The sequence below is a fragment of the Azonexus sp. GW821-FHT04F04 genome (genome assembly GCF_059420025.1).
The window spans coordinates 731,682-1,106,256 of sequence record NZ_JBWKSX010000001.1; the positions used below are offsets into that span (position 1 = coordinate 731,682).

Below are 374,575 nucleotides of genomic sequence, written 5' to 3' on the forward strand. Positions count from 1 at the left end.
TGGGTGGCGGCGATGAACAGTTTGACCGGGGCATCGTGGCGTAGACGGGCGAAGTCGAACTGTTCGCCGAGAATGTCGCGCAAGGGGTTGAGGTCGAAGGGGTTGAGTTGCTCGGGACTCAGATGGTTGGTCCATTGCAGCATCAGTTTGAGGGCCGGGTTCACCTCGCCGCCGGCATCGCCGGACTTGGCGAAGGGCGAACTGGCCGCGACGCCCGTCCAGAAGCGGGCCAGCGCTTCGCGAGCCCCATCGCGGCCGCCGGTCATCAGGCCGTGCGCCAGGCACAGCGCGTTCATTGCGCCGGCGCTGGTGCCGCTGACGCCGTCGAACGTGAAGGCCGAATCTTCGAGCAAGGCGTCGAGGACGCCCCAGGTGAATGCCCCGTGGGCGCCGCCGCCCTGCAGGGCGAGGTTGATTGCGTGTGTCTTGGCGGGTTTCAGGTGCATGCCACGGTCAACCCGAAAAAATGCCTGAAATTGAAATCGTCCGTCGAGCTCATGGCCGGTCAGCGACAGCCTCGATGATCGGCGCTGGCGTCACCGAGGTCGGTTGCTGGAAGGGGTTGCCCTGGATCAGCACGATGGCGGCTGTTGGCGCTGCGGCGAGGGCGAACAGGATGACGGCGACCATCGCGGCGCGAGGTTTGTCGACATGGACGACGGAAACCGAAAGCAAGGTCAGGAAACCAAGAAAGGCCATGCCCAGCCACTTGAGCGGATTGACGTGGGTCTGGCTGAGGCCGATGCGCAGGTCGCGCTCGTCACGAATTTCGATGGCCTTGCGCAGCATCAGCGCCTGCACGTTGTCACCGGCGCCGGCAGCGATTTTGGGGCTGGCCAGCAAGGTCAGCAGCGCATCGGCCAGGGCGGTGACCTCGGGGCTCGACTGGCGCGCCGCCAGCATCGGCCATTCGCCAGCGCTGGACCGGCCGTAATGCGACACGGCAGTGCGCACCTCGCCGCGCAGCGGTTCGGCTAGTTGCTCCGAGAGGACGGCAATGCTGCGCAACGAGTCAGCCTCCTTGAATACGGCATTCATCGCCCGATCGTGGGCGCTCCACGTGTCGTTGGCGAGGAAGGCCAGGGTCAGCCCGAAAAGCACGCCGATAATGTTGATGAAGGGCGGCGCCACACCCTGCAGCGAAGCGATCCAGCTCGCCCAGCGCGGCCGGTGCAAGGCCCACTGCACGGCAGCGACTGCGGCAAAAGTGCCGGCGACGGCGAGGAAGGCATAGCCATAATGGTCGTAAATGTGCCAGTTGCTTGAAGGCATGCGGGGAATATCCGTTTCCTGAAACCAGACTACCGAGTCTGGGCGATGGCGACGTCCGGCGTCAATCTTTCCGCCGTGAAGCGCATAAAAAAGCCCGGCAGAGCCGGGCGAAAATGAGGGACAACTTTTTTATTGGTAACGCAGATGCGATCAGGCCGCTTTCGGGCGCGCCGCTGCGCGCTTGCGGGGTGCCGGTTTGCTGGTGGCAATGATTTCCGTGGTTTGATGAATTTCCTGTTCGGCCCGCGTCACTGTTTCGATGGCCGCCGAACTGAGGTCGTGCAAGCCAAGTTCAGCATTTTGCAAACCGAGTTTCACTGCCCGCAAGGGGAGCTCGGCTTCCCATGGGCAGGTCTTGGTGGCGCGATTGATCGTCGCGAAAACGATTTCATCAACGACGCGGACTTGGGATTCGGCATTGAGAATCATCGCCTTGTGCGTCTCGCCGATGATTTCCAGCGTGCCGTCCAGCAAGCGGCTGGCCCGGGCGGCAGATTCCAGCCAGACGGTGGCGGGAATCTGGGTCATCGTGCCGATCTGGCCGGAACTCAGATGCGACCAGTGGCGGCTGCCGGTATGAACGGCTTCGCGGCTATTGGCAGAAAGCAGGCTGGAAAAACGCTGCCCGGCATCGATACAGGCGGTCGACAGGTCGAGCAGTACGTTCAACGCGCGATCGCGGCTTCGGGCGATTTCATGAGAGGACAAATACATGGGCGCTCCCGACGGGATTTGATCGTCGAAGAATAGCGCCCGGATGTGACAGAAAAATGAATCGACAAACCGATCAGCGAATGGTCTTGACCCCTTCCGCCGTGCCGAGCAGCAGCAGATTGGCCGGGCGCACGGCGAACAGGCCGTTGGTGACAACGCCGGTGATCTGGTTGATATGCGCTTCGAGGCCTTTCGGGTCGGTGATGGCCAGACCTTTGACATCAAGGATCAGGTTGCCGTTGTCGGTGACGAAACCCTCGCGCAACACCGGCGTGCCGCCCAGCTTGGCCAGTTCGCGGGCAACATGGGCGCGCGACATGGGGATCACTTCGACCGGCAGCGGGAACTTGCCCATCACGTCGACCAGCTTCGAGCCGTCGCAGATGCAGACGAATTCGCGGGCCACGGCGGCAACGATCTTCTCGCGTGTCAGGGCGCCCCCGCCGCCCTTGATCATGTTGAGGCCGGCGTCGATTTCGTCGGCGCCATCGACGTAGACGGGAATATCGTCAACGTCATTCAAGTCAAAAACCGTAATGCCATGGCCTTCCAGGCGCTTGCGGGTGGCCTCCGAACTGGCCACGGCGCCTTTGTATTTGTCCTTGAGCGGAGCCAGTGCGTCAATGAAAAAGTTGGCGGTCGAGCCGGTGCCAACGCCGATGATGCTGCCGGTCGGTGCCGTCTGCGCGACGTAGTCGGCGGCGGCTTGGGCGACGGCCTGTTTGAGTTCGTCCTGAGTCATGCTGTACTCCTGAATTGGCTTGGGCGCATTTTACTCCGTCGATCTGGTCCGAAACTGTCATAAAAGCTTAACCTTGGCGTGCTTTCATATTGACTAAACTAGCCATACTGTTTTTTAGGGAGAGCACGATGAGCGAAAAAACCAAGAAGGCCCCGGCAGGCAAGCCGGCTGCCACGCCAAAACCGCCGAAGAAGCTGGTTCCGCGTACGGCACCAAAGGTCGAGGTGAAACCTGTTGAGGTGGTCGCCGAGGCTATCGTGGCGCCTGTGGTCAAGGTTGCTCCGCCAAAACCGGTGCCCGCCGCTGCAGAGAAACAGGCGCCCGTCAAACCGGTTGCCAGCAAGCCACGGGTGGCACGCAAGCCGACCCAGGTCGAGGCCGCCGTCGCCAAGCATCAGAAGGTGCTGGCCGATGCCCTGGTCAAGGCCCAGGCGATCAAATACGATCAGCCCAAAGTCATGAAGCAGGAAGCGGCGAAAGCCACCAAGCCGGCCAAGGCCAAAAAAGTGAAGCTGGTGCGCGACAGTTATGCCATGCCGGACACCGAGTACGTCCAGATCGGCGTGCTCAAGAAGCGCTTGAGCGGGCTCGGTAGTGAGGTCAAGAAAAGCGAACTGCTGCGTGGTGGTATCGCAGTGCTGGCTGCGTTGAACGATGCCGAACTGAAAGCCGTAATGGGGCGCGTCGAGCGCATCAAAACGGGGCGTCCGGCCAAGTAGGCAAAAAGTAATAGTTTTTCGATTGTTACAGCCTGTCATTTGGCTGTAACAATCGGCGGGTAATCTCCTCGGTGTTGTCCAATCAACCCTGTGCAAGGAGTTATCCAATGCTGAATTCAAAACTCGTTTCCGCCCTCGCGGTCGCTGGCGTCGCCCTGATTGGCGCCCAATCCGCCCAGGCTCAAGTTATTAAAGTTGACGGTTCTTCTACCGTCTATCCGATCACCGAAGCGGTGGCCGAAGAATTCCAGAAAGCCAAGAAGAACGCCGTCAAGGTCACCGTCGGTATTTCCGGTACGGGCGGCGGCTTCAAGAAGTTCTGCCGCGACGAAATCGACATTTCCGATGCCTCCCGCCCGATCACCAAGGCGGAAATGGAGCTGTGCAAGACCGCTGGTGTCGAGTACATCGAAATGCCGGTCGCCTTTGACGCGCTGACTGTCGTTATCAACCCGAAGAATGCCTTCCTCAAGCAGGCCACCGTCGCCGAAATGAAGATGCTGTGGGAGCCGGCCGCCCAGGGCAAGATCATGAAGTGGAACCAGGTCAACCCGGCCTGGCCCGATGCGCCGGTCAAGTTGTTCGGTGCTGGCGCCGACTCCGGTACCTTCGAGTATTTCACCGAAGCCATGGTTGGCAAGGCCAAGTCCTCGCGCGGCGACTACACCGCTTCCGAAGACGACAATGTGCTGGTCCAGGGCGTTTCGCGTGACGTCAATGCCATCGGTTACTTCGGCTACGCCTACTATGCCGAGAATACCGGCAAGCTGAAGGCCCTGCCGATCGTCAATCCGAAGACCGGCAAGGCTGTTGAGCCGTCTGCTGCCAATGTCGAAAACGGTACCTACGCGCCGCTGTCGCGTCCGATCTTCATCTACGTCAAGGCCAAATCGCTGCAGAAGCCTGAAGTCAAGGAATTCATCGAGTTCTACATGAAGAACGGTGCTGCGCTGACCAAGGAAGTCAAGTACGTACCGCTGCCGGCTTCTGCTTACGCCGGCAACCTTGAGCATGTTAAGAAGAACAAGATTGGCACGGTGTTTGGTGGTCATAATGAAATTGGCATTACCATTGAAGACCTGATGAAGCGCGAAGCAAAGATGTAAGCTCCGATCTGGCGGACTTCGGTCCGCCAGGCGCAGAAGCCCGGCCTCGGTCGGGCTTCACTCCGAAAGGAATCTTCAAGTGAATCACGCTATGACAGCCAACAACCCCTCCGACCTGCCAATGGTGAGCGACCGCCTGTCGCGCAAAGCCATGCGCCACGTCAGCGAGCGCCTCATCGAAGCACTGCTCTTCGCTGCTGCCGCTGTTTCGGTGCTGACCACCGTCGGCATCGTCTATGTTCTCGTTTCCGAGTCAGTCCAGTTCTTTCAGCAGGTCAGCATCGTCGACTTCCTGACCGATACCCAATGGACCCCGCTTTTCGATGATGCCCACTTCGGCATCATGGTGCTTATTTCCGGCACCCTCGTTTCCTCGCTTGTCGCGCTCGTCGTAGCGATACCGATGGGGACGATCATCGCCATCTACCTGTCCGAGTTCGCCCATGGCAACGTTCGTGAAATCGCCAAGCCGATTCTCGAACTGCTTGGTGGTATCCCGACCATCGTTTTCGGCTACTTTGCGCTGCTCATCGTGACTCCGATGCTGCAGAAGCTGATCCCGTCACTGCCCGGTTTCTCGCTGCTCTCTGCCGGTCTGGTCATGGGCATCATGATCGTGCCCTACATCGCCTCGTTGTCCGAGGATGCCATGCGCGCCGTGCCGATGAGCCTGCGCGAAGGCTCCTATGCGCTGGGTTCGACCCGTCTGCATACCGCCCTGCACGTCGTCGTGCCGGCAGCTTTCTCCGGTCTGGCCGCTTCCTACATCTTGGCTATTTCGCGCGCTGTCGGTGAAACGATGATTCTCGCCGTTGCCGCCGGCATGCAGCCGAACCTGACCTGGAATCCGATGGAGCCGGCCGCAACCATCACCTCCTTCATCGTCCAGGTTGCCCTCGGCGATCTGCCGCACGGCTCGATCGGCTACCAGACCATCTTCGCCGCCGGCCTGACGCTGATCCTGATCACCCTGATGTTCAATATCCTCGGCCAGTGGCTGCGCCGCCGATATCGGGAGAACTACTAATGTCATCGACTATCCTGACAACGGAACAAATCCGCGCCCTGATCGCCAGGGGCAAGCTCAAGGACACCATCTTCAAGGTGCTCGGCATCTTCTGTCTGGCCGTCGCGTTGCTCGTCATCGTGCTGCTGATTTCCGACATGGTGGCAAAGGGTTCTGAGCGTTTTACGCTTGATTTCTTCTTCAACTTCGCCTCGCGGCGCGCCACGCAGGCCGGTATCCTTTCGGCCTGGGTCGGCTCGCTGCTGGTCATGCTGGTCACTGCCCTGGCTGCTGTGCCGATCGGCGTGGCAGCCGGCGTCTATCTCGAGGAATACGCCAAGCGCAACTGGATCACCGAGATCATCGAGATCAACATTACCAATCTGGCCGCGGTGCCGTCGATTGTTTATGGCCTGCTCGCCCTCGGCATCTTCGTCTATACCTTCGGATTCGGGCAAAGCATCCTGTCGGCCGGCCTGACGCTGGCACTGTTGATCCTGCCGATCATCATCGTGTCGACTCGCGAAGCGATCCGCGCCATTCCGGCGATGATCCGCGAAGGTTCGATGGCGGTCGGTGCAACGCGCTGGCAGACCTGCCGCTACCACATCGTCCCCTACGCCATGCCCGGCATCCTGACCGGCGTCATCATCGGTCTCGCCCGCGCCATCGGCGAAACGGCACCGATCATCACCATCGGCGCCCTGACTTTCATCGCCTTCCTGCCGCCGGTGCCTTACACCGAGATCAGCGCCGGCGTGAATGCCGGGTTGTTCGACTGGGTGATGTCGCCCTTCACTGTGATGCCGATCCAGATCTTCAACTGGACCTCGCGCCCGGATCCGGCCTTCGAAGTGAATGCTGCCGCCGCCGGCTTCGTGCTGATGGCCATGGTGCTGACCATGAACGGTATTGCAATTTATCTTCGCTACAAAATGCGTAAAAACATCAAGTGGTGATTCCACGGTCAACCGGAAAAATCGCCCAAAAATGAAATCCGAAATGGAGTCTCCGATGCAGATTCATGACACCCCGACCCTCAAGGCCGAAGCTCGCAACCTGAACTTTTTCTACGGTGAAGCCAAGGCGCTCAAAGGCATCAACATGCCGATCTACGACAAGAAGGTTACCGCCCTGATCGGTCCTTCCGGTTGCGGAAAATCGACCTATCTGCGCAGTTTCAACCGCATGCACGACCTTTATCCGGGCAACCGTTACGAAGGCGAAATCCGCTTCTTCCCGGACAACACCAACCTGCTCTCGCCGGATGTCGATCCGATCGAAGTCCGCATGCGTGTCGGCATGGTTTTCCAGAAGCCGAATCCGTTCCCCAAGACCATCTACGAAAACGTCGCCTATGGCCTGCGCGTCCGTGGCGAGAACAATCGTCGTGTGCTCGACGACAAGGTCGAACACGCCCTGCGCGGCGCGGCAATCTGGGATGAAGTCAAGGACCGCCTGCAGGACATGGCGCCCAACCTTTCCGGCGGCCAGCAGCAACGCCTGTGCATTGCCCGCGCCCTGGCTACCGACCCCGAACTGCTGCTTTTCGACGAGCCAACCTCGGCGCTTGACCCGATCGCCACCGGCGCCATCGAAGAACTGGTGCACGAACTCAAGAAGCGCGTCACCATCCTGATCGTTACCCACAACATGCAACAGGCTGCCCGTGTTTCGGACTACACCGCCTACATGTACCTGGGCGAGCTGATCGAATTCGGCAAGACCGACGAAATCTTCATCAAGCCGCAAGACAAGCGCACTGAAGATTACATCACCGGCCGCATGGGTTAATCAGGGGATATGAAATGAACGAAAGCCAACACCTTTCCAGCCAGTTCGACGACGAACTCAGCCGCCTGCGCACACATGTACTGCAGATGGGTGGTCTGGTCGAAACCCAGGTTTCCGCTGCCATCGACGCATACTCCACGGGCGAAATCTCCAGCGTCAAGACCATCGTCGAAACCGACCGCAAGGTCAATGAACTCGAAAAGGCTATCGATGACGACTGCGCCCACGTCATCGCCAAGCGCCAGCCGACCGCCTCTGACCTGCGCCTGATCCTCGGCATCAGCAAGATCGTCACCGATCTTGAGCGGGCCGGCGACGAGGCCAAGAAGATCGCCAAGGGCGTCCGCCGCATCTATGAAAACGGCCATTTGCCCGGGCAATACGGTGTTGGCGTCCGCCATCTGGCCGAAGCTGCGCTGATCATGGTGCGCCAGGCACTCGACGCCTTTGCCCGCCTCGACACGCCACAGGCGGCCAATGTCATCAGGGCAGATACCGACGTCGATGCTGAATTCAAGTCGATCATCCGTCAGCTCATTACGCACATGATGGAAGACCCGCGCACCATTACCACTTCCATCGACATCATCTCGATCGCAAGGGCCATCGAACGCATCGGTGACCACGCCAAAAATATCTCGGAACAGGTCGTGTTTATCGTCGAAGGCCGTGACATCCGCCACACCAAGGAGAAGGCGCAGTGACTCCGACCATCCTGGTTGTCGAAGACGAGCCGGCCATCCAGGAACTCGTCACCATCAACCTCAAGCACGCCGGCTTTCTTGTCGTCCGTGCCGGTAGCGCCGAGGAGGCTGAGTCGGCCATCCGTGCTGCGCTGCCCGATCTGGTCATTCTCGACTGGATGCTGCCCGGGCAGTCCGGCGTGGCGCTGGCCAAGAAAATCCGGGCCGATGAGCGGACCCGCGAACTGCCGGTCATCATGTTGACCGCCCGCGTCCACGAAGAAGACAAGGTGCAAGGCCTCGAAGCCGGCGCCGACGACTACATCACCAAGCCTTTCTCACCCAAGGAAATGGTCGCTCGCGTCCGCGCCGTGCTGCGTCGGCGGGCCCCGCACCTGGCCGGCGAAGCGGTCGAGATCGGCAGCCTGGCGCTCAATCCGGCGACCCATCGCGTGTTGGCCAGCGGCCAGCCGATCGAACTCGGGCCGACCGAGTTCCGCCTGCTCTTCTTCTTCATGACCCACGCCGAACGTGTCTACACCCGTGCCCAGTTGCTTGATGAAGTCTGGGGCGACCACGTCTTCATCGAAGAGCGCACGGTCGATGTCCATATTCGCCGTTTGCGCGCTGCGCTGGAAGGTTCCGGCAACCACGAACGCGTCGAAACGGTGCGCGGAACGGGCTACCGCTTCCGGGGAGCCTGAGCGACGTGCCGTCGCAAATCGTCAACGCCCTCGTACTGATCCTTTTGGCTGCAGGCATTGCCATCCCGGTTGGCTACTTTGTCGTGCCGTGGGCCGGTTGGGCCGTCTTCTGCGCCGGGCTCGGCCTGCAGATGCTCTTCAACTTTCGCAACTTCGCCCGACTGGATCGTTGGTCACAGCGTCCCATCGTTGATCCCAGCCTGGAAGGCGAGGGGGCTTGGGATGGTATTTTTGGTCGTCTTTATCGGCATGAAAAAGACCTGCGTACCCAGATCTCTGATCGCGATGACCAGATCGAGCGTCTTTTTGCCGCGCTTCAGGCGCTGACCGATGGTGTTGTCTCGCTCGATCTGAATCATCAGATCATCTACTGCAACACAACGGCGGAAGATCAACTTGGTCTCGTCTCGGAAACCGATCGCGGGCAGCCCATCATCAATCTGGTGCGCCAGCCGGAGTTCGTCGCCTACCTGGAGGGCTGTGATTTTGAGCGGCCGCTGACCCTGCGTTCGGATCGTGGAGCGGATCGTGTCCTGTCGATCCATGTGGTTCCCTATGCAGGGAATCGGCGCCTCATGCAGATCAAGGATGTCACCCAGAGTGACCGTCTCGACCGCATGCGTCGTGATTTCGTGGCCAACGTCTCACACGAACTACGTACGCCGCTCACCGTCCTCGCCGGCTTCCTTGAAACGCTGCAGGAAATAGAACTCGACCGCGACGACCAGCGTCGCTATCTGGACATGATGGCCGAACAGTCAAAGCGCATGGAGTCCATCGTCCAGGACTTGCTGACCCTGTCTTCCATCGAGTCGGCACCGCCGCCCAACAATGATCTGGTCGATATGAGCAACCTCATCGACAAGCTGCGTCGCGATGGCGAGGCGCTGTCAGGCGGTCGGCACACTATCGTGGCCGAAACCGACGGACAGTGCGACCTGCGTGGTTCGGAACCGGAACTGGTCAGCGCCTTCGGCAACCTTGTCGCCAACGCTGTGCGCTATACGCCGGCCGGCGGCACTGTGCGCATCGAATGGAAAGTCACCCCGCAGGGGGCGGAGTTCTCTGTCGAAGACACCGGGATCGGTATCGAGGCCAAACACATTCCGCGTCTGACCGAGCGTTTCTACCGCGTCGACCGCGGCCGCTCGCGCGATGCCGGTGGTACCGGGCTTGGGCTGGCCATCGTCAAGCACTCGCTCAATCGCCATCAGGCTCAGCTTGATATCAAAAGCGCGCCAGGCATTGGCAGCCGCTTTGCTGCGAAGTTCCCGGCAACTCGCCTGGCCAGGGTCTAATCCTTTTCGTTCGGTCTGTTGCGCCCGTGGGAAAAGTGTCGGGCGCCCGGGTAACGTTACTGTCACTTGCGGCGACTAAAGTGTCACGACAGCTTGAGACATTCAGGAAGCTAGGCTTGGCCGACGGTGGCCAATGAATCTCTTGATGCTTTGATCACGCGCCCAACTGGAGATTTCATGAACGCAGACAAGACCGTAGCGCTGAGCGATTACGAACGACGGGTGCATGCCGAAATGCTGGACAGTTTTGATGAAGAACTGGAAATGGAAATCGACGACGATCGCATGAATGAGTTGATTGCCGAGGCGACTACGGCAGCCAGCACCTCCGCAGATCTGGAGCGGCATTTTTACTTCAAGGAGCTGTTCCGCCTGCAGGGCGAACTGGTCAAGCTCCAGGACTGGGTGGTCCACAAAAAACTTAAAGTCGTCGTCCTGTTCGAAGGCCGTGATGCCGCCGGCAAGGGTGGCGTCATCAAGCGCATCACCCAGCGTCTGAATCCACGTGTCTGCCGCGTCGCAGCCCTGCCGGCTCCAAGCGAACGGGAGCGCACGCAGTGGTATTTCCAGCGTTATGTCTCCCATCTGCCCGCTGCAGGCGAGATGGTTCTTTTCGATCGCAGCTGGTACAACCGGGCTGGGGTCGAGAAGGTAATGGGTTTTTGTGATGAGGATGAGTACGAGGAATTCTTCCGAACCGTTCCCGAGTTCGAGAAGATGCTGCTGCGATCCGGCATCATCCTGCTCAAATACTGGTTCTCGATTACCGACGACGAGCAGGAGCTGCGCTTCAAGATGCGCATCCACGATCCTCTCAAGCAATGGAAACTGAGCCCCATGGACATGGAGTCCCGCCGCCGCTGGGAGGATTACACCAAGGCCAAGGAAACGATGCTTGAGCGCACGCATATTCCGGAGGCGCCATGGTGGATCATCGAAGCGGTGGACAAGAAAAAGGCCAGGCTGAACTGCATTCACCATCTGCTGAGTCAGGTTCCCTACGCCGAGATTGAGCGAGACGAAGTCGTCCTTCCCGAGCGTGTGCATAACCCGGATTACCTGCGCAATCCGGTGCCTGCAGAAATGTTTGTGCCGGCTGTCTATTGAGTCGTCGTTAGATGAGCGCGATAGCGGACGAAGGGGCGGCCAAGCCGGCCCTTCTCCGGGCAGATCTTTCATACGGTTCGGATTCTGCCGGCCTGATCTGCGGTTATGCTTTCGGGCCGGGGGCGAGCGGGCAACCCATTGACTCGGCTGCTGCCGCAAAATGGCTGGTTGCCCACCAAGGCGAGAGCGGCCCAGAGTTTGTCTGGCTCCATTTCAGTCTGACCAACGTCAACTCGGAAAAGTGGCTGGTCGATCACCTCTCCTTGCCTGCGCATTATTTCGAAACCATGCGGGAAGGACCGGCCTCAACCCGGATCGAGCAGGACGATGATTGCCTGATCGCGGTGATCAACGACCTCATCTATGAGTTCTCCTACGATGCGACGCAGACGGCCACTTTGTGGATGTGCGTCAGCGACAGGGTCGTTGTCAGCGCGCGCCTGCACCCTTTGCGCAGCGTTGACCGGCTTCAAATGTCAATCAAGGGCGGGGCGTTAATTGCCTCGCCGGTGGCCCTGTTGGCCCAACTGTTGCGCGGGCAGGCCGATGTCCTGCAACAAATTGCGCGCAATGCGACGGCCGAAGTTGATCTGATCGAAGACAAGTTGCTTGCCGGGCAGGTCGACACAAAGCGCAGCACGCTCGGCTCCTTGCGACGGGTTTTCGTACGCTTGCGACGCCTGCTGGCGCCGGAGCCGGGCGCGCTGTTCCGTTTGCTGAACCGTCCGCCCTCCTGGTTTGATGAGGAGGATGCTCAGGAACTGCGGGCTGCTACCGAGGAATTCTCGGCCGTCCTCAGCGATCTTGCTGCACTCCAGGAGAGAATCAAGCTGCTGCAGGAGGAAATCGCGGCACACACCACCGAGCAGACGAATCGCAGTCTTTTTCTTCTCACCATGGTGACTGTCATGGCGTTGCCCATCAACATCATTGCCGGTTTGCTCGGCATGAATGTCGGAGGGATTCCCTTCGCCGAAAGCGCCTACGGGTTCTGGCTGATCGCCGGCATCGTGGCGGCCTTCACCTCTTTTGCCGGTTGGTACGCCTTTTCACGGCGTCGGGATACCCGCTTCTCTCCCTGATCAGTGCCTGTCGGCCGGCCAAGCGCACAGGCCCGCCATTGGGCCCCCCATCTATGCCAATGCGTTCATCGCGCTGTAACACGATCTTCTTATTATCGACCATCAATTTACCCAAGGAGTCCAATCGATGAAACGCCTCATGATTTCCGCTGCTCTCGCCGCCGGCCTGACGCTCTGTGCGACCTCATCTGCATTGGCCCAGGAAAAACTTCGCCTGACCGGATCCGGCGCGAGCTTCCCGGCGCCGCTCTATCTCACCTGGTTCAAGGATTACAGCAAGAAAAATACGGCCGTCACTGTCGATTACCAGTCCAAGGGGAGCGGTGCTGGAGTCCAGGACTTTCTGAACAAGACGGTTGATTTCGCGGCCAGCGACTCTGCAATGAAAAAGGAAGATATCGCCAAGGTTGCCGAGGGCGTGCAACTTCTGCCGATGACGGCTGGCGAGATCGTGCTCGCCTACAATCTGCCGGGTAAGCCGAAAGATCTCAAGCTTCCGCGCGATGTGTATTCGAATATTTTCCTCGGCAAAATTACTAAGTGGAACGACCCCAAGATCGTCGCTGCCAACCCAGGCGTCGCCTTGCCTGATCTGCCGATCACCGTCGTCCGTCGTGCCGATTCCAGCGGCACCACCGCCGTGTTCACCATGCACCTGTCGGCGATCAATCCGGAATTCAAGAAGACCCTCGGCGAAGGCAACACGGTCAATTGGCCGGCTACTGACAAGTTTGTTGCTTCGCCGAAGAATGATGGCGTAACCGCCACCGTGCGCCAGACCCCGGGCGCCATCGGCTACATTGAATACAGCTTTGCCAAGCTGGCCAAGGTCGATTTCGCCCTGCTCCAGAACAAGGCAGGTCAGTATGTTTCCCCGGGCAATGGCGGTGAGACGCTGGCTTCGGTCAAGTTGCCGGAAGACATGGTTGCCTGGCTGTCCGATCCGGATGGTGCCAAGTCCTATCCGGTTACTTCCTACACCTGGATGATTTTCCGCAAGAATAATGGCGATGCCAACAAGGCCAAGGCCATGCGCGACATGATCGAGTACGGCCTGACCGATGGCCAGAAGATGGCTGCCGCGATGGGCTACATCCCGTTGCCGCAGGTTGTCGTCGAGCAGGTTCGCAAGGCTGCTGCCAACATCAAGTAACAACGCGCTGCGCCGCGCGGGGTGAACCATTCATCCCGCACGGTCAGTGACGATAAAACGCCGGGGGCTTGTTTCCCCGCGCCAATGACAGATATTGGACCCCCAATGAGTAAACCATTTGTCGTACCCGTTCAGGCGGATTCGGTTTGTCAGCCACCCTCATCGACAGAGTTTCTGATTGATCGCACTTTCCGCGCGCTGGCCCGTCTTGGCGTCGTCGTGATTCTGGCCCTGGTCGCTGCGCTGGTTTTCGAGATCGGCAGCAAAGCGGTACCTGGCATTCAGAAGTACGGTCTGGATTTCATTACCGGTACGGTCTGGGACGTGAATCAGCAGAAATTCGGCATTCTGCCGGCGATCTGGGGAACGCTCTATAGCGCCCTGATGGCCCTGCTGATCGGCGGCTTCTTTGGCGTCACCATGGCCATCTTCCTGACGCAGGATTTTCTGCCTCCCCGTGTTGCAGCGGTTTTTCGCACCATCGTCGAATTGCTCGCCGCCATCCCCAGCGTGGTCTATGGCCTGTGGGGGATCTACGTGGTGATTCCGGCGATTCGCCCGCTGACTGACTGGCTTAGCCAATCGCTGGGCTGGATTCCCTTCTTCGGCTCGACGCTGAGCGGCCCCGGCTTGCTGCCCGCGGCATTGGTGCTCGCCATTATGATCCTGCCGACCATCGCCGCCGTTTCGCAGGATGCGCTGCGTTCGGTCCCGCTCAAGACCAAACAGGCCGCTTACGGAATGGGCGCCACCCACTGGGAGGCCATCCTGCAGGTCATCATTCCGGCAGCTGCTACCGGAATCTTTGGCGCGCTCGTGCTCGGTCTGGGGCGCGCATTGGGTGAAACCATGGCGCTCGCCATGCTGGTCGGCAACTCGAACCAGATTTCGCTCTCGCTGTTCTCGCCGGCAAACACGCTGGCTGCGTTGCTCGCACTGAACTTTCCGGAAGCCGGGCCGAATGAAATCGAGGTGCTGATGTATGCAGCCCTTGTCCTGATGCTGATCACGCTGGCCGTCAATGTTGCCGGCTCGCTGATCATGGCCTACTCACAGCGCGGGAGCAAATAATGACTGATTTGAGTTCATCGCTGTCTGCCGTACCAAGTCTGCAGCGCAAGTTTGAAACTCGCGCTCTGCGCAGCATCCTGCTAACCACAATCACCTGGGTCAGTGCAATGCTGGCCAGTGTGCCGCTGTTCTCGGTGCTCTACATGCTGATCACGCGCGGTGGCGCAAGACTAAGCATGGAGGTGTTTACCGAACTCCCGCCTGCCGGATTCGAGATGGGCGGCGGCTTCGGCAATGCACTGGTGGGTACCTTTGTCATGGTTGGCATTGCCGCCTTGATCGCGATTCCGGTCGGCATTCTGGCGGCAATCTTCCTGGCCGAACTGGGCCCGCAGAGCAAATTGGCCAATTCCGCCCGTTTTGCCGCCAAGACGCTGACTGGCCTGCCATCGATTCTGGCGGGTGTCTTCGCCTACGCCATGGTTGTTCTGACGACGGGCTCTTATTCGGCACCAGCCGGCGGCATTGCGCTGGCGGTGTTGATGCTGCCGATCGTCGTGCTGACGGCTGAGGAGGCCATGAAGATGGTGCCCAAGATCATGAAGGACGCAGCCCATGGCATGGGGTGTACCAACTCGCAGGTGATCTGGCACGTTGTCTTGCCGACCGCAATGCCGGCGATCCTGACCGGGGTCATGCTAGCCGTCGCCCGCGCTGCCGGAGAAACAGCCCCCTTGTTGTTCACTGCGCTGTTCAGCAATTACTGGATTTACGACGGGGGCCACATCAATGCAATGAGTCCGACGGCCTCGCTCGCGGTATTGATCTACAACTTCTCGGGGATGCCGTTCGACAACCAGCTTGAACTTGCCTGGGCTGCTTCCCTGGTGCTGGTTTTGATCGTGCTGGTCGTCAATATCGTTAGCCGTCTTGTCGGCAAAACCAAGATCTGAAATTGAGAAGGACTGAATCATGACTGCAATGATGCAACAGACCAGCCCGGCTACAGCAGCCTCCTCCATTGTCATGGACTGCAAACTGGACAAGATTTTCTACGGCGATTTCATGGCTGTGCGCGACAGCCATGTGCCGATTGAAAAAAACAAGATCACCGGCTTTATCGGCCCCTCAGGCTGCGGCAAGAGTACGGTATTGCGCAGCCTGAACCGGATGAATGATCTGGTGGTCGGTTTCCGCTTTGACGGACACGTCCATTTTCTCGGCCAGGATGTTTATGGCAAGGGTGTCGACCCGGTCGTCGTCCGCCGTTACATCGGTATGGTTTTTCAGCAGCCCAACCCATTTTCGATGAGCATCTTCGACAATGTCGCGTTCGGCCTGCGCCTTAACCGATACAAAGGTGATGTTGGCGACCGCGTCAAGCATGCCTTGCAGGGCGCCGCCTTGTGGGATGAGGTCAAGGACAAGCTCAAGGTCAGTGGCCTGGCCCTGTCAGGCGGCCAGCAACAGCGTCTTTGCATCGCCCGCGCCATTGCCACCGAACCGGAAGTGCTGCTGATGGACGAGCCATGTTCGGCGCTTGACCCAATCGCTACCCGGCGCGTCGAAGAACTCATGGTCGAGCTCAAGAAGGATTACACCATCGCCCTGGTCACGCACAACATGCACCAGGCAACGCGGGTGGCGGATACCACAGCGTTCTTCTCGGTCGATATTTCCCAGGGGACCCGCACCGGTTACCTCGTTGAAATGGGTCCTACCGATCAAATTTTCAATAGCCCGCGCGAGAAGCTGACCAACGACTACATCAGCGGCAATTTCAGCTAGTCAATTGTCAGGAGACTCCGCATGAAGCTAAGAACCGCGATCCTCGGATCAATGCTGGCGGCCGTCATGGTCGTCCCCGTCGCCTTCGCGCAGGGCGTCAAGCCAGGTGAGGGAAAGGGGTCTGTCCTGCAGGGGGCGGGGGCAACCTTCCCGGCGCCGTTGTACAAGAAGTGGATTGCTGAGTACCGCAATGTCGAGCCGGCTACCGTGATCGACTACAAGGTTGTCGGCAGCGGCGAGGGGATCAAACGCTTCCTAGACGACGGCGTCGATTTCGGGGCCAGTGATGCTGCCATGACTGATGACCAGATCGCCTTGGCCAAGCACGGTGCCGTGTTGGTGCCAGCTACCGCCGGGATGATTGTGCTGGCCTACAATCTGCCCGGTCTCAACGGTCCGCTGAAGCTGAATCGCGACACCTATGTCGCGTTGCTCATGGGCAAGATTCCGCGCTGGAACGACGCTCGCATTCAGGCGACGAACCCCGGCCTCAACTTGCCGGATCGGGAAATCATTCTGGTAGCACGCCAGGACAGCAGCGGTACGACTTTTGCGCTGACCAATCATCTGAGCGCGGTCAGTCCGCTCTGGCGGGACCGTGGCCCCGGTACCGGCAAAGTTGTCAGCTGGCCGAACAACACGATGATGGTGCGCGGCAACGAAGGTGTGGCCTCGCGCGTCAAATTGAGTGTAGGCTCGATTGGCTATGTGGAATACAGTTTCGCCAAGCAGCTCGGCATGCCGACGGCGCAGCTGGAGAACAAGGAAGGGCGTTTTGTCGTGCCGAGCGACTCGGTCGGTGAAGCAACGCTGGCTGCCAACCTGAACCGCATACCGGCTAATTTGCGAGTCTTCATTCCTGATCCGGATGGCGCTGACTCCTACCCTATCGTGACTTTCAGCTGGCTATTGCTCAAGGAGAAATCGGGCAATCCGGCAAAACAGGAAGCGCTGAAGCGCTTTGTGAAGTGGGGCCTGTCCGAGGGCCAGCGCTTCAGCAACGACCTCGGATTCATTCGTCTTCCCGTCGATGTCGCCGAGCGCAGCAGGGTGGCGCTGAACCGCGTGCAGTAATCAGCTTTCCCGCCTGAACCCCGAAGAAACGTCGTGTCAAACACGGCGTTTCTTCGTTTAACATCGACGTTTTCTTATTGCATGGAATTCCATTGCCCGCGCCTCGCCATCTGAATTTGTCAGCGATCAGAAGCTCTCTGACTGAGGTGCAGAGGCATTTTTCCCGGCTCAACGATTGCTTGGTCGAACCGCGTGATCCGTTCAGCGATGAGGTTCTGGAGAACATTCTCGAAGCGTATGCACTGATTGATGACTACGTGACGCGAGGGATCGATCTGTTTGACCTGCAGCACGTTGATCTGATGCTCGAAATCAATGCCTCGGTTCTATGCGGTTGTGATCCCGTGGCGCGCCTGGAGTTTGCCGGACATCTGGAGGCCACCGAAAAGCACTTCTTCAACAACGAAGAGGGCGGCATCAAGGACTTGTTTGACTGGTACGGCAAACATCGTGACGAATCGCCATGGAAGCGGGCGGCCGGTGTCTACGTGCGGATTCTCAGCAAGCCGCAGCTATTCATCGAAGGTAATCACCGTAGCGGATCGATCATCGCCAGTTATCTGCTGCTACGGGAGGGCCTCTCCCCTTTTGTTTTGACCGTGGATAACGCTGAAGCCTTCTTCAACCCTTCGTCGGTAATACGAAATTCGGCCAAGCATGGCGTTATGGCGCTATTTGAGCTGCCCAAGATCAAGAAAAAATACGCCGCATTTCTCGAGGAGCAGTCCAGGCGCTCGCGTGGCATGTTTTTGATTGAAAATAGACGCGCCGTGCTTGTCGACGTGTCGCCCGCGGAACGCGCGAGGATCGACCCGAATGCCGGGGCGCCGGCTTCTGGGCACAGCAAGCCATGAACAGCCGGACTGGATTGGTTTCAGCAAGCGCCCGCCGGCAGCCGCGCACACGCATATCGTTTGATATTGACGATACCCTGGCCTGTCACCATGGCCATGCAGTTGCCGAAAAAAGCCGGGTGCCGGCGGCCATCCATCGATGGCTGGGTGAGCCGCTGCGTGTCGGGACGCGGGCGCTGATCCGGGAATTGCGTCGCCGCGGGTGCAGTATCTGGATCTACACGTCTTCGGATCGTTCGCCGTTCTACATTCGGCGCTGGCTATTGCTCCACGGCATCCGGGTGGACGGCGTCGTCAACAATGCCCGGCATCGTCGCGGCCTGGCGGTTCACGGGTTCTCGAACTCGCCATCGAAGTTTCCACCGGCCTTCGGCATAGACCTGCACGTAGATGATTCCGAAGGTGTGCAGATGGAGGGCGAGACGCACGGATTCAGGGTCGTCGTTGTTCATCCTGGCGACGAACACTGGACCCAAAAGGTGCTGGATGCCGTGACTCATTCACAGGCGGCAAAGCGGCATGCTCATTCGCCTGCTTCATCGGGCCAGCACCTTCGTCGGGTGGCTGGAATCTGAACAGCCCCCGGGGTCTCTTAAGCTGCAGCGTTAGCGGAAAAAGCGGCCAAGCAGTCCGCTCAGGAAACCAGGGCTGGGTTGTTTTTCGATGGTCGCAACGGCTGCTGTCGCGTGATCGACCCCGGTCATCTGCTTTACTGCATCGGCGTAGTCGCGGTCTTCGTTGGAAATGTGGTTGATCAGCCATTTCGACAGCATCATGTGCAGTTCATCGACGATATCCTCGCCCTTGGCGGCGCGCATGGTGATATCGGTCACGCGACGAATGAACAGTTCATGGACTTTCTTGTGCGGCTTCAGAAACTTGTAGCCGGCCTCTTCGAGCATTTCTTCCTCGAAGCCGAAATGCGACTGCGTGTAATCGATCAACTGCTCGATGATCTCGTTCACCATCTTCTTGTCGAGCTTCATCTTCGCAATTTCGAGATCGTTGATGTACTCGACGATGCGCTGGTGCTGGGCATCGATGACTTCAATCCCGGTTTCGAGTTTTTTGTCCCAGATAATCGGCATGACTGTTCTCCTGACATTTTTGCAATGTCAGGAGTAAATAGCAGTTTTGGGGTGTTTCAGTTGACGTGTGTCAACAGTGCGACAGGGGGGGCGTGACTTACTTCACGGTTTCCTTTTGATTTTGGTCAGAATTTCCGGTTGACCGTGGAAGTGTGTCGCCGCCTCTTTTTTCAGCCCTTGATCGGCCGCACCTTGCCGGCCGCCAGCTTGGCGTTGCCCCGGGCCTCATCGGTGGTTTCGCCATTGGCCACGACGACGCCCATGCGGCGTTTCTTGAAGGCTTCCGGCTTGCCGAACAGGCGCAGGTCGGTGCGCGGCACGGCCAGCGCCTCTTCCAGCCCAGTGAAGGCAATGCCCGATTCGTCGATGCCGCCGTAAATGACCGCCGAGGCACCCGGCTCGCGCAGCGCGGTGTCGACTGGCAGGCCAAGGATGGCGCGGGCGTGCAGTTCGAATTCCGAAAAACGTTGCGAGCACAGGGTGACCAGCCCGGTATCGTGCGGCCGCGGGCTGACTTCGGAGAACCACACCATGTCGCCCTTGACGAACAGTTCGACGCCGAACAGGCCGCGGCCGCCGAGGTTGCCGGTGACGGCGGCGGCGATTTCCTGCGAACGCTTGAGCGCAGTCGGGGTCATCGCCTGCGGTTGCCACGATTCGACGTAATCGCCAGCGACCTGGATGTGGCCGATCGGCTCGCAGAAGTGAGTCACCACTGCGCCGGCCGCGTTGCGGGCACGGACGGTAAGCAGGGTGATTTCGTAATCGAAGTCGACAAAACCCTCGACGATGACGCGACCCTGATTGACCCGGCCGCCGCTTGCCGCGTAGTCCCAGGCCTTCTGCACATCGTCCGGGCCGCGCAGCAACGACTGGCCCTTGCCGGACGACGACATGGTTGGTTTGACAATGCACGGGTAGCCAATACCGCCATCGATAGCAGCCTGCAGTTCGGTCAGCGAATCGGCAAATTTGTAGGGAGATGTCGGCAGGCCTAGTTCGTCGGCGGCCAGCCGGCGGATGCCTTCGCGGTTCATCGTGAGCCTGGCGGCGCGCGCCGTCGGGATCACCTCGGCCAGCCCGGCAGCCTCTATCTCGACCAGCATGTCGGTGGCGATGGCCTCGATTTCCGGCACGATCAAATGCGGTTTTTCCAGTTCGACGAGCCGGCGCAGCGCGGCGCCATCGGTCATCGAAATGACGTGGGCGCGATGGGCGACCTGATGGCCGGGGGCGTTCTCGTAGCGGTCGACAGCGATCACTTCAACGCCCAGGCGCTGCAGCGCGATGATCACTTCCTTGCCGAGTTCGCCGGCACCGAGCAGCATGACGCGAGTGGCGGAAGGGGAGAGCGGGGTGCCGATTTGCATGGGGTTTCCTCGGATTGGCAGATTTGGATTTTGGCCGAATTTAGGCGTCGACCGTGGAAGCGTCAAGCCGGATGTCTTCCCGCGGCTGGTTGGCGCCTGTCGCTGCCTTATAATGCCGCGATGCAATTCCGATCCCTCCCGCTCTCCGTCGAACGTTTTCTGCTGTCGCCGTTCAGCCTGTTGCTGGCGCTCCTCCTGGCCTTTTTCCTGAATGCCTGGAGCCTGCCGCTGACCGATGTCGATGAGGGCGCCTTCTCGGAAGCAACGCGCGAAATGATGGCGCGCGGCAATCTGGTCTCGCCGACTCTCAACGACGCGCCGCGCCACGACAAACCGATCCTGATTTACTGGGCGCAGGCCGCCTCGGTCGCCGTGCTCGGTGTCAGCGAAATCGGCTTCCGCCTGCCGTCGATCATTTTTGCCGTGCTCTGGGTGTTCGCGCTATTTCGTTTCTGCCTGCGCCACGGCAACCAGATGACGGCGCAGATCGCCTCGCTGGTCATGGCCTTGACGCTGGTCGTCGGCTTCATCGCCAAGGCAGCGATTGCCGATGCGCTGCTCAACCTGCTCATCGCGCTGGCCATGTTCGGCATCTACGACTATTTCGTCGCCTGTCGGGACGGCAAGCCGGCAGCCAAAACGCGGCGCCTGCTGTTCGCTGTCTATGCCGCGCTCGGCCTTGGTTTCCTGGCCAAGGGGCCGGTCGCCGTCTTCTTCCCGCTGCTCATCAGCGCCTTGTTTTTCGTCTCGGCCGGCGCCTGGCGCGACTGGCTCAAAGCCGTCTTTTTCTGGCCGGGCTGGCTGCTTTTCCTGGCCATCGTCGTTCCCTGGCACGTCGCGGTCTATCTCGATCAGGGCGATGCCTTCTTCCGCGGCTTTTACCTCAAGCACAACATCAACCGCTACGCCGACACCTTCGAAGGCCACGGCGGGCGCTGGTGGTACTACTTCGCGGTGCTGCCCTTCATCCTGCTGCCGTTCACCGGCTGGCTCTTCGCCATCGCCGGCAAGCTGGCCGGCGCGCTGGGCCAGAGCGACAGCGATGCGTTGTTCGAACGCTTCCTGATCATCTGGTTCATCGTCGTCTTCGCCTTCTTCTCGTTCTCCGGCACGCAGTTGCCGCATTACCTGCTCTACGGCTGCACGCCGGTGTTCATCCTGCTTGCCCGCCATCGGCTCGATTTCGAGCGGCGCTGGCTGGCCTTCGTGCCGATGATCCTCTTCGCGCTGCTCCTCGCCGTTCTGCCGGAAGTGCTCGCCTTCGCCGCCGGCAAGGCCAGTCGGCCGTTCGAGAAATTCCTGCTCGATGGCCTGACCATCGCCTTCGCCGACGAAGCGCGCTGGTTGTTGCCGCTGCTTGCCGTTGCCGTCATCGGCCTGGCTTTCTGGCGCCGCCTGCCGGTCTGGCAGGGCCTGGTTCTTGCCGGTCTGCTGCAGGCCGCCACAGTCGCCCTCGTCATCGCCCCGCGCGCCATCGAAGTGACGCAAGGACCGGTGCGCGAAGCGGCCATGCTGGTCAAGCAAAGTGGCGAAACCAATGTCGTCGCCTGGCGCATCATCATGCCGAGCTTCAGCGTCTATCGCCAGGCCGCGACGCCGACCCGCGTGCCCGAACTCGGCCAGCTGGTGTTTACGCGTACCGACCGCAAGCATGAGGTCCTGGCGCTGCTCGCCCCGGGGCTGACCCTGCGCGACGTCTATCAGCGCAGCTTCGTCACGCTGGCCCGTGTTGAGCGTGAGGACAAGGAATGAACGATCAAACGCTGCACGCCCGCAACCCGGTTTTCGACGCTTCCATCCTTGGCCTGTGCCTGCTCTTCGCGCTCGGGTTGGTCGCCGTCGGCCAGACCGGCGACTGGTACGTCGGCTTCATTCCCGCCCAGGCGGCCAGCCAGATTTTCTTGCCGCCCTGGCTGTGGGAAAGCCTGACAACGCTCGGCGACGGCCGTGTCCAGCTCGCCCTGATGCTGCCTTTCTGCCTCCGCTACCCGCGTGTTTTCTGGGCGCTGGTCGTCGGGGCGCTGCTCGCCGGGGCGATGAGCCGTGGCTTGAAGGTCTGGTTCGACCTGCCGCGGCCGGCGGCAGTACTCGATGCCAGCCAGATCACCATCATCGGCGCCCGCCTGACGGCACACAGCTTCCCGTCCGGCCATGCCGTTTCGGCCTTTTCCTTTGTTGTCGCCTGGCTGGCTCTGCTCGGCTGGTGGCGCGCTTTGCCCATCGTCGTCATCGCCGCCCTGGCCGCGTTTTCGCGAATTGCCGTCGGCGCCCACTGGCCGGTCGATGTGCTGGCCGGCGGGATGATCGGCCTGGCCGGCGGCTGGCTGGGCCTGCGCCTGACCCGACATTTTCGCTGGGGCCTGGGCATTCGCGCCCACTGGATATTGATTGCCATCGCCGTCATCGCCGTGGCAACGCTACCCTTCGACGGCCAGGGCTACCCGGATACCCGACCGTGGCGCATCGTCGCCTGTTTGTGGGGGCTGGGCGGCTTCGTCCTGTTCTATCTGCAGCCCCTGCTGCGCGGCGGCTGGCAGGCGGCGAACCGGCCGCTCGAAGGGCTTGTCGCAGAAGACCGCGCAGCCTGATTCAGGATTTGGCGAGGGCGATCTTCGCGCGCCAAAGCGGTCGTTGCCGGTATGCTGTTTGCAAAATACGCCAATAGTTTGTACTGTCCGTTTTCTCTTTCGAAATCCATCAGAACGCGATGCTCGGGGGCATGGTTCACGCCTTCTTATGGCTTTTGAATTCAGGAAACCCGCAGTCCGTTGCCTGGTCTACAGCAATTCCATACAGATAGCGTGAACCGAAAATCATGCCAACGTCCATTCTGAAATACGTCGATATCGCGCGCCTTGTCGGGGCCGGACTTAAGTGTCCGGTGTGCAATGGCACCGACTGTCGACATTCAAGGTGGCATTCGAAGACCGAAAAGCTGGGCTCGTCGGGGTTTCGTCCCTATCGCTGCAATGATTGCGCGCATCGCTTCCTGGCCCGCAACAGCGCTTCTCTGGAGCGGATACTGATCAACAGCACGGCCGGCTTGATGCTGTGCTTCGGGATTTTCGTAGTCGTCGATTTTTGGCTGGAAAACGTCGACAAGCCGAAGCCTGCGCCTGTCGCGCTGACCGCAACGGCGCTCCCGGAGGAAAGTACGGCCGGTGCGCCGAATCGGCTGCTGACTGGTGGCGTGGCTGCAGAGGCCAGCGACAACCCGGCAACGCGCGCCCAAAAACAGCAGGAGGCGGCCGACAACGGCGATGCTGGTGCGATGCTGCAGATCGGACGAGACCTGGCGACCGGCAACAATCGCCCGAAAGATGTCGGGCAGGCGGCCAAATGGGTGCAATTGGCCGCGGCAACGGGACATCCCGATGCCATGCTTGAACTGGGGCGGTTTTATCGCGATGGTGTCGGGGTGGCGCAGGATTCGGCTCGCGCCTACGTCTGGCTCAGTCGGGCCGCCGCTGCCAAGCAAACGGACGCCGTGCTGGAACGCGAGGCTCTGGTCCGGACGATGGGCGAAGAGCCACTCAAGGTGGCGCTAGAATTGTCCATGCCGACACAACCGGCGGCGGCTCTCGTCCGTCCGAAATAGCCAATTCTCGGGAAGTATTGCGGCAGGTTGCCAAGCCAAGCGCGGTGAATGGGCGTTGCCGGCAATTACCACGGTCAACCGGGAAAAACGCCCAAAAATGAAATGGTCGGTGACGGGCGGTGATTTCCCGTCGGTTGCGCCCCATCTCTCCAGGAGGCGTCGCGGCTGCAACAAAAGCTTAACGAAGCAGTAATTTCGGGGTCACGGGGCGGCCGTATCGTGCGGCCATGCCCAAGGTCAGAAGCGTTTTTCTCTCCGATATCCACCTTGGCACGCGGGCGTGCCAGGCGGACAGACTCCTCGATTTTCTGCGCGAACATCCGGCTGAACAGACTTTCCTGATCGGCGACATCGTCGATTTCTGGGCGATGAGCCGCAGCATCAACTGGTCGCAGGCCCAGAACACCGTCGTCCAGAAACTGCTGCGCCGGGCCCGGCATGGCGACCGCGTCGTCTTCATCCCGGGCAACCACGACGAAGTGCTGCGCGATTACTGCGGCATCGTTTTCGGCGAGGTCGAGGTCATCGACGAACTGGTCCACGAAACCGTGGATGGCCGCCGTTTTCTGCTCATCCACGGCGACCAGTTCGACCAGGTAACGCGTCATCATCGCTGGGTCGCCGTGCTCGGCGACAAGGCTTACGAAATGCTCGTCCGTATCAACAGCCTGCTCTCGTGGGGGCGGCGCAAGCTCGGCATTTCCGGCTACTGGTCGCTGGCCGGCTACGCCAAGCGCAAGGTCAAGACGGCGCTGACCTTCATTTTCGATTTCGAAGAATCGGCCATCCATCACGCCAAGGAGCGCGGCCTGGACGGCGTCATCTGCGGCCACATCCACTGGGCGACGATCCGCGAGATCGACGGCCTGACTTACGTGAATTGCGGCGACTGGGTCGATTCCTGCACGGCCATCGTCGAACACTTCGACGGCCGGCTCGAACTGGTCACCTGGGGCGAACAAAAGCCGGTGCCCATGCTGGCCGCCCCGGTTGTCCAATCCGTTGTCGAAACTGTAGAGGCCTGAGATGCGTGTTTTGATGGTTTCCGACGTGTATTTCCCCCGCGTCAATGGCGTCTCGACTTCCATCGAGACTTTCCGCCGCACGCTCGCAGGGCAGGGCGTCGAGGTCAAACTGGTCGTTCCGCGCTATGGCAACGAGATTGACGAGCCGGGCATCGTGCGCGTCGCCGGCCGACCGGTGCCGGGCGACCGCGAAGACCGGTTGGTCGGCTGGCGCGCGATGCACCGGGCGGTGCTCGATGCGGCGCAGGACTGCGACCTGATCCACGTCCAGACCCCGTTCATCGCCCACTACGCCGGCCTCAAGGCCGGGCGCAAACTCGGCCTGCCGGTGGTGGCGACTTATCACACGTTGTTCGAAGAATATTTGCAGCACTACGCCAAGCCGATTCCGCCGAGCTGGTTGCGCGGTCAGGCGCGGGCCTTGTCACGCCGGCAATGCAACCAGCTCGATGCGGTGATCGTGCCATCGACGGCCATGCGTCAGCGGCTTGAAAGCTATGGCGTCACCTCGCCGATGCATGTTCTGCCGACCGGTATCCCGATGGCGCAATTCGCCGGCGGCAATGGAAAGCGCTTTCGCCAGAAATTCGGCATAGCCGAAGCGCGGCCGATGGCCTTGTTCGTCGGCCGCGTCGCCCATGAAAAGAATATCGGCTTCCTCCTCGAAGCCCTTGTCCAGGTCCGCCAGATTCGCCCCGACGCGCTGCTCGTCATCGCCGGCGAAGGCCCGGCAATGGCCGACCTCAAGGCGCAGACCACGGCGCTGGGCGTGCAGGATGCCGTCCAGTTCATCGGCTACCTCGACCGTCAGCAGGCGCTGCCCGATTGCTATGCGGCAGCCAATGTTTTCGTTTTCGCCTCGCGCACCGAAACGCAGGGGCTGGTCCTGCTCGAAGCGATGGCGGCCGGTGTCCCGGTCATCGCGCTGTCCGAAATGGGAACGACCGACATCCTGGCCCCGGCCCGCGGGGCCTTTTCGCCGCCGAACGACCCGCGCGCTTTCGGTGAAGTGCTTGGCCAGTTCCTCAAACACCCCGAGGCATGGCGCCATCTCAACGATGAGGCGCCGATTTACGCGCAGGAATGGACCGATGTGGCCATGGCCGAGCGGCTGGCACGCCTTTACGGAGAGCTGACCAATTGCAAAATTGGCCAGAAATTCCGGTTGACCGTGGCAATCTGATCACCGGCCCGATGAACGATCATTCCGACGCCTGCTGCGTCCGCTGCTTCTACTTCCGGCCGAGTGATGCGCTCACCGGCCTGTGTCACCGCTACCCCCCGGTCTTCGCCGGCGACAGCTCGCCGCGCGAAGCGCATCACTGGCGCCATCCGGTTGTCGGGCCGCACGGCTGGTGCGGCGAACACCGGCTGGCGCCCGGCGCTCAGATGTCTTCGAGCGGCGCCACCAGCTGATTGACCTTGCGCAGGCGTTCAGCCATGACGCGCATGACCTGGGTGGCGAAAAACGGTGTTTGCTGAACGAGAAACTGGAAGCGCTTTTCGTCGACTTCGACGAATTCGCATTCAGTCACGGCGACCACGCTGGCCGAGCGCGGCCCGGGTGAAACGAGGCCCATCTCGCCAACGATGCTGCCGTGCTCGAGGTTTTCAACGACCCGGTTGTTGACGATGACTTCGGCCTTGCCTGCGGTCAGGACGTACATCATCTGGCCATCCTCATTCTCGGAAAACAGGGCGGCGCCCGGGGCGACCTTGATGATGGTGGGGTTGTGCGTAAACAGCTCGAAGAAAACCATGGTTACATTTCCGGATGAACGAGACTAGGCCTTTTAGCATAGGCTGGCTTCTGTTTCATGTCGAAAATATTACAGTTACCCCGGGCTTGACCTAGAACAAGGTCGGCGAGATCAGGCGAAGACCGATGGAGAACCAGTGTTGGTCGATGATGGCGCCAAACCGGCTGCCGTAGGTGGTGTCGATCTGGAGGTGGCCGGGGACGATCCAGTAGCGGACGCCCATCTGGAAAAAAGGGTTGCCCTTGTCCTGGCCATAGCTTTCGGCGATCAGGTAACTTCTTGGTGTTATCTCGATTTCGCTGCCGAGACCCCAGGTTAGCCGATTTTCCTGATTTTCGCGTTCGCGGGTGTAGCCGAGGTTAGTGTGGATGACCACCCGGTCGTCGGCCAGCGAAAAGCTGACCGGCACGTAGAAATACGGGTTGCCGGTGTGTGCGCTGCCCGGTTGCGTGGCGTAACCAGCGGCTAAACCGATGCCGTAACCATTGGTTTCCAGCGGCTTGAGCAGGGTCTTGCCCTGAATGACCATGGCACCGCTTTCCTGATGGCCGTCGGCATAGGCCAGCGCGCCGCCGAAAGTCAGTTCGAAATTGCCGCCCGGGTTGCAGGCCGGCAAGGCCCAGAACTCGTGCTGGCTGCCGTGCAGGTGCACCCAGGATTCGACCTGACAGGCGCCGGCATCGGTCAGCCGGGCGTCGTCGGTGATCATCGGGCGGGCAGCATGGGCAGCCGGCCCGATGGCGAGCAGGATGAGCAGGGCGAAAAGTGGGCGCTTAGGCATATCCGGACGAGCCTAGGGGCGAATTGTGACAGAGCGATGACCTGGCCTGTCATCAAAGCTTAGCGCTACCTGATTAACGTGAGCGCTTTCGCGGAGATTTCATGCAGGAACCCTCGTCGAACGAACTCGGCCTCGATCCGGCCAACGAATCGCCCTTCAAGGGCAAGACCGGACTGCGCCGGGTATGGAATGCCCTGACCTATTCGCTGGCCGGTCTCAAGGCCGCCTACCTGTGCGAAGACGCCTTCCGCCAGGAAGTCATGCTCGCCGCCTTGCTCATCCCGGCGGCTTTTCTGCTGCCGGTGCCGTGGATGGGCCGCGGCTTGATGATCGCCAGCGTGCTGCTCGTCCTGGTCGTCGAGTTGCTCAATTCGGCCATTGAAGCCGTAGTCGACCGCGTCAGCCTGGAAAACCATCGCCTGGCCAAACGCGCCAAGGATATCGGCAGCGCCGCGGTGCTCGTTTCGCTGATCCTCGTCATGTTCGTTTGGGCTTGCGTGCTCATGGAGATCGCCTGATGTCGCTGGTCATTGCCTTCGTCACCGAAACCTTCCCGCCCGAGGTCAATGGCGTCGCAATGACCGTTGGCCGGCTGGTTGGCGGCTTGCGCGAACGCGGTCACCGGGTCAGCGTCATCCGGCCACGCCAGGGCAAGGGCGATGCCGGCAGTGAGCATGAACTGGCTTTGCCCGGCTTTCCGTTGCCCGGTTATCCCGGCCTGCGCTTCGGCCTGCCGGCCGGGCGTCGGCTGGCCCGACAATGGCGCCAGCAGCGGCCCGATCTGGTCCATGTGGTGACCGAAGGGCCGCTCGGCTGGTCGGCCGTCAGCGTCGCCCGCAAGATGGGCATCCCGGTCACCTCCGGCTTTCACACCAATTTCGACCGCTACAGCGTGCATTACGGCATGGGCTGGATGCGCCCGGCCGTCGCCGCCTACCTGCGCACCCTGCACCGGCGAACGCTGGCGACCATGGTGCCGACGGCGGCGCTGGCCGCCGATCTGGCTGGCGAAGGGCTGACCGGGGTACGCGTCGTCGGCCGTGGCGTCGATACGCAGTTGTACGATCCGGCCCGGCGCAGCAAGGCCTTACGCCAGACCTGGGGCGTCGAGGGAGACGGGCCGGCCTGCCTCTACGTTGGCCGGGTGGCGGCCGAGAAGAATCTGGCCCTGGTCAAAAAGACCTTTGCCGCCATCCAGGTCTGGCATCCCAAGGCCAAGATGGTCTGGGTCGGCGATGGCCCATCGGCCAAACAACTGGCCGCCGATCATCCGGATCATCATTTCGCCGGCATGCGCATCGGCGAAGACCTCGCCGCCCACTACGCCAGCGCCGACCTCTTTCTCTTCCCCAGCCTGACCGAAACCTACGGCAACGTCGTCGCCGAGGCGATGGCCAGCGGCCTGCCGGTTATCGCCTATCGCAGCGCTGCTGCCGCCGAACTGATCGCCCAGCAGAAAAACGGCATGGTCGCCTCGCCCGGCGACGAGCGCGGCTACGTCGAAGGCGCGCTGTGGATGCTCGACGAAGCCGAGCGCCTCGGCGAAATGGCCGAAGCCGCCCGCCAGACGATGCTGCCGCGCAGCTGGGCCGGCGTCGTCGAAACCTTCGAAAGCGTCGCGCGCGAAGCGATGTCAAATCGAGCCTGAAGAACGAACAATGCGCAATTTGGTTTGCCGGCCGGAGCGCTATGGTCAACCGGGAAAAATGGCCAAAATCGAATCTTGAACCAGAATGCCCCGGTTGGAGGCGGCTGGATGTGTGTGGGGGCGGGACGGCTGGCGCGAAGCAATGCTGCCGCAGGCTGAAGCGTCAAAAAAGCGCCGACGCCGGGCGTTCCCACCGGCAATTGCTTGCGCGGCTAACCGCTCGTCGTGGATACGCCCTAGGCCATCGCCTGGCGACAGGTAACTCTATTGCGCCCGTTGCGTTTTGATTCGTAAAGCGCCTCATCAGCCGTCAGTATCAGATGTTGGACATCGACCAGTTTTTCCGTATCGACAACCTGGGCGACGCCAGCACTGACTGTGACTGAGTACGTCGTGCCATCGCAATTGATCGGTTTCATGTCGATAGCGCTGCGCAGTCGTTCAGCTATATCGTGTGCGTGATCGCAGTCTGCTTCATCAAGCAAGACAAGGAACTCCTCACCACCCAATCGGCCGACATGGTTGTATTCGCGGACGCTGTTGGTCATTCTTGAGGCAACCTCCCGGAGCACCTCGTCTCCGGCGATGTGGCCACCCGAATCATTGATTCTCTTGAAGTAATCGATGTCAACCATGATCAAGGCCATGCGGCGGTTTTCCCGCTTTGCCTTGGCGACGGCGGCGTCGACCAATTCGAGAATGCCTCTGCGGTTGTAGATGCCCGTAAGCTGATCGCGCGTCGCCAAGTCCTGCAACTCCTGCTGCGTAATCGCCAGGCGCTGGTTAATGTCGACAATTTCCTGATAGAGCCGACTCTTTTCAATCAGTGTCGATAGTTGGGTGGCAATCCGCCGGAAAATTCCCTGATGCAGGTCCTTGTAGGTGCCAGGCTCAAGGCTCGAGAAGAAAATAAATCCAATGGGTTTTCCTTGACTGATCAAGGGGCAGGTCAGACTGGAGCGAATGCCTTCGGCGACCATCAGGCGCGTCGAATGGGAATTTGGGTTCTCCGAGAGATATTCGGTCAGGTCATTCAAAATTCGCGGTTGCCCGGTATGCACGATGTTGCTCAGGCTGCTCCCGGCAAGTTTGGCCGTGAACCCGTTCGGCAGATGAGTCTCCGGATAATCCGCACATGACCAATAGGTTGAAACGGACAATTGGTCTTCGTTGATCAGGGCGCAGCCGAGCCGGTTATATGGAATGACAGCCCGGAAGGCATCAAAAATTCTTTTCAGGACATCGTCAAGGAATAAGCCGCCAATGACCGAGTCGGTGACTTCCTGCAGTTTTCGCGCGTGATCAAAATGCCATTCAAGATGCTCGGCAAGTCTTTGCAATTCTTCGCCAAGGATACCTACGGCATCTTTCGGCTCGGTAGGGAACTCGATCGCGAAGTCGCCTTCTCGCATGCTGCGTACGGCGCGTTGATAGCTGACTATTCGTTCTTCATCGCAGGCCAAAATGTCGCGCTCCGTTCGGTGTGTGCTGGTTTAGGAGCTGTTGGAACCCAATTCGTTCCCCAAATCGGCTTTTTGCCGCGAACCGCATTGAATTCTATTTTGACTGGATCAACTCAACCTTGTAGCCATCCGGATCTTCGACAAAAGCAATGATCGTCGAGCCATGCTTCATCGGCCCGGCTTCGCGCACAACCTTGCCGCCGCGCGCCTTGATTGCCGCACAGGCGGCGGCAGCATCGGGCACGGCCAGGGCGATGTGGCCGTAGCCGTTGCCGAGTTCATAGCTCGGGGTGTCCCAGTTGTGGGTCAGTTCGAGGACCGCTTCGCTGGCTTCATCGCCATAGCCGACAAAGGCCAGCGTGAAGCGGCCTTCCGGGTAGTCGGTGCGGCGGAGCAATTGCATGCCGAGGATTTCGGTGTAGAAGGCGATCGATTTGTCGAGATCGCCGACGCGAATCATGGTGTGCAGAATGCGCATGTTTTTCCTTAAAAGTGGGGGATTTGCCGGGCCAGCTGGCGCAGTTCGAGCCGGTGCGCCTTCCAGTCGGGGCAAAGTTGCTCAACTACAGACCAGAAGCGCGGGCTGTGGTTCATTTCCTTGAGATGGGCCAGTTCGTGGCAGACGACGTAATCGACGATGGCCAGCGGCATGAGCACCAGCCGCCAGTTCAGCGCAATGCCGCCGTGGTGGCTGCAACTGCCCCAGCGCGTGCGGGCCGACGACAGGCGCAGCGGTGGCTCGCCGACGCCGAGGCGTGGCGCATGGATGGCCAGGCGTTCGGCAAACACCGTGCGGGCTTTCTCGCGCAGGGCTTTTTCCAGCAGGTCGCTGGCGGTGTGGGTGGCGTCGGGGCGCAGGTAAAGCGTGCCGGGGCCGAACTGCCAGCGACTGCGGCCGACTTCGGTGAAGGCTACGGTCAACGGCTCGCCGAGGGCAAAAACCACGGTGCCATCGGTGATCTCCAGCTTGCTGGCGGCCGGCCGATCACGCCAGGCGGCCAGTTTGTCGAGCACCCATTGGCCGTGCTCGTGGATCAGGTTTTCGATGTCGCCGATGCGCGCCCGGGTCGGGGCGCCGACGCGCAGGCCGCGGTGGTCGATGGCCAGACCGATGGTTCGGCGCTGGCTGCGCCGCAGCTGGTAGGCGACGGCCTGGCCGGCGATGACGATATGGCGCGCCGGCTCAGGTGGCGTTATGCGAGGCATCCGAATAGCGATGCGGCGAGATGCGGTGCATCTCGTCTTCGATCCAGGCTTCAGCCCGCTGATTGACTTCGGCTTCGGTCATGCCGGTGGCGTCGAAAGCCGGACCGATGCTCATCGTGACGGTGCCCGGTGTTTTCAGAAAAGCCTGGCGCGGCCACAGTTCGCCGGCGTCATGGGCAACCGGCACGACCTTGCAGCCGACACGGGTGGCGAGGTAGGCGCCGCCCGGCTTGTAGCGTTTTTTCTGGCCCGGCGCAACGCGCGTGCCTTCCGGGAAGAGGATGACGTAAAAGCCCTGTTTGAGGCGCTCGCGGCCCTGGACGACAACCTGGTCGAGGGCGTCCTTGCCGGCGGCGCGGTCGATCGAAATCATCTTCATGGCACCCAGACCCCAGCCGATCAGCGGGACGCGCAGCAGTTCCTTCTTGAGCACAAAGACGCAGTAGGCGCCGGCCGGCACAAGATCCTGGAGGGTCATCGTTTCCCAGGCTGACTGGTGCTTGGCGAGGATGACGCAAGGCTCCTTCGGCATGTTTTCAAGGCCGATGACCTTGGGCCGGATGCCGAGGATGTTTTCGACCCCGAACTGGATGCCGAGGCGCCACAGCTTGCCGAAGCGATAGCCCCACAGCCCGCGCAAGGCGAGGGCGGCGATGACGACGAGCGGCGCCGTGAGGATCGACCAGACGACGGCGTAGGCCATGAACAGCGTCGAGCGCACCGCCCTCATGGCGTGGTTTCCTTGAGGATGGCGTCGACTGCCGCCGACAGGTCCTTGTACTCCAGCGTGCCTTCCGGCAATTCGTTGTCGGCCTTGGTTTTCTCGCCCTTGCCGGTCATCACCAGCATCGGCTGACAGCCGGCGGCAGCGCAAGCCTGCAGATCGCGCAGCGAATCGCCGATGGCCGGGACACCCTTGAGGTCGACATTGAGTGTCTCGGAAATGCGCTTGAACATGCCGGGTTTCGGCTTGCGGCAGTCACATTTCGAATCGGCCGCATGCGGACAATAGAAAATGGCGTCGATGCGCCCACCCAGAGAGACGACTGCCTTGTGCATCTTGCTATGGATCAGGTTCAGCGTTTCCATGTCGAACAAACCGCGGCCGACACCCGACTGGTTGGTCGCCACGACCACCCGGTAGCCGCACTGGGTGAGGCGGGCGATCGCTTCCAGGCTGCCCGGGATCGGCTTCCATTCGGCCGGCGTCTTGATGAACTGGGCCGAGTCGAAGTTGATGACCCCGTCGCGGTCGAGGATGACGAGCTTGGTCGGCATGGCGTTCTTCCCGTTCTCAGGCAGACAGCTTGGAAATGTCGGCGACCTTGTTCATCGCCACATGGAGCTTGGCGAGCAGGCCGAGACGATTGGCGCGCAGGGCCGGATCGTCGGCATTGACCATGACGCCGTCGAAGAAGGCATCGACCGGGGCGCGCAGGGCGGCCAGCGCCAGCAGGGATTCGGCATAGTCGCCGGTGACGAAGGCGGCGTCGGCCTGCGGCACGACATCGACGAGCGCATCGTGCAGGGCGATTTCGGGCGCTTCCTTGAGCAGGGCGTTATCGACGGTTGGCTCGACCGGGTTTTCGACCTTCTTGAGGATGTTGCTGACCCGCTTGTTGGCGGCGGCCAGCGCGGCAGCTTCGGGCAACGCGGCGAAGGCACGGACGGCGGCCAGGCGCTTGGGGATGTCGCCAAGGCGCTGCGGCCGCTGGCTGACCACGGCATCGACTTCCTGTGCCGTGTAGCCCTGCTCGCGCAGGCTGCCGGCCAGGCGGTCGTAGATGAAGTCGGCCAGTTCGGCTTCGGCACTCTTGAAACCGTCGACCGATGCAAAGGCGCTGCCTGCCACGGTCAACAGGGAATTCAGCGGTAAATCCAAATTGCCTTCGGCCAGCATGCGGATGGTGCCCAGCGCGTGGCGACGCAGCGCGAACGGGTCGCGGTCGCCGGTCGGGATCTGGCCGATGCCGAACATGCCGACCAGCGTTTCGAGCTTGTCGGCCAGCGCGACGACCGTGCCGACATGGCCGCGCGGCAGGCTGTCGCCGGCGAAGCGCGGCTTGTAGTGGTCTTCGATGGCATCGGCGACTTCGGCGTTGAGGCCGTCGTGCTGGGCGTAGTAGCGGCCCATGATGCCCTGCAGTTCGGGGAATTCGCCGACCATGTCGGTCAGCAGGTCGGCCTTGGCCAGCACCGCAGCCTGTTCGGCATGCAGGGCCAGCGCTTCACCGCCCAGCTCTTGGCCGATGGCCCGGGCAATCGCGGCAACGCGCTGCATGCGCTCGCCCTGGGTGCCCAGCTTGTTGTGATAAACGACCTTGGACAGGCCGATGACGCGGCTTTCCAGCGACTTCTTGCGATCCTGGTCGAAGAAGAACTTGGCGTCCGCTAACCGTGGACGCACGACGCGCTCGTTGCCGCCGATCACGGCCGATGCATCTTCCGGGCTGATGTTGCTGACGACGAGGAATTTGTTGGTCAGCTTGCCGGCCGCGTCGAGCAGCGGGAAGTATTTCTGGTTGGCCTTCATCGTGAGAATCAGGCATTCCTGCGGCACGGCGAGGAATTCCTCCTCGAACTGGCCGACCAGCACGTTCGGGCGTTCGACCAGTGCGGTGACTTCGTCGAGCAGGGCGTCGTCGTCGATTGGCCGTAGCGGAGCAGCGCCATTTGCCCCGGCCCTGGCGGCAGCGGCGGCAAGTTGCCGGGCGATTTCGGCGCGGCGCTCGGCGAAGGAGGCGATGACGGCGCCGTCGGTCGCCAGCTTGCCGGCGTATTCGTCGGCATGGGCGAAGACGACCGGATCGACGGCCGCTTCAAAACGGTGACCGTGCGTTTCACGACCCGAGTTGAGGCCGAGAATGGCCAGCGGCACGACGTCGCTGCCGTGCAGGGCGACGAGGCCATGCGCCGGGCGGACGAAATTGACGCTGCTCCAGCCGTCCTGCAACTGGTAGGTCATGACCTTGGGAATGGGCAGGGCGGCGAGGGCGGCTTCAAGTGCCTTTTGCAGGCCTTCGGCCAGCGTGGCGCCCTTGGCCAGGCTGTCGTAAAACAGGATGTCGGCCTTGCCGTCGTTTTCGCGGCGCAGATTCGTCACGCAGGAAGCGGCGGCGCCCGCATCTATTCCCAATCCGGCGAGCTTCTTGAGCAGGGCCGGCGTGGCGTTGCCGGCGGCATCGAGGCCAACGGCGACCGGCATGAGTTTCTGGACGACCGGCTTGTCGGCAGCAACGGCAGCGACTTCGGTGACGTGGGCGGCCAGACGGCGCGGCGAGGCGTAGGCGGTGACAGTGGCCCTCTCGGTAGCCAGGCCATCCTTTTGCAGTGCTGCGGCCAGCGTGGCGGCAAACACTTCGCCCAGCTTCTTGAGCGCCTTGGGCGGCAGTTCTTCAACAAACAGTTCAACGAGCAGGTTTTTCGACGACATATCAGGCAGCTTTCTTTGCGTTCTGTTCTTCCAGCTTGACCAGCACTTCGGCGGCCCATTCCTTGGGCGCCATCGGGAAGCCGAGGCGGGCGCGGGAGTCGAGGTAGGCCTGGGCCACGGCGCGGGCCAGGTTGCGGATGCGGCCGATGTAGGCGGCGCGCTCGGTCACCGAAATGGCGCCGCGGGCGTCGAGCAGGTTGAAGGTGTGGGCGGCTTTGAGAACCTGCTCGTAGGCCGGCAGGGCGAGCTGGTTGCCCATCAGGTGGACAGCGGTTTCTTCGTGCTTGCCGAAGGCGTGGAACAGGAAGTCGACGTTGCTGTGTTCGAAGTTATAGGCCGACTGCTCGACTTCGTTCTGGTGATAGACGTCGCCGTAGGTCAGGCCTTCCGTCCACGTCAGGTCGAAGACGTTTTCGACGCCTTGCAGGTACATCGCCAGGCGTTCGATGCCGTAGGTGATTTCGCCGGTGATCGGCTTGCAGTCGATGCCGCCGACCTGCTGGAAGTAGGTGAATTGCGTCACTTCCATACCGTTCATCCAGACTTCCCAACCCAGGCCCCAGGCGCCGAGCGTCGGGTTTTCCCAGTCGTCTTCGACGAAACGCACGTCGTTTTTCTTGAGGTCGAAACCGAGGGCTTCGAGCGAGCCGAGGTAGAGCTCGAGGATGTTGTCCGGGGCCGGCTTGAGCACGACCTGGAACTGGTAGTAGTGCTGCATGCGGTTCGGGTTCTCGCCGTAGCGACCGTCCTTCGGACGGCGCGACGGCTGCACGTAGGCGGCTTTCCACGGCTCCGGGCCAATGGCGCGCAGGAAGGTGGCGGTGTGGCTGGTGCCGGCGCCGACTTCCATGTCGTAGGGCTGGAGCAGGGCGCAGCCCTTGTCGCTCCAGTATTGCTGCAAACGCAGGATGATTTCCTGGAAGGTCGGTTTCTTGGTCGTGCTCATCGGATGCAATCGGTGATGTTCTGAGACGCACGATTTTACTTGCTTTTGCCATGGATGGCGCGGAACGAAGCCTGCGGCATACTGTCTTCAGGGTATCTGAATGGAAAGCGGGAATGAAAATGGCGGAAACGACGATGTCGCAAAAAGCGACGCTGGGCGGGGGGTGTTTCTGGTGTACCGAGGCAGCTTTTGAGCAACTGGATGGGGTGATTTCGGTGCTGCCCGGCTACATGGGCGGGCACGACCCGCACCCGAGCTACGAAGCCGTGTGTCGCGGCGACAGCGGTCACGCCGAAGTCGTCCAGATCGAGTTCGATCCGGCGAAAATCGATTTCGAGACGCTGCTCACGGCCTTCTTCACGATTCACGATCCGACCACCCTGAACCGCCAGGGCCACGACGCCGGCACCCAATACCGTTCGGCCATCTTCTTCCATGATGCCGGCCAGCAGGCCGTTGCCGAAGCCATGATCAGCCGCCTCAACAGTGATGGCATCTGGGACTCGCCCATCGTTACCGAGGTGACGCCGGCGTCGACTTTCTTCGTGGCCGAGGGGTATCACCACCAGTATTTTCGGCGTAATCCTTACCAGGGATATTGCATGGCCGTGGTGGCGCCCAAGGCGCTCAAGTTGCGCCAGGTTTTCGCCGGGCAGATCAAGGCTGGCTAGACGATTCCGTGGCGATTCCACGGTCGACCGGAAAAAACGGCCAAAATTGAAATGTCGTATTTCGGCCTGTTTTTTCCGGGGCGCCAGGGTGCCGTTTTACGTGCGTTTGTTGCGGCGATGCAACACTGAGTGCTCCATGTGAATCGCGCCGGATTGACAATAACCATATAAATCAATACACTGGGATCAATGCTGCGGTGCAGCACCGGTTTTCGTGGCAATCCAGTAGTCTGGCTGCGGTCTCCAGCGCTCCCTTTTGCGGGCGCATGGCCGGTGTCGTACCCCCTGTAACCGTTCGCTGTCGAAGATGCTTTTTGGCAGTGGCAACAGTGAAGGAGGTCGCATGTTTACCTCAACAGTTTTCCCCTCATCGATGCTTCGCCTGTCGGCGCTCGCGTCTTCAATGTTTCAGAAGTTCCTGATGCTGGCCGGCGTATTTTTCGTTCTTGTCCTGGTCGGCGTCCAAAGTGGCAACCCCACCATGCTCGGCGGCTTGAAGTTCCTGCTGCCGGCGAGCGAGGAAGTGGCGCTTGATGACGAACTGGCGGTCGACGATATCGATCCTGCTGGCGAAGCGCTCAGTGCCCGCATGCGTGGTGCGATGGAGTACGTCTCCCATCGCTATCGCGTGGCGCCGGATGCCCTCGAGCCCATTTTTGCCACGGCCCAGGCGGCCGGCCGGCAACTGCATCTCGATCCGCTGCTCATCATCGCCGTCATCGGCATCGAGTCGCGCTTCAACCCGTTCTCCGAAAGCGTCGTTGGCGCCAAGGGCCTCATGCAGGTGATGCCGCGTTTCCATCAGGACAAGTTGCCGGAAGACGCCGACCAGGCCGCCTTCCTCAACCCGGTGATCAATGTTCAGGTCGGCGCTCGGGTGCTCAAGGAATCGATTAGCCGCAACGGCGGACTGGAAAACGGTCTGCAGCAATTTGCCGGGGCGATAAGCGATCCGGAGCGGCGCTACGCGACCAAGGTTCTGGCCGAAAAGCAGCGCCTCGAACAGGCCGTCCAGCATCTGCGGGCCAGCCGCACAACCCAGGCTGCCGTGGCATCGGCCAGCAAGGCCGGCTAAAGCGAAGGCGCCGGTCCGGGCTGTTGTTTCCGGCGCTGGCCGGTAAGCCTCAGCTTAGAGATCGGTGGCCGGCGGGGCGTCGTTGATAAAGTCGACCAGTTCCCGGACAAAGCGCTCGCGTTGCCACTGGTGCGGCGAATGATCAGTACCTTCGTAAATGCGCAGCACGGCGTTCGGGATGTTGTCGGCGACGTAGTGCGCGGTCGATGCGTGGTAGAAATTGCTTTCGCCGCCATAGACCAGCAAGGTCGGTAGCGGGATATTGGCCAGCACGTCGCGATAATCGGCGGCGGTCAGGCTCAGCCAGCAATTGATCAGCGGCTCCGGGTTCTGGGCCTGCAGCGCAGCGCGCGAGCGTTGCCAGCCCGAGGCGTTCTGCAGGTACTTCTCCTCGGCCCGCTTGTTGAGGCCGTGCGCCGTCAATTTCAGCACACCCTCGGCAAAATCGTCGCGCAGCCATGAGACCAGCTCGTTGTTGCGGTCAACGCCAAAATCGCCGTAAATACCGTGTTCCCAGTCGTTGGCCGTCAGCAGCTTGGGCGACTGGTCAATGAAGCAGAGCTTGCCGAGGCAGTGCGTGCCGTGGTCGCGCAGGTATTGCCAGAGGGTCAGGGCGCCCATCGAATGGCCGACGGCCGTGGCATCGTGCAGGCCGTAATGGTCGATCAGGTTGCGCAGATCGCGCGCCATGCGTTCGACCGTCGCCGAGCCGGGGTGGGTCAGCGCATGGCCGCCGTGGCCGCGCGCATCCCAGCGAAAAACGCGGTGCCGGGCATTGAGCTCGGCCATGAAGGGGAACCATTCCTGGCTGCTTGACGTCCAGCCATGGAGCAGGATCAGCGGCGAACCCTCGCCGGAAATCCTGACGTGAATCTTCTCGCCATCGTCGGCCACGAAATGCGTCATCGGCTCACTCTTTGAAATCGTCAGGCCGCCAGTATAATCGCCGCCATCAATACGCAGGAGTATGGAAATGTTCGACTGGAGAGACTACGGCAACGGCATCATCGCCTTCGACGCCGGCTACGTGCGCCCGATCCTGGCCGCCATCCACATGATCGTCGACGACGGCCGCGTCGCCTTCATCGACACCGGCAGCAACGACTCGCTGCCCAATGTGCTGGAAGCGCTGTCCAAGGTCGGCCTCGGCCGCGATGCCGTCGATTACGTCATCCTCACCCACATCCACCTCGACCACGCCGGCGGTGCCGGCTCGCTCATGCGCGAATTCCCGAACGCCAAACTCGTGGTCCACCCGCGCGGTTCGCGCCACATGGCCGAGCCGTCCAAGCTGGTGGCCGGTGTCACCGCCGTCTACGGCAAGGAATACGTCGATACGGTCTACGGCGACATCCTGCCCATACCCGCCGAGCGCATCATCGACGCCCAAGAAGGCTTGACCATTCAACTTGGCGGCCGCGAACTGCTCATGATCGACACTCCGGGCCACGCCAAGCACCACATCTGCATCGTCGACCAGAAAGCCAAGGCCATCTTCACCGGCGACATGTTCGGGCTTTCGTATCGCGAATTCGACGTCGACGGCCGCCAGTTCATCCAGCCGACGACCAGCCCGACCCAGTTCGACGTAGCGGAAATGCGCGCCTCCATCGACCGCCTGATGAGCTACGGTCCGCAAGCCATGTACCTGACCCACTACGCGCAAGTCACTGACCTGCCGGCCCAGGCAGCCAACCTGCACCGCCGTCTCGACGCCCACGTCGCCATCGCCGAAGCCCACGCCAACGATGGCGAAACCCGCCAAGCCGCGACCAAACAGGAACTCACCGCCTACCTGCTGTCCGAACTGCGCACCCACGGCTGCACGCTGCCGGAAGCGACCATCCTCGACATCCTGGCGACTGACATCGAACTCAACGTTCAGGGGCTGACCTGGTGGATTGATCACCGCGACTGAAAAAGGTGAATCCATGATCGTGGGGTAATCCCACGGTCAACCGGAAAAAACGATCAAAATTGAAATCTGCCGGCCTCGTGTCTTGACGCAATAAAGCCCGAAAGCGATCCGCTTCCGGGCTTTTTAGTTGGTGGCGTGGAGGTTCAGAGCATCGACCACTCCGCGTCCTGCTTGCCGGGCGGGTGCAGTTCGGGGCGGCTGGGCGTTGGCGCTGCTTTTGACTTGTTTGGCGCGGGCAGGGCGCGGGCAATCTTGCCCAGCTTGAAACTCGAAACCTGCCGCTTCAGTTGTTCCGCCTGTTCTTCCAGCGACTCGGCGGCGGCTGCGGCTTCTTCGACCAGGGCGGCATTTTGCTGGGTCACTTCGTCCATCTGGGCGACGGCCTTGTTGACCTGCTCGATGCCGATGGTCTGTTCGACCGAGGCGGCGCTGATGCCGGCGACGATGGTGGACAGGCTGGAGATGGCGGCCATGATTTCGCTCATGCTCTGGCCGGCCTTTTCAGCCTGGCTGGTGCCGTGTTCGACCTTGCTGGCCGACTCGCGGATCAGGGCGGAAATCTCCTTGGCAGCCTGTGCCGTGCGATGAGACAGGGCGCGGACTTCGGTGGCGACGACGGCAAAGCCCTTGCCCTGTTCGCCGGCGCGGGCGGCTTCGACGGCAGCGTTGAGGGCGAGGATATTGGTCTGGAAGGCGATGCCTTCGATGACGCTGATGATGTCGCCGATTTTGCGCGAACTGTCGCGGATTTCGAGCATGGTGGCGGCCGAAGCATTGACGATTTCGCCCCCTCGCTGGGCGATTTCCGAAGCGGACTGGCCAAGGCGGTTGGCCTGTTTGGCGCTGTCGGTGTTTTGCTGGGCGGTGGCGGTGAATTCCTCGATGCTCGCCGCCGTTTCTTCGAGGCTGGAGGCTTGTTCCTCGGTGCGCACCGAGAGGTCGCTGTTGCCGGCGGAAATTTCCTTGGCGGCGGTCGAGATCGCATCGACGGCGCCGACGACGTTGCCGATCAGCTCCTGCAGGTTGGCTACGGTGGCGTTGAGGCCTTCGGCCGTTTCGCCAAACAGCCCCGGGTAATGCTTGTCGATCTTGTGCGTCAGGTCGCCCTCGGCCAGCGCTTGCGACACCCAAGAAATGTCGGAAAGCGCCTGTTCGGCTGTCCTGCTCAGGCTGTTGAGCAGGTCGATCAGGGTCTTGGCGTAGCCCTGCTTGCGCGTCGTATCGATTTGCTGGGCGAAATCTCCCTGCGCCGCTGCATCGACAATCGAGCGGACTTCGTCGACTACCTGCACCAGTGCACTCACCGTGGCATTGACGGCGCTCGCCGTCTGCCCGAAGGCGCCGGGATATACCGCATCCACTTTTTGCGAAAGATCACCGGCGGCCAGCGCCGAGGCGACGCGCGAAACGTCCTGCAGGCTGGTGTCGGTGACGACCATCAGTTGGTTGAGGGCGGCGGCGATTTCCTTGCCGAAGCCCTGTTTGTCGTCCAGTTTGATCCGCTTGCCGAGATTGCCCTTTTCCGCCGCATGGACCATTTGCCGGATTTCATCGACGAGACCGTCCAGGCTGTCCTGCATCTGTTTCATGGCGGCCAGCATGCTGGCGGTGTCGCCCGGCTGAACGACGACGGTGCCGCCCAGATCGCCGCGGGCGATGCGGTTGGCCACCGCGACCGCTTCGGCCGGTTCGCCGCCGATTCGCCGATGGAGCGATGTCGCCAGCGATTTCATGCCGAACATGACCAGAGCGCAGCCCAAAATACTGGCGATGATGGCGACGACGCTATTGGTCTGGCTGGTGTCCATCAGCTGCTTCATTGACGCTTCGGCAAACTGGCCGGCCACGCCGACCGTCTCCTCGACGCCTGTCCGGTGCGCTTCGTAGTGTTGGCGCATCTGCCTGAGCGAAACTTCGAGCGCTACCGTGTCCTGCGCGGCGACGGCCGGCAGGAACTTGTTGTCGAGTTCGGCCCAGAACTGGTCGGCCTGACTACGCTGCTCGCCGAGCAACTTCTGTTTTACGCCGGCATCGAGGTCGCTCTCGGTCCAGTATTTGTTGCGATCATCGTAATCCTTCTTCAGCTGACGGATTTTTTCGATCAGTTTCGGGCGCTGATCGACCGCCGCGCTGGCAATGTCGTAGGCCACCAACTGGGCTTCGATGACATAGAGCGGCGGCGGCAGAATGTCGGCCACGACATCCTTGCCCTGTCCCATTAACGTGGCCGCTGACGAGACTTTTTGCAGGGCGGCGATGCCCACACCGCCGACAATCAGCAGCACCACAAAGACCATCAAGGATATGACGCGCAGAAATTTGCCCAGCGGCATATTTTCAAGAAATTGCATGCTCATTCAGCCTGTGGTGAAGGGATGGGAAGAAAGTGGAAAATCGCAAGCGAGCGGGGATTCAGCGCCCAATTATAGAGGGAATCTTTTCGTTGAATGTTTACACGACAGAGCCCGGCAATGCCGCTTCCATGGTCAACCGGGATTACGAAGTGAAACGTAAAAATGGCCTGGTTTTGAAAATCCAGCGCTTTCTTTTTTTCTCTTTTTCCGGACAGGGTTTCCAAGTCTGACAATTGTCACCGATTCATTGCAATTAAGTACATTCTGCCAAGGCTGCTTTCAAATCCTCATCGCCAATAGGCTATTCTTGTATGAATTTTGTTTTGTCGAGGTTTACAAATGCCTACGAAAGTTGATTCAGGCAAGAATTTCAAGGGGAAAACAGGGGTTGTCGCATTGGTTCCCGATAAGTGGAACGGAATATGGATGCCGCGCCATCATGTGGTTGGGCGCTTGGCGCGGCATTTCGAAGTGGTTTGGGTCGAGCCAGCAGCGGGCTGGCGCCAGTATTGGTTTCCCGGCTCAGCCAAGGAGAAAACGATCCAGTCGATCCAGCCAGAGGTATTTGGTGTCACCCTGTTTGATCCCGGGCGATGGCTGCCGGAACTTTACCGCCCGAAGATGCTGGCTGACTGGATTCGGTCCCGGAGGGTGGCGCGGGCGCGCCGGATACTCGAGAAACGCGGCTGCGACCGCATTGTTCTCTATCTATGGCGCCCGGAGTTTGCTTTTGCGCTCGACGCAATCCAGGCCGACTTGACCTGCTATCACATTGACGACGAATATAGTTTTTCGGTGAATGACCAGCCGAACGATCCCAACGAAGTCGCGCTGATCGAAAGCGTTGACCTGGTCGTGATCCACTCGCGAAAACTGCTGGAGAAAAAAGGCGGCATCAACCCAAATACCATGCATGTGCCAAATGGTGTTGATTTTGCTGCCTACCAGTCGCCAGCGCCCGAACCTGAAGACATGGCGTCTATTCCGCGGCCGCGCATGGGCTATGTCGGCGTGGTCAAGTCGCAACTCGACTTGGGTCTATTGCTGCAACTCTCCGTCGAGAAGCCCGAATGGTCATTCGTCCTGGTCGGGCCTATCGGCTATCTCGGAAACAAGGCCAACATTCTTGATCTGCTTGCTGAGCGACCCAATGTTCATATTTTGGGAAATCGCCAATTGCACGAATTGCCCGCATACATGCAGGCGATGGACGTCTGTATGATGTGTTACGACGTTTGTGATTACACCAACAATATCTATCCGTTAAAACTCAATGAGTATTTGGCTACCGGTCGGCCGGTGGTGTCTTCACCGATTGATTCAGTGCTTGAGCTTGATCATGTCGTCCGGATTGCGGAAAGTCCCCAGCAGTGGGTAATTGCCCTTGAAGAGGCAATGCAGGAAGATCGGAACAGACCTGTTGATATTGAGTCCAGGCAGCAACAGGCCAGTCTCCACGACTGGGATGCACTGGTTCAAAAAATCGCCGACAAGTTCGGTGCCTAATTTTAATTGAGGACGGATAGCGTGAGTAGAATCAGGTCATTGGTCACCGGCGGGGCCGGCTTTCTCGGCTCACATCTCTGCGAGCGTCTGCTCGATGACGGCCACGAGGTTATATGTGTCGACAATTTTTTTACCGGGCGGCGCGCCAATGTCAGCCATCTGCTGAACAACCCGCGATTCGAGGTGCTGCGTCATGACGTGACGTTTCCCTTGTACGTTGAGGTCGACCATATCTACAACTTGGCCTGTCCGGCCTCGCCGGTGCATTACCAGCACGACCCGGTGCAAACAACGAAAACCAGCGTGCACGGCGCGATAAACATGTTGGGTCTGGCCAAGCGACTTGGCGCCAAAATTCTCCAAGCTTCGACCAGCGAGGTCTATGGTGATCCCGAAATCCACCCTCAACCGGAAAGTTATTGGGGTAAGGTCAATCCCATCGGTCCGCGCAGTTGCTATGACGAAGGAAAACGGTGTGCCGAAACCTTGTTCTTTGATTACTACCGCCAGCATCGAACCCGAATCAAGGTTGTCCGAATCTTCAATACTTATGGCCCCCGCATGCTTCCTGACGATGGTCGCGTGGTCAGCAACTTTATCGTCCAGGCGCTGACCGGACAGCCCATCACAATTTACGGAGATGGCAGCCAAACTCGCTCTTTTTGCTATGTCGACGATCTTATCGAAGGAATGGTACGGGCGATGAATACGCCGGACGAATTCACTGGCCCGGTGAACCTCGGCAACGCGGACGAATACAGCATGATCGGACTGGCTCAGGAAATCATCCGGTTGACCGGTGGGAAGGCGGAAATCATCTTCAAGCCCCTACCGGTTGATGATCCGAGACAGCGCCAGCCCGACGTTTCATTGGCAAAAGATATTCTTGGCTGGCAGAGTGGAACCTCTTTGGAGAATGGGCTCAACAAGACCATCGAATATTTTTCGAAAGTCCTCGTCGCCACGCCGTAAGCCGGCCTGCGCCCCTGTTCGGGTATTGAGGTTCAGTGGCCGCCGAAAGGTATTTCGGTCGTTGAATGACCTGCAGAAATTGTCTGCAAATGGCGAGCGTCAGCCAGTTCGCCGACGCCGTTTCGATAGGCCAACAAGGCCTAGAGCTACCATCAAGCCCAGCGCCAGCCAGTTTCCGAGGCGGGCATAGGGCGTCAGGCCTTGGTAGGCGCGCACATCGCCGTGCAGCACGCCTGTCGTGAAGGCGGGCAGGGTGGTGCTGACCCGGCCCTGGGCGTCGATGATGGCGGTCATCCCGGTATTGGTGGCGCGCAGCATCGGGCGGCCGGTTTCGGCGGCGCGCATCTGGGATATCTGCAAATGCTGCGGCTGGGCCAGCGAATGACCGAACCACGCGGTATTCGATAGATTGGCCAGAATGCCGGCCTGCGGCAGGGCGCGGATGATTTCCTCGCCGAAGACGTCTTCGTAGCAGATGTTGGCCGCCACGTGCTGGCCGGCCACGGCCAGCGGCGTCTGGATTTCCGGGCCGCGGGTGAACGACGACATCGGGATGTTGGCGTAGGCCATGAACCACGCGAAGCCGGCCGGGATGAACTCGCCGAAGGGGACCAGGTGGTTCTTGCTGTAAACCTGCAGCGGTGAGTTGCCGACACTGACGGCGCTGTTGAAGTAATTCTCGCCAACGCCGGTCAGCGTGCCGAAAATGATGTCACCGCTCTGGCGCCTGGCCAGCGTTTTGAGTTCATCAAGGAATTCGCCCGGAATCTGGTCGATGAAAACAGGGATGGCCGTTTCCGGCAGGACGGTCAGTTGTGCCGGGTTTTCGCGGATCAGTTCACGGTATAGGTCGAGGGTACGGAAAAAGGCTTCCGGCCGGAATTTCATTTCCTGCGGCACGTTGCCCTGGACCAGCGCGACGCTGATCGGCTTGCCGACTGGCGTCGTCCATGCCACCTGCTGCAGGCCGAAGCCGCCCATGGCGAGCAATGCGGCAAAGGGGGCGCCGACTCGCCAGTGGACGAGCAGGGCGCCACTCAGCGCGACGAGTAGTGACAAACCATGCACGCCGAGCAGCGGCGCGAAGCCGGCCAGCGGACTGGGCGCCGCCTGCGAGTAACCGACGGTAAGCCACGGGAACCCGGTGAAAATCCAGCCTTTGAGCCAGTCGACCGCAGCAATCAGCGCGGCGAAGAGCAGTGCCTGCCGCCAGAACGCTGCCGGTTGCCAGCGCTTGAAGACATAGCCGGCGACCATCGGAAAGAGCGCCATCACGGTGCAGAACAGAAAGGCGGCCGGCCCGGCCAGCCACCACGGCATGCCGCCGAACACCGAAAGGCTGACAAAGACCCACGACACGCCGGTCAGGAAAAAGCCCATCCCGAAGGCGAGACCAGTGAGCAGGCCCTGACGCGGACTTTCGGCCGCACGCAGCAGCCAGAAGAAACCGAGCCAGACAAGCGGCGCCAGCCAGAACAGGCCGAACGGCGCGAAGCAACCGACACCGACGACGCCTGTGGTCGCGGCGATCAGATAGCGCGCAGCCCGGTTTCTAGCCAGTAATGTCTTGAGCACCGGCAAGTGGCTTGGGTGCCGGTGTCACCAGCAGGGTGTAGAGGCGGCGGCTGTCGGCGCGCAGCACCTGGAAGCGGACGCCGTCGATGTCCATCACTTCGTTGCGCTTCGGCACGCGGCCGAGATGGCGCAGGACCAAGCCGCCGACGGTGTCGAATTCCTCGTCGGAGAAGGTGGTCTTGAAGGCTTCGTTGAAGTCTTCGATCTCGGTGCGCGCCTTGACGCGGTAGCGGCCGGAGGTGTCGAGGCGGATGTTGTCGTGGGTTTCGTCGAAGTCGTATTCGTCCTCGATGTCGCCGACGATCTGTTCGAGCACGTCTTCGATGGTGACCAGGCCGGCGACGCCGCCGTATTCATTGACGACGATGGCCATGTGATTGCGCGAGACGCGGAATTCGCGGAGCAACACGTTGAGGCGCTTCGATTCGGGGATGAAGACGGCCGGACGCAGCCAGTCGCGCAGGTTGAATTCGGGTTCAATCTGGACGCGCAGCAGGTCCTTGGCGAGCAGCACGCCGAGCACCTTGTCTCGATCGCCATCGACCACCGGAAAGCGCGAGTGGGCGGCTTCGATGACGACGGGAACGATTTCGCTCAGCGGGTCGTCGATGTCGATGACATCCATCTGGGCCCGGGGAATCATCACATCGGTCACGCGGGTGTCGGAGGCGGCGAGCGCGCCTTCGATGATAGTCAGCGCATCGGCGTCCATCAGGTTGCGCTCGTAGGCGCCGTGCAGGATTTCTAGCAGCTGTTCGCGGTCTTCAGGTTCGCGCAGCAGCAGGGAAGTCAGTCGTTCAATGAAACTCGGTTTACTGTCACTGTCCATAATGTTTAAACCGCATACGGGTCTGGATAACCCATGGCGGCGAGAATCTCCCTTTCTTCGTCTTCCATGGCTTGGGCATCATCGTCGTTTTCGTGATCCCAGCCCTGTAAATGCAGCATACCATGCACCGTCAGGTGCGCGTAATGCGCGGCCAGCGGCTTGTTCTGCTCGGTTGCCTCGCGGGTGACGACGCTCGGGCAGATGACCAGGTCGCCCGTCACCACCGGCTCCGTATCGTACGGAAAGGACAGCACATTGGTTGCGTAGTCCTTGCCGCGGTACTCGTTGTTCAGCGTCCGGCCTTCGTCGGCGTCGACCAGGCGGATCGTCACTTCGCCGCCGCCGACCAGCGCGGCACGCGCCCATTTAACGAAATCTGCACGCAAGGGTAGGCCCTCACGATTACAGGCATATTGCACCGACAGGTTAAGGCGTTTGCTTGGTGTTGGATTCATAGGCTTCGACGATGCGGGCGACCAGCGGGTGGCGCACCACGTCTTCCTTCTTGAAATGGGTAAAAGCCAGACCGCGCACGCCCTTGAGGATGCTGATGGCTTCGTTGAGGCCGCTCTTGTGGCCCTTGGGCAAGTCGATCTGGGTGATGTCGCCGGTCACCACCGCCTTGGCGCCGATGCCGATGCGGGTCAGGAACATCTTCATCTGCTCCGGCGTCGTGTTCTGCGCTTCGTCGAGGATGATGAAGGCGTGGTTGAGCGTGCGGCCGCGCATGAAGGCAAGCGGCGCGATCTCGATGGCGCGCTTTTCGTAGAGCTTGCTGACGCGGTCGGCGCCCATCAGGTCGTAGAGCGCGTCGTACAGCGGCCTGAGATACGGGTCGATCTTCTGCGTCAGGTCGCCGGGCAGGAAGCCGAGGCGCTCGCCGGCTTCGACCGCCGGGCGGGTCAGGATGATGCGTTCGACCAGATCGCGCTCGAAGGCATCGACGGCCGAGGCGACGGCAAGATAGGTCTTGCCCGTGCCGGCCGGACCGATGCCGAAGGTGATGTCGTGTTCCTGAATATGCTTGAGGTACTCGACCTGGCGCGGCGTGCGGCCGTGCAGTTCGGTCTTGCGGGTGATCAGTTGCGGGCCGTCGACCGGGCCTTCGGCGCGGCGCGACACCCGGCGCACCGGGGCGTTGAGCAGTTCGATCAGGCCGAGCTGGATTTCATCGACGGTCAGCGCCTGACGGGCCATGCCGTAGAAATGCTGCAGCGCTTCCACGGTCAACCGGGATTTTTCGCCAAAAACGGAAAACCGTTCGTTGCGCCGACGGATGACGACATCGAAAGCGGTTTCGATCTGCCGGATGTTTTCGTCGAGCGGGCCGCACAGGTTGGCGAGCAGGACGTTGTCGACCGGCGCCAGGGCGAGTTCCACAGGCTTGGTCTTGGGTGCGGGCTTGGCCCGCACCGCCGGTTTAGTCTTCTCGGATGACAATTTCGCCTCGCAGCGTGTGCGACAGTGACGACGTGATGCGGACATCGACGAAGGTGTTGATCAGCCGCGGATTGCCGGCGAAATTGACGATGCGGTTGTTGTCGGTACGCCCGGCCAGTTCATGCACGTCCTTCTTCGACGTGCCTTCGACCAGCACGCGCTGGATGCTGCCAACCATCGTCTGGCTGATCGCCTGGGCCTGTTCGTCGATGCGCTTCTGCAAACGCAGCAGGCGAGCCGACTTGACCTCGGCTGGCGTGGCATCGTCGAGTTCGAGCGCCGGGGTGCCCGGGCGCGGGCTGTACACAAAGGAGAACGAACTATCGAAGCCGACTTCGTCGATCAGCTTCATCGTCTTCTCGAAATCCTCGTCCGTTTCGCCTGGGAAGCCAACGATGAAGTCCGACGACAGCGAAATGTCCGGCCGCGCCGCGCGCAGCTTGCGGATGATCGATTTGTATTCGAGCGTCGTGTAGCCGCGCTTCATGGCCGCCAGTACACGGTCCGAGCCGGCTTGCACGGGCAGGTGCAGGTGCGATACGAGTTTCGGAACGTTGGCGTAGGTATCGAACAGGCGCTGCGTCATCTCGCGCGGATGTGAGGTCGTGTAACGGATGCGCTCGATGCCCGGCACTTCGGCGATGTACTCGATCAACATTGCCAGATCGGCCTTTTCGTCGGTCTCGGCCATGTCGCCGCGATAGGCATTCACATTCTGGCCAAGCAGCGTCACTTCGCCGACGCCATTGGCGGCCAGTCCGGCCACTTCGGTCAGCACGTCGTCGAACGGCCGCGACACCTCGCCGCCGCGGGTGTAGGGCACGATGCAGAAGGTGCAGAACTTCGAGCAGCCTTCCATGATCGAGACGAAGGCTGAAGCACCCTTCACTTCGGCCGGCGGCATCGAATCGAACTTCTCGATTTCCGGGAAGGAAATATCGACCGCCGCCTTGCCCTTGGTCTTGCGCTCGGCCATCAGCTGGGGCAGGCGATGCAGGGTCTGTGGCCCAAAGACGATATCGACGTACGGCGCCCGGGCGACAATCGCATCGCCCTCCTGGCTCGCCACGCAGCCGCCAACGCCGATCACCAGATCGGGATTTAGCTTCTTCAGGTGACGAACCCGGCCGAGGTCGTGGAAAACCTTCTCCTGCGCCTTCTCGCGCACCGAGCAGGTGTTGAACAGGATGATGTCGGCTTCTTCAACGTTGTCGGTTCGGACAATCGGCTCGGAGGCATTGAGCACGTCGGCCATTTTGTCCGAATCGTACTCATTCATCTGGCACCCGAAGGTGCGGATGAATAATTTCTTGGGCATGGGTAACACTTTACAAATCAGTGGGTGCCGCTTAGGTCATCCTGCGGCACAAAAGTTCGCCATTATAACCGACCGGAAATTCGGTTGACCGGCCAAGCCCCCGCAAACTATAATCCGCGCCCTCAAGCGTGGTGATGTAGCTCAGTCGGTTAGAGCGATGGATTCATAACCCATAGGTCGGCAGTTCGATTCTGCCCATCACCACCAGAAATGCCAAAACCCGCTGATTCGTCAGCGGGTTTTTCTTTTTTGGCCCCGCAATCTGGGCCAAATATTGCTAGTACTACCTCGTGGTTTCGTTTTTCTGAAAAGCGAGGTGCGTCATGAATGAATTCCCGAACTCATTTAATGCCAACCCAGCGTTGACCGAAGAGGCGATGTTCTGGATGCGTTTGGCCGCATTTGCCGGCGTTTCGGAGTATGTGCTGTCGACGGGGCCTTCGTTGCTCGATGCCGAGGAGCTTTTGTTCGGCTATTGCCTGCCGGGCGATCTGCCTTCTCGCTATGCCAGTCTTTCCGGCGGTGTGGCGAATCCGCGCGTGCTGGTTTAGCTGTCTGCCGACGTTTGTTGGATTGTCGACGAGATGAAAGAACCAATGCACCGGGGCGGTGCATTGGTTCCGGGCTGGCTAGTCGATCAAATCGATCAGGCCGGTGCCGAGCTGCGGATCAGGTGATCGAAGGCGCTGAGCGAGGCGGTGGCGCCGGCGCCCATGGCGATGATGATCTGCTTGTAGGGCACGGTCGTACAGTCGCCGGCGGCGAAGACGCCGGGAAGCGAGGTCTGGCCCTTCGCGTCGATTTCGATTTCGCCGAAGCGGCTCAGGTTGAGCGAGCCCTTGAGCCAGTCGGTGTTGGGCAGCAGGCCGATCTGGACGAAGATGCCTTCGAGTTCGACGTGCTTGATCTCTTCCGTAACGCGGTCCTTGTAGGTGATGCCGTTGACCTTCTGGCCGTCACCGGTGACTTCGGTCGTTTGCGCTGACTTGATGACGGTGACGTTGGGCAGGCTGTAGAGCTTTTTCTGCAGAACGGCGTCGGCGCGGAGGGTGTCGGCGAATTCGAGCAGCGTGACGTGGGCAACGATGCCGGCCAGATCGATGGCGGCTTCGACGCCGGAGTTGCCGCCGCCGATGACGGCAACGCGCTTGCCCTTGAACAGCGGGCCGTCGCAGTGCGGGCAGAAGCAGACGCCCTTGGCCTTGTATTCCTGCTCGCCGGGTACGTTCATTTCGCGCCAGCGGGCGCCGGTGGCGAGGATGACGGATTTTGATTTGAGCGAGGCGCCGTTTTCGAGCTGGATTTCGACCAAGCCGCCGGCTTCGCTGGCCGGCACGAGTTTGGCGGCGCGTTGCAGGGTCATGATGTCGACTTCATAGTCCTTGACGTGTTGTTCCAGCGCTGCGACCAGCTTCGGTCCTTCGGTATGGCTGACCGAGATGAAGTTTTCGATGCCTAGCGTGTCCATGACCTGACCGCCGAAACGCTCGGCCAGGATGCCGGTGCGGATACCTTTGCGGGCAGCGTAGACGGCTGCCGCAGCACCGGCCGGCCCGCCGCCGACGACGAGGACGTCGAAGGCTTCCTTCTGGCCGAGCGCCTCGGCGGCGCGAGCGGCGGCGCCGGTGTCGACCTTGGCGAGGATTTCCTCGATGAGCATGCGGCCGGCGCCGAATTCGGCACCGTTGAGGTAAGTGGTCGGTACGGCCATGATCTGGCGGGCATTGACCACGTCCTGGAACATGGCGCCGTCGATCATCGTGCTCGTCACGCCGGGGTTGAGGACGGCCATCAGGTTGAGCGCCTGCACGACGTCCGGGCAGTTGTGGCAGGACAGCGAGATGAAGGTCTCGAAATTGAAGGTGCCGGGCAGGGCCTTGATCTGGTCAATGACGGATTGTTCGACCTTGGGCGGATGGCCGCCGGTCTGCAGCAGGGCGAGGACGAGCGAGGTGAATTCGTGGCCCATCGGGATGCCGGCAAAGGTAATGCGCGGCGTTTCGCCGGGCAGGCCGATGGCGAAGGATGGGCGCAAGGCAGCGGTGCCGTCTTCACGCAGGCTGACCTTGGCCGAGAGTTCGGCGATATCGACCAGCAGGTCGCGCATTTCCTGGGCCTTGGCACTATCGTCGAGCGAGGCGACGAGTTCGATCGGGCGTTGCAGTTTTTCGAGATAGGCCGTGAGTTGGGCCTTGATGTTGCTGTCTAGCATGTTGTTCTCCCTGAGCTGAATTTCACTGAAATTCCACGGTCAACCGGAAAATTTCGCTGAAATCCAAATGATCGAGCGGCGTTTGCCGCTCGACCCTGTTTGCTGCTAACTACTTAGATCTTGCCAACCAGGTCCAGCGACGGAGCCAGCGTCTTTTCGCCTTCCTTCCACTTGGCCGGGCAGACTTCACCCGGATGGGCGGCGGTGTATTGGGCGGCCTTCAGCTTGCGCAGCGTTTCGGAGACGTCACGGGCGATTTCGTTGGAGTGGATTTCGACGGTCTTGATGACGCCATCCGGATTGATGACGAAGGTGCCGCGCAGGGCCAGGCCTTCTTCATCGATATGCACGTCGAAGGCGCGGGTCAGTTGGTGAGTCGGGTCGCCGACCAGCGGGAACTGGGCCTTGCTGACGGCCGGCGAGGTTTCGTGCCAGACCTTGTGCGAAAAATGGGTGTCGGTGGTGACGATGTACACCTCGGCGCCGGCCTTCTGGAATTCGGCGTAGTTGTTGGCGGCATCTTCGATTTCGGTCGGGCAGTTGAAGGTGAAGGCGGCCGGCATGAAGATCACGACAGACCATTTGCCCTTGAGGCTGGCTTCGGTGACTTCGATGAACTTGCCGTTGTGGAAAGCTTGGGCCTTGAACGGTTGAACCTGGGTGTTGATAAGCGACATTGTTTTCTCCTGAGTGGGTGTTGGAAATTGAACACAACGCCATATTAGGGGCGCTAGGTTGATCGGGCCAATTGATTGATCAAATATTGGCGATAGGTGGCGGCTATTCTTGTCGGCAGGTTGGCGATTAGCTAAAAAGTACTAGTTTGCGCCCGCCATTGGAACTAGTCGCGACCCTCCGACTGAATGAAATTGATGCACATCAATTAAATACTCGGCTGTATCGGGAACAGTGCTTTCTGTGGCGGCATTGGGCTGCCGAAGCTTGAGGAGGTCGGCCGGATGAACATTTCCAGCGCCATTTTGTACATTGCTCCGGAACGCCTTTACGAGGCATGCGAAGCACTGCTCCTGATGCCCGGGGTGGATATTCATGCCCGGAGCCCGGAGGGAAAGGTGGTCGTCACTCTGGAGGATGACGACACGAATTCGGCTGCAGATAAATATGTAGCCCTGCATGGTGTGCCCGGCGTCGCATCGGTGGCCATGGTCTATCAATACAGCGACGACGAACCAGTAGATACCGAGGAGGTACAGGCGTGAAGCTCAATCGACGCGATTTCATCAAGGCCAACGCAGCTGCGGCGGCCATGTCAGCGGCAGGTTTGTCCGCGCCCGGTTCGGCCGTGGCCCAGGGCAAGGACGAGATTCGTTGGGACAAGGCGGCATGCCGTTTCTGTGGCACGGGTTGCGGGGTGCTGGTCGGGACCCAGGACGGACGCGTGGTGGCTACCCAAGGCGACCCGGATGCGCCGGTCAACCGTGGCCTGAACTGCATCAAGGGCTATTTCCTGTCGAAGATCATGTATGGCGCCGATCGTCTGAAGACGCCATTGCTGCGCATGAAGGATGGCAAGTACGACAAGAACGGCGACTTCGCGCCGATCTCCTGGAAGCAGGCCTTCGACATCATGGAAGAAAAGGCCAAGGCGACGCTCAAGGCCAAGGGGCCGAACGGCCTGGCCATGTTCGGCTCGGGTCAGTGGACGGTGTGGGAAGGCTACGCCGCCGCCAAGCTCATGAAGGCTGGTTTCCGCACCAATAACCTCGACCCCAATGCCCGCCATTGCATGGCTTCGGCCGTTGCCGGCTTCATGCGCACTTTCGGCATTGACGAGCCGATGGGCTGCTATGACGACATCGAGCATGCCGACGCCTTCGTGCTGTGGGGTTCGAACATGGCCGAGATGCATCCGATCCTGTGGACGCGCATCACCGACCGCAAGTTGTCGAACAAGGGCGTCAAGGTTGCCGTGCTGTCGACCTTCGAGCACCGCTCCTACGAGCTGGCCGACATCCCGATGATCTTCAAGCCGCAGACGGACTTGGCGATCCTCAATTACATCGCCAACTACATCATCCAGACCGGCAAGGTGAATCAGGCTTTCGTCGACAAGAACATCAATTTCAAGAAGAGCGCCACCGACATCGGCTACGGCCTGCGGCCGACCCACGCCCTGGAAAAGGATGCGACGAGCAACGGTTACCCTGGCGCTGATGGCAAACCGAAGGGCGATACCGGCAAGTCCGATCCGATCACCTTTGATGAGTTCAAGAAATTCGTTTCCGAATACACCGCCGAGAAAGTTTCCAAGCTGTCCGGCGTCGCCGAGAAGGATCTCAAGGCCCTGGCTGAGCTGTATGCCGATCCCAAGGTCAAGATCGTTTCCTTCTGGACCATGGGCTTCAACCAGCACACCCGTGGTACCTGGGCTAATAACCTCGTTTACAACATCCATCTGCTGACCGGCAAGATATCCGAGCCGGGCAACAGCCCGTTCTCGCTGACCGGTCAGCCCTCTGCTTGTGGCACGGCACGCGAAGTCGGTACCTTCTCGCATCGCCTGCCGGCCGACATGGTCGTCACCAATCCGGAGCATCGCAAGCACACCGAAGAGCTGTGGCAACTGCCGGAAGGCACGATCCCCGACAAGGTTGGCCTGCATGCCGTGGCCATGGCGCGCGCCCTCAAGGACGGCAAGGTCAATTTCTATTGGCAGCAGTGCAACAACAACATGCAGGCCGGGCCGAACATCAACGAAGAGCTTTATCCGGGCTGGCGCCGGCCGGAGAACTTCATCGTCGTCTCCGACCCGTATCCGACGGTCTCGGCGATGGCGGCCGACCTAATCCTGCCGACCGCCATGTGGGTCGAGAAGGAAGGCGCCTACGGCAACGCCGAACGGCGCACCCAGTTCTGGCGGCAGCAGGTCAAGGCGCCGGGCGAGGCTCGTTCCGACGTCTGGCAGTTGATGGAGTTTTCCAAGCGGTTCAAGGTCGAGGAAGTCTGGCCGGCCGAGCTGGTCGCCAAGGCACCAAAGCTCAAGGGCAAGACATTGTTCGACGTGCTCTACGCCAATGGTGTGGTGAACAAGTACAAGCTGAGTGAAATTGCTGCCGGCTTCGACAATGAAGACTCGAAGTTGCTCGGTTTCTATATCCAGAAGGGGCTGTTCGAGGAATACGCCGCTTTTGGTCGCGGTCACGGCCACGATCTGGCCCCCTTCGATACCTACCACCAGGCCCGCGGCCTGCGTTGGCCGGTCGTCGGCGGCAAGGAAACGCTGTGGCGCTTCCGCGAAGGTTATGACCCGTACGTCAAGAAGGGCGAGGGCGTTAAGTTCTACGGTCACAAGGACGGCAAGGCGGTCATTTTTGCGCTGCCTTACCAGCCGCCCGCCGAATCGCCGGACAAGGAATTCGACATGTGGCTGTCTACCGGCCGTGTGCTCGAACATTGGCACACCGGCACGATGACCCGCCGCGTTCCTGAGCTGTACAAGGCGTTCCCCGATGCGGTCGTCTTCATGCACCCGGATGACGCCAAGGCACGTGGCTTGCAGCGCGGTATGGAAGTCAAGGTGGCGTCGCGGCGCGGAGAAATCCAATTGCGCATCGAGACGCGCGGCCGCAACAAACCGCCGCGTGGCCTGGTCTTCATCCCGTTCTTCGACGCCGGTCGCCTGGTAAACAAGTTGACGCTGGATGCGACCTGCCCGATTTCAAAAGAAACGGACTACAAGAAGTGCGCCGTCAAGGTCACCCGGGCCTGATTGATTTCCCGGAGAAAAAACGGTTGATTCCACGGTCAACCCGAAAAATGAGCCAAAAAGCGAATGGAGCGTCGTCTCCACTCGCTCATCGGAGGTAATGAATATGAGATTGATCACTGCTCTGGCCTTGGCCGCCGGCATGCTCCTGGGGGGAGTTGGCGGCGTCAGCGCGCAGGAATTGCGAGTGAATGAGATCGGCATCGAGTCGATCGAGGGGAGTGCCAAGGTCGATATGTTCCGGCCCGAAAAGGAGCAGGCCGTGATTCCTCGTAATTTCCAGAAACAGCCGCCGCTGATCCCGCACGGCATCAAGGGTTACAACATCACCCAGAACTTCAACAAGTGCATGGATTGCCATTCGAAGGAGCGGGCCGAGGAAACCGGCGCCACCAAGGTGGCCAAGTCGCACTATCTCGACCGCGAAGACAAGAAGCAATCCAACATTTCGCCACGTCGTTATTTCTGCATGCAGTGCCACGTACCACAATTCGACGCCAAGCCACTCGTCGCCAATACCTATAAACCGGCAGCCAAGAAGGGGGAATGATGAGTCTGGATAAATTCACGCCCGCATGGGTCAAGCGCATCGGGCTGGTCACCGTATTTGGCCTGTTTGCCGCCGGTATCGTTTTCTGGGGAGGCTTCAACTGGGCTCTCGAGGCGACCAACAAGGAGTCGTTCTGTATCTCCTGCCACGAGATGGAGGAAAACGTCTTCCGCGAGTACCAGAACACGGTGCACTACACGAACCGCACCGGGGTCCGCGCCACCTGTCCTGATTGTCACGTGCCAAAGGAATGGGGCCCGAAGATGATCCGCAAGATCCAGGCTTCCAACGAAGTGCTGCACAAGATTCTCGGAACGATCGATACGCCTGAGAAATTCAATGCCAAGCGCGCCCAGCTTGCCCAGAACGAATGGAAGCGCATGAAGGCGAACGACTCGCAGGAGTGCCGCAACTGCCATCGTTACGACTACATGGATTACACCGAGCAGGGCAACCGGGCTGCCAAGCAGCATCCGCAAGCCTTCACCGAAGGTAAGACCTGTATCGACTGCCACAAGGGTATTGCTCACCAGTTGCCGGCAATCGACCAGCATATTGGCAAGCAAAACGACGGTGCAGTGGCCATCACGCACGGTGAAAAACCGGCTGATGCAGCCAAGGAAGAAGAGAAGCCCGCAGCCAAATAATCCCTTTGCTGATGGCATCAAGGCAAACCCGGCCGAGCGCCGGGTTTGTTGTTTTTTGCCTGAAAGGGCGTCCATGCGTATGAAAATTACAAATATTCACGCAATCGCCTGCAAATAGGCGCTCTCAGGGCAACACTTATTCAAAAAGGTATGCTACTTTTGTCGTGCTGCCGTTCCGACGGCCAGTTTTCTTAAACATTGATAGGTAACTAGGAGGCACTTAGATGAATAAATCCGAGCTGGTCGAAGTTGCTGCAAAAGAAGCTGGTATAACCAAGGCCGCTGCCGACAAGGCGCTGTCGGCCATCATCGGCGCGGTGGTAAAGACCGTGACCAAGGGGGAGTCTGTTACACTCGTCGGCTTCGGCACTTTCAAGTCCGCCAAGCGCGCAGCGCGCACCGGCAAGAATCCCAAAACCGGCGCTACGCTGAAAATTCCCGCTACCACGGTTCCGAAATTTACTGCTGGTACGGCTTTCAAGGCCTCGGTCGCAGCCAAGAAGACCGCGGCTGCCAAAAAGAAGTAATCCAGTGTTATGGAATGCGGGGGTCGTCTTCGACGGGCTCCGCTTTTTTTAAGTTGCAATGAACAATCCGAATCCAGAAAATCCCCCCGAAGCTCCCGTTACGGTAGCCCCGCCGCCTGATACGCGTCGCCGCTTGCGTGACCTCCTTTCGATCCCCGAGCGTGATCGAACCGACGAGCAGTGGGACGAAATCATCGAGCTGGAAATTCAGCTAGCTCCGGGTAACCGTGTTTCCGGAAATGAGCCGCTTGGCGGCAATCCCGGCCGCGGCAACATGCAGCATGGCAAGCCGGGCGGCAATGCCGGCACCGGTGGCGGTGTTGGTCAACAACAAAAGAAACATCGCCCGCGTACCAACAATAATCGCCGACCGCGCCAGAACAAGCCGCAAACAGGCGGTGGCGGTGGCACTCCCGCCTGATCTGCTTGTTTCATTCTTCTGAAGCGGCATAATCGCCGTCATGCAGCAGTTTGATCTGATCATCGTTGGCGGAGGGCTGGCCGGCGCCAGCCTGGCGTTGGCCTTGCGCGACACGCGCTTGCGTATCGCCCTCGTCGAAAACAATCCCCCGCATCTTCCCGATGGCTGGGATTCGCGTATTTACGCCATCAGTCCGGCCAACGTCTCGTTCCTTGAATCAATCGGGGCATGGCGCCACCTGGATGCGTCAAGAATGGCGCCGATCCGTGCCATGCAAATCCATGGCGATGGTGCTGGGCGGTTGGATTTTTCCGCGTTTGAGACGGGCGTTTCTGAATTGGGCTGGATTCTCGAATCGTCGCAGATGGCGTGCGAGTTCTGGGAGGCCGCCAAACGCCAAGGCAACCTGACGCTCTTTTGTCCGGCCCGGCCGGATGGCCTGGAGTTACGCCACGACGCCGCTGTCCTTCATTTGTCCGATGGTACCGTGCTGTCGGCCCGTCTCCTGGTTGGGGCGGATGGTCGTGATTCCTGGGTGCGGCAGACTGCCGGGCTTGATGCCGTTAACACGCCATACGGCGAAAAAGGCCTTGTCGCCAATTTCTCCACTGAAAAACGGCACAACAACACGGCATTTCAGTGGTTTCGTGATGATGGCGTGCTGGCCTACCTTCCGTTGCCGGAGAACCGCATTTCGATCGTGTGGTCGACCCCTGACGAGCATGCAGATGAACTCGGTTCGCTGCCTCCTGAACTGCTTTGCGAGAGAGTTGCCGAAGCCGGTGGGCGGGTGCTGGGCAAGCTCGACCTGCTCACGGCGCCGGTGGCTTTTCCCTTGCGCTTGATGCGCGTTCCGCAAACTGTCGCGCCACGGCTGGCTCTGGTTGGTGATGCGGCGCATGGTATTCATCCTCTGTCCGGTCACGGCATTAATCTTGGTTTTCAGGACGCCATGACGCTTGCCAGTCAACTGGCCGCAACACAACCGTGGCACGATATTGGTCAGGAGCGCTTCCTGCAACGTTATCAGCGGGCTCGGCGCGAGGAAACCGTGTTGATGCAGACAACGACGGATAGTTTGCGTCGTTTGTTCAAGGAGTCGCCGCCAGGCTTGCGTCCGTTGCGCAATCTTGGGCTGAATCTGGCCAATGGCCTGCCGTTAATAAAAAATGCCTTGGTGCGGTATGCTCTCGGCGCCCTTTAGGAGAATTGCATGTTGAAAAAATTGCTGCCGATGGCCTTGGCGATGGTGTTCAGTCTGAATGTTGCGGCCGATGAGGCGGATATCCGGAAGATGATGGAAGCCAAACTCGGCACCAAGGTGGAGAGCGTTACCAAGTCCGGTTACATGGGGCTGTATGAAGTCTACGCCGACGGCAATATTTTCTATACCGATGAAAAAATGTCGGCCATCGTGGTCAGTGGTCAGTTGATCGACGCAAAAACGATGAAAAACGTCACCGACGAACGCATGAAAAAGCTGACGGCAATCAAGTTCAGCGATTTGCCGCTTGATCGCGCCATCAAGCAAGTGCGCGGGGACGGCAAGCGCGTATTGGCAACCTTCGAGGACCCCAACTGTGGCTATTGCAAACGCCTTGCCAAGGAATTGCTGAAGCTCGATAACGTCACCATCTATACATTTCTGTTGCCGATCCTCTCCGAGGATTCTGTACGCAAGTCCAAGCAAATCTGGTGTTCCGGCGACCGTGCCAAAGCATGGAACGACTGGATGGTTGACGGCAAGGCGCCTGCAGGTCGTGAAGATTGCGATACCGCTGCGGTCACCAAAAATCAGGAATTTGGCCGCAAGTTGAATATTACCGGCACGCCGACCATGTTCTTTGCTGATGGCGAGCGGGTTCCCGGGGCAATACCGCTGGCCAGAATCGAGCAGAAGCTCAGTCAGACAAAGTAGCCGGAGGGCGTTGAGATTCGGGCGCCCTTTCGGCGCCTATTGTGATTGGCGTATTCGGAAGGCATGATTCCCGAATGGGTATAACTTCCTCCGGACAAATGATTGGCCGCGCGTTCGGACCGCGTGTTCGGTTGGTGATGTTTTTTGTGTTCACCTGGCTCGGTGTCGCCCTGTTGCTGGCTTTTTTGCTGAACGAAGGGCGGCGCGAAGCGGAGCGGAAAGCGCCCTCCGCGGCTCTTGGCGTTACCTCTTTGCTCGAGGCGCGCCTGGCGGCGACGATGCGCCGCCTTCAGGGCAACCTGGAGCACCTGGCTGCTTCGCTGCCCCGGGATGCATTCAGGACTGTTGCCGTTGGGCGTTTTCGGGAAACCGTGGTAAATGAACTGGAGCTATTTTCCGGGCAATTTCCTGAGGTGAGCGGTTTCCGGGTCATGGATGCGTCGGGCAATCTCCTCTACGCTTCCGGCTTCGCGGTACATTCCCATGGGGGGATTGATCGGGGCTATTTCGGCGTGCCGGCAGAGCTATCCGGCAATGCCCTGTATTTTTCTGAAGTGGTTGTGGACAAGTTGTCCGGTCGTTCGTACCTGTTCGTTATCCAGCCGGTGCGCGACGCGCAGGGCGATTTGCTCGGGTTGGTGGCGGCTCCACTTGATCTCGATGTTCTGGCGAAAATATTCGAGACGATCAATGTTGGTGGAAAGGGGGTTGTTGGCATTTGGCGGGCCGACGATGGTCGGCAGATTTTGCAGCGGCCAGTCGTTCCCGGTCAGGTGAACCTGGCGCCGGAGAGTAATCCACTGTACCGACGAATCGAGTCCGGAGAAAAGCTAGGCACGATGCGTTTGCCGGCGATGCTTGACGGAGTGGAGCGTGTTTACGCATTTCAGCGCATTGCAGACTATCCCCTGTATGTTGAAGGTGGTCTGGCGGTCGACGATTATCTGGCTGAATGGCACCAGATGCTGTGGGTTGCCGCTGTGTCGGCACTGTTGCTTTTTTTGTCCCTGTCGCTGGTTCTGATTCGTTTGCTCCGTGCGGAAAACGAGGAAGAAGCGATTGCCGGCAAGTTGGCGGAGAGCGAGGCTCGCTATCGCATGTTGGCCGAAAATAGCCATGACGTCATATGGACACTCGATATTCGGTCGCGGCGTTATACCTACGTTAGTCCCTCGATAACCGACATGAGTGGCTATCTGCCCGAGGAGGTAGTCGGTCAGTCGATAGATGCCCGCCTGACCCCGGAGTCGGCCTCACGACTGGCTCGGGATATCGACCAGCGCCTGCGCCGAATCGCCGCCGGTGACAAAACGGCGAATGTTGTCGTCGCCGAGTTGGAGCAGGTTTGCAAGGATGGCGAGGTTATTTCGACGGAAGTGGTGTCGAGCTATCTGCTGGATGCCGATGGTGTCGCGCATACGATTCTCGGGATAACGCGCAATGTCAGCGAACGCAAGGCGGCGGAGCTGGCGTTGCGGGAAACGAATCGGCAGTTGCATGCGCGGATCGAGGAAATCGGTCGCTTGCAGGTGGCGCTCCAGGAACTGGCGGTACGTGACAGCCTGACCGGGCTGTACAACCGGCGTTACCTTGATGAAACGCTGGAACGCGAAGTTTCCCGGGCGCGCCGGGAGGGAAATCCGCTGTCGCTGGTCATGCTTGATATCGACTATTTCAAGCGGGTCAACGACACCTACGGGCATCAGGTGGGTGACGAGGCCTTGCGTATGCTGGCAACGACCTTGCTGGCCGATATCCGGACGGAGGACGTGGCTTGTCGCTATGGCGGCGAAGAGTTTCTCATTCTGTTGCCCAACATGCCACTGGAAACCGCCATGCAGCGTGCTGAGGCCTGGCGGAAAGCGATTGAGGAGTTGTCCATCGCCCTCGGCAACTTCCACATTACTTTTACCATTTCCCTTGGGGTGGCTTCCTACCCCGAACATGGCAAGACGCCTGATGATCTGACTCGCTGTGCCGATCAGGCGCTCTATCGCGCCAAGCACGAAGGTCGAAACCGGATTTCGGTTTTTTCCGCCTGATTCGCCAGCGGCCGGCCTAGTGCCGGATCGGTAGTTTCTTCGCCGCGCACATTCCACTTTTTACCACGTCGGCATGCGCCGCCCGGAATGTTTTTGATTTGCCTCAACTCCTGATAAGTCACTTTAACTGTCAATGTTCTTGCATTGATTTTTAAGGATAATTTTTTTCAAAATCCGTCTCGGCAAACTTCCGTAAGTCCTTGTTGTGTAAGAAAAAATCCCAATTTCTCGCTTGACTGAGCAGTGTTGTTGTTCTAAAGTGGGAAAACGTGTTGAAAAGTGGGTAAACGGGGAGCGAGGCGAGGGATGTTCGAGGGCGCGGCAGCACTAAATCTGGATGCGAAGGGACGGCTTGCCATACCGGCAAGGCACCGTGAGTCCCTGCTCGCCGCCAGTGAGGGTGCGCTGGTTCTGACGGCGCATCCACATCGCTGCTTGCTGCTTTACCCGTCGCCGGCCTGGCAGCCGATCCGCGAGCAGATACTCAGGGCGTCGAGCCTTGATCCGCGTTCGGCATCGATCAAGCGCGTGCTGGTGGGTAATGCCCGCACCGAGGAGCTGGATTCGGCCGGCCGCATTCTGGTGGCGCCGGAGCTGCGTGAGTACGCCAAGTTCGAGAAGACTGTCTATCTGGTTGGTATGGGGACGCATTTCGAGATCTGGAGCGAGGCCGGCTGGAGGCAGCAGAACGATCTGGCTGCTGAAGCGTTGTCCGGCGATCTGCCGCCGGGCTTCGGGGATCTTGTCCTGTGACCCGCAGTGCCGCCCATGTGACGGTACTGCTCGAGGAGGCGGTGGATGCGCTGGCGATCAAGCCCGACGGTATCTACGTTGATGCCACCTTCGGGCGTGGCGGCCATAGCCGCCGAATTCTTTCCGAGCTGAATGAAAAAGGCCGCCTCGTGGCTGTTGACCGTGACCCGCAGGCTATTGCGGCGGGGGCGGCCATTGATGATTCCCGGTTTTTGCTCGTGCACCGTGCTTTCGGCGAACTGGCCGAGGCGGCGGACGAGGCTGGTGTAAGTGGTGTTGATGGGGTTTTGTTTGATGTAGGGGTGTCGTCGCCGCAAATCGACGACGGGGAGCGCGGCTTCAGCTTTCGCTACGACGCGCCGCTCGACATGCGTATGGATACGACGCAGGGCGAGACGGCGGCCGAGTGGCTGGCGCGGGCCGAGATAAGAGACATCACGGAGGTCATTAGAAATTATGGCGAAGAACGGTTTGCTTTCCAGATTGCAAAGAAGGTTGTGGCTGCTCGGGTCGAACAACCTATTGTCACAACAGGTCAGTTCGCGGCCCTCGTACGCGAGACCGTGCGCACCCGTGAGCCAGGGCAGGACCCGGCGACGCGCAGCTTTCAAGCTTTACGGATTCATATCAATCAAGAACTCCGCCAGCTGGAGATAGCATTGCCGCAGGCGCTCGGCTTGCTGAAGCCGGGTGGCCGGCTGGTGGTGATCTGTTTTCACTCGCTGGAAGACCGCATCGTCAAGAACTTCATGCGCAACGAGTCGGTTGCCGATGATTTGCCGAAAGGCTTGCCGCTGCGTGCGGACCAGTTGCCGAAGCCGAAGCTACGCCTGCTTGGCAAGCCAGTGAAGCCTTCCTCTGCGGAAATTGCCGCCAATCCGCGGGCGCGCAGTGCCGTGATGCGGGTAGCCGAGAAGCTGTAATGCTGCGGTTCAATGTGATCCTTCTCATGATCGTCGTCTTTTGCGCGTTGGGCGTCGTTACCTCCCAGCACCGGGCGCGCAAGCTGTTCCAGGCGCTCGAAGCGGAGCAGGAGCGGGCGCGTCAGCTGGATGTCGAATATGGTCAGTTGCAGCTGGAAATGTCTACGTGGGCGAATCATCCGCGTATCGAGAAGATTGCCCGTGATCGTCTGCACATGGTGACGCCGGATTCCACGGTTACCAACAAGGGGGCGCGCTGATGGTTGTGCGTCGTCGCCCGCAACGCGGTCATCGTTTTACCGAAAGCCCGGTGTTGCAACTGGCCTTGCAGGGCTGGCGTTCGCGTACTGTTGGCCTGCTGCTGATGGTCGCCTTCCTGTCGCTGGTGGTCCGCGGCTTCTATCTGCAAGTCATCAATAACGACTTCCTTCAGCAGAAGGGTGATTCGCGCTATCTGCGCGACATCGAGATTTCCGCCTCGCGCGGCAAGATCGTCGACCGCAATGGCGACATGCTGGCCGTATCGACGCCGATGAAGACGATCTGGGCCATTCCGGCCGATGCGCGGACGATGAATGGCGAACAGAAGCGCCAGTTGGCCGGCATGCTCGACATGAATGTGCGCGAGCTCGACGGCAAGATTGCTTCGGAAAAGACCTTTACCTTCGTCAAGCGTCAGGTCTCGCCGGAGACCGCCGATCGCATTGGCGCCCAGAAATTTCCCGGCGTGCATCAGGAAAAGGAATACCGCCGCTTTTACCCGACCGGCGACATGACGGCCCACATCGTCGGTTTTACCGGCGTGGACGACAAGGGTCTGGAAGGCGTCGAACTGGCTTTCCAGAACAGCCTGCTTGGCCGCCCCGGTAGCCGTACCGTGATTCGTGACCGGCGCGGTAATATCGTCGAGGATGTCGGCGCGACCAAGCCGCCACAGGATGGCAAGGATGTCCGCCTGGCGCTCGATTCGAAGATTCAGTACCTCGCCTTCAGTCAGCTCAAGGCAGCGGTCGAGGCCAACAACGCCAAGGCTGGCGGCGCCATCGTCATCGATGCGCGGACTGGCGAAATTCTGGCTCTGGCCAATTGGCCGACCTATAACCCGAATAATCGAGAGCGCCTGTCCGGGGCGCAATTGCGCAATCGCGCGATTACCGACACTTTCGAGCCGGGGTCGGTGATGAAGCCGTTTACGGCGGCACTGGCACTCGAAAAGGGCAAGGTTCGCTTCGATACGGTGATCAACTGCGCGCCCGGTCGTCTGACCATCGGCAGTGCAACCATTTCCGATGCCCACCCGCACGGTGCGCTGACGGTGGCCCAGGTCATCCAGAAATCGTCGAATGTCGGGACCACCAAGATCGCGCTCGGCTTTTCGCCCAAGGAAATGTGGGACATGTTTGATAGCGTCGGCTTCGGCCAGATGCCGAACCTCGGTTTTCCGGGCGAGGTCAATGGTCGCCTGCGGCCGTGGAAGAACTGGCGGCCGATCGAGCAGGCGACGATGTCTTACGGCCACGGCATTGCTGTCAGCCTGGTCCAGCTGGCCCGCTCCTACACGGTCTTTGCCCATGACGGCGAGCTGATGCCGTTGTCGCTGACCAAGATCGACGACGCGCCACCGCATGGCGTCCGCGTCTTTTCGCCGCAGACCATGAAGGAGTTGCGGATCATGCTCGAAATGGCCGTCCAGCCCGAAGGCACGGCACCCAAGGCGCGCGTCGCCGGCTATCGGGTCGGTGGCAAGACAGGAACGGCCTACAAGATCGAGGGCGGTGTTTATGCCCGCAAATATGTCGCTTCCTTCGTCGGCATCGCGCCGATCAGCGATCCGCGTCTGGTCGTCGCGGTGATGATCGACGAGCCGACCGGGGGCGCCCATTACGGTGGCGACGTGGCCGGCCCGGCTTTCTCGCAGATCGTCGGCGGGGCGCTGCGTACGCTTGGCGTGCCGCCGGATGCGCCGATCCAGGTGGCCGATGCTTCGAGCGGAAAGGGCAAATTGTGAGCACGCCGCGCGAACTTCTCGACCGCCTCGAAGCGATGGGCGTCGTGCCGACCGGTGTTGCCGACGACAGCCGTCAGGTCCAGCCGGGCGATCTGTTCCTGGCCTATCCGGGCGATCTGGCCGATGGTCGCCGCTACATCGCCGATGCGCTGGCGCGCGGTGCCGTCGCCGTGTTCTGGCAGCCGGGCGGCGATTTCAATTTTGAGCAAAATTTCCCGTTGACCGTGGCAAACCTGTCGGTCGATGCCTTGCGTCCGCTGGCCGGCCCGCTCGCCCACGCCGTCTATGGTCACCCGAGCGAGGGGCTGTCGCTGATCGCCATCACCGGCACCAACGGCAAGACGACGATCAGCCAGTGCCTGGCCCATGCCTACCCGAAACCCTGTGCCATCATCGGCACGCTCGGCGCCGGCTTCCCCGAGGCGCTGACCGAAACCGGTTTCACGACGCCCGAGGCGACAACCCTGATGCGCTATCTGGCCCGTTTCCGGGCCGATGGTGCGGCGGCCTGCGCGCTCGAAGCCAGCTCGATCGGCATCGAAGAGGGGCGGATGAATGGCGCCCGCGTCGATGTCGCCGTGTTTACCAACATGACGCGCGATCACCTCGACTACCACGGCACGATGGATGCCTACGCCGAGGCCAAGAAAAAGCTCTTCCACTGGCCGCGCCTGCGCACGGCAATCGTCAATCTGGACGACGAATTCGGCCGCCTGCTATCGCGCGAAACGACGGCCATGCGCATCCTCGGCTACGCCATCGGCGAACAGCGGCGCGATTTTCCGGCGCTGGTGCGTGCCGAAAACCTGGTCGACACCCCGTTCGGCCAGCGCTTCAGCCTGGTCCTGCCGAATGGCCGGGCCACCGTCGAAACCGTTCTGGTCGGTCGCTACAACATCTCCAACCTGCTCGCCATCGCTGCCGTGCTGCACGACGCCGGCGTGCAGGCCTCCGAAGTGGCGCGTCGCCTGTCCGAACTGACGCCACCGCCGGGCCGCATGGAACGCGTCGGCGGCAATGGCGAGCCGCTGGTGGTCATCGATTATTCGCATACGCCGGATGCCCTGGAAAATGCCCTGGCTGCCCTGCGTCCCGTGGCGACATCGCGCGGCGGCAAGCTGTCCGTCGTTTTCGGTTGCGGCGGTGACCGCGATCCCGGCAAGCGCCCGCTGATGGGTGAAGTGGCCGAGCGCCTGGCCGACCGCGTGCTGGTCACCAGCGACAATCCGCGCAGCGAGCAGCCGTTGGCCATCATTGCCGGCATCGTCGCCGGCATGAAGCAGTCCGCAGTGGAGGCCGACCGCGCTGTCGCCATCCAGCGCGCCATCCTTGAAGCCGAGGCCAGCGACGTCGTCCTGCTCGCCGGCAAGGGTCATGAAACCTACCAGGAAGTTTCCGGCGTCCGCCATCACTTTTCCGATGTCGAACAGGCCGCTGCAGCGCTGGCCTTGCGCCGTCCCCAATCGAAGGAGGTAGCGGCATGAAGTGGCTGCTCTCACAAGTCGCCGAGGCGACCCATGGCCGTTTGATCGGTCGCGATGTCGACGTCACCGGCGTGTCTTCCGACACCCGTACTGTCGCCGAAGGCCAGCTGTTCATCGCCCTGAGCGGCGAACGTTTCGACGCCCATGATTTTCTCGATCAGGCCGTGGCGGCCGGTGCCGTTGCCCTGCTCGTCTCCAATGAAAGCAAGGTGCCGGCTGGCGTTTCCGCGGTCGTCGTCGATGACACCCGTCTCGCCCTCGGCCGTTTTGCCGCTGCCTGGCGCGCTCAATTCACGCTGCCGGTCATCGCCGTCACCGGCTCGAACGGCAAGACGACGACCAAGGAAATGATCGCCGCCATTCTCAAGGCCGAATTCGGTGCCGCTGTGCTGTCTACGCGCGGCAACCTCAACAACGACATCGGCCTGCCGCTGACCCTGCTTGGCCTGCGCCTCTCGCATCGGGCTGCCGTTATCGAAATGGGCATGAATCACCCCGGTGAAATTGCCTACCTGGCGCCGATTGGTGCGCCAACCGTGGCCATTGTCACCAACGCCCAGCGCGCCCACCTCGAAGGCATGGGCGACATGGACGAAGTGGCGCGCGAAAAGGGCAGCATCTTTGGCGGTCTGCGACCGAATGGCGTCGCCGTGATCAATGCCGACGACAGTTATGCCGAATTCTGGCGCGGCATGGCCGGCCCGCATGCCGTGCGTACTTTTGGCATCGACCATGCCGCCGATGTGCGCGGTGTGGTTCATCAGCATGGTCTGGAAATCGCCATCGAGCTGACGGCCGCCGAAGGCGACGCGGCGATCACGCTGCATATCCCCGGCCGTCACAACGCCCGCAATGCCGTCGCCGCTGCCGCGGCCTGCCTCGCGGCCGGCGTGCCGATGGCCGCCGTGGCCGCAGGTCTGGATGCCTTTTCGGGGGTGAAGGGCCGCCTGCAGCGGCGGGCCGGCAACAAGGGCGCCGAACTGCTCGACGATACCTACAACGCCAATCCGGATTCGGTCCGTGCCGGCATCGATGTGCTCGCCGCCACCGTTGGCCGCAAGCTGTTCGTGCTCGGCGACATGGGCGAAATCGGCGAAGCCAGCGGCCAGTACCACGACGAGATCGGCGGCTACGCCAAGAGCCAGGGCATCGACCGCCTGTTTGCGCTGGGCGATGCCTCGCAACTGGCTGTCCGCAACTTCGGCGAAGGCGCCCGGCATTTCTGCAACATCGAAAAGCTCATTGCTGCGGTCGACAAGGAACTGGGCCCGGAAACCACGGTGCTGGTCAAGGGCTCGCGCTTTATGAAAATGGAACGTGTGGTCGATGCGCTGGCCGCGCCGGCCGCCGCCGAGGAGAAAAACTGATGCTGCTGGCTCTTGCCCAATGGCTCGCCCAGGACGTTCGTTTCTTCAACGTCTTCAACTACATCACGCTGCGTACCGTGCTGGCGACGATGACTGCGTTGCTCATCTCGTTTGCCGCCGGCCCCGGCGTCATCCGCTGGCTGGCCGCCAAGAAGATCGGCCAGGCGGTGCGCAACGACGGGCCGCAAACCCACCTGGTCAAATCCGGCACGCCGACCATGGGCGGCGTCCTGATCCTGATCTCGATCGGCATCACGACGCTGTTGTGGGGCGACCTGAGCAACAAGTACGTGTGGACGGTGCTGATTGTCACCCTCGGCTTCGGCATCGTCGGCTGGTACGACGACTGGAAGAAGGTGGTCTATCGCGACCCGAAGGGACTGTCGGCCGGCTGGAAGTACCTTTGGCAATCCGTCCTTGGTCTGGGCGCTGCGCTCTTCCTGGCATTTTCGGCAACCTCCGGCGCCCAGACCGAACTGATCGTGCCCTTCTTCAAGACCATCGCCTATCCGCTCGGCATCGTCGGTTTCATCACGCTGACCTACTTCGTCATCGTCGGCACCAGCAACGCGGTCAATCTGACTGATGGCCTCGACGGCCTGGCGATCATGCCGACCGTCATGATCGCCGGCGCCTTCGCCATCTTCGCCTACGTCACCGGTCACGCAGGGCTCTCCAAATACCTGCTCATCCCCTACGTGCCGGGGGCGGGCGAGCTGTGCATCCTGCTCGGCGCCATCGCCGGGGCCGGGCTCGGGTTTTTGTGGTTCAACGCCTATCCGGCCGAAGTCTTCATGGGCGACGTTGGCGCGCTGTCGCTTGGCGCCGCACTCGGTACCGTCGCCGTCATCCTGCGCCAGGAAATCGTGCTGCTCATCATGGGCGGCGTCTTCGTCGTCGAAACCTTGTCGGTCATGCTGCAGGTCAGCTACTTCAAATACACCAAGAAAAAGTTCGGCGAGGGCCGCCGCATCCTGCGCATGGCGCCGCTGCACCACCACTTCGAACAATCGGGCTGGAAGGAGACGCAGGTCGTCGTCCGCTTCTGGATCATCACCATCATGCTCGTGCTGGTCGGGCTGTCTTCGTTGAAGTTGCGCTGATGGAACTCAAGGGCAAACGCGTTCTGGTTGTCGGACTCGGTGAGTCCGGACTGGCGATGGCCAAGTGGCTGCATCGTCAGGGCGCGTTGGTCCGTGTCGCCGATTCGCGCGACAACCCACCGAACATCGATGCCCTGCAGCGCGTCGCGCCGGGCGCCGAGCTGATTGCCGGACCGTTTACCGAAGCACCGTTTGCCAGCGCCGACCTCGTCGCCCTGTCGCCAGGCGTCGCCAAGGCGACGCCGGTGATTGCCATGGTCGACCGGAAAATTGTGTCAGAAATCGAATTGTTCGCCGCCGGCGTGCGCGAGCAGGTACCGGGCTCGAAGATCATCGCCATCACCGGCAGCAACGGCAAGACCACCACGACGGCGCTGACCGCCCATCTGCTCAACGGCGCCGGCGTGCCGGCCATCGCCTGCGGCAACATCTCGCCGTCAGCCCTCGATGCCTTGATGGATGCGCAGGATGCCGGTTCTTTGCCGCAGGTCTGGGTCGTTGAACTGTCGAGCTTCCAGCTCGAAACGACGCATCATCTGAACGCCGCCGCCGCCACGGTGCTCAACGTCTCGGAAGATCACCTCGACCGCTACGACGGCAGCCTGGCCAACTACGCCGCTGCCAAGTCGCGCGTCTTCCAGGGCAAGGGCGTCATGGTCCTCAACCGTGACGACGACTGGTCGATGGCCAACGGCCGTTGCGGCCGGACGATGGTGACCTTCGGCCTGAACGCCGCGCCGCGCGGCGTCGATTACGGGTTTGCCGATGGGGCAATCCATCGCGGCAAGGAAAAGCTCGTGGCGCTGGCCGACCTCAAACTGTCCGGCCTGCACAATGCCGCCAACATCATGGCCGCGCTGGCCCTGTGCGAAGCCATTGGCGTCGCCCCGGCCGGCCTGATCGAACCGCTCAAGTCGTTCGCCGGATTGCCGCATCGCGTCGAAACCGTCGCTGAAATCGACGGCGTGCTCTACGTTGACGATTCCAAGGGCACCAACGTCGGCGCGACGCTCGCTGCCATCGAAGGCATGGGCCGCAAGGTCGCCATCGTCCTCGGCGGCGACGGCAAAGGTCAGGATTTCTCGCCATTGAAGCCCGCGCTCAAGAAACACGGCCGTGCCGTCGCCCTGATCGGCCGCGATGCCGCCGCTATCGGCATGGCCCTCGAAGGTAGCGGCGTGCCGACCCGCATCCTGGGCGACATGGAAGCTGCTGTTCGCTGGCTTGCTGGCCACACTCAAGCCGGCGATTGCGTCCTGCTCTCGCCAGCCTGTGCCAGCCTCGACATGTACAAGAATTACGCCCATCGCGCCCAGGCCTTCATTGATGCGGTCAAGGGGTTGTCGTCATGATGATCGGCGCCCTCGACTCGCCGCGTCGGCAAGTCGCCGAGATCGACTACGCCTTGCTGTGGAGCGTCTTGATCCTGCTCTTTTCCGGCTTGGTCATGGTCTATTCGGCCTCGATTGCCATCGCCGAAGGCGGCCGTTTCACCGGCCATCAGCCGGCCTACTACCTGGTGCGCCACGGCGTCTTCCTGTGCATCGGCCTGGTTGCCGCCGCCGTCACTTTCCAGGTGCCGCTGTCGCTGTGGCAGAAAAATGCGCCCTACCTGTTCATGATCGGCGTCGCCCTGCTGGCGCTGGTGCTGATCCCCGGCATCGGCCGCGACGTCAATGGTGCCCGCCGCTGGCTGTCGCTCGGCTTCGCCAACCTGCAGCCGTCCGAGCTGATGAAGCTGTTTGCCGTGCTCTATGCCGCCGACTATACGGTACGCAAGATCAACGTCATGCATGACCTCAAGCAGGCCTTCCTGCCGATGTTCGGCGCCATGGCCATCGTCGGCATGCTGCTGCTCAAGGAGCCGGACTTCGGCGCCTTCGTGGTGATCATCTCGATCGCCATGGGCATCCTCTTCCTCGGCGGCCTCAAGGCGCGGCTGTTCGCGCTGCTGATTGTCGGCCTGCTCATCGCTTTCGCGATCATGATCATCGTCTCACCCTACCGGCGCGACCGGGTGTTCGGCTTCATGGACCCGTGGGCCGACGCCTATGGCCGGGGCTACCAGCTGTCGCATTCGCTGATTGCCTTTGGCCGCGGCGAACTGTTCGGCGTCGGCCTCGGTGCCAGCGTCGAAAAACTGTTCTACCTGCCGGAAGCCCACACCGACTTCCTGCTCGCCGTGATCGCCGAAGAGCTGGGCTTCTTCGGCGTCGTCGCGATCATTGCTCTGTTCGCGCTGCTCGTTCAGCGTGCTTTCGCCATCGGCCGCCAGTGCGTCCAGCTCGACCGCCTCTACCCGGCACTCGTCGCCATGGGCATGGGCATCTGGTTCGGCGTCCAGTCCTTCATCAACATGGGCGTCAACATGGGGCTGCTGCCGACCAAGGGCCTGACCCTGCCGCTCATGAGCTTCGGCGGTTCGGGCGTTTTCGCCAACTGCGTGGCCTTGGCGATCCTTCTGCGTGTCGACTGGGAGAATCGGCAGCTCATGAGAGGTGGCAAGCTATGAGCAAGACCATCATGATCATGGCCGGCGGCACTGGTGGCCACATCTTCCCGGCGTTGGCTGTCGCCCACAAGATGCGCGATGCCGGCTGGCGGGTTGTCTGGCTGGGTAATCCGGACGGGATGGAAGCCAAACTCGTGCCGCAGCACGGCTTCGAGATGGTCAATCTCAAGTTTGCCGCCCTGCGCGGCAAGGGTGTTCTGCGCAAACTGTTGCTGCCACTCAATCTGCTCAAGGGATTTTGGCAGGCGCGCCAGGCCATTCGCCAGGTGCAGCCCGATGTCGTGCTCGGCATGGGCGGCTACATCACCTTCCCGGGCGGCATGATGGCTTCCCTGCTCGGCAAGCCGCTAGTCATTCATGAACAGAATTCCGTCGCCGGGCTGGCCAACCGCGTGCTGGCCGGTGTCGCCGACCGCATCGTGACCGGCTTCCCGGATGTCCTGAAAAAGGGTGTCTGGGCCGGCAACCCGGTACGTCCGGAAATCGCCAAGATCGCCCCGCCGGCCGAGCGCTTTGCCGAGCGCACCGGCGCCTTGCGCGTTCTCGTTATCGGCGGCAGCCTCGGCGCCCAGGCGCTCAACGAGATGGTGCCCAAGGGCATGGCTCTGCTCGCCGAATCCGAGCAGCCGCAGATTGTCCATCAGGCCGGCGAAAAGCATATCGAGGCGCTCAAGGCCAATTACGCTGCAGTCGGCGTCCAGGCCCATTGCGTTTCCTTCATCGAAGACATGGCCGGCGCCTATGAATGGGCCGATCTGGTCATCTGCCGGGCCGGCGCGCTGACCGTGGCCGAACTGGCAGCGACCGGCGTGGCCAGCATCCTGGTGCCTTTCCCGCATGCGGTCGATGACCACCAGACCGGCAACGCCAAGTTCCTGGTCAATGTCGGCGGCGCCTTCCTGTTGCCGCAAACCGAACTGACGCCCGAGTCGATTGCGCTGATCCGCAACTATTCCCGCGGTCAACTGCTGGAAATGGCTGAAAAGGCCCGCAGTCTGGCCAAGCCCGATGCCACCGAAGAAGTGGCGACTATTTGTGCAGAGAGCGCGAAATAAATGAAACATAAAGTCAAACACATCCACTTCGTCGGCGTCGGCGGTTCGGGCATGAGCGGCATTGCCGAAGTGCTGGCCAATCTCGACTACACGGTCAGTGGCTCGGACATCGCGGCCAGCGCCACGACGCGTCGTCTGGAAGGCGAAGGCATCAAGGTCATGATCGGCCACGCCGCCGAAAACATCGCCGGGGCCGATGCTGTCGTCACTTCGACTGCTGTCAAGGCCGACAACCCGGAAGTCGTCGCCGCCCGCGAGAAAAAGATTCCGGTCGTGCCGCGCGCCCAGATGCTGGCCGAACTGATGCGTCTCAAGCACGGCATCGCCATCGCCGGCACCCATGGCAAGACCACCACCACCAGCCTGGTCGCCAGCATCCTGGCCGAGGGCGGCATTGATCCGACCTTCGTCATCGGCGGTCGCCTCAATGCGGCCGGGGCCAATGCCCGCCTTGGCAGCGGCGACTTCCTCGTCGCCGAGGCCGACGAGTCGGATGCCTCCTTCCTCTTCCTGTCGCCGGTCATTTCGGTCGTCACCAATATCGACGCCGACCACATGGAAACCTACGGCCATGACTTCGAGCGTCTGAAGTCGGCCTTCGTCGAGTTTCTCAATCGCCTGCCTTTCTACGGCGTGGCAGTGCTTTGCGGTGACGATGCCAATGTGCGCGACATCATGCCGCGCGTGCCGAAGCAGATCATCACCTACGGCCTGTCGCCGGAGAACAATTTCTACGCCGAGAATGTCGTCGCCGCCGACGGACAGATGCGTTTTACCTGCGTTCGCGTCAATGGTACGACGACGCGCCTCGACATCACGCTCAACACGCCGGGCCTGCACAACGTGCTCAACGCCCTGGCAGCCATTGCCGTGGCCACCGAAGTGCAGGTTTCCGACGCCGCCATCGTCAAGGCGCTGGCCGAGTTCAAGGGCGTCGGCCGTCGCTTCCAGCGTTACGGCGAAGTCGCCTTGCCGGCTGGTGGCAGCTTTACCCTGGTCGACGACTACGGCCATCACCCGGTCGAAATGGCCGCGACGCTGGCCGCCGCCCGTGGCGCCTTCCCTGGTCGCCGTCTCGTGCTGGCTTTCCAGCCGCACCGCTACACGCGGACACGCGATTGCTTCGAGGATTTCGTCAAGGTGCTGAGCACGGTCGATGCGCTGTTGCTGGCTGAAATCTACGCCGCCGGCGAAGCGCCCATCGTCGCTGCCGACGGCCGTTCGCTGGCCCGCGCCCTGCGTGTCGGCGGCAAGGTCGAGCCGGTTTTCGTTGAAGACATCGCGGCCATGCCGCAAACGATCATGGATGTCGCCCGCGATGGCGACGTGGTGCTGTGCATGGGCGCCGGCTCGATTGGCGCCGTTCCCGGGAAAGTGGCAGGTCAGGTATGAACTTCCACGGTCAACCCGAAAAAATGCCCAAAATTGAAATGCAGTCTGGAGCAAAGCATGTCTGATTTCGGCAAAGTCGCCGTCCTCTTTGGTGGTACCTCCGCTGAGCGCGAAGTTTCGTTGAACAGCGGTTCGCGCGTACTCGCCGCGCTGCAAGGGCAGGGCATCGACGCCCACGCCTTCGACCCGGCCTCGCAGCCGCTCGACGCGCTCAAGGGCTACGACCGCGCCTTCATCGCGCTGCACGGCCGCCACGGCGAAGACGGCACGATCCAGGGCGCGCTGGAAGTCATGCACATTCCCTACACCGGCTCCGGCGTACTCGCCTCGGCGCTGGCCATGGACAAGTTCCGCACCAAGCTGATGTGGCAGGCAGCCGGCCTGGCCATTCCCGAATACGCCCTGCTCACGGCTGATTCTGATTTCGGCGATATCGAGGAAGAACTCGGCCTGCCGCTCTTCGTCAAGCCGGCCCGCGAAGGCTCGTCGATTGGCGTGACCAAGGTCAAGCAGCGCGGCGCGCTCAAGGCCGCCTACGCAGAAGCCGCCCGCCACGACCCGCTGGTCATCGCCGAAAAGGGTGTCATGGGCGGCGAATACACGGTCGGCATCATCGGCGACGAAGCCATGCCGATCATCAAGATCGAGCCGGCCACCGAGTGGTACGACTACGAAGCCAAGTACAACCGCGACGACACCAAGTATCTGTGCCCGTGCGGCCTGCCGGAAGCCAAGGAAATGGAAATCCGCAAGGGCGCGCTTGAAGCCTTTCGTGTCCTCGGCGGCCGCGGCTGGGGCCGCGTCGATTTCCTGATGGACGAGGACGGCAAGCATTACTTCCTCGAAGTGAATACCGCGCCCGGCATGACCGACCATTCGCTGGTGCCGATGGCCGCCCGCGTCAATGGCATGGATTACCCGACGCTGGTCCGCCGTGTCCTCGAACTCGCCACCAACGACTGAGCCAATGAATGTGGAACAAACCGCACCTGCTCAACGCCATCGCCGACCTGCTCATGCTGGTCGCTGCCGCAGCGTTGCTGGCTGCCGGCGCGGTCTGGCTGGTGCGCGTGCCGTCGCTGCCGGTCAAGCATGTGGTGTTTGCCGAGCCGCTGCCGCACACGAAGCGGGGAGAGGTGGAGCAGGTTTTGCCGGGGTCGCTGAAAGGCAATTTCTTCAGCCTGAATCTGGAACAGGTGCGCGGTTCTCTCGAGAGGCTGCCCTGGGTGCGCAAGGTCGATGTGCGTCGCCAGTGGCCCGATCGTCTGGAAATCAGGATCGAGGAACACAAGCCGGTAGCACGCTGGGGCGAGGGGCGCAGCGAACTGGTCAACAGCTACGGCGAGGTTTTTGCCGCCGCGCTGCCGGACGCCGAGGCGAGCGGGCTGCCCTTGCTCTTCGGGCCGCTGGGTACGGCGCAGGATGTTTTGAAGCATTACAGCGAGTTTGTCGGCTCCTTTGCGACAGTCGGCGAAAAGCCGGTGCAGGTCACGCTGTCGCCGCGCCTCGCCTGGCAGCTCAAGTTGCAGAACGGCATGTTGGTGGACATCGGACGGGAGCAGCCGAAGGCGCCGGTCGGTGTACGCCTGCAGCGCTTTTTGGAAATTTATCCGGAAACGGTCGCCAGACAGGCGGTCCGGCCGGCGGTCGTGGATTTGCGGTATCCGAATGGTTTCGCCATGCGAGTGGCGGGCGAGGGGAAGGGAAAGTAAGCATATGAGCAGGGACAACAAGGATCTGGTCGTCGGTCTGGACATCGGGACGTCGAAGATCGTCGCGCTGGTCGCCGAGATCAACCAGGAAGGCCGTCTCAACGTGATCGGCATGGGCTCGCAGGATTCGCGCGGCCTCAAGAAGGGCGTCGTGGTGAACATCGAGGACACCGTGCACACCATCAGCCGAGTCGTTCAGGAAGTCGAGTTGATGGCCGACTGCAAGGTGACCAACGTTTACACGGGTATTGCCGGCAGCCACATCAAGAGCTTCAACTCAAACGGCATGGTGGCGATCAAGGACAAGGAAGTTACCCAGACCGACGTCGAGCGCGTTATCGAAACGGCCAAGGCGATGCCCATCCCGGCGGATCAGGAAATCCTCCACATCCTCACCCAGGAATTCGTCATCGACGGCCAGGACGGTATCCGCGAGCCGATCGGCATGAGCGGCATGCGTCTCGAAGTGAAGACGCATATCGTGACCGGTGCCGTCTCGGCGGCCCAGAACATCGTCAAGTGCGTGCGCCGCTGTGGTCTGGAGGTGAATGACCTTGTGCTGCAACCGCTGGCCTCGAGCTACGCCGTGCTCTCCGAGGATGAAAAGGATCTTGGCGTCTGCCTCATCGACATCGGTGGCGGCACGACCGACATCGCCGTGTGGACGCAGGGCGCCATCCGTCACACCTCGGTCATTCCCATCGCCGGCGATCAGGTCACCAACGACATCGCCATGGCCCTGCGCACGCCGACCCGCGAAGCCGAAGATATCAAGTGCAAGTACGGCTGCGCCCTGTCCCAACTGGCTGATGCTGCCGAGAACATGGAAGTTGCCGGTGTCGATGACCGCCCCAGCCGCAAGCTGAGCCGCCGCGCTCTGGCCGACGTTATCCAGCCGCGTGTTGAAGAGCTCTATGAGCTGATCCAGAACGAGCTGCGTCGGGCCGGTTTCGAGGAGGTCCTGTCTTCCGGCATCGTCCTGACCGGTGGCGCCAGTGTCATGCCGGGCATGGTCGAGCTGGGCGAAGAAATCTTCCACATGCCGGTTCGCCTCGGCAACCCGAAATATACCGGCAGCCTGGCCGACGTCGTGCAGAGCCCTCGCTTCTCGACAGCTTTCGGTCTGCTGCTCGAAGCCCAGGCGCAGCGCAAGCGCGGCCAGAAGATCCAGGAAAAGCAGGGCTTCAAGGACGTCTTTGACGGCATGAAGTCGTGGTTTGCCAAGAATTTTTGATTTGTTGTTGAAACGATTTTTCAGAGGAGGTAGTCATGTTTGAGATCATCGAGAAAGACGAAGAAGCCGGTACGATCATCAAGGTATTCGGCGTAGGTGGTGCGGGTGGCAACGCCATTGAGCACATGATTCGCGAAGGCGTCAGCGGCGTTGAATTCATCGCCGCCAACACCGATGCCCAGGCCCTGAGCCGCAATGCTGCATCGAGCAAGCTGTCGCTCGGCAAGACCGGTCTCGGTGCCGGTGCCAAGCCGGAAGCCGGTCAGGCAGCTGCCGATGCGCACCGCGAAGAAATTCGCGCTTCGCTGGAAGGTGCGCACATGGCCTTCATCACCGCCGGCATGGGCGGTGGCACGGGTACTGGCGCCGCCCCGGTCGTCGCCGAAATCGCCCGCGAAATGGGCATCCTGACCGTCGGCGTGGTCACCAAGCCGTTCAGCTTCGAAGGCAACAAGCGCATGAAGTCGGCCGAAGCCGGCATCGCTGAATTCTCCAAGCATGTCGATTCGCTGATCGTCATCCTCAACGACAAGCTCATGGAAGTCATGGGCGACGACGCCGATGTCGACGATTGCTTCCGCGCTGCTGACGATGTGCTGAAAAATGCCGTTGGCGGTATCGCCGAAATCATTACCTACCCGGGTCTGGTCAACGTCGACTTCGAAGACGTCCGCACCGTCATGGGCGAAATGGGCCGCGCCATGATGGGCTCCTCCGCAGCCGCTGGCGTCGATCGCGCCCGCATCGCCGCCGAGCAGGCCGTTGCCTCGCCGCTGCTCGAAGGCATCAACCTGTCCGGCGCCCGGGGCGTGCTGGTCAACATCACGGCAGCCAAGGGCGGCCTCAAGATGAAGGAAGTCAACGAAGTGATGAACACCGTCAAGGCTTTTGCGGCCGAAGACGCCCACATCATTTTCGGCGCAGTCTATGACGAACTGATGGGCGATGCCCTGCGCGTCACCGTCGTCGCCACCGGCCTTGGCCAGGTTGCCGCCGCCCGTGTTCGCCAGCCGGAAGTGTTCACCCAGCCGGTTCTCGTGCAGGCTACCGGCACCAGCGATGCCGTCGCTTTCTCCAATGGCCCGGCCATCGACTACAACCAGATGGCTGATGTCCCGGCTGTCGTCCGCAAGCGCAACGTGACCGTCGAGGCGCTGGCCAACAGCGGTGTCGATCGTTACGACATTCCGGCTTTCCTGCGCAAGCAGGCGGATTGATGTAACAAAAACTCTCTCTGAAAAAGGGTGGTGACGGCTTGTGTTACAATCCGTCACCTTCCCCAATCATTCAAGCACTTAGCATGCTCAAGCAACGCACGTTGAAGACAGTCATTCGCGCCTCCGGCGTCGGCCTGCACGGCGGTGTCAAGGTCAACATGACCCTGCGCCCGGCAGCCCCGGACACCGGTATCGTCTTCCGTCGCGTGGACCTCCCCGAGCCGCTCGATATCCCCGCCAAGGCTTTCATGGTCGGCGATACGCGCATGTGCTCCTGTCTCGAAAAGGACGGGGTCAAGGTTGGTACCATCGAACACCTGATGTCAGCCCTCGCCGGCCTCGGCATCGATAATGCCTGGGTCGATCTGGATGCGCCCGAAGTGCCCATCCTCGACGGTTCGGCTGCACCGTTCGTTTTCCTGATCCAGTCCGCTGGCATCGAGGAGCAGAACGCTGCCAAGAAGTTCATTCGCGTCACCAAACCCATTGAAGTTCGCGATGGCGACAAGTGGGCGCGTTTCGAGCCTTACGACGGTTATCGTCTGACGTTTTCCATTGTTTTCAACCATCCGGCCATCGATAAATCAGCCCAGAAGGCTGAAATCGATTTCGCCGAGCAGTCTTATACCCGCGAAGTCTCGCGCGCCCGCACATTTGGCTTCATGCAGGAAGTCGAATACCTGCGTGAAAACGGCCTGGCTCTTGGTGGTGGTCTGGAGAACGCCATCGTTCTCGACGAATTCCGCGTCCTCAATCAGGACGGACTGCGCTACGGCGACGAGTTCGTCAAACACAAGATTCTCGATGCCATCGGCGATCTCTATCTGCTCGGTCATCCGCTGCTCGCTGCCTATTCGTCGCATAAGGGTGGCCACGCGATGAACAACCAGCTGGCTCGTGCCCTGCTTGAACAGCAGGACTGCTGGGAAATCGCTACCTTCGAAGAAGCCGAGCACGCCCCGAGTGGCGTGACCCGCTGGCTCGCTCAAGCCGCGGCTTGAGCGCCCCGGCCAAGGAATAGCGATGTGGCTGCTGCGTCTGCTGGCAGCAATTCTGGTGGTAGCGATCGGCGCCGGTTTGCTGATCTATACCCTCACCGGCAACCGCTACTACCTCACCCTGAGTTGGCGGCTTTCCAAGTACGGCATTGTCTTTGCGCTGCTTGTTTTTGCGCTCATGTTCATCGAGCGCCTGGCGATCATTCCACTCTAGCGGCGCGCTTCACCAGATTGTCCAGAGCACTCCTGAGCGGCCCTTCCGGCAGCTTGTCTGTGGTTTCCTGCAGCATGCCGATTGCCTTGTCAGATAGCGGCTTTTGAGTGGAACTCGTTGATTGGGAAGGAATTTGGCGGGGTTGTACTTTTACCTCGATGCCGTTACACTCCGCCCCTCCTTTCGATAACTCGTTGCTCAGTCGCTGACTTAGCTGGCGAATCTTGGCAGCGACTGCGCCATTGTCGGCGTGGATAATGATTGTCCCCAACTTGTAATTGGCAACGTGAGCCGAGTGGCGCAGCCCTGCCGGGGCGACCGCTTCAAAGCGACGCGAGAGCTTGAGTAGCAAACGGGCGTGGGCCATGACCCTGCCGACGGCGGCGTCCTTGTCGAGATAGTGCTCAGGCCCTTTGTACATTGGAGGTTCCATGCAGATTATTCTGGTTTCACGCCACCTGAAGGCGGCAAGAACAATCACCATTATGCCTCGCCATCTGCTGGCGACGTTGTTCGTCTTCGTGGTGCTGGTGTTTTCGACCTCGGCACTGTTCTCGTGGTTGTCGGTGCATCTGCGTCTGCCGCTGGTCGAAGACCTCATGCTGTCCTTGCAGCAACAGGAGGCAAAGAAGACGCGGGATCACCTCAATAACAATTTACAGTTGATGGCGACCAAGCTGGGTGAGTTGCAGGGCAAGGTCATGCAGCTCGATACCTTGGGCGAGCGCATGTCCGGGCTGGTCGGCATCAAGCGTCCGCCAGTGACGGAGGTGGCCAAGCCTGGTCAGGGCGGGCCGTATATTGCAGCGCCGCTGTCGGCCATTGAGCTCCAGCGTGAGATCGATCGACTGGCTGGTGAAGTCGAGCAGAGGAGTGACGATCTGGCTTTTCTCGAGTTCAGTCTGCTCGAAAAGCGGGTCAAGGATCGCCTTTTGCCGACGATCTTGCCAGTCAAGGACGCTGCCCTGGGGTCGCCGTTCGGGCAGCGCAACGATCCGATAGCCGGTCTGCGTTCGATGCACGAAGGCATGGATTTCTCTGCCGAGACAGGCACGCCGGTGGTTGTTGCGGCTGACGGCGTCGTCCTGTCGGCGGCTTATCATCCCGAATACGGCAATCTGATCGAAGTCGATCATGGTGAGGGGCTGACGTCTCGTTATGCTCATCTTTCGCGTATGGATGTTCAGGTTGGCAGTCTGATCAAGCGTGGTAGCCAGATTGGCGCTGTTGGTACTACCGGCCGTTCGACCGGGCCGCATCTGCATTTTGAAGTGCGCATGCTCGGCGTAGCCCAGAATCCGGCGCATTTTCTCAAGCAGGGCCATGAGTACGCGCAGGTCAAGCGCCGCTAGGTTGTCACGAATCCTCTTGATTTAGGTCGTCATCATCGGGTCATGGGGGCGTGTTAGAATCGTCGCTTTGCCGCACTGCGCAAACCCTATTCCATCGCGATGATATCCGGCCTACTCAAAAAGATTTTCGGCAGCCGCAATGACCGGCTGATCAAACAATATTCCCAGGCAGTCAAGCGCATCAATGCTCTTGAGCCGGCTATGCAGGCGCTCAGCGACGACGCCTTGCGAGCCAAGACGGAAGAGTTCCGTCAGCGCCACGCCAACGGCGAATCGCTTGACGCGTTACTGCCCGAGGCTTTTGCAGTGGTCCGCGAAGCCGGCGTCCGCGCTCTCGGCATGCGTCATTTTGATGTCCAGATGATCGGCGGCATGGTGCTGCATGACGGCAAGATTGCCGAAATGCGGACCGGTGAAGGCAAGACGCTGGTCGGCACGCTGCCGGCCTACCTCAATGCCATTTCCGGCAAGGGCGTCCATGTCATCACGGTCAACGACTACCTGGCCACCCGCGACTCGGACTGGATGGGTCGTCTGCACCGTTTCCTCGGTCTGACCGTTGGCGTGAACCTGTCGCAGATGGATCACGAGGCCAAGCAGGCCGCCTATGCTGCTGACATCACCTACGGCACCAACAACGAATTCGGCTTTGATTACCTGCGCGACAACATGGTCTATACGGCCGGCGAACGCGTGCAGCGCACGCTGAACTTCGCCATCGTCGACGAGGTTGACTCGATCCTGATCGACGAGGCCCGTACGCCGCTGATCATTTCCGGCCAGGCCGAAGACCACACCGATCTTTATCTGCGCATGAAGGACGTCGTTCCCAACCTGACGCGGGCGATGGAAGAAGCTGACGCCGGTGATTACTGGGTCGACGAGAAGGGCCATCAGGTTCACCTCTCGGAGACTGGTTACGAGCACGCCGAACAGTTGCTGGCCGAGCACGGCCTGCTCAAGGAAGGTAGCAGCCTTTACGACGCCGCCAATATCACGCTGATGCATCACCTCAATGCCGCGCTGCGTGGCATGACGCTGTTCCACAAGGATCAGCATTACGTCGTGCAGAATGACGAAGTGGTCATCGTCGACGAATTTACCGGTCGCCTGATGACGGGGCGCCGCTGGTCCGATGGCTTGCATCAGGCCGTCGAAGCCAAGGAGGGCGTGAAAATCCAGGCTGAGAACCAGACGCTGGCTTCGATCACCTTCCAGAACTACTTCCGGATGTACAACAAGCTGTCCGGCATGACCGGCACGGCTGATACCGAAGCTTACGAATTTCACCAGATCTACGGTCTGGAAACGGTGGTCATTCCGACCCATCGGCCGATGGTCCGCAAGGACATGAACGATCTGGTCTACAAGACGGCCGACGAGAAACACGCGGCGATCATTGCCGACATCAAGGATTGCGCGAAGCGTGGCCAGCCGGTGCTGGTCGGTACGACCTCGATCGAGGCTTCGGAACTGCTCTCCGGCCTCCTCGACAAGGAAAAGCTGCCGCATCAGGTCCTGAACGCCAAGCAACATGCCCGCGAAGCGGAAATCGTCGTTCAGGCCGGTCGACCGGGGATGGTCACCATCGCCACCAACATGGCTGGTCGCGGTACCGACATCGTGCTCGGCGGCAATATCGAGAAGCAACTCGCCGCCATTCGCGATGACGAGTCGTTGCCGGTTGCCGAACGCGAACAGAAGGCTGCTGCGATGAAGGCCGAGTGGCAGGAGGTGCACAATGCCGTGCTGGCCTCCGGCGGTCTGCACATCATCGGCTCCGAGCGTCACGAGTCGCGTCGTATCGACAACCAGTTGCGCGGCCGGGCCGGTCGTCAGGGTGACGCCGGTTCTTCGCGCTTCTATCTGTCGCTCGACGACCCGCTTTTGCGCATCTTTGCCGGCGAGCGTCTGCGCGCCATCATGGACAAGCTGAAAATGCCGGAAGGCGAAGCGATCGAGCATCCGCTCGTTACCCGCTCGCTGGAATCCGCGCAGCGCAAGGTCGAAGCGCGCAACTTCGATATCCGCAAGCAATTGCTCGAATACGATGATGTCTCCAACGACCAGCGCAAGGTGATCTACCAGCAGCGCAACGAGCTGCTGGAAACGGACGATATTTCCGAAACCATCACCGCCATGCGCCAGAGCGTGATCGCCGATGTCTTCCGCACCTATGTGCCGGCCGAATCGGTTGAGGAGCAGTGGGACATGGAAGGCCTTGAGCGCGCCCTGTCCACCGAACTGCAGATCAATGCGCCGGTTGCCCAGTGGTTCAAGGATGAACCAACCTTGTCCGACGAGGAAATTCTGGCCCGCATCACCAAGGAGGCCGACGAAGCTTATCGGGCCAAGGTGGAACTGGTCGGCGCGACCAACTTCCAGCAGTTCGAGCGTAATGTCATGTTGCAGAGCCTCGACAGCCACTGGCGCGAGCATCTGGCGGCGCTTGATCATCTGCGTCAGGGTATCCATCTGCGCGGCTATGCCCAGAAGAACCCGAAACAGGAGTACAAGCGCGAAGCCTTCGAGTTGTTCGAAGGCCTGCTCGATCTCGTGCGCAAGGAGGTCACCCGCATCGTCTTCACCGTGCAGATCCGTACGCCGGAAGATGTCGAGGAAACCGCGCCGCACGCCGATGTGCAGAACGTCCAGTATCAACACGCCGGTTTCGACGAGGTGCTCGGTGAGGGCGCCGAGGCGCCGCCACAACAGCCGGCTGATAGCGGGCCGAAGGTTGGGCGCAACGATCCCTGCCCCTGCGGTTCGGGCAAGAAATACAAGCACTGCCACGGAAAACTGTCCTGATTTTTGCTGATTCCCCCCAAGGCACCCGCGAGGTGCCTTGATGCTTTTGGAGCCACAAAGTAGCGACACCTTGCTAACTACCTAATTGTAAAGGTTTTCGTAAAATTTCACACAAGAACTTGTGAAATTTATGTGAAATTATTTTGGGTAGAAGTCTTACGGAGTGCTGAATTGCTGAAAGCAACAAGCCCTAGAAAGCGAATGCTTTCTTAAAATGATGATGGCGAAGACATTGAACTACTGCCACATATAGAACAATGCGAAAAAACATCATTTAAAGCCCCATAGGGGCTTTTTTTGTATCTAGGTAGGGGTTTGTATCAATCTATCAAGAATAATGCTTTAAATCGCTTAAAAACGATGTTTTTGAATTTTGCTAGTTGGTATCGTATTTGATACCAACTGGTATCTTATTTGATACATTAAAACCTAATTTCTATTGAAGAATTTAATAAAGCAACAAATCAGTTGCCACTTGGCAACAAATTAGTTGTAAGTTGCAACTGATTTAACATAAATTTATATTCAAAAAGATATTAAATTATCTATTTAATTTTGAATAAAACAACAAATTTGATGTGGCTTTACAACAAATTTGTTGTGGCTTTACATCAAATTTGTTGTTTGACTTTTAAAACAAATCGCTGAAGAACTCTATAAATAGGGCTTCTTGAAATATATGATGTTTTACCCCCTCTGTATCTTCTATCTTGTACTAAATATTAATATATATATAATTAATTAAATAAATAAGAATAAATAAAGAAATAATATTGACATTAAATAAAAATACAATATATTAGTTGTAAAATACAACAAAAAACAAAAGGAGAAAAAAGAAATGAAAATAAATGAAAATAATAAAAAAGAAATTAAAAATGCTTTGAGTGATTTAGTTGATGGTATGAAAGATGGCGAAAACATGAATGTTTTCAAAGGTCGCAAAAAAGCAAATACAAAAGAAGGTTTTATAATGGCTTTTCATTCAAGTCTAAAAGATAGTTTTATTAAATATAAATTATCAATGAATGATGTTCTAGTGTTGTTTCAAGTAATTGAATATGTATCTTATGGTAATGTGATAAATTTAACCCAACAAAATATTGCTGATGATTTAAGTATAAAACAACAGCAAGTTAGTAGAAGTTTTAAGAAATTAAAAGATGCTGGTATTTTCATTGATGGCAAAAAAGGGTCTTTATTCTTAAACCCTCAATATTTAGTTAAAGGCGATTTATTAAAGGCTACTGATAGCGAAGCATATAAAGAAATTAGAAATCAAAAATATAAAGAATTAAGCAAGTTTTATGCTGGCGAAGAATTAGACAAGAAAGTTCACGAAATGATGCCATTTACAAAACCATAAATTTAATTATTAAAATTAATTTTTAAGCCAGTCATTGTGCTGGCTTTTTTCTTTACTGATTTTTAAAAGTACCTATTTGTTTTAAGCGAAGTCTAAACAATTAGGTCATAAATTTAATTAAAAATTTATGTGCTTGAAAAAGAAAAAAGACAAATCTTAAAAAACCAAAACCATAAATTCAAGAGGCAGTAGCCACTTATTGCCGATGGCAAAAAAAGACTTTTTTGTATGGTTTTTAATCAAACTACCATATATGAACTATTATATATTTCAATAAATACCGTTTTTAATAAGTCAATATCTTGTTAAGCCTTATAAACACTAATTAAACGAAGTGCTGATAAACTTACGAAAAACCTAATGAAATTAGGTTGCGTAATGTGCTTGAAATCATTCAAAAAGGGCTTACTTGTCATATATGGTAGTTTGATAAAATTTAATAGTCTAAATTTAACCAAAAAGAATGAATTTTAATTGAATGTTGTTTATATATTGTAATTTACAAATAGTAGTGATTAAGTTGTTTCAGCAATATATGAAAGGCATTACGAAGTATACTTATTAAAGATAGTATGAAGTGGTATTAAAGACCATATTAGAAATAGATAAATAAATACTAAATATATTGACTTTGTAAAAAAACCTGATATTTATATTAAAACAATAATAAAAATAAAGGAGAAAAATTATGAGTTTTAAAGACAAAATAGAAAATTTTGCTTACACACAAAAATTAAATGGCAATAGAGTTTCATCAATGAATTTTATTCGTGAGAATTTTGATGAATGCCAAAAATTAATTATGATGATGAAAAACCAAGGACAAGGCTCTGCCTATGAAAAAATTGCTGAAATTTGTTTTGATGAAGGTATTAAAACAAAGAAAGGTGAAAAATTGTCGACTGAGTATATAAATGATTGTTTAATTAAGATAAGAAAAGAAAAGGGCATTAAAACAAAGCATAAAAGAAGAGTTAAAGCACCTTTAAGGCAAATGATAGAGTTGACTGATGATGTAAATTTAACATTAGAGTTTGGTATGAGAAGTGTTAAAAAGCATTTTAGTGAAATTCTTAAAGATTTTAAACCAAGCCCTAGAAAAATGAATTTATCTCAAGATGGTATTAAAGCAATTGGTATTGTTTTAAATAAATACATCACAAATTACAATGAATTTGATTTAAAGCATTTTAATGCTGATGAAAAGATTGATATTTATTATGCAAATGATGTAAAAGCATTCTTAAATTATCATAGTAATCTATTTAACTTGAAATAATTTACTCACAAAAAAATGCCCCTTTATGGGGTTTTTTGTTTTTGTCTTTTTGGTTTTTATTTATCTATTATTGACTTCTGGGTTTTTGATTTTATATTTAAAGTATGACTTACTAGACTTTGTGCCAAAGTGTAAGCCCTTGCAGGGGGCAAAAATCAAAAACAAAAACAAGGAGAATAAAAATGGCTTATGTAGTTTTAAGATGTGAAAAAGTAAAAATCAATGATGTTGGTAGAGTTGTGAACCATAATTTAAGAAAATATGAAAGTACCGAAAAGACCGAGCATATAAATTTTAGTAAAACAAAATTAAATAGAATTTCATTTGGCTCGTCAGATGTTAGAAAAAAAATGAATGAAATTTTAGAAAAAAGAAAAGATAGTAAAAAAGTAATTAGAAAAGATGCCGTTGTGATGATGGAGTTTATAGTTAGTGCTAGTTCTGAATTTTTTTATACTGACCTAGATAAAAAGAATTTTAATAATTTAACTATGAAAGAAAACCAAGCAGAATTAGAAAATATATTTTTAACTATGGACTCTGATAGATTAAAGGAGTTTGAAAAAGTTGTTATTGAATGGTTTAAAAAAGAATTTGGCGAAGAAAACATAGTAAATATAAATTTACATCTTGATGAAAAAACACCTCATTTTCATTGTTTAGTAGTGCCAATGACAAAAGATAAAAGATTATCTTGTAAAGAAATTTATACCAGGGAGAATGCTAGAAATTGGCAAACTACCTTTGCTGAATCTTGTAGTCATTTAGGTTTACAAAGGGGTAAAGAATTTAGTGGAGATGTTCACACTAGCCAATATACATTCAATAAAGGACTATTAGAAAACAATAGAATTAAGCCCCCAGTATCAGAATTTAAAAAATTTGATAATGAAGAATATATAATTTTGAGTGATAAGCAAAAAATTAATTATCTTTTACTTGAAAGAAAAGAGATTGATAAACAAAGAAAATTTTATAAATCGTTTTATGAATGCTATAAAGACAATATTTCTGAATTAAATATTTTACGAGAAGAAAACAATAAATTAGTAATTCTAAATAGCAAGAAGAAAAGAAGTAAGGCTTTAAATGATGGTTTAAAAGAAGAGTTTACACCGATTAAAAAAACATCTTTAAAAAATTGGTTGTAAAAAAAGCCCCTTTTGGGGCTCTTTTAATACAATAAATGTTTTTAACTCTCTATGACTTTAAATTTTTCTAAACCTTGTTCACCATCATTTTTGATTATTTCTTGTACCCATTTGGGTTTTATGCCACGACCACCCGACCAAGTTAAATCACCATTTCTGTATTTAATCACTTTATCTTTTGGCTTGGCTTTCTTTTTTGATTTAGTTTCAAAGCCTAATTCTTCTGCCGAGATGTGATAAGTATTTATTTCATCTTTTAATCTATTAATGATTGTTTGTTTTTCTTCATTAATAAGTTTTTGCTCTTCTTCTTCAAGTGCTTTAATTTTTGCTTGAATATCTTTAAGTTTGTCATTCATATCAAAACCTATCAATGAGTTGTAAAAAATTCATTTTACCACAAAAGAATAATTAGAATACCAGGGCACTTCATTTTGAAAATGAAAAAATTTAATTCTTTCAAAACCCCTTTAAACATTGCTTTTAATCATACTAGTAAAAAACAAGTTGAAAACTCATTTTTTTAATGAGAAGTAGTGATTTGCGGTTATGTTTGAATTTGTATGGCCTACTGCCTTTAAAACATCATTTTGAGTATTTAAGGTAGGGTTTAAAGGTAATTCATTATTTATCTTTTCTTCTAATCGTCTTATTGAACTTATGCCTAAAAATTCAGCAATTAGTAAACTATTTTGTGAACCAATTTTTTCTATAAATGAACTAATGGCTTCTTTACGTAGGGCGTGGCTTGAAATTTTCTGTAAACCTATACGGCTTAAAAGTTTCTTATACGAGCCATCAAAACCTATTACATCATAAGTAAAAACTCTATCATCATCATCACGTTTTTTAAATGATTTAATTAATTCTTTCGCTTCTGGGGTTAAAAATACAATTCTAGGTCTGTTTGATTTAGTTTGATGTAGATGTATGTAATTTTCATTTATTTGGCTAAATTTAAGCAATACGGCTTCTGTTCTTCTCAATGCTGTAAGTAGCATTAATCTAACTATTTGCCCTAATTCTTTATTTTCGTAGTTATCAAGTTTATCAAAAAGTATTTTCTTGTCTTCATCTGTTAGCCTAAATGATTTCTTTTGAACTAAATTGCCATTTTGTCTAAGTAAATCCCTATCGTACTCAATTGTTGGGTTTAAAATTGATTTTAAAGATGGGTCTAAATGTTTTAGTTTTTTGAAAAGATTGCTAATGTGCGAAATTTCACGCTGAATTGAAATTGGCTTTAAGCCATTTGACAATCTTGCTTTTATGTATTCGTTTATTTCAAATTCAGTTATTTGAATAGGTTTAAAACTGCCAAATGGTTTTTTGCCACTATTATTGATAAAAATTAGTTTAGAAAGGTTGTACTGCTCGTCAGACCTTTCATTTATTATTGTATTTTCAATAGATTTAAACGATGATTTTATTGTCGTGTAGTTTCTAAATCTCATTTTACCCTCTGGGGTATTAACATCTAAATTTGAGTATTTAGGTTTAACGTACACCTTTAAGTATTCAGCAATGTAAGTTATCAATGGCGGTGCTGTCATATAGTCTTTTATTATTTCAAATTCTTGTTGTTTTTGCTTTTCTAACAAATTAATTTGAATTTTGCCCGTCATTGATTTACTAGCATTTAAAAACTCTATTGCCTCGTCTAATTCATTAAAGAGCCTATCTTGTTTAAAGTCTTTTCTCTTTATTTGAACCCTAAATTTTACGATTTCAGTACCATCTAGGTTTTTACGACGAACTTCTTGTATACCTCTTGGTAGTGGCATAATGAGTCAACTTTCTATGTGTAGTTGTGTGAAATTTTAGACCAAAAATCGTACTTTGTGAAATTTTACCAAAAGCACTATTAAACAAAATCAAACACTTAATTAGCATTTAACTCAATTTATGTGAAAAATGCTTTTGGAGCCATGAGAATGCCTGTCAATTACGCCACCCCCGCCGCCGATCAACTTTTCCCGGTCGCCGGGGTTCGTCTCGGTGTTGCCGAGGCTGAAATCCGCAAGAAAAACCGCCGCGACCTGACCTTGGTGGCGCTCGATGCTGGCTGTACCGTCGCCGGCGTATTTACGCAAAACCGTTTTTGCGCGGCACCGGTGCAGATTTGCCGCAAGCATCTGGCGGCTGGCAATGAAATCCGTGCGCTGGTCGTCAATACCGGCATCGCCAACGCCGGGACCGGCGAGCCGGGGCGTCAGGCGGCGCAGGAAACCTGCGAAGCCGTCGCCGAGTTGCTGGGTATTTCTGCCGGGCAGGTGCTGCCCTTCTCGACCGGCGTTATTCTCGAGCTATTGCCGGTTGACCGCATCAAGGCCGGCCTGCCCGCGGTGTTCGCCGATCTCAAGGCCGACAACTGGCATGCCGCTGCCCACGGCATCATGACCACCGACACTGTTGCCAAGGCCGCTTCGCGGATTGTCACGGTCAACGGGAAAAAAGTGACAATTTCGGGAGTCTCCAAGGGCGCCGGCATGATCAGGCCGAACATGGCGACCATGCTTGGCTTCCTCGCCACCGATGCCGGCATCGCCCAGCCGCTGCTCGACAAGCTGGTCAAGGAAGCGGCCGATGCCTCGTTCAACTGCATCACTGTCGATGGCGACACCTCGACCAACGACTCCTACGTGATGATCGCCACCGGCCAGTCGGGTGCCGGCTTTGCCGCTGAAACCGATGCCGGCTGGGCTGAGGTCAAGGCGGCGATCGTTGCCGTCTCGGTCGAACTGGCCCAGGCCATCGTTCGTGACGGCGAAGGCGCTACCAAGTTCATCACCGTTGCAGTGCAAGGCGGCAAGGATGTCGAAGAGTGCCGCAAGGTGGGTTATGCCATTGGCCATTCGCCGCTGGTCAAGACGGCCTTTTTTGCCTCCGACCCTAATCTCGGGCGCATTCTCGCTGCCGTCGGCTATGCCGGCATCACCGACCTTGACGTCGATGGCGTCAAGGTCTGGCTGGACGATGTTCTGGTTGCCGAAAAGGGGGGGCGTGCAGTTGCCTACAAGGAAGAAGACGGTGCTCGCGTCATGGCGCAGGCTGAGATCACGGTGCGCGTTGATCTCGGTCGCGGCGCAGCGCGGGCCAGTGTCTACACCTGCGATTTCTCCTACGATTACGTGAAGATCAACGCCGATTACCGCAGCTGATTCCTTATCCGGAATCCATAAAATGACCGAAATCCGCCGCGACCTGGCCCGCAATACGCTGGCCATTCTCTGCATCCTCGGGCTGATCGGCCTGTCGGTCTGGGTGTTGCTGCCATTCCTGGCGGCGACCGTCTGGGCGGTAATGATCGTCGTCGCCACTTGGCCGCTGTTCAAGTCGCTGGAAGCGCGGCTGGGCAATCGGCGGGGGGCGGCAGTGGCGATCATGTCGGTGGCCATGTTGCTCTTGCTCGTGCTGCCATTGTGGATGGCAGTCGATACCATTCTTGAGCATTCTGCGCAGTTGACCGCAGCCGGCAAGTCGTTTGCTGCTGACGGCCTTCCGCCGCCGCCGGCCTGGGTCAAATCGCTGCCCCTGGTCGGTGAGCGCGTGGCAGCGGCCTGGGCTCAACTGGATGCGGCGGGAACGACGGGCATTGTCGCCAAGGTGACGCCCTATGCAGCTGATACGGGAAAGTGGGTACTCGCTCAGGTCGGTGGTGTCGGTGGCATGCTGATCCAGTTTCTGCTGGTCGTGACGATTGCCGCCATTCTCTATTCCAGCGGAGAAACCGGGGCGCGCATGGCGCGGCGTTTTGGCCGCCGACTGGCCGGCGAGCGTGGCGAAAATTCGATCATTCTGGCCGGTCAGGCGATTCGTGGCGTGGCGCTCGGGGTTGGCGTCACGGCCATCGTGCAGACCGTGCTCGGCGGTATCGGGCTGGCCGTCGCTGGCGTGCCGTTCGCCTCGCTGCTCTCGGCCGTCATGCTCATGCTGTGCATTGCCCAGGTTGGGCCCTTGCTGGTTCTGCTGCCGGCCGCCGGCTGGATGTACTGGACCGGCGATACGGGCTGGGCGACGGGTTTGCTGATCTGGAGCCTGATTGTCGGCAATCTCGACAACTTCCTGCGCCCGATGCTCATCCGGCGCGGCGCCGATTTGCCACTGCTGCTGATCTTCGCCGGTGTTATCGGCGGCATGCTGAGTTTCGGGCTGATCGGCATTTTCGTTGGCCCGGTCGTGCTGGCCGTCACCTACACCCTGACACTGGCCTGGATTGAGGATGCGCTGGGTAAGGACGAACCGGAGCTGCCGCCCGGGCCGCCGCCGTCAGAATTTCCTGAGCCTGATCATCCGGAACCAGCCGCCAGCCAGGGCTGACTGGTCGTGCTCCAGCATCAGGCTGGAGGTTTCGCTGAGTAATTCTTCAAAAACCACATCGAGACGGGTCGCCACCCGGCGCACCAGCGGGTTGATCAGCCGGCGCAGAATGGCCGGTTGCCCACGCCGCAAGAACTTGTCGAAAACGAGTACCTGTCCGCCGGGTTTCAGTACCCGCTCGATCTCCGCAAAACAATGGGCCGGTTGCGGTACGACAGCCAGAATCAGGTGCAGCACGGCGCAGTCGAACGAGGCATCGGCAAACGGCAGTCGCTGGGCATCGCCCTGAATCGGCACGAAATCGACGTGGCCGGTCCGGGGCAGGGCGCGGCGCAGCATGGCCTGATTCAGGTCGAGGCCGACGTAGTGGTGTTGCGGCGGCAGGTGCGGCAGATCCAGCCCGGTGCCGACGCCGGCCAGCAGAACCTTTCCGGCTTCCTTCGGCAGAGCCGACAGGCTGCGCGCCCGGGCGGCATGCGTGGCCCGGGCAATCGCCGCGTCGTAGAACGGGGCGATCAGTGTGTAGCTGTGCTTGAGGCTCAATGCAGGGCGCGTGGGCTGGCCAGGACGAACTCGGGAATCACGGCTTCGAAATGCGTGCCGTCCTCGGCCACCATCTGGTAAGTGCCTTTCATCGTGCCGATGGCCGTCGTCAGCGATGAGCCGCTGGTGTATTGAAAGCTTTCGCCAGGTTGCAGCAGCGGCTGCTTGCCGACGACGCCGAGGCCGCGCACTTCCTGCACTTCGTTGTTGCCGTCGGTGATGATCCAGTGCCGCGAAACGAGCTGGGCCGCCACGCTGCCGACGTTCTTGATGGTGATCGTGTAGGCGAAGATGTAGCGGTCATTTTCCGGGTCGGACTGCTCCGGGATGTACTGCGGCATGGGGTGAATTTCGATTTGGTACTTGTCGGTGTCGGGCATGGGATAATTTCGTCTATCTGTTTTTGTTCAGGGAAACATCATGTCAGCCAAAGATTACGTCATCGCACCGAGCATTCTGTCAGCCAATTTCGCCAAATTGGGCGAAGAGGTAGCCAACGTCATTGCCTCGGGCGCCGACTGGATTCACTTCGACGTGATGGACAACCATTATGTTCCCAACCTGACCATTGGTCCGCTGGTGTGCGAGGCGATTCGCCCGTGCACCACGGCGCCGATCGACGTGCATCTGATGGTCAAGCCGGTAGATCGCATCATCCCCGATTTTGCCAAAGCCGGGGCCAATATCATCACTTTCCATCCGGAAGCCTCCGATCACGTTGATCGCAGCCTGTCGCTGATCCGCGATGCCGGCTGTCAGGGCGGGCTGGTTTTCAACCCGGCAACGCCGCTCGATTACATGGATTACGTCCTCGACAAGATCGACGTCATCCTGCTGATGAGCGTCAACCCCGGCTTCGGCGGCCAGAAATTCATTCCCGGCACGCTGGCCAAGGCCAGGCAGGCGCGGGCCAAACTCGATGCGTATGAAAAGGAAACCGGTCGGCGCATCCGCCTCGAAATTGACGGCGGCGTGAACACCGCCAACATCGCCGAAATCGCCCGCGCCGGTGTCGATGCCTTCGTCGCCGGTTCCGCAGTTTATGGTGCCGGCAAGGACAGCGACCCGCATCGCTACGATTCAATCATTGGCGCCTTGCGCGCTGAACTGGGGAAAGTCTGATGCACTTCGAATCTGTAACTTTTGACCTCGACGGCACGCTGCTCGACACCGTTGCCGATCTGGCCGAAGCCTGTCGCCTGATGCTCGATGAAGTCGGCGCCCCGCCGCGCACGCAGGCCGAAGTGCACAGCTTTGTCGGCAAGGGTATGGCCGTTCTCGTCGAGCGCTGTCTGACCCATGAGCATCCGCCGACGGACGAGCAACTCCATGCCGCCATCGAATCCTTCAAACGCCACTATTCCACGGTCAACGGGAAATTTTGCCAAATTTACGAAGGCGTTCTCGAAGGACTGGATGCCTGGAAAGCCAGTGGCCTCAAGATGGGCGTCGTCACCAACAAGCCCGGCATGTTCACCGAGGTGCTGCTTGAGCGGATGGGCCTCGTCAACTATTTTGACGTGGTTGTCTCCGGCGATACGACCGCCCACAAAAAGCCGCACCCCGAGCCCATCCTGCACGCCTGCCGTCTGTTCAACGTGCGCCCGGATCGCAATCTGCATATCGGTGACTCCAAACACGACATCCACGCCGCCCATGCCGCAGGTTGTCTCGCCTACGCCGTGCCCTATGGCTACAACGAAGGCGAGCCGGTGGACAGTGCCGAATGCGATGCGCTAGTATCCGATTTGCTTGTCGCCTACCGGCAAGCCCTCACATTTCAAGACCTCAAACACAAATGACGACTCTGCGAATCTGGAACGAATGGCAAGGTTGGCGTCGCTGGCGCCCCTGATCTCCTTTCGCGCGCCCTTGCGGCGCACCGCTCCAGACCGCAACACCCTGTCATTTTCGAGGCTCCCCCATGACTGAAACCGAATTCAACGCGCTCGCCGCGCAAGGCTACAACCGTATTCCCGTTACCCTGGAAACGTTTGCCGACCTCGACACGCCACTGTCGATCTACCTCAAGCTGGCCAACGCGCCCTACACCTACCTGCTCGAATCAGTGCAGGGCGGCGAGCGTTTCGGCCGCTACTCGATCATCGGCCTCGCCGCCCAGACGCGGATCGTCGTCACCGGCCATCAGGTCATGGTGCTGACCGGCAACCGGGTGGCCGAGCGCGAGGACGACACCAACCCGCTCGAATTCATCGGCAAGTTCATGCAGCGCTTCCGCGCCGCGCCACAGGCCGGCCTGCCGCGTTTTTGCGGTGGTCTGGTCGGCTGCTTCGGTTACGACACCATCCGCTACGTCGAAACCAAGCTGACCCGCACCAACAAGCCGGACGACATCGGTACACCGGACATCGGCCTGCTGCTCTCCGAAGAAATCGCCGTCGTGGACAACCTGTCCGGCAAGCTCACGCTGGTCGCCTTCGCCGAACCGGGCTTCCCGAGCGCCTACCAGAAAGCGCGGGCGCGGCTCATGGAACTGCTCGCCAAGCTGCGCACGCCGGTCGTCATCCCGAGCGAAAAGCCGGTGCATTCCGAGCCGGCCGTTTCGGTTTTCGGCGAAGCGGCGTTCAAGAAAGCCGTGCTCAAGGCCAAGGACTACATCACCGAAGGCGACGTCATGCAGGTCGTCCTCTCGCAGCGCATGACCAAGCCGTTCGGCGCCAGCCCGCTGGCGCTTTACCGCACGCTGCGCAGCCTCAATCCGTCGCCCTACATGTTCTACTTCGATTTCGAAGACTTCCATGTCGTCGGCGCCTCGCCCGAAATTCTCGTCCGCCTCGAGGGCGACCGCGTCACCGTGCGGCCGATTGCCGGCACGCGCAAACGTGGCGCCTCGCCGGAAGAGGATGCAGCCCTGGCCGCCGAACTGCTTGCCGACGAAAAGGAACGCGCCGAGCACACGCAATTGCTCGACCTCGGCCGCAACGACTGCGGTCGCGTCGCCAAGGTCGGCACGGTCAAACTGACCGAAAACATGATCGTCGAGCGCTACTCGCACGTCATGCACATCGTCTCCAACGTCGAAGGCCGCCTGCAGCCGGGGCTCGACGCACTCGACGTGCTGCGCGCCACCTTCCCGGCCGGCACCGTCTCTGGTGCCCCGAAGGTGCGGGCCATGGAAATCATCGACGAGCTGGAACCGGTCAAGCGCGGCATCTACGCCGGGGCCGTTGGCTACCTCGGCTTCCATGGCGACATGGACATTGCCATCGCCATCCGCACGGCCGTCGTCAAGAACAAGCAGCTCTACGTCCAGGCCGGCGCCGGCATCGTTGCCGATTCAGATCCGCATTCGGAGTGGGTCGAGACCCAGAACAAGGCCCGCGCTGTCCTGCGCGCCGCCGAACTGGCCGAGCAGGGACTCGATACGCGGGTCGATTGATCGTCGCTGTCAGCCACGCCAGAAGAGCCGCCTGAACATGGGCGGCTTTTTTGTGTCAACGCAGGATACGATCGAGATGTCGGAATTCCGATGGCTGTTCCCGACGGGTGTCGGAATTCCGATATCAAGGTGCGTCTATTGTGAAAAAATACGTTATAAATCAGACTTTTGTGATTTTGTGTGCCCCTCGTTTTTCTGGCACGCTAGCTGCGTAGTAAACGCCACCGGAGCCGGGCAACGGCTTCTTCCACATCAGGAGACAACATGAACCGATTTGCCCTTGCTGCCGCACTCGCTACCGCCCTGAGCACCGCCGCCGCCCTGCCGGCCCAGGCCCAGGAGTCCGCCACCCTGAAGAAGATCAAGGAAACCGGCAGCATCACGCTGGGTCATCGCGAATCGTCGATTCCGTTTTCCTATTACGACGACAAGCAGCAGGTCATCGGCTACTCGCATGAACTGATGCTCAAGGTCGTCGACGGCATCAAGAGCGAACTGAAGCTGGCCAAGATCGATACTCGCCTGATGCCGGTCACCTCGGCCAACCGCATCACGCTGATCCAGAACGGCACGGTCGACATCGAATGCGGCTCGACGACCAACAACCTCGAGCGTCAGAAACAGGTCGGCTTTTCGACGACCATTTTCGTCATCGGCACCCGCCTGATGACCAAGAAGGATTCCGGCATCAAGGACTTCGCCGATCTCGCCGGCAAGAACGTGGTGACCACCGCCGGCACCACCTCCGAGCGCCTGATCCGCAAGATGAACGAAGACAAGAATATGGGCATGAAGGTCATCTCCGCCAAGGATCACGGCGAAGCCTTCTTGACCCTCGAAACCGGCCGCGCCGTCGCCTTCATGATGGACGACGCGCTGCTCTACGGCGAAATGGCCAAGGCCCGCAAGCCGGGCGACTGGATCGTCACCGGTGCCGCCCAGTCGAAGGAGGCCTACGGCTGCATGCTGCGCAAGGACGATCCGGCCTTCAAGAAGGTGGTTGACGCCGCGCTGACCAAGGCCCTGACCTCGGGCGACGCCGAGAAGATCTACACCAAGTGGTTCCTCAACCCGATTCCGCCCAAGGGCCTGAACCTCAACATGCCGCTGTCGGACGAAATGAAGGCTGCCTTCAAGGCACCGAACGACAAGGCTTTCGAATAAGCCTCCCCGGCCCCTCTCCCGCCAGCGGAGAGGGGCAACAAAAATATCCTTGAGGAGTCCATCATGGGTTATCAATGGAACTGGGGCGTCTTCCTGCAGCCGAGCGCGAGCGGCGACGACACCTATCTGGGCTGGATGTTCACCGGCTTCAAAATGACCATCGCGCTGTCCCTGAGCGCCTGGGTCCTGGCCTTGCTGCTCGGCGCTCTGGTCGGCGTGCTGCGCACGGTGCCGAACAAGACGCTGGCCGGCATCGCCACCGCGTACGTCGAGCTGTTCCGCAACGTGCCGCTGCTGGTGCAGTTGTTCATCTGGTATTTCGTGCTGCCCGAACTGTTGCCGGCCAGTATTGGCAATGCCTACAAGCAGTCCGACCCGGTGTTCCAGCAGTTCCTTGCTTCGATGGTCTGCCTCGGCCTGTTTACCAGTGCCCGCGTTGCCGAGCAGGTGCGCGCCGGCATCAACTCGCTGCCCAAGGGGCAGAAGAATGCCGGCCTGGCCCTCGGCCTGACCTTGCCGCAGACCTACCGTTTCGTGATGCTGCCGATGGCCTTCCGCCTGGTCGTGCCGCCGCTGACCTCGGAATTCCTCAACATCTTCAAGAACTCCGCCGTCTGCTCGACCATCGGCCTCCTTGAACTTGCAGCCCAGGGCCGCCAGCTGGTCGATTACACGGCGCAGCCCTACGAGTCCTTCATTGCCGTGACGCTGTCCTACATCATCATCAACGTCACCGTGATGACCCTGATGCACAAGTTTGAAAAGCGCATCGCCGTGCCCGGCTACATCGGAGGCAAATAATGACGTACGAATTCGACTGGTCCTCCATCCCCGGCGCCTTGCCCTTTCTCTGGGACGGCATGAAGATTTCGCTGGTCATCACCGCCCAGGCGGTGGTCATCGGCATCGTCTGGGGCACCCTGCTGGCCATGATGCGGTTGTCGTCGGTCAAGCCGCTGTCGTGGTTCGCCGCCGGCTATGTCAACCTGTTCCGCGCTGTGCCGCTGGTCATGGTGCTGCTCTGGTTCTTCCTGATCGTGCCGGAGTTTGTCGGGCAGCTGTTCAACATTCCGAAGGGGACGGACTTGCGTTTGTCTTCGGCCATGGCCGGTTTTGCCCTGTTCGAAGCAGCCTACTACTCGGAAATCATCCGGGCCGGCATCCAGAGCGTGCCGAAGGGCCAGATTGCCGCCGCTTCGGCGCTCGGCATGAACTACGCCCAGGCCATGCGCCTTGTTGTCTTGCCACAGGCCTTCCGCAACATGGTGCCGCTGCTCCTAACGCAAGCCATCATCCTCTTCCAGGACACCTCGCTGGTTTATGTCTCGGCTCTGGCCGATTTCTTCGGCGCCGCCTACAAGGTCGGCGACCGCGACGGTCGGCTGGTCGAACTGCTGCTCTTTGCCGGTGCCGTCTATTTCGTCATCTGCTTCTCCGCTTCGCAGATCGTGAAGCGCCTCCAGAAAAAATATCACCCGGCCTGATGGCCGCCGCCAGGAGAATCCCATGATCAAGATTGCCAACGTCAGCAAGCATTACGGCAGCTTCCAGGTGCTCAAGGACTGCACCACCTCGGTCAGCAAGGGCGAGGTCATCGTCGTCTGCGGCCCGTCCGGTTCGGGCAAATCGACGCTGATCAAGTGCGTCAATGGCCTCGAGCCCTTCCAGTCCGGCGAGATCGTCGTCAACGGCATCTCGGTCGGCGACCCGAAGACCAACCTGTCCAAGCTGCGCGCCCAGGTCGGCATGGTCTTCCAGAACTTCGAACTGTTCCCGCACATGAGCATCACCCAGAACCTCGCCATCGCCCAGGTCAAAGTCTTGAAGCGCAGCCAGGATGAGGCGATGGACAAGGGCCTCAAGCTGCTCGACCGGGTCGGTCTCAAGGCGCAGGCCGACAAGTTCCCCGGCCAGCTGTCCGGCGGCCAGCAGCAGCGCGTGGCGATCGCCCGGGCACTGGCCATGGACCCGATCTGCATGCTGTTCGACGAGCCGACCTCGGCCCTCGACCCGGAAATGGTCAACGAAGTGCTCGACGTCATGACCGAATTGGCCCAGGAGGGCATGACCATGATGTGCGTGACGCACGAAATGGGCTTTGCCAAGCGCGTCGCCAACCGCGTCATCTTCATGGATCAGGGCGCCATCGTCGAGGACGACAGCAAGGAAACCTTCTTTGCCAATCCGCGTTCGGAACGGGCCCAGCACTTCCTCGCCAAGATCCTGCACCATTGATCCATCGACCAGCGGTTGCGCCGCGGTCGACTGCGGCGGTGGGCGGGCAACTTACAATGAAGCACTCAACCCTAATCTGACCATGCCCGACGCCCGCCAGCCCATCCCGATCTCCCTGACCAAGCCGCATCGCGTCCTTGGGATGGCCGCGGTGATGATCCTGATCCTGGTCACCGCGCTCCTCGCCTACCGGGTTTCCGAGAAGCAGGGCTTCAGCCAGATGCGTGACGAGGCCAGTCACCAGCTCGACATTCTGGCTGCCGCCATCGACAGCGAAGTGACGCGGCACGCCTCGATTCCCAGCGCCGTCGAGCTGAATCCCGACGTCCTCGCCCTGCTGCGCGCCCCGGCCGACCGGCAGGACGTGTTGCAGCCCCCGGCCAACCGCTTCCTGCAAAAACTCAACGACCATCTCGGCGGGCCGGCCATTTTCGTGCTCGACACCAGCGGACGGGTCGTCGCTTCGAGCGACTGGATCTTTTCCGACAACCTGCTCGGCGCCGATCTCTCCTACATGCCGCTGTTTCGCGGCGCCGTCGCCGGCACGCCGGGCCGGCACTACGCCGTCGACAACGTGCGCAAGGAGCCGGGCTATTTCTTTGCGCTACCCATCCGCGACGAACAACAGGACTGGAGGGTGATCGGCGTCGCCGTCGTCAAATCCAGTCTGCATGAACTCGAGCGGCGCTGGCTCGGCCAGGAGGCGCCGGCCCTGATCGTCGACGCCAACGGCATCGTGCTCCTCGCCTCGCCGCCCGAGTGGCGCTACGCCACGCTGCAGCCGCAAAGCCCGGCAGTGCTGGCGCGCATCAGCCAGGAGCAGTTCGCCGGCCAGCCGCTCGGCGCCGCCTCGCTCGACATCGCCATCGAGGCGGCGCAGGAGGGCACCGTGGTTCGTCTGTCACGCCAGCTCAAGCCCGACCCCGGCCCGCTGCAAGGCGCCAAGTCCTACCTCGCCCTGAGCCGCCACCTGCCGGGAACGGCCTGGCGCATCGTCGTCTTCTCCGACCTGCGCCCGGTCTCCGTCCAGGCCTCGACCCACGCTGCGCTGGCCGCCGCGGCCATCGGCTGTTTCCTGCTCTGGCTGGCCTTCCTGAGTCAGCGCCGGCGTCTCGCACGCGGTCGCGAGGAAGCCCGCGCCATGCTCGAACAGGCCAATCAGGAACTCGAGCGCAAGGTCGAGGCGCGCACCGCCGACCTCTCCGAAGCCGTCACCGGCCTACAGCGCGAAGTCGCCGAGCGCCAGCGCGCCGAGCAGACCCTGCGTGCCGCCCAGGACGAACTGGTCCAGGCCGCCAAGCTCGCCGTGCTCGGCCAGATGGCGACCGGCATCACCCACGAGCTGTCGCAACCGCTCGGCGCCATCCGCACGCTGTCGGCCAACGCCGTTGAGTTCATGCATCGCGGCGACCTCGCCACCGCCGAAAAGAATCTCGGCATCGTCGGCCAACTGGCTGAACAGGCCGGCGGCATCATCACGCCGCTCAAGACCTTCGCCCGCAAGTCGCCGGCCGTGTCGGTGGCGGTTGATGTGGCACAGGCGGTCGATGCTGCCCTGTTCCTGTTCGACGCCCGGCTGAAAAAGCTCAATGTCACGGTCAACCGGAATTTTGGCCCAAAATCGGAAATCGCCTGGTGCGACCAGAACCGCCTGCAACAGGTGCTGGTCAATCTGATCGGCAACGCCATCGACGCCATGGCCGACGAGCCGGAACGCCGCCTGAGCTTCAGCGCCGAACGCGCCAGTTCCGGCCAGCTTGCCCTGGCTGTCTGCGACAGCGGATTCGGCTTTACCGAAGAAGCCCTCGAACATCTGTTCGAGCCGTTCTTCACCACCAAGCAGCCGGGCGAAGGCCTCGGCCTTGGCCTGACCATTTCGCGCGACATCCTGCGCGATTTTGGCGGCGACCTGCTGGCCGGTCCGGCGCCCGGCGGCGGCGCCCGTTTCGTCATCCTGCTGCCGGCCGTGCCGTCGGCCACCACCACGCCTGAAAAGGGGTTGTCATGAAGCCCGAACTGTCCGTCCTGCTCGTCGAAGACGATCCCAATGTCCGCCTCGGTTGCGAGCAGGCCATGCAACTGGCCGGCATCACCGTCGACGCCGTGGACTCGGCCGAAGAGGCGCAGCGCCGCCTGCGTGCCGGCTATCCGGGCATCGTCGTCACCGACATGCGCCTGCCCGGCATCGACGGCATGGCCCTGCTGCGCTGGGTCGTCGAGCTCGACGCCGATCTGCCGGTCATCATCATCACCGGCCACGGCGACGTCACCCTGGCCGTCGAAGCCATGCGCAGCGGCGCCTACGACTTCATGCAGAAACCGTTCTCGACCAGCGATCTGGTCGACGTCGTGCGCCGCGCGCTGGAAAAACGCGAACTGGTCCTCGAAGTCGACGCCCTGCGTCGTCGCCTCGATCATCGCGACAACCTTGAATCCCGCCTGATCGGCCGTTCACCGCAAATGGCCAAGGTCCGCCAGTTGATCCTCGACGTCGCCGGAGCGGCCGTCGACGTGCTGATCTTCGGCGAAACCGGCACCGGCAAGGAAATGGTCGCCCGCTGCCTGCATGACCTCAGCCACCCCGGCCAGCAGAATTACGTCGCGCTCAATTGCGGCGGCATGTCCGACAACCTGCTCGACAGCGAACTCTTCGGCCACGAGCCGGGCGCCTTCACCGGCGCCCAGAAACGGCGCATCGGCAAGATCGAGTACGCCAGCGGCGGCACGCTCTTCCTCGACGAAGTCGAATCGATGCCGGTCAACATGCAGATCAAGCTGCTCCGCGTGCTACAGGAAAGGGTCATCGAACGCCTCGGCTCGAACCAGCAAATCCCCGTTTCCTGCCGCGTCGTCGCCGCCAGCAAGGAAGACCTCAAGCAGCTTTCCGACCACGGAAAATTCCGCGCCGATCTCTACTACCGCCTCAACGTCGTGCGCATCGAACTGCCCCCGCTGCGCGAACGGCGCGAAGACATCCCGGCGCTCTACGACGAATTCCTGCTCCACGCCGCCAAACGCTACAACCGCCCGCCGCCACCACTGACCTCCGAATACCTGCGTCGCCTCATGGCGCAAGACTGGCCGGGTAACATCCGCGAACTGCGCAACGCCGCCGACTGCCACGCGCTGGGCATCGGCCGCGACGCCATGGCCTCCGCCAGCGGCGCCGCCCAATCGCTGACCGAAGCCGTCGAAAACTACGAACGCGGCCTCGTCGCCGACGAATTCACCCGCCAGGAAGGCAACATCGCCCGCACCAGCGAAGCCCTCAAAATCGCCCGCACGACGCTGCACGACAAGCTCAAAAAATACGGGTTGATCTGATCGGCGGCCATCGAACAGTCGCCGCCAAAAAGTTCAATTTTGGCCTTTTTTTCCGGTTGACCGTGGCATCCCACTTCCCGAACAGCGGGGATCGCCAGATCCGGCGCGATTTGACCTGCCCCTCCCCTGACAAGGGGAGGCCGGGAGGGGTTTCGGTCTCGTCAGTCAAAACCGTAGCTCACCCTAAACAAACTCATCCACATTAACCCCAAACGTGCCGCTTTCCGCCTTGGCCGCAGGTTGTGCGGCCGTTGTGCTGCTCGCCTGAGCGGCCTGTTTTTCCTGAGCCCTGAGTTGCGCAATCTGCGCCTGTATTTGAGCGATTTGCGCCTGCAACAGCTTGATCTTTTCCGCGCTGTCGCCGGACGTATCCTTCTGCGCAGTCTTCAACTGCTTCTGCAAAGCCTGCAACTGTTTTTCAAGCGCCGCAATCTGCGCGCTGTTTCCACTACCCGAGCTGGTGGAAGCGGAGATGCCGGTTGTACTCGGAACACTAGCAATCGATGTCATTTCAAGGCCTCATGCCGTTTGGTTTGGTAAACCTGTTATCGGCTTGAAGCAGTGCAATGCTGACGGCGCAGAGGGTAAAACCAGGTAAAGATCGGAAGTGCTTGGCTTCTATAAACCGTGGTCTGTCCCTTATTTTCCCGAAATAGGCTTCGCCAAGCGTGTCGCGCACTGCGTTATATTCATGGACCACGGGGGGATCGTCGAGGACGACAGCAGGGAGGCGTTTTTCGCCAACTCGCGTTCGGAGCGCGCGCAACAGTTCCATACCAAGATTTTGCAGCACTGAAAACACATGAGCCAGGTGGAAGCCCCTGCGTGAGCAACTTGTCTACTGCGAACTCATGGCCTGACTGAAATCGCCGCAGAAAACAAGAAAGCCGCCAGATGGATGGCGGCTTTCTTTATAGACAGCAGAGCACTGGAAAGCCCTCATCCTTCCATGTATTTAGCTTGGTTACACGGGCTTTGCAGCGTGCCGGCGAGCCAGTGCGAGAGAGGCGAGCGCGAGTCCGAGCAGGGCCGGGACTGTTGGTTCAGGAACCTGCGACGTTCTTTCGTTTGAGACGAGGAACAGCTGTTCAAAGCCGTTGTCGATCTTGACGTCGTTGCAGGTGCCACCCCATGCTGTCTCGGAAATACATCCCAATTTCAGATCAAGGTGCAGGGTGTATGCCTTGAGTAGGTCATCGCTTGTGTTGGCAAACAGGTCATCCAGCCATTGGTTCAGCAGGGGGACGTCGGCTGCGTAGGCGACATGATCGGCGCCAAGATTATGGCTAACACCATTTACCACGCCGCCGGACAGCACATAATCGGTGCTCGCAAATCCTGTGGTTGGCAGTACATCACCGGGGTTGTAGGTCGTGGCATCTCCGAGGATTACTCCGCCTGCGCCATAGGCTGCACCGGTATTGCTCAGATAGAGATTGCGATTCACCAAGGAGCCGTTGGGGTTCGTCAGCCAGAGCTTTGCCCAGATTGCCAGGTTTTGGTCAGCCGCGGTGTCGTTGTTATTGAACAGAAACAGTGCGGAGCCTCCGTTGAGGAAACCTTTCAGGGCGAACAGGTTGGCATCCCAAGTATTGGCGTTGTTGTTGGCTATACCGGCCTTGTTGCCCGGATCGGTGACATTCACCGCACCAGCGATGCTGGCGTAGGTGGGTGACGAGCCGTTTGGCACGCCGTATGTGTCATCAAAACCTGCTACGTTGGTTGTTACGCCTTGCCCGTTGGACCCTGTATAAATGACGACGGAGTCCATAATCTGGCCTGGGCCTGATTTGATATCGATTCCGGCCAAAGGCATTGAGTAGGAGTTAACGTTGCCGTAGGTAGCATAACCCACCGTCGAGAGGTCAACTAACGGCCCAGCTTGGGATGCGAATGGAACTGCCAGCGCGAGCGCACAAAACAATAGTTTCTTCATGATATCCACCTTGAAAACGACTTTTTACTGATGTGTGTTGCCTTAAGCATAGGCCGTGCCACATAAAATATATATCGTCTTTTTTCAATAAAATTGTTCTGATACAGTTTCTTGTTGTAATTAGTAATGTCGTTATCATGTTTTGCCAATTTGGTATCTGTAAAGCGAACCGACAGTTCTTGGCTCGCCGAGCCAGTCCGCATCTTTGCTTGACTTTGGCGCTGATGGCGCTATTCGGATGGGGGGTGTATCCAGCCGAGCTTTCGGAAAATCCATTCCGTCAGCGACCGGCAGAAATAGGTCGCAAACCACGCGAAGATGGTGTCGGACAGGAAGTGTCCGCCAGCCGTTATTCTGATCACCGCAAAGTATCCGGCAAGAACCAGGCTGGCCAGTAGCCAGCGGCAACGGGGGGGGGGCTGTGCGCCCAGCCAGTCGAAAGCCATGATGAAAGCGGCGGTGGCGACATCAGCGAATAATCGGGGACAGACCACGGTTTTCAAAGCGCAGGTGCTATCTGTAAACAGTGGGCTGTCCCCGATTCCACAACCGACACCCCGGAACGGCAATAGCCGCCCGGGGCTCCCGCTTAGAACCAGTACTGATAACCCAACGCCAGCCCGTAAGCCGAATCGCCCGGATTGACCGTGTAGTTGGCGGCTGAGCTGGTGCCCATCGGGACCAGGGCCGAGCCGGCGCTGTTCTTGTGGGCGGAGAAGATGCCGTAGACGGCGGATTGGGCGCCGATGCTTTCTAGCCAGCCGATGGTGGCGACGCTTCCCTTGTTGTCCGGGTTGCTGTTCTCTGTCTTGCCTTCGCCGTAGGAGAGCAGCAGTTTGCCGGTGCCGGTGACGGCTGTGCGGCTGCCGACCATCCATTCATTGCGCGTCGTCTTGAGGCCACCGTCCGGCGTCGTGACGGCATGGCCGTAGCCGGCCAGCAGCTTGGTTTTCATGATCTGGTAGCCGACGCCGATGAAGGCGTTTTCGGTGTGCGTCGTCGCGCTGCTGGCATGGTCGTCGTCCTGGTAGGCGACGCTCATGTCGAAGGGACCGTTTTCGTAATTGACGGCGAGGGCCATGGCGTCCGACGACTTGCCGGTTTCGCCGCCGAGCGCCAGCATGACATTGGCGCTCAGACCCTTGAATTTCGGCGTGGCATAGACCAGCGAGTTGTCGAAGCGGGTGGCGCCGGTGCTGACGTTGCCGTCGGTGGTCGGCGAGCCGTAACCCTGCTCGTAGGCGTCGTAATTGATGATGGCGTTGTAGACCGGCGAGTACTGGCGGCCGGCGGTCAGGCGCCCGTATTTGCCTTCGATGCCGGCGTAAGCCTGGCGACCGAGCAGGCGCCCGCCCTGGGCCAGCGTGCCCTTGTTGAGGAAGATGCCGCTTTCCAGTTGGAAGACGCCACGGACGCCTTCCGTGATGTCGGCGCCACCCTTGACGCCGAGGCGGGTGCCGTTGAGACCGCCGGATTCGAGCGACAGCCGGTCGCCCTTGCCGCCACCGCTGTTGTATTCGGTGAACAGGTCGATCTTGCCGTAGACCGTGACGTTGGCGTTGGCACCGAGCGAGGAGTTGGAGAGGACCGGCGCCTTGCTCTCCGGCGCGGCGCGCGGGGCTTCCTTGGCCTGGGCTTCAAGCTGGGCGATGCGCTCCTGCATTTTTTGCATGGCGGCCTTCATGTCGTCCAGTTCGCCGGCCTGGGCGGGGGCGAAGGCCGAGCAGAGGCCGGCGGCGGTCATGGCGAGTACGAGTTTTTTCATGGTGCGTTCCTTGATTCGAGAAAAAGTGGGTCCCTGCCGGCATTGGCGATGCGGCATCAGTGTCTTGTCTGATACGGGGGGCTGGCGGGCCGTTGGGCCCGCCGGTGGTTCAGCTAATCAAACTGCGCTGGCTCAGTATTCCCAGAAAATGCGCTGGAGTTCCTTGCTGTCGCTGGTCTTGGTCATGGCGACGGCGGCCAGGATGCGGGCCTTCTGCGGGTTGAGGTCATGCGCCACGACCCAGTCGTACTGGTCGTCCGGCTGTTCGGCATTGCGCAGCACGAAACCGCCGGCATTGACGTGCGAGGAGCGGATGATCTGCACGCCCTTGGCGCGCAGTTCGCGCAGGGCCGGGACGACGCGGGCGGCGACCGAACCGTTGCCGGTGCCGGCGTGGATGATGGCCTTGGCACCCTTGTCAGCCAGCGCGCGATAGGCGGTGTCGCTGACGTTGCCATGGCCGTAGGCGATTTCAACCGGGGTCAGGGCGCTGATCTTTTCGATGTCGAATTCGGAGTTGACCGTGTGACGCTTGGCCGGCAGGCGGAACCAGTAGTTCTTGCCCTCGACGACCATGCCGAGCGCGCCCCACGGGCTCTTGAAGGCTTCGGTCTTGATGTTGATCATCTTGGAGACGTCGCGACCGCTGTTCAACTCGTCGTTCATCGTCACCAGCACGCCCTTGCCGCGCGCATCCTGGCTGGCGGCGACGCTCACCGCGTTCGACAGGTTGAGCATGCCGTCAGCCGACATGGCCGTGCCCGGACGCATCGAACCGACAACGACGATGGGCTTGTCGGTATGGACGACGAGGTTCAGGAAGTAGGCGGTTTCTTCGAGGGTGTCGGTGCCGTGGGTGACGACGATGCCATCGACGTCGCCCTGCTTGGCCAGTGCGGCGACGCGCTTGCCGAGGGTGACGAGGTGCTCGTTGGTGAAACTTTCGGAAGCGATCTGGAAGACCTGTTCGCCACGTACTTGGGCGACGTCGGCGAGGGTCGGAATGCCGGCGATCAATTTATCGACCGGTACCTTCGCGGCTTGGTAGGTGGCGCTCTTGGCAATATCGGCCCCGGCCCCGGCGATGGTGCCGCCGGTAGCGAGGATGACGACATTGGGCTTGTCGGCGAAGGCGGGCAGCGCCTGACAGAAGGCTACGGCGATCAGCGCGCAGCGGGCGAGGAAGCGGTTCATTGAATCTCCTTGTGCATTGAAGAAACCCGGGGTTGGTTTCGTGCTTGTTAATCAGCACGGGCCATGCCAGATATTCAGGTGATGCTATTTGTTTTTATGTGATTGATTTGTTTGGGAATGGTTTTGTGGTGCCCGGTGTTTTTGACGGAATGTCGAGGCTTGGCCGACGCGGGGCATCGGTTTTTCGATGGGGTAGGCCGGCCTGCGACCTGGTGTTTGTGATGCAAACCCCTCCCCAGCCCTCCCCTTGTCAGGGGAGGGAGCTTGATCGCGCGCGGTTTTGGTGTGCTCCTCCCCTGATAAGGGGAGGCCGGGAGGGGTTTCGGCCTTTTCAATTAAAACGGCTTCCAGGTTTCAGAAAGACCGTGGGCAGCCACTCAGAAGATTTCAACCAACTGCTTGACGATCAGCACGCCGACGACGCCGAGGAAAGCCTTGCGGATGAAGCCGGCGCCGTGTTTCAGCGCGAGGTGGGTGCCGACGTAGGCGCCGGCCAGGTTGCAGGCCGCCATGGTCAGGCCGACTGCCCACAGGATGGGGCCGTGGCTGGCGAAGAAGCCGATGGCTGAAACGTTGGTGGCGAAATTGACGACCTTGGCGCTGGCCGAGGCGCGGATGAAATCCATGCCGAAGACGCGGACGAAGCCGAAAATCAGGAAGCTGCCGGTGCCCGGCCCGAAGAAGCCGTCGTAGAAGCCGATGACCAGCCCGAACAGGGCGCCGCGCCAAAGGTCGCCGGGACGCGGCTCGTGGGTTTCCTCCTGCCCCAGGTTCTTGCGCAGGAAGGTGTAGATGGCAACGGTCAGCATCATGACGACGACCAGCGGCCGCATCGCTTCGCGCGGAATCCAGGCGACCACGGCGGCACCCAGCCAGGCGCCGAGCAGCGCGGCGGCCGTGGCGGGCAGCACCAGTCGCCAGGGAATGCGCACGGCGCGGGCGTAGCGCCACAGCGAGGCGCCGGTGCCGGCGATGCTCGATACCTTGTTGGTGCCGAACAGCGTCGGGATGCCGGTCTGCGGGAAGGCGGAGAGCAGCACCGGAATCTGGATCAGACCGCCGCCGCCGACCACGGCGTCGACCATGCCGGCGAAGAAGGCGGCGGGAGCGAGGATGAACCAGTCGATAGTCATGGCGAACTCAAAAAAATGACCCGGCGCGGGGGCGCCGGGTCGTCAAAAAAGGTTCGGCGCGAGGGCGGCCGAACCTCAGAGGAGGGATGGTCAGGCGGTGACTGGCACGGCATCTTCGCCGGCTGCCGGCAGCGCATCATCGACATCGGCGAGGGATTCGTCGACCGGGTCGATGGCCTGTTCCCACTTGGCGACGACGGCGGTGGCGATGGCGTTGCCGAGTACGTTGGTCGCCGTGCGCCCCATGTCGAGGAAGTGGTCGATGCCGAGGATGAGCAGCAGGCCGGCCTCGGGGAGGCCGAACATCGGCAGCACGGCGGCCACGACGACCAGCGATGAACGCGGCACACCGGCAACGCCCTTGCTCGAGATCATGAGGACCAGCAGCATGGTGATCTGCGTCCCCAGACTCAGGTCGATGCCGTAGGCCTGGCCGATGAACAGCGCGGCAAAGGCGCAGTAGAGCATCGAGCCGTCGAGGTTGAAGGAGTAACCGAGCGGCAGGACGAAGCCGGTGATGCGGTCCTTGACGCCGAATTTCTCGAGCTGCTCCATCAGCTTGGGGTAGGCCGATTCGCTGCTGGCCGTCGAGAAGCCGAGCAGCATCGGGCTGCGCACCAGCTTGATCAGGCGGAAGACTTCCTTGCCAAGCACGAAGTAACCGGCCGCGATGAGCACCAGCCACAGTACGGCGAGGGCGATGTAGAAGCTGGCCAGCAGCTTGCCGAAGACGACCAGCATGCCCAAGCCCTGCGTCGTGATGATGCCGGCGACGGCGCCAAAAACGCCGATCGGGGCGAAGCGCATGACGTAGTCGGTGACCTTGAGCATGACGTGCACGACTTCTTCCATCGTGTTCACCAGGCTGCGCGCTGCCTGGTTGTGCAGGTGGCCGAGCGCCAGGCCGAAGAAGACGGCGAAGACGAGGATCTGCAGGATTTCATTGGCGGCCATCGCCTCGAAGAAATTCTTCGGGAAGACGTGGGTGATGAAATCCTTGAGGTTCAGCGCGCTGGTTTTCAGGCCGACGGCGGCACCCAGCTCGGGCAACGGCACACCGAGATCGGCGCCGGGTTGCAGCAGATTGGCGAAGACCAGGCCGAGCGCCAGCGAGCACAGCGAGGCGGCGACGAACCAGCCGAGCGCCTTGGCGCCGATCCGGCCGACCGTCTTCGAATCACCCATGCCAGCCAGGCCGACGACCAGGGTGGCAAAGACCAGCGGGGCGATGATCATCTTGATCAGGCGCAGGAAGATGTCGGTCAGGATGCCGAAATAGCCGGCGATTTCCTTGGCGGCGGCCGGGCCGCCGGCCATGGTGTTGCAGGCGTAGCCGACAATGACGCCGAGCACCATGGCGATCATGATCAGGGTGGTTAACCGGTTCATTTTCATGATGGTTTCCTTGTTGTGTGCATTGAATGAAAGGCTTGCTTGGAAGTGGTTTGCGATCTTTTGTCGGTCATCCAAACCCCTCCCCAGCCCTCCCCTTGTCAGGGGAGGGAGCTTGATCGCGCACGATTTGGTTTGCTCCTCCCCTGACAAGGGGAGGCCGGGAGGGGTTTGCGGACTTTTCAATCAAAACTGCAGCTCGGGTTTGTGACTATCCGAAGATCGAGAACAGGTTCTTATGCCGCCCGCGGCAGGATCATTTGCGGCTTGGTCAGGACTTCAGGGCGCAGGACGTCGGCCAGTTGCTCGGGGCTCATGAGCTTGCGTTCGAGGACGATCTCGGCGACGCCACGGCCGCTCAGGTGGGCTTCGGCGGCGATTTCGGTGGCGTTGGCGTAGCCGATGTACGGGTTCAGTGCGGTGACGATGCCGATCGAGCGCTCGACGCTGGCGCGCAGTGCGTCGCGGTTGGCGGTGATGCCGTCGACACAGTAGTCAGCCAGCGTCTTGCAGCCCTTGCCGAGGTGCAGGACGCTCTTGAACAGGCTGTGGGCGATGATCGGCTCGAAGGCGTTGAGCTGCAGCTGGCCGGCTTCGGCCGCGAAGGTGACGGTGGTGTCGTTGCCGATCACTTCGAAGGCGATCTGGTTGACCACTTCCGGGATGACCGGATTGACCTTGCCCGGCATGATCGACGAGCCGGCCTGGCGCGGCGGCAGGTTGATTTCGCCAAAGCCGGCGCGCGGCCCGGAGGAGAGCAGGCGCAGGTCGTTGCAGACTTTCGACAGTTTCACGGCAACGCGCTTCAAAACGCCAGACAACTGCACGAAGCTGCCGCAGTCCTGCGTCGCCTCGATCAGGTTCGGTGCGGTCAACACCGGAATTCCGCTGATTTCCACCAGCTTGCGGCAGACGATGGCGGCGTAGTCCGGATGGGCGTTGATACCGGTGCCGATGGCGGTGGCGCCGAGGTTCATTTCGCGGATGAGCAGGGCGGCTTCGCGCAGGCGCTCCTCGTCCTCGCCGAGCATGACGGCGTAGGTCGAGAACTCCTGGCCGAGGGTCATCGGCACGGCATCCTGCAACTGGGTGCGGCCCATCTTGAGCACGTCGGCGAATTCTTCGGCCTTGCGCTCGAAGGCGCGGCGCAGGTAGGCCATGGCCTCGACCAGGCGGAAGATGCCGACGTAGGTGGCGAGCTTGAGCGCGGTCGGATAGACGTCGTTGGTCGACTGGCTCATGTTCACGTGCTCGTTCGGGTGCAGGTACTGGTACTCGCCGCGCGCGTGGCCAAGGATTTCGAGTGCCCGGTTGGCGATCACCTCGTTGGCGTTCATGTTGGTCGAGGTGCCGGCGCCGCCCTGGATAACGTCGACGACGAACTGCTCGTGCCACTGGCCGTCGATGACTTCGCGGCAGGCAGCGGCGATGGCGTCGGCGCGTTTGGCGTCAAGCAGGCCGAGCTGGCGGTTGGCCTGGGCAGCGGCCTTCTTGATCTGGGCGAGGGCGCGAATGAGGTCGGGATAGACGGCGATGGAAATGCCCGTGATGTCGAAGTTTTCCAGGGCGCGCAGGGTGTGCACGCCGTAATAGGCGCCGGCCGGGACTTCGCGGTCACCGAGCAGGTCGTGTTCGAGGCGATGGGTTGGTTGTTGGGTCATGTTGTCTCTCCGGTGCGATGTTGTAGTTGGTCCGGCTGGTGTGCCGTCCATTGCCTTGTGTTTGCACGCGTCATGCCAGCAGCCACTGATCCGCCGGGTACTGATTTTTAATGGTTTTTTTGGGGAGGCGAGGCGGAAGTGCCGGATTCCCGAGGTTTTGGCCGGGCGGGCGTTCGGTTTTCCGAGGGCTCGATACTCGGGTTGATCGATCGGGCGCAACCCCAAAAACCAAAAACCGCCGGGTTCGGCGGTTTTTGGTTTTGGGCGTTATTTCCGGTTGACCGTGGAAATGCTCATTTATCGCTCGGCGGTAGCCATTTCAGCCGCCGGAACGCCCATTCCGTCAGCCACAGGCTGAAATAGGTCGCGAACCACGCGAAAATCGTATCGGACAGGAAATGTCCGCCGGCGGTCATGCGCACCACGGCGAGCAGCGTGGCGGTGGCCAGACTGGCGAGCAGCCAGCGGCGGCGCACGGCCGGGGCGGCCAGCCAACCGAATGCCATGACGAAGGCCGCGGTGGCGACATGGCCGCTGACGAAGGAGCAGTTCTTCGGGCACTGGTTGGTCGGCACGAAGGCCGGGGTGAATTTGAACGGGCCGTTGAATTCAGCCACCGTCGCCGGGCGAGCCCGGTGCCAGCCATCCTTGAGCGTGGCATCGACGAGCAGCACTGGCCCGAGCAGTGCGGCGGCGAGCAGGAAGCCGAGGGTCGTCCGCCGTGCATGCAGCCAGCGCTGGCGCTTGAAATTGCTCAGCAGCAGACCGCTGGCGAGGATGACGAGCAGCGCCTGTCCGACACGCGGTGTGCCGCGGTAGAGCAGTTCGAACAGCGGCCAGTTGCCGCCGGAAAAAGCCCATTTGCCGTCCTGATAGAAAACCCGGCTGGCGGCCAGGTCGATCTCCGGAAACCCGACGAAGAGCGCCGCCAGCAGCGCAAACACGACGCCGGCGACGCGAAGCTCAATAACCCTTGAAGTCATGCAGCAGGTAAACATCCATGTCGCGGCTGGTCGTGGTGTCGAGCGGCGCCTTCAGCGTGGCGAGTTTTTCAATACGGGCGAAGCGGGGGGCGAAGTCGGCGCCCGGCGCCGTGTCGGTGATCAGGAGCGCATCCTTGCCGACGTAGGGGCGCAGATCGGTCGTCAGTTTGTAATGGTCGCTGGCGATGCCGGAAGGGTTCCAGCTGGCGGCGGCCGGCTTGAGGTCGCGCAGCTCGTACAGCATGTGGGCGAGCAGGGTGCGGTTGTCGGCGACCAGCACGCTGTCCGGGTGGGCTTGCAGAATTGGTTTCAGTTGCCGGCCCAGTTCATCCCAACCCATGGCCCGCTTGAACGGATTCAATTTTGCCTGTTTTTCCGGGTTGACCGTGGCAATCACCTGCGGCCAGTGATAAACCAGCCCGACGATCAGCAGGTTGATGGCCAGCCCGACAATCAGCAGCTTTTTCTTCTCGCGTTGCAGCAGCCAGGCCACGGCGGCGATGACAGCCGGTGCGAAGGCCGGTGCTGCCCAGTTGGCGTTGGCGCTGCTTTTCATGGCCTGCGCCGAAACGACGATCCACAGCGGCAGCGCAAACCAGAGCAGGAGCCGGGTCCGGTCGTCGCGCCAGCTTTCGCGGACGCGGACGAGGAGCAGCAGGAAAACGCTGCCGAGCACCGGGCCGAAGGCGATCCACTGAGCAGCCCAAAATTCGCCGAGCGAGGCCAGCCCGCCGCCGGCGGCGCGGTTCAAGGTGATGTCGGCGGTGTGCTTGAGGGTCGGGAAATCGTGGGTGACATTCCAGACGATGTTCGGCGCCAGGATCGCCAGTGCCAGCGCAACCGCCAGCCAGGGCTTGGCCGACGCCAGTCGCGGCCGATGAAAAGCCAGCAGGAACAGGAAGGCAGCGCCGAGCCAGGCCGCCATCGTGTATTTGGAGAGCAGGCCGAGGCCGCAAACCACGCCGAGCAGCAGCCAGTCGCCCCACGAATCGCTGTCCAGAGCCCGCAGGAAAGCCCACAGCGCCAGCGCCCAGAACAGCGTGAGCAGGGCATCGGTCGAAACAAACAGGCCGAGCCAGGAAAAAATCGGCAGGGTTAAGACTGCAACGGCCGACCAGAAGGCAACGCGCTCGTCGTAGAGCCGGCGGGCAATCGCCCAACACGCCGCGGCGGCCAGCGGATAGCAGAGCATGGACAGCGCCTTGACGCCGACCAGCCCGTCGCCGAACAGCGCGGTGGACAGCCAGATCAGCGCCGCGACGCCGGGCGGCTTGGAAAAATAGCCCCAATCGAGGTGTTGCGCCCAGGTCCAGTATTGCGCTTCATCGACGTAGAGTGTGATGCCCAGATGGGGCAGTAGCCAGAAGCGCCAGGCGAGCAGGGCGGCCGTCAGGCCAAACAGCAGTTTTACGCTGTTATTCCGGTTGACCGTGGAAAGGCTCACGCCGACTTGTGCCAGCCTTCGTCAGCCGCCAGATCGCGTTCCGGGCGCGCCGAGTAGGAGCGGATGGTGCCGGATTCGAAGTAGATGCGCGCCAATAGTTCGGACAGCACGCCGGTCGTGATGAAGTGAATGCCGGCGATCAACGTGCCGATGCCGACGATGAGCAGCGGACGGCCGCCGATGTTCTCGCCGAGGCCGAACTTGACCCAGGCCAGCCAGGTCATGATCAGCCCGGACAGCGCAGTCAGGCCAAGCCCGATGCCGCCGAAAAAGTGACCCGGGCGGGCGCGGAAGCGCATGAAGAAATAGACCGCGATGAGATCAAGAATGACCCGGAAGGTGCGCGAAATGCCGTACTTCGAAACGCCGGCCGTGCGCGCATGGTGCGTCGTCGGCTCCTGCGCGATGCGGCGCGGCGTCGTGACGGTAGCCAGCCAGGCCGGGATGAAGCGGTGCATTTCGCCATACAGGCGCACGCTCTTGATCACGCTGCCGCGGAAAGCCTTGAGGCTGCAACCATAGTCGCGCAGATGCACGCCGGTCATCCGGGCGATCAGCTTGTTGGCGATCTTCGACGGAATCTTGCGCAGGAACAGGCCGTCCTGACGGTTCTGCCGCCAGCCGGCGACGAGGTCAAGGTCTTCGTTGATCAGCCGGGCAACCATGCGCGGAATGTCGATCGGATCGTTCTGCAGATCGCCGTCCATGGTCACGATCACATCGCCACGCGCCGCGTCGATGCCCGCCTGCATGGCCGCCGTCTGCTTGAAATTGCGAGTCAGCTCAACAACGCGAACGTGCGGGCCATATTCGCGCGAACACTGCACGGCGCGATCCACCGTCGCATCGCTGCTGCCGTCATCGACCAGCACCAGCTCCCACGGATGGTCGTATCCGACCAGCGCCTCATGCACGCGCTTGACCAGTGGCGCGATGTTGTCTTCCTCGTTGTAGAACGGGACGACGATGGAAAGGCTGTGCGGGGGGATGCTGGCAACTGCGGTGGCAACGGTGGCGATGACTTCGCTCATGAATGAATCCGGCGGCAAGTGGCTAAATAAGCGCGCATTTTAACTTGAAAGTCGCTCGGGGGCGCCGAATCTCCCCTCGTTTGCTAGCCGGGGGCGGGGCGGGGCGGTAGAATCCAAGGCTTACGAAACAGGCAAGGAATCAACAGCATGCTGCTGATGATCGACAATTACGACAGCTTCACCTACAACATCGTCCAGTACTTCGGTGAGTTGGGTCAGGACGTCAAGGTTTACCGCAACGATGCCATCACGGTCGACGAAATAGCCCGCCTCAAGCCCGAATATCTGGTGATCTCGCCCGGCCCCTGCGCCCCGGCCCAGGCCGGCATTTCGCTGGCGGCGATCCGCGAGTTTTCCGGCAAGATCCCGCTGCTCGGCGTCTGCCTCGGTCACCAGTCCATCGGTGAAGCCTTCGGTGGCAAGATCGTGCACGCCAAGCAGTTGATGCATGGCAAGGTTTCACCTGTGCATCACAAGGATGTCGGCGTCTTCAAGGGGCTACCGAATCCGCTGACCTGCACGCGCTACCACTCGCTGGCCATCGAACGCGAATCGCTGCCCGATTGCCTCGACATCACCGCGTGGACCGACGACGGCGAAATCATGGGCGTCCGCCACAAGACGCTGGCCGTCGAAGGCGTGCAGTTCCACCCCGAATCCATCCTGACCGAACGCGGTCACGACCTGCTCAAGAACTTTCTGGACGAATTCAAGCAATGACCCCGCAAGCCGCCCTCCAGCGTGTCATCGAACACCGCGAAATTTTCCACGACGAAATGGTCTCCCTGATGCAGCAGATCATGGGCGGCGAAGTCACGCCGGTCATGATCGCCGCCATCATCACCGGCCTGCGCGTCAAGAAGGAAACCATCGGCGAAATCGCCGCGGCCGCGACGGTCATGCGCGAGCTGTCGACCAAGGTCGACATTGCCGACACCAGCCGACTGGTCGACACCTGCGGCACCGGTGGCGATGGTGCCCACACCTTCAATATCTCGACCACCGCCATGTTCGTCGCTGCCGCGGCCGGCGCGCAGGTCGCCAAGCACGGCGGTCGCTCGGTTTCCAGCTCCTCCGGCAGCGCCGACGTGCTCGAAGCGCTTGGCGTCAATCTCAACCTGAAACCCGAGCAAGTCGCCCAGTGCATCGCCGAAACCGGCATCGGCTTCATGTTTGCGCCCAATCACCACAGCGCCATGAAACACGCCGCCCCGGTCCGTCGCGAACTCGGTGTGCGCACCATCTTCAACATTCTCGGCCCGCTGACCAACCCGGCCAACGCGCCGCAGCAGGTCATGGGCGTATTTCACCCCGATCTCGTTGGTATCCAGGTCCGCGTCCTGCAGCGCCTGGGCAGCACCCGGGCGCTGACCGTCTTCGGTCGCGAAGGCTTGGACGAAATCTCCATCTCCGGCCAGACGCTAGTCGGCGAACTGAAGGACGGCCGCGTCAGCGAATACGAAATCCATCCCGAACAGTTCAACCTGCCGGTGCATGACCCGAAAGTGCTGCAAGTCGCCAATATCGAGGAATCGAAAGCCGTCCTGCTCGCCACCCTCGACAACAAGCCCGGCGCCGCCCGCGACATCGTCGCCGTCAACGCCGGCGCCAGCATCTACGTGTCCGGTCAGGCCGAAACCCTGGCCGATGGCGTCGACCAGGCGTTTGAAATGCTCGCCTCCGGCGCTGCCCGGGCCAAGCTCGAACAGTTCGTTGCCGCCACGAAGAAACTCGCATGAGCGACATCCTCAACAAAATCATCGCCACCAAGCGCGAAGAAATTGCTGCCGCGCTGGCCGTCAAACCGCTCGCCGTCGTTGAGGCAGAGGCCGCAGCCCAGCCCGCGCCGCGCGATTTCGTTGGCGCCATCCGCAACAAGATTTCCCACGGTCAACCGGGAATAATCGCCGAAATCAAAAAAGCCAGCCCGTCCAAAGGCGTCATCCGCCCCGACTTTCAACCGGCCGATATCGCCCGCAGCTACGAACAGCACGGTGCCGCCTGCCTGTCGGTGCTCACCGACCGCCAATACTTCCAGGGCTGCCCCGAATACCTACAAGCCGCCCGCGCCGCCTGTAACTTGCCAGTGCTGCGCAAGGACTTCATGGTCGACGCCTATCAGGTCGCCGAAGCCCGCGCCATGGGCGCCGACGCCATCCTGCTCATCGCCGCCGCGCTGACGCTGCCCGAAATGCAAGCCCTCGAAGCGCAGGCCCACGCCTACGGCATGGCCGTGCTGGTCGAGGTGCATAACGGCGAAGAGCTCGACGCCGCCCTGCAACTAAAAACCCCACTCCTCGGCATCAACAACCGCAACCTGCGCACCTTCGAAGTCACTCTGCAAACCACGCTCGGCCTGCTGTCGCGCATCCCCGCCGACAAGATCGTCGTCACCGAAAGCGGCATCCTCGCCCCGGAAGACGTCGCCCTGATGCGCAAAAGCAAAGTCGAAGCCTTCCTTGTTGGCGAAGCCTTCATGCGGGCGCCGGAGCCGGGTGTCGAACTGAAGCGCCTGTTCGCCTGAATTGCAGCATCCCGGGTGTGGGTTCAAGCTAGAATCAACTTGCTCCTTCATTTGGATATGTGCCATGGCTTCGTCGGACCAAGACATTCGCTGGCAGCAGCGCCTCAATAACTATTCACAAGCCCTTGGCCGTCTGTCGGAGGCGGTTGAGTTGGCTGCGCAGAGGCCATTGACCCCGCTTGAACAACAAGGTCTGATTCAGGCCTTCGAATTCACTCACGAGTTAGCCTGGAACGTCATGAAGGATTATTTCTACTGGCAAGGCAACGCAGCCATTACCGGGTCACGTGATGCAACCCGGGAAGCCTATGCCAAGGGGCTGTTGGACGACGGAGAGGGGTGGATGGCAATGATCAAAAGCCGAAACCAGTCATCGCATACCTACAACCAATCGGTTGCCGAAACCATTGTCAATGCAGTCATCGGGCAGTACCACCGCCTTCTCGTAGCCTTTGAGCTGCGCATGCGACAAATCGAGGCAAGGTGATGCTCGTTGCGAAAGCTGGCGATACGGCATTCGGATTGCCGCAGGCCGCCTGCGACCGAATTATTACCGTCTTGAGCGATTACCCGGAAATTGACCGGACTACAATTTTCGGTTCGCGCGCCAAAGGTAATTATCGCCCGGGGTCTGACATTGACCTTTGCCTGGATGCTCCGGCTCTCAGCATGCGTCGCCGCCTGGAGCTTGAAAACAGGCTCGACGATCTTCTTTTGCCCTGGAAAATAGACCTGCTCGTGCGCCAAGAAATCGACAACCAGGCATTGCTCGATCATATCGAGCGTATCGGCGTTACTTTTTGCAACGGGCTTGAGCGCTGACACAAGGCGAGGTATTCGTTTTTGCGTGTTTTGCTGTTGCGTCAAAACAACATAACTTTAGAGAAGCCTCCCAACATGCCAATCACCGGTTGCTAGGGCGTTTCGCTCTTTGCGACAATCGATGCCAACTTCTCGATCCGAGAGGTAAAGCTTAATTCGGTTTTACTGCTGGATTAAAAACTAACCACTAAGGAGATTTTCTGATGCAAAAGAAACTGATCGCTCTGGCTATCGCTGGCCTGGCTTCTACCGCTGCTTTCGCACAAACCAACGTCACCATCTACGGTGTTGCTGATGCCAGCATCTCCGGCACGACCTATCTGGGCAGCACCTCTGCCCAGACCGCTTTCAAGGTCAACTCCGGCCTGCTCTCCACCTCCCGTATCGGTTTTAAGGGTGTTGAAGATCTGGGCAACGGCCTGAAGGCTTTGTTCGTTCTGGAATACGGTCTGGCTATTGATGACAACCAAGGTATCGGCACTGTCTCCGGTGGTACCAATGGCCGTCAGCAGTTCGTCGGCCTGACCGGCGGTTTCGGTACGGCTGTTGCTGGTCGTCTGCAGACCACGGGTCTTGATTTCTCGGTCGCTGCTACTGCCCTGGGTGGCTCTACCGGTCTAGGCGCAGCCTACAACGCTGGCGGCGGCACGCTGATCACCTCTGCTTCCCGCGCCAATAACGCTGTTGCTTACATCTCGCCGGCCTTCGGTGGCGTGACCGTTGCGTACAACCATGCTCGCGCGCCGTTGGCGACCGAATATGCTGTCAGCACCGCCAACACCGACAACACTGCCAACCTGCTGTCCGTCAGCTACGCCAACGGCCCGATCACCGCTGGTGCGATCTACACCAAGTATGTCCAGTCGCAAACCAACACGACTGACGACAACATCAAGGAATGGGGCCTCCGTGCCGGTTACGACTTCGGTGTTGTCAAGCTGCAAGCTCTTTACCAGCAGCAGAAGGCTGATACCACGGCTGCCGTTGGCAAGGACAAGAAGTGGGCTGTTTCCCTGTCCGCTCCGATTGGTGCCAAGGTTGCTGTTATCGCTGAATACGCTGCACTGAAAGTTGGCTCTACTGTTGCCGAAGACAACGTCAAGGTCAGCACTCTTGCTGCTACCTACGCTCTGTCCAAGCGCACCACCGCCTATGCCGGTCTGGTTGCCAAGCGCGTAGAAAACGACACCAACCGCAACCCGCTTGCCGTTCCCGCAAATCCGTACGTTTCCGACAGCAACACCTACGCTGTTGGTCTGCGTCACATGTTCTAATCTGGTTTAATCCAGTTAGAAACAAGAACGGGAGCTTCGGCTCCCGTTTTTTTTGGTTTGCGAACAAAATTAGTTGTTTGTTATTCGATATAACCTCAGTACTGGTAAGGTTTTTGACCTAGGTCAAAATGTCTAGTTCTGATGGTAATAGCATGCCCCTTTTTCATGACGATGATAGGGAGTAATAAATGGCTAAGAAGATTCTGGTTGCTGCTCTGATTGCTGCTGGCGTTCTTTCGTCTGCTGTTGCACAGGCTCAGGATGGCTCGTTCATGGTTCGCGTGCGTGCCGTCGACGTGCTCTTCGACAACGGTCAGAAGGATGGCCTTGATACCCGTGGTGTTGGCGCGATTGAAGCGGATAGCCGCTGGATTCCTGAATTGGATCTGAGCTATTTCTTCACCAAGAATATTGCAGCCGAGCTGGTTCTGACCTATCCGCAAACGGTTGATATCACCGCCAATGGCGCCCAGATTGGCAAGATCAAAGCCTTGCCGCCGTCACTGCTCGTTCAGTATCACTTTACCGACCTCGGCGCCTTCAAGCCGTATGTTGGACTAGGTGTGAACTACACAATTTTCATGAGCCGTGACAACATTGCACTGGGTGCTTCAGTTGAAAAGTCGAGTGTTGGTCTGGCTGGCCAGGTAGGTTTCGATTACATGTTCAATAAGAACTGGGGCCTCAACGTCGACGTCAAATACATCCAGATGGAAACTGATGTGAATATTGGAGCCACCAAACTTGGAACGCTGAATCTGAGCCCAATCACGGCCGGTGTAGGTGTTTCCTATCGTTTCTGATTGCCGTTTCCTGGTAAGCAAAACGGGCGCCTTGGCGCCCGTTTTGCTTTTGATAGATCCGTTAGGCGAGCAGGATCAGATTGTCGCGGTGGATGAATTCCGGTTCGTCCACATAGCCGAGGATCGCTTCGATTTCCACCGTTGATTTTCGCGTAATGAGGCGGGCTTCGCCGCTGCCGTAGTTGCACAGGCCGCGCGCGATTTCGCTGCCATTCGGGCTGATGCAGGCGACTGCTGAGCCACGTTCGAATTCGCCTTCGGCGGCGATGACGCCAATCGGCAACAGGCTTTTCCCGGCTTTCAGGGCGTTGACCGCGCCGTCGTCGAGCAGCAGGCGGCCGGCAAGTTGCAGGTGGTCGGCCAGCCATTGCTTGCGGGCGGCGAGCGGCTGGGTTTGCGAGACAAGCAGGGTGCCGACGGGCTCGCCTGCCGCCAAGCGGATGATCGGGTCGATCTCGCGGCCGCTGGCGATGGCGGTGTGGGCGCCGCTTCGAGCGGCGCGTTTTGCAGCGATAACCTTGGTGATCATGCCGCCGGTGCCGACGCGTGTGCCGGCGCCGCCAGCCATAGCTTCAAGCGACTCGTCGCCGGCCGTGGCTTCGCTGATCAGCGTGGCGCTCGGGTCCTTGCGCGGGTCGGCAGTGAATAGGCCGATCTGGTCGGTCAGGATGATCAGGGCGTCGGCTTCGATCAGGTTGGCGACCAGGGCGCCGAGCGTGTCGTTGTCGCCGAATTTGATCTCGTCGGTGACGACGGTATCGTTCTCGTTGATGATCGGCACGACGCCGAGTTCAAGCAGCGTGGTCATCGTCGAGCGGGCGTTGAGGTAACGCTTGCGGTCGGCGAGGTCGTCGTGGGTAAGCAGGATCTGCGCGGTGTGCAGGCCGTGCTTGTTGAAGGCGGCCTCATAGGCTTCGACTAGGCCGGCCTGGCCGACGGCTGCGGCGGCCTGCTTCTCATGCACGGTCTTCGGGCGCCGGCCCCAGCCCAGGCGCTGCACGCCACAGGCGACTGCGCCGGAGGAAACCATGATGACTTCCTTGCCTTGCGCGCGCAGTACGGCGATTTGCCGGGCCCAGTCTTCAATGGCGGCGAGGTCGAGACCGGCGCCGTTGTTGGTGACGAGCGCCGAGCCGACTTTGACGACGAGCCGTTTGGCGTTGGCGAGGCGGGTCTTGCTCATCATTCTTCCGTGGCGTTGTCTTCAGCGTCTTCGTCGTCGTCAGGAATTTCCGGGCGGGCCATCTGCTCCAGCGCTTCGTGGATGGCATAAATCAAAGGCTTGGTGCCTTCCCCGCTGATGGCGGTGATCGGGAAAACCGGGCCGTCGTATTTGGTGGCCTTCTTGTAGGCTTTGAGGAAGTCCTTGACGGTCTTTTCGCGGTCCTCTTCGGGGATCAGGTCGAGCTTGTTGAGGACCAGCCAGCGCGGTTTGTCGGCCAGCGCGGGATCGTGCTTGATCAGTTCGCCGACGATGGCCTTGGCGTCGCGCACAGGGTCGGAGTCGGGGTCGATCGGCGCGATGTCGACGAGGTGCAGCAGAATACGCGTGCGCTGCAGATGCTTGAGGAAGCGGATGCCGAGGCCGGCGCCGTCGGCGGCGCCTTCGATGAGGCCGGGAACGTCGGCCATGACGAAGCTCTTTTCGGCGTCGACGCGAACGACGCCGAGGTTGGGGTGCAGTGTCGTGAACGGATAGTCAGCAACCTTCGGGCGGGCCGAGGAGACGGCGCGGATCAGGGTGCTCTTGCCGGCGTTGGGCAGGCCGAGCAGACCGACGTCGGCGAGGACGCGGAGTTCGAGCGTCAGTTCGTGTTCTTCGCCCTGGTCGCCATTGGTTTTCTGGCGCGGGGCGCGGTTGGTCGATGACTTGAAGTGGATGTTGCCGAGGCCGCCCTTGCCGCCTTTGGCGATCAGAACTTTTTTCTCGTTCACGTCGAGGTCGGCCAGGATTTCGCCGGTGTTGAGGTCGGAAATGACCGTGCCGACCGGCATGCGCAGGATGATGTCGTCGCCGCCGGCGCCGTAGCAGTCGGCGCCGCCGCCGTTTTCACCGCGCTTGCCGATGAATTTGCGGGTGTAGCGGTAGTCGACCAGTGTGTTGATGTTGCAGTCGGCCACCACGTAGATGCTGCCGCCACGGCCGCCATCGCCGCCGTTCGGGCCACCCATCGGGATGTATTTTTCGCGGCGGAAAGTGGCCGCGCCGTTACCGCCGTCGCCAGCCTTGACGTAGATTTTCGCTTCGTCGATGAACTTCATTTTTTCCGCCTCTATAAACTAAAAAGCCCCATCCAGCGGACGGGGCTTTTGCTTCCGCTTGGCCGATTTATTCGGCGGCCGGAACGATGGTTACCACGCGGCGCTTTTTCAAGCCCTTGACGGAGAATTGAACCACGCCGTCCTTCAGTGCGAACAGGGTGTGATCCTTGCCGCAACCGACGTTGTCGCCCGGGTGGAATTCAGTGCCGCGCTGGCGAACGATGATGTTGCCAGCCAGGATGAATTGACCGCCGTAGCGCTTGACGCCCAGTCGTTGGGCTTGTGAGTCGCGGCCGTTACGTGAACTACCGCCTGCTTTCTTGTGTGCCATTTATTAGCTCCTTGAACTTAGGCCGCAATCGCGTCGATGCGCAATTCGGTGTAGTTCTGACGATGGCCTTGATGCTTCTGGTAGTGCTTACGACGACGCATCTTGAAGATCTTGACCTTGTCGTGGCGGCCGTGGGAAATCACGGTGGCCTTGACGGTGGCGCCAGCAAGGAAGGGAGCGCCGATCTTTACCGACTCGCCTTCGCCTGCCATGAGGACCTGGTCGAGAGTAACTTCTGCGCCAACGTCTGCCGGTATCTGTTCTACTTTAAGTTTTAGACCATTGGTAACGCGATACTGCTTACCGCCGGTTTTTATGACCGCATACATGGGTTGGACTCCGAAAATAAATCTAAAGGGTGCTACAAAGAACCGCGCATTATACGGAAATTCGTTGAGAAGTCAAAGCCTTGTCGAGGGGGTGTGGTAAACTGCCGGTCTTTGAAAAAAGGAGTTCCCATGGCTGAAATCACCACCGCCTCCGGGCTGGTCTATGAAGATACCGTTGTCGGCGAAGGCGCCGAGGCCAAGGCCGGCCAGCAGGTCATCGTGCATTACACGGGCTGGCTGACCAATGGCAGCAAGTTCGATTCGAGCAAGGATCGCAACGACCCGTTCGAATTTTCGCTCGGCATGCGTCAGGTCATCGGCGGCTGGGACGAAGGCGTCCAGGGCATGAAGATCGGCGGCACGCGCAAGCTGACCATTCCGCCGCAACTCGGCTACGGCGCACGCGGCGCTGGCGGCGTTATTCCGCCGAATGCAACGCTGGTTTTCGAGGTTGAACTCCTCGGTCTGAGATGAGCGGTTCCGACAGGGATTCCCGTCCCAAGCGGCCGTCGAACGACGCCGCTGCTGACGACCCGTGGGCAAAATGGCGCAAGCCGGATGCCCCGGCGGCTGAAGCTGAGCCGAAAAAGGCGTTTCAACGCGATGCCACGGTCAACCCGGAAAAACGGCCAAAAACGAAATCGTTCGAGGCTGCTTCGGTGCGGGCCGAGCGCGTTGGGGCGCCGGTAGAAGTAAGCGAAGAAGTGCCGGCCTTGCCGGAGGGCACGCTGGGCGTTCGTCGCTCGGCGACGCCTTCGCCACGGGCGATCAACAAAAAGCCGCTGCGTGGTGGTTCTTCGCTGCGCAAGCCGTCGGTACCGAAGGCGGCGCCGGTTGAGCCGGCCGCCCCGGCTGAGTGGAGTGTCAAGGCCGATCGTCCCGAGCGGGCGGCCAAGCCAGCGCCGGTGGTTCGCCCGCCGGTCGTCCGCCAAGGTCCGCCGCCGGAAGGTGTGCGTCTTTCCAAGGTGATGTCGGAGCGCGGCATGTGTTCGCGCCGTGAGGCGGATCTGTGGATCGAGCGTGGCTGGGTGTTTGTCGATGGCGAGCGGGTCAGCGAACTCGGTTCGCGCATCGATCCGAATGCTCAGGTGGCGATCTCGAAAGAGGCGAAGTTCGATCAGGCCAAGCAGGTGACGGTGTTGCTCAACAAGCCGGTCGGTTATGTTTCCGGTCAGCCGGAACCGGGCTTTACGCCGGCGATTACGCTGATTACGCCGGAGAATCAGGTGAAGCAGTCGGGCGACCCGGAGTTCAAGCCGTGGATGCTGCGCAGTCTGGCGCCGTCCGGTCGGCTCGACATCGACTCGACCGGTTTGCTGGTCTTGACGCAGGATGGCCGTGTTGCCAAGAAGCTGATCGGCGACGACAGCCAGGTCGAAAAGGAATATCTGGTGCGCGTTGCCGGCGAGATGATCAAGGGCGGCCTGGATCTGCTCAACCACGGTCTGGAACTCGACGGTCAGGCGCTCAAGCCGGCGCGAGTCAAGCAGCTCAACGAGGACCAGCTGCACTTCATCCTGAAGGAAGGCAAGAAGCGTCAGATTCGCCGGATGTGCGAACTGGTCGGCTTGCGCGTTATCGGGCTGAAGCGGGTGCGCATTGGCCGGGTCAAGCTCGGTGAGCTGGAAATTGGTCAGTGGCGGTTCTTGCGGGCTGACGAGGCGTTTTGATTTTTGCTATTTTTTTCGTTCCGTAGCAAGCCCGGTTGACCATGGCAAGTCGCCGGGAAGCCTGAAAAACAAAAACGCCGGCCGGTTTTTCACCAGGCCGGCGTTTTTTATTCGGGGTTGGCTGAAATCAGGCCGTGCCGCCGACTTCCTTGGCGCGAACCGGCGGCATCATGACGCATTCGCCGTCGATGACGGTCTTGCCGCCAACGGTGCACACGGTGTCGAGAATGACGCGGTTCTTCTCGAGATTGACTTCGCGCACGGTGACGGTGGCGGTGACGGTGTCGCCCGGCTTGACCGGCGCCTTGAACTTCAGGGTCTGCGACAGGTAAATGGTGCCGGGTCCGGGCAGCTTGTTGGCCAGGGTGGCGGAAATGAAGCCGGCCGACAGCATGCCGTGGGCGATGCGGGTGCCGAACATCGTGCCGCGGCAGTATTCCTCGTCGAGGTGGGCCGGATTGACATCGGTGGAGATACCGGCAAACAGGATGATGTCGGTTTCGGTGACGGTTTTGGACGTGCTGGCAGACATGCCTGGTTGCAACTGGTCGATGTGATAGGCCATGCGAACTCCTCGTGCGGTTATCAAAATTGGAAACGGAACTCTAACATACGTTAGCGTATGGTGGGGCTTACTCGGTACGCAGGGCTTCGACCGGGTCGAGGCGGGCGGCGTTCCGTGCGGGCAGGACGCCGGCAGCGAGGCCGATGGCGATGGCGATGCCTTCGGCGAGCAGGACAAAGGTAATCGGCGTGTGCACCGGCAAGGCGGGCAGGGCGAGGTGAATCAGCTGGGCCAGGCCGAAACCGAGCGCCAGCCCGAACAGCCCACCGAGCGCCGATAGCGCCACGGCTTCGCCGAGAAAGAGGGCGAGGATGGTCCGCCGGGGCGCGCCGAGGGCGACGAGCAGGCCGATTTCGCCGGTGCGCTCGGTGACAGCGATGGTCATGATGGTGACGATGCCGACGCCGCCGACCAGCAGCGAGATGCCGCCCAGGGCGCCGACGGCCATGGTCAGCACGTTGAGGATGTTGGACAGCGTTTTGAGCATCTCTTCTTGCGTCACGATGGTGAAATCCTCGCGGCCGTGGCGGTCGATCAGGTGTGTTTTGACGCGGCTGGCGACGAGAGCCGAGGGGATGCCTTCTTCGGCTGCGATGTTGATTTCATCGACGCCTTCGCGGTTGAACAACTCCTGGGCGCGGGCGGTCGGGACGAAGGCGGTGTCGTCGAGGTCGATGCCGAGGAACTGCCCCTTCGGTGCCAGCACGCCGATGATCCGGAAATGCAGGCCGCCGACGCGCAGGCGCTGGCCGAGCGGGTTTTCGCTGCCGAACAACTCGGTTTTGAGCTTCGAGCCAAGCACGACGAAGGCGCGGGCGCTGCCTTCATCGTCGGCCGGCAGGAACTGGCCGCTTTGCACGGTCGACCGGAAAATTTGCGGTAATTTGGAATTGACGCCGTAGATCAACGTCCGTCGCGTCCGGCCGTTGCCTTCGACTTCGGCATTGCCGCGCACATTGGGCGTCACGGCGACGATGTGCGGCAGGCGTTCGAGCGACTTGGCGTCGTCGAGCGACAGCGGCCGGGCGCTCGACGGCAGGCCGGACGGTGAGCCGCCGGTCTTGGTCTTGCCCGGAGCAATGGTGATGACGTTGGTGCCGAACTGGGTGAATTCGCCGAGGACGAAACGGTGAATGCCTTCGCCGATCGAGGTGAGCAAAATAACCGCTGCGATGCCGACGGCGATGCCGAGCAGGGTCAGGAAGCTGCGCAGGCGCTGGGCCGTAATGGCGCGGACGGCGAGTTGGAGGGCGTCGGTGGCAAGCATGGCTAATGCTTCATCAAGGCTTGCACCGGATCGAGCCGGGCGGCGCGGCGAGCGGGCATGACGCCGAAGATCAGGCCGGTGGCGAGTGCTGTCGTCAGGCCGGCGATGACCGCCCAGTCGGGCGGATAGGCCGGGAAGACCGGGAAGAACTGGCGCAGCGCAAAGGCGCCGAGTTGGCCGAGCAGGTAGCCGACCAGGGCGCCGACAGCCGAGAGCATGGCCGCTTCGGCAAGAAAAGCGAGGCGGATGGTTCGGGCGGTCGCACCGAGCGCCTTGAGCAGGCCTATTTCGCCGGTGCGCTGGGTGACGGCGACGAGCATCACGTTCATGACCAGAATGCCGGCGACGGCCAGGCTGATCGCGGCGATTCCGGCGACGGCCAGGGTCAGCGCCCCGAGCAGCTTGTCGAAGGTGGCCAGCACGGCATCCTGGGTGATGACGGTGACGTCCTCTTCGCCGCGGTGGCGCTGTTTGAGGGTTTCCATCACCTGCTCTTTGGTGCCCGGGATGGCATCGCGGCTGTTGGCCTCGATCATGATGCGGAACAGCGTGTTGGAATTGAACATGGCCTGGGCCAGCGAAACCGGTACGATGACCAATTCGTCAGTATTCATGCCCAGCCCCTGGCCGGTCGATTTGAGGACGCCGACGACGCGCAGCCGGCGGTCGCCGACGCGGACAAGCTGGCCGATGGCCGGATTGCTGCCGAACATTTCCTCGCGGATCTTGGCGCCGATGACAGCGACCGACGAGCCGCGATTCCAGTCTTCTTCCGGCAGGCCTTGCCCCTGGGCCAGCTCGAAATTGCGGATGGGGATGAATTCGGCCGTCGAGCCGGCGACCATGACCTCGCGCAGCTTGCCGCCGTAGTTGATTTCCGATGTGCCAACGGCAAGCGGGGCGACGCGCCGGGAGCCGGGCAGGCGACGCAGACTGCCGGCGTCGTCGATGGTCAGGTCGCGCGGCGTGCTGGTGATGGCGTTGGCCGGGTTGAAGCCGCCGGTGCCCGAACGGCCGGGCAGCACGATGATCAGGTTGGTGCCGAGCGAGGAAAACTGGCCGACGACGTAGCGTCTGGCGCCGTCACCGAGGGCGGTCAGAATGACCACTGCGGCGACGCCAATCGACATGGCCAGAACCGAGAGCGTCGTACGCATCGGGTAGCCGGTGGCGGCGTCGCGGGCGAAGCGGAGGGTGTCGGTCAGGCGCATGAGGTTGTCTTGGCGCTCATTCCCACGGTCAACCGGAAATTTCTGCCAAATTTGAAATGGGCGTCTGCCGCGAATCCGACTTCAACCGGCCGTCCTCCATGACCAGCTGGCGCCGGGCACGAGCGCCCATGCCCTGGTCGTGGGTGACGACGATCAGCGTGACGCCCGTGGCATTGAGCGCTTCGAGCAGATTGACCACCTCGTCGCCGGTATGGCGGTCGAGGTTGCCAGTGGGCTCGTCGGCGAGAATCAGCGCCGGCTGCATGATGGTGGCGCGGGCGATGGCGACGCGCTGGCGCTGGCCGCCGGAAAGCTGGTCGGGCTTGTGGTCGGCACGTTGGTCGAGGCCGAAATCCTTGAGCGCCTGGGCAACACGCTTGTTGCGCTCGGCCAGCGGAATGCCGGCCAGCGTCATCGGCAGCGCGATGTTTTCGGCCGCCGTCAGGCGCGGCACGAGGTGGAAACTCTGGAAGACGAAGCCGATGCGCGTGCTGCGCACGGTGGCCTGCTCGTCGGGTGACAGCGTCGTCACGTCGCGGCCTTCGAGCTTGTAGGTGCCTTCGTTGGGGCGGTCGAGCAGGCCGAGCAGATTGAGCAGCGTCGATTTGCCGGAACCGGAAGGCCCCATCACGGCCACATATTCGCCCGCATTGATCTGCAGATTCAGCCCGGCCAGGGCGTGAACCGTGGTGTCGCCGAGCAGGAAGCGACGTTCGATGCCGGAGAGTTCGATCAGCGCCATGCGCCTACTTCGCCTTGGCTTTTTCGTCGGGCGTGACCTTGGCGCCCGCCTTGACGCCTTCCTTGTCGAGCGAAGTGACGATGCGCTCGCCAGCGCTCAGGCCTTCCAGCACCTCGGTGTATTCCCAGTTGGACAGCCCGGCTTTGATCAGGCGCTCTTCGAGCTTGCCGCTGTCGGCGTTGAAGAGCAGCACCTTGCCGCCTTCCTGAATGGCGGCGGTCGGGATGCGCAGGACATTGTCGCGGCCGGAGAGGATGATTTCGACGTCGGCACTGTAGCCGACGAGCAGCTTGCCGGCCTCGGCAGGCTTTTCGAAATCGACTTCGATGTCGACGGTACGCGCCTGCTTTTCGACGGCCGACACGTAGGGGGCGACGCGCCGCACCTTGCCGGGTAGCATTTTGCCGGGCAGTGCATCGAGCGTGATGCGCACCGGCTGGCCGACCTGAATCTTCGGCGCGTCGACCTCGTCCATCGGCGCCTTGACGTAGAGGCAGGAGTCGTCGATCAGGTCGATGGCCGGCGGCGTCGGTACGCCCGGCGGCGACGGCGTCGAGTATTCGCCGAGTTCGCCGACGATCTTCGCGACAATGCCGTCGAACGGTGCATAGAGCGCGACACGGCCCTGCTCGACGCGGGTTGCCCTGAACTTGGCTTCGGCCTGGGCAACGTCAGCCTTGGCTGTGGTGCAGGCGGCGCGGCGGACTTCGGCTTCGGTGCGCGCCGCTTCTTCCTTGCTCGTCGAGACGAAGCCTTTGGCGCGCAGCTCGGATTGTCTTTTTGCCTCTTTTTCGGCGTTGACCGCAGCAATGCAGGCTTCCTCGCCGCGTTTGGCGCTCAAGGTGATCTGCGCCTGGGCCAGCGCCGCATTGGCCTGTTGGTCGTCGTTCCACAGCTTGAGCAGCAACTGGCCTTTCTTGACCTTGTCGCCTTCCTTGACGCCGAGGTATTCGATGCGGCCACCGATGATGGTGGACAGCTTGGTGCGCTGGCAGGCCTCGACGGTGCCAGCCCGGGTGTTGGCCAGCGTCGCCTCGACCTTGCCGACGGCCACTTCCGTGAGGATGACGGGGATCGGCTTGGGACGGGTGAAAAAGAACAGGCCAAGGCCGATGATGACGATGACGGCAAGGATGATGGCAACGCGACGCATGCTAATTTCCTAGCGAAAGCCGGGTAACCACCCGGATTGTTCATGGCCCCAGACCGGCTCAAGCGCGCCCTGGTAGAGCGCCTCGATGACCGGCGGCTCCTGCCAAGGCTCATTCATGAAAGTCAGGCCGATTTCTTCGACCGTGCGGCCCGACCAGTAATGATCGGCCACTTCGTCGAGCGCGCTGAGCGACAGGCTGTGCGGCAGGCGCAGGTAGTCGAGCCAGCTGGCGTCGTGGAAGGAGCAAATATAAGCCCCCTTGGTCCGCGAACAGGCGAGGTTCTTGCCGAAGACCTTTTGCGGGTGCTTGAGGCGGAAGGTCGTCGCATCGGTCCGCGTGGCGAACTGGAGCAGGGCATGCAGGCGGCTTGGAAAATGGTTGTAGCGACGTTGCCGGTAATACTCCAGGTGGTATTCGGCAAAGTAGTTCTGCACCGACAGCAACTGGTCGCCAGGCGTCGGCGCACCGCCTTCGGGGGAGGCCAGTGTGCCGCCGAAGGGGCTGCCCTTTAAAATGTCCCAGCCCGGCAGCTCCGACCCTGGCTCAAGCCAGCAGAAGAGCTCCAGCGTTGCGGTGTCCTTGATCAGATTGTCCATGGACCTTAGGGGTGGGGGGAATATGGCTATTCTGAACGATAGCCGGGGTTTGTCCAATCGATGGATGCAGACAAAGGAATCGGAGTGCCCAAATATATGCAAACTGGAATATGATGCAAAAGGGACAAAATGTTGGCGGGGCCTGCGTTCAAGGGTTGGTCGCCGTTGCCCTTGCTTCGATATTGCGAAGGGGTGTCGTGGTGCTTTTGGTTAAATGAATCTGCGGAAAGCCTTTTTCAGCGTATTGATCGCGCTTGCCGGGGTGCTCGTCCTGATTGCCGGCGCCACGCTGGGCGCCCTGTCGGCGTACGAAGATTCGCAAGTGGCGGCAAGGCATCGCCAGGACTCCATGGCGCTCATGGGCTCGGTCCGCCATGAGGTTGATTTGCTCAGCCGTCTGGTCAGTTCTTACGTCAGTACGGCCAACCCGCGCTACCTCATTTATTACTACGACATCCTGGCGATCCGTGAAGGCACGAAGCGGGCGCCGGACTCGGTGCCGGAAACCTTCTGGGAACAGGTCATCGGTGGAACGCTCGCTTACACGACACCTCCTCCCGGTCCCGGGGTTGCTCTCGCCGAAAGGACCAGCATGCTCGGTTTCGACGCGGGCGAGGTGTCTGTCCTCCGCCGGATTTTCCAGATTTCAGATCAGATGAAGCAGGTCGAACAGATCGCTTTTGCCGCGACGCAGGGTTTGTATGATCCGGTAAAACGCGAATTTGTCTCGGAGGCCGAACCACAGCGGGACTTCGCCAATGCCTTGCTGCATGAGGCGCGCTATTTGAAACTTCGGGCCGAACTGGCCATCGCAGTCGATGAACTTACCGGCCAGGTAGACGAGCGCACGACCAAAAATCTGGCGCGGGCCGGCGAGCACCTGTTGCGCTGGATTGTCGCAGCGCTGCTCCTCCTGCTTGCTGCCGGCGTCGTGATGGTGATCAGCTACAACTACCTGAAAAAGCATCTGCTGGCGCCGCTGACGGCCTTGCATCGGACGGCAACGGCATTGGCTGAAAAATCATTCAGTGAGCGGGTCGGCGATCTGAAGGGGGTCGAGGAGGTTCAGGCCTTGGCCGTGACGATTGACAGCATGGCAGCGGCCATCGAGGCCGATATCGCACAGCGCGAACTGGTCCAGCGTTCCTTGCGCCAGGCGCGGGCGCGGGCCGAAGTGGCGGCCGAAGCGAAATCAATTTTTCTGGCCAACATGAGTCACGAAATCCGGACGCCGATGAACGCGATTCTCGGCATGGCCTATCTGGCCCTCAAGTCCGGATTGCCGCCCCGGCAACACGACTATGTGTCCAAAATTCATACTGCGGCCCGTTCGTTGCTCGGAATATTGAATGACGTTCTCGACTTCTCAAAAATCGAGGCCGGCAAGGTGGCGCTGGAGGCAGTTCCCTTCGATCTCGAACTGGTTGTCCAGAATGCCCTGTTCATGGTGCAGCAACGGGCCGAGGGGAAGCATATCGAGCTGCTCCTCGATTTTCAGCCAACTCCGAATCTTCATCACCTGGTGGGGGACCCGTTGCGGCTTGGGCAGGTATTGATCAACCTGTTGTCGAATGCAGTCAAATTCACTGAAACCGGTCATGTTCGCCTCGTGGTCAGCGAGCGGTCGAGCGACAAATTGACATCGACCATTGTCTGCCGCGTCGAAGACACGGGTATCGGGATGACGGCGGAGCAGATCGGTCGTCTTTTCCAGGAGTTTTCCCAGGCCGATGGTTCGACGACCAGGCGCTACGGCGGTTCGGGCTTGGGGCTGGCTATTTCCAAACGGCTGCTGGCTGCAATGGGCAGCGAAATCAGGGTTGAAAGTCAGCTTGACCGTGGCTCAGTGTTTCATTTTGCCATGCAGTTGCCACTGGAGCCTTTGGTTGAGGCTGGCAGCGATGCGGAGCCGCCGATCGAATGCCAGCGGGCGCTGGTCGTTGACGACTACGCGCCGGCCCGGGAAAGCATGGCCGCCATGTTGTTGGCGATGGGCTGCGCCAGGGTCGATCAGTCGCCTGGCGGGCTGGATGCCTTGGCGCGGCTGACGAGGGCTGGAAATGATGGAGCAGCTTACGACTTGCTGTTGCTCGACTGGCTGATGCCCGACATGTCTGGTGCCGAGCTGATAGAAGCACTTCACTCGAGAGGTATTTCGCTGCCGGTCCGGACTCTCGTGGTATCGGTGGCGGATGCTTCGCTGTTGCGCCAGGAGGTTGATCATACGGGTGTCTCTGATGTGGTCCAGAAGCCGCTGTTGCCAAATGTTCTGCGCCGTGTCTGTGGCTCTGGAGTGAAGATGGAGCCGGTGGCCAGGGTGGAGCATCTGATCCCTCATCCGGGATGTTTGCAGGGAATGTCGATACTGTTGGTTGAGGATAACGAACTGAATCAGCAGGTGGCCGGGGAAATTCTCCGGGGCTGGGGGGCGAGCGTCGATGTCGCGGCCAATGGACGGATCGCGCTTGACTTGTTGTCAGCGGAGGGGGCGGAGCACTACGCGGTAGTCTTGATGGACCTCGAAATGCCTGTCATGGATGGTCGGGAGGCAACCCGTCGCCTGCGCGAGGAAGAGCGTTTCCAGGATCTGCCAATTATCGCGATGACCGCCCACGTTGCCGGGCAAGGCATGAAAGACGGATTGGCCAAAGGGGTCAATGGCTACATTGCCAAACCCTTCGAGCCGGAGGAGCTATTGGCCATGGTGCAGCCCTATTGGCGGGGATTGATCGGCCATGTCCTGCCTCCCGCTGAAGCGGGTGGTACCGATCGGGACTTTGTCGCCGCCCTGGCGGCTGTTCCACAAATTGAATCGGCGGTGCTTCTGCGCCGCTTTGAGGGCCGGTTGCCATTTTTGGCCCGAACCCTGCGTCGCTTTGCTGAAGATTGCCATGGTTGGTCCGACAGGCTCGATGCGATGCTGGCGAGTGGTGATCTTGAGGCTGCGCAACGTCAGGTCCATTCGCTCAAGGGGCTGGCCGGTACTTTCGCCATGGGCCGTTTACAGTCGGCGCTGTATGATCTTGAAAATGTCATCAAGGGGGGCGTTGTCGAGCCATTCGGGGAAATAGCCGAAGTCGATGCGCAGTTGCAGCCCTTGTTGGCCGGGATTGAGCGTATGCCAGCCACTTCGTCGGATTCGGCAGCCGCTGCCGACGAACGACCGATTGAAGTCGTGCTGGCCTTGTTGCGCGAACAACTCGGCGAAGGCGATGGCGAGGCCGAAGAGGTTTGGCGCATGAACAAGGGGCGTTTGGTCGGACTGTACTCGCCGCGGCAGGTGGCAGCCATTGACCACGCTATCGGGCAATGGGATTTCGATGAGGCGCTGCTCATTCTCGGCAGCACCAATCATGGCGGGGGCGGGCAGTGATGAGGAATAGTGCAACCATACTGGTGATTGACGACACGCCGGCCAATCTCAGCCTGCTCAACCAGTTGCTGCGTACCCACTACCGGGTCAAGCTGGCCAACGGCGGGGCTAAGGGGTTGGAGCTGGCGGCAAGTGCGCGACCGGATCTGATCCTTCTCGACATCATGATGCCGGATATGGACGGATATGAAGTCTGCAAGCGCCTGAAAGCTGACCCTGTGACGGCAGGGGTTCCGGTTATTTTTCTGACCGCCAAGGCCGGGGCGGACGACGAGGAATACGGCCTGGCCATGGGGGCGGTCGACTTCATCCGCAAGCCGATTGCGCCATCAGTTGTGCTGGCGCGAGTGCGGACCCATCTGCAAATACGGACCTGGCAAACCTTCCTTGAAGACAAAAGCGCCTGGTTGCAAAGCGAAGTGGAGCGACGTGTCAATGAAGTCCTGCGTCTCCAGGAGGCTTCGATTCGCGTCATGGTTTCGCTGGCTGAGTTCCGCGACGAATGTACTGGCAACCATATTCGTCGAACCCAGGATTACGTTCGCTTATTGGCCGAATACCTGAGCAAGCAGGAGCGCGATCGCGAATTCCTGACCGCTGAGCATATCGACCAGATCGCCAAAGCGGCGCCGCTGCACGATATTGGCAAGATCGCAATTCCTGACCATATCCTTCTCAAGCCGGGTAGGCATACGCCAGAGGAGTTCGAGATCATGAAGACCCATTCGGTCAAAGGCGAGGGAATGTTGCTACGCTCGTTGCGTGAACTTGGCGAAGAGAACCTGATGTTGCTGTACGCCGCCCAGATCGCCCGCAGCCACCATGAGCGCTGGGACGGTTGCGGCTACCCTGACCAGTTGATTGGCGAAGCCATTCCGCTACCGGCCAGACTGATGGCGGTAGCCGATGTCTATGATGCGCTGCGCTCCCGCCGTCCCTATAAACGTGCTTTTGACCATGCCGAAGCGGTTGATGTCCTGCGAGAGGGCCGCGCCAAGCATTTTGATCCACTGCTGATCGACGCATTTATGGTACTGGAAGGCGCTTTCGCCGAAATCGCCATTAAACTGGCCGACGAGTAAATTGGCCGAGACAACAAGAATTATTGATATGCCTCTAAAACTTCCGATTATTGGGGTTGCTCCCATTCTGGCTGCGCTGGCCTTGCCTGCGCAGGCGGTGGATTTCACTTGGTCCGGCTTTGGTACCGTTGGGTGGGCGGTTTCCGATAAGCCCTACAAATATCAGCGCTTTATCGATAATCACGGAACGTTCAAGCGAGACACTATTCTTGGTGGCCAGCTCGACGCCCGATTGTCGCCTCAGTGGAGCGCAACGATTCAGGCAAAGCTGGGCCCTTCCGACCACAGCGACAGTGACTGGCAGGCTTCGCTGGCTTGGGCTTTCGTCTCATGGCGTCCGAGCGATGACTGGCTGATTCGAGCTGGCAAGATTCGCCTGCCATTGATGCTCAACACAGAAAATAATGACGTTGGAGCCACTTTTGATTTTGCTCGCCTGCCGCAGGAGGTGTACTCGATTTCGCCGCTGACCGACCTTGTCGGGTTGGGGGTCAGCAAGACCTGGTTTGGCGAGAGCATGGACTGGATTGCTGAGGTATATGCCGGCAAGGTTGAGACTAATTGGCGATATTACGGGCGAGAAATGACGCCTGAACAGCCATCGCCCGGAAGCTGGTTCTACACTTATAATATAAAAAGTACTGGCTTTGTCCTGATGGCGCGGAGTCTGGACAATACTTTTCGTATTGGAGCCCATCGTGTGGAGGCATCGAGGGACGGTACGAAGATCGGGATGCCGATCGTCAATGTAGGCGGTGTTTATCGGTTTGGAACCGGTGGCGACGAAAAAGTCATCATTCCGTTGTTTACCGTCGGAGCCAGCATCCTTTTGCCGGCAGATATCAAGTTGAGTGGCGAGTACGCCCGGATCAAGATCGACAGTTCGAGCGAGGGGCTGAATCGCTGGGGGGCCTACCTCTCGCTGTCCAAGCGGTTCGGTTCCTGGACTCCCTACGTCTATTTCGCCAAAGCCAAGTCGTCAGATTCGGCGCTTGCCAAGTATCAGGCGATTAACGGCAATGTTGTGCCGGCTCCCTACGTGGCGTCCCAGAAATTTTTTGCCGACATCATCATCCCTTACGATCAGTCGACGGTGGCTCTCGGAACAACCTATCGGCTAACGCCGAGCGCCCTGCTCAAGGCTGAATGGTCTCAGGCGAACACTGGTGTCGCATCCACCCTGGTCGATGCACCTTCGGGCGGCAATAGCTCACACCAGACTATCAACGTCTTTTCGCTTTCCTACAATTTCACCTTTTGAGCGGCTTGATGCGCCGTATTCTTTTTCTCCTCTTGATCGCGTGCTTGCCAACAATAGGATTGGCTGAGGAGGCGCTCGTCTTCATCGGCTATGGTGGGGTCCCGAAAACAGAACCATCGATTCTCCAACGTTTGTATACCGGGCGAGTGGTGTCGATTGGCGAGCAGCTGGCAACCCCGGTCAATTACCCGGCCGGACACCCATTGCGCGAAAGATTTTTGGCTACGATCATGGGGCAGAGTGAAGAGCAGTACACCGGTTATTGGCTGGTGCGCCGATATGTCGGCAAAGGTGCGCCGCCGTTGGTGTTGCCGGATGTCGACGCTGTTGTCGCTTATGTTCTGGTGACGCCTGGCGCGGTCGGTTACGTCCCTTTGTCGAAAGTGCCTCCCGGCGGAAATGTGATTTTCAGGCGTTAACTCGCTAGCTTTTTTTCCGGGGAGTGATAAGCTGGGTTCGTGTTGTGGTTTGTAGCAAGCCCGGCATGAAGTGGTAGTACCCGCTACGCTGCTGGAGATTCTATGGCAGGTTTCAATAGAAGTTTTCTTGAGATTACCGTGTAGTACTCCGTAACGGCGAATAGCCGAATGCCCCAGCCAAAAGAGCCGGGGTCGCAGTAAACGAAGCCCGTGCCTGAACAGCATGGGCTTCACTTTTTCAGGGATTGAAAATGTCGATTCAACGCCACGGCACGACTCGCCGCTATTCCGACAGCGTTGTTCATGCGGGTACCGTTTATCTCGTCGAGGTCCCGTCCAACCTCGATGCCGACGTTACGGCGCAGACCGAAAACCTCCTGGCCAGTGTGGAACGGCTGCTTGCTCAGGCCGGCAGCGACAAGTCGCATTTGTTGATGGTCACGATCTATCTGGCCGACATGGCCGATTACGATGCGATGAATATGGTGTGGGACGCCTGGCTGCCGGAAGGCCACGCGCCGACCCGTGCCTGCGTGCAGGCCAGGCTTTCCAATCCGAAATATCGCGTGGAAATGGCGTTGACCGCAGCAGTTCAGGGCTGAACGTCGGCGCTGCAGTCACAGCCTTTGCCGGCCGCGATCCAGCGGGCGAGCAGTCGTTGGACGACGGGTTCGGCGCTTGCGGGTAGCAGGCCGAGATAAGTTCGCGGATTGAAGAGCAGGCCGCAGTGATAGCGTTGTTCTGCATCTGACCACTGTAGTGCCGGGCACGGCCCCTTCATTTGCAGAAAGCGCAGGCGGGCGGCCGGGCAGGTTTCCAGCGCGCAGCATACGCCGCAGCCATTGCAGGCCTGGCCTTCAGGCGGTTTGGCCGGGGCGGCAGTGTGGAGGTGAATGATCTGTTCTTGCACGTTGTGTAATGAACCATGTCTGGCCAAATTGATCAAACATCTGCAACTTTTTGAAAGGAACCCATGATGACCAAACTGATTTCCGCTCTGCTGGCTACCGTGTTCGCGCTCACCAGCGTTTCTGTACTGGCGTGTGGTGACAAGGCGAAAGATGAAAAACAGATGAGTACCCCGGCCAAGCCCAAGATTTAAGTGGTTCTGGCCAGTGCGCAGGCGGTTTCGGCCGCCTGTTTGCGTTTACGGCCGGGTGAGGAATAGTTCCGGATTGACCGGGGTGTTGTTGAGGATCACGGCCCAGTGCAGGTGGGGGCCGGTGACCCGGCCGGTGGCGCCGGCCGCGCCGATGGTTTCGCCTTTTTTTACTGCCTGGCCGGCGCGTACATCGGTGCGCGAAAGGTGCATGTAGGCCGTGATGAGTCCCTGGCCGTGGTCGATGAAAACGGTATTGCCGTTGAAAAAGTAGTCGCCGACATTGGCGACGACGCCGTCAGCCGGGGCGGTGACCGGTGCGCCGGTGCCGACGGCGACATCTAGGCCGGCGTGCGGGTTGCGCGGCAGGCCGTTGAAGACGCGGCGCAGGCCGAAGCGTGATGAGAGCGGGCCCTTGGCCGGCAGGGCGAAATCGGTGGCGGGTGGCATGCCGGAAAAGTGGCGCTTGATGGCCTCGGTGATTTTTTGTTCGCGCTCGATTCTGGCCAGATCGTCCGGGTTGGGCTCGACCTTGCGCTTGTCCTTGATGGTCAGGCGTTGTTCCGGGTAATTCCTGATCTGAACGCTGATTTGCCTGGTTGCTACGGTCAACCCGAAAAAAACGCTAATTTCGAAATCGCCGGGCAGGGTGTCGAGCGGGATGCCGAGCAGGGCGAACCAGCGCCCGTTGTCGCGGACGACGGCGATCGGCTGTTCGCCCCAGCGGGCGGTCGGGGTCGTCAGGCTGGTCGGGCCGAGATCGATGACGGCGACACCGCCCGGGACCGGCGAATGTTTGGGCAGGGCGATAGCGCTGGCGGCATAGCTCAACAGCAGGGCGAGGGCAAAGCAGGTAATTTTCATGTGTTGCTCTGGCTGGCCCACCACAAACGCAGGCGCAGCCCGATTTCGCTGGTGTAGCCCATTGCGGTGCTGCTGATGTTGCCGTCGGGGCCGACGATGACGAAAGCGGGGACGCCCTGAAAGCCGTATTGCCGGAAAATTTCGGATTCGGGATCGGCGATGGTCGGCCAGGGGTATTCGCGCTGGCGCACGGTTTCGGCGACTTTTTCTGCGGTGCCGGACTGCATGGCGATGGTGACAAGCGGCCAGTCAGCATTGATGCTGCTGATGGTGCCTGCGTTGGCTTTGCAGACGCCACACCAGTCGGCCCAGAAGTAGATCAAGAGCGCTTTGCCGGGATGCTGCTGGCGCCAGATCGTCAGATCAAAAGGTTGGCCATCGATCTGCTGTCCGACAAACTGCGGCGCCGGGCCGTGCGGGGTGTTGCGCATCTGCCAGGCCTGGAAGGTGGCAAACAGGACGACGAAAATGAGCGCTTCAAGCGCCCAACGACGCCAGCGTGGCGCCGCTTTTTGGGCGGGAGTCGTCTCGGTCAAGCGGAAGCCCGGCTTACAGGCGGTCGGTTTTGAAAGTGTTGCACTGGTTCATGTCGCCGGTTTCAAAGCCTTTCCGGAACCAGCGGACGCGCTGCTCGGAACTGCCGTGCGTGAAACTTTCCGGCACAATGCGGCCCTGCGATTGCTGCTGCAAACGGTCGTCGCCGATGGCTGAAGCGGCGGTCAGCGCCGCTTCGAGATCACCCGGTTCGAGCACGTTTTTCATGGTGTCGGTACGCTTGCCCCAGACGCCGGCCAGGCAGTCGGCCTGCAGTTCCATGCGCACGGAGAGGGCATTGCCCTCGCGCTCACTGACGCGCTGCTTGGTCTGGTGTACCTTGTCGGCAATGCCGAGCAGGTGTTGTACGTGATGGCCGACTTCGTGGGCGATGACGTAGGCCTGGGCGAATTCGCCGGGGGCCTTGAAGCGATCCTTGAGGTCACGGTAGAAGGCGAGATCGATGTAAACCTTCTGGTCGCCCGGGCAGTAGAACGGGCCCATGGCCGACTGGCCGGTGCCGCAGGCGGTCGGCGTGGCGCCGGTGAACAGCACGAGCTTGGGTTCCTGATACTGACGGCCGTTGGCGCGGAAGACCTCGTTCCAGGTGTCTTCGGTCGAGGCCAGCACCTTGGAGACGAATTTGGCCATCTGGTCGTCGGCCGGCGGGCGATGCGCGGCCGGGGCGCTTTGTTCGATGGCCGGCAGGCCGCCGCCGCTCAACATGTTGAGCACGGTCAGCGGATTGACGCCAAGAAAATAGCTGGCGACCAGGGCGATGGCGATGGTGCCTAGACCCATGCGGCCACCACCCAGACGCAGGCCACCACCGCCGCCCATGCCGCTGCCGCGGCGGTCTTCGAGGTTGTCGCTTTCGCGTTGGTCGTCCATGCGCATGGCGGTTATTCCTTAACGGTATTGATTGATGGCGTTGCGAGTTTCGAGCGCCACCTGGCGGGCGGTTGCGGCGAACTGTTCGTCCTTGCCGGCGTAGAGAATGGCGCGCGACGAATTGATCATCAAGCCGGTGCCATTGGCCGTGCGGCCAGCCTTGACGGTGGCTTCGATGTCGCCGCCCTGGGCGCCGATGCCGGGGACGAGCAGCGGCACGTCGCCGACGATGGCGCGGACGCGGGCGATTTCGGCCGGGAAGGTGGCGCCGACGACGAGGCTGACCTGGCCGGAGGTGTTCCACTCGTGCGAGGCCAGGCGGGCGACGCGTTCGTAGAGTTTTTCACCACCGACATCGAGAAATTGCAGGTCGGAACCGCCTGGGTTGGAGGTGCGGCAGAGCAGGATGACGCCCTTGTCCGGGTAGGCCAGGTAGGGATCGACCGAATCGCGGCCCATGTAGGGATTGACCGTGACGGCGTCGGCCTTGTAGCGCTCGAAGGCTTCGACGGCGTATTGCTCGGCGGTCGAGCCGATGTCGCCGCGCTTGGAGTCGAGAATGACCGGGATGCCGGGATGTTTCTCGTGGATGTGGGCGATCAGTGCTTCGAGCTGGTCTTCGGCCCGGCGGGCGGCGAAGTAGGCGATCTGCGGCTTGAAGGAGCAGATGAGGTCGGCCGTGGCGTCGACGATGGCGGCGCAGAATTCGAAGATGGCGTCGTCGCGCCCTTTGAGGTGGGCCGGGAACTTGGCCGGATCGGGGTCGAGGCCGACGCAGAGCAGCGAGTTGTTTTTTTGCCAGGCGGCGGCCAGTTGCTTGATGAAGGTCATGCGACGTCCTTGTGCTTATCAGACGGTAAATAACGGGAGAATTTTTCCGGTAGCAGGCAATTCTGCAGGCTGCGCTGGGTGAACAGGAAGCGGCCGTCGCAGACGAAGCCGAGTTGCTGCCAGTCGACTTCCTTGTTGAGCATCATCGTGCATTCGATCAGGTCGCGGCGGGCGATGCGCGTGTTCCTGGGGAACAGGGCGAGGATGGCGCCGTCGAAGCTGTGGCAGTCGTGCAGGAAGAAAGGTTCCGGCTTGCGCGTCCGGCCATTGACGTAGATGCGCGGCAGCTCGCTGACCGGGAAGGCGCGGCCCCATTGCCACCAGTTGCGCTCGTCGAAGGTTTTGACGCGGCGGGCGAGCAGTTCATCCTTGTGCTTGTCGAGATGCGGATGCTTGATGCCGTAGAGCATGCGGCGTGTTTCGCCGGTTTCCACGGTTTTCGAGAAGACGAATTCCATGTTGCCCTTGGTGTGCGTGTAGATGTGGTCCGCCCCGGAGACGGCGCCGACCTTGACCGAAAACACGTCGGCAAAACGCACGCTGTGGTCGTCGCGCAGGAACATGAGCTGGCCATCGGCCTCGACAAAGCGCCGGCCATCCGCCATGCGGCGATCCTTGCGGCCTTTTTCGAAGCGGAAGATGGCGCAATTGGGAGTGGCTGCGTCGAAAACGCGAACGTCGCCGGTTTCGTAGAAATGGGTGATGCTGCCCTGCTCGAACAGCCAGCGATTGAGCTTGCGGGCGGCAGTCAGCTTGATGAATTCGCGCGGCACGATAAAAACCAGCTCGCCGCCCGGCTTGAGGTGGCGGATGCACTTTTCGATGAAGAACAGGAACAGGTTGCTGCGCGCATCGAACAATTCCGATTTCAGGCGTTTTTTCGTGTTGACCGTGACATCCTGAAAACGGACATAGGGAGGGTTGCCGATGATGCTGTCGAACTGCTCGCTGAGCGGGTAGGCGAAAAAGTCACAGACCTGCGCGCCTTCGGGGGCGACGCGCGGGTCGACTTCGAGACCGACGCAATCGGACTGGCGGGCCTTCAATTCATTAAAGAAGGCGCCGTCACCGGCCGACGGTTCCAGCATCCGCCCGTTGTTCGTGCACAGGTCGAGCATGAAGGCCACCACATTGGGTGGCGTGAAAACCTGGCCGAGTTGTTCGACGTCACGGGGCATGGCTCAGTCCGGCTGACCGTCTTTGGCAGGCTGGTCGGGGGCGGCCTTCGGCTGGTCGGCACGCTCCTTTTTCTCCCAATAACGCGTGTTCTTGCTCTCGTCGGCGAAGCGGTAGCGCCCGTAAAGCTCGCAACCCTTCATGCCGGGATCGCACGACAGGTTATTGATCTTGAGGCAACGATCATTGACCTCGTGCGGGCACCCCCATCCGCCTGCCATGGCCTTAGCTCGCCTTGCCCCACGAATCCTTGAGCGTGACGGCCCGGTTGAAGACCGGGGCTCCCGGTTTCGAATCGACGCGGTCGGCGACGAAGTAGCCGTGGCGCTCGAACTGGAAGCGCTCCTCCGGCTTGGCCTCCTTCAGGCAGGCTTCGAGCTGGGCGGTGATCGTCTGGCAGGAGTCGGTGTTCAGGTCGTCGAGGAAATCCCGCTCGAGGTCTGGCGCATCGCCTTCGCGCCGGGCGCCGGGGGCGGCTACCTTGAACAGGCGCTCGTAGAGGCGGATTTCGGCGGCGTAGGACTGGGCGGCAGAGACCCAGTGCAGATTGCCCTTGACCTTGACGCTGTCGGCGCCCGGTGTGCCGGATTTGGTTTCGGGCAAATAATTGCAGTGGACCGCGATGATTTTCCCGTTTTCATCCTTGTCGCAGCCTGTGCATTCGACGACGTAGCCGTACTTGAGGCGCGCCATGTTGCCGGGGAACAGGCGGCGGAAGCCCTTGCTCGGGACTTCCATGAAATCCTCGCCCTCGATCCACAATTCGCGGCTGAAAGGCACGGTGCGCTGGCCGAGTTCCGGGTGCAACGGGTGATTCGGTGCGTGGCACTCCTCGACCTGCCCTGCCGGGTAGTTGTCAATGATCAGCTTGACCGGGTCGAGCACGGCAATGCGGCGCTGGTCGGACTCGTTCATGACTTCGCGCATGGCATCTTCGAACAGCACGTAGTCGATTAGCGAGTCGTTCTTGGTGACGCCAACGCGCTCCATGAACAGGCGGAAGCCCTCAGCCGAGTAGCCACGACGACGGGCGCCAACGAGGGTCGGCATGCGCGGATCGTCCCAGCCGCTGACGTGCTTTTCATCGACAAGCTGGATGAGCTTGCGTTTGCTCAAAACCACGTAAGTCAGGTTGAGGCGCGAGAACTCGATTTGCTGCGGTAGCGGACGCTGGAGCAGACCAGCTTCGGCCAGACGTTCGAGCAGCCAGTCGTAGAACGGGCGCTGGTCTTCGAATTCCAGCGTACAGATCGAATGGGTGATGTTTTCCAGCGCATCCTCGATCGGATGGGCGAAGGTGTACATCGGATAGACGCAGTACTTGTCGCCGGTGTTGTGGTGCGTGGCGTGGCGGATGCGGTAGATGGCCGGGTCGCGCAGGTTGATGTTGGGTGCGGCCATGTCGATCTTGGCGCGCAGGATGTGGGCGCCATCGGCGAATTCGCCGGCCTGCATGCGCTTGAACAGGTCCATGTTCTCGGCGACGGAACGGTCGCGGAAAGGCGAGTTCTTGCCGGGCTGGGTCAGCGTGCCGCGGTTGGCGCGCATTTCGTCGGCACTCTGGCTATCGACATAGGCGTGGCCAGCGCTGATCAGCGCTTCGGCGCATTGCAGCATCCAGTCGAAGTAGTTGGAGGCGTAATAGAGATTGGTTTCGCCTTCCTTCTCCCACGAGCAGCCGAGCCATTTGACGGCATCGATGATGGAATCAACGTATTCCTGGTCTTCCTTCTCCGGGTTGGTATCGTCGAAACGCAGGTGGCAGCGGCCGCCGTATTGCTCGGCGAGGCCGAAATTGAGCAGGATGGATTTGGCGTGGCCAAAGTGCAGGTAGCCGTTCGGCTCAGGCGGGAAGCGGGTGCGCAGTTTGGCCGGATCGAGCGGTGCCGCAGCGTGATCGGCAGCCGTGCCGGGATGCCCGGCCCAGCGGCGTTGGGCATGTTTGCCCGCGGCTAGGTCGGCTTCGACGATGTTCTTGATGAAATTGGCGGTGGGGGCCGGGGTGCTGGCGGGCTGGTTGGGGCTGCTCACGGTAAAACCTCTGTTTTCAATCACGCCATTTTAACGGTAGGGGCCCATAAACCGCTAAAATTCACCGTATGTCTGCATTGCACAACCTTTCCGCGCTCAACTTTCTGGCTGTCGGCTGCGGTGCAGCCCTTGGCGCCTGGTCGCGCTGGTTTCTCGGTCTGGCGCTCAATCCGTTGTTCGTCGCCTTGCCGCTCGGCACTCTGGCGGCCAACATGATTGGCGGCTACCTGGTCGGGGTGGCGGTCGGCATCTTTCATCTCAATACCCATTTTCCGCTGGCCTGGAAGCTGTTTGCGATTACAGGCTTTCTCGGTGGCCTGACCACGTTTTCGACCTTCTCGGCCGAAGTAATCGAGCGCCTGCTGGCCGGTCAGCCAGCCTGGGCCATCGGCCTTGCCTCGGTGCATCTGGCCGGGTCGCTGACGGCAACCTACCTCGGTTTGCTGACGGTCGGTGCGACGCGTATCTGGTCCTGATGGTTACGGAGTGTTCGGTCAAAGCCGCACAAACAAAAGCCGGGATGTACCCGGCTTTTGTTTGTGCCAGACTTGGGCTGGTCAGCCAGCCTTGCGGCGTCGAGCAACCGTGCCGATGACGCCCAGGCCGGCCAGGAACATGGCATAGGACTCCGGTTCCGGAACGGGGGCTGCCGAGATGGAGAGAACGTAAGACCAGTTTTTGTCGCCGGCGCCGGAAAAGTCGTTATCCACATCTTCATTGTAGCCAGTGACGGCAACGTAGTAGGTTCCAGCGGAGACGCTACGTGTCAGAAGCGAGTCATAGTTAAGGTTGAAGCTGTCTATGTCGTCGTTCATGTCGATCAGCGTACCGCTGCTGCTGAACAGGCCGACCATGGGGTCGTTCCCGCCTGCGGGGCCCAATTTTGTGGCGACTGAAAAGGTGAGGCTCAGGGTGCTGGCAGTCGAGAACTTGTAGTAATCGACAGAGCTACCGCCTTCAAGGAGGTCGAAGCGGAGGCCAAAGACATTGGTTTCAGATCCGCTAACGAGCGAGCCGAGGTTTTGTGCTGTGTCGATCGTGTCGTTGGACTCTGCTTCGAAAGTGCCGCTGGCTTGAGCGCCTGCGCTGGCGGCAATCGCTGCAATGCAGATTGCTTTTTTGATGGAGTTCATTGGAATCCTTGGGAACAGTAGGGTGGCCTGAGCCAGAATGCATAGACATTGATGTTGGCATTTTTTCGCGTTTGGTTGTTCCGTGCAATAGTCCATTTGGATCGGAGAGGGGGAGTTGCCGGGAACGCAATGTGCTGGCTGCCTTTTTGAAGTTTGGGTGTTTTTTCCGGTTGACCGTGGAACCCGAAAAAGACCCCCAGTTGGCGCCTTGCGGCTGGATACGAGCCGGGATGCCTACGCCCGCCAGGGCGTGCGTCCGAATTCTTCAACGAGAAAGTCCACCATCGCCCGGACCTTGGGAGCGAGGTGGCGGCCGCTGGGGTAGGTGACGAAGAGCGGTACCGGTTCGACGTGGTGCCAGTCGGTGAGAATCGGAACGAGGGCGCCGCGGCGGATGGCCTGGCCGACGATGACATCGGTCAGGCGGGTGATGCCGACGCCGGCGACGGCCAGTTGCAGCACCGTTTCGGCATTGTTGGCGACGACGTTGCCGCCGATATGGACGACCCGGATGCCGTCATTTGTATCGAAGGGCCAGCGGCGCAAGGCGGGCAGGGTGGTGATCCACAGGCAGTTGTGCTGTTGCAGATCGTCCGGCGTGCGCGGCGTGCCGAAGCGTTCGAGGTAACTCGGGGCGGCGCAGATGACGCGTTCGAGGTTGCAGATGCGGCGCGCTACGCTGGAGGAGTCGTCGAGCGCGCCGATCCGGATGGTCAGGTCGAAATGGTCATCGGCCGGGGCGGGCGGGACATCGTTGATGGTGACTTCGAGTTCGATGTCGCCGTGCGTTTCGAGAAAGCGCGGGATCGCCGGTGTCAGCTGGTGCATGCCGAAGGCCGAGCCGCAATGCAGGCGCAACAGGCCGCGCGGATGGGTGCCGGCTTCGGCCACTTCGGCCTCGGCTTCGTCCATCGCTGTCAGGATCGGCCGGGCCCGGTTGAAGAATGCCTCGCCCTCGACAGTCAGCTGCAGACGGCGGGTGGTGCGGGTGAGCAGGCGGGCGCCGAGACGGTCTTCGAGGCGAGTGACCAGTTTGGACAACGCCGACGGGGTCAGGCCCATTTCCCGTGCCGCAGCGGTGAATCCGCCGGTTTCCACGGTGCGAACAAAAGCGGTCATCTCGGCGGCGCGATCCATGGTTTTATTATGGATGAAAATTCACAAATGTTTTGCCAATAAGCATCATTGTTATTCGAATTGACGGCAATTAGACTTCGATTTGTGCAATGTTGCATTGCAACAAATAAGGAGTGAATCATGACCCCCATCGATATCCCGACCATTGAACGTCAAGCGCGCGAGCTTCGTGCTGCAGAAATTCGTCGTCTGAACGGTCTGTTCGCCGAGCGTTTGGCGTTGCTGCTCAAGCTGGCGACAGGCAGTGCCCTGGCTGGGGCTCGCGCTCTCGGTGAAACGCTCCGCCCTTTGTTCGCCTGGAACCCGCAGACAAGCACGGCGCCCGTGGCTGTATCCATCGAGCCGGCCATGGCCCGGCTGAATAATGCGGTGCGCTCGCTGTTTTCGTGGAATCCGCAGGAACGCCGCTCCTGAATCAGGGCATTTGAGCCGAGCGCGGTCGTCGGTGTGCGACGACCGCCGCCAGGCTAGCGCAGCCGTTCGGCCAGCTGTGGCGATAGCCGGCCAACAAAACGTTCGACGGCGGCGGTGTAATCCGTTGCTTCGCCGAGTTCGCTATTGATTTCACCATGCGTTTTGTCGAGCGCCAGGACTTCGGCCTGAGTTCCCACTTGCTGCGCTTGGGCGACGAAAGCGCGCGCCTGCGGACAGGCGTCATCGCGGCGGCTGGAGCAGACGGCCAGCATCGGTGACGTCGCCTGCTGCAGATGATGAATCGGAGAAGCGGCTCTCCAGTCGGCCGGGTTGTTGCCGAAAGCCCGGTCGTACAAGCGGAAGTGCTTGGCATTCATGATCGCCGGCACATCGAGCGCTCCACTGTCGAGCAGAATGAAGCCGCGCGGTGTCTGGGCACCAGCCTCGGCCAGCAGTTCCGGCCGGGCACCGAGCAGGGCGATCAGGTGGGCGCCGGCCGAATGGCCCATCAGGATGATGTTGCTGCGGTCGACGCCCAGTTTTTGCGAATTTCGCTGGACATCGGCCAGCGCCCGCGCCACGTCGCGGGCCTGTTCCAGCGGCGGCGCCTTGGGCTGCATGCGGTAATTGATCGAAACGAAGGCGATGCCGCGCGGCAGCCAGCGGTCGACCTTGTTGTTGACGACGCGACTCATGTCCTTGTCGCCGTACCGCCAGCCGCCGCCATGGACCATCAGGATGACTGGCGCGTTGTCGCTGGTTGTCGGCCGGTAGAGGTCGTAGCGTTGGTCCGGATCGGTGCCGTAGGCGATATCGCCCAGCGTCGGGTTGCCTGCCGCATGGGCAACGGTGGCGCAGATGGCAAGGAGCGAGGCAGAGAGCTGGCGCATGGTGAATTCCGTCGGTCAAAAGGCCAATGGCATTTTGACCGATTCAGACCACGTAGAACAGTATTGCGATGAAATGCATCAGGCTGCCGGCGATGACGAAGAGGTGCCAGATGCCATGCCAGTGGCGGAAGCGCTCGTCGAAGGCAAAGAAGATGATGCCGACGGTGTAGAACACGCCGCCGGCCGCCAGCCAGAGGAAGCCGGCCAGCCCGAGGCTGGCCAGCAGCGGCTTGATGGCGACCAGCACGATCCAGCCCATGACGCCGTAAATGATCAGCGACATGATGCGCGCTTCCGAGCGCGGCTTGATTTCCTGCAGCATGCCGACAACGGCCAGCGTCCACACGATGCCGAACAGCCACCAGCCCCATGGGCCGCGCAGGCTGATCAGGCAGAAAGGCGTGTAGCTGCCGGCAATCAGGAGATAGATCGACAGATGGTCGAGCTTGCGCAGGATGCGTTTGAACGGCCCGCGCACGCTGTGGTAGATGGTCGAGATGCTGTAGAGCATGACCAGCGTGACACCATAAACGACGACGCTGGCGGTCTTCACGGCATCGCCGCTGAGCGCGGCGGCGACGATCAACCAGATTGCCCCGGTCAGGGCGAGCAGGGCGCCGAGGAGGTGGGTCCAGGCGTTGAAGCGTTCTCCGTAATACATCGCCGGTTTGTTTGGCCTAGGGCTGAGGTGCCAGGGCGGCCTCGATGAGATAGGCCTCCAGTTGCTGGTCGTAGTCCTTGAAGTGGGCTAGCAGGGTGTCGTGGATATGGTCGATGCCCTCAATGGCCAGCACGCAGTTTCCATCTTCTGAAAAGACGACACGAATTGCCTTCAGTTGTTGGGCAATGTCCATGTGCGCCTGATTGTGGGCAAGGCGATGTGCCGATGGCACCCGATCTTCCATGAACATCAATTCGATCAGGTTGTGTTTGAGTGTGGTCTCGACGAAGGAACGGATCATTTGTTCGATGTTGCCGTGGCAGACACCTTTGCGGTTGGCGCCACAATCGTTGCAATTGTCGACTTTGCCGCGCTCGGTGCACTCGGATCGGATGCGATCGATCAGGTGCAGCATGTGCTCATGATCCCGGCGGATTCTGTCGACCGCTTCTTGACCCATCGTTGGCATGACTGTGTTTCCTTTCGAGAAAACATTGCAGCCCGGAATTGCGGCCAAATTGTTCTGATATTTGCCCGAATCTTCGGTTCGGGTACTGGACTTAGGTTGCTTCTTTCAAAAACAGTTCCGATTCAAGTATCGAACGCAGGCGAATTGGCGGTTGGATGCTCAGAAAAGCCGGCCGAGATGCCCGGCCAGACTGCGTTCGTTGACGAAAGTCAGGTCGTACATGGCGGAAAAGGCCTTGGCGTTTTCATCGCTCAGGCCGGTAATGCACATCACGAATTGCTTGGCTTCAAGGCCAAGGCGTTTGCGCAGCGCCAGATAGCGGTCGATGTTCTGGCGGAATTCGCCGCTCTTGCACTCGATGCAGATCGGCAGCTTGCCATCGATGAGCATGAAAACGTCGATCTCGTAAGGGTCGCCATTGCTGAGCAAGAGATTCAGCCCGCGCGCGCAGGAAAAACGGCGCTGGCGCTCCTTGGCGTAGCGCAGGGAAATCATCAGCGCATGCCATTCCAGCCATTCGCCATTGAAAAAATTGCGAATGGTCGGGGCCGTTTGCAGAATCAGCCGGACATTGTTTTCCGGCTTGTTGTGGAAGCATTTGGCGACGAAGGAAAAATCGTAAAGCTGCTGGCAGAAGGCCGAGATGGCCTTGGCATCAGCCGGCGACCTCTTTTCGAGGTGGATGGTCGTGCTCGCGTGCTCTTTTTGTTGCGACCAGCGGATGCGTTCGAGGACGTCCTTGAGGACATCGAAGTTGCTGCCGATGGCTTCGGCCACTTCGTCGAAAAAGCCGCTGGTATCGACGCCGCGCATATTGGCCTGGACCTTGATCTGCTTTTTCTGGAACCAATCGTAGATTGGACCGTGCTGCATTTCAGTGGCCAGAAAGTCGGTGTTGGCCAGGTCGATGTTGGGCTCCGCCGGGTTCGCCGGTTCTGCCTCTGCGACAACGGCCTTGGCCGGTTCGGCCGGCACCTTCAGGCGAATGATCTCGCGCTGGGCATCGAAATATTTATCAAGCAGTTTTTCGATGAAAAACAGGGTCGAATAGACCGGAGCCGGGGTGCCGCATTTGGGGCAGGCAATGCTCTGCCCGGCGAGATTGTCCGGCTGCTCGGCGAGCAGGGTGCATTTGTTGCAGCGGATGATGGCCATGGTGTTGTCGAAAGAGGATATGCGGAAAGTATAAACCGGGTGGCGGCAGGGCGGTGTCGCCGGGAGTGAAACGAAACTGAAACATTGGCGTAAGACAATGTCCCCGTTACCGCCTAACCACCTTCAGGAGATTTTCATGCGTTCCCTGCTTATTGCTGCTGCTGTTGCCCTTACCCTGACCGCTTGCGCCACCCAGTCTCCCCCGCCGGCTCCCGCTCCCGCCCCGGCCGCTGCTGCTGCCGCCCCGGCACCGGCGCCGAAGGCCGCCCCGCAGTGCTACAACGGTGATTCGGGCAAATTTGAAGCCATCGGTACCGTGACCACGATTTCCGGCGTCAAGGTCGTCTGCGAAAAGACCAGTGACGGCAAGAGCGCCCAGTGGATGGGTGTCAAGAAGTAATCGCCCTACTGTTACGCCAGACGCCGCTCTTCGGGGCGGCGTTTTGCTTTTTGGGGCGTGCTCCGGGTATTTCAAATTTGGGCAAAATTTCCGGTTGACCGTGGCAAACCAGATTGCCTGACGGTGATGCGGGAAGCGGCATCCGGCAATTTTCGTCCAGTCGGTGAGGCGTCGCATTGGCGCGGTAAAATCAGTGCCCCGCTTTGCTGTTCCGATGAATGAAACAAGAGAAAACCGCCCGCCCTGCCGAACCCGCCGAAAACCTTTGCCTGAGCAGCGATCAGAAGCGCCTGCGCGGCATGCAGCGGGAATTGCTGCGGTCAACCGGAAATAAACGCGAAAAACTGCAAGCCGATCTGGCCGCACTGCTAGAGCGTTCGCGCGCGGCAGTGGCCGAGCGCCGGGCCCGCTTGCCGAAGCCGGAGTTTCAGAGCGACCTGCCGGTAAATGAGCGGCGAGGCGATATCGCCGAGTTGATCGCAAAAAATCAGGTCGTCATCGTCTGCGGCGAAACTGGTTCGGGCAAGACGACGCAGTTGCCGAAGATTTGTCTCGATCTCGGGCTCGGCGCCCGTGGCCTGATTGGCCACACCCAGCCGCGGAGGCTGGCCGCCCGTTCGGTGGCGACGCGGCTGGCACAGGAGTTGAAGACCCAGGTCGGGGCCGGCGTCGGCGTCAAGATTCGCTTTCAGGATCGCTCCAGCCCCGAGAGCTGGGTCAAGCTCATGACCGACGGCATCCTGCTCGCCGAGTCGCAGTCCGACCCCTACCTCAACGCCTACGAGGCGATCATTATCGACGAGGCGCACGAGCGCAGCCTCAACATCGATTTCCTGCTCGGCTACCTCAAGCAGTTGCTGGTCAAGCGGCCGGACCTCAAAGTCATCATCACCTCGGCGACCATCGATGCCGAGCGCTTCTCGCAGCATTTCAGCCTGCATGGCAAACCCGCGCCGGTGATCGAGGTTTCCGGCCGGCTCTACCCGGTCGAGGTGCGTTACCGGCCGGTCGAGGATCTGGAAAAGAAGGACGACGAGCGCGATCTCTACGACGCCATCGTCGATGCCGCCGACGAAGTGGCGCGGCTGGGCAGCGGCGACATCCTCGTCTTCCTGCCCGGCGAGCGGGAAATCCGCGAAGCGGCCGAAGCCCTGCGCAAGCACGCGTTGGCCCGGCCGGGTTTGTCGAGCGCCCACGCCCCGGAAATCCTGCCACTCTTCTCGCGCCTGTCGGCTGGCGACCAGGACCGCATCTTCAAGCCTTCGGGCGGCCAGCGGCGCATCGTGCTGGCGACCAACGTGGCCGAAACCTCGCTAACCGTGCCGGGCATCCGCTACGTCATCGATACCGGGCTGGCACGCGTCAAACGCTATTCCTACCGCAACAAGGTCGAGCAGTTGCAGATCGAAAAGGTCTCGCAGGCCGCGGCGCGCCAGCGGGCCGGACGTTGCGGCCGGGTGGCGGCGGGTGTTTGCATCCGCTTGTACGACGAACTCGATTTCAACGCGCGGCCGCCATTTACCGATCCGGAAATCCTGCGTTCCAGCCTGGCCGGCGTCATTCTGCGCATGAAGTCGCTGCGCCTGACCGACGTCGAGAGCTTCCCTTTCATCGAACCGCCGCCAGCCAAGGCCATCGCCGACGGCTACGCGCTGCTGCAGGAACTCGGCGCGCTCGACGACGACAATGTGCTGACGCCAATCGGGGCGTCGCTGGCCAAACTGCCGCTCGACCCGCGCATCGGCCGCATGCTGGTTGCCGCACGCGATCTCGGTTGCCTGAAGGAAGTCATGGTCATCGCCGCCGGCCTGTCGGCACAGGACCCGCGCGAACGGCCGCAGGATAGGCAGCAGGCCGCCGACGAAAAACACAAGCTGTTCGCCGACGAAAAGTCCGAATTCCTCAGCTGGTGGAAGCTCTGGAACTGGTTCCAGAACGCCGTCGAACACAAGAAATCGAACAAGCAGTTGATCGACAACTGCCACGCCCATTTCCTCTCCTACCTGCGCATGCGCGAGTGGCGCGAGGTGCACGGCCAGTTGCACGCCATGGTGACGGAACTGGGCTGGAAGGAAAGCGAGTTGCCCGGCACCTACGATGCCATCCACCAGGCGCTGCTCTCTGGCCTGCTCGGCAATCTCGGCTGCAAGGCCGATGAGTCCGGCTTCTACCTCGGTGCCCGTGGCATCCGTTACCTGATCCACCCGTCGTCGCCGCTGCAGAAAAAGGCCGGCAAGTGGATCATGGCCGCCGAGATCACCGAAACGACGCGCCTCTTCGGCCGCTGCGTCGCCCGCATCGAACCGGACTGGCTGGAGAAAGTGGGCGCTCACCTGATCAAGCGCCAGTACTTCGACGCCCACTGGGAAAAGAAGTCGATGCAGGTTTCGGGCTGGGAGCGGACGACGCTTTACGGCGTGGTCATCAACCCCAAACGGCGCATCCATTACGGCCCGATGGTGCCGGCCGAATCGCGCGAAATTTTCATCCGCCAAGGCCTGGTCAGCGAGGAAATCGACGAGGCGTTTGCCAAGCGCTGGCCCTTCTTCCTGCACAACCAGAAGCTGATCCGCGAGATCGAACACCTCGAACACAAGCAGCGCCGGCAGGACGTGCTGGTCGATGACGAGCTGATTTTCGCCTTCTACGACTCGATCATCCCCGAGGGCATCCACAACGGCGCGACCTTCGATCACTGGCGCAAGGAAGCCGAGCGCGAGACCCCGAAGCTGCTCTACTTGTCGAAAGACGACCTCATGCGTCACTCGGCGGCCGGTGTGACGACCGAGGCTTTCCCGCATCACCTCAAGGTCGGCGGCGTCGATTACACGCTGAGCTACCACTTCGAGCCAGGTTCGCCGCGCGACGGTGTGACGCTGACCTTGCCGCTGGCGCAACTGAACCAGATTCCCGTGTTGCGCATGGAATGGCTGGTGCCCGGGCTGCTCAAGGAAAAGCTCGTCCAGCTCATCAAGACGCTGCCACAGAAGATCCGGGCGAAAGTGGTGCCGGTGCCCGAATTTGTCGAAGAGTTCATCGCGGCCATGGCTGGCAATGAAAAGAAGATGAACCAGGGCCTGATTACGCCGCTCATCGACTACATCCTCGAAGCGCGCGGCCTCAATGCGCGCGGCTGGGCCGTGACGCCCGACTCCTTCCGTCCCGATGCGCTGCCCGCCCACTTCTCGATGAACTACAAGCTGATCGACGAGCATGGCCGGCAGCTTGACATGAACCGCAGCCTGGTCGCCCTGCGCGCCGAATGGGGCAAGCAGGCCAAGGACGAGTTCGCCGAATTGCACGAAACGCCGTCCGAGTTCACCAAGCTGACCGACTGGACTTTCGGCGAGTTGCCCGAGCTCATGGAAGTGCCGGTCGCCGGCCAGACCGTGCTCGGCTACCCGGGCCTGACCGACGACGGCGAGAGCGTCAGCCTCAAGGTCTTCGATTCTGCTGAAGAAGCCGCCGCCGCCCATCGCGCCGGCCTGCTCCGCCTGTTCATGCTGCAATTCCGCGATCAGGTGAAGTATTTCGACAAGAACATTCCCGGCCTGAGCCAGATGGCCATGCAGTACATGGCGCTGGGCAGCGCCGACGACCTCAAGAACCAGATCGTCGCCCTGACTTTTGAGCGCGCCTGCCTGACCGAGCCGCTGCCGACGACGCCGACCGCCTTCAAGAGCCGGTGCGGCGACAGCAAGGCGCGGCTCGGGCTGATCATGCAGGAAGTCTGCCGGCTGGTCGGCACGGTACTCACTGAATGGCAGGCCGTGATCAAGAAACTGCCGGCCTTCAAGGCCCACGCCGCGGCGGTGGCCGACATCGAGGCGCAACTGAAGCGACTGATGGGCAAAAACTTCCTGATCGACACGCCCTTCGAGCGCCTGCAGCACTACCCGCGTTATTTCAAGGCTGTCGTGGTGCGCCTCGACAAGCTCAAGGCCAACCCGGGGCGCGACGCACAACTGATGGTTGAATACGCGCCGCTGTGGACCAACTACGAACGCCGTGCCATCCAGCTCGCCAAGCTCGGTACGCTCGACCCGCAGGTCGAACAATTCCGCTGGCTGCTCGAGGAATTGCGCGTCGGCCTCTACGCGCAGGAGCTGCGGACGCCGGTGCCGGTGTCGAGCAAGCGCCTGCAAAAACAATGGGAAGGAATCAAGAATGGGTGACGTCATGCTCGCGTTGGCGCGAACCTTCGCCAATCTCAAAAGCGGCAAGGTCTGGCTCTATGTCCTGACCCCGGCGCTGTTCTCGCTGTTGCTGACCATTGCCCTCGCCGTTTGGGGGCTGGGCTGGATGGTGCAGCAGATGATGGACTACCCGCCGATGACTTTGCTCGTCGGCTGGGGCCTGGTCTGGGTGGCGCATATCCTGGCCTATCTCGGCGGCTGGATGGCGATCTTCGCCGTCGCCTACCTGACGGCCTCGCTGCTGGCGGCCATCGTCATCATGCCGCTAATGCTCAAGCACCTTTCCGAGACCGAGTACCGAGATGTCGCGGCGATGGGCAAAGACAGTTTTGTCGCTGCTGCGGTCAACAGCGTTCTGGCCTCGATTTTGTTCATTGTCGGCTGGCTGATCACCATTCCGCTCTGGCTGATTCCCGGCTTTTCGCTGCTTGTTCCGTTGCTGCTCATGGGCTGGCTGAATCGCCGGACGTTTGCCTACGATGCGCTGTCCATGCACGCCACGACAAGTGAGTGGCAGGCAGTCCGCAGCGGCCAGAAAACGCCGCTGTTCATGCTCGGCCTGACCATGGCGCTGCTCGCCCACATTCCGCTCGTCGGCCTGCTGGTGCCGGCGCTGGCCGCGCTGTCATTTGTTCATTACGGGCTGGAAGCGCTGCGCCGCTCGCGCGGCGGGGCGATTGTCACCATCGAAGGAGAACGTGTATGAGCCGCACCTTTGGCGCCGTCATCATTGGCGACGAAATCCTGTCGGGAAAACGGCAGGACAAGCATTTCGCCAAAATCGCCGAACTGCTCGGTGCGCGTGGCCTGCGCCTGAGCTGGGTCGAATACCTCGGTGACGACTGGGAACGTCTCGCCGCCACCTTCAAGCGCACGATGGCCGCCGGCGACGCGGTGTTTTCCTGCGGCGGCATCGGCAATACGCCCGACGACCACACGCGGCAAGCGGTAGCGGCGGCGCTCGGCGTCGGGCTGGAACTGCATCCCGAGGGCTTTGAGGAGTTGAAAGTCCGTTTCGCCGGCGAAGAAATCACCGACCAGCGCAAGCTGCTTGTCACCTTCCCGGCCGGCGTGCAGATCATCCCCAACCCATTCAACCGCATCCCTGGCTTCATGACCAACGATCACTATTTCGTGCCGGGCTTTCCGCAGATGGCGCACCCGATGATCGAGTGGGCGCTCGATACGTTCCATCGGGATCAGTTCAAGGCAGTCGAGGGCATGGTCGAAAAGGCTTTCCTGCTGACCGGCCCGACGGCCTACGAAAGCGCGCTACTCGATCTCATGGAGCGCATCGTCAAGGATTACCCGACGCTCCGCCTGTTCTCGCTACCCTCTCTGGTCGGCAAGGAGCGCAGGCATCTGGAACTGGGCGTCGAAGGTTCGCCGGAACTGGTCGACAAGGCGATGGAAGAAATCCGTGTCGAAGTCGAAAGCCGGGGAATCAACTGGGTCTGGCGGCCCTGATTGGTTTTTCCCGGTTGCCACGGTCAACCGGGAAAAACGGCCAAAATTGAAATCCCGCGAACGACAGGCGTAAAAAAGCCCGCGAATTTCGCGGGCTTTTTCGTCAGCGCAGGGCGCCGGAATTACTTGGCAGCAGACTTGCGAGCAGCAGCAGTCGCGCTGGTCTTGGCCGGAGCAGCAGCCTTGCCGGCGGCAGCCATGTTGGCTTCGGCGATGTCGGACAGTTGCTTGGCCATGCCGGTCATATTGTCGAAAGCCTTGGTCGAGGCATTCAGCATCGACTGCATGGTGGCGGCGAACACGTCACCACCGACCGGTGCGGAGGTCTTGGCCTTTTCGACGGCGCTGTTGATGTTCTTGGTGAAGCTGCCGTACTGGGATTCCATGACCGAAGTGACTTCCTTCTGCATTTCGGCGACCAGTTCGTAGACGCTACGCGAGTAGTCCATCCACTTGGCGGCGTTCGGCTGGGCCAGTTCGGTGTTGAGCTTGGCGACAGCGTTGGCATCCTTGGCGCTCAGCAGTTGCTGGGTACCGGCCATGGTGTTGTTGAAGAACTCGCGGGAAGCGGCCATGTTCAGGGCGGTCAGACGCTCGACACCGTCAAAGGCGGTGCGCAGCAGGGTCGTCATGACTTCGGCGTTGGCTTTTTGGGCGGCGGTCAGTTGTTCGAAATTCGGGTTGCTCATTGTCATCTCCAGTTTGGTTGTGTGCTGCGGACGAAACGAAAACCCCCGCCGAAGCAGGGGTGACAGGCAGATTACTTCTTGGCCTTGGAAGAGGCAGCGCCGACAGCCTTGACAGTGGCGTTGGTGGCGGCAGCGACGTTGGCTTCGGTGATCTCGGCAACCTGCTTGGCAGCCTTGTTCATGTTGTCGAAAGCGGAGGTAGCGGCAGCGATGGCCGACTTGACGGCAGCAACGGCAACGTCAGAACCAGCCGGGGCAGACTTGGCAGCCTTGTCGAGCAGGCCGGCAACGGTCTTCTGGAAGTCACCGAACTGGCCTTCGACCATCTTGGAAAGTTCTTCCTGGGTCTGGGCCGAAATTTCATACACGGAACGGGAGTAGGCAACAGCCTTCTCGACATTCGGCTGGGCCAGCGAAGCCTGGATCGACAGGGCTTCCTGGACGTCCTTGGCACCCATCAGGGCCTTGGCGCCGGAAACGGAATCTTCAACCAGCGAACGGGCGGTGTTCAGGTTCAGGGCAGCGATGCGCTCGGCAGAGGCCAGAGCGGTGTTGGCCAGCGACAGCAGGGAATCAACGGTTGCCTTGTTGGCAGAAGCAAATTGCTCAGGGGTGGTGAAGTTGAAAGTCATGGGGTATCTCCAGAATTAAAAGGTTATGCAGAACAGTCTTAAACCGTTGCAGCGCGATCCCATGAAGCGATGTTGCACTGCACCATGACCTTTATTATAGGTATGATTGTTGTATTGTCAACATTAATTTTGTGCACCGCACAAAAGCAAATAAGCCCATGAAAATCATGGGCTTGGTTGCTGTCTCCAACTCAGTAAACGCAGGGGTTTACGCTGGTACCTGTCCGCCGATGCACTGCTATTGTGCGTTTTGCGACCCGAGGTTGCCGGCGCCCTTGAGTTCCAGGCTTTCCCCACGGGCCGCCGGTTTGGCGTCGCTGTCCTTGCCCTTCGGCTGGATGACGACGCGAACACGTCCGGGTGGGGCCTTCGGGTCGCGGGTTTCGCCGGCGGTTACCAGATATTTTTCGCTGACCGCGTCGTACCAGATGTAGTCGCCACGTACCTGGTCCTCGCCACTCTTGACCCAGGCGCGGTGGAACAGCTCGACGACTTCGCTGTTGGTGTTGTACTCGATGCGCTCGCCCTCGCCTTCGACGTATTCCTCCTTGCCGTCGCGCTTCTGGCGGAAGCGGGCGAGCCCGTTCTTGCCGCCGAAAGCGGTGCCCTTCTGGAAGCCGTACTGGTCTTCCTTGATCACTACGCGGTCGGCTTTCAGCGTCATCGTGCCCTTGGTGATCAGGACATCACCTTCGAGAATCTGGATCTTTTTCGCATCGTCGATCGAGACGCGGTTGGCCTCAAGCAGCATCGGCTTGTTGCGGTCAGCCCGTTCGGCAAGGGCCGGCAGGCTGAGCAGAAGGCAGAGGGTGAGCGTGGCAAGTCGAATGGTCATGGCGCGGCCCCGGGTCGGATGTATAGCCCGCGAACCTGTGATTGCAGGACGAGGGTTGAGGTGTTGTTGTCAATATGGATGCCGACGCCCTTGACCCAGGATTGCCCCTGGGTTATTTCCACCGGGCTGCCGGTAAAGGCGATGCCGGCGTCGGGCTGGGCAGTCAGGTCGGGCATGCGGGCAACCATTTCCAGGCGGCCCGGCGTCGCGGCACGGGTGACGCTGACATTGTTCCAGAGAAAGATGGTTTCGCCCTTGGCGGTGACTTTGGCGTGATCGCCGGTGACCGTGACAGCTGCGCCTTCCGGACGATAGCTGATCAGCGTCGGCGACTTCAGTTCGGAGGTGTCGTCGTCCGGGTAATGCACGAGATACGGCGCCGTGAGACGGTATTTTATCTGGCCGCTCTGGTCGAAACGACGGACGGTGAAGTTCTCGGCCATGGCGTCCGGATCATGGCGGAATTTGCCGTCATTGTTCGTTTCGCCACGGTCAACGGTACTTTGCAGCCAAAAACTGAGCCCGGCCAGAATGAGCAGAACGATGACCGGAAAGAGTTGGCTGGGCCAGTGCTTCATTATGCGTTGAGGTAGGGGGCGAAGGCCGCGTCGAGCTTGCCCTGGGCGGCGAGAAGGAATTCGATGGCCTCACGGACGGCGCCTTTGCCGCCGCTCGCTTCGGTCACCATGTGGGCCCGTTCCTTGACGACGGGGCGGGCATTGGCCGGGGCGATGGCCAGGCCGCAGCGGGTCATCGCCGGCAGGTCGATCAGGTCATCGCCCATGAAGGCGAGTTCCGACCATTGCAGCCCCAGTTGTTCGAGCAATTGGCCGGAAACGGCACCCTTGTCGCCGACGCCATGGAAGACATGCTCGACGCCGAGGTCCTTGGCGCGGCAGTTGACGACGTTCGATGTCCGCCCGGTGATGATCGCCACCTTGATGCCGGCGCGGCGCAGCAGCACGACGCCAAGGCCATCCTGGACGTTGAAGGTCTTCAGTTCATGGCCGTCATCGGTGTAATGCAGGCCGCCGTCCGTCATCACGCCGTCGATGTCGAAGGCGACGAGCTTGATGTTGGCGGCGCGGGTGTTGATGTCCATCAGATGACCTTGGCGGTGAAGAGATCGTGCATGTTCAGTGCACCGATCAGGTGATTGTCGGCATCGACGACGAGCAGGGCATTGATGCGCAGGCGCTCCATCATTTCGACTGCCTCGACGGCAAGGCGGTCAGGACCGATGGTGCGCGGTGCCGCGTACATGACCGACGCGATGTCGCCTTGCTGCAGGTCGACGCGTTTTTCAAAAGAACGACGCAGGTCGCCGTCGGTGAAGATGCCGAGCACGACGTTGGCGGGATCGATGATTGCCACCAGCCCCAAGCCGCCCCGCGACATGGCGATGATGGCATCGGTGATCGGTGTGTTGGGCGCGACAGCCGGTACCCGGTCATCGGCGCGCATGACGTCGCGGACGTGGGTGAGCAGGCGACGACCGAGCGAGCCGCCGGGGTGCGAGCGGGCGAAATCGTCCGGCCCGAAGCCGCGGGCGTCGAGCAAGGCAACAGCCAGCGCATCGCCCAGCGCCAGGGCTGCCGTCGTGCTGGCCGTCGGGGCGAGGTTGTGCGGGCAGGCTTCCTGGGCAACGCCGGCGTCGAGGTGAATGTCTGCTTCGCGGGCCAGGGTTGAAGTCGGGGCGCCGGTCATCGAGATGATCTTGGCACCCTGCCGCTTGAGTGCGGGCAGGATGCTCAGAAGTTCACCGGACTCGCCGGAATTGGACAGGGCGAGCAGGACGTCGTCGCGGGTGATCATGCCGAGATCGCCGTGGCTGGCTTCGGCCGGATGAACGAAATAAGCGGGGGTGCCGGTGCTGGCCATGGTGGCGGCGATCTTGCGGGCGATGTGGCCTGATTTGCCCATGCCGCTGACGATCAGGCGGCCATGGCTGTTCAGGATCAGCTCGACGGCTCGGGCAAAGTCGCCGTTTATTCGGCTTTTCAGAGCGTCGACCGCAGCAGCCTCGATGCTCAGGGTCTGACGACCCAGTTCCAGAGCGCGTTCCGGGGAGAAGCGGGCGGTAGATTGGCTTGGGTTCATGGGCTTGCTGAGGTTATGATGGCCGAAGTATACCCGACTTCACGCAACGACCTTGAGCGCACTCTCCCTCGTCCTCCTCCTGCTCGGTGCCTCGGTTCTGGCCGTGGTCATCTTCCGTCGTTTCAATTTGCCGCCGGTGCTCGGCTACCTGTTCGTCGGCAGCGTCATCGGCCCGCATGCGCTGAACCTGATGAACGACGTCTATCGGGCCGAGCATCTCGCCGAATTTGGCGTCGTTTTTCTGATGTTCTCCATCGGTCTCGAATTTTCGCTGCCCAAGCTGTATGCGATGAAGCGCATCGTTTTCGGCCTGGGCATGCTGCAGGTGATTCTGAGCATGACCCTGATTGCCGGGCTGATCATGCTTTTCGGCGTCAGCTGGCAACTGGGCATCGCCCTCGGCGGCGTATTCGCCATGTCTTCGACAGCCGTTCTGACCAAGCTGCTGGTCGAACGCCAGCAGCTGGATTCGGCACACGGGCGGGAGATCATGGGCGTCCTGCTCTTCCAGGACCTCGCCGTGGTCCCCCTGCTGGTCATCATTCCCTCGCTGACCCAGCCGCCGGAAAAACTGGCCATGCTGTTGGCGGTGGCATTGTTCAAGGCTGTCGTGGTGCTGGCCGTCATTCTTGTCTTCGGCCAGAAACTGATGCGCAAATGGTTCCATTTTGTCGCACGGGCCAAGTCTTCCGAAGTGTTCGTTCTCAACGTGCTGCTGATTACGCTGAGTCTCGCCACAATCACCGAACTAGCGGGGCTGTCGCTGGCGCTTGGCGCTTTCGTCGCCGGCATGCTGATTTCGGAAACCGAATACAAAATGCAGGTGGAAGAAGACATCAAACCCTTCCGCGATGTGCTGATGGGACTCTTCTTCGTTACCATCGGCGTCAAACTCGATCTGCATATTCTGGTCGGGCTGTGGTGGCAGGTCTTGCTGGCGCTGCTTGCCTTGTTGCTGATCAAGTCGCTGGTTGTCGGCCTGCTCTCATGGCGACTGGGCTCTTCGCCGGGCAATGCCATCCGCTCCGGCTTGTGGCTGTGCGCGGGTGGTGAATTCGGCTTCGTGCTGCTTGGCGAAATCATCAACATGCCCCGGGAAATCCAGCAGGTCGCGTTGACCGTGCTCGTCCTCTCCATGCTGATCGCGCCGTTCATCGTCCAGTACAGCGAGCGGATCGTCGTGCGCTTCGTCGCCAGCGAATGGATGATGCGCTCGATGCAATTGACCAGGATCGCCGCTCAGTCCATGGGTGCCGAAAAACACGTGATCCTCTGCGGTTTCGGCCGGAGCGGGCAGTACCTAGCCCGTTTTTTGAACCAGGAAAGCATCGCCTATGTCGCCCTCGACCTCGATCCGGACCGTGTCCGGGAGGCAGCGGCTGGCGGGGAAAACGTCGTTTATGGCGACGTCGGCAGGAAAGAAGCCTTGATGGCTGCCGGCCTGATGCGGGCCAGCGTGGTGATCGTCACCGTCAGCGACACCCAGTTGGCCGAGAAGGTCCTGCATCACGTTCAGGAGTCGCGTCCTGACCTGCCGGTGGTCGTCCGCACCTTCGATGAGCGTGATATGGACCGTCTGACCAGGGCGGGGGCGGCGGAGGTTGTCCCGGAAGTGCTGGAGGCCAGTCTGATGCTTGCTTCACATGCCCTGGTGCTGGTTGGGGTCCCGGTCAACCGGGTGCTCAAGCGTATTCGTCAAACACGCTCCCAGCGCTACAGCCTGTTGCGCGGTTTTTATCGGGGCATATCTGACCGTGATCATGACGACGACGATGAACATCACCCGCGCCTTCACTCTGTGCTACTGGTTTCAGGCGCCGCTGGCATTGGGCAGACCCTGGATGCGCTGAATCTTGACGAACTTGATTGTGAAGTCAGCGCCATCCGCCGGCGCGGTATTCGTGCTCTGGAGCCAGCCCCGGAAACACGCCTGGAAGAAGGGGATGTGGTTGTCGTCCTTGGCCTCCCTGAAGCAGTCACTGCAGCGGAGGAGCGCCTGCTGCAGAAATGAAAAAGCCCGCCGGGGCGGGCCACATTTGCGTTGTATTTTGGACGCTTACAATCCCATGCAAACCGTATAAGAGGTTGCGTCGTCAATTAATCCGGTGGTACCGGTGTTGGGAACCGGACTCACTGCAGTGGTTTGATTTGCGGTTTGAGTGGCCATTGTCTGCATTGAGCCAGTAGCTGTATTGCCATCATCCATGGTGATGTCCAGTTGTTTGGCAAATTTTCCCAGAATGCCTTGCGAACATACGATGTACGATCCGCGTAATCCGGTAATCGGCGTACTGACTGCGCTGGTGATGCCGATTATGCCGCCATCAGCATTTTTCGGAATGTAGTCAGCAGCGGATGTAACGGTCGGGCCTGCAGCAAGGCCGGCAAGTCGAACATGCTGCCAGAACAGGAAGCTTTCATCAGTGGCTGTTGTGGTGTTCCATGCGCCATTTATTACGCCATTCCCGAGGCAATTGCTACAGGTTGCCGTCGTGGCGCCGGTGACGTGGGTGCTTGCAGCGGAATCATCTCCGGGCAGCGCTTTGTATTTATCCTGATAGCCATAAATAAACAGAGGAATGTTTCGGAAGTCCGTCGCAAAGTTTTTAACTTTTGCGCTGTTGATCAACTCCTGCCCCTTCAGCACACCGCCCAGCAGTAGCCCGATAATGACAAGAACAATGGCAATTTCGACGAGGGTAAAGCCTTTTTGTTGGTATTTCATGGCATTCTCCAATTGAATTCTGGTTAATCATTCGCAAATTTCGTGCCTATGCGTTTTGGCGTATATTTGGCAACTCTTTACAAATGGCTGGGTAATAAGTGTCGAGATATGGACAGGTTGTCTGAAATATGAACACCGGGATCGTCGGCCAAATTGCCAGCCGCCTGGCCGCTTGGCCGCATTTTCTGCTGGCAACCCATTTGTTGATGCTTCACGCACTGGCGTTTGGCGGGTGGAAGATTCCTGCTGTTCGTTTGCTATGGGTGGTTGCTCTCGGCCTTTTCCTGATTTGGCAGCCCTTTGTCGCCGGCGAGCGCCGGATCGAATTGCGGCAAGGGATCGTGTTGCTCGGCGTGGTTCTGGGATCTACGCTCTTGCTCGGTCCGTGGCTGTTATTGATCTGGTGCGGAGCGCTCGCGGCAGCCATTGGTGGGCGAGTGCTGGGGACCGAAAGATCTGGCGAGCGCTCAGGCTATCTTCTGGCTTTCGGATATCTGGTCGGTATCACTGTCCTGGGTGCGATACCGGAAATTTCGCCGGCGGTAGCCATCGATCCGGTTTTGCGCGGATCACTTGCCCGTTTCATGCCGATATTTCTCCCCTTTCTGCTTGTTTTTCCGGCCCGGGCGCCGCAGCGTAAATCTGGCGAAGCCTTTGATCTGTTCTATGGGGTCATGGTTTTTCTTGTCCTCGCCGTTTTTGTGCTGGGGGCACTGGCTTACATGCTGGTTGGCGGGGCTGGCTATGTCGAAGCCTTGTTCAAGACTTCGCTGGCTGTTGCCGGGGCGTTGCTGGTCGTGGCTTGGGCATGGAACCCGCGTGGCGGTTTTTCCGGCATCGGTTCGGCGATTTCACGTTATATGTTGTCGCTTGGTATGCCGCTTGAGCAGTGGCTCGTTCAACTTTCGGAGGAGAGTGAGCGATATACCGATCCGGCGCTGTTTCTCGATGCGGTGATGCTGCGTTTGCAAGGTATTCCGTGGATTGTCGGTGTTTCCTGGCGAGCCGGAGAGCGGGCCGGACAGTCCGGCGAGCAGAGCCCATATGCCCACACTAGCCAAGCGAACGAACTGACGCTGTCGGTCCATTTTCATCACTCGCCTTCACCAGCCATGCGTTGGCATGTCGAGTGGCTGCTCCGCCTTGCTGTCGAGTTTTACCTGGTCAAGTTGCAGACGCACCGGTTGCAGCGCATGGGTTATGTTCAGGCCATTTATGAAACCGGCGCGCGGGTGACGCATGACGTGAAGAATCTGCTCCAGTCTCTGCAAGTGCTTTGCTATGCGGCGAATCAGCCAGGTGATCCGGCCGAGGTGGCGGCTTTGCTCGGCCGACAGCTACCGCAAATTGCAGACCGCTTGAAAGCGACGCTGGATAAACTGCAGTCACCGCAAATCGAGCGTCTGGAGATGGTTGGCGCCAACGAATGGTGGCGCCAGTTTAAGGAGCGCAACGGACATTTGGAGGTCGATTGGCAGGGCGAAGCCACTGCCGGTCAGTTCTTGCCCGGCCCGCTGTTCGACAGCGTGGCAGAAAACCTGTTGCAGAACGCGCTGGCCAAACGTTTGCGCCAACCGGGTCTGAGGATCAGCGTACTTTTTGCTGATGGCAGCCTGACAGTCTCGGATGATGGTCAGCCTATTGACCCCACTGTGACCGGCGTCTTGTTAAAAGAGCCGGTTAAATCCGAAGACGGTCTGGGAATCGGTTTGTATCATGCAGCCCGGCAGGCTGACGGGGTGGGTTATTCACTGGTCCTGGCTGAAAATCGACCGGGGTGCGTGGCATTCACCCTGTCGATCCGCCGATAGGTTGTTGCGCCCGTAAGCCGTTCAGGCGATAAACGACGGTATTGCCTTTGCCCTTGAGATAGAGCGTCTGTGGGTCATCGAAAGAAAAATGCTGGGCCAGGCGCAGGTGGGTAGTTGCATCAACATGGATCATCCCCGGAGTGCCTTCGCTGGTGATCCGACTGGCCAGATTGACGGTGTCGCCCCACAGGTCGTAGATGAACTTCTTCTTGCCGACGACACCGGCAACGACCGGCCCGGTGCCGATGCCGATACGAACGTCGAGATGCATGTCGTTTACCGTGAAGTCGCGATGCAGCAGGTCGCGCATGGCGACTGCCAGTTCGGCGATGGATCGGGTGTAGTTGGTCTGCTCGTTGTTGAGGCCGCCGGCAACCATGTAAGCATCGCCAATGGTCTTGATTTTCTCCATGCCATATTGCTCGGCCAATTCGTCGAAAGACGAGAAAATCCGGTTGAGCATGGCGAAAACCTGCTGTGGCGTCAGCCCTTCGGCGATCCGAGTGAAATTGACGATATCGACGAACATGATCGTGACGTCGGCAAAGCCGTCGGCGATGGCCTGGCTGTCGCGTTTCAGCCGTTCGGCGATTGGGCCGGGCAGGATGTTGAGTAGCAGTCGCTCGGAACGCTCCTGCTCGTCCTGCAGCAGTCGATGCGTTTCTTCAAGGCTGGCTTGCGTCTTGGCTTTTTCCTGAACTGCGTAGCGCAACAGCAGGTAGACGATGCTGGAGATGGCGGCAAAATTCAGCGCGAAGAAAAAGACGCTGGTTCGTATCGATATCCTGGGGGCATTGCTGGCCAGGCTATCTGCCAGAAAATAGTCAAAAAAGCCGGATAGTGCCGTCAGGAAAATGTAGGCGATGAACCAAGCGAGCGATTCGCGAACGCCGAAAAACAGGACAGCCCCGATCGGGGCGAGCAACCCCCACAGGCTGGTGCCGCTGGCCGTGATGAAGTTGCCGATACTCCATTGCACGGCAAACGGTGCGAACAGGAAGAGGGCCAGTTGCGAATAGCGAAATAGATCGAAATTGCCGCTGCGAAAGTAGTAAAGCAGGTTACCGACCAGCAGCAATTGGAAAACGAAGGGAGCATTCGCTGAAAACTGCGGCCCCATCTGACCATACAGGAACAGCCAGAGCATCGAGCCGGTGCACACCAGGCCGGTGGCAAAAACCAGCAACGACTTTTTCAGGCGTGTCTCAGCATCGTCTTCGGGGCGAACGCCGCCGGTGCGCAGGGCAACAAGAAATGGTTGGCGATTCACGGAGGCGCTTTGATGGAGACAGGAATGTCCGAGAGGTTCAGTTTGGCAGTCGGCCTGCCCCCGGTCAATATGCTGAACGGCTTGCTTGAGTGAGACCTACGGGAGTTTTCCGACGGCAACCATGCGCGACTTGAGCACGGTGGGGATGATCCAGGTGACGAGATCGTCGAAACTGTCGGTGGGGGTGTGGGCGATGAAGGTCAGATCGGCGTCGGCATTTTCTGCTTCGTCGCCAGCGGCTCCGGGTAATTGCGCACCAGTCGGCTGATAGGCACCGGTACTGCGGGTACCGTGACTGACAATAACTGCTGGAATTGCCGAAGCGATGTTATTGCCGGCACCATCCTGAATATTTGCCCGACCGTTGGTGTCCAGTGTGAAACGGGTTCGCATCCCTTGATCCATTTCGCTCTGGAGTAATGGGTTTGAATATTCTCTACCGGCAAAGTAAGTAAAACGGTTCCCCCATGGGTCGGTTTCTTTCAAGCCTAGTGTTTGCCATGGAACGACGCCATGCTCAAGCGCGCACGTCTTGTCCCCGCTGCAGTCGGCCGGCGCGCAAATAAGTGCCTCATTTCCGCCGCCATTTTGTATGGTTAGTGCCGGATTGGCAGGGCAAGGCAAACGTCCGGCTGACATTGCGAAGCCTAGCAGCGAGTCTCGAATCTGGGCCAGTTGTTCTTGGGCTTCCTTGTTCAGTATCTGCTCACGCTGGCCAGAAAGGCCGAGCACGAGACCTCCAGAGAGAAGGGCGACAATGACCAGCACGATAGCCAGTTCGACGAGCGAAAAGCCACGTTGATTCGACTTGTGTGAGGGGTTAATAGGCAAGCCGATCATTGAATGTGGTTATTGGAAATTTTGTAGAGGGTGGATAGTTAATTGGGGGCTGGCATGTCGCCCGGAGTGCTTCAAGTTCGGACTCGTTCATTATTTTGATTGGTCCGGAGATAAAGGTCTTCTTGATTTTGATTGGGTCGTTCGCATCGCCATCCCGTGATGGATCGTTGTTACCGTTTTCCAGATAATTTGCTGTTGATTTTGGTGTTGCAGCGCGATCCTGAAATTTCCAATCGCAAGGTGCAGACGCATTGCTCCATCCTCTTTTACCCGCGGCAATGGCAACTACGCGGTACTTCGGTCTGGCACCGTTTACAAGCGGGTCGTTAAGGATGGTTAGGTCGCCTTCGGCCGGACGGACATGGTTGCTGATCTGGTAGAAAAAAAGGTATTTCCATGCATTGGCAACCCACCACTTTTTACTGCTTCCTGTAGCGGGGGCAAGTAAGTCGCATGCCTTGCCATACCAGAGTGCGGGAACGGTGGCAGCGGCCATGCTGCTGTTCAAGGTGGTGTCGAGCTGCTGGGCCGCCGTTAGGGCGGCATTAAGCAGCCCCTGGGTGGTGGCGAGTGCGCTATTGGCATCGGCGAGGAGGCTGTCGCTGGGGTTGGCAAGGTATTTTTCCAGTCGTGCCATGCTGCCGGTTTCGCCATCGAGGCTGTTGAGCAGGCGGCTGGCGGCGGTGTAGGCAGAGCTGTCGCTGTCTTCCTGGGTGGGCACGCCGTTGATGATGCCGCGGCGGGCCTGGGTGGCAATCTTGTCGGCGTGGTAGGCGGCGGTGTCGCTCCAGTAGATGACTGCCTTGACGGGAGTGCGCAGCGCCCGGGCGGCGGTAACGTTGGCCGGCGCCTGGAGGGTGGCGCTGGTCAGTGACTGGCCCAGCGTTTTCAGGGATTCGAAGGCGGCATTGTCATTGAGCGTTTGCGCCAGTTTGTTGAGCGCCAGTGTTGCCTGGGTGGCGCTGGCCTGGATCGCGGTGGCTGTGCTGTCCACGCTCGCTGTGGCACTGAGCGCATTGTCGAGCGCAACCAGGCTGGTGGCACGGGAGGTGGACATGAGCGTTGTGCCGGCATTGAGCGAATTGACCAGCGTTTTGGCGGTGTTCAATACCGTGCTCAGCTGCGCGCGGGTGGCTGCAGTGTCGCTGGCGGCCAACATTTCTTGCTGCGAGGTGATGTCTTCGGAACGGAAAGCAACGTCCTGGATTGAAAGTATTGTCGTGGCAAGACTTTGGTTGCCGTTGTAAAGGGCCTGTGTGGAGACCATGGCCTGAGCGATTGCTGACGGATCGAGAGTTTTTTTTGCGGCGTTGAGACTAAGGGCTGCGGCGCTGGAAGCAGTAAACGCGGTGTTGATTCTGGCCTCGATGTCGGGGTTTGGGGTGGAGGCGAAATTCAACAGGCGGTTATTGAGTTCGTTGACCGTGGTGAGCACTTTATTCAGGTTGCTTGCAGTCGGTGCGGCGCTGGCGAGGCCCAAGGCCGCGGCCAAGTCAGCGTTTTGCGCTTGCAGTTCAGTCAGGAAAATGTCGAAGCCGCTGTTGCCCAAGGCTTCCTGAAACGTCGCGAGGCCGGGCAATGCGCTGGCGATGGCACCCGGCAGCGTTCCGGCAAGTGGGGTAAAGGTGGTTTTGTTCACGGTCGCGTTGGCCAGGGTATTGTCCAGAGCATTGAATTGCAGGCTGGCGTCAACGGCGCTGATATTCAGGGCAAGGGCGACTGTGTACAGGCGGTCGAGGAGCAGGCGGGCATACGCCGCTACCTGCTGCAGTTGTTGCAGGTTGGCGGCCTGCGTGGTCGCCTCTGCCACGGTCGACGGGAAAATCAGGCTATTTTTGGAAAGCGTCAGCTTGGCAATTGCATCCTTGAGTGCGACGTCCGGATTGCCGGGCTGCGTGTCGGGGACCATGCCGAACAGGCTGTCTTCGACACCCTTGAAAATGCTGTTGGAGAGTGGAGCCGGCCACGGGTAGGTTTTTTGCACGTTGTCAGCGCTGTTTGAATGCTGGTCGAGGCAGGTGCGGAGCTCGTTGGCGATGCGTTGTTCGACGGCGGCCATCAGCTCCTGGCGGGTGATTGCAATGACGATATCGTTGTCGTCGGGCTGGCTGAGTTCGTTGCTGCGGTCGTGGTTGAAGAAATAGTCGTCGCCATCGGTGTTGCGAGCATCCGGCGCGCCGCGGGTGGCGATGATGACTGCGGCAATGTCGTTGCTGCTGTTTCCGACTGGAACATCCAGGCGAAGCGTGGTTGCCGTTTCGCTGTTGAGGATGACGTTGGCGCTTTGACCGCCAAAGGCCGGTGAGAGGAAATAGCGGAACTTCCCGCCCTGGGCATCCGAGTTTTCAGTTAGGTTCAGCGTTGACCAGGGGAGCCAGCCGCCATAGCTTGGGCAATCGTCTTGGGTAAATTTTGGTGAATTCCCATCGCCGATCTGATCTGGGCAGAGCAGTCTGCCGGGACGTGTGGCATCGTTTACCGCATAGGCGATCACGGCTTCCTTGGCTTGGGCTAGGCGCTGCAGGACGGCGTCACGCTCCTGGTTCTGGTGGCCACCGAGATTGCTGCTGCGATAGAAAACATAACCTCCGGCCAGCAGGAGCATGACAAGCAGGGCGAGGAGTGCAACGCCCCTCTGCGCGGAGGGTAGGGCGTGGTGTTTCATTTGCTGCGGTTGCCGCGTTTTATGTCGATGCGGCCGCTGCCGATCACGCTTTCGCGCTCACCGGTTGCCGGGTTGAAGGTGTCGCCGACCGGCACGCGCGGGGGCGGGGTGGTGCCTTCCCAGTCGGCTTCGCCGTTGATCCAGCGGGTGCGCCGGCCATTGCTGCTGCGGACCTCGCCGTTGATGGTCTGGCTGGCTTCAGTGTCGCCGGCATTGGGCTGGAAGCCGGGGTTGTGCTGGCGCTGCGCGTCGAGTCTGGCCCGTTGTTGTGGGTCAAGGAAGAGGCGGCCGAGCGGCGCTTCTTCGGCAAACCCGGGTATGGTGGCCTGGGCCAAAATGAGAAGGAGGATCAGGCGGGCCTGACTCATTTTTTTCCACTCGCCGGGCGAGCGGTCAGCCACTGCATGTCGCATTCGGCGCTGAGCTGGGCCATGACTTCTCGGCCATTTGCCTGGCTGGGCAGCGGTACCAGCTTGCAGCTGCGGACGATGACCAGCGCTCTGGCATTTTTCTCGACGCGGGCCAGGAAATTCAGCAGGTCTTCTTCGTGCAGGAGGCGGAGTTTCAAGAGCAGGGGACTGCTGAACCAGGCGTAGGTGGCGTCCTCGCCCTTGTCGAGGCTGGTCTGGGCGCCGAATTCGTAGCTCATGCCCGGGATGCGTAGCTCGCGCTGTGTTTCGCGGAGCATTTCCATCCAGTCGAGCCGTTTTTCATCGCCGGTGATGCCGGAGTTCTGCAGTTGCTGCAGGAGTTGGGTTCGCTCCCTGATTTCCTGCTCTTCGGTGCGGACCTGGCGCAGGCGTTGCTCGATCTGATTCTTGGCGGCGGTGGCGACACTGCGCTCTTGCTCGGCCTTGCCGGCGTCGAGCTGGCTGCCCCAGACGAGCAGGCCGGCGACGAGGAACATGGCGAGCGCAGCAAGCAACGGCAGCCAGAGTTTCGGGAGATCGCGGCCGGTCAGTTTCATGGCGCGACTTTCCGGACGATTTCGACGGCAAATTGCCGGGGCTGGGCTTCTTCGTCCAACCCGTCGCCGCCGCGCAGGGCGCGTCCCGATTCAATGTCGAAGGGCCGCTGCTGCACGTTGACGGTATTGGCGGGATCGGCGCGCAGCGCGTCGACAAATTGATCGAAGACGGCCAGGGTTTGCCGGGTCGTCGCCCGTTCAAGGTGGATGGAGCCCCGGACGGTGGTGATCTCCGGCTCGTTAACCTGGTTTGCCACGGTCAACCGGAAATTTTGGCCATTTTTCCAGTCGATGCCTTCGAGCGTGATAGCCGGCATGCGATCAAGAACCCGGCTCACCATGTGGTAGCTTGCGGCCGGCAGGCGCTGCTGGCGGACCAGATCGCCATAGCGGTTGGTCAGTCGGCGTAGTGTCTCGTGGTCGACATCCAGTTGCGGGAAGGTGGCCGAAATTTCCTGATAGCGCCGGTTGAGATCGGTTTCGTTGGCGATCAGCGCGCTGGCTTCGGCGCGCAGGTTGCTGGCCTCGTAGGTTTCCTTGGCGGCAAAAAGGACGCCGCCAAGCAAGGCGACCAGGCCGGCAGCGATCAGGCCATGGCGAATTTGCGCCAGACGGAAATGGTGGCGATGCGCCTCACCGGCAAATTGCTGGGCGGGCGGGGCCGTCGCCAGCAGATGGAGGAAAAGCTGGTCGCTGCGATTGTCGGCGGGCAGCGTGCGCAATTTGAGCTTGCCGGCGGCGACATGGCTGTCAATCAATCTGAAACTCAGCGGGCTTTGTTCCGGGCAGGCCTTTTCGATGGCCGGGATAGTCGCCGGGTGGGCGACGATGAATGCCGGCAGGCTCTCGTCGCGGCCGATCAGGCGCTGGCCGATCAGGTACTGATGCAGCTTGCCCGATTCGGCCGCCAGGGCACTGGCGATGCCGGCAATGCTGCTGTCGGTGAGCGGGGCCATGCGCGAAAAATGGGCATGGCCGTCGACCAGATAGGTCTCGCGGATCGAGTGATCCTGCACGGTGAGCAGCAGGCAGCGGCCGCTCTCCTGCCCCAGCTTCTTGAGAAGCTGGCCGCCCAGTTGGGCCACCGTGTAAATGCCGGCCAAGGGCACCTCGGCGTCGCTGATCCGGCGCAACCAAGGCTCGAAATGGGCCGGATTGGTGAGGGCCGAAAGGAGCAGTTTTTCGTTCTTGCGCTGGCTTTTCTCGTAGCCCAGCGAAATGGCTGCGGCGAGCGGCGTGCCGAGAAAATGCTGGCCGATCTTGCGGGTGATCAGTGTTTGCCGGTCACCGCCCTGCAGGAAGGGGATGGTTTCCAGGGCGTGGCCTTCCTCCGCGACATTGGCCAGAAGCGAGAACTGGCTGCTGCTGTGTTCCTGGAGGTATTCGGCAAATTGCCGCAGGCCGTCCTCGTCGCTGTCGAACACCCCCTCGGCGCGCAGGCTGCCCTGCTGCCAGGCGTGGGCCGACAGGCGATGGGTGTTGAGATAGAGGAGGCGGCAGCTCACGTTTTGATCTTGCTGATGACGTCGTAAATGGGGCCGATGACCGACAGCATAATCCAGCCGAGCAGGGCGCCCATGAAAAGGGTCAGCATCGGCTCGATCAGCGCCTGTGCCTTGCCGACCGATTCCTTGACGTCGCGGTTGTAAAAGTAGCTGACGTTGAGTAGCGCCTTGTCCAGTCCGCCGGTGCTTTCGCCGATGCGCAGCATGCGCACGACGAGCGGCGGAAACATGCCGACATCGCGGAAGGCGCTGGCCACGTTCTGGCCTTCGCGGATCGATTGCTCGACGCGCTCGAGCGCCTTGCGCACGACATGGTTGCCGACCACAGCCTGGGTGGTTCGGATCGACTCAAGTACCGGAATGCCGGAGGCGTAGAGCATGGCAAAGGTATTGGCGAAACGGGAGAGGATGATCTTTTTCAGGATCGGACCGATGACCGGCAGGCTCAGCTTGATCCCATCCAGGCGGACGCGCGCCAGCGGGTTGCTGCGCAGCACGGCCTGCAAGGCAATCACGGCAATGACCGGCAGCGCCAGGAAAATGTACCAGTAGCCGACCAGCAGGTCGGAGATGAAAAACAGCAGTTTGGTGTGCGGCGGCAGCACCTGGCCCATGTTCTTCACAAACAGCTTGAGCTGCGGGACCATGTAGATCATCAGGAAGAAGGTGGCGGAGAGCACGATGGTCGCCACGAAGGCCGGGTACATCAGCAGCTTTTTCGTATGCGAGGCCAGCTCGTCTTCCCATTTCAGCGATTCGGCCAGGCTGGCCAGCACGTCGGGCAGCTGGCCGCTGGCCTCGCCGGCGCGGATCAGGTTGCAGAACACCTGGCTGAAGATTTCCGGATGGGCGTTCATGGCCTGCGACAAGGTCTGCCCGCCTTCGATGCTTTCGATCAGCCCGGCCATCACTTCGCGGAAGCGGGGGTGGTCTACCGAGTCGCGCAGATCGGTCAGCCCTTCGAGGATGGGGACACCGGCCCGGGTCAGGTGTTCGAGGTGGAAGCAGAAATTGATCAGCTCCGGCCGCGGTACGCGCTGCCCGCCGAACAGGGCGCGATGCTTGATTGGCGAGCCGGTGATCAGGTCGAGATTCATGCGCTTGAGGCGCATTTCGAGGTCGACCAGATTGATCGCATCGAGTCGTCCGTAGGTCATCCGACCTTCGACACTGACGGCCTTGTAGTCAAACAGCACGGCTACATCCGATCAGTCAGGTCGACAACGCGGGCCAGTTCCTCAAGCGAGGTCGTGCCGTTCAGGACGCGCTGCATGCCGTCGTCGGCCAGCGTGGTGAAGCCTTGCAGCAGCGCCCGCGAGCGGATCTCGTGGGTAGTCGCGCGGCGGGCGATCAGTTCGTCGATGCCGGCGTCGATGCGCAGCAGCTCCATGATCGCGATGCGGCCGCGGTAACCCTGGAAATCGCACAATTCGCAACCGGTGGCGCGGAACAGCACCGGCCGGGGGCCTTCGCCAAGGCTGCCAAGCAGGCGGATCTCATGCGGTTCGGCGTGATACGGTGATTTGCAGTGATCGCACAGGCGGCGAATCAGGCGCTGGGCGATGATGCCGATGATATTGCCAGCCATCACGTCAGGCAGGACACCGATGTCGAGCAGACGCGGCACGGCGCCGATGGCCGAATTGGTATGCAGGGTGGTGTACACCTGATGACCGGTCATGGCGGCGCGGAAGGCCATTTCGGCCGTCTCGGCATCGCGTACCTCGCCGACCAAGATGACGTCGGGGTCCTGGCGCATCATCGAACGGATGCCGTTGGCGAAATCGAGCTTGGCGGTTTCCGAGACCGAGGTCTGGCGGACCATCGCCATCGGGTATTCGACCGGGTCTTCGAGGGTCATAATGTGAATGCCCTCGGAGTTGATATGGTTGAGCACCGAGTAGAGCGTCGTCGTCTTGCCGCTGCCGGTCGGGCCGGTAACGAGGATGATGCCTTCGGGTCGTGAAATCATCAGCTTGAGCTGGTGCAGATGTTCCTCGGCCAGGCCTAGCCCTTCCAGCGGGACGATGCCTTTTTGCCGGTCGAGAATGCGCAGGACGATGTTTTCGCCGTGGATGGTTGGCTGGCTGGCGACGCGAAAATCGATGGGCCGGCCGGAAACGGTGAGGCTGATCCGGCCATCCTGCGGCGCCCGCATTTCGGCAATGTTCATGCCGGACAGCACCTTGATGCGCACCGTCATCGCCGGCCAGTAGGACTTATGCAGGGCGCGAATCTGGCGCAGCATGCCGTCGATCCGATAGCGGATACGCAGGAAATTGGCTTCGGGTTCGAAGTGGATGTCCGAGGCCTCGCGCTTGACCGCGTCGGTCAGGATCGAGTCGATCAGGCGAACGACCGGCTGGCTGTACTCGTCGTCGGTGGTGGACAGGCTCTGCCAGTCGATTTCGCCGGTTTCGATCTCGTGCAGGATGCCGTCAATCGACAGTTCATGGCCGTAATACTGGTCGATGGCGTGGTCGATTTCCGATTCGCCGCCGAGCAGTGTTTCAATTTCGGAGCCTTCTTCCAGTTGACCGCGGACACGGTCGAGACCAACGATGTCGTTGATGTCCGAAATGGCCAGCGTCAGGCGGCGGTTCGGGATGTCGTAGTCGAGCGGCAGCAGGTGGTGGCGTTTGGCCAGTTCGCGCGGTACCAGCTTGAGCGCCTGCGGGTCGACGACAGCGTGCGAAAGGTCGATGCTCTGTTTGCCGAGGTTTTCGGACAGCGCCTGGCGCAGCGTGGCTTCGGTGACGAAGCCCAGCGAAACCAGCAACTTGCCGATCGGCTGGTTCTGTTTCATCTGCTCGAGCAGGGCGATGCGCAGCTGGTCTTCCGAAAGGATGCCTTCGGAAATCAGAATCTGGCCGAGCGGGCGGTGCTGGAGGGCGGAGGTGCTCATGGGCGTTATGGTTGCAACTCGCCCAGCCGCTTCTGGACATTGTCGCGGGAGAAGCCCGCCGGGCGTTTCGCCGATGCTTCCAGTGCCAGCCGATAGTGCTGGGCGGCGAGGCGCGGTTGGCGCAGGTGATCAAGGCTGACGGCCAGATTGAACAGGTAGTCCGGATTGTCGCTTTCGGCCGCCACAGCGTTGAAATACACCTGCTGTGCCTCGGCCCAGCGACCGTGGCGAGAATACAGATTGCCGAGCGCGAAATTGAGCGGCGCTGATTCCGGCTGGCTGGAGAGCAACGATTTCAAACGGCTTTCGGCCGTGTACGGGTCAGCATCGGCCGAAGGGGTGTTCAGGACGGCGGCTTGGGTTGCCGGATCGCTCGGATTGGCCACCAGAGCCCGCTGGCGCAAGGCCTCAGCGTCCGTGGCGCGCCCCTGGCGCTGGGCGATGGCGGCGAGGGCGAGCAGGGCGTCGGTGTTGTTCGGGTCGCGTTGCAGCGCCTGCTCGAACTCCCGGCGTGACAGTTCGGTATCGCCGCGTTGCAGGCTGGCGTGGCCGCGCGCCAGGTTGGCGTCAGGTTCCGGTTGGGTACGCGTCAGGCGAATCGGGGGGGAGTCGTCGCCATCGGGCGCCAACATCGGTGCCGGGCGCGCTTCCCGGCGCGGGAAAAGCGGGGGCGCGGCCGGTTCGGGAGCCGTTTCCACGGTCGACCGGGAAAAAGGGGCTAAATCCAAAGGTGGGGCGGTCTGAGCTGCCGGGGCGGCCCGGGGGGGCGATGGCTGGGCTGGCGTCATGCCAGCCGATGTGCTGGCCGCCAGCGATCCACGGTTCATTGAATTCATTTGATACCAGACATAGCCTCCGATGGCGATGCCGGCAATGCCCAGTGTGCCCAGAGCCAGCCAGAGCGGAAGTCGCGATGGCGCAGTCGGGAGCTGTTTGGCGGCAAAGGCATTGCGAACGGATTCACGCGCCTCGGCCGGCCTGGCTTGCGGGGTGGCGCGGGGTTCAACGGCGGCCGGTCGAGGTTCGGGGAGTGCCGACTTGGCCAGCTCGGCATCGACAGCAGCGAGATGCGAGGCAAGGTCCGGCAATGGATTGGGCGAAGCCTTTGCCGGTTCCTGTGCAATCGGTTCAAGACTGAGCATGTCGCTGGCTGTAGGCAGCATTCCCCCTTGGGGGTTGCGGGCAGATTCCTGCTTGGCGTTTTCCGCCCGTCGCAGGGCATCCATCAGCAGGCTCATGCGTCGGCCTCAGCGGCTCGGAGTGATATTGAAGGGCTGCGCTTCATTCGGCTGAGCGAAAAAATTCTGTCCGGGCAGGTGGTCGCGCAAGGCCGCGTAGTCACCGTCGAGGCTGGCGTCCTTGATGACCACGGGACGGAGGAAAATGACCAGTTCAGTCTTCTGGGCTGCGTTGTTCCGGTTATTCACCAGTTCACCGGCCAGCGGGATTTGCCCGAGCAGCGGGACGCGCTGAGTCTGGTAGTCGATCTTGTCTTCCATCAGTCCGCCAAGAATGGCGATGTTGCCGCTGGCAACGCGCATCACCGATTCGATTTCACGGGTGCGGATGACCGGGACCAGGTTGCTGATATTGTTTTTCTTCAGATCAGGATTGGGGTCCGGGACTTCACGGGCGACGGTGGTGATCGTCGGGCGTACATTAAGAGTCACCGCATTGCCATCGCTGATTTGTGGGGTAACGCTGACCACGAGGCCGACTGAAACGGACTGTGGCGTCGTCGTGTAGACCGTGGTGGTGCCGACATTGGCAGTTGTTGTTGTGTCAGCCTTAACGCTGAAGTAGACATAGTTTTCCACAACCTTCAACAGCGCTGTCTGGTTGTTCATGACTGAGACTCGGGGGCTGGAAAGTACTTTGGTTGTCCCGAATGTGTTGAGCATCGTGATCAGTGCATCCGGATTGCCACCCCTGTCATAGCTGAGGTTGTAGGCGTTCTTCGTGAGGACATCTCCAATGAAGTTGAGTGAGCCAGCACCTGCCAATTGCGTCCAGTTAATGCCCTGCTGGTAACCATCTTTCAGCGTCACTTCAACGATGGTCGCTTCGATCAGTACTTGTCGCTGCGCCGAATTGACGACCCGATCCACAAACTCCTGAATCCGATCATGCTGGCGTTGTGTCGCGCGCACCGTAATGACGCCGCTTTCGGCGTTCATGATGACTGAGGCCGCCTCCCGGAAAGTGCTGCGGCGTTCAATGGAGGTGCCGGTCGCCTGGCTGGCCGAATTCGGATTGGGGTTTGCCTGCAGGGCATTGGCGATAGACTGGGCGGCTCGTTGCCCAACACTCTGGGGCAGAGCGGCGGCGCCAGTCGAGGCTTGCGCGGAGGATTTTTCAATGACTGTTTCGCTCGATCCTTCCGGGAAGACCTTGTCTGTCTCGCGCAGGATGTCCTTGATGTTCTTTTCCAGCGACTCCCAGAATTGATTGCGGGAGCTGTTTTCAATGCGCGTGTTGGAAATGTTTCCGCCCCCGCCGGTGGCCGGTGCGCTGCTGTTGCCCGTGCTGCCGGTCGTTCCGGTAGCAATCTGGGTGTTGGTCGAGACCGTGCCTGTGACATTACGCGCCATATTCACGTAATCGACCTTGTAATGTTTCAGGAACGGAGAATCGGGCATGACTGCGAGGTTCGGGCCATCCAGTTCGAAGCGCATGTCGACCTGTTTCGAAATCCGGGTCAGCAGTTGCGGCAAGGTCTGGTCAATGGCATTCAGGGTAACAGTGCCGGTGATCCCGGGGTGAATGTCGACATTAGTCTTGGCGTCGCGGGCCAGGGCAAAGAGCAGCTCGCGAACCGGAACGTTATTGACGACAACGCTGTAGGTTTCTGCCTTGCGGGTTGTGCGCGGCGTGGGCAGGGCCAGTGTTTGCTGGACCGGGGCAGGTATGTTGGCGGATGCCGTTGGTGCCGTGCTTGCTGTATTCAGGTGCCCCTTCAGCGGCTCGCGCGGGGTTGGCGCCGCACAGGCGGCCAGCAGGAAAGAAACGAGCGTTACGCTGATGAAACCGATTTTCATCGGGTTTTGCCTTGTCTGAGCGGGGTGGTCACGGGTCACGGTATATCGCTATGATGCTAGCACGTAAATTGGCGTGGTAACACGGGTTGGCGCATGCTGATCGGCTAACGTAATTTGCTGACCTGCCTTGGAAATGGCTGCGCTGCCTTGATCGACTCCGGCAGGCTCTGCATGGCTGCAACCGCTTCTTCTCGGCTTGCGTAATCGCCAAAAATCACCCCGACACGATCTCGCCCGGAAAGACCGGAGCGGTAGGCCCGAATTTGCGATGGGTCAAGCGCGGCATTTGCCCGGGCGAGGAAGCCCTCAATCTGGCCCGTTTGAGTGGCGTCAGTGGCCAGTAATTGAATGAAGTAATGATTGCTGGGGGCGTCTGCAATCCACTGGTCGTACTGCCCAAAATGCTGGCGGGTCAGGGGGGCAAAGCGGATTTTGTCCGAACTGGCCGGCTGGCTTTGTGTTTCAGGGTGTAACGGAGCAGGTTGCTGGCGCTTGCCGGGCTGGGCTGTCTGAACAGCTTGCGGGGCCTCGCCTGAGGCCGGTGAGTTGCCGGCGTCGGTCTCCCTGAACGCGCTGGGCGGCGCTCCAACGAGGAGGGCGGCGAGCAGGGCGACGACACTGGCGCCTGCAGCCCCCCAAAGCAGCGGCTTCGGGTTGAAGGGGGCTTTGGGTTTCAGCGGTGAAAAGCGTGCGTCCTGTGCCGCGAGCTTGATCTCGTTGCCGCCAACTTGATGGGCGCCGCTCGAATAGGCGGCAAGCAGGGCTTTGTCGGCAAGAATATTGATGCGTCGCGACAGCCCCTCCGAGACCTTGGCTATCGTTGTTACGGCGTCTGCCGTGAATGGATTGGGGCCGTGATAGCCGGCGGCGCGCAGGCGAAACTCGATGTAGGCGGCAACGTCGTCCTGTTTGAGTGGCGTCAGGTTGAAGTGCTGGGTGATGCGCTCGCGCAACTGGCGCATGTCGGTAGCGGCGAGGCGCTCGTCCAGTTCGGGCTGGGCGAAGAGTGCGATCTGCAGGAGTTTCGCGGCTTTGGACTCGAGGTTGGACAGCAGGCGGATTTCTTCGAGCGACTCGGCCGGCATCGCATGCGCTTCGTCGATCAGCAATACCACGCGTTTGCCCTCGGCGTAGCGCGCGATCAGGGCGTCCTGCAAGGCGCGGGTCAGCGAGTGGGTAGCCTTGCCGTCGGTCGGAATGCCGAGTTCATCGGCGATGGCGCCGAGAATTTCCTGCCGGGAGAGCGATGGATTTGCCAGGTAGAGTGTTTCGACGTTTTCGGGCAAGCGCTCGAGCAGCATCCGGCAGAGCATGGTCTTGCCGCTGCCGACTTCGCCAGTGACCTTGACGATGCCTTCGTCCTGAGTAATGGCGTAGATCAGAGCGTCGAGCGTAGGGCCCCGGTTGGCCCCGGTAAAGAAAAAATCGGTGTGCGGCGTAATGCGAAACGGTGGCTCGCGCAGACCGAAATGGTCGAGATAAAGGCTCATCGGCGGGTCCAGCTTTCCATGCGATTGTAGAGCGTCGTGCGGTTGATGCCGAGGCGGCGGGCGGCTTCGCTCATGTTGCCGGCGCTCAGTTCAATGGCCGCTTCGATATAGCCGCGTTGCCACAGTTCGAGTGTTGCGTCCAGGTTGAGCTGCGACGCTTTTTCGAGGTGTCGACGCGCCGCCTGCTTGACCTCTTCGAGGTCGCCGGCAATAAGCATGGTGGTGCCGGTTGTTGGCTCCGGTGTGTCGAAATGGTCAAATTCGGCGCGTAACTGCTCGGCGCTGACGATCTGTCCCGGGTAGCGAGCGCTAAGCCGAATGGCGACGTTGCGCAGTTCGCGGACATTGCCCGGGAAGCTGTAGTCGAGCCAGAGCGATTGCGCTGGAGCGGCAAGCTGAAAAGGTTCGGTACGAACGCTTGCGGCGCAGCTCTTGCGAAAATGCTCAAGCAGGAGTAGCCGGTCCAGTCCTGTTTCCCGCAATGGCGGCACGGTTACGGTGAACACCGAAAGACGGTGAAAAAGGTCCGCCCGAAATCTCCCCGCTCGCATTTCCTGACGCAAGTCGCGGTTGGTGGCTGCAACGATACGTGCCGTGGAAACCCGGGTTTGTGTTTCGCCGACGCGCTGGTATTCGCCGTTTTCGAGTACGCGCAGCAGTTTGGGTTGGAGGTCTAGTGGCAGTTCACCAATTTCGTCGAGAAAGAGGGTTCCGCTGTCGGCATCTTCGAAATAGCCAGACTTGGCATTGGTGGCTCCGGTAAAGGCGCCCTTGGCGTAGCCAAAAAGTGTCGGCTCAAGCAGTGTTGGCGAAATGGCTGCGCAGTTCAGGGCGAGAAAGGGCTTGTCCTGGCGGTCGGTCAGGCGGTGCAGGTAGTGACTGGCGACAATGTCCTTGCCGCTGCCCGACTCGCCTTCGATGAGTACGGGGTAGGCGAGATTGGCGTATTGGCTGAGTTGCAGGCGGAGTCGCTGCATGGGCAGACTTTCGCCGATCAGTCCGCCGGCCTGCGTGGTCTGGGATTCGTTGCCAAAACGCAGGGCTTGCCGGAATAGCTCAGTCAGGCGACTGGGGTCGCATGGCTTGGCGACAAAATCGACCGCGCCCAGCGTGCGCGCATGGCGGGCGTTGCTCTCGTCGCTCTGGCCTGAAAGAACGATGATCTTCATGTCCGGGGATAAGGCCAGCAGGTCGCCGATCAACGCAAATCCCTCGTCGGGACGGTGCGGGAGAGGGGGAAGGCCAAGATCGACCAAGGCAAGCTGAGGCGGTTGCCGGAGTTGCCGAAGCAGGGTCAGGGCATGCCCTCTGGAATGACTGGTGAGAACGTCATATTCCTGCGCGAAGGCGAAACTCAGCGATTCGCTGATGAGCGAATCATCGTCGACGATCAACAAGAGTGGCTTGGCTGATGGCAAGAGCACAACATTCCATATGAAATTTGTTGGATTATAGCCTTGTCGTTTCCCGGCGACGGTGGGGCTTTCTGCTAAAATCGACCGACTTTTTCCAAGGAATATGCTTTGTCCGACGACATCCTAGTCGATATCGAAGAACTCCAATTTGCCTACGATGGTCAGCCGGTCCTGCAGGGAATCAACATGAAGATTCCGCGCGGCAAAGTCGTGGCCATCATGGGCGGGTCCGGTTGTGGCAAAACGACGCTGCTGCGCTGCATCGGCGGCCAGTTGCGGCCGACCGGCGGGCGCGTTCGCCTGGAAAAGCATCAGGTGTGCGGAATGTCGGAAGCGGAGTTGTATCGTTTGCGCCGGCGGATGGGCATGCTTTTTCAGTTTGGAGCCTTGTTTACCGACATGACGGTATTCGAGAATGTCGCTTTCCCAATGCGCGAACACACGGATATGTCGGATGAAATGATCCGTGATCTGGTGCTGATGAAACTCGAGGCGGTCGGTTTGCGTGGCGCGCACAAATTGATGCCAGGAGCGTTGTCCGGCGGCATGGCCCGGCGGGTGGCGCTGGCCCGTGCCTTGGCGCTTGACCCGATGCTGGTGATGTACGACGAGCCTTTTACAGGGCTCGACCCGATTGCGCTAGGCGTCATTGGTCAGTTGATCCGCAAGTTGAACGATGCGCTGGGGGCAACTTCGATCATGGTCACCCACGATATTCAGGAATCCCTGCTGATCGTCGACTACATCTACTTCATGAATGGCGGGCGGGTGGTCGCCGAAGGAACGCCGGACGAGATCCGTGCCTCAACCGACCCATTTGTTCATCAGTTCGTTCACGCTGCGCCGGACGGCCCGGTCCATTTTGACTATCCAGCCCTCTCGGTGCGCGACGAATTTCTGGGTGTGGCTGCACATGCTTGACCCGGTTTCCATCATTCGGCAGCTGGGTCACGCGACGGTTGATCGCATTTGGCGACTTGGCTTTGCGGCGCGATTCATGTGGGCTGTGCTGATGCATTCGGGATCTTCTTTCCGTCGCCTGCCACTGACCCTGCGCGAAATATATTTCAGCGGCGTCCTGTCGCTGCTGATCATCATGGTTTCAGGGCTGTTTGTCGGTCTGGTGCTCGGTCTTCAAGGATATGAAATCCTCCAGCGGTTCGGCTCCACCGAGGCGTTGGGGACGCTGGTTGCCCTTTCGTTGACCCGTGAATTGGGGCCGGTTCTGGCCGCCATCTTTTTTGCTTCGCGGGCGGGGTCGTCGGTGACTGCAGAAATCGGCCTGATGAAGGCAACCGAACAACTGAAAGCGATGGACATGATGGCGGTCAATCCGATCGCCCGTGTTGTTGCGCCGCGTTTCTGGGGCGGTGTTATCTCGATGCCGCTGCTGGCTGCGATATTTTCGGCCATGGGTGTCCTTGGCGGATGGTTGATTGGCGTCGTCGTCATTGGCGTCGATGACGGTTCCTACTGGTCGCAGATGCAGGCCAGTGTCGATTTTCGCTATGACATATGGAATGGTGTGGTGAAGAGTTTTGTCTTCGGGATTGCTGTTTCCCTGATTGCCGTTTTTGAAGGTTATGACTCGGTGCCAACAGCCGAGGGTGTTTCGCGCGCCATTACGCGCACCGTGGTGACTTCAGTGCTGACCGTTTTGGCGCTGGATTTTGTCCTAACCTCGTTCATGTTCCGGGGAGCTTGATGAACCGTACCGTTCTCGACCTGTGGGTCGGTTTTTTTGTGGCAATCGGCCTGGCGGCCCTGCTGTTTCTGTCGCTCAAGGTAGGGAACCTGTCGTCATCACATTTGTCAGAATCATACGTTTTGAAGGCCAAGTTTGATAATATTGGCGGCCTGAAGGTACGTGGTCCGGTAAAAAGTGCCGGGGTAGTGGTTGGGCGGATCGTCGATATCCAGTTCGATTCAGCGACCTACGAAGCGGTGGTCAGCATGACGATTGACGGGCGCTACCACTTTCCGAAAGACACCTTTGCGTCGATCAATACGGCGGGGTTGCTTGGCGAGCAGTACGTCGGGTTTGATGCCGGTGGCGATGAAAAGATGTTGGCGGCCGGTGATACGATTGCCAAGACGCAATCAGCAGTTGTGCTCGAAAAATTGATCAGCCAGTTTCTATTCAGCAAGGCAGCGGACGGACAGGACAAGAAATGATGGACTATTTTTACGCATCGGGAATTCGTGGGGCGTGCCGCTCGGCCCTCGGGGCTCTCGTCGTCGCGTTGACTTGTTCGGGGGCGCTGGCCGAAGAAAATCCGCGTGACCCCTACGAGGCATTCAATCGCCCGATGTTTGCGGTCAACGAGGTCATCGACAAATATGCCGCCAAGCCGGTTGCTCAGGCATATGACAATGTGGTCCCGCTGCCGGTCAAGGCCAGTGTCGGCAATTTTTTTGGCAATGCCGGTGATTTGTGGGTCGGCGTCAATAGTGCCCTGCAGGGGAAGTTTGGCGATGCGGGTATTGACTTGGGGCGCCTGCTGATTAATTCGACGGTCGGTATTTTCGGCATGTTCGATGTCGCCAGCGAATTAGGCTTGGAACGGCATGATGAGGATTTTGGTCAGACCCTGGCGGTTTGGGGCGTGGACGGTGGCGGATATCTGTTCTGGCCAATTATTGGCCCGCGCAATGTGCGCGACACGGTCGGTTTTGCTGTTGGTACCTATGCTGATCCAGTAATGTATGTGCGCCCGGTGTCGGTGCGCAACAGCATGGCGGCGTTGCGTTTTGTCGACGTCCGCGCCAGTTTGTTGCCGTCCGACAAGGTCGTCGAAGAAGCCGCTCTGGATAAATATGCTTATATTCGCGACGCATATTTGCAGCGCCGCCGTAACCAGATTTTTGACGGTCGCCCGCCGCGGCTGGATGATTAATAAACTCACCTAATAAATAATGAAAAAGCTATTTGCCTTGTTTTTTGCCGGATTCGTGGTCAGCGCTGCCTATGCTCAGGAGGCACCGGATGCTTTGGTTCAGCGCGTCACCGATGATGTGCTGGAGATCATTCGCAAGGATAAGGATATCCAGAACGGCGATACCCACAAGGTCATCGAATTGGTCGACAAGAAGGTGTTGCCTCACTTCAATTTCTCTCACATGACCGCGCTGGCGCTCGGCAAGGAATGGCGCAAGGCCAGTCCGCAGCAGCAGCAGCAATTGACCGCAGAGTTCAAGACGCTGCTGGTTCGCACCTACGCCAACGCCTTGACTGGTTATAAAAATCAGAAAGTGGTCTATAAACCGATCAAAATGGCGCCGGCAGATACTGACGTGTTGGTCAGGACCGAGGTCCTGCAGCCCGGCAGCAAGCCGGTGCAGCTTGATTACAGCCTGGAGAAACTGGAGTCGGGCTGGAAGGTCTACGACGTGGTGGTGGCTGGTATCAGCCTGGTGACCAACTATCGTGATCAGTTTGCTCAGGAAGTGCGCAACGGTGGCATTGATGGCCTGATCGCTTCTGTGGCGGCCAAGAACAAATCTCTGGAAGCGAATTCCAAGAAATGATCGAACGTGAAGCGGGGCGCCTTGTCATCAAGGTGCCACTGGTGATGGCCAATGCGCGCGGCCTGCTCGAAGCAGGCCGTTCTGCTTTGCAGCCCGGTGAGCAGGTCTTTGACTTCTCGGAAGTAACCGAGGCCGATTCGTCTGCGCTTGCCGTGATGCTCGGCTGGTTGCGCGCGGCCGGTCTTGCACGGTCAACCGTAAAATTTGCCAATATTCCAAATGGCGTTGTTTCGCTGGCCGGGCTGTACGGCGTAACCGAACTGCTGCCCCTCGCCTGAGGGGGCGTTTCATGATTCCTGCCGTTTCCATCGTTGACGTCGTCAAGCATTTCGGCTCGCTGCAAGCGCTGGCCGGAGTGTCGCTTGATATTGAACAGGGTGAATTCTTCGGCTTGCTCGGGCCGAATGGCGCCGGCAAAACGACGCTGATTTCCTCGCTGGCCGGGCTGATTCGTCCGGATTCCGGGACGATCAAGGTGATGGGGCACGACGTTATCAGTGATTTTCGCCAGGCGCGTCGCTTGCTCGGTGTCGTCCCTCAGGAACTGGTTTTCGACCCCTTCTTCAATGTCCGCGAAACGCTACGTATCCAATCCGGCTATTTCGGCATCCGCAAGAACGATGACTGGATCGACGAAATCCTGGAACACCTCGATCTGACGAGTAAAGCCAATGTCAATATGCGCCGCTTATCGGGCGGTATGAAACGGCGCGTGCTGGTGGCGCAGGCTTTGGTGCACAAGCCGCCGGTTATCGTCCTTGACGAGCCGACTGCCGGTGTCGACGTCGAATTGCGTCAGGGCTTGTGGCAGTTCATTCGCCGCCTCAATGGCGAAGGCCATACGATCATTCTGACGACGCATTACCTCGAAGAGGCCGAAGCGCTGTGCAACCGCATTGCGCTCATGAAACAGGGGCGGGTGATTGCCCTGGATACTACGGCCAACCTCATGGCGGCCTATCCCGGCGCTTCGCTGGAGCAGGTTTTTGTGCGGACCATGCAGCAATGATCGGTTTTCTGACCCTGTTCGAAAAAGAGTTCCTGCGCTTCTGGAAAGTCAGTTTCCAGACCGTTGCCGCGCCGGTGCTGACAGCCTTGCTCTATCTGCTGATTTTCGGCCACGTGCTCGACGAACATGTGCAGGTGCACGGGGTGCGTTACATCAGCTTCCTGGTGCCCGGTCTGGTCATGATGCAGGTGTTGCAAAACGCCTTTGCCAACTCGTCATCAAGCCTGATCCAGGCGAAGATTACCGGCTCGATAGTGTTTGTTCTGCTGCCGCCGATTCCGTATAGCGCCTTCTTCGCGGCCTATGTCCTGGCGGCTGTGGCGCGTGGCTTGCTGGTCGGTGTCGGCGTGTTGCTGGCGACTGTATGGTTTGCCGAATTGAAGGTCGTTGCGCCGTGGTGGACGCTGGTCTTTGCGCTATTTGGCGGTGGTTTGTTCGCGGCGCTCGGCATGATTGCCGGCATCTGGTCCGAGAAGTTCGACCAGTTGGCGGCTTTCCAGAATTTCCTGATCATGCCGCTGACCATGTTGTCCGGGGTTTTCTACTCGATTTACACACTGCCCCCATTCTGGCAGGGGCTGTCGCATTACAATCCCGTTTTTTACATGATCGACGGCTTCCGTTATGGCTTTTTCGGCGTCTCTGACGTGGCGCCGGAAATCAGTCTGGCGGTCGTCGTTGCCTGCTTCGCTGCCGTGTCCATGCTGACTCTGCGCCTTTTGAAGCAGGGCTGGAAGCTGAGAGGCTGAACATGATGCACCCTGAACAAATCAAGCAACTGATTCTCGCCGGCATGACCTGCGAACACCTCGAACTCGATGGCGACGGCCAGCATTTCATGGCGACCGTGGTGAGTAATGAGTTTGCCGGCAAAAACCGTGTGCAGCGCCAGCAGCATGTGAACACAATACTGAAGGAAAAGTTCGACTCTGGCGAGTTGCATGCCCTCTCCTTCAAAACATTGACCCCGGAAGAATGGAGTGCCCAGCGTGGATAAGTTGTTGATTGAAGGGGGCAAGGTGCTCTCCGGTGAAGTGGCGATGTCCGGTGCCAAGAATGCCGCGCTGCCGATTCTCTGCGCCTCGTTGCTTACCTCCGACCCCTTGCATCTGACCAATGTCCCGCATCTGAACGATATCTCGACGATGCTGCGCCTGCTCGGCGACATGGGCGTCGGCGTGACGATGGATGGCGTTGATGGCATGGAGCTAAACGGCGGTGGCCTGAGCAATGCGGTCGCCTCCTACGAAATGGTCAAGACCATGCGTGCCTCGATTCTCGTCCTCGGCCCGCTGGTGGCGCGCTGCGGCGAGGCTCGCGTTTCATTGCCCGGCGGCTGCGCCATTGGCGCACGGCCGGTTGATCAGCACATCAAGGGTCTGCAGGCGATGGGCGCCGAGGTCAAGGTCGAGCAGGGCTACGTCCATGCCAAGGCGACCCGCCTCAAGGGTGCCCGCATCTGTACCGACATGGTTACCGTGACCGGCACCGAAAACCTCATGATGGCGGCCTGTCTGGCCGACGGCGAAACGATCATTGAAAATGCCGCGCGCGAGCCGGAAGTGGTCGATCTGGCCAACTGCCTGGTATCGATGGGCGCCCGTATTTCCGGCGCCGGCACCGACGTCATTCGCATTCAGGGCGTCGACAAGCTGCACGGCGCAACGCATGCCATCATGCCGGATCGCATCGAAACCGGTACCTACCTGTGTGCCGCCGCCGCGACGGGCGGCGATATCCGCCTGCTCAAGACTTCGGCAGCCTATCTCGATACGGTCGTCGACAAGCTCATGGACGCCGGCTGCGAAATTACCGTCGAACGCGATGCGATTCGTCTCGTTGCGCCCAAGCGTCTCAAGGCGGTGAGCTTGCGCACGGCGCCGTATCCAGCCTTTCCGACCGACATGCAGGCGCAGTTCATGGCTATCAACTGCATCGCCGACGGTGTGGCGACGATACGCGAGACCATCTTCGAAAACCGTTTCATGCACGTGAACGAACTGATGCGTCTCGGTGCCAACATCCAGATCGAAGGCAATAATGCCATCGTGCGTGGCGTCGAACGCCTGGAGGGCGCCACCGTCATGGCAACCGACCTGCGCGCTTCGGCGTCGCTGGTTATTGCCGGCCTTGTCGCCCAGGGCGAGACAGTTATCGACCGGATTTACCACCTGGATCGCGGCTACGAACGTATCGAAGAGAAGCTCGCCAAGCTTGGCGCTTCGGTCCGGCGCGTTCGTTAACCGAGCCTCGGGGCGTCGCTGAAATTTGTGTTTTTCTGCGCATGCCTGCAGAAAATTGCAAAAAAGGCTTGGCGTATTCCAAATGCTGGCCCATACTCCGAGCCTCGGGATTTCCAGGCAGTGTTTTGTTCCTGCGCCGTACCACGGTTTGTCAGCTCTCCTCGGTCTTGGTTCTCGTGTTTTTGTGGCGCAAGCCCGTATTTTTATTTTAGGAAGCTATCAAATGGCAAACGGTACCGTTAAGTGGTTCAACGACTCCAAGGGTTTTGGTTTCATCTCCCCGTCCGAAGGTGGTGAAGACCTCTTCGCTCACTTCTCTGCAATTCAAGGCAACGGTTTCAAGACCCTGGCCGAAAACCAGAAAGTGACCTTCGATGTCGTGAACGGCCCGAAGGGCAAGCAGGCTGCAAACATCCGCCCGGCTGAATAAGCTCGCGGAGTCGCCTGACTCAAAGAAAGCCCGGCTTGCCGGGCTTTTTGCTTTTGTGGCCGGCCGTTTTGCGGCTTTGCGGTAAAATCATTCTTTTGCCACGAGATATACCGTGACCGGCATCACCATTGCACTCTCCAAGGGCCGCATTTTCGACGAAACCCTGCCGCTGCTTGCAGCAGCCGGTATCGTGCCGAGCGAAAACCCCGAAACCTCCCGCAAGCTGATCATTGATACGAACAACCCGGATGTGCGGGTCGTCATCGTTCGCGCCTCCGATGTGCCAACCTATGTCCAGTACGGCGCCGCCGACCTCGGTGTGACCGGCAAGGACGTGCTGATCGAACATGGCGGTGAAGGTCTTTACGCGCCGCTGGATCTGAAGATTGCCAAGTGCCGGATGATGGTCGCCGTGCCGGAAGGCTTCGACTACGCCAAGGCTGTGCGTCAGGGTAATCGCCTGAAGGTGGCGAGCAAATACACCAAGATCGCGCGCGAACATTTCGCCAGCAAGGGCGTCCATATCGACCTGATCAAGCTGTACGGGTCGATGGAGCTGGCGCCGCTGGCTGGTTTGGCCGATGCCATCGTCGATCTGGTGTCGACAGGTGGCACGTTGAAGGCCAACAAGCTGGTCGCGGTGGAACATATTGTCGATATTTCGAGCCGGCTGGTGGTCAACCAGGCCTCGCTCAAGGTCAAGCGCGACACCCTGCAACCGATCATCGACGCCTTTGCCCGGGCGGTGGAGAAATAAAGCTTATGGTCGCAATCAAACGTCTTTCCACTGTCGACGCCGATTTCAAGGCAAAAATGGATGCGCTGCTCGCTTTCGAGGCGGCGCAGGATGAGGGCATCGAACGCACGGTCATCGGCATCCTGGCCGATGTGAAGGCGCGCGGCGATGCCGCCGTCGTCGAGTACAGCAACAAGTTTGACCGGTTGTCGGTCGGTGGCATGGCTGATCTGGAGTTGTCGAAGGCCGAGATGCAGAAGGCGCTCGACAGCCTGCCGGCCGAACAGCGCCAGGCGCTGGAGGCAGCTGCGCAGCGCGTTCGTGTCTATCACGAGAAGCAGCGGCTGGAAGGCTGGTCCTACACCGAAGAGTCGGAAGAAATGCGCGGCACCATGCTCGGTCAGATGATCACGCCGCTCGATCGCGTCGGTCTCTACGTGCCGGGTGGCAAGGCGGCCTATCCGTCTTCGGTGCTGATGAATGCGATTCCGGCCAAGGTGGCTGGCGTCAAGGAACTGATCATGGTCGTCCCGACGCCGGGCGGCGAGCGCAACCAGCTGGTTCTCGCAGCGGCGTGTCTGGCCGGCGTTGACCGCGTGTTCACCATCGGCGGTGCGCAGGCGGTTGGCGCACTGGCATACGGTACGGCGAGCATTCCGCAAGTGGACAAGATTGTCGGCCCCGGCAACGCCTATGTCGCCTGTGCCAAGCGTCGGGTATTCGGCATCGTCGGCATCGACATGATTGCCGGCCCGTCGGAAATTCTGGTCGTTTCGGATGGTTCCGGCAATCCGGACTGGGTGGCGATGGACCTGTTCTCGCAGGCCGAGCACGACGAATTGGCGCAGTCGATCCTGATCTGTACCGATGCGGGCTATATCGAAAAGGTTCAGGCCAGCATCGAAAAGTTGCTGCCGACCATGCCGCGCCGTGAAGTGATCGAAACCTCGCTGACCAATCGCGGTGCGTTCATCCTTGTGCGCGACCTCGAAGAAGCGATCGCCATCGCCAATCGCGTGGCGCCGGAACACCTCGAGCTGTCGTTGGCCGATCCCGATCCGTGGGTCAGCAAGATTCACCACGCCGGCGCCATCTTCATTGGTCATTACACCTCAGAGTCGCTCGGTGACTACTGTGCCGGCCCGAACCATGTGTTGCCGACTTCCGGCAGCGCGCGTTTCTCTTCGCCGCTGGGCGTCTATGACTTCCAGAAGCGGACCAGCCTGATCAAGGTGTCGCGGGCCGGGGCGCAGACGCTGGGCCGTATCGCTTCGACGCTGGCACACGGCGAAGGTCTGCCGGCGCACGCCAAATCGGCCGAATTCCGGCTCGAAAATTGAGCGAAATTTCCGGTTGACCGTGGAAGGTACGCAACAGCGCACTGAAAAGCCAAGCCACCCGGATATCCGGGCGCTTTTTTTGGGTTTTTCGTCGGTCGGCATATCCGGCTTTGGCGGCGTCTTGCCTTTTGCGCGACGCATGCTGGTCGAGGAGCGCCAATGGATGACGGCTGAGGAGTTCAATGCCCAGCTCGGCCTCTGCCAGTTTTTACCGGGGCCGAATGTAGTCAATCTGGCGGTCGTCGTCGGTAAACGCTACTGCGGCCTGTCCGGCGCCATCATCGCGCCGGTCGGCCTGCTTGCCGGGCCGTTCGCCATCGTCCTGCTCCTGGCGCTGCTCTACGACCGCTATGGCAGCCTGCCGCTGGCCCAGTCGATGCTGCGCGGCATCGCCGCTGTCGGTTGCGGCCTGCTGTTCGCCATGGCCTGGCGGATGGGTTCGGCGATCAAGGACAAGCCGTTTTTCCTGCCCTTCACGGTGCTGACTGTTGCCGCCATTGCCGGCCTGCGCTGGCCGATGCCCATCGTGATGGTCGCCGGACTGGTTCTTTCCGGTGGCGTCGCTTACTGGAAGCTGGGGCGAAAATGATCGTCGTCGAGCTCTTCCTCGAATTCGCGCTGATCTCCTTGGTCGCTTTCGGTGGCGCGACGGCGCTGCTGCCGGAAATGCATCGCGTCGTCGTCGAAAACCACCACTGGCTGGACGACCAGACCTTCACGCATCTTTATGCCATCGCCCAGGCGGCGCCCGGGCCGAATGTGCTGGTCGTGACGCTGATCGGCTGGGAGATCGGCGGCCTGCTCGGCGCGCTGGCGTCGACGGTGGCCATGTGTTTGCCGATGAGCGTGCTGATTTACTTGCTGATCGACCGCTGGGAAAGCTTCGCCGGCAAACGCTGGCAAAAGGCCGTCAGCCTCGGTGTGGCACCGCTGGCGGTCGGGTTGATCTTTTCCGGAGCGACGTTGATTGCGCAGGCGGCGGCTTTCGGCTGGACGACCTGGCTGCTGGTGGCGGCGACTGTGGTGGCCAACCTGCGGACCAAGCTGCATCCGCTGTGGTTTATCGGCGTTGGCGCCGGGCTCGGTTTGCTCGGCCTGGTCTAGCCGCGTTTATCGCGCTGCAGGGCGCGCAGTTCATCGAACAGGTTGGCCAGGCGATGCGATGCGTCGGACAGTTCGGGGAGCATGAGGTCGGCGTCTTCCGCCATGCCGTTGCTGCTCAGTTCCTGAATTTCACTGGCTAGCGCGTGGAAGCGCGTGTGCGCCTTGATCAGCGCCTGGAATTGCGGCAATGCCCGCGAGGCATCGTCGGCAGCGGCGATGGCATAGCCGAACATGCAGCCCTGATGGTCGGACAGCGGCATGTCGGCGTAGCTGCCGCGGGCGAAGGCGTTCATGAATTGTCGGCGCCAGGTGTTGTGCAGGCGGATGGCTTCGTCGAAATCGATACCTTGCATCGGGTTGCCCCTTCCTAAGCCAGAATGTCTTGCAGCGTTTGGGTCAGCGCCTGGCATTCGGCATCTGTGCCGACGGTGATGCGCAGGAACTGGTCGACGCGCGGCAGCTTGAAATGGCGGACGATGATGCTCTTGTCGCGCAGGGCCTTGGCCAATTCGGCTGCGTCGCGCTGCGGGTGGCGGGCGAAGATGAAGTTGGCCGCGGAGGGCAGCACTTCGAAACCGAGGCTGCGCAGGTCGGCGGTCAGCGTGTCGCGGGTGGCGATCACGGCGCGGCAGCATTGCTCGAAGTACGCCTCGTCTTCCATGGCGGCGACGGCGCCGACGATGGCCAGGCGGTCCAGCGGATAGGAGTTGAAGCTGTTCTTGACGCGTTCGAGCGCCTCGATCAGCGCCGGATGGCCGACCGCGAATCCGACGCGCAGGCCGGCCAGCGAACGCGATTTGGACAGCGTGTGGACGACCAGCAGGTTGTCGTAGCGATCAACCAGCGGGATCGCCGTCTCGCCACCGAAGTCGACATAGGCTTCATCGACCACGACGACGACATCCGGATTGGCCTGGAGAATCTGCTCGATGGCGGCTAGCCCGAGCAGGCGGCCGGTCGGTGCGTTCGGATTCGGAAAGATGATGCCGCCGATTTCATTTTTGGCCAATTTTTCCGGTTGACCGTAGTAATCGCCCGGATTGATCGAAAAGTCCTCGGCCAGCGGCACGGTGCGGTAATCGATGCCGTACAGCCCGCAATACACCGGGTAGAAGCTGTAGGTGATGTCCGGGAACAGGATCGGCGCCTCGTGCTTGAGCAGCGCCATGAAAACATGGGCCAGCACTTCGTCCGAACCGTTGCCGATGAAGACCTGTTGCGACGTGATGGCATGCCGCTTGGCAATCGCTGCCTTGAGCAGATCGGCATTCGGGTCCGGGTAAAGGCGCAGGCGCGCTGCGTCGTCGCCAAGCTCGGTCTGGATTGCCGCCAGCACCTTGGGCGAGGGCGGGAACGGGTTCTCGTTGGTGTTGAGCTTGATCAGGTTGGCGATCTTGGGCTGCTCGCCCGGGACGTAGGGGGTGAGGTCGCGGACGACCTGGCTCCAGAAGCGACTCATGGGGTTTTCACGGAAGGCGTAAAAGTAGGCTGAAATGGTATCATGGCCCTCCGATAAAAGCCTTTTGCAGCCTTCAACCATGCGGCAAGCCGAAATTACTCGCAATACGCTGGAGACGCAGATCACCGTGCGTCTCAACCTCGATGGCACCGGCCAGGGCAAATTTGCCACCGGCGTCCCCTTTCTCGACCACATGCTCGACCAGATCGCCCGCCATGGCCTGATCGACCTCGATATCGAGGCGGTAGGCGACTTGCATATCGACGCCCACCACACGGTCGAAGACATCGGTATCACCTTCGGTCAGGCGCTGGCCAAGGCCTGGGGTGACAAGAAGGGCCTGACCCGCTACGGCCACAGCTACGTACCGCTTGATGAAGCGCTGTCGCGTGTTGTCATCGACCTCTCCGGTCGTCCGGGGCTGGAACTCAATGTCGAGTTTTCGCGCGCCGTCATCGGCGCTTTCGATGTCGATCTGGTCAGCGAATTCTTCCATGGCCTGGTCAACCATGCCGGTGTGACGCTGCACATCGACAACCTGCGTGGCAAGAATGCCCACCATCAGGCCGAGACCATATTCAAGGCCTTCGGCCGCGCCCTGCGCATGGCCGTGACGCCCGATCCGCGCATGGCCGGTACCATGCCGTCGACCAAGGGCTCGCTGTGAGCGCTGGCAGCAGGGGCAACGGCGCAATTGCCGTCATCGACTACGGGATGGGCAACCTGCGTTCCGTGTCGAAGGCGCTCGAGCACGTCTCCGGCGGCAAGACGGTCGTCGTGACGGCCGATCCGGCTGTCGTTGCGGCGGCTGAACGTGTCGTCTTTCCCGGTCAGGGCGCCATGCCTGACTGCATGAACGAACTCGATGCGCGCGGTTTGCGTGCCGCTGTGCTGGCGGCGGCCAAGGACAAACCTTTTCTCGGCATCTGCGTCGGCGAGCAGATGCTCTTCGAACACAGCGATGAGGGCGACGTCCCGGCGCTCGGCGTTTTTCCCGGCAACGTCAAACGGTTCCCGGATGAAAAGATGTATCTGCCGACTGGCGAGCGCCTCAAAGTCCCGCACATGGGCTGGAACGAGGTGCGCCAGAAACCGCATGCGCTATGGAATGGCATCGCCGACGGCGCGCGCTTCTATTTCGTGCACAGCTATTTTGTCGAACCGGCCGATCCGGCGCTGGTCACGGGGAGTTGTGAATATGGCGTCCCCTTTACCTGTGCGGTGGGGCGGGATAATATCTTCGCGGTTCAGTTCCACCCCGAGAAAAGTGCTCGTGACGGCCTGCAACTCCTGAAAAACTTCGTCGAGTGGCACCCCTGATTCGCATCTGTCGAATTTAATCTCCTAGAATCCCATGCTGATTATTCCCGCGATTGATCTCAAGGACGGCCAATGCGTCCGTCTCAAGCAGGGCCTGATGGAACAGGTCACTGTTTTTTCCGATAGTCCGGCCGAACAGGCGCGTCACTGGCTTGCTCAAGGCGCCCGTCGCCTGCATCTGGTCGACCTGAATGGCGCCTTTGCCGGCAAGCCAAAGAATGCGGCGGCGATCAAGGCCATCCTGGCCGAAGTCGGCGACGAGATTCCCGTCCAGCTCGGCGGCGGCATCCGCGACCTCGACACCATCGAAGCCTGTATCGACGGTGGCTTGTCCTACGTCATCATCGGCACGGCGGCGGTCAAGAATCCCGGCTTCCTGCACGACGCCTGCGTCGCCTTCCCCGGCCACATCATCGTCGGCCTCGACGCCAAGGACGGTAAGGTGGCGACCGATGGCTGGTCCAAGCTGACCGGCCACGATGTCGTCGATCTGGCCAAGAAATACGAAGACTACGGTGTCGAGTCGATCATCTACACCGACATCGGCCGTGACGGCATGCTCTCTGGTCTCAACATCGAAGCCACTGTCCGTCTGGCCCAGGCGCTGACCATTCCGGTCATTGCTTCCGGCGGTCTGACCGGCTTTGACGATATCCGGGCCCTGTGCGCCGTCGAAGGCGAAGGCGTCGTCGGCACCATTGCCGGCCGCGCTGTTTACGACGGTTCGCTCGACTTCAAGGCGGCGCAGGACATGGCCGACGATCTGATGGCCAAAGCGCGCGCCTGATGCTGGCCAAACGCATCATCCCTTGCCTTGACGTCACGGCTGGCCGCGTCGTCAAGGGCACCAATTTCGTCGGCCTGCGCGATGCCGGCGATCCGATCGAGATCGCCCGCCGCTACAACGAGCAGGGCGCTGACGAGGTGACTTTTCTCGATATCACGGCGTCCAGTGATCAACGTGACATCATTCTGCACATCGTCGAAGCCTGTGCCGAGCAGGTCTTCATTCCGCTGACTGTTGGCGGCGGTGTGCGCAAGGTTGAGGACGTGCGTCGTCTGCTCAATGCTGGTGCCGACAAGGTGTCGATGAACACGGCGGCGGTGCAGAATCCTGATCTCGTTTTCGACGCCTCGAGCAAGGTTGGCTCGCAGTGCATTGTTGTCGCCATCGACGCCAAGCAGGTTGCGCCCGGCCAGTGGCATGTCTTTACGCATGGCGGCCGCAACGATACGGGCCTTGATGCGATTGAATGGGCCAAAAGAGTGGCGGCGCTGGGCGCTGGCGAAATCCTGCTGACCAGCATGGACCGCGATGGCACCAAGAACGGTTTTGACCTGGCGCTGACCCGTGCCGTGTCGGATGCAGTGAGTATTCCGGTCATCGCCTCGGGCGGTGTCGGCAACCTGCAGCATCTGGCCGATGGTGTCAGCGAAGGCCGTGCCGATGCGGTGCTGGCCGCCTCGATCTTCCATTTTGGCGAATACACCGTGCGCCAGGCCAAGGAGTACATGGCTGCACGTGGCATCGAAGTGCGGTTGTGAGCGACCTCGATAATTCCCTGAACTGGCTGGAGGCGTTGAAGTGGGACGCCGACGGCATGATCCCGGCCATCGCCCAGGATGAAAACGGGCGCGTCGTGATGTTCGCTTGGATGAACCGTGAGTCGTTGCAGGAAACGCTTCAGTGCGGCAACGCGGTATACTGGTCGCGCTCGAGAAAGCGTCTGTGGCGCAAGGGCGAGGAGTCGGGGCATTTCCAGAAAATCCGCTCCATTCGTACCGATTGCGACGGCGACGTCTTGCTGTTGAGCATTGAACAAGTCGGCGGGATTGCCTGTCATACTGGCCGCGAAAGCTGTTTTTTCAATGAATTGAACGGGGACCGCTGGGTTCCCGCTGATCCGGTTCTGAAAGACCCGAAGGAAATCTACAAATGAGCACCCATGACATGCTGCACCGTCTCTCTGAGACGCTGGCTTCCCGTCGGCACGCCGATCCGGAAAAGTCCTACACCGCCAAGCTCTTTTCGGAAGGTCCGGATTCGATTCTGAAAAAGATCGGCGAGGAAACGGCAGAGCTGATCATGGCCGCCAAGGATGGCAAGCGCCTGAATATCGTCTGGGAATCAACTGACGTCATTTATCACGTGCTTGTCCTGCTTGCCTTCTACGGCTTGAGCATCGAAGACGTTTCGCAGGAAATGCGCCGCCGCGAAGGCATTTCCGGTATCGACGAAAAGGCGGCTCGGGGCAACAAGTGAGCGATTGCATTTTCTGCAAGATTGTCGACGGCAAGATTCCGGCGCAGAAGGTCTATGAAGACGAGGACATCCTCGCCTTCAATGACATCAATCCGGCGCGTCCGGTTCATGTGCTCGTAATCCCGAAGAGGCACATTACGTCGTTGGCGACGGTGAGCGACGACGATACGGCCGTGCTCGGGAAGATTCTGGCCAAGACCAACGAAATTGCAGTTGCGCAAGGCAGCCCGGACGGTTTTCGGGTGATCATCAACACAGGACGTGTGGGGCAGCAGGAAGTGCCGCACCTGCACGCGCATATCGTGGGCGGACCGGAGCCGGTCGGCCCCATGCTTAAACGCATCTAGGAGACACATCATGGGCAGTTTTTCCATTTGGCACTGGTTGATCGTTCTGGTCATCGTCATGCTTATTTTCGGTACCAAGAAATTGCGTAACGTCGGGCAGGATCTCGGCGGTGCCGTCAAGGGTTTCAAGGACGGCATGAAGGACGCGACGGCGGGCGACAAGCCGGCCGACGCAGCGCAGCCGACCCAGCAAGTGGGTGGTCAGACCATCGACGTTGAAGTCAAGGAAAAGACCAAGTCCTGATCTTCCGGACGGGATTTCTCCCGTTCCTTGAGACGACTTTCAAATCATGTTCGATATCGGCTTTTCCGAATTGATGGTGATCGGCATTGTGGCGCTGATCGTCATCGGCCCCGAGCGCCTGCCCAAGGTGGCGCGCACGCTCGGGCACCTGCTCGGCCGCGCCCAGCGCTATGTCAACGATGTGAAGTCGGACATCAGCCGCGAGGTTCAACTCGACGAGTTGAGGAAACTGCAGTCGCAGGTTTCCGATTCGGCCCGTGAACTGGAGAGCTCGGTGCGCAACGAATATGAAACTGCGCGCAGCGCGATCGAGGCGCCGGCACAGGAGGCCGTGGCCGAATTGCAGTCGACCGCTGCCTCGCTGACGGAAACCCTGCCGGTCGCTGACTCTATTGGCAAGCCGGCGGCATGAGCGAACCTCAGGAAGACTCCTTCATCTCCCATCTGGTTGAGCTGCGTGATCGTTTGATGCGCAGCCTGATCGCCATTGCCGTCGTCCTTGGGGTCCTGTGCATCTATCCGGGGCCGGGGGAAATCTACGATATCCTGGCCGCGCCGCTGACCAAGGCCTTGCCGGAAGGTACCAAGATGGTCGCCATCGGCGTCATCACGCCGTTCATGGTGCCGCTCAAGGTGACGGCCATGGTCGCCTTCGTGCTGGCCTTGCCGTTCATTCTTTATCAGGTCTGGTCCTTCGTGGCGCCGGGCCTGTATGCCCATGAAAAGCGTCTGGGCATCCCGCTGATTGTTTCGAGCACCTTCCTGTTCGTCTCCGGCATGGCCTTCTGTTACTTCTTTGTGTTCGGGCAGGTGTTCAGTTTTATTGCCAGTTTCGCGCCGAAAAGCATCACCCCGGCGCCTGATATCGAAGCCTACCTGTCCTTCGTAATGACCATGTTCCTGGCTTTCGGCCTGGCCTTCGAGGTGCCGGTGGCGCTCGTCATGCTGGTCAAACTCAACGTCGTGACCGTCGAAAAGCTAAAGGAGTGGCGCTCCTACTTCATCGTCGGCGCCTTCGTGGTGGCCGCCGTGGTGACGCCGCCCGATGTCGTTTCCCAGTTGGCTCTGGCCATCCCGATGTGCCTGCTTTACGAGTTGGGCATCCTGGCTTCGCGGTTGGTGTCGCGTCCGGCACCGGTGGAGGCGACTCCCACGGTCAACCCGGAAAATGCGGCAAAAATGGAATCAGAAATGGATCAGGCGGAAGAAGAGTTCCGCAACCTGTCCAAGGAATGATCAGGCCTTCTTAACCGGCCCCGGTCGCGTCGGCAAGGTCTTGACCGGCGCCCCTTCCTCGAACCACCACAACGTCCCCGGCGGCATGTCGGTCCACGCCTCGTTGTCAGTCAGCGGCAATGTCGCGATGACGGCGACGCGGTCATCCGGCGAGGTGACATCGCTGAAATCGACAGTGATGTCTTGATCCTTCAAGTGCGCCTGGGCAAACGGCGCCTTGCGCACGATGTGGCTCAATTTGGTCGAGGCATGGGCGAACAGACAGTCGCCATTCGAGAGCAGGAAGTTGAATTCGCCATGTTGGGCAATTTTCAGCGTCAGCTCATGCACGGCATCAAACAGCGCGCTGCGCTCAGGCACATGGTTGCCGAAGCGACGGCGCAACTCCTGCAGTAACCAGCAGAAGGCGCGTTCGCTGTCGGTCAGGCCGACCGGAACGAAGCTGCCATCGAGTTGCGGCATGAAATCGAAGAGGTTGCCGTTGTGGGCGAAAATCCAGTAACGGCCCCACAGTTCGCGCATGAAAGGATGGGTGTTTTCGAGACCGATGGCCCCCTGTGTTGCTTTGCGAATGTGGGCAATGACGTTCTTCGAACGAATCGGGTAGTGGCGGACCAGTTCGGCCACCGGCGAGGTGCTCGACGGCTGCGGGTCGAGGAAGAGCCGGGTACCCTTGCCTTCAAAAAAGGCGATGCCCCAGCCGTCCGAATGAACATCAGTGGCGCCGCCCCGGGCCTGAAATCCGCTGAATGAAAAGCAGATGTCGGTCGGCACATTGCAGTTCATGCCCAAGAGTTGGCAAATATTACACACTCCTTCCTGGGCATTGGATGGCGTGGCTCTTCCCGAGCAGCTGGCACATGGCTTACTCTTTTTCGGCGCGCATGGCCGGGCGTTTGCCGATCTTGACCTGGACTTCAACGATGGTCTTGTCGCGGCGCAGGCGGAATGGCGAGCGGTCGTCCGGGGTCAGGGCGGCAATCAGGTCGAGCATGACCTGCGGATCCTTGACCGCCTTGCCGCCAACCGAGAGCAGGACGTCGCCCGGGCGGATGCCGGCTGTGTCGGCCGGGCTGCCGCGCACGACGCCAGCGATCAGGGCGCCTTCGTTGTCGGGCAGGCCGAAGGACTCGGCCAGTTCGGGGGTGATTTCCTGGGCTTCGACGCCGATCCAGCCACGCGTCACGGCGCCGGTCCGGATGATCTGCTCCATGATGCTGCGGGCGCTGGAGACCGGGATGGCGAAGCCGATGCCGAGCGAGCCGCCGGTGCGCGAGTAGATGGCGGAGTTGATGCCGACCAGGTTGCCGTTGACGTCAATCAGCGCCCCACCGGAGTTGCCGGGATTGATCGCGGCGTCGGTCTGGATGAAGTTCTCGAAGGTGTTGATGCCGAGATGTGAGCGGCCGAGGGCGGAGACGATGCCCATGGTCACCGTCTGGCCGACGCCAAAGGGATTGCCGATGGCGAGCACGACATCGCCGACGCGCAGGTTGTCGAGCTGGCCGAAGGTGATGGCCGGCAATTTGTCGGCCTTGATCTGCAGGATGGCAAGATCGGATTCCGGGTCGCTGCCGACGATCTTGGCCTTGTAGGTTTTGCTGTCGTTGAGCGCGACCTGGATGTCGTCGGCGCCGTCGATGACGTGGTAATTGGTCAGGATGTAGCCATTTGGGCTGACGATGACACCGGAGCCGAGGCCGGAGTTGCGCTGCGGCTGACCTTCCGGGCGCTCGCCGAAAAAGTGGCGAAAAATCGGGTCGTCGAACAGCGGGTGACGTTGCTGTTTGATTTCCTGGGTCGTGTAGATGTGGACAACAGAAGGCAGCGCGGCGCGAGCAGCTTCGCGATACGAGCCGGTCGGCGCAACTTTGTCGTCGTCACTGCTGGTCGGCGCTTCCTGCACTGCCAGGACCGCTTGGCGCTGTGGCAACCACTCCGGTTTGAGCGTGGTGACGACGAACAGAATGGCCAGCGCAACGGTGACCGTTTGTGCAAAAATCAGCCACAACCTCTGCATGGAAATTGTCTCGATGAAACGTGAAGAATTGTTGGAGTATCTGGACGGGCTGTTGATGCCCGGAAAGTTCCGGGATTATTGCCCAAACGGCCTGCAAGTGGAAGGCAGATCCGAGATCAGCCGTATTGTGAGCGGCGTCACGGCCAGCCAGGCGCTGCTCGATGCTGCGGTTGAGCGCGATGCCGATGCCATTGTGGTGCACCACGGATATTTCTGGAAAGGCGAGGATGGCCGGGTCACCGGTATCCGGCGCAAGCGCCTGGCGACGTTGCTTGCCAATGACATTAACCTGCTGGCTTACCACTTGCCGCTTGATGCCCACCCGGAGCTCGGCAATAACGCCCAGTTGGCGAGCCGGCTCGGCTGGATCCCGGATGGTCGTTTTGGCGAGCAGGATATCGCCTGGCTGGGAACGCTGGCCGAGCCTTGCGACTTGACTACGCTGGCGGTGAAAGTGGCGGCAGGTCTCGGGCGTGAGCCGATGGTCATCGGCGATGGCGCACGAACTATTCGGCGGATCGGCTGGTGCTCAGGTGGAGCGCAGGGGTATTTCGAGCAGGCCATCGCGCTGGGTGTCGATGCCTTCATGTCCGGCGAAATTTCGGAACAAACCGTCCATCTGGCCCGCGAGAGCGGCGTGGCCTATCTGGCGGCTGGGCATCATGCCACCGAGCGTTATGGGGTGCAGGCGCTGGCCGGGCATCTGGCTCAACAGTTTGGCATCAGCTGCGAATTCGTTGATGTGGATAACCCGGTCTAGGCGGTTTCGGGTTTTGCCGGAAATGCGGCAAAACCCGATTTCAAATTTGGCCAAAAATTCTGGTTGACCGTGGCAATGACGGCTGGCGGCGTTGGACGAGAAAGCGCGACCGGCTCACCCTGGCTTCTACCCGGTCAAGCCGCTGCCGGCCGGCGTGGTTTGGCGATGCGCGGCGGAACGGGATTGAAGCTGCGTGCTTTGTCGTGCCGGCGGCTGACCAGATGGGCGACGCCGGCTGAGACACTGCCGCCGAGCAGAAGGCCGATCAGCAGTTCGAGCCAGCCGTCGCGGCTGGCTGTGCTACGGGGCGGAGCTTGCGGCGTGGCGGCCTCGACACTGGGCAGGATGCCGGGCGTTGCCTGTTGTGCCTGCATGTCCTGCAATTTTTCCCGCACGGCACGCGATTCGGCGCTCAGGGCCACGGCGGTATTCAGTTTGTCCACTTCCTGATTGAGCAGATGCAGCGTCGTCTCCATCTTGAGCAGGCGTTCGTCGAGCTCATTGACGGGGGCAAGTGGATCGCCGGCGCTCGGTGGCGGCAGATCGTCGAGAGCGGCGCCGAGGACAATCCGGTCCTTGCTGCTGGCCATGCCGGCCAGCGTGTCGCGCGGCAGCGGTTTCTTGGGTTTCGCTGCGGCACGTTCCCGGCGAGGCTGGGTGGCGGACTGGTCTGGCGACGCGCTGTCGGTCGTTGCGTTGTCGCTGAAACGTTCGGCCCGGGCGCGACGGGGCCGGACTTCGCGTGGCAAAGGGGCCGCAACCTCGACCGGCGGCTCGCTGTCGCCGACCGAGGCTGGCGGAGCCGGCAGCAGCACATATTCGCGTTGCACATCCAGACCGCAGCCGGCGCGCAGGCTGATGACGACGATCGGCTCGTCGATGGCCTTGCCGCCGGTGAGGATCAGTCGGTAATCCTGGCCAATGCGCACGAGGCGTGTCCGGGCGCCGGTGACGACAGGAAAATCGGCGCCGGGAACGGGGCCGAGGGTGAAGCAGGCGGCATCAAGGGATTCGCCGCCGGAGATGATCGGGATGTCGGCGCGTAGAGCCTCGCCGATGCGCGAATGAAGGTTGATTTCGCCGAGTCCGACGGCGCTCGCCGCGCCCGAGATAATTGCCATGCTAAGCAGTCCGTGGCGCAGCAGTCGTGAAACGATCATCCGGCGTTCTATGTCAATTGGTTTTCGGGTGGCGAAACTTTATCACCGGGCTGGCCGGGGGCGGGTGAAATGTTGCACACTTTCAGCCCTGATCACCGACCGTGGAGCTTTCCCATGAACCTCGCCTTCCCGCCGCATCCATTCGCCACCTTGCCGATTGCCGGGAGTGAGCAGCGCTTTCCAGTCCGCCGGATATTTTGCGTCGGCCGCAACTATGCCGACCACGCGCGCGAGATGGGGGCGATCGATCAGGCCGAGGGGCGCGAGCCGCCGTTTTTCTTTACCAAGCCGGGCGACGCGGTGCTTGGTGGCGAGGGCGAAATCAGCGTCGCCTATCCACAACTGACCAACAACCTCCATCACGAAGTCGAAATGGTCGTCGCCCTCGGCGCGGGCGGGGCGAATGTTGCGGTCGACGCGGCAAATGGCCTGATTTTCGGCTACGCCGTCGGCCTCGATCTGACGCGCCGCGACATGCAGGCGAAGGCCAAGGAAAAGAGCCATCCGTGGGACATGAGCAAGGGTTTCGACCAGTCGGCGGTAGCCGGGGCGATTTGCCCGGCAGCGCTCAGCGGGCATCCCGCCACCGGCCGCATCTGGCTGACGGTAAATGGCCAGGTGCGCCAGGAGGGCGATTTGTCGGCCATGATGTGGAAGGTCGCCGAAATCATTGCCAACCTGTCGACGCTGGTTCGCCTGGAAGCCGGCGACCTGATCTATACGGGAACGCCGGCCGGGGTTGGTCCGCTGGTGCGCGGTGACGTGCTGGAAGGCGGCGTCGATGGGGTCGGCACGTTGCGCGCCCGGATCGTTTGAGGCATGAGTCCCCGCCCTGGCGGGGATTCGGTGGTCGTCCTTACTTCGGCCGTTTGTCGATAACCCGTCTGGCCTTGCCGATCGAACGCTCGACACCGCCTTCTTCGACGATGTCGATCTTGGCCGAAATGCCGATGTAGGACTTGATGTGGTGCTGCAGGTCGTGCGCCACGAATTCCTTTTCCGGCCCGCTGGCAAACTGGAACTCGCGCTTCAGCTCGACATTGACCTTCATCGAATCGAGGTGGCCGTCGCGGCTGACTTCGATGACGTAATGCGGCGACAGTTTCGGCTGCTTGAGGATCAGCTCCTCGATCTGCGACGGGAAGACATTGACGCCGCGGATGATCAGCATGTCGTCCGAGCGGCCGGTGATCTTGCCGATCCGGCGCATCGAGCGCGAGGTCGGGGCGAGCAGACGGGTCAGGTCGCGCGTCCGGTAGCGGATGACCGGCATCGCTTCCTTGGTCAGCGAGGTGAACACCAGTTCGCCCTGGCTGCCTTCGGGCAGCACTTCGCCGGTGATCGGGTCGATGATTTCCGGGTAGAAATGGTCTTCCCAGATGACCGGACCATCCTTGCTTTCGGCGCATTCGTTGGCGACGCCCGGGCCGATCACTTCCGACAGGCCATAGATGTCGATGGCGTCGATGTCGAAGGCGTTCTCGATCTCGCCGCGCATCGCGTCGGTCCACGGCTCGGCCCCGTGGATGCCGATGCGCAACGCGGTGCTGCGCGGGTCGATGCCCTGACGACGGAATTCGTCGGCGATGTTGAGCATGTACGACGGCGTGACCATGATGATGTTCGGCTTGAAGTCGCAGATCAGCTGGACCTGCTTTTCGGTCTGCCCGCCGGACATCGGAATCACTGTACAGCCCAGCTTCTCGGCACCGTAATGGGCACCCAGACCGCCGGTGAACAGGCCGTAGCCGTAGGCGACATGGACGATGTCGCCGGGCCGGCCACCCGATGCGTAGATCGAACGGGCGATCAGGTCGGCCCAGGTGGCGATGTCGTTCTGCGTGTAGCCGACGACGGTCGGCTTGCCGGTCGTGCCACTTGAGGCGTGAATGCGCGCTACCTTCTCGCGCGGCACGGCGAACATGTTGTACGGGTAGTTGTCGCGCAGATCCTGCTTGGTGGTAAACGGAAACTTGGCAAGATCGGCCAGCGATTTCAGGTCGTCCGGATGGACGCCGGCCGCGTCGAACTTGGCTTTGTAATACGGTACGTTGTGGTAAACGTGGTTCAGCGTCCACTTCAGGCGCTCGGTTTGCAGGGCGACGATTTCGTCGCGGCTGGCGTTCTCTATGGCGTGCAGGCCCAGGCTCATTGTTCTCTCCCTCCGGAACCGCAAATTCTGAAGCGGCAGCCGGGGAGGGCGGTTGAGGCAGATCAACTACGCCCGATTTTAATTTTGGCCCTTTTTTACGGTAGACCGTAGCAAGCCCGGTTGACCGTGGAAACCTGCAGGCGGGGCCGGTTGGCCGCGTTATGCGACAATCCTGCCCCATGTTTCGTGCCGCCGCGCGTGGCCTGATTGGCCACGCCCTCCCCATCCTGATCGCCCAGTTGTCCTCCATCGGCATGATGGTGGTCGACACCGCCGTGCTTGGCCATGTCAGCTCGCTCGATCTGGCCGCCGTGGCGATTGGCGGCGGCATCCACGTTTCGGTCGTTTTTGCGCTGGTCGGCATTCTGCAAGCGGTGTCGCCGGTCGTCGCCCATCTGCACGGCGCCGGGCGCGATGACGAAGTGGCCGGCGTTCTCCAGCAAGGTTTCTGGCTGGCCATGCTGCTTGCCGTGCCGGGCATTCTGTTCCTGACCCATCCCGGCGCCGTGCTTGGCATGGCCGACATGGATGCGGCGGTTGACGCCAAGGTTCGTCAATATCTCACCCTGCTCGCCTGGGGCTTGCCGGCTTCCTTGTTCTACCGGACGTTCTGGGCTTTCTGCAATGCGCTGGGCAAACCGCGGGTGCTCATGGGCATCGGCCTGTTGAGCCTGGCCTTGCACGCCTTGCTGGCTTGGGGCTTCGCCCTGCAAGGCTGGCTCGGCGCACCACTCGGCGTCGCCGGTTGTGCATTGTCCAATATCCTGATCGGCTGGCTGGCCTGTGTCAGCGCCGCCGCCTATCTCGCCTTCGGGCCACTCGGCCGGCGTTATCGGCCATTCTCCAACTGGCAAGCGCCGCACTGGGCCACCTGGCGCGACCTGCTGCGCATAGGCGTCCCGATGGGTTTGTCCAACCTGGTCGAAATCACCTCGTTCACACTGATCGCCCTGTTCGTCGCCTCGCTCGGGGCGACAGTGGTCGCTGGCCATCGCATCGTTGCCAACCTGTCGGCCCTGATCTACATGATGCCGCTGTCGCTCGGCATCGCTACCATGGCCGCCGTCGGTCAGGCGGTGGGCGCGCACGACGCGGCGCGGGCACGGGCGACCATCCGCGCCGGGCTGATCCTGGCCGGCGCCTCGTCTTCCGTTGTCGGATTTTTGCTCTGGCTCACCGCCAAGCCGCTGGTCGCCGCTTATACCGATGATCCTGCCGTGCGCGCCGTGGCCATGAGCCTGATCATCTATGTCGCCATCTATCAGTTCTTCGACGCGCTGCAGACCATAGCCGGCCACGTTTTGCGGGCCTACCGGGTGACTTTCGTGCCGATGCTGGTGCAGATTTTCTGCTTCTGGGGCATCGGTCTGCTCGGTGGCGCCTGGCTCTGTTACCGAGGGGCAACGCCCCTTGGCGTCGCCGGTTTCTGGCTGGGTGCCGCGCTCAGTCTGCTACTCGCTGCAGCGATGCTGCTGCCCTTGTTGCGCAAGGTGGTTGTGGCTACGGAATCAATGCCGTAATTATGAATTTCGGCCTGCAAAGTTTTTGGGGCTATGTGGTAAGATTTTGAGTTCAAGCCGGTATAACCGGGTGGGGTCGGGGGAAGTTTCGGCCACTGCTCATTGCTCGCAACTCAACTAAACGCAAGGAAAGCGCATGAAAATTCACGAATATCAGGGCAAACAACTCCTGAAAAAATTCGGCGTTACGGTTCCGCGCGGGATTCACTGCACGACCGTCGAAGACGCAGTCAAGGCAGCTGAAACCCTGGGCGGCAAGGTCTGGGTCGTCAAAGCCCAGATTCACGCCGGTGGCCGTGGCAAGGGCGGTGGCGTCAAGGTCGCAACTTCGCTGGAAAAAGTGCGCGAGTACGCCGGCCAGATTCTCGGCATGCAGCTGATCACGCACCAGACCGGTCCGGAAGGCCAGAAGGTTCGTCACCTGCTGATCGAAGAAGGTGCTGACATCCAGCACGAGTACTACGTTGCCGCGCTGACTGATCGCGCCACGCAGTCCGTCGCCATCATGGCCTCCTACGAAGGCGGCATGGATATCGAAGAAGTTGCCCACAAAACCCCGGAAAAGATCGTCAAGGTTTTCGTCAACCCGCTGGTCGGCCTGACCGACGAGCAGGGCATGTTCCTGGCCAAGGGTATGGGCATGCAGGAAGCCTCGATTCCGCAGTGTATCGACACGCTCAAGAAGCTCTACACCTGCTACATGGAAACGGATGCTTCGCTGGCTGAAATCAATCCGCTGATCCACGAAGGTGACGGCACCGTCAAGGCCATCGACGCCAAGTTCAACTTCGACTCCAATGCGCTGTATCGTCAGCCGGAAATCGTCGCCATGCGCGACCTGGACGAAGAAGATCCGGACGAAGTCGAAGCCTCCCAGTTTGATCTGGCCTATATCTCGCTCGACGGCAACATCGGCTGCCTGGTGAACGGTGCCGGTCTGGCCATGGCCACCATGGACACCATCAAGCTGTTCGGCGCCGAGCCGGCCAACTTCCTCGACGTCGGCGGTGGCGCCACGACCGAGAAGGTGACTGAAGCCTTCAAGATCATGCTCAAGAACCCGAAGGTCAAGGGCATCCTGGTCAACATCTTCGGCGGCATCATGAAGTGCGACACGATTGCCGAAGGTGTTGTTGCTGCAGCCAAGCTGACCCACCTGAGCGTGCCGCTCGTTGTGCGCATGAAGGGCACCAACGAAGATTTGGGCAAGAAGATCCTCAAGGATTCCGGTCTGCCGATCATTTCTGCCGATTCCATGGCCGAAGCCGCCACCAAGATCGTTGCTGCGGTCAAGTAAGGAGCTATTGAATGTCCATTTTCATCAATAAGAACACCCGCATCATCACCCAGGGCATCACCGGCAAGACCGGCCAGTTCCATACGGAAAAGTGCCAGGAATACGCAAACGGCAAGGAATGTTTCGTTGCCGGCGTGAACCCGAAGAAGGCTGGCGAAAGCATCTTCAATATTCCTATCTTCGGTTCCGTCAAGGAAGCTGCGGCCGAAACCGGCGCCACCGTTTCCGTCATCTACGTGCCGCCCCCGGGTGCTGCCGCTGCGATCTGGGAAGCCGTTGAAGCCGACCTCGATCTGGCCATCTGTATCACCGAAGGCATCCCTGTTCGCGACATGCTCATCCTGCGCAACAAGATGAAGGCCAAGGAAGCTGCCGGCGGCAAGAAGACCCTGCTGCTCGGCCCGAACTGCCCTGGCCTGATCACCCCGGACGAAGTGAAGATCGGCATCATGCCGGGTCACATCCACCGCAAGGGTCGCATCGGCGTCGTTTCCCGTTCCGGCACCCTGACCTACGAAGCCGTTGGCCAGCTGACCGAAATCGGTCTCGGCCAATCGTCTGCCGTCGGTATCGGTGGTGACCCGATCAACGGTCTGAAGCACATCGACGTCATGAAGGCTTTCAACGACGATCCGGAAACCGACGCGGTCATCATGATCGGCGAAATCGGTGGTCCCGACGAAGCCGAAGCCGCCATGTGGTGCAAGGAAAACATGAAGAAGCCGATCGTTGGCTTCATCGCTGGTGTCACCGCCCCGGCCGGCAAGCGCATGGGTCACGCTGGTGCGTTGATCTCCGGCGGTGCAGACACGGCTGATGCCAAGCTGGAAATCATGGAAGCCTGTGGTTTCACCGTGACGCGCAACCCGTCCGAAATGGCCAAGCTGCTCAAGGCCTTGCTGTAAAATTCGAGCCTAGCTCAACCAAAAAGGCGGGCCGCGTGTCCGCCTTTTTTTCGCCTGGTTTTTATGGAACTTGATTTAACTTCTGCCGTTTTTTGGGTTGCCGTCGGCCAGATCATCCTGATCGATATCGTGCTCTCCGGCGACAACGCCGTGGTCATTGCGCTGGCCTGCCGCAATCTTTCCCCCGAACAGCGCCGCACCGGAATTTTCTGGGGTGTTGCCGGCGCCGTCAGCTTGCGCGTCGTGCTGACTGTGTTTGCCGCGCTGGTCATGAACCTGCCGTGGCTCAAGCTCGTTGGTGGCCTGCTGCTGGTATGGATTGCCGTCAAGCTCATGCTGCCGGAGGATGAGGAGGGGCATGATATCGAGTCTTCGGCGAATCTTTGGGGGGCGGTGAAAACCATCGTCGTCGCCGATTTCGTGATGAGCCTGGACAACGTGATTGCCGTTGCCGGCGCCGCCCACGGCAGTCTGGCGCTGCTGCTTTTCGGGCTGGCGGTCAGCATCCCGCTGATCGTCTGGTCGAGCCAACTGATCCTGCACTGGATGGAGCGTTATCCGTCCATCGTCCTGTTTGGCGCTGCTTTGCTCGGCTACGTTGCCGGGCAAATGATTTTTTCCGATCCCGGCGTCACGGCTGTTCTGCCGCAGTTGCCGGATTGGTCGGCCAAGGTGGCCGGAATCGTCGGCGCGCTACTGGTTGTTATCGTCGGCCGCTGGCTGGAAAAACGGATTCTCGCCCGGCAGGACGTCACCATCGTTTAGGGGAAAATCGTGGCCTTGTTTCTTTCGGAAAATGACGTAAAAAACCTGTTGACCGTGGAAATGGCGCTCGAAGCCGTCGAGTCGGCGCATCGCGACCTGGCCAATGGCCTAGCCATCGATACCCCGCGGGCACGCAGCCGTCTGCCGCAGACAGTGCTGCATATTCTGCAGGGGGCCCTCCCGGCGCAGGGCGTGATCGGCTACAAGGCCTATACCAGCAACAAGAGCGGCAACCGTTTTCTGGTCCATCTGTTTGATGCCGCGACCGGGCGGCTCAAGGCGGTCATCGAGGCCGACTATCTGGGCATGATCCGCACAGGGGCAGCGAGCGGCGTCGCGGCACGCTGGCTGGCCCGGCCCGACGCCAGCGTGGCTGGCGTATTCGGCGCAGGCTGGCAGGCTGAGGGCCATGTTCGGGCAATCTGTGCCGCCTTGCCGCTGGAGCGCGTCAAGGTATTCAGCCGCAAGGCCGACAAACTGCAGGATTTCTGCCGGCGCATGAGCGAAACGACAGGTGTTGCCGTCGAGCCGGCCGACAGTGCCGAAGAAACCGTGCGCGGCAGCGATATCATCGGGACAGTGACGACGGCGGCGCTGCCGCTGTTCGATGCGGCCTGGCTGGAGCACGGCGTGCACATCAACGCTGCCGGGTCCAATTCACTGATTCGACAAGAGTTGTCGGAAGCGGCGATCCGGCGCTGCGATCTGGTCACCGTTGATGCCGTGCCCACGGCCCTGGCCGAGGCCGGCGACTTGCTCCCCTTGCTGGAGAAGGGGCGCCTGCACTCGCGCCAACTGGTCGAGCTCGGTGAAGTGATCGTCGGGCGCCATGCCGGGCGGGCGTCGGCAGAGCAGATTACGCTGTTTGAGTCGCAGGGAATGGCCATCCAGGATCTGGCCGTGGCGTTGCGCGTGCTGGCGGCTGCCGAGGCCAGCGGGCTTGGCCGTCAAATGCCCATGGAATGAGGTTTGACCGAAACGCAACGGCAGGTAAGAATGGCACGGTTTTGTGCCTCCTGTTTTACGGTGGCACAGCCATCGGCGGAGGAAAAATGTTCGGGGTAGCGTGGAATTCAGCTGATATGTATCGCGGGACGCGAGCTGTTCCGCTGATGCCTTTCGCTGAAAATTCGCCGCGCCGTGCATGTCTGTTGCCAGGGTTTCCGCGATGAAACTGGCGGACGCCCTGGAAATCGTGATGCGCACCGATCCGGGCATGATCCGTTCGCATAACGAAGATGCCATCTACGCCGATGCCGGACTCGGCGTGGCCATCCTGGCCGATGGCATGGGCGGTTATAACGCTGGCGAGGTGGCCAGTGGCCTGGCAACGACCCGACTGGCCGAGGACATGGCGGGCGTCATCAATTCCCCTGCCGTTCTTGACAAGGGACTGCATGACGCAGCCCTCGTCGAAGAGCATATCGTCAATGAAGTGAAGGCGGCCAATCTGGCCATCTTCAATGCGGCCCAAAGTTGCTCCCAGTACACCGGCATGGGCACGACGCTGGTTCTGGCGTGGTTCTACGACAATCGGATGTGTGTCGCCCACGTTGGCGATTCGCGCCTGTATCGTCTGCGTGGCGACAATTTCGAGCAGTTGACGCGCGACCATTCCCTCTTACAGGAACAGCTTGATAATGGCATTATCACTGCTGAACAGGCGCGCTATGCGGAAAACCGGAATCTGGTGACCAGAGCGCTCGGGGTCGATCCCGAGGTCGAGGTTGAAGTCCACGATTACGACGTACGGTCAGGTGACATCGTGTTGCTTTGCTCCGATGGCCTGAACGACATGATCGAGGATCACGATATTGCGGTGACGCTGCAAACGCTGGGTAGCAATCTCGCTTTGGCGGCGGATCATCTGGTGCATATGACCAATGCCAACGGTGGACGGGATAATGTGTCGGTCATTTTGATCAAGGTTGTCGGCGATTTCGCATCGCCCAAGGGTTGGTGGCAGCGGCTACTGACCCGTTTGCAGTGATTTGGGGAAGGCAAGATGGCAAAACTGATCCTCTCGATGGATGGTCTGGTGCTCAAGGAAATTCAGCTCAATCAGGAGCGCCTGACCATTGGTCGCAAGCCGCAGAACGATATCCAGATCGACAATCTGGCGATCTCGGGCGAGCACGCCGTGGTCGTCACCATTCTCGCCGATTCCTTTCTTGAAGACCTGAACAGCACCAACGGAACGCTGGTCAATGGCCAGCCGATCAAGAAGCACTTCCTGCGCAACAACGACATCATCGAACTCGGCAAGTACAAACTGAAGTACATGGCCGATCTGCAGGCTGGTGCCGCCGCCAGCGATTTCGAAAAGAACGCGGCGATCCGTTCGGGTTCTCTTAAATTGCCTTCTGAACTGCAACTGGCGCCAACGGACACCATGACCCGGTCGAGTATCGGCATGGCCTCCCAACCCAAGGCACCGGTGCCGGGTATGTCCGCCGCCATACAGCTCCTCAACGGCCCGAATGCCGGCAAGGAACTTGATCTGACCAAGACGCTGACCACCCTGGGCAAGCCCGGTTTGCAGGTGGCGGTGATCGCCAAGCGGCCGCACGGTTATTTCATCACCCATGTCGAAGGGCGGCAGTTCCCCATCGTCAATGGCAAGGCGCTCGATGCGCAGGCCGTTCCGCTGGGTGACCACGATGTCATCGAGATTGCCGGCATCAAGATGGAATTCTTCCTGAAGGGCTGAAAACGGTTGTTTTTTGGCCTGCTGGCTGGGCTGCCCACGGGGTGCAGGGTTACAATCCGAGTCGGCCAGCACCCGGGTGACCCGAGGGGCGGCCCAACTTATCGGCAGGCCCAACAAGCATGAAGCTCCGCGTACTCGGCTGCAGTGGTGGCATCGGTGGCAGACACCAGAGAACCACGTCGTTTCTCGTTGACCACGACATCCTGATCGATGCCGGTACTGGCGTCGGCGAATTGTCGATAGCGGAACTGGCGGCCATCGATCACGTTTTCCTGACGCATGCCCATCTCGATCACATTGCTGCGCTACCAATGATGATCGATACCGTGGCTGATCGCCGCGGCAAGCCGCTTACCGTGTACGGCACCGAGGCGGTGCTCGACAGCCTGCACAAGCATATTTTCAACTGGGCGATCTGGCCTGACTTTTCCGAAGTTCCCTCGGCCGAGCAGCCCTTCATGCGCTATCGCAGCATCAAATTGGCAGAGACAGTTTCGCTGGCCGGGCGCCATGTTTCGGCTTTGCCGGCCAATCACACCGTGCCGGCTGTTGGCTATTGCCTCGATTCCGGTGCCGCCAGTCTGGTGTTTTCTGGCGATACCGGGCCGTGCGAAGCGTTCTGGCAGGCCGTGAATGTCATTCCCAACCTGCGTCATCTGATCATCGAGTGCGCCTTCCCCAACCGTGAGTCGCGCCTGGCAGAGATGTCCAAGCACTATTGGCCGGACGTGCTGGCGGCGGAACTGAACAAATTGACGCGCCCCTGCCAGATTCACATTTCGCATCTGAAACCAGGGCAGGTCGAGGCGACCATGGAGGAAATCAACCGCTGTCTTCAGGCGTTTTCTCCCGGCATGCTGCAAAACAACCAGATTTTCGAGTTCTGACTGAGACGCCCTTTCATGGAAACCTCGGACGACCTGTTTCGCCGCCTGGAACAGCTCAACGATATCGGTGCATCGCTGTCCAGCGAGCACAACATCAAGCTGCTGCTCGAAAAAATTGTCCTCGCCGCCAAGCAGATCACCCGGGCCGATGGCGGCACGCTCTATCTGCTGTCGGACGACAAGCGCCACTTGCATTTCGAAATCGTCCGCACCAATTCGCTCAACCTGGCCTTTGGTGGCTCCAGCGATCAGCCCACCTCGGGCAAGTTTCCCGACTTGCCGCTCTATCGCCACGATGGCTCTGCCAACGACTGCATGGTCGCCGCCTACGCAGCGATAACGGGCAAGACAGTCAATATCGCCGACGCCTACAGCGCCGAAGGATTCGATTTTTCCGGTACGCGCCAGTTCGACGCGCGCACCGGCTATCGCTCGCAGTCTTTCCTTACCGTGCCGATGAAGGATCACGAGGGCGAGATCATCGGCGTGCTGCAACTGATCAATGCCCTCAGCCCGACCGAAGGGACGGTCAGCGAATTCTCCCAGGCCGACCAGCGCCTCGCCGAATCGCTTGCCTCCCAGGCCGCCATCGCGCTCAGCAACCGGCAACTCGTTGAGCAACTCGAAGCGCTTTTTGAGTCCTTCGTCAAGCTCATCAATCTGGCCATCGACGAAAAGTCGCCCTACACCGGCGGCCACTGTCAGCGCGTGCCGGAACTGACCATGATGCTCGCCGAGGCCGCCGACGCCACCACCACGGGCCCCCTCGCCGATTTCAAACTGACCGACAAGGATCGCTACGAACTGCGCATCGCCGCACTGCTCCATGATTGCGGTAAGGTCACGACGCCGGTGCACATCGTGGACAAGGCGACCAAACTGCAAACCATTTACGACCGCATCCATCTCATCGACACGCGTTTTGAGGTCGTCAGGCGCGATGCCGAGATCCGTAAATGGAAAAGCATCGCCGAAGGCATGGCACCGGCCGAGGCCGAGCGAATCTGTTTTGAATTTTGCCAAAAAATTCCGGTTGACCGTGGAATCCTGCATCGCGCCAATATCGGCTGCGAAAAGATGGCCGACGAAGACATCGCGCAGGTCCGGCGAATCGCCACCGAATATCGCTGGCGCAACGCCGACGGCGAGGAAGTCCCATTCCTCAGCGACGACGAACTCGAGAACCTGACCATCCGTTCCGGTACGCTGACTCGCGCCGAGCGCGACATCATCAACCACCACATCGTCGCCACCATCAAGATGCTCGAACAATTACCGTGGCCGCGACACCTCAAAAACGTCCCCGAATACGCCGGTGGCCACCACGAACGGATGGACGGCAAAGGCTACCCCAAAGGCCTCAAGCGAGAAAACATGAGCTGGCAGGCAAGGATTATGGGCATTGCCGACATCTTCGAAGCGCTTACCGCCAAGGACCGGCCCTACAAGGAGGGTATGAGACTCTCTGAAGCCCTGACCATCCTCGAGCGATTCAGCCACAACGGCCATATCGACCCCGCGCTTCACGAAGTCTTTATTGGCAGCGAGGTGTACCGCCGATACGCCAGCGCCTTCCTGAAAACCCATCAGGTCGACTGCTGAATCTTCGCTGCGCTACTAGGCCGGTGTTGTATTTGCCATATTCCACGGCCTGAAATCGCTATGCCTGCCGCATTGCGTCCACTCAGGGTGACGCAAATTGGCATGTCTTTCTATGCGTCTGGATGCTACGTTTTTTTACAGTGGGCAAGAAAAGTCGCCAAAGCCATGAATGACAAGGGATTTACGAAAATCAGTGTGCCATTCATCCCGTTTTTCCAAAACCTGGCACGGAAACTGTTATAGGTAACTCAGCGGCTTTCCCGCCTTGTCACTAAAAGGAGATTCAAATGAAGAACGTTCAAAAAGGTTTCACCCTGATCGAACTGATGATCGTTGTCGCCATTATTGGTATTCTGGCTGCCGTTGCGCTGCCGGCGTATCGTGACTATACGCAGAATGCAGCTAACGGCGCCTGCTTGAAAGAAGCCACCGCTTACGTGGGTGCGACTGCCGGCCTTGCTGCTGACCCGAATGTCACAACCATTCCCGCGTTTGTGCCTTCTGCCTGTACGTCGGGTGCCAGTATGACTGTGACGGCTTACAATAATAACGACCCCTTGGCTTACGTAACGCCGACAAAAGGCAACGATGCGAAGAGGAAAAATCCTCAGTGTGCGGCATCTACTGGTAAATGTACGAACTCGTAATGCAAGAGGAAGGGCATTTGGCCGACTTGAGAATGGCTGAATGAAGTTCCAAAAGAAGGCGCCGCAAGGCGCTTTTCTTTTGAGGCAGGCGCGACTCCCTATTTCCGTCACATTCTGCCCCTCTGGGGAGACGTAAATTGTCATATTCTTTGGTTTGTTGATGCCATCTGCTTTTTTGCGGTTGCCTACAAAAAGTGCCAAAGCCATGAATGACAATGGCTTTGTGAAAATTCGGATGGTATCCATACGGCTTTTCTAGCACCTGGCACAGAAACTGTTGAGAGTAACTCAGCGACTTTCCCGCCTTGGCATTAAAAGGAGATTCAAATGAAGAGCGTTCAAAAGGGTTTCACCCTGATCGAACTGATGATTGTTGTCGCCATTATCGGTATCTTGGCTGCCGTTGCGCTGCCGGCGTATCGTGACTATACTCAAAATGCAGCTAACGGCGCCTGCTTGAAAGAAGCCACCGCTTACGTCAGTGCGGCCGCCGCCCTCGCTGTTGACCCGAATGTCTCAACCATTCCCGCGTTTGTGCCTTCTGCCTGTACGTCGGGTGCCAGTATGACTGTGACGGCTTACAATAATAACGACCCCTTGGCCTACGTTACGCCGACAAAAGGCAACGATACGAAGAGGAAAAATCCTCAGTGTGCAGCATCTACTGGTAAATGTACGAACTCGTAATGCAACAGGAAGGGCGTTTGGCCGACCTGAGTGTGGCTGAATGAGGTTTCATAAGAAAAGCGCTTCAAGGCGCTTTTCTTGTTTGTGGCAGGCGCGGCTCCCGTAGTGCTTGTGGTGACTTGTGATTTTGTTTGAGGGATGAAAATACTGTATGCATAGCCGTTCCCTTGGGTTGCACCACCATCTGACATTGCTTACCACAGGGGGCGTCGCAATCCTGTTGGGTCTGATGATCTGGGTGCCTCATCCAGATTTCACTTGGCATGACCAGCAGCGGCTGGGGCAGATCGCTATCTCTGTGCTGGCATTTTCCGGAATTTTGTTGCTTCGGCCTTCCAGAGTTTTTTTTGCAAATCCTCTCTGGTTATGGCCTGCCGTGGGCGTTCTGGTGCTTGGTACATTATCTGCCTCCTTGGCCTTGCATCCTTTGTGGGCTGCATCTGAAGTTGCCTTGCTGGTGGGTAGTGCCGGCATAGGCATTTTTATTTTTTGCCTCGTGCGCGAGTTTGAAGATAGGGCGGATCTGTTTTTGGGCGCTTTCTTGCGTCTTTTGTTGGCGGGAATGGTTCTCCAGTTTTATGTCTCATTTATCGCCGCGATGGCTCATGCGGACCTTTACTTCACTCCCTGGAGCTTGCTCAACGGTTTTTCAAACATGCGTTTCCAGGGGCAGTTTCTGACCATCGTGGCGCCGTTGTTGGCGGCCAGGCTGTTTCTTCCCGAGGGAGCAAGTGTTCGTTATCCACGCGGTGTGGATATGTTCCTGATGGTCTCTGTGGCGGGGATGGTATTCGTGGCGGGCACCCGGGGAACGATAGCGGCTTGGTTGGCGGTTTCCATCGTGTTCTTGGGCTTGAAGGGGGGCGGTAGGGATGCTGCGAAGCGTATGTTGCTAGTGATGGTTGCTGGCTTCGTGCTTGCTTGGCTTGTCTTGCACACGATTACCTGGGTGACGGGTCAGGCTGCAGATTATCGCTTTGCCGGTGAGCAGGTGTTTGGTTTGTCGTTAAGGGAGATTCTCTGGAAAGATGCCTGGACCAAAGTTGTCGAGTTTCCCTGGTTGGGCATTGGGCCAATGCATTTTGCTTCGTTGAAGAATCCGGTCGCTAACCATCCGCACCAGGCCATGCTGCAGATCGCCAGCGAGTGGGGGCTACCCGTGTTTTTCATGATCATGGCTGTCGTGACGGTCTGGCTGGCCAAGGCATTTGGCGAAGTCCGATCCAGCGATGGCAAGGCGGGGGCAGAACTCAGATGGGCGCTGCTGTTTGCCGTGTTGTCGTCCATCGTCCAAAGTATGGTCGATGGTGTTCTTGTGATGCCCTATCCACAATTGTGGCTGGCGATCACGGTCGGCTGGTGTTCGGCTCACTGCCTCCCCCGTTTTCAGGGCGAGAGGAGGCACGTGCCGCGCTGGGTTCCGTTGCTGGTTTGGGGGGGAGCTAACGTGTTGCTGATTGCCGCGGCGGTCATGAGTTACCCCGATCTTGTGGGGGCGGGGGAATATTGCGGTGGCGGTGGTGGGCCGCGATTCTGGTGTAATGGTCGAATTTAGGTCGGGTTTGGGTTTGGTTGCTGAAAAATCAATTTGCTACGGTCAACCGGGAAAAAAGGCCAAAATCAAAAACCTTGAAGCCTGGAGATAGGTCAGCCTCTCGGTGCCCTTTGCGCCAGCCAGGTTTGCAGCACTTCAGGCAATTCACTGACCAGCAGCGCGTGCCGGCCCGATATCCAGCCGTGAATCGGGCCTGCCGCGCGCCCATCAAGGGCTTCGGCGATCAGCGTGTTGGCGGTGATGTGGTCGTTGATCAGGCCGAGTTCGTCCTGCAGTTGTGAAAGTGCAGCCAGATAGGGACGTAGCCTTCTCTGTGGCAGTAGCGGGGCGAAGAACTCCAGCGTGTAGCGCAGCTTTTTGAAGGCGATGCGCATTTTGTGGCGTTCCTCCGGGGTCAGTTCGGCATGCCGGCTGGCCATGCGGCGGGCTTTCCGGGCGTGGCTGCGGATTTGCTGTTGGGCGAAATCCTTGATCGGCATCGGTAGCGTGTCGCTAAGCGTGTAAACGGCAGCGGTGAATTCGAGCAGGAGGCGCGGGTATTCCTTGACCGCAAGCAGGCCGATGACGGATTTTCGGGCGCTGCTGGCGCGGCGTTGCGCTGCTTTGCGCAGGCGCTTGATGTCGCTGTTTTCCGGAAAGGCTTCGGCGATGGGGGGCAGGGTTTCTTCGAGGAAAACGTCCCAGTTGCGCGTCTCGCCCAAGGCGCTGGCCAGCGTTTTCCAGGTTTGGCCGTAGGCGGCGACAAATTCGGGTGGCAGCACCGGAGCAAAGACCTTGATCGCTGAGCGCAGGCGGCGCAGTGCAACGCGGGCCTGGTGGATGAATTCTGCTTCACTGCCCAGCAACAGCCCCTTTTCGTTGCGCTGGAAGTGCTCCAGGCAGCTCAGCGCGATGCTGCGAAAGGCCTCGATGGGGGTCTGCTGCTCGTTGATCGGCACCGGTTTGCTTTTGAATGGCCGCAGCGGCTCATTGAGAAACAGGGCGTAGCCACGTTCAGCCTTACTGGCGATGGCGGGGAACAGATCAAGGTCTTTTTGAAGCTGACGGGTCAGGTTGAAGATGTCATCGACCTTGCCTGAGAGCAGTTCGAGTTCAATTTCACAGATTGGCGTCCGCTGACCACGGCTTTCGATCTGGCCGCGGTCGATGGCCAGTTCGATCAGCGATTCGCCGAATGGCACGTTCCAGACCTGACGGCGAAAATCGGTGGTGAAAATGGGTTCGAACTGATTGACGCGCTGCTCGAGATAGTCGCGGAAATCGGCGGCGTCAACATGGCTGAAGTCGAATATGCCCGGCGTGGCAGGCGCTTCCCATTCGCTGCGCATGGCCAGTCCGCCGCTCGCCGGTTCGGCTGATTTGACGGTGCACAGCCATTGCCAGCCCTTTTTGCGAAAGCGCATGGCAACACGCCGGGCGTGAAGCTCCAGTGTCGGGGTGTCGAAATAGGTGTTCAGCAAATGCAGTTTCTGCGGCTGGATGTTGGCGAGCAGCGGATGGTCCGCCAGTTTGCGTGCTGCTTTCGGGCTGAGTTGAAGCTTGAGTTCGATTTCGGTGCTCATCGTTCAATTCCTCGGGACGGCGGGGCCGGTTGCGCCATCGAAGCCCAGTTCGGGCAGGATGGCCAGTTCCTCGGCGGTCTGCACGCCTTCGGCGATGACGGTCAAACCAATATTATGCGCGATGCTGCACAGGCCCTTGATGAAGGCCTGGTTGCCTGTCTGGGTATCGATGGCGCGGATGAAGCTGCCGTCGACCTTCAGATAATCGAGGCCGATGCCGTGCAGGCGGCCGATTTCGCTGAACTGGCGGCCAAAGTGCTCGATGCCGAGGCGGCAGCCGAGGGGGCGCAGTGCGTCACAGAAAGCGTGGAATTCATCGAAGTGCTGGAAGGCGCCGATTTCCGATACTTCCAGCCAGAGACGGGGGGCCAGATCCTTGCGGGCGGCGATTTGGGCGAACAACCTGGCACGGAACGAGGCATCCAGAATCGACTCGCCAGACAGGTTGACCGCAACGGCCGGTGCGCCGGCGGCAATGCGCTCCAGCGCCAGGCGGGCAGCAGCCAGGTCGAGTTCTGTGGTCATCGATAGCCGCGAGGCCATCGGCATGAAGCTGCCGGCGGTCAGCCATTCGCCGTCCTCGGTGGTTTGCAGGCGCAGCGGGCATTCAAAGTGAAGCAATTGCCCGGCGTTGCCAGCCACCGGAAAATCGATCAGGCGCAGGCGTTGGGTCTGGATGGCGCCTTCTAGCAGTTTCTTCCAGTCGGCGTTGGACGTGGCATGTTGATCGCAATCGCTCTCGGCACGGCACCAAGCCAGCCCGCTCTGGCCCTCGGCTGATGCCAGCGCGGCGTCAACGCGGGAGAGCAGGCTGCCAATCGTCTGGCCATGCAGATAGACACCGCTGGCAATGTGACCAATGCGTTCGCCGTCGATCAGGCCGGCTGCCGTCAGGTCGTTTAGTGCGTGAAGCAGTATCTCGGCATACGGCGCGGGATCCTGAACGCCCGGCAGGAGTAGCGCAAAATCGGCACCGTTGAGGCGGGCGGCGGCGGCATTGGGCTTTTCTGCAGCCAGTCCGTTCAGCGTGCTGCCGAGTCGACGCAGCAGTTCATCGGCCATTTCCCGACCGGCCCGCTTGTTGATGCCGGCCAGATCGGCCAGGCGCAGCAAGACCAGCGAGCCGGAAGCAGCAGCGTCGTCGTCGCTCAGTGCAGCAGCCAGTTGGTTCATGAAAAAGGCGCGGTTGGCCAAGCCGGTCAGGCTGTCCTGGTTCGCTTCGCGGCGCACCTGTTCAAGACGGGCCGCCTCCTCGGCGAACATCGCCTTGAGGCGATCGACCATCGTATTCATCGCGCTGGCCAGGCTTTTCAGCTCGGGCGTCGCAGGTTCCTGGATTGTTGTGAAGCGCCTTTCGCTGATGGCTTGCGCCTGCCCGACCACGGCGTCGAGGGGGCGGCGGATACGGCGCAGGAACTGCATGCCAAGGAGGCCCATCAGGCCGCCGCCGATGGCGAACCAGCCGAGCAGTTTGAGGGCGCCACCCCATAGCTCGGTGTAGGCAAAATGGCTGTGGCTGACCAGCTCGATCGTGCCGAACTGGCTCCAGCCCGAAGAAACTTGTGCCTGCCCTGGCTGTGAGTCAATCGGAAATATTCGAATGAACCAGTCGGGTACGTTTCCGGCATCCTGCGGGCTGGTTTTTTCAATCATCGTCTTGCCGTTCGGATCGATCAGCCGCACGGTCGCATACTGACCGCTGTCGAATACAGCCGCGACCTGGAGTTCAACCGTGACCGGATCCTTGTCCAGTTGCGACATGGCCAGCGCCAATGTGGCGGCGTTGTCATTGTTCTTGATGGCCAGTTGGCGTTCCAGATAATGGCGAGCCGTCAGCGTGCTGACGATGAAGCTGCCGGCAAAAGCGATAACGGTGCTGGCGATGACCGCGAGCCAGAGTTGTCGGAACAAGGACATGTCGATTACCTCACTGGAAGCCTTCAGCGCGCGCCCGGGCCAGCAAATCCTGCCAGCGTGACAGATTGCTCTTGCTGGCGTTGTTGCCGGTGCCCTGCCACAGCCCCGCGCTGTTGAAACTGAAAATGGGTGAAAGATCACTGCGCCGGGAGGCGGGCAGGATCTGGGGATTCAGGTTGTCGAGGACGAGCGGGTCCGCGGTCGGTGTGGCGTAATAAGCCAGCACCATGTGCGCCTGCAGGAAGGTTCCCGCCGGCCCCGTCTGTGCTGCCTTGACGTAGACCAGACGAAGTTTGTTGATCGGTATGCCGAGATCGATCAACGAGTAATACTTGGCAATGGAGAAATCCTCGCAATCACCACGCCCCTGGCCAATTGTTTCGGTCGGCGTTGCCCAGTAGTCGTTCTGGCCCCACACCGACATGTCGTCGTCGAAGGCAATGCGCCGATTGATGAAGTCATTGACGCGCTGCAACTTGTCTGTTTCCGGCGCCTTGCGCTCTTCGCCGAGCATGCGCTGCCAATCGGTCAGCAACGGGACGCGGTCAGCACCAAAGCGGCTGAGCAATACCTGCTGCAGCTGGTCAAAGTCCACGCCCAGCGCCAAAGGCAGGCTGCTCAGAGAGAGCATGCCTATGGCGACAATTGTGGCCAGCCAGCGGAGCAGCGCAGTGTTGTTACGCAATGGACGCGTCAAGTCGTTGAATTATTGGGTTGGAAACGTCGGTTATTTCACATTCGACAAATGGCGAATCTCTATAATCCGGCCAAAACCTTGCTGATTATCCCCCATGAAAATGAAAAAACTCCTTTCCTTGCTGGTAACCGTCGCATTTCCTCTTCTGGTAAATGCGGCAGAGTCGATCCCGAGCGCCATTGCCACCCCTGCCACCCTGAAAGAAGTCGCCCAACGGGCCGTTCTCAACAGCCCGGAAGTCACCGCCAAATGGCACGCCTACCGCGCCGCTGACGAGGAAATCGGCGTTGCCCGCGGCGGCTACTTCCCGCGCGTCGACCTCACCGCCGGCGCCGGCCGCGAAAGCCTGCGCCAGCCCTCGGCCGCTGACCGCGACTACACCCGCAGCGGCGTCATGCTCAGTCTCAACCAGATGCTCTTCGACGGCTTCGCCACCCGCAACGAAGTCCGCCGCCTCGACAAAGCCCGCCTCGTCCGCTACTACGAACTCCTCGACGCCTCCGAGAACACCGCCCTCGAAGCCGGCCGCGCCTACCTCGACGTCCTGCGCTACCGCCACCTCGTCGACCTCGCCAAAGACAACTACATCCAGCACAAAGCCACCTACGACCAGATCGAACGGCGCACCCAAAGCGGCGTCGGCCGCCGCGTCGACTTCGAACAAGCCGGCAGCCGTCTGGCCCTCGCTGAAATCAACCTGATCACCGAAAGCGCCAACCTCCACGACGTCAGCGCCCGCTACCAGCGCCTCATCGGCGCCCAACCCGCCGACGCCATCACCCCGCCAAGCGAACTCAACAACGCCATCCCGACCCAGGCCAAAATCGCCCTCGACACCCTGCACCGCAAAAACCCCGCGCTGCTCGCCGCCACCGAAAACATCGAAGCCAGCCAATACGAAATCAACAACCGGCGCGCCGCCTACTCCCCCAAACTCGACTTCCGCGCCCGCACCGACAACACCCGCAACTACCTCGGCGACACCGGCGATCGCCACCACAACGTCGCCGAACTCGTCGTCAGCTGGAACCTCTTCAACGGCGGCTCCGACCGTGCCCGCGAAAAGCAGACCATCGAAAAGAAAAACCTCGCCTTCGACCTCCGCGAAAAAGCCTGCCGCGACACCCGGCAAACCCTCCTCATCGCCTACAACGACGTCCAGCGCCTCAAGGAACAAGCCACCTTCAACGCCCGCCAGGTCGCCCTTCTCGAAAAAACCCGTGACGCCTACCGCGACCAGTTCAACGTCGGCCAGCGCACCCTGCTCGACCTTCTCGATACCGAAAACGAACTCCTCGCCGCCCGCCGTGCCAACGTCAACGCCGACACCGACCTGACCCTCTCCTACCTGCGCACCTATGCCGGCATGGGCACGCTGCTCGAACAGCTCGGCCTGCAACGTCTCGATGCCGCCACCCCGGACAAAGACGAACTGGCCGACGTCGACCCCAGCCAACTCTGCCCGAACGACCCCATCGCCCTCGGCCTGCCCGATCGCGATGCCCTCAACGCCAAAGCCGCCGCCCTCAACGCCAGCCGCGCCCCGCTCGTCGCCGCCCCGGTCGCCCCCGGCCCCGAAGCCGGCATCCAGAATCAGGTCAAATCCTGGGCAGCCGCCTGGTCGGCCCGCGACTACGCCGCCTACAGCGCCTTCTATGCCCCGACCTTCACCCCGGACGGTGGCCTGACCCGCGAAGACTGGGCGCAACTGCGCCGAGGTCGCATTTCGGCTCGTGGCGACATCAATGTTGATATCCAGGACATGAAAGTTCGGATGGACGGCAACGACCGCGCCTTTGCCGAATTCCGCCAGATTTATCAGTCGAAGGGCTACAACGACACGACGCAGAAGACCCTGGAGATGATCAAGGTGAACGGCAAGTGGCTGATCAATCGCGAGACGTCGATTCCGTGCAACGGCAATACCGTTGGCGGCTGCAAGGGGCTGGTGAAGTAAGGCCGGCCCGGCACGGCCGGCTGAGTCGGCCAGCTTGAAAAGACAAAGGCCATGCGAGTGCATGGCCTTTGGCGTTGTGGGGGCAGGGGCGTTTAGTTCAGCGCCTCGACCTCGGCGATGAAAACGTAGCCTTGCGAGCGCAGTGTCTTGATAAAGCTGCTGCCATCGGCCTGTTTGCCGAGAATTCGCCGGATCTGGCTGACATGGACGTCGATGATCCGGTCGTAGGGCACATATTCGCGCTTGAGGACGCGCGATAGTTGTTCGCGTGAGAGCGGCTCGAAGGGGTGCTCAAGGAAGGCGGCGAGCAGTGCAAAGCCCGACACGCCAAGCGGCGTCGGCTGGCCACCGGTTCGGGTCAGTTCGCGCGAGGCGGTATCCAGTATCCAGTCGCCGAAGTGCAGGCGGCGCATCTCGCCACGGCCAGTGGTGGCGCGCTGGCTCCGGCGTAGCAGGCCGCGGGTGCGGGCCAGCAATTCACGCATATTGCAGGGCTTGGGCAGAAAGTCGTCGGCACCGATTTCGATGCCGATAATGCGCTCGATTTCGTCGGAGCGGGTCGAATGGATAAGAACCGGAATTTCGGAGTGCTGGCGAAGCTGGCGGAGCAGTTCGAGGCCATCGGCGTCGGGCAGGCTTAAATCAAGAATGATGACGTCGGGCTTTTCGTCAAGACGTCGCCACATGGCGGCGCCGGTTTCCGCAAAAATGCAGTCGATGCCGGCGGTGGCCAGTGTTGTACTCAATACGTGGCGAGTTCCCGGGTCGTCTTCAACGATGAGCGCAGTCTGACGCATGGTTATTCGTTTCGGTTACACGATAAAGCGGGGATTGTAATCCATTGCAAAACAAAGGCTTTGTTTTACTAATTTTTAACATTGAGCCAGCGTCTCGGGTGACAATTGCCCTCTGTTTCTGACCTCTCCGACGGATTTATATCGTGCCGCACTGGATGTCTGTTCCCCGTACCCTGGATGGTTTTGATGTGGCTGCAGCTGTCGCGCGCATGCTCGATCAGCCCATGCTCTGGTGGCAGGCGGTCGGCCTGTTCGTTGAGCATTTCGCCGACTGGGAACTGGCGTGGCGGGAGAGTGCCGGCGACCACGCCCAGGAGCAAAAGAAGGTGCACGCGTTGCGCAGCGCGGCGGCAAATGTCGGCGCGACGGCGCTGGTGGAGGCTGCTGCTGCTCTCGAGGATCAGTTGTTGAAATGCCAGGCCGGGCAGGCGACATCCGTTCAGGAAAGCTTGCGTCAGGCCTTGCGGGCATCATTTCGGCAAACCTGGCTTTCGGCGGCGGAGGCCCTGAAATCGTCAAAGTTGGTGCCGGAGGGGCGGGGGTGATGAACCTGATGCCGACCGTTTCCATTCGTGCCCGACTGGCCAGCATCAATTTTTATGTGCTGCTTCTGGCGATTGCCTTCGTCAGCATATTCATCTTGTGCACCGCTGGCTGGATGGCAATGCGCGGGCATGTTGCCGAAGGCTACGCTCGCCTCGAATTGCTCAACGAGAGCTTGAGTCCGGCATTGGCCGGAGGGGAGCGCGAGGCATTCAACGAAAGGTTTGCCCTTCTGCGCAGCATGCCTTTTCTCCATTCGGCTGCGTTGTACCGGCAGGATCATTCCGTGTTTGTTGCCTACGACAGGTACGGGGCTGAAGACGCCAGGCCGATGCCCTTGAGTAACCCGGTGGCCGGGCATCGGTTTTCCTGGAGCCGGATCGATTTTCTGGCCCCGGCCGGCACGCCAGACCAGCCTTTTGGCTGGTTGAGGCTGAGCATCGATTTGAGCAGCGTTTATCAACAGTTGCTGATTTATCTTGGTTTGATATTGTTTGAAACGGCAGTCGCTCTGGCCGTCGCCTTGCGTTTACAGGCGCGGCACGTGGAAAAGTTGATTGAGCCCTTGCAGGACCTGACGCTACGCATGGCGGAGGTATCGGTCGGCCGGCTCGATATTCGTGCTGCCGACAGCGGGGTGACGGAAATAGCCCAGCTGGCCAATGGCTTCAACCAGATGGTCGAACAGATTCGTGAGCGCGATCACTGGTTGTCGACGCACCTGGGCAATCTCGAGCAGATTGTCGAGCAGCGGACGCGTGAACTGCGGCTTGCCAAGGAGGCGGCCGAGGCCGGCAGCCTGGCCAAGAGTGAGTTTCTGGCGACGATGAGCCATGAAATACGGACGCCGATGAATGGTGTGCTGGGCATGACAGAGCTGCTGCTCAATACTGAACTGGCGCCGACCCAGCGCCAGTTTGTCGAGGCGGTCGAGCGCTCGGGAAAACACCTGCTCGGGATCATCAACGACATTCTCGATTTTTCGAAAATCGAGTCGGGCAAGCTGGAACTCGATGTGGTCGATTTCGATTTGCGTCACTTGCTCGAGGAGTCGCTCGAACTGTTTTCGCAGCAGGCCGGCAAGAAAGGTCTGGAGCTACTGGCCGATCTACCGCCGGACGAGAGCCTGGTGGTCCGTGGCGATGCGCTGCGTTTGCGGCAGATCGTTGTTAACCTGCTGGGTAATGCCATCAAATTCACGGCGAGCGGTGAGGTTTTCCTGCGTTTGCGCGTACTCGAACATTCCGAATTTGGCCTTAAATTCCGGTTGACCGTGCGAGACACCGGGATCGGCATTCCGCTCGATGCCCAGCAGCGAATTTTCGAGCACTTTGCCCAGGCGGATGGCTCGACTACCCGGCAGTACGGCGGCACGGGTTTGGGGCTGGCCATCTGCCAGCGTCTGGTCGACATGATGGGCGGCACTATCAGCGTCGAGAGTCAGCCGGGGCAGGGGGCAAGTTTTTCGGTAGAGCTGGCCATGCCGCTCGGCAAGTTGCCGGAGCAAAAGCCGGTTCACGCGCCAGCCGTCGTCGCTGGCCGGCGCTTGCTGATCGTCGACGACACCCCGGCGCATTGCGACATTCTGCTGGCCCAGCTGAACAGTCACCGGCTGAGGGCGGATACGGCCGGTTCCGGTCTGCAGGCGCTGGCCATGGCCGGCGCCGCCATGGCCAAGGGCGAGCCGTATGCATTGTTTCTGGTCGATATGGAAATGGCCGAAATGTCAGGAATTGACCTGGTGCGCGCCCTGCGTGCGGATTCGCGGCTGTTGGCGAGCCGGGTCATCGTTTTCTCGGCAGCACCCGACATGCCTCAGCAATTGGCGCAGGCCGGGATGGAGGTCGCGGCTTGCCTGGCCAAGCCCTTGCGCCAGGCAGATTTTCTGCGTGCGGTCGACGCCGCTCTCGGCCGCCCGGAGCGCAGCGAACGCCCGAAAGCGTTACCGGCCAGCCAGAAGTTGCGGGGCAAGGTACTGCTCGCCGAAGACAACGAAAGCAATCTGATTGTGGCGCGGGCTCAGCTGGAAAGACTGGGACTGGAGGTCGTCACCGCGGGGGATGGGCAGCAGGCGCTCGACCTGCTGGCTACCGAGACGGTCGATCTGGTCCTGATGGATTGCCAGATGCCGATTCTCGATGGTTTCGCCGCGACCTCGGTACTGCGCGAACGCGAAGCGCTCGGCGGCCAGCATCTGCCGGTCATCGCGCTGACCGCCAATGCCATGAAGGGCGACCGTGAGCGCTGTGTGGCAGCGGGGATGGACGACTATCTGGCCAAGCCTTATACCGGCGAGGCCCTGTTGCAGATGCTGGCGCAGTGGTTGCCCGCTGAGCGGCGAAAGCCGCCGGTTGTCGTCAATGATGCGGCCCGCCCCGGGCAGGAGCGCAGCGATGGTGCAGCGCTTGATCCGGAGGCCCTCGAGAAAATTCGCGCCCTGTCTCCGGACGGTGCGGAGGCGCTGGTTGGGCAGGTGCTGACAGCCTATCTGAAAGCAGCGGAGCGCGAATGGGTGAACTTCGACCGGGGCCTGGCGGAAGGCGATGCCAGCTTGCTGGCAAGCGCCGCCCACGCCCTCAAGTCGAGCAGTTTCAACGTCGGCGCCAACGGCCTGGCCAGGCGGTGCAGCGAGATCGAGCAATTCGGCCGGGACGGGAATATGCGACAACTGCTAACCCGGGTGGACGGCGTTCGCGCCGAATGGCTGCGCGTCGAAGCCGCCCTGAGAGGGCTTCTGGCCAGGCCTGAGGCATGAGCGCCACGCCCTGGCGGGTGCTCGCGGCGGATGACGATCCGACAACCCGTTTGTTGATGCAGGCAGCGTTGGCCAGCAGCGACTTTGTGTTGACGCTGGCCGATAGCGGCGACGATGCGCTGGCCAAGTTTCAAACCTCTACCTTCGACCTTGCCCTGCTCGATGTCGAAATGCCCGGCCTCGATGGCTTCGCGGTGTGCGCTGCCATCCGCCAGACGCATGGCAGCGGATTCCCCGTCGTTCTGCTGACCGGGCGCAGTGATCCCGAATTTTTCGAGCGGGCGCGCCAACTGGGGGCCCGCCACATCGCCAAGCCGATTGACTGGACCTCGCTGGCCGGCCAACTGCGTTCCCTGCTCGCCGCCGCACAGCGCTAAGCCCCCGGTTTTCCCGCCGCCCCGCCGGGCAAGGCTTGTGGCAGAATCGGGATAAGTGGCATCAATGCCAGGGGCCGCAGAACGGGGGAAAGAGATGCGATATCGAAAATTCTGGCGAAGCTTGTTGTGCGCCTTTGTTTTTGGCAGTTTTTTGCCGTCGACCGTGGCATTCGCCCAGGAGGCCAGGCCCTTGGTCAAGGGGCAAACGCTTTACCTGCCGATCTACTCGCACATGCTCTACGGCAATCTGGGCAAGAGTGGCAAGGCATCCAACGTCTTGCTGTCGGCCCTGGTCAGCATTCGCAATACCGACATCAAGCGCTCGATCCGGGTGCTGTCGGCCAGGTATTTCGATACCGGCGGCAAATTGCTCGGTGAGCGCGTGCCTGCGCCGACCGTTGTGCCGCCGCTCGGCACGCTTGAGCTGTTTGTTGAACTTAACGACGCTTCCGGTGGCTCGGGCGCCAATTTCATCATCAAATGGGATGCCGAGCAGCCGGTCAACCCACCGCTGGTCGAGTCACTGCACGTCAATATGGACGGCGGCAAAGCCGTCATTTTCATGACCCAATCGGTGCCGCTGACTGAATGAACGGCAACTCGAGCGCGTCCCCGATCAGGACCCTGCAGACCGGCTATATCGTCCGGCTGCTCTATGTCGCGCTCGGCATGCTGTTTGCCGTGCATTTGTTCGGCAGCATCGGCTACATGGTCCTGACCGAGGGCAAATATTCGTGGTTCGACTGCTTCTACATGACCTTCATCACCGTTGCCACCATCGGCTTCGGCGAAATCATCGACATGGCGAGCAACCAGCCGGCACGGATCTTGACGGTGGTGATCGGCATTCTTGGCGCCGGCAATCTGTCGCTGCTGTTTTCGGTCGTCACCGTGGCGCTGCTCGAAACCGACCTTAATGGAACCCTGCGGAGAAAACGCATGGAAAAAACGATCAGGAAACTCAAGGGACACTACATTTTGTGCGGCTTCGGCCGGGTCGGACGCAACATTGCGCACGAACTGGCAGCAACCAACCGGCACTTCGTCGGCATCGACGAAGACCTGCACAAGCTGGAAGAGTACAAGGAAAAGAACATCGGCTTTCTCTACCTGAACGGCGATGCCAGCGACGACGACGTGCTGATCGCCGCCGACCTGGAAGATGCCAAGGGGTTGTTCGCGGTGACCGGCGACGATTCGCGCAACCTGATGATCGTCATCACGGCCAAGCAGTTGAAGCCCGAGTTGCGCGTCGTGGCGCGCTGTACCGAAACACGCAACATCGAAAAGATGCGCAAGGCCGGGGCCGATGCCATCGTCTCGCCTGACTTTACGGGCGGCATGCGCATCGCGTCGGCGATGATCCGGCCGCATGTGGTTTCCTTCCTCGACGAAATGCTCAAGTCGGAGAAGAACCTGCGCGTCGAAGAGGTGCCGGTGCCGGCCGGATTCATTCCCAAGCCGCTCGGCGTGCTGCAGTTGCGTAGCGCCAATTACGTCTTTCTCGCCGTGCGCGAGCGCAACGGCAGTTGGCAGTTCAATCCGGACAATGACTTTCTGCTCAAGCCCGGCTTCATGCTGATTGCCATGGCCAGCCCGGTCGGGCGCACCGAAATCGAGACCTTGTTGATCGAAATGGCGTCTTGAAGAGATTTTTTGGTTAGGCGGTTTCTCGGCGGGTATTTCCGTCGGCCGCAATTTTTCGGGGGAAATAAACATGCAAAAAACCATCATGATTGCCGGCGCCTTCCTGTTGCTTGCCGGCACGGCACAGGCATCGCCGGAACTGGCCAAGGCCAAGAACTGCATGACCTGCCACGCCATCGACAAGAAAATTGTCGGCCCGGCGTACAAGGATATCGCTGCCAAGCGAGCCGCTGAAAAGGGTGCAGAGGCCGCGCTGACGGCGAAGATCAAGGCGGGCAGCAAGGGCGAATGGGGCCAGGTGCCGATGCCGGCGAACAATGTGACCGATGCCGAAGCGGCGACCCTGGCCAAGTGGGTTCTCGCCCAGAAGTAAGCGCTGGCGCCGGATGACGAGAAGCGAGACAGAATGAAAGCACTGACCGACGAGCAGATGCGCCGCCGCTGGATAGCCCTCGGCGTCGTCGCGGTGGCCTACATTCTGTCTTTCTTCCAGCGTTTTGCCCCGGCCGGCATTGCGCCGGATCTGGCCGCCGCTTTCGATACATCGGCGGCCTCGCTCGGTGTCCTGGCGGCCACTTACTTTTACGTTTATACGCTGATGCAGGTGCCGACTGGCATCCTTGCCGATACCCTGGGACCGCGCCGGATCCTGGCCTTGGGCGGGGTGATTGGCGGCGCTGGCAGTTTCCTCTTCGGCATGGCGCCAACGCTCGAGCTGGCACTGGTCGGGCGGACGCTGATCGGGCTGGGCGTGTCGGTGACTTTCATCGCCATGCTCAAGTTGATCGCTGTGTGGTTCGAGGAGAGCCGCTTCGCCACCATGGTCGGCATCTGCATGCTGATCGGTAATCTTGGTTCGGTACTAGCCGGCGCGCCGCTCTCGGCGGTGGCGCAGGCGACCGGCTGGCGCGGTGTGTTCATCGGTGTTGGCTTCGTCTCGGTGGTGCTTGGCGTGCTGTGCTGGCTGATCGTCCGCGATGCGCCGGAAGGCGGCAATGTTGCGCCGAAGCCGCGCTTCGACCGGACGGTGGTGATCTCCGGCCTGCTTTCGGTGATTCGCAACCGTGACACCTGGCCGCCGCTGCTGGTCAATACCGGCATGTGCGGCGCCTTTTTTACCTTCGCCGGATTGTGGGCGACGCCTTACCTCATGCAGGTGCACGGCCTGGCGCGATCGGTCGCCACCACGCATCTGTCGCTATGGTTCGGCGGCTTTGCTGTCGGCTGCCTGTTGCTGGGCAGCCTGTCCGACCGTCTGGGCCGGCGCAAGCCGGTGCTCATCGTGACCTCGCATCTGTATGGCGCGATCTGGCTGATCCTGTTGTCCTGCGTCAGCATGCCGGTCGCGGTTTCATATGCGCTTTTCGCCTTGCTCGGCCTGACCACAGCCGGCTTCAGCCTGACCTGGGCTTGTGCCAAGGAAGTCAATCCGCCGCTGCTCTCCGGCATGTCGACCAGCGTCGCCAACATGGGCGGCTTCATGACAGCAGCGCTCTTGCAGCCCTTCGTTGGCTGGGTCATGGACCTCGGCTGGACGGGCGAAATGGTCAGCGGTGCTCGTGTCTACGATGTCGAAACCTGGCGCCACGGGGTGCTGGTGGTGACCGTCTGCGCCATCCTGGGGGCAGCATCATGCTGGTGGATCAAGGAAACGCGTTGCCGGAATATCTGGTAGGCCTCATGATCTACGCAGTAGGTTTGGACAAAACACAATAAAATCAATGAATCAGAAGCGCATGGCTTGTGCCACCTCTATAAATTAGCGTATGCTTATATTTATGAACGCAAACATTCTCCGTCCTTTCGTTTTTAGCCTTTTTTTCGGGTTGACCGTGGCATTCGCGGCTGAACCCTTGCCCGTCATCACGGTCAAGCCGCACGCCGTCGATCTGGCCTTTCCGGCCGAATCGCTGGTCGAGGCCGTGCAGCAGGCGACGGTCGGTGCCCAGATCGCAGGCCGCGTCCTTGAGGTCAAGGTCGACGCCGGCCAGTCGGTCAAAAAAGGCGATGTCCTGATGCGTATCGACGGCCGCGAGTCAGCCGAAGCGGCGCGCGCTGCCGAGGCGCAATACGCCAATGCCAAAGTCAGTTACGACCGGACCAAAAGCCTCGTCTCCCAGAAATTCATGAGCGCCGCCGCGCTCGACAAAGCCAAAGCCGATCTCGATGCCGCTGCTGCCAACCGCGCTGCCGCCGGGGCGGGCCAAAGCCACGCCACCATCGTCGCGCCAATGACCGGCATCATCGCTCGCCGCCATGCCGAAATGGGCGACATGGCAACGCCCGGCAAGCCGCTGTTCACGATCTACCAGCCGGGCACGCTGCGCGTCACGGCGAGCATTCCGCAATACCGCCTGAAGGCGATGCGCGATGTCAAAACCGCCCGCGTCGAATTCCCCGAGCTGGGCAAGTGGGTCGATGCCGTCAAGGTTCAGGTCCTGCCGACGGCCGATGCCGCGACGCACGTTTCGCAGGTCCGTGTGACATTGCCCGATGTGCCGGAAGCGACGCCGGGCATGTTCGCGCGTGTGCATTTCATCACCGGCCAGTCGGAAAAGCTGACCGTGCCGGCCAGTGCCGTGCTGCGTCGTGGCGAAGTGGCCGCGGTTTATGTGCAGACGGCCGACAATCGCCTGTCGCTGCGTCAGTTGCGTCTCGGCGACGCCGTCGGGCAGGGCGAGATCGAGGTGCTGGCCGGCTTGTCGGCCGGCGACAAGGTCGTCACCGACCCGGTCAAGGCTGGTATTCAGCTGAAATCGGCTAATTAAGTCATGAGCAGCGAGAAGACTACGCTCGGCGCGGGCTTGGGTATTTCCGGGCGCATTGCCGCCGCCTTCCAGAATTCGCGGATGACGCCGCTGCTGGCGCTGGTCGCCTTCCTGATGGGCCTTTTCGCCACCCTCGTCACGCCGCGCGAGGAAGAGCCGCAGATCGACGTGACCATGGCCGACGTCATGATCGCCTTCCCCGGCGCCTCGGCCAAGGATGTTGAAAATCTGGTAGCTCGTCCCGGCGAACAGGTGCTGTCGCGCCTGCATGGCGTCGAGCACGTGTACTCGGCCTCGCGCCCCGGCATGGCCATCATCACCGTGCAGTTCGACGTTGGCGTCAAATACAACGACGCGGTGCTCCGTCTCTACGACACCGTGCATTCGAACAGCGACTGGCTGCCGGCTAACCTTGGCGTCATGGCGCCGGTCATCAAGCCGCGCGGCATCGACGATGTGCCAATCGTTGCGCTGACTTTCTGGACCAAGGACCCGAACCGTTCCGCCTTCGACCTCCAGCAGGTCGCTCGTGCCGTCGAGATCGAACTCAAGCGCATCAAGGGAACGCGCGACATCTCGACCATCGGCGGCCCCGACCACGCCATTCGTGTGCTGATGGATGCCGAGCGGATGAATGCCTTCGGCATCACGCCGCAGGACATCGCCGGCGCGCTCAAAGTCTCGAACGCCCTGCAATCATCCGGCAACCTGACCTCCGGCAATCGCGAAGTGCTGGTCCAGACCGGCACCTACCTCGAATCCGCCGCCGATGTTAAGCAACTGGTCGTCGCCGTGCGCGGCGAAGCCAGCGAGCGCAAGCCGGTTTACATGAGCGACGTGGCAACCGTCGAAGATGGCCCGGATCAGCCGAAGCGCTACGCATGGTTCGGCGACCAGAGTGGCGAATTTCCCGCTGTCACGATGCAGATTTCCAAGCAGCCGGGCGTCAATGCGGCCGATGTGGCGACTGCTGCGGTCAACCGGATAAATGACCTGAAAAACACCGTCATTCCGGATGGCGTCGAGGTCACTGTGACGCGCAACTACGGCGAAACGGCGACCGAAAAGGCGCAGAAGCTGATCGGCAAGCTGATTTTTGCGACGGCCTTCGTCGTCCTGCTCGTCTTCTTCGCACTCGGCAAACGCGAGGCGGTCATCGTCGGTGTCGCCGTCACATTAACCCTTGCTGCAACGCTGTTCGCCTCCTGGGCCTGGGGTTTCACGCTTAACCGCGTCTCGCTGTTCGCGCTGATTTTCTCGATCGGCATCCTGGTCGATGACGCGATTGTCGTTGTCGAGAACATCCACCGCTGGCAAGGCTTGTACCCGGAAAAAAGCCTGCTCGAAATCATCCCGCCGGCCGTCGATGAAGTTGGCGGTCCGACCATCCTCGCCACCCTGACCGTCATTGCCGCGCTGCTCCCGATGGCATTCGTGACCGGCCTGATGGGGCCGTACATGAGCCCGATCCCGATCAATTCGTCGATGGGCATGGCCATTTCGCTGGCCGTCGCCTTTGTCGTCACGCCCTGGCTGGCGGCAAGAATGATGAAGTCGCATGGCAACGCCCACGGTGAACATCAGCCGTCGAAGCTCGATGCAAAACTCGACAGCACCTTCCGCAAACTGCTGACGCCTTTCCTCGACCCGGTCAAGGGCGGCGCGATGCGCGTCAAGCTGGCCATTGCCGTCGTCCTGCTCATTCTCGGCTCGGTCTCACTGGCTTACTTCCAGCTCGTCGTCCTCAAGATGCTGCCCTTCGACAACAAGAGCGAATTCCAGGTCATCCTCGACATGCCGGTCGGTACGCCGGTCGAGGAAACGGCGCGCGTGCTGCATGAAATCGGCGCCGAACTGGCGCTCGAAAAGGACGTCACCAACTATCAAGCCTATGCCGGCACGGCCAGCCCGATCAATTTCAACGGTCTGGTCCGTCAGTACTACCTGCGCGCCTTGCCGGAAAAGGGCGACATCCAGGTCAATCTGGCTGACAAGCACAACCGTTCGCGCCAGAGCCACGAAATCGCCGCTTCGCTACGCGATCGCATCGAGGCCATCGGCAAGTTCAACGGCGGCGTTGCCAAGGTCGTCGAAGTGCCGCCGGGGCCGCCGGTCATGTCGCCCATCCTGGCCGAAATCTACGGCCCGGACATGAAGGGCCAGATGAGCGTCGGCAAGCAGGTGCGCAAGGTTTTCGAGGAAACCAAGGACATCGTCGCGGTCGACGACTACATCGAAGCCGATTCGCGCAAGGTCATCCTGCACGTGCTGCAGAGCAAGGCGGCGCAACTCGGCGTGGCGCAGAGCGACATCGTCGAAGTCGTCAGCATGGGTCTGGCCGGGCAGGATGTGACGCCAGCGCACAACACCGAATCGAAGTTCGAAATCCCGGTGCGTGTGACCCTGCCGGCCGAGAAGCAATCGAGCCTCGATGCGCTCCTCAAGCTGCGTGTCCGCTCACGTGACGGCCAGTTGGTGCCGGTTTCGGAGCTGGTCGAAGTGCGTGACGCAGCCCGCGAAAAGGCCATCTACCACAAGGATCTGCTGCCGGTCGTCTACGTCGTCGGCGACATGGGCGGCAAGCTCGATTCGCCGCTTTACGGCATGTTCGACATCCGCAGCAAGATCAACGGCATGGAGCTCAAGGAAGGCGGCACGCTCGGCGAATGGTTCATCCGCCAGCCGAACGATCCTTACGCCGGCTACAGCGTCAAATGGGATGGCGAGTGGAAGGTGACCTATGAAACCTTCCGCGACATGGGCATCGCCTACGGCGTCGGCCTGATCCTGATCTACCTGCTGGTCGTCGCCCACTTCGGCAGCTATCTCGTGCCGCTCATCATCATGGCCCCGATCCCGCTGACCATCATCGGCGTCATGCCCGGTCACGCACTGTTCGGCTCGCAATTCACGGCAACCTCGATGATCGGCATGATCGCTCTGGCCGGCATCATCGTCCGCAACTCCATCCTGCTCGTCGATTTCATCAAGCTGCAAGTGGCGACCGGCATGCCGTTCCGCGAGGCCGTCATCCAGTCGGCCGCGGTGCGCGCCAAGCCGATTGCCCTGACCGCCCTGGCCGCCATGCTCGGCGCCATGTTCATTCTCGACGACCCGATCTTCAACGGCCTGGCCCTCGCCCTGATCTTCGGCATCATGGTGTCCACGCTGCTCACCCTGGTCGTTATTCCCGTTCTCTATTTCTCGGCATTCCGCAAGGAGCATCAAGCATGACCATCGAACGCATCATCCGCATCATGGCGGGTTTTTTCATCCTTCTTTCCCTGGCCCTGGGCTTCGACGGCAGCCCGATCTTCGTCTCGAAGTGGTTCCTCGCCTTTACCGCCTTTGTCGGTTTCAACTTGCTGCAAAGCGGCTTCACCGGCTTTTGCCCGCCGGAAAAACTGCTCGCCAAAATGGGCGTCAAGCGCAGCAACGGATCTTGCGGCAGCTAGGTAAATTGCGGTAAATCCACTTTCAGATCAGGGGTTAAGCCAGGGCAAGATTGCCCTGGATATGAAGGCTGATTTTTATGTGAATCGGCTTTAGAAAAACTTCGTGAAACATTGTTTTTATTGGGTTAAACTGCCTTTATATAACTAAAGGCTTACTTACCCTGTGGTGCAGAATCCGGCTTTCGCTGGCCGTAAACTCGTATTGTTCGCCCTTGGGGCGATTGTCCTGACCTGGTGCTCCCTTGGTCTGGATTGGTGGTCGATCGACCGACAACTTGCCGCTGACCCGACTGGCGACTCCGCTCGTAGCCTCGGGATGGGGGCGCCGGCATGGGGCTTTGTGTTATTGACGATCGGGCTTGTCGCCGCCGTGTTGATCATCGAAGGGTGCCGTCTGTTGTTCGGCATCCGCGATCAGGCCAGCCGCCAGCTCGCCCTGCAGCGGCGCATCATTGACCACGCTTCCGAAGCCATGATCCTGACCGATGGGGCGCAGCGGATACTGTCGGTCAACGCAGCTTTTGAGCGGATGACCGGATACGCCGCAACAGAGGTTCTCGGTTTGACCCCGACCATGCTCAGCTCGGGTCACCAGGGGCTGAACTTTCATCGCAGTATCTGGGATTTCGTCGCCGAGAACGGCCTCTGGGAAGGCGAGATCTGGGACCGGCGCAAGGATGGCGCGATCTATCCCAAGCAGATGCGCATCACGGCGATTCGCGATGAGTCAGGGCAGGCTACGCATTTTGTCGCCACCTTTGCCGACATCAGCGAAGCCAAGGCCCAGGCCGAACGCTTCGAGTATCTGGCTCATCACGACCAATTGACCAACCTGCCGAACCGTCTGGCCCTCGACGGTCACCTTGGCCACCTGCTCGACAGCGCGGTGCCCGGTATCAACCATCTGGCGCTGCTCATCATCGATCTGGACAATTTCAAGACGGTTAACGATTCGTTGGGCCACCACGCCGGAGATCGCTTGCTGGCTGAAATCGCCCGCCGGCTGACGGCCGAAATGGACCGCACGAAACGCCTGTTCCGTCTGGGTGGAGACGAGTTTGTCGTTGTCTTCGATCAGCTCGACAACAGTGCTGCCGTGGTCCGGTTGATTGATCGTCTGGTCAGCGCCATCGGCCAGCCTTGTGACATCGACGGTCATCAGTTGCACAGTACGCCGTCGATCGGCATCAGCCTTTATCCGCAAGACGGCCGGGACGGCCTGACGCTGATCCGCAATGCCGATGCAGCGATGTACGCGGCCAAAGCGGCCGGGCGAAACAATTACCAGTTCTTCGCCGAGTCGATGAACGCCGCCGCCAACAAGCGCCTGCATCTGGAAAGCGAGTTGTGGCGGGCCCTCGCCGAGAATCAGCTGGTGCTGCACTATCAGCCGCAGATCGATCTGCTGAGCGGCAAGGTCGTTGGCGTCGAGGCGCTGGTCCGCTGGTGTCACCCGCTGCGTGGCATGATTGCCCCGGCCGAGTTCATTCCGGTGGCCGAAGAGTGTGGCCTGATCCTGCCGCTCGGGCACTGGGTACTGTTGACTGCCTGCCGCCAGGTGCGGAGCTGGCTCGACGCCGGTATCGACATGGGTGAAATGGCGGTCAATATTTCGGCGCATCAGTTCCGCCAGCCCGATTTCGTCCAGACCGTGCAAGGCGTGCTGGCCGAAACCGGCCTGCCGGCTGAGCGCCTGGAGCTGGAAATTACCGAAAGCACTGTCATGCATGGCGTCGATGCCGCCATCCAGACGCTGGCCCAGCTCAAGGCCATGGGGGTCCGGCTGGCCATCGACGACTTCGGTACCGGTTATTCCTCGCTGTCCTACCTGCGTCGCTTCCCGCTTGACCGGCTGAAGATCGATCGTTCCTTCCTGGCTGATGTCGATACCGACACGCACGCCGCCTCGCTGGTCACCTCCATCGTCATGCTCGGCCGTTCGCTCGGCCTGCAACTGGTAGCCGAGGGTGTCGAAAGTTTTGCCCAGGCGGAATTTCTCCGCACGCTCGAATGCGAGCGTGTTCAGGGATTCCATTTTTACCAGCCGGTGTCGGCTGCCGAGGTGGTTGGCTTCGGTCGCTGTGAGGAATACGCCGCGCTGTCTGCCTGAGACTGTTTGAGCGGGCGGTGTTGACGGCTAAAATCTAGCCTTCTCGCGACGGAGTTCAGTATGAAAATCGGATTTGTCGGCCTTGGCATCATGGGGCGCCCGATGGCGCTCAATCTTATCAAGGGTGGCCATGCCGTCACCGTCTGGGCGCGCCGCGCCGAATCGATGCAACCGCTGCTCGAGGCCGGGGCCAAGGGTGCCGCCAGCCCGGCTGACGCCGCCCGCGGCAACGAACTGGTCATTTCGATGGTGGCCGATGCGCCGGATGTTGCCGACGTCATGTGCGGCGTGGCCAGCGCCGGCCAGCCCGGCCTGGTCGCTGTCGACATGAGTACCATCGCCCCGGCCGCTGCACGCAAGATTGGCGAAGATCTGGCCGCAGCTGGTGTGGACTTTGTCGATGCGCCGGTCTCCGGGGGTGAAGTCGGCGCCATAGCCGGCACCTTGTCGATCATGGCCGGCGGTTCCGAAGCAGCGTTCGCCAAGGCAAAGCCGGCTTTCGAATGCATGGGCAAGAACATCGTGCACGTCGGCGCCAGCGGCGCCGGGCAGGTCACCAAGGCGGCCAACCAGATCGTCACCGGGATGGGCGTCCTGGCCGTCGCCGAAGCATTTGCATTTGCGGCAAAAAACGGCGTTGACCGTGGCAAGGTGCGCGAGGCGCTGCTCGGTGGCTTTGCCTACTCGAAAATTCTCGAAAATCACGGCCAGCGCATGCTCGACCGCAATTTCAAGCCGGGTTTCAAGAGCTGGATGCACGAAAAGGATTTGAACATTGTCATGCAGACGGCGCACGAACTCGGCCTCTGTCTGCCCGGCTCGGCCGCAACAGCGCAGATGTTCAATGCCATGGTCGGTTCCGGCATGGGCGAAGAGGATTCGATCGCCGTGCTCAAATTGCTCGAGCGCTTGTCGGGGCAGGAATGAAAACAGGATTCATCGGTCTCGGCGCCATGGGGCGTCCGATGGCCATGCACTTGCAGCGCGCCGGCCACGAGTTGGCCGTCTGGGCGCGCCGCCCGGAAAGCATCGGTGATCTGTCGGCCCGGGTCTGTTCGACACCGGCCGAATTGGGGCGCTGCTGCGAGGTGGTGTTTACGGTGATCACATCGAGCCCTGACGTCGAGGGCGTGGCGCTCGGCAATGATGGCCTGATTGAAGGCATGGCGCCTGGTTCGGTGCTGGTCGATTGCTCGACCATTGCGCCCGATGCAGCGCGGCAGATCGCCGGCAAGCTGGCCGAAAAAGGCATTCATTTTATCGACGCCCCGGTTTCCGGCGGTGAGCAGGGCGCCATTGACGCAACGCTGGCCATCATGGCCGGTGGTGATGCAGCCGTGCTCGACCGGGTGCGGCCGTTGCTCGATTGTCTGGGCAAGCGCATCGTCCATATCGGTCCGAATGGCGCCGGCCAGGTCGCCAAGGCGTGCAACCAGATGATCATGGTCGCCGCTATCCAGGCAGCAGCCGAGGCGATGCGCCTGGCCACCGGTGCCGGCGTCGATTGTGGCAAGGTCAGGCAGGCGCTGGCCGGTGGCTCGGCCGCCTCGCGCGTGCTCGATGTGATGGGCGAGCGGATGGTCCGCCGTGATTTTTCGGCCGGCATCGACGCCCGCCTGCATCACAAGGACTTCGGGCTGGTCCTTGAAGCGGCGCGCCAGAGCGGGGTGCCCGTGCCGCTGACGGCCGTTGTGGCGCAGCAGCTCAATGCGCTGATGGCGCAGGGCTGGGGGCGGAATGATACGTCTTCGCTGCTGCGCGTGCTGGAGCTGGCATGAGTCAGATCGCCCAACTTTCCGAAGCCGAGATCGAAGAGCGCTTTCACGTCACCGGTACGCTGCCGATCGCCTTTTTACTCGTCGGTTTTGCCCGGAACAAGGATCAATTCACGGTTTCGTTCGGCGGCGAGGAGATGATGCTGACCACCCTGCTCGACGCCGAGCCGGCTGGTGACCGGCTGATTTTCGATTGCAGCGGCAGCGCCGAGGTGAACCGGCATCTTTTGCAGAGCAACCGCAATGTGTTTTCCGGCCGCCCCGGCGGCATCCATGTGCAATTCAGCACCGGGCGGGCGACGGAAACGGTTTTTGAAGGCAGCAAGGCATTTGCTGTCGCCTTGCCCAAGTATGTTGTCCGCCTGCAGCGGCGGGATACCTTCCGGATCGAAACGCCGCGCAGCAAGCCGCTGCAGTTCTTCGGCCGGCAGGCTGGCGGGCGGTTGCTCAACCTGCCGGCACATGACATCTCGGTGGCCGGCCTCGGCATGACGGCCTTGAGTCTGCCCGACGGGTTGGCTCCCGGGGTACGGCTGGAGAATTGCCATTTTGCCCTGCCCGAAGACGAGCACGAGTTGTTCTTCAGTGCGACGGTTTGCCACGTTACGCCGCAGGTCGGACGAACCGGCCAGCAGCAATGGCGGGTCGGCCTGCACTTCGAGAATATGCCGACGGTCGAGGAAAACCGTATCCAGCGCTACATCGCCCGGGTCGAGCGCGAGCGGCACGAATTGCTGGCCAAGTGATTTCCGCTAAAAGCTGAGGACCTAGCAGAGGTCGCAGCGGTGAATTTCGACCGTGGCATGGGCGATTTCTTCATGCACGGCGAGCGCATCGCGGATCTGCAGGGGGGTCAGTGTTTCGTCGTGGGTGAGCAGGCTCAGGGCGCAGGCGTAGGCGCCAGTGCCGACGCGCCAGACGTGGAGGTCGGTGAGCTCGGTCTGGCCAGCGGCCGGTAGCTGGGCGATGACGTCACGGATTTCGGCGACCACCGGGTGATCCATTTCGCGGTCAAGCAGTACGCGGCCGCTCTGCACGATCAGGTTCTTCGCCCATAGCGCAACGAGAACGGCGCCGACGATGCCGGTCGCCGGATCGAGCCAGGCCCAGCCATAGAGCCAGCCGCCGGCCAGCGCGGCGATGGCGAGCACCGAGGTGGCGGCATCGGTGACGACGTGGATGTAGGCCGCTTTCAAATTCAGGTCGTGGTGATGATCGTGGCCGTGTTCATGGTGGTGGCCATGGTCGTGCCCGTGGTCGTGGGCCTTGCCGAGAATCAGCGCGCAGATCAGGTTGATGACCAGGCCGAGGATGGCGACGGCCATCGCCTCCGGGTAGTGGATTTCCTGCGGCGACCACAGCCGTTCAAGCGAACCGAGAATCATCGCGGCGGCGACACCGAGCAGGAAGATGGCGCTCGTATAGCTGGCCAGTACCTCGATTTTCCAGGTGCCGAAGGCGAAGCTCGGGTCGGCGGCGTACTTGCGGGCAGCACCGTAGGCAAAGGCGGAAAGGCCGATGGCCAGGGCGTGCGAGCTCATGTGCCAGCCGTCGGCAAGCACCGCCATCGAGTTGAACCACCAGCCGGCAGCGATCTCGAGCAGCATGGTGGCGATGGTGATCCACATGACCAGGCGGGTGCCGCGTTCGGCCGCCGCGTTGCCCGCCGAATAGCTATGGTTGTGCGCCCAGCGCGTCAGGTCGTGGTTGGCGTCGCTCATTGTTGGCCGTAGCTCGAAAATTTTTCCAGCACGGCAGCCATTTCCTCGGCCGACAGCAGCACCGGCTGACCGAGTTGGCAGGCCCGCCAGTATTGCTCGCAAAGTTCTTCCAGTTCGATGGCCAGCGCCAAAGCTTCATCGAGATCGCGCCCGGCAACGAGCATGCCGTGGTTGGCCAGCAGGCAGGCCCTACGTCCGGCCATGGCGGCCATTGCCACGGTCGACAGGGATTCCGAGCCAAAAATGGAATATTCGGCGCAGCGTATGGTGTCCCCACCAAAGCGGGCGATCATGTAGTGAAAGGGCGGAATGTCGAGGCGGAGGCAGGCCAGGCTGACGGCAAACGGCGAGTGGGCATGCAGCACGGCGCCGACTTCGGGGCGACTGGCATAGAGGTCGCGGTGAAAGCGCCATTCGGACGACGGCTTGCGGCGGCCGACGTGCGAGCCATCGAGCGCCATGAGCGGGATGTCGTCTTCGATCAAGCTGGCGTAGGCCATGCCGGTCGGCGTGATGTAGAAGCCGTCGCCGCTGCGCACGCTGACATTGCCGGCGGTGCTGCGGTTGAGGCCGGCCGGCTGCATGGCGCGGGCGGCAGCGATCAGTTCGCTGCGCAGGTCAGCCATGGTTTTCCTCCGGGTAGAGCGCCAGCAGGCCGTCGCGGCTGGCCGGGCAGACGCCGCGCTCGGTGATGATGGCGGTAACCAGGCGGGCCGGGGTGACGTCGAAAGCCGGGTTGGCCACCGCCTCGTGCTCCGGCAACTGGTGCAGGGCCGATGGTACGCCCCGGGCATCGAGGCCATGGACAAGGCGGAACTCGTCGCCATGGCGCTCTTCGATGTCGATGAAGCGGCCTTCCGGCAGATCAAAATCGATCGTCGAACGGGGCGCCGCGACGTAGAACGGAATGCCGTTGTCGGCACAGGCCAGCGCTTTGAGATAGGTGCCGACCTTGTTGGCGACATCGCCATTGGCCGCAATGCGGTCGGCGCCGACGATGACGGCATCGACCTTGCCCTCGCGCATCAGGATGCCGGCAGCGTTGTCGGCGATCAGCGTGTGCGGCACGCCATGCTGGGCCAGTTCCCAGGCGGTGAGCAGGCCCTGATTGCGCGGCCGGGTTTCCGACACCCAGACATGCACCGGCAGTCCGGCGTCGTAGGCGACATAGACCGGCGACAGCGCGGTGCCCCAGTCGACCGTGGCCAGCCAGCCGGCGTTGCAGTGCGTCATGACGTTCAGGGCCGAGCCGTGGCGACGGGCGATCTGGCGCAAGAGGCCGAGCCCATGCTGGCCGATGGCCAGATTCTGCGCGATGTCTTCCGCCGCGATGGCGGCGGCTTCCTGCCATGCCGCCTGGTGGCGAGTGGCCGCCGGCAAGGGCATCAGGTGCCGGCTCATGCGGGTCAGTGCCCAGTGCAGGTTGACGGCAGTCGGCCGGGTCGCCCACAGGATGTCGATGGCTTTTTGCAGGGAATCATCGTCAGCACCCTCGCCCAGCGCAATGGCCAGACCGTAGGCCGCCGTGGCGCCGATCAGCGGCGCACCGCGCACCTGCATGGCGCGGATGGCGTGTGCCGCCTCATCCAGCGTCGTGACGCGCACCCAGTGCAGCGCATGCGGCAGCCGGGTCTGGTCGATGATGTCGATGGCGCGCTGTTCAGGATGGGCGCGCAGGGTGTGGGTGGGGATGCCGTCGATGTTCATGGAGCCGCATTGTGGCATAGTGAAGCGATCCAGAACTACCCGAAATATCATGCAAACACCTATCCGTATCGACTCTCGCTTCCCGGATATGGGGACGACCATTTTCACCGTCATGTCGCGCCTCGCCGCCGAATGCGGGGCGGTCAACCTGTCGCAGGGTTTCCCCGATTTTCAGGCCGAGCCGGCGCTGTTCGACGCCGTGCATCGTCACATGCTGGCCGGGCGCAACCAGTACGCGCCGATGGCCGGCATGCCGGAGTTGCGCCAGGCCATCGTCGACAAGGTGGCGGCGCTCTATGGCGTGCGCTACGACGTCGAGTCGGAAGTCACGGTGACCGCTGGGGCGACGCAGGCGATCTTCACGACCATCGCCGCCTTCGTGCGGCCGGGCGACGAGGTGATCGTCTTCGAGCCGGTTTACGATTCCTACGTGCCGGCCATCGAAACAGTCGGTGGCACGGCGGTCTACGCTCAGCTGAGCTTTCCCGACTATGCGCCGGACTGGGATCAGGTGGCGCAACTTGTCACGCCGAAGACGCGGATGATCATCGTCAATTCGCCGCACAACCCGACTGGCAGCCTGCTTTCCACGGTCGACCGGGAAAAACTCGCAAAATTGATCGCCGGCACCAACATCGTCGTGCTTTCCGACGAGGTCTACGAGCATATTTTGTTCGATGGCGAGCCGCACGCCAGCCTGTGCGCCCATCCCGAACTGGCGGCGCGCAGCATCGTCGTCTCGAGCTTCGGCAAGACCTACCACATCACCGGCTGGAAAATCGGCTACGTCGTCGGCCCGGCGGCGCTCATGGCCGAGTTCCGCAAGGTCCACCAGTTCAACGTGTTCACCGTCCATACGCCCTCGCAACTGGGGCTCGCCGAATACATGCAGGACGCCGACCGCCATCTCCGGCTGGCTGCCTTCTATCAGGAAAAACGCGACTTTTTCCGCGAATTGCTGGCTGCCACGCCATTCGAATTGCTGCCTTGTCGCGGCACCTATTTCCAGCTGGCGCGCTACGACCGCATTTCGGATTTGCCCGACCGGGAATTTGCCGAATGGATGACGCGCGAAGTCGGTGTTGCGGTCATTCCGGTCTCGGTGTTTTATGCCGACGGGCGCGATGATCGCGTTGTCCGCTTCTGTTTCGCCAAACAGGAAAGTACGCTGAAGGCGGCGGCTGAAAGGCTCGCTAAAGCTTTTTTATGAGGGCGGCTTGAGCATTTGATGGGGCCACGCAGATTCCCACGGTCAACCGGAAAAAATGCCCAAAATTGAAAACTGGCCGGTGATGTGCCGGCCTAGACTTCTCCGTCAGTAGCGAAGTCGACGCAAACTTTTGTCCCTTCGCCGGGGCGGCTTTGAATGTCGATTTTCCAGCCGAGCTGTTGGCTGATGCGCGCCACAATGGATAGGCCAAGGCCGTGCCCGGTGCTGTCTTCCCCCTTGGCGTGTCGCTGGAAGAGCGATGGAAAACGCTCCTCGGCGATGCCGATGCCGCTGTCCGTTATTTCCAGGCGTTGGCTGTCGAGATAAACCGCGATGCTGCCCTCGCGGGTGTAGGCACAGGCATTGCGCAGCAGATTGCTGACCAGCACATAGGCCAGCGAGCGTTCGACTGGCAGGATCGGACGTTCCGCCGCCTCGAAGGTGATTTCGACTGGCCGTCCGGCCAGGGCCGGGTTGGCATCGGCAATGGCATCAGCGACGACCTCGGCCATGGCGCAGGCAGGGTCGCCAGCCTCACCCCCTTCGGTGGCGAGGAGCAACATCGCTTCGAGCATTTGCCCCATGCGCACGGTTTGGCGATGGATCGTGCCCAGGCGCTGGCGGAGCGGCTCGGGGAGGTCGGGGTTTTCGATCAGCACTTCGGCTGCGCCGCGTATCACGGCGACAGGCGTGCGCAGTTCGTGGCTGACATCGCCGGCAAAATAGCTTTCACGTTGAAGAAAACCGTGGAGACGCAGGGAAAAACGGTCCAGTGCCTGGACCAGTCGGCCTATTTCATCGGGTGGGTAGTCCGCCACCGCGAAGCTGAGCGGCGCATTGGCCAGCGGGTTGGCGCTTGCCGTCTTTTCGGAAATTTCGTTCAGCAACTTGCCGATCGGCCGTACGACCTTTCCCGCCAGATGGTCGCCAAGCAACCAGGAGAGCAGACTCATCAGCGTTGTGCCGACCAGCAGGAAGAGGGCAAGACGCCCGAGGTTGGTGGCGACATAGCTTCGATCGAAGAACAGCGCGTAAGGTTTGTCGTCAATATGGGTGATGAGGACGGAGTATTCCTGGCTGTCCTTGAGGAAGCGCTCGATTCGATCATTTCCCGGCTTGACCGGGGTAACCAGGGGAAACGCTTCGACGGGCAGGAAATATCCGCTCAGAACAGACGTCGATGGCGGCAGTGCGAGCGGATTTTGTGCTTTCCGATTGCGGAAGTTTTCCATCTCGACTTGCAGAATGCGCACGATGGCATTTTCTTCAAGCTCGGCAACCAGGCCAAAAGTGACCAGACTAAGCAGTGCGCTGACCGAGAAACCTAGCAGGACAAAGGGAAGGACCAGCTTTCGGCGCAGGCTGTCATAGGGCTGATTGTTCATGGGCGATACGATAGCCGAAACCCCTTACGGTATGGATGAGTTGCCGCTCGAAGGGTTTGTCGACGGCATTGCGCAAGGTGTGCATATGAACGATGAGGGCATGATTGTCACCCGGTTCGTCGCCCCAGATTTCACGATGGATGGCCAGACGATGAACGACATTGGGCGAGCGGCGCATCAACAGCATCAGTATCTTGGTCGGCACCGGCGGAAGAACGATGGCCTGACCGGCCCGCTCGATCTTCATGGTGCCCACATCCATGCGCAGATCGCCAATGACCAGCAGATCGCTGTCGCTTTCGCGCCCGGAACGGCGGATAAGGGCGCGAATCCGCGCCTCGATTTCACGCAGCGAGGCAGGCTTGACGACGTAGTCATCGGCACCGATATCGAAGGCGGCAATCTTGGTGTCGACCTCATCCTTGGCCGTCAGCATGACGACCGGTACCTTGCTCCGGAGTTGCTGACGAATCCGGCTGCAGATGGTCAGGCCGTCGATGCCGGGCAGCATCATGTCGAGTAGCACCAGATCGTACTCGTTGCCGGTCAGCAGGTTCAGCGCAGCATGGCCGTCGGCGGCATAGTCGGTGACGTAGCCTTGAATTTCGAGAAAGTCGATCAGATTCCCGGCCAGATCCCGGTCATCCTCAACGATCAACAGGCGACTTGCCATTTTTTGCCGAACTCCTGAAATAAATTTAGTGCGGGGAAAATCACTTGCCTGATGCCGGGCTGCCCTTTTTGCGCCCGATGATGATCGGATGCGCCTGACGGCTCAAAATGAAGTCAAAAATGAATTTCATCCACAGCGTCGAACCGGCAATGGCGCTCCAGGTCTCGTATTCCAGGCTGCCGCTAAGGATGCCAATGATGACGAACACGATGATGATGCCGGCGATGAAATTGATTGCTGCGGCATAGGGCGCAAATTTCTCCGGATTGGCCGGCGACTCGCCGCGCTTGAGGGCGACTTCAGAGAAATCGTGTTTGACCAGGATGCGCCAGGCGCGACGAAACCAGTAAAAGGCAATGGGGAACAGGGCCAGGAAGAGAATCCAGGTCAATGCAACGCTGACATCAAATACCATCAACTACTCCTGCTGCCTTGTACGAAGGCAGGAAATGCGACTCGACAAATAAAAACCCCACCAGCGCAGCCGGCGGGGTTTGCAGACTGCCGCGACCGTTGTCGGTCAGCGGCAGGAATCATACGCCAGAGAACGCTTAGTGAGCACCATCCACCAGCTTCGAGCCGCGCGGAATACGCACGGACTCAACCATGTGCTGGATATGCTCAGGCGGTTCCTTGGTGACCTTGTCGACAGCGAAGGCAACGATGAAGTTGACCAGCGCACCGATCGCCCCGAAGGCTTCCGGCGTGATGCCGAAGAAGCTGTTGGCGCCACCGATCATCTCGACGAAATCAGTACCCTTGATGAAGAAGATACCCTTGTGAGCAAACACGTAGAACAGGGTGACGAAGAGACCTGCCAGCATGCCGGCCATGGCGCCTTCCTTGTTCATCTTCTTCGAGAAGATACCCATCATGATGGCCGGGAACAACGACGAAGCCGCAATACCGAAGGCCAGGGCCACCGTACCGGCCGCGAAGCCAGGGGGGTTCAGGCCAAGGTAACCGGCGACGACGACGGCCACGGCCATCGAGATCTTGCCAGCCAGCAGTTCATTCTTTTCGCTGATGTTCGGAGCAAAAACGCCCTTGACCAGGTCATGCGACACGGCAGCAGAGATCGCCATCAGCAAGCCGGCAGCGGTAGACAGAGCAGCAGCCAGACCACCAGCAGCGACCAGAGCGATAACCCAGTTCGGCAGCAAGGCGATTTCCGGATTGGCCAGCACGATGATGTCGGCGTTAACCGTCAGCTCGTTGCCCTTCCAGCCAGCAGCTTCTGCCTTGCCCTTGGCATCGGCGTTCTTGGTCTTGTCGTTGTAGTACTGGATACGGCCGTCGCCATTCTTGTCTTCGAACTTCAGCAGACCGGTCTTTTCCCAGCGCTTCATCCAGTCCGGACGCTCGTCAGCCTTGATGCTGGCTTCCGGTGCGTACAGATCGCCGCCCTTGATAACAGCGGTGTTAACCGTGGCATGCAGGTTCAGCTTGGCCATTGCGGCAACGGCCGGCGCGGTGGTGTACAGCAAGGCGATGAAAACCAAAGCCCAACCAGCCGAGCTACGTGCAGCAGCCACCGTCGGTACCGTGAAGAATCGCATGATGACGTGCGGCAGACCGGCCGTACCAATCATCAGCGACATCGTGTAGACGAACATGTTCAGCGTGCTGCCGGCTGTCGTTGTCGTGTACTTGCCAAAGCCGAGATCGACAACCACCTGGTCGAGCTTGGCCAGCAGGGACATGTCGGATCCGGACATGGTGGAACCCAGGCCGAGTTGCGGGATCGGGTTGCCGGTCAGGCTTAGCGAGATGAAGATGGCCGGAATGATATAGGCAGCGATCAGTACGCAGTATTGTGCAACTTGCGTATAGGTGATGCCCTTCATGCCGCCAAACACGGCGTAGGCGAACACGATGGCCATGCCGATGTAGATGCCGGTGTCGCTGGAAACGCCCAGGAAACGGGAGAAGGCGACACCAACGCCGGTCATCTGACCAATGATGTAGGTCAGCGAAGCGGTCAGCAGGCAGACCACCGCAATCGTCGAGGCCGACTTCGAGTAGAAGCGGTCGCCGATGAATTGTGGCACGGTGAATTTGCCGAACTTGCGCAGGTACGGGGCCAGCAGCATCGCCAGCAGAACGTAGCCACCGGTCCAGCCCATCAGGAACAGGCCGCCGCCATAACCCATGTTGGCGATCAGGCCGGCCATGGAGATGAAGGAGGCTGCCGACATCCAGTCAGCAGCCGTTGCCATCCCGTTCATCACGGGGGGGACGGAACCACCTGCGGCGTAGAACTCGCTGGTGCTACCGGCGCGTGCCCAGATGGCGATGCCGATGTAGAGCGCGAAGCTCGCACCGACAAACAGGTAAATCGTTGTTTGCAGATCCATGTGGTCGCCCCTTAGTCTTCGTGAACGTCGAATCGACGGTCAATGTCGCCCATTGCCTTGGCGTAGTAAAAAATCAGGGCAATGAAAACGTAGATCGAACCCTGATGGGCGAACCAGAAGCCCAGCGGGTATCCACCCAACTTGATCCCGTTCAGCGCGTCGACAAACAAAATGCCGGCACCGAATGAGACCAGGAACCAGATTGCCAGGATTTTTCCCAGCAACCCCAGCGTGGCAGACCAATAGCCTTTGCTGACGTCATCCATAGTTAACTCCTCCAAAGAATTTATTGTTGACTCGGTTAAACACTTGTTTGAGCCACCGGGCCAGTTTTTAGGTTGAAACTTACAGATTGCTGACAAAAGTTGTCAGCAATCGCCCCAATTTTGAAGCCTTGATCGTTTGTTGATCTAACGTTTACCTAAACAATACAAATCATTGGTTTGATGGAAATTAATGTTATTTTTTGGATTGATTTGTACACAGTAACAAGCTCAGTTGTTGCTTGTTTTATTGACAAATAGTTGGATTTATTTGAAATGAATAGATTGGTTCCGATAATTGAACGTTATTAGCGATATTGGGTAGTATGAGAAGGGTTCCATGGCTAAGGACAAGGCTAGGGGGGTCTGATTGCCAATCAACTTTGGGCCTCGTTCCGGTCCGCCAAATCGAGCGCAGATGAATCGTGAATTCAAACATTGAGCCTATCCTGGCAAGCGAACTCGACGCGCTTGCCTCGCTTCCACCGTTTGGTCGAATGGAGCGCAGCCGTCTTGCATTGCTCCTGTCCAACAGCAGCGTTGTTTTTCAACGGCAGGGCAGCCGGATTTTTCATCCGGGGATCGCTTTGCGGGAACGTTCGTTCTGGATCATTCGGCAGGGAAGTGTTGCCCGGAGCGGCGGTTCGATCCGCCAAGCAGTGCCGCTGTTGAGCGTGGGCGGCATCTTCCCGGTCGAATCGATTCTCGATGGCAGCGATGGCGGTTATGCCTACATCGCGGAAGAAGATTGCTTTCTCTGGCGGATAGAGGGGCTGGCGATCGACGAGTGGCTTGGCGAACTACCGTTTCTGCGTTGGCTGGCCGAGGCCTTGCAGGCCGAACAGCAAGCGATGCAACGCTTGATGGTCGAGTTGGTGCATAGCCGACAGGTTGCCGATCAGGCATTGGCGCTGCCTGCGCGGTCAATCGGCGCGACGCAAGTGACCTGCGTGCCACCCGATTGCTCAATGCATGATGTTGCCGGCTTGATGAGTGAGCAGGGCATTGGTTCGGTTCTGGTTGGCACGCCGCAGGCCGTCGAGGGCATTGTCACGGCAACCGACCTGGTGCGGCGCGGCATTGCCCGGCGATTACCCGATACAACCCCGATTTCCGAGATCATGACGAGCAATCCGGTGGAGGTTGACGACGCTATCTCGGTCTTTGGTGCAGCCGTCGAAATGGCTCAGGGTAAATATCGCCACCTGTTACTCAAGAACTCGGAAGGCCTGATAGCGGGTGTCGTTTCCGAGCGGGACTTGTTCCATGCCCAGCAACAAGGTGTTTCGCATGTTTTCACGCCGATTAACGAGGCAGGCAGCGTTGATGAGTTGGTCACGCTGGCTGCTGCTGCCCGTGAGTTCGGTGAGCGCGTCTTCAGCCAGGGCATGGATGTCAGCCAGTTTCTGCGCCTGACATCCTCGATCAACGATCGCATTGCCAAGCGTTTGCTTGAGTTGCTGACAGTCCGCCATCCGCCGCCCGCCCCCTTTTGCTGGCTGGCCTTCGGGTCGGAAGGGCGCGAGGAACAGGGCTTTGTTACCGATCAGGATAACGGCCTGGTTTTTCTGCCACCAGTCGGGGCTGATGTGGCTGCAATTCGGGAGCGCTTTCTCGAGCTGGGCCGGGAGATGAACGATGCCCTCCATCACTGTGGTTTCGAGCGCTGCAAGGGCAATATCATGGCCGGGAATCCGGAGTGGTGCCTGAGCCTCGGCGAATGGAAGGCGCGCTTCTCGTCGTGGATCCATGCCACGACACCGACGGCGATCCTCAACTCGACCATCTTTTTCGACTTCCGGCCGATCTTCGGGGAAATGCAGCTCGCCGAAGAAATGCGCGATCATCTGCTCGCCGAGGTCAAGGGCAACAGCATTTTCATTCATCTGCTGGCTATCAATGCCCTCGAGGTCGCCCCGCCACTTGGGCGCTTGAGCCGCTTTGCCACGGTCAACGGGAAAATAGACGTAAAAACGCAAGGCACGCGCCTGTTCGTCGATATCGCCCGGATTTATGCGCTGCATTGTGGCGTGAAGGCGGTCAATACCGAACAGCGACTGGCCCTGGTTGGTCAGCGCATCAAGCGTTCGGTCAGTGCCATACAGGGCGACATCGCCGCATTCCACCATGTCCAAACCCTGCGTTTGCAGCGTCAACTCGCATCGCTTGCCGATGGCGAGGCGGCGAACAGTCTGGATCCCTACGCGCTTGATGAACTGCAGCAGCGCATTCTTCGCGAATCATTTCGCCAGGCCGCTTCGCTGCAGGAGCGACTGAAACTGGATTACAAGCGATGAGCATTGCATCCTGGATCCGGCAAAAAATTGGCCAAAGCCCATCGGCCGAATCCCCGGACGAGCAGTTGCTGGCCGAACTGGAATTTGTGCTGCTTGACGTCGATCTGACCGGTACCGACGCCACTCAGGATTCGGTAGTTGGTCTGGCATTCCTCCCTCTGGTCGACGGGGCTTTTCGGCCAGCCGAATTGCGTTACGTCCGCTTCCCTGACCCGGCCACTGAAGCAGGGCGTTGCGCCCCCGAAATTGTCGCTGGCTATCAGGCTTGTCTGGATCTGATGGCAAGCCGTGTTGTGGTGACCATCAACCCGAATTTCATCCAGCATATGCTGGCGCTTGCGGCTGATCGCTTCCAGTTGCCTCCCCCGGTCGGGACGTGGCTGGATTTGTCAGCGGTGGCGGGGGTCATCGGTGGCGAGGGCGTTGCCGCCACGTCGTTGAGCCGTTGGCAAGAGAAGATGAAAACCGGCGGGAGGCGTGAGCACGATGCGATTTACGATGTCTTTGCCATGGCTCAGCTGCTGCAGGCGCTGCTGGCCTATGCAGAAGATTCGGGGATCGAGACCCTGGCCGATTTGCGGCGCAATCAAAGCGCCGAGTCCTGGATGCGGCCTTATTAGTCGCTTGGCGAAAATGGGGACAGGCCAAGGCGGGGCATTTGAAAAATACCCGGATGTTTACCGTTTCTTGATCTGTTCGTGACATACCGTTAATTCGTCTGAGGGTACTCTGGTCAGGCTTCTCGAACGGAGAGTGACTCCCAAAGAGATTGCTGCACGGTCCAGACAAGACCATTTTTCAACCCACTTCGGTGGGTTTCTTTTTTACCCATATTCGTGACGGGAATGCTATTCACCACGGAGCTATTCGCCGACAGGCAAACCGATGCGCTGGGCTGACTGGGTTACCGCCAGGACGCTTGGATGGGTCAGGCGCCGTTCGACCGAAATGGCGAAGTAGCTGACCTGAACATCGGTGGTCCGCCCGATAACGGCCAGTTCACCGGAGGTGAGAAATTCGCCTTCCGCAATGGTGGGAACCGGAAAAGCGCCAATGCCAGCCTTGCCAAATGCCGCCATCAAGGCGGTGTCATCGAACACACCGACGACCCGTGCCTGGATGCGCTCTCTTTCCAGCCAGGGCAGAAGATTCGTTCTGACTGTTGAATCCTCCCCCGGTAAAAGCAGGGGCAGTTCGTTGAGGCAGGCGGGAAACTCGGGGGGCGTTTCAGCGATCAGACGTTTGGTCGCCAAAAAGGAAATTCCGGAATCGAGCAGGCGATGGTTATAGGCCCGAACACTGAAGCCCGGTGGCACCGGGGCGTCCGAAATGACCATGTCGAGTTCATGCACCGCCAGCTGGGCCAGCAAACGGTCCAGCTGCCATTCGCGGCAAACGATGCGTGTCGACTGTTCGCCATGGATGGCAGGCTGGAGCAAGGTACAGGCGAGGGATTTCGGTACCGCATCGGAAACGCCGACGCGGAACTCGGATGGTCGCCCCTTCGGATGATGCTTGATCATCACTTCCAGTTCGGCACTCAGGGCGAAAAGCTCGTCGGCGTACTCGAGGGCCATTTTGCCGGCCTCGGTCAGGACGATGGAGCGCCCCTGGCGGGCAAACAGCTCGGTCCCCAGGTTGCTTTCCAGCAGCCCGATCTGACCGCTCAAGGTTTGCGGCGTGACGTTGATAGCCTCGGCGGCCCGGGCAATGCTGCCGGCCTTGGCTACCTTCCAGAAATAAAACAGATGCTTGTGGTTCACTGTGTGGTTAATTCATCGAGAAAAGCTTATTGTTTAATGAAATAAATCGAATTTATTTTAGTCGTCAGTTGCGCTAACTTACTAGCCCAATTTGACCGGGGCGGGCTAATTGAGTCACGCCAGAGTTCAATCCCGCTGAGGTTTTGCATGCTAGCCACCATCGTCGTCATTTTCGTCATCGCCTACGCCGCCATCGCGTTGGAACACCCGCTCAAAGTCAATAAATCGGCCTCAGCCCTGATCGGTGCTGGCTTGTTGTGGACTGTGTACGCGCTCTCGCTGGGCGATACGCATCTACTGACGGAGCAATTGGGCGAGTCGCTGACTGGTACGGCGCAGATCGTGTTTTTCCTGATGGGGGCGATGACCATCGTTGAGGTCGTTGACGCGCATAACGGCTTCGAGGTGATCACCAAACGGATCAGGACGACCAAATTGTCGTCCCTGATGTGGCTGGTCGGCTTCGTCACCTTCTTCCTGAGTGCGATTCTCGACAATCTGACGACGACCATCGTGATGATCTCGCTCATGCGCAAGCTGCTGGCCAAGCATGAGGACCGCCTTTTCTTTGCCGGGATCATCGTTATCGCCGCCAATTCGGGGGGCGCCTGGTCACCGATCGGCGACGTGACGACGACGATGCTGTGGATCGGCGGCCAGATTACCTCGCTGGCGATTATGAAGGCGGTGCTCTTGCCGGCCTTGGTCAGCATGATCGTGCCGATGGGAATAACCGCCTACGTGTTACGCGGCCGCGAGGTAGCGAGTCCAGAAATTGTCGATGATGAGCATGGCGTACGCACCACGGAGTTTGAACGCAACCTGATGTTCTTCATGGGGCTCGGCATTCTGGTGGCCGTTCCCGCCTTCAAGACGATTACCCACCTGCCGCCATTCATGGGCATCCTGTTCGGTCTGGGGCTCCTCTGGCTGGTCGGCGATCTGGTCCATCGGCACAAGGAAGACGAATTCAAGGTCCATTTCACTCTGGCCCACGCCCTGAGCAAGATCGACTTGAGTTCGCTGGTGTTTTTCATCGGCATTCTGCTTTCAGTCGCCACCCTGGAACATACGCATATCCTGACCTCGCTGGCTACGTGGCTGGACCAGACCGTCGGAAGGCAAGATGTCATCGTTCTGATCATCGGCATCGTTAGTGCCATCGTCGACAACGTGCCCTTGGTTGCGGCCTCCATGGGTATGTACAGCCTGACGACCTTCCCGCCTGACCATTTCCTCTGGCAATTCATGGCCTATTGCGCGGGTACGGGCGGCTCCATCCTGATCATCGGCTCGGCGGCCGGCGTGGCCGCGATGGGGCTCGAGAAGATCCACTTCTTCTGGTACGTCAAGAAGATCAGCGGCTTGGCTCTGGTCGGCTATTTCGCCGGCGCGGGCATCTATCTCCTGCAAATGAACGTGCTTTCGTAGGCGCGCTCATCGGATCCGCGCGTCTTTTTTGCCCAGCAGAAAAGCGTGCCGAAGGCCGTTGCCGCGCGGTTCTGTAAAGCTTTGTAATGAAACCTGAAATTATGAAAAATGCTTGACCTGCTCGCGCCACAAAGCGAATAATCCGCCGATACAAAACGTATCCAAGGAGAGAAATATGGGAATGGTCCAGGAATTCAAGGAATTCGCCGTCAAGGGCAACGCGATGGATCTGGCGGTCGGCGTCATCATCGGCGGCGCCTTCGGCAAGATTGTCGATTCCATCGTCGGCGACCTGATCATGCCGCTGGTCAGCCGCCTCGTCGGCAAGCTCGATTTCTCCAACCTGTTCGTCGTTCTCGGCGACAACCCGAACAATCTGGCCACGCTGGCCGACCTCAAGAAGGCAGGCGTGGCCGTCTTTGCCTACGGCTCCTTCCTGACCATCCTGGTCAACTTCGTCATTTTGGCCTTCATCATCTTCATGATGGTCAAGCAGATGAACCGCATGCGCAAAGAAGAGCCGGCGGCCGCGCCCGAAGCCCCGGTGACCCCGGAGGACGTCGTGCTGCTGCGCGAGATTCGCGATTCGCTGAAGAAGTAAGCGACTTTCGCTCCGATCAAGGCCGCCGTGTGCGGCCTTTTTTCATGGCGGCTGCGCGTGGCCACGGTCAACCGGGCGTGCTACGGTCAACCGCAAAAAATGGCCAAAATTGACATGGTCATGGCGCCCCTCAGCCAGCAAAAACCGCCGCCCACAACTGGCGGACGGCGGCGATATGCTGTTCCACCTCCTCGCGCGGAATTGGCGCCTTGGGAAAGGCCGACAGCCGCTTGGCGTGCTGCAGCCGGCGGTATTCGCGGTAGGCGTTGCCAGCCGCTTCCCCTTGCTGCGGGTCAATCAGGCCGAGTTCGCCGGCCATGCGCAGCAAGGCGATGTTGCCCAGATTGCCGGTCAGGCTGGCGTGCTGGTGCGAATAACCGAGGATCAGGTACTGGACGATGAATTCGACGTCGATAATGCCGCCTTCGTCGTGCTTGAGGCCGAACTCGGTTTCGCTTTTCGTGCCATGCGCATCGACCATCTTTTGCCGCATGGCGACGACTTCCTCCCGGAGCTTGGCCAGGTCGCGCGGCAGGCGCAGGATTTCACAGCGGATTTCCTCGAAACGCTTGCCGACGGCCGGATCGCCAGCGCAGAAGCGGGCCCGGGTCAGGGCCTGGTGTTCCCAGGTCCAGGCGTTCTTGAGTTCGTATTCGCGGAAGGAGTCGACGGAAACGGCAAGCAGGCCGGAGTCGCCATTCGGACGCAGGCGGAGGTCGGTTTCGAACAGGATGCCGGCCGGCGTCTGGCTGGACAGCCAGGAATTCAGGCGCTGGCCAAGGCGGGCGTAGTTTTCCGGGGCATCCTGGTCGTCGTCGTCATAGAGGTAAACGAGGTCGAGGTCTGAGGCGTAGCCGAGTTCCTTGCCGCCCATCTTGCCGTAGCCGATGACGGCAAATTTCGGTGTTTCGCAGTGGCGATTTTTGATCTTGGACCAGACCAGCGGCAGCGTTTCCTGGACGATGGTGTCGGCCAGTTCGGTCAGGTGGTCGGAAAGGCGCTCGATGGTCTGCAGGCCGGCCAGATCCTGGGCCAGCAGCCGGAAAACCTGACCGTGGTGCATTTCGCGCAGGATGTCCATCTCGCGTTCGGTGTCGTCGGCATGCTGGGCCAGATTGTCGCGCAGGATTTCGCGGAAACCGGTCCAGTCGGTGGCGATCTCGTAGAGGCGCGGGTCGAGCAGTTCGTCGAGAAGCAGCGGGTGGCGGTTCAGGTAATCGGCCGCCCAGTTCGAGGCGCACATCATGTCGGCAACGCGGCGCAGGGCCATCGGGTATTGCTGAAGCAGGGCGAGGTAGGAGCCGCGGCGGGCAATGCCTTCGAGGAAACTCAGGCCGCGGGCCAGCGTCGTATCGGGGGCGGGGGTCGCGCTGGCCGCCTCGATCAGGCGCGGGCCGACGGCGTCGAGACGGGCCCGGTTGGTCGCCGGCAGTTGCAGGTAGCGGCTGGCGGCGCGCAGTTCGGCCAGCCGCGCGATGGCCTCCTTCGGCTGGCGGTAGCCGAGATTGCCGAAGGCTTCGATGGCTGTGTCCTCGTCGAGCTGGCCTTGCCACAGGCCGGTCAACGGGTGCTCGCCGGCTTCCGGGTCGGAGAAAATGGCGCCGAAGTGCTGGCTGACCTTTTCGCGGTGACCATCGAGCACGGCCAGCATGGCCGGCCAGTCGGGAAAGTCCATGCTGACAGCGATGTTTTGCCGATTTTCGGCGTCGATCGGCAGCATGTGCGTCTGCTTGTCCTCGACGTATTGCAGCCGGTGCTCAAGGCGGCGCAGGAAAACGTAGGCTTCGCGCAATTCCTGCTCGGTTTCGGTCGGGATCAATTTGCGGTCGACGAGCAACTTCAGAACGGAAAGGGTCGGCCGGATCTGCAGCGCCGAATCGCGGCCGCCGCGGATGAGCTGGAACACCTGGGCCATGAACTCGATCTCGCGGATGCCGCCGGGGCCGAGCTTGACGTGGTCGGCCATGTCCTTGCGTGCCACTTCGCGGCTGATCTGGGCGTGCAGGTCGCGCATCGCGTTGATGGCACCAAAATCGAGATATTTGCGGAAGACGAAGGGCCGGGCGATTTTCTGCATGGCGGTAACCCACGCTGGTTGCAGATTTTCGCCGGCATTCATGGTGCGGCCCTTGATCCAGGCGTAACGCTCCCATTCGCGACCCTGGGTGATGAAATAGTTCTCCAGGGCGTCGAGCGAACAGACCAGCGGGCCGGAGTCGCCATTCGGCCGCAGGCGCATGTCGACGCGGAAAACCTGGCCGTCGGCCGTCAAATCGCCGAGCGCGCCGATGATGCGTTTGCCGAGGCGGGTGAAAAAATCGAAGTTCTCGATGCTTTTCGGGCCGGCCGTGTCGCCGTCTTCGGGGTAAACGAAAATGTAATCGACATCGGACGACACGTTCAGCTCGCGCCCGCCCAGCTTGCCCATGCCGATGATCAGCAGGCGCTGCGGCTGACCGGCCTTGTCGAGTGGTTCGCCGTAAGTGGCAACGAGCTGGCGGTGATAGTACTCAAGCGCGAAGTTGGTCGTTACGTCGGCCAGCAATGTCATGCACTCGACGATTTCAGCCAGCGGCGCCAGGCCGCCCAGATCGCGCAAAACCAGATGGGCCATGGTGCGTTGGCGCAGGCGGCGCAGGGCGGAGCGAACCGCATCGTCATCGGCAAACTCCCGTTGCAGCGGCGCCTGCAGCATGGCTTCGGTGAGCGGCTGTTGCCAGGTGGCGAGCAGTTCGGGAATCAGTTCCGGGTGCGCCTGCAGCAAGTTTGCGAGATAGCGGCTGTGGTGTATAGCCACTTGCCAGCGGGGATCTAGGTTGGTGTCCATGATGGTCCATCGGCAGCAGGGCCGAAAAGGTAGAATGTCGTTTTTATCCAGTATTCGATTGTAGTGATCTATTCCCCCCTCTGGCAAAGCGGTTTGACGCGTGAGTGAGCCGCTCCACCACAAAACCCAAGTGATTTCGCCCGATGTGCGCGTGGCGCTGTATCACCGGCTGCACTGGCTGTGGCCGCTGCTTGCCGGGCGCAGCATCCGCGTCCTGGGCTGGGGGCTGTTCGCCGCCTGGCTGGCTTTTGCCGTCCTGGTGCTGGCCTTGCGCTACGCGGTGTTGCCCAGGATTGGCGACTACCAGCTCGAGATAGAGCAGGCGGCAACACGCGCCGTCGGGCAGCCGGTCAGTATTGGCCGGATCGAGGCACGCTGGCGGGGGCTGAATCCGGATCTGGTGCTTAATGACGTGGTGATTGCCGACCGTCAGGGCGCCCCGGCTTTCTCTCTGACCCGGGTCGAAGGCGTGCTGTCCTGGCAGACCCTGTGGCGCCTGCGGCCGACCTTGGCCCTGCTGGCGTTCGATGGCCCGGTCCTGCACGTCCGGCGCGACATCAACGGCAAGATCACGGTGGCCGGCGTCGATGCCGAAGGCGAGAGCGATCCGGCCTTTGCCGAATGGGTGCTCGAACAGAAGCGCATCCGCATCCGCGATGCAACGATTGTCTGGGACGACCGGCTGCGCAAGGCGCCGCCGCTGGTCCTCGAAGACCTGCAATTCGCCCTCGATAACAGCGGGCGCCGCCATCGCTTCGGTATCTCTGCCGCTCCGCCCGATGAACTGGCCTCCCGCGTCGATATCCGTGGCGAGGTGAAGGGCGACCTCGGCGAGGCGCTCGAGCATTTGTCCGGACAGATTTTTGTCGAACTCGATTACGCCGATCTGGCCGGCTGGCGGGCTTGGGTCGATTACCCGGTCAATCTGCCACAGGGCCGGGGCGCCCTGCGCATCTGGGGCGATCTTGACGAAGGTGCCGGCAAATTGACAGCTGACGTGGCCCTCGAGGAATTGCGCATCCGCCTTGGCCGCAAGCTGCCCGAGCTTGATCTTGCCAGCATGCGTGGCCGTCTCGAAGGGCGTTACAAGACTGATGAGTGGGCGGTTTCCGGTCATCAGGTCGAACTGCAGACGCAGGATGGCATTCGCATCGCGCCGACCGACTTCAAGGTTGATTGGCGCCAGGACGCGGCCAGTGCTGCGGTCAACGGCAATGCCAGCGCCAGTTTTCTCGATCTGGCCGTGCTCGGCCGTCTGGCTTCCTATTTGCCGCTCGATGCGCAGAGCCGGGACTTGCTGATCCGCCATCGGCCACAGGGCCAGATTGCCGAATTGAAGGCGAGCTGGTCGTTGGCCGGCGACACGCTCAAGCGCTACAGTCTGAAGGCCGGCTTCCGTGAGATGGGCATCGAGGCGGACGGCATTTTCCCCGGCGCCGGGGGCGTTTCCGGGACCATCGACCTGACCGAAAAAGGCGGTGATCTGAAGCTGGATTCCGGTGTGTCCAGCCTGTCCCTGCCGGCCATTTTTCCCGAACCGAACATCGTGCTCGATACGCTGAAAGTCAAGGCGAACTGGAAAAACTCGGCGCAAGGGACCGACATCAAGCTCGAAAAACTCGAATTCGCCGGCCCCGATGCCGCCGGTTCGGCCCAGGGGACGTATCGCTACACCGGCGAAGGGCCGGGCGAAATCGATCTGACGGCCAGCGTCGAGCGCGGCGAAGGGACGGCTGTCTGGCGCTACATGCCGCATGCCGTCAATGCCGGTGCCCGCAACTGGATCCGGCGCGGCATCGTCGGCGGCCGTGGCTATGACGGCAAGCTCATCCTCAAGGGCAATCTCAAGGATTTCCCGTTCCGCGACGGCAAGGGCGGCAAGTTCATCGTCACCGCCAAGGCGACCGGCGCCAAGGTCGATTACGCTGACGGCTGGCCGGTCATCGACGACATCGATGCGGACATGAGCTTCGATACCGGCATGCGGATCAAGGCCAGCAAGGGCCGCATCCTTGGTGCCTCGCTGGCCGACGTCAAGGTTGATATTCCGGATTTCGAATCGCACGAAGAGATGTTGCTGGTCCGTGGCACGGCACTGGGGCCAACCAGCGAGTTCTTCCGCTTCATCGAACAAAGCCCGGTGGCCGAGCAGATCGATCGCTTCACCGACGGCATGAAGGCGGTCGGTAACGGCAGCCTGAATCTCGAGCTGGATATTCCGTTGCGCCATGCGCTCGATACCAAGGTGCGCGGTGACTATCGTTTCCAGAATAACCAGTTGCAGCCACTGGCCGGCTTGCCGATGCTGACGCAGGTCAATGGGCGCCTGTTGATCACCGAAAATACCGTTGCGGCGAAGGACATCGCCGGCCAGGTTTTTGGCGGGCCGCTCAAGGTCCAGGTCAAGAGCGCCGAGGGCAAGGTTGGCGTGGTGGCGACCGGCACCGCCGCGATCGGCGAGGTCAGCAAGTATTTCGGCTGGCCGTTGATCAACCATCTGAGCGGCAATGCCGCCTGGAAGGCGGATATCAGCATTCGCCGGCGCAATGCCGACGTGGTGGTCGAATCGGACCTGCTTGGCATCAGTTCGCCGCTGCCCGAACCCCTGAACAAGAACGCCACGATGCCACTTCCGCTACGCATCGAGCGGACGGCGCCGGACGCCCAGCGCGAGCAATACCGGATCACGCTCGGCAAGGTTGCCCAGGGCTTGATTATCCGAAAGGGTGAGAGCTGGGAGCGGGGCGTTTTTGCCGTTGGTGATGTCGAGCCGCGCCTGCCGGAAAAGGGGCTGGCCGTGCGCGTGGCGACGCCGCGCATCGATGCCGATGCGTGGAAGAATTTCCTGCCCGAGGGGGCGACCGGCGGCGCCGACAATGGCGGTCTGGCGCTCAATGTAGTGACGCTCAAAACGCCGCTGTTGCGTCTGTTCGAGCGCGATTACAACCAGGTTGATGTCAGCCTGCGGCCGCGCGACAGCGGCTGGCAGATCGGTCTGAATACCCGGGAGGCGGTCGGCGAGGTGTTCTGGAGGAGTTCCGGCGAGGGCTGGGTCGAGGGCAATTTCAAGCGACTCATCGTGCGTCCGGCCACCGAGGCGACCGATGATGCGTCGTCGCTGATCAATACCCTGCCCGGGATGAGCCTGTCGGTCGATGATTTCCACCTCGGCGAGAAGGCACTGGGCCGGCTCGAACTCAAGGCACGCAACGACAAGGGGGCCTGGCACCTCGATACCTTGAACCTCGAGAACCCGGATGGCGCTCTCAAGGGCAAAGGGGTGTGGACGCAGGGTGTTCGCCCGCAGACGCGGCTCGATTTCGAGCTGACGGCGAAGGATATCGGCAAGCTGGTCGACCGTCTTGGCTACGGCGACACCGTGCGCCGCGGCAAGGCAAAACTGACCGGCGACCTGCAATGGAACGGGCCGCTGACCGGCATTCACTACCCGTCGCTGACCGGTCAACTGGCTGTCGAGGCGGAAAAAGGCCAGTTCAACAAGCTCGAACCGGGAGTCGGCAAACTGCTTGGGCTGATTTCGCTGCAATCCCTGCCGCGCCGCCTGACTCTCGATTTTCGCGACATCTTCAGCGACGGACTGGCTTTTGACAGCATCGAGAGCAAGCTGTCGATCCGCAAAGGCATCATGCGCACCGTCGAGCCGCTACGCATCTCCGGGCCGGCGGCGCAGGTCGAAATGCGGGGCGAAACCGATCTCAAGGCGGAAACGCAGGACCTGCAGGTGGTCGTCCGGCCGGAACTCGGCGGGCTGGCTGCCGTCGGCGCCGCAGCACTGGTCAATCCGGCCATCGGGGCAGCGGCGCTGCTGGCCAATACCGTGTTGCAAAAACCGCTCAACCGGCTGTTCAGCTACCGCTATCATGTGACCGGCACCTGGGCCGACCCGCTCGTCGACAAGGCGGGCGAGTCGGTGCAGGAAGTAAAACCCGAGCCGGAAGACGCCAGCAAACCCATGGAGAGCAAGCCTTGAGCAAGCAGAATTGCCGTATCGCAGCCGTGCAGATGATTTCCGGACCGCGCGTTGCCGACAATCTGGCCACCGCCGGCCGGCTCATCGACGACGCGGTCGGGCAGGGTGCCCAGCTCGTCGTCTTGCCTGAATATTTTCCCATCATCGGCGCCGCCGATGCCGACCGGGTGCGGGCGCGCGAGGATTTTGGCGCCGGGGCCATCCAGTCCTGGCTAGCTGAAACGGCGCAGCGCCACGGTATCTGGCTTTTTGCCGGGTCCCTCCCGTTGACCGTCAGCCGTCCGGACAAGATGCGTAATGCCAGCCTGGTCTTCAACCCGGCCGGCGAATGTGTCGCGCGTTACGACAAGATCCACCTGTTCGGTTTCAAAAAGGGTGATGAGTCCTACGACGAGGCCAGCTTCATCGAACCGGGCGATACGCCGGTCGCCGTCGACACGCCGTTCGGCAAGGTCGCCCTGTCGATCTGCTACGACCTCCGCTTTCCCGAGTTGTACCGGGCCCTGGCGCCGGTCGATCTGATTCTCGTGCCGGCCGCCTTCACCGAAACGACGGGCAAGGCGCACTGGGAAATTTTGCTCCGGGCCCGGGCCATCGAGAACCAGTGTTATCTTCTCGCTGTCGGACAGGGCGGGCGCCATGAAAATGGCCGCATGACGCACGGCAACAGCATGATCATCGACCCGTGGGGCGAGATTCTCGACCGCAAATTGAAGGGGCCGGGCGTCGTCATCGCCGACCTCGATCACCAGCGCATTGCCGAAATTCGCGAGAGCCTGCCGGCGCTCGCACACCGCAAACTTTAAGGAAGTATCCATGACTCAAAACAGCGCGTTGGCCCAAGCCGAATCCCTGCTGCTGGCCCCCTTCTCGCTCAGCGAAGGCGACCTGTCGCGAACCTTCGGCCAGATCCTGACGCACCAGGTCGATTACGCCGATCTCTATTTCCAGTACTCGCGCTCCGAGGCGTGGAGCCTCGATGAAGGCATCGTCAAGTCGGGCAGCTTCAACATCGACCAGGGCGTCGGCGTGCGCGCCATCTCGGGCGAAAAAACGGCCTTTGCCTACTCCGACGACATCAGCTCGCAAGCACTCGGCGATGCCGCCAACGCCGTGCGGGCGATTGCCGCAGCCGGGCAGGATTCCAAATTTGGCCAATTTTCCCGGTCGACCGTGGCAAGGTCGCTGTACGTGCCGCACGACCCGATTGCGTCGCTGCCGGCAGAAGCCAAGGTCAAGTTGCTCGAACGTCTCGAAGGTTTTGCCCGGGCGCTTGATCCGCGTGTCCTGCAGGTCATGGCGTCGCTTGCCGGCGAGTACGAAGTGGTCCTCGTCGCCGGTTCCGACGGCCGTCTGGCCGCCGACATCCGGCCGCTCGTGCGTTGCTCGATCTCGGTCATCATCGAAGAAAACGGCAAGCGCGAGCAGGGCTCGTCTGGCGGCGGCGGCCGTTTCGATTTCGGCTATTTCGACGACGAAATCCTCCAGCGCTACGCCAAGGAGGCGGTCCATCAGGCCGTTACCAATCTCCATGCCGATCCGGCCCCGGCCGGCCAGATGACTGTCGTGCTCGGCGCCGGCTGGCCCGGCATCCTGTTGCACGAAGCCGTCGGCCACGGCCTCGAAGGCGACTTCAACCGCAAGGGCAGTTCGGCCTTTTCCGGCCGGGTTGGCCAGCGCGTTGCCGCCGAGGGCGTCACCGTCATCGACGACGGCACGATTGCCGACCGGCGCGGTTCGCTCAACATCGACGACGAAGGCAACACGACCCAGCGCACCGTGCTGATCGAGGATGGCATTCTCAAGGGCTATCTGCAGGACAGCCTGAACGCCCGCCTGATGGGCGTCGCCCCGACCGGCAACGGCCGGCGCGAATCCTTCGCCCACCTGCCCATCCCGCGCATGACCAACACCATGATGCTGGCCGGCAAGCACGATCCGGCGGAAATCATCAAATCGGTCAAGAAGGGCATCTACGCCGCCAATTTTGGCGGTGGTCAGGTCGATATAACGAGCGGCAAGTTTGTCTTTTCGATGAGCGAGGCCTACCTCATCGAAGACGGCAAGGTGACCCGCCCGATCAAGGGCGCGACGCTGATCGGCAACGGCCCGGACGCACTGACCCGCGTTTCGATGATCGGCAACGACCTCAAACTCGACCCCGGTGTCGGCACCTGCGGCAAGGATGGACAGAGCGTTCCGGTCGGTGTCGGACAGCCAACCTTGCGTATCGATGGACTGACGGTGGGTGGAACGGCATAATACCGGCACATTTTGTGGGGGTATTTTGATGCGCGCGTTGCTTTTTTTCGCAGGCTGCTTGCTGTCTGCTTCGGTGTTCGCTCAGTCCGCTGCTCCGGGAAGTGCTGCACAGGACCGCCTGAAGTCTCTCGGCGCCGATCCGGTCGCCTTGCGGGCGGCGATCGATGCCGGCAAGAAGGCCACTTTTTTCTGCGCCAATTGCCACGGTGAAGACGGCATCAGCAAGACGCCGGATGTCCCGAATCTGGCCGGCCAGAACCCGGCCTACCTGCTCGAACAGATTCGCAAGTTCGGCGCCGGCGAGCGCAAGGATCAGTTCATGCAAGGCCTGATCAAGGTGCTCAAGGACGAGGAGCGCGTTCAGGTTGCCCACTACTACGCCAGCATCAAGGTGCCACCATCCGTCGCCGATAATAGCCAGGTCCCGCGCGGCAAGGAGCTGTTCAGCAAGCTGTGCATTCGTTGCCATGGCGAGCAGGCTCGTGGCAACGAGTTGTACCCCCGTCTGGCCGGTCAGAAAGTGCCGTACCTGAAAAGCTCGATCACCCGCTATCGCGACATGACCGGCGTGCGCAACAACCAGTTGATGTCGATTGCCACAGCAACGCTCAAGAACGAAGACATCACGGCCATAGCCAACTACCTGACGCAGATGCCCTGAGCGACGAATTTACCGTCGTGTGACATTGTTGATTCGTATCATGGTCCTGCGGTAAACGCCGCGGCTATCCTCTTGGCTCGAAAAAGCCATCCCGGGAGGCCTCGTGAAGACCGTGTTGTCAGCATTGCTCGCATTTTTCCTTAGCCTGGCCGGCAATGAGGCGCAGGCGCAGATCAGCGACATCAATTCGGCGATCAACAAGGCCGGCCGCCAGCGGATGCTGTCGCAGCGCATGGCCAAGGCCTATTTCCAGATTGGGCAACAAATCGACGTCGACCGCAGCAGGAAGATTCTCGATGGTTCCATTGCCGTCTTCGACCGGCAGCACGTCGAGTTGAAGAACTACGCGCCGACACCGGAGATCAAGGAAACCTACCTCAAGCTCGAAAAGTCCTGGCTGGCCTACAAGGATGTGCTGGTCGGGGCGACGCCATCGCCGGAAAACGGGCGAAAAGTGCTGGCCATTTCCGAAGAGGTGCTGGAGCTGGCGCATCAGGCCACCGTCCAGCTGGAAAAGAAATCAGGTTCGAACGCCGGCCGCTTGGTCAACGTCTCGGGGCGCCAGCGCATGTTGTCGCAGCGGATGGCCAAGTATTACCAGGCCGCTTCGTGGGGCATTGCCGACAGCAGTGGCGCCACCAATCTGGGCAAGGCGCGTAAGGATTTCAGCGAGGCACTGCAGGAGCTGGGCGGGGCTCCTGCCAACTCTGTTCTGATAAACGATAGCCTCGGCCTCGTCAGGCAACAGTGGATATTCTTCGAGAGCGCCCTCAATCAAAAAACCGGCGGTGACAAGCGGGCGCAGCTGGCCGTGGCGACGACCAGCGAACGCATCCTTGAAGAGATGGAGGGCGTTGTCGGTCTTTACGAAAGGCTGCCGAAGTAATCAGATCAGGCTGGGTTGCCGCTCGTTCCAAGGCGGGCAGCGCGAAATCTTCCATGGCCATCCGGTAGAATGCTGGGTTTTCAGCATTTCTGAATGAGACTGGCCATGACGCAGCACAGCACGCAAACGAGCAAACCCAACACCGACGACCTGCGCATCAAGGAAATCAAGGAACTGGTGCCGCCGGCCCACGTTTTCCGCGAATACCCGGTGTCCACCCGCGCCGCCCAGACGACCTATGCCGCCCGCCAGGCCATTCACCGCGTCCTGCATGGCGCCGACGACCGCCTGCTCGTCGTCATCGGACCGTGCTCGATCCATGATCACGACCTGGCCATCGATTACGCCAAAAAGCTGGCCAAGGAAGCCGAGAAATACGCCGAAGACCTCATCGTCGTCATGCGCGTCTATTTCGAAAAGCCGCGCACGACGGTGGGCTGGAAGGGTCTGATCAACGATCCGCGCCTCGACAACACCTTCCGCATCAACGAAGGTCTGCGTCTGGCCCGGCGCATCCTGCTCGAAATCAACGAGCTCGACCTGCCCTGTGCCACCGAATTCCTCGACACCATCACGCCGCAATACACCGCCGACCTCATCGCCTGGGGCGCCATTGGCGCCCGCACCACCGAGTCGCAGGTGCATCGTGAGCTGGCTTCCGGCCTGTCCTGCCCGGTCGGTTTCAAGAACGGTACTGACGGCAACATGCGCATCGCCGTCGACGCCATTCGCTCGGCCAATTCACCGCACCATTTCCTGTCGGTGACCAAGTCCGGCCACACCGCCATCGTGTCGACGACCGGCAATGAGGACTGCCACGTCATCCTGCGCGGCGGCAAGGAGCCGAATTACGACGCCGCCAGCGTCGATGCGGCATGCACCGAAATCGCCAAGGCCGGCCTCGCCGCCCGGCTCATGGTCGATTTCTCGCACGGCAACAGCCGCAAGCAATTCAAGCTGCAAATGGAAGTCAGCGACAGCGTCGCTGCCCAACTGACCGCCGGCGAAGACCGCATCGTCGGCGTCATGGTCGAATCGCACCTCGTCGAAGGCCGCCAGGACATCGTCCCGGACAAACCGCTGACCTACGGCCAGAGCGTCACCGACGCCTGCATCAACTGGGAAGACAGCGTCAAGGTGCTCGATCAGCTGGCCGCCGCCGTGCGCGCCCGGCGGGTGGCTGAAGCGGCCGAATAGGCCGGCCGATCAAGCTGGGAACAGGCATCAAGCGGCAAAGCTCCGGCCTGGACTGACTTTTCCTGAGCGGTGCATTCTGGCCCGATTGGCGCAAGCCGGTCGGGCCTTCCTGTCTTTGGTTCGCCTGTTTCCGGCTCAGTCGGTGAAATCCGGCCGACGCTTCTCGCGCTGGGCGGCGATGCTCTCGCCGAGGTCGGCCGAAAGCAGCATCGCCGCGTTCCAGCCGGCGACGTAATTGAGGCCGTCGGCCACCGAGTGGTCACGGCTGAAATTGAGCACGTCCTTGGTCCCGCGAACAGCCAGCGGCGACTTGGCGGCAATGGTTTGGGCGATTTCGCGGACGCCCACGGTCAACCGGGAAAAATCGCCAAATTTGAAATTGATCAGGCCGAGTTTCTCCGCTTCGTCGGCATCCACACTGCGGCCGGTGTACGCCAGTTCGCGCGCCATCCCTTCGCCGATCAGGCGCGGCAGGCGTTGCAGCGTGCCGACATCGGCGACCATGCCGAGATCGATTTCCTTGATCGAAAAAACCGCATCCGGCGCCGCGTAGCGCATGTCGCAACAAGTCACGAGATCGAGCGCACCGCCCACGCAGGCGCCCTGGATAGCGGCGAGCACCGGCTTGCGGCAACGTTCGATGCTGCTCAGGCAGTCCTGCAAATCGAGGATCAGCCGACGCAGCATTTCGCGGCTACGGGCGCCATCGGCGTGAGCGGTCTGTTGCTGGATGCTGCCGAGCATGGCGAGGTCGATCCCGGCGCAAAAGTTCTTGCCTTCGCCGCTCAGAATCGCGACGCGGGCCTCCGGCGTGGCATCGACCCATTCGAAAGCCAGACGGACTTCCTGCCACATCGCCTCGTTCATCGCATTCGACTTGTCCGGCCGGTTGAGACGGACATCGGCGATGTTGTCGACGAGCGTGATGGCGAGGGTGGTGAATTCTGGCGTATTCATGGGCTTGTCTCCGGGGGGCTGGATTTTTTGCCGATGTTAAGCCTGTCCGGCGCAGGCCGCCCGCTCAGGCCATCCCGGCCAGTGCTGCGGCGAGGTCGGCGTTGTCGTCATCTTCACCGCCGCCGGCATGGATCTTCTGACTCTCGATGCTGACCGCGTAACCGGCGGCACGCAGTTGTTCGGCCCAGTGCTCGGCGACCTTGCGCGATTCGTGCCAGGGGCCGTGCTCGATGATCGGGCGGTCGGTGCCGGTGCGGTAGGTGGTCTTGACGCGGTACACGGTTTAACCAGAAATGGCGTCGATGGCCGGCCGGGACGGATTACACGGCATTCTTGCCCTTTTGCCAGAGCACATCGCCGCGGCCGCCGGCCCGGTTGAGGGCGCGGCCGAGGATGAAGAGCAGGTCGGACAGACGGTTGATGTAGCGGCGAGCGGCTTCGGACAGCGGTTCGGCGCCGTGCAGGCGGACCATGGCCCGCTCGGCGCGGCGGCAGACGGTGCGGCTCAGGTGGGCGAGCGCGGCGGCGCGGGTGCCGCCGGGCAGGATGAATTCCTTGAGCATTGGCAGGTCGGCATTGAAGGCTTCGGCCTGCGCTTCGAGACGGGCGACCTGGGCATCCTTCATGACGGCCATGCCGGGCAGGCAAAGTTCGCCGCCGAGGTCGAAAAGGTCGTTCTGGACGTCGAGCAGGGCGGCGCGCATGGCTTCCGGCATGTCTTCGCAGAGCAGTACGCCGAGGCCCGAGTTGAGCTCGTCGACTTCGCCGATGGCGTCGATGCGCAGGCTGTCCTTGGTCGTCCGGCTGCCATCGCCAAGGCCGGTCGTGCCGGCGTCGCCGGTGCGGGTGACGATCTTCGACAGGCGGTTGCCCTTGCGTTCTTGTTCAGTGTCGTTCACGGTGCTTTCTCCAGAGTCAGTGCAGATTATACTTTTGGTCCGCACTACAGACAGCCACCCTTATGCCCCAGTTCGCTGCCAATCTCAGTTTTTTATTTGCCGACGTGCCGTTCGGGAAGCGCTTTCAACGGGCGGCAAGCGCCGGTTTTCGCGGCGTCGAATATCTTTTTCCCTACGAGTGGCCGGCGCATGATGTCGCCGAATGGCTCAAGGCAGCCGCTGTCGAGCAGGTGCTGTTCAATCTGCCGCCCGGCGACTGGGCGGCCGGCGAGCGTGGCCTGGCCTGTTTGCCGCACCGCCAGGGCGAATTCGCCGACAGTGTCGAACTGGCGCTCAACTACGCGATGGTTCTCGACTGCGAGCGGGTGCACTGCATGGCCGGGCTTCGTCCCGATGGTGTTGGCGAGGCCGAACTGGAAGCCACGTACATCGCCAACCTGCAATTCGCCGCCGATCGTTTTGCCACTGTCGGCGTGACGGTGATGATTGAGCCAATTAACAGCCGCATCGACATGCCGGGCTACTGGCTGGACGACGTGAACAAGGCGCCGCGCCTGCTCGATGCCATCGGCCGCCCCAACGTCAAATTGCAACTCGACCTCTATCACGCGCAGATCATCCAGGGCGATCTGGCGCGGACCATCGAAGCCAACATCGGGCGCATCGGCCACGTCCAGATCGCCGACAACCCGGGACGCCATGAACCGGGGACCGGCGAAATCAACTATCCGTTCCTGTTCGATCAACTCGACCGGCTCGGCTACGCCGGCTGGGTCGGCTGCGAATACAAGCCGCTGACGACGACCGAAGCGGGTCTCGGCTGGATGACCAAGTGACCCCGCGCGACATCCTGCGCCGCCTGTTCGACGCCGCCATCGCCGCGGCCGATCCGGACTCGTGTGTGCCGCCGCATCTGCCCCCTGACGACGGTGGCCGGCTCATCGTCATTGGCGCCGGCAAGGCCTCGGCCGCCATGGCGCGGGCGGTCGAGCAACATTGGTCGGGGCCGCTCGAAGGAACGGTCGTCACCCGCTACGGCCACGGCGTGCCGTGTGAACGGATCAAGATCATCGAAGCCGCACACCCGGTGCCGGACGCCGCCGGCGAGGCGGCAGCACTTTCCATTTTTGAGCAAATTTCCCGGTTGACCGTGGAAGACCGCGTTCTCGCCCTGATTTCGGGCGGCGGCTCGGCCTTGCTCGCCGCCCCGGCGCCTGGCGTCACGCTGGCCGAAAAGCGGGCGCTCACCTCGGCGCTACTTCGCTCGGGGGCGAGCATCGGCGAAATCAACTGCGTGCGCAAACACCTGTCTGCCATCAAGGGCGGGCGCCTCGCCGCTGCCGCCTGGCCGGCCTCGGTGCTGACCCTGGCCATTTCCGACGTGCCCGGCGACGACCCGGCCGTCATCGCCTCCGGCCCGACCGTCGGCGATCCGACGAGCTGCGCCGATGCGCTCAAGGTCCTCGATTTCTACGCCATCGCCCTCCCGCCCGACCTGCGCCAGCGCCTCGAGTCCGGCGAACTCGAAACGCCCAAGCCAGGCGACCCGCGTCTGGCCAACAGCGAATTCCGCCTGGTCGCCAGCCCGCGCCAGATGCTCGAAGCGGCCGCCGCCGAGGCGCAAAGGCTCGGCATCACGCCGCTCATCCTCGGCGACGCCATCGAAGGCGAGGCACGCGAAGTCGGCAAGGTCCTGGCCGGCATGGCGCGTTCCTGCGGTCAACACGGATTTCCGGCCAAAACGCCCTGCGTTCTGCTTTCCGGTGGCGAAACGACGGTGACCATGCGAGGCAACGGCCGTGGTGGGCGCAACACCGAACTCCTGCTCAGCCTGGCCCTGGCCCTCGATGGTGCGCCGGGCATCCATGCTCTGGCCGCCGACACCGACGGCATTGATGGCAGCGAAGACAATGCCGGCGCCTTCATCGACCCGAGCACGCTGGCCCGGGCCAAGACCGCCGGTCTCGACCTGCGCGCCCGACTGGCCAACAACGATGCGTGGACCTGCTTTTCCCTACTCGGCGACCTGCTGGTCACCGGCCCGACGCGAACCAACGTTAATGATTTTCGGGCCATTCTTATAGGCTAAAATGGCAAATATGGCGCAAAACGGCAATAACGACATTTGCATTGACCTGGCAACGCTGGAACGGCGGCTCCGCCTCTTCCTGCCTCCACACTGCCTGCTGCTCGGTGAAGAGGATCTGCGCCCCTACGAATGCGACGGCCTCACTGCCTACCGCGAACTGCCACTCGCCGTCTGCCTGCCGGAAACCGAGGCCCAGGTCATCGACATCCTGCGTACCTGCCACAGCCTTGGCGTGCCGGTCGTCGCGCGCGGTGCCGGCACGGGGCTGTCCGGCGGCGCCATGCCGCACGCCCACGGCATCGTGCTGTCGCTGGCCCGTTTCAACAAAATCCTGCGCGTCGACCGCGCCGCCCGTCTCGCCGTCGTCCAGCCCGGTGTGCGCAACCTCGCCGTCTCGGAGGCCGCCGCGCCCTTCGGCCTCTATTACGCGCCCGACCCGTCGTCGCAGATCGCCTGCACGCTGGGCGGCAACGTCGCCGAAAACTCGGGCGGCGTGCATTGCCTGAAATACGGATTGACTGTTCATAACGTCCTGCGCATCCGCGTCGTCAGCATCGAAGGCGAGGTCTTCGAGATCGGCTCCGAGGCACCGGATGCCGCCGGCTACGACCTGCTTGCCCTGATGATCGGTTCCGAAGGCATGCTCGGCGTCGTCACCGAAGTCACCGTCAAACTCGTGCCCAAGCCGGAACTGGCCCAGGTCGTCATGGCCTCGTTCGCCGATGTCGCCCGGGCCGGCGATGCCGTCGCCGCGATCATCGCCGCCGGCATCATCCCGGCCGGGCTGGAAATGATGGACAAGGCGGCGACGGCGGCCGTCGAACCCTTCGTCAAGGCGGGCTATGACATGAATGCCGAAGCCATCCTGCTCTGCGAGTCGGACGGCACGCCGGAAGAAGTCGCCGAGGAAATTGCCCGCGTCACCGAGGTTTTGAACGCCGCCGGTGCCAGCGACATTCGCGTTTCGCAGTCCGAAGCCGAACGCCTGCGTTTCTGGGCCGGGCGCAAGGCGGCGTTTCCCGCCGTCGGCCGCATCACGCCGGACTATTACTGCATGGACGGCACCATTCCGCGCAAGCGGCTGGCCGAAATGCTGTCGGCCATCGCCGCCATGGAAACCAAATACGGCCTGCGCTGCGCCAACGTCTTCCACGCCGGCGACGGCAACCTGCACCCGCTGATCATGTACGACGCCTCGAAACCCGGCGACTGGGAACGGGCCGAAGCCTTCGGCGCGGAAATCCTTGAACTCTCGGTCGCCCTGGGCGGTTCGATCACCGGCGAGCACGGCGTCGGCATCGAAAAAATCAACCAGATGTGCGTCCAGTATTCGACGCCCGAAATCGAAGCCTTCCATCGCGTCAAGGCCGCCTTCGACGAAAGCGGCCTGCTCAACCCCGGCAAGGCCGTGCCCAGCCTGCACCGCTGCGCCGAATACGGCCGCATGCACGTCCATCACGGCGACGTGAAATTTCCCGAGCTGGAGCGCTTCTGATGCTGACTGCACATTCGCTTGACGATATCGTCGCCGCCGTCCGCAACGCCGACGCAGGGCGCGCACCGCTACGCATCCGCGGCGCCGGCAGCAAGGACTTCTACGGTGGTCTGCTGGCCGGCGAAGTGCTCGACGTCTCGGCCCATCGCGGCATCGTTGCCTACGAGCCGACCGAGCTGTACATCACGGCAAAATGCGGCACGCCACTCGCCGAAATCGAGGCCACGCTGGCCGAAAAGAGCCAGATGCTGGCCTTCGAACCACCCCATTTCGCTGGCGCCACGGTCGGCGGCTGCGTCGCCGCCGGCCTGTCCGGCCCGCGTCGGCAACAAGCCGGTGCCGTGCGCGACTTCGTGCTCGGCGTCAAGCTGGTCGATGGGACCGGCCAGGTGCTCAATTTCGGCGGCCAGGTCATGAAAAACGTCGCCGGCTACGACGTGTCGCGCCTCATCGCCGGCAGTCTCGGCACGCTCGGCGTCATCGCCGAAGTCACGCTCAAGGTTCTGCCCAAGCCAGTGGCCGAAACGACGCTGGTCTTCGAATGCGATGCAACCGAAGCCATTCGCCGGCTCAACGAATGGGGCGGCCAGCCGTTGCCCATTTCGGCTTCCTTCTGGCACGACGGCCAGCTCTGGTTACGCCTGTCCGGTCCGCGGGCAGCCGTTGAAGCGGCCACAGCAAAGCTCGGCGGGGTTTCCACGGTCAACCCGGAAAAACATTGGAATTCGATACGTGAACAAACGCATCCTGCCTTCGCCGCCAGCCCATTGTGGCGACTCGCCTTGCCATCGACCGCGCCGTGCCCGGGTCTCGACGGCCTGCGCGCCATCGAGTGGGGCGGAGCGCTGCGCTGGTATGCCGGCGAGGTCGATGGCGATCACCAAGCGATCCGCGCCGCCGCGATCCGCCTCGGTGGCCACGCCGTGCTCTACCGCGCGCCGGAATCGTTGCGCTGCCTGGAAGGCGCTTTCGCTACGTTGCCGCCAGCCTTGCTGGCCCTGCATCGTCGCCTGAAAAAAGCCTTCGACCCGCAGGGCATCCTCAACCCCGGTCGGCTGTACGCGGAGTTCTGATGGATACCAATATCACCGCCGAACTGCGCGCCACCCACGCCGGCCAGATTGCCGAGGAAATCCTGCGCAAGTGCGTGCATTGCGGTTTCTGCACGGCAACCTGCCCGACTTATCAGTTGCTCGGCGACGAACTCGACGGCCCGCGCGGCCGTATCTACCTGATCAAGCAGGTGCTCGAAGGTAAGCCAGTCACCGAAAAGACGCGCACCCACCTCGACCGCTGCCTGACCTGCCGCTCATGCGAAACGACCTGTCCGTCGGGCGTCAAATACAGCCATCTGCTCGATGTCGGGCGCGCCGTGGTCGAGGCAAAACTGCCGCGCCGTTTCGCCGACCGCGTGACACGCGCGCTGTTGAGAACCGTATTGCCCAACCCCGCGCTGTTTGGCCCGGCAGTCGCCCTTGGCCGCGCCGTCCGGCCCTTGTTGCCAACAAGCCTGGCCGACAAGCTGCCGCCTGCCCAGCCGGCCGGTGCGCCGTGGCCGAAGAAAGCAGGGCACGCGCGTCGCATGCTGGCGCTGGCCGGATGCGTCCAGCCCGCGCTGGCCCCCAACATCAACGCCGCCACGGCGCGCGTTTTCGCCAAGCTGGGGATCGAATTGTTTGAAGAAGCCAAGGCCGGTTGCTGCGGCGCCGTCCGCTTCCATCTGAATGACCACGAAACGGCCAAGAACGACATGCGGCGCAACATCGACGCGTGGTGGCCGCACATCGAAGCCGGCATCGAAGCCATCGTCGTCACGGCCTCCGGCTGTGGCGTACAGGTCCGGGACTACGCTCATATCCTGGCCGATGACACGGTCTACGCCGAAAAAGCGGCAAAAATCAGTGCGCTGTGCCGCGATCCTTCGGAAATTCTGGCGGGTGAAAAAGCCGCGTTGCTGCCCTTTTTGGCGCGCCATCCGGAAAAGCGCGGCAAGCTGGCCTTCCATTCGCCGTGCACCCTGCAGCACGGCTTGCAGATTCGTGGCAGCATCGAGGTCTTGCTGCAAGCGGCCGGCTACGAACTTACACTGGTCGCCGACAGCCATCTATGCTGCGGTTCAGCCGGCACCTATTCGGTCCTGCAGCCCGACCTGGCCAACAAACTGCGCGCCAACAAGCTGGCCGCCCTCAATGCCGGTGGCCCGGCGCTGGCGGCGACGGCCAATATCGGCTGCCTGACCCACCTGCAGGCCGGCAGTACGCTGCCCGTGCGGCACTGGATTGAATTGATTGATGAGGCAATGGCATGAGCCAGGACGTACCATCCGTATTTGAAATCACCCAGTCGCTCGGCGCCGAAGATGCCGCCCGGATCAAACGCCTGCTTGAGAACGGCGTCAAGATTCCCGCCCAGCCGCGGGTGCTCGAAGAGCTGCGCCAGCTAATCAACCGCAGCGAACTCGACGTCCGGCTGCTGGCCCGCGTCATCAACAAGGATCCGGGGCTGACGGCGATGCTTTTCAAGGTCGTCGGCAATTCGGCCTACCGGCAGCACCAGCCATTCGATTCAGTCGAAGCCGTCCTGCATGCCGTCGGGGTTCGCCAGACTTTTAATCTGGTCCAGGCCATTGCCCTGTCCGGAGCTGGCGAGATCAAGAAAAATCGGCGCGTTTACGAGGCCTACTGGGCCCGCTCGCATGCCGTTGGCCAACTGGCCATGCTGATTGCCGACGAGCGGGTTGCCGTCTGCAATATTTTTCCCGATCAGGCTTACCTGGCTGGAATTTTTCATGATTGTGGCGTCCCGCTGCTCATGCAGCGCTTTCCGACCTACTGCGCCGAGATGAAACTCGGTGCGCCGGGCATCTGGATCGACCTGGCCGAAGAGGACCGGAAGTTCAATGCCGATCATTGCGTCGTTGGCTACCTGATTGCCCGCCACTGGCACTTGCCGGAGTTCATCTGCGATGCCATCCGTTTTCACCACGCCATCGGCGAACTGGGGCAGCACGACGCGCGCAGCATGGTGGCTATCGTCCAGCTCGCCGTTGATATCTATTATCGTGATCAGCGCATTGCCAGCCCGGAATGGGAGCGAGTGAAGAGCGATGTGCTGCCCGAGCTGGGGCTCAACGAGGAGGCCTTGCCCGAGTTTGTCGATATCGTTCTTGAACGATTCGGTTGCGCCACAGAGGCCTGAATGTCCGCAGTAAAAGCAAGACTGGACACAGTGTTAATAGTCGCACAACCCTTCCGTGATAAGCTTCCTCGCAAAAAGGGGATTGGATGTCCATAGCACTCGACGCCTGCGCGGCGCAGCACCAAGGGGATCGCAAGGAACAACAAGATCGCGTGGCGATCCTTCCGCACGCGCGGAAACGTGGCGTCGCCCTGGCTGTCGTCGCCGACGGCATGGGCGGCCACACCGGCGGCGCGCTCGCCGCCGAGCAGGTTGTGCATACGGCCAAAACAAATCTCGAGCAGTTTTCAGCGGTTGATGAGAGTCCCCAGCGCATGCTCGAAAATGCCATGCGCGAAGCGCACACGATGATCAAGGCATCGCGTTTCATGAATGAAATGGACCCTCACAGCACTGCCGTGATGCTGCTCCTGCAACCGGGAAAAATCACCTGGGGACACTGCGGAGACAGCCGGATCTATCATTTTCGCGGCAACAAGCCGGTTGACCGTTCGGTCGATCACTCCTACGTCGAGTACCTCCTGTCAACCGGGAAAATCACTGCCGAGCAGGCGCTGACCCATCCCAATCGTAATGTGCTTCTGGCCTCGCTCGGCGGCCAGGACGAACCGAAAATAACCCTTTCGGAAACCGTCGATCTTGTTGCCGGCGATGCCTTCGTGCTTTGTTCGGATGGTCTCTGGGGCTATTTCGACGACGAAGAACTCGGCACGCTGGTCGCCCAGAATTCAGCTCGGCAAGCCTGCGAAATTCTGATCGACATGGCCCGAAGGAGGGCCAAGGGTGGTGGCGACAATCTGTCGCTGGCGATCATCAAGCTGGTTGAGGCGTTGCCGGCCAAGGGGGCGGTGGCGCGGGCCTGAATTTACGCGTTGTGCCGTTGTGCATGTGCGAAATGGGGCTTTCCCCGGTTAATTGGCTTGGGTTTCCGCCTTGCTGGCGGGCATACTTTTTCTTGCTTCGCCAAGAAAAAGTAGCCAAAAAGGAAGGCGACCCCAGGGGCGGCGCCCTTCGGGTTCCTTGCGCTACTCGGCAGGCCGGGCGGCTTGCCAGAACTCGCCTTCGGCTCAAACATGGCAAGCCGAAGGCCCCCGGCCCGCCTGCGTTGCTCAGCGCCTCTCATGGGGACCCCAAAGGCGTCCACGTTCAAGCGTTTTGCCCCAAAAAACAGATTCCCACGGTCAACCGGGAAAAAAGCCTAAAAATGAAATCTGCCATTCAGGCACCCAAGCTCAAGCCCGGATTGTTTTACCGGGCCCCTTGAGAGGTGCCGAGCAACGCAGGAAGGCCGGGGGCAGTCGGCGAGGACTGTTTGAGGGGCGCCGCCCCGAGTTCCGCAGCCGCTCGGCTTTCCGAGTAGCGCAGGGAACCGGCGCAGCCGGCACCGACCCAGGGTCGCCTTCTTCTTTGGCTACTTTCTTCTTGGCGAAGCAAGAAGAAAGTATGCCCGCCAGCAAGGCGGAAACCCAAGCCAATTCAACTGGAAGTCGCCAAAAAGGGCGAAGTTTTGCTCGAAAAGGGCAGGCCCCTACTTGCGCCCAAGCCCACCCAACAGCGCCGCAACAACCCGCTTCGGCTTGTGCGGATCGACCTTGGCTGCAGCCGTGGCGGAATCCGGCACATCGCCGCGTGGCGAATTGTCTTCGTAGGGCTTGCTGAAGTCGAAACCGTCGGCGGCGATCATCGGGTTGCGGCGCGGCGGACGGCGGTCCTGGCGATCGCTCCGTTCCCGCTCGGGGCGCGGTGAGCGCTCACCGCGCTCGGGACGTTCGCCTCGTTCCGGACGCTGGGCGACCGGGGCGATGACCGGGGCGCTGCGTTTTTTCTTGTTGCCCAGGGGGTATTCGTATTCCGGTTCCGGTTCGAAACCGGCGACTTCGACCTGTTCGATCGGTCGCTTGATGAGCTTTTCGATATCGACCAGATAGACGACTTCGCGGGCGCTGACCAGTGAAATGGCGTTGCCGGTCTTGCCGGCCCGGCCGGTGCGGCCGATGCGGTGCACGTAGTCTTCCGGGGTGTGCGGCAGTTCGTAGTTGATGACGTAGGGCAGGTCATCAACGTCGAGGCCGCGCGCCGCGACGTCGGTGGCGATGAGGGCGTCGGTTTCGCCGCCCTTGAAGGCTTCGAGCGCCTTGATGCGTTCGAGCTGGCTCTTGTCGCCATGAATGGCATCGGCCTTGATGCCGGCGCGTTGTAGTTCGCGGGTCAGGCGCGAGCAGCCTTGCTTGGTGCGACAGAAGACGATGCACTGGCGAATTTCGCCGGACTTGAGCAACTTGGTCAGCAGGCCGCGCTTGCCGTATTCGGAAACCGGATGGACGCGGTGCGTGATGGTGTCGGAGACCTGATTGCGGCGAGCCACCTCGATCAGGATCGGCGACTTGAGCATGGTGTCGGCCAGCTTCTTGATCTCGTCCGAGAAGGTGGCCGAGAACAGCAGGCTCTGGCGCTGGGCCGGCAGCATGTTGAGGATGCGCGTGACGTCCGGGACGAAACCCATGTCAAGCATGCGGTCAGCTTCGTCGAGGACCAGGGCCTGGACGGAATTGAAGCTGACACTCTTGTTTTCGACGTGATCGAGCAGGCGGCCTGGGGTGGCGACGAGGATTTCGACGCCTTTTTTGAGTTCGGCAATCTGCGGCCGGATATCGACGCCGCCGAAAGCGCACATGGAGCGGATCGGCGTGTGCTTGCTGTAGGTTTTGACCGACTCGTAGACCTGCATGGCCAGTTCGCGGGTTGGCGCGAGGATCAGGGCGCGGACCGGGTGCTTGGCCGGCGACGGGCTGCTGCTGGCAAAGGGCAGGATGCGCTGCAGGATGGGCAGCGTGAAGGCGGCAGTCTTGCCGGTGCCGGTCTGGGCGCCGCCCATGATGTCCTTGCCGCTGATGACGAGCGGGATGGCCTGGGCCTGGATCGGTGTCGGCTTGGTGTAGCCCTCGTCAAGCACGGCGCGCAGGAGTTCGGGCGCCAGGCCGAGGTCGGCAAAGGTGATTTCGGGCACTGCGTCGGCAGCGATGATGATGGCGTTGTCGCCAGCTAAGGTATTGATTTCAGACATGGGGCAGGATTATACGCCTACCAGCCCTTTAGCACCCGGAAGCTTGAGGCCCGGCCGGAAAACGGTCAGGACCAGACGCGGTGGTGATCAAAGATCGGCAATCAACTCTTCGAGGCGCTGACGGCTGATGGGTTTGACCAGCACATCGTCGAAACCTTCGGCGAGAAGGCGCTCCCGGTCCTCAGGGAAGGCGTGGGCGGTGTAGGCTACGATGTACAAGGGCGGGCTTGCGTCTGCCGCCCGTAGTTGGGCGCAGGTGTCTTCGCCGGAAAGACCGGGCATGCTGATGTCGAGCAGGACGAGCCTGAATCGATGGTTGGCGGCCAGCGTCAGTGCCGCACTGCCGCTCTCCGCTTCCATGACCATCCAGCCGAGCTTCTTGAGTATGGCCGAGGCGAGCAGGCGGTTGGTGGGGTGGTCGTCTACGACCAGTGCGTTACGTTGTTCCGTCATGACTGATATCCAGTGGCAGGTAAACCGTGAAAGTTGATCCGACGCCGACTTCAGATTCCAGCGTGACCTTCCCGCCCATATGTTCTGCCAATTGCCGGACGAGCGCCAGCCCTAGTCCGGTTCCCCCGTGTTCGCGGGTCAGGAAGTTTTCCAGTTGCTTGAACTTCTCGAAAATCGTTTCGCGGCTTTCCAGCGGGATGCCGGGGCCCGTATCGCGAACGGCAAAGGCAACTGCATGGCCGACACGGCTGATACTGAAGCTGATCCGGCCGCTATCAGTGAATTTGACAGCATTGCTCAGCAAGTTGTTCAGGATCTGACGCAGGCGGGTCGGGTCGGTGGTGATTTCGGCGGGCAGATCGTCAGTGAGTTGGAGTTCGAACTGCAAGCCTTTTGCCTCAGCGCTTACCTGATGGCCGGCAGCACTTTCGCTAATGACGTCGGCGAGGGAAATGGCTACCTTGTTGAAACGCATTTCACCCGATTCAATCTTGGCGAGGTCGAGAATTTCATTGACCAGATTGAGCAGATGGCCGCCGCTCTGTTCGATGATTTCGACATAGCCTTGTTGTTCGGGGTTTTCCAGTTCGCCTTTGAGCAACTCGGCAAAGCCGAGGATGCCGTTGAGCGGGGTGCGCAGTTCGTGCGACATGGTGGCCAGGAAAGCCGATTTTTGCCGGCTGGCTTCCTCGGCTTTCTCCCGCGCCTCTTCGAGTCGATTGAAGGATTCTTCGACCGAATCGGCCATCCGGTTGAAGGAGCGGGAAAGTTCGCCCATTTCGTCGGAGGAGCCAGCGTCCAGGCGGCGTTTCAGGTCGCCTTCCTGGAAGGCGTGGATGCCCGAGATCATCGCCGTAATGCGTCGGGTCAGGAGCCCGGCCATCCAGATGGCAATGCCGATGACGACGGCTACCATGAGCAGGGTCGAGGTCCACAGGCCGATACCGGTCGAGGTCAGGCTCTCGGCGATATGGTCGAGCAGTTCGCCGCGCTGGATGGTCAGGCTGGCATCCTTTTCTTCGACAAGTCGGTTGATCCGGCCTGCCGTATCGGTCGCTGCCTTGTGGAAATCATCAACATTGGCGCCGATGGTGACAAGGCCGAACCCCTGTGGCGATTTGCCGTACTGGCCGGTGTAATAGGGGATGGCGGCGGCGGTGGTCAGTTTCCACAGACCGGAGAAAAAGATGACGAAGGAGCCCGAACCGCCATGTTCGGTCAGCGCATTCCAGCCGTCGCATTGCGGCGAGAAGTTCAGGTAGCGGCAGTCGAGGCCGACCGTCCCGGCCTTGATCAGCTCCTTGGCCGGTTTGAGTTTCAGGTTCTGGTTGCGGAATGAGGGAACGCCGGTCAGGAACTCATGGGAAGGCTTGCCGCTCGCCTGCCATTCGGCGTACAACTCGGCATCCATCCAGGGCGTGGCCGGCAGGCCGGTCTGCGGGTCGTAGCCGACGATGAAATAGTCACGCGGGTGGGAAATCGAGCGGCTCTTGTAATCCCAGATGAAGGCGTAGTTGCCCTTGATGGCGTCGGCGATCGGCGTGTAGCGCTCGTCGGTTGGCATCAGGCGGTCGGAGAACTGGCGGATGTGGTCGTGATCGAGAGCGAGCGTGACGTAGCCGACGGTCCGGCCGCCCCTGACCACCGGCATGGCCCAGCGGACAATGCCGCGGAAGCGCTTGCCGACAGGGTTTTCGGTGCCGGCATAGGCCGACTCTTCAGGCGTGAACGGTTTCCCGGCTTTTTCCAGAGCGGCCGGCAGGTAGGGGCCGATGGCCTGCGTCGGAACGTAGGCGCCGATGACGTCGGAAACGTAGATTTCACCAGCCTTCAGTTTTTTCAGTTCAGCAAAATAGGTTTCCGCCTTGACGAAGGTATTGCTACGGTCGACGACGTTCTTGAGGCTTTTTTCGGTCAGTTTGCCGGTGGTGACCTTGATCTTCTCGTTGCCGTCGAGATCGACAAAGGTCATTTCGACGAATAGCGGACGTTGCTCAGCCTCGCCAAAATATTCCGCCGGGCGGGTGTGGAAATCCCTGGCGTTGTCGGCCAGTACCGGGCGGGTGACCTTGGCTTCGCGGACGACCGGGGTTTCGGGTACCCACGATTGGCCATCGTCGGCCAGCTTCCATGGCCCATGTTGATAGATCGGCCGGCTCCGTTCGCTCAGGAAACGGCGGAATGCCGCCTCGGAGGGTTCCAGTCCGGAGGCCTGCCGGATGTCGCTGTCGCGGTCATGCAGGAAAGTGGCGATTTCCTTGGCGGCGTCGGTGGTCAGCGCCTCAATGGCCTCGCGCGAGCGCTGGTCGAGGGCGCGAATGGAGTCGTCGGTAACGGTCTTGCCGACTGTTTTGATCGTCGACAGCATGGCGTCGGCCATGCTGCCCGCCTTGATTGAAACGTCTTCGCCAAGCTGAGAGGTGGCATACCAGGCAAATCCAGCCAGCAAGAGGAGCGGAACAACCTTGATCAGGACAAAGATGCCGATCAGCTTGCCGCGAATTCCGCCCAGAAATGCTGGTAATTTCATGTTGCCTGCCTTCCGGTCGTGTTCGACGAGGATGTGCTTGCCAGACCTAGTGTTTCTCGGCCTTTGGCTCGGATTCTGCCTTGGCTTCGGTCTTTGCTTCTGTTTTTGACTCGGCCTTCGTTTCGCTTTCGCTGGCCGCCTCCTGGGCTTTCTTCTTTTTCTTGCTTCCCGGGCCTTCCGGCGGAGGCAGTTGCGGCGCTATCGTTTCCAGCTTGTTCTCGCGCATGTATTCGTCCATCTCGCGCCAGCCGGTGTAGATGCCGGCCTTGGGCAACCAGCTGTAGATCGAATAGCAGTCCTCGATGGCGCGACCGGACTGGCGGCAGGCGCTGCCGACGGCTTTGGCTTCCTGCTCGGCCTTGGCTTCTTTTTTGGCCGGATCTTCGAGACCGAGCTTCTGGCTGACCTGGTCGCAGGCGCTGAGTCCGAGAACGGCGACAATAAGAAAAATTCGCTTGATCATGCGGCGGATTTTCGCATATCTGCGAAAAGTGTGGGGCGTGTGTCGTGGCGCACGGCTTTATAATTTAGGTCTTTAAGAATTGCTGGAGTATTCATGTCGTATTGTATTCGTCCCCTGACCATCGCCGCCACGCTGGCCCTGGCTTCTTCTGTTGCCCAGGCCAAACCGGCCAAGCCTGCAGCCAAACCGGTCGCTGCGCCGACGGTTTCCGCCGAGTTCGAACTGGCTCACAATCTTGGTGTGGCTGGCGAGGAACGTTTGCAGGCGATTGTCGATCGCTTCAACAAGGAGTCGGGCAGCACGATGAAGCTGGTGCGTCTGGAAAAGGGCGACAAGCCGGCGGTGCTCAATCTGATGCGCCGCTATGACATGAGCGATGTTCTCAGCCAGCCAAAGGCCTTTGTGCCCCTGCATGCCATGATGGCCAAGGCTGGCCAGCCGTTGAAGTTCGGCGAGTTGTCGGGTGACCTCAAGGCCGGCGTGGTCGATGCCAAGGGCAAAGTGGTTGCCTTGCCGGTGCTTTATTCCACCCCGGTGCTGTTCTACAACAAGAACGCTTTCCGCAAGGCCAAGCTGAATCCGGACCAGCCGCCGAAGACCTGGTTTGAAATGCAGGGCATGCTCGACAAGCTGCAGGATGCCGGCTACGCCTGCCCCTACACTTCGTCGTGGCCGGTCTGGGTGCATGTCGATAACGTCAGTGCGGTCTCTGGTGTGCCGGCAGCTACCGACAAGGGGCAGCTGACTTTCAACGGCCTGCCGCAGGTCAAGCACCTAGCGATGATGGCGACGTGGAGCAAGGCCAATTATTTCAAGTTGTTTGGTCGGCGCAATGAAGCCAGCGCCAAGTTCCACGAAGGCGAGTGCGCGATGATCACGACCGATTCGCGTGAACATGTCGATTTCCGTGATGCCAAGGGTGTCGAGCTCGGTGTCGCGCCGTTGCCGTATCACGACGATGTCTATGGCGGTCGCCAGTCGTCGCTGGCCGACGGAGCTTCGCTGTGGGTTGGCGCCGGTCGGACGCCGGTGCAGTACAAGCAGGCTGCCAAATTTGTCAGCTTCATGCTGTCGCCGGAAATGCAGATTGAAATGGTCCGTGTCTACGGTGGCCTGCCGATGACCTCGGCTGCCCGCGCCGCAGCGCGCAGCAAGTTGCTGCAGGATGGCGACAAGACGCTGGAAATCGCTTACGCCTCGCTCAACGGCAATGGCAGCAAGCCGGCCGTGCGTGTCGCCAATATCGATGCGGTGCGCATCATCACCAACGAAGAGATGGAAGCCGTGTGGGATGACAAGAAGCCGGCCAAGGCGGCACTCGATACCTCGGTCAGCCGGGGCAATTCGCTGCTTGGCGCCAAACCGCTGTTGAAGAAGTCGCAACCCTTCTGATGGGTTTTCCGCTGCCGCGCTGGTTTGCCCATCGCGGTGGCGGCGCGCTGGCCCCGGAGAATACGCTGGCCGGTATCCGGCTGGCGGCGCGCCTGGGGTTCTCGGCTGTCGAGTTTGATGTCATGTTGTCCGGCGATGGCACGCCCGTGCTCATTCACGACGAAACGCTGGAGCGGACGACGAACGGCCGGGGGGCGGTCAGCGAGACGCCCGATGCGCAGCTCTTTGCGCTCGATGCCGGCGATGGCGAGCGCGTCCCCCGCTATGCCGATGCGGTTGCTGCCTGCCGTGACTATGGCCTGCTGGCCAATGTTGAAATCAAGCCGGCGGCAGGATTCGAACGCCAGACGGCGGAAACGGTGGCGCGCCTGAGTGCCGGGCTTTGGCAAGGAGCCTGGGTGCAGCCGTTATTCTCTTCGTTTTCGCTGGAGGCGCTGGAAATTGCCCGCGATCTGGCGCCGCAGATTCCGCGTGGCGTGCTCTTCGAGCAAGTGCCGGCTGACTGGCTGGAAACGGTGCGCCGACTGCAGGCCGTCACCCTGCATTGTGCAGCCAGGCATTTGAGTGACGATGTGCTGGCCGAAGCACAGGCCAATGGCATTCCGGTGCTGTGTTACACGGTCAACACGGAAAACGCCGCAAAATCCCTGCTCGAGCGCGGCGTCAGTGCGCTCTTTACCGATCGTCTGGACCTGTTTGTGGCAGAAACAAGTGCTTACAAAGGCTTGCATTTGGGCGGCTGATTTTTACCCCGTTTTACCTTCTAATGGCGTTCAGGGAGTTCGCCCTAACTACCAGGAGAAATAACATGAAAATCGTCAAGACCATCGCTGTCCTTTCCCTTGTTCTGCCGGCCCTTGCCTTTGCCCAGGCGAACACGCCGCGTGTCGATCAGCGTCAGGCCAATCAGGAGCGGCGCATCGATCAGGGCGTCGCTTCCGGCAGCCTGACCGAGCGCGAAGCCAATCGCATGGAGCGTGGCCAGCAGCATGTCGATAACATGGAAAATCGCGCCAAGTCCGACGGAGTTGTGACGCGTGGCGAGCGCGCCCGCCTGCATCAAGCGCAGGAAGTCCAGAGCCGCCGCATCTACGCCCAGAAACACGACCGTCAGCACGACTACAACCACAACGGTCGCGTCGACCGTCCGCGGCGCCGCTAAGCCGTTTTCGCCTCTCCGAGAACCCGCCGGCCGGCGGGTTTTTCATTTCCACGGTCAACCGGAAAAAACGGCCAAAATTGAAACCCGTTTTGAAACCTGTTTCGGGGGCTCAAGTTCCGGCCGCACCTGCGTTAAAATCACGGATTCCGAATTCAACGCCATTTAGGGCCGACAGCTTATGAAAAGCGCCGAAATCCGCCAGCAGTTCCTCGACTTCTTCGCCTCCAAGGGCCACCAGATTGTTTCCTCCAGTTCGCTGGTGCCGCATGAGGACCCGACCCTGTTGTTCACCAACGCCGGGATGAACCAGTTCAAGGACGTCTTCCTCGGTTTCGACAAGCGCCCCTACACGCGTGCGACCACTTCGCAGAAATGCGTGCGCGCCGGCGGCAAGCACAACGACCTCGAGAACGTCGGCTACACGGCGCGTCACCACACCTTCTTCGAAATGCTCGGCAATTTCAGCTTCGGTGATTATTTCAAGCGCGATGCCATCAAGTACGCCTGGGAACTGCTGACCGAGGTTTACAAGCTGCCCAAGGACAAGCTGACCGTCACGGTTTACGCTGAGGACGACGAAGCCTACGACATCTGGACCAGGGAAATCGGCGTCCCGGTCGAGCGCGTCATTCGCATCGGCGACAACAAGGGTGCCCGTTATGCCTCCGACAATTTCTGGATGATGGGCGATACCGGCCCCTGCGGCCCATGCACCGAAATTTTCTACGACCACGGCGAAAAGCACTGGGGCGGCCCCCCGGGATCGCCGGACGAAGACGGCGACCGTTTCATCGAAATCTGGAACAACGTCTTCATGCAGTTCAACCGCGATGAGGCCGGCGTCATGCATCCGCTGCCCAAGCCTTCGGTCGATACCGGCATGGGCCTCGAGCGCGTCTCCGCCGTGCTGCAGGGCGTGCATGCCAACTACGAGATCGACCTGTTCCAGGCGCTGCTCAAGGCAGCTGCCCGCGAAACCTCGGCCGCCGACATGGATTCGCCGTCGTTGAAAGTGCTGGCCGACCACATCCGCGCCTGCTCCTTCCTGCTCGCCGATGGCGTTATCCCCGGCAATGAAGGCCGCGGCTACGTCCTGCGCCGCATTATCCGCCGCGCCATCCGCCACGGCTACAAGCTGGGTGCCCGCGCCGCCTTTTTCCACAAGATGGTGCCGGATCTGGTTGCCGAAATGGGTATGGCTTACCCCGAGCTGGGCCAGAACCAGTTCAAGATCATCGCCACGCTCAAGCAGGAAGAAGACCGCTTCTTCGAAACCATCGAGCACGGCATGGCCATCCTCGAAGGTGAGCTCAAGGCGCTCGGCGAAGGTGGCGTCTTCAACGGCGACACCGCCTTCAAGCTGCACGACACCTACGGCTTCCCGCTCGACCTGACGCAGGACATCTGCCGCGAGCACAAGATCACTGTCGATGCGGCCGCCTTTGATGCGGCCATGGCCCGCCAGAAGGAACAGGCGCGCGCCGCCGGCAAGTTCAAGATGGCGACCAACCTCGAATACGACGGTCCGGCCACGACTTTCCACGGCTATTCGGCACTGGAATACAAGGCCAATGTGCTCGCCCTGTACAAGGACGGTGCTGCGGTCAACCAGCTCAATGAAGGCGAAATGGGCGTCGTTGTCCTCGATGACACGCCGTTCTACGCCGAATCCGGCGGCCAGGTCGGCGACTGCGGCGCATTGCAGTCGGTGCATGGCATCTTCGCCGTCGAAGACACGCAGAAAATCCAGGCCTCCGTTTTCGGCCACCACGGCGTCGTCAAGACCGGCACCATCTCGGTCGGCAACGGTGTGGCCGCCAAGGTCGACGTGCTGGCCCGCCAGCGCATCATGCGCAACCACTCGGCGACCCACCTGCTGCACAAGGCGCTGCGCGAAGTGCTCGGCGACCACGTTCAACAAAAGGGTTCGCAGGTCGATCCGGACAAGACCCGTTTCGACTTCGTGCATAACCAGCCGATGACCGACGAGGAAATCCGCAAGGTCGAAAACATCGTCAATGCCGAGATCCTTGCCAATGTGGCCACCGAAACCCGCGTCCTGCCCATCGCCGAAGCCCAGAAGCTCGGCGCCATGATGCTTTTCGGCGAAAAATACGGCGACGACGTGCGCGTCCTCGACATCGGCTCGTCGCGCGAACTGTGCGGTGGCACCCATGTTTCGCGCACCGGCGACATCGGCTTGTTCAGCATCACGGCCGAAGGTGGCGTGGCGGCGGGCGTGCGCCGTGTCGAAGCGGTCACCGGTGACAACGCGCTGGCCTACATGCAGGACATGGAAAGTGCGCTTGGCGGCGTCGCCGGCACGCTCAAGGTGTTGCCCAAGGACGTTCATGGCCGCGTGCTGGCCGTCCTTGATCAGGTCAAGAAGCTCGAACGCGAACTGGCGGCCCTCAAGGGCAAACTGGCCTCGGCGCAGGGCGACGACATGCTGGCCAACGCAGTCGACGTCAAGGGCGCCAAGGTTCTGGCCGCAACGCTCGAAGGCGCCGACGTCAACACGCTGCGTGAAACCATGGACAAGCTGCGCGACAAGCTGAAATCGGCCGCTATCGTGCTGGCTTCGGTCATCGATGGCAAGGTGACGCTGATTGCTGGCGTGACGGCCGACCTGACCGGCAAGGTCAAGGCCGGCGAGCTGGTTAACATGGTCGCCCAGCAGGTCGGCGGCAAGGGCGGCGGTCGTCCGGACATGGCGCAGGCCGGCGGCACACAGCCGGAAAACCTGCCGGCTGCGCTGGCTTCGGTGCCGGCCTGGGTTGAGGGCAAGCTGTGAAAGCGGCGTTTGTGCTGATGCTGGTTCTGGCGGCGGGGCAGGGCTTCGCCACCGAGCTTGATCGCACGCCGCTTGAGGCGGCTACGGTCGACGGGAAAAAGGTGCGTCTTTTCCCCAATGGTCGTTGGGAATACGTCGATGCTGCGATGGCGGCCGAGGCAAAGAAAGTAGCCGCTGAGTATCCCGAAAACAAGGCCCGCCCGGCCGAAGCGCAGGGTGGCGTTTTTGGCATCGGCCGGACGGTTATGCCCGGCGACAAGGATTACAACCGCGGCTCGCTCAACCCCAAATTGCGCTGATCAACGCAAGCGTTGGTCGGGAGGTACTTCGCGGATGAATTCGCCCTCGATTACCTGATCGCTGCGCATGGGTTGCTCGCCACCCATCTGCTGGGCTGCTTCGCGCATTTGCTGCATCTGCTTGCGCATGGCCCTCGTTTTCCACCACAGCCAGCCACCCAGCGCCACGCCGAGAACGGCAACGACCGCCAGGGCAACCAGCGAAAACATGAAAGCCAGCACCATGAAGGCCGCGCTCAGGACAAAGGCCGCCAGCTTGGCCAGGGGGCCGGGCGGGGTGCCTGGGCGAAACTGAGGGTTCTGCCGGGTGCTGTCCATGGTCTCGCTCACGTCGTGAAAATGGGAAGATTGTAGACGAGTGCCTGTCCCGTTTTGTGCGGGAGCTGTCGCCTTTTTGTAACGGCGGGCTGCTTACGCCGTTGCTTCCTGACCGATGCTGTTGGCCCATTGCAGAGCCTGTGTCTGGGTCCGGTTCAGGGCTTTCGGTCCGAGCCCCGGCAGGTCTTGAAGTGCCACGGTCAACCGGGAAATATCGCCGGATTCGCTGCTTTCGGCCAGACGGAGCAGGGCGCCGAGCGGGCCGCTGCCCTCGCACAGGGCATCGCGCACGTTGGCGGTGAGGCCGAGCGGGGCGACGATGTCGGCGATCGGTTGGCCGACCAGCGCCGGCATCAGCGACATGATCCCGGCCATGAAGGCCTGGTCGGCGAAGCCGATGTCACCCGGCTGCAATTCGGCGGCCAGCAGTTCCATGAGCCGGCCGCGCGTGGCGGACAGGAGCAGCAACGGATTGCTCGTGACGCTGGCGTTGCCGGCCGAGAAAACCAGCAGTTGCAGCCAGCGCTGCAACTGGCGACGGCCAAGGACAGTGATGGCATGGCCGAGCGAGGTGATTTTTTCGCTGCTGCCCGAGCCGACCGAGTTGGTCATGCGCAGCAGGTTGATGGTCAGGCCGGGTTCGGGTTTTAGCGCCGTTTCGATTTCCGACGTTGGCGCATCGCCGAGCAGCAGCCCCATCAGTTTCATGAGCGAGATCTGCGAATGATCGAGTTTCTTGCCGGAAATGATCGTCGGCTTGGCGAAGTAATAGCCCTGGAACAGCGTGAAGCCGAGTTTCAGACATTGTTCCATCTGCTCGCGCGAGTCGACCTTTTCGGCCAGCAACTGCTTGCCCATCGGTTTCAGTTTCATGACCAGTTGCATGAGCTGGACGCGCGACAGCGGCTGGATATCAACCTTGACGATTTCGACCAGAGCCAGCAGTTCGGCATATTCCGGCTCAAGCTGGATGACGTCATCGAGGGCCAGCGTGAAGCCGGCGGTTTTCAGGGCAATGCAGCGTTCGATGACGGCTGCCGTCGGCGGCACGGTTTCGAGAATTTCGAGAACAACGGCGTGGCGCGGCAGCAACTCGAGCAGGTCGCTGAACAGGAAGGCTTCGTCGACGTTGATGAAACCGCGACAACTGCCCAGCGCCGCTTCGACGCCAAGCTCGGTGAAGGCATTGGCGATGACCGTGGCGGTAGCCTGCACGCCACAGGTGACATCGGCGAAGTTGCGGCTACCGCTGCGAAAAAGCAGTTCGTAGGCGAAAAGCTGCTGATTGCGGTCCAGGATGGGCTGTCGCCCTAGAAACAGCTGGTCGGCGGCGTTTTCGCTCACGAATTTCCCTTAAAACGGTAGTTGAATCCCCGGCCAGACTGCATTGAGGGCCTGACGGAAATCGGCCTGGATGCGTTCGAGCGCGACGGCGTTATCGGCCTCAAAACGCAGCACCACCACCGGTGTCGTGTTCGACGGGCGGGCCAGACCGAAGCCATCTGCGTATTCTACGCGCACGCCGTCGATGGTGATGGTTTCCTGGGCACCATTGAACTTGCCGTCGGCCTTCAGTTTGTCGATCAGCGTGAAGGGTTCGCCCTCGGCCATCTTGATGTTGAGTTCCGGAGTCGATGGCGAATTCGGCAGGCCTTTGAGAACCGGGTTGGCGTTGGCGGCCTTGCTGAGAATTTCGAGCAGGCGGGCTCCCGTGTACAGGCCGTCGTCAAAGCCGTACCAGCGTTCCTTGAAGAAGGTGTGGCCGGACATTTCGCCGGCCAGGGGGGCACCGGTTTCGCGCAGCTTGGCTTTGACCAGGGCGTGGCCGGTGTTCCACATCAGCGGCTCGCCGCCATGCTGGCGAATCCAGGGGGCGAGCAGGCGCGTGCATTTGACGTCGTAAATGACCGTGCCACCGGGCACGCGCGACAGGACGTCGGCGGCGAAGAGCATGAGTTGGCGGTCCGGGAAAATGATTTCGCCATCCTTGGTGACGACGCCGAGGCGGTCGCCGTCGCCGTCGAAGGCGATGCCGATTTCTGCGTCGGTTTCCTTGAGGGCCTTGATCACGTCGGCCAGGTTTTCCGGCTTGGACGGGTCTGGGTGATGGTTCGGGAAATTGCCATCGACTTCGCAGAACAGCGGCACGATCTCGCAGCCGAGACGTTTGAACAGTTCCGGGGCGATCGCGCCGGCGACGCCGTTGCCGCAATCCATGACGATCTTCATCGGGCGGGCCAGCTTGACGTCACCGACGATTTTTTCGACGTAGGCGCCGAGTACATCGGCCGAACTGCGCTTGCCCTGGCCATGCTTGAGGTCGCCGGCTTCGATGCGCTTTTTCAGGTCCTGGATGGCATTGAGGGCCAGCGTGTTGCCGCCGATGACCATCTTGAGGCCGTTGTAGTCCGGCGGATTGTGGCTGCCGGTGACCGAAACGCAGGAGTGAACGCCCAGTTCGTAGGCGGCGAAGTAGGTGACCGGGGTCGGCACGCAGCCGACGTCGATGGCATCGCAACCGGCGGCGCAGATGCCGTCCATCAATGCGCCAGCCAATTCGGGGCCGGACAGACGACCGTCGCGGCCAACGGCAATGGCCTTCTGGCCTTGCTCGACGGCCAGCGAACCAAGCGCGTGACCCACTTGGCGAACGACGTCGGCAGTCAGCGATTTATTGACGATGCCACGAATGTCGTAGGCCTTGAAAATTTCAGCAGGGAGCTGGCTCATGGTTGTCCTGTCAGGAGGTTTGTGCGGGAAATGGGCGAATCATACGTCGGCCTCGTTGCAGGAACTTTGCATTGGCGCCGCATTGCCCGAATGTCATTAATTTATGACGTTTCGAAAAGAAAGAAGTGTAAAAGCCTTTGCGGCAGCCAGTCCAGATTTCCCGGAAAAGAGCCTGTGACAAATCCCACATGGCCGCCGCTTTCGGGCTGTTCAATGCGGACGAAGGGGCTGACTTCGGCGGCCGTCGGCAAATAGCGGGAAGGCAAAAACGGGTCATTTTTCGGGTTGACCGTGAGAGTCGGCACGGCAATGGATTTCAGCCAGGGTTTGGCCGAGGCGCGCCGCCAGTAGTCGTCGGCGCCGGCAAAGCCGTGGATGGGGGCGGTTACGGCGTCGTCGAATTCATAGAGATTGATCGCCCGGCGCATGCGCGCTTCGTCAAAGAGGCCGGGGAACTGTTGCAGGCGGTTGGCCGAAATGGCTTTCAGGGTGGTCAGGAAGTGGCGGGTGTAAATCCGGTTGAAGCCGTTGGCCAGATGGTGGCCACAGGCGGCGAGGTCGAGCGGGGCGCAGAAGGCGGCGACGCCGGTAACCAGTTCGCTGGCCGCGTTGCCACGTTCGCCAGCCCATTTGAGCAGGGCGTTGCCGCCGAGCGAAACGCCGGCGGCGTGGAGCTTTTGGCTGCCGTTGGCGGCGTGCAGGCGGCGCAGGATCCAGTCGATTTCTTCGGAGTCGCCGGAATGGTAGGCGCGCGGCCGGTGGTTCAGTTCGCCCGAGCAGCCACGAAAATGGGGCAACGCGAGGCGCCAACCGGCGGCTTTGCAGGCGCGGGCGGTCGAGATGGCGTAATGGCTGTTGGCGCTGCCTTCGAGGCCGTGGAAGAGGACGAGTAGCGGCGAGTCTGCTGGGCCGTCAAGGTGATCGACGTCGATGAAGTCGCCATCGGGGGTTGCCCAGCGTTCCCGGCGCAATTTGAGCGGGCGTGGCTTGATGAGCAGTGGCCACAGGGTTTGCGCCTGACCGCCGGGTAGCCAGCTCGGCGCATGGTAGGGCTTGGCGGCGCGGCTCAATGCAGCGTGTGCGGCACGGCCTCGGCCATTGCCTGATGGCCGTCGTCGGCCGCCGAGGCGTGGCGGCTGGCCAGACGCCAGCCATGCGGGCCGCGGACGTACACGTGGGTGACGTAGAGCGGGCCGTGCGGGCTGGGGTCGTCGCCGACGAAGAGGATTTCAGTCAGGTGATGGACGGCGATGATCGTGCCGTTCCAGTGGGCGACGGGTTCGGCCTGGACGCGCAGGCGGGCATTGACAAAGATGCTGCGCCAGCTTTCGCGGATCGGCACCAGACCGAGCAGGCGAACGCCGGTCGGATGGACGCACAGCGTTTCGTCGTCTTCGGCCCAGAGCAGCATCATGCGGTCGGCGTCGCCGTCGACGATGGCTTCGTAAAAGGCGCGTTCGACGTCGTCGGGCAGGGCATAAACGGTTGGCCCGCTCATCGCGTCATCCTTTTCTGGCAGGCGGCAAAGACCTGCTCGGGGAGCAGTTTGTTGAGGCAATCGAGGTGGCCCAGCGGGCAGTCGCGTTTGAAGCAGGGGCTGCATTCGAGATTGAGGCTCAGGATGTCGGCGCGGTCGGAGAGCGGCGGTGTGAAGCCGGGCGACGAGGAGCCGTAGAGCGCGACGATCGGACGGTCGAGCGCGGCGGCGACGTGCATCAAACCGGAGTCGTTGCAGACAACCAGTTCGGCCATGGCCAGCAGATCGACGGCCTGGGCCAGCGAGGTGGCGCCGCACAGGTTGCGGCACAGGTCCGGGGCGAGCTGCGAAATTTCCTCGGCGACGGCGTGGTCCTTGGGTGAGCCGAAGAGCCAGATGGCGCAGCCCTGTTCGGCCAGTTTTTTGGCTAGCGCGGCGAAGTGGGCGGCCGGCCAGCGTTTGGCCGGGCCGTACTCGGCGCCAGGGCAGAAGGCGACGACGCGGGCCGGGCGCTCGATGGCCAGTTCGGTCAGGGCTTTTTGCTGGTCTTCCACGGTCGACCGGATTTTTGGCCGAAAAATGAAATGGCCCAGCGGCTGGCCCGGGGCTTCGGCCAGTTGGGCGAAGCGTTCGACCATGAGCGGCAGGGCGGCCTTGTCGAGCGTATGGCGGACGTTGATCAGGCCATAACGCGATTCACCGGTGAAGCCGACGCGTTGCGGAATGCCGGCCAGCCACGGGACGAGCGCCGACTTGAGCGAATTGGGCAGGACGTAGACGGCGTCATAGCCGCGGGCAGCGAGCAGGCGGGCCAGCTTCCAGCGCGGCTTGAGCGACAGCTGGCCGTGGCCGAAGGGGCTGTCGAGGACGTCGCTGATTTCCGCCATGCGCTGCAGGACGGGCGCCACCCAGCGCGGGGCGATGGCGTCGAGCTGGAGGCCGGGATGCTTGGCGTGCAGGCGGGCAAACAACGGCTGCGCCATGATCGTGTCGCCAATCCAGGAGGGGGCGACGATGAGGGCTTTCATGGGGGCGGTGCTCGTCGTCCCCGCGCCGGCGGGGACCCGGAGTGAACCGGATTCCCGCTTGGGCGGGAATGACAGCCAGGGATCAGTGGTGACCCTTGGGCGCTTCGCCCGTGAAGACGTACTTGGTGGAGCAGTACGGGCAGGTCGCTTCACCGGTCTTCAGGACGTCGAGGAATACGCGCGGATGCTGGCTCCACAGCGCGACGCTGGGCGTCGGGCAGTGCAGCGGCAGGTCGTGGGCGGTGACTTCAATGGTCTTTTTGTCGGACATCGTTTTCTCCCTGGATTAGACGGTGGCCAGCCAGTCGGCGTGGGCAGCCGAGCGGCCATAGACCACGTCGAAGTACTTTTCCTGCAGCGCCTTGGTGATCGGGCCGCGATGGCCGGCACCGATCTGGCGGTTGTCGAGTTCGCGGATCGGCGTCACTTCGGCAGCGGTGCCGGTGAAGAAGGCTTCGTCGGCGCAATAGACTTCGTCGCGGGTGATGCGTTTTTCGATGACTTCAACGCCCATTTCGCCGGCCAGCTGGATGACGGTGGCGCGCGTGATGCCTTCGAGGCAGGCGGTGAGGTCCGGCGTGTACAGCTTGCCGTTCTTGACGATGAAAACGTTTTCGCCAGCGCCTTCGCAGACGTAGCCTTCCGGATCAAGCAGCAGGGCTTCGTCGTAGCCGTCGGTCGTCGCCTCGTTGTTGGCGAGGATCGAGTTCATGTAGTTGCCAGAGGCCTTGGCGCGGACCATGGTGATATTCACGTGGTGGCGGGTGAAGGACGAGGTCTTGATGCGGATGCCGCGCTCCATGCCCTCTTCGCCGAGGTAAGCACCCCAAGGCCAGGCGGCGATGATGACGTGCACCTTGGCACCCTTGGGCGAAACGCCCATCTTTTCCGAGCCGTAGAAGGCGAGCGGACGCAGGTAACCGGATTCGAGATTGTTGGCGCGGATGACTTCCTTCTGCGCTTCGTTTAGCTCTTCGGCGGAGAACGGCATCTTCATCTGGAAGATGTGGGCCGAACGGAACAGGCGCTCGGTGTGCTCCTTGAGACGGAAAATCGCCGTGCCGCGTTCGGTCTTGTAGGCACGGACGCCCTCAAATACGCCCATGCCGTAGTGCAGCGAGTGGGTGAGGACGTGGGTGGTGGCTTCGCGCCAGGGCACCAGTTTTCCGTCTTGCCAAATAAAGCCGTCGCGATCCGACATGGACATGTTCGATTCTCCGTGTTGCGCCTGTAAAAGCCCACAATTCTAGCCGAAATCAGACGTTAAAATAACGCTTTTGCCGATAGAGCCTTGCCATGGTCTGGAAACCCCACGTTACCGTCGCCGCCGTTGTCCAGCGCGATGGCAAATTCCTTTTGGTTGAGGAAGAAACCGAGGCCGGACTGGCCTTCAACCAGCCGGCCGGCCATCTCGAAGAGGGCGAGTCGCTGATCGATGCCGTGGCCCGCGAGACGCTCGAAGAAACGGCTTACCACTTCAAGCCGACGCACCTGGTCGGCATCTATAACTGGACGCATCCGGCCAAGGAAGACACGACCTACCTGCGCTTCGCCTTTGCCGGCGAATTACGCGGTTACGAGGCGGGTCGCCAGCTCGACGACGGCATCGTCGCGGCGCGCTGGCTAACGCTCGACGAAGTCAAGGCGAACCAGGCCCGGCATCGCAGTCCGCTTATCCTCAAATGCATCGAGGATCTCTTGGCCGGCAAGAAGTATCCGCTTGATCTGCTGGTTCATTACGACTGATGCGTCGTTGGTTGCTCGCCTTGTTGATGGCGCTCTCCGGGGTGGTTGCCGCCGATGAAACGGTGCGCATCTGCTACGGCTACGGTTGCCTGGTGCAGGCGGATATCCGTTACACCGAGGGGCAGCTCGGCGAGGTCCGGCGCCTGCTGTTTGCCACGGTCAACCCGGAAAAAGAGCGAAAAATGATATCCGAGGCGATCGGGCGTCTCTACGCCTGGGGTGGTGAGCAGTCGGACATCCACAACGACCGCGCCGGCAATTACGATGATGGGCATGTCTCCGGCAAGATGGACTGCATCGATCATTCGACCTCGACGACGCGCCTGCTCAAGATGCTCGAAGCGCGTGGCTATTTGCGCTGGCATCGGGTTCTTGACCCGGTGGCGCGGGACGTCGTCACAGTATTTTTCGTGCACTACTCGGCGGTGATCGAGGAAATAACAGAGGGCGAAGCGCCACGCTTCGCCGTCGATAGCTGGTTCGTCGATAATGGGCAGCCAGCGGTGGTTTTGCCGCTGGGTGAATGGAAGAAAGGGGCTGGGCCCGATGTCTGAAAAAACTGTGGTCGTCGGATTGTCCGGCGGCGTTGATTCGTCCGTGGCGGCCTTGCTGCTCAAGCAGCAAGGCTGGAAGGTGATCGGCTTGTTCATGAAGAACTGGGAAGACGACGACACCGAGGAATACTGTTCGTCGCGCCAGGATCTGATCGACGTGATGAGCGTTGCCGACCGCATCGGCATCGACGTCGAGGTGGTTAACTTTGCTGCCGAGTACCGCGAACGCGTCTTCGCCGAATTCCTGCGCGAATACCAGGCCGGGCGGACGCCGAATCCGGACATCCTGTGCAATTCCGAAATCAAGTTCAAGGCCTTCCTCGACCACGCCATGCAGCTCGGTGCCGACAAGATCGCCACCGGCCACTACGCCGGTGTGCGCGAATTCAACGGCGAATACCAGTTGCTCAAGGCCGAGGACGGGACCAAGGACCAGAGTTATTTTCTCTATCGCCTGAATCAGGCGCAGTTGTCGAAAACGCTGTTTCCGCTGGCCGACATCTACAAGCGCGAGGTGCGCAAGATCGCCGAGGCGGAGGGCCTGCACGTGGCGACCAAGAAGGACTCGACCGGCATCTGCTTCATCGGCGAACGGCCGTTCAAGGATTTTCTGTCGCGCTATTTGCCGCCAAAAAAAGGCGAAATCCGCCGCCTCGATGATGGCAAGGTGCTCGGCGAGCACGATGGGCTGATGTACCACACCATGGGTCAGCGCAAGGGGCTGCACATCGGCGGCCTGAAGGAAAAAGGCCAGCCCGGCGGCGGTGATCACGACGCCTGGTTCGTGGTCGGCAAGGACATGGAAAAGAACGTGTTGTACGTCGTCCAGGGGCATGACCATCCGGCCCTGCTCAAGGATGACCTGGTCGCCGAGCAACTGAGCTGGGTTTCCGGCCGGGCGCCGCATACGCACTGGGTTTATACCGCCAAGCCACGTTACCGGACGGCGGATCAGCCTTGCGAGGTCGAGCGCGTCGATGGCGAAAGCTGCGAAATCCGCTTTGCCGAGCCGCAGTGGGCACTCACCCCTGGGCAGTCGGTCGTGCTTTACGAGAGCCGGGTTTGCCTGGGCGGCGGCGTTATCCGCTGAGCGGAATCAATCGTCCTTGCCGCGCAGGGACGAATTTTCGATGGCGTTCGTGAAGGCGTGGAGCAGGTCGGGGTCGTGCTTGATGCCGCTTTCCTGCTCGAGGATGCCCATGACCACCCGGTGCGAGCGGGCCCGTTGGTAGGCGCGGGTGTCGATCATCGCGTCGTAGCTGTCGGTCAGCGAAATGATGCGGGCGTACAACGGAATGTCGGTTCCGGAGAGTCGGTCCGGGTAGCCGGAGCCATCGAAATGCTCATGGTGGTGACGGACGGTCTTGGCCACGGTCGAGGCTTTATCGCCATCAATGGCGAGAATGATGCGTTCGCCGATTTCGGCGTGCTGCTTCATGCAGGCCCACTCGTCTTCCTCGAACGATGCCGGTTTGTGCAGAACACGGTCAGGAATGCCGATTTTGCCGATGTCGTGAAACTGGGCGCCAAGCGCCAGCAGCTCTATTTCATCTTCGCTCAGGCCGATGTGATAACCCAGGCCGGCCGCCAGCTGGACGACGCGGTCGGAATGCGCGCGGGTGTGATGGTCGCGCTGCCCGAGGGCAACGGTCAGGGTACGGGTAATGCTGCGCAGCGGGCTGGTATCTGTGGTGCAGTTCACGGCCGGACTCCTCGTGCAAATCAGTTCATGCAGAAGTCGACCTTCGGTTTGCGCCAAGGTTTCAACTCTTTGGCGATTGGCCTGTGAAAACTGATCGGCCAATGACCAAGGTGATCGCATGTGCCCCCGTTTTGCCGGCCGATAGGGCATCTCAGTCGTGCGGCACGGTATCCGCAAATGGTGCGCGCAGCATCAGCTTGTCGTAGAGCTTGCCCAGATTCGGGTGGTTTTCCTGCCAGTCGATTTCCGGGAAACGGAAGCGCAGGTAGCCGAGCGCGGTGCCGACGGCAATGTCGGCCATCGAAAAGTGGGTACCCATGCAGAAGCTCTTTTCACCGAGTTCCCTGGCCATGAAGTCGAGACTGCGCATGACCTTGCCGTGCTGGCGCGTGATCCAGCTGGCGCTTTGCTCTTTTTTCGGGCGCTTGCCTTCGAGCAGGGCGCTTACCGCCGCGTCGAGAACGCCGTCAGCCAGGGCTTCCCAGCGCTTGACCTCGGTCCGTTCGCGATTGGGCGCCGGAAACAGCTTGTTGTTCGGCGTGACGTTGTCGATGTATTCGACAATGACCCGGGAGTCGAACAGCGGCGTCTGGTCGTCCAGCACCAGCACGGGAATCTTGCCGAGCGGGTTGATGTTGGGAACCTTGCTGTCTTCCGTCCACGGTGAATCGATGACGAATTCGTAGTCGATCTTTTTTTCGGCCAGCACGATCCGCACTTTTCGTGCAAACGGGCTGGTATGGGAGCCGATCAGCTTCATCGTGAGCTCTCTGATTTGGGGAGTTCGATTATAGCGTATGGCGACGCCTTCGCCGGGCGGGTAAAATGGCGGGCTTACTGAAAAGGATGATTCCATGACCTTCAATCCCCTGGTTGCCCTTTCCCCGCTCGACGGCCGTTATGCCGGCAAGGTTGACGCCCTGCGCGAGCATTTTTCCGAATTCGGCTTGATCAAGGCGCGTCTCAAGGTCGAGATCGAATGGCTCAAGGCGCTGGCCGCCGAGCCGCACTTTTCGGAAATTGCCGCTTTTTCGCCGTCGACCGTGGCAGAACTCGACGCGCTGGTTGCCAACTTCACGGTTGAGCAGGCGGCCGAGGTAAAAGCCGAGGAAGCCGTCACCAACCACGACGTCAAGGCGCTCGAATACTGGATCAAGAAGAACACCAAGGGCAACGCCGAGGTGACCAAGGTCAGCGAATTCATCCACTTCGCCTGCACCTCCGAAGACATCAACAACCTGTCGCACGCGCTGATGTGCCAAGGCGCCCGCGAGCAGGCCATGCTGCCGTCGCTCGACAAGGTCATCGCCCGCCTCAAGGAACTGGCCCACGTCAACGCCGAAGTGCCGATGATGAGCCGCACGCACGGCCAGCCGGCAACGCCGACGACGCTCGGCAAGGAAATGGCCAACGTCGCCTATCGCCTGGAGCGCGCCCGTACCCGCATCGCGGCCGTCGAACTGCTCGGCAAGATCAATGGCGCGGTCGGCAACTACAACGCCCACCTGATTGCCTACCCGGGCTACGACTGGGAAGGCTTCGCCAAGCGTTTCGTCGAATCGCTCGGCCTGACGTTCAACCCCTACACCATCCAGATCGAGCCGCACGACGCGCTGGCCGAACTGTTCGACGCCTTCGCCCGCGCCAACAGCATCCTGATCGACCTCGACCGCGACATCTGGGGCTACATCTCGCTCGGTTTCTTCAAGCAGAAGGTCAAGGCCGGCGAAATCGGCTCGTCGACCATGCCGCACAAGGTCAATCCGATCGACTTCGAGAATTCCGAAGGCAACCTCGGTCTGGCCAACGCCGTCCTCAAGCACCTCGCCGAAAAGCTCCCAATCTCGCGCTGGCAGCGCGACCTGACCGACTCCACCGTGCTCCGCAACATGGGCGTCGGCCTCGGCTACACGCTGCTCGCCTACGATTCGCTGCTCAAGGGGCTGAACAAGCTGGAAGTGAACGCCCACGTGATGCAGGCCGACCTCGACGCCAACTGGGAACTGCTCGCCGAGCCGATCCAGACTGTCATGCGTCGCTACGCCGTGCCCAACGCCTACGAAAAGCTCAAGGAGCTGACCCGCGGCACCCGCGTTTCGCGTGAAGGCATGCAGGCTTTTGTCTCGACGCTGGAAATTCCGGAAGCGGCCAAGGCTGAATTGCTCAAGCTGACGCCGTGGGATTACACCGGCAAGGCCGCCGAACTGGCCAAGCGCATCTAAATGCAGTGCGCCAAATGCGGGCAGGAAGTGCCGGCCGACGCCATCTACTGTCCGCATTGCACCGGTGAGCGCAAGACGACTGACCGCCAGGTGATTAACGGCGGCATCCGGGGCGGGCTGATCGGCCTGTTCCTCGGCCTGTTGCCCGCCGCCTGGCTGCTTTTTGACTTTGGCGCCGAGCGCGGCATCAAGGCGATTGCCTTCATCGTGCCGGCCGTCACGTTTACCACCGGGCTGATCATCGGTCTGGTCAAAGCCAAACGGGAGTGGAAGTAGGGCGGCCGCCCGATTGCCACGGTCAACCGGAAAAAAACGTCGAAAAATGAAATAGTCGGCGCGGGGGCGGCTTCCCCGTCCGCATCCACGAAAGGTCATCCATGTCTTTTGCCGAAAACCTCAAGAAATTGCCGGGCATTTCACACCTGGCTGCCATCAACCTGCTCGACGCTGATGGCAATGTCGTCGCCGCCATCGAAAACAAGGCGGGTAGCCAGGGTTCGCTGGCGGTGTACAACCATCTGGCGCAAACCTATGGCTCGATCAACGTCGAAGCGGCGAAAAAGGGCATGGAAATCTTCGCCGAGCACACCGAAGACGAACGCGCAAATCCGGGCAAACATCCGAACATCGCCCGCCTCATCGCCATCGAGCAAGGCGCCCCGGCTCTGCGCGTCAAACACGTATTTATGGTCTAGCGACTAGCTTGGTGACTCAGGTCACAGAGGGCCTTGCTGAGACTGCCTAAAATGAAGATTCTTGGCCGGGATGAAAGTTCTTTGGAATAATTACTGGTCTGGCTGCGTATACGTTTCTGTGTTCAACTCCTTTACGGAAAATAACCAATGAAATCCAAACTTTTGCTCGCCCTGCTGACCGTCACCCTGGCAGGTACTGCCGCCGCTCAGGTCAAGGTTGAAGACGCCATCAAGTTCCGCCAGTCCGGCTACGTCTTCATGGCCTGGAACATGGGCCGCATCAAGGCCAATGTTGAAGGCACCTACAACAAGGACGAAGTGATCAAGGCCGCCAACGCCATCCAGGCCATCGCTAATTCCGGCATGGGGGCGCTGTACGTGCCGGGTAGCGACAAGGGCAAGGGCTGGGAAGACACCCGCGTCAAGGCAGAACTGTTCACCAACAAGGAAGGTGTCGGCAAGGTGGCCGGTGCCTTCGTCAAGGAAGCCAACGAAATGGCCAAGGTTGCGGCGACCGGCGATGCCGCTGCCGCCAAGGAACAATTCGGCAAGCTGGGCGCTAGCTGCAAGGGCTGCCATGACGACTTCAAGGTCAAGAAATAATCAGGGCAATACCCTCAATAACGGGCACCTGCGGGTGCCTGTTTTTTTCCGGTTTCAAAAGGTCAGGACATGAACAAGCAACGAATTCGCCTCTGGGATCTGCCGACCCGCCTGTTTCACTGGGTACTGGTGCTGGCCGTCATCGCAGCGGTCGTCAGCGGGCAACTGGGCGGCAATCTGATCGAAGTGCACGGCAAGATCGGCCTGGCCATCGTTGGCCTGATCGCCTTTCGTCTCGTCTGGGGCTTTGCCGGTTCGACCTACGCTCGCTTCGCCCAGTTCTTCCCGACGCCGGCCAGGATCAAGGTCTACCTGAAAGGCGAATGGCGCGGCCTCGGCCACAATCCGCTCGGCGGACTTTCCGTTTTCAGCCTGATTTTCCTGTTGACCGTGCAAGTCACCAGCGGCCTGTTTTCCAACGATGACATCGCCTTCGTCGGCCCCTTGTTCGAACTGATCGACAAATCGCTGAGCGACCGCCTGAGCGGCATCCACCACCTGCTTTCGAATGTCCTGATCGCCCTCGTCGTCCTCCATGTCGGCGCCGTCATCTTCCATGGCCACTTCAAGAAAGACAATCTGGTCAAGCCGATGCTGACCGGCTGGAAGGAAGGCGCGACCGGCGAGCCGGCCAGCGGCGGTGGCATCATCGCCTTGGTAGTGGCCCTGGCCATTGCTGGTTTGGCCGTCTATGGCGCCAGCGGCGCCTGGCTACCCGAGCCGCCACCCCCGCCGGCAGCGGTGGAAACGCCGAGTTGGTGATTGATTCAGGCTGGGGCTGCAACGAGCCTATCAGTCTCTTCGCTGTTTGGTTATTCAGCGGGCCGAACCACTCTGAAAACTGCCGGATGGCCAATTTGTGTTTCTCGGCCAGAGCGGATGTTGGTCCAACCCAAGTTTAGGGGCCAATATTGAGAAATTTGCCGACGTTGGGACAAGTAACGAAAAGACGAATAGAATCACTTGGTCTATTTCAGTTGAGTTCGCCATGAACAAACTCCCCTCTCCTGCTTCCTTGTCTTTTCCAAATACCAAACCCCTTGCCCGCGTCCTGGCGGGCATCGGCCTGGGCGCATGCATCGCCATATCCCCCGCCTTTGCTGCGTCCACACTCACCAGCTTCACCCTGAACACCGGCGTTACCGGGGTCAGCACTGGGACGTTTAGCGTAGGCTCATCTACCTTATCTTCGACCGGTGACCTGGCTGGTTCCGGCAACACCTTCAACTACGCATCCCAGTTGTTCACGCCGTCCGCCACGGGCTCCTACACCTTCGGCATGTCGTCGGCACCGAACGATACGGTGCTGATTCTCTATTCCGGCAGCCATAACCCGGCGTCGCCGACGACTAATGTGGTTGCCCTGAACGACGACAGTGACGGCTTGGGTGCTGGCGGCGTGACGATGGGAACATGCGGTGGTTTAGCGGGGCTTTGTCCGAAGATGACCCAGAGCCTCACCGGGGCCACCAACTACTATGTGGTCGTGACGACATATGGTGCTGGCGGCTCGGTGACCCTGCCCATCGGCTTTTATGTCTATGGCGAGCCGGTCGGCGTTGGTGGAGCGCCTCCGCCTGCCGCACTCAGTGTGTTGGGGTCTTCGACGGCACTGGGCAATTCTCCGGCCTACGGCGGCGCGCGCATCATTGATGACACGCCGGCTCTGCTGGCACTGTTCACCGGTGCCGGACTTTCCGGCGACCAGCAAATCTCGGGTGCGGCCTCGCAGACCCTGCCTCTTCTGACGGGTGGTTCGGTCGTTGCTGCACAAGATGTCCTTCGCGATATTGGTCGGATTGTTCAGGCTAGAATGTCCAGTAATTCCGGTATGTCCACCGGTGATGCATTTGACGGTGACAAGAATTTCTGGATGAAGCCGTTTGGCTCGATGGCTGACCAGAATGATCGCAACGGAGTTGCCGGCTACAAGGCCAATACCTTCGGTCTGGCCATCGGCGTTGATGGCGCGGTGACCAAGGCGCTGCGTATCGGCGGGGCGTTTGCTTACGCCAAGAGCGATATTAACGGTCAATCCAGCATCGCGCCGCAGAGTGCTCTGGTCGATGTCTATCATCTGCTCGGCTACGGTAGCTACAGCGTTGATGATCGCACCGAAATCAACTTCCAGGTTGGTATCGGTCAGAACGAAAATAAGGGCCGTCGCCAGATCGCTTTCACGTCTTCGCTGGCTTCTTCTGATTTCAGCAGTGAAACCGCCAACGTCGGTGTCGGTATCGGGCGCACCTATCGGCTAAGCACCGAGACCAGCGTGACGCCGTCTGTTCGCCTTGATTACACGTGGATAAAGGATAAGGCCTATTCCGAGACAGGTGCAGGTTTGCTGAACCTGAATGTCAGCGGGCGGGAGACTGATGCGCTGATCGTTGGCGTTGATGGAAAAGTGGCTCATCAACTCAACGCCCAAACAACGCTGATCGGCAATTTGGGGGTGGGCTACGATACGATCAACAAGCAGTCTGCAATTACTTCGGCGTTCGCTGGTGCTCCTACGGCGGCCTTCGTGACCTATGGTATCGATCCAAGCCCGTGGCTGGCTCGCGGCGGCATGGGCGGGGTCTATAAAACCAAGTCAGGCCTGGAAATCACCGCTCGTTATGATGCCGAGTATCGCGAAAGTTTCCTGAACCAGACGGCTTCCGTCAAGGCTCGCTGGGCATTCTGATCGTCACGGAATACGTGCAAGGCCATCAGGGGAGCCTGATGGCCTTTTTCTTTTCTTGCGACGGTATTGTGGATACATTGATCTGAGATGAAACTCCTTTGGTGTATTGCCAGTTTGTTTCTGTCCTCATGTGTGACCGTTCCTTCATTCGAGGAGCGCCGTCGTTTTGCCGATGAACTGGCGGCCCTGCATGGTTGGCGGAGTATTTCGCTGGAAGCCGGAAAGTTCGATTTGATGGCTTATATGCCCTCTGTGCGGACTCCCGGAAAAACGCTTACGATTTTCGTTGAGGGCGACGGGTATGCGTGGATAGACAGGACTCTGCCTTCCTTTGATCCAACGCCGCGCGATCCAGTCGCATTGAGACTTGCCTTGGCGCATCAGGATGGAAATGTCGCTTATCTCGGCAGACCATGTCAGTACATCGATGCCGAGCTTTCCAAATGTTCACGGCGGTATTGGACAGAGGAACGTTTTGCCCCCGAGGTAATTGCGGCAACAGCCGAAGCAATCGATATCCTGAAGCGGAGTTTTGGTGCCAGCCGTCTGATTCTGGTCGGGTATTCAGGGGGAGGGGCTGTTGCCACGTTGGTTGCTGCCCGCCGTAACGATATCGAGCAGTTGGTAACCGTGGCGGGGAATCTGGATCACCGTGCATGGACGACACACCACCGGATAACCCCTCTGGTAGGGTCGCTCAATCCTGCCGATCAGGTGGATGCTTTGCGCGAGATTGCTCAGTGGCATTTGGTTGGGGCGAACGATATCAACATTACCCCAGAGATCGTTCAAGGGTTTGCCAACAGATTTCCGCAAGACCATCGCCCGATAGTTACCGTGAAACCCGGCTTTGATCACCGCTGCTGCTGGGCAGAAAACTGGACAGCAATCTGGAGGCAGCGTGCAGAGGCCCGTTGAATAAGCTAGCGCTGTCTTGAGTGGCGGGGCGCCCAAAATGAAAAAGCCGCCAGTTTCAATTTGGCGGCTTTTTTCCGGTTGACCGTGGGATTCGCTTAAACGACGGCTCCGTCTTCGTTGGCGCCTTCGATGACTTTGGGTTTGACGATGAACTGCTCGCGGGAGACGCCCAGCCACATGACCAGCGGGCTGGCGACGAGGACTGAGGAGTAGATGCCGAAGCAGATGCCGATGGTCAGGGCCATGGCGAAGTAGTGCAGGGTTTCGCCGCCGAAGATCAGCATGGAGAGGACCATGAGCTGGGTGCTGCCGTGGGTGATGATCGTCCGGCTGATGGTGCTGGTGATGGCGTGGTCGAGGACTTGCGGCGTGGTCAGGCCGCGGACCTTCTTGAAGGTTTCGCGGACCCGGTCGAAGACGACGACCGACTCGTTGACCGAGTAGCCGAGGACGGCGAGGACGGCAGCCAGCACCGACAGCGAGAACTCCCACTGGAAGAAGGCGAAGAAGCCGAGAATGATCACCACGTCGTGCAGGTTGGCGATGATGGCGGAGACCGAGAAGCGCCATTCGAAGCGGAAGGCGAGGTAGATGACGATGCCGATGACGACGAGCAGTAGCGCCATGGCACCGTTCTCGGCCAGTTCCTTGCCGACCTGCGGGCCGACGAATTCGACACGCTGCTTGGCGCCGCCCGGGGCGTCGGCCTGCAAGGCTGCCATCACGGTGTCGCCGATCTGGTTGGTGTTCTGGTCGCCCTTCAGCGGCAGGCGGATCATGACGTCCTGCGAGGAACCGAAGTTCTGCACCGAGTAGTCCGAGAAACCGGCCTTGCCCAGCGCGCCGCGGATCTTTTCAAGGTCGGCAGACTGCTCGTATTTGACTTCGATCAGCGTGCCACCAGTGAATTCGACCGACAGGTGCAGGCCCTTGGTGAACAGGAAAACGACGGCGAGGATGAAGGTGAGGAGCGAGATGACATTGAACGTCAGCGCATGGCGCATGAACGGAATGTCTTTCTGGATGCGGAAAAATTCCATTTTCGTTTTTCCTTATTTTTTGCCGTTGACCGTGGCAGCGGCTGGCTTCCACAGTTGACCGATGGCGACCTTGGTCAGCTTTTTCTGGCGGCCGTAGATCAGATTGACCAGCCCGCGCGAGACGAATACCGACGAGAAGATCGAGGTCAGGATGCCCAGACAATGGACGACGGCAAAGCCGCGGATCGGGCCGGAGCCGAAAATCAGCAGGGCGAGGCCGGCGATCAGCGTCGTGATGTTGGAGTCGAGAATGGTCCCGAAGGCGCGTTCGTAGCCTTCCGAAATGGCGGCTTGCGGCGGCATGCCGTTGCGCAGCTCCTCGCGCACCCGTTCATTGATCAGCACGTTGGCGTCAATGGCCATACCGAGCGTCAGCGCGATGGCGGCGATACCGGGCAGGGTCAGTGTCGCCTGCAACAGCGACAGGATGGCGACCAGGAAAAGCAGGTTGGAGGCCAGGGCGATGACCGAAACGACGCCGAACATCTGGTAGTAAAGGATCATGAAGACGGCGATGGCGGCGAAGCCCCACATCGTCGACTGGAAACCCTTCTTGATGTTCTCGGCACCGAGCGACGGGCCGATGGTCCGTTCCTCGATGATGTCCATCGGCGCGGCCAGCGAACCGGCGCGCAGCAGCAGCGCCGTGTCGTTGGCTTCCATGGTGCTCATGCGGCCGGAAATCTGCACCCGTCCGCCGCCGATTTCGCTGCGGATGACCGGCGCCGTGACGACTTCGCCCTTGCCCTTTTCGATGAGCAGGATGGCCATGCGCTTGTTGATGTTCTCGCGCGTGACGTCCTTGAAGATGCGGGCGCCGGCCGAGTCGAGGGTCAGGTGAACCGCAGCCTCGTTGGTCTGGTTGTCGAAGCCGGGCTGGGCGTCGGTCAGACGGTCGCCGGTGAGGACGACCTGCTTCTTGACGAGCAGCGGCTGGCCGCCACGTTCGGTGTAAACCTCGGTGCCGAACGGCGGGTTGCCGGCCAGGGCGGCTTCCAGCGCGCCGGTCGAGTCATCGACCATGCGGATTTCGAGGGTCGCCGTGCGGCCAAGGATGTCCTTGGCCTTGGCCGTGTCCTGCACGCCGGGCAGCTGGACGACGATACGGTCCTGACCCTGCTGCTGGATGATCGGCTCGGCGACGCCGAGTTCGTTGATCCGGTTGTGCAGGGTGGTGATGTTCTGCTTGAGGGCGAATTCGCCGAGTTTGTTCTGGGCTTCCGGCTTGAGCGTGGCGACCAGCCTGGGTTCGCTGGCGTCGCCGGCTTCGGTGACCAGCAGGTCGGGCTGGCTGTCGCCGATGGCGAAGCGGGCCTTGTCGCGGGTTTCAGTGTCGCGGAACTTGACGACGATGCGCTCGCCTTCGCGGTTTACGCCGCTGTGGCGCAGGTTCTTGTCACGCAGCACGGTGCGCAGGTCAGCCGAGGTCGAGTCGAGCTTCTTGGTCAGCGCGCCCTTCATGTCGACTTGCAGCAGGAAATGCACACCACCGCGCAGGTCGAGGCCGAGGTACATCGGCAGTGCGTTCAGCGAGGTCAGCCACTGCGGCGAGGCGGTCAGCAGGTTCAGGGCAACGACGTATTGCGGATCGCCAGCATTCGGGTTGAAGGCCTTTTCGAGAACATCCTTGGCCTTGAGCTGGGTGTCGGTGTCCTTGAGGCGGACCTTGACGCCAACGTTATCGAGCTGAATGCCATCGTGCGTGATGCCGGCGGTCTTCAGGGCCTCCTCGACACGGGCCTGGGCCTTGGCGTCGATCTTGATCGTGACCTTGGCGCTGGACAACTGCACGGCCGGGGATTCGCCGAAGAAATTGGGCAGGGTATAGACGAAGCCCAGCAGCAGCGCGACGGCGATGGTGATGTACTTCCAGAGTGGATAGCGATTCATGGCGGCTTCAAAGCAAAAAGGGCGACACGAAGCCGCCCTTTGGGGTGATTACAGCGACTTCAGCGTGCCCTTGGGCAGAACCAGGCCGATCGACGGCTTTTGCACGACGACTTCGGTGCCGGTGGCGATTTCGACGGAAACGTAGCTGTCGCCGACCTTGGTCACCTTGCCGACGATGCCGCCCTGGGTAACGACTTCGTCACCCTTGGCCAGCGCGGCGAGCAGCGCCTTGTGTTCCTTGGCCTTTTTCATTTGCGGACGAATCATGAAGAACCACAGCACGACGAACATCAGGATCATCGGCAGCATCTGCATCAGGCCACCCGTCGGGTCGGCGGAGGCTGCAGCGGTCTGGGCGTGGGCAAAGCTAATCATTGTGGTAACTCCGGATAACTAAGAAATTCAGAACGCGCGATTCTATCACTCGCCGGATGACCGTTTGCGGACAAACTCGTCCGACCACTCGGTGAACGTGCCGGACTCAATGGCGGCACGCATTTCGGCCATGATGACCTGATAGAAATGCAGGTTGTGGATGGTGTTGAGCATGCCGCCGAGGATTTCGCCGTGGCGGAAGAGGTGGTGCAGGTAGCTGCGGGTGAATTGGGTGCAGGTGTAGCAGCTGCAGCTTGGATCGAGCGGGCCGGTATCGAGTTTGTAGCGGGCGTTCTTGATCTTGACGTCGCCGAAGCGCGTGAACAGGTGGCCGTTGCGGGCATTGCGCGTCGGCATCACGCAGTCGAACATGTCGATGCCGGCCTTGACCGAACGGACGAGGTCTTCCGGCGTGCCGACGCCCATCAGGTAACGCGGCTTGTGCACCGGCAGGCGGGGGGCGACGTGGGCGAGGACACGGACCATGTCTTCCTTCGGTTCGCCAACCGACAGCCCGCCTATCGCCATGCCATCAAAGCCGATGTCGTCGAGCCCGGCCAGCGACTCGTCGCGCAGGTCTTCGTACATGCCGCCCTGAACGATACCGAACAGCGCGTTGCTGTTCTCCAGCTTGTTGTGCTCGTCGCGACTGCGTTGCGCCCAGCGCATGCTCATGCGCATCGACTTGGCCGCTTCTTCGTGCGTCGCCGGGTAGGGCGTGCACTCGTCGAAAATCATGACGATGTCGGAATTGAGCACCTTCTGGATCTGCATCGAGATTTCGGGCGTCAGAAAGAGCTTGGCGCCATCGTGCGGCGAGCTGAACTTGACGCCTTCCTCGGTGATCTTGCGCATGGCGCCGAGCGAGAAGACCTGGAAGCCGCCGGAGTCGGTGAGGATCGGCTTCTGCCAGTTCATGAAATCGTGCAGGCCGTTGTGTGCCTTGATGACATCGAGCCCCGGCCGCAGCCAGAGGTGGAAGGTGTTGCCGAGGCAGATCTGGGCACCGATGTCGTGCAGCGATTGCGGCGTCATCGCTTTGACCGTGCCATAGGTGCCGACCGGCATGAAAACGGGTGTCTGGATCTGGCCGTGGGCCAGCGTCAACGTGCCACGGCGGGCAGCGCCGTCGGTCTTGAGGAGTTCAAATTGCATCGGATTTCTCGAGGAGCATGGCGTCGCCATAGCTGAAGAAGCGGTAGCGCTCGGCCACGGCGTGGGCGTAGGCGGCGCGGATGTTGTCGTAGCCGGCAAAGGCCGAAACGAGCATGAGCAGCGTCGATTTCGGCAGATGGAAATTGGTGATCAGTCGGTCAACGACCTTGAAGCGGTAGCCGGGGGTGATGAAAATGCTCGTTTCGGCCGCGCCGACGCGCACCGTGCCATCATCGTTACCGGCCGATTCGAGGGCACGCAGGCTGGTCGTGCCGACGGCGATGACCCGGCCGCCGGCAGCGCGGGTGGCGGCGATGGCCTCGGCGGTTGCTTGCGGAATCTCGAAGCGCTCGCTGTGCATGCGGTGGTCGGCAATCTTCTCGACGCGCATCGGCCGGTAGGTGCCGGCGCCGACGTGCAGGGTCAGGAAGGCGGTGTTGACGCCTTGGGCCCGGAGCTTGGTCAGCATGGCCTCGTCGAAATGCAGGCCGGCCGTGGGTGCGGCGACGGCGCCCGGTTCCCGGGCATAAACCGTCTGATAGCGCGTTTCATCGGCGCCTTCGGCCGGGTGCTCGATGTAGGGCGGCAGTGGCAGCTTGCCGTGTTGTTCGGCCAGTTCCCAGAAATCGCCGGGTTCGACCAGTTCGAGTGCGAAAAAATCGCCGTCGGTGCCGGCGCGGCCGGTCATGCAAACCTCGAAGGCGTCACCGAGGCGCATTTTGCTGCCCGGCTTCGGCGCCTTGCTGGCGCGAATCTGGCAGATGGCGTGCGTCGCATCGACGATGCGTTCGAGCATGATTTCGACCTGCCCACCGGTTTCCTTGCAGCCGAAAAACCGCGCCTTGATGACGCGGGTGTCGTTGAAAACGAGCAGGTCGCCGGCTTTCAGCAACTCAGGCAGGTTTTCAAATTTGCGGTCAATTTCCGGTTGACCGTGGCATTGGCCGCAGACATGCAGCAGGCGGCTGCCGGTACGTTGGGCGGCCGGGTGCTGGGCGATCAGTTCGGGGGGGAGCGGGAAGTCGAAGTCGTCGACGGTCAACGACATGGTCTGAATCCAGGTGGAAACTTGAACGGTCTTGCGCAGGGAAAGCCGTTTGGTCGTTGTCGGGCTGGGCTTCGTCGCACCAATCAACGGGCAGGCTGTCCAATCGAAAGTCGTTTCGGTTGGTCAATAAAATAGGCCCGGATTCTACCATTCGCCGGATCAAGGCTGGCATCAAACACCGTCCGTTGCACAATCGCCGCCGTGCAAACGTGGACCGCCGACAGGAATTCGTCGGATACTGCCGGGCTTGCTACACTAGTTCCAATTTTCAATATCGAGGTGCTTCATGCTCAAGGGATTCCGGCTTGCGCTACTGTCCTGTCTGGTTGTTTTGCCCATCTTTCACAAGGCCTGTGCCGATGAACTGAAGATTGGCTACGTCAATCTGGAACGGGTTTTCCGGGAGGCGCCAGCGGCCATCAAGGCCAGCAAAAAAATGCAGGCAGAGTTCGAGGTGCGTCGGCAGGACTTGCTGCGCATCGAGAACGATCTCAAGGCGCGTCAGGCTGCGCTGGTGGAGAAGGGCGCCTCGCTGTCGGATAGTCAGCGGCGCGCCAGGGAGTCCGAGCTGGCCGAGATCTCGGTCAGTTTCCAGCGCAAACAGCAGGAATTCCAGGAAGACCTCAAGCTTCGGCAAAACGAAGAGACCTCGGCCGTGCTTGAGAAAGCCAATAAAGCCATCTTCGATCTGGCCAAGTCAGAGCACTGGGACTTGATCCTGCAAGAAGCCGTATCCGTCAGCAGCAGGATCGATGTGACCGATAAGGTCATCAAGAAAATGACCGGTGACTGAACTCCCGTAGCCTGGGAGCAGGCCGCATTGTTTTCGGCCTGCTTTGCCGGGGGGCGGCAACGGTTGCCGCACTACCCCCGGATATCGATGATCGTGCCGAGAACCTGATCGCCGGTCTTGATGACGTTTGCCGCTGCCTTGGCTTCGATTTCTCCTTGGCGCATGGCCACCATCTTCCCGGCGAAATCATCGTTTTCGACGTTCAGGCCGCTTCCGGCGATGGTTGTACGGTTGATGCCGGCTTGCAGACTTTGCAGGCCGCTGGACATGATTGAACTGATGGACATGGTTACCTCGGTCTACTGTGACCGTGATTCCTTTGCAGGACCCGTGCCAGAAGCGGGCGGTGGTGACGCTCAGTTTTTTCCAGCTTCCTCCAAGGCCTTGTTTCTCGCCTCGGTTTCCTTATTCGCGGTGTCAAGGCTGGCTTTCATGGCGTCCATGTTCTCTTTTGCCTGCTTGGCCTGGTCGGCTTGAAGCTTTCCCGCGGTTGCCGCGCTTCCAGCGGTTTCAAGGCCGCAACCGGAGAGAAGCAGGGCGGCAAGAGCAATCAAAGTTTTCATTTTCCGGTCCCTTTGGTCAGGTGGATGTGACGCTCTGAAGGGGCCAAGTTAAACATTCAGAGCATGTCGGTCATTCTGGACCGTGCTGGAATGAAAGGCGACAAAAAACCCGCACATGGGCGGGTTCTATGGACTTGCCTGGACTGCTTGAATGATCTTCCTGGTGCCCCGGGCCGGACTCGAACCGGCACACCTTTCGGCGGCGGATTTTGAATCCGCTGCGTCTACCGATTCCGCCACCGGGGCATTCGGAGCGCGGATTATCCACGAATCACTTCTTTGGTTCAAGTGAATCGCTGCATGGGAAGGCTTTGGCCAGTGCGCCGGCGACCAGGGTGGCCGGACTGACGGTGGTGTTGAGCGGCACGCGATCGACGTGGATAACGACGGCGCGAACGAGGCGCATCGACAGGTCGGCATCTTTCGGCAGGCAGAAAGCGTTGAGTTTGACGCCGACCTGCTCGGCCAGATAGTCGCTGACGCCGTAGCTGTCGGCAAAGCCGGCGACATAGGCGATGCAGCGGGCGCTGCGAATGGCCTGGAAGGGGTCGCTGGATTTTTGCCCGGCGTACATCTCATCGGCCACCTGACAGTCGCCGCGCAGCTCTTGCCCGGTATAGGCGTGTGCCGAGGCGGCGAAGAGGAGGGGGATGAGCCAGAGCAGTTTCATTGTTTTTCGAACCAGTTGAGTTTTTCGTGCAGGCCGACAACGCTGCCGACGACGATCAGCGCCGGTGGCTTGATACCCGATTCGGCGATGCGGTGGGGCAGTGTACCCAATGTGGCGAGTACCGTCTGCTGGTCGGTCTGCGTGCCATTGCGGATGACCGCCGCCGGGGTCAGCGAGGGCAATCCGTGGTTGATCATCTGCCGGCAGATTTCGGCGACGGCGCCGATGCCCATGTAGAAGACGACGGTCTGTCGAGGCCGGGCCAGCGCTGGCCAGTCGAGATTGACGGTGCCGTCCTTGAGGTGGCCGGTGACGAAGGTGACCGACTGGGCGTGGTCGCGATGGGTCAGCGGGAAGCCAGAGTAGGCGGCGCAGCCGGCCGCAGCGGTAACGCCGGGGACGACTTCGAAGGGAATGCCGGAGGCGACGAGGGTTTCGAGCTCTTCGCCGCCGCGGCCGAAGATGAACGGATCACCGCCCTTGAGGCGGACGACGGCCAGGCCTTCCTGAGCCAGTTTGACCAGTAGTTCGTTGATCGAATCCTGCGGCAGCGTGTGTTTCGAGGCTTCCTTGCCGGCGTAGATGCGACGGGCGTCGGGGCGCGCCAGATCCATGATTCCGTCACCAACCAGATGGTCGTAGACGAGGGCGTCAGCTGATGCAATCAGGCGCGCAGCCTTGATGGTCAGCAAGTCCGGATCGCCGGGGCCGGCGCCAACCAGCCAGACTTTTCCGGCTGCGAGTTTGTTCAACTTGTTCATGGGTAATCCCTGCCTTTGGGCGGCCATCCTAATGCGGGAGAGGGCGCCTGCCAATAGCGGGAAGTCAATGAATGATCGATATACACCTAAAGTATTAATAATGTAGTTATAAATGACTATAACCGTTTGAATGTAATGGATTTATCTGCCCGAAAAGATTGATGAGTATCAAGGATGCGGAAAGGGGTGAGGTTCAACCTAGCGGGCATCGCGTTGAGGGGAAATGGACGCGAATTATTTCGATCCAGGAGATAGAAAGATGAAGAAAACAGTAGTGGGGATGCTTGTACTTAGCGCCATGGCAGTTGCCATGGGTTCTGCCTTCGCTCAGGAAACCGCCAAGGTCGGCCCGGAGATGACGGCTGCGGAGAAGGAAACCGCCAAAAAGATTTACTTCGAGCGTTGCGCCGGTTGTCACGGTGTGCTGCGCAAGGGCGCCACCGGCAAGAACCTGGAGCCGCACTGGTCGAAGAAGGACAAGGATGGCAACGTGACCGAAGGCGGCACGCTCAAGCTTGGCCAGAACCGCCTGGAAAAGATCATCGGTTACGGTACCGATGGCGGCATGGTCAATTTTGACGACATCCTGACCAAGGAAGAGTTGTCGCTGATGGCCAAGTACATCCAGAACAAGCCGGATGTCCCGCCGGAATACAGCTTCAAGGAAACGCTCGATTCATGGAAGGTCATCGTGCCGGTCGATCAGCGCCCGACCAAGCAGATGAACAAGTACAACCTCAAGAACATGTTCTCGGTCACCCTGCGTGACACCGGCGAAGTGGCCCTGATCGACGGCGATACCAAGGAGATCCGCAGCATCGTGAAGACCGGCTACGCGGTGCACATTTCGCGTCTGTCGGCTTCCGGCCGTTATGTTTATGTGATCGGTCGCGACGGTCGTTTGTCGCTGATTGACCTGTGGATGGAAAAGCCCGCCGTCGTGGCTGAAGTCAAGATCGGCTTCGATGCCCGCTCGGTCGATACCTCGAAGTTCAAGGGTTTTGAAGACAAGTACGCCGTGGCCGGCTCCTACTGGCCGCCACAGTACGTGATCATGGATGGCGACACATTGAAGCCGCGCAAGGTCGTGTCCACCCGTGGCATGACGGTCGATGGCGAATACCATCCGGAGCCGCGCGTCGCTTCCATCGTCGCTTCCTTCATCAAGCCGGAATGGGTTATCAACATCAAGGAAACCGGCCAGATTCTGCTGGTCGATTACTCTGACATCGAGAACCTGAAGACGACGACGGTCGGTTCAGCCAAGTTCCTGCATGATGGCGGCTGGGATGCTTCCAAGCGTTACTTCCTGGTGGCAGCCAATGCCTCCAACAAGATCGCTGCGGTTGATACCAAGACCGGCAAGCTGGCCGCTCTGGTCGATACGGCCAAGATCCCGCACCCGGGTCGCGGCGCCAACTTCACCCATCCGAAGTTTGGTCCGGTATGGACGACGGGTCACCTCGGTGCCGATGTCCTGACCCTGATCAGCACGCCGTCGGAGAAGAAGTCGGATGCCAAGTTCAAGGAATACAACTGGAAGGTCGTTCAGGAAGTGAAGCACGTGCCGGGCAACCTGTTCGTCAAGACCCATCCGAAGTCCAAGCACCTGTGGGCTGACTCGCCGCAGAATCCGGACAAGACGCTGGCTGAATCCGTTGCCATCTGGGACGTGGCTGATCTGTCCAAGCCGGTCAAGGTGATCAACGTTGCCAAGGATTCCGGCCTGCCGGAAACCAAGGCCACCAAGCGCGCCGTGCATCCGGAATACAGCGCCGACGGCAAGGAAGTCTGGATCTCCCTGTGGGGCGGCAAGGCTGACCAGTCGGCCATCGTTGTCTATGACGATGCGACACTGACCCTGAAGAAGGTGATCACCGATCCGAAGATGATCACGCCGACCGGCAAGTTCAACGTCTACAACACGCAGCACGACATCTATTGATCGACTGTTGATTGTTTGATTTGAGGCAAAGCTACGGGGGCGCAAGCCCCCGTAGCATATGAAACAGCAGCAATTTGCGCAGGGGACATGGCTTGCGCGGTGAGCAAATTATTTTGGTGGAGATAAGCACGATGAAAAAGAATCTCGTTTTCCTGGCCGTCTTTGGCGCGTTCGTCGCACTCGGTTCGCCGGCAGCCATGGCGGCGCCGGACTGGAACAAGGCGGCCAAGAGCACGATCCACGTTTTCCACCCGGGTGCGGCGCCGATCGAGTGGGTTCAGGGTAAGGGCGACCACAGCGGTGCGGCCGGCCTGAAAAAGGGCGAGACCTGCGCTGGTTGCCATATTGAAGACGGCAAGCTGAGCCTCGACCTCAAGCGTCTGGCCAGCAAGGAAATGGAGCCGAAGGGCGCTCCGAAGGCGATGAGCTACCCGGTCACCGTGCAAGCCGCCTACGATGCGACGAATCTCTACGTCCGCCTGAGCTTCAAGGCGCCGGGCGGTGGTTTCGACCATTCCGACAAGGACAACGAGTTGAAGGCCAGCGTCATGTTCCCGAACGACAAGGTGCCGCTGGCTGATCAGGCCGGTTGCTGGGCTGCCTGTCACAAGGATGCGCGGACGATGCCGGGTGCCGCCGATACAAAGACCAAATACGCGACGCCGGGAGCGATGGATTTGATGCAGTGGAAGAGCGGCGGTGGCGGCAAGGCCGTCGACGGCGCGGTGACCGACAAGCGCAACATGGAAGGCGGCAAGGCCGGGGTGACGGCCGAAGCGACCAAGGCCGGTGACGTGACCACGGTGACCTTCACCCGCAAGCTGGCTGGCGGCGTCAATCTGGCCCCGGGCAAGGCCGTGCCGTTCGGCATCGCCATCCACGCCGACAACGCCGGCGGCCGTTTCCATCACGTTTCCTTCGGCCACACCATTGGTCTGGGTGCCGATGGCGATGTGAAGGCGGCCAAGCAGTAACGCGACATGCCATCCGGACTTTCGCTGCATGCCGGATGGTCATGCCTGAAAAGGGCGCCGCTCGTGCTGGCGCTCATTTCTTTTTCGGCGCTGGCCGGCGATGTGGTCGAGGTAGGCATCGAGGGCTACCAATACCGGCCGGCCGAGGTGAGCATCAAGGCCGGTGACAGCGTGCGGTGGACCAACCGCGAAAAACGCACCAGCCATTCGATCGTTTTCCCGGCTGAAGGTGGCCTGGAGTCGGAACGGATGTTCCCCGGTGAAAGCTGGCGGCGCCAGTTCGATAAGCCGGGTCGCTACCCCTATCATTGTGGGCCGCATCCCGAAATGGAAGGTGTCGTTCTTGTCGCCGAGTAATTTCATTTTTGGCCTTTTTTTCCTGTCGACCGTGGCAATCGCCGGCGAGCCCGATGTGGCGCGCCAAAAAGAGCTGGTGCACCTCGTTCGCCAGGATTGCGGCTCCTGCCACGGCATGACGCTCAAAGGCGGGCTCGGTCCGGCCTTGCTGCCCGAAACCCTGCGCGACAAGCCGGCCGAAGGCCTCGCCGCGACGATTTACTACGGCCGCCCGGGCACCCCGATGCCGCCGTGGAAAGCCTTCCTGTCCGAAGCCGAAGCGGCCTGGATAGTCGATAAACTGATGACCGCATTCCCCCAGTGAGAACGCCATGCGCCTGCTGTTGATTGCCTTGTTTGCCCTGCTCCTCAACGCCTGCGCCGGCCCGCAACTGCGCGGTACCGGCGATCTCGGGCTGATCATCGAACGGGCCAGCGGCCACATCACGCTGGTCAACACCACGGCGCGCCAGCCGTATGCGCGCATCGGCGGCCTTGGCGACCTCTCGCATGCCTCCGCCGTCTATTCGCGCGACGGCCGCTACGCCTTCATCTTCGGCCGCGACGGCGGGCTGACCAAGATCGATCTGCTCGAAGCGAAGATCGTCAAACGCATCATCCAGTCCGGCAACGCCATCGGCGGCTCAATCTCGCAGGATGGCCGGATCGTCGTCGCCCAGAATTACACGCCCGGCGGCATCAAGGCCTTCGACAGCGACACGCTCGAACTGCTCTCCGAAGTGCCGGCCGAGTTCGCGCCCGGCCAGTTCTCCAAAGTCGTCGGCCTCGCCGATACGGGTGGCAACAGGTTTGCCTACGCGCTGTTTGACGCCGGTGAAATCCGCGTCACCGATTTCAGCAATCCCAGGCAGCCGACCACCCAGCGCTTCCCGGCCGGCAGCCAGCCCTACGACGGTCTCGTGACGCCGGATGGCCACTATTTCCTGGCCGGCCTGTTCGGTGAGGACGGGGTGGCCTTGCTCGACCTCTGGCAGCCGGAAAAGGGGGCGAAGAAGATTCTCGAAAACTACGGCCGTGGCCAGGAAAAACTCCCCGTCTTCAAGATGCCGCACCTGCGCGGTTGGTCGGTGGCGCAGGGCAAGGCCTATCTGCCAGCAATCGGCCGCCACGAAGTGTTGGTCGTTGATGTCTCCACCTGGCAGGAAGTCGGCCGCATCCCCGTGCGTGGCCAGCCGGTCTTCGTCATGGCTCGCCCGGACGGCCGCCAGATCTGGGTCAATTTCGCCTTCCCGGACAACGCCAAGGTCGACGTCATCGACACCCTGGCCGGCAAGGTGGTGCATGCCTTCGAGCCGGGCAAGGGCATCCTGCACATGGAATTCGCGCCGCGCGGCGAAAATGTCTGGCTCTCGGCCCGTGATGACAACAAGGTTTTGATTTACAACACCGAGAATTTCGCCAAACTGGGCGAAATCCCGGCCGAAAGCCCGTCCGGCATTTTCTTCACCGCGCGCGCCGTGCGCATTGGTTTCTGATGAACGCTTTGGCCATGAAAAGCAGCCTCGACTTTCAGTTGCTCAACGACTTCCAGCGCGATTTTCCGCTGGTCCCGGCGCCGTTTGCCGAACTGGCGGCGCGTCTCGGCGTCGCTGAAAAAGTTGTTCTCGGCCGCCTCGAAAACTTGCGTCGCGAAGGCAAAATTTCGCGCGTTGGCGCCGTCTTCGCGCCGAAACGTATCGGCGCCTCGACATTGGCCGCCATGGCCGTGCCGCCGGAAAAGCTTGAAGCGGTGGCTGCCGTGGTCAACCGCTTCCCCGAGGTCAATCACAACTACGAACGCGAGCATCGCTACAACCTGTGGTTCGTCGTCACCGCCGCCAGCGAAGGGCGTCTGCAAGCCAGCCTGGGGGCCATTGAAAAGGCAGCCGGCTATCCGCTGCTGGCCCTGCCGCTCGAGGAGGAATTCCACATCGATCTCGGTTTCTGCCTGAACGGCGACAAGCAGAAATGCGTCGCCTCTGCCCAGCCGGTCCACCCGGTGGCGCTCATCGACGAAGCCGAGCGCCGCCTCGTCTCGGTGTTGCAGGAAGGCCTGCCGCTATTCATCCGGCCCTTCGCCCTGATCGCCGAGCGCATCGGCGCCTCGGAACCGGAAGTCCTTGGCCGCATCCGCCGCTGGCTCGAAGAGGGCGCCATCAAACGCTTCGGCGTTGTTGTCCGCCATCACGAACTCGGCTTCCGGGCCAACGCCATGCTGGTTCATGACATCCCCGACGAGCAGGTCGGCGACATTGGTCGTGCGCTGGCCGAAGAGCAGGCGGTGACCCTGTGCTACCGCCGGCCGCGCCGCCTGCCCGACTGGCCATACAACCTGTTTTGCATGATCCATGGCCGTGAACGCGGCGAAGTCGAGACCCTCATCGCTGACCTGCGCCAACGCCACGGCCTTGAAACGGCTGCCCACGAGGTGCTGTTCTCGTTGACCCGCTTCAAGCAGAACGGCGCGCGCTATGCGTGAGCTTTCCACGGTCGACCGGAAAATTCTCGCAAAATTGCAAGGCGACTTCCCGATCTGCGAACGCCCCTACGCCGAGGCCGCCGAACAGATCGGCATCAGCGAAGAGGAATTGCTGCAACGCCTGCAGCAACTGCTCGCCGACAAGGTGCTGACCCGCTTCGGCCCGATGTTCCAGATCGAGGAAATGGGCGGCGCCTTCGTGCTCGCCGCCTTGGCCGCGCCGGAGGAGCGTTACGACGAAGTCACGGCACTGGTCAACGCCTTGCCTCAGGTTGCCCACAACTACCGCCGCGAACACGCGCTCAACATGTGGTTCGTGCTGGCTACCGAAACGAAGGGTGGCATCGCCGAAGCCATCGCCCGCATTGAGCGCGACACCGGCCTGGCGGTCTATGCCTTCCCGAAAGAGCGCGAATTTTTTGTTGAAATGAAGCTGGAGGCACGGTTGTGATCGACGACATCGATCGTTCGCTGATCGTCGCCACCCAAGGCGGCCTGCCGCTTGTGCCGCGCCCCTATCACGCCATCGCGGAACAGCTTGGCCTGCCGGCCGACGAAGTGATGCACAGGCTGAAAGCCTTGCTCGAAACCGGCATCATCCGCCGCATCGGCGCCGTCCCCAATCACTACGCCATCGGCTGGACGGCCAATGGAATGACCGTCTGGGATGTCGCCGACGAGCAGGTCGACCAACTCGGTGCCCGCATCGGTGCCCTCGATTTCGTTACCCACTGCTACCGCCGCCCGCGCGCCCTGCCAGCCTGGCCGTACAACCTGTTTGCCATGGTGCACGGCGCCTCGCGCGATGAGTGTTCGGCCAAGGCCGGCGAAATCCGCCGCTTGCTCGGCGAGGCCTGCCGTGGAAACGACATTCTTTACTCGACCAGAATCCTCAAAAAGACCGGGCTGAGAATAGCAACCTAAGGACAGGCCCGCATCCGGTTTTCCGCATCGCGATAGGACGCCGTCGAGTCGATCTGCTGATGTGCGGCATTGATCCCGTCCTTGAGCTTGCTCAGCAGGCTGGCGAGCTGTTGGTCGGCGCGTTGGCGCAACACGGATTCGGCTTCGCCGATACTGGAAAAATAAGCGACCTGGCCGAGTGACTGGCGCAGTGCAACCGGCATTAGCCGGGCGCCGATCCTGAGATGGTTACGCCAGACGGTTACGTGCTCCTGCTCATGTTCCTCGACGATGCGTCGCCGGCAAGGATTGGTGCCGAGTTCCCGGGCAAGCAGGACCTCGAAACTCGACAGGCCCAGTTTCAGTTGCAGCGATGGTACGGCGCACACCCGGCCGTCACGGTTGCTCAGGGTTCGTACGGAAAGCGCCATGCTGGTGGCCGGTTCGGCTCGCGTTACCCCCAACGTGCTGTGGTTCAGGCTGCTGCCTGCCTTGGCAAAGCGCCTCAGGTCAGCCATCCGGATGCTGTCGTCGCGGCTTACCGGCTTGTCCTCGAATACGGCAGTGAAATTTGCTTCCGTCGCCAGTTTTTCGCAGCGCGCCTCGAAACTGTTGTCGGCAGCCCCGGCGATAGCGCTGGCGAGCAGGAGCAGGAGAGCAAGGCGGGATTTCATGCGAGGGGGCTCGTTCAGGCGATAGCGGGTATTTTGTCCGGACAATGTGAAATGCCGTTGACGGTCAATTGCCGGCAAGCCTCGCGCAGAATGCAGAAAGCCCGGACTGGCCGGGCTTTCTGGGGCGGGCGCCTGACGGTGGTCAGTGTGTTTCGCCGATCCGCTGGGCGATATGCGCCAGCGCCTCTTCAACCTGGTCGATCAGGATCAGGCAGAGGTCGCCCGGCTGCAGGCGGGCCAGCGCCGTATCGATAGCGATGAACTCGCCGGTGATGGCGTCGATCTGCTTGGTGCGGCGGGCGTTGGCCAGACCTTCGCGCAACAGGCCGATCACTTCACCGTCTTGGCGGCCGCGCTGGCAGGCATCCTGGTAAAGAATCACGTCGTCGAAGGCATCGCCGAGGATTTCGGTCTGCTGGCGGATATCGTCGTCGCGCCGGTCGCCGGCACCGCTGATCACCACCGAACGGCGTACCGCCGGCATGTTGTTGATGGCGCCGACCAGCGCCTGGATGGCGTCCGGGTTATGGCCGTAGTCGGCAATCAGGGTGGCGCCCTTGTAGTCGAAGACGTTGAAGCGACCGGGGGCGGTCGCCGCGTCGCTGACGAAATTGGCCAGGGCGCGCTCGATGACTTCCCACGCATAGCCAAGTGCCCAGCCGGTGGCGATGGCGGCCATGGCGTTCTCGACCTGGAAGCCGATGGTGCCGTTGCGGGTCAGCGGGATATTGGCCAACGGGAAGCGCTGTTTCTTGCGGCCTTCGCTGCACACGATGGCATCGCGCTCGACATGGACGACGCGCTTGCCCTGGGCGCGGTGCGTGGCGAGCACCGGGTTCATGCGGTCGCGAGCGAAGAAGATGACCTCTCCGTGGCAGTGGTGGGCCATCGAGGCGACCACAGGATCGGCCGCGTTGAGCACGGCAGTGCCGTTCGGCGCGACGTTTTCGACGATGACGCGCTTGACCACGGCCAACTCGTCGACCGTCGTGATGTAGTTGAGGCCGAGGTGATCGCCAAGGCCGATGTTGGTGATGACGGCGACGTCGCACATGTCGAAGCCGAGGCCTTCGCGCAGCACGCCGCCACGGGCGGTTTCGAAGACTGCGGCGTCGACGTCCGGGTGCATCAGCACATTGCGGGCGCTGCGCGGGCCGGAACAGTCGCCGGTGTCAATGCGGCGGCCTTCGACGTAGATGCCGTCGGTGCTGGTCATGCCGACACGCAGGCCATTTGCTTCAAAAATGCGGCCGATCAGGCGGCTGGTCGTCGTTTTGCCATTGGTGCCAGCGATGGCGACGACCGGAATGCGGGCATTGTCGCCATCCGGGAACATCATCCCGACAATCGCCTCGCCAACAGCGCGGCCCTTGCCGAAGGACGGGTCGAGGTGCATGCGCAGGCCGGGGGCAGCATTGCATTCGACGATGCCGCCGCCTTGTTCTTCGAGCGGCTTGTGCATGGTGTCGCAGACGACGTCGATGCCGCAGATGTCGAGGCCGACGGTCTGGGCGGCGGCGACGGCGGCGGCAGCGAGTTCCGGATGGACATCGTCGGTGACATCGGTGGCCGTGCCGCCGGTCGACAGGTTGGCGTTATTCCGCAGGACGACGCGAACGCCGCGGCCGGGAACGGAGTCAGCCGTATAACCTTGCTCTTCAAGGCGGGCGAGGGCGATTTCGTCGAAACGGATCTTGGTCAGCGAGGTGGCGTGACCATCCGAGCGACGCGGGTCGCTATTCACGATATTGACCAATTCGCGGACGGTATGTGTGCCGTCGCCAATGACCAGCGGCGGGTCGCGGCGGGCGGCGGCGATCAGCTTGTCGCCGATGACCAGCAGGCGCCAGTCGTGGCCGGAAAGGAATTTCTCGACCATGATGTCGTCGCGGAATTCGATGGCAACGCGGTAGGCGCGGCGGACTTGCTCTTCGGTGGTCAGATTGACCGAAATGCCCTTGCCCTGATTGCCGTCCTGCGGCTTGACGACGACCGGCAGGCCGATTTCCTGGGCGGCGACCCAGGCGTCGTCTTCATCCTCGACCGGGCGGCCGATCGGCACGGCAACGCCGGAGGCATGCAGCAGTTTCTTGGTCAGTTCCTTGTCCTGGGCGATGGCTTCGCCGATGGCGCTGGTCATACTGGTTTCGGCTGCCTGGATGCGCTTCTGCTTGCTGCCCCAGCCGAACTGGACGAGGCTACCCTGCGTCAGGCGACGGATCGGAATGCCGCGGGCCAGAGCCGCCGAAACGATGGCGCCGGTCGACGGGCCGAGGCGGATGTCTTCGTCAAGGTCGCGCAGTTCCTTGAGGACGCCGTCCAGATCAAAGGGCGTGTCGTTGAGGGCGGCGAGGCAAAGCTGCTCGGCTCGCTCGAAGGCCAGACGGCCGACATCCTCTTCGGTGTATTCGACGACGACTTGATAGACGCCTTGATCAACCGTCTGCGCCGTGCGGCTGAAGGTCACCGGGCAACCGGCCTGGGCTTGCAGGCCGAGGGCGGCGAATTCCAGGGCGTGGGCCATCGACACGGTGTCGAGGTGGTCGGAGGGAATCAGGTCGCCGAGTTCCGGGAAGCGTTCGCGCAGGCGGGCTTCGAAATTGGGCAGGTCTGAAATGGCGACCTCGGCACCTTCACAGGTGACGATGGCCTGAATGGCGGTGTGCCGGCTCCACAGGTTGGGGCCGCGCAGGGCGCGAATGCGGGAAACGTCCATGACGCTTTATTCCTCGTTATTTCCGGGCGGTGGCCGGCTTCTTGGGTTGCGACTTTTTGGCGGGCTGCTGTATCAGCGAGGCGGGGTCGATCAGTTCGAGGCCGAAGGTCTTGAGACCCGTCGTCATCACTTCCTGGCTCAGCCCCATGGCCCAGCCGGCAGCGATGCCGGCCAGCACGTTGGCAATATTTTTCGGCTGCTTGGCCTTGCCGATATACGGTGCATCGACCAGTCGGCAGAGGCGTGTTTCATCAGCGCCCGAGCGCAGCACGATGCGGTTGTCGGCGACGGTGACGCCCCGCTTGCCGGCCGCCAGATGGGCGACCAGCGTCGGATTGGCCGGATCGACGGCAAAGAAGATCACCTCGCCATCGCACAGTTCGGCAAAGTCGGCGACCAGTTCGTCTTCGGCGTTGAGCACGGCGTGGCCGCTGGGCAGCACGACATCAACCTGTGTCCGGTAGATCGAACGCGGCGTCGTGTAGTACTCGCCGCCGGTCGGCTGGGTATCCCAGCGCGACAGGTCTTCTTCATCCGAGACGATGTTGGTGACGATGCCGACCGAGCAGCGGTCGTAGGGCAGGCCTTCGCCGAGAATGACCGAGGAGCCGTTTTCGATCACCGCTGCCTGGACTGAGCGGTTCATCAGCAGGCGGCGTCCGCCTTCCCAGTTGGCAGCATTGGTTTTCTGGACCTGGCGGCGGCCGAGGTAGATGCCGTCCTTGCAGGCCAGGCCGCCTTGCTGGCCGGAGAGGTAAATCAGGTGAGCGACCATCTTGGCGACGGCATTCTTGCCGTGGGTGCCGGTGACACCGACCAGTGGCACGCGGCCGCTCTCGTTTTCGGCGAACAGGTTGTTGACGATGGCCTGGCCAACCGGGCGCGGCTTGCCGATGCCCGGTTTGATATGCATGAGCAGGCTGGGGCCGGCATTGACTTCGACGATGGCGCCACCCTGTTCGGCCAGCGGCTTCGAGACATCCTGGCAAACCAGATCGATGCCGGCGATGTCGAGGCCGACGACGCGGGCGGCCAGCGCGGCGACCTGGGCGGTTTCGGGGTGGACTTCGTCGGTGCAGTCAAAGGCGTGGTTGGCGTTGCGCTGGATCAGCACTTCGCGCTCGCTGGCCGGAACGCTGTCGGCGCTGAGGCCCTGGCGTTCGAGTTCGATCCTGGCTGCGGTGTCGACCTTGATGATCGACAGCGGGTGCAGTTCGGTCGTGCCGCGCCGCGGGTCGATGTTGACCTGGTTGTCGATCAGTTCAAGTACGGTCGACTTGCCGTCGCCGGTCACGGTGATCAGGTCGCTGCGGTTGGCGGCGACGAGTTTGCCGCCGACGACCAGCAGACGATGCTCGATGCCCTGAATGGAACGCTCGACGAGGACGCCGGAGCCCTCTTCGACAGCAATGGCGTAGGCCTTGGCGACTTCTTCCTTGGTCGTCAGGTCGATGAAGACGCCGCGTCCGTGGTTGCCGTCAGTCGGTTTGACGACGACCGGCACGCCGATGTCTTCGGCGGCATCCCAGGCGTCGTCGGCACTGTCTACTTCGCGGCCTTCCGGCACAGGGACGCCGACCGAGGAGATTAGCTCCTTGGTCAAATCCTTGTCGCGCGAGATGGTTTCGGCGATGGCGCTGGTCTGGTCGGTTTCGGCCGTCCAGATGCGGCGCATGGCGGCACCGTAACCAAGCTGGACGAGGTTGCCGTCGTCGAGCAGGCGGATGTGCGGAATGCCGCGCTTTTCGCCGGCCAGCACAATGGCGGCGGTCGATGGGCCGAGGTATTTGCGGTCAACCTTGCGGCGGAGCAGGCGGACGGCTTCGTCGAGGTCATAGGGTTCGTCGGCAATGGCAGCTAGCAGCAGTTCGCGGCCGACGTCGAGCGACATGCGCGTCACTTCTTCGTGGAAGTTGGAAACGACCAGCTTGTAGACGCCACGCGTCGTGGTTTCGCGGGTACGGCCGAAACCGTCGGGCAGGCCAGCCAGGGTCATCAGTTCGAGCACGATGTGCTCGAGGATGTGGCCGGCCCACGTGCCTTCCTTGAGGCGGCGCAGGAAACCGCCGTGTTCGCCGTAGTTGCAGCGATGCTCGACGAGGCCCGGCAGCCAGGCGCTGAGGCGCTCGTAAAGGCCGGGAATCTTGTCCGAGGGATAGTCTTCAAGTTCGCCGATGTCGATCCAGGTCTCGATGACCGGGGGGTAGGTCCAGATATTGGGGCCACGCAGTGAAATCGTGTCCCGGAAAATGATGTCCTTTTTCTTCATGCTCTTGGCTCTGGCTCCGTTGGCCTGCGGTGATGAATGTTTGATTTCAGCATTATTAACGCTTTCGTCCGCTTGCGGCTGACCGCCGTCTAAAAATGTCACTCAACAGGACAAAGCGTTACAGGAAGCGGTCGAGAAGCTTGCGGCTGTGTCGGTCCAGCTTGTTCAGATCGCGGATCAGGAACTGGATTCCGTGGGCGTCGGCGATGAGCAGACGCGTCTGGCTCAGACGCCGGATGTCTTCCTCGCCCTTGAGGATCAGCTCGGCCGGGCCGCGATTGGTGCGTAGTCGCCAGGTGCTTGGGCAGGCGAAGCTGGACACGGCGTCGATGCCTTCGATTTCCGGGACAAACTCGCGACTGGCCAGGTCGGCCTCGATCAAGTCGGCGATGGCTGGCGGCAGGTCGGCGAGGCTGTCGATCCAGGCGACTTCATGGCCTTCGTAATTGACCAGCGACAAGCCTTCGTCGGGAGCGGCGATGGGGAAAGCCCGAACCGGCGTGACGCCTTCGTGGACGTCTCCATTTTCGGCCGTTAAAACCAGTCGACCGTAGGAATCGCGTTGCAGTTGGAAATTGGCGTTCGACATGGGCTTATTCCGCGTGAGTTTTGGGCAGGCTGGTCGAGCGCGGCAATTCTGGCTCGGTATCGACGTTGCGGGCCTGGGCCATGTAGAGCTTGAAGTAATGGCCTTCAACGGCCATCAACTGGTCGTGGTTGCCGACTTCGACGATCCGGCCACGATCCATGACAACCAGCCGGTCGGCCTTGCGCAGCGTGCTCAGGCGGTGGGCGATGGCGATGGTGGTGCGGCCCTTGACGAGGTTGTCGAGCGCTTTCTGGATTTCCTTCTCGGTTTCGGTATCGACCGCCGAGGTCGCTTCATCGAGGATCAGGATGCGCGGGTCAATCAACAGGGCACGCGCGATGGAGATACGCTGGCGCTCGCCGCCGGACAGGCCCTGGCCGCGTTCGCCGACCAGCGAGTCGTAGCCGTGCGGCAGGCGCAGGATGAATTCGTGGGCATGGGCGGCGCGGGCAGCGGCGATGATTTCCTGGCGCGTCGCGCCCGGCTTGCCGTAGGCGATGTTGTCGGCGATGGTGCCGAAGAACAGGAAGGGTTCCTGCAACACGAGGCCAATGTGCTGGCGGAATTCGGCGACCGGCACCGAGCGGACGTCGACGCCGTCGATCAACACCTGGCCTTCGGAAACGTCGTAGAAGCGGCAGATCAGGTTGACCAGCGTTGATTTGCCGGAGCCGGAATGACCGACCAGACCGATCATTTCGCCGGGCTGGATGACCAGATCGACGTCGCGGGTAACCGAGCGCGTGCCATAGCGGAAGCTGGCTTTCTTGAGTTCGAGCTGGCCGGTGACTTTTTCGAGGTGCACCGGGTTGGTTGGCTCGGGGACGCTCGACACGTGGTCGAGGATGTCGAAAATGCGTTTGGTGCTCGATGCGGCGCGCTGGGTGGCCGAGACGATGCGGCTCATTGAGTCGAGGCGGGTGTAGAAGCGGCCGATGTAGGCGAGGAAGGCGGTGAGCACGCCGACGGTGCTGGCCCCCTTGGAAATTTGCCAGATGCCGAAGACCCAGACGACAAGCAGGCCGACTTCGGTGAGCAGGGTGACGGTCGGAGTGAACACCGACCAGGTCTTGTTGAGCTTGTCGTTCATCTGCAGGTTGTGCTCGTTGGCCGCGCGGAAACGCTCGCCTTCGCGCTTTTCCTGGGCAAAGGCCTTGACGACGCGGATGCCGGGGATGGTGTCGGCCAGCACGTTGGTCACTTCGGCCCAGACGCGGTCGATCTTTTCGAAGCCGGTGCGCAGTTTTTCGCGCACGAAGTGGATCAGCCAGCCGATGATCGGCAGCGGCAACAGGGTGACGAGGGCCAGCCACGGGTTGATGCTGAACAGGATGACGGCCGTCATCGTGATCATCAGCACGTCGGTGGCGAAGTTGAGCAGGTCGAGCGAGAGGAAGATGTTGATGCGGTCGGTTTCGTTGCCGATGCGCGCCATCAGGTCGCCGGTACGCTTGCCGCCGAAATATTCGAGCGACAGCCCGAGCAGGTGGTCGTAGGTTTGTGTGCGCAGGTCGCGGCCCATTCGCTCGGAGACCAGCGACAGGATGTAGGTGCGGATCCAGCCCAGGCCCCAGGCCAGCACGGCGGCGCCGAACAGCCCGCCGAGGTACATGCCGACCAGTGACCAGTCGATCGGCTTGCCGTTCTGGAAGGGGATCAGCACCTCATCCATGAGCGGCATGGTCAGGTAGGGCGGCACCAGTTGGGCGGCAGTCGACGCCAGCGTCAGGGCAAAACCCAGAATCAGCTGCCAGCGGTAGGGGCGGGCAAAGCGCCAGAGGCGGAAAAGCGTCCAGGTGGACGGTGCCACCGTGGCTTCGCGGTTGCAGATCGGGCATTCGTCTTCGCCCGGTGGCAGCGGTGTCTTGCAGGTCGGGCAGCAGTCTTCGGTCGACCGCTGAACAGGCTGGCCGGAGGCAATGCTGGCGCGGTTGAGGTCGAATTCGGCGATGACGCGCAGGGCGGCCAGGTTCTTGGCCAGCGTGTAGCGCCAGGTGGCGAGCAGGCCCTTTTCGTCAACCAGTTCAAGCGCGCCGACCCCAGCGTGATCGTTGTGATTGAGGGTCAGCCCGCTGCGCAGCGGCCATTCCTGCCAGCTCGTGTTGCCTGGGGCATAGGCGAGAAAACGGCGGTCGGTAACGATTACCAGGCCGGAAGCGAACCGCAGTCGATTGTCGAGGTCTATCTCGACCCAGGCCTGGATCTTTTCGCCAGCGGCCAGTTTTGCCTCAAGCTCCGCAGCCCAGCGGCTGGGAAGGGCTGGGTCGTTGCCGGCCAGATTTTGTGCATTCTGATTCATTGGCGAAGTATACCGCAGGGCTAGGGGTGCCCATCTAACGCCTCAATATTCCTGCGGTTGACTCGTATCAAGGAATGAGGGGGCGGGCTGCCGTTGAATGGCCGAAAGACCAGAACAAGGACGTTCATGTTTCGTATCTCCCAATACATGCAGGAAATCGCCGAGCCGACGACGCTCGGTCCCAAGCGAAATCCGCCCGGTCCGGTGGTGATCTGGAACCTGATCCGGCGCTGCAACCTGACTTGCAAGCATTGTTATTCAATTTCGGCTGACACCAATTTCCCCGGCGAACTGAGCACCGAGCAGGTTTTTACGGTGATGGACGACCTCCGGGGCTTCAAGGTGCCAGTGCTGATTCTGTCCGGCGGCGAGCCGCTGCTCCGGCCGGATATCTACGACATCGCCAAACGGGCCAAGGCGCAGGGCTTTTACGTCGGGTTGTCGTCAAACGGAACGCTGATCGACGAAAGCAATATCGACCGGATTGCCGAGTGTGATTTCAACTACGTTGGTGTTTCTCTGGACGGCATTGCCGAGACGCACGACAAATTCCGGCGCATGGACGGCGCTTTCGAGGCCTCGCTGAAGGGCATCCGGCTGTGCCGCGATCTGGGTTTGAAAATCGGTGTGCGCTTCACGATGACGCAGGACAACGCACACGACTTGCCCGTTCTGCTCAAATTGGTCGAGGACGAAGGCATCGACCGCTTTTATTTCTCGCACCTCAACTATGCCGGGCGGGGCAACAAGAACCGCAAGGACGACGCGCAATACCAGCTAACGCGCTCGGCGATGGACCTGCTCTTCGATACCTGCTGGGAGTACAACCAGCGCGGGCTGAACAAGGAATTCACGACCGGCAACAACGATGCCGATGGTGTCTATTTCCTGCACTGGGTGCGCCGGCGCTTCCCGGAAAGCGCGGCGCATGTCGAGGCCAAGCTGCGCCAGTGGGGCGGCAATTCGTCGGGGATCAATGTCGCCAATATCGACAACCTCGGCAACGTGCATCCGGACACCATGTGGTGGCACCACAACCTGGGCAACGTCAAGGATCGGCCGTTTTCGCAGATCTGGCCGGATACCTCGGATGCGCTGATGGCCGGCCTGAAACAGCAGCCGCGCGCAGTCAAGGGAAGGTGCGGGGCGTGTGCTTACCTCGGTGTCTGCAACGGCAATACCCGCGTCCGCGCGCAGCAGATGACTGGCGATGCCTGGGCGGAAGACCCGGGCTGCTATCTTTCCGATGAGGAAATTGGCGTATGAATTGGCGAATCCTGATTCCGGCCGGCTTTGCCGCCTATTTTCTGTTCGGCATGGCCCAGTTGGCCGAAGCAGCCGATGTGGCGGCAAATTATCGGCAGCATTGCGCCGCCTGCCATGGTGCCGACCGGCTGGGCGGCATTGGTCCGGCGCTGATCCCGGAAAACCTTGCCCGCCTGCGCAAGCCGGAGGCCGAAAAAGTGATTCGCGACGGCCGGCCGGCGACGCAGATGCTCGGCATTGGCCAGACGCTGGCGGCCGACGAGATCAAGGCGCTGGTCGATTACGCCTACACGCCGATCAAGCCGATGCCGGCCTGGGGCGAGAAGGAAATCAACGCCTCGCGCCTCGTCAATCACGCACCGGGCAGCCTGCCCGACAAACCGCAGTTCACGGCCGATCCGCTCAACCTGTTCGTCGTCGTCGAAAGCGGCGATCACCATGTGTCCATCCTCGACGGCGACAAGCTGGAGCCGATCCACCGCTTTCAGTCGCGCTTTGCCCTGCACGGCGGGCCCAAATTCACGCCGGATGGTCGCTACGTCTTCTTCGCCTCACGTGATGGCTGGATCACTAAGTTCGATCTGTGGAATTTGAAGGTGATTGCCGAGGTGCGCGCCGGCATCAACACGCGTAACGCCGCGGTATCGGGCGACGGTAAGTGGGTGGCGGTGGCCAACTACCTGCCGCACAGCCTGGTCATCCTCGACGCCGATCTCAAGCTGCAGAAAATCCTGCCGGTCAGTGACAAGGACGGCAAGGTGACATCGCGCGTCTCGGCCGTCTACGACGCCTCGCCACGCCAGAGTTTCGTCGCCGCGCTAAAGGATGTGAAAGAGGTCTGGGAAATCTCGTACAACCCGAAGGCCGACGACATACCGGTCGGCATGATTCACGATTTCAAGTACAAGGAAGGCAGCTTCGTTCCCGGCTTCCTCAACCCGCAGCGCACGCAGCTCGACGATTACCTCGACGATTTCTATTTCACCCAGGGTTACGACGAGGTGATGGGGGCTTCGCGCAATGACACCAAGGCGGCAGTGACCGGCCAGGTGGTCAACCTCGATGCGCGCAAGAAAATCGCTGATCTCCAGTTACCCGGCATGCCGCACTTGGGCTCCGGCATCAGTTGGCAGTGGCAAGGCAAGACCGTGATGGCAACGCCGAATCTCAACGAAGGCCTGATCAGCATCATCGACATGCAGAGCTGGAAAACAATCAAGCAAATCAAGACGCGCGGCCCCGGGTTTTTCATGCGTAGCCACGAAAACAGTCGCTACGCGTGGACCGATTCGATGATGAGCAAGGAGTTCAAGGACACCATGCAAATAATCGACAAGGAAACGCTGGAAGTTGTCGCCGAGCTCAAGCCCGAGCCGGGCAAAACCTTCGCTCACGTCGAGTTTACGAAAGACGGCAAGTACGTGCTGGCCAGCCTGTGGGACATGGACGGCGCGCTGATCATCTACGATGCTGCGACGCTCAAGGAAGTGAAGCGCCTGCCGATGAAGAAGCCGGTCGGCAAGTACAACGTCTGGAACAAGATCACGAAATCAGAGGGCACTAGCCATTGAACGCCATTTCAATTTTCCGCGAAATTTCCGGTTGACCGTGGCAGGGGCGCGTTGTCAATCTTGGCTGACAATTTTGACGTAAATGTCGGATTATTTTTGCCTGTAAATATTTAAGTTGTTGATTAAAAACGGTTCTGGTTGCGGATATGCTTTTGGCACGTATCTGGCTATAAAGCTATCCGGAAGCCGGTTGTACCTGAAGGCGTCTCTTCCTTTCCTCCCAGGGGAAGAGGCGTCGAACGACCGCCATTGAAATTCGACGACTTTTCCTTGAACACGCTGCGAACCGGGAATGCGTCACAGCAGGGGAAATGCCGGCTTCCAACCCGACTGCTTCGTCAACTGCGAGGAAGAGTTCGGGGGGCAGAACCAGCTCGGCTCAGGTATTCGCTGACCTGCCGGCGGGTAGGGTGGTTTGTGCCATTTCTGGCGGCGCATGGCTGTTGATTGACATAAATGTCAGTCGGGTGACGGCAAAAATCCTGATTTTGCGCAAGCGGAAAAGTCATGAATCACAGTGATGAAGGCCATGGCAAATAGCCATTTCGCCCCTCGTACTGGTGATCTCAGTCTTTCCTGTCGGGTCATTTTCCTGTCGTTCGGGTCCCGTGTTTTTGACCCGGTGAGCACCGGGCATATGTCTTGCACATAAACACGGGCAGCAAAACGAATTCATCCCTATTCACCATTACTGGAGAAGACTCATGGCATGGGAACTCTTATTCACGTCCGACATCGGCATACTCAGCTTGATCACCATTGGTTTCATTCTGGTCATGGCGGTCTACATCTGGCATTACGCAATGCAGCACGCCAAGCAGGAAGAGCAGGAGCATAGCTCCCACAAGAACGTGGCCGGCGTCCATTAGGCCGAGTGTTGGCAAGTAAAGACCAGGAGAACGGGGACAATGAGCAATAACAAACCCCGCAGTTCCTGGTCCAGCCGGCCTTTGTTGAGTCGGTAGATCAATAGCGCCGAACGGCGCCACCGTTTTCCATCCGGATGGTCAGCCGGAACTGGTCACCTTTGTGGCTGCTTCGCTTTTTCAATCTGATGACCGAGCAGGGCGTCGCCCGCTGTGCTGATCACCGTGCCGGCAATGGCCCCGACACCGATCCCGCTATTGCCCTCGGGGCGAATCAGGTCGATGGCGTAGACCGAGCCATGGCCCTGGTAGATATCGCGCGAATACGCAATCGGCGGGTGGTCAGCAGGCCGACCAGGGCGATGCCGGCCAGCGCCAGTGAACCCGGTTCCGGCACGGTGAGGGCTGCTGGCACGACGGCGCCGCGGGCAGCCAGCGAGAAGTCGTCGATGGCCAGTCCGTCGTCCGCGCCGCTGGCATCAATGTCGGACCAGCGGATCCAGAAACTCGAGAGGGCGGCAATGTCCAAGCCGGCGATGGTGGCACTGATGGCCATGGCGTTCGCTGCGTCGTTGCCATTTTTTGCGCCGGGGCCTGTCGTGTTTGGAGTCACGAAGTCCAGTGCGCTGAAGTCAAGATAAGTGCCGGTTGTCAGCGAGGAGGCATCGGTGCTGTACTGGAACGTCAGCTTGTCGGTACGGCTGGCGGTGCCGAGCCGCCAGAGTTCGCCGGTGAAGGCGATGTCAAGCCGGGAGATGCTGGCGCCGGTGTTGTTGATGAATTCGGCGCCGAACGTTGATATGAGCGTGCCGCTGCGCAGCGAGCCCAGAGCACGATCCGTTGAACCTGCCGCGCCGTAGCTGTAGGTGTCGCCTGCGTTGTTGCTGCCAGCGTCTACGCCATAAGCCTGGTTTGTCCGAGCGCTGGTGCCGTCCTCGAAAATTGCCCAGCCGGAGGGTAGGGCGACATTTGTGGTCGAGCCGGTGAAGTCGTCCAGCGTGTCGAAATCCTGTGTGTAGGCAGCGCCCGGTGACAACAGGCTAATCGAGGCGGCTTGCGCGCTGCCCAAGGACGACAGGCCCAGCGCGATGAGCAGACTGACGCGATAGATGTTTTTGTTCACCGAGATACTCCCTGATATGCAATTTTTGTTGCGACAACTGTTTCGCAGTCTAGATGCGTAACTTTTTCGAGCTTGTGAAATACGCCGCATTTAGAACAAATGAGTTAAAGCGCCACGTGCCCTGCGGCGGCATAAAATGTCCGCCTGCTACGGTCGACCGGAAATATTGACCGAAAATGGAATTCCGTCTCTCGTTGTCTTTCTCAAGAACCTTTCCCGAGAATCACCCCGAATGGCTTGCATGGTTTCGCCAGTGTCTTTGTCCTCATCCGCCGTGCCGGCGCCGGCGCGCCAGTTGCTGCTCGTGGTCGCCCCGGAGTGGGATAGCTGCAGCGGGCAATTGCAGCGTTTTGAGCGCCGCCATGCGGATGGCGAATGGCAGGCCATCGGGCCGGCGATCGCTGTGACTCTCGGCAAGTTTGGGCTGGCCTGGGGGCGGGGTTTGCATCCGCACATTGCCGGGCCGGAGAATTCCTGGCCGGGGAAGCACGAGGGCGATGGTCGAGCCCCGGCCGGCATATTCGCCATCACGGGCCTGTTCGGCTCCCCGGCGCCGGACAGCCCGTTTGCCCGTGCTGCCAAACTGCCATACCTAGCGGCGACGCCAGACCTCAAGGCCATCGACGACCCGGCTTCGGCGTATTACAACCGGATCGTCGATCAGTCGGTCGTGGTGCCGGACTGGGCATCGTGCGAGGACATGCTGAGGCCGGACGAGCGTTATGCCGTCGGCGCCGTCGTCGCCCACAACGCCGAGCCGCCGGTGCCCGGCGCCGGCTCGTGCATTTTCCTGCATGTCTGGGCGGGCCCGGGCGTGCCGACGGCCGGGTGCACGGCGATGGCGCTGGCCGACATGAGCGAGATCGCCGGCTGGCTCGATGCCTCGGCGGCGCCTGTGCTGGTGCAACTACCGCAGGCGGAATACGCAGCCCGGCGCGCTGCCTGGGGTTTGCCAACCTGCTCGATGCCAATGCGGTGACAGTCCTCGGCTGGCCGGCTAGACTGGCTGCCTTTCAACCATCCCGCGCCGCCGCCTGTGCTCAATAAAATCTGGGTCGCCTTCATCCTCGTCGGCTTTGTCGCGGCGGTGGCGCAGTTGCTGCAGGGCGACCTCGACATCTTCACACGCGTCCTGACTGGCCTGTTCGACACGGCCAAGACCGGTTTCGACATTTCAATCGGCCTGGTCGGCATCATGAGCCTCTGGCTCGGCATCATGAGAATCGGTGAAAAAGGCGGGCTGATCGAACTCTTCAGCCGCCTCGTCGCCCCCTTCTTCCGCCGCGTTTTTCCCGACATCCCGGCTGGCCATCCGGCCAGCGGCAGCATCGTCATGAACGTCAGCGCCAACATGCTCGGCCTCGATAATGCGGCGACGCCGCTCGGCCTCAAGGCCATGCGCGAGCTGCAGGAAATCAATCCGCAAAAAGACATCGCCAGCAACCCGATGATCATGTTTCTGGTCCTCAATACGGCCGGCATCACGCTGATCCCGACCACGGTCATCGCCATCCGCCAGAGCATCGCGCTCAAGCAGGGGTTGGTCGGCTTCAACGCCGCCGACATCTTTTTGCCGACCTTGCTCGGCACCTTCGTCTCCTTCTGTGCCGGCCTGATCGCCGTCGCCGTCTGGCAGCGCATCAACCTGTTCTGCAAGCCAGTGCTCGCCTTCTTCGCCGGCTTCGCGGCGCTCATGGGCGGGCTGTATTTCTGGCTGGCCGGCATGCCAGCCGAGCAGATGGCGCGGATGATCGGCCTGCTCGGCAGCGGTTTGATCGTCTCCATCATCGTGCTCTTCGTGGCGGTGGCAGCCTCGCGCGGCATCGACGTCTATGAAAGCTTCGTCGATGGCGCCAAGGAGGGTTTCGGCGTCGCCGTCCAGATCATTCCTTACCTCATTGCCATGCTCGTCGCCATCTCGGTCTTTCGCACGACGGGCGGCATGGATTACCTCATCGGCGCCATCCGCAGCGTCGTCCTGGCCCTCGGCCTGAATGACGATTTCGTCCCGGCCCTGCCGGTCGGCCTCATGAAAACGCTCTCCGGCAGCGGAGCCCGCGGCCTGATGGTCGACGTCATGACGACCTATGGCGTCGACTCCTTTCAGGGCAAACTCGCTGCCATCATCCAGGGCTCGACCGAAACCACCTTTTACGTCCTGGCCGTCTATTTTGGGAGCGTGAACATCACCAAAACCCGCTATGCCCTGGCCTGCGGCCTGATCGCCGACGCCGTCGGGCTAGTCGGCGCCATCCTGATCGGCTACGCCTTTTACCACTGAGGGGCTTAACAGCGAGGCAATTCCCCGCTAGAATCGCGCCCCTTCCTCGATGTACAAAACACGCAAGCATCCCCGGATGCCGTAGCCTTGGTGGTGAAATTGGTAGACACGCTATCTTGAGGGGGTAGTGGCGCAAGCTGTGCGAGTTCGAGTCTCGCCCAAGGCACCAATAATTCTGATGAATACACTCAGAATCAATTCCTTTGTACGTTATTTCCGGCTTGTTCATGTTTCGCCGCTGCTTTGGTCGATCGATTGACTAAAAATCGCCGGCGGGAACCTTGTTGTTCCTGCTGACTCGAAAGACTGAATGGGATCAATACTGGCCATTCATGACATGCGCGGCGTTCTGACCATTACGGAATTCGATGCCGCCTGAAGTCAGGAGGCAGATAACGGACCTTCTGGCGTGAAAGGAAGGACGATGAGCAATTTCATCAGCAGGCTGTTCAACCCGGACAGCGCAGAGCCCTCGGCCGGCGAAATCGACCGCGGGTATGTCTCGGAATACACGCAATTCATTGATCAGTTTCTGGTTGATCATCCCGATGCGCTGGTTGATCAGCACGACGGGCGCCTGCTCTACTGGGACAAGAAAGTCGATCAGGCAGAGCAGCAAAAGGCCGAGCAGGACCGCGCCGAGGCTGACGGCTACGGATTTTATAGCTCGGCCTGGCGCGCCACGAAGCAATAGGCGCAATTCGGCAGCCCGTCGCCATGGCCATCAGCTTGAGTTTCCAGCCCGTCTCGCCCGGTAGCGTGAGCGCGATTTCGCCGTTGGCCGCCCGGCCATTGGCGACGACGGCAACGAGGAACGCGGTTGCCGCCGAGACGCCGTCCAGCATTGTCAGCCTCTCGCCGCAGGGGCGCCTCCTGGCGGCGACGGCAAGAACCGAAACCGCCCCGCAGACCGCTGCCAGCCTGACCTCTCTGGTCATTTCAGTGCCTCGACAAGCCAGCGCCCTGGAAACGGACAATCTTGTCGCCCGGCGGGAAGGCTTGGCAGCGCGCCTTTCACTGCAGTCGCTGATAGATAACCCGGCGCAGCGCGCTATCGCCAACAACCGGTTCAATCCGGTTTACTCGGCACTCCTCGCCGCTGCACGTCAGGCCGATTTCACGACGCGACAACCGCAGGTCCGGGCGAATGCGATCCCGGTCGAGATTCCCGTCCCGGTTCTGGCGGTTGACCGGGTAGACGCTATCGGTAATCACAATCAGGCCGCCCGTGGATTCGCCCACTGGCAATCACCGGCGAATCACTGATGGCGTTGGGCCCGATCGGCTTTATCCAGCGTCACGAGGCGAGCGAGGAGCGATCTCATGGAAACCGTTTGCAATTTGAGTGAAAAGAGCTGTGTGCCCTGTGAGGGTGGCACGTCGCCGTTATCCCAGGAAAAAATAGACCGGCTGTTGCCGAGCCTTGATGGCTGGGTGCAGACGGGTGCTGAGATCAGCAAGACTTTCCAATTTCGCAACTATTACGAAACCATGGCCTTCGTGAATGCAACCGCCTGGATCTCGCATCGCGAAAACCACCACCCGGATCTTGAGGTCGGCTACCGGCAGTGCCGGGTGCGCTACACGACACATGCCATCGGCGGTCTGTCGGAGAACGATTTCATCTGTGCCGCCAAGATCGAGCGCAACCTGCTAAACGTATAAACTGGCGGCCATGATCGACAGCCCCTACGTTTCGACCTTTCTCGGTCACCGTTTTTTTCTGACCCGACCACATATCGACGATGTCGCCATCGAGGACATCGCGCACGGTCTGGCCTACCAGTGCCGCTTCAACGGCCAGACGCGGGAATTCTATTCGGTGGCCCAGCACAGCCTGATGGTCATGCAACTGGTGCCCGCGCCGCTACGTCTGGCCGCCCTGCTGCACGACGCCGCCGAAGCCTACCTGGGCGACATGGTCAAGCCGCTGAAAAACCTGTTTCCCGAATTCAGTGCCATCGAAGGCCGCGTCATGCAGATCATCGGCGAGCGTTTCGCTGTCGATCTTGAACACCTCGACCCGGCGATCAAGGCCGCCGACCTGATTGCCCTGGCCACCGAAAAGCGCGACCTCATGCCGCACTCGACCGAGGCCTGGGCCAATCTTCGGGACATTCGGCCCCTGCCCGAAAGCATCCGGCCGCTCATGCCGGTGGATGCCAAGTCGGCTTTTCTCGAGAGCTTTCGCCAGCTCCGCGGCTAAAGCCGCTTCAGAACATCGCGGCCAGTCCGAGCAGTACGCTGAGCAAAGCGGTCGCGATGATCATCAGCGCAAACCAGGCCATGACGCCGGCTGCTGTCACCAGATTCGCGATGTAATGGGCCTTGCGCGCGTCGTTGACCTTGAGCATTGGCCGTACGCCATGGCGGATCAGCGCCGCCGACGCCAGCCAGGCCGCCGCCACGACCAACAGATTGACCGTCAGGCTGGGCACGAACAGGGCCAGCGACGACAGCCATAGCGGCACCGGCGCAATGGCCGCCAGCGTGTAGGCATTGTCGTAACCGGGATCGTGATCCTGGCCGATGGCCATGCGCTGGATCAGCATGGCCATGAAGGAAACCATGGCCACTTGCACGGCGAACAGGACGATGCCGCTGGCCAGCAACTCGCCGCCGGTCATCGCCGGCATGGAAAGCGGAAAAACGGCACCGGGATAAACCCGTTCAGCAAAGGCGACCATCGCGGGTGGAATGATTGATAGCGGCATGACCACACCGAACAGCAACGAGCGGGCCTGTGGGTGGCTACCTTGAATATCGGACCAGCCTTCGGTTTCCGATATCAGCATTGCCGGGAAATGAGTCAGGGACATGATGAACCTCCTTGTCGCCGCCAAAAGTGCCGGATGCCGGATGCAGCAGCGGCAGGAGCGGGACAGTATTTAGAGGATCGTTGAGCCCGCGCGGTTCCACCTTTTGCTGCCCTTTTCCTACCCATTTCCACGGTCAACCCGAAAAATCGGCGAAAATTGAAATCCTGCCCAGCCCGCGAAACCCTGCCGCCGTGTCCTCCCTCGTGTTTTTCAACAAGCCTTACGGCGTCCTCAGCCAATTCACGCCGGAAGGCAAGTGGCGGGCGCTTGACGAGTTCATTCCGGTCAAGGGCGTATATGTCGCCGGCCGGCTCGATGCCGACAGCGAAGGGCTGCTCATCCTGACCGATGACGGCAAGTTGCAGGCCAAGATCGCCGACCCCAAACACAAGCTGGAAAAAACCTACTGGGCGCAGGTCGAAGGCGCGCCGGACGAAGCGGCGCTCGACAAACTGCGCGCCGGCATCGCGCTCGCCGATTTCACCGCCAAGCCGGCCAAGGTACGGCTGATCGCCGAGCCGGCCGGTCTCTGGCAGCGCGAGCCGCCAATTCGCTATCGTGCCGCGATCCCGACTGCGTGGCTGGAAATCCGCATTTCGGAGGGCAAGAACCGCCAGGTGCGGCGCATGACGGCGGCCATCGGTTATCCTACGCTCCGTCTGGTCAGGGCTGCCATCGGGGCAGCGACGCTGGACGGTCTGGCCCTTGGTGAATGGCGAAAGATCGACGGCAGTTACCAGGATTTGCAAGGAAAATTCAATGAATAAGACACTCGTCGGCCTGCTCGCCGGCCTGACCATCAGTGCTTCGACCTGGGCGCAGGGTGCCATGCCGCTTATGGAACTGAGCGCCGGCTTTCACCGCATCGAAGCCGAAGTCGCGGCCAACGACCAGAACCGCCAGGTCGGCCTGATGAACCGCAAGGCCATGCCGGTCCAGCGCGGCATGCTCTTCGTCTTCACCCAGGAAAACACCCACTGCATGTGGATGCGCAACACGCTGTTGCCGCTCTCTGTCGCCTTCATCGATGGCGAAGGCAAAATCATCAACATCGAAGACATGCAGCCGCAGACCGAAGACAACCACTGCGCCCGCCGCCCGGCCCGCTACGCCCTGGAAATGAACCTCGGCTGGTTCGCCCAGCGCGGCATCAAGCCCGGCGTCAAACTCGGCGGTCTCGACAAGGCGCCGCGTCCCCAGTAATGCCTCCGAACAAATGGCGCGTCCGCCCGACCGGAGGCCCGCTCGATGCCGACCTGGCCTCCTGGCTGACTGAACCAGGCTCGTTGACGGCGCGTTGCTTGCGCAACTGTCGCCAGTTTCGCGTCCGCCTGCTACGTTATGAAAAGGGCCTGGCGCTGGCTGACGAAGGTCTACGCCTCAAGCAATCGCGAGCCCCGGCCTGGATCCGTGAAGTGGCTCTCGAATGCGATGGCGTGCCAGTCATCTTTGCCCACACCACGCTGTCTACCGCCAGCCCCGGCCGCCTGAGTCGCTGGCTGGCCCGCCTCGGTAGCAACTCGCTCGGTTCGCTGCTGTTCACCCATCCCGGCTTTCAGCGCGGCGCCATCGAGTTTCGCCGGCTCGACCGGCGCCACCCGCTTTACCAGCGTGCCGCCGCCCTCGGCGCAACCGGCGACACGCTGTGGGCCCGCCGTTCGCTACATCGCCTCGGGGCGCAACAGGTTCTGGTCACTGAAGTGTTTCTGCCGGCAGTGGCGAGTCTCCGTTGCTGAGTGTCGATGCTCGTCGCCCGGCGAATTTTCCGGCAATTGGCCATGAAACCCGCGCCAGACCTATAATTAAATGATGAGTTTCCGATCATTTCAGGCAGTTATGCTTGCGGTCTTGGCACTTGCAGCCTCTTTCGGGTGCATGCGCGAAGAAACCACTTCGGGCCAGCCGGTGGCAAGGCCGGGCCAGCCGTCGCTGCAGGGGACGCTGTCAGGCTCGGGGGCGATGCTGGCGTTGCCTCCCGTTCCCGACTTGCCCGCCGACAAGGTTGCGCTCGGCAAACGTCTTTTCTTCGACACCCGCCTCTCCCATGACGACACGGTCGCCTGCGCCACCTGCCACCGGCTTGAGAGCGGCGGCAGTGATCGCCTGCCCGTTTCCGTCGGCATCGAAGGCCGGAAAGGTGGCGTCAATGCGCCGACAGTGTTCAACAGCAGCCTGAATTTCGTCCAGTTCTGGGACGGCCGGGCTGCCAGCCTCGAAGAGCAGGCCGCCGGGCCGGTACACAATCCTGTTGAAATGGCCTCCAGCTGGGGCGAGGTCATTACCAAGCTCAGTCGTGACGACAGCTATCGTCAGGAATTCAAGCGAATCTACCCGCAGGGCATGACCGGCGAAACCATTGTCGACGCCATCGCCACCTTCGAGCGCACACTGCTCACCCCGAACAGCCCTTTCGACCGCTACCTGTCCGGCGACAAGGAGGCGCTCACCCCGCTCGAGCGCTCCGGCTACCAGCGCTTTCTCGATTACGGCTGTGCCAGCTGCCATCAGGGCGCCGGCTTGGGGGGCAACATGTTCCAGCGCTTTGGCATCATGGACAGTTACCTCAAGGATAGTGCCGGCCGCCAGGCCGACTTCGGCCGCTTCAACGTCTCCGGACTCGACGAGGACAAAAACGTTTTCAAGGTGCCCAGCCTGCGCAATGTTGCCGTGACGCCGCCTTACCTCCATGACGGCTCGGCCGAGTCGCTCGATCAGGCGGTGATCATCATGGGGCGCTACCAGCTGGGTCGGGAATTTTCCGGCGAGGACGTCAATGCACTGGTAGCCTTCCTGCGTACCCTGACCGGCGAATGGGAAGGGAAACGGCTGGAATGAGCCTGTCCAAACCGGTGTTCGGCGTACCGCCAAGTCAGTTCCGGCTGGCCCTTGCCCTGTCAGTCGGCCTCTTCGTTTCGGCACTGACCTGGCTGTTTTTGCTGGCCGAGAAGGTTTCGCCTGAAGCCCACTTCGCCTACACCCAGAAGCTGCGCGACCTTGGCGAACTCGATGCGCGTGTTGACGGCCAGATCCTGGCCAATCGCCTCGAGCAGGTCCGGAATTACGACGCGATCACCCATTACATGAACCGGGTCGAGCTTCTTGCCAAGGAAGTCAGCGCCCCCCCGACTTTCCTCGCCACCGACGATCGCGCGGCGGTTGCTGCCACCGCCGGCGAGTTGATCGCGGCAATCGCCCGCAAATCAGGGCTGGTCGACCAGTTCAAGCGCGACAACGCCATTTTGCGCAATTCGATGGCGTTTTTTCCGATTGCGACCTCTGCCTTTCTCGATACCCAGCTCTTGTCTACGCAACCGGGCAGCCTGCGTGATCCGGCCGGGAAATATACGCGTGAGGTATTGGCTTTCGCCCATACCCCGACGCCGGAAGGGGGCGAACGAGTCGCCGCTGCGCGCGACGAACTGGCTGGCGTTGCCCTGGGAGCGCCGCAGAAACACCTGATCGACAACATCATTCGCCATGGCGACAGCATCGGCAAGCGGCTCGGCGCGCTCGATGTCCTGATGGCCGAAATTGCCGATTTGCATAGCAATTCATTGCTCGAAAAACTGACGCATGACTACGCCGACGGCCATGCCCGGGCCCACCATGCAGCCACACGCTACCGCATGGCGCTGTACGCCCTGGCGATATTGCTCACTGCTTTTCTGGCCTTTCTGTTTTTCCGGCTCGATCAGGCTCGCGGCTCGCTGGCCAAAGCCAATCGTGAACTCGGTGATCGCTACGCCGCGCAGCTTGCCGTCGAGAAGCAGCTGACCTTGCACGCTACGGCATTCCGCAGTGCTCACGACGGCATCACGCTGACCGACGCCGCCGGCAATATCCTTGACGTCAACCCGGCTTTTACGCGCATTACCGGCTGGGAGCGCAGCGAAGTCATCGGGCGCAACCCCCGCGTCCTCAAATCCGGTCGCCACGACCGCGAGTTCTACGAGGCGATGTGGAAGAGCATCAACGAAACCGATAGCTGGCGCGGCGAAATCTGGAATCGCAACAAATACGGCGAGATCTATCCGGAGCTGCTGTCAATTTCCGCCGTGCGCGAAAGCGATGGAAAACTGACCAACTACGTCGCCGTCTTCTCGGACATCGGTCGCCTCAAGGCGCAGGAGTCACAGCTGACGCAGATGGCCTATTACGATCCGCTGACCGAGCTGCCAAACCGTACGTTGCTCGCCGACCGCCTGGTTCAGGGCATTGCCCAGACCCGCCGGACGGCATCGCTGATGGCCATCTGCTATCTCGATCTCGATGGCTTCAAGCCGGTCAACGACACCTGGGGACACGGCGCCGGCGACATGGTGCTCATCGAAATCGCCAACCGCATGCGCCAGATCATGCGTGGCGGCGATACGGTGGCCCGCCTTGGCGGCGACGAGTTCGTCCTGCTCCTGCTGGGCTTTGTCAGCGAGGCCGAATGCCACGAAGCAATTCGTCGCCTGCAAGCCCAGATCGCCCTGCCGCTGACCGTTCTGCCGGAGCCTGTCAGCATCTCGGCCAGCGTCGGGGTCACGCTCTTCCCGCAAGACGACCAGGATCCGGATACCCTGCTGCGCCATGCCGACCAGGCCATGTATCGGGCCAAGCAGGCCGGCAAGAACTGCTATCAGATTTTCGACGCCGAACAGGATCGCCACACGCGCAGCCGGCGCGATCATGTGAACCGCATCCGCCAGGCGCTCGACGAGCACGAATTCGTCCTCTTCTACCAGCCCAAGGTCAACATGCGCCAGGGCAAGGTGACCGGCGCCGAGGCCCTGATCCGCTGGAACCACCCGGAGCGCGGCATTCTGGCGCCGAGCGAATTCCTGCCGCTGATCAACGACGACGTGATGGTCAAGCTGATCGGCGACTGGGTCATCGAAGCCGTGCTCGCCCAGATGGAGGTATGGCACCAGGAGGGGCTTGATCTGACGGTCAGCGTCAATGTTGCCAGCAAGCAGCTGCAGGCGCCGGAATTCGTCGAAAAGCTCAAGGCCGCGTTGTTCGTGCATCCTGATGTGGCCCATCTGCTCGAAATGGAAATCCTCGAAACGGCAGCCCTCGAAGACGTCGCCAAGACCTCGCGGGTCATCGACGAATGCCGTGCCCTCGGCGTGCGTTTCTCGCTCGACGATTTCGGTACCGGCTATTCCTCGCTGACCTATCTCAAGCGTTTGCCGGCCGAGATCATCAAGATCGACCAGAGCTTCGTCCGCGAAATTCTCAGCGACTACAACAATCTGGTCATCGTTCAGGGCGTTATCAGCCTGGCCAGCGCCTTCCAGCGGGAGATCATCGCCGAAGGCGTCGAAACGATCGAACACGGTCGCCTGCTACTTCAGCTCAATTGCGATCACGCCCAGGGCTACGGCATCGCCAAGCCGATGCCGGCCGAAAAGATCGTCGAATGGGTACGGGAATGGCAGCCCGACCCGCTGTGGCGCGAGATCAGTGAGCTGTATTGGGACGTTGCCGATTATCCGATGCTGATTGCCGAAATCCAGCTGCGTAACTGGGTCAGCCAGATCGTCTATGCCACCAACGAGGGGCAGCCGGCGCCGTGCGCGCACCTCGACAACGCGACCCGCTGCGAATTCGGCAAGTGGTATTTCGGCGATACCCGTCGCCGCTATGAAATCCACCCGGTGTTTGCCGAAATCGACCGCCCGCACCAACGTATCCACCAAATCGCTGGGCAGATCGACAACTGCTGGCGTGATGGCAGGATCGAGGCCTCGCGGAGCTACATTCCCGAACTTCTCGCTGCGCGCGACGAGACGTTGGCGCTACTCATGCGATTGCAACGCCTGGTCGGCGTTCGCCGGAGTTAGCGTGTGGTCTCCTTCTCCTTGCCGCAAGGGATACCGTCCCTACGGGACATGAAGGGGAGGAGCCACCCGCTGCGACGATCACCGTCCGCGCGAGACGCAAAGACTCAAGGCGCCGAGAGCGCGGCAAAAGCCTTGTGCAATTCAACCAGTTTGCGCCCTTGCTCCAGTCGCGTGTCCTGCATCCATTGCGGCACGGCGAGCGCTTCCGCGGCCGCACCCCAGCGCGCGGTCTCGGCGGCATCGCCGCGGCCGAGTGCCGCCTCCCACAGCGTGGCAACGGCCCAGAAGCGTTTCTTCGGATCGGCATCCTCGTCTTCGGCCGGCGCCAGCGCGAGTCGACCGACTTCGCTGCGCACACGGCGGGCGAGCACCGAGTCGGCAATGGCGTCGTCCTTGTTGCCGGCCTTGAGCCATTCGACCGCCCGCAGGTCGAGCAGGAAGGCGTAGTTGATGCCGTTGTACCAGTCGCGGCGCAACGAAAACCCGCGTTCGTAGCCGTCGACCGCAGCATTCAGGTCGTCCGGCCGGGCGTGGAGTTCCCACAGGCGTTTGTGAACGGCGCCCCACAGCCCGAGGGTTTCGGGGTCGTTGGTGGACACCGGGTCGAGTGACTTTTCCATGATGCTGCGTGCTTCGAGCAGCGCGCTTGCCGGATCGGGCTGCTTCGCCTTGTAGGTGGCGACAACCAGTTGCTGGGTGACGAAGGGGTCGTTCGGGCGCAGTTCTCTGACTTTTTGCAGTAGGGCGCGGGCGCCGGCAAAATCGCTGGCCTCGCCAGCCGGCGGATTGATTTTGGCCAATGCTTCGTCAAGCATGGCCTTTGGTGTGGCGACCGGTTCCGGGGCAGCGCCACCAACCAGTTCATCGATGAATCCGGGCAGGTGGGCCGCAGCAACGGTGAACAAACCGCCGCGTGCCTGTGGCGGTTCGGCGACGGTCGGGGCTGGCGCTGCTGCTCCCGCTGGTGCGGCGGCCCATTGTGGCGGGGTGAGCTGCGGCAGGAAGGTATAGACCGGGCTGTCGGCGCGATTCGAGGCGAGGATTTCCTCGATGGCGGTCTTCAGTTCGGCTTTGAAGCGGGCCGCCTCGCGGGCGCCGATGTCCTCGCCGAGGTGCTTGTAACGGCGGATGGCGATGTGGCCGACATCGAACGGATTCTTGAAGCCTTCCTCGGCGACGACGATGGTGGTGCGCGGCCGCAGGGCGTAGCGCACGCCAAGTTCGTAGGCGGCGTTGACGTTGTAGGTCGACAGGTCGGCGACGACGACATCGGCCTGCAGCAGCATTTCGTACATCGGGACGTCGATTACCGTCGAATGCTGGATTTCGTCGGCGCGGATCGATTGCAGCCCGGCCGCCTCAACGGCTTCCTTGATGATGGCGTAGGAGGCGTCGAGGTCGAGGACGCGGCCGTCGGTGTAGTCGGTCTTCTTGCCGAAGCCCTGAATGACGAAACAGGTTTTCATGCGAAGCCCCGCAGGTGGTCGAGGCTGACGTGTTTGGCGGCATAGGTGGTGCCGACGCGCTGGATTTGCGGCATGTGCTTGACCGAATCCATGACCTGGACCTGCTCGGCCTTGATATCGGCGAGGCCGAGCGCGTTGAGGCCGGCTTGCGAGACATCCGGGTCGTAGCGGACGTAGGCGAACTGCTTGGGAACGGTCGAGGTGACCGGGACTGCCTCGGTCGGCACCATGTCGCAGATCTCGCGGTCGATCGGCGGCCCGAAACGGCAGTCGCCAAGGACCCGGCAGGCCATGTCCCAGCCGGCCGAAGCGGCGTTCATCAGGGCGCCGGGCAGGTTTTTGGCGTTGTCGAGCAGCCACAGGTCGTCGGCATCGACATCCGGCCGCGCCTTGGCCGTGCTGCCGGTGCCGATGGAGACGATGAGCAGCTTGTCGCTGCCGGTCGGCCAGCTGATTTTGTAAGGCGCGGCGGTGACCATCTGGAAGGCGAGAAAGGCCGGATTGTTGTAGGTCGTGACGCCGCCGTCGACGAAGATGAATTGGTACTGCTTGGCCTTGTCCTCGCCGAAGGTGACGACTTCGGGCGGGAAGAAGGTGGGGGCGGCGGTGCTGGCGCGGACCAGTTGCCAGAGCGGCAGCTTGAGGTTGCAATCGTCGCGGGCGGTGTTGTTGTATTTGGCCAGCGGATTGTTGCTGACCGGCCATGGCGAATCGGTGGTGACGTTGCGCATGACCATCATGAGTAGCGTGCGCAGTTGGGCGTCGCCCAGCGTGGCATTCGGCTCGGCAGCGGTGGCGGCATGATTCAGCGCCTTGTCGAGTTCGGTGCGCAGTTTTTTGGCCAATGGCTCGTCGTTGTAGCTGTAGCGCAGGCGCTTGAGCAGCGAGGCCTTGTCGAACATTTGCTGGCCGCTGTCGACGTAAAACTTGCGGATCTGCTCGGTGCTCATGCCGGTCGCAATGCAGCTCGCAATGATCGCCCCGGTGCTCGTGCCGCAGACGAAATCGAAGTAGTCGGCGAGGACGAGGCCGGGCTTGTTGAAGCGGACGCGCAGGTCGGCTTCGAGCTTGGCGAGGATTTCGACGCTCATCAGCCCGAGGATGCCGCCGCCGTCGCAGGCGAGGATCTTTTTCGGGCCGGCGGATTGCATGCGGGTGAGGACTTGCTGATTCACGGGATTCTCCTTGTGTCGGGGCTAATGTGCGGTGTTGGGCGTGGGGGCGGGAAAGAGGGTAGCGAGAACGTCGGCAGGCTTGAGGTCGTCGCCCTGATCGATCCAGACGAAACGGTCGGCCGGGGCGTTGACCACGGCCGCCTGGGCGGCGGCGTGTTCGGTTTGGCTGTTGGTCAGGATGACGACGCGGGCGAGGTTTTGCGCCTTGGCCAGGACACCGAGTTCATGGATGCAGCCGGCGTTCTTTGCCTTGAAATTGCGCAGGTCCATGAGCACCACATCGCTGATGCCGACCAGCCGGTCGAGTGCCTGTTGCCAGGTGTTGTCATGGCAGTAGCACTCGTTGACCCGGTAGCGTCCTTCGACGTCGGGCTGGAATTCGAACTGCTGTAGACGGGTTTCGATGTCGCTGGCGTGCGAGACAAAGCGTTCGGCCAGGCGGCCATCGAGGAAGGTGAACACGTCGTCGGCGTCGATGGTGCGGTCGGCTACATCGGTGCCGGCAATGAGCACGGTATTGCCGCTCAGGCGCCAGCGTTCGATGACGCGGTCGAAAATGGCCTGGGCGTTGGCGTCCTGCTGGAACACCCGCAGGATGAGCAGGGTCGGCGGTTTGTCGATGCCGGTTGGCGCGGCAAAACGCTGCATCAGCAAGGCGCCGAGCGGTATCCACAGGAGCGGGGCGAAACAGATGACGGCACCCCAGCCAAGCTCATGGATGGTGCCGAGGGCCGGACCGACCAGGGCGATGGTCCACACTGCGGTGAACAGGTAGAAAAGCTCCGAAATGCGCCGTTCCCGGTAGGCCTGGGCGAGCCAGCGTCCAAGGGCGCGGGCCGGCCACCAGGCGATCAGCCAGGGCAGCACGGCAAACAGCGTGAAAGCGGTGGTGGCGCCCATCCAGCCGGCCAGCCAGGCGACGAAGGGGCTTTTTGCCTCGATCAGGGCGCCCAGGAGATCCAGACCGAGTTGCGACGACCCGCTGAATACGACGAACAACGGGGCCAGCCATGGCCCGACGGCGCGCGTCGCGCCGCCCAGGCAGAGGGCGGTGACGACAATGAGCGGCAGTCCGGTGTCGAACAGCATCCAGCTGACGACCTGGGCGAAGCTGACGTTTTCATTGGTGCGCCAGCTCAGCAAGGCGATGGCGAGGACCAGCCAGCCGAGCATGGCGCCGACAAAGCGCGGTCGTGACCAGCGACCGATCAAGGCGAGCACCGGCAATACCGGCCAGGCGTAGGCGGCGCCGAGGGTGGCGACGGTTTTCAGGGTGATCGGCCCGTCGGCGATGATCTGGGTCATGACCGTGCGCGTCAGGGCGATAACCAGTGTCAGTCCGATGAAGGAAATGAGCAGCCGGTGGTGCGCCTCGGTGTTGTCGGCGAGTGTCGGAAAGCGTGTGCTGCGGGCTGGCGCCGGCGGTGTGGCGGCCAGCAGAGCGGCGCCGGCCGGCGCGGTGACCGGCGCTTTCATCAGGCGCTGCATGCTCTTCCGGTAGCTGCGGGCGACGATCCAGGCGCCGACCAGCGCCAGCAGCGTGGCGACGACGAGCAGGAAGAATATCTTGCCGGAGGCCATGGTTCAGGCAAGCGCCGTGGCGCGCAGGCCGGGCACGTAGACCATCTTGCCGTGGTCGGCGATGTAGCTCAGCAGTTGGCGACGGTTCTCGCCGCTGCCCGGCGCCTTGAGCGAGATGTGCACCCAGCCCGAGTTGGGGCCTTTGGCCGGGTCGTAGCACTCGCAGATGATCTGGTCGAAATCCTTGAGGTTGTCCTTTGCCCAGTTGGCCAGGGCCAGCGTGCTCATGCCGACGATCTCGATGTCGCAAGCTTCGCCGCGTGAGTGCTGGCTGGTGCTCAGCCAGCTCGCCGGCTTGTTCTTGAGCGCCCGTTCGAGCGGGTGGCCGCGGAAAACGCTGTTCGGCGTGAAGCTGCCGAACTTGTCGCGGATTGGCTGGAGAACTTCGCGGGCCAGATGGATGGCGGCGCGCAGCTCCTTGTCGGTCGGGAAACGGTTGTCGATGCCGCGCCGGTCGGCAAGCTCCGAACGGGTCAGTTCATAGACCAGGAAGTTGGGCGCGATGCGGGTGTCGTGGCTGACGTTGGCCAGGGTGAATTGCGAAATTGGCTCATTTTTCCGGTCGACCGTGGAATCTGCCGAGCGACTGGCCGAACGCGAGACTCCACGGGATATTGGCGGCGCCGGGCGGGTGACCGGCGGCGGGAGCGGCGTGGCGCCGGACTTTGCTGTTCTCCTCACCGCCTTTACTTTCGGTGCTGCTTGCTTCGGCGTCGATTCGGTCTGGGTTTTGGCGACCACCGTAGCCGGCTCAACGCTGGTCACCGTCCGACGCCGGATGGTCTTCTGGGCCGCGCCCTTGGCGGCAACGGAGGCAGCCTGGCTCAGCTTGGCTGGGGTTTGGCGGGGGCTCATGCGAGGTCCTCCTTGATCTGGTCAATCAGCTCGACCATAGGGTCGTCGTCCGGGAAATTCAGGCGCAGGAAGTCGAGGTGCTCGGTGACCGATGAACGCTCGCGCACGCTGGCCCCACGCTGGATCGCCTGACGATAGGCCTGGCGTGCCGAGTCGGCGGGGCCGGCGGCTTTGCGCCGGCTGCCCGGCAACTGGTCGGCCATGCTGTGCACGAGGTCGAGATCGGCCAGGCTGGCGCTGTCCCAGAAGTTCGGGGCGCTCGCGTTACGCTTGTCGAGTTCCTTGCGCAGGCGGGCGACGTCCTGTTTGAGCGTGGACAGCCCGAGCAGCGGCGGCTGGTCGGCCGGCTGTTCCGGGTAAAAGCGGCGAATGAGCAGGGCGGCGCTGGCCCAGTTGGTGAAGGCGTAGGCCTTGCCCTCGCGGGCGTAGGCATCGCGGTAATGCTCGGCCATGTTGACCAGGGCTTCGCAGCGTCCGGCGGCGGTTTCGATCAGCGCCAGGCGCTTGTAGGCACTGCCGAGCAGGCTCAGCCGTTCGCTGGTCGGGCCGCTGGCGCACAGCCCGGCGAGCCGGTCGATGGCCTGTTCGATGTCCTGGCGCAGGCTGGCGCGCAGGGTGTTGTCACGCTGCCCGTCGTCGGCGGCCAGCCAGCGACTGCCAGCCAGGCGGACTTCGTAATTGGCCAGTTGCTCGATGACGCGCACGCTGCATTGCCCGGATTCGGCGGTGAGTGCTGCGCGCAGGCTGGCGATGGCTTTTTCCCATTCGCCGGCTTCACCCCAGACAAAGCCGAGTGCCGCCGCCACATCGGCCCGCTTGGCCCAGGCTTGCTGGGTGGGCGGAATGCGTTTGAGGCGGCGGTCGAGGCGCTCGGCAATGTCCGAGCTGTCGCCGCCGTCACGCAGGCCGCTGGCCAGGTTGTCGAGATCGACGGCCAGTTCGTGCGGCGTCATGTAGGGCGGTGCCTCGGCGTAGTGCGCCACGCCGTCGCGCGACAACCGGAAATTCGGGTCGCCGTAGCACTGGTAGGCGCCCCAGGTATTGACGTTGTCGCAGACGACGAAAATCTCTTCGCGGGCGGCGCGTACCGCTTCGCCGAAGAAGCCGCCGGCCATCATGTGGCGGTAGAAAGCGTCGGCGAAGGCCTTGCCGGCGACGTCGTCAACGGCCCAGCCGGCAGCGATGACGGCCTTGACGCCCATGTTGATGAACTGCTCGGCGAGGTTGGCGGCGAGCACGCCGGGCTCGGTCTTGCCGAGACCGTCGATGCGTCCGAGGTGGCAGCAGTTGATGAAGACCAGCTCGGGCACCCAGCGCATCTGCTCGATGTCGCCCGGGGTCAGGATGGTGTCGAGGCCGATGACCATCCCAGAACGGGCAACGGCCATTTTCGCCGATTTGTAGTCATGCACACCGTGCCCGGCCAGGTGGAGGATGCGCCACTTCTCGCGGTGCAGCGCTTCGAGGATGGCCGGCGTCCGTTCGTCGATGCGGTCGGTGACATCGTAGCCGGCATTGGCCAGGGTGCCGACGACGCTCAGCGCCTCGTTGCGGGCGCCGGGCAGATCAGCGAAGTCGGGCGAGTTGCCGAGGTCCGGGTTGCCGATGACGAGCGCCGTGTCGTTCGGCGCGTAGGCCGGCCGGGCGCGGAAGTTTCTGGTCTTGAACTGGCGGATCATGCCGGCATTGACGGCCGGCGGGCGCGGGCTGCTACCCCAGCGGTCTTCGAGCAATTCCCACGGATAGCGGGCCGAACGCTTGTCGACGAGGACCACGAGGTTGCCCTGCTGGCTCGACAGTTCCTTGACGCGGACCGGCAGCAGCAGTTCGAACAGCGTTTTGGCCGCCTCGGCGTTGCGGTTGGTGTCCTGGCTGGCCATTTCGATGAAGGAGTCGGCCAGCGACAACTGGCCGGTGGCCATGGTTTCCTCGGCGCGCGCCTTGTCGGTCGGGAAGATGAAGCGCAGCGACTGGTCGTTGTGCTCGTCCTCGATGATTTCCAGGCGGTGCCACCATTCCGGCGACTCGTCGGCGCGCAGCCGGTGCTGGCCGGCCTGGCCGGCCTCGATGGCCATCGCGTTCCAGCGCAGGCTGGCCGCCAGATCGACGTTGTCGATGGCCTTGCGCAGGGCGTGGGCGGCCGAGATGGCGAGGTCTTCATAGAGTTCGACGAACTCGACGCGGTCGATTACCACCCGGCCGTCCATTTCGTTGCCGACCAGCCGGGCGTTGGCGGCAATCGCCGCGCGCAGCACTGCTTCGACGGCATCGCCGATCGGCACGCCGCCGGCGCCGGTGCCGATGAGCAGGCAGCTGATGGCGGCCGAGCGCGGCCGGCTGGCTTCGCCAAAACGGTCGTCCGGCCAGTGGGCAACGCGTAGCGCGTAGTCGAGCAGGGCGCTGCGCATGGCTTCTTCGAGCTGACCGGGGCCGAGCTTGCCGACCTCGCCGAGGCCGACGACCAGGGCGCCGGCCGGCTTGGCCGTCGGGCTGTCGTTGAAGAAAGTGGTGCAGGTGCCGAGCGGGCCGGGGTAGATGCCGAGATCGGCGCGGCCCGACAGGGCGCCGTCGAGCTGGCGGTCGAGCGCCTTCTCGGCGCTGACGATGGTGTCGCCCTGGTAGTGGCCGACGACCACCGGGTGCCGGGCATAGGCCAGGCTACCGTGGGTGATGCCGATATCGATGGTGAGGCCGGATTTTTCGACAATCCCACGGTCAACCGGAATTCCGCCCGAAAATCCAAATGTGCCGATCTCGTCCGGGCCGGGAATGCTGTCGGCCAGCGGCATGCTCGGCAGAACAAAACGGTCCTCGCCGCCAGCCGCGCGCGACTGGGCCGGGGGCGCGGCGGGGAGCAGCGTCGTGCTGCCCTTGACGAGCAGATCAAGATAGCCGGGAAAGGCCTTGGGCTGGGCGCACAGCGCGTCGTGCGCAGTGTCTTCGACGTACCACATCGGCACGCCGGGCAGGCGGCCGGAATCCCAGCTCACCGTGCCGTCGCCGGAGGCGGTGGCGATGAATTCGAGCTTCTTGCGCTGGCTCGGCGGCTCGTCTTCGCGGCTGATCAGCTGGTAGTCGATGACGGTGGCCGGCTGGCAACCGGCGACGTAGCACATCAGCGGATCGGCCGGTGCGGCGCGCAGGCGTTGCCACGAGATGGCCGCCTCCTTGAGCGTCGCCGCATCGGCCAGATTCCAGTCGGCCTCGGTGCTTTCCCTGATCGCCTGCCAGTGCGTGAGGTCGGTGAAATCGGGATCGCGCGGGGCGAAGGGGAGCAGTTCGAGCAGGCCGGGATAGTTGCGAACGATATCGATGATCTCGTCGGTGCCGTGCGTGATGTCGAGCAGCGTCAGCTTGGCCTGTGTCGGGTTGAAGCCGGTCAGCCAGCGCACCGCCTCGTAGGAGCCGAGGTTGGGCGTGCCGAGCATCAGGAAACGGCTGCCGGGCAGGTGCGAGATGCGCTGCCAGAGCGCGGTGCCAGGCCCCTTGTCGGCGATCATCGAACGGACGACGAGGCCGCCCATCGAGTGGGCGACGAGGCGCAGCGGCTGTTGCGTGCGTTCGGCCCGGTCGACGAGCGGGGCCAGGGTTTCGGCCAGGCGTGTGGCAGCCTCGCGGATCGAATGGCGCCAGTCGTAGGGGAAGACTTCGACGTCATGGCTGCGCGCCAGGAAGTCGACCAGCGGGCCATAGAAGTCTTCGACGAGTCCGACCGGCACAATGTCCGGTTTGCCCATGCGCAGCTTGCCCAGACCGCCGGCAAACAGCGCGCCGTATTTCAGCCATATTTCCTGGTCGCCAGCCTTCAATTCGCTGCCCATGGTGCCGGGCAGGACGACGGCAATCGGCCGCGGCACGTTGTCGGCACGTTTGCGCCGGAAGGCCCGGGCGGCGCGCGGCGCCTTGGCTTCGATGGGCAGGAAGCCGCCGCTGTCCTGATCGCTGCGACTCAGTGCGGCGCGCAGCCAGTTGATGCTCTGGCCGTTGGTGAAATAGCGGAAGTGATTGACCTTGGCGCCCTGATCCTTGCGATAGCGGGCGCCACTGGCGAGGCGCGGCAGGCCGCCGAGCATCGAGGCGGTATCGACGACAAGGTCGTGCTCGTTCTTGTAGAACCAGTCGGTGGCCAGCACCTTGAGCGAATTCCACAGCGAATCGCCGCCCTCGATGTCGCCGGCGATGACCGACAGATCGGCATCGGTGGCCAGGGCCGGCAAGCTGTTGAGCAGGCGGGTCAGGGCCGAGCCGGGAATCATCGCCTCGACGCCGGGCAGGGTGCGCGGGTCGGTGCGTTCGGCGACGATGGCCTGCATGAAATCGACGGCGCCGCCGATCACGCCGTTGCCGAGCGAGGTAAACGACAGATAGTCGAGCACCGACAGCCAGCGGTCGAGCCGCCCGGAGGCCAGCGTCGTGCCGCGGGCAGGGCAGGCGACACGGGCAAAGCGGCTGACGCGAATTTTCTTCTTGCCGAGCAGCGTGACGAATTTGCCGAGCAACTCGCGGTCGGCCGCGTAGGCGGCGTTGCGCGCCTTCTCTTCGTCGGCCGACAACGGCGCCAGGCCCATTTGCGGGGCAATGCTACGGTCAACGGCAAAAAAGGTCTGAATTTGAAGTGGCGTCAGGACGTCAGCCAGCTTGGCGCAGCCGGAAAGGCAGAGCAGTTCGCCGACCAGGCCGCCGCGCGAGTGCGAGACGAGATGGACATCAGCGTTGTCGGGTAGCCGCTCGAGCAGAGCCATGGCGTTCTGGATCGGGCTTTCGGTCAGGGTCCGGTGTTCGAGGCCGAAAATCCGGTCGCCGTAAGTCGTCGCCAGTGTCGCGCGGAATTTCAGCGCATCGGCATTGCGCGGGTCCCACAGCTTGCCGTAGCTGCCGGCGGTGCTCGACGCCGTGCCGTGGATGAAAACGAGGATCGGCCCCTGGGCTGCGGGGAGCGGACCTGTGCCGGGAACCGCCGTGAGCGCCAGCTTGTCGCCGCCACCGATGCGGTAAAGCCCCGGCGTCTTGTTTTCCAGCGACTTTTCCTCGAAAACCTTGCCGATCTTGCCGGCCACTTTTTTACTGATATCGACGCCGAAAAATTCCAGCACACGAATGGCCAACCCGGCCGCCCCGCGTTCGCTGACTACCGCCCGGCGCGGTGTCAGGCGGGTGAATTCCCAGGCGCCGCCGGCGCCGCGCGGTGGCGGGCTGCCGTATTCGCGGGTCAGGTCGTCGGCCCGGCTCCACAGCACAAAGCCGTTTTCTAGGGCGACGCGCACCACCGTTTCCGGCTTGACCTCGATCTCCTCGCCGGCGCCATCGCGGGCGCTGCCCGGGGCGAGGCGGAAGAGCGGTTCCGGCCCGCCGGGCAGGCTGGCCCCGCGGCTGCCGGCACCGATTTTGGTGCCGCGAATGCGTATCGTGCGTGTCGTCATGCTGTGTCTCCTCTACTGCCTGCCGGGGCCGGGGTGAATCAGGTCAATGCCTTGCGCGTCTTGGCGGCGCCTGTGCCGAACAGTTGCGGCGTTTGCGGATAGCTGGCCGAGGGCAGGCTCTTCAGAATGGCCTTGTACCAGTCGTTGTAGGTTGCCTCGGGCTTGAGCGCCTTGAGCGTCTTGAGGGCGTAGTAGGTGAAGGCGCCGTTGTAGCGGCCGTTAATTTTCGCGTCGTAGCTGTAGTTGTTGGGGCCTTCCTTGCAACCGGCCAGCAACAGGTCGCCGACCTGCTTGACGAAGGCGCTGGCCAGCGGCGAGGTGCCGATTGGCGCGACCATGGTCTGCGCCGTCTTGCCGGCGAAGTTCTTGGGCAGACGGTTGGCCGGCAGCCAGTTGCCCATCGGCATGAAGCGCGGCCGGGTGTCGGCGTCTTTGTCGGCCTTGGCGGCGCGCGTCACGGTGCCGGAATGGCAGCTGTCGGCAATCAGCAGCAGGCGGGCGCCGCCCTTGCGGGTGCTGAAGATGGCCTTGATTTCGTCGTCGGTCAGGGCGCTGCCGCTGGTCTGCAGGTCGTAGGGGCAAAGCGCCTCGTCGAGGCCGTCCACCTCGTCGCCGTCTTCATCCGGCTGGTAGGTGCCGTGGCCGGAAAAGGTGATGACCAGGCTGTCGCCCTTGCCGCCGCTGGCGATCAGCTTGGCCATGGCGTCGACCATGGCGGCCTTGGTCGCCTTGTCGTCGAGCAGCAGCGTGGTCTTGTAGCCGCGCGCGGCGAGGACGGCCGACCAGTCCTGGGCATCATTGACGCAGCCCTGCAGGTCCATGTGGGTGCCGGGGTAATTGTTGATGCCGATGCAGAGGGCAATCTTCTTGGCCATGATTCGTCTCCTTTTGAGTTGGTTCGCAAAGCGCTGAAAGCAACAGGGTGGATCAATAGTATGACATTCAGATTACCAGAGCTGGCGCGTGTCCAGCCAGTGAACCTGGCCGGTTCGTCGTTTGACCTCGCGCACCATGTGCGCCGTGCCGCCGGCGCCGTCGCCGCCGTCGCCGTTCCACAGGCAGATGAAGCGGACCCGGCTGAGGCCCTGGGCCAGCGCACTGTAGAGCAGCCACAGGTTGCAGCGCTCGAAGGCATTCATCTCGCGGCCGTCGCGGTCGCGCGGCAGCGGGCCGAGTTCGTCCGGCATGATGCGCGGCGGCAGGGTGAGTTTGTCGCGCAGGGCGAGATAGCGCTGGCGCCAGGCTTCGCCATTGGCCGAGGGGAGGATCGAGGCTTCGATGAAATCCGGCTCTTCGAGCGGTAGCAGCATCTGGAAAGGCACGCCGCGGGCCAGGCAGGCTTCGCCGAACAGGATGTCGCCACCGGCTGCGCCCTGGGCGAAAGCGAGGTCGTCCGGGCCGGCGCCGAGGCTGTCGAGCAGCTCGCCGATGCGGGCGGCGGCGATGGCTTCCTTGTCGGCCGGAAAGCGCGCATCGGCCCGGTCGGGGCGGTCGATCATGTGGCCGGAAAAGAGAAAGACCTTGTCCGGCTGGCGCTGGCTGGCTGGCGGCTTGAGGCGCAGCATGGCGCGTTCGAGCGTGGCCAGGGCCATGGTCACGTTGTCCGGGCGGAAGCCGAGCGCCGAGAGCAGGGCAAGGTGTTTGTAGGTCGCTTCGAGGGCCAGCCAGTCGTTGTCGGCGTGGGCGATGGCCTCGCGAAAGGCGGCGCCGACGGCGGCCGGGTCACCATCGATGATGGCCAGCGCGCCGAGGTTGGCCAGCGCCCAGAAAAGGCAGGCATCGTTGCGCTCGCAAGAGGCCGCCCAGGCGACGCCGCCGGCCATGATGGCGGCCTCCCTGTCGTAACGCGTATCGCCGGTCAGGTCGCGGTAAACGTGCATCATCATCACCGCGTTGATGCCCGACAGGTAGTGGCCCGGGCTGCTCCGGAAGGCCCGGCTGTAGCTCAGGATGGTGTCGCGCAGCAGGGCATCTTCGTAGGCCGCATCGCTGCGCATCTGCTCCGGCGTGTGACCCGGGATGCGCCAGGCTCTGACCCATTCCTCCTTGTCCAGGCGGCCGAGCAGTTCCCAGGCTTCAATATCGTCTTCGTTGTCGGCGATGAGCTTCTTGTAGGCGGCCCGTGCTTCGTCGGTGCGGCCAAGGCGTTGCAGGCAGACGCCGCGCTGGCTGGCGGCTTGGTGGTTGTCGGGGGCAAATTCGAGGGCCAGGTCGCATTGTTCGAGGGCGAAATGGAAGTGCGCCATGCGGCGCAGCGCCTCGCCGGCCTTGAGATGGGCCTCGACACGCAGCGGCGTGGCCGGCGCCTCGTCGGCCAGGACGAGAATGTCCTCCGGGTGGTTGGCGTTGCGCGCCACCTCGATGCGGGTCGCCCATTCGTCGTGGTTTTCCCAGTACTCCAGCGCGTTGCCGACGCGTAGCCGCGTCCAGTCCGGTTCCTCGAGATTGGGCAGGAGGCTGTACACCGGGCTGGTCTTGCGCCCGCGCCAGGCGTTCAGCGTCAGGCGCGCCATGTTGGCCAGCGCCGCGATGTCGGCGGCCAGCCTCTGCGGATCGGGGGCGCCGTCCTGCACGTGGTAAGTCAGCTTGCGGTCGGTGTAGATGTCGAAGGGCTGGGCTGCCCGCGGACCCTGGACGAGGATGACGCCGCGCGCCCGCAAGGCATGGCGGACGCCGAGTTCGTACCAGACATTGGGATTGTCGAGCGTCAGGTCGGCGACCACGAGGTCGGCCATCAACAGTTCCTGGAAAAGGTCGGCGCGGATGTCGCCGGCGCCCTGTTCCTCGTCGGCCCGCAGCACTTCGAGCCCGGCACTCTCCAGCGCCGGCCGGATCAGTTCGGCATAAACCCGGTCGAAATCGACCAGCCGGCCGTCATCGGCGGCTTTGATACCGAACGGCATGGCGACGAAGACATGCAGACTCATGGGCGCCCCTCTGTTGGCCTGCCTCAAAGCCGACCCCTGCTGCGAACTTTGGTTGATCGCTGGCGGGCGGTTTGCGGCATTTTTTTGATGCACTGCCGACTTGCCTGCATGCAAGTCGTTGAACCATCTTAAACCGATGATCGTGTCATGCCAAGCGCCTTTGTCCCTGTATCGGCAAGGTGAAATTTCACGGTCAACCGGAAAAAACAGCCAAAAATGAAATGCCGCGGCAGCGATCCGGCTGCCGGGCCCAGCCGTCTTTTCCGGAAAGACGGGAATTCAGACAAGAGCGAATCCCGCTTCGACCCTTGCGCCGCGCTTTCAGATCGTGCTATCAGTGCCCGATGACCCTCACCATTCCTTCCGCCACGCTTCCCAAGGCCGTCTTTCCATGAGTGCCAACAACCCCCGCCGTCGCCTCGCCACCGAGCTTGCCGCAGCGGCCGCCGCCTATCAGGTTGCCGCCATCATCCCCCATTGCGCCGAATGCTCGAAGCCGTGCTGCCGACTCGACGTGCTCGTTCTTGAGCTGGAATGGAAACAGATCAAGACCCTCTGGCAACTCGGCGAATCGCGCCCCGCCTTCGATCGGCGCCTCGCCGCCGGCCAGGGCCCCGAAGAAATCCGGGCCGGAAACGGGCTCTACTACGCCCACAGCAAACCCTGCCCCGCCTACGACCAAAGCTGCGGCGCCTGCCGGGTCTACGACCAGGAAGCCAAGCCGGTCGGCTGCACCGACTTCCCGGTCTACGAAGATGACGGCTGCGTCATCGCCGACCTGCGCTGCGAAGCCGTGAACCTCGATGCCCTGACCGCCTGGATTGCCCGCGCCGTCGGACCGGCGTATCGCGTCATCAAATCCGCCGACGCGGAATTCCCCTTTTTGGTCACGCTGACAGTGAAGCGAGTGGCCGGCAAGGGCTGAAAGCTGAATCAGAAAGGGGCGGTTGGACTCTTTTTGAGTTTCAGGAAATGAGTCTCGGTGGGGTACTGCGGCTCTCCGGCAATGGCCGACATTGGACTGACTGAAGTGAGAAATCCTCGGCGCGGCGAGTTTTGGCTCATCACTTCAGGCGACTACTGCCAATTGTTACCCCCTGACTTTACTTTTGGCATAGAGTTGTCGTGTGAGTCGAGGACATAACTCAAATGCCCCATTTTTTGATTAACAACAACATCAGGCTATCGGGCTTTGTCGATGGCAACCCGGTGGCGACCTTCATCATCGATGCCGACCATCGCGTTGTTTGCTGGAACAAGGCCTGCGAAGCATTGACCGGCATTGTTGCGGAACGGGTCATCGGTACCCGGGACCATTGGCGGGCGTTCTACGCGAGTGAACGACCGATCATGGCCGACCTGATCCTCGACGGTGGGAAAGAAGCCGATATCCGGTATTTCTACCGGGACAAGTTCCAGTCCTCCCCATTGATTGCGGGGGCCTGTGAGGCCGAAGACTTTTTCCCCGATTTCGGGGATGACGGTCGCTGGTTGCATTTCACCGCTGCTCCCATCCTGGACGACCAGGGCAAGGTGGTTGGCGCCATCGAGACCTTGCAGGACATCACTGAACGACGCCGTGCCGAGGCGGCTCTCAGTGAGAAAGAGGCATTTGTTTCGCAGGTGGTGGAAAGCAATTCAGTGCCCACCATGGTTATCGATAGCGAGCATCGCATTACGCACTGGAACCGGGCCTGCGAAGTCCTTACCGGGCTCCATGTCGACAACGTGCGCTTGTCGCGGGACCACTGGCATCCTTCGTTTGCCGACGCCCGGCCTTTTCTGGCCGATCTCGTCCTGGACGGGGCCATCGAGGCAGATTTTCATCGTTTTTACCGAGGCAATCTTCGGAAGTCCTCCCTGGTTGATGGCGCTTTCGAGGCTGAGGAGTTCGTCGAGGGAGTCGACGGAGTCGGGAAATGGCTGTTTTTCACGGCCACGGCTCTGCGGAGCAGGGACGGTGTAGTGATTGGCGCCATCGAAACCATGCAGGATGTGACCGAGCGCCGCATGGCCGAGGAGTCGCTGCGCGAAAGCGAGGAGCGTTACCGTCACTTGAGTCTGACGGACTCGTTGACCCAGCTCAGCAACGCCCGCCAGTTCAACATGGCCCTTGATCAGGAACTGGAACGTTCGGTTCGTTACCGCCGTCCTCTGACCTTGCTCATTGTCGATGTGGACGACTTCAAACAGGTTAACGACACTTGGGGGCATGCCGAGGGCGACCGTGTTCTGCAGACCCTGGCAGGCATCATCCAGTCATGCCTGCGCCATACGGATAGTGCCTATCGCTATGGCGGTGAGGAGTTTGCCGTACTGATGCCCGAGACGGATGCCGTTGCCGGTGTCATATTTGGCGAGCGCCTGCGCCTCAGCTTTGTGGAAAGCCCCCTAACACTCTCCGGCGGCACGCTGCTGAATGTCAGTATCAGCATCGGCGTCACCGAATACTGTCCTGGTGACGATGTGCATAGCCTGTTTTGCCGGGCGGACGAAGGCATGTACAAGGCCAAACGCCTCGGCAAGAACCGCGTGGTCGTCGTCGAACCACCGAGTGGGCCCTAGCGCCAAGGGGCACTGTTTAGGCGACAAAAGATAAAAAATGGCCCGGGAGAAACCTCTCCCGGGCCATTTTTTCAGCGACTAAAAATCAGGCGAAGTTGGCTTCGGCGAACGACCAGTTGACCATCGAGGCCAGGAAGGTTTCGACGAATTTCGGGCGCATGTTGCGGTAGTCGATGTAGTAGGCGTGTTCCCAGACGTCGACGCAGAGCAGGGCCTTGTCGCCGGTGGTCAGCGGGGTGCCGGCGGCGCCCATGTTGACGATGTCCACCGAGCCGTCGGCCTTCTTGACCAGCCAGGTCCAGCCGGAACCGAAGTTGCCGACGGCGGAGGTCTGGAAGGCGGTCTTGAAGGCGTCGAGCGAACCCCACTTGGCGTCGATGGCTGCAGCCAGGGCACCCTTCGGAGCGCCGCCGCCGTTCGGGGTCAGGCAGTTCCAGAAGAAGGTGTGGTTCCAGACCTGGGCTGCGTTGTTGTAGATGCCGCCGGCCGGGGCCTTCTTGACGATGGCTTCGAGGTCGAGGTTTTCGTACTCGGTGCCCTTGATCAGGTTGTTCAGGTTGGTGACATAGGCCTGATGGTGCTTGCTGTAGTGGTAGTCAAAGGTCTCGGCCGACATGTGCGGGGCGAGGGCGTCTTTGGCAAACGGCAGGGCGGGCAGTTGATGTTCCATTTATGTTCTCCGTTGGGGTTTGATGAGGGGTGAATCGAAAATTCTAGTCAGCTTCCGGGCTGGCGACAACCTGATTTACCGTGGCTTCGGCCGAACCGCTGGCGAAGCGTAGTTTGAGCAGGTCGCCCGGGCTTAATCGGGCGGCGTCGCGAATGGCCCGGCCGTCGGCATCCATGGCAAGTGTATAACCTCGCGACAGGACGGCGTGGGGGTCAAGCTGGGTCAGACTGTTGCCGAGCGAATTTAGTTTCCCTGAATATTGAGAAATTGCCCACTGGGTCTGCCGGCTCAGGCGATATTGCAGGTGGGCGATGCCTTCGGCCAGCTTTTCCGGGTGCGGCCGGGCGCTGGCGTGACGCAGGCCGAGGGAGTGCAGGCGAACGGCGCAGTGCTCGGTTTGCCGGCGCAGGGCGTGGTGCAGGCGCGAACCAAGGGTGTCGACTTCGCGCTGGCGCTGGCGAATGCGTTCGGCCGGGTGCACGAGGCGGGTGGCCAGCCAGTCGAGGCGTTGCAGTTGATCGGACAGCGTGCGGTCCATGCGCCGGCCGAGATGGTTTTCGAGTTGGGTCAGGCGGTCGAGCAGCGCGTCGCGGTCGGGGCTGGCCAGTTCGGCGGCAGCGGTGGGCGTCGGGGCGCGCAGGTCGGCGGCGAAGTCGGCGATGGTGAAGTCGGTTTCATGGCCAACGCCGGAAATGACGGGAAGGGCCGAGGCGTTGATGGCCCGGGCGACGCTTTCTTCGTTGAAGGCCCAGAGGTCTTCGATGCTGCCGCCGCCACGGCACAGGATGATCGCATCGCAATCGCTGTTGGCAGCTTGGGCGATGGCTTCGGCAATTTTGGCGCCGGCGCCTTCGCCCTGGACGGGGGTCGGGAAGAGCGTGATGGCAACGTGCGGGGCGCGCCGGTGCAACGTGGTCAGAACATCGCGCAGGGCGGCGGCTTGCGGGCTGGTGACGATGGCCAGGCGACGCGGGAAGCTGGGCAGCGGCTTCTTGCGGTCAACGGCAAAAATGCCCTCATTTTCAAGTTTCGCCTTGAGTTGCAGGAAGCGTTCGAAAAGGTCGCCCTGGCCGGCCCGGCGGATGGCTTCGACGTTGAGCTGGAATTCGCCGCGCGGTTCGTAGAAGGAAACCAGCACGCGGGCTTCTATCTTCTGACCGTTCTCCAGCCGCCAACCGAGCACTTGCGCCCGACTTCGCCACATGACGCAGCGCACTTGGGCGTTGGCGTCTTTGAGCGAAAAATAGACGTGGCCGGAGGCGGCGTAGGTGAGGTTGGATATTTCGCCGCCGACCCAGGTCAGCGGGAAGGCCGATTCGAGGCAATCCCTGACCTGTCTATTCAGGCTGGATACGCTGAGGACGGAGTTACCGACAGGTTGAATGGCATTTTGCATTTGTCAATTGTAACCCGCGACTAAATTTCGCAGCCATTCGTTGACAGGCTATGTTTTTGTTAAGTCTTTGATTTTTAATGATGTAAAGAACATGCCTTGTTTTTTGGCAGAGTATAAAAAGTCCTTTGCTGATTGGGGTTTAGCGCAACTGATGACACTTCATTCACAGACTTATCCACAGCTTTTGGGGATAAGCCGCGCCAGGGCCGTCATTTCGTCGCTTGCCCTGCGGCGGGGGGCAGGGCAGAATTGCGGGCTGCTATTCCACCAAGGATTACCTCACGTGCTTGAGATCATTAAGGCGGCCGGTTGGCCCATCTACCCCTTGCTACTGGCTTCGATCATTTCGGTGGCGTTGATTATCGAGCGCGTCGTCGCCCTGCGCCATTCCAAGGTTGTCCCGGCCGGCCTGCTCAAGCGGGCGGTCGGCGAGTTCAAGCGCGGCGCCAACAACGACAAGCTGCTTGAAGACCTTGACGCCCATTCGCCGCTCGGTCGCGTGCTGTCGGCCGGCCTGCGCAACGTCAATGCGTCGCGCGAGATCATGAAGGAATCCATTGAGGAAGCCGGCTCGGCCGTATCCCACGAGCTCAATCGCTACCTGACGACGCTCGGCACCATTGCCTCGGTCAGCCCGCTGATGGGTCTGTTCGGCACCGTGGTCGGGATGATCGAGATTTTCGGTGCGCAGTCGCCGACCGGTACCAACCCGATGCAACTGGCCCACGGTATATCCATCGCGCTCTACAACACCGGCTTCGGTCTGGTCATCGCCATCCCCAGCCTGATCGCCTGGCGCCATTTTCGTGCACTGGCCGACGGCTTCGTTGTCGAGATGGAGCAGCAGGCCGTCCGCCTCGTCGAGTACATGCACGGCGACCGGAAGTAAGCGATGAATTTCCAGCGCGGCCGTAGCCGGGAAGAGCCGGAAATCAACCTGATTCCGTTGATCGACGTATTGCTGGTCATCATCATCTTCCTGATGCTGACCACCACCTATGCCAAGTTCTCCGGGCTGGAGATCAACCTGCCAACGGCCGATGCCAGCAAGCAGGCCGAGCAGCCCAACGAGGTCGATGTGGCCGTGACGGCGACTGGCCAGGTGCTGATCAACAAATCGCCGCTGGCGACCAGCGACGTCAAGAGCATCGCCGACGGTTTGCGCCGGGCGGCGGGCAGTCGCGAAGATCCGCTCATCGTCATCAACGCCGATGCCAAGGCGACGCATCAAAGCGTCGTCGATGTCATGCAGGCGGCGCAGACGGCCGGTTATCCACACATTTCATTCGCCACCCAGAATCGTTGATGTTTGCCCGCTGGCTACAGCGACAGTGGTTCGAGCAACGCCGGCTGACGCCGGCGTTGTGGCTTTTGCTGCCGCTAAGTTGGCTCTACAGCCTGTTGAGCGCGCTCAATCGCCGGCTGGCCAGGCCGGTGCGACTGTCCGTGCCGGTCATCGTCGTCGGCAACCTGATCGTCGGCGGTGCCGGCAAGACGCCGCTGACCCTGTGGCTGGCACAGCAACTCGCGGCGCGCGGCTGGCGGCCGGGGATCATCAGCCGGGGGTACGGGCGCAGCGGTGACGGCGTGGTTTTGGTGAGCGCCGATTCGCCGCCGGAAGCGGTCGGCGATGAACCTTTGCTGCTCGCCCGGCGCAGCGGGGTACCGGTCTGCGTCGGCCGACAGCGCGCAGCCGCTGGTGCCGCCCTGATTGCGGCACACCCCGAGGTCAATATCCTGCTCTGCGACGACGGCCTGCAACACTACGCGCTGGCCCGCGATGTCGAACTGGTTGTTTTCGACGGGCGCGGCGCCGGCAACGGCTGGCGTCTGCCGGTCGGGCCGCTGCGCGAACCGCTGGGGCGACTTGCCACGGTCGACGCGATTATTGGCAATAATTTGAAATCCCGGTTTGTCGCCTCGGCGCCGACTTTCGACATGAGGCTGCAGCCCGGCTGCTTCTATCGCCTCGACGATCCGCAGCAAACCTGTTCGGCCGAGAGCCTGCGCAGCCGGGGGGCGCTGCATGCGCTGGCCGGCATCGGCAATCCGGGGCGATTCTTTCAGACGCTGGAGTCTCTGGAATTGAACTGCGAAAATCACCCGTTTCCCGATCACCATCGCTACTCGGCCGCCGATCTGGCCTTCGCCCGGGATGGCATCCTGCTGATGACCGAGAAGGATGCAGTAAAATGCGCCGGACTGACGGCGGGTGAAACCTGGGTTCTGCCCGTCGAGGCCGAGCTTTCGCCGGCCCTTATTGAACTGATTTTGGAGAAACTCCATGGACGCCAGGCTGCTTGATATTCTCGTCTGCCCGATTTGCAAGGGCAATCTCGAACACCGCAAGGCTGAGAAGGAACTGGTCTGCAAACCCTGCAAACTGGCCTTCCCGATCCGCGACGACATCCCGATCATGCTCGAGGACGAAGCGCGCCAGCTCAACGCGGACGGGCAGTAATGTCCGGCCTCGCCTTCAAGGTTGTCATCCCGGCGCGTTACGCGTCGACCCGGCTGCCAGGCAAGCCCTTGCTCGATCTCGGCGGCAAGCCGATGGTCGTCCGGGTGGCCGAGCGGGCGCGCCTGTCGGGGGCCGAGGAAATCTGGGTGGCGACCGATCATCCGGATGTCTGGGCCGCTGCCGAGGCGCATGAAGTCGCCGCGCTCATGACGCGCAGCGACCATCCGACCGGTACCGACCGTCTGGCCGAAGTTGTCGAACAGCGCGGCTGGGGTGGTGACACCATCATCGTCAATGTCCAGGGCGACGAACCGCTGATCGAGCCTGAAGTCATCCTGCAGACGGCGCGCCAACTGGCGGCCTCTGGCGCCGACATTGCCACCGTCGCGCATCCGATCACCGATCCGGCCGATTTCTTCAACCCGAACGTGGTCAAGGTGGTCTGCCGCGCCGATGGCGACGCCGCCTATTTCTCCCGCGCGCCGATTCCCTACGCCCGCGATCATTTCGCCAAAGAGGCGGGGGGCGAGACCCTGCCGGCCGACTTTCCGGCCTATCGTCACGTCGGTTTGTACGCCTACCGTGCTTCGTTTTTGAAGGCTTTTTCCGGGTTGACCGTGGCACCGACTGAACACTTCGAATCGCTTGAGCAGTTGCGCGCCTTGTGGCATGGCTACCGCATCAGCGTGACGTTGATCGACGCCGCCCCGGCGCCTGGCGTCGATACGCCCGAAGATGCAGAGCGGATGCGCAAACTGTTTGACCGGGCCTGAAATTCCGAGTAATTTTTCGCCTTTAGAGAACGGCCGTCACAGACGCTGAAACGAAGCCGATAACAATAATTTTCAATAGTTAAAAACCCGAGGGACTTTTCATGAAATTGATTTTGTTGGGCGCTCCCGGCGCCGGCAAGGGTACGCAAGCCACTTTCATCTCCAAAGAATTTGGCATCCCGCAAATTTCCACCGGCGACATGCTGCGCGCACAAGTCAAAGCCGGCACGCCGCTCGGTCTGGAAGCCAAGAAGCACATGGACGCCGGCGGCCTGGTCCCGGACGCGGTCATTATCGGCATGGTCAAGGATCGCCTGACTCAGGACGATTGCAAGAACGGCTACCTGTTTGACGGCTTCCCGCGCACCATTCCCCAAGCTCAGGCCATGCGTGATGCTGGCGTGCCGCTCGATGTCGTGCTTGAAATCGACGTGCCGGACAGCGATATCGTCGAGCGCATGGCGGGCCGTCGCGCCCACCTGGCTTCGGGTCGCACCTACCACGTCAAGTTCAACCCGCCGAAGGTCGAAGGCATTGACGATGTGACCGGTGAGCCGCTGGTCCAGCGTGACGACGACAAGGAAGAAACCGTCAAGAAGCGCCTGGAAATCTACCATTCGCAAACCAAGCCGCTGGTCGATTTCTATACCAAGTGGGCGGCCGAAGGCGATGCCAAGGCCCCGAAGGTACGCAAGGTGGCTGGTGTCGGTAGCGTCGATGGCATCACCAAGAGCGTTTTTGAAGCGCTGAAGTAAGGGACGAAGATGACGGTGAAAAACGCCTTCTACGCACAGTCAGGGGGCGTTACCGCCGTCATCAATGCAACGGCGTGCGGCCTGATTCAGGAAGCACGTCGTCATAGCGACAGGATCGGGAAAGTGTACGCCGGCCGCGATGGCATCATCGGCGCGCTGACCGAAGACCTGATCGATACCAGCCTCGAATCCGACGAGGATATTGCCCGCCTGCGCTCGACGCCGGGCGGTGCCTTCGGTTCCTGCCGCTACAAACTGAAAAGCCTCGAAGAGCATCGCGCCCAATACGAGCGCCTGATCGATGTCTTCAAGGCGCACGACATCGGCTATTTCTTCTACAACGGCGGCAACGATTCGATGGATACCGCCTGGAAAGTGTCGCAGATCGCCGAGAAGATGGGCTATCCGGTGGTTTGCGTCGGCGTCCCGAAGACTGTCGACAACGATCTACCGCTGACCGATTGTTGCCCCGGCTTCGGTTCGGTCGCCAAGTATGTTGCCACCTCGATCCGTGAGGCCGGCTACGACGTCGCCTCGATGGCGCGGACCTCCACCAAGATTTTTGTGCTCGAAGTCATGGGCCGCCACGCCGGCTGGATTACCGCCGCCTGTGGCCTGGCTTCGGAAAATGTTGGCGAGCCGCCGCACATCCTGCTTTTCCCTGAAGTCCCATTTGATCCGGAGCGCTTTCTGGCTCGCGCCGATGAGTGCGTCAAGCTGTATGGCTATTGCACCGTCGCCGTTTCCGAAGGCTTGTCCGATGCTTCCGGCAAGCTGATTGCCGAATCCGGGACCAAGGATGCCTTCGGGCACTCCCAGTTGGGCGGTGTCGGACAGATCGTGGCGCAGCTGATCAAGGACCGACTCGGCTATAAATACCACTGGGCGCTGGCTGACTACCTGCAACGCTCGGCCCGCCATCTGGCTTCGCGAACCGACATCGAACAGGCGCATGCCCTGGGTGTTGCTGCGGTCGACCTCGCTTTGCAGGGCAAAAACGCCGTGATGGCGACCATCAATCGCCTCGCCGACGCCCCGTATCGCTGGGAAATCGGCGATGCGCCGCTCAAGGATATCGCCAATGTCGAGCGCAAGATGCCTCCCGAATTCATCTCGGCTGATGGTTTTCACATCACCGATGCCTGCCGTGCCTACCTGCAACCGCTGATCGAAGGCGAGGAGCCGCCGCCGTACCGCAAGGGGCTCCCCGATTATGTGCGTTTGAAGAACGTTTCCATTACTAGAAAGCTGGGGGCGTTCAACGTGTAGTTCCATCAATCTAGGGAGGGAGTGTATGTCTACACCGTTGTGGTTGGCGCTTGGGTGCGCCGTTCTAGCAGTGTTGTACGGCTGGATTTCCAGTCAGCAAATCCTCGCGTTGCCAGCCGGCAACGAGCGCATGAAAGAGATTGCCAAGGCAATTCAAGAAGGCGCGGAGGCATACCTCAGCCGACAGTACAAGACCATTGCCATGGTCGGTATTGTCCTCTTCCTGGTCATTGGTTTTATTCCCAAGCTGGGCTGGCTGACAGCCTTCGGTTTTCTGATTGGCGCCGTGCTTTCCGGCGCCGCCGGATTTATCGGCATGAACGTTTCGGTGCGCGCCAATGTGCGTACGGCCGAAGCGGCGCGCAGTGGCATTTCGGCTGCGCTCGATGTGGCCTTCAAAGGCGGCGCGATTACCGGCATGCTGGTGGTCGGGCTGGGTCTACTCGGCGTCGCCGGTTACTTCGCTTTCCTCAAGTCGGCGAATGCCCCTGAGGCCGACTTGCATCATGTCATCGAACCCTTGGTTGGCTTGGCTTTTGGCTCCTCGCTGATTTCGATCTTCGCCCGTCTGGGTGGCGGCATCTTCACCAAGGGCGCTGACGTTGGCGCCGACCTGGTGGGCAAGGTGGAAGCCGGTATTCCCGAGGATGATCCGCGCAACCCGGCGGTGATCGCCGATAACGTCGGTGACAACGTTGGCGACTGCGCCGGCATGGCTGCCGACCTGTTCGAAACCTACGTCGTGACCGTGGTGGCAACCATGGTCCTGGCTGCGCTGATCATCAAGACAGCAACGGGTTTGGGCGAAAACCTGGTGCTTTATCCGCTGGCGCTGGGCGCGGTGTCGATCATCGCTTCCATCGTTGGTTGCTATTTCGTCAAGGCGACCGAAGGCGGCAAGATCATGGCCGCGCTCTATCGCGGCCTCATTGTTGCCGGCGTGCTGGCCCTGGTTTTTTATTACCCGGTGACTTCCTGGCTGATCGGCGCCGGCGCTACGCTGCCCGACGGTAGTGTGATCAACACCATGACCATGTTCGGCTGCTCCGTCGTCGGCCTGGTGCTGACTGCTGCGCTGGTCTGGATCACCGAGTACTACACCGGCACCGACTACGCGCCGGTCAAGCACGTTGCCGCTGCTTGTCAGACCGGCCACGCCACCAACATCATCGCCGGTATCGGTGTTTCGATGAAGGCGACCGCCTGGCCGGTGCTTTCGGTCTGCGTCGCCATCTGGGCTGCCTTTGCGATGGGTGGTCTGTTTGGTATCGCCATCGCCGCCACGTCAATGCTGTCGATGGCCGGTATCGTCGTGGCGCTTGATGCCTACGGTCCGATCACCGACAACGCTGGCGGCATTGCCGAAATGGCCGAATTGCCGAAGGAAGTACGCAATGTGACCGATCCGCTGGATGCCGTCGGCAACACGACCAAGGCTGTGACCAAAGGGTACGCCATCGGCTCCGCCGGTCTCGCTGCTCTCGTGCTCTTCGCAGACTACACGCACGGTCTGGAGGCGGTCTCGGGCAAGGTCTTCACGTTTGACCTTTCCAATCACCTGGTCATCATCGGTCTCTTCATCGGCGGCCTGATTCCCTTCCTGTTCGGCGCCATGGCCATGGAAGCGGTTGGCCGTTCAGCCGGTGCGGTGGTTGTCGAAGTACGTCGCCAGTTCAAGGAAATTCCGGGAATCATGGAAGGTACGGCCAAGCCGGACTATTCGCGGGCCGTTGATATGCTGACCGTCGCGGCGATCAAGGAAATGATGATTCCGTCGATCCTGCCTGTTGCCGTACCTATCGTGGTTGGTTTGATCCTTGGCCCGGTTGCTCTCGGTGGCCTGTTGGTCGGTACCATCGTGACCGGTCTGTTTGTCGCCATTTCGATGACGACGGGCGGCGGCGCCTGGGACAATGCCAAGAAGTACATTGAAGATGGTCACTTCGGCGGCAAGGGCTCGGATGCGCACAAGGCGGCTGTGACGGGTGATACGGTCGGCGATCCCTATAAGGATACGGCCGGGCCGGCGGTTAATCCGCTGATCAAGATCATCAACCTGGTTGCCCTGTTGATTGTTCCGCTAATTGCCTGATTTGCGGTATTGTTTTGAAGAGGCGGCTTCGGCCGCCTTTTTTACATTTCTTCGATTTGCAGTTTTGAAGCCAAGTTAAAATCCGCAAAAGAAATCAGGGAGTGGCATGAGTGAAGTAGCAAGCGGTTCCGCCGGCGTCGGCAATTCCGGTGTGCGGGAAGATCTCCTGCACCATGACCCCTTGCTCGACTGTCTGGTCGAGTTGACGCGCATTTACGGGCGCCCGAGCACGCGGGCGGCGCTGGTTGCCGGACTGCCCCTGGAGAAAGGCTCGCTGACGCCGTCGTTGTTCGGGCGGGCTGCAAGTCGCTCCGGACTATCCGCAAAAGTGGTCAAGCGCTCTCTCGAACGTATCAATGATGTGCTCCTGCCCGCCGTCCTCTTGCTGGAAGGCGATGAGGCCTGTGTTTTGCTCGGCTGGGACGAGTCCGGCCAAACAGCCCGCTTGCTCTTTCCGGAAACGGGCCAAGGCTCCCATCAGATGGCGCACGGGGATTTGGCTCGTCGCTACACGGGAATTGCCATTTTTGCCCGGCCACATTTCCGCTTTGACAGTCGCACTCCGCAGGTTGGCGATGTCAAGCTTCGCCACTGGTTCTGGGGCGCATTGGCCGAGCAGATGCCGATCTATCGCGACGTCCTTGGCGCAGCCTTGCTGATCAATGTGATGGCTCTGGCCATGCCGCTGTTCACGATGAATGTCTATGATCGCGTCCTCCCCAACCGGGCGATGGAAACCCTCTGGGTGCTGGCGCTGGGGATTGTCCTGATCATCGGTGTCGACATGGTTCTGCGCTCCTTGCGCGGTTACTTCATCGATCTGGCTGGGGCGCGTATCGATGTGAAGCTTTCCGCCTCGATCATGGAGCGTGTGCTCGGTGTGCGCATGGAGGCGAGGCCAGCGGCGGTTGGCGCATTTGCCTCGAATCTGCGCTCCTTTGAGTCGGTGCGCGATTTCATCACCTCGGCGTCGGTCACGGCTTTCATCGACCTGCCGTTTGCCCTGCTTTTCGTTCTGGTGATTGCCCTGATTGCCTGGCAACTGATCATCCCTGTGTTGCTGGCCATCGTCTTTGTGGTGGTCTATGCCTACGTACTTCAACACAAAATGCACGCACTCTCGGAAACGACCTATCGGGCCGGAGCCTTGCGCAACGCGACCTTGATCGAAAGCCTCACTGCGCTGGAAACCATCAAGACGCAAGGCGCCGAAGGACTGATGCAGGCCAAGTGGGAAAAGACGGTTTCCTATGTGGCAGGGATAAACAATCAGATGCGATTTCTATCTGCCGCTGCGACCAACGGGGCAATGGAAATCCAGCAGATCGTCAATGTCGTGGTCGTCATTGCCGGCGTTTATCTGATTGGTGACGGAAAGCTCAGCATGGGCGGCCTGATCGCCTGCACGATGCTGACTTCACGGGCGGTAGCGCCCTTGGGGCAGATGGTCGGGTTGCTGATGCAATATCACAACGCCAAGGTGGCGCTGACCTCGCTCGAGCAGATCATGCACAACCCGGTTGAACGACCGGCCGATGCCAATTTTGTCCATCGTCCGGAATTGAAGGGCAATATCGAATTCCGCGATGTCCAGTTCAGTTATCCGAATTGCCAGGTGGCCGCCTTGAAGGGCCTGACCTGCCGGATCAGCGAAGGCGAAAAGGTCGTGGTCATCGGCCGTATCGGGTCAGGCAAGACGACTCTGCAGAAATTGCTGCTTGGCCTTTATCAGCCGACGGGCGGGGCAGTCAGTATTGACGGTGTTGACCTTCGCCAACTCGACCCGGCTGACCTTCGGCGCAATATCGGTTACGTCGCCCAGGATGTAACTTTGTTCTATGGCACCTTGCGCGAGAATATTTCGATCGGTGCACCCTACGCCGACGATGCCACTATTGTGGCGGCTGCCGAGGCCGGCGGCTTGACCGAGTTCGTCAATCGTCATCCGGATGGTTTTGACATGATGATCGGCGAGCGGGGTGATTCCCTTTCGGGCGGTCAGCGGCAGGGTGTGGCGATTGCCCGGGCTTTTCTCATGGATCCGCCGATCCTGTTGCTCGACGAGCCAACCAGCGCAATGGACTTTTCCTCCGAGCAGCAATTCAAGGAGCGCCTGAAAGTCATGGCGGCGCACAAGACGGTTTTGATCGTGACCCATCGCAACAGCCTGCTTGATCTTGCCACCCGGGTGCTCGTCGTCGACGACGGGCGCATCGTTGCCGACGGTCCGCGCGACCAGGTCATTCAGGCGCTGCAGAGTGGCCGGATCGGGAGGGCGTCATGAAACGCCTGAAAGCGATTCTGGCGGCGATCCATGCGTGGCTGGAGAGCGTTGCCGGAAGGGGGGCTCCGTATGTCGAGCGCGTCCTCGGGCGCCTGCCAAACAAGGAGGAGGTAGAGGTCGTTGATTTTGCTTCCGATGCCGATCTGGCCATGTTGCGCCAGGAACCCCTCCGGGCGCGCGTGCTGTTACGTTCGATCGGGATTGTTTTTGCAGTTTTCGTCCTGTGGTCGGCTGTCGCTCAACTCGACGAAGTGACGCGCGGCGAGGGCAAGGTCATTCCCTCCCGGCAGGTTCAGGTATTGCAAAGCATTGATGGCGGCTTGGTTTCCGAAATTCTCGTGCGTGAAGGCGAGATTGTTCAACCCGAGCAGTTGCTGATCAAAATCGATGAAACCAGGTTTGTTTCTTCGGTGAAGGAAAATCAGGCTCAATATCTCGGGTTGGTTGCCAGAGCGGCCCGCCTGCGCGCCATTTCAGAGGGCAAGCCCTTTGTTCCTCCGCAGGAGGTCATGAAGGCCGATCCTTCCATCGTCGAGCAGGAACGTCAGTTTTATGAAGCGAGGAACAGCGAGCTGACGGCATCGGTTTCAATCGCGCGCCAGCAGCTCAGTCAGCGTCAGCAGGAACTGAATGAGGCTCAAGCGAAGCGCGCCCAGGCATCACAGGGTTATGAACTGACTTCAAAGGAGTTGGCTGTAACGCGTCCGCTGATCAACTCTGGGGCGATTTCCGAAGTCGAGTTGCTGCGTCTGGAACGCGATGTCTCCCGGTATCGCGGCGAGCGTGACATGGCTTCCGCCCAGATTTCCCGGGTTCAGTCATCGATCAACGAGGCACAACGGAAGATCGAGGAGGTCGAACTGACCTTCCGCAACGAAGCCAGCAAGGAGCTTTCGGAAGTCATGTCCAAGCTGAACAGCCTGGCTGAAGGAAGTGTTGCCCTGACCGATCGGGTCAAGCAGTCGTCCATTCGCTCTCCCGTCAAGGGCACGGTCAAGCGTCTGCTGGTCAATACTGTCGGCGGGGTGATCCAGCCCGGCAAGGACATGATTGAGATCGTTCCTCTCGAAGACACCTTGTTGCTCGAAGCGCGCGTATTGCCGCGGGATATTGCCTTCCTGCGGCCGGGGCAGCCGGTGATTGTCAAATTCACCGCCTATGACTTTTCAATCTACGGCGGCCTTGATGGAACGCTCGAACATATCGGTGCCGATACGGTGATGGATGATAAAGGAAATGCCTTCTACACGGTGCGGGTGCGCACCAGCAAACCCGGCTTCGGCGATGCCAACCTGCCGATCATTCCCGGCATGATCGCCGAAGTCGATATCTTGACGGGCAAGAAGAGTGTTCTTGCCTATATGCTCAAGCCGGTCCTGCGGGCCAAGAGTGTCGCGTTGACGGAGCGTTGATGATTCATTGCTTTGTTGACCGCGATGCACAGGCGTTGCCATCGTGGCTGGAAGCCTTTCCGCAGGCTCGGGTTGTGAGCCGTCAAGACGCACGGGAGTCTGTTTCCGGTGGCTCAGGCATTCTCTGGTGCCGTTGCCAGCCTCAGGAAAGTCTCGCAGAGATATTGGGTGCGATGACTGTTTCGCCAGCGCAGATAGTTGTCATCCTGGCCGACGAGCCCGGTGATGCCATCATTGCCGAAGCCTGCGCTCTGGGTGCCTCGGGCTGTTGCAATACCCATGCGGCCCCGGAAGTGCTGCGTCAGGTGGCGCTTGTCGTCGAAAATGGCGGGCTGTGGATTGGTCAGTCCTTGCTGCAAAGACTGGTCGGTAGCACGTCGAGGGTCCTCGAGGCGCGTCCCGAGGCCAAGCTCGATACCTGGTCAGGCCTCCTTTCCGAGCGCGAGTCACAGGTGGCGAAGCTCGTCGCCGGCGGCGCCAGCAACAAGGAAATTGCCGACCAGCTTTCAATTACTGAAAGAACGGTCAAGGCGCATTTGTCGGCAATTTTCGAGAAACTTGGCTTGCGCGACCGCCTTCAGCTTTCATTGCGCATCAACGGCGTGAATCTGTAGCGAGATATCTGCCAAGAGCTTGGCGCTCGGGCCTTGAAATGCCGACAGGTCGATTGCCACGGTCAACCGGAAATTTTTGCCAAATTTGCAATTTCCTAGAGGTGCAAATTGCGTACCCATTCGCCGGGGCGAAGTGCCATAGAGCGTGAAATAACTCACATTTTGTGGCCATACTGTACTTTGGTTCAATAGCGCACTGACCTTGATCCCCTTACACTTTTAGTATTGTTAATAGTGTCTGGAGTTTCACCATGGCTCAAGCCCAAGTCGTCGCCCAAGTTTCCGTTCTTTCCGGTCAAGCATTCGCGCGCGACAGCGCAGGAAATATGCGCCGCCTCAAGCTCGGAGACGCGATACGGGAGGGCGAGAGCGTTGTAGCCGCAGATGGTGCCAAGGTCGTCCTGACGCTTGCCGATGGCCGTGAGCTCAACGTCCGCCCGGGCGAAACGGCGAGAATCGACGCCGAGGTCGCGGCAGCGATCAAGCCTGATGCCACCGACAGCGCAGTGGTTAATAACCAGGACGGCTTCAAGAAGATCGCTTCGGCCCTGAAGTCAGGCAGCGATCTTGATACCCTGCTCGAAGAAGAAGCGCCGGCGGCCGGCCTTGCCGGTCAAGGCGGAGACGAAGGCCACACTTTTGTCGAACTTTTGCGGATCGTCGAAACAGTCGATCCTCTTGCCTACCAGTTCGGAACAGAGCGCGGTCGCCCGCTGGAGGCAATCGAAGGCGCCCCCCTGTCATTCGGCGAACTATCGGTTTTCAATGCGGGAAGCGACTTCGTGGTTGACGAAGCGGCCGGCACCATCACCTTCACCGTGACCAGAAGCGGCGCGCTGGATCAGCCCGCCAGCGTTACCTACAGCACGGCGGATGGTACGGCGGTAGCTGGTAGCGACTACACCGCGGCCAGTGGTGTGCTCAACTTTGCTGCCGGAGAAAGCAGCAAGACGGTGACCGTTGCGCTAAACAACGACACACACTTCGAAGGCCCCGAAACGGTGAGCCTGAACCTCAGTGCACCGGTCAATGGGACTCTGGGTGACGCAACTCAAGTCGGCACCATCGTGGACGACGGTCGCACCCTGCCGGGTGGCCCGGCCAATGACGACCGTCCGGTCTTCGACATGGG

At 60.7% G+C, this 374,575-nt stretch carries 364 protein-coding genes, 3 tRNA genes and 1 pseudogene (1 of these 368 running past the window's edge); 223 read left to right on the forward strand and 145 right to left on the reverse strand.

Going from position 1 to position 374,575, the window contains the following annotated elements:
* From AC07TV_RS03535 to rpiA, 4 genes are all read right to left on the reverse strand, one after another.
* Window positions 1-446: the beginning of a patatin-like phospholipase family protein gene (locus AC07TV_RS03535; RefSeq protein WP_494647019.1), read on the reverse strand. It extends 592 nt beyond the left edge of the window; only the first 446 of its 1,038 coding nucleotides appear in the window; it begins with the start codon at window positions 444-446; the stop codon falls past the left edge of the window.
* Window positions 447-495: 49 nt separating this feature from the next.
* The gene (locus AC07TV_RS03540; RefSeq protein WP_494647020.1) at window positions 496-1,272 is read right to left on the reverse strand and encodes a bestrophin-like domain; all 777 of its coding nucleotides are present in this window, start codon (window positions 1,270-1,272) and stop codon (window positions 496-498) included.
* Between the two features lie 150 nt (window positions 1,273-1,422).
* Window positions 1,423-1,986, reverse strand: coding sequence for a hypothetical protein (locus tag AC07TV_RS03545; protein WP_494647021.1), 564 nt, complete (start codon window positions 1,984-1,986; stop codon window positions 1,423-1,425).
* A gap of 73 nt (window positions 1,987-2,059) precedes the next feature.
* A complete protein-coding gene (gene rpiA, locus AC07TV_RS03550; RefSeq protein WP_494647022.1) occupies window positions 2,060-2,728 on the reverse strand; it encodes a ribose-5-phosphate isomerase RpiA in 669 nt (222 codons plus the stop codon).
* A gap of 128 nt (window positions 2,729-2,856) precedes the next feature.
* Here rpiA and AC07TV_RS03555 point away from each other — a divergent pair, with 128 nt between their 5' ends.
* From AC07TV_RS03555 to AC07TV_RS03635, 17 genes are all read left to right on the forward strand, one after another.
* On the forward strand, window positions 2,857-3,447 hold the full coding sequence (locus AC07TV_RS03555) for a hypothetical protein (RefSeq protein ID WP_494647023.1): 591 nt from the start codon (window positions 2,857-2,859) through the stop codon (window positions 3,445-3,447).
* A gap of 107 nt (window positions 3,448-3,554) precedes the next feature.
* Window positions 3,555-4,553, forward strand: coding sequence for a PstS family phosphate ABC transporter substrate-binding protein (locus tag AC07TV_RS03560; RefSeq protein ID WP_494647024.1), 999 nt, complete (start codon window positions 3,555-3,557; stop codon window positions 4,551-4,553).
* 79 nt (window positions 4,554-4,632) lie between these two features.
* A complete protein-coding gene (gene pstC / locus AC07TV_RS03565; RefSeq protein ID WP_494647025.1) occupies window positions 4,633-5,580 on the forward strand; it encodes a phosphate ABC transporter permease subunit PstC in 948 nt (315 codons plus the stop codon).
* Entirely contained in the window at window positions 5,580-6,518 is a 939-nt protein-coding gene (pstA, locus tag AC07TV_RS03570) for a phosphate ABC transporter permease PstA (protein WP_494647026.1), read from the forward strand. The genes pstC (AC07TV_RS03565) and pstA (AC07TV_RS03570) overlap by 1 nt, the downstream gene beginning before the upstream one ends.
* Before the next feature lie 55 nt (window positions 6,519-6,573).
* Complete coding sequence (gene pstB, locus AC07TV_RS03575) at window positions 6,574-7,353, forward strand: phosphate ABC transporter ATP-binding protein PstB (protein ID WP_494647027.1); 780 nt, start codon at window positions 6,574-6,576, stop codon at window positions 7,351-7,353.
* A gap of 14 nt (window positions 7,354-7,367) precedes the next feature.
* Window positions 7,368-8,057 (forward strand): phosphate signaling complex protein PhoU, encoded by a 690-nt coding sequence (phoU, locus tag AC07TV_RS03580; protein ID WP_494647028.1) that lies wholly within the window; start codon window positions 7,368-7,370, stop codon window positions 8,055-8,057.
* On the forward strand, window positions 8,054-8,740 hold the full coding sequence (gene phoB, locus AC07TV_RS03585) for a phosphate regulon transcriptional regulator PhoB (protein ID WP_494647029.1): 687 nt from the start codon (window positions 8,054-8,056) through the stop codon (window positions 8,738-8,740). The genes phoU and phoB overlap by 4 nt, the downstream gene beginning before the upstream one ends.
* 5 nt (window positions 8,741-8,745) lie before the next feature.
* Entirely contained in the window at window positions 8,746-10,038 is a 1,293-nt protein-coding gene (gene phoR / locus AC07TV_RS03590; protein WP_494647030.1) for a phosphate regulon sensor histidine kinase PhoR, read from the forward strand.
* A gap of 177 nt (window positions 10,039-10,215) precedes the next feature.
* Entirely contained in the window at window positions 10,216-11,145 is a 930-nt protein-coding gene (gene ppk2, locus AC07TV_RS03595) for a polyphosphate kinase 2 (protein ID WP_494647031.1), read from the forward strand.
* Between the two features lie 11 nt (window positions 11,146-11,156).
* Entirely contained in the window at window positions 11,157-12,227 is a 1,071-nt protein-coding gene (locus AC07TV_RS03600; RefSeq protein WP_494647032.1) for a transporter, read from the forward strand.
* A gap of 127 nt (window positions 12,228-12,354) precedes the next feature.
* Window positions 12,355-13,380, forward strand: coding sequence for a phosphate ABC transporter substrate-binding protein PstS (gene pstS / locus AC07TV_RS03605; protein WP_494647033.1), 1,026 nt, complete (start codon window positions 12,355-12,357; stop codon window positions 13,378-13,380).
* 105 nt (window positions 13,381-13,485) lie between these two features.
* Entirely contained in the window at window positions 13,486-14,451 is a 966-nt protein-coding gene (gene pstC / locus AC07TV_RS03610; protein ID WP_494647034.1) for a phosphate ABC transporter permease subunit PstC, read from the forward strand.
* On the forward strand, window positions 14,451-15,344 hold the full coding sequence (pstA, locus tag AC07TV_RS03615; RefSeq protein ID WP_494647035.1) for a phosphate ABC transporter permease PstA: 894 nt from the start codon (window positions 14,451-14,453) through the stop codon (window positions 15,342-15,344). Before pstC (AC07TV_RS03610) ends, pstA (AC07TV_RS03615) begins: the two co-directional genes overlap by 1 nt.
* A 19-nt stretch (window positions 15,345-15,363) precedes the next feature.
* The gene (pstB, locus tag AC07TV_RS03620; protein WP_494647036.1) at window positions 15,364-16,179 is read left to right on the forward strand and encodes a phosphate ABC transporter ATP-binding protein PstB; all 816 of its coding nucleotides are present in this window, start codon (window positions 15,364-15,366) and stop codon (window positions 16,177-16,179) included.
* 21 nt (window positions 16,180-16,200) lie between these two features.
* Window positions 16,201-17,253, forward strand: a complete 1,053-nt coding sequence (pstS, locus tag AC07TV_RS03625; protein WP_494647037.1) for a phosphate ABC transporter substrate-binding protein PstS — start codon at window positions 16,201-16,203, stop codon at window positions 17,251-17,253.
* A 92-nt stretch (window positions 17,254-17,345) separates the two neighbouring features.
* The gene (locus AC07TV_RS03630) at window positions 17,346-18,107 is read left to right on the forward strand and encodes a hypothetical protein (protein WP_494647038.1); all 762 of its coding nucleotides are present in this window, start codon (window positions 17,346-17,348) and stop codon (window positions 18,105-18,107) included.
* Window positions 18,104-18,682 (forward strand): hypothetical protein, encoded by a 579-nt coding sequence (locus tag AC07TV_RS03635; RefSeq protein WP_494647039.1) that lies wholly within the window; start codon window positions 18,104-18,106, stop codon window positions 18,680-18,682. Before AC07TV_RS03630 ends, AC07TV_RS03635 begins: the two co-directional genes overlap by 4 nt.
* Window positions 18,683-18,712: 30 nt before the next feature.
* Here AC07TV_RS03635 and AC07TV_RS03640 read toward each other — a convergent pair whose 3' ends face one another.
* Window positions 18,713-19,195, reverse strand: coding sequence for a bacteriohemerythrin (locus tag AC07TV_RS03640; protein ID WP_494647040.1), 483 nt, complete (start codon window positions 19,193-19,195; stop codon window positions 18,713-18,715).
* Between the two features lie 170 nt (window positions 19,196-19,365).
* A complete protein-coding gene (gene purT / locus AC07TV_RS03645) occupies window positions 19,366-20,565 on the reverse strand; it encodes a formate-dependent phosphoribosylglycinamide formyltransferase (protein ID WP_494647041.1) in 1,200 nt (399 codons plus the stop codon).
* Between the two features lie 120 nt (window positions 20,566-20,685).
* On the opposite strand from purT, the gene AC07TV_RS03650 reads away from it, so the two are divergent.
* From AC07TV_RS03650 to AC07TV_RS03675, 6 genes are all read left to right on the forward strand, one after another.
* The gene (locus AC07TV_RS03650) at window positions 20,686-22,317 is read left to right on the forward strand and encodes an ArnT family glycosyltransferase (RefSeq protein WP_494647042.1); all 1,632 of its coding nucleotides are present in this window, start codon (window positions 20,686-20,688) and stop codon (window positions 22,315-22,317) included.
* The gene (locus AC07TV_RS03655) at window positions 22,314-23,153 is read left to right on the forward strand and encodes a phosphatase PAP2 family protein (RefSeq protein WP_494647043.1); all 840 of its coding nucleotides are present in this window, start codon (window positions 22,314-22,316) and stop codon (window positions 23,151-23,153) included. Before AC07TV_RS03650 ends, AC07TV_RS03655 begins: the two co-directional genes overlap by 4 nt.
* 227 nt (window positions 23,154-23,380) lie before the next feature.
* The gene (locus tag AC07TV_RS03660; RefSeq protein WP_494647044.1) at window positions 23,381-24,163 is read left to right on the forward strand and encodes a tetratricopeptide repeat protein; all 783 of its coding nucleotides are present in this window, start codon (window positions 23,381-23,383) and stop codon (window positions 24,161-24,163) included.
* Window positions 24,164-24,390: 227 nt separating this feature from the next.
* Window positions 24,391-25,188, forward strand: coding sequence for a UDP-2,3-diacylglucosamine diphosphatase (locus AC07TV_RS03665; RefSeq protein WP_494647045.1), 798 nt, complete (start codon window positions 24,391-24,393; stop codon window positions 25,186-25,188).
* Between the two features lies 1 nt (window position 25,189).
* Complete coding sequence (locus tag AC07TV_RS03670) at window positions 25,190-26,371, forward strand: glycosyltransferase (RefSeq protein ID WP_494647046.1); 1,182 nt, start codon at window positions 25,190-25,192, stop codon at window positions 26,369-26,371.
* Entirely contained in the window at window positions 26,329-26,604 is a 276-nt protein-coding gene (locus AC07TV_RS03675; protein ID WP_494647047.1) for a hypothetical protein, read from the forward strand. The genes AC07TV_RS03670 and AC07TV_RS03675 overlap by 43 nt, the downstream gene beginning before the upstream one ends.
* On the opposite strand, the gene AC07TV_RS03680 is transcribed toward AC07TV_RS03675, so the two are convergent.
* Together AC07TV_RS03680 and AC07TV_RS03685 are read right to left on the reverse strand one after the other, a co-directional pair.
* Window positions 26,574-26,948, reverse strand: coding sequence for a Crp/Fnr family transcriptional regulator (locus tag AC07TV_RS03680; RefSeq protein ID WP_494647048.1), 375 nt, complete (start codon window positions 26,946-26,948; stop codon window positions 26,574-26,576). The genes AC07TV_RS03675 and AC07TV_RS03680 overlap by 31 nt on opposite strands.
* Before the next feature lie 91 nt (window positions 26,949-27,039).
* On the reverse strand, window positions 27,040-27,729 hold the full coding sequence (locus AC07TV_RS03685; RefSeq protein WP_494647049.1) for a PA4824 family protein: 690 nt from the start codon (window positions 27,727-27,729) through the stop codon (window positions 27,040-27,042).
* Between the two features lie 101 nt (window positions 27,730-27,830).
* Between AC07TV_RS03685 and AC07TV_RS03690 the strand changes: the two genes are divergently transcribed.
* Together AC07TV_RS03690 and AC07TV_RS03695 are read left to right on the forward strand one after the other, a co-directional pair.
* A complete protein-coding gene (locus AC07TV_RS03690; protein ID WP_494647050.1) occupies window positions 27,831-28,247 on the forward strand; it encodes a diacylglycerol kinase in 417 nt (138 codons plus the stop codon).
* Window positions 28,247-29,377: a glycosyltransferase family 4 protein gene (locus AC07TV_RS03695; protein WP_494647051.1), complete on the forward strand. Its 1,131-nt coding sequence runs from the start codon at window positions 28,247-28,249 to the stop codon at window positions 29,375-29,377. The genes AC07TV_RS03690 and AC07TV_RS03695 overlap by 1 nt, the downstream gene beginning before the upstream one ends.
* A 236-nt stretch (window positions 29,378-29,613) precedes the next feature.
* Here the strand turns inward: AC07TV_RS03695 and AC07TV_RS03700 are convergent, their stop codons facing one another.
* The 7 genes from AC07TV_RS03700 to glyQ form a co-directional block, all read right to left on the reverse strand.
* Complete coding sequence (locus AC07TV_RS03700) at window positions 29,614-30,789, reverse strand: sensor domain-containing diguanylate cyclase (RefSeq protein ID WP_494647052.1); 1,176 nt, start codon at window positions 30,787-30,789, stop codon at window positions 29,614-29,616.
* 145 nt (window positions 30,790-30,934) lie between these two features.
* Window positions 30,935-31,318 carry a lactoylglutathione lyase gene (gene gloA / locus AC07TV_RS03705; protein WP_494647053.1) on the reverse strand — a complete coding sequence of 128 codons (384 nt, stop codon included), beginning with the start codon at window positions 31,316-31,318 and terminating at the stop codon, window positions 30,935-30,937.
* 8 nt (window positions 31,319-31,326) lie between these two features.
* The gene (locus AC07TV_RS03710) at window positions 31,327-32,046 is read right to left on the reverse strand and encodes a M48 family metallopeptidase (RefSeq protein ID WP_494647054.1); all 720 of its coding nucleotides are present in this window, start codon (window positions 32,044-32,046) and stop codon (window positions 31,327-31,329) included.
* Window positions 32,024-32,776, reverse strand: coding sequence for a lysophospholipid acyltransferase family protein (locus tag AC07TV_RS03715; RefSeq protein ID WP_494647055.1), 753 nt, complete (start codon window positions 32,774-32,776; stop codon window positions 32,024-32,026). The genes AC07TV_RS03710 and AC07TV_RS03715 overlap by 23 nt, the downstream gene beginning before the upstream one ends.
* Window positions 32,773-33,324 (reverse strand): D-glycero-beta-D-manno-heptose 1,7-bisphosphate 7-phosphatase, encoded by a 552-nt coding sequence (gmhB, locus tag AC07TV_RS03720; RefSeq protein ID WP_494647056.1) that lies wholly within the window; start codon window positions 33,322-33,324, stop codon window positions 32,773-32,775. The genes AC07TV_RS03715 and gmhB overlap by 4 nt, the downstream gene beginning before the upstream one ends.
* A 16-nt stretch (window positions 33,325-33,340) precedes the next feature.
* Window positions 33,341-35,479 carry a glycine--tRNA ligase subunit beta gene (gene glyS, locus AC07TV_RS03725; RefSeq protein WP_494647057.1) on the reverse strand — a complete coding sequence of 713 codons (2,139 nt, stop codon included), beginning with the start codon at window positions 35,477-35,479 and terminating at the stop codon, window positions 33,341-33,343.
* Between the two features lies 1 nt (window position 35,480).
* Window positions 35,481-36,425: a glycine--tRNA ligase subunit alpha gene (glyQ, locus tag AC07TV_RS03730; RefSeq protein ID WP_494647058.1), complete on the reverse strand. Its 945-nt coding sequence runs from the start codon at window positions 36,423-36,425 to the stop codon at window positions 35,481-35,483.
* A 113-nt stretch (window positions 36,426-36,538) separates the two neighbouring features.
* On the opposite strand from glyQ, the gene msrA reads away from it, so the two are divergent.
* Window positions 36,539-37,096, forward strand: a complete 558-nt coding sequence (gene msrA, locus AC07TV_RS03735; protein ID WP_494647059.1) for a peptide-methionine (S)-S-oxide reductase MsrA — start codon at window positions 36,539-36,541, stop codon at window positions 37,094-37,096.
* 343 nt (window positions 37,097-37,439) lie between these two features.
* A complete protein-coding gene (locus AC07TV_RS03740; protein WP_494647060.1) occupies window positions 37,440-38,171 on the forward strand; it encodes a transglycosylase SLT domain-containing protein in 732 nt (243 codons plus the stop codon).
* Between the two features lie 54 nt (window positions 38,172-38,225).
* Here the strand turns inward: AC07TV_RS03740 and AC07TV_RS03745 are convergent, their stop codons facing one another.
* Window positions 38,226-39,077, reverse strand: a complete 852-nt coding sequence (locus AC07TV_RS03745; protein ID WP_494647061.1) for an alpha/beta fold hydrolase — start codon at window positions 39,075-39,077, stop codon at window positions 38,226-38,228.
* Window positions 39,078-39,144: 67 nt separating this feature from the next.
* Between AC07TV_RS03745 and AC07TV_RS03750 the strand changes: the two genes are divergently transcribed.
* Window positions 39,145-40,089, forward strand: coding sequence for an MBL fold metallo-hydrolase (locus AC07TV_RS03750; RefSeq protein ID WP_494647062.1), 945 nt, complete (start codon window positions 39,145-39,147; stop codon window positions 40,087-40,089).
* A gap of 143 nt (window positions 40,090-40,232) precedes the next feature.
* On the opposite strand, the gene AC07TV_RS03755 is transcribed toward AC07TV_RS03750, so the two are convergent.
* Complete coding sequence (locus tag AC07TV_RS03755) at window positions 40,233-42,440, reverse strand: methyl-accepting chemotaxis protein (protein ID WP_494647063.1); 2,208 nt, start codon at window positions 42,438-42,440, stop codon at window positions 40,233-40,235.
* Window positions 42,441-42,475: 35 nt separating this feature from the next.
* Between AC07TV_RS03755 and AC07TV_RS03760 the strand changes: the two genes are divergently transcribed.
* The 3 genes from AC07TV_RS03760 (at window position 42,476) to AC07TV_RS03770 (ending at window position 44,921) form a co-directional block, all read left to right on the forward strand.
* Window positions 42,476-42,673, forward strand: a complete 198-nt coding sequence (locus tag AC07TV_RS03760; RefSeq protein WP_494647064.1) for a hypothetical protein — start codon at window positions 42,476-42,478, stop codon at window positions 42,671-42,673.
* A 109-nt stretch (window positions 42,674-42,782) separates the two neighbouring features.
* Window positions 42,783-43,949: a glycosyltransferase gene (locus AC07TV_RS03765; RefSeq protein WP_494647065.1), complete on the forward strand. Its 1,167-nt coding sequence runs from the start codon at window positions 42,783-42,785 to the stop codon at window positions 43,947-43,949.
* A gap of 39 nt (window positions 43,950-43,988) precedes the next feature.
* The gene (locus AC07TV_RS03770; protein WP_494647066.1) at window positions 43,989-44,921 is read left to right on the forward strand and encodes a UDP-glucuronic acid decarboxylase family protein; all 933 of its coding nucleotides are present in this window, start codon (window positions 43,989-43,991) and stop codon (window positions 44,919-44,921) included.
* Window positions 44,922-45,020: 99 nt separating this feature from the next.
* On the opposite strand, the gene lnt is transcribed toward AC07TV_RS03770, so the two are convergent.
* The 5 genes from lnt to miaB are packed head-to-tail and all read right to left on the reverse strand — an operon-like array spanning window position 45,021 to window position 50,083.
* Window positions 45,021-46,496 carry an apolipoprotein N-acyltransferase gene (lnt, locus tag AC07TV_RS03775; protein WP_494647067.1) on the reverse strand — a complete coding sequence of 492 codons (1,476 nt, stop codon included), beginning with the start codon at window positions 46,494-46,496 and terminating at the stop codon, window positions 45,021-45,023.
* Window positions 46,474-47,325 (reverse strand): CorC family transporter, encoded by an 852-nt coding sequence (locus AC07TV_RS03780; RefSeq protein WP_494647068.1) that lies wholly within the window; start codon window positions 47,323-47,325, stop codon window positions 46,474-46,476. The genes lnt and AC07TV_RS03780 overlap by 23 nt, the downstream gene beginning before the upstream one ends.
* Before the next feature lie 5 nt (window positions 47,326-47,330).
* A complete protein-coding gene (ybeY, locus tag AC07TV_RS03785) occupies window positions 47,331-47,780 on the reverse strand; it encodes an rRNA maturation RNase YbeY (RefSeq protein ID WP_494647069.1) in 450 nt (149 codons plus the stop codon).
* Window positions 47,752-48,765 (reverse strand): PhoH family protein, encoded by a 1,014-nt coding sequence (locus AC07TV_RS03790; protein WP_494647070.1) that lies wholly within the window; start codon window positions 48,763-48,765, stop codon window positions 47,752-47,754. The genes ybeY and AC07TV_RS03790 overlap by 29 nt, the downstream gene beginning before the upstream one ends.
* Window positions 48,746-50,083 (reverse strand): tRNA (N6-isopentenyl adenosine(37)-C2)-methylthiotransferase MiaB, encoded by a 1,338-nt coding sequence (gene miaB, locus AC07TV_RS03795; protein ID WP_494647071.1) that lies wholly within the window; start codon window positions 50,081-50,083, stop codon window positions 48,746-48,748. The genes AC07TV_RS03790 and miaB overlap by 20 nt, the downstream gene beginning before the upstream one ends.
* A 130-nt stretch (window positions 50,084-50,213) precedes the next feature.
* Here miaB and AC07TV_RS03800 point away from each other — a divergent pair.
* Window positions 50,214-50,290: transfer RNA gene (locus AC07TV_RS03800), tRNA-Met, on the forward strand.
* 116 nt (window positions 50,291-50,406) lie between these two features.
* Entirely contained in the window at window positions 50,407-50,634 is a 228-nt protein-coding gene (locus AC07TV_RS03805) for a hypothetical protein (protein WP_494647072.1), read from the forward strand.
* A gap of 95 nt (window positions 50,635-50,729) precedes the next feature.
* Here AC07TV_RS03805 and ahpF read toward each other — a convergent pair whose 3' ends face one another.
* Window positions 50,730-52,295, reverse strand: a complete 1,566-nt coding sequence (gene ahpF, locus AC07TV_RS03810) for an alkyl hydroperoxide reductase subunit F (protein ID WP_494647073.1) — start codon at window positions 52,293-52,295, stop codon at window positions 50,730-50,732.
* Between the two features lie 113 nt (window positions 52,296-52,408).
* A complete protein-coding gene (gene ahpC / locus AC07TV_RS03815) occupies window positions 52,409-52,972 on the reverse strand; it encodes an alkyl hydroperoxide reductase subunit C (protein WP_494647074.1) in 564 nt (187 codons plus the stop codon).
* Window positions 52,973-53,254: 282 nt separating this feature from the next.
* Here ahpC and AC07TV_RS03820 point away from each other — a divergent pair, with 282 nt between their 5' ends.
* From AC07TV_RS03820 to AC07TV_RS03945, 26 genes are all read left to right on the forward strand, one after another.
* The gene (locus AC07TV_RS03820) at window positions 53,255-53,515 is read left to right on the forward strand and encodes a chaperone NapD (protein WP_494647075.1); all 261 of its coding nucleotides are present in this window, start codon (window positions 53,255-53,257) and stop codon (window positions 53,513-53,515) included.
* The gene (napA, locus tag AC07TV_RS03825) at window positions 53,512-56,025 is read left to right on the forward strand and encodes a nitrate reductase catalytic subunit NapA (RefSeq protein WP_494647076.1); all 2,514 of its coding nucleotides are present in this window, start codon (window positions 53,512-53,514) and stop codon (window positions 56,023-56,025) included. The genes AC07TV_RS03820 and napA overlap by 4 nt, the downstream gene beginning before the upstream one ends.
* A 103-nt stretch (window positions 56,026-56,128) precedes the next feature.
* Window positions 56,129-56,572, forward strand: a complete 444-nt coding sequence (locus AC07TV_RS03830) for a nitrate reductase cytochrome c-type subunit (protein WP_494647077.1) — start codon at window positions 56,129-56,131, stop codon at window positions 56,570-56,572.
* The gene (locus tag AC07TV_RS03835) at window positions 56,572-57,219 is read left to right on the forward strand and encodes a NapC/NirT family cytochrome c (protein WP_494647375.1); all 648 of its coding nucleotides are present in this window, start codon (window positions 56,572-56,574) and stop codon (window positions 57,217-57,219) included. Before AC07TV_RS03830 ends, AC07TV_RS03835 begins: the two co-directional genes overlap by 1 nt.
* A 224-nt stretch (window positions 57,220-57,443) precedes the next feature.
* A complete protein-coding gene (locus AC07TV_RS03840; protein ID WP_494647078.1) occupies window positions 57,444-57,746 on the forward strand; it encodes an HU family DNA-binding protein in 303 nt (100 codons plus the stop codon).
* Between the two features lie 133 nt (window positions 57,747-57,879).
* A complete protein-coding gene (locus AC07TV_RS03845; RefSeq protein WP_494647079.1) occupies window positions 57,880-58,167 on the forward strand; it encodes a hypothetical protein in 288 nt (95 codons plus the stop codon).
* Window positions 58,168-58,207: 40 nt separating this feature from the next.
* Window positions 58,208-59,371, forward strand: coding sequence for a UbiH/UbiF family hydroxylase (locus AC07TV_RS03850; protein WP_494647080.1), 1,164 nt, complete (start codon window positions 58,208-58,210; stop codon window positions 59,369-59,371).
* A gap of 9 nt (window positions 59,372-59,380) precedes the next feature.
* Window positions 59,381-60,085, forward strand: coding sequence for a DsbC family protein (locus AC07TV_RS03855; protein ID WP_494647081.1), 705 nt, complete (start codon window positions 59,381-59,383; stop codon window positions 60,083-60,085).
* Window positions 60,086-60,231: 146 nt separating this feature from the next.
* The gene (locus tag AC07TV_RS03860; RefSeq protein WP_494647082.1) at window positions 60,232-62,127 is read left to right on the forward strand and encodes a diguanylate cyclase; all 1,896 of its coding nucleotides are present in this window, start codon (window positions 60,232-60,234) and stop codon (window positions 62,125-62,127) included.
* A 306-nt stretch (window positions 62,128-62,433) separates the two neighbouring features.
* Window positions 62,434-62,880 carry a division/cell wall cluster transcriptional repressor MraZ gene (gene mraZ / locus AC07TV_RS03865; RefSeq protein WP_494647376.1) on the forward strand — a complete coding sequence of 149 codons (447 nt, stop codon included), beginning with the start codon at window positions 62,434-62,436 and terminating at the stop codon, window positions 62,878-62,880.
* Window positions 62,877-63,803, forward strand: a complete 927-nt coding sequence (gene rsmH / locus AC07TV_RS03870) for a 16S rRNA (cytosine(1402)-N(4))-methyltransferase RsmH (protein ID WP_494647083.1) — start codon at window positions 62,877-62,879, stop codon at window positions 63,801-63,803. Before mraZ ends, rsmH begins: the two co-directional genes overlap by 4 nt.
* On the forward strand, window positions 63,803-64,063 hold the full coding sequence (ftsL, locus tag AC07TV_RS03875; RefSeq protein WP_494647084.1) for a cell division protein FtsL: 261 nt from the start codon (window positions 63,803-63,805) through the stop codon (window positions 64,061-64,063). Before rsmH ends, ftsL begins: the two co-directional genes overlap by 1 nt.
* Window positions 64,063-65,811: a peptidoglycan D,D-transpeptidase FtsI family protein gene (locus AC07TV_RS03880; RefSeq protein ID WP_494647085.1), complete on the forward strand. Its 1,749-nt coding sequence runs from the start codon at window positions 64,063-64,065 to the stop codon at window positions 65,809-65,811. Before ftsL ends, AC07TV_RS03880 begins: the two co-directional genes overlap by 1 nt.
* On the forward strand, window positions 65,808-67,295 hold the full coding sequence (locus tag AC07TV_RS03885; RefSeq protein ID WP_494647086.1) for a UDP-N-acetylmuramoyl-L-alanyl-D-glutamate--2,6-diaminopimelate ligase: 1,488 nt from the start codon (window positions 65,808-65,810) through the stop codon (window positions 67,293-67,295). The genes AC07TV_RS03880 and AC07TV_RS03885 overlap by 4 nt, the downstream gene beginning before the upstream one ends.
* Entirely contained in the window at window positions 67,292-68,662 is a 1,371-nt protein-coding gene (locus AC07TV_RS03890) for a UDP-N-acetylmuramoyl-tripeptide--D-alanyl-D-alanine ligase (protein WP_494647087.1), read from the forward strand. The genes AC07TV_RS03885 and AC07TV_RS03890 overlap by 4 nt, the downstream gene beginning before the upstream one ends.
* Window positions 68,662-69,765, forward strand: coding sequence for a phospho-N-acetylmuramoyl-pentapeptide-transferase (gene mraY / locus AC07TV_RS03895; protein WP_494647088.1), 1,104 nt, complete (start codon window positions 68,662-68,664; stop codon window positions 69,763-69,765). The genes AC07TV_RS03890 and mraY overlap by 1 nt, the downstream gene beginning before the upstream one ends.
* Window positions 69,765-71,117: a UDP-N-acetylmuramoyl-L-alanine--D-glutamate ligase gene (gene murD, locus AC07TV_RS03900; protein WP_494647089.1), complete on the forward strand. Its 1,353-nt coding sequence runs from the start codon at window positions 69,765-69,767 to the stop codon at window positions 71,115-71,117. Before mraY ends, murD begins: the two co-directional genes overlap by 1 nt.
* Window positions 71,114-72,277: a putative lipid II flippase FtsW gene (ftsW, locus tag AC07TV_RS03905; protein WP_494647090.1), complete on the forward strand. Its 1,164-nt coding sequence runs from the start codon at window positions 71,114-71,116 to the stop codon at window positions 72,275-72,277. Before murD ends, ftsW begins: the two co-directional genes overlap by 4 nt.
* A complete protein-coding gene (gene murG / locus AC07TV_RS03910) occupies window positions 72,274-73,332 on the forward strand; it encodes an undecaprenyldiphospho-muramoylpentapeptide beta-N-acetylglucosaminyltransferase (protein WP_494647091.1) in 1,059 nt (352 codons plus the stop codon). The genes ftsW and murG overlap by 4 nt, the downstream gene beginning before the upstream one ends.
* Window positions 73,333-74,724: a UDP-N-acetylmuramate--L-alanine ligase gene (murC, locus tag AC07TV_RS03915; RefSeq protein WP_494647092.1), complete on the forward strand. Its 1,392-nt coding sequence runs from the start codon at window positions 73,333-73,335 to the stop codon at window positions 74,722-74,724.
* Between the two features lie 57 nt (window positions 74,725-74,781).
* The gene (locus AC07TV_RS03920) at window positions 74,782-75,687 is read left to right on the forward strand and encodes a D-alanine--D-alanine ligase (protein ID WP_494647093.1); all 906 of its coding nucleotides are present in this window, start codon (window positions 74,782-74,784) and stop codon (window positions 75,685-75,687) included.
* 8 nt (window positions 75,688-75,695) lie between these two features.
* Window positions 75,696-76,436, forward strand: a complete 741-nt coding sequence (locus AC07TV_RS03925) for a cell division protein FtsQ/DivIB (protein WP_494647094.1) — start codon at window positions 75,696-75,698, stop codon at window positions 76,434-76,436.
* 4 nt (window positions 76,437-76,440) lie between these two features.
* A complete protein-coding gene (gene ftsA / locus AC07TV_RS03930) occupies window positions 76,441-77,670 on the forward strand; it encodes a cell division protein FtsA (RefSeq protein ID WP_494647095.1) in 1,230 nt (409 codons plus the stop codon).
* 35 nt (window positions 77,671-77,705) lie between these two features.
* Window positions 77,706-78,887, forward strand: coding sequence for a cell division protein FtsZ (ftsZ, locus tag AC07TV_RS03935; protein WP_494647096.1), 1,182 nt, complete (start codon window positions 77,706-77,708; stop codon window positions 78,885-78,887).
* A gap of 83 nt (window positions 78,888-78,970) precedes the next feature.
* Window positions 78,971-79,888, forward strand: a complete 918-nt coding sequence (gene lpxC / locus AC07TV_RS03940; protein WP_494647097.1) for a UDP-3-O-acyl-N-acetylglucosamine deacetylase — start codon at window positions 78,971-78,973, stop codon at window positions 79,886-79,888.
* Window positions 79,889-79,910: 22 nt separating this feature from the next.
* The gene (locus tag AC07TV_RS03945; RefSeq protein WP_494647098.1) at window positions 79,911-80,099 is read left to right on the forward strand and encodes a hypothetical protein; all 189 of its coding nucleotides are present in this window, start codon (window positions 79,911-79,913) and stop codon (window positions 80,097-80,099) included.
* Here the strand turns inward: AC07TV_RS03945 and AC07TV_RS03950 are convergent.
* Complete coding sequence (locus tag AC07TV_RS03950; RefSeq protein ID WP_494647099.1) at window positions 80,086-80,520, reverse strand: DciA family protein; 435 nt, start codon at window positions 80,518-80,520, stop codon at window positions 80,086-80,088. The two genes, AC07TV_RS03945 and AC07TV_RS03950, sit on opposite strands and share 14 nt — an antisense overlap.
* A gap of 10 nt (window positions 80,521-80,530) precedes the next feature.
* Here AC07TV_RS03950 and AC07TV_RS03955 point away from each other — a divergent pair, with 10 nt between their 5' ends.
* The 5 genes from AC07TV_RS03955 (at window position 80,531) to mobV (ending at window position 88,055) form a co-directional block, all read left to right on the forward strand.
* The gene (locus AC07TV_RS03955; RefSeq protein ID WP_494647100.1) at window positions 80,531-81,451 is read left to right on the forward strand and encodes a M23 family metallopeptidase; all 921 of its coding nucleotides are present in this window, start codon (window positions 80,531-80,533) and stop codon (window positions 81,449-81,451) included.
* Window positions 81,452-81,550: 99 nt separating this feature from the next.
* Window positions 81,551-84,259 (forward strand): preprotein translocase subunit SecA, encoded by a 2,709-nt coding sequence (secA, locus tag AC07TV_RS03960; protein ID WP_494647101.1) that lies wholly within the window; start codon window positions 81,551-81,553, stop codon window positions 84,257-84,259.
* An 841-nt stretch (window positions 84,260-85,100) separates the two neighbouring features.
* Window positions 85,101-85,625: a replication/maintenance protein RepL gene (locus AC07TV_RS03965; RefSeq protein WP_494647102.1), complete on the forward strand. Its 525-nt coding sequence runs from the start codon at window positions 85,101-85,103 to the stop codon at window positions 85,623-85,625.
* Between the two features lie 688 nt (window positions 85,626-86,313).
* On the forward strand, window positions 86,314-86,904 hold the full coding sequence (locus tag AC07TV_RS03970; protein ID WP_494647103.1) for a hypothetical protein: 591 nt from the start codon (window positions 86,314-86,316) through the stop codon (window positions 86,902-86,904).
* Between the two features lie 182 nt (window positions 86,905-87,086).
* Window positions 87,087-88,055 carry a MobV family relaxase gene (mobV, locus tag AC07TV_RS03975; RefSeq protein ID WP_494647104.1) on the forward strand — a complete coding sequence of 323 codons (969 nt, stop codon included), beginning with the start codon at window positions 87,087-87,089 and terminating at the stop codon, window positions 88,053-88,055.
* A 41-nt stretch (window positions 88,056-88,096) separates the two neighbouring features.
* Here mobV and AC07TV_RS03980 read toward each other — a convergent pair whose 3' ends face one another.
* Both AC07TV_RS03980 and AC07TV_RS03985 read right to left on the reverse strand, forming a co-directional pair.
* A complete protein-coding gene (locus AC07TV_RS03980) occupies window positions 88,097-88,414 on the reverse strand; it encodes an H-NS histone family protein (RefSeq protein ID WP_494647105.1) in 318 nt (105 codons plus the stop codon).
* 156 nt (window positions 88,415-88,570) lie between these two features.
* On the reverse strand, window positions 88,571-89,839 hold the full coding sequence (locus AC07TV_RS03985; protein ID WP_494647106.1) for a site-specific integrase: 1,269 nt from the start codon (window positions 89,837-89,839) through the stop codon (window positions 88,571-88,573).
* 150 nt (window positions 89,840-89,989) lie between these two features.
* Here AC07TV_RS03985 and argJ point away from each other — a divergent pair, with 150 nt between their 5' ends.
* The gene (gene argJ, locus AC07TV_RS03990) at window positions 89,990-91,216 is read left to right on the forward strand and encodes a bifunctional glutamate N-acetyltransferase/amino-acid acetyltransferase ArgJ (protein ID WP_494647107.1); all 1,227 of its coding nucleotides are present in this window, start codon (window positions 89,990-89,992) and stop codon (window positions 91,214-91,216) included.
* Window positions 91,217-91,238: 22 nt separating this feature from the next.
* Window positions 91,239-92,375: an AI-2E family transporter YdiK gene (gene ydiK, locus AC07TV_RS03995; protein WP_494647108.1), complete on the forward strand. Its 1,137-nt coding sequence runs from the start codon at window positions 91,239-91,241 to the stop codon at window positions 92,373-92,375.
* Here ydiK and AC07TV_RS04000 read toward each other — a convergent pair.
* Window positions 92,325-92,918: a class I SAM-dependent methyltransferase gene (locus AC07TV_RS04000; RefSeq protein ID WP_494647109.1), complete on the reverse strand. Its 594-nt coding sequence runs from the start codon at window positions 92,916-92,918 to the stop codon at window positions 92,325-92,327. The two genes, ydiK and AC07TV_RS04000, sit on opposite strands and share 51 nt — an antisense overlap.
* A complete protein-coding gene (gene apaG / locus AC07TV_RS04005; protein WP_494647110.1) occupies window positions 92,915-93,298 on the reverse strand; it encodes a Co2+/Mg2+ efflux facilitator ApaG/CorD in 384 nt (127 codons plus the stop codon). Before apaG ends, AC07TV_RS04000 begins: the two co-directional genes overlap by 4 nt.
* Window positions 93,299-93,338: 40 nt before the next feature.
* Here apaG and rpe point away from each other — a divergent pair, with 40 nt between their 5' ends.
* The 9 genes from rpe (at window position 93,339) to AC07TV_RS04050 (ending at window position 103,041) form a co-directional block, all read left to right on the forward strand.
* Window positions 93,339-94,040 carry a ribulose-phosphate 3-epimerase gene (gene rpe, locus AC07TV_RS04010; RefSeq protein WP_494647111.1) on the forward strand — a complete coding sequence of 234 codons (702 nt, stop codon included), beginning with the start codon at window positions 93,339-93,341 and terminating at the stop codon, window positions 94,038-94,040.
* Window positions 94,040-94,720 (forward strand): phosphoglycolate phosphatase, encoded by a 681-nt coding sequence (locus AC07TV_RS04015; protein ID WP_494647112.1) that lies wholly within the window; start codon window positions 94,040-94,042, stop codon window positions 94,718-94,720. Before rpe ends, AC07TV_RS04015 begins: the two co-directional genes overlap by 1 nt.
* Window positions 94,721-94,842: 122 nt before the next feature.
* The gene (trpE, locus tag AC07TV_RS04020; protein ID WP_494647113.1) at window positions 94,843-96,318 is read left to right on the forward strand and encodes an anthranilate synthase component I; all 1,476 of its coding nucleotides are present in this window, start codon (window positions 94,843-94,845) and stop codon (window positions 96,316-96,318) included.
* Between the two features lie 264 nt (window positions 96,319-96,582).
* Window positions 96,583-97,482 (forward strand): glutamate/aspartate ABC transporter substrate-binding protein, encoded by a 900-nt coding sequence (locus AC07TV_RS04025; protein ID WP_494647114.1) that lies wholly within the window; start codon window positions 96,583-96,585, stop codon window positions 97,480-97,482.
* 63 nt (window positions 97,483-97,545) lie between these two features.
* Window positions 97,546-98,283: an amino acid ABC transporter permease gene (locus AC07TV_RS04030; RefSeq protein WP_494647115.1), complete on the forward strand. Its 738-nt coding sequence runs from the start codon at window positions 97,546-97,548 to the stop codon at window positions 98,281-98,283.
* Window positions 98,283-98,966: a glutamate/aspartate ABC transporter permease GltK gene (gltK, locus tag AC07TV_RS04035; protein WP_494647116.1), complete on the forward strand. Its 684-nt coding sequence runs from the start codon at window positions 98,283-98,285 to the stop codon at window positions 98,964-98,966. The genes AC07TV_RS04030 and gltK overlap by 1 nt, the downstream gene beginning before the upstream one ends.
* 22 nt (window positions 98,967-98,988) lie before the next feature.
* Window positions 98,989-99,717 carry an amino acid ABC transporter ATP-binding protein gene (locus AC07TV_RS04040; protein WP_494647117.1) on the forward strand — a complete coding sequence of 243 codons (729 nt, stop codon included), beginning with the start codon at window positions 98,989-98,991 and terminating at the stop codon, window positions 99,715-99,717.
* Window positions 99,718-99,799: 82 nt separating this feature from the next.
* The gene (locus AC07TV_RS04045) at window positions 99,800-101,725 is read left to right on the forward strand and encodes a sensor histidine kinase (protein WP_494647118.1); all 1,926 of its coding nucleotides are present in this window, start codon (window positions 99,800-99,802) and stop codon (window positions 101,723-101,725) included.
* Window positions 101,722-103,041 carry a sigma-54-dependent transcriptional regulator gene (locus tag AC07TV_RS04050; protein ID WP_494647119.1) on the forward strand — a complete coding sequence of 440 codons (1,320 nt, stop codon included), beginning with the start codon at window positions 101,722-101,724 and terminating at the stop codon, window positions 103,039-103,041. The genes AC07TV_RS04045 and AC07TV_RS04050 overlap by 4 nt, the downstream gene beginning before the upstream one ends.
* Before the next feature lie 183 nt (window positions 103,042-103,224).
* On the opposite strand, the gene AC07TV_RS04055 is transcribed toward AC07TV_RS04050, so the two are convergent.
* The 10 genes from AC07TV_RS04055 to AC07TV_RS04100 all read right to left on the reverse strand — a co-directional run bounded on the left by AC07TV_RS04055 (window position 103,225) and on the right by AC07TV_RS04100 (window position 115,580).
* A complete protein-coding gene (locus tag AC07TV_RS04055) occupies window positions 103,225-103,551 on the reverse strand; it encodes a FlxA-like family protein (RefSeq protein ID WP_494647120.1) in 327 nt (108 codons plus the stop codon).
* 454 nt (window positions 103,552-104,005) lie between these two features.
* A complete protein-coding gene (locus AC07TV_RS04060) occupies window positions 104,006-104,977 on the reverse strand; it encodes a PEP-CTERM sorting domain-containing protein (protein WP_494647121.1) in 972 nt (323 codons plus the stop codon).
* Window positions 104,978-105,566: 589 nt separating this feature from the next.
* On the reverse strand, window positions 105,567-106,742 hold the full coding sequence (locus tag AC07TV_RS04065) for a porin (RefSeq protein ID WP_494647122.1): 1,176 nt from the start codon (window positions 106,740-106,742) through the stop codon (window positions 105,567-105,569).
* A gap of 132 nt (window positions 106,743-106,874) precedes the next feature.
* The gene (locus AC07TV_RS04070) at window positions 106,875-107,936 is read right to left on the reverse strand and encodes an asparaginase (RefSeq protein WP_494647123.1); all 1,062 of its coding nucleotides are present in this window, start codon (window positions 107,934-107,936) and stop codon (window positions 106,875-106,877) included.
* Between the two features lie 377 nt (window positions 107,937-108,313).
* Window positions 108,314-109,069 carry a sulfite exporter TauE/SafE family protein gene (locus tag AC07TV_RS04075; protein WP_494647124.1) on the reverse strand — a complete coding sequence of 252 codons (756 nt, stop codon included), beginning with the start codon at window positions 109,067-109,069 and terminating at the stop codon, window positions 108,314-108,316.
* A gap of 90 nt (window positions 109,070-109,159) precedes the next feature.
* On the reverse strand, window positions 109,160-110,464 hold the full coding sequence (locus AC07TV_RS04080) for a dicarboxylate/amino acid:cation symporter (protein WP_494647125.1): 1,305 nt from the start codon (window positions 110,462-110,464) through the stop codon (window positions 109,160-109,162).
* A gap of 233 nt (window positions 110,465-110,697) precedes the next feature.
* On the reverse strand, window positions 110,698-112,122 hold the full coding sequence (gene aspA, locus AC07TV_RS04085) for an aspartate ammonia-lyase (RefSeq protein WP_494647126.1): 1,425 nt from the start codon (window positions 112,120-112,122) through the stop codon (window positions 110,698-110,700).
* A gap of 293 nt (window positions 112,123-112,415) precedes the next feature.
* Entirely contained in the window at window positions 112,416-113,105 is a 690-nt protein-coding gene (locus AC07TV_RS04090; RefSeq protein WP_494647127.1) for a phosphatase PAP2 family protein, read from the reverse strand.
* A complete protein-coding gene (locus AC07TV_RS04095) occupies window positions 113,086-114,549 on the reverse strand; it encodes a glycosyltransferase family 39 protein (protein WP_494647128.1) in 1,464 nt (487 codons plus the stop codon). Before AC07TV_RS04095 ends, AC07TV_RS04090 begins: the two co-directional genes overlap by 20 nt.
* Window positions 114,546-115,580, reverse strand: coding sequence for a glycosyltransferase family 2 protein (locus tag AC07TV_RS04100; RefSeq protein WP_494647129.1), 1,035 nt, complete (start codon window positions 115,578-115,580; stop codon window positions 114,546-114,548). Before AC07TV_RS04100 ends, AC07TV_RS04095 begins: the two co-directional genes overlap by 4 nt.
* Before the next feature lie 147 nt (window positions 115,581-115,727).
* On the opposite strand from AC07TV_RS04100, the gene AC07TV_RS04105 reads away from it, so the two are divergent.
* From AC07TV_RS04105 to AC07TV_RS04135, 7 genes are all read left to right on the forward strand, one after another.
* On the forward strand, window positions 115,728-116,300 hold the full coding sequence (locus AC07TV_RS04105; RefSeq protein WP_494647130.1) for an aminodeoxychorismate/anthranilate synthase component II: 573 nt from the start codon (window positions 115,728-115,730) through the stop codon (window positions 116,298-116,300).
* Window positions 116,297-117,319, forward strand: a complete 1,023-nt coding sequence (trpD, locus tag AC07TV_RS04110; protein ID WP_494647131.1) for an anthranilate phosphoribosyltransferase — start codon at window positions 116,297-116,299, stop codon at window positions 117,317-117,319. Before AC07TV_RS04105 ends, trpD begins: the two co-directional genes overlap by 4 nt.
* Window positions 117,316-118,104, forward strand: a complete 789-nt coding sequence (trpC, locus tag AC07TV_RS04115) for an indole-3-glycerol phosphate synthase TrpC (RefSeq protein WP_494647132.1) — start codon at window positions 117,316-117,318, stop codon at window positions 118,102-118,104. Before trpD ends, trpC begins: the two co-directional genes overlap by 4 nt.
* Window positions 118,105-118,168: 64 nt before the next feature.
* Window positions 118,169-118,591 carry a nucleotidyltransferase substrate binding protein gene (locus AC07TV_RS04120; RefSeq protein WP_494647133.1) on the forward strand — a complete coding sequence of 141 codons (423 nt, stop codon included), beginning with the start codon at window positions 118,169-118,171 and terminating at the stop codon, window positions 118,589-118,591.
* A complete protein-coding gene (locus tag AC07TV_RS04125) occupies window positions 118,591-118,926 on the forward strand; it encodes a nucleotidyltransferase family protein (RefSeq protein ID WP_494647134.1) in 336 nt (111 codons plus the stop codon). The genes AC07TV_RS04120 and AC07TV_RS04125 overlap by 1 nt, the downstream gene beginning before the upstream one ends.
* A 203-nt stretch (window positions 118,927-119,129) precedes the next feature.
* Window positions 119,130-120,200: a porin gene (locus AC07TV_RS04130; protein WP_494647135.1), complete on the forward strand. Its 1,071-nt coding sequence runs from the start codon at window positions 119,130-119,132 to the stop codon at window positions 120,198-120,200.
* A 188-nt stretch (window positions 120,201-120,388) separates the two neighbouring features.
* Window positions 120,389-121,003, forward strand: coding sequence for an OmpW/AlkL family protein (locus AC07TV_RS04135; protein WP_494647136.1), 615 nt, complete (start codon window positions 120,389-120,391; stop codon window positions 121,001-121,003).
* A gap of 61 nt (window positions 121,004-121,064) precedes the next feature.
* On the opposite strand, the gene proB is transcribed toward AC07TV_RS04135, so the two are convergent.
* The 4 genes from proB to rplU all read right to left on the reverse strand — a co-directional run bounded on the left by proB (window position 121,065) and on the right by rplU (window position 123,925).
* The gene (gene proB, locus AC07TV_RS04140; protein WP_494647137.1) at window positions 121,065-122,186 is read right to left on the reverse strand and encodes a glutamate 5-kinase; all 1,122 of its coding nucleotides are present in this window, start codon (window positions 122,184-122,186) and stop codon (window positions 121,065-121,067) included.
* The gene (gene cgtA, locus AC07TV_RS04145; RefSeq protein WP_494647138.1) at window positions 122,186-123,265 is read right to left on the reverse strand and encodes an Obg family GTPase CgtA; all 1,080 of its coding nucleotides are present in this window, start codon (window positions 123,263-123,265) and stop codon (window positions 122,186-122,188) included. The genes proB and cgtA overlap by 1 nt, the downstream gene beginning before the upstream one ends.
* Before the next feature lie 67 nt (window positions 123,266-123,332).
* Window positions 123,333-123,596 (reverse strand): 50S ribosomal protein L27, encoded by a 264-nt coding sequence (gene rpmA / locus AC07TV_RS04150; RefSeq protein ID WP_494647139.1) that lies wholly within the window; start codon window positions 123,594-123,596, stop codon window positions 123,333-123,335.
* A gap of 17 nt (window positions 123,597-123,613) precedes the next feature.
* Window positions 123,614-123,925 (reverse strand): 50S ribosomal protein L21, encoded by a 312-nt coding sequence (gene rplU, locus AC07TV_RS04155; RefSeq protein WP_117609584.1) that lies wholly within the window; start codon window positions 123,923-123,925, stop codon window positions 123,614-123,616.
* Window positions 123,926-124,054: 129 nt separating this feature from the next.
* Here rplU and AC07TV_RS04160 point away from each other — a divergent pair, with 129 nt between their 5' ends.
* Complete coding sequence (locus tag AC07TV_RS04160; RefSeq protein WP_494647140.1) at window positions 124,055-124,399, forward strand: FKBP-type peptidyl-prolyl cis-trans isomerase; 345 nt, start codon at window positions 124,055-124,057, stop codon at window positions 124,397-124,399.
* A complete protein-coding gene (locus AC07TV_RS04165; protein ID WP_494647141.1) occupies window positions 124,396-125,595 on the forward strand; it encodes a pseudouridine synthase in 1,200 nt (399 codons plus the stop codon). The genes AC07TV_RS04160 and AC07TV_RS04165 overlap by 4 nt, the downstream gene beginning before the upstream one ends.
* A 127-nt stretch (window positions 125,596-125,722) precedes the next feature.
* On the opposite strand, the gene AC07TV_RS04170 is transcribed toward AC07TV_RS04165, so the two are convergent.
* The 6 genes from AC07TV_RS04170 to AC07TV_RS04195 all read right to left on the reverse strand — a co-directional run bounded on the left by AC07TV_RS04170 (window position 125,723) and on the right by AC07TV_RS04195 (window position 131,130).
* The gene (locus AC07TV_RS04170) at window positions 125,723-126,160 is read right to left on the reverse strand and encodes a MaoC family dehydratase (RefSeq protein ID WP_494647142.1); all 438 of its coding nucleotides are present in this window, start codon (window positions 126,158-126,160) and stop codon (window positions 125,723-125,725) included.
* 67 nt (window positions 126,161-126,227) lie between these two features.
* Entirely contained in the window at window positions 126,228-127,427 is a 1,200-nt protein-coding gene (locus AC07TV_RS04175; RefSeq protein WP_494647143.1) for an ABC transporter permease, read from the reverse strand.
* A 2-nt stretch (window positions 127,428-127,429) separates the two neighbouring features.
* Window positions 127,430-128,638: an ABC transporter permease gene (locus AC07TV_RS04180; protein WP_494647144.1), complete on the reverse strand. Its 1,209-nt coding sequence runs from the start codon at window positions 128,636-128,638 to the stop codon at window positions 127,430-127,432.
* 28 nt (window positions 128,639-128,666) lie between these two features.
* A complete protein-coding gene (locus AC07TV_RS04185) occupies window positions 128,667-129,380 on the reverse strand; it encodes an ABC transporter ATP-binding protein (RefSeq protein ID WP_494647145.1) in 714 nt (237 codons plus the stop codon).
* A gap of 4 nt (window positions 129,381-129,384) precedes the next feature.
* Complete coding sequence (locus tag AC07TV_RS04190; RefSeq protein ID WP_494647146.1) at window positions 129,385-130,533, reverse strand: efflux RND transporter periplasmic adaptor subunit; 1,149 nt, start codon at window positions 130,531-130,533, stop codon at window positions 129,385-129,387.
* Window positions 130,534-130,542: 9 nt separating this feature from the next.
* A complete protein-coding gene (locus tag AC07TV_RS04195) occupies window positions 130,543-131,130 on the reverse strand; it encodes a hypothetical protein (RefSeq protein ID WP_494647147.1) in 588 nt (195 codons plus the stop codon).
* Between the two features lie 214 nt (window positions 131,131-131,344).
* On the opposite strand from AC07TV_RS04195, the gene AC07TV_RS04200 reads away from it, so the two are divergent.
* The 5 genes from AC07TV_RS04200 to AC07TV_RS04220 all read left to right on the forward strand — a co-directional run bounded on the left by AC07TV_RS04200 (window position 131,345) and on the right by AC07TV_RS04220 (window position 137,867).
* Entirely contained in the window at window positions 131,345-134,503 is a 3,159-nt protein-coding gene (locus tag AC07TV_RS04200) for a hybrid sensor histidine kinase/response regulator (protein WP_494647148.1), read from the forward strand.
* Window positions 134,503-135,585, forward strand: a complete 1,083-nt coding sequence (locus AC07TV_RS04205) for a response regulator (RefSeq protein ID WP_494647149.1) — start codon at window positions 134,503-134,505, stop codon at window positions 135,583-135,585. The genes AC07TV_RS04200 and AC07TV_RS04205 overlap by 1 nt, the downstream gene beginning before the upstream one ends.
* A gap of 1 nt (window position 135,586) precedes the next feature.
* Entirely contained in the window at window positions 135,587-136,846 is a 1,260-nt protein-coding gene (locus AC07TV_RS04210) for a hypothetical protein (RefSeq protein ID WP_494647150.1), read from the forward strand.
* 8 nt (window positions 136,847-136,854) lie between these two features.
* Window positions 136,855-137,265, forward strand: a complete 411-nt coding sequence (locus AC07TV_RS04215) for a hypothetical protein (RefSeq protein ID WP_494647151.1) — start codon at window positions 136,855-136,857, stop codon at window positions 137,263-137,265.
* Window positions 137,266-137,516: 251 nt separating this feature from the next.
* Window positions 137,517-137,867 carry a RidA family protein gene (locus AC07TV_RS04220; protein ID WP_494647152.1) on the forward strand — a complete coding sequence of 117 codons (351 nt, stop codon included), beginning with the start codon at window positions 137,517-137,519 and terminating at the stop codon, window positions 137,865-137,867.
* Here the strand turns inward: AC07TV_RS04220 and AC07TV_RS04225 are convergent.
* Window positions 137,858-138,175: a hypothetical protein gene (locus tag AC07TV_RS04225; protein WP_494647153.1), complete on the reverse strand. Its 318-nt coding sequence runs from the start codon at window positions 138,173-138,175 to the stop codon at window positions 137,858-137,860. The genes AC07TV_RS04220 and AC07TV_RS04225 overlap by 10 nt on opposite strands.
* Window positions 138,176-138,238: 63 nt before the next feature.
* Here AC07TV_RS04225 and AC07TV_RS04230 point away from each other — a divergent pair, with 63 nt between their 5' ends.
* Complete coding sequence (locus AC07TV_RS04230) at window positions 138,239-138,367, forward strand: hypothetical protein (RefSeq protein ID WP_494647154.1); 129 nt, start codon at window positions 138,239-138,241, stop codon at window positions 138,365-138,367.
* A gap of 45 nt (window positions 138,368-138,412) precedes the next feature.
* Here AC07TV_RS04230 and AC07TV_RS04235 read toward each other — a convergent pair whose 3' ends face one another.
* From AC07TV_RS04235 to AC07TV_RS04265, 7 genes are read right to left on the reverse strand one after another with little or no spacing between them, the layout of a single operon-like run.
* Window positions 138,413-139,228 (reverse strand): peptidoglycan DD-metalloendopeptidase family protein, encoded by an 816-nt coding sequence (locus tag AC07TV_RS04235; RefSeq protein ID WP_494647155.1) that lies wholly within the window; start codon window positions 139,226-139,228, stop codon window positions 138,413-138,415.
* Entirely contained in the window at window positions 139,225-139,764 is a 540-nt protein-coding gene (locus AC07TV_RS04240; RefSeq protein WP_494647156.1) for a protein disulfide oxidoreductase, read from the reverse strand. Before AC07TV_RS04240 ends, AC07TV_RS04235 begins: the two co-directional genes overlap by 4 nt.
* A 13-nt stretch (window positions 139,765-139,777) precedes the next feature.
* Window positions 139,778-140,659 carry a KPN_02809 family neutral zinc metallopeptidase gene (gene ypfJ / locus AC07TV_RS04245; RefSeq protein ID WP_494647157.1) on the reverse strand — a complete coding sequence of 294 codons (882 nt, stop codon included), beginning with the start codon at window positions 140,657-140,659 and terminating at the stop codon, window positions 139,778-139,780.
* Between the two features lie 12 nt (window positions 140,660-140,671).
* Window positions 140,672-141,484 carry an orotidine-5'-phosphate decarboxylase gene (gene pyrF / locus AC07TV_RS04250; RefSeq protein WP_494647158.1) on the reverse strand — a complete coding sequence of 271 codons (813 nt, stop codon included), beginning with the start codon at window positions 141,482-141,484 and terminating at the stop codon, window positions 140,672-140,674.
* Entirely contained in the window at window positions 141,481-142,662 is a 1,182-nt protein-coding gene (locus AC07TV_RS04255; protein WP_494647159.1) for an Eco57I restriction-modification methylase domain-containing protein, read from the reverse strand. The genes pyrF and AC07TV_RS04255 overlap by 4 nt, the downstream gene beginning before the upstream one ends.
* A gap of 3 nt (window positions 142,663-142,665) precedes the next feature.
* Entirely contained in the window at window positions 142,666-142,881 is a 216-nt protein-coding gene (locus AC07TV_RS04260; protein WP_494647160.1) for a hypothetical protein, read from the reverse strand.
* A 4-nt stretch (window positions 142,882-142,885) separates the two neighbouring features.
* Window positions 142,886-144,691, reverse strand: coding sequence for a glutamine--tRNA ligase/YqeY domain fusion protein (locus tag AC07TV_RS04265; protein WP_494647161.1), 1,806 nt, complete (start codon window positions 144,689-144,691; stop codon window positions 142,886-142,888).
* Between the two features lie 68 nt (window positions 144,692-144,759).
* Between AC07TV_RS04265 and crcB the strand changes: the two genes are divergently transcribed.
* Window positions 144,760-145,167, forward strand: coding sequence for a fluoride efflux transporter CrcB (crcB, locus tag AC07TV_RS04270; protein ID WP_494647162.1), 408 nt, complete (start codon window positions 144,760-144,762; stop codon window positions 145,165-145,167).
* 81 nt (window positions 145,168-145,248) lie between these two features.
* Here the strand turns inward: crcB and AC07TV_RS04275 are convergent, their stop codons facing one another.
* Together AC07TV_RS04275 and AC07TV_RS04280 are read right to left on the reverse strand one after the other, a co-directional pair.
* Window positions 145,249-145,824: an FxDxF family PEP-CTERM protein gene (locus AC07TV_RS04275; protein ID WP_494647163.1), complete on the reverse strand. Its 576-nt coding sequence runs from the start codon at window positions 145,822-145,824 to the stop codon at window positions 145,249-145,251.
* A gap of 234 nt (window positions 145,825-146,058) precedes the next feature.
* Window positions 146,059-146,961 carry a LysR family transcriptional regulator gene (locus AC07TV_RS04280; RefSeq protein ID WP_494647164.1) on the reverse strand — a complete coding sequence of 301 codons (903 nt, stop codon included), beginning with the start codon at window positions 146,959-146,961 and terminating at the stop codon, window positions 146,059-146,061.
* 120 nt (window positions 146,962-147,081) lie between these two features.
* Between AC07TV_RS04280 and AC07TV_RS04285 the strand changes: the two genes are divergently transcribed.
* The gene (locus tag AC07TV_RS04285) at window positions 147,082-147,375 is read left to right on the forward strand and encodes a hypothetical protein (protein ID WP_494647165.1); all 294 of its coding nucleotides are present in this window, start codon (window positions 147,082-147,084) and stop codon (window positions 147,373-147,375) included.
* 53 nt (window positions 147,376-147,428) lie between these two features.
* Here AC07TV_RS04285 and AC07TV_RS04290 read toward each other — a convergent pair whose 3' ends face one another.
* The 4 genes from AC07TV_RS04290 to AC07TV_RS04305 form a co-directional block, all read right to left on the reverse strand.
* A complete protein-coding gene (locus tag AC07TV_RS04290) occupies window positions 147,429-148,265 on the reverse strand; it encodes an alpha/beta hydrolase (RefSeq protein WP_494647166.1) in 837 nt (278 codons plus the stop codon).
* Window positions 148,266-148,308: 43 nt separating this feature from the next.
* A complete protein-coding gene (trhA, locus tag AC07TV_RS04295; RefSeq protein WP_494647167.1) occupies window positions 148,309-148,926 on the reverse strand; it encodes a PAQR family membrane homeostasis protein TrhA in 618 nt (205 codons plus the stop codon).
* A 16-nt stretch (window positions 148,927-148,942) separates the two neighbouring features.
* A complete protein-coding gene (locus AC07TV_RS04300; protein ID WP_494647168.1) occupies window positions 148,943-149,395 on the reverse strand; it encodes a hypothetical protein in 453 nt (150 codons plus the stop codon).
* Between the two features lie 159 nt (window positions 149,396-149,554).
* Entirely contained in the window at window positions 149,555-150,550 is a 996-nt protein-coding gene (locus AC07TV_RS04305) for a hypothetical protein (RefSeq protein ID WP_494647169.1), read from the reverse strand.
* 136 nt (window positions 150,551-150,686) lie between these two features.
* On the opposite strand from AC07TV_RS04305, the gene AC07TV_RS04310 reads away from it, so the two are divergent.
* The 4 genes from AC07TV_RS04310 (at window position 150,687) to AC07TV_RS04325 (ending at window position 156,613) form a co-directional block, all read left to right on the forward strand.
* The gene (locus AC07TV_RS04310) at window positions 150,687-150,950 is read left to right on the forward strand and encodes a hypothetical protein (protein WP_494647170.1); all 264 of its coding nucleotides are present in this window, start codon (window positions 150,687-150,689) and stop codon (window positions 150,948-150,950) included.
* A gap of 218 nt (window positions 150,951-151,168) precedes the next feature.
* On the forward strand, window positions 151,169-155,125 hold the full coding sequence (gene hrpA, locus AC07TV_RS04315) for an ATP-dependent RNA helicase HrpA (protein WP_494647171.1): 3,957 nt from the start codon (window positions 151,169-151,171) through the stop codon (window positions 155,123-155,125).
* The gene (locus tag AC07TV_RS04320; protein WP_494647172.1) at window positions 155,118-155,852 is read left to right on the forward strand and encodes an EI24 domain-containing protein; all 735 of its coding nucleotides are present in this window, start codon (window positions 155,118-155,120) and stop codon (window positions 155,850-155,852) included. Before hrpA ends, AC07TV_RS04320 begins: the two co-directional genes overlap by 8 nt.
* Entirely contained in the window at window positions 155,849-156,613 is a 765-nt protein-coding gene (locus AC07TV_RS04325; RefSeq protein WP_494647173.1) for a competence/damage-inducible protein A, read from the forward strand. Before AC07TV_RS04320 ends, AC07TV_RS04325 begins: the two co-directional genes overlap by 4 nt.
* Window positions 156,614-156,735: 122 nt before the next feature.
* Here the strand turns inward: AC07TV_RS04325 and AC07TV_RS04330 are convergent, their stop codons facing one another.
* The 6 genes from AC07TV_RS04330 to AC07TV_RS04355 form a co-directional block, all read right to left on the reverse strand.
* Window positions 156,736-157,302 (reverse strand): phasin family protein, encoded by a 567-nt coding sequence (locus AC07TV_RS04330; protein ID WP_226497284.1) that lies wholly within the window; start codon window positions 157,300-157,302, stop codon window positions 156,736-156,738.
* A gap of 71 nt (window positions 157,303-157,373) precedes the next feature.
* On the reverse strand, window positions 157,374-157,934 hold the full coding sequence (locus AC07TV_RS04335) for a phasin family protein (RefSeq protein ID WP_494647174.1): 561 nt from the start codon (window positions 157,932-157,934) through the stop codon (window positions 157,374-157,376).
* Between the two features lie 238 nt (window positions 157,935-158,172).
* On the reverse strand, window positions 158,173-158,769 hold the full coding sequence (lptA, locus tag AC07TV_RS04340; RefSeq protein WP_494647175.1) for a lipopolysaccharide transport periplasmic protein LptA: 597 nt from the start codon (window positions 158,767-158,769) through the stop codon (window positions 158,173-158,175).
* The gene (lptC, locus tag AC07TV_RS04345) at window positions 158,766-159,347 is read right to left on the reverse strand and encodes an LPS export ABC transporter periplasmic protein LptC (protein WP_494647176.1); all 582 of its coding nucleotides are present in this window, start codon (window positions 159,345-159,347) and stop codon (window positions 158,766-158,768) included. Before lptC ends, lptA begins: the two co-directional genes overlap by 4 nt.
* Window positions 159,347-159,871, reverse strand: coding sequence for a KdsC family phosphatase (locus AC07TV_RS04350; protein ID WP_494647177.1), 525 nt, complete (start codon window positions 159,869-159,871; stop codon window positions 159,347-159,349). The genes lptC and AC07TV_RS04350 overlap by 1 nt, the downstream gene beginning before the upstream one ends.
* The gene (locus tag AC07TV_RS04355) at window positions 159,871-160,869 is read right to left on the reverse strand and encodes a KpsF/GutQ family sugar-phosphate isomerase (RefSeq protein WP_494647178.1); all 999 of its coding nucleotides are present in this window, start codon (window positions 160,867-160,869) and stop codon (window positions 159,871-159,873) included. Before AC07TV_RS04355 ends, AC07TV_RS04350 begins: the two co-directional genes overlap by 1 nt.
* Window positions 160,870-160,921: 52 nt before the next feature.
* Between AC07TV_RS04355 and AC07TV_RS04360 the strand changes: the two genes are divergently transcribed.
* Entirely contained in the window at window positions 160,922-162,880 is a 1,959-nt protein-coding gene (locus AC07TV_RS04360; protein WP_494647179.1) for a monovalent cation:proton antiporter family protein, read from the forward strand.
* Between the two features lie 45 nt (window positions 162,881-162,925).
* Here AC07TV_RS04360 and AC07TV_RS04365 read toward each other — a convergent pair whose 3' ends face one another.
* Window positions 162,926-163,594 carry a prepilin-type N-terminal cleavage/methylation domain-containing protein gene (locus AC07TV_RS04365; protein ID WP_494647180.1) on the reverse strand — a complete coding sequence of 223 codons (669 nt, stop codon included), beginning with the start codon at window positions 163,592-163,594 and terminating at the stop codon, window positions 162,926-162,928.
* A gap of 128 nt (window positions 163,595-163,722) precedes the next feature.
* On the opposite strand from AC07TV_RS04365, the gene AC07TV_RS04370 reads away from it, so the two are divergent.
* On the forward strand, window positions 163,723-165,405 hold the full coding sequence (locus AC07TV_RS04370) for a hypothetical protein (RefSeq protein WP_494647181.1): 1,683 nt from the start codon (window positions 163,723-163,725) through the stop codon (window positions 165,403-165,405).
* Here AC07TV_RS04370 and AC07TV_RS04375 read toward each other — a convergent pair.
* The 12 genes from AC07TV_RS04375 to AC07TV_RS04430 form a co-directional block, all read right to left on the reverse strand.
* Window positions 165,383-166,675, reverse strand: a complete 1,293-nt coding sequence (locus tag AC07TV_RS04375) for an adenylate/guanylate cyclase domain-containing protein (protein ID WP_494647182.1) — start codon at window positions 166,673-166,675, stop codon at window positions 165,383-165,385. The genes AC07TV_RS04370 and AC07TV_RS04375 overlap by 23 nt on opposite strands.
* A 96-nt stretch (window positions 166,676-166,771) precedes the next feature.
* On the reverse strand, window positions 166,772-167,515 hold the full coding sequence (locus AC07TV_RS04380; protein WP_494647183.1) for a prepilin-type N-terminal cleavage/methylation domain-containing protein: 744 nt from the start codon (window positions 167,513-167,515) through the stop codon (window positions 166,772-166,774).
* Window positions 167,496-170,120 carry a hypothetical protein gene (locus AC07TV_RS04385; RefSeq protein ID WP_494647184.1) on the reverse strand — a complete coding sequence of 875 codons (2,625 nt, stop codon included), beginning with the start codon at window positions 170,118-170,120 and terminating at the stop codon, window positions 167,496-167,498. Before AC07TV_RS04385 ends, AC07TV_RS04380 begins: the two co-directional genes overlap by 20 nt.
* Window positions 170,121-170,176: 56 nt before the next feature.
* Window positions 170,177-170,548: a hypothetical protein gene (locus AC07TV_RS04390; RefSeq protein ID WP_494647185.1), complete on the reverse strand. Its 372-nt coding sequence runs from the start codon at window positions 170,546-170,548 to the stop codon at window positions 170,177-170,179.
* Window positions 170,545-171,147: a hypothetical protein gene (locus AC07TV_RS04395; RefSeq protein WP_494647186.1), complete on the reverse strand. Its 603-nt coding sequence runs from the start codon at window positions 171,145-171,147 to the stop codon at window positions 170,545-170,547. Before AC07TV_RS04395 ends, AC07TV_RS04390 begins: the two co-directional genes overlap by 4 nt.
* Window positions 171,144-172,652: a hypothetical protein gene (locus AC07TV_RS04400; protein WP_494647187.1), complete on the reverse strand. Its 1,509-nt coding sequence runs from the start codon at window positions 172,650-172,652 to the stop codon at window positions 171,144-171,146. The genes AC07TV_RS04395 and AC07TV_RS04400 overlap by 4 nt, the downstream gene beginning before the upstream one ends.
* Complete coding sequence (locus AC07TV_RS04405; protein WP_494647188.1) at window positions 172,649-173,848, reverse strand: type II secretion system F family protein; 1,200 nt, start codon at window positions 173,846-173,848, stop codon at window positions 172,649-172,651. The genes AC07TV_RS04400 and AC07TV_RS04405 overlap by 4 nt, the downstream gene beginning before the upstream one ends.
* 2 nt (window positions 173,849-173,850) lie before the next feature.
* Window positions 173,851-175,557, reverse strand: a complete 1,707-nt coding sequence (locus tag AC07TV_RS04410; RefSeq protein WP_494647189.1) for a GspE/PulE family protein — start codon at window positions 175,555-175,557, stop codon at window positions 173,851-173,853.
* A 5-nt stretch (window positions 175,558-175,562) separates the two neighbouring features.
* On the reverse strand, window positions 175,563-176,795 hold the full coding sequence (locus AC07TV_RS04415) for a tetratricopeptide repeat protein (RefSeq protein ID WP_494647190.1): 1,233 nt from the start codon (window positions 176,793-176,795) through the stop codon (window positions 175,563-175,565).
* A 9-nt stretch (window positions 176,796-176,804) separates the two neighbouring features.
* Window positions 176,805-178,595, reverse strand: coding sequence for a secretin GspD/PilQ domain-containing protein (locus AC07TV_RS04420; RefSeq protein WP_494647191.1), 1,791 nt, complete (start codon window positions 178,593-178,595; stop codon window positions 176,805-176,807).
* 104 nt (window positions 178,596-178,699) lie between these two features.
* Window positions 178,700-180,085: an AAA family ATPase gene (locus tag AC07TV_RS04425; RefSeq protein WP_494647192.1), complete on the reverse strand. Its 1,386-nt coding sequence runs from the start codon at window positions 180,083-180,085 to the stop codon at window positions 178,700-178,702.
* A complete protein-coding gene (locus AC07TV_RS04430) occupies window positions 180,082-181,509 on the reverse strand; it encodes a sigma-54-dependent transcriptional regulator (RefSeq protein WP_494647193.1) in 1,428 nt (475 codons plus the stop codon). The genes AC07TV_RS04425 and AC07TV_RS04430 overlap by 4 nt, the downstream gene beginning before the upstream one ends.
* Before the next feature lie 99 nt (window positions 181,510-181,608).
* Here AC07TV_RS04430 and AC07TV_RS04435 point away from each other — a divergent pair, with 99 nt between their 5' ends.
* The 15 genes and pseudogenes from AC07TV_RS04435 to AC07TV_RS04505 all read left to right on the forward strand — a co-directional run bounded on the left by AC07TV_RS04435 (window position 181,609) and on the right by AC07TV_RS04505 (window position 191,890).
* Window positions 181,609-182,421, forward strand: a complete 813-nt coding sequence (locus AC07TV_RS04435; protein WP_494647194.1) for an ABC transporter ATP-binding protein — start codon at window positions 181,609-181,611, stop codon at window positions 182,419-182,421.
* Window positions 182,414-183,205 carry a lipid asymmetry maintenance ABC transporter permease subunit MlaE gene (gene mlaE / locus AC07TV_RS04440; protein ID WP_494647377.1) on the forward strand — a complete coding sequence of 264 codons (792 nt, stop codon included), beginning with the start codon at window positions 182,414-182,416 and terminating at the stop codon, window positions 183,203-183,205. The genes AC07TV_RS04435 and mlaE overlap by 8 nt, the downstream gene beginning before the upstream one ends.
* Entirely contained in the window at window positions 183,205-183,675 is a 471-nt protein-coding gene (gene mlaD / locus AC07TV_RS04445; protein WP_494647195.1) for an outer membrane lipid asymmetry maintenance protein MlaD, read from the forward strand. Before mlaE ends, mlaD begins: the two co-directional genes overlap by 1 nt.
* Window positions 183,672-184,397, forward strand: coding sequence for an MlaA family lipoprotein (locus tag AC07TV_RS04450; protein WP_494647196.1), 726 nt, complete (start codon window positions 183,672-183,674; stop codon window positions 184,395-184,397). Before mlaD ends, AC07TV_RS04450 begins: the two co-directional genes overlap by 4 nt.
* A 19-nt stretch (window positions 184,398-184,416) precedes the next feature.
* A complete protein-coding gene (locus AC07TV_RS04455; RefSeq protein ID WP_494647197.1) occupies window positions 184,417-185,028 on the forward strand; it encodes an MlaC/ttg2D family ABC transporter substrate-binding protein in 612 nt (203 codons plus the stop codon).
* Window positions 185,025-185,306, forward strand: coding sequence for an STAS domain-containing protein (locus AC07TV_RS04460; RefSeq protein ID WP_494647198.1), 282 nt, complete (start codon window positions 185,025-185,027; stop codon window positions 185,304-185,306). The genes AC07TV_RS04455 and AC07TV_RS04460 overlap by 4 nt, the downstream gene beginning before the upstream one ends.
* A gap of 11 nt (window positions 185,307-185,317) precedes the next feature.
* A pseudogene (locus AC07TV_RS04465) lies at window positions 185,318-186,004 on the forward strand (ABC transporter ATP-binding protein); the annotation flags it as partial.
* 29 nt (window positions 186,005-186,033) lie between these two features.
* Window positions 186,034-186,786, forward strand: a complete 753-nt coding sequence (locus AC07TV_RS04470) for an ABC transporter permease (protein ID WP_494647199.1) — start codon at window positions 186,034-186,036, stop codon at window positions 186,784-186,786.
* 2 nt (window positions 186,787-186,788) lie between these two features.
* The gene (locus AC07TV_RS04475; RefSeq protein WP_494647200.1) at window positions 186,789-187,034 is read left to right on the forward strand and encodes a BolA family protein; all 246 of its coding nucleotides are present in this window, start codon (window positions 186,789-186,791) and stop codon (window positions 187,032-187,034) included.
* A complete protein-coding gene (gene murA / locus AC07TV_RS04480) occupies window positions 187,027-188,280 on the forward strand; it encodes a UDP-N-acetylglucosamine 1-carboxyvinyltransferase (protein ID WP_494647201.1) in 1,254 nt (417 codons plus the stop codon). The genes AC07TV_RS04475 and murA overlap by 8 nt, the downstream gene beginning before the upstream one ends.
* 223 nt (window positions 188,281-188,503) lie before the next feature.
* Window positions 188,504-188,710 carry a cold-shock protein gene (locus AC07TV_RS04485; RefSeq protein ID WP_011289117.1) on the forward strand — a complete coding sequence of 69 codons (207 nt, stop codon included), beginning with the start codon at window positions 188,504-188,506 and terminating at the stop codon, window positions 188,708-188,710.
* 112 nt (window positions 188,711-188,822) lie between these two features.
* Window positions 188,823-189,467: an ATP phosphoribosyltransferase gene (gene hisG / locus AC07TV_RS04490; RefSeq protein WP_226401502.1), complete on the forward strand. Its 645-nt coding sequence runs from the start codon at window positions 188,823-188,825 to the stop codon at window positions 189,465-189,467.
* 5 nt (window positions 189,468-189,472) lie between these two features.
* Window positions 189,473-190,786 (forward strand): histidinol dehydrogenase, encoded by a 1,314-nt coding sequence (gene hisD, locus AC07TV_RS04495; RefSeq protein ID WP_494647202.1) that lies wholly within the window; start codon window positions 189,473-189,475, stop codon window positions 190,784-190,786.
* A 19-nt stretch (window positions 190,787-190,805) separates the two neighbouring features.
* The gene (locus tag AC07TV_RS04500; RefSeq protein ID WP_494647203.1) at window positions 190,806-191,375 is read left to right on the forward strand and encodes a chromate transporter; all 570 of its coding nucleotides are present in this window, start codon (window positions 190,806-190,808) and stop codon (window positions 191,373-191,375) included.
* Window positions 191,372-191,890, forward strand: a complete 519-nt coding sequence (locus tag AC07TV_RS04505; RefSeq protein WP_494647204.1) for a chromate transporter — start codon at window positions 191,372-191,374, stop codon at window positions 191,888-191,890. Before AC07TV_RS04500 ends, AC07TV_RS04505 begins: the two co-directional genes overlap by 4 nt.
* Here the strand turns inward: AC07TV_RS04505 and AC07TV_RS04510 are convergent.
* Both AC07TV_RS04510 and hisC read right to left on the reverse strand, forming a co-directional pair.
* Complete coding sequence (locus AC07TV_RS04510; RefSeq protein WP_494647205.1) at window positions 191,887-192,243, reverse strand: CZB domain-containing protein; 357 nt, start codon at window positions 192,241-192,243, stop codon at window positions 191,887-191,889. The genes AC07TV_RS04505 and AC07TV_RS04510 overlap by 4 nt on opposite strands.
* A gap of 14 nt (window positions 192,244-192,257) precedes the next feature.
* On the reverse strand, window positions 192,258-193,349 hold the full coding sequence (gene hisC, locus AC07TV_RS04515; protein ID WP_494647206.1) for a histidinol-phosphate transaminase: 1,092 nt from the start codon (window positions 193,347-193,349) through the stop codon (window positions 192,258-192,260).
* 79 nt (window positions 193,350-193,428) lie between these two features.
* Between hisC and hisB the strand changes: the two genes are divergently transcribed.
* The 10 genes from hisB to tatC are packed head-to-tail and all read left to right on the forward strand — an operon-like array spanning window position 193,429 to window position 198,759.
* Entirely contained in the window at window positions 193,429-194,016 is a 588-nt protein-coding gene (hisB, locus tag AC07TV_RS04520; protein ID WP_494647207.1) for an imidazoleglycerol-phosphate dehydratase HisB, read from the forward strand.
* Window positions 194,013-194,669, forward strand: a complete 657-nt coding sequence (gene hisH, locus AC07TV_RS04525; RefSeq protein ID WP_494647208.1) for an imidazole glycerol phosphate synthase subunit HisH — start codon at window positions 194,013-194,015, stop codon at window positions 194,667-194,669. The genes hisB and hisH overlap by 4 nt, the downstream gene beginning before the upstream one ends.
* Before the next feature lie 34 nt (window positions 194,670-194,703).
* Window positions 194,704-195,456 (forward strand): 1-(5-phosphoribosyl)-5-[(5-phosphoribosylamino)methylideneamino]imidazole-4-carboxamide isomerase, encoded by a 753-nt coding sequence (gene hisA / locus AC07TV_RS04530; protein ID WP_494647209.1) that lies wholly within the window; start codon window positions 194,704-194,706, stop codon window positions 195,454-195,456.
* The gene (gene hisF / locus AC07TV_RS04535) at window positions 195,456-196,214 is read left to right on the forward strand and encodes an imidazole glycerol phosphate synthase subunit HisF (RefSeq protein ID WP_494647210.1); all 759 of its coding nucleotides are present in this window, start codon (window positions 195,456-195,458) and stop codon (window positions 196,212-196,214) included. The genes hisA and hisF overlap by 1 nt, the downstream gene beginning before the upstream one ends.
* 56 nt (window positions 196,215-196,270) lie before the next feature.
* On the forward strand, window positions 196,271-196,609 hold the full coding sequence (hisI, locus tag AC07TV_RS04540; RefSeq protein ID WP_494647378.1) for a phosphoribosyl-AMP cyclohydrolase: 339 nt from the start codon (window positions 196,271-196,273) through the stop codon (window positions 196,607-196,609).
* Window positions 196,606-196,932: a phosphoribosyl-ATP diphosphatase gene (locus tag AC07TV_RS04545; RefSeq protein ID WP_494647211.1), complete on the forward strand. Its 327-nt coding sequence runs from the start codon at window positions 196,606-196,608 to the stop codon at window positions 196,930-196,932. Before hisI ends, AC07TV_RS04545 begins: the two co-directional genes overlap by 4 nt.
* Window positions 196,929-197,279 (forward strand): histidine triad nucleotide-binding protein, encoded by a 351-nt coding sequence (locus AC07TV_RS04550; RefSeq protein WP_494647212.1) that lies wholly within the window; start codon window positions 196,929-196,931, stop codon window positions 197,277-197,279. Before AC07TV_RS04545 ends, AC07TV_RS04550 begins: the two co-directional genes overlap by 4 nt.
* Before the next feature lie 10 nt (window positions 197,280-197,289).
* Window positions 197,290-197,523 carry a Sec-independent protein translocase subunit TatA gene (gene tatA, locus AC07TV_RS04555; RefSeq protein ID WP_226401454.1) on the forward strand — a complete coding sequence of 78 codons (234 nt, stop codon included), beginning with the start codon at window positions 197,290-197,292 and terminating at the stop codon, window positions 197,521-197,523.
* Window positions 197,524-197,569: 46 nt separating this feature from the next.
* A complete protein-coding gene (gene tatB, locus AC07TV_RS04560; RefSeq protein WP_494647213.1) occupies window positions 197,570-197,935 on the forward strand; it encodes a Sec-independent protein translocase protein TatB in 366 nt (121 codons plus the stop codon).
* Entirely contained in the window at window positions 197,932-198,759 is an 828-nt protein-coding gene (gene tatC, locus AC07TV_RS04565; protein WP_494647214.1) for a twin-arginine translocase subunit TatC, read from the forward strand. Before tatB ends, tatC begins: the two co-directional genes overlap by 4 nt.
* Here the strand turns inward: tatC and AC07TV_RS04570 are convergent, their stop codons facing one another.
* Window positions 198,760-199,563, reverse strand: coding sequence for a class II glutamine amidotransferase (locus tag AC07TV_RS04570; protein ID WP_494647379.1), 804 nt, complete (start codon window positions 199,561-199,563; stop codon window positions 198,760-198,762).
* Between the two features lie 61 nt (window positions 199,564-199,624).
* The gene (locus tag AC07TV_RS04575) at window positions 199,625-200,779 is read right to left on the reverse strand and encodes a Do family serine endopeptidase (RefSeq protein ID WP_494647215.1); all 1,155 of its coding nucleotides are present in this window, start codon (window positions 200,777-200,779) and stop codon (window positions 199,625-199,627) included.
* 13 nt (window positions 200,780-200,792) lie between these two features.
* Between AC07TV_RS04575 and AC07TV_RS04580 the strand changes: the two genes are divergently transcribed.
* Window positions 200,793-201,539, forward strand: a complete 747-nt coding sequence (locus tag AC07TV_RS04580) for a Nif3-like dinuclear metal center hexameric protein (protein WP_494647216.1) — start codon at window positions 200,793-200,795, stop codon at window positions 201,537-201,539.
* Window positions 201,540-201,673: 134 nt separating this feature from the next.
* Here AC07TV_RS04580 and AC07TV_RS04585 read toward each other — a convergent pair whose 3' ends face one another.
* Window positions 201,674-202,660 carry a type IV pilus assembly protein FimV gene (locus tag AC07TV_RS04585; protein WP_494647217.1) on the reverse strand — a complete coding sequence of 329 codons (987 nt, stop codon included), beginning with the start codon at window positions 202,658-202,660 and terminating at the stop codon, window positions 201,674-201,676.
* A gap of 153 nt (window positions 202,661-202,813) precedes the next feature.
* Here AC07TV_RS04585 and AC07TV_RS04590 point away from each other — a divergent pair, with 153 nt between their 5' ends.
* A complete protein-coding gene (locus AC07TV_RS04590; RefSeq protein WP_494647218.1) occupies window positions 202,814-203,515 on the forward strand; it encodes a fumarylacetoacetate hydrolase family protein in 702 nt (233 codons plus the stop codon).
* Between the two features lie 40 nt (window positions 203,516-203,555).
* On the opposite strand, the gene paaK is transcribed toward AC07TV_RS04590, so the two are convergent.
* Window positions 203,556-204,851 carry a phenylacetate--CoA ligase PaaK gene (paaK, locus tag AC07TV_RS04595; protein WP_494647219.1) on the reverse strand — a complete coding sequence of 432 codons (1,296 nt, stop codon included), beginning with the start codon at window positions 204,849-204,851 and terminating at the stop codon, window positions 203,556-203,558.
* Between the two features lie 179 nt (window positions 204,852-205,030).
* Between paaK and AC07TV_RS04600 the strand changes: the two genes are divergently transcribed.
* The 12 genes from AC07TV_RS04600 (at window position 205,031) to AC07TV_RS04655 (ending at window position 217,426) form a co-directional block, all read left to right on the forward strand.
* Complete coding sequence (locus AC07TV_RS04600; RefSeq protein ID WP_494647220.1) at window positions 205,031-206,371, forward strand: MATE family efflux transporter; 1,341 nt, start codon at window positions 205,031-205,033, stop codon at window positions 206,369-206,371.
* Between the two features lie 136 nt (window positions 206,372-206,507).
* Complete coding sequence (sucC, locus tag AC07TV_RS04605; protein ID WP_494647221.1) at window positions 206,508-207,668, forward strand: ADP-forming succinate--CoA ligase subunit beta; 1,161 nt, start codon at window positions 206,508-206,510, stop codon at window positions 207,666-207,668.
* Window positions 207,669-207,679: 11 nt separating this feature from the next.
* Window positions 207,680-208,573 carry a succinate--CoA ligase subunit alpha gene (sucD, locus tag AC07TV_RS04610; RefSeq protein ID WP_494647222.1) on the forward strand — a complete coding sequence of 298 codons (894 nt, stop codon included), beginning with the start codon at window positions 207,680-207,682 and terminating at the stop codon, window positions 208,571-208,573.
* A gap of 63 nt (window positions 208,574-208,636) precedes the next feature.
* Window positions 208,637-209,338 (forward strand): TerC family protein, encoded by a 702-nt coding sequence (locus tag AC07TV_RS04615; protein ID WP_494647223.1) that lies wholly within the window; start codon window positions 208,637-208,639, stop codon window positions 209,336-209,338.
* Between the two features lie 9 nt (window positions 209,339-209,347).
* Window positions 209,348-210,304, forward strand: a complete 957-nt coding sequence (locus AC07TV_RS04620) for an ornithine cyclodeaminase family protein (RefSeq protein ID WP_494647224.1) — start codon at window positions 209,348-209,350, stop codon at window positions 210,302-210,304.
* 202 nt (window positions 210,305-210,506) lie between these two features.
* Complete coding sequence (locus AC07TV_RS04625; RefSeq protein ID WP_494647225.1) at window positions 210,507-211,328, forward strand: Stp1/IreP family PP2C-type Ser/Thr phosphatase; 822 nt, start codon at window positions 210,507-210,509, stop codon at window positions 211,326-211,328.
* A 15-nt stretch (window positions 211,329-211,343) separates the two neighbouring features.
* Complete coding sequence (locus AC07TV_RS04630) at window positions 211,344-212,048, forward strand: FHA domain-containing protein (RefSeq protein ID WP_494647226.1); 705 nt, start codon at window positions 211,344-211,346, stop codon at window positions 212,046-212,048.
* 119 nt (window positions 212,049-212,167) lie between these two features.
* A complete protein-coding gene (locus AC07TV_RS04635; RefSeq protein ID WP_494647227.1) occupies window positions 212,168-212,935 on the forward strand; it encodes a 3',5'-cyclic-nucleotide phosphodiesterase in 768 nt (255 codons plus the stop codon).
* 15 nt (window positions 212,936-212,950) lie between these two features.
* Window positions 212,951-214,537 (forward strand): HD domain-containing phosphohydrolase, encoded by a 1,587-nt coding sequence (locus AC07TV_RS04640; RefSeq protein ID WP_494647228.1) that lies wholly within the window; start codon window positions 212,951-212,953, stop codon window positions 214,535-214,537.
* Between the two features lie 287 nt (window positions 214,538-214,824).
* Entirely contained in the window at window positions 214,825-215,184 is a 360-nt protein-coding gene (locus AC07TV_RS04645) for a pilin (protein WP_494647229.1), read from the forward strand.
* Window positions 215,185-215,511: 327 nt separating this feature from the next.
* The gene (locus tag AC07TV_RS04650; RefSeq protein WP_494647230.1) at window positions 215,512-215,871 is read left to right on the forward strand and encodes a pilin; all 360 of its coding nucleotides are present in this window, start codon (window positions 215,512-215,514) and stop codon (window positions 215,869-215,871) included.
* Window positions 215,872-216,022: 151 nt separating this feature from the next.
* Window positions 216,023-217,426 (forward strand): O-antigen ligase family protein, encoded by a 1,404-nt coding sequence (locus tag AC07TV_RS04655; RefSeq protein ID WP_494647231.1) that lies wholly within the window; start codon window positions 216,023-216,025, stop codon window positions 217,424-217,426.
* Window positions 217,427-217,518: 92 nt separating this feature from the next.
* Here the strand turns inward: AC07TV_RS04655 and AC07TV_RS04660 are convergent, their stop codons facing one another.
* Genes AC07TV_RS04660 through AC07TV_RS04670 form a run of 3 tightly spaced genes read right to left on the reverse strand, consistent with a single transcriptional unit; the run spans window position 217,519 to window position 221,590 of the window.
* Entirely contained in the window at window positions 217,519-218,988 is a 1,470-nt protein-coding gene (locus tag AC07TV_RS04660) for a CYTH and CHAD domain-containing protein (RefSeq protein WP_494647232.1), read from the reverse strand.
* Between the two features lie 3 nt (window positions 218,989-218,991).
* The gene (locus AC07TV_RS04665) at window positions 218,992-220,905 is read right to left on the reverse strand and encodes a bifunctional diguanylate cyclase/phosphodiesterase (RefSeq protein ID WP_494647233.1); all 1,914 of its coding nucleotides are present in this window, start codon (window positions 220,903-220,905) and stop codon (window positions 218,992-218,994) included.
* Window positions 220,906-220,915: 10 nt separating this feature from the next.
* Entirely contained in the window at window positions 220,916-221,590 is a 675-nt protein-coding gene (locus tag AC07TV_RS04670; RefSeq protein WP_494647234.1) for a transglutaminase-like cysteine peptidase, read from the reverse strand.
* 106 nt (window positions 221,591-221,696) lie between these two features.
* On the opposite strand from AC07TV_RS04670, the gene AC07TV_RS04675 reads away from it, so the two are divergent.
* The gene (locus AC07TV_RS04675; RefSeq protein ID WP_494647235.1) at window positions 221,697-223,559 is read left to right on the forward strand and encodes a TolC family outer membrane protein; all 1,863 of its coding nucleotides are present in this window, start codon (window positions 221,697-221,699) and stop codon (window positions 223,557-223,559) included.
* A gap of 92 nt (window positions 223,560-223,651) precedes the next feature.
* On the opposite strand, the gene AC07TV_RS04680 is transcribed toward AC07TV_RS04675, so the two are convergent.
* The gene (locus AC07TV_RS04680) at window positions 223,652-224,356 is read right to left on the reverse strand and encodes a response regulator transcription factor (protein WP_494647236.1); all 705 of its coding nucleotides are present in this window, start codon (window positions 224,354-224,356) and stop codon (window positions 223,652-223,654) included.
* 155 nt (window positions 224,357-224,511) lie between these two features.
* On the opposite strand from AC07TV_RS04680, the gene AC07TV_RS04685 reads away from it, so the two are divergent.
* From AC07TV_RS04685 to AC07TV_RS04750, 14 genes are all read left to right on the forward strand, one after another.
* Window positions 224,512-224,901, forward strand: coding sequence for an Hpt domain-containing protein (locus AC07TV_RS04685; protein ID WP_494647237.1), 390 nt, complete (start codon window positions 224,512-224,514; stop codon window positions 224,899-224,901).
* Window positions 224,901-227,654 (forward strand): response regulator, encoded by a 2,754-nt coding sequence (locus AC07TV_RS04690; protein ID WP_494647380.1) that lies wholly within the window; start codon window positions 224,901-224,903, stop codon window positions 227,652-227,654. Before AC07TV_RS04685 ends, AC07TV_RS04690 begins: the two co-directional genes overlap by 1 nt.
* Window positions 227,651-228,031 (forward strand): response regulator, encoded by a 381-nt coding sequence (locus AC07TV_RS04695; RefSeq protein ID WP_494647238.1) that lies wholly within the window; start codon window positions 227,651-227,653, stop codon window positions 228,029-228,031. The genes AC07TV_RS04690 and AC07TV_RS04695 overlap by 4 nt, the downstream gene beginning before the upstream one ends.
* 163 nt (window positions 228,032-228,194) lie before the next feature.
* The gene (locus AC07TV_RS04700; RefSeq protein ID WP_494647239.1) at window positions 228,195-228,623 is read left to right on the forward strand and encodes a DUF3124 domain-containing protein; all 429 of its coding nucleotides are present in this window, start codon (window positions 228,195-228,197) and stop codon (window positions 228,621-228,623) included.
* Window positions 228,620-229,678, forward strand: coding sequence for a potassium channel family protein (locus AC07TV_RS04705; protein ID WP_494647240.1), 1,059 nt, complete (start codon window positions 228,620-228,622; stop codon window positions 229,676-229,678). The genes AC07TV_RS04700 and AC07TV_RS04705 overlap by 4 nt, the downstream gene beginning before the upstream one ends.
* A gap of 70 nt (window positions 229,679-229,748) precedes the next feature.
* Entirely contained in the window at window positions 229,749-230,051 is a 303-nt protein-coding gene (locus tag AC07TV_RS04710) for a c-type cytochrome (RefSeq protein WP_494647241.1), read from the forward strand.
* A gap of 33 nt (window positions 230,052-230,084) precedes the next feature.
* On the forward strand, window positions 230,085-231,353 hold the full coding sequence (locus AC07TV_RS04715) for an MFS transporter (protein ID WP_494647242.1): 1,269 nt from the start codon (window positions 230,085-230,087) through the stop codon (window positions 231,351-231,353).
* 157 nt (window positions 231,354-231,510) lie between these two features.
* Window positions 231,511-232,446 carry an efflux RND transporter periplasmic adaptor subunit gene (locus AC07TV_RS04720; protein ID WP_494647243.1) on the forward strand — a complete coding sequence of 312 codons (936 nt, stop codon included), beginning with the start codon at window positions 231,511-231,513 and terminating at the stop codon, window positions 232,444-232,446.
* Window positions 232,447-232,449: 3 nt separating this feature from the next.
* Complete coding sequence (locus tag AC07TV_RS04725) at window positions 232,450-235,680, forward strand: efflux RND transporter permease subunit (protein ID WP_494647244.1); 3,231 nt, start codon at window positions 232,450-232,452, stop codon at window positions 235,678-235,680.
* Window positions 235,677-235,901, forward strand: a complete 225-nt coding sequence (locus tag AC07TV_RS04730; RefSeq protein ID WP_310494898.1) for a YgaP family membrane protein — start codon at window positions 235,677-235,679, stop codon at window positions 235,899-235,901. The genes AC07TV_RS04725 and AC07TV_RS04730 overlap by 4 nt, the downstream gene beginning before the upstream one ends.
* A 202-nt stretch (window positions 235,902-236,103) precedes the next feature.
* A complete protein-coding gene (locus AC07TV_RS04735; RefSeq protein ID WP_494647245.1) occupies window positions 236,104-238,011 on the forward strand; it encodes a putative bifunctional diguanylate cyclase/phosphodiesterase in 1,908 nt (635 codons plus the stop codon).
* A 60-nt stretch (window positions 238,012-238,071) separates the two neighbouring features.
* Window positions 238,072-238,938, forward strand: a complete 867-nt coding sequence (locus AC07TV_RS04740) for an NAD(P)-dependent oxidoreductase (RefSeq protein ID WP_494647246.1) — start codon at window positions 238,072-238,074, stop codon at window positions 238,936-238,938.
* Window positions 238,935-239,789, forward strand: a complete 855-nt coding sequence (locus AC07TV_RS04745) for an NAD(P)-dependent oxidoreductase (RefSeq protein WP_494647247.1) — start codon at window positions 238,935-238,937, stop codon at window positions 239,787-239,789. The genes AC07TV_RS04740 and AC07TV_RS04745 overlap by 4 nt, the downstream gene beginning before the upstream one ends.
* Entirely contained in the window at window positions 239,786-240,532 is a 747-nt protein-coding gene (locus tag AC07TV_RS04750) for a flagellar brake protein (protein ID WP_494647248.1), read from the forward strand. Before AC07TV_RS04745 ends, AC07TV_RS04750 begins: the two co-directional genes overlap by 4 nt.
* Window positions 240,533-240,553: 21 nt before the next feature.
* Here the strand turns inward: AC07TV_RS04750 and dmeF are convergent, their stop codons facing one another.
* Genes dmeF through mtnA form a run of 3 tightly spaced genes read right to left on the reverse strand, consistent with a single transcriptional unit; the run spans window position 240,554 to window position 243,214 of the window.
* Entirely contained in the window at window positions 240,554-241,507 is a 954-nt protein-coding gene (gene dmeF, locus AC07TV_RS04755; protein ID WP_494647249.1) for a CDF family Co(II)/Ni(II) efflux transporter DmeF, read from the reverse strand.
* A complete protein-coding gene (locus tag AC07TV_RS04760) occupies window positions 241,504-242,133 on the reverse strand; it encodes a class II aldolase/adducin family protein (protein ID WP_494647250.1) in 630 nt (209 codons plus the stop codon). The genes dmeF and AC07TV_RS04760 overlap by 4 nt, the downstream gene beginning before the upstream one ends.
* Entirely contained in the window at window positions 242,126-243,214 is a 1,089-nt protein-coding gene (gene mtnA / locus AC07TV_RS04765; protein ID WP_494647251.1) for an S-methyl-5-thioribose-1-phosphate isomerase, read from the reverse strand. Before mtnA ends, AC07TV_RS04760 begins: the two co-directional genes overlap by 8 nt.
* 49 nt (window positions 243,215-243,263) lie before the next feature.
* Here mtnA and AC07TV_RS04770 point away from each other — a divergent pair, with 49 nt between their 5' ends.
* Window positions 243,264-244,424, forward strand: coding sequence for a pyridoxal phosphate-dependent aminotransferase (locus tag AC07TV_RS04770; RefSeq protein ID WP_494647252.1), 1,161 nt, complete (start codon window positions 243,264-243,266; stop codon window positions 244,422-244,424).
* A gap of 92 nt (window positions 244,425-244,516) precedes the next feature.
* On the opposite strand, the gene AC07TV_RS04775 is transcribed toward AC07TV_RS04770, so the two are convergent.
* The 5 genes from AC07TV_RS04775 to AC07TV_RS04795 all read right to left on the reverse strand — a co-directional run bounded on the left by AC07TV_RS04775 (window position 244,517) and on the right by AC07TV_RS04795 (window position 249,105).
* The gene (locus AC07TV_RS04775) at window positions 244,517-245,809 is read right to left on the reverse strand and encodes a sensor histidine kinase (protein WP_494647253.1); all 1,293 of its coding nucleotides are present in this window, start codon (window positions 245,807-245,809) and stop codon (window positions 244,517-244,519) included.
* Entirely contained in the window at window positions 245,790-246,482 is a 693-nt protein-coding gene (locus AC07TV_RS04780; protein WP_494647254.1) for a response regulator transcription factor, read from the reverse strand. The genes AC07TV_RS04775 and AC07TV_RS04780 overlap by 20 nt, the downstream gene beginning before the upstream one ends.
* Before the next feature lie 40 nt (window positions 246,483-246,522).
* Entirely contained in the window at window positions 246,523-246,897 is a 375-nt protein-coding gene (locus AC07TV_RS04785; RefSeq protein ID WP_494647255.1) for a hypothetical protein, read from the reverse strand.
* A gap of 136 nt (window positions 246,898-247,033) precedes the next feature.
* The gene (locus tag AC07TV_RS04790; protein ID WP_494647256.1) at window positions 247,034-248,839 is read right to left on the reverse strand and encodes a sodium:solute symporter family protein; all 1,806 of its coding nucleotides are present in this window, start codon (window positions 248,837-248,839) and stop codon (window positions 247,034-247,036) included.
* 11 nt (window positions 248,840-248,850) lie between these two features.
* Window positions 248,851-249,105 (reverse strand): DUF4212 domain-containing protein, encoded by a 255-nt coding sequence (locus AC07TV_RS04795; RefSeq protein WP_494647257.1) that lies wholly within the window; start codon window positions 249,103-249,105, stop codon window positions 248,851-248,853.
* 422 nt (window positions 249,106-249,527) lie between these two features.
* On the opposite strand from AC07TV_RS04795, the gene AC07TV_RS04800 reads away from it, so the two are divergent.
* Together AC07TV_RS04800 and AC07TV_RS04805 are read left to right on the forward strand one after the other, a co-directional pair.
* A complete protein-coding gene (locus AC07TV_RS04800; RefSeq protein ID WP_494647258.1) occupies window positions 249,528-251,399 on the forward strand; it encodes a DUF294 nucleotidyltransferase-like domain-containing protein in 1,872 nt (623 codons plus the stop codon).
* Window positions 251,396-252,019 carry a 3'-5' exonuclease gene (locus AC07TV_RS04805; protein WP_494647259.1) on the forward strand — a complete coding sequence of 208 codons (624 nt, stop codon included), beginning with the start codon at window positions 251,396-251,398 and terminating at the stop codon, window positions 252,017-252,019. The genes AC07TV_RS04800 and AC07TV_RS04805 overlap by 4 nt, the downstream gene beginning before the upstream one ends.
* A gap of 243 nt (window positions 252,020-252,262) precedes the next feature.
* Here AC07TV_RS04805 and nhaR read toward each other — a convergent pair whose 3' ends face one another.
* A complete protein-coding gene (gene nhaR / locus AC07TV_RS04810; protein ID WP_494647260.1) occupies window positions 252,263-253,162 on the reverse strand; it encodes a transcriptional activator NhaR in 900 nt (299 codons plus the stop codon).
* A 147-nt stretch (window positions 253,163-253,309) separates the two neighbouring features.
* Between nhaR and nhaD the strand changes: the two genes are divergently transcribed.
* Together nhaD and mscL are read left to right on the forward strand one after the other, a co-directional pair.
* Window positions 253,310-254,593, forward strand: a complete 1,284-nt coding sequence (nhaD, locus tag AC07TV_RS04815) for a sodium:proton antiporter NhaD (protein WP_494647261.1) — start codon at window positions 253,310-253,312, stop codon at window positions 254,591-254,593.
* 175 nt (window positions 254,594-254,768) lie between these two features.
* Window positions 254,769-255,194 (forward strand): large conductance mechanosensitive channel protein MscL, encoded by a 426-nt coding sequence (gene mscL / locus AC07TV_RS04820; RefSeq protein WP_494647262.1) that lies wholly within the window; start codon window positions 254,769-254,771, stop codon window positions 255,192-255,194.
* Window positions 255,195-255,324: 130 nt separating this feature from the next.
* Here the strand turns inward: mscL and glnE are convergent, their stop codons facing one another.
* A complete protein-coding gene (gene glnE, locus AC07TV_RS04825; protein WP_494647263.1) occupies window positions 255,325-258,021 on the reverse strand; it encodes a bifunctional [glutamate--ammonia ligase]-adenylyl-L-tyrosine phosphorylase/[glutamate--ammonia-ligase] adenylyltransferase in 2,697 nt (898 codons plus the stop codon).
* 100 nt (window positions 258,022-258,121) lie between these two features.
* On the opposite strand from glnE, the gene AC07TV_RS04830 reads away from it, so the two are divergent.
* The 6 genes from AC07TV_RS04830 (at window position 258,122) to aroG (ending at window position 267,018) form a co-directional block, all read left to right on the forward strand.
* Complete coding sequence (locus AC07TV_RS04830) at window positions 258,122-262,012, forward strand: YhdP family protein (protein ID WP_494647264.1); 3,891 nt, start codon at window positions 258,122-258,124, stop codon at window positions 262,010-262,012.
* Window positions 262,009-262,818: a carbon-nitrogen hydrolase family protein gene (locus AC07TV_RS04835; RefSeq protein ID WP_494647265.1), complete on the forward strand. Its 810-nt coding sequence runs from the start codon at window positions 262,009-262,011 to the stop codon at window positions 262,816-262,818. Before AC07TV_RS04830 ends, AC07TV_RS04835 begins: the two co-directional genes overlap by 4 nt.
* A gap of 10 nt (window positions 262,819-262,828) precedes the next feature.
* Window positions 262,829-264,274, forward strand: a complete 1,446-nt coding sequence (gene tldD / locus AC07TV_RS04840) for a metalloprotease TldD (RefSeq protein ID WP_494647266.1) — start codon at window positions 262,829-262,831, stop codon at window positions 264,272-264,274.
* 28 nt (window positions 264,275-264,302) lie between these two features.
* Window positions 264,303-264,935, forward strand: coding sequence for a c-type cytochrome (locus AC07TV_RS04845; protein ID WP_494647267.1), 633 nt, complete (start codon window positions 264,303-264,305; stop codon window positions 264,933-264,935).
* A 103-nt stretch (window positions 264,936-265,038) separates the two neighbouring features.
* Window positions 265,039-265,821, forward strand: a complete 783-nt coding sequence (locus AC07TV_RS04850) for a type IV pili methyl-accepting chemotaxis transducer N-terminal domain-containing protein (RefSeq protein WP_494647268.1) — start codon at window positions 265,039-265,041, stop codon at window positions 265,819-265,821.
* A 105-nt stretch (window positions 265,822-265,926) separates the two neighbouring features.
* The gene (gene aroG, locus AC07TV_RS04855) at window positions 265,927-267,018 is read left to right on the forward strand and encodes a 3-deoxy-7-phosphoheptulonate synthase AroG (RefSeq protein ID WP_494647269.1); all 1,092 of its coding nucleotides are present in this window, start codon (window positions 265,927-265,929) and stop codon (window positions 267,016-267,018) included.
* A gap of 135 nt (window positions 267,019-267,153) precedes the next feature.
* Here the strand turns inward: aroG and AC07TV_RS04860 are convergent, their stop codons facing one another.
* The 3 genes from AC07TV_RS04860 to AC07TV_RS04870 all read right to left on the reverse strand — a co-directional run bounded on the left by AC07TV_RS04860 (window position 267,154) and on the right by AC07TV_RS04870 (window position 268,874).
* The gene (locus AC07TV_RS04860; RefSeq protein WP_494647270.1) at window positions 267,154-267,975 is read right to left on the reverse strand and encodes a crotonase/enoyl-CoA hydratase family protein; all 822 of its coding nucleotides are present in this window, start codon (window positions 267,973-267,975) and stop codon (window positions 267,154-267,156) included.
* Window positions 267,976-268,039: 64 nt separating this feature from the next.
* Window positions 268,040-268,255 carry a hypothetical protein gene (locus tag AC07TV_RS04865; protein WP_494647271.1) on the reverse strand — a complete coding sequence of 72 codons (216 nt, stop codon included), beginning with the start codon at window positions 268,253-268,255 and terminating at the stop codon, window positions 268,040-268,042.
* 40 nt (window positions 268,256-268,295) lie between these two features.
* The gene (locus AC07TV_RS04870; protein WP_494647272.1) at window positions 268,296-268,874 is read right to left on the reverse strand and encodes a cob(I)yrinic acid a,c-diamide adenosyltransferase; all 579 of its coding nucleotides are present in this window, start codon (window positions 268,872-268,874) and stop codon (window positions 268,296-268,298) included.
* Window positions 268,875-268,936: 62 nt separating this feature from the next.
* On the opposite strand from AC07TV_RS04870, the gene hyi reads away from it, so the two are divergent.
* From hyi to AC07TV_RS04905, 7 genes are all read left to right on the forward strand, one after another.
* Window positions 268,937-269,710 (forward strand): hydroxypyruvate isomerase, encoded by a 774-nt coding sequence (gene hyi, locus AC07TV_RS04875; protein ID WP_494647273.1) that lies wholly within the window; start codon window positions 268,937-268,939, stop codon window positions 269,708-269,710.
* Window positions 269,707-270,963 carry a glycerate kinase type-2 family protein gene (locus AC07TV_RS04880; protein WP_494647274.1) on the forward strand — a complete coding sequence of 419 codons (1,257 nt, stop codon included), beginning with the start codon at window positions 269,707-269,709 and terminating at the stop codon, window positions 270,961-270,963. The genes hyi and AC07TV_RS04880 overlap by 4 nt, the downstream gene beginning before the upstream one ends.
* 10 nt (window positions 270,964-270,973) lie before the next feature.
* On the forward strand, window positions 270,974-272,458 hold the full coding sequence (locus tag AC07TV_RS04885; protein WP_494647275.1) for an FAD-linked oxidase C-terminal domain-containing protein: 1,485 nt from the start codon (window positions 270,974-270,976) through the stop codon (window positions 272,456-272,458).
* Window positions 272,458-273,531: a glycolate oxidase subunit GlcE gene (glcE, locus tag AC07TV_RS04890; protein ID WP_494647276.1), complete on the forward strand. Its 1,074-nt coding sequence runs from the start codon at window positions 272,458-272,460 to the stop codon at window positions 273,529-273,531. Before AC07TV_RS04885 ends, glcE begins: the two co-directional genes overlap by 1 nt.
* A complete protein-coding gene (gene glcF / locus AC07TV_RS04895) occupies window positions 273,531-274,766 on the forward strand; it encodes a glycolate oxidase subunit GlcF (protein WP_494647277.1) in 1,236 nt (411 codons plus the stop codon). Before glcE ends, glcF begins: the two co-directional genes overlap by 1 nt.
* Window positions 274,763-275,656, forward strand: coding sequence for an HDOD domain-containing protein (locus AC07TV_RS04900; protein ID WP_494647278.1), 894 nt, complete (start codon window positions 274,763-274,765; stop codon window positions 275,654-275,656). Before glcF ends, AC07TV_RS04900 begins: the two co-directional genes overlap by 4 nt.
* An 86-nt stretch (window positions 275,657-275,742) precedes the next feature.
* A complete protein-coding gene (locus AC07TV_RS04905) occupies window positions 275,743-276,519 on the forward strand; it encodes a PP2C family protein-serine/threonine phosphatase (RefSeq protein WP_494647279.1) in 777 nt (258 codons plus the stop codon).
* Window positions 276,520-277,184: 665 nt separating this feature from the next.
* Here AC07TV_RS04905 and AC07TV_RS04910 read toward each other — a convergent pair.
* The 4 genes from AC07TV_RS04910 to AC07TV_RS04925 form a co-directional block, all read right to left on the reverse strand.
* Window positions 277,185-278,654, reverse strand: a complete 1,470-nt coding sequence (locus AC07TV_RS04910) for a DEAD/DEAH box helicase (RefSeq protein ID WP_494647381.1) — start codon at window positions 278,652-278,654, stop codon at window positions 277,185-277,187.
* Window positions 278,655-278,807: 153 nt separating this feature from the next.
* A complete protein-coding gene (locus AC07TV_RS04915) occupies window positions 278,808-279,173 on the reverse strand; it encodes a response regulator (protein ID WP_494647280.1) in 366 nt (121 codons plus the stop codon).
* The gene (locus tag AC07TV_RS04920) at window positions 279,157-281,703 is read right to left on the reverse strand and encodes a sensor histidine kinase (protein WP_494647281.1); all 2,547 of its coding nucleotides are present in this window, start codon (window positions 281,701-281,703) and stop codon (window positions 279,157-279,159) included. The genes AC07TV_RS04915 and AC07TV_RS04920 overlap by 17 nt, the downstream gene beginning before the upstream one ends.
* A 46-nt stretch (window positions 281,704-281,749) precedes the next feature.
* Window positions 281,750-282,166: a hypothetical protein gene (locus tag AC07TV_RS04925; RefSeq protein WP_494647282.1), complete on the reverse strand. Its 417-nt coding sequence runs from the start codon at window positions 282,164-282,166 to the stop codon at window positions 281,750-281,752.
* Window positions 282,167-282,259: 93 nt separating this feature from the next.
* Between AC07TV_RS04925 and AC07TV_RS04930 the strand changes: the two genes are divergently transcribed.
* The 5 genes from AC07TV_RS04930 (at window position 282,260) to AC07TV_RS04950 (ending at window position 287,813) form a co-directional block, all read left to right on the forward strand.
* Window positions 282,260-283,558 carry an extracellular solute-binding protein gene (locus tag AC07TV_RS04930; RefSeq protein ID WP_494647283.1) on the forward strand — a complete coding sequence of 433 codons (1,299 nt, stop codon included), beginning with the start codon at window positions 282,260-282,262 and terminating at the stop codon, window positions 283,556-283,558.
* The gene (gene ugpQ, locus AC07TV_RS04935; protein ID WP_494647284.1) at window positions 283,558-284,301 is read left to right on the forward strand and encodes a glycerophosphodiester phosphodiesterase; all 744 of its coding nucleotides are present in this window, start codon (window positions 283,558-283,560) and stop codon (window positions 284,299-284,301) included. Before AC07TV_RS04930 ends, ugpQ begins: the two co-directional genes overlap by 1 nt.
* Before the next feature lie 65 nt (window positions 284,302-284,366).
* Entirely contained in the window at window positions 284,367-284,720 is a 354-nt protein-coding gene (locus AC07TV_RS04940; RefSeq protein ID WP_494647285.1) for a hypothetical protein, read from the forward strand.
* 178 nt (window positions 284,721-284,898) lie between these two features.
* Window positions 284,899-287,514 (forward strand): alanine--tRNA ligase, encoded by a 2,616-nt coding sequence (alaS, locus tag AC07TV_RS04945; RefSeq protein WP_494647286.1) that lies wholly within the window; start codon window positions 284,899-284,901, stop codon window positions 287,512-287,514.
* Window positions 287,511-287,813: a hypothetical protein gene (locus AC07TV_RS04950; RefSeq protein WP_494647287.1), complete on the forward strand. Its 303-nt coding sequence runs from the start codon at window positions 287,511-287,513 to the stop codon at window positions 287,811-287,813. The genes alaS and AC07TV_RS04950 overlap by 4 nt, the downstream gene beginning before the upstream one ends.
* Here the strand turns inward: AC07TV_RS04950 and AC07TV_RS04955 are convergent, their stop codons facing one another.
* From AC07TV_RS04955 to AC07TV_RS04990, 8 genes are all read right to left on the reverse strand, one after another.
* Entirely contained in the window at window positions 287,814-288,131 is a 318-nt protein-coding gene (locus tag AC07TV_RS04955; protein ID WP_494647288.1) for a hypothetical protein, read from the reverse strand.
* 93 nt (window positions 288,132-288,224) lie between these two features.
* Entirely contained in the window at window positions 288,225-289,475 is a 1,251-nt protein-coding gene (locus tag AC07TV_RS04960) for an EAL and HDOD domain-containing protein (RefSeq protein WP_494647289.1), read from the reverse strand.
* Between the two features lie 9 nt (window positions 289,476-289,484).
* Entirely contained in the window at window positions 289,485-290,861 is a 1,377-nt protein-coding gene (locus AC07TV_RS04965; protein ID WP_494647290.1) for a phosphomannomutase/phosphoglucomutase, read from the reverse strand.
* 101 nt (window positions 290,862-290,962) lie between these two features.
* A complete protein-coding gene (locus tag AC07TV_RS04970; protein WP_494647291.1) occupies window positions 290,963-291,931 on the reverse strand; it encodes a YheT family hydrolase in 969 nt (322 codons plus the stop codon).
* Window positions 291,928-292,359 (reverse strand): nuclear transport factor 2 family protein, encoded by a 432-nt coding sequence (locus tag AC07TV_RS04975; protein WP_494647292.1) that lies wholly within the window; start codon window positions 292,357-292,359, stop codon window positions 291,928-291,930. Before AC07TV_RS04975 ends, AC07TV_RS04970 begins: the two co-directional genes overlap by 4 nt.
* Window positions 292,356-293,366: a lipopolysaccharide heptosyltransferase II gene (gene waaF / locus AC07TV_RS04980; protein WP_494647293.1), complete on the reverse strand. Its 1,011-nt coding sequence runs from the start codon at window positions 293,364-293,366 to the stop codon at window positions 292,356-292,358. Before waaF ends, AC07TV_RS04975 begins: the two co-directional genes overlap by 4 nt.
* Window positions 293,367-293,448: 82 nt before the next feature.
* A complete protein-coding gene (locus AC07TV_RS04985; protein WP_494647294.1) occupies window positions 293,449-293,637 on the reverse strand; it encodes a zinc-finger domain-containing protein in 189 nt (62 codons plus the stop codon).
* Between the two features lie 15 nt (window positions 293,638-293,652).
* Complete coding sequence (locus tag AC07TV_RS04990) at window positions 293,653-294,573, reverse strand: branched-chain amino acid transaminase (RefSeq protein ID WP_226497857.1); 921 nt, start codon at window positions 294,571-294,573, stop codon at window positions 293,653-293,655.
* An 89-nt stretch (window positions 294,574-294,662) separates the two neighbouring features.
* On the opposite strand from AC07TV_RS04990, the gene AC07TV_RS04995 reads away from it, so the two are divergent.
* From AC07TV_RS04995 to mnmA, 3 genes are read left to right on the forward strand one after another with little or no spacing between them, the layout of a single operon-like run.
* Entirely contained in the window at window positions 294,663-295,112 is a 450-nt protein-coding gene (locus tag AC07TV_RS04995; protein WP_494647295.1) for an NUDIX hydrolase, read from the forward strand.
* A complete protein-coding gene (locus tag AC07TV_RS05000; protein WP_494647296.1) occupies window positions 295,112-295,666 on the forward strand; it encodes a hypothetical protein in 555 nt (184 codons plus the stop codon). Before AC07TV_RS04995 ends, AC07TV_RS05000 begins: the two co-directional genes overlap by 1 nt.
* The gene (gene mnmA / locus AC07TV_RS05005; RefSeq protein ID WP_494647297.1) at window positions 295,659-296,756 is read left to right on the forward strand and encodes a tRNA 2-thiouridine(34) synthase MnmA; all 1,098 of its coding nucleotides are present in this window, start codon (window positions 295,659-295,661) and stop codon (window positions 296,754-296,756) included. The genes AC07TV_RS05000 and mnmA overlap by 8 nt, the downstream gene beginning before the upstream one ends.
* Before the next feature lie 6 nt (window positions 296,757-296,762).
* Here the strand turns inward: mnmA and AC07TV_RS05010 are convergent, their stop codons facing one another.
* Window positions 296,763-297,368, reverse strand: coding sequence for an HD-GYP domain-containing protein (locus tag AC07TV_RS05010; protein WP_494647298.1), 606 nt, complete (start codon window positions 297,366-297,368; stop codon window positions 296,763-296,765).
* A 151-nt stretch (window positions 297,369-297,519) separates the two neighbouring features.
* A complete protein-coding gene (locus AC07TV_RS05015; protein WP_494647299.1) occupies window positions 297,520-298,128 on the reverse strand; it encodes a glutathione S-transferase in 609 nt (202 codons plus the stop codon).
* Between the two features lie 94 nt (window positions 298,129-298,222).
* Here AC07TV_RS05015 and purB point away from each other — a divergent pair, with 94 nt between their 5' ends.
* The 7 genes from purB to AC07TV_RS05050 all read left to right on the forward strand — a co-directional run bounded on the left by purB (window position 298,223) and on the right by AC07TV_RS05050 (window position 304,492).
* Window positions 298,223-299,590 carry an adenylosuccinate lyase gene (purB, locus tag AC07TV_RS05020; protein ID WP_494647300.1) on the forward strand — a complete coding sequence of 456 codons (1,368 nt, stop codon included), beginning with the start codon at window positions 298,223-298,225 and terminating at the stop codon, window positions 299,588-299,590.
* Window positions 299,591-299,866, forward strand: a complete 276-nt coding sequence (locus AC07TV_RS05025; RefSeq protein WP_226497864.1) for a zinc ribbon domain-containing protein — start codon at window positions 299,591-299,593, stop codon at window positions 299,864-299,866.
* Window positions 299,867-299,967: 101 nt separating this feature from the next.
* Window positions 299,968-300,285, forward strand: coding sequence for a DUF2322 family protein (locus tag AC07TV_RS05030; RefSeq protein WP_494647301.1), 318 nt, complete (start codon window positions 299,968-299,970; stop codon window positions 300,283-300,285).
* Window positions 300,286-300,432: 147 nt separating this feature from the next.
* Complete coding sequence (locus AC07TV_RS05035) at window positions 300,433-300,888, forward strand: c-type cytochrome (protein ID WP_494647302.1); 456 nt, start codon at window positions 300,433-300,435, stop codon at window positions 300,886-300,888.
* Window positions 300,889-300,957: 69 nt separating this feature from the next.
* On the forward strand, window positions 300,958-301,650 hold the full coding sequence (locus AC07TV_RS05040) for a cytochrome b/b6 domain-containing protein (protein WP_494647303.1): 693 nt from the start codon (window positions 300,958-300,960) through the stop codon (window positions 301,648-301,650).
* A 226-nt stretch (window positions 301,651-301,876) separates the two neighbouring features.
* Window positions 301,877-303,574, forward strand: a complete 1,698-nt coding sequence (locus AC07TV_RS05045) for an autotransporter family protein (RefSeq protein ID WP_494647304.1) — start codon at window positions 301,877-301,879, stop codon at window positions 303,572-303,574.
* 87 nt (window positions 303,575-303,661) lie between these two features.
* Window positions 303,662-304,492, forward strand: a complete 831-nt coding sequence (locus AC07TV_RS05050) for an alpha/beta fold hydrolase (protein WP_494647305.1) — start codon at window positions 303,662-303,664, stop codon at window positions 304,490-304,492.
* Between the two features lie 95 nt (window positions 304,493-304,587).
* On the opposite strand, the gene secF is transcribed toward AC07TV_RS05050, so the two are convergent.
* From secF to queA, 5 genes are read right to left on the reverse strand one after another with little or no spacing between them, the layout of a single operon-like run.
* Complete coding sequence (gene secF, locus AC07TV_RS05055) at window positions 304,588-305,532, reverse strand: protein translocase subunit SecF (protein WP_494647306.1); 945 nt, start codon at window positions 305,530-305,532, stop codon at window positions 304,588-304,590.
* 12 nt (window positions 305,533-305,544) lie between these two features.
* The gene (gene secD / locus AC07TV_RS05060) at window positions 305,545-307,422 is read right to left on the reverse strand and encodes a protein translocase subunit SecD (RefSeq protein ID WP_494647307.1); all 1,878 of its coding nucleotides are present in this window, start codon (window positions 307,420-307,422) and stop codon (window positions 305,545-305,547) included.
* A gap of 48 nt (window positions 307,423-307,470) precedes the next feature.
* Window positions 307,471-307,797 (reverse strand): preprotein translocase subunit YajC, encoded by a 327-nt coding sequence (gene yajC / locus AC07TV_RS05065; protein ID WP_226401283.1) that lies wholly within the window; start codon window positions 307,795-307,797, stop codon window positions 307,471-307,473.
* A 45-nt stretch (window positions 307,798-307,842) separates the two neighbouring features.
* Window positions 307,843-308,952, reverse strand: a complete 1,110-nt coding sequence (tgt, locus tag AC07TV_RS05070; protein WP_494647308.1) for a tRNA guanosine(34) transglycosylase Tgt — start codon at window positions 308,950-308,952, stop codon at window positions 307,843-307,845.
* Complete coding sequence (gene queA, locus AC07TV_RS05075; RefSeq protein ID WP_494647309.1) at window positions 308,942-310,000, reverse strand: tRNA preQ1(34) S-adenosylmethionine ribosyltransferase-isomerase QueA; 1,059 nt, start codon at window positions 309,998-310,000, stop codon at window positions 308,942-308,944. Before queA ends, tgt begins: the two co-directional genes overlap by 11 nt.
* Window positions 310,001-310,286: 286 nt before the next feature.
* Here queA and AC07TV_RS05080 point away from each other — a divergent pair, with 286 nt between their 5' ends.
* Entirely contained in the window at window positions 310,287-310,793 is a 507-nt protein-coding gene (locus AC07TV_RS05080) for an OmpH/Skp family outer membrane protein (protein WP_494647310.1), read from the forward strand.
* 71 nt (window positions 310,794-310,864) lie between these two features.
* On the opposite strand, the gene AC07TV_RS05085 is transcribed toward AC07TV_RS05080, so the two are convergent.
* From AC07TV_RS05085 to cobA, 5 genes are all read right to left on the reverse strand, one after another.
* A complete protein-coding gene (locus tag AC07TV_RS05085; protein WP_494647311.1) occupies window positions 310,865-311,080 on the reverse strand; it encodes a hypothetical protein in 216 nt (71 codons plus the stop codon).
* A 69-nt stretch (window positions 311,081-311,149) separates the two neighbouring features.
* Entirely contained in the window at window positions 311,150-311,356 is a 207-nt protein-coding gene (locus AC07TV_RS05090) for a hypothetical protein (protein ID WP_494647312.1), read from the reverse strand.
* A gap of 161 nt (window positions 311,357-311,517) precedes the next feature.
* Window positions 311,518-311,602, reverse strand: a tRNA-Leu gene (locus AC07TV_RS05095).
* A 25-nt stretch (window positions 311,603-311,627) separates the two neighbouring features.
* Window positions 311,628-312,026 carry a Rap1a/Tai family immunity protein gene (locus tag AC07TV_RS05100; protein ID WP_494647313.1) on the reverse strand — a complete coding sequence of 133 codons (399 nt, stop codon included), beginning with the start codon at window positions 312,024-312,026 and terminating at the stop codon, window positions 311,628-311,630.
* Window positions 312,023-312,787 (reverse strand): uroporphyrinogen-III C-methyltransferase, encoded by a 765-nt coding sequence (cobA, locus tag AC07TV_RS05105; protein ID WP_494647314.1) that lies wholly within the window; start codon window positions 312,785-312,787, stop codon window positions 312,023-312,025. Before cobA ends, AC07TV_RS05100 begins: the two co-directional genes overlap by 4 nt.
* 259 nt (window positions 312,788-313,046) lie before the next feature.
* On the opposite strand from cobA, the gene AC07TV_RS05110 reads away from it, so the two are divergent.
* From AC07TV_RS05110 to ahbB (AC07TV_RS05145), 8 genes are all read left to right on the forward strand, one after another.
* On the forward strand, window positions 313,047-314,732 hold the full coding sequence (locus AC07TV_RS05110) for a cytochrome D1 domain-containing protein (RefSeq protein ID WP_494647315.1): 1,686 nt from the start codon (window positions 313,047-313,049) through the stop codon (window positions 314,730-314,732).
* A gap of 131 nt (window positions 314,733-314,863) precedes the next feature.
* Window positions 314,864-315,706 carry an ethylbenzene dehydrogenase-related protein gene (locus tag AC07TV_RS05115; RefSeq protein WP_494647316.1) on the forward strand — a complete coding sequence of 281 codons (843 nt, stop codon included), beginning with the start codon at window positions 314,864-314,866 and terminating at the stop codon, window positions 315,704-315,706.
* Window positions 315,707-315,712: 6 nt separating this feature from the next.
* Complete coding sequence (locus AC07TV_RS05120) at window positions 315,713-316,063, forward strand: plastocyanin/azurin family copper-binding protein (protein WP_494647317.1); 351 nt, start codon at window positions 315,713-315,715, stop codon at window positions 316,061-316,063.
* Complete coding sequence (locus AC07TV_RS05125) at window positions 316,050-316,367, forward strand: c-type cytochrome (RefSeq protein WP_494647318.1); 318 nt, start codon at window positions 316,050-316,052, stop codon at window positions 316,365-316,367. Before AC07TV_RS05120 ends, AC07TV_RS05125 begins: the two co-directional genes overlap by 14 nt.
* Window positions 316,368-316,374: 7 nt before the next feature.
* The gene (locus AC07TV_RS05130; protein WP_494647319.1) at window positions 316,375-317,538 is read left to right on the forward strand and encodes a cytochrome D1 domain-containing protein; all 1,164 of its coding nucleotides are present in this window, start codon (window positions 316,375-316,377) and stop codon (window positions 317,536-317,538) included.
* Between the two features lie 14 nt (window positions 317,539-317,552).
* Entirely contained in the window at window positions 317,553-318,521 is a 969-nt protein-coding gene (ahbB, locus tag AC07TV_RS05135) for a siroheme decarboxylase subunit beta (protein WP_494647320.1), read from the forward strand.
* Window positions 318,514-318,972 carry an AsnC family transcriptional regulator gene (locus AC07TV_RS05140; protein WP_494647321.1) on the forward strand — a complete coding sequence of 153 codons (459 nt, stop codon included), beginning with the start codon at window positions 318,514-318,516 and terminating at the stop codon, window positions 318,970-318,972. The genes ahbB (AC07TV_RS05135) and AC07TV_RS05140 overlap by 8 nt, the downstream gene beginning before the upstream one ends.
* Entirely contained in the window at window positions 318,969-319,445 is a 477-nt protein-coding gene (gene ahbB, locus AC07TV_RS05145) for a siroheme decarboxylase subunit beta (protein WP_494647322.1), read from the forward strand. The genes AC07TV_RS05140 and ahbB (AC07TV_RS05145) overlap by 4 nt, the downstream gene beginning before the upstream one ends.
* Here the strand turns inward: ahbB (AC07TV_RS05145) and AC07TV_RS05150 are convergent.
* The 5 genes from AC07TV_RS05150 to AC07TV_RS05170 form a co-directional block, all read right to left on the reverse strand.
* Window positions 319,442-320,098 (reverse strand): hypothetical protein, encoded by a 657-nt coding sequence (locus AC07TV_RS05150; protein WP_494647323.1) that lies wholly within the window; start codon window positions 320,096-320,098, stop codon window positions 319,442-319,444. The two genes, ahbB (AC07TV_RS05145) and AC07TV_RS05150, sit on opposite strands and share 4 nt — an antisense overlap.
* Window positions 320,099-320,240: 142 nt before the next feature.
* Window positions 320,241-322,814: a cyanophycin synthetase gene (gene cphA, locus AC07TV_RS05155; RefSeq protein WP_494647324.1), complete on the reverse strand. Its 2,574-nt coding sequence runs from the start codon at window positions 322,812-322,814 to the stop codon at window positions 320,241-320,243.
* 16 nt (window positions 322,815-322,830) lie between these two features.
* Complete coding sequence (locus AC07TV_RS05160) at window positions 322,831-325,083, reverse strand: cyanophycin synthetase (protein ID WP_494647325.1); 2,253 nt, start codon at window positions 325,081-325,083, stop codon at window positions 322,831-322,833.
* Between the two features lie 118 nt (window positions 325,084-325,201).
* Window positions 325,202-325,672: a cyanophycin metabolism-associated DUF1854 family protein gene (locus AC07TV_RS05165; RefSeq protein ID WP_494647326.1), complete on the reverse strand. Its 471-nt coding sequence runs from the start codon at window positions 325,670-325,672 to the stop codon at window positions 325,202-325,204.
* A 4-nt stretch (window positions 325,673-325,676) separates the two neighbouring features.
* Entirely contained in the window at window positions 325,677-327,971 is a 2,295-nt protein-coding gene (locus AC07TV_RS05170) for a cyanophycin metabolism-associated ABC transporter (RefSeq protein ID WP_494647327.1), read from the reverse strand.
* A gap of 126 nt (window positions 327,972-328,097) precedes the next feature.
* Here AC07TV_RS05170 and nirJ point away from each other — a divergent pair, with 126 nt between their 5' ends.
* The 3 genes from nirJ (at window position 328,098) to AC07TV_RS05185 (ending at window position 331,677) form a co-directional block, all read left to right on the forward strand.
* Window positions 328,098-329,237 (forward strand): heme d1 biosynthesis radical SAM protein NirJ, encoded by a 1,140-nt coding sequence (gene nirJ / locus AC07TV_RS05175; RefSeq protein ID WP_494647328.1) that lies wholly within the window; start codon window positions 328,098-328,100, stop codon window positions 329,235-329,237.
* Entirely contained in the window at window positions 329,234-330,808 is a 1,575-nt protein-coding gene (locus AC07TV_RS05180; protein ID WP_494647329.1) for a cytochrome D1 domain-containing protein, read from the forward strand. The genes nirJ and AC07TV_RS05180 overlap by 4 nt, the downstream gene beginning before the upstream one ends.
* A 704-nt stretch (window positions 330,809-331,512) precedes the next feature.
* Window positions 331,513-331,677 carry a DUF3149 domain-containing protein gene (locus AC07TV_RS05185; RefSeq protein WP_494647330.1) on the forward strand — a complete coding sequence of 55 codons (165 nt, stop codon included), beginning with the start codon at window positions 331,513-331,515 and terminating at the stop codon, window positions 331,675-331,677.
* A 271-nt stretch (window positions 331,678-331,948) separates the two neighbouring features.
* On the opposite strand, the gene AC07TV_RS05190 is transcribed toward AC07TV_RS05185, so the two are convergent.
* Complete coding sequence (locus AC07TV_RS05190; RefSeq protein ID WP_494647331.1) at window positions 331,949-332,797, reverse strand: PEP-CTERM sorting domain-containing protein; 849 nt, start codon at window positions 332,795-332,797, stop codon at window positions 331,949-331,951.
* A 253-nt stretch (window positions 332,798-333,050) separates the two neighbouring features.
* On the opposite strand from AC07TV_RS05190, the gene AC07TV_RS05195 reads away from it, so the two are divergent.
* The 7 genes from AC07TV_RS05195 (at window position 333,051) to AC07TV_RS05225 (ending at window position 337,284) form a co-directional block, all read left to right on the forward strand.
* On the forward strand, window positions 333,051-333,776 hold the full coding sequence (locus tag AC07TV_RS05195) for a L,D-transpeptidase family protein (RefSeq protein ID WP_494647332.1): 726 nt from the start codon (window positions 333,051-333,053) through the stop codon (window positions 333,774-333,776).
* A 57-nt stretch (window positions 333,777-333,833) separates the two neighbouring features.
* Complete coding sequence (locus AC07TV_RS05200; protein WP_494647333.1) at window positions 333,834-335,078, forward strand: nucleoside recognition domain-containing protein; 1,245 nt, start codon at window positions 333,834-333,836, stop codon at window positions 335,076-335,078.
* A gap of 84 nt (window positions 335,079-335,162) precedes the next feature.
* Window positions 335,163-335,247, forward strand: a tRNA-Leu gene (locus AC07TV_RS05205).
* A 255-nt stretch (window positions 335,248-335,502) separates the two neighbouring features.
* Window positions 335,503-335,772 carry a DUF3460 family protein gene (locus AC07TV_RS05210; RefSeq protein ID WP_494647334.1) on the forward strand — a complete coding sequence of 90 codons (270 nt, stop codon included), beginning with the start codon at window positions 335,503-335,505 and terminating at the stop codon, window positions 335,770-335,772.
* Between the two features lie 23 nt (window positions 335,773-335,795).
* On the forward strand, window positions 335,796-336,344 hold the full coding sequence (locus AC07TV_RS05215; RefSeq protein WP_494647335.1) for a hypothetical protein: 549 nt from the start codon (window positions 335,796-335,798) through the stop codon (window positions 336,342-336,344).
* 57 nt (window positions 336,345-336,401) lie between these two features.
* A complete protein-coding gene (locus tag AC07TV_RS05220) occupies window positions 336,402-336,743 on the forward strand; it encodes a 4a-hydroxytetrahydrobiopterin dehydratase (protein ID WP_494647336.1) in 342 nt (113 codons plus the stop codon).
* A 10-nt stretch (window positions 336,744-336,753) separates the two neighbouring features.
* Window positions 336,754-337,284, forward strand: a complete 531-nt coding sequence (locus AC07TV_RS05225; RefSeq protein ID WP_494647337.1) for a hypothetical protein — start codon at window positions 336,754-336,756, stop codon at window positions 337,282-337,284.
* 7 nt (window positions 337,285-337,291) lie between these two features.
* Here AC07TV_RS05225 and AC07TV_RS05230 read toward each other — a convergent pair whose 3' ends face one another.
* Window positions 337,292-337,897: a YIP1 family protein gene (locus AC07TV_RS05230; protein WP_494647338.1), complete on the reverse strand. Its 606-nt coding sequence runs from the start codon at window positions 337,895-337,897 to the stop codon at window positions 337,292-337,294.
* A 191-nt stretch (window positions 337,898-338,088) separates the two neighbouring features.
* On the opposite strand from AC07TV_RS05230, the gene AC07TV_RS05235 reads away from it, so the two are divergent.
* The 5 genes from AC07TV_RS05235 (at window position 338,089) to AC07TV_RS05255 (ending at window position 343,728) form a co-directional block, all read left to right on the forward strand.
* Complete coding sequence (locus tag AC07TV_RS05235) at window positions 338,089-338,664, forward strand: pseudouridine synthase (RefSeq protein ID WP_494647339.1); 576 nt, start codon at window positions 338,089-338,091, stop codon at window positions 338,662-338,664.
* A complete protein-coding gene (locus tag AC07TV_RS05240; protein ID WP_494647340.1) occupies window positions 338,657-339,100 on the forward strand; it encodes a DUF192 domain-containing protein in 444 nt (147 codons plus the stop codon). The genes AC07TV_RS05235 and AC07TV_RS05240 overlap by 8 nt, the downstream gene beginning before the upstream one ends.
* The gene (locus AC07TV_RS05245) at window positions 339,100-339,633 is read left to right on the forward strand and encodes a chorismate--pyruvate lyase family protein (protein ID WP_494647341.1); all 534 of its coding nucleotides are present in this window, start codon (window positions 339,100-339,102) and stop codon (window positions 339,631-339,633) included. Before AC07TV_RS05240 ends, AC07TV_RS05245 begins: the two co-directional genes overlap by 1 nt.
* Before the next feature lie 139 nt (window positions 339,634-339,772).
* Entirely contained in the window at window positions 339,773-340,732 is a 960-nt protein-coding gene (locus AC07TV_RS05250; protein ID WP_494647342.1) for a cytochrome-c peroxidase, read from the forward strand.
* The gene (locus tag AC07TV_RS05255; protein WP_494647343.1) at window positions 340,729-343,728 is read left to right on the forward strand and encodes an EAL domain-containing protein; all 3,000 of its coding nucleotides are present in this window, start codon (window positions 340,729-340,731) and stop codon (window positions 343,726-343,728) included. The genes AC07TV_RS05250 and AC07TV_RS05255 overlap by 4 nt, the downstream gene beginning before the upstream one ends.
* Before the next feature lie 104 nt (window positions 343,729-343,832).
* Here the strand turns inward: AC07TV_RS05255 and AC07TV_RS05260 are convergent, their stop codons facing one another.
* The 7 genes from AC07TV_RS05260 to AC07TV_RS05290 form a co-directional block, all read right to left on the reverse strand.
* Entirely contained in the window at window positions 343,833-345,194 is a 1,362-nt protein-coding gene (locus tag AC07TV_RS05260) for a tetratricopeptide repeat-containing protein (RefSeq protein WP_494647344.1), read from the reverse strand.
* Window positions 345,191-346,369, reverse strand: a complete 1,179-nt coding sequence (locus AC07TV_RS05265) for a patatin-like phospholipase family protein (protein WP_494647345.1) — start codon at window positions 346,367-346,369, stop codon at window positions 345,191-345,193. Before AC07TV_RS05265 ends, AC07TV_RS05260 begins: the two co-directional genes overlap by 4 nt.
* 21 nt (window positions 346,370-346,390) lie before the next feature.
* Window positions 346,391-347,950: a hypothetical protein gene (locus AC07TV_RS05270; protein WP_494647346.1), complete on the reverse strand. Its 1,560-nt coding sequence runs from the start codon at window positions 347,948-347,950 to the stop codon at window positions 346,391-346,393.
* Between the two features lie 3 nt (window positions 347,951-347,953).
* Window positions 347,954-348,805, reverse strand: coding sequence for a D-Ala-D-Ala carboxypeptidase family metallohydrolase (locus AC07TV_RS05275; RefSeq protein ID WP_494647347.1), 852 nt, complete (start codon window positions 348,803-348,805; stop codon window positions 347,954-347,956).
* Window positions 348,802-354,225 (reverse strand): DUF7379 domain-containing protein, encoded by a 5,424-nt coding sequence (locus AC07TV_RS05280; RefSeq protein ID WP_494647348.1) that lies wholly within the window; start codon window positions 354,223-354,225, stop codon window positions 348,802-348,804. The genes AC07TV_RS05275 and AC07TV_RS05280 overlap by 4 nt, the downstream gene beginning before the upstream one ends.
* Window positions 354,226-354,263: 38 nt before the next feature.
* Window positions 354,264-355,100, reverse strand: coding sequence for a caspase family protein (locus tag AC07TV_RS05285; protein ID WP_494647349.1), 837 nt, complete (start codon window positions 355,098-355,100; stop codon window positions 354,264-354,266).
* 72 nt (window positions 355,101-355,172) lie between these two features.
* Window positions 355,173-357,152, reverse strand: a complete 1,980-nt coding sequence (locus AC07TV_RS05290; protein ID WP_494647350.1) for a tetratricopeptide repeat protein — start codon at window positions 357,150-357,152, stop codon at window positions 355,173-355,175.
* Between the two features lie 391 nt (window positions 357,153-357,543).
* Here AC07TV_RS05290 and AC07TV_RS05295 point away from each other — a divergent pair, with 391 nt between their 5' ends.
* Together AC07TV_RS05295 and AC07TV_RS05300 are read left to right on the forward strand one after the other, a co-directional pair.
* Window positions 357,544-358,077 carry a hypothetical protein gene (locus tag AC07TV_RS05295; RefSeq protein WP_494647351.1) on the forward strand — a complete coding sequence of 178 codons (534 nt, stop codon included), beginning with the start codon at window positions 357,544-357,546 and terminating at the stop codon, window positions 358,075-358,077.
* Between the two features lie 224 nt (window positions 358,078-358,301).
* Window positions 358,302-359,717 (forward strand): sensor domain-containing diguanylate cyclase, encoded by a 1,416-nt coding sequence (locus AC07TV_RS05300; RefSeq protein ID WP_494647352.1) that lies wholly within the window; start codon window positions 358,302-358,304, stop codon window positions 359,715-359,717.
* Between the two features lie 85 nt (window positions 359,718-359,802).
* Here the strand turns inward: AC07TV_RS05300 and AC07TV_RS05305 are convergent, their stop codons facing one another.
* Entirely contained in the window at window positions 359,803-360,387 is a 585-nt protein-coding gene (locus AC07TV_RS05305; protein ID WP_494647353.1) for a superoxide dismutase, read from the reverse strand.
* A 43-nt stretch (window positions 360,388-360,430) separates the two neighbouring features.
* Window positions 360,431-361,783 (reverse strand): exodeoxyribonuclease VII large subunit, encoded by a 1,353-nt coding sequence (gene xseA, locus AC07TV_RS05310; RefSeq protein WP_494647354.1) that lies wholly within the window; start codon window positions 361,781-361,783, stop codon window positions 360,431-360,433.
* 283 nt (window positions 361,784-362,066) lie between these two features.
* Here xseA and AC07TV_RS05315 point away from each other — a divergent pair, with 283 nt between their 5' ends.
* The 12 genes from AC07TV_RS05315 to AC07TV_RS05370 all read left to right on the forward strand — a co-directional run.
* Complete coding sequence (locus tag AC07TV_RS05315) at window positions 362,067-362,672, forward strand: MotA/TolQ/ExbB proton channel family protein (RefSeq protein WP_494647355.1); 606 nt, start codon at window positions 362,067-362,069, stop codon at window positions 362,670-362,672.
* Window positions 362,673-362,675: 3 nt separating this feature from the next.
* Window positions 362,676-363,089 carry an ExbD/TolR family protein gene (locus AC07TV_RS05320; protein WP_226401139.1) on the forward strand — a complete coding sequence of 138 codons (414 nt, stop codon included), beginning with the start codon at window positions 362,676-362,678 and terminating at the stop codon, window positions 363,087-363,089.
* Window positions 363,089-364,087, forward strand: a complete 999-nt coding sequence (gene lpxK, locus AC07TV_RS05325) for a tetraacyldisaccharide 4'-kinase (protein WP_494647356.1) — start codon at window positions 363,089-363,091, stop codon at window positions 364,085-364,087. Before AC07TV_RS05320 ends, lpxK begins: the two co-directional genes overlap by 1 nt.
* On the forward strand, window positions 364,068-364,244 hold the full coding sequence (locus tag AC07TV_RS05330) for a Trm112 family protein (RefSeq protein ID WP_226401137.1): 177 nt from the start codon (window positions 364,068-364,070) through the stop codon (window positions 364,242-364,244). The genes lpxK and AC07TV_RS05330 overlap by 20 nt, the downstream gene beginning before the upstream one ends.
* Window positions 364,244-365,017 carry a 3-deoxy-manno-octulosonate cytidylyltransferase gene (gene kdsB, locus AC07TV_RS05335; protein WP_494647357.1) on the forward strand — a complete coding sequence of 258 codons (774 nt, stop codon included), beginning with the start codon at window positions 364,244-364,246 and terminating at the stop codon, window positions 365,015-365,017. The genes AC07TV_RS05330 and kdsB overlap by 1 nt, the downstream gene beginning before the upstream one ends.
* Window positions 365,018-365,118: 101 nt before the next feature.
* A complete protein-coding gene (gene adk, locus AC07TV_RS05340; protein ID WP_494647358.1) occupies window positions 365,119-365,772 on the forward strand; it encodes an adenylate kinase in 654 nt (217 codons plus the stop codon).
* Between the two features lie 9 nt (window positions 365,773-365,781).
* The gene (locus tag AC07TV_RS05345; protein WP_494647359.1) at window positions 365,782-367,041 is read left to right on the forward strand and encodes a 6-phosphofructokinase; all 1,260 of its coding nucleotides are present in this window, start codon (window positions 365,782-365,784) and stop codon (window positions 367,039-367,041) included.
* A gap of 25 nt (window positions 367,042-367,066) precedes the next feature.
* A complete protein-coding gene (locus tag AC07TV_RS05350) occupies window positions 367,067-369,133 on the forward strand; it encodes a sodium-translocating pyrophosphatase (protein ID WP_494647360.1) in 2,067 nt (688 codons plus the stop codon).
* 106 nt (window positions 369,134-369,239) lie between these two features.
* The gene (locus AC07TV_RS05355; protein WP_494647361.1) at window positions 369,240-371,417 is read left to right on the forward strand and encodes a type I secretion system permease/ATPase; all 2,178 of its coding nucleotides are present in this window, start codon (window positions 369,240-369,242) and stop codon (window positions 371,415-371,417) included.
* Window positions 371,414-372,829 (forward strand): HlyD family type I secretion periplasmic adaptor subunit, encoded by a 1,416-nt coding sequence (locus AC07TV_RS05360; protein WP_494647362.1) that lies wholly within the window; start codon window positions 371,414-371,416, stop codon window positions 372,827-372,829. The genes AC07TV_RS05355 and AC07TV_RS05360 overlap by 4 nt, the downstream gene beginning before the upstream one ends.
* Window positions 372,830-373,002: 173 nt before the next feature.
* On the forward strand, window positions 373,003-373,443 hold the full coding sequence (locus AC07TV_RS05365) for a response regulator transcription factor (protein ID WP_494647363.1): 441 nt from the start codon (window positions 373,003-373,005) through the stop codon (window positions 373,441-373,443).
* A gap of 251 nt (window positions 373,444-373,694) precedes the next feature.
* Window positions 373,695-374,575: retention module-containing protein (locus AC07TV_RS05370; protein WP_494647364.1), on the forward strand; the 881-nt coding region annotated here is incomplete at its 3' end.

What these genes read in the sequence shown, in the direction of transcription:
- AC07TV_RS03540 (WP_494647020.1), bottom strand. Translation starts at nt 1,272, where the DNA reads ATGCCTTCAAGCAACTGGCACATTTACGACCATTATGGCTATGCCTTC.
- AC07TV_RS03545 (WP_494647021.1), bottom strand. Translation starts at nt 1,986, where the DNA reads ATGTATTTGTCCTCTCATGAAATCGCCCGAAGCCGCGATCGCGCGTTG.
- rpiA (WP_494647022.1), bottom strand. Translation starts at nt 2,728, where the DNA reads ATGACTCAGGACGAACTCAAACAGGCCGTCGCCCAAGCCGCCGCCGAC.
- AC07TV_RS03555 (WP_494647023.1), top strand. Translation starts at nt 2,857, where the DNA reads ATGAGCGAAAAAACCAAGAAGGCCCCGGCAGGCAAGCCGGCTGCCACG.
- AC07TV_RS03560 (WP_494647024.1), top strand. Translation starts at nt 3,555, where the DNA reads ATGCTGAATTCAAAACTCGTTTCCGCCCTCGCGGTCGCTGGCGTCGCC.
- pstA (WP_494647026.1), top strand. Translation starts at nt 5,580, where the DNA reads ATGTCATCGACTATCCTGACAACGGAACAAATCCGCGCCCTGATCGCC.
- pstB (WP_494647027.1), top strand. Translation starts at nt 6,574, where the DNA reads ATGCAGATTCATGACACCCCGACCCTCAAGGCCGAAGCTCGCAACCTG.
- phoU (WP_494647028.1), top strand. Translation starts at nt 7,368, where the DNA reads ATGAACGAAAGCCAACACCTTTCCAGCCAGTTCGACGACGAACTCAGC.
- ppk2 (WP_494647031.1), top strand. Translation starts at nt 10,216, where the DNA reads ATGAACGCAGACAAGACCGTAGCGCTGAGCGATTACGAACGACGGGTG.
- AC07TV_RS03600 (WP_494647032.1), top strand. Translation starts at nt 11,157, where the DNA reads ATGAGCGCGATAGCGGACGAAGGGGCGGCCAAGCCGGCCCTTCTCCGG.
- pstS (WP_494647033.1), top strand. Translation starts at nt 12,355, where the DNA reads ATGAAACGCCTCATGATTTCCGCTGCTCTCGCCGCCGGCCTGACGCTC.
- pstC (WP_494647034.1), top strand. Translation starts at nt 13,486, where the DNA reads ATGAGTAAACCATTTGTCGTACCCGTTCAGGCGGATTCGGTTTGTCAG.
- pstA (WP_494647035.1), top strand. Translation starts at nt 14,451, where the DNA reads ATGACTGATTTGAGTTCATCGCTGTCTGCCGTACCAAGTCTGCAGCGC.
- pstB (WP_494647036.1), top strand. Translation starts at nt 15,364, where the DNA reads ATGACTGCAATGATGCAACAGACCAGCCCGGCTACAGCAGCCTCCTCC.
- pstS (WP_494647037.1), top strand. Translation starts at nt 16,201, where the DNA reads ATGAAGCTAAGAACCGCGATCCTCGGATCAATGCTGGCGGCCGTCATG.
- AC07TV_RS03635 (WP_494647039.1), top strand. Translation starts at nt 18,104, where the DNA reads ATGAACAGCCGGACTGGATTGGTTTCAGCAAGCGCCCGCCGGCAGCCG.
- AC07TV_RS03640 (WP_494647040.1), bottom strand. Translation starts at nt 19,195, where the DNA reads ATGCCGATTATCTGGGACAAAAAACTCGAAACCGGGATTGAAGTCATC.
- purT (WP_494647041.1), bottom strand. Translation starts at nt 20,565, where the DNA reads ATGCAAATCGGCACCCCGCTCTCCCCTTCCGCCACTCGCGTCATGCTG.
- AC07TV_RS03650 (WP_494647042.1), top strand. Translation starts at nt 20,686, where the DNA reads ATGCAATTCCGATCCCTCCCGCTCTCCGTCGAACGTTTTCTGCTGTCG.
- AC07TV_RS03655 (WP_494647043.1), top strand. Translation starts at nt 22,314, where the DNA reads ATGAACGATCAAACGCTGCACGCCCGCAACCCGGTTTTCGACGCTTCC.
- AC07TV_RS03660 (WP_494647044.1), top strand. Translation starts at nt 23,381, where the DNA reads ATGCCAACGTCCATTCTGAAATACGTCGATATCGCGCGCCTTGTCGGG.
- AC07TV_RS03665 (WP_494647045.1), top strand. Translation starts at nt 24,391, where the DNA reads ATGCCCAAGGTCAGAAGCGTTTTTCTCTCCGATATCCACCTTGGCACG.
- AC07TV_RS03670 (WP_494647046.1), top strand. Translation starts at nt 25,190, where the DNA reads ATGCGTGTTTTGATGGTTTCCGACGTGTATTTCCCCCGCGTCAATGGC.
- AC07TV_RS03680 (WP_494647048.1), bottom strand. Translation starts at nt 26,948, where the DNA reads ATGGTTTTCTTCGAGCTGTTTACGCACAACCCCACCATCATCAAGGTC.
- AC07TV_RS03685 (WP_494647049.1), bottom strand. Translation starts at nt 27,729, where the DNA reads ATGCCTAAGCGCCCACTTTTCGCCCTGCTCATCCTGCTCGCCATCGGG.
- AC07TV_RS03690 (WP_494647050.1), top strand. Translation starts at nt 27,831, where the DNA reads ATGCAGGAACCCTCGTCGAACGAACTCGGCCTCGATCCGGCCAACGAA.
- AC07TV_RS03695 (WP_494647051.1), top strand. Translation starts at nt 28,247, where the DNA reads ATGTCGCTGGTCATTGCCTTCGTCACCGAAACCTTCCCGCCCGAGGTC.
- AC07TV_RS03700 (WP_494647052.1), bottom strand. Translation starts at nt 30,789, where the DNA reads ATGCGAGAAGGCGACTTCGCGATCGAGTTCCCTACCGAGCCGAAAGAT.
- gloA (WP_494647053.1), bottom strand. Translation starts at nt 31,318, where the DNA reads ATGCGCATTCTGCACACCATGATTCGCGTCGGCGATCTCGACAAATCG.
- AC07TV_RS03710 (WP_494647054.1), bottom strand. Translation starts at nt 32,046, where the DNA reads ATGCCTCGCATAACGCCACCTGAGCCGGCGCGCCATATCGTCATCGCC.
- AC07TV_RS03715 (WP_494647055.1), bottom strand. Translation starts at nt 32,776, where the DNA reads ATGAGGGCGGTGCGCTCGACGCTGTTCATGGCCTACGCCGTCGTCTGG.
- gmhB (WP_494647056.1), bottom strand. Translation starts at nt 33,324, where the DNA reads ATGCCGACCAAGCTCGTCATCCTCGACCGCGACGGGGTCATCAACTTC.
- glyS (WP_494647057.1), bottom strand. Translation starts at nt 35,479, where the DNA reads ATGTCGTCGAAAAACCTGCTCGTTGAACTGTTTGTTGAAGAACTGCCG.
- glyQ (WP_494647058.1), bottom strand. Translation starts at nt 36,425, where the DNA reads ATGAGCACGACCAAGAAACCGACCTTCCAGGAAATCATCCTGCGTTTG.
- msrA (WP_494647059.1), top strand. Translation starts at nt 36,539, where the DNA reads ATGAAAATGGCGGAAACGACGATGTCGCAAAAAGCGACGCTGGGCGGG.
- AC07TV_RS03740 (WP_494647060.1), top strand. Translation starts at nt 37,440, where the DNA reads ATGTTTACCTCAACAGTTTTCCCCTCATCGATGCTTCGCCTGTCGGCG.
- AC07TV_RS03745 (WP_494647061.1), bottom strand. Translation starts at nt 39,077, where the DNA reads ATGACGCATTTCGTGGCCGACGATGGCGAGAAGATTCACGTCAGGATT.
- AC07TV_RS03750 (WP_494647062.1), top strand. Translation starts at nt 39,145, where the DNA reads ATGTTCGACTGGAGAGACTACGGCAACGGCATCATCGCCTTCGACGCC.
- AC07TV_RS03755 (WP_494647063.1), bottom strand. Translation starts at nt 42,440, where the DNA reads ATGCAATTTCTTGAAAATATGCCGCTGGGCAAATTTCTGCGCGTCATA.
- AC07TV_RS03765 (WP_494647065.1), top strand. Translation starts at nt 42,783, where the DNA reads ATGCCTACGAAAGTTGATTCAGGCAAGAATTTCAAGGGGAAAACAGGG.
- AC07TV_RS03780 (WP_494647068.1), bottom strand. Translation starts at nt 47,325, where the DNA reads ATGGACAGTGACAGTAAACCGAGTTTCATTGAACGACTGACTTCCCTG.
- ybeY (WP_494647069.1), bottom strand. Translation starts at nt 47,780, where the DNA reads ATGAATCCAACACCAAGCAAACGCCTTAACCTGTCGGTGCAATATGCC.
- miaB (WP_494647071.1), bottom strand. Translation starts at nt 50,083, where the DNA reads ATGCCCAAGAAATTATTCATCCGCACCTTCGGGTGCCAGATGAATGAG.
- AC07TV_RS03805 (WP_494647072.1), top strand. Translation starts at nt 50,407, where the DNA reads ATGAATGAATTCCCGAACTCATTTAATGCCAACCCAGCGTTGACCGAA.
- ahpF (WP_494647073.1), bottom strand. Translation starts at nt 52,295, where the DNA reads ATGCTAGACAGCAACATCAAGGCCCAACTCACGGCCTATCTCGAAAAA.
- ahpC (WP_494647074.1), bottom strand. Translation starts at nt 52,972, where the DNA reads ATGTCGCTTATCAACACCCAGGTTCAACCGTTCAAGGCCCAAGCTTTC.
- AC07TV_RS03820 (WP_494647075.1), top strand. Translation starts at nt 53,255, where the DNA reads ATGAACATTTCCAGCGCCATTTTGTACATTGCTCCGGAACGCCTTTAC.
- AC07TV_RS03830 (WP_494647077.1), top strand. Translation starts at nt 56,129, where the DNA reads ATGAGATTGATCACTGCTCTGGCCTTGGCCGCCGGCATGCTCCTGGGG.
- AC07TV_RS03835 (WP_494647375.1), top strand. Translation starts at nt 56,572, where the DNA reads ATGAGTCTGGATAAATTCACGCCCGCATGGGTCAAGCGCATCGGGCTG.
- AC07TV_RS03840 (WP_494647078.1), top strand. Translation starts at nt 57,444, where the DNA reads ATGAATAAATCCGAGCTGGTCGAAGTTGCTGCAAAAGAAGCTGGTATA.
- AC07TV_RS03850 (WP_494647080.1), top strand. Translation starts at nt 58,208, where the DNA reads ATGCAGCAGTTTGATCTGATCATCGTTGGCGGAGGGCTGGCCGGCGCC.
- AC07TV_RS03855 (WP_494647081.1), top strand. Translation starts at nt 59,381, where the DNA reads ATGTTGAAAAAATTGCTGCCGATGGCCTTGGCGATGGTGTTCAGTCTG.
- mraZ (WP_494647376.1), top strand. Translation starts at nt 62,434, where the DNA reads ATGTTCGAGGGCGCGGCAGCACTAAATCTGGATGCGAAGGGACGGCTT.
- ftsL (WP_494647084.1), top strand. Translation starts at nt 63,803, where the DNA reads ATGCTGCGGTTCAATGTGATCCTTCTCATGATCGTCGTCTTTTGCGCG.
- AC07TV_RS03880 (WP_494647085.1), top strand. Translation starts at nt 64,063, where the DNA reads ATGGTTGTGCGTCGTCGCCCGCAACGCGGTCATCGTTTTACCGAAAGC.
- AC07TV_RS03890 (WP_494647087.1), top strand. Translation starts at nt 67,292, where the DNA reads ATGAAGTGGCTGCTCTCACAAGTCGCCGAGGCGACCCATGGCCGTTTG.
- mraY (WP_494647088.1), top strand. Translation starts at nt 68,662, where the DNA reads ATGCTGCTGGCTCTTGCCCAATGGCTCGCCCAGGACGTTCGTTTCTTC.
- murD (WP_494647089.1), top strand. Translation starts at nt 69,765, where the DNA reads ATGGAACTCAAGGGCAAACGCGTTCTGGTTGTCGGACTCGGTGAGTCC.
- ftsW (WP_494647090.1), top strand. Translation starts at nt 71,114, where the DNA reads ATGATGATCGGCGCCCTCGACTCGCCGCGTCGGCAAGTCGCCGAGATC.
- murG (WP_494647091.1), top strand. Translation starts at nt 72,274, where the DNA reads ATGAGCAAGACCATCATGATCATGGCCGGCGGCACTGGTGGCCACATC.
- murC (WP_494647092.1), top strand. Translation starts at nt 73,333, where the DNA reads ATGAAACATAAAGTCAAACACATCCACTTCGTCGGCGTCGGCGGTTCG.
- AC07TV_RS03920 (WP_494647093.1), top strand. Translation starts at nt 74,782, where the DNA reads ATGTCTGATTTCGGCAAAGTCGCCGTCCTCTTTGGTGGTACCTCCGCT.
- AC07TV_RS03925 (WP_494647094.1), top strand. Translation starts at nt 75,696, where the DNA reads ATGTGGAACAAACCGCACCTGCTCAACGCCATCGCCGACCTGCTCATG.
- ftsA (WP_494647095.1), top strand. Translation starts at nt 76,441, where the DNA reads ATGAGCAGGGACAACAAGGATCTGGTCGTCGGTCTGGACATCGGGACG.
- ftsZ (WP_494647096.1), top strand. Translation starts at nt 77,706, where the DNA reads ATGTTTGAGATCATCGAGAAAGACGAAGAAGCCGGTACGATCATCAAG.
- lpxC (WP_494647097.1), top strand. Translation starts at nt 78,971, where the DNA reads ATGCTCAAGCAACGCACGTTGAAGACAGTCATTCGCGCCTCCGGCGTC.
- AC07TV_RS03945 (WP_494647098.1), top strand. Translation starts at nt 79,911, where the DNA reads ATGTGGCTGCTGCGTCTGCTGGCAGCAATTCTGGTGGTAGCGATCGGC.
- AC07TV_RS03950 (WP_494647099.1), bottom strand. Translation starts at nt 80,520, where the DNA reads ATGTACAAAGGGCCTGAGCACTATCTCGACAAGGACGCCGCCGTCGGC.
- AC07TV_RS03955 (WP_494647100.1), top strand. Translation starts at nt 80,531, where the DNA reads ATGCAGATTATTCTGGTTTCACGCCACCTGAAGGCGGCAAGAACAATC.
- secA (WP_494647101.1), top strand. Translation starts at nt 81,551, where the DNA reads ATGATATCCGGCCTACTCAAAAAGATTTTCGGCAGCCGCAATGACCGG.
- AC07TV_RS03965 (WP_494647102.1), top strand. Translation starts at nt 85,101, where the DNA reads ATGAAAATAAATGAAAATAATAAAAAAGAAATTAAAAATGCTTTGAGT.
- AC07TV_RS03970 (WP_494647103.1), top strand. Translation starts at nt 86,314, where the DNA reads ATGAGTTTTAAAGACAAAATAGAAAATTTTGCTTACACACAAAAATTA.
- mobV (WP_494647104.1), top strand. Translation starts at nt 87,087, where the DNA reads ATGGCTTATGTAGTTTTAAGATGTGAAAAAGTAAAAATCAATGATGTT.
- AC07TV_RS03980 (WP_494647105.1), bottom strand. Translation starts at nt 88,414, where the DNA reads ATGAATGACAAACTTAAAGATATTCAAGCAAAAATTAAAGCACTTGAA.
- AC07TV_RS03985 (WP_494647106.1), bottom strand. Translation starts at nt 89,839, where the DNA reads ATGCCACTACCAAGAGGTATACAAGAAGTTCGTCGTAAAAACCTAGAT.
- argJ (WP_494647107.1), top strand. Translation starts at nt 89,990, where the DNA reads ATGCCTGTCAATTACGCCACCCCCGCCGCCGATCAACTTTTCCCGGTC.
- ydiK (WP_494647108.1), top strand. Translation starts at nt 91,239, where the DNA reads ATGACCGAAATCCGCCGCGACCTGGCCCGCAATACGCTGGCCATTCTC.
- apaG (WP_494647110.1), bottom strand. Translation starts at nt 93,298, where the DNA reads ATGCCCGACACCGACAAGTACCAAATCGAAATTCACCCCATGCCGCAG.
- rpe (WP_494647111.1), top strand. Translation starts at nt 93,339, where the DNA reads ATGTCAGCCAAAGATTACGTCATCGCACCGAGCATTCTGTCAGCCAAT.
- AC07TV_RS04015 (WP_494647112.1), top strand. Translation starts at nt 94,040, where the DNA reads ATGCACTTCGAATCTGTAACTTTTGACCTCGACGGCACGCTGCTCGAC.
- trpE (WP_494647113.1), top strand. Translation starts at nt 94,843, where the DNA reads ATGACTGAAACCGAATTCAACGCGCTCGCCGCGCAAGGCTACAACCGT.
- AC07TV_RS04025 (WP_494647114.1), top strand. Translation starts at nt 96,583, where the DNA reads ATGAACCGATTTGCCCTTGCTGCCGCACTCGCTACCGCCCTGAGCACC.
- AC07TV_RS04030 (WP_494647115.1), top strand. Translation starts at nt 97,546, where the DNA reads ATGGGTTATCAATGGAACTGGGGCGTCTTCCTGCAGCCGAGCGCGAGC.
- gltK (WP_494647116.1), top strand. Translation starts at nt 98,283, where the DNA reads ATGACGTACGAATTCGACTGGTCCTCCATCCCCGGCGCCTTGCCCTTT.
- AC07TV_RS04040 (WP_494647117.1), top strand. Translation starts at nt 98,989, where the DNA reads ATGATCAAGATTGCCAACGTCAGCAAGCATTACGGCAGCTTCCAGGTG.
- AC07TV_RS04045 (WP_494647118.1), top strand. Translation starts at nt 99,800, where the DNA reads ATGCCCGACGCCCGCCAGCCCATCCCGATCTCCCTGACCAAGCCGCAT.
- AC07TV_RS04050 (WP_494647119.1), top strand. Translation starts at nt 101,722, where the DNA reads ATGAAGCCCGAACTGTCCGTCCTGCTCGTCGAAGACGATCCCAATGTC.
- AC07TV_RS04055 (WP_494647120.1), bottom strand. Translation starts at nt 103,551, where the DNA reads ATGACATCGATTGCTAGTGTTCCGAGTACAACCGGCATCTCCGCTTCC.
- AC07TV_RS04060 (WP_494647121.1), bottom strand. Translation starts at nt 104,977, where the DNA reads ATGAAGAAACTATTGTTTTGTGCGCTCGCGCTGGCAGTTCCATTCGCA.
- AC07TV_RS04065 (WP_494647122.1), bottom strand. Translation starts at nt 106,742, where the DNA reads ATGAAAAAACTCGTACTCGCCATGACCGCCGCCGGCCTCTGCTCGGCC.
- AC07TV_RS04070 (WP_494647123.1), bottom strand. Translation starts at nt 107,936, where the DNA reads ATGAACCGCTTCCTCGCCCGCTGCGCGCTGATCGCCGTAGCCTTCTGT.
- AC07TV_RS04075 (WP_494647124.1), bottom strand. Translation starts at nt 109,069, where the DNA reads ATGACTATCGACTGGTTCATCCTCGCTCCCGCCGCCTTCTTCGCCGGC.
- AC07TV_RS04080 (WP_494647125.1), bottom strand. Translation starts at nt 110,464, where the DNA reads ATGAAAATGAACCGGTTAACCACCCTGATCATGATCGCCATGGTGCTC.
- aspA (WP_494647126.1), bottom strand. Translation starts at nt 112,122, where the DNA reads ATGACCCAACAACCAACCCATCGCCTCGAACACGACCTGCTCGGTGAC.
- AC07TV_RS04090 (WP_494647127.1), bottom strand. Translation starts at nt 113,105, where the DNA reads ATGACTTCAAGGGTTATTGAGCTTCGCGTCGCCGGCGTCGTGTTTGCG.
- AC07TV_RS04100 (WP_494647129.1), bottom strand. Translation starts at nt 115,580, where the DNA reads ATGAGCGAAGTCATCGCCACCGTTGCCACCGCAGTTGCCAGCATCCCC.
- AC07TV_RS04105 (WP_494647130.1), top strand. Translation starts at nt 115,728, where the DNA reads ATGCTGCTGATGATCGACAATTACGACAGCTTCACCTACAACATCGTC.
- trpD (WP_494647131.1), top strand. Translation starts at nt 116,297, where the DNA reads ATGACCCCGCAAGCCGCCCTCCAGCGTGTCATCGAACACCGCGAAATT.
- trpC (WP_494647132.1), top strand. Translation starts at nt 117,316, where the DNA reads ATGAGCGACATCCTCAACAAAATCATCGCCACCAAGCGCGAAGAAATT.
- AC07TV_RS04120 (WP_494647133.1), top strand. Translation starts at nt 118,169, where the DNA reads ATGGCTTCGTCGGACCAAGACATTCGCTGGCAGCAGCGCCTCAATAAC.
- AC07TV_RS04125 (WP_494647134.1), top strand. Translation starts at nt 118,591, where the DNA reads ATGCTCGTTGCGAAAGCTGGCGATACGGCATTCGGATTGCCGCAGGCC.
- AC07TV_RS04130 (WP_494647135.1), top strand. Translation starts at nt 119,130, where the DNA reads ATGCAAAAGAAACTGATCGCTCTGGCTATCGCTGGCCTGGCTTCTACC.
- AC07TV_RS04135 (WP_494647136.1), top strand. Translation starts at nt 120,389, where the DNA reads ATGGCTAAGAAGATTCTGGTTGCTGCTCTGATTGCTGCTGGCGTTCTT.
- proB (WP_494647137.1), bottom strand. Translation starts at nt 122,186, where the DNA reads ATGAGCAAGACCCGCCTCGCCAACGCCAAACGGCTCGTCGTCAAAGTC.
- cgtA (WP_494647138.1), bottom strand. Translation starts at nt 123,265, where the DNA reads ATGAAGTTCATCGACGAAGCGAAAATCTACGTCAAGGCTGGCGACGGC.
- rpmA (WP_494647139.1), bottom strand. Translation starts at nt 123,596, where the DNA reads ATGGCACACAAGAAAGCAGGCGGTAGTTCACGTAACGGCCGCGACTCA.
- rplU (WP_117609584.1), bottom strand. Translation starts at nt 123,925, where the DNA reads ATGTATGCGGTCATAAAAACCGGCGGTAAGCAGTATCGCGTTACCAAT.
- AC07TV_RS04160 (WP_494647140.1), top strand. Translation starts at nt 124,055, where the DNA reads ATGGCTGAAATCACCACCGCCTCCGGGCTGGTCTATGAAGATACCGTT.
- AC07TV_RS04165 (WP_494647141.1), top strand. Translation starts at nt 124,396, where the DNA reads ATGAGCGGTTCCGACAGGGATTCCCGTCCCAAGCGGCCGTCGAACGAC.
- AC07TV_RS04170 (WP_494647142.1), bottom strand. Translation starts at nt 126,160, where the DNA reads ATGGCCTATCACATCGACCAGTTGCAACCAGGCATGTCTGCCAGCACG.
- AC07TV_RS04175 (WP_494647143.1), bottom strand. Translation starts at nt 127,427, where the DNA reads ATGCTTGCCACCGACGCCCTCCAACTCGCCGTCCGCGCCATTACGGCC.
- AC07TV_RS04180 (WP_494647144.1), bottom strand. Translation starts at nt 128,638, where the DNA reads ATGCGCCTGACCGACACCCTCCGCTTCGCCCGCGACGCCGCCACCGGC.
- AC07TV_RS04185 (WP_494647145.1), bottom strand. Translation starts at nt 129,380, where the DNA reads ATGGCGCTGATCGAACTCTCCGGCATCGAACGTCGCTTCCTGCTCGGC.
- AC07TV_RS04190 (WP_494647146.1), bottom strand. Translation starts at nt 130,533, where the DNA reads ATGCGTCGCGTTGCCATCATCCTTGCCGTCATCGTCATCATCGGCCTT.
- AC07TV_RS04195 (WP_494647147.1), bottom strand. Translation starts at nt 131,130, where the DNA reads ATGGACAATCTGATCAAGGACACCGCAACGCTGGAGCTCTTCTGCTGG.
- AC07TV_RS04200 (WP_494647148.1), top strand. Translation starts at nt 131,345, where the DNA reads ATGAATCTGCGGAAAGCCTTTTTCAGCGTATTGATCGCGCTTGCCGGG.
- AC07TV_RS04205 (WP_494647149.1), top strand. Translation starts at nt 134,503, where the DNA reads ATGAGGAATAGTGCAACCATACTGGTGATTGACGACACGCCGGCCAAT.
- AC07TV_RS04215 (WP_494647151.1), top strand. Translation starts at nt 136,855, where the DNA reads ATGCGCCGTATTCTTTTTCTCCTCTTGATCGCGTGCTTGCCAACAATA.
- AC07TV_RS04220 (WP_494647152.1), top strand. Translation starts at nt 137,517, where the DNA reads ATGTCGATTCAACGCCACGGCACGACTCGCCGCTATTCCGACAGCGTT.
- AC07TV_RS04230 (WP_494647154.1), top strand. Translation starts at nt 138,239, where the DNA reads ATGATGACCAAACTGATTTCCGCTCTGCTGGCTACCGTGTTCGCGCTC.
- AC07TV_RS04235 (WP_494647155.1), bottom strand. Translation starts at nt 139,228, where the DNA reads ATGAAAATTACCTGCTTTGCCCTCGCCCTGCTGTTGAGCTATGCCGCC.
- ypfJ (WP_494647157.1), bottom strand. Translation starts at nt 140,659, where the DNA reads ATGCGCATGGACGACCAACGCGAAAGCGACAACCTCGAAGACCGCCGC.
- pyrF (WP_494647158.1), bottom strand. Translation starts at nt 141,484, where the DNA reads ATGACCTTCATCAAGCAACTGGCCGCCGCCTGGCAAAAAAACAACTCG.
- AC07TV_RS04255 (WP_494647159.1), bottom strand. Translation starts at nt 142,662, where the DNA reads ATGCCCCGTGACGTCGAACAACTCGGCCAGGTTTTCACGCCACCCAAT.
- AC07TV_RS04260 (WP_494647160.1), bottom strand. Translation starts at nt 142,881, where the DNA reads ATGGCAGGCGGATGGGGGTGCCCGCACGAGGTCAATGATCGTTGCCTC.
- crcB (WP_494647162.1), top strand. Translation starts at nt 144,760, where the DNA reads ATGTCTGCATTGCACAACCTTTCCGCGCTCAACTTTCTGGCTGTCGGC.
- AC07TV_RS04275 (WP_494647163.1), bottom strand. Translation starts at nt 145,824, where the DNA reads ATGAACTCCATCAAAAAAGCAATCTGCATTGCAGCGATTGCCGCCAGC.
- AC07TV_RS04280 (WP_494647164.1), bottom strand. Translation starts at nt 146,961, where the DNA reads ATGGATCGCGCCGCCGAGATGACCGCTTTTGTTCGCACCGTGGAAACC.
- AC07TV_RS04285 (WP_494647165.1), top strand. Translation starts at nt 147,082, where the DNA reads ATGACCCCCATCGATATCCCGACCATTGAACGTCAAGCGCGCGAGCTT.
- AC07TV_RS04290 (WP_494647166.1), bottom strand. Translation starts at nt 148,265, where the DNA reads ATGCGCCAGCTCTCTGCCTCGCTCCTTGCCATCTGCGCCACCGTTGCC.
- trhA (WP_494647167.1), bottom strand. Translation starts at nt 148,926, where the DNA reads ATGTATTACGGAGAACGCTTCAACGCCTGGACCCACCTCCTCGGCGCC.
- AC07TV_RS04300 (WP_494647168.1), bottom strand. Translation starts at nt 149,395, where the DNA reads ATGCCAACGATGGGTCAAGAAGCGGTCGACAGAATCCGCCGGGATCAT.
- AC07TV_RS04305 (WP_494647169.1), bottom strand. Translation starts at nt 150,550, where the DNA reads ATGGCCATCATCCGCTGCAACAAATGCACCCTGCTCGCCGAGCAGCCG.
- AC07TV_RS04310 (WP_494647170.1), top strand. Translation starts at nt 150,687, where the DNA reads ATGCGTTCCCTGCTTATTGCTGCTGCTGTTGCCCTTACCCTGACCGCT.
- hrpA (WP_494647171.1), top strand. Translation starts at nt 151,169, where the DNA reads ATGAAACAAGAGAAAACCGCCCGCCCTGCCGAACCCGCCGAAAACCTT.
- AC07TV_RS04320 (WP_494647172.1), top strand. Translation starts at nt 155,118, where the DNA reads ATGGGTGACGTCATGCTCGCGTTGGCGCGAACCTTCGCCAATCTCAAA.
- AC07TV_RS04325 (WP_494647173.1), top strand. Translation starts at nt 155,849, where the DNA reads ATGAGCCGCACCTTTGGCGCCGTCATCATTGGCGACGAAATCCTGTCG.
- AC07TV_RS04330 (WP_226497284.1), bottom strand. Translation starts at nt 157,302, where the DNA reads ATGAGCAACCCGAATTTCGAACAACTGACCGCCGCCCAAAAAGCCAAC.
- AC07TV_RS04335 (WP_494647174.1), bottom strand. Translation starts at nt 157,934, where the DNA reads ATGACTTTCAACTTCACCACCCCTGAGCAATTTGCTTCTGCCAACAAG.
- lptA (WP_494647175.1), bottom strand. Translation starts at nt 158,769, where the DNA reads ATGACCATTCGACTTGCCACGCTCACCCTCTGCCTTCTGCTCAGCCTG.
- lptC (WP_494647176.1), bottom strand. Translation starts at nt 159,347, where the DNA reads ATGAAGCACTGGCCCAGCCAACTCTTTCCGGTCATCGTTCTGCTCATT.
- AC07TV_RS04350 (WP_494647177.1), bottom strand. Translation starts at nt 159,871, where the DNA reads ATGGACATCAACACCCGCGCCGCCAACATCAAGCTCGTCGCCTTCGAC.
- AC07TV_RS04355 (WP_494647178.1), bottom strand. Translation starts at nt 160,869, where the DNA reads ATGAACCCAAGCCAATCTACCGCCCGCTTCTCCCCGGAACGCGCTCTG.
- AC07TV_RS04365 (WP_494647180.1), bottom strand. Translation starts at nt 163,594, where the DNA reads ATGAAATACCAACAAAAAGGCTTTACCCTCGTCGAAATTGCCATTGTT.
- AC07TV_RS04370 (WP_494647181.1), top strand. Translation starts at nt 163,723, where the DNA reads ATGAACACCGGGATCGTCGGCCAAATTGCCAGCCGCCTGGCCGCTTGG.
- AC07TV_RS04380 (WP_494647183.1), bottom strand. Translation starts at nt 167,515, where the DNA reads ATGATCGGCTTGCCTATTAACCCCTCACACAAGTCGAATCAACGTGGC.
- AC07TV_RS04385 (WP_494647184.1), bottom strand. Translation starts at nt 170,120, where the DNA reads ATGCTCCTGCTGGCCGGAGGTTATGTTTTCTATCGCAGCAGCAATCTC.
- AC07TV_RS04390 (WP_494647185.1), bottom strand. Translation starts at nt 170,548, where the DNA reads ATGAGTCAGGCCCGCCTGATCCTCCTTCTCATTTTGGCCCAGGCCACC.
- AC07TV_RS04395 (WP_494647186.1), bottom strand. Translation starts at nt 171,147, where the DNA reads ATGAAACTGACCGGCCGCGATCTCCCGAAACTCTGGCTGCCGTTGCTT.
- AC07TV_RS04410 (WP_494647189.1), bottom strand. Translation starts at nt 175,557, where the DNA reads ATGAGCACCTCCGCCCTCCAGCACCGCCCGCTCGGCCAGATTCTGATT.
- AC07TV_RS04415 (WP_494647190.1), bottom strand. Translation starts at nt 176,795, where the DNA reads ATGAGCCTGCTGATGGATGCCCTGCGACGGGCGGAAAACGCCAAGCAG.
- AC07TV_RS04420 (WP_494647191.1), bottom strand. Translation starts at nt 178,595, where the DNA reads ATGAAAATCGGTTTCATCAGCGTAACGCTCGTTTCTTTCCTGCTGGCC.
- AC07TV_RS04425 (WP_494647192.1), bottom strand. Translation starts at nt 180,085, where the DNA reads ATGAGCCTTTATCTCGACCATTTCGGTCTGCGCGAGCCACCGTTTCGC.
- mlaE (WP_494647377.1), top strand. Translation starts at nt 182,414, where the DNA reads ATGCTTGACCCGGTTTCCATCATTCGGCAGCTGGGTCACGCGACGGTT.
- mlaD (WP_494647195.1), top strand. Translation starts at nt 183,205, where the DNA reads ATGAACCGTACCGTTCTCGACCTGTGGGTCGGTTTTTTTGTGGCAATC.
- AC07TV_RS04450 (WP_494647196.1), top strand. Translation starts at nt 183,672, where the DNA reads ATGATGGACTATTTTTACGCATCGGGAATTCGTGGGGCGTGCCGCTCG.
- AC07TV_RS04455 (WP_494647197.1), top strand. Translation starts at nt 184,417, where the DNA reads ATGAAAAAGCTATTTGCCTTGTTTTTTGCCGGATTCGTGGTCAGCGCT.
- AC07TV_RS04460 (WP_494647198.1), top strand. Translation starts at nt 185,025, where the DNA reads ATGATCGAACGTGAAGCGGGGCGCCTTGTCATCAAGGTGCCACTGGTG.
- AC07TV_RS04470 (WP_494647199.1), top strand. Translation starts at nt 186,034, where the DNA reads ATGATCGGTTTTCTGACCCTGTTCGAAAAAGAGTTCCTGCGCTTCTGG.
- AC07TV_RS04475 (WP_494647200.1), top strand. Translation starts at nt 186,789, where the DNA reads ATGATGCACCCTGAACAAATCAAGCAACTGATTCTCGCCGGCATGACC.
- AC07TV_RS04485 (WP_011289117.1), top strand. Translation starts at nt 188,504, where the DNA reads ATGGCAAACGGTACCGTTAAGTGGTTCAACGACTCCAAGGGTTTTGGT.
- hisD (WP_494647202.1), top strand. Translation starts at nt 189,473, where the DNA reads ATGGTCGCAATCAAACGTCTTTCCACTGTCGACGCCGATTTCAAGGCA.
- AC07TV_RS04505 (WP_494647204.1), top strand. Translation starts at nt 191,372, where the DNA reads ATGATCGTCGTCGAGCTCTTCCTCGAATTCGCGCTGATCTCCTTGGTC.
- AC07TV_RS04510 (WP_494647205.1), bottom strand. Translation starts at nt 192,243, where the DNA reads ATGCAAGGTATCGATTTCGACGAAGCCATCCGCCTGCACAACACCTGG.
- hisC (WP_494647206.1), bottom strand. Translation starts at nt 193,349, where the DNA reads ATGAGTCGCTTCTGGAGCCAGGTCGTCCGCGACCTCACCCCCTACGTC.
- hisB (WP_494647207.1), top strand. Translation starts at nt 193,429, where the DNA reads ATGCGGCAAGCCGAAATTACTCGCAATACGCTGGAGACGCAGATCACC.
- hisA (WP_494647209.1), top strand. Translation starts at nt 194,704, where the DNA reads ATGCTGATTATTCCCGCGATTGATCTCAAGGACGGCCAATGCGTCCGT.
- hisF (WP_494647210.1), top strand. Translation starts at nt 195,456, where the DNA reads ATGCTGGCCAAACGCATCATCCCTTGCCTTGACGTCACGGCTGGCCGC.
- hisI (WP_494647378.1), top strand. Translation starts at nt 196,271, where the DNA reads ATGATCCCGGCCATCGCCCAGGATGAAAACGGGCGCGTCGTGATGTTC.
- AC07TV_RS04545 (WP_494647211.1), top strand. Translation starts at nt 196,606, where the DNA reads ATGAGCACCCATGACATGCTGCACCGTCTCTCTGAGACGCTGGCTTCC.
- tatA (WP_226401454.1), top strand. Translation starts at nt 197,290, where the DNA reads ATGGGCAGTTTTTCCATTTGGCACTGGTTGATCGTTCTGGTCATCGTC.
- tatB (WP_494647213.1), top strand. Translation starts at nt 197,570, where the DNA reads ATGTTCGATATCGGCTTTTCCGAATTGATGGTGATCGGCATTGTGGCG.
- tatC (WP_494647214.1), top strand. Translation starts at nt 197,932, where the DNA reads ATGAGCGAACCTCAGGAAGACTCCTTCATCTCCCATCTGGTTGAGCTG.
- AC07TV_RS04575 (WP_494647215.1), bottom strand. Translation starts at nt 200,779, where the DNA reads ATGCAGAGGTTGTGGCTGATTTTTGCACAAACGGTCACCGTTGCGCTG.
- AC07TV_RS04580 (WP_494647216.1), top strand. Translation starts at nt 200,793, where the DNA reads ATGAAACGTGAAGAATTGTTGGAGTATCTGGACGGGCTGTTGATGCCC.
- AC07TV_RS04585 (WP_494647217.1), bottom strand. Translation starts at nt 202,660, where the DNA reads ATGGCAATTATCTCGGGCGCGGCGAGCGCCGTCGGACTCGGCGAAATC.
- AC07TV_RS04590 (WP_494647218.1), top strand. Translation starts at nt 202,814, where the DNA reads ATGAACCTCGCCTTCCCGCCGCATCCATTCGCCACCTTGCCGATTGCC.
- paaK (WP_494647219.1), bottom strand. Translation starts at nt 204,851, where the DNA reads ATGAGCCTGGGCCTGCACGCCATAGAGAACGCCAGCCGCGACGAAATC.
- AC07TV_RS04600 (WP_494647220.1), top strand. Translation starts at nt 205,031, where the DNA reads ATGTTTCGTGCCGCCGCGCGTGGCCTGATTGGCCACGCCCTCCCCATC.
- sucC (WP_494647221.1), top strand. Translation starts at nt 206,508, where the DNA reads ATGAAAATTCACGAATATCAGGGCAAACAACTCCTGAAAAAATTCGGC.
- sucD (WP_494647222.1), top strand. Translation starts at nt 207,680, where the DNA reads ATGTCCATTTTCATCAATAAGAACACCCGCATCATCACCCAGGGCATC.
- AC07TV_RS04615 (WP_494647223.1), top strand. Translation starts at nt 208,637, where the DNA reads ATGGAACTTGATTTAACTTCTGCCGTTTTTTGGGTTGCCGTCGGCCAG.
- AC07TV_RS04625 (WP_494647225.1), top strand. Translation starts at nt 210,507, where the DNA reads ATGAAACTGGCGGACGCCCTGGAAATCGTGATGCGCACCGATCCGGGC.
- AC07TV_RS04630 (WP_494647226.1), top strand. Translation starts at nt 211,344, where the DNA reads ATGGCAAAACTGATCCTCTCGATGGATGGTCTGGTGCTCAAGGAAATT.
- AC07TV_RS04635 (WP_494647227.1), top strand. Translation starts at nt 212,168, where the DNA reads ATGAAGCTCCGCGTACTCGGCTGCAGTGGTGGCATCGGTGGCAGACAC.
- AC07TV_RS04640 (WP_494647228.1), top strand. Translation starts at nt 212,951, where the DNA reads ATGGAAACCTCGGACGACCTGTTTCGCCGCCTGGAACAGCTCAACGAT.
- AC07TV_RS04645 (WP_494647229.1), top strand. Translation starts at nt 214,825, where the DNA reads ATGAAGAACGTTCAAAAAGGTTTCACCCTGATCGAACTGATGATCGTT.
- AC07TV_RS04650 (WP_494647230.1), top strand. Translation starts at nt 215,512, where the DNA reads ATGAAGAGCGTTCAAAAGGGTTTCACCCTGATCGAACTGATGATTGTT.
- AC07TV_RS04655 (WP_494647231.1), top strand. Translation starts at nt 216,023, where the DNA reads ATGCATAGCCGTTCCCTTGGGTTGCACCACCATCTGACATTGCTTACC.
- AC07TV_RS04660 (WP_494647232.1), bottom strand. Translation starts at nt 218,988, where the DNA reads ATGAGCACCGAAATCGAACTCAAGCTTCAACTCAGCCCGAAAGCAGCA.
- AC07TV_RS04665 (WP_494647233.1), bottom strand. Translation starts at nt 220,905, where the DNA reads ATGTCCTTGTTCCGACAACTCTGGCTCGCGGTCATCGCCAGCACCGTT.
- AC07TV_RS04675 (WP_494647235.1), top strand. Translation starts at nt 221,697, where the DNA reads ATGAAAATGAAAAAACTCCTTTCCTTGCTGGTAACCGTCGCATTTCCT.
- AC07TV_RS04680 (WP_494647236.1), bottom strand. Translation starts at nt 224,356, where the DNA reads ATGCGTCAGACTGCGCTCATCGTTGAAGACGACCCGGGAACTCGCCAC.
- AC07TV_RS04685 (WP_494647237.1), top strand. Translation starts at nt 224,512, where the DNA reads ATGTCTGTTCCCCGTACCCTGGATGGTTTTGATGTGGCTGCAGCTGTC.
- AC07TV_RS04690 (WP_494647380.1), top strand. Translation starts at nt 224,901, where the DNA reads ATGAACCTGATGCCGACCGTTTCCATTCGTGCCCGACTGGCCAGCATC.
- AC07TV_RS04695 (WP_494647238.1), top strand. Translation starts at nt 227,651, where the DNA reads ATGAGCGCCACGCCCTGGCGGGTGCTCGCGGCGGATGACGATCCGACA.
- AC07TV_RS04705 (WP_494647240.1), top strand. Translation starts at nt 228,620, where the DNA reads ATGAACGGCAACTCGAGCGCGTCCCCGATCAGGACCCTGCAGACCGGC.
- AC07TV_RS04710 (WP_494647241.1), top strand. Translation starts at nt 229,749, where the DNA reads ATGCAAAAAACCATCATGATTGCCGGCGCCTTCCTGTTGCTTGCCGGC.
- AC07TV_RS04715 (WP_494647242.1), top strand. Translation starts at nt 230,085, where the DNA reads ATGAAAGCACTGACCGACGAGCAGATGCGCCGCCGCTGGATAGCCCTC.
- AC07TV_RS04725 (WP_494647244.1), top strand. Translation starts at nt 232,450, where the DNA reads ATGAGCAGCGAGAAGACTACGCTCGGCGCGGGCTTGGGTATTTCCGGG.
- AC07TV_RS04730 (WP_310494898.1), top strand. Translation starts at nt 235,677, where the DNA reads ATGACCATCGAACGCATCATCCGCATCATGGCGGGTTTTTTCATCCTT.
- AC07TV_RS04740 (WP_494647246.1), top strand. Translation starts at nt 238,072, where the DNA reads ATGAAAATCGGATTTGTCGGCCTTGGCATCATGGGGCGCCCGATGGCG.
- AC07TV_RS04745 (WP_494647247.1), top strand. Translation starts at nt 238,935, where the DNA reads ATGAAAACAGGATTCATCGGTCTCGGCGCCATGGGGCGTCCGATGGCC.
- AC07TV_RS04750 (WP_494647248.1), top strand. Translation starts at nt 239,786, where the DNA reads ATGAGTCAGATCGCCCAACTTTCCGAAGCCGAGATCGAAGAGCGCTTT.
- dmeF (WP_494647249.1), bottom strand. Translation starts at nt 241,507, where the DNA reads ATGAGCGACGCCAACCACGACCTGACGCGCTGGGCGCACAACCATAGC.
- AC07TV_RS04760 (WP_494647250.1), bottom strand. Translation starts at nt 242,133, where the DNA reads ATGGCTGACCTGCGCAGCGAACTGATCGCTGCCGCCCGCGCCATGCAG.
- mtnA (WP_494647251.1), bottom strand. Translation starts at nt 243,214, where the DNA reads ATGAACATCGACGGCATCCCCACCCACACCCTGCGCGCCCATCCTGAA.
- AC07TV_RS04770 (WP_494647252.1), top strand. Translation starts at nt 243,264, where the DNA reads ATGCAAACACCTATCCGTATCGACTCTCGCTTCCCGGATATGGGGACG.
- AC07TV_RS04775 (WP_494647253.1), bottom strand. Translation starts at nt 245,809, where the DNA reads ATGAACAATCAGCCCTATGACAGCCTGCGCCGAAAGCTGGTCCTTCCC.
- AC07TV_RS04780 (WP_494647254.1), bottom strand. Translation starts at nt 246,482, where the DNA reads ATGGCAAGTCGCCTGTTGATCGTTGAGGATGACCGGGATCTGGCCGGG.
- AC07TV_RS04785 (WP_494647255.1), bottom strand. Translation starts at nt 246,897, where the DNA reads ATGGTATTTGATGTCAGCGTTGCATTGACCTGGATTCTCTTCCTGGCC.
- AC07TV_RS04790 (WP_494647256.1), bottom strand. Translation starts at nt 248,839, where the DNA reads ATGGATCTGCAAACAACGATTTACCTGTTTGTCGGTGCGAGCTTCGCG.
- AC07TV_RS04795 (WP_494647257.1), bottom strand. Translation starts at nt 249,105, where the DNA reads ATGGATGACGTCAGCAAAGGCTATTGGTCTGCCACGCTGGGGTTGCTG.
- AC07TV_RS04805 (WP_494647259.1), top strand. Translation starts at nt 251,396, where the DNA reads ATGAGCATTGCATCCTGGATCCGGCAAAAAATTGGCCAAAGCCCATCG.
- nhaD (WP_494647261.1), top strand. Translation starts at nt 253,310, where the DNA reads ATGCTAGCCACCATCGTCGTCATTTTCGTCATCGCCTACGCCGCCATC.
- mscL (WP_494647262.1), top strand. Translation starts at nt 254,769, where the DNA reads ATGGGAATGGTCCAGGAATTCAAGGAATTCGCCGTCAAGGGCAACGCG.
- glnE (WP_494647263.1), bottom strand. Translation starts at nt 258,021, where the DNA reads ATGGACACCAACCTAGATCCCCGCTGGCAAGTGGCTATACACCACAGC.
- tldD (WP_494647266.1), top strand. Translation starts at nt 262,829, where the DNA reads ATGACTCAAAACAGCGCGTTGGCCCAAGCCGAATCCCTGCTGCTGGCC.
- AC07TV_RS04845 (WP_494647267.1), top strand. Translation starts at nt 264,303, where the DNA reads ATGCGCGCGTTGCTTTTTTTCGCAGGCTGCTTGCTGTCTGCTTCGGTG.
- aroG (WP_494647269.1), top strand. Translation starts at nt 265,927, where the DNA reads ATGACGCAGCACAGCACGCAAACGAGCAAACCCAACACCGACGACCTG.
- AC07TV_RS04860 (WP_494647270.1), bottom strand. Translation starts at nt 267,975, where the DNA reads ATGAATACGCCAGAATTCACCACCCTCGCCATCACGCTCGTCGACAAC.
- hyi (WP_494647273.1), top strand. Translation starts at nt 268,937, where the DNA reads ATGCCCCAGTTCGCTGCCAATCTCAGTTTTTTATTTGCCGACGTGCCG.
- AC07TV_RS04885 (WP_494647275.1), top strand. Translation starts at nt 270,974, where the DNA reads ATGGCGCAAAACGGCAATAACGACATTTGCATTGACCTGGCAACGCTG.
- glcE (WP_494647276.1), top strand. Translation starts at nt 272,458, where the DNA reads ATGCTGACTGCACATTCGCTTGACGATATCGTCGCCGCCGTCCGCAAC.
- glcF (WP_494647277.1), top strand. Translation starts at nt 273,531, where the DNA reads ATGGATACCAATATCACCGCCGAACTGCGCGCCACCCACGCCGGCCAG.
- AC07TV_RS04900 (WP_494647278.1), top strand. Translation starts at nt 274,763, where the DNA reads ATGAGCCAGGACGTACCATCCGTATTTGAAATCACCCAGTCGCTCGGC.
- AC07TV_RS04905 (WP_494647279.1), top strand. Translation starts at nt 275,743, where the DNA reads ATGTCCATAGCACTCGACGCCTGCGCGGCGCAGCACCAAGGGGATCGC.
- AC07TV_RS04915 (WP_494647280.1), bottom strand. Translation starts at nt 279,173, where the DNA reads ATGACGGAACAACGTAACGCACTGGTCGTAGACGACCACCCCACCAAC.
- AC07TV_RS04920 (WP_494647281.1), bottom strand. Translation starts at nt 281,703, where the DNA reads ATGAAATTACCAGCATTTCTGGGCGGAATTCGCGGCAAGCTGATCGGC.
- AC07TV_RS04925 (WP_494647282.1), bottom strand. Translation starts at nt 282,166, where the DNA reads ATGATCAAGCGAATTTTTCTTATTGTCGCCGTTCTCGGACTCAGCGCC.
- AC07TV_RS04930 (WP_494647283.1), top strand. Translation starts at nt 282,260, where the DNA reads ATGTCGTATTGTATTCGTCCCCTGACCATCGCCGCCACGCTGGCCCTG.
- ugpQ (WP_494647284.1), top strand. Translation starts at nt 283,558, where the DNA reads ATGGGTTTTCCGCTGCCGCGCTGGTTTGCCCATCGCGGTGGCGGCGCG.
- AC07TV_RS04940 (WP_494647285.1), top strand. Translation starts at nt 284,367, where the DNA reads ATGAAAATCGTCAAGACCATCGCTGTCCTTTCCCTTGTTCTGCCGGCC.
- alaS (WP_494647286.1), top strand. Translation starts at nt 284,899, where the DNA reads ATGAAAAGCGCCGAAATCCGCCAGCAGTTCCTCGACTTCTTCGCCTCC.
- AC07TV_RS04955 (WP_494647288.1), bottom strand. Translation starts at nt 288,131, where the DNA reads ATGGACAGCACCCGGCAGAACCCTCAGTTTCGCCCAGGCACCCCGCCC.
- AC07TV_RS04965 (WP_494647290.1), bottom strand. Translation starts at nt 290,861, where the DNA reads ATGAGCCAGCTCCCTGCTGAAATTTTCAAGGCCTACGACATTCGTGGC.
- AC07TV_RS04975 (WP_494647292.1), bottom strand. Translation starts at nt 292,359, where the DNA reads ATGAGCGGGCCAACCGTTTATGCCCTGCCCGACGACGTCGAACGCGCC.
- waaF (WP_494647293.1), bottom strand. Translation starts at nt 293,366, where the DNA reads ATGAAAGCCCTCATCGTCGCCCCCTCCTGGATTGGCGACACGATCATG.
- AC07TV_RS04985 (WP_494647294.1), bottom strand. Translation starts at nt 293,637, where the DNA reads ATGTCCGACAAAAAGACCATTGAAGTCACCGCCCACGACCTGCCGCTG.
- AC07TV_RS04990 (WP_226497857.1), bottom strand. Translation starts at nt 294,573, where the DNA reads ATGTCCATGTCGGATCGCGACGGCTTTATTTGGCAAGACGGAAAACTG.
- AC07TV_RS04995 (WP_494647295.1), top strand. Translation starts at nt 294,663, where the DNA reads ATGGTCTGGAAACCCCACGTTACCGTCGCCGCCGTTGTCCAGCGCGAT.
- AC07TV_RS05000 (WP_494647296.1), top strand. Translation starts at nt 295,112, where the DNA reads ATGCGTCGTTGGTTGCTCGCCTTGTTGATGGCGCTCTCCGGGGTGGTT.
- mnmA (WP_494647297.1), top strand. Translation starts at nt 295,659, where the DNA reads ATGTCTGAAAAAACTGTGGTCGTCGGATTGTCCGGCGGCGTTGATTCG.
- AC07TV_RS05015 (WP_494647299.1), bottom strand. Translation starts at nt 298,128, where the DNA reads ATGAAGCTGATCGGCTCCCATACCAGCCCGTTTGCACGAAAAGTGCGG.
- purB (WP_494647300.1), top strand. Translation starts at nt 298,223, where the DNA reads ATGACCTTCAATCCCCTGGTTGCCCTTTCCCCGCTCGACGGCCGTTAT.
- AC07TV_RS05025 (WP_226497864.1), top strand. Translation starts at nt 299,591, where the DNA reads ATGCAGTGCGCCAAATGCGGGCAGGAAGTGCCGGCCGACGCCATCTAC.
- AC07TV_RS05030 (WP_494647301.1), top strand. Translation starts at nt 299,968, where the DNA reads ATGTCTTTTGCCGAAAACCTCAAGAAATTGCCGGGCATTTCACACCTG.
- AC07TV_RS05035 (WP_494647302.1), top strand. Translation starts at nt 300,433, where the DNA reads ATGAAATCCAAACTTTTGCTCGCCCTGCTGACCGTCACCCTGGCAGGT.
- AC07TV_RS05040 (WP_494647303.1), top strand. Translation starts at nt 300,958, where the DNA reads ATGAACAAGCAACGAATTCGCCTCTGGGATCTGCCGACCCGCCTGTTT.
- AC07TV_RS05045 (WP_494647304.1), top strand. Translation starts at nt 301,877, where the DNA reads ATGAACAAACTCCCCTCTCCTGCTTCCTTGTCTTTTCCAAATACCAAA.
- AC07TV_RS05050 (WP_494647305.1), top strand. Translation starts at nt 303,662, where the DNA reads ATGAAACTCCTTTGGTGTATTGCCAGTTTGTTTCTGTCCTCATGTGTG.
- secF (WP_494647306.1), bottom strand. Translation starts at nt 305,532, where the DNA reads ATGGAATTTTTCCGCATCCAGAAAGACATTCCGTTCATGCGCCATGCG.
- secD (WP_494647307.1), bottom strand. Translation starts at nt 307,422, where the DNA reads ATGAATCGCTATCCACTCTGGAAGTACATCACCATCGCCGTCGCGCTG.
- yajC (WP_226401283.1), bottom strand. Translation starts at nt 307,797, where the DNA reads ATGATTAGCTTTGCCCACGCCCAGACCGCTGCAGCCTCCGCCGACCCG.
- tgt (WP_494647308.1), bottom strand. Translation starts at nt 308,952, where the DNA reads ATGCAATTTGAACTCCTCAAGACCGACGGCGCTGCCCGCCGTGGCACG.
- queA (WP_494647309.1), bottom strand. Translation starts at nt 310,000, where the DNA reads ATGTCGTTGACCGTCGACGACTTCGACTTCCCGCTCCCCCCCGAACTG.
- AC07TV_RS05080 (WP_494647310.1), top strand. Translation starts at nt 310,287, where the DNA reads ATGCTCAAGGGATTCCGGCTTGCGCTACTGTCCTGTCTGGTTGTTTTG.
- AC07TV_RS05085 (WP_494647311.1), bottom strand. Translation starts at nt 311,080, where the DNA reads ATGTCCATCAGTTCAATCATGTCCAGCGGCCTGCAAAGTCTGCAAGCC.
- AC07TV_RS05090 (WP_494647312.1), bottom strand. Translation starts at nt 311,356, where the DNA reads ATGAAAACTTTGATTGCTCTTGCCGCCCTGCTTCTCTCCGGTTGCGGC.
- AC07TV_RS05100 (WP_494647313.1), bottom strand. Translation starts at nt 312,026, where the DNA reads ATGAAACTGCTCTGGCTCATCCCCCTCCTCTTCGCCGCCTCGGCACAC.
- cobA (WP_494647314.1), bottom strand. Translation starts at nt 312,787, where the DNA reads ATGAACAAGTTGAACAAACTCGCAGCCGGAAAAGTCTGGCTGGTTGGC.
- AC07TV_RS05110 (WP_494647315.1), top strand. Translation starts at nt 313,047, where the DNA reads ATGAAGAAAACAGTAGTGGGGATGCTTGTACTTAGCGCCATGGCAGTT.
- AC07TV_RS05115 (WP_494647316.1), top strand. Translation starts at nt 314,864, where the DNA reads ATGAAAAAGAATCTCGTTTTCCTGGCCGTCTTTGGCGCGTTCGTCGCA.
- AC07TV_RS05120 (WP_494647317.1), top strand. Translation starts at nt 315,713, where the DNA reads ATGCCATCCGGACTTTCGCTGCATGCCGGATGGTCATGCCTGAAAAGG.
- AC07TV_RS05130 (WP_494647319.1), top strand. Translation starts at nt 316,375, where the DNA reads ATGCGCCTGCTGTTGATTGCCTTGTTTGCCCTGCTCCTCAACGCCTGC.
- ahbB (WP_494647320.1), top strand. Translation starts at nt 317,553, where the DNA reads ATGAAAAGCAGCCTCGACTTTCAGTTGCTCAACGACTTCCAGCGCGAT.
- AC07TV_RS05140 (WP_494647321.1), top strand. Translation starts at nt 318,514, where the DNA reads ATGCGTGAGCTTTCCACGGTCGACCGGAAAATTCTCGCAAAATTGCAA.
- AC07TV_RS05150 (WP_494647323.1), bottom strand. Translation starts at nt 320,098, where the DNA reads ATGAAATCCCGCCTTGCTCTCCTGCTCCTGCTCGCCAGCGCTATCGCC.
- cphA (WP_494647324.1), bottom strand. Translation starts at nt 322,814, where the DNA reads ATGGACGTTTCCCGCATTCGCGCCCTGCGCGGCCCCAACCTGTGGAGC.
- AC07TV_RS05160 (WP_494647325.1), bottom strand. Translation starts at nt 325,083, where the DNA reads ATGAAGAAAAAGGACATCATTTTCCGGGACACGATTTCACTGCGTGGC.
- AC07TV_RS05165 (WP_494647326.1), bottom strand. Translation starts at nt 325,672, where the DNA reads ATGTCGAACGCCAATTTCCAACTGCAACGCGATTCCTACGGTCGACTG.
- AC07TV_RS05170 (WP_494647327.1), bottom strand. Translation starts at nt 327,971, where the DNA reads ATGAATCAGAATGCACAAAATCTGGCCGGCAACGACCCAGCCCTTCCC.
- nirJ (WP_494647328.1), top strand. Translation starts at nt 328,098, where the DNA reads ATGTTTCGTATCTCCCAATACATGCAGGAAATCGCCGAGCCGACGACG.
- AC07TV_RS05180 (WP_494647329.1), top strand. Translation starts at nt 329,234, where the DNA reads ATGAATTGGCGAATCCTGATTCCGGCCGGCTTTGCCGCCTATTTTCTG.
- AC07TV_RS05185 (WP_494647330.1), top strand. Translation starts at nt 331,513, where the DNA reads ATGGCATGGGAACTCTTATTCACGTCCGACATCGGCATACTCAGCTTG.
- AC07TV_RS05210 (WP_494647334.1), top strand. Translation starts at nt 335,503, where the DNA reads ATGAGCAATTTCATCAGCAGGCTGTTCAACCCGGACAGCGCAGAGCCC.
- AC07TV_RS05215 (WP_494647335.1), top strand. Translation starts at nt 335,796, where the DNA reads ATGGCCATCAGCTTGAGTTTCCAGCCCGTCTCGCCCGGTAGCGTGAGC.
- AC07TV_RS05220 (WP_494647336.1), top strand. Translation starts at nt 336,402, where the DNA reads ATGGAAACCGTTTGCAATTTGAGTGAAAAGAGCTGTGTGCCCTGTGAG.
- AC07TV_RS05225 (WP_494647337.1), top strand. Translation starts at nt 336,754, where the DNA reads ATGATCGACAGCCCCTACGTTTCGACCTTTCTCGGTCACCGTTTTTTT.
- AC07TV_RS05230 (WP_494647338.1), bottom strand. Translation starts at nt 337,897, where the DNA reads ATGTCCCTGACTCATTTCCCGGCAATGCTGATATCGGAAACCGAAGGC.
- AC07TV_RS05240 (WP_494647340.1), top strand. Translation starts at nt 338,657, where the DNA reads ATGAATAAGACACTCGTCGGCCTGCTCGCCGGCCTGACCATCAGTGCT.
- AC07TV_RS05245 (WP_494647341.1), top strand. Translation starts at nt 339,100, where the DNA reads ATGCCTCCGAACAAATGGCGCGTCCGCCCGACCGGAGGCCCGCTCGAT.
- AC07TV_RS05250 (WP_494647342.1), top strand. Translation starts at nt 339,773, where the DNA reads ATGCGCGAAGAAACCACTTCGGGCCAGCCGGTGGCAAGGCCGGGCCAG.
- AC07TV_RS05255 (WP_494647343.1), top strand. Translation starts at nt 340,729, where the DNA reads ATGAGCCTGTCCAAACCGGTGTTCGGCGTACCGCCAAGTCAGTTCCGG.
- AC07TV_RS05260 (WP_494647344.1), bottom strand. Translation starts at nt 345,194, where the DNA reads ATGAAAACCTGTTTCGTCATTCAGGGCTTCGGCAAGAAGACCGACTAC.
- AC07TV_RS05270 (WP_494647346.1), bottom strand. Translation starts at nt 347,950, where the DNA reads ATGGCCTCCGGCAAGATATTCTTCCTGCTCGTCGTCGCCACGCTGCTG.
- AC07TV_RS05275 (WP_494647347.1), bottom strand. Translation starts at nt 348,805, where the DNA reads ATGAGCCCCCGCCAAACCCCAGCCAAGCTGAGCCAGGCTGCCTCCGTT.
- AC07TV_RS05280 (WP_494647348.1), bottom strand. Translation starts at nt 354,225, where the DNA reads ATGACGACACGCACGATACGCATTCGCGGCACCAAAATCGGTGCCGGC.
- AC07TV_RS05285 (WP_494647349.1), bottom strand. Translation starts at nt 355,100, where the DNA reads ATGGCCAAGAAGATTGCCCTCTGCATCGGCATCAACAATTACCCCGGC.
- AC07TV_RS05290 (WP_494647350.1), bottom strand. Translation starts at nt 357,152, where the DNA reads ATGAGTCTGCATGTCTTCGTCGCCATGCCGTTCGGTATCAAAGCCGCC.
- AC07TV_RS05295 (WP_494647351.1), top strand. Translation starts at nt 357,544, where the DNA reads ATGAGTGCCAACAACCCCCGCCGTCGCCTCGCCACCGAGCTTGCCGCA.
- AC07TV_RS05300 (WP_494647352.1), top strand. Translation starts at nt 358,302, where the DNA reads ATGCCCCATTTTTTGATTAACAACAACATCAGGCTATCGGGCTTTGTC.
- AC07TV_RS05305 (WP_494647353.1), bottom strand. Translation starts at nt 360,387, where the DNA reads ATGGAACATCAACTGCCCGCCCTGCCGTTTGCCAAAGACGCCCTCGCC.
- xseA (WP_494647354.1), bottom strand. Translation starts at nt 361,783, where the DNA reads ATGCAAAATGCCATTCAACCTGTCGGTAACTCCGTCCTCAGCGTATCC.
- AC07TV_RS05320 (WP_226401139.1), top strand. Translation starts at nt 362,676, where the DNA reads ATGAATTTCCAGCGCGGCCGTAGCCGGGAAGAGCCGGAAATCAACCTG.
- lpxK (WP_494647356.1), top strand. Translation starts at nt 363,089, where the DNA reads ATGTTTGCCCGCTGGCTACAGCGACAGTGGTTCGAGCAACGCCGGCTG.
- AC07TV_RS05330 (WP_226401137.1), top strand. Translation starts at nt 364,068, where the DNA reads ATGGACGCCAGGCTGCTTGATATTCTCGTCTGCCCGATTTGCAAGGGC.
- kdsB (WP_494647357.1), top strand. Translation starts at nt 364,244, where the DNA reads ATGTCCGGCCTCGCCTTCAAGGTTGTCATCCCGGCGCGTTACGCGTCG.
- adk (WP_494647358.1), top strand. Translation starts at nt 365,119, where the DNA reads ATGAAATTGATTTTGTTGGGCGCTCCCGGCGCCGGCAAGGGTACGCAA.
- AC07TV_RS05345 (WP_494647359.1), top strand. Translation starts at nt 365,782, where the DNA reads ATGACGGTGAAAAACGCCTTCTACGCACAGTCAGGGGGCGTTACCGCC.
- AC07TV_RS05350 (WP_494647360.1), top strand. Translation starts at nt 367,067, where the DNA reads ATGTCTACACCGTTGTGGTTGGCGCTTGGGTGCGCCGTTCTAGCAGTG.
- AC07TV_RS05355 (WP_494647361.1), top strand. Translation starts at nt 369,240, where the DNA reads ATGAGTGAAGTAGCAAGCGGTTCCGCCGGCGTCGGCAATTCCGGTGTG.
- AC07TV_RS05360 (WP_494647362.1), top strand. Translation starts at nt 371,414, where the DNA reads ATGAAACGCCTGAAAGCGATTCTGGCGGCGATCCATGCGTGGCTGGAG.
- AC07TV_RS05365 (WP_494647363.1), top strand. Translation starts at nt 373,003, where the DNA reads ATGACTGTTTCGCCAGCGCAGATAGTTGTCATCCTGGCCGACGAGCCC.